This window comes from Clostridium sp. LIBA-8553, from assembly GCF_057782465.1.
In genome coordinates this window covers 57,672-519,044 of the sequence record NZ_CM173489.1, presented here as the reverse complement: position 1 = coordinate 519,044, position 461,373 = coordinate 57,672, and the positions used below count along the sequence as shown (strand labels likewise).

The following is a 461,373-nucleotide window of genomic DNA, read 5'->3' as shown; positions in this document are numbered from 1 at the left end:
AAAGAAGTTTCCTTCCTAAATATTGAATTTTCATCATTATCATCTACAACTATAATTTCTATATTTTTATAAGTTTGATTTAAAACAGAATCAATAGCTCTTGTCAACATTTCTGAACGCTTATATGTAGTTATAATTACACTAACTTTTATCATAACTAACTCCTCTTATTCTTATAATTCTATATATTATTTAAATTTAAAATTGGTTCACGACCAATAGAATAATAATTTAATTTTCTCTTTTCTACTTCATCAATTTCATAACAATTTCTTCCATCAAAAATTATTGATTTTTTCATTAATTCTTCATATTTAGATAGACTTAATGTTTTTATTTCATTCCATTCAGTAAATATAAATACAGCATCTGCATTAACTAAGGCCTCTTCTGGAGTATATGCATAATTTATTTGATATGGACAAACTTTTTTAAATTTCTCTATTCCAACAGGATCATATGCTATTATTTCCGCCCCCTCATCTATTAGTCTTTTTATATTAGGTATAGATGGTGCCTCTCGTAAATCATCAGTACCAGGCTTAAAAGTTAAACCAAGTATAGCAACTTTTTTTTCTCTAAAACTTCCTAAAACTTTTTTAGCATTTCTAAATAATTTATACTTTTGATTTTCATTTACTTCTATAGTCGCTTTTATAGTCTTTAACTCATATCCATGATCGTTTGACAGCCAATGTAATGCTTTTGTATCCTTTGGAAAGCATGAACCTCCATATCCGAGTCCAGCATTTAAAAATTTATCTCCTATTCTTTTGTCATAACTCATTCCACTTACTACATCTTGTATATTAGCTCCAACTATTTCACATAAATTAGCTATTTCATTTATAAATGAAATTTTTAAAGCTAAAAAATCATTTGATGCATACTTAACCATTTCTGCTGACTTTCTATTCATAGTAACTATTGGTTGGTTAAATACACTATAAATTTCTTTTAATATTTTTTCAGCTTTTTTTGACTCAACCCCTATAACTATTCTATTAGCATATAATGTATCTTTTACTGCACTTCCTTGTGCTAAAAATTCTGGATTCGAAGCTACTTCAAATATAATATTATTTTTTTTATGAATATTTAAATACTCTTCTACTTTATCATTTGTTCCTATAGGTACTGTTGATTTTACTACTATTAAACAATCCTTCTCTGCATTCTCAGCTATTTGCTTACAAACATCGAATACATAATCTAAATTTGCAGATCCATCTTCTCTTTCTGGAGTTCCTACTCCAATAAACACCACATCAGCAAATTTATATGCATTTTTATAATCAGTTGTAAAATTAAGTCTCCCATTTTTATAATTTTCAACTAATATTTCTTCTAATCCTGGTTCATATATAGGTGAAATTCCTTTTTTCATAATTTCAACTTTTTTAGTATCTATATCAACACATGTAACATTATGTCCAACTTCCGCTAAACATGCTCCTGTAACTAATCCAACATATCCTGTACCTGAAACTACTATTTTCATTTAATCCTCTCCCAATTCTCTTAAATACATATTTTTTCCTATTATCATAAATTTAATAGCATTTATCATGTTTATTGTTTTATAATATTTCTTATATTTTCTTATAGCAAATTGTAATATAAAAATTAAAGACATTTTTTTTGACATTGCTGTAAACGCAGCTCCTTTTGATTTAAAATAATCACTATTGTATCCTTTAAACCAAGTAGAATTACCTACATATAAATCTGCAATTTTTAAAGGTATATACTTTATTTTCAATCCATTTTCAATACATCTAAAAAGAAATTCACTTTCTTCCCCCATAAAATACTTTGCACCTGACCCTAAAAGTTCATTAAAACATATATTTTTCTCAATTATAATGTTTCTTCTAAAAGCTATTTCTACTGATGAAATTTTCATACTAGATATATAGTTTATTTTTTTACTTTTCAAAGGATATTTTTTAAACTCCTTATCAATTCCTTCTACTTGAAATGCTATTAAATCATAATCTTTATTTTCATCGAATGCATCCAAAATTATTTTTTCCATATTATCTAAATAAATTAAATCATCATCCGCTAATATACAAATTTCTCCTAAAGACTTCTCTAAAGCTAAATTTCTACTTTTGCTCAATCCTTTAGTTGTAGAATCAATTCTTCTTATTTTTTTTCCATCTTTAATAATTTCTTCATCTGAGTCAAAATCAGTTTGATTTATTATAAGACAATTATTTTTTATGTTCATTTTTTCCAATATATCAAAATTACATCTATTCATTGTTGATAGTAAAATTTCAAACTTCATAAAATTCTCCTTAATAAATTAACTGTATTTCTTTATACTATTAATTGAAAATCTAGCTGTATAATATAATGATTTTATAAAGTTTAACTTTTCTTCTTTAAAGAATATATTAAACAATGGTATAACATTTTTAAATTTACTTGACGACCTACTTCCTTTTGAAACTCTATATGTTGCTAAATTTTGATTTATCCCATAAGCAACCTTTGATTCTTTAAGTAACTTTAACCAAGTCAAATAATCCTCATGCCTATCAAAATTATAAAATTTAAAATTTTTTAAATATTTTTTATCAATTATAACTGTATCGCATGACATGTAATTCTTGAAAAACAAATCATTATAGCTTATTTTATCTGGTACACTAAAACTTCTTATTTCTTTTCTGTCCATAAATAATATTTCATATGAAGTAAAAGACACAGCTATTTCTCTACTAATCATATAATTTATTTGGACCTCCAATTTATTATTTCGCCATATATCATCACTATCCAAAAATGCTATAAATCGCCCTTTTGCATTATTAATAGCCACATTTCTAGCATTAGCCGGACCTAAGTTTTTCTCTAACTTAATAAGTTTTATTCTTTCATCTTTTTTTTGAATATTTTCTATAATATTACATCCCAAATCAATTGAACAATCATCTACAATTATTAATTCCCAATTGCTATATGTTTGCATCATTACACTCTTTACACTTTCCTCTATGTATTTCTGTGAATTATACATAGGCATTATTACTGAAACTAATTCCATTTTTTATTTATTACTCTCCTTCTTTTATACCTTCGCTCTTAGCTACTTTAAATACAGTCATGAATATTATTTTTATATCTATAAAAAAACTTTGAATATCCATATATTCTTTATCTAAAGTGACTTTTTCTTCTAAAGGAATTTCATCTCTTCCATTTATTTGTGCCCATCCTGTTAATCCTGGAACTAATTTCTGAACACCCACTCCAGTTCTCATTTCTTTTAAATCATATTGATTATAAAGGGCCGGTCTAGGCCCCACTATACTCATTTCTCCCTTTAATATATTTATAAGTTGGGGTAATTCATCTAAGCTTGTCTTTCTAAGAAATTTCCCAACAGGAGTTATAAATAATGATGGATCTTTTAGAAGATGGGTAGCTACATTAGGTGTATCTACTCTCATAGTTCTAAATTTTAAGATATAGAATTCTTCATTATCTTTTCCTATTCTTCTTTGCTTAAAAAATATTGGTCCCTTTGATGTTAATTTTATTATTAATGAAATTATGAATATTAATGGAGAAAAAACTATTAGTGCTATAAGACTCATTAAAAAATCAAATATTCTCTTCATCCTCTTCATTCCCTCTTTCAATTAATGTTGCTGCTATCTCTAAATTAGCTCCTTCATTATTTTCCTCTTTATCTAGTCTCTTGTAAGTTGGTACAAACTCCTCAATTTTATCTTTTAGTTCACCTTTACTTCCGTACTTGCTTATATATAAAAGTTCATCTATATTTTCTTTAATTTCTTCAAAATCAAAATCTCCAGGTTTTCCAATAAATATTTTTTTATGTGGAGTCTCTTTTAATCCTTCTTCTTCCATAAGAAGCTCCTCATAAAGCTTTTCTCCTGGTCTTAATCCAGTTATTTCTATATCTATCTCTTCAAAAGGCTCATACCCTGATAATCTTATTAGATTTTGTGCTAAGTCATATATCTTAACCGGTTTTCCCATATCTAAGACGAAAATTTCTCCACCCTTAGCATATGCTCCTGCTTGAAGAACAAGTTGAGCAGCCTCTGGAATTAACATAAAATATCTTGTTATATATTTATTAGTTAATGTAACTGGACCACCTGCTGCTATTTGCTTTTTAAATAGTGGGATTACTGATCCATTACTTCCAAGAACATTACCGAACCTAACTGCCACAAACTCTGTTTTACTTTTCTTATTTATAGCCTGTACAATCATTTCACAAATTCTCTTAGTTGCTCCCATAACATTTGTAGGATTAACTGCCTTATCTGTTGAGATTAAAACAAATTTTTCTACATTATATTTATCTGCACACTCAGCTGTATTTAAAGTTCCCTTAACATTATTTTTTATAGCTTCTCCTGGACTATACTCCATTAGAGGAACATGCTTATGAGCAGCAGCATGAAATACTACCTGAGGTTTATATCTTTCAAAAATATAATCCATTCTTAATTTATCTCTTACTGATGCTATAACAACCTTTTTATTTAATTTAGGGAAACTTCTATTAAGTTCATTTTCTAAGTCATAGGCATTATTTTCATAAATATCTAAAATTATAAGTTCTTTTGGATTAAATAATGCTATTTGTCTACATAATTCTGAACCTATAGAACCTCCTCCACCAGTTACTAGGACTCTCTTATTTCTTATATAATCTCTTATTTCATCCTTGCTTAGTTTTACTTCTTCTCTTCCTAAAAGGTCTTTTAAATTAACATCTCTCATCTTTGTTAAATTGACTTTTCCACCTATCATTTCATAAACTCCAGGCATAATTTTTATTTTAACTTTAGTTTGTTGACATACTTCTATGATTCTCTTTTTCTCCTCTGAGGTAATTGAAGCTATAGCTATTAAAATTAAATCTACCTTTTGATTTTTTACAATTTCTTTTATTTCATTTCTATTTCCTAAAACCTTAACCCCATTGATATAAGTACCTAACTTACTTCTATCATCATCTATAACTCCTATAGGTTTAAATCCAGCTCCAGTTTCTCTTTTCATTTCATTTATAACTAATCTTCCACAAGAACCAGCTCCTACTATAAGAACATTCTTTTTTTCTTCTATTCCTCTTATGGTTCCATGAACTATTAACCTTCTGTACATTCTAAAAGAAAGCCTAAATCCTATGGTTAAAACCATGGTTAAAACACCAGCTAATAATATTATCATTACAGGCACTTTTTTATTTACCAATAACATTAATACTAAATTTAATAAACACCCAATACCACAAGCTGCAGTTCCCTTCATAAATTCATCTATTCCTGCAAAGTCCCATAAACTTTTGTACATTTTAAACATTCCAAATAAAACCAAATATATAAGTACTATTATAGGCATCCATTTTAAATAGGTTACCCAATGCTCTGTTGGAATCTCCTTAAGACTTGGTCTATGAGTAGAAAACTTTACAAGCATTATAGAAATATATGATATATTTATCAGTAGCACATCTACCAATAAAATTAGGAAACTTTTTAATTTGCTTACCCTAGACACCCTTACTTTACCTTCTTTCTTAATAAAATAACCATTTATTGTATCGCTTTTTTGTAAAATGCTACTTTTTTAAAAAAATTTTACAAATCAAATCATAAATTTATTAAATATATAACTTTTGAATTAAGTTCATATTACTTTTTCATCTGAATTAATTTATTTGAAGCTTCATATTATAAATTCAGTCACAAAGAAATATATATACTTTAAATAAAGCTAATATAACTAGAACTTTAATTTATTATTCTTAATTATTTTTGTAATATTTTTGTTACTCGTTATTTATTTTTATACTTTTCTTTGTTCACGAATATAATATAATATTTCTTTTTCTTCTTAAAGAACGATTTTTCTTACATTTTCTTAACAAAACGTTTTTTTTTGTTATTTATTATCTTATTTTTAAATAAAATTTAATTTTATTCTTTTCTTTTGAATAATAATTTCATAAAAACATCTTTATGGAAATATCAAAAAACAATTCTCTCTCTTTCGACAAAAATCTTCTTTTATTAATTTCCTGTAAATTTTAATTTTTTTAGTTATTATTCAATAATTTCTTCGAAAAATTCCTCACATTTACTTTTAATGGTTTTATTTATCTTTAAATTTAATCCTTATTTTACATTTAGTTGGTAAATTCCCAAAATTTTTATGTTAATATTTATAATAAGCTTTTATTGAAGGTTATATTAATAAAAGCTATTTTTAATTTTTATATTTAAGAGGTGCTTCACTTGAAAGAATTAAAAGAATTACTAAAAAAGATAAAATGGATTTACAATCAATCAAAAATAATAATTCCTATGTTAATTGTAATAGTATTAATAGGATCTGCTCTTTCATTAGTAGGCGTCTATGATGCCTTAGTCTCTAAAAATTTAATTGATAGTGCCATTTCTGGAAATACTCCATCTGTTGTAAAATGGTTAATAATTATGGCATCAATAATGTTACTTAATTTAATATCATCACCAATAACTGCTTTAATAAGAACTTATACCTCTACTAAAATGGCTCAAACGCTTCAGAAAAAGCTTTATGCTCATATAACCTATAGTAATTGGCAAGAATCTTCTAAACATCATAGTATGAGCCTTTTAAGCAGGTTAACTAGTGATGTTAATACAATAACAAGTACAGTTCTTCAAACAATACCAGCTATATTTTCTCTTTCCATAACCCTTATAGCTTCATTTACAACTTTGGTTTATCTAGCTCCATCTGTTGCTATGGTAGCAGTTTTCATAGGACCTTTTTTACTATTAATAAGTAGATTGTTTGCTAGAAAACTAAAAAAAATATATAAGGAAATTCAAGAAGAGGATGTTAAATATAAAACATTTATTCAAGAAAGCATAAAGAACCTAATAATAGTAAAAACTTTTTGCTTAGAAAAGCTTAATTTAGAAAAACTTAGTGATATTCAGAAAAATAGATTTAACCTTAATTTAAAAAATACTAAGATAAGCATAAGTTCTGGACTTACTTTAGGAATCTGCTCCTCAATAGCATATTTTTCAATTTTTTGCTGGGGTGCTTTAAATCTTTCAGAAGGGGTTGGAACTTATGGAACACTTATGGCAATGCTTCAACTTTATAATAAAATTCAAGGACCATTTTCAGCACTAGCTAGTACCTTTCCTTCTTTAGTTGGTGCTATAGCTGCTACTGAAAGACTTATGGAAATTGAAGAAATTCCTCTTGAAAATCATAAGGATTTAAAAGATTGTAATACTCTTCTAATAGATAAGGAAGTCTCTTTTAAAGATTACCAATCTGAAATTAATTCTTCAAACTTAAGCATTAATTTTAAAGATGTGTCTTTCTCTTATAATGAAAACAACCCTATACTAAGTAACTTAAACTTAACTATAAACTCTGGTGAAATAATAGGATTAATAGGTCCTTCTGGCCAAGGTAAAACAAGCTTAATAAAAATATTGTTATCACTACTTAATATTAATAAGGGAGCTGTTTATTTAGATTCAGAGTATAAGGAAGAACCATCTCTAGCTTTATATACTCTAGAAGAACAAGAAGAAAACTTAGACTCAAGTACCTATAATACTAAGGAAACTTTAAATTCTAATCATAGAAACATTATATCCTATGTTCCTCAAGGAGATACTCTTTTCTCTGGAACAATAGAAGATAACTTAAGGCATGGTAAACCGAATGCTACTATAGATGAAATAATTACTGCAACAAAGAAGGCTTGTGCCTTTGACTTTATCAATGAACTGTCTGAAGGATTTAATACAAAGATTGGGGAAAATGGACTTGGAATTTCAGGAGGACAAGCTCAAAGAATAGCTATTGCAAGGGCATTTTTAAGAGATAAACCTATACTAATTTTAGATGAGGCAACTTCAGCTCTTGATCCAGAAACTGAACTTAAAGTAATTGAGTCAATAAAAACTCTTCCTCATAAGCCTATTTGCATAATAATAACACATAGACCACTTGCTTTAGGTATATGTAACAGAATCTTAGAACTAAAAGATGGAAATATTAACGAAATCCCTAAAAATAATTTAGAAAAAATCACTTTAACTTAAGACATAGCATATTAAAAGAAGTCACTAATTTAAATTAGTGACTTCTTTTAACTTAACTTGGGTTTGGTCTATTACCACCACCGCAACAAGGACAATCTACTTGACCTGGCGCACCATGTCTATGATTATTTCCACTTAAATAACAATCACAATCCTGATCTGGTGGTGCTAATGGCACCAATGGATCTGATTCTGTGTTCTCAACTCCTAAAATTATTAGTTCTGGATTTTCCCATTTTTTCATAAAAATACCCCCCTAAAAAAATTATTAATATTTATATATTAAACTTTTTAAATTACCCTAATTATCTTTAATCATAAGTATTATTTAAAAAGTTGAGTATATACTTTTACATAAAATTTAATTACTTAGAAAAGCAATTAACCCTAGTGTAACTTAGATCACCATTTCCTCCAGTAACAAAAAGCTTCCCACATCTTAGCCATGAATGAGCAATCATACTGCTCTCTTTTCTAGCTACTCCAAGATATAGTGTACTTTTTATACCTTTCTCATTTAAAAGCTTTTGTGCTGTCATTGCTTGTACTAAGCACTTACTTTCCCAAGGAGTATAGCGACTTATAATTCTAACAATTTGTCCTATTTTATTTGCAATTCTGTATTCATTTGTTCCTTCATCAAAGTTACTTTCTATACCTTTATGTCCTAAAGATTTTTTTACTTTACTAAAATCCCGATTTAATATAATAAACCTATAAAAACCACTAAGGAAAAATGCCTTTATAAACAACTTTTTGCTTTCAAAATCTAACTTTAAAAAAGTTTTTATTTTTCTATTTAAGGTAGATAAGCTCTTCATGTCTTAGTAGCTCCAAATATTCTAAAACTTTATTTTTACAAGTCTCTCTTTCTACATCATGATTTTCTAAAATGAAATCTACTATTTCTAATACACTTTTTCTTTCATTTATTGCATCCCATATTAAACTTCCAGTTTCATTTAACATGAAATACTTACCTCTATCTAAGTCCATCATAACTTTTTCTCCATTTAGTTCAGTTACGTCCACTTCTTCCTTTTGTACAATAGTAGAATTTAAATTTAAAACTTTTTCTTCCATAACTCTTCTCCCTTAACACTCTTTTATTAACACATAGCTTTATTTATAAGATCTATTTGCATATCTACTGAAAATGCATCTTTAGGTCTTTTTATTTTAAAGATTCTAATTTGTTTTGCTAAATTAACCGCTTTTTTAAAATACTTTGGTGGCATACCATGAAGTGCTATTATTTCAATCCTATATATATTTCTCAGTACAGTTTTCATTTTGTCCTGTCCAAAGACTTCATGAACTTCTACACTTTCTCCCTCGTAAGGCTCAATTTCAAAAATTGCCTTAAGATTCTTCTTTTCTTTAACAAAGGTCTTATGAGTTGGAATCACATATTTCTCTCTTCCCTCATCAATAAGCTTGAAATCTTTAATGTTATACCCCATCTTCTCCATGGCATCTCTACATATTTTTTGTTGAGGATAAGCTGGCTCAACTAAACACGCTTCCTCACTTACTGAGGTTGCAGAAACATCATCTGCCATAAACTTATATCCGTAATGCCTAAAAGTATTTGTTAAAGTAGATTTGCCTGCACCACTTTGACCTGTTAAAATTATTGCCTCTCCATTAACTAGTATTGCTCCTCCATGGATGGCAATAATATCTCTTTGATTTAATATCATTCCAAAGGATGTGCCTAAAGTATATGTTTTTATAAGTTGATTTTCTATTCCTTCATATGGTTCAACTATTATACTTTTTCCTGAATGAATATAAAAGCAACCTACATTTTCTACTTTAAAAACCATTCTATCCTTCTCATATTTAAACCAAGAATACTTAGGTATAGTGTCTTTGATTTCTTTATCTATCTGTCCAATAGATATATTTACATCAACTTTATCATCTTCTAGTTCTTCAATTCCTAATAGTTCTGGAAAGTCTATTTGTGATTTAATATTTAATCCATATATCCTATAATATTTAAAATTCATAATCCACCTTACATTTTTAAACCTATTATATTTACCAAACCATTACATTCCTATTTATATATCATTTTTACTGTTATACACCCTGGATCTTCTTCTCTTGATTTGGAAAGCTTAGCATTTAAGCTACCCCATCTAAATATTCTATTCTTCCACTTACTATTTTCTAATTGTATTCCTAACTTTTCTTCAGACCACTTTTCATATTGCTCAAATTGATTCTTGTCCAAATTATCAACACTTCTAAGCTCTATTTCTTTAGGTCTAATCCCATTAAATTCTACATCTACAAAAAAGTCTAATCCATCCACCTTAACAACATCTAAAACTTCGAACTTATTTTTCTCTTTAAATCCTGAAACTGAAAATTTAAAATTCTTTTTTAGATGTCTTTTGAAGAAAAATTTAATCGTTCCTTTTTTTACTTTTTTTCTCCCAATTTTAATTTTTCCCTTACATAAATTCATAATTCCACCTACATAAACATATTAACTTTTTAAACTATTTCTTTATTAATTCAAGCTCTTCTAACAGCTTTCTCTTTCTCTTAGAAATCTTTATTCCACTAGATATAAATTTTATTTTATTTCCTATAGAAAAATCTTTATTCAAAACTCCAGCTCCTAAGTGATGTACCCAGGCTATTGGTGTTAATGCTTTGTTTTTCTTAGCATAATCATACTTATCATTCATGTTTTCTACTTTTGGAAATAACGTTTCAAAATATTTTTTCTCTGGACTTTTATCCTCATCTCCATTTTTATTTCTTGAAAAGCTTGTTGATAAGGCTACAGCTGCATTCTTTTTTCCAAAAACTCCACTAATAAAAATAGTTTCTATAAGACTATTAATAATAGCTTCATCTATATCAATTAAATTTTGTACCTCTAAAGGAATCTCCATATTAAATAACCTATTACAGCATTTAAATATTGCTGAAACAAAGCTTTCAGCTCCACACTCCTTAGTTTTTGATATAAAATCAGTCCAATCTATTTTTTCTCCCTCTTTTTCCACAAGGAGTACTAAATCACATAATTGTCTTAATCCAAATCCACCATAAATTATATGCCCTCCCATATGAAGACATAGATGAAGAGCTAAATCTTCATTGCATAAAGCTAATACTTTAGAACTCCCAATTCTAACGTCCCTAGCTCTATCCCAAAGTTCCTTTTCAAAGCTTTTATTCACAGAAAAATAATCATCATTTACAAGAGTCCAATGAACCTCTATAGGCCAAAATCTTTTATGAGTAAAGGCCAAATGTGCTCCATGGTTATCTGCTCCCTCTTTTAACTCATATCCTTCTGAAATTAAAAGTTCCTTTACCCTCTCTAAGTCCTCTTCATGCACTAATATATCTGCATCTCCCATAGTTCTAAACTCAGCCTTAGGATATAAATCTCTAACAACTAATCCTTTTAAAGCAATAAGATCTATTTTGTTTTCATTAAAAATCTCAAAAATTTTTCCTACTTGATTGAAATGAGAGATTTGACTTATACCAGTTATAAAAGTTTTTCTCTTCCACTCTTCTAAATCATCTTTTACTAACCCTTTTAGTTCCTTAACTCCATATATAGAAGAATAAATTAGTGCACTAATTTCATGTGCATTAGCTTCCTTGATAATTTCATTCCAATCTATGCTTTCCTCAAATGCAGTAAACTTATTTCCATGAATAGCTAAATTTAGTAAGGTTAATGTCTGTTTCTGATGCTTATCCATCTCCTTCCCCCCACTTCTATTCAATATATCCCCATATTATCAAACTTTTTAAAATGGGTAAATTTAAATCGTTTTACAATTTATAACATAAAATTCTTTCTCTTTATTATTTATATTTTGTTTTTTTAATTAATTTAAACTTATTACTTAAATTTACATATGTGTTACATTTTTAATATTATGGCTAAATTCTATTTATCTACTATTAAAAAAATATTTTTACTTTTTTTAAATTCTAAAATTTAAACCACAAAGATTTACTACTTTTTACATTTTAAAAATTTTATTAACAACAAGTTTTTTTATAAAATATATTTGCCTAAGAAATATATTCAGAATTTAAGGCTTTTATATCCTTTTCTAAAGTTTTTTTCTTGAATAAATTTTAGAAAGTACTTAAGTTTAATCTATAAATTTATCTCAAATAAAAAGAGAATTCAAAGTTATATTTCTACTTGAATTCTCTTTTTTATTATAATTATTAAATATTCTATATAAATTTTTAATATTATCTTTCTCTATAGCAAAAAACTAATTTAAAATTCTAAAGTTTAAGAAATTAAGTTCATACACTCCAACTAATCCATCACCATTTAAATCATATTGACTATTTGATAAATTATAATTTTTTGAGATAATTGATAAATCCCCTATATCAATCTTGTTATTATTGTTAAAATCCCCAGTTGTTTCTAATATTTTAAAGTTATTGAAACTATCCTTTCCTAAGTTTAAGTCTTGTAGTGCTTATATTACTTCTTCCTTAGTAGGATTTTCTTTTTTTAACAAATACTCAAAAAAAGTTCCTTTTTCTCCTGTAAGCTTTAACCCTTTATTGCTCACTCCATTATTTACAATAGCTCCATTTCCTCTAATAGTAGCATTCTTACTATTTCCACTTTCATCTATTATTGTATTTCTACTACTTTCTTCAAAGGTCCAATATCCTTTTAATCCTTCCATAGGTATGCTAAATTTTTCTTTTAGATATGGTTTTTATGAAAATCCTTATTCTATCTAAAACTGATTTTAAATAACTAACATAGAACTGATATTTTTAAAAGGAATATTAGTTAAAATAAAAGATGATAGTAAAATTATTAAACAAACTTTACCATCATCTTTTATTAATTATCTTTATATAAATTATTATTCCTTAACTTTATTCATTATTTAAATCTTTAGTAGAAGCTACCTCCTCAAAGGTATTTTCCACCTCTTCACAATCAGGCCTTTTATAGGTTTTAACTATAAATTGAAGCGCTGTCTTTAATATTTCATCATCCCCTAATTCTGATATATCAATTAATGCTTTTATTCCTAACTTTAATCTCTCTAAATCATATTTACCAGGCTTACCTATAAATATTTTCTCATGCCTTGTTTTTGTTAACCCCTCTTCATTCATAAGTAATTCTTCGTATAATTTTTCCCCAGGTCTTAATCCACTTATTTCTATCCTTATATCCTTCTCTGGCTCAAAACCTGAAAGTTTTATTAAATCTCTTGCTAAATCATATATTTTTACCGGGTTCCCCATATCTAACACAAAGATTTCTCCCCCTTTGGCATAAGCTCCAGCTTGAAGAACTAACTGAGCTGCCTCTGGAATTAACATAAAATATCTAGTTATCTCCTTATGAGTAAGGGTTACTGGTCCACCTTCTGCTATTTGTTTCTTGAATAATGGAATTACTGAACCATTACTTCCAAGTACATTTCCAAACCTCACTGCCACATACTCTGTATTAGACTTTTTATTTATAGCCTGTATTATCATCTCACATAATCTTTTTGATGCTCCCATTACATTAGTTGGATTAACAGCCTTATCTGTGGATATTAATACAAACCTCTCAACTCCATATTTATTAGCACATTCAGCTGCATTTAAAGTTCCAACTACATTGTTTTTTATTGCTTCTTCTGGACTATCTTCCATTAGAGGAACATGCTTATGAGCTGCTGCATGAAATACAACCTGTGGTTTATACTTTTTAAATATATTTTCTAATCTTTTTTCCTCTCTTACTGAAGCTATTAATACCTTCTTTTTTAGATCAGGCATTTTTCTTCTTAGCTCATTTTGTAGTTCATAAGCATTATTTTCATATATATCTAAAATTAAAAGAAGTTTAGGTGAAAATCTAGCTATTTGTCTACATAACTCTGAGCCAATAGAACCTCCTCCACCTGTAACTAAAACTACCTTGTTTTCTATATAGTCCTTTATTCCTACTTTGTCTAATTTAACCTCATCTCTTCCTAAAAGATCTCTTAAATCAACATCTCTCATTCTGCTTAAGCTAACTTTATTATCTATTAATTCGTACATTCCTGGAATTATTTTCACATTCCTTTTAGTATCTCTACAAACTTCAATTATGTCTTTTTTATCCTTACCACCTACCGAAGGCATAGCTATTAGTATAGTGTCTATGTTTTTTTCTTTAACAATACTTTTTATTTTTTCTCTAGTTCCTAAGATTTTTATTCCTCTTAAATAGGTTCCAACTTTGTTTAAATCATCATCAATTAAAGCAACAACTTTTTGTTTCACTGGATTTTGCTTTCTTATTTCATCCATTATAAGAAGGCCACAAGCTCCAGCTCCCACAATTAAAATATTTTCATATTCCTCTTTTTCATCTTTCTTAATTAAAATCATGCTATTTATGACCATACGCCTATAAAATCTTAAGGATACTCTAAGTCCGATTACCCCTATAGTTATAAATATTCCTGCAAGTGCAATGACTATATGCGGTATTCCTTCACCAACTATTATCATAATAGTTAATACTCCTAAGGTTCCTAAGCCACAAGCTATTAATCCCTCTATTACTTCATCTATACCAACCATTCTCCATATGCTTTTGTACATTCTAAAAGAATATAATAAGGCAATATATATTACTATAATTATTGGCATCCATAAAATAAGTGAACTAGCATATATGTTTAGGTCATTGCCCCCAACTCTAATAAGAAAAGATAAAAAATAAGAGATATTTATTATTATAATATCCATTAATAATAATATTGCTGCTTTTAACCTCTTTTCATTACCCATTTACCTCCCCCAGAAAACCATAAAAAATTAATTTAACTTTATATATTATTATAAATTAAACCCATATTTAGTATATAAAACAAATCCATATAAAATTACTATACTTTTAGCTTTGATCTCTTTATCTTACTTTTTTTATCGACAGTATTTCCATAATAATGTTTTTCACTTTTCTTTATTCCATTTAAAACAGAACCTAAAATATTAGCATTTACTTTTTTCAGCTCATTATAAGCCTTTGTTACTTCATCCTTAGATGTGGCTTCAGCCTTTACAACTAAAATAGTTCCATCACATTTTCCTGCTAATACTTGTGCATCAGTAACCAAATTTAAAGGAGGAGTATCTAGAATTATATAATCAAATGAAATACTTAAATCATTTAAAAGTTTTTCCATTCCTTTTGAACTCAATATTTCTGATGGATTAGGAGGAATATTTCCTGAAGTGATAGCAAAAAAATTATTACTTATTTTTTGTATTACATCATTTAAGCCCTTAATTCCAACAATAAACTCTGTGAGCCCTACTGAATTAGATATTTCTAACCTTTTATGAATAGTAGGTTTTCTTAAATCACAATCAATAATAATTACTTTTTTATTATTCTGTGCTAATATTGAGGCTAAATTTCCTGAAACAGTTGATTTCCCTTCTCCTGGTTCTGAACTTGTTACAACTATTGTTCTTATATCTTTATCTATTGAAAGATATTCTAAACTTGTTCTTAAAACTCTATAGCTCTCTGCTGCCATTGATTTTGGTTCTTTATCTACAAAAAACATTCTAATTCTCCCTTATTAATCATGTATTGGTATTTCACCTATAACTGGAATAGGTAATGTCTTTTCAAGTTGTTCCTTATCCTTTACCGAATTATCTAAGTACTCTAATAAGAAAACTACCCCTAAAGCAATCATAATCCCTAAAATAAATCCAATAAGTATTGTTTTCACTCTATTTGGTGATATCATTCTAACCTTTGGTGAATCTAAAACACTTATTTTTGAGTTAACTATATATTTGCTTATCTCTGTCTTAAACCCTTCTGTAATTGCATTTATAACCTGTTGAGTCTCATCTGCACTTTGAGAAGTATATCTTATCTCTAAAGTTGGGGTTGATTCACTTTCATTTTGAGTAAATTTCAATTTTGATCTTACATAATTAACAGGCAAGTTTATCTTCGCCTCTTTAAGTACTCCTGCCACTACATCCTCATTATTGAATATATCAATATAAGCAGTTCCTATTGCCTTAAATTCTTTTAAATCCTGAGTATTATACGTACCTGTAATACCTTCTTTACCTATAAACAACTTAGTTCTTGCCTCGTATGTAGGCTTCATCTTAAATGCCTTATATGCAGAAAAAGCTATTGGTATCAGCATAATTAGTAATATTAGTTTATACCTTTTTCTTATCGCATATAAAATCTCCCTAATTTCTATAGTATTTTCTTCCATTACCTTCTCCTTATCCATATAATATTACTTCTTTTTTAAATTTAATTACTGTAATTATAGCATCATTATTTTTCTCTTAAAAGATAGCCTTACCCCGCATATTTTCTATAAATCTTACTATTAACAACCTTCATTTTTCATCATTTTTCTCCACAGTTTACATTCTAGCTTTTCTTTGTTAATACTTACTTTTTTTTATTTTTTATTTATTAAAACTTTTTTACAAATCAAAGCATAACACTTAAATTATTTTAAAGTTTTTTCGGTATTTTACATAAAATTACATTCATTTTCTTCTCTTCTACCTTATGTTTTTATTTTTTTAATTTATTTTAAATTCACTATAAATTTTTTTAATCATTATTAATATTTGTATATAATTTTGTAAAAATAAGCTCTTTTTTAAACACATGTTGAATTTTAAATGAGCTTTAAAAAGCAAAAAAATAAAAAGGCCTATTTTAAATTAAGCCTTTTTTTTTATAATCATAGATACCTTTATTCCTCTTATACTCACATATATAGCACTTACTATAAGTATTAATGCTGTGCTTATCCCCCAAGCATTTCCTTCAAATAATTTATACAAAGTTATTGCTGCTACAACAAAGCTTACAGCTGTTCTAAAATAGGCCAAGTCCGTTCTCTCTTTAGCTAATACAGTCCTATCAACGGCTAGCTTATCCCTTAATCCCATCTCCGGTGTTATTTCATCATATGCCTTATATTTTTCTAGTTCCTTTTCTATCACTTTTACTCCCTCCATTTTTATAAGATTCTCTTGAATTTATATTAATTTATTCCAAAATTTATCTTATACATTTAATTATAGCACTAGAAAAATTTCAAATCTTTATTATCATCACTTAAATCTATAGTTATTCCTTATACATACCATAATAATAATCCAATAAAAAAAGATAGGATTAAACCTACCTTTATCAATGAGAACTCAAGAAAAAACTTGAGATATTTTTCAAGAAAAATTTAATATTATTTCTAAATCAATAATAAGAATTTCTCTAAAATCCATCATTTACTTTATCTATACTTCTAATAGTATTTTCTAATTCTTCATTACTTTCATCTAATTTTAAATTTTCCATAAATAACTTTGTTCACTATGAAAGCTATGCATATTCCTACTACTATAAGGGCTATTCTCATAGGTACTGAAATTCCTGGTTGGAATAAAATCATTGCAGCGCCTAAAGCATTCATAGTTATAAATATCATTTTTATTTTATATTCTTTGACGAATGTATAAATATAACTTAAAACAAGTAAAATTATGGTGCTGAATTGTTCTGGTACAATATAAACAAATATTACTATAAATATTGCTGATCCTATTAAAGTACCAAAAAATCTTTCCTTTATTCTCGTCTTAGTCTCATCAAAATGTGGTTGTGTTATTGACATTGCTGTAATGCTTATCCACATTGACTTCTGAACTCCAAATACGCTCCCTAGAAACATAGCTACTGATACCGATAATGCCATTCTTAAAGAAAAGTTAAATTGAAGTGTATTCTTGTCCATAGTTTTTATCATTTCAGTTATAGTCATATGATCTGAATCATCTTTTTTTCTATGACTAAAGTAATAAACTAAAGCTATTAATATTCCACCAAAAAGTAGTGCCACAATTCTTATTGGGAATTCACTCCAAGTAATGGGAGTTCCTTCTATAAATACATAACAAAGCATAAAAGGCAAATATGCTTTTGTTTCCATAGTATTTGTAACTAAATATGAAATTATAAATATACTTATAAAATTTATTATTAACCCTAGAAATGGATTTATTAAAGCTATTTGAGTTGAAATTCCCATAAAAACAAAAGATAATATAGTTGTTATTATAGCTTCATTTAACTTTAAGCTTAAGTGAATTGATCTATACATAAGCATTGCAGTCACAGCACATACACCTATAAGACTATTTGAACTACCAAAGACAGCTCCATATAAAGTAACAAATATAACTATTCCAATTATCATAATTAAATTACCTATAAGAATCTTAGGAGATAAATTCTTTTTTATACTTTCCACCATTCTCTTTCTTCCTCTTTTCTCTCTCTTCATTTCTTCTGTCGAGCATTATACCATATTTGTAAATTTTATCAAAATTAATTTTTTTATATTTTTTAGTAAAAAAACAAATATTTTAATAAAAATTTTAATTTAAATACAGATTTTTTAATTCATATTCTCATTTTCTCTAAATTCTATAGAATTACAAATACTTATAGTTATTTTTTATATAAAAATAGAGTCCAAAGTATTTAATATAACTTTGAACTCTTCTTAATTATCCTTATTAATTTTTCTAATAAGTTTTAAATATTATTTATCTATAAGATATATTAGTTACTCTTTCCTCAGCTCCATATAATATCCTTTCATAATATTTGGAGTTAGAACTATTTATATATATTTAAACTTATCACTATATAACATCTAAAAAAATTTTATTTAGTTTTTCTTGAAATTTATTATGGCTTTGAATAAATCTCCATCTACTTCTATATTAAATTTTCCACCTTGAAGTTCAACGAAGCTCTTAACTATTGCAAGGCCTAATCCTGAACCTTCAGTATTACGAGATTTATCTCCTCTTACAAATCTATCTGAAATTTCATTCACATTAAATGTTATTTCATCTGCAGATATATTTTTAATAGTAACTTCAACATCTTCTCTTCTATCTTGAAGTTCTACATAAACTCTTGAATTTGGAAGAGCATATTTAACCACATTTATTATTAAGTTTTCAAATACTCTGTAAGTTCTTTGACTATCTAAAGGTAAGATTACTTTATGCTCTGGCATTGCAAGTCTAATATCTAATCTAGCTTCACTTATTTTATCATCTAATTCTATGATAGCTTGCTTCATAAGGTATGAAATATCTACATTCATTATATTTAAGGTAACATTTCCACTATTAGCCTTACTAACTTCAAATAAGTCTTCTATTAAATATTTTAATCTTTGAGATTTCTTATCTAGAGTATCTAAATAATCCTTTCTCTTCTCTTCATCCTCTTCTCTCTTTAAAAGGTCAACATAAGCAATTATTGATGTTAATGGAGTTTTTAGGTCATGAGAAACATTTGATATAAGCTCTGTTTTCATTCTTTGACTCTTTACTTCTTCCTCAACTGCTGCTTTGAATCCCCTTTGAATATTATTTAATTCATCTCTTATTGGATTAAAGAAACCACAGTCTTCATCGGTTTTAGAATCTAAGTTTCCACTAGCTATTTCCTGGGTCTTTTCTAAAAGTTTGTTATAATCATTTTTCCACTTGTGAACATACTTTCTAGCAAAGTAGAATAATACTGCTGAGTATAAAATTACTCCAAATATTCCAAAGAACCATACTGAACAAAGTATTGATACAATAACAAAGTTGATTCCTAGAAGTATTACAAGCACCTTGTCACTTTTCTTATTTAAATCTATTCCCTTAATATATCTTGATATCCTTCTTATAACTGCAAATATAACTTCCTTAAATCTATATATTAGAACTTGTTCTTTCAAATATTTTTTGAATCCCATATCAAAAATATTTTTAATATAAGTTACTCCAAAGAATATTCCTCCATATATAAATATCCAGAATAATATATTTAAAATATATGCAATACTGTCTAAATACCATATGTCCGCATTTTTTAGAACACTTAAAAATTCTCCACTTAGGGTTGGCCCTATTATTAAGGATCCACTTTCCACAATTATAGGAAGAGCACATGATGCTATAATTAAAAATAACTCTAACGGCATTTTTAAAAGCTTATTAAACCATAAAGTATCCTTTGAATATTTAAATGGTACTATTAAAGCTAATATTGCAGAAATTATAACTCCAACTAAAATAAATATGCTACTTGCATCTATAATTGCATAGTCGTCTCTATTAAGTTCATTATAGTATAGATTATCTCCAACTTCTAAAGTATTTGGGACTGCATACACAAAAGTCATATTTTCTATTGGTTTAGCATCATACTCATTGCTTAAATGCACATTATCTTCAAAATAACCATTATTTGAGATTAGTGATTGCTTAACTTTATATTCATCCTCACCATAGATATCACCTATAGTAAGCTTTCCTCTATCATCATATTTTAAAGTTACAGAGAATCTATATTTACTGCTTACATCTGAATTTCCCATAGAATAATTCTTAGCAAGCCCTTCTAATATCCATGAATTTTTTTCATTAGTATAAACTAAATCTCCATTTTCATCTAAAGCATAAACTTTTAAGTTCACTAGATTATTTAAATCTAAAATCATTCTTTCAACCAATTCATTTAACTCTACTATATCTTCCTTTTTAGCTTCATCATAACGACTATTTTCTTTATTTATATTCTCTCTTTTTAAAGTAAAGAAACTCTCTCCTGGGACTAATTTCTCTCCTGCATCATTTGCCTTTTTCTCTAAAGAATCATAATAAATAGCATAATTAGTGTCCTTTATTTCTCGCGTTAAATTTCCACTATTAAACAAACTATAATTACTATCATCATATGCTTTTGAATTCTTTTCAATTATAGGGTAAGACAAGCACATTCCCACAGATAATATTCCTAATAAAGTTACTATTATTAAAGTAATAATCCAATTTGTTTTTCCATTTGTTTTAATTATTTTATTTTCTAAATTACTGCTTTTCGATTTTATAGCCAACGCCCCACACCACCTTCAAATATTTTGGATTTTTTGGATCTATCTCTATTTTTTCTCTTATATTTCTTACATGGACCATTACAGTATCAGTATTTACTGCATTTTCATTCCATACTCTTTCATAAATTTCTTCAGCTGAAAAAACTCTTCCTGGACTTCTCATAAGTAAATGAAGTATTTTAAATTCTATTGGAGTTACTTTTATTGATTCTCCATCTAAAGTTACTTCTTTTCTATCTACATTGATTTCTAGTCCACCAATAACATAAGCATTTGATTTTTTCTCATCTTTCTTCATCATATTTAAGTATTTTGAATATCTTCTTAGTTGAGAATTAACTCTTGCGAGAAGTTCTAAAGGATTGAAAGGTTTCGTTACATAATCATCTGCACCAATATTCAGTCCTAAAATTTTATCCATATCTTCTGATTTTGCTGATAGCATTATTACAGGGAAATCATGTTCTTCCCTAATCTTCATTACCATTGTTGCTCCATCCATCTTAGGCATCATTATATCTGCTATAGCTAAATGAATCTCCTCTCTTTCAACTATCTCTAAGCCTTCTAACCCATTGCTTCCTTTAAAAACATTATATCCTTGATTTTTTAAATATATCTCAATAGCCTCTGCTATTTCCTTTTCATCTTCAACAACTAAAACATTAAACTTATTCATTTTATTTCTACTTCCTTCCCATACTATTAATTGAAATTTCTTAGCACTCTCTTATTACCTCTAAAAATTAACAGTAGTTCAATTACAAAGTATTAATTTTAAGCTCTATTTTAGATGAGCATTGATTTTTAACTATCCCTCTAAACCTAGCTTAATTTTGAATTACACTTAAACTCCCATTAACTTCATAATCTTTTGTTAATCCCAATTATTTCAATATAATAATATCATAGAAAGCTTTTTTATTGTTAAGAGCATAGTCTCTCTTTAACTATTTCCTTATATTCTTTAAAATTTGTTAACACATCATTATCTATATTTCCAAAAACATCTGCTGAAAATTGTATCTTAGTAAATGGAAGTGGTATTCCATAGTTATCCCATCTGTTTTTCAATTTTAATTTTCTTGAGTGTTCAACCTTTATTCCTACAAAAGGCTTATTAGAATCTTTTGCTAAGGAAAAAGCTATTTTCTTAGGTTCATGTAATGGACCTACTGGCCCATCTAAAGCCAATACAACAATTGATTCTGCTCTACTCTTTTCTCTTAATTCTTTAAGAAAATTCTTCATTTTGACACCATCTGGCATTCTTAATGCATGAGCTCCATAAGAATTCAACATATATTCTATATACTCTCCCCTAGAATCTGCTGTAACAACTACATTTACATCTAACTCCTGATTTTTTTTGACTTTATAATACCGATTCAACTTTTTCAATAAAAGATTCATTGAATAGCTATCCCCATGCCAAAAACCTAAAATGCAATTGTCCATGATTTCATCATCTATCTCATAAAAATTCTCAAAGTTTACTGTACTTGTTTTTAAAACAAAATCCAAGTAAACCTTATAAACCCTTTTTACAACTGCCTTCACCAATTACACCTACCCCTCACTACTTTTTAACTATATTTTAAAGTTTATTTATTTTTCGCTATACCTTCAGACCTAGCTTAATTTCGCAAAGTATTGCTATCATCTACTCCAGAATAATAGCTAAAGCTTTTAAACTCGCTACGCTCAAACAGAAAAAGCTTCTTAGCGCTATTATTCTTACGTAGATAATGCAATACTAACTGCTCATTAAGATGGTCTTACAGTTCTATCTAAAAATAAATACTCTGATAAAATAAATTCCTTTTTAACTTAGATTACATAATTCTAAAATACCAAATTAAAAATTTGGGCTTTCATTTAAACTCTTAAATTAACCTTTTTTAAAATTGTTGATAAGCTCATATAATTTCTAAAAGTATCTCTGTAGCCTGAATATGCTTTTTTCTTATACACTAAAAAGCTATACGTTTCTTCAACTTCTTTGGCTATATTTGAAGCCATGTATTTTAATGCTGTCTCATAAGCACCCTGTTTTAATCTTTTAAATAACTCCTCATTTTCTAATATTTCTTTTATTTTTAAGCTCCACTTTGATGTATGTTCTTCAGTCATAAAGCCATTTTCTTCATTTTTAACAACTTCAATAACGCCACTTGCCTTTAATGCTACCACTGGAACTCTTGCAGCCATTGCTTCTAGGAGAACTATCCCTTGAGTTTCAGACTTTGAGGAAAATAGAAATAGATCAGAAGCTCTATAATAATTAGTTATTACCGTGTCGTCTATGCTGTTTAAGAACACTACGTTATTCTGTAATCCTAATTCATTTATATTTTCTTCAAGTTCTCTCTTATAAGGACCTTTGCCTATAATCATTAATCTGAAGTTATCACCTATCTTTTCTTTTAGTTCATTTAATCCTTTAATCATAAAATCTAAATTTTTCTCTTTAGTTAATCTTGATACTGTACAAAATAAATATTTTTTACCTCCTTTATACTTTTCTCTAATGTCTTCAACTTCTTTATTAGTCTTCTCATACTCCTTAAAATAAGATTTATCTAACCCTGTAGGCATAACTTTTATATTTGATTTTACTCCAGTTTCTTCTAAATAATCTTTTATTAAAGCAGTAGGTGAGAATATTAAGTCACAGCTATTAGAAAATATTTTTATATATCCTGGTACAAACTTTTCTTTAGTGTATTTTAATAGCTTCTCTTCAGCTTTTCTTAAAGGATTTATTGAATTATCTTTTTGATGTTTTTCTAAGATTTCATATGCCTTTATGTTGTGTAAATACTGTTCATATCTAGTATGGTATGTGAAGATTAAAGGTACATTATATTTTTTACTTAAATATTGAGCTGTATTTCCTACTAACATTGGATGATGAACATGTATAACATCTATATTTAGCTTCCTAAAATACTTTTCTATATCTAAATCAAACATATTTGGGATAACTATTTCCCCCTTTAATTTTTTATTTTTTAAGGATTTATATCTTATTACATTTTCTTCTTTATCACTATTTATTTCGTATAAAGTTTCATCATAACTTGGTGCAAAAATATAAACTTCATGTCCAAGGTTTCTTAATTCTTTAGAAAGTCTTTCTATAGATATTGGCACCCCGCCTACAAAAGGTTTATAGTTATTAGTAAACATTGCTATTCTCATTTTTAAGCTCCTTTTCCCAAATTCCATTTATACTTCTAGATCCCTATTTAAATTCTCCTGTATAACTAATCCTCTTTTATTTAAGAGATATAGCACCTTCCCCATTATTAAAATTTATTATGTCAATAAACAATCTTTTATCCAAAGAAATGTAGTATCTTTTCCCCTAAGAAATATCCTGATGATATTAAAGCCGTATTCCATATTAAAATTCCTAAAGCTGAATAAGCACTATATTTAATAAAATTTAGTTTCAAAACTCCTGCTGGTATCGCTATTACTGTTCTAGCCATTGGAATAAGCTTACTTATTAAAATTTCCATGTATCCTTTTTCTCTTAAGTACTCTATCTTTTTATTTATGAAACCTTCATGACTTGGAAACTTATTTAAATATTTTCTAAGAATTATATCTCCTCCAAATCTTCCTATACAGTAAAGTACCCAACTTCCCAAAAGCCCTGCTATTACTGATACAAAAATTGCTACAAAGAAATTCATATCACTTTTTGAAATGACTATCCCAGCAGCTGGCATTATTATCCCTGCCGGAAAACCTGGTAAATTCATATATTCCAAAAGAATAATAACAAACAAAAATATAAGACCATATTGTGCAAAATAATCAGTTATACTTACTAAATCCATACCCATTACCCCTTCTTAATTAATTGTTATATCTAAAAACTTTTACTGACCTAAGTTTTTTCTTCTCATTTGCTATACTCTTATAATAAATTCCAAAAATAAAGAAACCCCTCAGATAAATCTAAAGATTTTCTAAAGAGTTTCTTAATAAATTTTTAGTATAACAAAATTCTCCTATATTCCTAATCAAAAAAGAGGCTATATCAAAAATAACTTTTAAAAAAAACTTATAAATAATATGAAGAGAATATCTGAATAAGTTTTAGAATTTAAGCCATTACATAGAAGAATTTGAGTTAAGAAGCGAAGTTGTCTGACCAACGGGAGTTTCTGAGCTTTAGCAAATTCTTCGAAGCAATGGCTATAAATTCTTAGCGAGATTCAGTAATTCTCGGAATATATTTATAAGTTTTTTTACTTAAAGTTTTTATATTCTCTCTTTTTTATTTGTTAACTTATTAATTATTTTCTTTGCATTCTTTCTCTATTTTATTTATAAAGTTATTTAAAAAAGCCTTATCAATAACTATACTAGGTGAAGAAACTTGCCATTTTGAATAGTGAACTAATAATATGAATAGTCTCATTTTTCTTATTATGTCACTTTGTTTTCTTACAAATTGATTAAATGAATCACTATTTTCAAATTTCTCACTACTTATTAATTTTGATTCTAAGAAGCTACAATTTAACATTAATCTAAATACATTTTCATTATTAAATCCATTTTCTATTGCTTTTCTTAACTCTTCAATAAGATTGTTAGTTAATTCCACATATCTATCTTTTAAATCATTAATAATATTACATTTGCTATATGGGAAGAAATATTTATTTACTATTAATGCAATTATTGCTCCTATGAAAATATATATAAATCTATGAAAAGCAGGTATCAATACTTGTCCATGACCTTCTAAGCTTAATATCAATAAAGCCATACATATAACTTTTTTATCATAATCAGTAAAAATATAATAACAAAATAAAATAGTTAGCATTAATACTGGTACAGGAATAACTTTAGGAATAAGTGTATATATGATCAAATACATTGAAATTCCTAATATAGTTCCTTTAAATCTATGCTTTGCTTTTGTTACTGTATCCTCTTTAAAAGGTTGAATAAGTACAAAAACCGTAGTAACCATCCATTTTCCTTGCGGAAGTTTCAAAATTTCTACGAGGAACATAGTTACAGATACTGTTAAAGCTACTTTAAATGAATAAGATATTCCTAAGCTTCTTAATCCCCAAAGACTTTTATTCCCAATCAATTCTTTGAGGTTCTTTTTGTTTTCATATACATTATTCAGGCTTGCTTGTTTATATTTATTTAAGTTATTTATCAGTATTCTTAACATTCTAATAAGTTCAATACCTTCTCTTGCTGATTTTTTATCATCTTTACAGTACTTATATTTCTCACTTAAATTTTTAAAAACACTATTATCATCCTCTAGAAAAACTTTTTTATTCAAAGCATTTTCCAATGCTTCCAACTCACTTTTTAAAACATCTAAATAATCTTTTTTAAAATTTTTATTTAGATTTCCTTTTCCTGTATTGTAAATTATAGTATTTATTCTTTCTAATATAAGAATAATATTAAAATAAATATTATCTTTATTATTTGACATAAGAGCATTACTATTTCTTTCGTCGAGTAAAATCATTAATTTTCTTAACTCTTTATGTATATATAGATTTTCCTCTTTTTTACAACTATCATTTAATACGTTCTCTATTTCAGTTTGAAGATTCTTTATAATTCCTAAAATTATATTTTTAGAATTTTTCTTAAACTTATTTTTATTAAAAATAAAGTTTATTATTATTATTATGAACACACCTAATATTATTGCAATTATCCTCTTTGGTAGGTTTTCTAAAGTTGTAGGATCTTCCCACATAACTATATAAGTCATCAAGAAAAGATAAGATACAACACTTTTAAACTCTCTCATATAAATAAATAAAATACTAAATAAATTTATAGTATTAACAATAAAGCCTAAGAATGGATTTATTATTATGAAATATGAACTTATGGCCAGGTACACATTTAAACATATGAATGTAGCTGTTTTGTAAATTGGATAAGCGGTTAAATCAGACCTAGTAAGTGCATAACTTGTCAATCCTATCATCATTCCAATTCCGCCGTTTTCCAAACCGAAAGCACTCATATAAAAAATCATTAGTGCAACTGTAATAATAGCAAATAATAAAGCCTTACCTATCTTTTTTTTATCCATAAAGTCTCCTTCTATTTTTTCTTTAGTATGTAATAAAAATTTATAAGTTTTCTATAAAAAGCTTCTAGAAACACTTATATTAATAGCATTAAATTCTTATATTAAAATTCAAAACTGTATTTTTCTAAATAATTTTTAATTTAAAGCAAAATTAAAGGGAGTAAAAACTCCCTCACAAATAAATTTTGGGTTTAATTTAATTTTAATAATATGTATTATAAACTCTAGTACAATACTAGAGTAAAGAATAAATTTAAAAATGAGGTAATTTTTTATGAATAAACTTTTTTCCATAGGTGAAGTGGCAAAAATAAATGAAATTTCCATAGATAGGTTAAGAAACTACGATAAAATAGGCTTATTAAAGCCTTCATTTATAGATACTAAATCAGGTTATAGATATTATTCTGAAAGCCAGTTTAGAAAACTAAGATTTATAAAGTATTTAAGAAAGATAGGAACTCCTTTAAAAGAAATTGATTTAATTCTAAATAAAAATACAGATTCTAAAGAATTCACAGATTTTCTTAATAACAAAATAAAGTATATTGAAAAAGAAATTGAAAGTTTAAAAATAATAAAAGAAGATATATTAGAACTTAAATCATCCTTTGAACATAACTTTAAGATAAGTAATATTAATTATATATATACAAAAAACTTTGAAGAAAGATATGTTTTTAAGAAAAAAATTGATAAACCTATAAATTTTGTAGTCTCTCATAGAGAACAAGTTTTTTCAGAATTTAAAATGGAATTAAATAAAATTACCCAAAGTCGTTCTTTTGAAAAAGGAATTTATATTAAAGACTTAGATGATAGAAACAATGATAGTTCTGAAATTTATTTTCTTTTAAAAGATTATAAAAAATTACATAACTTTATTATACCTAAAGGAGAATATCTATGCCTTTCTTATCAGGAAGATGAAAGAAATGATGCTATATGTGAACTAAAAAATTATATAGAAAAAAATAATATAACTATTAAAGGACCTATATTAAATGTTGTTTTATCAACACTTCCCAAAGAATATTTTCAATTTCAAATTTTAATAAATAAAGACTGTATTGATTAATACAGTCTTTTCTAATGTTTATTTATATTTGAAAGATTAAATATAAAACTAAATTTCACTTTAGATTATGATATTAATTTAATATCTTTTCAGTAATGAATATAACCCAAAAATTCCTTATTTAAGATTCATATAGCTCTATAGGTAGCCCATCTGGATCACTAAAAAAAGTAAATCTCTTTCCAGTAAGTTCATCAACTCTTATATCTTCAACGTCAATGCCCTTGCTTAAAAGATTTTCTACTTCTAATTTAATATCATCAACTTGAAAAGCTAAGTGTCTTAATCCACAAGCCTCTGGATAACTTGGTCTTTTTGGAGGATTCTTAAATGAAAATAATTCTATTTGACATTCTCCAATCTTTAAATCAAGTTTAAAAGAATCCCTTTCTTCTCTATAAACTTCTCTAATTATTTCAAGACCTAATATGTTAACATAGAAATTTTTAGATTTCTCATAATTTGAAGCAATAATTGCTACATGATGTATTTTCTTTAAATTCATTTAATACCTCCTTATTGATATAAACTAATTATTAAACTCTACCTATATATAGGTATTAATTTTTACTATTCATTTAGATATGATTAAAATTTAATACCATCTTTAAAACATCTATATTATCAAATATTAATGTGTTCCATGAACAATTTTAAATCCTTCTTTTTCTAAAATTCTTTCATGCTTTTTATAGTCATCACATTCAACTTCTATACAATGAGATATATGTATTGTTTCAACACCATTCTTTTTTAATTGCTTTATTTTATGTATCCAGTTTTCACCCTCAACTAATGTATCCTTGCAACCAACACAATAAAAGAAACTAGCTAAATCCTCTTTGTTTTCTCCATAAATGCTAAATGCTGCTGTTGAATTATTATATGCCTTAAAGCACCCTGATGCAGCACACTTTCCTATCATTTTTCTACATGCCATTATAGCTATGCTCATTAAATCATTCCTCCCATCTTGTTATACACAGTTATTATACCATATGTTCTAAATAACATCTCAAAAAATAGGAAGCACCTTTTCACTACTTTCAAAAATGCAAATTCAAAATACTAAATTGAAAATTTGGACTTTTACTTAAATTTAAGATAGTTCTGAGGGACTAGCTAAAAATTAATCTTAGATTAAAACATAGATTATCTTTAATTATAAAAAAAGCTATATCAAAAAACTCAAATTTATTATAATTGGCTTTTGATATAGCATATATATTATGAAATTTAATTAAGTGGCAAATTAATTACATAGCTTTTTTGAATATAGCTATTACTTCTTCTAGATTTCCTTTTCTTGGATTTGTTAATGCACAAGCATCATTTAAAGCATTAGTAGCTAAAGTTTCAAAGTCACTTTCTTTTACTCCTAATACTCCAAGACCTTCTGGTATTCCTACAGTTTGAGATAATGATTTTATCATATCTATACAAAGATCTGCACCTTGTTCATCTGTTAATCCTTCAATATTTCCACCCATTATCTTAGCTATTTTAGCTAATCTAGCAGCACTTGTAGTTTTATTGTACTCTTGAACATGTGGTAATAATATTGCATTACATACTCCATGAGGTAAGTTGTAGAATCCACCTAATTGGTGAGCCATAGCATGAACATATCCTAAACTAGCGTTGTTGAATGCCATTCCTGCTAAGTATTCAGCGTAAGCCATCATATCTCTTGCTTCTACATCTTCTCCATTTTCAACGGCCTTAACTAAGTAAGTGCTTATAAGTTCTATAGCCTTCTCTGCACAAGCATCAGTTATTGGTGTAGCCGCAGTTGAAACATAAGCCTCTACAGCGTGTGTTAAAGCATCCATACCAGTAGCTGCTGTTAATGATTTTGGCATAGCAAGCATTAACATTGGATCGTTAACTGCTATAATTGGTGTTAAATGTTTGTCAACTAAAGCCATTTTTATATGTCTTTCTTCATCTGTTATAATAGCGAATAAAGTCATTTCACTACCAGTACCAGCAGTTGTATTTATACCTACCATTGGTAATTGAGGTTTTTTAGATTTATCTACCCCTTCATAATCTTTGATTTCTCCACCATTAGTAGCTAATAAAGCTATTCCTTTAGCACAGTCATGTGCTGAACCTCCACCTAATGATATAACAAAATCACATTTTTCTTCTTTTAATAAAGCTAAACCATCATTAACATTTTTAACTGTTGGGTTTGGTTTAGTTTCATCATATATTGAATACTCGATATTTTTACTATCTAAAACATCTGTTACTTTCTTAACTATCCCTATTTGTCCTAAAACTTTATCTGTTACTATTAAAGCTCTTTTAAAGCCTAATTCTGCAACTTGTTCTCCAGCGTCTTTTAAGCAATCTGCTCCCATTAAACTTATAGCTGGCATAAAAAATTTATAACTTATATTCTCTTCCTCCAAGTCTATCTCTCAAATGTATTCCCAATATTTATCCCCTAGTTATAATTTAATTTTAATTTACTGTTAAAAATTTAACTAATCGATTTTTTTAAAAAATATCTCATTTTTAAATCGACAGAAATTGACAACATTATCATAAGCTTTTATATTATTTATTATGAGGTGAATTTTATGGACAGATTTGACAGACAACTTGAGTTAGCAGATGGTATAGAAACTGAATATTTAAGAATTCTGTACTACACCTTTGATAAAAATTATAAAGATACATACAAATCCTATGAATATAAAAGATTATGTACCATAGTTGATGGAGAAAAAAATGTAAGAATTAATAATGGAGAAAATATAACCTATGATTCATCTAAATATATGCTCCTTCCCCCTAATTCAAGTGTAGAAATGAGAATTGAAAAACCTACTAAGGCATTAGTTTTAGAATTAAATGAAGATTTAATAAATACAGTTTCAGAAAAACTATCTTATGAATTGGATATAGATTTAAAAAGCTCTAAACTAGAAAAGCCTTTTTTTAATGAAAATAATGAATTAATAGAATTAACAACGAAAAGGATTGTAGAAACCGCTACTCATAATACTAATCATAAAGAATTTCTTCTTGATTTATATGCTCAAGAAATAACCTATAGTCTATTAAACACTAAAGGAGCTAAAGATATTCTTGCTAATGATTTTAATAATCCAATAAGTCGTTCAATTCAAATAATGAAATCAAACTTAAAAAACAATATAACAGTTTCAGAAATTGCCTATAATCTTAATATGTCACTTCCTGGCTTTTCTTCTAAATTTAAAAAAGTTATGGGAATGACTCCTAATGACTATCTTACAAGCTTAAAACTTAATGAAGCCGCAAGACTTCTTAAATCAAACTCAGTTACGGAAGTAGCCTATGATTTAGGTTATGAGAATATATCCCACTTCATAAATTTATTTAGAAAAAAGTTTGGACTAACTCCCAAACAATATTCTCTAAAATATTCTAAAGAAGGAATAAAAATTTAATACTTATTAACTAACTTAAAAGTGGCTGTATCAAAATAACTCAAAATAACTCAAAAAAACTTATAAATATATTCCGAGAATTACTGAATTTCACTAAGAATTTATAGCAATTACTCCGAAGATTTTACTAAAGCGAAGAACTCCCTCCGGTCAAACAGCTTTGCTTCTTAACGTAAAATCTTCTTCGTAATAGCTTAAATTCTAAAGTTCATCCAGATATTCTCTTCATACTATTTATAAGTCTTATTATTGAGTTATGATACAACCCCTTATTTAAAGTTTTAATTCTTCTATTTTCTTATTATTAAGCTATGCTTTAACTAGTATTGATTTTTAGCTAGGTTTGAAGTGCTAGCTAAAAACCAACGCTCACCTAAAATAAATCTGATTATTAAAGTTTAATTACTTCTACTTTATAACCATCTGGATCTGTTACAAAATAATATGTTGCAGCTCCATCTGAAAGACCTTTCATAGGTGTAACTTCATATCCTAAGGCCATATGTCTCTCTCTTTCAGCCTCGATATCTTCTACTCCAACAGCAATGTGACTAAATCCATTTCCTAAATCATATGGTTTTTCTTGATCATAATTATAAGTTAATTCTACTTCATATCCATCTTCTTTATCTGAAAGATAAACTAAAGAAAATTTATATTCTGGATAATCCATTCTTCTTGTTTCAATAAGCCCTAACGCTTCTTCATAGAATTTTAAAGATTTATCCAAGTCTTTTACTCTTATACATGTGTGTAACATTTTACTTGCCATTTTATATCCTCCATGATTATAATAATATTTTTTATTATATATTATCATTTATATATCGTCACATCTATAAAAAAATCTATAGATAACTTTTAAATAACTATATAAAAATAGTATAGCTATTTCTAATATTATCTATAGACATATTTTTTAATATATTTATTAAGTTATCCAATCATAATTCTTTTATAAGAAATTTATTTAATGAGAATTTGTATAGGATAAAGGACATACCTACTGCTATCACTAATAATATCCCTATAACAAGTGGTAATGAATTTAAAATATTTGAAATATCATAATTTATACTTTTTAAAAATTTTTCTGCTAAAGAAAGTCCTATTATTAGAATGAATAATGGTACACTTCTTAAATAAGACATTGTACTACTTTCTGGATATACAATAGCCATACTAAATGTTATTATTGCGTATATATAAAAAAGTATAAATACTAAAATTAGATTTAGAGGGTTTACAATAATTTTTTCTCCAACTATAAAACTTACACCTATGCTTGCAACTATATTAGGTAAAGCAAATATTATAAAAATTATTATAGGTAATATAAAGGATGTTCCTACTACTTTCCTTGCATCAATTGGTAGCGATCTTAATAATCTATTTGTCATTGTTCCTTTATTAGTATTCTTAGCAACTATAAGGTTAACACTAACCATTGAAGCTAATAAAGTAAAATAAATAAATACACTATTTATTAAGAACTCATAACGTGCTTTTGGTAAATCTATAAAAAAAGGAGAATATCCAAAGGTCATTGCAAGAATATATAGTATAGCTAACACTCTTATATTTTTTAAATCTTTAACTATTAAATTCTTCATGTTACTTCACCTCACTTTTTTTATAAATAATTACAGATACTATTAAAGATATTATTAAAGCTATCAACCCAAATATTAATCCATAACCTCCTCTAGTAATATCGAATAAAGCCTGTAATTTTTCATTTTCAAGACAATTAAATAACATTGAACCCATTATGGTTATTATCATAATGAAGATTATATTAAATACTCTATAGAATTTATAATTTATGACTAAATATATAGGTAAAGTTATTGCCACATAAAATAGTTGAATTGTTATACTAGGAAGTATCTCTCTTAATGTTAACATAAAGACATTTCCTGAAATCATACCTAATATTGTACATAAAAAATATAAAAAGACATTAACTACTACTATATAAACTAATGTTGCTACATATTTACTACAAACATAATCTGTTTTTTTCATTGGTAATGAATTTAAATATACATTAAATTTATATCTTCCTTCAACCTCAATTGGAATTATCATAAAATAAAATACGATAAAAGTTCCCATAGTGAACAAATAATTTAGTCCCTGAGTCAATGTGAATGTAACCCCCAATAAAAGTAAGACTATAAGTGAGCTTTTTATATATTTCTTTTGTATAAAAAAATCTAACTTAAGTAACTCCTTCATACTACTTCACATCCTTTTTAGAGTAATAAACAACTATATCATCTAAAGTAGCTTTTTCAAGAATAATATTATCTCTACATAACTCTTTTATTTTTCTCATGTTTTTAGTTAATCCTTCAAAATTATATATTGTTTTTCTTAATCCAATTAATTCTTTTTCAACATCTTTATTTAAAACATCTAAAGCACCTTTAACTATGAAATACTCCTCTAATAAAAGGTCTTTTTCTTTAGAAAATTCAATTTTCCCTTTATTTATAAATGTTATATAATCAGCTAATCTTTCAAGATCTGTTGTTATATGAGTTGAATAAAGAACTGAAACTTCTTCTTCACCTATTACTTCAAATAAAATATCAAGAAGTTCACTTCTGAAAACTGGGTCTAATCCTGATGTTGGTTCATCTAATATTAAAAGTTCTGCCTTGTGTGAAAGTGCTATTGCTAGAGAAAATCTCATTTTTTGTCCCTTAGATAACTCTTTTAATTTCTTCTTTTCATTTAATTCAAATCTATTTATATAGTACTTGAATTTTTCTTCATCCCACTTAGAATAAAAAGGTGCAATAATATTTTTATTTTCCTTTATAGTAAAATCTTCAAAAGCACAACAATCATCATAAACAAAACCAACTCTATCTTTTATTGCTATTTCATTTTTCTTAATATCCTTACCAAAGATATCTATCTCTCCACTATCTAGATGTATTAAATTCATAATAGCCTTAATAGTTGTTGTTTTTCCTGCTCCATTTGGACCTATTAATCCCATTACAAATCCTTTAGGTATATTGAAACTTACATCTTTCAAAGAAAATTCTTTATAATTCTTACTTATATTTTTTACTTCAAGCACATTTTCCATATAAACCTTCCTCCTTAAACCTATCCCTTATTTTTATAATTCTTTTAAAGTTTTAAGCATTCTAACTAGTTCTTCAAAATCTAATCCTATGCTATTTGCTATATCTATTGCTTCACTAAACTTTTCTTCTATCTCTCTAAGTTTTTCTTCCATTAGAAGCTCTTTGTTTTGTTCTGCCACATATGATCCCTTACCAGGTAGAGTGTATATAAATCCGTCTCTCTCGAGCTCTTCATAAGCTCTCTTAGTTGTTATTACACTTACTCTAAGCTCAGAAGCTAAACTTCTTATTGATGGTAATGATGAATTTTCTTTTAATTCCCCTGATAAAATATCATTTTTTATAGCCTTAGCTATTTGTTCATAAATGGGTACCCCTGAAGTGTTTGAAACTACTATATTCAAAAACTCACCTCTTTCCGTGTATATACTGTATATATTCTATATACACAGTATATACACTAATCCCATATAGTGTCAATATATTTATAAAAATTTTTGCTTCTGTTTTAAACTAATGTTGATTTTTAGATAGAACTGTAAGACCATCTTAATGAACAACTAGTATTGCATCATATATTTAGAAATAATAACGTTAAGAAGCTTTTTCTGTTTGAGCGTATTTAAAAAAAGAATACAATCTCACAAAAGTTCGATTGCATAAGTTCAAGATGCCAAATTAAAAATTTGGACTTTCACTTAACCCTTAGCTATTATTCCGTAGTAGATGATAGCAATACTCTGTGAAATTAAGTTAGGTCTAAAGAGCTAGCTAAAAATCAACATTCACTTAAAACAGAGCTAAGTTTTTAAATAAAAAAAGAGGTGCACAAAAATGTGCACCTCTTCGGTTTATATTATTATTTATTTTCTTCTACTAACTCTTCAATTTTACATTTGCATCTAGCACCTCTACAAGCACCTGTTCCTGCTCCTGTTTTTTCTCCTACAGCTTTAAAAGAAAGAGCTCCTTCTTTTATTGCCTCAACTATTTTCTCTTCTGAAACACCTTTACATAAACAAACATTTGCCATAATAAAATTCTCCTCTCGTTTTACCTATATATCAATTTAATATTTATTCTTAATTAATAATATTTATTATTTAAATAGATAGTAACAGATAAGAATAATTATTGCACATATTATTTTAGGTCATTTCAAGTCAATTATACTTATTTAAATAGAATAAATCCATTTTACTTAATTATTCTAAAGTTTTCTCTCTAAATTTATCTATTCCTATTCTATCTATAAAATCTCCTAGTTTTTCACCTGCTTCTGCTTCTCCTTTATAGACTTCAAAAACTTTATCAACAATTCTTAAAGCTTCTTTTTCATCTACATCCTTTATTAGTATATCCGCCATTCTAGGATTATATCCAGCTGAACCTCCAACAGTTACTAAAAATCCTGTTTTATCAGCTATAACTCCAACATCCTTTGAATATACGCTTCCACATGCATTCCTACATCCTGCAACTCCTATTTTAGTTCTACATGGCATATCCATATGCTTATATTTATTTAAAAGTTTCATTCCAGTACCTATAGTATTGAATTTTGATCTTTTGCAGAATCCAGCTGGACACATCTCTACATTTTTTACTGAATTTTGTTTTTTAACAGCTGGTTCCATACCAAGTTCTTCCCAAATTTGTGGTAAATCTTCTCCCTTTAAATTTGTTATTAGTATTCTCTGTCCTGAATTTATTTTAATAACTCCATTATATTTCTTAGCTACCTTAGCTATTTTTTCTAATTGATCAGGTAAAATAAATCCTCCTGGTATATGTGGAGTTATTCCAAAAGTTCTTTTTCCACCTCTAACCTTTTGTAAATTCCCATAATGAGTTCCACTAACCATCTTAGGTATTCCAATTCCTATACCGTCCATAAAAACTCCTCCTCTATATAAAACTCTATGTAAAATATTAAAATCAACTTTATTAATGTTAGTATACACTAAAAAAATTTTTCCAAAAGTAACTCAGGTTACTAAGTTAAAATAAAAAACATATTATTCTAGATAAAATTTTATTTTTCCTCTTAAACTTATAAATTATAAGGCAAATAATTCTTATTTCTTATTAAATTTATTAGCTTCACTCAAATGTGTAAGTCAAAATACAAAATTGAAAATTTTGATTTTTGCTTAAAATTAAGCCGTTATGAAAAGCTGGCTAAAAATTAATATTACCTAAAACATATCCTTATATAAAAATAAAGAGCCTATAAATTATTTATAGGCTCTTTTAAGCATTATTTATCTATTTAAAATGAACTTTCATTCACTTTCATTTTTAATTATTTAATATAACATCTGAATTAAAACTATTTGAATTATTTAAACATATCTTAAGTTTTTCTATTCTCTTCTTGTTTGTTTTACAAACTTGGAAAGAAAGATTGTTATATTCAACCATTTGATTTTCATTTTGCGGAATATTTCCTATTAAATTAACAACAAAACCACCAATAGTCTCTATATTTTGGCTTTCAAGATTTAAGTTTAAATAATCATTTAGCTTGTCTAATGTTAATAGACCATCAACTACATAGGTATTATTATCGATTTTATCTATGGAGCTCTCTGAGTCGTCATATTCATCTAATATATCGCCCATAACTTCCTCAATTAAATCTTCTATAGTAACAATTCCAGAAAAACCGCCATACTCATCTATTATTACAGCCATATGTTGTTTACTATCTTGAAGTTCTTTAAATAAATCATCTACAGCTTTATTTTCAAGAACAAAGTAAGCTGGACGTATTAACTGATCTAATTTAATATTATCAACTCCAACTTTGACAACAGCCTCAAAGAAGTCTTTTAAATAAAGTATTCCTACTATATTATCTTTATTTTCACTATAAACAGGTACTCTTGAAAATTGCTCGCTTATAAGTTTCTTAGCAATTGTTTCATTTGGAGTTGTTGATTTTATAGCAAAAACCTCTCCTCTTGGAGTCATAACTTCTTTAACAGTTTTATGATCAAATTCAAATATACCATCTAACATCTCTTTTTCACTCTTATCAATTACACCATTTTCTTGGCATATACTTATCATAGACTTAATTTCATCTTTAGAAACAGTCTCTTGATTTTCAGCTTTATTCAATCCTAAAACTTTTATAAAAAAGTTTGTTGATGCTGAAAGAAGTTTTACAAATGGCGTTGATATTTTAGATATAATAGAAATTGGTCTTATAGACATCAAAGCTATTTCTTCCGGATTCTGCAATGCAATTCTCTTTGGAAGTAATTCTCCAAATACTAAAGTTATATAAGACAAAAGTACAGTTATAAGTATAACTGATATTTGACTACCATAAGGAATATTTAACTTGTCCATGAATTGTGCTAGAGTTTCTGAGATACTAGTAGCTGCTGATGCACTGGCAAAGAATCCTGCAAATGTTATTCCTATTTGAATAGTAGATAAAAAGTTGCTAGGTGACTTTAAAACCTTTCTTAATAAAAGCGCTTTTTTATTACCTTTCTCTGCAAGCATCTTTATCTTAGATTTATTTACAGATACCATAGACATCTCTGCAGCTGCAAAGAATGCATTGATTAAGATAAGAAATAATATTAGAATAATTTTTGGTAAAATACTGGGACTCGGGTCCATCCTTTAATTCCTCCTCTAAAAAAAATAAATTTTTATTACTTTATCTTATAGCTTTATTTATTAATTATTTTAAAATAATAAACTATATGATAATCAATTTTACACCATAATACCATACTGATACGTTTTATTCAATTATATAATATGCACAATTTAGCCTAAATTATACTAAATAAATAATTTAAGTAACTTATATTATTTATTACATATATTTGAAATATAATACTCTTATATTTAACTTATATGGTCTTTCATACATATAATAAATAAGATCTAATTTATCTTAAGTTTTGACTATTTTAGAAGTTTAGTTAACTTTCTCTAAAATATATCTTTGCTTACTAATAATTTTTGCAAGCTGTAACTTTGAAGTTTATAGCTCCTTAATCTTCCCCCTATTAACTTTTTATAATAAATAATATGAGTAAGGTGGTTTATTGTGAAAGAAAATTTGAATCTCTTTAAATTCATTCTTGGAACAACTATTCTTTTGTGTAACACTAGCAAAGATATCATTCTAAACTCAATTAAATATACAAAAACAATATTGAAAGCCAAAATATATAAAAGAGGAACTAATGAATAGAATTCTCATAATTTTAACTAATAAATTTAAATAAAAAGATTTATAAATAAAAATTATTTATAGATCTTTTTATTTTTAAAACTTTTAATTTTCATTTTTAAGCTTATAATTAAATAAAATAAAATTTAATATATATAGCTAAAAATTGCAACTTTTTATTCAAATTAAATATATATATAACATATTCATAAATATTACATTTTCTTAGAATAAATTTCAAAATTGATATCTATAAAGCAAGTATATTAAGTAATAATTATTATTGATTTTTTTATACTGTATAGTATAATTTAATTAAACAAAAGTAATAAATTTATTGGGAGGTACGAATTATGAGTCTATCAAGATTAATAGAAGAAAAAAGAAAAGCTAAAGCAAGAGCAGAAAGAAATAAAAAAGCTAAAGTTGCAGTAACTGGTGCAGCTATCGGAACATTAGCTGGTATATTAGGTGGAGTATTATTCGCTCCTAAATCAGGAAAAGAAACTAGAAATGATATAAAAGAAGGCTCAAAAATAGCAGCTCAAAAATTAAATGATAAAACTGTTGAATTAAAAGGAAACTTAAATACCCAAGTTACAAAAGGAAAAGAAAACATTTCTGAAGCAAAAAGTAAAATAAAAGAATATCTTAATAGTAAAAAAGGTATAAACACTAACCAAGCTGTAGAAGAAGATTTAGATACTCCTTTTGAAGTTGTTAATACTGAAGAAACTGAAGAAGTTAAAGAAGATAATTAATAGCTATGTATATAGATTTAAATATAATTTATTTACTATTAGCTATATTAGGATGTGTGGCTATTGTTTATTTGATATTGACTTTAAATAAAATACTAAAGTTAATATCAAATATAAATAGCCTTTTAGATCAAAATAAGGACAACCTAAATAAAACTATTCAGGATTTACCTGCTATAGCTAATAACGTTAATAATACATGTCAAAACATTAAGGATATATCGGATGTTGCAACTGAAACTACAGCTGAATTAATTGTTGCTAAAGAAAATATAGAATCTAATGTTGAAATAGTAAAAGAAATCGTTAAAATAATTAATCAAGTTTTCTTTAAAAAATAAAAGAACCCATTCCAATATAAATTTGTAAAAATTTCTTTGGAATGGGTTTTTAATTAACCTAATTTTTTTCAAAGCCTAAATTTTCAAAAAAGCCTATGGATTCATCATTATTTGTCTCTAAATTAATTCTAGTAGCTCCATCTATATCCTTAACTATTTTGTATGCTTTTGATATAAGTATCTTACCAAGACCTTGTTCTTGATATCTTGGAATAATAGCTAAATATTTAATTTCTTGAACTCCAGCCTCTTCTGTAGCACTAGGCAAAATCATAACTGTTCCTATTCTCTCACCATTTTCATTTTCAAGAAATACACATCTTTTTGAAAATTCTCTTTTAAAACTATCAACTTCCTTAAAAATAGCTCTTACAGCTAACTGATAATCTTTAAATACACCTGCTGAATATTGAATATATGCCCAGTTATTCTCATCACCAGGTCTAAATTCAGTGAATCTATACCCACTAGGTAGGGAGGCACTATAAATTTTTTCTAGTTTATTCTTTGCCATAAAAGACTTTTTACTATTTTCTTTATTCTCCATTTCCTATCCCTCCTAAAATCTTATATTAAGAAATATAACAAATCTTATTTTACTTATATGTATGATTACTCACAAAAAAAATGAGTCTTTGCTATGTAAAATTTAATTAATGTATCTTTTTTTAAATACCTATCTTAAAACCTTATAAATTTTTAAGTAATAATTTTAACTTACGACTATAATATGAGTTGCCATAACCATTTACATTAAATTATAGAGCTTTTTTAACATGATTTCCAGTAACTTATTCTTCATTAAAAACCATGAATACTCACTTTATGAATATTTATCATTTTATACTACTTAATCTCATTGTATTTTTTTCAAATGCTTCAAATTATAAACTTTATCTAAAAATTAATATTTTCTTAAGTTTAATGATTTCTCTTTAAAGAATTTTATAAAAATTAAAGGTTTCTATTAAGAACTATTTTATATAGTAATTCTTAATAAAAACCTTCTTCAATGATAAAACTCAATATTAAAAATATATTAATATAATGTTTTGCCTGTAGAATCCACGTATGAGTAAACTCCATCATTATCTACTAAAATAACATCCTTTGATATAACCCTTATATCACTGTATTCCTCTTCTAAAATTACGCTTCCGTCCTCTTTAAGCAAACCTTTTTTTCCCTCTTTGTTAGCAGAAACTATTAGCCCACTAGAAGAAACCTCTAAAGAAGAATAATCCTTCTTCTCAAGATTCTTAATTTCTTCTCCTTTAGTGTTTATAACTGACATATATTTTGATTCTCCATCTAAAATATCTACAACAGCAAGACCATTGTCACTAAATCCATTTATAGATACATTATTTTCAAAATTTATTCCAGTTTCTATTTCATTTCCCTCTTTATCAATTATTATATGCTTTCCGTCTTTTCTAGCAAAGGCGAACCCCTTATTCATTGCCGTTACTCCATCAAAATCTGGCTTTATAGCCCAAGCTCCCTCATTGTCTAAAAATCCTATTCCTGTTTCATCTAACCTTGCAGGTGCTACCCCTTCATTCATCGGCCCAACATAAAAGTATTCTATAGGAACTATAACCTCTCCCTTTTCATTTAAAGCTCCACAAAGATTTCCCTTTGATACCGGAATAAATCCTTCATTCATAGTTCCTATAGAATTATACTCACAAGGTACTATTTCATTTCCATTAGGATCTAAAAGCCCATACAACTTATTCTTCTGAACTAGTATATACCCCTCTCCAATATCTGAAACAATAGCATCATATCTTCCTGGTTCAACTACAACCTCCCCATTTAGATTTATTATCCCAGTTGTTTTTAATGTTTTACCAGACTCAGCTAAAGTTTCTATAGCTTCTGTAGTATTTTCGTTAGTTAGAATTTCATTAGCTAACTTTTCATATCTTATAAGTTTATTACTTAGCGGTGATAATACCCCATCTTCTTTCTCTACTAGTGTTTTACCTTTTTGATTTATTATTTTATATGTGTCACCTTCTTTAACACCAGCCATTCCGTAATTAAACTCACTACCTTTATCAAATTTAAGTTTTATAGATTTATTTCCCTTTTTATCTATATAGCCAATTTTCCCTTCATATCCTTTTTCCATAAGTATTTCTCCATCCTCTGTTATCCCAAACATTCCTGGTTTAGCATTTATTAAAGATTTTGTAGACTTATCTTCTGTTACAATATAAAGCTCGTCTTCTGCTTTTTCCTTAGCGCTACTTATCCCACATCCTGTTAAAACCGATGTACATAATATAGTAGTCATGGCCACAAAACAAAGGCTTTTTAGTCTCATATTAAACTCTCTCCTTAAATATATCCTCCTATTTTTAATTAACTTTTGTCCATTAAAATACTTATTCCTTAGCTTTTTACGAAAATAACTTATGTAAAGTTGTATTTACAAATATATTTTCTTCTCCCTTTTGTAGCTAACATATATCCATGGTTATTTACTAAAAAGTTTAATGTAAGATTATTAAAAATCTCAAAAGAATCAATATTGCATATATGACCACAGTTTTTTAAAATAACAATATCTTCTTTTGGTACAAATTTTTTAATAGTCGGTAAGAAAACATGGTCTTGATCTCCCATAATAAAAATTTTCTTAATATAACTTTTATTATATTGGTAATTTTCCAAGTGTTCTCTCATAAGCTCAACCCATCTAAAACATTCATTCTTGTCTAATTTTTCAGAAGCCTTTAAGAAGATATTTCTTGAAAGCTTATGATTTTTACATGGCATTGACATATAAGCCACAATTTTATAAAAAATTTCTCTTGGAATAATACTCTTGGCAAAAATAGCTAGGTTTAAGAAAAATTTAGATTTTAAATTCATCCCCACAATTCCTCCCCCTAATATCATTGAAGAAATTCTCTCTGGGAAATATTTCTCAAATTGCATTGCAACTATAGTGCCAAGAGATATCCCTAGTATGTTTACTTTTTCTATATTTAAATTATCTATTACCTCTATAATATCCTCACAAATGTATTTAAAGCATATTTCACCTTTAGTTTCTTTCATATTTTCTAAAGTATGATTTTGTGAATTTCCATGGCCGTGAAGATCTATTAAAAGCAAATTATAATTTTCTGAGAGTATATCTATCTGCTTTTTAAATATATTTAAATTTCCACCTATTCCATGAAGCATCAGAATCCATTCCTTATCCTTGTGGAGATATTTATTATTTACTATTTTATGATATAGCATATATATTGAACTCCTTAACATTCTGATTTAAAAGCTTTTCACATTTTGTCTTATGAGCTATAACCCTTAACTTAAATTATTTAAGTAAAAAAATTAAAAGTCATATTAATTAAATAAATTCGAATTATATTGCTTAAATTCTATCACCTTTTGAGGTAGTATATATCAATATCTATGATATTTGAACAAAATTTTACACTGCATTAACATTATTTAAATCTATGCAATATTACCTTATAGTAACTAAGGTTATTTCTGGTCTATTTTTAATTCTTATTCTTAAAAATTTATTTCCAAGCCCTCTACTCAAAATCATAGAAGAATCTCTTTCTATAAAAATTCCTTTTTTTCTTTCCATAAGATTATTAAAAATATACCTATTTATTATTCTGCTATATCCTGAAAAAGTTATATCACTTCCCCACTTTACATAAGCTTCAAAATTTACAACATCATTTGTTAGAACAACATTAAACTCACTCCTATTAGGTTCTCCCAGTTTGTTTTCTATGTCTTCCTTTGAGAAAACAAGCTCTCTATTCCTTTCTTTAAAATAATATTTTTTTATTTCATCTGACTCTATAAAAATCCCATAAATATTTAATTTATCTTCCTTTTTTATTAGAGAGACTTTATTATTATTTAAAAGTATTATTCCAGCATCTTTTAATTTTTCTAAATATATTTTATATTTATTATTTTTTTCATTCTTTAAAGAAGCAGGGCTTTCTATTGCATAATAAATTGGATAAAAACTTCTTAAATTTTTACAAAGCTCTAAGAAAATAAAATCTTTATCTAGTCTAGATGTGAGCATATTTCCTGTAGTAACTATAATATCTGGTTTTAAAGATTGTATTTTCTTTATAAGTCTATAATTATCAATTCCAAAACTTTTGCCATATAAATTATTTAAATGTAATATTTTAAAACCCTTAAAGGCACTGGGAGTTTTTCTAGTAAATAACTCATATTCTTTTATTGCTATACTATTATTTTCATATATTAAATAACTAGTTGCTGCAATACCTAAAATCGAAGTAATCTTCAACCAATCCGAAACCTCATTCATATTAACCTCTTATTTTTTGTTCTTATATTTTATATATGTAAATACTTTTTTATTTAAAACTTCTAATCCAATATACATTTTATTACTTTTATTCCATTTTATTGATTTTTATGGTATTATTATTTCAAGACAGGAGGTGCCTTGTTGCAATTCATATTTTTTATCTAAAAGCTAAAAATAAAACTTCATATGATTTTAGATAAATTTGATAAAATTCAATATGATATCTAAAGCAACATAATATTTTATGAGTTCGTTATCTGAAAGAAATGTATCTACCTTAAAAAAGAAATCATACTTAAGGATAAAGGATATAATAATTTTTTTCATAGTTGTTTTTGGAGCATCCTATTTTATAAATAATTACCTATTTTTTAAAGCATATATTCCTACTGGATCAATGAAACCGACAATAATGGAAGAAGATGAAGTGCTTGTTAGTAAAATTTTTACTAGTGTAAATAGAGGTGATATATTTGTGTTTAGCCATGAGTCTTCTAAAGAACTACTTATAAAAAGAGTTATTGGTCTTCCTGGAGAAAAAGTTGAGATAAAAGATGGTGTTGTGTACGTAAATGATATTTTAATTAATGAACCATACGTAAAAAATAATGAAGTATTAAATAAAACTTTTAATGTTCCAGAAGGACATTATTTATTTTTTGGAGATAATAGAGCACGTTCAGAAGATGCGAGGAAATGGGAAAATCCTTATGTTCCCAAAAAAGACTTAGATGGAAAAGCTTTTTTTACTATATACCCAAGAGAAAGAATGGGCCTTTTAAAATAAAAGGCCTATTTTTCATTTACAAAAATAACCATCAAGAAAATTGCATAAATACTTAAAACTATCATTAGTGCTGTAAATACTGACAATATTATTTTCATAGTATATATATATCTTGAATTCTTTTCCAAAGCCTGATTTACATTATATTTTATTTGATTTATATAGTTATTTACTTCTTCTTTTTCACTTTTTGTAAGTTTCGCTTCTTTGATTTCATCATGCTTAGATAATACATATTTCTCAACTTCAGGAATAACTTCCTCAATATCATATCCCTTAGTATTGGCTAAGACATCTAAAGTCATCATTTCTTCAGGAGTCAAAGAATTATATTTATAATAAATTTTAGGAACTCCAACTAAATTTTTTTCTTTAATATAATCCCTATATACCTTTCCCCTATTAATAACTTTAGAATTTATCTCCCAATTTGAATCAACATAATAAAGATTATAAACTCTAAAAGTTATAGGTACTAATAATAAAAGTAATAAAACAATTTTTGTTAATATGCCAAACTTTTTATTTACCATAATAACGCCTCCATTAATTCTGAACATATAACAAAAAGTCCTATAAGCTAAGGGATACTTATAGGACAAATGCATATATATATGAAATATAGGGAAATTAGGTTTATGCTTTAACCTGTTAACATTATATTAACATATGGTTAAGCAAATTTCAAGTGTTTTTTCAAAAAATAAACATTTTTTGATTCTAATCCCTTTAAACTAATAAAACGTTCTTGAAATCCTCCTATTTTCCACTAAATTTAGAATTTTTTAGAGCTTATTCTAATCTCCAAAATTTAAAATTCTAACTTATTGTTCATAATATTCTAATTTATATGTGGACTTTGGAATCCTTCTCTTTTTACTGAATGTTTTTTAGCTGTTCTATTATGATTTTTACCTTCTTCACTTGTTATTGGAGTTTGAAAATTACATTTCTCCATTCTAGCTATCTTATTATCTGGTTGACTATCCTTTGACATAATTAATCCTCCTTTTTGATTGAGTTTAGTTTTATTTTTCTCACAAAAAGAAAATATTATTATGGTAATAAATACTGAAATCATCCTATACTAAAAATCAATATTTTAAATGGGCTGTGTTTTAGACGAATTTTGATTTTTAGCTAGCCATTAAGATGTTCTTACAGTTCTATCTAAAAATAAAAACTGGTTTAAAACATAGCCTTTAATTAAAATTTATATTTGTATTTGTTTTTATAAAATATATCTGAAGAGTCTTTATAAACTCCTATTATTAAAACATCATCAAATCGTCTTAATTCTATAGCCTCTTGTGCTTCCATATCTAAATTTTCACTTTCTTCACATAGATAAGCTATAGCATATGCTTCTCTATCATTAAAAATAACAGTATCTAATATTACAGGAAACTTAACTATATCTTCTCCTATTAAAATATCTACTGATCTAAAAGCATCAGAGACATCATTAGCACTTTCACCTCTATCTCTAGCCATATTTATAAACCAATTTTCATATTCTTCTATGGTTTTCTTAGGAACTTCAAAATTTTTCAATGTAGGATCATTTTCATAATAACTTTTTAAATCTTCTTTATTTATTTTAGTATTATTATTTCTAAACTGTTTAAATTTATCTTTAGACTGTATTGTTATATCTCTTTTTTCATTTTCTTCAACCTCAAGCTCATTATCAACAAGATTTATAACAATCTCCTTACCTTCTGATCCACAAGATATTAAATTAAATAATAAAAATATATTTAATACAATTAGGCTTAACTTTTTCATAAATTCACCTCAGTTTATTTTTACCTTTTTATCCAAAGTTTATTCTCAACAAACTCTCTCTTTAAGGAAATATAAACCTTTTTATTATATATTTTTTAATAAAGCCCTATTTTAGGTAATTGTTGATTTTTAGCTAGATTTTCATACCTAACTTACAAGTTCTATTTAAAAATCAACACTAGTTTAAAACATAACTTTTCATAAAATAAAATTTTAATTTTTTTGTTGTACATACTAGTTTTGCCAATAAAAAAGGAAGTATCAATTGATACTTCCTTTGAAATATATAAATATATGCTTTACTTAATTTAGATGATTATTATTAATAATTATAAATTGTATATTTTAAACAACAACGGAGATTAATATTCTAAAAATATAATATTAAAATAATCACTAAATTAGTCCAGTTGAACAAATTTATTATTTATTATTTATTATTTATTATTTATAACTTTTTCATATATGAAATGTGAGAATAATGAGTTTGACCATGCAAACCAGTCTCTTGTAAATTGAGCTGGATCATCTACATGGAATCCTTCATGCATATATCCAGTACCAGCATGAGTTTCCTTTAATAATTTAATTAACTCATCGATTTCTTCTTGATTATTTGTTGTTAATCCTTGCATTGATAGTGCTATATGCCAGATATATTGATCTGGAGTATGTGGACTTCCAATTCCCTTAGCAGCTTTTCCTTCAAAGAAAAATCTATTATTTTTACTTAAGATGAATTTTCTAGTATTTTGATAAACCTCATCATCAATTCCTTTATACTCTAAGTAAGGTATTGATAAAAGACTTGGTACATTAGCATCATCCATGAAGTTATAGTTACCCATACCGTCAGTTTCATATGCATAAACTTCTCCAAAACCTTCTTTATAAACTTTTCCATACTTTTCTATAGCATTGTCTATTTCTTCTCTTAAACTATCAGCTTTTTCTTTAAGCTCTTCATCTTTGTAAACTTTCTCTGCAATTTCTGAAATATATCTTAAAGCAACTACAGCAAACATATTAGCAGGAACTAAGTATCCATATTCACAAGCATCATCACTTGGTCTAAATCCTGACCACGTCATTCCTGTGTATTCTACTGGAGTTCCTAAACCTTCATGACTTAAAGTATCAGTTACTGAACAATTTAATCTTTGGAAACTATAGTCTGATTTTTCTCTATGATATTGTTCAACTCTCCAAAGATCTATTATCATATTGAAGGCTTTCTTGATATCTTCATTGAAGAAAGTCTCGTCTCCTGATTCCTTCCAGTATTTATGTATTAATCTAACTGGATAACAAAGTGAATCTATTTCATATTTTCTTTCCCAAACCCATGGGCTATCCTTAGTAATATCATTATCCCATTTTTGTCCATTAGGTTCTTTATTGAATGCATTTGCATATGGGTCTATGAATATACACTTAACTTGTCTATTTATTAATCCAGTAAAAATAGCTTTAAGCTCTGGATATTCATTAACAAATGGTAAGTAATGTTCTACTTGAGATGTAGAATCTCTAAGCCACATTGCTGGAATATCTCCTGTTATTACGAAAGCGTCTCCTTCAGAAACCTCAACAGTCGTGTCCATTGTATTTATGAAGCAGTTATAAAATAATTCTTGTAGCTCTTTATCATCTATTTTTGTTGATAAATCTTTGCCGATTTTTCTTACAATTTCTTTTAATTCATTAGTTGATAAACTCATCTTCCCTTACCCCCAAGTTCAAATAATTTATTATTAAATGCTTTACTTTACAAACTAATTAAAGTTGACTTTAAATTTCCTATTAATACCTTAATTTAAGTTTTTAAATCAACTTCAGATTCATTGTATACCATTTCACTTTTGTAATAAATATACTTTCTAAAACTTCTTAAGGTTTCTAAAATTTATCACCTAAATCTAGAAACTAGACAAAATCTAAAATATTCTAAGTAATCATATTTTTAAAATACCTATTAACTTTATATAACCCTACTACTAAAATCTAACTATTTGTAGTAAAATAACTTAAAACTTAGGTATTTAATGAATTATTTACTTTAAAGGGAGATTTCTAATTTATGCGAATTATTAAATATAGCTTAGAGCCTGAAGCCTATGGTGCTAATGGTAAATTTATAGACAAAAAAGGTACAGTTGCTGATTTAATATTAGATAACGGAATTCTTATAGGATTGCCCTTTGACAAGGTAATTCCAGAATTCAAAGTATTAAATAAAGTATTATTAGAAGGCTTTTGGCCTAGAAGTGGCTGGTGGGAACCCTTTGAAATTACACCTGATGAATATAATGAACTTGTAGACTATCTATTACAGATTCAACTTAATAAACCATTTCGACTAGAAAAAAGATTTTAAATCATCCATTATTTCTTAAACTTAATTTTATTTTAAATAGCTTTAAAATTTATCACCTAAATCTAGAAACTCATCTTTTAAACTTCCTCACTATATATCCTTATATAATTAAAAACATAAAAAAAGAATTATAGACATAGACAAAAGAATATTTGAATGAATAATTAGAATTTCAATAATTCTTTAGTTATATCTATAATCCTTTTTATAAAAGTATTTAATTAAAAATCCTATAACTTTTTAGCTATTAGGAACTTTATTTTTATTCCTTGTTTTGAGAACATTTCTTCATGCTCTGTTACTACGTTATGTTCATAACCGCTATTATGTAAATCGTAAGTTATATAAGTTATTTCAAAGTTACATTCCTTGAAATACTCTAAAGACTCTTCAAAAAGCTCATCATCATCAGTTTTAAAGTGTATTTCTCCACCATCAACTAAGAAATTTCTATAGTTTGTTAACTGTCTTGTATGAGTTAATCTTCTCTTCTTATGTCTGTCTTTAGGCCATGGATTACAAAAGTTTATATAAATTCTTTCTATTCTATCATTATTGTCTAAGATAGTATCTATTAATGCTATTTCTTGAGGCATTAATTTAACATTGTCTAAAGGTTGATTTTTTTCTTCATAAGCTTTTTCTATGTTTCTTTTAGCTAAAACAAGAACTTCATCCTTTATATCTATTGCTATGTAATTTATTTCTGGATGTTCTGAACCATGAACTGCCATGAATGTTCCTTTACCACATCCTAATTCTAAATATATTGGGTTTTCTGTATTCTTAAAAGTATTCTTCCAATTTCCTTTGTTCTCTTTTGGGTTAGCTACAAAAAAGTCACATGCTTCTAATTCTGGTCTAGCCCAAGGCTTTCTTCTCATTCTCATTTTTAATCCACTCCATTGTTTAGTTTCAGAATTATTATACAGATTTATAGTAAGTATATCAACCTTAGTGTTTATCCAAATACTTTAAAAATTAGTATATATAATCATGGAAATTCCAATAAGTATTTTTTAATTCTCAAAAAAATTTATTAACACATTATCACAAATCATAATATTATAATATTATGATTAATTTTATATAAGAGGATTTTTATGTCATTAATTAAAGAATGTACTGTATGTAAAAGAAGAGGTATGTTTTTAAAATTAAATAATGGCCTATGTATAGATTGCTCAAACGAATTGAAATATTTAGAGAATCAATATTGTTATCTAGAATCTATACTCAAAGAAAATTTAACTGTAACTGAACCTAATAAGATAATTGAAAAAGCAAATTTAATTTTAAATAACTTAAAAAAATTTCAAAATACCTATACATTAATAGAAAGAGATGTTTGCTTAGAAGTTATATGTCTTATGAATCAACAAATTGAAATGCTAAAAGAAACTTCTGAATCAGAACCAATTTCTATGAATTCTATAATATACAATTATAAGGACTTTGATTCATCTGAAATTATTTTAGAAACCGTACCTAATGATGATTCTTCAGAAAGTGATTTATTAAAATACGAAAATATTACTGAAGATGATGAAGATATTCATGAAGATGTAACACATAAAATTTCAGAAAATATTTCTTCCTCCCTAGAGGAAGAAGCTAACAACTCTATAAATTGTGATGAACTCCCACCATGTATTGTTTCAGATGAAAACCTAAACGAAGAACCTAATTCTCAAAATGAAGATTTCTCTATTGATCCACAATCAGAAGCCGTTGAAAATCCTGAAAAAAATAACTAAACTAAAACTCTTTTTTAATTAAAGAATCTACTAAAAACTTTTAAAAAATTCTAATCCTTAATCTATAGATAATGATAAAATCAATGAAGATTTTAAGAAAAAATTTTTTCTACTCATTCTAAAACTTTAAAAATCATATCAGGAAAATAAATTAAACGAAGAAAATGTTTCTCCTAAATACATGTAAAATAACCCAATTGAAGTTTTAATTCTCAATTGGGTTATTTCTATGTTAACAATATTTCATTTTAATTATTGGCTATGTTTTAAACTAGTGTTGATTTTTAGATAGAACTGTAAGACCATCTTAATGAGCAGTTAGTATATGATAGCAATACTTTGCGAAATTAAGTTAGGTCTGAAGGTCTAGCTAAAAATCAACATTCACCTAAAACAGCGCCTAATTATTCTAATAAAACCTATATAATCTTAAAGAAATCATTAGGAATATAATTTATAAATTGACTTATCTCATTTCTATGACCGTACTTTCCTTGAGAATTATATGTTATTACTAGTCTTTTCTTAGCACGAGTTATAGCTACATAAAATACTCTTTTTTCTTCAGCTAGATTTCCACTTTTTATAGACATATATGAAGGAAATGTGTTGTTTTGAATACCAGCTAAAAATACAGTATCAAATTCTAATCCTTTTGCTTGATGTACTGTTATTATTGGTATTCTAGGCTTCTTTGTCCTATTAATTATTAAGGATTCTAATTCTCCATTAGAAAGACCTGTTATTCTTATGATATCTAATAAAGCATCTCTATTTCCTTTGCTTTTATCGTCTAAATCTCTAAATAAGGCATATAAATCTCTAAGCCTATTTAGTTTTTCTTTATTTTCATCTCCAGCATACATGCTTTTAATATTAAAACCATTCATCACACAGGCAACCAATTCATATGGTCTTTTACTCTCTGCTATTTTAAAAAGTTCATTTAATTTCTTACTAATAGCCGTAAATGCTTTTAAATGCTTTGACATTAAAGCCATTCTTTCCATTGAAGTTGGAATTATTTTTTCATTTATTGCCCTAACTAGAAGCTCTCCTGTAGCTATAATATCATCCATAGCATCATGGCTTGGCTTATGTTTAGTATCATATACTTTACTTAAATTTTCTAACTTATAATTTATATTTCCTGGATAAAACCTTCTATATATATCTAAAGTGTCATAAAAAGTTTTAAACTTAGGTTTTCCTAACTTATTTCTTTCTAGTTCACTGCATAATATATTTATATCATATTGAACATTATGCCCTACTATTATTGAATCTTTAGAATACTCCACAAATTCTTTTAAAACTTTTTCTTTATCTTCTCCAATTTTTTGAAGCATTTCATCTGAAAAACCATGAACATAAAAAGAGTCCTTAACTGGCTTTTTATTTTTTAGGAATTTTTCAAACTTATCTACTACCTCTCCATTTTTATTTAACTTTATGGCTGCTATTTGAATTATTTCATCCTCTGTAACATCAACACCTGTACTTTCTACATCAAAAACTATTATCTTTTCTTTTTCAAACTCATTTATTAGTAAAGAAAATTTTTCTCCATATTCTAGTACAAGTGGATCTATATAATCTGATAATCTTATGCCAACCTTTTTGTATTGTAAAGACTCTATAGCCTCTAAAGTTCTCATACCAATCCCTGTTGGCAATCTATTTACTATTCTTTTTAGACTTAAAGAATCATATCTATTAGCTATTAACTTTAAGAAAGCTAATATATCTTTAACCTCTTGTCTTCTAAAGAACTTAAATTGATCCACAAGTATAAATTCAAAATCAGCACCTTCATAACCGCCAATTTGATAAAGCTCCTCACTCAGCCCTATATTGTAGTTATTATCTCTTGTAAGAACACATACTTTTTTTAAATCTTCTTCTTTTCTGCATAAATTATTTACATAATCAAAAATGAATCTGGCCTCTTCTCTTAAACCTCTTGTTTCCTTTAATATTATTTTTTCTCCAGTAGTTTTGGATTCTGCTGAAATTCCATCCTTATAAATACTAGATACTTTTTTTGAAAAAGCATTATTTAAAAACTCCAATGAAGCTTGGTTTAAATTTTGAGTAGCTCTATAATTTTTTGAAAATACAACTTCTATAGGGTTAAATTTTTCTTTAAATTTATTAAAAATCATTTCTGGATCTGATCCACGCCAGCTATATATTGTTTGAAAGAAATCCCCACATATAAGAACATTATTTCCCTCAAAAAGTTTCTCAACTATTGAATACTCTATAATACTTGTATCTTGTACTTCATCTATATTTATATATTTAAATTTATTTTTAAGAGCTTGGACAACTTTTTCATCCTTAAATAATTCCTTAGTAAGTATTATTAAATCGTTAAAATCTAAAGCATGATCCTCTCTAAGCTTAGAATCATATAACGTTACTAATTCATGTCCATGAAACTTAATATAGGTTTTAAGCTTTAAATTTAAATTTCCTTTGTCACTACAAACCTGATTTATTTTTTCTTCGCTAAACTTAAAAATTTCATTAATTACGGTCTTATATTCATTTAAAACTCTATCTTCTAAAGTTTCTCTTCTTGCCTTTTCAACCTTTATAAAATCAATAACTTTTTGTATCTGCATATTAGTAGCCATCAAATTGCTTGTAGCATAATAATAACTTAATTTACTTATAACTTCCCTACAATCATCTTCATCAAATATTGTAAAGTCTGAAAATATATCAGTATTTCTCTTTGCGTAAGTTTTAACTACATCGAAACAAAAGCTATGAAAAGTTCTTATGGTTATATCCTTAGCTTCTCCCCCAACTATTTTAATTACTCTATCACTCATCTCTTTACATGCCTTATTAGTAAAAGTGATGCATAAAATTTCTGAAGGCTTTGAATTTCCATTTTTTATTATAGATGCAACTCTCTCTGCTAAAGTATTAGTTTTCCCTGTTCCAGCAGATGCAAGCAAAATAACATTACTACTTTGTTCATTTACAACCTTTTGCTGCTCTTCATTTAAGTTAATCATAATAGCCTTCCTTTCCCCCTAATTCTTTATAATAAAATTTATCTATTAAATCATACTATTTAAATATTTTATATTTATTATTATAAACTAAAATTCCAAATTGCTAATTTATTTTTATCTTGTTTTAAGTAAAAATCAAAATTTGAAATCTATTATAAGTAAAAATAAACGCAAAAAAATAGTACCAGCATAATTTTATGTATGCTAGTACTATTTTATAATTAGTTTATCTTTTTATTGTAAATAACACTATATTTATAATTTAAACTTAGTAATTATAATTATTCTAAGCTTATATTAATCCTTCATAGTTTGTACCTTTAAGTAATTTTTCAACAAATCCCTCACCTGGAAGTGGTTTTCCACTATTTAATGCCTTCATTGATCTTGCAACAACACGAATATCAAATTGTGAAGGATATACTATAGGTGGTTGTTTATTGATATTTAGTAATTTATAAGTTGCCATCATAGCTGAACGTATAGAATATTCAACTGTGAATATAACATCTCCTGGTATTTCTGCAAATTGTCCTAAGAATGCTAGGTTAACAGAACCTTCTGGAACTACTTCTGGACGATCACCTTTAGCCCTTGGCATAAATTGAGCAGTTATATAAGGCATCATTGTTGGTATAACTTTAACTGTCTTTAATATTTCAGGTATATCTTTTTCAAGACCTAAATGATAAAGAAGCTCTTCAAGAAGTTCTTTTCCTGTACAATCTTGCATTTTTTTCTTAATATAGTTACCTTCTTTTTCTAACATTAAACCATATGCCCATAATACAACTATATCATCTGGTTGATCTTTAAACTGTGGTTGTCTATTACAAGTTACGCTCATTAACCAATTAGAATCAGTCATAGTAATAACTCCACCAGTAACAGTTTTATGTTTTGCAAATGGATCTCTTCCACTTAATTCATGAATTTTATCTGTAAGTTTAGATTTCTTACAAGTAATAGTGAAAGATTCCCATTTTGATTTATCTATATCTCCACAGAATTTTTTTGGATGTCCAAAGTCTGGAGAATTTTTAGATATATTTTCCCACAATGTCCAAACAGAACCTGGTTCTCTTATTAACTCTGGTACTTTATCAAAATCTCCATATCCTGTGCATTCTGTCATAGAACCATTAGTAACCATAACTAAATCTCTAGGAAGTACATCTATATGTTCTTTAGTTTGTCCATCCCTTACTAAATGAATTCCTGTAACAGTTTTTTGCTTTCCTATTATTTCTATATCTAAATCTTTAACGTCTGTTTTGTATTCAAAATTTACTCCATTCTCTTTTAGATATTTAGTAAGTGGTAATATGAATGATTCATATTGATTATATTTTGTAAATACTAAACAATCCATCTTGGCAAATCCAGGAAAAGCATGTATAAAACGTTCCATATATCTCTTCATTTCTAACACACTATGCCATGGATTAAATGCAAACATTGAATACCATAAACGCCAGAAATTTGTTTCAAAGAAACTTGGGTCAAAAAACTGCTCTATAGTTACATTATCAAGATCTTCCTCTTTTGCAAGGAATAAATTTGTAATTTTTTTAATATGCTCATGAGCAAGACCTAAGTCATCAAGATTAATTTTCTCACCACAATTTCTAAGTAATCTACAATTTGAACTGTTAGGGTCCTTATCATTAAGTTCCTTAAATTCATCTAAAACAGAAAATCCTTCTTTTTCTAATGAAGGTATTTCTCCAAAAAGATCCCATGTACATTCATAGTGTGATTCTAACTCTCTTCCACCACGACAAACATATCCATGTTCAGGATCTCCAGCAGCATCCATTGATCCACCTTCTATGTCTAATTTTTCAAATATAGTTATATTCTTTCCTGGCATATGACCATCACGCATTAGATAGAATGCAGCTGCTAAAGAAGCTATTCCGCCGCCCACTAGATAAGCCTTACGTTTTTCTATACCTTCTGGAACATTAGTTTTTATTCTTTGATAATTTTCCATAAACTCATCATCCTCTCTAATTTCTTCTTACTGCCTATATTGACATTATATTTCTATAAGAATATGATGAAAATAATCAAGTTTCTCATTCTGAGACATGCTGTCACATATATTTGAATTTGTGCAAAAATGGTTATATGGTGGTGTATTATGAGAAGTGAAATAATATCAAGGATGACAAAAGAACTTTTTGCTAACTCTTTAAAAAAACTTATGAAAGAAAAGCCCATTGAAAAAATCACAATTAAAGAAATATCAGAAGAATGTGATCTTAATAGAAGAACTTTTTATAGACATTTTAAAGATATTTATGATTTATTAGAATGGATCTTTAAAACAGAAATTGATGAAAAAATCCATGAGTCTTTAGACTTTCAACACTGGCAACTTTGTTTTTATGATCTTTTGGATTATTTTTATAAAAATAAAGAAATCAGCTATTCACTTATTCGTTTTTCAAACAGAAAGTATGTAGAAACTTTTATTTGTAATTCTATAAACAAAATTATTGTCAATGTTATAGAAAATAACAAAGAATTATTTAACCTATCTGAATATAATGAGAAATTTCTTTGTAATTTTTATAGTATAAGTTTCACAGCACTTTTACTTCAATGGATAGAATCTGGGATGAAAGAATCACCTGAAAAATTAGTTAAAAACACATCTAAGATTTTAGAAGGAAGTATAGGTAGAATTACAAATGAAAGTTAAATTTTTAAATTTAGAAATACAAAAAATAGAACTAACATATACTTTTATATGTTAGTTCTATTTAAATAAAGGGGATTAAAAAATAGCTTTTACCTTATATCCGCAAGCTATTAAACAGCTTATTAGTTAATAGCTTCTACGTTTAGATAAATTTAGCTTTTGTTTTAATATAAAAATTTTATTATTTTAATAAAACTTCTACTCCAAAATGATCTGATATAATTTTTTTATTTTCTCCATTAAATATAACTTTACTTTCGTAAACTTCAGTATTTTCATTTGTAAAAATTATATCTATTCTTAATTCTTCTGTGTTATCATCCCATCCAGCTATATTTTCTTTAACTGTGACACCAGAATCTTTATTTTTAGCTAAATTATAAGTATCAATTAATCCATTACTTTTAAGAAAATCATATCCTTCATTTTTTAAGAAAGCATTATTATTAAAATCACCCATAAAGAATGCTCTATTTTTACTTTCTTTTGCATGTGAAAGTAAATTTTTAACTTGAACTATAAAACTCTCTTTCTCATCATTCCACCAACCCATGTGACAAGAATAGAAATCTATGTTCTCCTTATTTATATTTATTGTTGCTTTTACTATTTTTCTTGATTTCCAAAAAGTTTTTGATTGATTTTGTGATACATAAAAACTTTCATTATTTACTATTTTATGCTTAGTTAATAAACATAAACCTTCTTCATATATGTCATATCCAATATGAGAATAATCCCAAACTAGGTGGTATCTTTCTGCACCTAGTTTGTTTATTTCTTCAATTAATAATAACCCATAGTTGTCTTCTTTTAGATTTCCTTCTTTAATACTAGCTTTGATACTTTGACTAGCCTCTTGAAGAGCTATGACATCATATTTCTCTTCAACAATTGTCTTTGCTAAATATTTTATCTTCTCTAATTGTTCTTCCTCTAGCCAAGAATGACAGTTTAAAGTAAGTAATTTCATTTTATAAACTCCTAAATACCTAAGATATCTTGAATATCTGATTTTAATACGTCTGCTTTAGGACCATATATAGCTTGAACTCCTTTATCTTTAACTATAAGACCTAAAGCTTTATTTTCTTTCCAAGCCTTTTCGTCTCCAACCTTATCAATTTCCTTAACAGTAACACGAAGACGAGTCATACAAGCATCTACATCTACTATATTTTCTTTTCCACCTAATAACTCAATAGCCTTAACTGCTAATTCATCCATTGAAGCATTGGTATTTGTTGAACCAGTATTTTCGTCTTCACTATCAATATAGTTACCCATACGTCCTGGTGTAGCTATTTTGAATTTCTTAATTAAGAAACTAAATACAAAGTAGTTTATGAAGAAGAATACTACTGCAACTATTACAAAGTTTATTAAATCTTTAGTTAAGCCTGCATTTATCATAAGTGGTGAACGAGTTAAAAGTTCTATAAATCCAAAAGCATGTACTCTTAAGTTTATTATATCAGCTATAGCAAATCCTAAACCAGCTATAACAGCATAAACTACATATAATATTGGTGATATAAACATAAACATAAACTCGATTGGTTCAGTTACCCCAGTTAAAAATACTGCTATGGCAGCTGAGAAGAATACTGATTTATATTTTTTCTTCTTATCTGGGTCAACATTTTTGTACATAGCAAGTGCTACCCCGATTAATGATGCACTTGAAAGTATTACTTGACCAGCTTTGAAACGAGCCGGTACTACTGAGCCTATAAGTTGATTATATGAAGTTATGTCTCCTGCTTGTTTAAAGTTATTTAAGTCAGTTATCCAAGCAAGCCATAATGGATCTTGTCCTGCAACAGCCTGTCCAGCTGTTGGACCTGTAAGTATGTGATATACTCCACCAAGTTCTGTATAGTTTATTGGAACTGTAAGCATGTGATGTAATCCAAATGGTAATAATAAACGCTCTAATGTACCATATAAGAATGGTGCTATTATTGGAGCTGTATCCTTTGATGTAGCTATCCATTGTCCAAAAGTATTTAATCCATATTGTACAAATGGCCATACAAAAGAAAGTATAACAGCAGCTATTGTTGAACCTAGTATAACAACAAAAGGAACAAAACGTTTACCATTAAAGAATGCTAATGCATTAGGTAATTTATTATAGTTATAATATTTATTATATAAGGCTGCTCCTAAGAAACCTGAAATAATACCAACAAATACACCCATATTAAGTGCTGGAGCGCCAAGTACTGAAACAAAGTAATCTTTAACTAAAAGTGTTTGTCCTGTAAATGATTGAACTGTAGCAGTTGAATCTGCTGCTAACATAGCATTACTTACACTAAATATTACCCCAGTAATTCTATTAATAAGAACAAATGCTATTGTACCTGCAAAAGCTCCCCCTGCACGTTCTTTAGCCCAAGAACCACCTATTGCAACGGCAAATAGTAAGTTTAGATTACCAATTATTGCCCAACCTATATCCTCCATAACTCTCGCTATAGTTCTTACAAAATCTACATCAATGTAAATTCCCATTACCTTACCTATTGAAATCATAAGTCCAGCAGCAGGCATTACAGCAACAACTACAAGCAATGCCTTACCAAACTTTTGCCAGAAATCAAAAGACCCTAATTTAAATTTCTTCATTCTCAAATACCTCCAATTATTAATCTTATAACACTCATTCTCAGGTTATAGTCCATACACACTCTAACCCCTAAGTTTTGTCTTTAGATAAATCTAGCTAAAATTCAAAGTAAAAACTCCACTCTGAATTAAATCTAATCTTATTAAGAAACTTTATATACTCTACACTCATAAGGCCTTAAAGTAAATTCTACTAAATCATTATGTTCACAAACTTCATAGTTATTAAGAAGTAAGTCTTTAGAGTTAAGTTTTTCTCCCTCATAATTGTAGTTAGCGTTCTCTCCTGTTAAATTAGCTATTATTAAAAACTTATCATTATTTAAAGTTCTTGTATAAGCATAAATACTTCTATCTTCTTCAAGTATTAAATCATATACACCATAGATTAAAGCTTCATTAGACTTTTTAAGTTTTATAAGCTTTTTATAGAAGTTTAAAACTGAATTTTCATCCTTTTCTTCAGCTTCTACATTTATTGTTTTATAATTCTCATTAACTCCTATCCAAGGTTTTCCTTCAGTAAATCCTGCATTTTTACTTGAGTTCCATTGCATAGGTGTTCTTGAATTATCCCTTGAAGTCACCCAAGCTTCTTTTAATGCTATTTCTTCTGAAACACCGCTTTCAATTCTTTCATTGTAAGTATTTATGGTTTTAACATCATCATACTCAGAAATACTATGATACTTAACATTTGTCATACCAAGTTCTTGTCCTTGATATATAAAAGGGGTTCCTTTTTGTAAGAAATAAACTGCTCCAAAAGCTTTTGCACACTCAGTTAAATATTTATCATCATTTCCCCAAGTTGAAACAACTCTAGGTATATCATGATTTTCAACAAAAAGTGCATTCCATCCTTTTCCTTCTAAAGAATTTTGCCAATTTGTTAAAACATCTTTATATGCCTTTACATCAAATTCTTGTCCCTCTTCATAATTCCAAAGACTAAGATGTTCAAATTGAAATATCATATTAAATGTTCCATCATCTTCTGCTACCCAGTGATCAGCTTCATTGGCACTAACTCCATTAGCTTCTCCAACGGTAACTATATCATATTTTGAAAAAGTTTCTTCTTTCAATTCTTTAAGATGAGAGTTTATTCCTTCTACATTCATATGCTTTTCAAAAGATGAAACATATTTTAGTCCCTCTGGATTATCCATATCCTTAAGACCTTCTTCTTTTTTTATGTGGCTTATGGCATCAACTCTGAATCCATCAATTCCTTTATCAAGCCACCAATTTATCATTTTATATAGCTCATTTCTTACCTCTTTATTTTCCCAGTTTAAATCTGGTTGCTCTTTAGCAAATAAATGTAAGTAATATTGTTCACTATTCTCACAAAATTCCCAAGCCGAACCTTTAAAAATACTCTCCCAATTGTTAGGTTCTACTTCATCTTTTCCATCTCTCCAAATATACCAATCTCTTTTAGGATTGTCCTTAGAAGATCTTGATTCTATAAACCATGGATGTTCATCACTAGTATGATTTATTACTAAATCTATAATAAGTTTCATCCCTCTATTATGAACCTCATTAAGTAACTCATTAAAATCATCCATAGTTCCAAATTCATCTAAGATGTCTTTATAATCACTTATGTCATATCCATTATCATGATTTGGTGATTTATACATTGGACATAACCAAATTAAATCAATTCCTAAATCTTTTAAGTAATCTAGCTTAGATATAATTCCTTGGATATCACCAATTCCATCACCGTTCGAATCCATAAAACTCTTAGGATAAATCTGGTATGCAACTAATTCTTTCCACCATCTTTTATTCATACTTACTCCTTGTATTTTTACTTATATTATTTGAATGTTAAAAAGCTGAAATTCGTGCAAACGTTTGCCCATATTTCAAAAAAATTTGTTTTTTAGATTATCTAAAAAACATAATTAATAAAATTCAGCTAAAATTCAAAGTTCGTGAAGCTCCTTTGAATTAAGTCTCATTTTACATTTTTATAATATCAGATAATTAAATCCTTTACAAAATTGATTTTAGAAAATTTTCATGCTATTTTCTCTCTTTAACTTCTATTTTCTCATTTATTCTCACTTTTTTGTGCAAACGTTTGCCCAATTTGCATGAGGAATCCTATCCTCTATCAATGAACTCAGTATCTACTATACAATAATCATTTCTATCTGCTAAATTGCTATTTAAATAGTCTATAAGTAGTTTAGTAGCCTCATATCCTAGCTCTCTAGCATTAATATCTATAGACGAAATTGGTGGATTTTGATATTTTGTCATAGGTGTGTTATTAAAACCTACTATTTTAATTCCTTCAATTCCCTCTTCATTTAAAAATCTATTTGCTCCGAAAGCAAGAAAGTCATCTGTAGTAACAACTATTTTAGGAGTTCTTTTTGAAATTATCTCCTTCATCGCCAAATACCCACACTCTTCTGAAAAATCCTTCTCTTCAATAACCATAGTCTCATCATAATTTAAATTATTTGCTTTAAAAGCATCTTTAAATCCATTTAATCTGTCTTTTGAAACATTCCAGCTTCTCTTTCCTCCAATAAAAGCTATATCTAACTCTCCATCTTTTATAAATTTATTAACTAACTTAAACATAGCTTCAAAGTTATCATTATCAACCCATAAAACACCTTCTTCATCAGGTCTTCCAATAACTACAAAAGGGAAATTTATATCTTTTAAGTATTTTATAGTGCTGTCATCTTCCTTAACTGATAATAAACATATTCCTTCTAACAAATTATTAGTTGCAAATTCCTTTATTATTTTTAACTCATCATCGTCATTTTTACTAAATGCATACATTATATGGTATCCATTCTCATCTGCTGACATGCTCATTCCTCTCATAGCCTCAACAAAGAAAGGATTTTTAAATAAATCATCTGCTTCATTTGGAAGAACTACTCCTAATATCCTAGTCTTATTATTAACAAGACTTCTAGCTATTGCATTGGGTTTATAATTTAATTTTTCTATGGCTTTATTAACCTTTATCTTAGTTTCCTCGCTAATTTTAGGACTATCAGATAAAACTCTTGAAACGGTAGAAGGGGCTACATTGGCTTCTCTTGCCACATCTTTAATAGTAACTTTCACAAAATCACTCCTTCCAAAATTGTTTATCTAGAATATACCATAAAAAGCTTCTACATTCCACAAAGTACTTAAATCCATAAATTATATTCATCTTATAAAATAATAAATTAACTTAAAGTAAATTTAAAAATAATATATAAATCTCTCATTTATTGATTAATTTTAATTAATATATTAGTATATTTTTGTAAGAAAATTTATCTGATAATTAATTTCTTCTAAGAGAAAAGTTTATATAAAGTATAAATCCCAATTCCATATAACTTCGGATTAAATTTTTATATTCCACTTAAGTTTACTTTTCTATAAACATATCATAAATGATTTTATTCAAAATAAATTACATAAAATCAAAAAACTACTAATGATAATATCCAAATAATAATACTACTAATGTTAGTTAATAAAATTAATATAAAAATTTAATTCAATTTGACTAAAATTTCAGTTCAAAATTTAAATAAATAAAAAGGGGAGAAAATTTATGATGAATGAATATGTTGAATTAAGAAATGGTGTTAAAATGCCAATATTAGGCTTTGGTACTTTCCTAGTTAAAAATGGGCAAACTACTGTAGACGCTGTAAAAACTGCACTAAAAATAGGATATAAGCATATAGATTGTGCTTCTCGTTATGAAAATGAAGATAGCGTTGGAATAGCAATAAAAGAAAGCGGAATTCCAAGAGAAGAAATATTTATTACAAGCAAAGTTTGGAACACTGATCAAGGATATGAAAGTACTCTTAAAGCATTTGAAGAAACAACTTCTAAGCTTGGAGTTGATTATTTAGATCTTTATTTAATTCATTGGCCAAAGGCATTAAACAAAGAAACTTGGAAAGCTTTAGAAAAACTTTATAAAGAAGGTAAGGTAAGAGCTATCGGTGTTTCTAACTTCAAAGAACATCACATCGAAGAATTAAAAGAAGTCGCAGAAATAATGCCTATGGTGAACCAAGTTGAATTTCATCCACAATTAGCTCAACCAGAACTTCTAAATTTCTGTAAAGGACATGGAATCCAATTAGAAGCATGGGGACCTCTTATGCAAGGAAAAATATTTGAGATTGATCTTATGAAAGAACTCGCTGAAAAATATAACAAATCAATTTCTCAAATAGTTTTAAGATGGGATATTCAAATGGGTGTAGTAACAATTCCAAAATCAATTACTCCTCACAGAATTGAAGAAAATTCAAAAATATTTGATTTTGAAATAAGTGATGAAGATATGAATAAAATAGCTGCTTTAAATACTGGTGAGAGAATTGGACCTGATCCAGACCATATAACATTTTAAAATTTTATATAATTAAAGCAAAAAGGAGTTGTATGAATTTTACTATTTAAATCTTTGACGCAACTCCTTTTTCATCAATAAATATTCACTTTTAAAATCATAGAATATCAATTTATTGAGGAGTTAAAATTATATTTTGAGAAGGTATTAAAGAATAATTATTTCCATAATTAGATATTTTAACAGAGTATTCTTTTCCATCTATTGATACTATTGGTTCACTAGACAAATTTCTAACATAAACACATTCTTTGCCTTCCTTTTCCATATGATTTATTACATTAGAAACAAGCTCTTTTTTATTGAAGGACCATTCATCTAAAATTAGAATTATAATCCCCTTACCTTCTTTTAAGCCTTTTAGAAAATCACTATGCTTTTCCATACCAATACCTCTCTTTTATAATAAATATTTATCTATGGATAAACCTCATTTATTAAATTCACGTTAACATTTTATTCACATATTAAAATTACCATAATTTAATAATAATTTCAATATCTTTCATAACGCTGCTTACTTCAATATCTGCTGATAACAGAGATTTAATATGGATACTTCATTAAAAACTCTATTATTTATAAACTATTTATCAATTTCATTAAAATATATAAATTATTTTAGTTATAAAGATAAAAAAGTTTATGAAGATAAAAATTTTTAATCTAATCTTCATAAACTTTTTTTATATTAAAATACAAATATATTTTCACCTGTTATTGAGCTGTTTTTCTTTCATTCTTTAATAACATACTAAGTGTTACTATAAATCCTCCCCATAAAACGGTTGCTCCTATTAAGAAAAATACTATTGATGTTGTATTCATTTTATTCCCTCCTCTAATAAATATAACTTTTATTTTAGACTATGTTTTAGGCTAAAATTTATTTTAAACTAGCTCTTCAACCTATATAAAAATTAATACTAATTTAAAATGGAACCTTATTTTCAGATTATTTTATTGATTAGTCATTAGAAATCAGTTCTTCCTCTTCAACATAATCTTCAATTTTTTTATCTTTCCAAGGTTTCTTAGAAATTATTAAAGCACATATTATTCCAAGGGCTATTATGCTCCATCCATAAGCTAATAATGCTGATAATTCATATCCACCATATGGAGTTTTTATTTCAATTATAATATTTTGGATTATCATATATATTAAAAGTGCTGGAGTTATAAATTTAACAGCTATATCCCACCATTTTCCTACTTTAAAGTGTGATATTCCATTAGCATGCTCTCTAACCTTTTCTGGAGTAACAATCCAACCAATTAATATAACCTCTAATAATCCAACAACTACTATTCCATAGTTATTTATAAAGGCATCAACAATATCTAACATATATAATCCAGCTCCAGTTGCGAATACTGAACTTATTAAAAATCCTATTATACACATTCCAGTTACAACTTTTTTTCTACTCCATCCAAATTTCTCTCTAAATGGTGCTGAAACTGCTTCTGTTAATGAAACTGAAGAGGTTATTCCTGCAAATATTAAGCATAGGAAGAATAATGGTCCAAGTAATGATCCTACAGCTCCCATTTCACTAAATATTTGTGGGAAAGCTACAAAAGCAAGTCCAACTCCACTTGATACAACTTCTGAAACTGGTACTCCCTGAGCTGTTGCCATGAATCCTAATATGGCGAAAACTGCTATAGCTGATAAAAACTCAAAGCTACAGTTAGCAAAAGCTGTTACAAATGCACTATTGTTTATATCTGTTTTTCTAGGTAGATAACTTGAATAAGTCATCATTATTCCTATAGCTAAGCTAAGGGAATAAAATACTTGTCCATAAGCCGCTATCCAAACAGATGGTTTCATAACCATAGACCAATCAGGTGTAAATAATGTATTTAACCCCTCAGTTGCGCCCTCTAAAGTTACTGATTTTACTGCTATTATTATCATAATTAAAACTAATGTAGGTAATAAAATCTTATTTGCTTTCTCAATACCTTTTTTAACACCCTTATAACAAATAAACCAATTTATAACCCAAATTAATGCTATTCCAACTAACACATACCAAACTATGCCACCTAAATCAAAAGGTGATGAACTTAAATTAAGAAAATCATTATGGAAAAATGCATTTGAATCACTGCCCCATCCTTTAGTGAAACTTAATGCAAAATAATTTACTGCCCAGCTTAAAATCATTGAATAATAAGCTACTATAATTGCCGAAGTTATTGTTGGCCACCAACCTATCCATTCCCACTTTTTAGATGCTCTTGCTATTGCAAGTGGTGTTGACCCCCTATATTTATGTCCAAGAGAATATTCTAAAATTAAAAGTGGAATTCCTGCCGTAAATATTGCAAAAAAATAAGGTATCAGGAATGCTCCTCCTCCATTTGAATATGCTACATAAGGAAATCTCCAAATGTTACCTAATCCTACAGCTGAACCTATAGCTGCTAAAATAAACCCAACCTTTGATCCCCACTGTTCTCTTTTTTCATCCATTTTAACGCCCCCTTTTTATCTTTATTTTCCATAATCCTTTCATCTATAATATTACAACCTATCAATAAATTCAAGCATTTTTTATATAAATAATATATTTAAATTAATTTTATTATTATTATATTTATATAACAGTATTTTTATTATCATTTTATCATTTATTTAATATATAAATTTTACTAAACATTACAGTTAATATAGATGTTCTATAATTTATTTCAAAGTTTAAAATGCTTTCTTCTGAAATTCCTTTATATAAATTGTCTTTAAAATATAAAAAAACTGACTCCGGTTCAAAACCGAAATCAGTTTTTAACTTTCTAGTTCTTTTCTTAAATATCCCGACATATAGTCCAGTTTAAATTAGATATAACTTTTTATTTATTTCATTAACTTACATATATCATTTGTAAATTCAACTGGATCTTCAATGCTTAATCCTTCAACAAGTAGGGCTTGATTATAAAGTAATTTTATATATAAATTAAATTTATCTTTATCATTTTCAAAAGAATCTTTTAATGAATTAAATACTTCATGATTTGTGTTAACTTCTAAAACCTTTTGTGCTTTTACACCTTGATTATTTGGCATAGCACTTAAGATTTTTTCCATTTCTATTGAAACTTCTCCCTCTGCTGATAAGCATACTGGATAATTTTTAAGTCTGCTTGAAGCTTTAACTGCACTTATTTTATCTCCTAAAGCTTCTTTCATAGCTTCAAAGATATCTTTATTTTCTTCATTTTCTTTTTTATTTTCTTCTTCTGGCTCTATTCCTAAATCACCACTTGATACTGATTTAAATTCTTTTTCTTTATAGTTCATAAGCATTTTTATTGCAAATTCATCCACATCTTCAGTAAAGTAAAGAATTTCGTATCCTTTGTCTAATACAATCTCAGTCTGTGGCATTTTTTCTATTCTTTCATTTGATTCACCAACAGCATAATAAATGTATTTTTGATCCTCAGCCATTCTTTCTACATACTCAGCTAAAGTTACCATTTTCTTTTCTTTTGATGAATAGAACATTAATAAATCTTTTAATTCATCTTTATTCATTCCAAAATCATCGTAAACACCATATTTTAATTGTCTACCAAAAGATTTATAGAATTTTTCATAGCTTTCTCTATCATTTTTAAGCATAGATTCTAATTCATTTTTAATTTTAGTTTTTATGTTCTTAGCAATACGGCTTAATTGTCTATCATGCTGAAGCATTTCTCTTGAAATATTAAGTGATAAATCTTGAGAATCTACTATTCCTTTTACGAATCCAAAATAATCAGGTAAAAGTTCTGAGCATTTATCCATTATTAAAACACCATTTGAGTATAGCTCTAAGCCTTTTTCATACTCTTTTGTGTAATAATCATAAGGTATATTTTCTGGAATATAAAGAATTGCATTATAACTTATCATCCCATCAACACTTATGTGCATATGTCTTAAGGGCTTGTCAAATCCAAATCTTTTTTCCACATAGAAATTATTATAGTCTTCATCTGTAAGTTCATTTTTATTTTTTCTCCATAAAGGAACCATACTGTTTACTGTTTCTTCTTCCACATATTCTTCATGTTCGTTTTCTGTTCCTTCTTTAATTCTTGATTTAGTAACATCAAGTTTAATTGGATATCTTATAAAGTCTGAATATTTTTTAATTAAACTTTTTAATTTATATTCTTCTAAAAATTCATCATAGTTTTCATCTTCATTATTTGCTTTTAAGTGTAAAATTATATCTGTTCCAAAGGAGTCTTTCTCCGCTTCTGAAATAGTGTATCCATCTACCCCATCTGATTCCCATTTACATGCTTTATCTGATCCAAAAGCTTTAGTTATAACAGTAACATGATCTGCAACTAAAAATGATGAATAAAATCCAACTCCGAATTGTCCTATAATATCAAAGCCTTCTTCAAGAGCATTTTCTTTTTTAAATTGTAAAGAACCACTTTTAGCTATTACACCTAAATTTTCATCAAGTTCTTTTTCTGTCATACCAATACCTTTATCTGATATTGTAAGAGTTCTATTTTCTTTGTTTGGTACTATTTTAATGTAATAATCATCTTTATTAAAAGTTAATGAACTATCTCCTAAAGTTTTATAATAAATCTTATCTATTGCATCACTGGCATTTGAAATTAATTCTCTTAAAAATATTTCTCTGTTTGTATAAATTGAGTTAATTACAATGTCTAATAATCTTTTTGATTCTGCTTTAAATTCTCTTTTTTCCACTTTTAATTACTCCCTTCAAAACAAAACATCCTTTTTGTTAGCACTCTATATGATTGAGTGCTAACCACACAATTTATATATATCACTTTTTGAAATTAATGTCAATATAAATTCTCTTTATATGTTATTTAATAATTATCTATTTTAAACTAAAAAATACATTAAAATACTTCACTGATATTCGTGATTTATTTTAATGTATCTGTTATTTAAAACTTTTATTTTTTGTCTATTAATGTTAAGACTGTTGTTTGTATCGGAATTACTCTTCCTACAATACAGTTTCTAAGGGTAATTTTAAAATACTGTCCATATATCTTTATTATAGGTTCCACAGATATATGCTTTCCTGTATCTTCACAGTTAAAATTATTTTTTTCTAAAAACTCGATTACTTTATCTTTTACCTTCTCATGTGAAAGGCTCATTCCATCTAAAAGGATTAATATTTTATTTTTACGTACCTCAATATCTTCTAAACCCAATTCCTTATGTTTTTTTATGCCTCTTTAAGTTCATTAAAAAAAAACATTTCTCCCCCACAGTTATATTTAGGTTATTGTAATTTGTTGCCACAATATGGACAATATTTATAATCTTCTTTTAAAATATTTCCACAATTAGGACATCTTCTTTCTAGAGCATTTTTACCATATCTTTCTCCCTCTTGAATAAGAACCATGTCATCAAGTTTAATATCTAGATTTTCGTCATTTTCGATTTCTTTTCCTCTTTCCTTAGAGATTTCATAAATAGAATTACATCTTTTACACATGACGTAATATTTCTCATTCCATCTAAAAATAGGAATAAAGAAAATATGAAAATACTCATAACTCTTTATTAAAACTCCTCTGGTCCTTATTTCACAAGTTTTACATTTTATGGTCTTTAGTTCTTTTATTTCTTTTTGTTTATTTTCAACCCCAAATATTCCGATAAAAAACATGATATTCTCCTATTAAAAACATTATCTAATAAAACTTATATACTTATTTTGTTTATTTAATTATAATTTATTTTATTTCTAACTACTTTTTAGTAATCTATTTTAATTATTATTTAAATATCATATTTGGATAAATCTTCTTTAAAAACTCATCTGGATACTTTTTATCTAAAAATCTATCTAAAGCATTTCTGGCTTGTACACCTTTCATTCTTGCAACTTCTCTTCTTACAGCTAAAGCTGAAATAATAATATCAGGTATTAAAAACACTAAGAATATAATTGTAAGTATTTTTATTGTTCCATCTGAAAAATAACTCATAAATTTATCAAATAAAGGATAAATATCTCTTAAGAAAAATACTCCTAGTATTCCCCAAAACACTGAATATTCAACACTTGTTCGCCCATTTATACTAAGATTTTTGCTATCATAGTCCCATGAAACACTTCCAAAAGCCTTTTCTTGTACCCACGAACATAAATATTCAAAAACCCCTCCTATAATTGCGCTTATAAAAAATATTATTATTCCATTATAATTTATAAATCTATAAAGTAATAAAGTTAAAACAATGCCTCCAATACCGTATACTGGACTGATTGGCCCATAAATTAATCCCTTTCTACTTTCAAAGTGTCCATTTCTTATATAACACCAAAGCATCTCAACACAATATCCTAAAATAGAACCTATGGTAAATATCCAGATTAATTTATATATATTTATAACATTATTAATATTAAACATCTTGCCACCTCCATATTTATTTAATGATACAATTATATCATGATAACAAAAAATTTACATATAGTTAATATTTTGGATTTATTTATTACTTTTATATTTCTTGATTTAACTTCTTAAATCTATCAAATACTATATTTTTCTTTATATTCCTTTTAAATACTAATGAACTTCATAACATACTAAAACCTAATCTTATTAAATTTAAAATCAATAAAATTTTCATACAAAATATAATAATAAAAGGATATGATATTTAAATAAATTTATTTAAATATCATATCCTTTATCAAATTTTTCAAATTTTTTTTATTCGTATCCATTAACTATAACTTTAAGTTCTCCTGTATGAGGATCAATTAGAAGGCCGTGAATATTTACATCACTAGGCATTAATGGATGATTTCTTAATGATGTTACACTCTCTTTTACTGATTCTTCTACACACCCAAATCCATGAAGCCATTTTTCTACATCTATTCCACAATGTTTTATAGTTGAAATAGTTTCTTCTGTTATTCCTCTGCTCTCCATTTTTTCAATCATATCCTTAGAATTCAAGTTACTCATTCCACATCCATGATGTCCAATAACTAAAACATCTTCTGCATTAAATTCATAAATAGCAACAAGTATGCTTCTAACAATACTTCCAAAAGGATGCATTATTGTAGCCCCTGCATTTTTTATTATTTTAGCATCTCCATTTTTAATATTCATAGCTTTTGGTAAAAGCTCTGTAAGTCTTGTATCCATGCATGATAGAATTACTAATTTCTTTTCTGGTTTTTTTGTAGCTTTATATTTTTCATATTCTTTATCTTCCACAAAGTTTTTATTAAATAATAAAATCTCATCTAATCTTTTTAAATTTTTTTCCATATCAATACCTCTAAGTTATATTTATTATTTATTTTTATATTTTAAAAAATTAACATTTATAATACTATATCATAATATTAAACCATGTCCTAAAAGCTTTTTTCTTCTAAAATATTAATTTTAGAGCCTTATTAAGAGAAAAAACTAAGTATTCTCCTTTAATCTTAGTATTAAAAAAACGATTTGTTTCAAATTAGTGTTGATTTTTAACTAAATCTAAAAATCAATATTTACTTAAAACATAACCTAGAAAAATTAAAAATAATAGGATTATGATGAAAAATTTCACCATAATCCTTATTTTTAGATTTATAAAACAATATTCCAATCCTGGTATCCCTTATTTATTATATCTAAGTAGTCATCTTCCGGTAATTTATTTCCTTTTTCAACCATTACATAAGCAAATGCCTCATAAAAAACACCTTTGCTATCTTGAACCTTTAAGTTTATCTTTTCATAAAGATATGGATACCCTTCAAATTCATCTAAATTTTTTAAATCATTTATTGAAAGCTCATAAATAGCTCCATATACCTTTTCCCCTTGGCATGGAATTATATCTGCATATTTATTGTAAGTTAATTTATAATTATCAAGATGTACCATAATCATAGGAATAGCTTCAGGGCATCTTCTTTTCATTTGTTCTAAACTTAGATTACTTCCATAAGCAAAATAAACCATATACTCTCCCCTTTTCTTAACGTATATTATATATATTATTCCAATATATCTATAATCTGTTAACTTATTCTATCATAATATACTAAAATAACTCTACTAAAAAGTTAAATTAATTTTTTAGTAGAGTTAAAATTTTATAAATCCTTATGTAATATTGCCAAATATTATTTCTTAATGGATTTATTAAATAATATATTATATATTATTTATATTACTATTCTAAGATTTAATCATATGAATAGTAATATAAAATTTAGTCAAATTTATTTTACATAACTAATAAGTTTTTTACACTCATTTTCAATTTCTTCTATTGATTTATGCACATAGATTGCATTTCCACAAGCATAAATACTTTTCTTAGAAGTTTCTAAATTTTCATCTACCTCTGGACCTGTTGTGATTGGATTTAATTTTAATCCACTTCTTAATGCAACTAAGCCATCTGAAATCATTGGATAAGCAAACATTACTGTATCACATTTTATATTTTTCTTTTCATTGCCATTTTTTATAGTTACAGAATTTACTCTTCCTTCTCCATGAATTGAAGTTATTTCATAACCAGAATATAAGTTATCACTTAAATCAAAAACTTCATATTTACTCTTATCAGTTATGATTCCAGCAATTTTAATGTTATGTTTTTTTAAGTCCTCTTGAATCATATAAAGAGTACTATCTCCTACTATGAAAATATTTTTTCCTGGAACCATATTTTTAATTCCAAAAGCTTTTTTAGCCATTCCTACAGTTAAAACACCTGCTGTACGATCTCCTGGTATTTGTACTGCATTTCTGCTTTTTTCTTTACCACCATTAGCAATTATTATATTTTTACCTTTTATCTTTTCCACTCCACATTCACTACTTGTGCAAAGAACCTCATTAGAATCTTCTATTTTTAAAACCATAGTATTTAATTTAACATTAACATCTAAGTCATTAAATTCTTTTAATAAACTTTCTTTATATTCTATTCCTGTTAAATTACCATTTTCACTTATGTTATAATCAGCTGAATTTAAAGCTCCACCTAAGCTTGGATCTTTTTCTATTAAAAGAATATTTTCTATTCCATTTTTTTTACCATTGATAGCTGAAAGAAGACCTGATGCTCCTCCCCCAATTATAATTAAATCATATTCTCTCATAGTATTAATCCTCCTTAAAACCAATAACTGGTGAACCTTCACTATTTTTGTTTATGTCGCTTATATCCACGCCTAATTCTCTGCTTAAGATTTTACTTATAGGAATTGTACATCCAACACCTTGACATCCTCCCATTGAAGCTCTAGTTCTTCTCTTAATGGCATCAACTGTAGTAGCTGGTATAGGTCTATGAATAGCTTCTACTATCTCACCTTCAGTAACAAATTCACATTTGCAAACCATATGTCCGTATGCTGGTTTTTCTTTTATTAATTTATTTTTTTCTTCTAAAGAAAGTTCTGCGAATCTAGCTATTTTTTCTCTAGTTTCTTTGAAATTTTTCTTTTCTACTAAGTCTAATTTTTCTCTAAGTATATTAACCACATATACCCCTATAGCTGGAGCTGCAGTTAATCCTGGTGAATCAATTCCGATAACATTAATAAAGTTTTCAGCACCTTCCGCTTCTTCTATTATGAAATCTCCATCTTTAGTTTTAGGTCTTATTCCTGAGAATGTATTTAAAATTCTAGCTACAGGTAACTCTTCAACTGATTTTTTGCTCTTATCTAAAATTTCATCAATACCCTCTCTAGATGTTCCTAATTTTTCTCCACTTTCTGCATTAGGACCCACTAAAAGATTTCCTTCTGCCGTTGGAGTCACTAAAACTCCTTTGCTTAATTTATTTGGAACTTGGAATAAAGTTTTATTAATCATGGCCCCAGCTACTTTGTCAAATAAACAATATTCACCCTTTACTGGTTCTATTTCTCTTTTCTTCATACTTACAAGATTGTTTAGGAATGCTCCCTCTAATCCTGATGCATTTATTATGACTTTTCCATTTAATTCTTCTTTATTATTTAAAGTTATTTTATATCCATCTGGTATTTTTTCTATGTTAGTAACTCTTGAATTTAATTTAAACTCTACTCCATTTTCAGCAGCATTTTCTCCTAAAGCAATTGTCATTTCATATGGACTTACTATACCTGATGTTTTTACACTTAAAGCTCCAACTATTTCTTTACTTAAATTTTCTTCAACCTTTAAGGCATCTTCTTTAGTTAAGATTTCAAGGCCTTCAACTCCAAGCTTTTCACCATTTGCCTTTAAATCTTCTAATGTCTTCATATCTTCATCTGAAAATGCTAAAATGAGTGCACCATTTCTTTTGAAAGGAAATTGTAAATCTCTTGATAAATCATCAAACATTTTATTTCCCTCTATGTTTAATTTAGCTTTTAAAGTACCTACTTTTTCATTATATCCAGCATGTACTATTCCGCTATTTCCTTTTGATACTCCCTCTGAAACATCACTATTTTTATCTACAACCACAACATCTAAATCATATTTTGATAATTCTCTAGCTATAGAGCATCCAACTACTCCAGCACCAATAACTATAATATCTTTCATACCGTATCTCCTTCTTTAAATTAAGCTCTATTTTAGATGAATGTTGATTTTTAGGTATAATTTAAAATCTAACTAAAAATCAACACTAATTTAAAACTTAGTCTTAAACTTAAACTCTTTTTAAAAGAGCTTGTCTTTTAATTTTAAAGTGCAAACTTTCTTATAGCCTCTGCAACACCTGCATGCTTATTATCTGAAGTTACATAATTTGCAGCCTTTTTAACCTCATCTATAGCATTTCCCATTGCAACACCAGTTCCTGCCCAAGTTATCATTGATAAGTCGTTTTCACTATCTCCAATACACATAACTTCATCTTGGGAAACTCCTAAATGCTTAGCAAGCATTTTAACTGCCTCTCCTTTAGAACTACCTTTTTTCATAATTTCAAAATTATCGTCCCATGAAGATACAACCTCTAAGTCTGTTGTACATCCTATTAATTCTTCCTTAGCTTCTCTTAGAGAATCTTTAAATTCTTTTTCTACACAAACACCTTTTAATATTTCTCCGTCATATTTTTTGAAGGCTTCATCTAAGTCTTTAACAACTTCTAATCTTATTCTTTCTTCCTCTGGTAATGTTCTATTTAAAACTTTGTACACATGATTTTCTGGTAATTCTTTTGTTGAAATAATTCCCCAGTTTGTATTAACATATGTAAATAAATTATTTTTCTTTGTTATTCTATTAAAGTCCTCTAAATCTTCAAGTTTAAGAGGATTATTATATATTTCTTCATTATTAGCTCCACCAATATATGCTCCGTTACAAGCTATAATTGGAGTTTTCAATTCTATTGTGTCTGAGTACATTCTTGCACAATCATAAACTCTTCCTGTTGTTATTGCTACAGTTATTCCTTTTTCTACAGCTTCTTTTATTGCTTTTTTATCCTCATCAGCAACTTTTTGTTGATCCATAAGTAGCGTACCATCCATATCAATGCATATTAATTTTATACTCATACTAAACACTTCTTTCTTTTGTTAATTCTCTCTGTCTACATATTTATTATATATCCTTCTTATAAATAAGTTAAATATTTGTTTTTAATAATAATAATAAGTTTTTAATTATATATATTATAATGAAAACAAATTGATTATAAAAAAAGTATAGAAATTTATTGAAAATTTCTATACTTTAAATGCCAAATACTTTTATTTTATTTCAACATCTTCAAAAATTGTGTTTGCGGTTGTCCATTGTTTAAATTTAATCTTTACTACAAGACCATATAGCCCAAAAGTTATTACTATTAGTACCCACCAAAGTAACCAATGTCCTATTAATTCCTTAGGATCACCTATAAATTTTAGTCTTTTTCCACAAATAACTGTATGTTTACAAGTGGCTTCATACTTCATACAAAGAATCCATGGATAAGCTAATCCTAAAGTTAATATTCCTAATAATAAACATTTTAAATAATGAAAAATTGTATTTTTAACTGTATTATCGAAGTAGGAGTCATATTTTTCTTTATTTAAAGTAATTGATGATTTATAAGTCATTTTAATTCTCCTTTTGTTTATTAAAATTTTCCTTACCTACATTTCCAAATTTTCTAAATATATTATAATTTATTTAGAAAACTTATCAATAAAGCTTAATTATTAATGTTTTTAAAATATATTTAAATATAAATCATATGAAAAATATATAATTAAATATTAATCAATATCTTAAAATTAATGCATATATGTAAAAAGCATAGAAAACTTTTTAAGTTCTCTATGCTTCTTTATTTATCTAATATTATTTTATTCCCTGCTCAAAAGCAAAGAATCTATTTTCATCATATCTCTTTCTAATCTCTCTTAGCTTGTCCTTATTTTCTCCATAATATTCTTTCTCATAATCCTTAAGATCTCTAAAAGGAAAGTTTATAAATGATCCAGTAGTTATACTTTCTATGTATTTAAAATTATTTTTAATCCATCTTATATTTTCCTCTGCAAAGATATCCTCTTCCCAAACAGATTGTATTCCCATTATAAATCTTGCATCTCTATAGTAAAAAGCTGATGAATCTTTTTCAACATCTTCTACTGCACCACCAAGCCCATAAAATGATATAGCCGTATAATATGCTCCCTTTGCTCTACTTGAAACTATATCTATAAGTTTATTTATTTCACAAGTATCATAATCTCTAAATACAAATCTTCCTGTTGATTTATACTTTTCATAAGGAGGATGACTATACTCAATTTTTCTATTTGCCTCTAAAACTCTCATGTAACTTAAATTGAAATTAACCTTTGTAGGTAATTTAAAGGGAAGTAATATTTCGTTTGCTTCATCTTTTCTACCATAAAATAACCCTGTAATTTTAACTCCAATTCCTTTATCTTTTGAGTTATAAATAGCCGTCTTTAAATTCATTCTTCTATCTAGATTTTTAAATGTTTGCTGTAATGTTTTTATTACATAAACCATCTCTTCTTTTTCTGCATTAGGATAATCTATATCTATTAAAGTTGCCATTTCTATTTTTTGTGGAATTTTAAATGTCATTGAAACAACTATTCCAAAGTTGCCACCTCCACCACCTTTAGCAGCCCAGAATAACTCTGAATTGTCTTCTTTATTGGCAACAACAATTTTTCCTTTACTGTTTATGAATTTTACTTCTAAAAGATTGTCACATCCAAGTCCAAATAATCTACTTGAATATCCCCAACCTCCACCTAGAGTAAATCCAACAACCCCAACTGTGGGGCATCCCCCACCTGGAAATGGGTATCCTAAAACACCTAATGCCTCATATATTTCTTCATTTTTAACGCCACCTTCTATAGTGACTTTCATATTTTCCTCATCAATAATTATATTATTCATTTTACTTAAGTCTATTACTAATACATCATTTCCTGTAGAATAACCTTCATAATTATGACGTCCAACTCTTATTCTGAAAGAAATATTATTTTCTCTAGCCCAAGCTAAAGCATTTTTTACATCCTCAATATTAGTACAAAATACTATTCCTAAAGGATACTTTTTTATAGCTCTATTCCATGATTCTATACTTTTTTCATATTCTAAATTTCCTCTAGTTATAACTTGTCCAGTTAATTTAGAAAAATCAACATTTATCATAAGCTCACCCTCTATACTAAATACTTTCTTTAATGATGATATCATAAGTTTTTTATTTATAAAATCAAAAAAAGAAGTGAAAGATTATAACTTTAGTTAATTTAACTAAAATAACCCTTCACCACCTAAATTATATAAGAGAATTATCGTAGAATTTTCCTACAACCTCAACTGTTGGCTGTATGTTTACAAAAGCCTCTGGATCTATATCCATAACATTTTTCTTAACAAGTAGTAATTCATGTTTCGAAATTACTGTAGTAACTGAACTTAATGGCTCATTAGTATATCCACCATAAAGATTTCTTCCAATTGTAACTCCTCTCATTTGACTCTTAATTAAGCTATCAACTATTTCTTTTTCTTTCTTAGTATAAATAGTTACTGTAAGCTTGAATTGTTGTATATAGAATAAATCTATAACCTTGGTAGTTACATAAATTGAAACTAAACTATATAAAGCTAGCTCCCATCCATAAACTAACCCTGCAACTAAAAGAATTATTCCATTTACTAAGAATCCCAATTGACCAACTGATTTACCTGTCATTTTTTGTACAACTAAAACTATAATATCTGTACCTCCAGTAGAGAAACCTGCTCTAAAGCACATTCCTACTCCAGCACCCATAAGTACTCCACCAAATATAGCATTTAAAAGCTGATTATCAGTAAGTGCTCTTGTTGGAATAAAACCTATAAAAAATGACAATGAAATTATTGAAAGAAAACTATAAAGAGTAAATTTCTTACCAAGTTTTCTAAAGGATAAATAAGCAAGTGGTAGATTTAAAATTAGAACCCATGTTGAAATATCAATATGAATATTAAAGAAATCTCCACCAATTGATGATAATAGCTGAGATATTCCTGTAACCCCTGATGAATAAATATGCGCAGGTGTTAAGAAAAAATTAACCCCAATTCCAGCTAAAGCCCCAAAAAGAATTATGGCAGTAATTCTATAGGCAACCTGATAAATTCTTTTGTTCTTTTTATTCACTCACTTCACTCCGTTCAAAGTTATTTTTTACTATTACTTATTGTTTGAAAATTTATTTAATTTATTATATCATCAAAAATTTTCTTTTAAATAGTTTTAATTACTATTTTTACAATTTATGATATTTTATACTTTTTACTAACTATTTATTATTTTCTCTCTATATAAGTTAAAATATTAATATTCGATAATAGTATTTTTTCATATGTCAAATGTCAAAGAAAATTTTTTATAAAATTAGAGTGAAAAATCCTCTACTACTTTAATATAAAAAATTTAATTTACTTTTAAGATTTTTTCTGTGCCTTTTTCTCTAATCTTTTCTGCAAAAGACTTTAACACTAATCCTATTACCAATCCAAAGAAGGCTGGTAAAACCCATCCTAATCCCTTTGAGTAAAATGGTAATTTTTCAAAAAGTCTATTTATAAACTCTATATTAATACCTGCCCCGCTTAAAGCATGAACAACACTAACTATAGTTGTAAATGCTATAGTTGTACTATAAACAATTGAATTCCCTTTTATATATTTATCTAACATAGCTAAAACAATAAGCATTATTGCCATTGGATATATTGCATTTAAAACAGGTACTGATACTGCTAATATTTTATTAAGCCCCATATTAGCTAAAACCATACTTGTTAATGTTAGGATTCTAACCCAAGAAATATAATTTATTTTTTTAGTTAAAGTTTGAAAATATTGACTACAAGAAGTAATAAGCCCTACACAAGTTGTTAAACAAGCTAGTGTAAATATTACGGCCAATAAGATAGCTCCCGGCCTTCCAAATATATATGTGAAAATATTTCCAAGAGTTTGAGCTCCATTCTCAGTTAACCCAAATCTACCACCACTTGTTGCTCCAAGATGAGCCAACATTGAATATATTAATATTAATAATCCTCCAGCAATTATTCCTGCCTTCACAGATGTCTTAACAACAAATTTTTCCTCTTTTATTCCCTTAGATTTTATTACAAGTGCTATTACAATCCCAAAATTTAATGCAGCTATCGTATCCATAGTCATGTATCCATCTAAAAATCCACTTATAAATGGTGACTCTTTATAAATACCCGTTACTTCTCCATACCCTCCTAAAGGTCTGAAAAAACTAGCTACAAAAACTAATCCTATTAATCCAATTAAACTTGGAGTTAATACTTTTCCCATTCTATCTACTAACTTTGCTGGTGATAAAGATAACCAATAGGCAACGGCAAAAAATACAAAAGTATATATAAATAAAGCTAAATTATTTGATATAAGTCCTTCTGGTAAAAAAGGTGCCACTGCCATCTCAAAAGGAAGACTTCCCGCTCTAGGTATTCCTAAACCAGGACCTATTGAAATATAAATAAGAACTGTAAAAAAAGTTGCAAAAACAGGATTTACTCTGCTTGCCAATGCATGTAATCCTCCTGATTTAGCTACAGCAATTACACCTAGAACAGGGAATCCTACTGCCGTAACAAAAAAGCCTAAAATAGTAATCCAAGTGGCTCCCCCAGCCGCTTGACCTAAAAATGGTGGAAAAATTAAATTTCCTGCTCCGAAAAATAATGAAAATAACATTAAACTTACTAATAATAAATCTTTTCTTGATAAATCTTTCATAAATACTTGCCCCATTTCTATTTTTATTTACTATGTATTTCCAAAAAACATAGTTTTTAATTATTTTAATCGCTATAAAAAATTATAATTTCTCCTTCTATGTCCATAAAAAAGCCCCCTTTAAAATAAAATTTTCTTTTTATTAAGTTTTAATTTTAGCTTAAAAATAAAAATACCCCGTCCCTATAAAAGGGACGAGGTTTAATCGCGTTACCACCCTAATTCTATAAATATAACCTAAATAAATTAGATTGTACTTATAGCACTCTTAAAATACGTACTAAATAATACGCTTTTCCTGTAACGGTGAAAATCCGATAAAACTTACTAAAACATAGCTTCAGCTTTACTTCTCCGAGATGATTTTCAGATATACCTTGAACATTGACTTTCAGCAAATTGTCAACTCTCTGTGGAACAATAAATATTTCTTACTTTTTCTCTTCATAGAATTTGCTTTTGAATTTATATGTATATTACCTTTTATTTTTCCACCTGTCAACTACAAGTGTATTTTTTATTTATTTTTTATTATTTTCTATAATTAATTAATAGAAAATAAATTATAATGAATAATTTTTCTTATTTTAAAATGAAAACTTATCTCTTAATTTCTTGAAAAGTTCAATAAAAAACATATTAATCAAAAGAGATTAATATGTTTTTTTATTTATAATAACTAGTATATATTTATAGACAGTTAAATATGCTATTTTTTCTTATAAAAACTAATATTTTTCCGGACTTTTCTCTTCAGATATTAATGTATTAATTTTTTCTATTAATTCTCCGATTTCTCCCATAGTTCTTATAGTAAAATCAGCTCCCCATTCTAAGAATTTTCTTTCAGTTACTTGTATTGCCTCTTCTTTTTCTTCAACTGAAAGAGAATTAAATTCTTCATAACTTAAACCCATTGTAGAACTACCAACAACAACTCCAACAGTCCATACTCCTGCACTTTTTCCTTCTTTTATATCTGATTCAGTATCTCCAATTTTAATTGCACTTAAAACAGAGGAAATTTTTAATTCTTCTAAATTTCTAAAAATCATATAAGGATATGGTCTCCCACATGAATTTGTTGAATCTGCAGTAATCCAAAAATCTGGCTCATAACCATTTTCTTTTGCTCCCTTAGTTACTATATCCATCATTGAATTAGTATATCCTGTTGTTGATCCAACTTTTATGTTATTTTCTCTTAAATATTTAATTGCATCTAAAACTTCTGGTATAGGCTCAGTATATTTTGAAAGAGATTCTAAAAGAGTTTTTTCAAATTTACTATGAAGTTTCTCAACATCATCTTCAGTAAATTCTCTACCATAGTTTTCTCTCCATAACCCTCTAATCCTATCCATCTCAAGCATAGTTCTTATATGATCTCTTTTTAGCATCCCCATTGGCTTTCTCGCCTCTTCCATAGTTACATCTATTCCTGCACCCTTGAATATATCTATGAATACATTTATGGGTGCAAAGCATCCAAAATCCACAGTTGTTCCAGCCCAGTCAAATATTACTCCCTCTATTCTCCTCATACTTATTTCTCCTCCATATAATTTTTAATTATGCTACAAAGTTTTTCTATATCCTCTCGATAAATTTCTCCAATATTTCCCACTCTAAATGTATCAGCATAAGTAAGTTTTCCTGGATAAATTACAAATCCTCTTTCCTTTATATATTTATAAAAATCTCCAAACTCAAATTTATTTTTATCTAAAAAGAATGTTGTTATTATAGGTGATTGTAAGTTTTCATCTATATATGCTTCAATTCCTAATTCCTTTAACCTAACCCTAATAAGTTCATTATTTTTTTTATATCTTTCATATCTTGCTTGAACTCCACCTTCTTCTCTTAACTCATCTAAAGCCTTAGAAAAAGCTGCCACTACATGAGTTGGAGATGTAAATCTCCACTTTCCATCTTTGTCCATTTCCTTCCATTGACTATATAAATCTAAAGAAACACTTCTTGCTACTCCTTCACACTTTAAAAGTTTCTTAGTATTAGCTATTATAAAACTAAATCCTGGTACCCCTTGTATACACTTATTTGCACTACTAATTAAATAATCTATTTTTAATTTCTTAATATCTATTGGAATTCCTCCAAAACTACTCATAGCATCAACAATAAAGCTTTTATTATATTTTTCACATAACTTTGCTATATCCTCAATAGGATTTAATATTCCTGTTGTAGTTTCACAATGAACCATAATAACATGTGTTAATTCTGAGTTTTCCTTTAGAATATTTTCTATTTCATCCTTATCAGGTAACTTATCATAATCACAGCTATAAACTAAATTATCAATTCCCAAACAATTAACCATGCTAACAATTCTTTCTCCATAAGCTCCATTAGTAATAATTAAAGCTTTATCTTCGTCCTTTATTGTACTTGTTAAAACTGATTCAACTCCAAAACTTCCACTACCTTGCATTAAAACAACAGTGTACTCATCTCCTGAAACATTTCCTATTTCTAAAAGGTCTTTTCTTATTTTTTGAGTTATTCCTTTATAATCATCATCCCATGTACAACGATCAAAAAGCATTTCTTCCTTTACTGTTTTAGTTGTTGTTAAAGGTCCTGGTGTTAAAAGTTTATAATTCATTTTTCTCTCCCTCTCACTTTATAATTTATACTTTGGCTCTTTTTTAAACTAGTGTTGATTTTTAGCTAGCCCTTCAGACCTAACTTAATTTTGCAAGTATTGCTATCATCCGCTTCAGAATAATAGCTAAAGCTTTTAAACTCGCTATGCTCAAACAGAAAAAGCTTCTTAACGCTATTATTCTTACGCATATAATGCAATACTAACTGCTCATTAAGATGGTCTTACGGTTCTATCTAAAAATCAGCACGTACCGAAAACAGAACCTATATTTAAAATTACTTTGCTTCATTAAAAAATTCTTGATGTTCATTTAATAGTTCTGCAGTTAAATTCTTTTCAAACTTTTTAGGATAACTAGGTTTATTAAAATCTTCAACTATTTCTCCTTTATATAAAGGAACAGGATAATTATTTATTAACTTTTTTCTTGCCTCACTTAATATTGTTTCTGTCATTCTCATAGATAGTCCTTGCCTATCTTTATCATCTTTTTTAAGAACAGCTACTGCCTCTGTAAGAGAATAATTCCCTTCTAGTGGATCTACAAAATCTATTGCTTTTCCTTCCTTCTTATATCAACATCTGTAAGTCCTAAAATTATATTTAGCAAAGTAGTTTTCCCACTTCCACTTGGACCTAGCATTGATACTATTTCTCCCCTTTGTATTTCAAAACTAACTCCATCCAATACTGATTTACCGTCAAAAGCTTTTTTTATATTTCTTAGTTCTAACACTTTTATTCCCCCTAATAAATCACTTCTTAAATTCTTTAACTTAAGTATAACTTCTCTTGAGTTAAACCATATTATGAACATGTTAAAACTAAATAAAATATTACAAAGTTATTATAAACTCTTTGCTATATGTTTATCAACTCTTTATTTTAACTTTGTAAATTTCCCTAAATTCTTTATAACTTCTTTAACTTAATAGTAATAATATGATAAAATTTTTTTATATCTATTTTTATGGGAGGATCAAAATGTTACCTAGCGAAAGACAAAACAAATTTTTAGAACTTTTATCCCAAAAAGATGTAGTAACTATTTTAGAATTTTCAAAAGAATTTCAAGTGTCAATTGAAACTGTGAGAAGAGATTTATCAATCTTAGAAAAAGCTGGCAAAATTCAAAAAGTTTATGGTGGAGCTAAACTTAAGGATTTAAACTTTAGTGAACCATCTATGGAATCTAGAATGAATACTAAACTTTCTCAAAAGGATGCTATAGGTAAAAAATGTAGTGAATTTATAAATGATGGAGATTGCATTTTTATAGATAGTGGATCAACCCCTCATCATATAGCTAAAAATCTTTCAGATAAGAAAAATCTATTAATAATAACTAATTCATTATTAGTAGCTAATGAATTAATAAATACAGATTTTGAAATCATAATAATTGGTGGATCAGTAAGACATAGTGAACGTTCTATTGTATCTTATAATTACCTTTTTAACTTTTCTGAATTAAATATACAAAAAAGTTTTTTAGGAGCTGGTGGAATCACTGCTAAAAACGGAATTTCTGACTTTGATATGCAAGAAGCTGTTACTAGAAAACATATTCTTGAACGTTCCAAAGAAGTTTTCATAGTTGCCGACAGTAGTAAATTTGGAAAAGATGTAACTATTAATATAGCTCCTATTGATGCTATAGATTATATTGTTACTGATTCATTCTTAGATAAAAACCTTCAAAAAACCTTTGAAGAAAATATGCTTATTGTAGCTGAAGTTTAAAACAGAGCCTAAAAATAAAAAAATAAAAGAGATTAAATTAAAATTTTTTATTTAATCTCTTATATAACCTCTATATTCTAATATCCTACTTAAAAAGTTTTCTGTATTTAGCTCCTATTTTTTCTATTAATAAATTTCTCAATTCCTCTATTAAAGAATCTTCTAAATCAATCTTTCTTACTATTGAAGCCTGTCTCCTATTGAAATATATTAAAAAATAATCCTTAGTCTCTATTATCTCATAAAATTTGTAATACTTAACTTTACTTTTTCCTTTAAAAGCTGTACTCTTAACCACTACAGCATCATCAAAGAAATCTAAAGTTTCTATTGCCTTTAAGACCCCTACTTTATCGGCCTTTATTCTCTCTCTATTTTGAAATTCAATTTTGACTATTATAGCAAACAGGATTATAGCTAATAATATTAACCAATAAATTAAAAAGCTCTTTATTTCAAAAGCTCTATTATTATAAGAAACAAAACCTGCCATTAAAGCAGTAATTATTATAATAACCGGTATTGTAAATTTCTTTCTTAAAAAAGTAGCTATGTACAAAAACTTATGATAATCTTTTTTATCTATAGAGGTTTTTATAGTAAATAATTTCTTGTCGCTCATGTTAAACTCCCTCATGAAATATTTATTATAATAAGTATTTTATCAAAACAAGATAAATTAATAAATATTCTAAAAAAACTTGTATCAGAACTAAATGCTAAACCTTATAGCTATTTTTGCTTAGCTTTTATTTCTTTTTCTAACTTAGCATTCTCCTCTTTAAGATTTTTTATATTCTCTTTAAGACCTTTCAATTCTTTGTCATCATGTAATTTTTTTGTATCATTTTGTATAGTCTTTATTTTTGCAACCTCTTCATTGTATTCCTTTGAGTAATCATGAACCATAAGGTTAGGCGTAATACCTAAAATCACCGCTAATACAATAACTACTTTATGAGTCTTTATAAAATCAATAATCCTACTCATCATTTATACCTCTAATCAATTTAATTTATCTAATTCATTCTTAAGATCAGCATTTTTCTTTTCTAAATCTTTTTGCTGAGAAATCAATTCTTCTTTTTGTTTTTTTATTGTCTCTTTAACATCTATTTGACCTTGTTCTAGAGTTTCTCTTTCCTTTTGTGCTGCTCGTAATTCAGTTTTACTATGATAAACCATTGGTTGTAAAAAACTAAAACCTATTGAAAAAATCACAAGCAACACTATAAAAGATATTATTTGATTAGCTATTCTTCTTGCTAAACTTTTCTCTCCATTATCGCTTCCATCATCATAATTATTATAGTAATCATCCATAATTGCTCTCCTCCTCTTAAGTATCCGTTTTCATTTTATCATATTTCATTATCATTATATATATTTTAATCCTTTAAAATTCTTTTTTGTAACTATTTGGATTTAAATAATGTATATAATTATTATACATATTATTTATTATGGAGGTATTCATGAAAAAATTTAGTGCTTTTATATTACTAATTTTTATCCTACCTATAAGCACATTTTTCTTAGGATGTGGTAGCTCACCTAAAGATGAAATTATAAAATCGCCTAACAAAATTTTTGTTTACTATGATGGCTCTCCTATTGAAATTTCAAAAGATGATAAAGTATTTAAAGAAATAGTTGAATTGACTAACAAAAGAATCAATAAAGATAAACTTTCTACTGCTCAGGATGTTGTTTCCGAGAACTATGTGGATTCTCTAAAGAAAGAAAAACTTTCCTTAGAATTTTTATATGAAGAAGAACAAGAAATGAATTTAACTGGTGATGGCTTTACCCCTATAAAATATACCAAACTCTTCTTTCCTTTAGTAATTAATAATAACTCAAATTATGATTCTAGTTCTCTAATAAGTACTTTTCAATATAGTAATATCCAAGGATATACTAATTCCTCTAGAGGTGCTCTAAATGAATCTAAAGAGCTTATAGAACTTCTTATGAATAACGTAGTTTTGCTTAAATAAGAAATAAGTACGTCAAAATATATTTGACGTACTTATTTCTCTGATAATTATAATATTTATATTTAATATCTTTTAATTTAAAAACATTAGAAAATTCTATTTCCACTCTGAAACATTTTCTAATCCTGGAATAGAATCTGCTTTAAATACAGGCTCTTTTATTCCAGCTTTCTTTTGCTTTGTATAGTCTTTTAAAACTAAGAAAGCTTTTTTGCTAAGTAATGATATTGCTATTAAGTTTAATATTGCCATAAGCCCCATAAATAAATCAGCTAAGTTCCAAACTATTTGTATTTCTGCTACTGATCCAAATAAGACCATACCAATAACTAATACTCTATATATAACTAAGAAATATTTTTTACTATTTAAAAATTCTATATTTGATTCTCCATAATAGTAGTTACCAACTATTGAACTGAAAGCAAATAATAATATACATATAGCTAAGAATATTCCTGCCCATGATCCCAATTCACTTGTTAATGCATTTTGTGCAAGAGATATTCCTGTTACAGACTTATCCATATAGTTAACGTCTGATAAAAGTATCATAAATGCTGTACAGCTACATATTAATAATGTGTCTGTAAATACACCTAATGTTTGAATAAGACCTTGCTTAACTGGGTGACTTACATCTGCAGTTGCTGCCGCGTTAGGTGCACTACCCATACCAGCTTCATTTGAGAAAAGCCCTCTCTTTATTCCCATAAGTACGGCACCACCTAAAGTACCACCTACTACTTCTCTAAATCCAAAAGCATTTTCAAATATTAATTTTAAAACTGAAGGTAATTCTGTTACATTAGTTATTACAATAAATACAGCAACTCCTATGTAAGCTAATGCCATTACAGGAACTATAATTTCTGAAACCTTAGCAACTCTTGTAACTCCTCCAAATATTACGAAGCAAGTTATAATAGTTATTACTATACCAACTAATAATCTATCTGTTCCAAAGGCATTATTAAATGCTATAGTTATTGTATTGGCTTGAACTGAATTGAATATTAACCCAAAACATATTGATATAAGTACTGAGAATGCTACACCCATCCATTTTTTATTAAGTCCTTTTTTCATGTAATAAGCAGGACCTCCTCTGAATGTACCATCTGGATTTTTTTGCTTATATACTTGTGCTAATGTTGATTCAACAAAGCTTGAAGCTGCTCCTATTAATGCTATTAACCACATCCAGAAAACCGCTCCAGGTCCTCCAACTGAAATGGCAATTGCTATACCAGCAATGTTTCCTGTACCAACTCTTGATGCTGTACTAATACAGAAAGCCTGAAAAGATGATATACTACCTTTTTTCTTATCTTTTTTAGAAGATGATGACAATCCATCTCCTAATAGTCTTATCATTTCTTTAAAATATCTAAATTGTACGAATCTTGTTTTAATAGAAAAATAAATTCCTAAGATTATAAGTAACGCAATTAAGATATAACCCCATAATACATCATTAATATTTGAAATTATTTGATTTAACAATTCCATCTCTTCTTCCTCCGTAAAACACAAATTTAACTTTTTATTAATTCTACACTACAAACGAAGGAAATGCAAGAATTATTTTTAATCCTTCATTATTTATTGTTTAAGCTTAATTATAAGAGTATATATGTCATTTATTGCAAGGTTGTCTATACATTAATTCATCTATATAACTTTTAAAATATACTATTTTCGAATATATTTTTATTATAACTATATATTTTTCGTTTTTTTTATATTCTTTTTAATTTTATTAGAATTATGTTAAATAATTATGAAGACTAATATCATTAAATTTTTTATAAAAACAAACAATTTTTATATAACGAACAATACAAGTACTTGATATTTAAATTTTTCGTGATATAATATATAATAATTTTAACTCGTATATAATCGGTAATATGGTCCGAAAGTTTCTACCTGCTAACCGTAAAACAGCAGACTACGAGGAGTTGTACGATATATCTAGAAATACTAGTGTATAAAAGCAACACCTCTAAAAAGGTGTTGCTTTTTTATTAAGTATAACTTCCTAAAAGTTCTAAGAAAACTTTCTTTATATGAGTTTTAAGATTTTAAAATATATCTTTTTAAATAAATAATTCTTTTAAGATTGTTTTCAGATTTGAACTAATATCTTTTATACTTTCTAACCTTATAAAGAATTTTTATTTTAAGAGATATATTGAAAATCTTAGATTTAATTATTCTAATGAAAACTATAAGGAGATGGAAAAATGGAAAAGCAAAATTTTAAAAATACGGAAGTTAACTTAATTTATGGTGTAGATGATGATTTAGATTTACCTAAAAAAGTTTTATTTGGACTTCAACATATATTCGCTGCCTTTGGAGGAATTATCGTTGTTCCTTTAGTTATAGCTACCTCTCTTGGCTTTGATAGTAAGACCACAACAGCATTAATAAGTGCTTCAATTTTAGCTTCTGGACTTGCTACAGTTATACAAGCTAAGGGTGTTGGAAAAGTTGGTGCAAGAGTTGCATGTATTATGGGTACTGACTTTACCTTTGTATCACCAGCAATTTCAGTAGGTTCAGTTCTTGGTTTACCTGGAATTATTGGAGCTACAATACTTGGATCTTTATTTGAAGTTATTTTAAGTTTCTTTATAAAACCACTAATGAAATTCTTTCCACCTCTTGTTACTGGAACTGTGGTTGCCTTAATAGGATTAACATTACTTCCTGTTTCAATAGATTGGGCTGCTGGAGGTGCTTGTTCACCTAATTATGCTAGTTTAGAAAATTTAGCTGTAGCAATGTTTGTATTAGTAATAACTCTTTTACTTAATAATTATGGAAAAGGAATAATTAGTAGTGCCTCAATACTTATAGGTATAGTTGTTGGATACATAGTTTGTATTCCTCTTGGATTAGTTGATTTTACTCCTGTAAAAGAAGCTAGTTGGTTATCATTCCCTAAAATACTTGAATTCGGAGTTACTTTTGATGCTAAGGCTGTTATGGCATTTATCCCTGCTTACTTTGTTGCTACAATTGGAACTGTTGGATGTTTAAAGGCTATTGGAGAAACATCAAATATTGACATTGATGATAAAAGAGTGGCTGCTGGAGTATTATCTGATGGTGTAGGAAGTGCCTTAGGTGGATTAGTAGGTTCTTGTCCTAATACTTCTTTTAGCCAAAATATAGGTATTATTTCTCTTACCAAAGTAGCTAGCCGTCATGTGGCTGTTATGGCAGGAATACTATTAGTTATACTTGGCTTTTTACCTAAAGTAGCTGCTATAATAACAGGTATACCAAACCCAGTTTTAGGTGGCGTTGGAATAATGATGTTTGGAACAGTGGCTGCTGCTGGTATAAGAACCCTAAGTAATATAGATCTTACAGAACGTAATCTCTTAATAATAGCAATTTCTATGGGCTTTGGTCTTGGTGTTACATTTAGACCTGATGTAATTCAAAATCTTCCTGAAGCAATAAGAATGATTTTCTCTTCTGGAATATCAACTGGAACAATAGCTGCATTAATATTGAATGCTGTCTTAAAGGAAAGACCTAAAGCTATGGAATTTGAAAATATGTACGATGATGAAGAAATAAAATCAAGTTAAAATTCAAATTGGAGTATATATGAATTTATAGATTCATATATACTCCAATTTTATTTAATCTATATATCTAAAGTTTTTCATACTTATATCTAATACCTTAAAAGAATGTGTAACCGCTCCTGTAGAAATAAAGTCAACTCCGGTCTTAGCAATTTCTGATATAGTATCTAAAGTTACATTACCAGAAGCTTCAACCTCAGCATTTCCATCTATTAAAATTACAGCTTTTTTAAGAGTTTCTATATCCATATTATCTAACATGATTATGTCTGCTTTTGCTTCTAAAGCTTCATATAATTGTTCAATACTTTCAACTTCAACTTCTATTTTCCTTACAAATGGAGAATTTTTTTTTGCTAGAAAAACTGCATTTTTTATTCCGCCTGCAGCTTCTATGTGATTATCTTTTATCATAACTCCATCATTTAATCCAAATCTATGGTTAGTTCCTCCTCCTACTTTAACAGCATATTTTTCAAATAATCTCATATTAGGAGTTGTTTTTCTTGTATCTAAAAGTTTAACATTTGTTCCCTCTAATTTCTTAGTGAATTCTCTTGTAAGTGTTGCTATTCCACACATCCTTTGCATGTAATTTAAAGCTACTCTTTCTCCCATAAGAATATTTTTAGCATCTCCTAAAACATATCCTAAGTGCTCTCCTTTTTTAATTTCATCTCCATCTTTTACTGAAAATTTAACTTCTACATGGCCTAGAATCTTAAAAACCATTTTAAAAACTTCCGTACCAGCTATTATTCCATCTTCTTTTGCTATTATATCAACTTTTGCTATCCTATTATCTATTACTACAGCTTCTGTTGTTACATCTCCATACTGTAAATCTTCATTAAGAGCTCTCTTTACATTCTCCTCCACAAGTAACCAATTCATCAATAATATCTCCTCTCACATTACAGATCTCATCAATTAAAATTTTTCTATTTAATTCTCTATAATACTCTAAATTGCTATAAATTCGTTTTTCTTTACTGATTCTAAAGTTATTTATATTTTTATTAATCTCAAAGGCACCTCTTCTTGAAAATACTAAAGCCTCTAACAATGAATTACTGGCAAGTCTATTAGCTCCATGAACTCCTGTACAGCTTACCTCTCCAAAAGCATATAAATTTTTCATAGATGTCTTACCATATGAATCTACCTCAATCCCTCCCATAAAGTAGTGCTGAGCTGGGACTACAGGTATTGGCTCTTTACTAATATTAATTCCTTCTTTTAAACATTCATTATATATATTAGGAAATCTATGTTTCAAAAAACTTTTTTTCATAAAAGAAACATCTAAAAATACATTTCTAGAGTTTGTTTTTCTCATCTCTTCATATATATGATTAGTTACTACATCTCTAGGTAATAGTTCATCTACAAATCTTTCTCCATGACAATTAATTAACTTGCCTCCTTCTCCTCTAACAGACTCAGAGATAAGAAACTTCTTATGATTTCGCTTTCTATTTAAAAAGGTAGTTGGGTGAATTTGAATATATCCTATATCCTTAACAGCTATTTTTTTTCTTAAAGCTATTCCAAGACTATCTCCAGTTAAAATCCTTTCATTTGTTGAATTTTTAAACAGTCCTCCAATTCCTCCAGTAGCTAAAACAACTACTTTAGCGCATATATTTACTGCTTTACCTTCTTTAATAAAAATTGCTCCATTGCATTTATTATTACTTTCAAATATATCAACCATTTCACAGTTTTCTATTATTTTAATATTGCTTTTTCTACGTACATTTTCTAAAAGAACTTCTTCAACCCGTTTTCCTGTTATATCCTTGTGGTAAACAATTCTGTTTATTGTATGAGCACCCTCTTTAGTGAAACATAATCCATTTTCATCTGTTTCAAAATCAACACCTAATTTAATTAATTCTTCTATATTCTCCATTGATTCCTCAACTAAAATCTTAAGAGAACTCATTTTATTTTCATATCTTCCTGCTCTTAAAGTATCCTGAATAAATAAATCAAAATCCTCTTCTCCTCTAGCCACGGCAATTCCTCCCTGTGCTAGAGAAGAGTTACACTCATTAACCTTATTCTTAGAAACCATAACTATATTTAAATCTTCTCTTAAGTTAAGGGCTGCATATAAACCTGCAACCCCTGTTCCTACTATTAAAACATCCGTTAAAATCTCCATAACTTACTCTCCAAGCTTATGCATATTTTCTAAAGAATTATATGCTTTCATTCTTAAATCTTCATCTATTTCAACTACATTTTTCATATTTAAAAGACTTTCATAAAGTTGTTCTAAGGTAGTTATTTTCATACTTGGACAAACCATACTTCCATAAGGAGTGTAAAACTCTTTTTCTGGATTATGCTTCTTAAGCTGATGAATTACGCCCTCTTCTGTTACTATAAGAAATTTTTTCTTTGAAGAAGTATTAACAAAATTTATTATTTCACCAGTACTTCCTATAAAGTCTGCTTCCGCTCTTATTTCTTTATTACATTCTGGATGGACAACAATTAAAATTCCTTCATGCTCTTTTTTAAATCTTAAAATTTCTTCTTTCTTTATTCTTTCATGAATTATGCAGAAACCATCCCACAATATTATTTTCTTCTCTGGTATCTGTTCTTGAATATATGATCCTAAATTCCTATCAGGTAAAAATATAATTTCTTCTTCATCTATATTTTTTATAATATTTAAAGCATTAGATGAGGTGCAACAAACATCAGATACAGCCTTAACCGCTGCTGAAGAGTTTATATAACAAACCACCTTAGCCTTAGGATACTTTTCCTTTAATAAAGAAACACTCTCAGCACTTGCCATATCCGCCATTGAGCACCCAGCTTCCATAACTGGTAATATAACTATTTTCTCTGGAGAAAGAATTTTAGCACTTTCAGCCATAAATTTAACTCCACAAAAAACTATGATTTTCTCACTACAATCTTTAGCAACTTTACTTAAGTAATAAGAGTCGCCTACAGCATCAGCTATCTCCTGTATTTCAGGAATTTGATAATAATGAGCTAAGATAATAGCCCCCTTTTCCTTTTTTAACTTCAATATTTCATCCCTTATGCACATTTTTTATCCCCCAATTTTTTCATACATTAAAATACTTTTATGTTATTTTTTACTATATAATAGCACCATTGGTAAAGTATTTCAATATATAAGGTTTTATTAGGAAATTCAATTACTTAAATCATTAAAGAATTTGATGTTTAGATAAAGTAAAAAACTATTTATTATCTATGCATTTAAAGTAAATAAAAAAAGCCTGCATCAAAACTTAAAATAACAAAGCTTACAAAATATTATATAGAAAATATATGAATGATATTTAATAATACCTTTAGGATAATAAAGTTTTTTATCTCATCAATTTTCAGTATATATTTATAAGTTTTATTCTAAGTTGTTTTTGATACAGAACTTTAACATTACTTCTTATAATGTTTTATTAAGGCTTGAGTTCCTAAATCCCCTAATCCTTCTTTTTCTAAGGATTCATAGTTTTCTAATGCTTTACTTAAAACCTCTAATTCTAATCCATTAGCTAAAGCCTCATCTCTAGCCAATTTCATATCTTTTATAAAATGCTTTATGAAAAATCCTGGTGCAAAATCATTATCTAAGATTTTAGGAGAAACTAATTCTAATTGCTTACTTCCTGCAGCACCAGTAGATACTGAATCCAACATCTTTTTAACATCTAATCCTTTTTCTTCAGCATAAGCCATAGCCTCACAAACTCCTGATATTGCTCCTGCTATCATTATTTGGTTTGCTAATTTAGTATGTTGTCCAAAACCTGCTTTTCCCTCATAATGAATATTAGTTCCCATTGCTTCAAAGATAGGCATACAAACTTTATAATCCTCTTCATCTCCTCCAACTAAGATAGTCAAAGTTCCATTTTTAGCGCCAATATCTCCTCCTGTAACAGGAGCATCTAAAGCTTTTATGCCTCTTGATTTTGCCTCTTCATATATTTTAACTGCAAGCTCTGGACTAGATGTAGTCATATCAATAACATAGCTTCCCTTTTTAACATTTTCAAGTATTCCACTTTTGCCAAAATAAACTTCTTCAACATCTTTTGGAAAACCCACTATAGTTATTACAGCATCACATTCTCTAACACAATCTGCTATTGTAGAATGAAACTCTGCTCCTTCTGAAATTACATCTAAAACCTTTTCTTTATTCCTAGCAAAAATAGAAACCTCAAATCCATTTTTCATAAGATTACGAACCATTGATTTCCCCATTATTCCTACACCAATAAAACCTATTTTCTTCATAAGCTCTCTCCTTTTAACATTAAATTTAAGGCTCCATTTTAAAAGTTAAAACAGAGCAAATTTTTTAAAACATATTATATCAAAATTTTAAATCTTATAAAATTATTTATCAAATAATCCTCCACCGTTATTGCTCTTTCTTCCTCCCTGAACAAAGCCAATAGTTTTTTGAGCTCTAACATTAGATTTTGTATTCTTTCCCTTATTCTTTTTTTCCTCTATAAGTTTCTTCATCATTTCCATGTTCTTGTTCATTTGTAATTTCTCCTTCTTATATAATTAAAATATCAAATTCTTATTTTAAGACTAATTTTATATTAATACTAAATAATATACTCTACATAATAAGCATCATATACCTTTTTCATTACATATCCTAGTTGCTCTGCTAAAGCTACTGATTCAAGATTTGCAGCATCCCAGTTAGGATAAATATTATTTTCTATACAATATAAAATTAATGCTGATGCCACACTTTTGGCTAATCCTTTTCTTCTATACCCTGGTAAAGTATCAATTTCTATTTCAATTCCATTGTGGTAAACATTATAGGATGATGCTCCTGAAACAACATTTCCATTGTGAATAATACAATATCCTATGCCCTTTTGTAAATAATCATTAATAGAATCAAATTGACTTGTAAAATCAACAGTCAATTCCTGTAAAGATTGACTATATGCAATTTCTTCATCTATTTTTCTAATTTCATAACCTTCTGGAAGTCTTTTTATATTCTTTCTTAACTCTTCCACCTTTAAATTTTTTAAGTTTCTTTCAAATGCATACCTCTTTACTTTACATGCATATCCCTTATGAATATTTTCTATGAGATTTCCCCATCTATAATCCTCTACTATAATTAATGCTTCATTTGGTATATTTTTTATTAATTCATAAGCTTCCTCTTTATTATAATCTCCTGCAAAGAAAATAAAAACTCCCACTAAAATTTGTGCAACTGTTGGATTTTCAACATTATCTACCCAAGCTCTTCCCATGTATCCTTCAATATAAGACTGAATCATTGTATCTTCCATTTTATCAAATATCTTTGAAACTTTATGTCTTTCTTCAATACTTAACTCATAAATCATTCTACCCACTCACTTTTCAATAATTATTTATAAATAACCCCTTATTGTATCGGTATATTTGCTATTTAAATTTCTTAAGCTTAATATTTTATCTAACAGATAATGGTTATAAATTTTATAGTCAATTATATTATTTATATTTATAAATATATCCTAAGTTCATTGTTAATTAAAACAAAAATTTTATTACCACAATTTTAAAACTAGGAGGTCTTTGAGAATGAGTATATATGAAATTAATAAAAACTTAGCCCAAATGTTAAAAGGTGGCGTAATTATTGTAATTAAGGTAATTATTATTTTATTTTTACTTTTACAATTTCAGGCCTATTGAATAATCTTGTTATTCTAGCACTATTTCCAAGTCCTCTACTAATAATAAGTTTATTTTTATCTCCATGAATCCCCTCAGTATATTTAGGAAAAAAACCTTGTCCTGGTGCAATTAATCCTCTTTTAACTATAGGAATTCTAAATTGACCGCCATGCGCATGACCAGAAAACATTACATCAAAATTATATTTTGAATATTCATCTTCAAACTTTTCTGGATAATGACTTAAAACAATCTTTAATCCTTCTAAACTTTCTAATCTTTTAAAAAGTTTATCAGCACACCAATATATATAGCTTCCATTGACCTTTTTTAATGGAGAATGTAACTCTCCATTTGGCACTTCAAACATACCTAATATATTAACTTTAATCCCATTTAAATTTAAAGTTATAATTTCATTTTTTAAAACTATAACTCCCTTTGATTTTAAACTTTCAAATATAAAATTAACTTTTTGGGATCTTTGCTCATTATTTCCTGAGATAAAAATCACTTTGGTACTCTTATTTAAATCGCTTAAAAAGTTTATTATGCCTTCCATATTTTTAAGATTTGAATCTATCATATCTCCAGTTGCAACAACTAGATCTGGTTTCTCTCTTAGTATTAACTTTTTAAGATTTTTATTATTTTTTCCATACTCCTTGCCATGAAGATCTGACAAATGAACTACCTTTATATCTTTACCAATTCCAGAATCAACTTCATAATTTGTTGTACTTATTCCATTATTCTCATAATAAAAAAAACCGGTTATAGCTGTTATTCCTAACATACTTAGTAAAATACTCATAATATCCCACCTACACTCTTAATTAATTTTAAGTAATATTTCTTTATATTTACATAATTTATTTTTATCTAATTTAGTCATTTATTATTTTTAGGAACTCTAAAAGTTCTAATATCTATACACTTATAATTCTATAAAATACTCTTATTCTATCATAAATAACTACTTAAATCTTTAAATATAATTTACTAAAATAAACATAAAACTTCCTCTAAATTTAAATTGAAATATATCAATATCAAAACATATTATTCAATAATATGTTTTTTGTTTAAATTAAGAATAAATAAGATATCTCAAAAAACAAATAAGACTGTATCAAATTATTAATTAAATAATTTGATACAGTCTAAATTTTTATAAAACGTATTAAACTAATTTATCTAAAACTGATTCACCGATTGTTCCTTCTGGCATTTTTAATCCGAAGTTATCAGCAATTGTTGCTCCAATAGTAGCAAATGTTTTTGGAGTTTCTAATTGTCCATGACCTTTCATTGATGGTGAATATGCTAAGAATGGTACATACTCACGAGTATGATCTGTTCCTGTATATGTTGGATCATTACCATGGTCAGCAGTTATGATTAATAAATCATCTTCTTTTAAGTTCTCTAATACTTTTCCTAAATTAACATCGAATTTTTCTAATTCTTCAGCATAACCTTGAGGGTTTCTTCTATGTCCCCATAAAGCATCAAAGTCAACTAAATTAACGAAACAGAATCCAGTGAAATCTCTATCCATTATTTCTAATGTTTGCTCCATTCCGTGAACTGAACTCTTAGATTTATTTCCTTCAGTTATTCCTTCTCCATCGAATATATCTTTGATTTTACCAACTGATATAACATCGAAATTATTATCTTTTAATTCATTAAGAACTGTTCTTCCATATGGCTTAAGAGCATAATCATGTCTGTTACTAGTACGCTTAAACTCACCTTTTTTAGTTCCTAAGTAAGGTCTTGCTATTATTCTTCCAACTTTCCACTCATCTTTAAGAGTTAATTCTCTTGCTATTTCACAACATCTGTATAATTCTTCTAATCCAAAAGTCTCTTCTTGACCACAGATTTGTAAAACTGAGTCTGCTGATGTATAAACTATCATATCTCCAGTTGCTATTTGATGTTCTCCTAATTCATCTAGGATTTCAGTTCCACTAGCACTTTTGTTTCCTACGATTTTATGACCAGTTCTTGCACTTAACTCATCTAATAATTCCTTAGGGAATCCAGTATCTGTGAAAGTTTTGAATGGCTTAGTTATATGTAAACCCATCATTTCCCAGTGTCCTGTCATTGTATCTTTACCAACACTTGCTTCAGCCATTTTAGCTTGATATCCTAAAGGATTTGCTACTGGAGCTACATGTTTTATTGGATGTAAGTTTGCTATACCCATTTTTTGAAGGTTAGGTATATTAAATGTATCTACTGATTCAGCTATATGTCCTAATGTATCTACATTAACATCTCCGTATTTTTCTGAATCATTCATTGCACCTATTCCTAGTGAATCGATTACTATTGTAAAAATTCTTTTATATTTACTCATCTTTAGACCCCCTAATTATATTTTCGTACCTATTATAATTTTTAAGATTTTATATTTTAATTTATTATTTCAATATACTAAACCCTTGAGCTCCAGTTTTATAAAGCTGGAGCTAAGAGCTATTATAAAAAATTTAAATATTAAAAAACTTATGATTCTTTAAAAATCCTATGCGTTTTCTCTCATTTGATCTTCTTTAATTAAGTTTCTTATTCCTTCTATTCCTGCTTTTATTGCAAGTTCTGTATCATGTACTTGAGGATTATCTAAACCTTCTTTTTGTCTTTCTTGGTTAGCTATAGTTAGGAAAACAGCTCCAACTCTTACTCTTAAGTAGCTTCCTACTATGAATAAGGCTGCTCCTTCCATTTCTGAACCTAAGCATCCACATCTTTTCCATGCTTCCCATTTATTTAATAATTCATAACTTACAGGTTTAGTTTCTGGTGAATGTTGTCCATAAAATGAATCTTTTGATTGAACTACTCCTGTATGATAAGGAACTTTTAATTCTTTTGCTCCTTTAACTAAAGCATTTATTACATCTAAGTTTGCTACTGCTGGAAACTCTATTGGAGCATACTCTCTTGAAGTACCTTCTGCTCTTATAGATCCAGTTGCTATAATAAGATCTCCACCTTTAACATTTAAATCAATTCCACCACAAGTTCCTACTCTGATGAAAGTATCTGCTCCACATTTAACTAATTCCTCTAATGCGATTGCAGCTGATGGTCCTCCAATGCCTGTTGAAGTAACACTTACTTTAACGCCATCTAAATATCCTGTATATGTAACATATTCTCTTTTATCTGCAATTAACTCAGCATTATCTAAATATTTTGCTATTTTAGCACATCTTTTTGGATCTCCTGGCATAATTACATATTTTCCAACTTCTCCTGGTGCTACATCTATATGAAATTGTTTGTCTGAACCTTGTGTATAAATCATTTAAATTTCCTCCTAATTGCTTGTTTCTTATAACAATTTTAAACTTGTCTACTCAGTTGTCTATTTTATATTTATATAATACTACACATTTTAGAAATTATCAAACGTTTACAAAAAATTTTTTAAATTATTTATTGGTTAACAAAGCAAAATCTTTTATAATTTAAGTAAATAACACTTTATCCTAGTACAACTTGTTTGTAACTTGTCTATTTTTAGGAAGGTGATTATAAATGGAGATATTAACTGTAAATAAACCTAAAGAGTTATTGTATGTTACTGTATATGATAAACTTTTTAAAATGATTAATGAAGGAACTTTCCCTGAAAATAGTAGACTTCCTTCTGAACCAGAACTCGCTAAAAGATTAGGCATTAGTAGAAGTACACTTAGACAAGCTTTAGCTCTACTTCAAGATGATGGATTAATAAGAAATATTAGAGGTAAAGGGAACTACATAATTAAAGAAAATAAAACTGATACAACAGGCTTAGAAAAGATAGGACATCCTGTTTATAAGTGTTTAGATTTAGAAACAAACGATGTTGAATTAGATTTTAAAATAGAACCACCATCAGATTATTATAAAAAAATATTGGGAGATAAATCTGTGGCAACTGTTTGTGTTGATAGATGGTATTTAAATAAAAATTCAACCTTAGCTTATACCTATACAATAATAGCCATAGAAGCTATATCAAAATTTAATATAGATTTATCAGATAAAAGTAGTATTTTGAAATTTGTTGAAGAAGAAAGTTACAAAGACTGTTCAAAAATAAAGAGCACTATTAAATTTACTACTGCAGGTAACTTTGTAACTAAAGATCATCCTATTCCAAATGAAAAACAATTTTATCTTATTGATGAAGCTATATATTCAGACTCAGAATTCCCAATTATATTTAACAAACACTATCTTCCAATTAAGCATAGTACAATAAAAATAAATCCTAATAGATAACAAAATAAATAGAGCTATATAGTAACTCATTAATCTTTTAACTTCTTAGTAAATCTTATTAACTGTTAAAACATAGTTTTTTGAGTTATCTTTATATAGCCCTTTTATTTGTAAAACCTAAATATTTGCGATTATTTTTTCAAATTAAAATGCTGTAAAACCACCATCAACTGGCATAAAGATTCCAGTGACATTACTTGCCTCTGGTGAAGCTAAAAATAGTATTACATCAGCAACCTCTTCTGCTTTTGCAACTCTATTTTGAGGAGAATTAACTTTTCCTGATACTATACCACCTTCAATTTTTACTCCAGCTTTAGCAGCAGCCTCTCTTTTTCTCTTTAAGAAATCTAAAGCCTCATGATACATTGGTGTATCTGTAGTTCCTGGATTCACTGCATTTACTCTTATACCATATTTAGCATAATCTAATGCCATATTTCTAGTAAGTCCATTTAACCCATGCTTAGATGTTACATAAGCTGAATGTCCTGGAAATCCTGTTAATCCTGCAACTGAAGAAACGTTAATAACAACACCTCCTTTATTTTGTTTTATCATTTCTTGAATTCCATAATGAGAGCAATGAAAGGCTGTCATTATATTACAATCCAAAACATTTCTAAACATTTCTTCAGTCATTTCATGTACTGGTGCTGGTGTTCCCGTTATACCAGCATTATTTATTAATATATCAATACCACCAAATCTATTTATGGCTGTATCAATAACACTCTTACAATTCTCGCTTTTTCTTAAATCACATATTAAGAATTCAACATTTGATGTTATTTCTTTTATTTCCTCTAAAGTTTCTTTGCTCATTTCTTCTTTTCTATCTGCTAGAACTAACTTAGCACCTTCTTTAGCAGCTCTTAAAGCTACAGCCTTTCCTATTCCGCCAGCTGCACCTGTAACAATAATAACCTTATCTTTAAATCTACCCGAAATTATTCCCCTCATTTTCTCCATTATTAAAGATATAAATACCAATTTAAATCCTTAATAATAATTCACCTCCTTAATAATAATTAACAGTATTTTTTCTTTAAAGCGCTTTATGTTATAAAGTACTATATCGTCCTTAAACACTTATGTCAACATACTTTTCAAACCCTCTTTTCATAAGATTTATCTCTATTTTTCAATAATATCTGTCTCCTAATATATAATAAAAATAGCTTGTCCTGTATCTTTCCTTTCCTAATGAATATTCCATTAAAATAAGCCTATATAAATTTGCTAAAAAATTTTTAAAACAAATAAAAAAACTCTATATTTACATCTAATTAATTCTAAAGTTTAAACATATCTTTAAAATTATTTGTTTACTTATAAATTTAATTATTTTCATTTATTATGAGAATACTAAAAAAGATAATTCACATCTAATTCATATCATAAATTGTAAAATTTTATCTAATATGCTAGACTTATTTAAAACAACAAAAGAAAAATATAATAAATTAACTTAAGCTAAAATTTTAAAAACAAAACTTGTATTTAAATATGGTCTAAAATTTAATTAATTAGGAGAAAGTACTATGAAATTTTTTAAGAACAAAGGATTTATAATTATTTTAATTTTAGCAGTTATTTCAGTATCAGCCTTAGCTGTATTTAAAACAAATTTCAATAATAAGAATATGTTACAAAATTCAGTTAAAGTTGAAGCTAAAACTGAAAAAGAAAATGATTCTAAAGAAAATTCTAAGAGCACAGTAAATAATGCTCAAAATACTGAGTCAAAAGTTGAAAGTAGATTTGAAGGTATAAAAACTACTTCTCAGGATATTAATATTCCTATATTGTGTTATCATGATGTGACTCCAAATAATCCAGATAACAATGGTCTTTTAATAAGTCCTGAAAAATTTAAAGAACAACTTCAGTATTTAAAGGATAATAATTATACACCAATAACTTTAGATGAACTTTACGATTATTTAAGAAATAATAAAGAAATTCCAGAAAAACCAGTTGTTATAACTTTTGACGATGGATATAAAGGAAATTACGAATACGCCTATCCTCTATTAAAAGAATTTAAATTTCCAGCAACAATGTTTGTAATCTCAAACTATGTTGGTGGAACTGATTTCATGACAACTGAGCAACTAAAAGAAATGTCTAACAATGGAATTGAAATAGAAAGTCATACATCCAAACATGATGATTTATCCAAATTAAACGAAACTGAACAAGTTGAAACCTTAAAAAACGCTAAAACTAGTCTAGAGAAAATTATTGAAAAACCAGTAGATTTTGTTGCTTATCCTTTTGGTAGACATAATTCTAACACAAGAATAGCAGCTGAAAAGGCAGGATATAAGTTAGGCTTTAATTTAAATGGAAACTTTGCTGATAGAAAAGACCATAATTTTAACATGGATAGAATTTATGTTAATGGTAATGATTCATTAAAAGTATTTGAAAGTAAATTAACAGGAAAATAAAAAATAAAGGGCTGTATCAAAACTAATTTATATGAATTCTTAGAATTACTGAATTCCCCTAAGAATTTATAAGTTTTATTATTTAAAGTTTTGATACATGCCCTTTTTATTTTAAAAAAATTTAACTCCTTAATAAAGCTTATAAATATTTTTATTATTTCAAAAATATTATATATTGAATAACAATAAATAATTGTTGATTATTCTTAAAATCGATGATATACTATGCATAAATTTAAGCAGTAAATTATTTAAAATAAATACTTTTTACTTTTCTTTAGTTAGAACCGTATTTAATATTTATTAACTGCTAAAGTATATATATGATTAAAAAGGAAGGGAAATTTTATGAATATCATGTATGATATTGCTATTATAGGACTTGGCCCTGCTGGTTCTACATTAGCAAGATTACTTTCTAAAGAATTTAAAATTATTGCTATAGATAAAAAAGACTCGCTTGAGAAGGGATTTCAAAAACCTTGTGGAGGATTACTTTCTTCTGATGCTCAAGAGGTCTTTGCGAAGTTTGATATGACTTTGCCAAAAGATATTCTAGTTGATCCACAAATTTTTGCTGTTAAAACTATTGATTTAGATAGTAACTTAACTCGTCATTATCAGAGATTCTATTTAAACCTTGACCGTCATAAGTTTGATTTATGGCTAGAATCATTAATTCCTGACAATGTTGAAATTCACAGTAATTCAGCATGTTCTAAAATTGAGAAAATTGAAGAAGGTTATAAAGTAACATTCCTTGAAAATGGATCAGAAAAGGTAATAACAGCTAAATATTTAGTTGGAGCTGATGGGGCTAACTCCTTAGTACGTCGCTCTATTTATCCAAATAAAAAAATAAGAACCTATATGTCTATTCAACAATGGTTTTCTGAAGAGCATGAAAATCCATTTTACTCTTGCATATTTGATGAAGAAAATACTGATTGCTGTTCTTGGTCCATTTCTAAAGACAATCGATTTATTTTTGGTGGTGCTTATCCTTTAGATAATTCAAGAGAAAGATTTGAAAAACAAAAGGTAAAGTTAGAAAAGCTTGGCTTTAAGTTTGGACAACCCCTTAAAACTGAAGCATGTCTAGTTTTAAGACCATCTAAGTACTCTGATTTTTGTTGTGGAAAAGATAATGCTTTTTTAATAGGTGAATCTGCTGGATTTATTAGTCCAAGCTCCTTGGAAGGTATAAGTTCTGCTATAACTAGCGCTCAATACTTAAGTGAAATATTAAATTCACATAGTAAGAATCCTAACAAAAAATATAGATTAAAAACATTAAAAATTAGACTTAAAATATTTTCAAAGTTATTTAAGTGCCCTTTTATGTACAACACATTCTTACGTAAGATGGTTTTAAAAAGCGGTCTTCAAAGTATAGGTATTATTTCTACAAAAAAATAAATTATATTATAAAAAATAAAAAGTACACACTTATTATAAAGATGAAGATATTTTAAGAAAATAATTGATTTATAAGTTAACTAATAATTATAGGGTAATTGAATAAAAAAGAGAGGTCTATTATGAAAATAAAAAAAATGTTTATTATTAACTGCATTATATTAATTTCTTTGCTGTTAATTTATAGATTGTTGGAATATATATTAAGGGGAAACAATCTGACTTTTACAAATCCTGTTATATATACATTTGCTTCTATTTTTACTGTTTTGTTATTATCAATTTTAGTACAAATAGTTATTATTCTATTTAATATTGCAAGAAAGAAAACAATAAAATTATCAATACGTATTATATCTGGATTGGGAGTTTTTATGACTACTTTTAGTATAGTTATTTTCTTAATATTGGGGCTTTTCGCATTTGCCTTTTCATATGAACCTGAACATATTGTAGAAAAAAACGGTAAAAAAATGGTTGCATGTGTAAATAGTTTTTTGCAGGTTAACGTGAATTACTATGACTATGTAAATCCTTTAGTAAGGGGTAATAAATTGAAGATTAGTGAGGATTATGGTAACGGTGGATATGACCCTTTCAAGTTAGATGAAACGCCAAAGGCCAAATGGTATACCTACTATGATGATAATGGGAATGTAATTAAATCTAATAGATTAAATTAACGCACAGCATCAATGAGATTCTATATTTATTTACATTCTCTTTAGGGGTTTAATAGAATAATCTTAATATTAGAAAAATTAAATACAAAAGGACAAGAATATACTTGTCCTTTTGTATCTATATGCATTTATCAACAATTATTTAAAACATAGCTCCTAATTAAAGTTTTTTTACAAACTCTGCCTTAACAAAACCTGTTACACCATATTTAGTAGTTATTCTATACCATCCAATATAGTCTGAGTCTACCCAATCTATTCTAAATATTTCTCCTACATTTATAATTGCAACTACTTTTGAATCTGTAGTTCCTTTTTCTCTCACATTTAAAAAAGTACTTACATTATTGGTAGTAGCCATTTGTAACTTTTCTACATAATTAGCATTTACATATCCATTAATATTTTTGTATTCAATATAATACCATCCTAAATAATTAGAGTCTACCCATTTTATTATAAATCTATCTCCTGCAGGTATTTCCCCTACAATACTAGCATCTGATGTTCCCTTAGCTCTTATATTTAAATGAGTTGATACATTTTTAGTAGTAGCATTATCTAACTTAAAATTATTTGTTACATCTAATATTTCCTCTTTAAACTCATCCATATCACAACCACCATCTATACCAGCTACAGTTCCATTATCTGAATATTGGAATCCAATCCAACTATCCCAAATAGCATTATCTTTTGGTGCATCTACACCATATTCAGCTATCCATAATGGATAAGCACCTATCCTTTTATCTAAATTAGAATTAGCAAAACTTGTATAAGTGTAAACAACCACTTCTTTATTTGTTATTTTTCTTACTTCTTCTAAAAATTCTATACACATAGTTGTTAACTCAGTAACTCCTATTCCCTCTGTAGTTTCAATATCTAATGCTAACTTACAATCATAATTAGTAGCACCTATTTCATTTAGATAATTTACAAAATAATTAGCTTGACTCTTAGCATCCTTATTAGCTCTAAAGAAATGATAAAAACCTACTTTTAATCCTTGAGCTTTTGCACCATTATAATTTTGTTTAGCATAAGCATCCTTATAATAATCTCCTTCTGTAGCCTTAATATAAACTACTTTAACTCCATCATTTTTTACACTTTGAAAATCTATATTTCCTTTCCAGTTTGATACATCAATTCCTTTTAAATTATTATTACTTCTACTTTCCATGATTAATTCCCTCTTTCGTTATTTTATTATGTTACATTCTATGATTTTTGTACTTAAATTTACATAAGATACATCATCCTTTCTAAATTTTTATTTTTTAATAATTTAATTTTGAATTTTTGTTTTATTAAATTGTCCTTACGTATTATAAAAAGGATTTAAAATTTAATTTGTAACCCTTCCATATAAAAATTTATTATTTTTATATAATCTTCACACTAAAAAAGACCTAAAAACACCAAAGTGTTTTTAGGTCTAATTCATTTTATTTATATAATTTTTAAATTAAAACTTATTCTAAAAAGTTTTAATTTGCTTCTTCTTTGCTAGCAAATTGGCTATTATAAAGACTTTCGTAGTAACCACCTTGTTTCATTAACTCTTCATGAGTTCCTTGCTCAATTATATTTCCATCATTCATTACTAATATTAAGTCTGCACTTTTTATAGTTGAAAGTCTATGAGCAATAACAAAGCTAGTTCTATTCTTCATTACATTTTTCATTGCTTTTTGAAGTAATAGTTCTAATCTAGTATCAACTGAACTTGTTGCCTCATCTAAAATTAATATCTCTGGATCCTTAAGTATAGCTCTAGCTATAGTTAAAAGCTGTTTTTCTCCTTGAGATATATTAGAAGCCTCTTCATTCAATACCATCTCATATCCACCAGGTAGAGTTTTAATAAAATGATGAACATTAGCTATTTTAGCTGCTTCTATTACTTCTTCCTTAGTAGCACTAAATCTTCCATACTTAATGTTCTCATAAATAGTTCCTTTAAATAACCAAGTATCTTGAAGAACCATACCAAACATACTTCTTAAGTCATTACGCTTCATGTCTTTAATATCAACACCATCTATTTTTATTGATCCACCCTGAATATCATAAAATCTCATTAAAAGATTAATAAGAGTGGTCTTACCTGCTCCAGTTTTTCCAACTATGGCAACCATTTGACCACTTTTTACATCTATATTTAAGTCTTTTATTAATTCTTTATCTTTGTTATATCCAAATTTAACATGTTCAAAAGTTACATTTCCCTTTGGATTTTCAAGTTTTACTGCAGTCTCTGAATCTTTAATCTCTTCCTTCTCATCTAAGAATTCAAATACTCTATTAGCCGCAGCCACCGCTGATTGTATAGCTGAAGATAATTGAGTTACTTGAGATAAAGGCTGATTTATTTGCCAAATATAACGTATGAATGCTTGTAAATTACCTACTGTAATTCCACCTGCTATAGCTGTCATAGATCCTAATATAGCAACCACAGCTATGCCTAAATAAGTTACTAAACTTATTAAAGGTGACATTATACTTGATATAAATTGAGCCTTAAATCCAGTTTGACATAGCTCTTCATTTGCCTCCATAAAGTTTTCTAAAGCATCATCTTCTTTTCCATATAACTTTAATTCATTAAATCCAGTATAAAGCTCTTGTACTCTTCCATTTAAGTTTCCTAAAGCTTTTTGTTGCTTATTAAATAACTTTTGTGATTTTCCTACAATTATCTTAGTTATAATAATACTTGCTGGTATTATTATAGTTGATATTAAAGCTAACTTAAGATTTATAGAGTACATCATTATAAGAGCTAATGATATAGATAAAAAAGCATTTATTACTTGCACAAAACTTTGTTGTAAAGCATTTGCTATAGTATCAACATCATTAGTAATTCTACTTAAAACATCTCCATAACTATTACTATCAAAATATCTTATAGGAAGTCTATTAATTTTATTTTCAACAGCATTTCTAATATCCTTCATTGTATTCTGAATTGCATTTGTTAATAAAAATCCGGCTATAAGTGTTGAACCTGCACTACCTGCATAAACTATAAATAATAAAATCAATACTTTTATAATATAATTGAAATTGACAGATGCTCCTGCAACTCCTCTTATTAACTTTTCACAATCCTCTATTAATTGTGTTATTATCAATCCTTCAGTTCTTGGAGCTAATGCTGTAAAAACAGCCGCTGAAATTATAAATAAAATAGCTCCAAAGAAAGACCATTTATATTTACTAACAAAAGGAGAAATCTTTTTAACTACTAATTTAAATTTATTCATTTGATAACTCCTCCTCTGTAAGTTGTGATGTAGCTATTTCATGATAAATCTCACAAGTCTTTAATAATTCTTTATGAGTTCCCATTCCAACTACTTCACCTTCATTTAATACTACAATTTTATCTGCATCCATTATTGATCCAATTCTTTGAGCAACGATTAATACCACTGCATCTTTTGTCTCTGCTCTAAGTTGTTTTCTTAAGATAGCATCTGTTTTAAAGTCTAAAGCTGAAAAACTATCATCAAAAATATAAATATCTGGTTTTCTAACAATAGCTCTAGCTATAGAAAGTCTTTGCTTCTGACCTCCTGATACATTAGAACCACCCTCTGTTATTGGTTCATCAAACTTATTAGGTTTTTCTGAAATAAACTCATAAGCTTGAGCAATTTTAGCTGAATGTTCTATATCTTTAGTATTAGCATTTTTCTTACCAAATTTTATATTACTTGCTATGCTTCCAGTAAATAATAGGGTTTTTTGAGGAATAAATCCTATCTTTTTACGTAAGTATTTTAAATCATAATCTCTTACATCTACCCCATCTATTTTTATAGAACCCTCAGTAACATCATAAAATCTTGGTATTAGATTTATTAATGTACTTTTACCACTTCCTGTACTTCCAATAAAGGCAATAACTTGTCCTTTTTCTCCTTTGAAAGATACATTTTTAATAACTGGCTCCTCCCCATTTGGATAAGTAAATGATACATTATTAAATTCTATTGAGCCTTCATTATTAGTCTCTTTTATTCCATTCTCAGGATTTTTTATTATTGGCGTTTCACTAAGTACTTCTCTAATTCTATTAGCAGAAACTTGAGCCTTAGGATACATAACGAAAACCATTGAGAATAGCATTATTGAAAACATTGCATGGAATAAATATTCAATAAATGCAACTAATTGACCTACTTGAAGAGTCCCAACATTTATCATATTACTAGATATCCAGAATATAGCTATAATCGCTATATTAAGTAAGAAGAAGAAAAGTGGTTGAGAAATTAACATAAGTTTGTTTAATTTTTTAGCTATACCTGTGTAGTCCTCATTAGTTTCCTCAAACCTTTTACTTTCATATTTCTCATTACAGAAAGCTCTTATTACTCTTATACCAGTTAAGTTTTCTCTAGATATTCTATTTAGTTTATCTAAAGTTTTTTGTAACTTTTCAGATAATGGTTCTGAAGTTTTGGCTATTATAATAACGCCTAAAATTATTATAGGAATTACTATAGCTAGTACAATTGATAATGAAAGACTTGTTTTAAGAATCATTATTAAACTTATAGTAAACATTACTGGAGTTATTAATGCTATTCTTAGAAGTGTATTTGTAAATTGTAAAATAACAAATGGATCGTTTGTAGTTCTTGTAATCATAGAAGAAACTCCAAACTTATCATATTCTGTGTGAGAAAATTCCTGTGCTTTTTTAAATATATCATTTCTAATATCTCTAGTTATTCCAGTTGAAATTTTAGAAGAACAATATCCTAATAGTATTGTTCCAAGCACACCTACTATAGAAATAGCTACCATAACTAATCCCATTTTTTTAATGTAACTAATATCGTTATTTATTATTCCAGTATCTATGACCTTTGCCATAACAGTTGGAATCCCAAGTTCTACCAAAGCAAAACCAAATACCGATATAACATTTAAGATAAGAATTAATTTGTAGTTTTTTAGATATTTTAGTATTAGTTTCATTGCTATATCTACCTTCCTTTCCTAAATTTTTATAATTTGAAGATGACTTTGTATCAAAATAAATATAAATAAATTTTTATACAAACTCACCTTATTTTTAAATCTTTAAATAAAAATTATGCAAATTTTAACACAACTGAAGATAAAAATCCACAATCAGTACAGCTAAAAAAAAGCTTCAAATACGTATTTAAACACTATTTTTCTTATTTAATATTTAAAATTCTTCGACTTTAAAAAGCTATTCGTATATTTTTAATATAGTCCTAAGACTTTATATTATCATAAATTTTTAATTATTGATATTGATTTTCTTTATCTAAAATGAAAATTTATTTCTTTTTTAAGTTAGTCAATTTAATTATAGCTTAATCTTAATACTATATAATATATTTAACTAAAAATAAACTATACAAAAATAGATCACGATAAAAGTTCACACCTATTACAGATGATTACCTTTTTATCGTGATCTATTAAATCAATCTAATAATTATATTAGATTATTATTTAATAAATAATAGTCTAATTTTATATCTAAGTTTTACAGAATTATATAATACCGTATTCTTTTAATAATTTTTCTATCTCAGTTCCTGATATTTGTTTCATAATCTTCCTCTTTGTTAAAGGTGGCAAATCAAGTTTTGGTTTTTCACCATCTAATAAACATACTCCAGCATTTAATAAATAACGAATGTCATATCTTGATGCATATACTTCTGGTACACCTTTTTCAACGCCAGTTAATACATACACTGCTTCCATAGCTGTACGTCCTGAATATTCAATAGTAAATACTGTATCTCTTCCAGGATCATCTAATGTTTCTGCAAATTGTCCAAGGAAGGCAAAGTTAACTGCATTCTTAGGAACAACATAAGGTCTATCACCAAATTCACGAGGCATAAATTGTGCAGTTATAAATGGCATCATTACTGGAATTGCTGTACAAGACTCGGCAAGTTCTTCAATCTCATCAACTGGAACTCCTATATGGAATAACCATTCCTTTGTAATTTCCTTACCAGTACAATCTCTCATAGGCTTCTTAATATAATCACCATCAACATCAGAGAATAATCCATATACCCAAACAACTACATCTTTTTCTGGTTGACCATAATATTGTCCTTGACGATTTATAGTCCAACTCATTAACCATGAAGAATCCACGGCTGTAACTATACCTCCTGTTACAGTCTTTCCTCCATATGGTGAACGTTTTGTTATTTTTTCAATATACTTTGGTACACGTTCATCATGACAAGTTACTGTACAAGATTCCCAATTTGATTTTTCAGTATCAGTACAGAATTTATCTGGTTTTCCAAATTCATCTGATTGTTTAGCTATGTTTCTCCATAATTCCCAGCATCCTTGAGGTTCTTTGTTAAATGGTGCTGGAGTATTATCATCTCCATATCCTGATCCTTCTGTAATAGACCCATTAGTTATAAATACTAAATCATTTTCTGTTAAATCAACAGAAATATCTTTTCCATTTTTATCTTTAGCAACTATTCTCTTAGCCACTTTTTTATCATCGCTTATATCAAATTCTACATTTTCAACATGTACTCCATATTCAAACTTAGCTCCATTTTCTTGTAAAAATTTTACCATAGGTTTTACAAAGGATGTATATTGATCATGTTTTGAAAATTGTAATGCTGAAAGTGTTGGTAATCCACCAACATGGTGTATAAATCTATTCATATATAATTTCATTTCTAAAGCACTATGCCAGTTTTCAAAAGCAAACATAGTTCTCCATAATGTCCAAAAATCTGTGTTTAAAAGATCTTCTGAGAATATTTCATCAATTGCCTTATCTTGAAGTTCTTCATCTGGTATAAGAACAAATTCTGCTAACTCCTTAGCTAAATCTTGTCCAAGATTAAATTTAGCATCATCATATCTTTCTCCATTTTTATGAGTTATACGACAATTACTATAGTTTGGATCATCATAATTGGTGTAGAAGAAATAATCTAATACAGTCATATTGGGATCCTCAGTAGCTGGAAGTGAACTAAATAAATCCCATAAAACTTCAAAGTGATGTCCCATTTCACGTCCACCACGAGCCACATAACCTAGATTTTGAAGAACCTCTCCATCTAAAGAGCCTCCTGGAAGATCTAATTGTTCGAAAAATGTTATTTTACTACCATCCATATGTGCATCTCTAATTAAAAAACATCCTGCTGCCAATGCTCCTATTCCAGTACCAATCAGATATGCACTTTTATCTTCAATTCCTTTAGGTTTTCTAGCGTGTACTAATGAATGATAATTTCCATTTGTTAAAGTAAGCCTCTCATCATGTGTTTTAAGTTTCATAAAATCCCCTTCTTTCCCAAAACTAGATATAATTTTCTAAAACACTTTTATATTTAAAACCTAATACTTATTAATTAATTATAAACTTCTAAATATAAGAGTTTTATTAAGTTATTTAAGTTTTAGAACTAACTTTAAGTTCTTTAAATCTATAATATAACCTTTTTCCAAATATTTCATTAGATAAATAGGCTAAGTGTTCAAAATTCAAACACTCATATATATTTGTCTAAAAATTAGGCATTTCTTCTTTATTGCCTAAATTTTTTAGTATGTTATATCTAGTAGAAAGTAAGTGCTTTTAAGCTTAATTATTAATGTATTTAATAAGTAACTCTTTAGTTTTCTATCATTATTTTTGCTCAATCTTATTAAACTTTTCACTGCGTTCAAGTGATAATTTTATATTTCCATCAAATAATTTACCTATTCTTCTTATAATTGCATCAGGATCTTCCTTCATTCCAGAAGAAATCCATTGAATCACCATTTCTGTAAGTGCACATTGATAAAATGTTGCTATTAATTTCATATCATATTCAGAAGCATTAATACCACAGCCTATCTTCTTCACATATCTATTCATCATATTTCCTGAAACATTATAAATATAATTAACTAATTCCTCTCTTTGCATTGAATTATATACATGGTAAATTACCTTCTTATTTCCTAATGCAAATCTTGTTGCTAACATAAAACTTTCTTCCCAGGACATAGTGTCATTATATTCATCTATAATAGTTTGAAGTTCTGTTTGAAATAATTCAGATAGAAGTTCATAAATATCTGAATAATAATAGTAGAAAGTATTTCGGTTAATTCCACAAGCTAATGCTATATCTTTTACTGTAATCTTATTTAGTGGTCTCTCATTTAATAATTTTATAAATATACTACGAATCATTTTTTTAGTATATTGCTGAGCCAAAAGAATCTCCCCCTTATAATTTCTATTACTAAATTATACCACTCATTTTATGAATTTTTATACTTACCTTTTTACTTAAATAAAATAGGAATCTATCTAAAGCTCAATACTTAAGATAAATTCCTTTTTTTTTTTTTTAGGTCCTATTTTAACATATTATAAATGGTCCTACTTCTGTATAAACTATTTCAAGCTTACGCCCATATATGTCTTCCATTATTCTTATAAATTTTTTTTCATAATCTTTCTCGCTGCAATCTATTGAATCTACTATTTTGTTATTACTTAAAATTATTATTCTATCTCCATACCTTAATGCTAGGTTAATATCATGTAATGTAACCAAGGTAATTAAATTCTTTTCTTTTATTAAAGGCTTAATAAAACTAAAAAAATCATGTTGTTTTACATAGTCTAAAAATGTATTTGGCTCATCTAAAAGTAAAATGCTACACTTTTGAATTAATATTCTTCCTAAATAAACCAATCTTCGCTCTCCACCACTCAGCTCTCCTATAAACTTATTTTTTAAATAAGATATATTTAATTCATTTAAAATATCATCTACAAGTTTATAATGTTCCTTATTAGGCATTTCAAACATTCCTAGATATGGAGTTATGCCCATTAAAATTATATCCTCTACGCTATAATTTTGATTTGTATGAATATGCTGTGGAATATATGATATTAATTTACCTCTTTCCTTATCTGAAAGGTCTATTAAATCAATATCTCCATATTTTATCTCTCCATTATCTATAGGATTTAAGCTAGCTATTGATTTAAGCAATGTGGTTTTCCCAGCTCCATTTAATCCTAAAAGCACCGTAAATTCTCCAGGGTTAATCTCAATATCTACTCCATTAAGCACTATTTTCTCTCCATATGAGACATTTAAGTTTCTTATTTCTAATGATTTGTTCATCTCATAACAGCTCCTTTTTTATTAAGAAGATATACAAGGAAAGGGGCACCAAATAATGAAGTTAATATACTTATAGGTATTTCTGTTGTAGTAATACTTCTAGCTACTGTATCTGCAATTAATAAGATGATAGCCCCAACAACCATTGTTAATGGAATAATCTTTGATATATCATCTCTAGCAAATGATTTAACTATGTGTGGTGCAAGTATCCCTATCCAACTTATAAGGCCAGCAACTGATACCACAGACGATACTAAAAGAGTTGCTGAAAATATTGCTATTGTCCTTACATGCTTAACATTTATCCCTAAAAGTTTAGCTTGGTCATCTCCCATGGTTAAAACTTTTAATTTCCATCTAAACAATAACAAAACAATTGTTGATATGAAAACTAAAACCAAAACATTTATAACGCTTTTCCAATCACTATTATAAAAACCTCCCATAAGCCAAAAATCTATGGCAGGTAATTCCTTATATGGATCTGCAAAGTACTTTATTATCATAATAAATGATGAAGTCAATGCTCCAGTTACTATACCTGATATAATAAGTGCTAATACCCTATTACTTCTCATCTTTTTAGATAAAATCAATGAAAATATAACTGAACATATACCAAATAAAAAAGATAATCCTTGTATCATAAATGGTGATGCTGATAAAAATACTATTCCTATAGCTGCACCAAGTGAACATCCTGAGCTTACCCCTAGTACATCTGGTGATATTAATGGATTTTGAAATATACTCTGAAAAACCATGCCTGATAGTGCTAGAGCTGCTCCACTAATTATTACTAATAATACTCTTGGCAATCTTATATTTATTAATAAATTAACTTCTTGTCCATTAATTGCATTTCCAAATAAGATATTAAGTATTTCACTTATTTTTAGTCCATATCTTCCTATACATAATGATACTAAAGCTAGGATCACTAAAATAAATACATATGGCAAGATAGAATATTTTTTAATCATAATCCGATTTCCCCATCAGTAACTTCTAAATTATAAAATCTTTTATAAAATTCCTTAGCATCCTTTTTAAAATCATCAGTACTATACTTTTCAGGATGAAGATTATTTACTATCCAAAGCATACCTAATATAGATGAAGGTGTTGGGTAATCCCAAGGTTCCAGTGTTGATGGGAATAAATATACCTTTTTATTTTCAATTGCATTTACGCCAGTTAATTTACTATCAGCTAAAACATCATCAACAGTATAGTTTGCATAACCCACTACATAAATAACATCAGGATTATAGTCTATTAACTGCTCAACTGATATATTTGTCCAATATCCATCATCAATATTTCCGGTAACATTTTTTCCACCTGCTGTATCAATCATGTAGTTTTGATACATTTTAGATGTACAAGTCTTAAGTATGCTATCACTTCCTGATAAGTACACTGTTGGCTTATTTTCTATACCTTTTGTCATATCTTTAACCTTATTTATAGTATCATCATAATATTTTAAAAGTTCTTTTGCTCTTTCCTCTGAGCCTGAAATTTTCCCTAAAAGTTCTACACAATTATTGAATCCTTCTAATGTTTCTGGCTCTATTGCTATAACTGGTATATTTAACTTTTCAAACTGTGGAATAAAATTCTTAAGTCTAGTAGGAATAATTACTACATCAGGATTTAGCTTCATACATTCTTCCACATTTATTTCTTTTCCTGTTCCAACTGCTGGCAAATCTAAAAACTCTTTAGCTACCTTTTTATACATTTCTCTGTTCTTTGCTTTCGCTTCTATTCCAACAACTTTATCTTTAACATCTAAACTAATTAATATTGAGGTTGATATATAATAACTTGATATTATTCTATTTACATCTTTTTTAACTTCAACCTTTCTACCAAGTTGATCTTCAACAGTAATTGTTTTATTATCTGATTTCTTAACTTTAGCCTCACTAGAACATCCTATGAAAAATGTCATACTCATCATAACTAAAAGCATTATAGCAGTTAACTTTTTAATCCCCTTCATACTTAATCATTCCCCTTTAATCTATGTAATTTTATATAATTTTCTATATCATCTTGTATTATTTTTCTATCATCATAACTTATGTCTTCTATATTTATAATTAATGTATCAGTCCTAAGTTTTATGTAGTTTAGAAACTCACTATTTTTATCTTTTAAAACACCTAAACAAAATTTTTCACTATCTAAACACTTTTTTATTTCTGATTTAAATTTTTCCGAATCATCTTCTAAAAATCCAATTTCATCTAATAATATAATCTTACAGTCTTTTTGCTTTCTACTATTCTTTAATATTAAATATCCAAGTGTATCAAAGGTTTCTGTAACCCTTATACATCTATTATTGCTAATTTTTATTGATATTGGGCTGTATAAACATCCCTTCTCTACTTCATCTATATAACCATGCAAATAATATCCTTGCATATATCCATTTATATAATAAGGAAGAGTTCTATATCCAGTGTACTCAATCCCCATATGATCTAATATTTTATTTATAAGTGTGCTTTTTCCACAATTTCTTTTACCAGTTAAAAGAATATTTTTATATTGCATATAAGCCCCCTTTACCCCCTTAACCTATATTAAGTAGGAAGTTCTATAAAACTCCCTACTTAGTATAAATTCTTATTTAATCTTATAATTTAGCGATTACTTCAATTTCTATTGGTGCATCCATTGGAAGCTTAGCTACTTGTACACAACTTCTTGCTGGTGGATTTTCATTGAAGTATGTTCCATATACTTCATTAACTGCAGCAAAATCATTTAAATCTTTTACAAAAACTGTTGTTTTAAATACTTTATCAATTGATGCTCCTGCATTCTCTAATATTGCTTTGCAGTTTTCTAAACTTTGTCTAGTTGCAGCCTTTATTTCAGTTTCTAAAACTTTAGTTTCTGGGTTTAATGGTAATTGACCTGAAGTATATATTAGATCTCCTACTATTACTCCTTGTGAATATGGTCCTATAGCAGCTGGTGCATGTTCTGTGTTAATTATTTTTTTCATTTTAATTCCTTCTTTCTATTTTTTTGATTTTTTATAAAATGTATTTTTAAGTGGAAGTTCAGTTCTGAACTCACCATCTAATTTGTAATATGCTCCCTGTGCAGCTGGTGCTGTTGGGATACAAGTTATTTCCCCAACTCCCTTAGCTCCAAAGGATAATTCTTGAGTATTTTTTTCTATTATGATAGGTTGTATTTCTGGAACCTGAGTTGCTCTTAGAAGACCAAGTGTACCAAATTTAACTTTTGGTACTGAATTCTCTATAGGATAATCTTCTGTTAGGCCATATCCAAGTCCCATGACTACGCCACCTTCAATTTGTCCTTCTACATTTTTAGGGTTTATTGCTTTACCCACATCATGTGCTGCAACTACCTTAGTAACCTTTCCTTGATCATCTAAAATAACTACCTGTGTTGCAAAGCCATAAGCAACGTGACTTACTGGGTTTTCCTTTTTACTACCCATCTTGTCAGTAACACCTAAATATTCGCCATAGAACTCCTCGCCTTCTAATTCTTCTAATGACTTTTCTTTTAAAGCATCTCTAAGCTTCATAGCGGCGATTTTTGTTGCTTCTCCTGTAAATACAGTTTGTCTTGAAGCCGTTGTAGTCCCTGAATTCGGAGTAATTCTTGTATCTGGTGATTCATATACTATTTCTGATGCTGGTATTCCCAAAACTTGTCCAACAATCTGAACAACCACTGTTCCAAGACCTTGTCCAATACATGCGGCAGAAGTTCTTATATGAACTTTTCCATCAATAACCTTAACCTTACATCTTCCTGTATCAGGTATTCCTACTCCAACACCTGCATTTTTAAAGCACATGCTATTCCTGCTCTATCTTTATTAGCATAGTAAACATCTCTTACTGCCTCCAAGGTTTCAACCAATGCTGTTCCTTCATCTGCTATTTGTCCATTTGGTAATACTTCTCCTGGTTTTATTGCATTTCTTCTTCTTATTTCAAAAGGATCTATTCCAACCATCTCAGCAAGTTTATTTAGATTACATTCTGTTGCGAAGGCTGATTGAGTAACACCGAATCCTCTAAATGCACCACCCGGCGTATTATTGGTATAAAGTGCCTTACCGTCAATATCCATATTTTGATAGTTATATGGCCCTGCCGCATGAGTACATGCTCTTTGAAGAACTGGTCCTCCAAGTGATGCATAAGCCCCTGTATCTGCAAGTATTACAGCTTTCATGGCAGTTAATATTCCATTCTCATCACAAGCTGTTGTAAATTCCATATCCATGGCATGTCTTTTTGTATCTACTATAATACTTTCTTGTCTTGGAAGAACCATCTTAACAGGTCTTTTAATAAGATAAGCAAGTAATGCTGCATGGTGTTGGCAACTCATATCTTCTTTTCCTCCAAAGCCACCACCAACATATTTAGAAATTATTCTAACTTTGCTATCATCAAGCCCTAAAAGTGATTCTATCTCACGAAGATCATCATATACACTTTGTGTTCCTGTATAAACTATTATTCCATCACCATCTGGAACAGCAACAGCACACTCTGGCTCTAAAAATGCATGTTCTGTAAATGGAACTTTATAATTGTATGTAACAACATACTTAGAATTCTTTATAGCTTCATCAGCGTTACCTCTAACTAGATGCTCATGAGTTAATATATTTCCTTTCTCATGTATTTTAGGAGCATCCTCTGCTAGAGCTTCCTGTGGAGAAGTTACTGGCTTTAATTCTTCATACTCAACTTTTATGTGTTTTAAAGCTTCTCTAGCTATCTCTTCAGTTTCTGCTGCAACTAAAGCTAATGCATCACCAAGATATCTTGTTTCCTCACCAACTTTTATCAAAGCAGGAGTATCCTTTTGTATGTGGCCTAAATATCTCTCTCCTGGAATATCTTCCGCAGTAACAACCTTAACTACACCATCAATTTTCTCAGCTTCACTAATATCCATGCTTTTTACTAATGCTCTAGGATACTTACTTCTAAGTGCAACTCCATGTAACATTCCATCTATTCTTATATCATCAGTGTATTCAGCTATTCCCAATGTCTTATCTCTAGCATCTACTCTGCCCATTCTTTCTCCAACAAGACCTTTACAAACAACCTTTGGAACTTCCTTATTTTCTCTGAAAATTTCAGCTGCCATCATAATAGCTTTTTCTATTTTTACATAGCCTGTACATCTACATATATTTCCTATTAAGGCTTTTTTAACTTCTTCCCCTGTTGGATTCAAAGTTCTATTAAAAAGTGCTTTTGCACTAATTACCATACCAGGTATGCAAAATCCACACTGAACTGCTCCTGCTTCAGTAAATGCATATGCAAAAACATCTCTTTCTCTTTCTGTGAAACCTTCTATAGTTAATATTTCTTTTCCATTAACTTTTTCAGTTGTTAATATGCATGCTTTTACTGCTTTACCATCAACAATAACCATGCATGTTCCACAGGCTCCCTCTGAGCAACCATTTTTAACTGATGTTATATTACAATCTTCTCTTAAATATTTAAGAAGCTTTTTATTTTCTTCTACTAATCTTTTTTCACCGTTAAGAATAAATTCAAACATATATTATCTCCCCTCATAACTCCATTTCTTTCTTGAGATATATTGGCCAGTTGGCTCTTTTCCTATGAATTTTCCATCCTTAACCAATTCCTTACCTCTTAAAAACACCCTTTTTATTTTTCCATTGCTTTTAAATCCTTCATAAGGAGTGTAATCAACTTCTTGTATGCTATCTTTATGGCTTATAACACCATCATAACCACCTTCTATTATTAATAAGTCGGCGTCACTGCCTTCTTTAATCTCACCTTTTTTAGGATACAATCCAAATATTTTAGCTGGGTTAGTTGATGTTAATTGAACCATTTCATTTAAAGACATTTTCTTATCTTCTACTCCATAACTAAAAATCAATTCCATTCTATGTTCAACACTAGGTATCCCATTAGGTATTTTAGAAAAATCAACCTTTGCATTTTTTCTTTTATCTTCATAATTAAATGAGCAATGATCTGTTGCAATTGTATCTATTTCTCCTAGTTTTATACCTCTCCATAATGCCTTATTATCTTCTTTACTTCTAAGAGGTGGAGACATAACGTATTTAGCTCCCTCTAACCCCTCATCTTTTTCTAATTCATAATAAGATTTATCTAACAGAAGATAGTGAGGACATGTTTCCACAAATATCTTAACCCCTTCTTGTCTAGCCTTTCTTACAGCATCTAGTGACATTTTAGAACTTAGATGTACTATATATATTGGGTAATTAATTTTGGTAGCTATTTTTATCAAAGTATTTACTGCTTCATATTCAACCTCTGAGGATCTTGAGGTTTCATGATACTTCACATCGGACTTGTTTTCTTTTAATAAATCATTTATATTTTTTATAATTTCATCACCATTTTCGCAATGGAATGAAATAAGAGCTCCAAGTTCTTTTGCCTTTCTTAATGCTTGTTCTATCTCTTCTTCATTCACCTGAAGAGTATCTTTATATGCCATATACATTTTAAAAGAAGTTATTCCTTGCTTTACCATATCCTCCATTTCAGATTCAACATCTTTATTCCATTCACATAAAGTCATATGGAATCCATAATCTGAATAACAGCTATCCTTTGTTTTTTCTTTGTAAACCTCTAAGGCACTACTTAGTTTTTCTCCCCTATGACAATTTACAAAATCTATAATAGTTGTAGTTCCCCCAGCTATTGCTGCCTTTGTACCACTATTAAAATCATCAGATGTTTTTATATTAGGTAGTTCTAAATCAAAATGAGTATGGGCATCAATCCCACCTGGAAGTATATAGCTTCCTTTTAAATCTATTATTTCATCTCCATCCTTTTCCAAAGATAACCCTATAGATTCAATTTTTTCTCCATCAATTCTTAAATCATTTCTTATTATTTCTTTACTTGTTACTATATAAGCTCCCTTTAGCACTGTTCCCATAACTCATTCTCCTTTTTAACTATTTATATTGAATTGATAATGCATGTTTTGGACATCTTGTTACACATAATCCACATCCAAAACATTTTTCCTTGTCTATTACAAGTTCTTCTCCAACTTCAATTGCGTCATATACACAACTTACTTTACATTGTCCACATTTGATACAAGCATCTTGATTAACCTCTGGAGCAATAGCTTCAGTTTTAAATCTTCTATCTTCCATTTTCTTATGAGCTAAGCCTATTATCTCATTAACATCTTTGTATCCATGGCTATCTAAGAACTCATCTAATTCCTTAGCAATTTTTCCATATACTCCAGGTCCTTTTAAAATAGCCTCAGTACAAACTTCAACGGCTGTAGCTCCTGCCATTAACATTTCGGCAGCGTCTCTTCCACAAGTTACTCCTCCAACTCCTATTATTGGAATATTAACTGCTTGTGCTGCATCATATATATTTCTTATAGCAACTGGTCTTACTGGTGCTCCTGATAACCATCCATATCCTGTTTTACTTCCCATTATTGGATAACCTGATTCAACGTCTATTGCCATACATGGTCCTAGAGAGTTAATCATTACAAGTCCATCTGCTCCAGCCTCTTCTAAAGCCTTTGCTATTTTTTGAATATCTGTATGTGGACTCATTTTCATGAATACTGGACAATCTAAAGCTTCCTTAGCAGCTTTCATAGCTTCTACTATTGGAGTTACATCAGTACCAACATAATGCGTTGATAATTCAACTGCATCAGCATAAGGCTTTACAAGTGGTGCAACTTCTCTGATTTGATCTGCTGAGTATCCCATACTTACTATCATAGGTACACCAGCTGATTTAGCTTTTTTATACTCTTCTTTTATCCATTGTTCCTTTGGTAATTCTGACCAAAGTTCTGTATTTAAAAATCCTGAATTTGTTTTTCCCATGCATGGTCTTGGTACTGGAGCTGGATCTACTGAAATAGTTTTTGTAACTAAACCACCAGCCCCTCCCTTTACTGCTTCTATGCAAAGATCTCCATCTTTTGCTCCTGGACCTGCTGCCGTAAATATTGGATTATTAAATTTCATCCCTAAAATGTTAACGTTTAATTTTGACATAACAAACACTCTCCTCTAAACTTCAATCATATTTATCTAAATTTTATTTATTTCCTTGTATAGCCAATTTTTCTTCATCTACTTCTTCTTCAATTTCTTCTATATCAGCCTCTAAAGTTTCAGGCATTGGTTCTTTATTTCCTAAAACATTAAAGAATATATTTAGTATTACAGCTGATAAACTTCCTGTTGTAATTCCACTATCGAATATTGTTTCTACCCATGATGGAAAGTTATGATAAAATCCTGGATTTGCAAGTGGAATCATTGCAAGACCAACACTAACAGCTACTATTACACAGTTCTTATTGCCATCAAATTGAACCTTTCCTAAAGTTCTTATTCCACCAACTAAAACCATTCCAAACATAGCAAAGCCTACTCCACCAAGTACTTGCTTTGGTATAGCTCCTATGATTGCTGCAAATTTAGGTACAAAACTTAATGCTAGAAGTATTATCCCTGCATACACAGCAACAAATCTTGACTTAATACCTGTTAATCCTACAAGTCCTGTATTTTGAGCAAATGGAGTAATTGGAAATGTATTAAAAAATCCTGCAAACAATGTTGATATACCATCTGCTTTCAATCCTTTTTTTATGTTTTCCTCAGTAACTTCCTTATCAGTCATCTCATGAATAGCAATCATATTTCCAACTGATTCAGTCATTAAAACTAACATTATTAATATCATTGAAAGCACTGCTGATGGCTCAAAAGTCGGCATTCCAAATTCTAATGGGAAATTTACACTAAACCAATCTGCACTACTTACAGCACTAAAATCGGCCATTCCAAAGAACATTGCGAGTATTGTACCAATAACTATTGCGAATAAAATAGCAGCGCTATTCCATATACCTTTTAGATATTTAAATAATAACAATGTTATTACTAGTACAGTCATTGAAAGAGCCAAGTCTTTTGGTTCTACCGCTTGTACTTTGCTATTAGTAATCCATTTTATACCTACAGGCATTATAGATATACCAATTACCAATACAACAGTACCTGTAACAACCTTTGGAAAAAACTTTATTAATTTTCCAAAGACAGGGGCAATTATTAAACAAAATAACCCGGCTGCAATAACAGCTCCAAATACATTAGTCATAGCTAGCTCTTTACCACCTGATGTAGCCGCTATTATTGCCAAAATTCCTGAAACAGCTGCAAAGCTTGTCCCTTCTATTATTGGTATCTTAGCACCAGCAAACTTCTTAATTCCCATTGTTTGAATTAATGTTCCTATCCCAGCCATAAAAAGCCCTGCACTTATAAGAAATACTATTTCTGAGTGATTAAGACCTGCGGCCTCCCCTACCATAAGTGGTACAGCGACAGCTCCTGCACACATTGCCATAACATGTTGAAGCGAAAATATCCACGCCTTCGAAAAAGGTATCCTTTCATCAACTGGTGCTATATTTTCTTTTCCATTCTCCTCTCTCATAACAAACCCAAACCCTTTCACTAGATTCTATTCCATAACTTACTACAAACCTCTCTTGATTTAGCTAAGATTTCATCTTCATTAATATTTAAAAGCTTTCCATCTTTAACTAAAACCTTACCATTTACTATGGTAGTATCAACGGATTTCCCCATCATTCCAAATAAAATGTGAGAATTATAATTACTTCCATTCATTGGTGTTAATGGATTATAATCTACTACTATAACATCTCCAACTGCACCTTCTTCAATGATTCCAAATATTCCATTAAAGTGTTTCTCTGCAATCTTTCTATTATTTTCAAATAACATCATAGGAACTTCTCCCCATGCTACTGATGGATCTTTTAAGTGGTGCTTATGAATTATGTTTGCAACTTTCATTGATTCAAACATATCTGATGTATAACCATCTGTTCCAAGTCCAACAGTTATTCCCTTTGCTATTAAATTAATTGCAGGTGATACTCCTACTGCATTCCCCATATTAGACTCCGGATTGTGAACAACTGTAGTTCCAGTTTCTAGAATTATATCTTGTTCATTATCATCTGCATGAATACAATGAACAGCTATTGTTTTTTCTCCTAGTATATTGAATTTTTTTAATCTCTCTACTACCCTAATATGATGTTCTTCTATACACTTTTCTTCATCAGCTAAACCTTCTGCAACATGAATATGATATCCACAATCTAATCCTTTTGAAGCATTCATACACTTTTCTAATGATCTATCTGAAAGTGTAAAACTTGCATGCATTCCAAACATACCTGATTTCATATTGCTATTGCTTTCCTTGCAATGCTTTATGTAATCTATATTCTCTTTTATACCTTCAATTAAAGCCTTTTCTCCATCTCTATCAGATACTTCATAACAAAGTGAAGTTCTTATTCCAAGCTCTTCTGCAACCTCACCTATAGTAAAAAGGCTTCCTTTAATTGCATTAGGACTTGCATGATGATCAAAAAAAGTTGTAACTCCATATTTTAAACTGTCCATTAAAGTGCTATATGCACTATACTTTATATCTTCAAGAGTTAAGCTTTTATCTAATCTCCACCACAAATTATTTAGTATATCTAAGAAGTTCTTTGATGTAGGTCCATCTAAGCTCATTCCTCTTGCAAAAGCGCTATAAATATGACCATGTGTATTTATAAGTCCAGGCATTATAACTTTGCCTTTTGCGTCTATATATTCACTATCTTTATAATTTTTTAGTATCTCTTCAGTGTTTCCATAGCTTAATATCTTTCCTTCTTCTATAACCACAGCCCCATTTTCTATAAATGGATTTTCTTTATTTTGAGTTATTAACCTTCCATTACCTACTATTAACACACGAATCCTCTCCCTATTTTTTTCTTAATACTTTACCTGCTTTTACCTTTTTATACTCTCCCTTATCTATTACAACCTGACCATTTATGATTACATAATTTATTCCCTCTGGGAATTTTATTGGATCTTCAAAAGTTCCAATATCTTTGACTTCATCTTTATTAAATAAAACTATATCAGCAAAGTATCCTTCTTTAAGACTTCCTCTATCCTTTATGCTAAAAGCCTTAGCTGCTTTACTTGTCATTTTCATAACTCCTTCTTCAAGAGTTAATACTCCAAGTTCTCTTACAAATCTTCCAAGTATTCTTGGGAATGAACCATAAGCTCTAGGATGAGGCCTTCCAGCTAATAACCCATCTGTACATACATTTTGCTCAGCAAGCTTCATGAATTTGATTATGTGTTCCTCTAACCCATAATAATCAACCATACCTACAGCATTTTCTTCTTCAAGTAAAAGATCAAAAGTTGCATTGTAAGGATCTTTTCCTCTTAATTCTCCAAGCTCTACTAAGTTCTTTCCTATTGCATCTTCATTCTTTTTGTTTCTAACTGAAGTTACATATATAGCATCAAGACCAGCAAAATCAACAAAGTTGTCCCAACCTTCTATACCGTGTTCCATATCATATATCATCTTTTCTCTCATTTCCTGTGAAGCAAGTCTTTCCATAAGTTTATCTGTTCCACCATCATGAGCCCATGGTGGTAATATAACTCCTAGCATTGTACTACCTGCTGCATATGGATATTGGTCGAAAGTAACTCTTATTCCCTTTTTCTTAGCCTCATTGAATAATTCAATTACTTCATCAATGTATTTCCAATTTTTCTTACCGCATACTTTAAAATGTGAAAAATGAACTCTTACTCCTGACTTTTCTCCAATCTCAATTATTTCTTTCATTGAGTTTATAATAGTATCAGCCTCACTTCTTTGATGTACTACAAAGACTCCATCAAATTCTGCAACAACCTTACACATTTCTATAAGTTCTTCAGTATGAGAATAAGCACAAGGCATATATATAAGACCAGTTGATAATCCGTATGCTCCTGCTTCCATTTCTCTTCTTGTTATTTCGCACATTTTTCTTATGTCATCCTTAGTTGCAGGTACATTTCCAAGCCCAACCACTTCCATTCTTACATTTCCATGTGGTACTAGATATGCTTCATTTAATCCTACTCCATTGGTTTCCATCATTTTTAAATAATTATCAGTTATTTCATATTCCCAATCAATTTCATCTGATTCACCATCTAAACCAGCTATATTCTTTCTCCAAGGTGAAATATATTCTTTTGGTAATGGAGCCATCGATATTCCATCTTGCCCTAATACCTCTGTGGTAATTCCTTGTCTAATTTTTATTTCATTAAATGGATTTTCTAATATCTTAAGATCGCTGTGTGAGTGAGTATCAATAAATCCTGGGGCTACAACTAAGCCCCTAGCATCTATTGTTCTATCTATATTATTGTCACAAAGTCCATGTCCTATTTTTTCAATTCTCTCATCACAGATTAAGATATCTCCGATGTATCCTTTATTGCCACTTCCATCAGCTATAAAGCCATCTTTTATTAATATCTTCATCCTCAAAACCACCTTTTATTTGTTATAAACAGATTCTAATATGCCATAATATCCTTCAGCACCAGTAAATAATTGATCTAATTCTATATATTCATCAATTGTATGAGCTAAATTTTCTTTTGATGGTCCAAAACCAATTGTTCTTATTCCTGCTTCTCCAGCATAGTGTGAACCATTTGTACAGAATGAATATTGAGTTATTTCTGGATTTATTCCTGCACGTTTTAATCCATTATAAGCAGCTTGTACAAACTCATCATCTTCACTATATAACCAAGCTGGGAAGAATCTTTCTCCTTCGATTATTTCTCCTGTATAACAAGTTTCTCTACCTACTGCATATGAAACCTTAGCATTTAATTCTTTATCCTCTTTCATAAGCTCATCTATAATCTTTTTAATTGGAGCTAAAACTTCTTCTTTAGTTTCTCCAACTAAAAGTCTTCTATCGAATGTAGCTTTACAGTAATCTGGAACTACTGATGCTCCTGGATATGGTGATGATTTAATATCAGTTAATACAAGAATTCCTTTTCCAAGTACATCATGTACAGGAGTTTCTATATCTTGAATTCTTTCAATTATTTTTGACATTTTATATACTGCATTTACTCCCTTTTCTGGGTTAGCTGAGTGAGCTGGTTTTCCGAAAGTTTCAATAACTATTTCAGCTCTTCCTCTTTGTCCAATTTTTAAATTTAATTCTGAAGATTCACCAATAACTACGTAGTCTGGTTTAACAGCTTCACTTATTTTTCTAGCTGATACCCCTTCAAATATTTCTTCATGAACTACACCAGCCACAAAGATATCACCAGCAAAGTCTTTTTTGAAATCTTCTGCAAAATAAGCTGCAGCTGCGATCATAGCTGATGTTTGGCCTTTCATATCTGAAGCCCCTCTACCATAGATTTTTCCATCAACTATCTCTCCACCAAATGGTGCATAAGTCCATTTTGAATCATCTGGTACTGGAACTGTATCAATATGTCCATCAAAAAGTATTGTTTTTCCTGGCTTATTACCTTTTATATGTCCAATTACATTTCCATAGCTATCTACAAAACATTCATCATATCCTAATTCTTTAAAGCCTTTTTTAATAGCTTCTACTACGTTTCCTTCTTCTCCTGAAACTGATTGATTTCTTATTAAATCTTGGCATAACTTAGTTAAAGTTTCTTTTCTTTGATTAGTAAGCATTTCTATATTCCTCCCATAAATTATTTATTCTATTAACATTCACTATTCCAAACTATTTCTCTATATTTTTCTGGATCTGTATCTCCCTCAGTACTAAATAAAAGTACTCTTGAATTTTCATTTAGTTCTAAAGCTTCTTTTAAGTCTTTATAATCTTCATTTGTCATGATTTCATATAAAAGACCTGTTGTAACTGCTCCTGATTCTCCTGATGTTACTTTTTCATCTCCTTTTAATGGATTTCCAAGTATTCTCATACCTTTAGCTGATACCCAATCTGGACATGATACAAATGCTGTTGAATGATTTTTTAGAACTTCCCATCCAATAGTGTTTGGTTCACCACAAGCAAGTCCTGCCATTATTGTTTGCATATCTCCTCCAACAAATCTTGCCTCTCCATCATCTGCAATTGCTGATTTATAGAAACAATCTGCTAAGTTTGATTCAACAATAATTGTCTTTGGACACTCTTCTCCAAACTCTGATGCGAAGAATCCTTGAACTGCCCCTGCAAGTGATCCAACTCCTGCTTGTACAAATATATGTGTTGGTTTAATAACTTTAATAGCATTTAATTGATCTAAAGCCTCTAATGCCATAGTTCCATATCCTTGCATTATCCATGCTGGAATCTTTTCATATCCTTCCCAAGCAGTATCTTGTACCATTAATCCATTGTGCTCATCTGCATATTTAGCAGCTAATCTAACTGCATCATCATAATTTAAATCAGTTATACTAGCATCTGCACCTTCTGCTTTAATATTATTTAATCTTTGAAGTGATGATCCCTTTGGCATATAAACAACTGACTTCTGTTTTAATCTGTTAGCTGTCCATGCTACTCCTCTTCCATGGTTACCATCTGTTGCTGTAACAAATGTAATGTCTCCAAGTTTTTCTCTAACCTCATCTGATGTTAATTTTTCATAAGGTAGATCTTTTATATCTTCTCCTAGTTTATCTGCTAAGTATCTTCCCATAGCAAATGATCCACCAAGAACTTTAAATGCATTTAATCCAAATCTATAAGATTCATCTTTTAAATATATTCCTTTAAGCCCTACCTTTTTAGCTAGGTTATCTAATTCAACTAATGGTGTTTTATCATATTCTGAAAAACTTTCATGAAATTTTTTTGCTTTTGATACTTCTTCTCTACTTAAAAATTCTATACATCCTTCTTTATCTGTTTTTGGTAATGTGTTTAATTTCCATAATATTTTCTCCATAAGATTTCCTCCTGTATTCTTTTTCAATTTTCTAATATTTTATCTGTTTTATTTCTAAGTTTTATTTCTATGCTATTTATTAAAGCAATACTTGTGCCAATCTTTTCTATATTTTTCACAAATTTCACCCTTTAATTTTATATTTTTTTATTTTACAGGCTATTTTCTGTATATGTTTACAATGTGATATGTAGATATTTTTTTACTTTTTATCAAAATGATAAAAGGATTATCATTTTGATAATCCTTTTAATTCACTATATTTTCGTTATTTTATTAACAAAATAAGCAAGAGAAATTATCATTTTGATAACTCTTCTTGCTTATATCTATTATTACTCTCCAATTTTTCTGTATAATGTAGCAATACCTATTCCTAATTTTTTTGCAGCTTTTTTCTTACCAGCTGTATCCCGACCATATAAATCTAATGCCTTATTTATATATTCGCTTTCTATATCCTTAAGCTCTCTTATTTCTTCTAAATCATCTGAAGATATAGTGTTAGATCTTTCCTTCTCCTCATTTTCATACTCTAATACTGTTTGAGGAAGCATTTCTAATGTAACTATTCCATCTTCTCCACTTAAATTTACCATAAATTCAACTACATTTTCTAATTCTCTAACATTCCCCTTCCATTGATAAGCTTTTAACTTTTCTATTACATCCTCATTTACTGTATGAACATATTTATTAAATATCTTATTATATTTTTTTATAAGTTCATGCATAATAAGTTCAATATCACCATCTCTTTTTCTAAGAGGAGGAACTTCTATTGGTATAACATTTAATCTATAATATAAATCCTCTCTAAACTTACCTTCTTCTACAAGCTTTCTTAAATCTTTATTAGTTGCTGCTACAACTCTTATATCAAGCTCTATCAATTGATTAGAACCTATCTTAACTATTGTTCTTTCTTGTAGAACTCTAAGTAGTTTTACTTGAAGGTATAGAGGCATGTCCCCAATTTCATCTAAAAATATAACGCCTTTATTTGCAAGTTCAAATTTACCTACACGCCCACTTGAACTAGCACCAGAAAAGGCACCTTTAACATATCCAAACAACTCACTTTCAAGTAAGCTCTCTGGTATAGCTCCACAGTTTATAGCTATAAAAGGTTTATTCTTTCTACTACCTTCTGCATGTATAGCTCTTGCTACTAGCTCCTTACCTGTTCCACTTTCCCCTGTTATTAAAACAGTTGATTTTGAATAGGATATTCTTTTTATCTTACTTTTAAGCTGTTTCATAGCCGCAGATTCACCAACTATTTCATCACAGTTTATTTTATTATTCCCATGAGTTAAGTTTACAACTTCATCTTTTAAATGTTTAAGTTCATTAAACACCACTATTTTTTCACAGTTACTTTTATTTATATAATTATATATTATCTTTCCAACAACTTTATAAGGAATCCCTTTTATATATAATTCAAATATATCTCCTCCTGGAAAGTAATCATCCGTCTCTTTAATTTGTATATATTCTCCTACTATTTCAGGTTTTAAGTTTAACATTCTAAGAGCTTTATTGTTTATTATTTTAATATTATTTAAACTATCTATTGTAATAATTCCATCATCTACAGAATTTATAATTTCTTTAAAGAAATTTAAATTATTTTTATTTGCTAATATTTCATTTTGTTCTATTAATTTTATCGCTATAAATTCAGCTATTTGTTCCAAGAAACTCATAATTGTATCAAGATTTAAAAGTAAATGCTTTTTTTGTTTTTCTGTTGAGCATACAAATCCAATTATTCCAAATATGGAATTTTCATATTTTATAGGTACACATATCTCCATATGCTCCTTGCATTTCCCCTTATTCATACAATCTCTACAGAGAAAATTTTCTCCTGGATCCTCTATTATTTTTGATTCTCCTGTATATAAAGCCGCTTTATATACATAACCTGCAGATTCAATATTTTCTCCTACTCCATCTTTATATATTCCTGTACCTGCTATCCTTTGCATATTGTAATCAACAATTTCTACATCCAATTTCAATATATTTGATAATAAGTTTACATATTTATTTACTACATCTGAGATATCTATTAAATTTATCTGCATCATTATGGTGATTCTCCTTTTTTATTGATTTTGTAATTTTTTCATTTTTACATCTTGTAAATGGGCTAATCTACCATTGTTTTTTACTAGCAATATTTCTGATAAAATGCTAATTGCAATTTCTTCTGGAGTTCCATCTGATATATCAAGACCAATTGGAGCATGCATGCTTTCAATTAAATCATCAGAAATTCCTTTTTCTGATACTGCTTGCTTTAACTCTATAACTTTTTTGGCACTTCCAACCACACCAATATAATTATAATTCTTATTGATTAATTCTTGTGCCCAATAAGTATCACTTTTATGTCCTCTAGTTACAATTACTATATAGCTATTATCAAAGTTTACATCCCTTAATTCATCTATACTCTCAGCTACTATAAAGTCTTCCACATTTTTAAAGGCATCATATTCTCTAAACTCCTCCCTATCTTCAATTACAACCCTTCTGAAGTTCATATTATCAGTTAGTCTGCATATGCTCTGAGATATATGACCACCTCCAAAAATAATTAAATTTGGTTTTGGTTCAAATATCTTTATGTATCCTTCTACAGCTCCACCACATGCCATTTTAACTCCATTTTCATTTAAGTTATAAGCAAATTTTTGTCCTTGTCCACATTCTATACATTTAATAGCACTTTCTATAACCACACATTCTATTTTACCGCCACCTATGGAACCAACAATATTTCCATTTTCATCTACACTCATTAAAGATCCATTTTTTCTTGGTGTAGATCCATTAGACGATGTTAAAGTAACTAACGCCATCTTTTTTCCATTTGCTAATCCCTCAATAATACTCTTCAATACCTTTTCATCCATTATTTATTCCTCCATTGTCTTAACATCATTATACTCTCTAAAACTGAGCCACCTATACATCTAGCTTTATCTGAAATTAAATCACAATTTTTCTTCTGATTAATTCTAGGATCTATATCTGCTATCTTAAGCCCTTCTTTTACATAAAATCCATTCCTTATCATTCCTCTTATTACTCCAGTTAATGAAGCCTTAACATACTTATTTCCAACCATACATATGTTTTCTCCTTTTTCTACAATACTTCCAATATCCTTTATTATTTCAATATTTCCTTCACAAGGAGAATAAACAACTCTCTCAATTCCAAAGCCTTCTATTATTCCTGGAACTCCAGTATTCTTCGCAGCCGGTCCATTAAAAATTAATCTCCCTAAGTTATGTCCCCTATTAGTTTCAACTACTATATCAACATCCTCCCCTGCTACATAACCAGGTCCTAAGGCTACAGTTATATCAGCCATATCTCTATTGGTCCCAATATTTTTTTTACAAAGAGTTGCATCAACAACAGCCATAGGTTTAATCCTTTTTATTATCTCGCCTGAAGTATCATTTACAATACAAACCTTATTTTCATCTAATATATTAAATATTTCATTATATGAATCGGCTCTTTTAGCAACTACATCCTCAACTTTAAATTCCTTTTCATACATAGCCTCACTTAAACAAACTCTTCTTCTTATAGAAGTTGGCTTTTCTATTTCTAAGGCTACTACTTTAAATCCAGCTCTATATAATTTTTGAATTGCCCCAGTGGCAATATCTCCAGCACCTCTTACAACTACTATTTCACTCATTATATTTTCTCCTTACATATTCCAATTCCTCTTTGGTGTCAATATCAAAGAATTCAATATCTGAATGAAAATTCACAAAAGATACTTTGTCCAAATTATTTCTTATAACAGGTCTTCCTCCAATATCTCCTTTTAAAGACATTAATTCATCTTTAAAATCACTAGAAAAAATTGTAGGACTCTTATTTTGGCCATTAATTTTTGGAACAACTATACCGCCCTTATCATTAAACGTTTGCACTAATTTTATTATAGTTTCTCTTTTTAATAATGGTTGATCTCCAGTAAAAAACATATATCCATTGCTTAAATTTGATGCTTTTTCTAAGGAAATTTTTATACTTTCACTTTGTCCATAATTAGCTTTTTTATTATATATAGTAGATATTCCATACTTTTGGGCAATTTCCTTTATTCTAGGATCTCTATAAACTAAAACAATCTTATTAAAGCCTATAGAGCTAACAGTTTCTATTACCCATTCCACTAAAGGTTTACCACAAAAATCTAATAAAAGCTTATTTTTCCCCATTCGTTTACCAATTCCAGAGGCTAAAATTATAGCTAATATTTTAGGTCACCTCCAACTAAAATTTATAATATTGATTCTTCTTTAAATCTCCACCAATAATTTTTAAGGAATTTTTATTTTTTCTACTTAATATTTCAAGCAATTTCCATACCAGTTCTTTACTTTTTTCATCATCAATTCTATTTAAGAATAATATTTTCTCTCCTACGGAATCTTTAAATAATCCCCTTGGATTTACTATTATCTCTGCTATTACATCTAATGTTATTTCATCTCCAAGTTTAGTTTTGAATATATTATTGAAAATTTCTATTCGATGTATGTTTTCTTCTGTAACCTTTTGTCCAATAATATGCAAGGGAATTATTCCTATGGTTTTTGTAGTTTCATTTAATATTACCGGTTCAGTATCATTCCATCCCTTAAGAGGTTTTGTTTTCGATCCATCGCATTCAAGTAATACATAATCAAATCTACTCATATATTTTTTTATTAAGGATATATCTCCTGAAATCTTATTCTGATTTACTTTTTCTCCTGCAATAAATGTTCTTCCTTTTTTTATGCTAATTCCATTATCTTCAGCCAAGCTGAAAAAATAATCAACTTGATTTTCTTCAGGACATAACATCTTTGTTGTTGTTGATATTAAAACTTTTTCTTCCCTAAGTTCCTTAGCTAAATTATATATAAACGTAGTTTTTCCACCAGAACCAACAACAGATATAATATCTCCTATTTTTATATCTATTAAATCACCTAAACACTTTTCCAAAATTACTCCTTCTTTCATCTTGTTTACAAATATAACCTTATTTTATAAGTACAATGAATATTTTTCAATTATTTCAGAAATATTCTAAAATAATTAAAATATTTGAAATTTAATTATTTTTAATAAATATTCCTACAACTTTTTCTATCCTAAGATAACCATCTAATTTTTAAAATAATAATAAAAACCCTATATAACTATAGAGTTTTTATTATAAAATTTACTTAATTATATAAAGTAAAGACAGTTTGTATCTATATTGCTAGGTATTAATTCTCTGTTGCCATAAGTTGAACTTAAATCAGCATAATAAGTAGTTATAGGCAATCTTATTTTATTTATTGAACCAATGTGCATAAATGTTAGTTTATATGCATCTTCAACTATTTTTTCTATATCTAAATTTCCAAATACTCTTTTTATTCTTAAAGGTTGAGCCATTCCCATACCTTCATATGGTTTAGTAGTACAAATGTATGCATGATTATCTTTATAATAGACTCTCCCCAAAATAGTTTTCCATTTTTTATCATCTGCTATTGTGGCTATTCTTCTGTTTATTCCTTTAGTTATCTCAACATAATCAAAATCTATACCTAAATTGTTTATAGTTTCTTTTAAAGTTTCTAACTCTTCTCTATTTATTCCATCTCTATGAAATGTAATATGTTTAGGTTTATTTCCATAAGTCCTTTCATAACTAGTTACTGCTTCAAAGACTATTTCTTTCAAAGTTTCTAATTTTATTTTTTCTCCACTTTGTGATGATGAAATAACTTTAGTTTTTAATACTCTACCATCATTTCCTACAACTTGAACTACACCAGCTTTATTGACTTTATTTTCTCTACTAACATCAAGACCTATAAAACAATCAGAATTAAGCTTGTCCTTTAAAATCCAAGGTTGTATTCCACTTTTACCATATATCCCTAGAAGAATATTTAAGAATACACTCTCTTTACTTTTTTCATTATAATTTAATGTATTAAAATTGATACATTGAGTAGGAATATTATTTCCTGTTGAAAAAATTTTCTTTATGATATTATAGTATTTATTCAAATGATTTTCAGCTAATATAATTATTGTTGTTTCATCATAATTAGATACCACTTTTCTTAATTCATAAGAAAATATATCTTCATTCTCAATATTTATCTCTTTAAATTTAATTGTTCCATTAACTCTGACCCTCTCTAAATTAACTCCTAATTTATTAGAATACTCCTCTAATTCATCACAAAACGTTATTAATTTTTGAGTATTTACTTTACTACTAAGTAATTTTGGATCCATGAAATATTTTATTTTCAATGATTTTCCTTCATAAACTCCTGAATTACGAAGGCCATATAAAGGATAAGTTTGAATTCTATTATTACCAAACACTAAATTTGGATTTTGTAAATCATTAACCTTATATCCAATTTTATCGCATATCATATTATTTTTACTAACCTTTATATAAGGATTGCTGCCTATTATATTAATTGCTTCATCAATCATAAATTGCATTTTCTCATTAGTCTTTTGTTTAACTCTCATGTTGAAATCCTTTAAAATATTATTAGGTAAACTCTCAAATCTACAAACTTTTTTCAATCTATTTGGTATATATGGACGTATATCTTTATTCTTTTTGGCTAAAACAGCCTTCATATCTTTAGGTAATTTATCAACTATATAACTTTTACCAATCTCTCTGTAATAATCAACTATTGATTTGCCCATATATTCATTCTTTTCACTTATTGTAAATGGAGCTACTCCTTCATATTCATAAGTACAATTATAATAATAATCTTTTATCTTCTCCCCTTGCTCTATATCTCCATTTCTTATATCCTGTTCTAAAGTATTAATATATTCAAATGTATGCTTAGTATCAAATCCAATTAAGATATCTCCATTCTTACATATATTAACATCAAAATTAAAATATCTTTTAATCTCAATTCCATTTTCTCTATAAACAGGATTTTTAAAATAAATACTAGATTTTATAACCTTATATTTATTGGTATCAACGTTTCTTTTTATTTCTTCAAATAATAATCTTTCTAAAAGTTTTTTCTCTGTTTCGAAAATCTTACCATCTCTAAATAAACTTATAGTTCTATTTTTAACCTCAATATATTTAACCTTTCCCCAAACTTCAATTGGCTCAAAAGAACCTATATAATTTTCATTAAAAGCTATTGTCTTATTGTTTAATTTCACTAATTCTCTAACAATACTACCATTTTCTTTATGCCTATTATTGAAATCTCTTATTCCCATTTTATAAATATAAATTGGAATATCATTTATATTTTTATCATTCTTAAATTCAGTAATTACATTCCATTCTTTCATAACCTATTCTCCTCTGTTTTTCTTCTTGAAATTCTTAGGAAAATTCTCTTTTCCAAACAACCAAAGATATTTATCAATATCTTTCAAAGTAAATTCATCTAGTTTATAATATTTTTTAAATTCAATAAGAATTTCTTTAAACTTTTCATAATCTTTTAAATCACTATTTTTAAATTTATAAAACTTATCCTGATCTCTAAAGTATTTAAGAACCTTTTCAACATAACTATCATAGATAGGATAATCTAAAGGTTTATGATGACTACAATACTTTGTTGCAAAAGAATAGAAATTTTTAATCTTTCCATCATCCATTTTTACTTTTGCAATATCATTTACTAAAGAAATATCACAAATGTCTAATCTTTCATCAATATTCAAATTAAGTATATTCTTTGCTACACTAAATGTATTGTAAATATTTGTACTATAAAAATCATTTAAAGTTGCTACCTTTACCAATATATCTTCTATAATGTTATTTTTAGTATATGTATAAAAAAACAGCTTATCTAAAGCTTCTTCCTGAGTCTTATAATTTCCAAGCTTATTCCATTTATTAAGATACTTAAGTATCTCTTCTTTACTTGGTTTGCTAATATCTATGTAATTATTTCTCTTAATTTGATTTTTCTTTGAATAAACTCTTACTTTTTTATTTGTTTTTTCTACATTAAAATCTAAATTATCTTTTTTAATAAATTTCACTAAATACTTTAAGGCATTACAATATGTAAATGAATCACTCTTTGGATTTTTTCTTCCTTTATTTTTAAAGTGCTTCAAAAGCAACTCTCTATATTTTTTCAAACCATTTTCATTCTCTAAAACTTCATTAAATGTAATACCAATATTAGTCCTAAAAATATAAAAAGCATCGCTACAAAGTATATCTTTACGTTTTAAATTAGAATAATATTTATCTAAAAACACATTAAAATTATACCTAAGCTCTACTAACTCTTCTCTTGAAAATTCTTTGCTATCATCCATTACTATATTCGCATCCTTTTATCTAATAAAATTTATTGTTTTAATTTTTAAATCGCACATAAACCATTTAATTTTAAATATGTTTTTTTCTGTTATCTCATTAAATATTTTACCATAAAAATACTTTTTAAACTAAAAAAGTAGCTAATATAATAATTTAATAGCTACTTTTAAATATTCGTATTTTTAACTCCACTTATTTATTAATTATTTTTACATTTTAATCTGCACTTTTGAAAATTTTTCTTTAAATTCATTATAAGAATTTACCCAATCAAACTTAACAAAGTCTTCTGTGTTTTCTGATACTACTTTGAAGTGTTCTTTTCCACAGTGTATTTTGAATCTTTCTACCTCTGATAAATCTTCCTCTTTCTTATCTGCTTTTGTTTCTACTATAAAATATACTTCTGCTTTATCATCAGTATTTTTATAGACAACAGCCCAATCTGGTGAGTAATTTCCATATGGTGTTGTTATTACAAACCCACCTTTTTTAAGTTTTGTAAACAATAATACATTAGTATCATTTTCTAGTGACTGTGCAAATTTCAATTCACCATCACTATCAAACTTATAATACTCATTTATAGCCTTTCTTTTTAACTGATTTGCTTTAAAAATAAAACTCTTCTCAGAATTTAATTCTGTTGCATTGATTTCATCTATTGAGAATATTGTTTTACTATTAAATTTATATCCTTTTAAAAGTTCATAGCAAATAGTTGGCTTAGCTTGATGTTCTAAGAATTTTTCTTTTATTATAATCATCACATCATCTAAGTAGTCTTGGCTATTTAATACTTTTCTATTTTTAATTCCTTTTAATATGTTTCTTATTGTTAATCTTGGAAGATCTGTCCCAGCCATTATATAATTTATTATTTCAAAATCACTTTTAATTTGTAAATTCTCTATTATTTCGGAAGTTCTAAACTCTATTGCTTTCTCAAACTTAGCCTTATTATTCTCATCAATATAATGCATTCCTTCACTGTGCTCAATTACATTTCTTATCTCTTTATAAAAAAGTCTATTATTAATTTCATTAACACAATCATCAATAAATTTATTTTTATCTATATTTATTTTGTAAATAGTTTTTTTCTCTAATCTTTTATTAATCCCTAAGATTAACTTCTTAAAATCAGCTTCTTTTACATATGATTGCATTTTATTTTTAACTGGCTCTAAATCTCCATTTTCAATAAGAATTTTCTTAGAACCTTTTGCCTTCATCTGTTTTACAAACTCTTCTTTAACCTTAGTTGAATGTTCTTTTAAGATTTCATCTTTGAACTCAATTTCACTAAACTTATCTTCAATATCTTTTTTAAGAATATCATTTTTAGTTATAATTCCATTTTCTTTTAATTCATTCATAAATGAAGTTGTTAGTTCTGATGTTATTTTTTCTATTGGAATCCCTGCTTCTTTAAATACTTTATTTATAATATCATTTGTTACTTGATCCTTATTAAATCCTGATTCCTCATCATAACTTTGTTGAAGTCTTTCACTAAAATGATCATAACTATCATTTGCTACTACAGTTAAAACATTTAAACTTTCATCCTTACATCTATTACCCTCTATATCAACAGGAAGTCTTAATCCTCTTCCTATTTCTTGTTTCTTAGCTATTGAATTGCTACTATTTTTTAAGGTACAAAGAGTAAACACATTAGGATTATCCCACCCCTCTCTAAGTGCAGAGTGAGAAAATATAAATGCAAGAGGCTCTTCAAAAGAAATTAATTCATCCTTTTTCTCTAAAATCAATTCAATTCCTCTTTCAATATATTCTTTATCCTTAGATTTTAAGGAAATAGAAGAATCTTCTCCATCCTCATTCCACCCCTCAATTTCTTTAACTATTGTATTTCCTTTTTTCTTATCAATAGCAAAATATCCTTGTCTTACTTTTTTAATATCTTTATATTCTTTGAAATACTCAGGATATTTTTCAAAAATCTTATTATAAACGGGATCAGATATTACCTCATTATAAACCGAATCAAATATTTTTAAATACTCTCCATCCTCACCATCTTCACCTCTTACTTTGCTTACCCTATCTATAAAGAATAAACTTAACGCTTTTATTTTATTTCCACTTTCAAGAAGATTAAATTGTTGTTCTAAATGAGATTGTATTGCTATTTTCATTTGAACTCTCACATTTTCTTTTTCTGAAAATGGACTGAAACAATCTCCTTCATTTATTTCAATATATCTATCTGGAGATTCTATTTTCAAACTCTTTCCTTTAAAAGGATTCTCAGCTATTCTAAAGTTTCTATATTGAGGTAAATCTCCTGATAATTCAAATATATTTCCGTTACTATCTTTTCTAACTTTGAAAATTTTCTTAGTTATTTCCTTTCCTTTTTCAGAATAAAAAATTTCAATCTTTGCATATAAATCCTTAGTAAATTCTAAATATCTTATATAAGGGAAATCTGTTGGAATAGGCCTATTAACTGTTTTAACCTTTATTCTTTTAACAAGATTATCCTTATATGCAGTATAGGAATCTAATTTATAAGTAGGATTTATAATTTCATTATGAGTAGCAGAATATCTTAGTGTGAATGTAGGCTGAATTTCATCTATAGCTGATAAAGAAGATGTTCTTTTCTTACTGTTCTTGCCGCCATCAAACTTTTGTGGCTCATCAATTATAACAACTGGATGAAGTTGTCTTATTTCATCCCAAACACTCATATTTTCAATATTCTTCTCATGATCTGTATTTCTAAGAATATTGGTATCTTTATTAAAAGCTTGAGTATTCATAACTAAAATACTTAAATCCTTACTATCAATAAATTTACTTCTTACACTTTCTGCAACATCCTTAAGTTTTGAATTATACACAAAAACATGCTTTGTTATATCAAATCCATCAAATTGTTCTGAAAAATGCTCTTTAAGCATTTCTATACTTTTTTCTACTCCCATTCTAATGGGAACAGTAGGAACTACTATGATAAACTTTTTAAACTTTCCATCATACTTTTTATATAGCTCTAAAATAGTCTTTAAATAAACATAGGTTTTCCCTGTACCTGTCTCCATTTCTATAGTAAAAGTTAATGTGTCGTTATCTGTTTCTATCTCATCATTTAAAATCAATCCATTTTTAGATTGAATTTCTCTTAAATTATCTCTTAACTTTTTTCCTTTAAAAATTTGAACATTTCTTCTATCAATAATATTTCCTTGTAGATTTTCTCTAATTGCATTTATAGTTCCAGAATAAACAGAATTATCAATGCTCTTTTGAACATCACTAAAAAGAGAAATTATAGAATCAACTGCTTTATCCTGATAATCTAAAGATTCAAACTTAAACTTAATACTCTTACTCATAGCTTGTCCCTCCTATATCCAAAGAATCTTTTGATTCTTGTTTCTAGGATTTTTCTCTTTAATCAAAGTTCTAAGTAAATTTATAGTATTAGTCTTTAAGTTAATATCATCATCAAAAGCACTATCTCTAAAAACAATCCAAGATAAAGAAGTTTCAATCTCACTTATCTTCCTAACCATTTCATCTGTTATATTTTCTTCTAAACAAACAAGAATTGTATAACCAACTAAATAAGTTCTATCCCCTATATGAGTTAACTTATCTATTCTTTCTGTAAGCTCAATATCCTGTCTCTTAAGCATTAGCTCATAAACAACATCTAAATCCGTAAACCAAGGATTAAAATCTAATCTATCCTTATAAGATTCATTTTCCATCATTGATTCTTGTTCCACAATATCTTTTTCTACTAACTCATCATTAGATTTCATAGCATCACTAATCCATCTAATATTAGTATCAGAAACTCTAAACACCTTAAATCCAATATCTAAATTCTCTATTCCTTCTTTATCCTTATTTTCTTCTTTAATTTTTTCTCCTGCTCTTCTAATTCTCTCTTTTCCTATTTCACAAATATTTTTATAACCATTCTTATAGGCTTCACTTTTTTCATTACATAACTCAGGCAATTGAACCATTATAAATTTTCTCTTCCCATTGTCTTCCGCATTAAGTTTCATAGTTGAATGAGCAGTTGTCGCAGAGCCTGAGAAGAAATCTAAAATTATAGAATCCGAATCTGTATATAATTCTAACATTCTTTTTATTAAATCAATTGATTTAGGGTAATCAAAATATGATTTGCCATCGAAAAGTTTCTTCAATTTTTGTTTTGCATCTTGTGAATGTCCAACTTCAGTATATTTCCATATAGTCATTGGTGTTATACTATCTTTAACTTCACTTAAAAATTTCTTTACCCTTGGAACTCCATCACCTCTATCACCAAAAGATATCCTATTATCTCTAACCATTTCTTCAAATCGTTCTTTTGTATACAACCAACACCTTCCATTAGAAGGCCATACCTTTCTTCCGCTTGGCGTTATTATTTCATATACTTTATTTTCTATAGCTGGACCAACAGTACAATCACTTGATTTCCACACACCTCTAGGATCATTATCTGGATTTGTGTACCTATTATTAGCATCTAAACTTCTTCTAAGTCCGTTACAAAATAAATTTTCAATATTTTTTGAATAACAAATAACAAAATCATGATTTTCTGAAAAGTGCTTTTTTAAATTTACTGGAGAATAAGCTCTTTCCCATATTATATTTGATATAAAATTTCCTTCCCCATATATTTCATCACACATTCTTTTTAAATTACTAATTTCATTGTCATCAATACTAATAAATATTATTCCATTATCAGTCAATAAATCCCTAGCAATTTTAAGTCTAGGATATAATAACTTTAACCACCTTGAATGATACTCACCATTATTTTTATTATTTATAGTTAACCTTTCATTATATTCATTTATAGTTCCCTCTAATTTTTCGTATTCTTCTTTATCCACTTTGAATTTATCATTGTAAATAAATTCATTTCCGGTATTATATGGTGGATCAATATAAATCATCTTTACTTTTCCATAGTAAGAATTTCTTAAAAGCTTTAAAACTTCTAGGTTATCTCCTTCTATATAAAGATTTTGTGTTGTTTCTGGATTTTTACTATCTTCTGGTACGTATTTTAATGTTTTACCTATTATATCTTCATTGGCAGTTTTTATTGCTTCTTTTTTTCCTACCCAAGTCATATTGTATTTTTCTTTTTCATCTGTTTCTGCATATTTCCCAAATTCATTTAGTAATGCTTCAAAGTCTACAATTCCATCTTTAATTGCTGATGGAAATAATTCTTGAAGCTTGTCTTTAAATTCTGCTATAAATATTTCTTTATTATTTTCTACTTTATCTAATATTCCCATTGGTATTTTTTCAAAACTACTCATTTATTACTCTCTCCATATCCTCATAAATTCTCATTAGCTCTTTGTTTTCTCCTATGTGTTCTTTTAAATTAGTAGTTTTCTTTTGTTTATTTTTTATATCTTTCACTTGCATTAATAGTTTAAAAATCTTATTTATTTTAGAATGATTGTACCAAATATTGCTCTTTAATATTTTCTCCCACTTGCTCCATAGTTCTTTATTAGAAATAACATATGCCTTAACCATCATTTCTTCATAAAAAGAAAGTTTATTATTTGTATTCTTAATATTAGAAAAATTAATATACTCTTCAAAAAGTTCTAAGGTTTCGTCAAATAATTCATCTGTAAAAACTTCACTTACAAAATAACTTTCCAAAATTATTTCATTTTTATCACTCTTATTAAGTCTTTTATATCCAAATCCATAAACAATATTTCCTCTATAATCATAAAATTTTATAATTACAAAAGCTTTTAAAGTTTCTTGTAAGATTTCATTTAAAAACTTTGCATTCTTTATGTTATCAACTTCAACTTCCAAAATCATAATTACACTTACATTAAAATTTTCATTAACAAAGGAAGGAATATCATTTCCTTGAACTTGTCCAACTAATGATATTTTCAAAAGACTATCCTTGATTTTTTTCTTAATATTAAGATTTTCATCCTTTGGTATAAATAGTTTCTTATTAAATTTCTTTCTTTGTTCATATTTCTTCGGTAACCCTAACATACAAACACCTCTACTTAACAACTAAAAAACTAACAAGTTCAAAGTCATCTGAACTCTCATTCTCAAAGAAGTTATTAAACCCTCCAAAATCAAAAATTGTTTGTTCTGAATTCTCCTCTTCTATTCCTTGAATATTATCTATAGCTTTATTTAAAAGGTCTGAGTACTCACTCATATCATGAGCATTATCTGTTTCTTCCAAAAACTCTTCAAATAATTTTTTATCTGGATTGCTCTTCTTATAACAAAGCTTTCTAAATTCCTTCAAAACATTTCTAGTACCATTTTTTTCATAAACACTATTTCCCTCACTATCAACATAAACAAGATAATACGGATATAATGAACTATCATTTTCTGGTTTTGATAAATCATTCTTATGTTTAAAACAGAATATTACTCCAGCATACTCTCCATTAGTAATTGATAATATTCCTCTTGGAACTTTCTTAACTTCTGGCACTTTCTTTATATATTCAGACAATTCATAAAGATACTCATTCATATTTAAATCAGTTAGAGAAATACTATCACTAGCCTCATCTATATCAATAATTTCTTCTTTTAATCTTTCAAGCTGTTTCTTTCTAAAGGTAATATCATTCATCTCTGGACTTAGTAAATCATCGTCTCCAGTAGAAACAATATTAGAAATATTCATTTTCCCCTTAACTCTCTTTTCTAAACTTAAATATTCATTAAGCTCAAGAGCTGGGAAAAAGTTAACCATCATTATATTCTCATTTTCACTTCCGATTCTATCAATTCTTCCGACGCGCTGAATTAAAGCAACGGGGTTCCAATTTATATCAAAGTTAATAACGGTATCACAATCTTGAAGATTCTGTCCTTCAGAAATACAATCAGTTCCTATTAATACATCAATCTGATTTTCCCTACTAACTTCACTCTTAACCTTCGATTTTGGTGAAAAAGCACACAGCAAATTATTAAACTCAGTATTTACCTTCTTATTATTTGTTCTTGGTTTTCCAGAACCGGTTACAAGACCTGTATAAACTCCTAACTTAAGCATTTCATCAGATATTTTTTCATAAATATAGTTTGCAGTATCTGCAAAAGCTGAAAATATAAGAACTTTTTTATTACCTTTGTTATATGGCTCATTTTTAACCTTATCTTTTAAAAACTCTAATAAAGTTTCTAACTTTTTATCTCTATCATTCTCTAATATCTTTATAATATCTGTATAAAGCATTTCTAAAACTTCTTTGTCATAGTATAAATCCTTTAAAAAATAATCTTTATTTAAATGATCTACTTTAATTTCATACTTATAGTCTAAAATAGCATCTGATTCATACTCATCATTATCTTCATTTTCACTTACTTCTAAGTTCTTTCCATTTTCCTCTACTATAGCAATGCAATTATCTATTTTTTCTAATAATCTTCTTATAGTTTCTCCAAAAGAAAATACAGAACTCTCAAGTCTCTTAAACAAATTAAACCTATGTAAAACCTTCATACCCGATTCTCTAACATCAGTAGTCATAAGAACCTTTCCATCTGCTCTAACACTTTGATATTTCCTAGCATATTCGTCCTTATACTCCCCTTTTATATAACTTAAAGGTGCATATACAGCTAGATTTAATTCTTCTAAAATCTCATTAGTTTCCTCAAAGTTTAGAAGTTTTTCTTCCTTATCAATAGTTGGATTGAAAGTCTTAGGCTTTAATTTTTCTGGGAACTTTCCTATTTTCTCTGTTCCATAATAATTTGTAATATGCTTTCTACTTCTTGCAATAGTCATCATTTCTAATAATTTATAAAAATCTGATGGTAAATTATTAAATAAATCTTCTTTATTCTTTATTTTTTGTTTTTCCCAAATATTTAATTGTTGAGAAGTTTTTCTTAGTACATTTTCCACACTAGAAATCCCTTTTTCTTTGAAAGCAGCATCTCTATCCCCTGTTATTATGCTTAACTGATTCTTTAAATCATTTAACGAGTTATTAACTGGAGTTGCAGATAATAATAAAAACTTTGTATTACATCCACTCTTACTAACTTCTTCTAATAATCTTTGATATCTAGTAAATCCTTCTCCTTTTTCTTTTCTATTTCTAAAATTATGCGATTCGTCTATTACTACTAAATCAAACTTACTCCAATCAAACCTTGATAAATCCCATCCACTTTTAGACTCTCCACTTGTTCTAGATAAATCTGTGTGGAACATTATTTTATAATTAAAAATTTCATCTAAAATACTATCTTTATATGCTCCTCTATATGAATTCCAGTTATCATATAATTTCGCAGGAGTTAAAACTAAAACATTATCTTGTCTAAGTTCAAAATATTTTATAACTGCCAATGCTTCAAATGTCTTGCCAAGTCCAACACTATCAGCAATAATGCATCCATTATACTTATTTATTTTTTGAATAGCAGATAATACAGCATCCTTTTGGAAATCAAAAAGCATATTCCAAACCTTTGTTTTCTTAAAACTTGTATTATCTTTTTCAAATCTTTCAACACCATAATCTAATTGATTTCCAAAAAGCTCATTTAAGGTAAAATAATATAAAAACTCTGGTGAATGTTCTTTATAAACATAACTTAAACTTTCCATAAGTTCTTTTTTAAAATCTATAGTTACACCATCACCATACCAAAGCTTATTAAAAATCTCATTAGCTCCACTAATCTGACTTTTATCCATAGAATCATTCATTATTGTATTAAAATTTATTTCTCTTACTTTTGACTTACTCTCATCAATAGAGAGTTCTAAAGAAGAAGACCCTTGAATTATGAAATCATTATTAATAGTAAGTAAATTGCTTCTAACTTTAATTTTAGGGCTAACTTTTCTAACATTTACATTTTTATCTATAAAATCATACATAGCTTTAGCCTTAGCAAAATGTTGTAATTTATTTTTTTCAATTATGTCATAGGAATTGAATAGCATATTATTTGGATTAAAATTAATTTGAAACTCTCTAGAAATTTCACGATTTGAAGGAATACTCCTAGTATCCCTGATAAGAAAATTAATATCTTTAACATTACTCAGATTCTTCTCAATAAGAGAAAAAACAGACAAAGTCAATTTATCATTAACTATATTAACAGAGCAATTTCTTTTTTTCTTCAATATATTATTTATACTATTTACTAACTCTTTATTTGAATTAATAAAACTTCCCATCTCAATACCCTTTCTAAAATAAGTTTAATATAAACTTATTTTACTGTTATTACCTGTTTATCCATATAAAATTATATCAAATTAAGAAATATTTAACAAATGTATAAAACATCTAAGAATTTTTTAGATGTTTTATACATTTAGTATTTTTTATTTTTAATAATTAATTATTTATATCTCAATTTTTCAATCTCAGATTCTAAATCCTCTACCTTACATTGTTCACTTTCTAATTCATCTTTTAAGCTACTTATTATCTTATCTTTCTCTTCAAGATCCCATTCAAAACTCTCTATTTCATTTTTCAAATTATTTATAGTACGTTTTTTATAATTTAATTTATCGCTAAGTCTCTCAACCTCTTCTTCTAAATAATAATTTTTTTCTTCTAAATTTTCATTCTTATATTCTAATTCTTCTAACCTCTCTTCTAAAACTTTTCTTTCATGTTTATCTATTAAAATTTTATATGTTTCTAAGTCTATTACATTTCTATTATCATCTATTTTTACTTTCTCTATTTCACTTCTACATTCACTACACTTAGGAACCATATATTCTTCAAAATTATCCGAAACTTCAACACTAACTTTAACCAAATTACATCCACAAATTTTACAATTACTTAAAAAACTTGTATACTTATCAAACTCAACTATTTCTTTTGTTTTATTGCAATTTTCGCATATTATCTGCATACCGCCATTTAATTTATTAAGTCTAAATAATACTTCACCACATTTTTTGCAATTATAAGTTCTCTTTACCCCTACCATAAATAATCTCCTATATTTAAATTAATATCTATATAACTATATTTTATTTATAATTATAGTAGAACCCATAATGAAACTCTTATGTTTTTCAATAAAAACCTCTAAAGGATCTTCTTTTCTTCCTCCAGAGAGTACTTATTTTTTTCTTTTTATTTCCTTGTAAGCTATCCTTTGTAAATCTCTTTTATTTCGACTTTCTTGGTTCCAGTTAAGCTTTCAAGGTGTTTTTTCGAGTTTTTTGTACCTTTATATTATTGTACTCCTCCCACAAAAAAACATAAAATCTCCTAATTAAACTTGCTTGTCTTCGTAGCAATTCCGAATTATCAAACTACTTTTCTCCCCTTTTTCTCATGGTTTTAATCACCATTTTTCTTTTTCGACTTTTAGAGATTTCCGTAATTGTCTAACTTTTTATCAACTCTTTTGTCTTCCTTTTTTCACACAAAAAACCCTCTAAAGGCTCTTTTCTTATGCCTTCAAAGGGTATTGTTTTTTCTTTTTTTATTCTTTTTATTTCCTTTTAACTAATCCTTTTCGAACCTCTTTTATTTCGGCTTTCTTGGTTCCGGTTAAGCTTTCAAGGTATTTTTTCGAGTTTTATGTCCCTTTACAATTATTTTCTTATTAACTTAGCAACATTTTCTATATGAGCAGTGTTTGGGAACATATCAACTGGTTGAACTTCTAAAGTTTCATAACCATTCTCTTCTAATATTGCTAAGTCTCTTCCTAATGTGCTTGGATCACAGCTTACATATACTATTTTTTTAGCATCTATATTTGTTATGGCATCTAGTAATTTTTTATCGCAACCTTTTCTTGGTGGGTCTACTACTACCACATCAGCTTTTACTCCCTTATTTATTAAGTCTGGTATTACTACTTCTGATTCTCCAACGAAGAATTCTACATTGTCTACTTTATTTTCCTTTGCATTTATCCAAGCGTTATCTATGGCCTGTGGAATTATTTCTACGCCATAAACTTTTTTAGCCTTTTGTGATAGGAATAATGTTATTGTTCCTGTTCCACAATATGCATCAAATACTTCTTCATTTCCTGTAAGCTCTGCATATTCTAAAGCCTTACCATATAAAACCTCTGTTTGAGTAGGATTTACTTGGAAGAAAGATAATGGAGATATATTAAATCTAAAGTCTCCTATATAATCTGATATTGTATCTTCTCCCCATAGAGTTTTACTTTCTAATCCTAATATTACATTAGTTTTCTTTGAGTTTATGTTTTGTATAACACTCTTTATTCCTGGAATATTTTTAACTATTAAGTCTACAAACTCTTCTTTATGAGGAAGTTTTTCCCCGTTTGTAACTAAGACAACCATAACTTCATTAGTTGTAAATCCTCTTCTTATCATTATGTGTCTTACTATTCCTTTTTCATCATATTCTCCATCAACATTATATGGTCTTATGTTAAATTTCTCTATCCACTCTCTAGTAAGTTTAACAACCTTATCACCTATTTCATCCTGAATTAAACAAGATTCCATATCAATGATGTCATGACTTCTTGGAGCAAAGAATCCTATTTTAACCTCTCCATTAATTAGTCCTATTGGTAGTTGAACCTTATTTCTATATCTCCAAGGCTCCTCCATTCCTAAAGGATACTTAACTATGCTAGGATCTAACTTTCCAATTTTACTAACACAATCCTTAACTCTATCCCATTTAAAATCTAATTGTGCCTTGTAAGAAGCATGCTGAAGTTTACATCCACCACATCTCTTATAAATATTACATGATGGATTTACTCTTTCCTCAGAAGCTTCTAACACTTCTATAAGTTTTCCGTAAGCAAAGTTTTTATTAACCTTAACTATTCTTACTTTAACCTTTTCGCCCTTTAAAGCTCCCTCAATAAAAATTGGGTATCTATTATCAATTTTAGCTATTCCTTCTCCCTCATAACCTTGAGAAATTATATCAAAAATATATTCTTTATTCTTTTCAACCATTCACTAAAACTCCCTTATGTATATTTTAATCATCTATCCTCTATGATTCATCTTATCCTTATATATTTAAACCGTAATTTACTTCAAATCTAAGTTAATAACTAACTTTTAAAGTTTATCATATGCCATACTCTTTTACAACGAAACTCTTTCCTAAAATTATTTTCAAAGTTTAATAATATATTTATAAGTATATTTATTATTAACCTCTTCTCCGATTATCTTTATTCCTTTCTCTATATCTTCTTTTGAAAGTCTAGTAAATCCAAGTCTTAATGTATCTCTTTTCGTCCTATTTTCTTCCTTAACAACTAATCCTTCTTTAGAATTAACTCTATTTTCCTCTTCTAAACAAATATCATTATCTATATAAAATAAATCTCCTGGCATAAAGAGAACTCCTTTTTCATAGCATCTTTTTAAAAGTTCTCTTGTATCAACTCCCTTTATCTTTAGAAACATGTGAAGTCCGCCTTCACCCCAAATTTCAGCACTTGGAATATATTTTTCTATGACTCTCTTAGTAAATTTATATTTTTCTTTATAAACCTTTCTAACCTTTTTAATATATTTTTCAAAGGCCCCACTTATCATAAAGTCGTACAATATTCCCTGATCTAAAAATGAAGTATGAATGTTTCTACATCTTTTTACACTTTCTAATATATCTATTATTCTTCTATCTCCATAAATCCAACCTATTCTTAAACCAGGAAATAATATTTTAGAAAAACTACCTATGTATATTACTCCATTATTTTCTCTATCTAAAGAAGCTAAGGGAATCGTTGGAGAACTTTCATATAAAAGCTCCTCATTAAATCCATCCTCTATAATAGGAATCTCCATATTTTTAAGAATATTATAAACTTCTTCTCTCTTCTTTATGGATGCAACAACGCCTGTTGGATTATGATATGAAGGAATTAAATATGCAAACTTAATTTTAGAACCAAATTTTTTTACCTTCTCCTTAAGGTCACTTATGTTCATGCCATCTTTAGTCATTTTAACTCCAATAATATTTAATTTGTGAGTTTTCATTATCTTTAATGCCGTGTTATGAGTTGGATTTTCACAAAGTATATAATCTCCTTCCTCAGTAAAGGTAGAAAACATCATATCTAATCCTTCTGTAAATCCATTAGTTACTATTATTTCTTTTTCTTCTGAATATGCACCCTTTTCCTTCATATAATCTTTTAAATATTCAATAAAAGGCTTGTATCCAACAGCATAACCATAATTAACTATTTTATGTTTCTCTAAAGCTATCCTATTAGAAAAAGATCTTTTTAACTCTTCAATATTAAATAAATCTCCTGGCGGAGCTATACTTTTAAAAGAAATCATTCCTTTTTCCCATTTATATTCACTTTTTTGAATATCTAACTTTTCAGCTAAAACTCCATATTCATTAGTTTTTTTATTCCAATCAATACTCCATTTTTTTTCTTCTTTATTTTTAAAATTCGTCTCTTCCCATGTACGATTACTATTTTTAAAATCATGAGAATTTTTTCCTTTAACAAAGGTTCCTTTTCCTTTTATTGTTTCAATAAATCCTTCGCTCTCAAGAATTTCATAGGCAGAAATCACTGTATTTCTTCCTATTGATAAAATGCTACTAATTTCTCTTGATGATGGTAATTTACTTCCTTCTATTAAAATTTCTCTATTTATAAGATCTCTAATATAATTAGCTATTTGTATATACTTTTTCTCATTTCCATTAAAAGTTAAATTCTTGAACATAACTTCCTCCAAGGTTATTTATTAATAAACTACCCACATTTAATTATTTTCTATTTTTATTTCAAATTAATCTCTTGAACTTTAAACTAAATAAATTTTATCACATATTACTTTTTAATACATATAACCTTAGAAATATTAAAATGCTAGTTAACTATATATTCTATTAGGTTAAACCTAACCTTTAATTTCTAAGAATATTCCTTTAACAACAATAATCTACTGCTTAATTATAATGCTCAAAAATTTCATTTTTAGAAAATTATAAATATTTAAGACTTAAAATTCCAGTATAAATAAATTCCTTTATACACATTATATATATTGTTGGTACTTCCAACAAAGAGGTTCTTAAAATAAGGAGGAATTTATTATGGAACACAATTCTAGCATAGGATGTACAGTTAATGAATGTAAGCACCACTGTCATGATGACAATTATTGTACTCTAGACAAAATCCAAGTTATAAAAAATAGCGCTGATGTTAATTCTACTGAATGTACTGACTGCGGAAGCTTTGAAAAAAAATAATATTTTTTTCATTCTAACACCATAAAAAGGAGACTAAATTTAGTCTCCTTTTGTAATTATTTTTCTTATTTAAATTTTTTATTTAAAGCTTTCTAGAACTCTATTTTAATTACATAAGTGGTGCAAATACTCTAATAACTGCTCTTAAAATTCTAGTTGGCATTTTAACCTTAGCACAATCCTCTAAGGTTATTCTCTGACACTTTTCTAGTGTTTCTAAGAAATCTTCTTTTATTTGCATTACAGATTTAGTTTTATATAACCATACTCCACATTCAAAATGAAGATATAAACTTCTATAATCCATATTAATTGTACCTACTGTACCAATCTCATCATCAGATACAAAAGTTTTTGAATGAATAAACCCTGGAGTATATTCATATACCTTAACACCCGCTTCTATAAGCTGGTGATAATAGGCTCTTGTTACTATATGTGCATACCATTTATCCTCAATATGAGGAGTAACTATTTTAACATCTACTCCACTTTTAGCTGCAAGCGTAAGTGCTGTTACAAGCTCATTATCAACAATAAAATATGGAGTATTTATGTAAACATAATCTTTAGCTTTATTTATAATATTTAAATAAACATTCTCTCCAACTATTTCATCATCTAAAGGACTATCTCCATAAGGCTGAACATATCCATCACTTTCAAATTCATCTTCATGATGAAAATATGGATAGTACTTTTCATATGCTTCTTTACCTTCACTATAAAAATTCCAAGTTTGAAGAAACATAACTGTTAAATTCCAAACAGCATCCCCTTTTAGCATTATAGATGCGTCTTTCCAATGTCCAAACCTAACAATTTCGTTTATATATTCATCTGCTAGATTTATTCCTCCAGTAAAACCTGTATGTCCATCTATAACTGTTATTTTTCTATGATCACGATTATTCATTCTTAAAGATAAAAGCGGAACAAATGGGTTAAATACCATACATTTTATTCCCTTAGCCTCTAAACGCTCATTATATTTATAAGGGAGAGTTCCTAAACATCCCATATCATCATAAACAAATCTAACCTCTACACCTTCTTTAACTTTTTGTTCTAATATTTCAAGAATACTATTCCACATAACTCCTTCATGAACTATGAAATATTCCATAAATATATAGTGCTTGGCTTTCTTAAGTTCTTCTTTTAATCTTTCAAAAAACACCTCTCCTGGTGATAAATATTCTGTAATTGTGTTTTTATATACTGGGAATTGAGAGTAATTAGCTATATATCTAGACTGATTAGCTATACTCTTATCTAAATTTTCTAATTCCTCTATTACTTTTCCATCATTATATAATAAATGCTTGGTTTCATCATGAGAAGCTTGAATTTGCTTTCTAAACCTCTTACTTGTCTTATTTCCACCAAATATTAAATAAAATAATCCTCCAAAAACAGGCACCAATAATACAGGCACAGCCCATGCTAACTTATAGGACGGATTATCTTTTCTACTTACAATATAAATAAAAACTACTACACTAATAAAAATAAATAGAAAATATAGATAAACGAAATCTTCACTTACCTTCCATATAGCAGCTATTAATATAACCAACTGTATGAATATGAGAAATCCAACTATAAATGTTCTACTTAATAATTTTTTCAAAAACTTCTCCATTTTATCCTCCTTAATCCTATAAAAACCACTATATTTATTGGATCAAAAACCTTACATAACCAAACCTTTTTGCTAATCCATTAGCTCCCACCCTTTTATTGCCACTTTATAATATAGCCATCTAGGTGTGAATTTACTAACAAAATAAAGAATCTTATTACAAACCCCAGGTATAACAATAACCTTTAATTTTTTATCTATATTTTTTAAACTTATTTCTACAACATCTTTAGTACTCATCCATCTTACAAGACCTTTGTTTTTAAGCTTATTTTCTTCCATATTCAACTTGCTATGAAAATCTGTTCTCGTAAATCCTGGACAAAGACATTGAACCTTAATATTGTTTCCTATAAGTTCCATAGCTAAACACTGTGAAAAGCTTATTAGAAAAGCTTTTGTGGAACAATACATAGCTGAACTTGGGAAAACATTAAACCCTGCCATAGAACTAACATTTATTATATATCCTTTATTGTTTTTTTTCATTTGCTTACTTATGCTATGACATAATTTCATAGTAACTAACATATGTACCTTTGCCATATCAAGCTGCTTATTATATTCATCCCTTGTAAATGAATCATCAGCTCCATACCCAGCATTATTTACTAAGAATTCTATATTATCTTTTTCTTCTAATCTTTCAACAAAGTCATTAAATTCAACATCATTAGTTAAATCTAAAATTTCAATTGAAACCTCTACCTTAAATTTATCCTTTATTTCTTTAGCAACTTCATTTATTCTTTCCACTCTTCTACCAACTATTATTAAATCATATCCTTCCTTCGCTAACTGGAAGGCATATTCTTTTCCAATACCACTAGTTGCTCCAGTAATTACAGCAACTTTATTTACTTCTTCTATATTTCTCCCCTCCTTTACATAGATAAATATTTTACTAAAATACATAAAATAAAAACTACTTCAAGTAATTTTTATTATTTTTAAACTCAATTTAAAATTTTCATAATATTATTCATTCAATTATGTATTTAAATGATTTATTTTTAATTATTATACTATAAAACACCATTGTAAGTAATTTATATTAGGTTCTTTAAAATATATTTTATTATATAATAAAAAAGCTAGAATACAAAGATTAACCTTTATATTCTAGCCTTTGATAATTATATCTTATAAAAAGTCTCACACTCTGTTGAAGTAGATGTACTAGCCTCTGGTCCGAAAATTTGTATGTCAGTAGATGTACAAGTCATACCAACATTATATGTACAATTCATAGCATAACATTTTATTTTATGATCTACATCAGCTTGACTATCTAAAGCCTGCATTATTGTTCCTGCATAATTAGTGTTAAAAGCACTTTTAATAGCATTCATAAAAGTTCTTGGTGCAAAGGTCTCACAACAAGTTTCTTGTTTACTTTCAGCAGCCTGACCATCAACCTGAATAGTTAATGCTGAACACATACCATTAACATAGTTAATACAATTATGAGCTGAACATGCTAATCTTGTCATATTCAATACCCTCCTCAAAATAATTATTTGAAGTTATTTTTTGTACTTATTTTTAATTTATACTATATAAGTAAAAATTTCATATTACACTATTTTAATCTATTATATTTAAAATATTTATGGAAGATGTATTGAAGAAATGTTATGAGGTTAGAAAGTCTAACTTATGTGAATATTGATTTTTAAATAAAAAAAAGAAGCACTCGATGGTATCAGTCATCAAGTACTTTTTAATTTTGGAATCAGTTGCCATTTGATTCTACTTATATTATTTCATAAGCACTATTTAATATACACTATTTTTATCTACTTGTCATAACTATTTTGTTAACTTTTTGTAAACTAATAGTTTTTGTAAAATTTATTTAATAAATTACGCATATTACTTAAAAATATTACTTAAAATTTATAAATATTTGGATTAATAATTTAATTTACAAAATATTAATATTTATTCTTATAAATATTTTCCTGTTAAATTCTATTATAAAAGCTTGTAGAATAAAAAATAAAATTAAAAAGCCTCATATTTTAATGGTTATAAAAATTTATAAAATAAAAAATAGGTAGCTAATGCTACCTATTTTCTATATACTTGTAAAATTATTTTACAACTTCAACTTTTACTATGTTAGTGTTTCCTTCGTTAGCTGGTACACCTGCAACAACTACAGCTGTATCTTCTGCTTTAACGAATCCAGCATTTTTAGCTATTTCAACAGCGTTTTCCATTGTAGCATTTTCAGCAACAACTGGGTAAACTCCGAAGCATAAAGCAACTTTCTTAGCAACTCTTTCATTTGGAGTTATAGTAACGATTGGTGCATCTGGTCTGCATTGAGATATTCTCTTAGCAGTAGCTCCTGATTGAGTTAATGAAACTATAGCAGCTGATTTTAATTCGTGTGCAGCGTTACAAGCAGCTCTTGAGATAACTCCTGGTACAGCTGGTATGTGTTTTTTAGCTTTTGAAGCAGCTAACTCGTAGCTTAACATTTCTTCAGATTTAGTAGCTATTTTAACCATAGTCTCAACAGCTTCTACTGGCCAGCTTCCGTTAGCTGACTCACCACTTAACATGATAGCATCAGTACCATCTAAGATAGCGTTAGTTACGTCTGAAACCTCAGCTCTTGTTGGTCTTGGGTTTCTCATCATTGAATCTAACATTTGAGTAGCAGTTATAACTGGTTTTCCAGCATTGTTACATTTTTCTATTATCATTTTTTGAACTGAAGGAACGTCTTCCATTGGTATTTCAACACCAAGGTCTCCTCTAGCTACCATGATACCATCTGAAGCTTCGATGATAGAATCTATGTTATCAACACCTTCTTGGTTTTCGATTTTTGAGAATATTTGTATATCAGCTCCACCATTAGCAACTAATACTTCTCTTATAGCTTTAACGTCTTCTGCTTTTCTTATGAATGAAGCAGCAACCATGTTAACGCCCATTTCACAACCGAATATTAAGTCAGCTCTGTCTTTATCAGTCATAGCTGGTAATTTTATTGATACTCCAGGAACGTTAACTCCTTTGTGAGTTCCAACTAAACCAGTGTTTCTTACGATACACTTAACAGCGTTACCTTCTACAGATACAACTTCTAATCCAACTAAACCGTCGTCTATTAAGATAGTATCTCCAGCTTTAACGTCTTTAGCTAATCCTTCGTAAGTTACTGAACATTTAGTAGTATCACCTACTACATCTCCTCCAGCATATATAGTAAATTCAGTTCCAGCAGTTAATTCAACTTTGCTTGGCTCGAATTTTCCAGTTCTTATTTCTGGTCCTTTAGTATCTAATAATATAGCTACTTCTTTACCTAATTTTTTTGATATTTCTCTTACTTTAACCATTCTTCCTTTGTGCTCTTCATGGTCACCATGTGAGAAATTGTGTCTTGAAGCGTTCATACCTGCTTCGATTATTTTTGTTAAGATTTCTTCATTTTCACTAGCTGGTCCGATAGTGCATACTAATTTTGTTCTTCTCATTTAAAAAACACTCCCTCGTAAAAAATTAACCCTAAGTTTAAAATATATAATAAATAATAAATTGAAAAATTTATTATGTCATTAACTAAAATTATTTGTTTATAGCTTTAGCCATTTCATATAGATTTTCATCAAAGCTTCTTTCTATATCTAAAGCTTCATCTATATCCATATCAAATATTTTGTTTTCTTTAATTCCTATAACTTTTGAAGTTTTTCCTTCTAATAACACTTCTACAGCTTTAGCTCCCATTCTTGATGCTAATACTATATCATCAGCAGTTGGTGATCCACCTCTTTGAATATGTCCTAAAATTGTAGCTCTAGTTTCTATACCTGTTACAGATTCTATTTCTTTAGCTAATTCAGCTGATCCTCCAACGCCTTCAGCAACAACTATTATGCTGTGAGTTTTTCCATTTGCTCTACCTTCTAAGATAGTTTTGATTAATTCATCTTTATCAAATGGCATTTCTGGAACAATTATAGCTTCTGCTCCACCTGCGATACCAGCATATAAAGCAAGGTCTCCACAGTTTCTTCCCATAACTTCTACGATAGATACTCTTTCGTGTGAAGTTGATGTATCTCTTAATTTGTTTATAGCATCTACTACAGTGTTTAATGCAGTATCAAATCCTATAGTATAGTCTGTGTAAGATAAGTCGTTATCGATAGTTCCTGGTAATCCAACAGTCTTAACTCCTAATTTTGAAAGAAGTTTAGCTCCCATGAATGATCCATCTCCACCTATAACTACTAAAGCTTCAACGCCATAAGCTTTTAATATTTGTGCAGCTTTTTCTCTTACTTCTTCTTGTTTGAATTCTAAACATCTAGCAGTTCTTAAGATTGTACCACCTCTGTTTATGATTTCTGAAACAGATTTTCTATCCATTTTGAATAGTTCTCCGTTTATTAATCCAGCGTATCCTCTTTGAACTCCCATTACTTCAAGTCCATTGTGTAAAGCCATTCTTGTAACCGCTCTTAAAGCAGCGTTCATTCCTGGTGCATCTCCACCACTTGTTAAAACAGCAATCTTTTTCATAATATTTTCCTCCTCTACACCACTTGGGACAAGTTCAGTCCCAACAGTGCCAAATATTACCCACATTTTTAAGATATTATTTATATATGTTAAATGTTTATCAATTTTAAACTATTTGAAAATCTTATCTCAAAACTTAAATACCCTACGTAACTTTGTTAATACTATTCTACCACAATTAATTGTACTTAAAGTAGTGTCCATTTTCAACCTTTTTATGTAGAATTAAAGAAAAAAAACTCGATATTTGATAATTTTTTCAATAATTATTATGCTCTAATTTCATTTTAATATTTAAATAAATATTAAAAGTTATAAGTCAAAATTTAACTATACAGCTCGTTTTAAACTAAATTAACACTTTTTTTATAAAAAAATTTGTTTAATTATGTAAAAAGAATATATTTTTTTAATTTTAAGAAAATTTACAAATTTATTTTATCACTTTTTGAAAAAAAGTCCACTTTAAGAGGAGTTTTTACGAGTGCTTCTTCTAAAATATCTCTCCAAAACTCAATAAGTAATCGTTAATACTTATCTATTTAGAAAATATTTTTAACTCATAACTTCCCTCTTACAAGTGGACATTAATTTCCTATTTTGTTTATTTTTTCACCATTCCCCGAATTCTAAGAACTAAGTTTCAACTACTTTTACATTCTCTTTGCCAAATTTACTGATTAAAAAATCTATTACATCGGTCTCTAAATTAACCCACATATCTCTATTTAATCTAAAAGAGGCTTTTTCTTTTTCAGCAAAAACATACACTGGAGAATCTCCTTTGTATTGTGATAATAAAACTTTTAATGGCTTAACTATCATATTAGCTTTTGCCTTATCTTCTACCTTTATATAAACCTTAGATGAATTCATTAACTCTAATGGTTGTATGTCCTCACAAAGTATCTTTGGCTCTTCATCTTCTTTTAGAGAAACTCTTCCTCTTATTAAAACAAAAGAATCTTCATTCACTAGGGTATTACATTTTTCTAAAGTTTTTGGGAATATAACACATTCTAAATATCCTGTTAAATCCTCAATTTTTGCAAATGCCATAAGTGTATTATTTCTAGTTACTTTTCTAGATACATTAGTAAGAATTCCTCCTACAATTACCCTTGTTCCATCACTTAAAGAATTATCTATAACTAAATCTTCTAATTCAACATCCTTCTGTTCGCTTAAATTCTTTTGAGCCTCAACTATTTTTTCTATAGTTATTGAAGTTTGCTCCTTTAAAGGCTTTTCATAGTCATCAAGAGGATGCCCACTCATATAGAGACCTGTCATCTCTTTTTCCATAGCAAGCATATACTTTTTATTAAACTCTTTTATATTAGGATAACTAATCTCTAAATTATTACTTTCCTCTTGTATAGCTCCAAATAAAGACATTTGACCATCTATGTTCTTCTTTCTTTGAGAGTAAACTCCATCCATTATCCTTTCAAAAACAGATAATAATTGTGATCTATATACCTTTAAGCTGTCAAAGGTTCCAGCCTTAATCAAACTCTCAACAGCTCTCTTATTAACAATACTTAAATCTATCTTATTACAAAAATCCATAAGAGAATTAAATTTACCTTTTTCATCTCTAGAAGAAGATATGTTAGCAACAACGTTAATTCCAACGTTCTTTATAGCTCCCATACCAAATCTTATGGTATCTCCTTTAACAGTAAACTTAGTGTAACTTTCATTTATATCTGGTGGTAACACCTGAATTCCAAGCTTTTCTGCACTTCTTATATATTCAGATACCTTATCACTGTTTCCCATAACAGAGTTAAGCATAGCTGCTAAAAACTCTACTGGATAATATCTCATTAAGTATGCAGTTTGAAATCCTATTACGGCATAAGCAGCAGCATGACTTTTGTTAAATGCATAAGATGCAAAATCCATCATGGAGTCAAATATTTTATTGGCTGCCTCAGCTGATATTCCATTTCTTAAGCAACCTGGCACCTCAATATTTCCATTTTCGTCTTCAACTCCATAAATGAAGTTCTTTCTTTCCTCTTCCATTACCTTATGCTTTTTCTTAGACATGGCTCTTCTAACAAGGTCACTTCTTCCCATAGAATACCCTGCTAGCTTTCTAACAATCTCCATAACCTGCTCTTGGTAAACCATAACTCCATAAGTTACGTTTAGTATACTTTCAAGTTCAGGAACTATATATTCTACTGATTTAGGATCTCTTTTTCCATCAATATATCTTGGTATTTCCGCCATTGGACCAGGTCTATAAAGAGAAATCCCCGCTATAATATCCTCTAGACAGTCTGGTTTTAACTCTTTCATGAAAGAAGTCATACCAGCTGACTCTAACTGGAATACCCCTACTGTATGTCCTTCTCCAATCATTTTATAAACTTCTTTATCGTCAAAGTCTAGATTATCTAAATCTACCTCTACGCCTCTATTGTACTTAATCATATCAACAGCATCACGCATAACAGTTAAAGTTCTAAGTCCTAAGAAGTCCATCTTTAATAATCCAAGCTCCTCAAGAGTTGTCATATCAAACTGAGTTACTATAGACTCGTCATTTTTTTGAAGTGGAACATACTCAACTAAAGGCTGAGATGCTATAACAACACCAGCAGCATGAGTTGATGAATGTCTTGGAAGCCCCTCTAGTCTTCTGCTAACATCTATAAGTTCCTTCACTCTCTCTTCACTATCATATATAGTTTTAAGCTCTGGATTCAGATCTAAAGCCTTATCTATAGTAACTCCAAGTACTGTAGGAATTTGTTTAGCTATTCTATCAACCTCTGCATAGGTGTAATTCATGGCTCTTCCTACATCTCTTATGCAAGCTCTTGCAGCCATTGTTCCAAAAGTTATAATCTGAGATACATTATCATGTCCATACTTTTCAACAACATAGTCTATAACTCGCTGTCTTCCCTCATAGCAGAAGTCAGAATCTATATCGGGCATACTTACCCTTTCAGGATTTAAGAAACGCTCAAAAAGCAAGCTATATTTCATAGGGTCAATCTTTGTTATACCTAAAGTATAGGCAACTAAAGCACCTGCAGCAGACCCTCTCCCTGGTCCTGTTGGTATTCCATTATCATTAGCGTATTTAATAAAGTCCCAAACTATTAAGAAGTAATCTACATATCCCATCTGCTTGATTACTCCAAGCTCATATTCTAATCTTTCTATATCTTCTTTAACACGCTCATTACTTTCCCCAATTTCATATACCTTATCTATATCATATTCCCCATTATCCTTAAGTGGCTTAAGCTCTTCTAATCTATCTATAAGACCATCAAAACAAGTTTTTCTTAAATAGTCAAAAGGCTCTACCCCTTCTGGTAATGGGAACTTAGGTAGCTTTGATACATGGAACTCATAATCAAAGTTACATTCTTCAGCAATTTTTAAAGTGTTTTCTAAAGCTTCTGGAACGTAATCAAACATATCCCACATTTCTTCTGGTGATTTTAAATAAAATTGATCTGATGGATATCTTCTTCTATTTGGGTCATCAACAGTCTTTCCAGTTTGAATACACATAAGTATATCATGAGCCTTTGAGTCTTCTTGATTTATGTAGTGAACATCATTAGTTGCTACTAATGGAATATTAAGTTCCTTAGCTAACTGTATATTTACTTCATTAACCTTCTTTTGCTCTTCCATACCATGATTTTGAAGTTCTAAATAAAATCCATCCTTAAAGGTGTCTCTATAGAATGTTGCAGCTTCTCTAGCCTTATCTATATTTCCATTTAAAATAGCCTTCTGAACCTCTCCTCCCAGACAAGCACTTAAGGCTATTATTCCTTCTGAATGTTCTTTTAAATACTCTCTATCAATTCTTGGTTTATAATAAAATCCCTCAATAGATGCTACAGAAACAATCTTCATAAGGTTCTCATATCCCTTTTCATTCTTAACAAGAAGAACTAAATGATATGTTTTATTATCTTCATCATTACTTTTTATCTTTCTAGACTTAGGCACAACATAAACTTCACAACCTAAAATTGGCTTTATACCTTGTGCTTTAGCCTCTTTATATAAGTCAACACATCCATACATAACACCATGGTCAGTTAATGCTATACTTTCCATTCCAAGTTCCTTTGCTCTTTCAATAAGTGGTTTTATCTTTCCAGAACCATCAAGCAAGCTATACCCTGAGTGTAGATGTAAGTGACAAAACTTTTTATCCCCCATTTCCTTCACATCCTTCCTTCTCATATTGTTTCTATCAAATATTTTTAATGATATATAAACTACTATTTTTCTAATTTTAATTTAAATAAATAGTCATTTTTTTTATTAAAATTACATACTAAAAGCTATGTTTTTATTTAAGTGTAATATATTAATTTTACCATATTAAATAAAAATACACTAAGAAAACTTTGTTGTATTAATTCTAATTATTAACCTCTTAAACAAAAATAATCTTTTTATGAAAACATATCTAATTTACCATATTAATTTCAATTATTGGCTTTAATATCTTAGTTTATAAAGTAAAATTTTTTAATTATTAATTTATAATACTCCTAAAAATCAGTCAAGTTTTAAATAAACATTCAAAACTTTTTATTATTTGTAAATAAAATGAAAATACTCATTTTTTTATGGAACAATTCTGTATAATTTACTCTCTAATAGTTGAAAAAGGAGGGATGATATTGGAACTAATAAGTTTTTTTAATAAAAATTCATTTAATAAAGTTTCATACAAAAAATTAACTAAAGAGGACCTATCTCAAAACTTTGAACTATTAATAAAAGAAAATCTCACATCTATGTATAGAGTTGCTAAAGGTATTTTAAAGATTGAAGAAGATGTTGAAGATGCTATCCAAACTACTATTTTAATAGCCTTTAATAAGATTAATACCTTAAAGGATGAAAGCTATTTTAAAACATGGTTAATAAGAATTTTAATAAATGAGTGTAATAAAATTTATAAGAAAAATAAAAACAACCAAAAAGAAATATCTGATGAGTTATATACAACTCAAAACTATGAAAATATAGATTTATATGATGCGATTAAATGTTTAAAAGAAGACTTAAGAGTAATAACAATACTCTACTATTTTGATGATATGTCATATAAAGATATCTCAACAGCATTAAATATAGCTGAAGGAACTGTAAAATCTAGACTTTTTAGAGCAAAAGAAGCTTTATATGAAATTCTTAAGGACACTATTTAAGGGGGATGTATTTATGAGAGATGATTTTGATAAAAAACTTTTTGAACTGGCTAGAGGTTCTAAAGTAAGAGAACCAGAGACTTTAAAAACTAAAGTTGATTATACATGTAAAAATCTTAAGAAAAAGACATTTAACTTTAGACATATAGGAACAATAGCTGCTATGTTAACCTTTTGTATTTTAAGTATTGGACTTTGCTTTCCAACATACGCAATGAATATCCCAATTTTAGGTGACGTTGTAGAAGTTTTAAGTAATAAATTTAATCTAAGTGGTTATGAAATAAATGCACAAAACCTAAACTATGAAGTCAGCAATGAGGACTATACACTAACATTAGAAAGTGCTTATTATGATGGAATTGAAACAACAATCTTTTTTAAAATAAAAGGAAAGGAAAAATTAAATAGAACAGGCCAATACTTATTTGAAGCAGATTTTAAATATAGTGAGGATATTTCTTATGAAGGCGGTGTTGAAAAAAGAGAATTTATAGATGATTATACTTTTGCTGGTATGATGACTTACTATATAAGGCCTAATAGTGGAAACAAATTACCAGAAAAATTCAATATTAAATTAAATATTCCAAACATAATTGCAGACTCTGAACTAAGGGCAGTTAATAGTCCTACTTTAAATCTTTCTTTTGATATAAATGACTTAAAGGTGGAAGAAACTAAAATTGATAAAGAAATAAAAGCTAATGGAAATTCAATTGTTATATCATCCATACAAAAATATCCTACGTCTTTAATTATTAACTCTGATGAAAAAATTACTAATCCGGAAAGTGAATTGTCTTTTATACTTTGGCATGAAACTTTAGGCCAAGTTGACTATGGTGGCAATTATTTTCTTCCTAACAATCCTGGGAAACTATATATAGTTCCTAAAACTAGAAGTAAACTCCATGCAGATAATCTTGTGAAGGAAACTATGCCTTTATCAATAGGTGAAACTAATACTTTTGGAAAAGTTGGGACAATAGCTATAGAAAATATAGAAGTTAAAGAGGGGAAAACCTATCTATCAATAAGGAGAACAGGTGATATATCTTCTTATGATTTTAAGATTATTGAAAAAGAAAATACCAATTCAAAAATTAATATGTATGAGATGTATGAATATGAAACAAAAGCTCTAGGGATATTAGATACAATAACAACATATGTTATATCAGATTTTGACACTAACACTGACTATCTTTTAGAATATGAATATATTTCAAATGATGATATTGAAATATTATATGACCAAATAATAGAAATAAATTAAGGATTATATTAAAACTCAATAATAAAACTTGTAAATAGTATGGAGAGAATATCTAGATAAACTCTTAGTCAAATCTAGATATTCTCTCCAAATATATTTATAAGTTTTATTGAGTTATTTTGATATACTTCTTAAAAAATTACTTAAAAGTATTTTTTACATCATCTATAGATTGTTGAAGCTTAACTCTGGCATCATATGCTGATTTTTCAATATCTTTCATAGAATTAACAAATTCATCTGCTGGCATAGCCATTAATTTGTCTTTATTAGCCTTTAACTCATTTTGAACATTGCTTATAGACATTTTTAAATTATCTATATTCTCTACTATTTTTTTATTCGCTTCATTAACTTTTGAATCATTATGAGAAAGTTTACTATTAAGCTCATTCTTTAAGTTAGTAAGTTCAGTATCTAAATTTGTATAGTATTTTTTATAAGCGTCATAAGTTGCCTGCTTAGTTTCCTCTGTTACACCTGAGAAATCATATTCTGCTGCAAGTTTTATGTCTCCCATATAAGCCTTAATCTTTTCTTCTAACATTGTTAAGTACTCTGATGGATTATTCGCTGTTGTTCCAGGTGCTCCAGGCATTTCAGTCGCTTTTTTTGTACATCCAACCATGCTTATAAGACCGAAAACCATAATCCCTAATAAAAGCCAACTTATTTTTTTAAATTTCTTTACCATAATTAATACCTCCATATGAAATAATATTATTTTCAAAATTAGTTTCTCCATTAGTAAAATTAATATTATCTCAACATTAGGTATATTTTTTATAAGGCTCTGTTTTAGTTGAATGTTAATTTTTAAATAGATTCGTAGAACTATCTAAAAATCAACACTTTACTGAAATATAGCCTTAAATAAAAAAACTTTTAAGTTTTTCTAACAGCAAATATAATATTTGCTGTTAAAATAATCACTTAAAAGATTTTAAAAAGTTTGCTAGAAGTTACCTGTTCTAAGTTCTTCAGCTATTTTTTCAATTTTTCTTAATCTATGATTTACTCCTGATTTACCAACTGGAGGCTCAAGCATTTCCCCAAGCTCCTTTAATGATTCCTCAGGATAAGTTAATCTTAGCTCTGCAACCTCTCTTAAATTTTTTGGAAGTCTTGCAAGACCAATCTCTCTCTCTATAAGTTTTATACTCTCAACCTGTCTAACTGCTGCATTTACAGTTTTGCTAAGGTTTGCAGTCTCACAGTTTACAAGTCTATTTACATTGTTCCTCATTTCCTTCATAATTCTAATGTTTTCAAGTTCTAGAAGTGCTGTATGAGCTCCAATTATATTTAATAAATCAACTATCTGCTCTCCTTCTTTTATATAGACTATGTAACTATTTTTTCTTTGTATTACCTTTGATTTTAAACCAAATGTATTGATAAGTTTTCCTAAATCCTCTGCATATTCTTGTGAATGAGTAACAAACTCTAAATGATAAGTTTTTTCAGGATTACTTATACTTCCACCACCGATAAAAGCCCCTCTAATATATGCCTTTTTCTTAGCTTCTGTATCAACTAAATCTTCATCTATATGATAGTCTAATGACATTATTCCTTCTATTTCCCTTAATATTCCTGTTATTTCAAGTAACTTTTTTACTCCCATGTCTTCAGTTACAACAACCATATAAATATTATTTTTCTTTAAGGAATTACTTTTTTTAACCATAAGCTTTGCGTGTATGTCAAAGTAATCCTTTAATATAGTAAACATCAATCTTGCCGATGCAGGATTTTCTGTTGTCATTTTGAAGCTTATTTGTCTACCACTAAAAGCAAGTGTTCCACAAACCTTCATGATAGCTGATATTTGAGCAAGAGCTTCTTCCTTTGATATATCAATATATCTACATATTTCTCCCTTTACTTTTGCTGAAAATGACATGATTGCTCCTTCCTATTTAAACTTTCTCTTTTCTTGATTCTTTGTGATAAATATATATACTCTAAAATTTTCTTTCTATCATATAATAAATGCTTTTCCATTACTGTTTCAATGAGAAGTTGTGCCAAATACTCTGAATTATGTCTTATATAATCCCCATTTACTTTTATTAAATCACCTTCAATAACACACAATCCCATTTTCTTAAGCTTATTTATATCAAGCTCTACAAATTCAGAATTCTTTTCTAAATATTTTTGTTTTAGCTCTTCTGAAATATCTTTAGAGTTTGCAATTATACAATCTACCATATCTTTCCCACAATGATCTAATATAACTTTAACATGATCAGAAACCTTAAATCCATCAGTTTCACCTGGTTGGGTCATTATATTACAATTATATATTTTAAACGCTTTACTCTTCTTTATAGCCTTAGTTATATCTTTTACCAGAAGATTAGGTAATACACTAGTATATAAACTTCCTGGTCCTAAAACTATAGCATCAGCATCCTCTATTGCTTCTAATGCTCTATCTAAAGCTTTAGCATCTTCTGGTATTATTTTTAATTTTTTTATTGGACTACTTTGGTCTATAACTTCCTCTCCTATTAAAGATTCCCCTCTTACCTTATGTCCATTCATAAGTTCAGCTTCTAAAATCATATTTTCTAAAGTTACAGGTAAAACTTCACCCTTAACCGCAAGGACAGAGCTCATTTTTTGAACAGCGTCCTCAAAATTTTCAGAAATTCCATCCATAGCAGCTAAGAATAAATTACCAAAGCTCTGGCCCTTTAGTCTACCATCATTAAATCTATATTGCAATAATTCATTCATTAAAGGTTCTGTATTAGCTAATGCTAATATACAGTTTCTTATATCACCTGGAGGAAGCATACCTAAATCCTCTCTAAGAATACCAGATCCACCACCATCATCTCCAACTGTTACTACCGCAGTTATATTTGATGTATAATGTTTAAGTCCTCTAAGCATTGTAGAAAGGCCTGTCCCACCTCCTATAACAACGATTTTAGGACCTTTTATTAAAAGTCTGTCATCTTCTATTAAATCTTCTAAATCATCTTCTTCAATAGATAAATTTATATATCCTTTGTTTACTAGCGAAACTACAGATTTAACACACCAAACTATGGATTTATAACCAACTAACCCCGAAAAAAATATAAGAATTATAAATATAGCTTTATCTTGAATATTAGTTACATGTCTCTCACCAATTAACTTTGCCATAGCGATAGCCATAGTAATTATAGATGCCAAAGCCATAAATATGTATCTTTTAACTTTGATACCAGGCTTAAGCATTTTTTTCGTCATCATAGTTTTCTATCCCCTCTATTTATATCCTCATTAATATCTCTATGCTCTAAGCTAACACTAAAGCCTTTAGATAGTAGTTCTTTGTATAAAGCATTTGCTATTGCTACTGATCTATGTCTTCCCCCTGTACATCCTATAGAAATAATAAGCTGTCTTTTTCCTTCTTTGATATAGTTAGGAATTAAGAACTCTGACATATCTGTAAGTCTTGATAAGAAACCTTTAGTTTCTTCTTGAGCAAGCACATAATTTTTAACAGGTTCATCTTCTCCTGAAAATGGCTTTAACTCTGGAATATAAAATGGATTAGGTATAAATCTAACATCAAAAACTAAATCTGAATCTGAAGGAATACCATATTTAAATCCAAAAGATAAAATAGTTATTGAAAGATTTTGCTCAACTGGTTTACCATCTCCATATAAAAGATTTATTTTTTCTCTTAAATTTCTTATAGGATAATTTGAAGTATCAATTATATTATCAGCTCTATCCTTAAGCTCTCTAAGTCTCATTCTCTCTTCACTTATACCAGTTATTATTCTTCCATCTGGTGAAAGTGGATGACTTCTTCTAGTCTCTTTAAATCTCTTAACTAAAACTTCATCTGAAGCTTCTAAGAATAAAATTTCATAATTAAAATTATTAGCTTTTAAATATTCTATACTTTCAAATAAATCGTCAAAGAATATTCCACCTCTTATATCTATTACTAAAGCTATCTTATCTATTTTACCTTCGCTTTGAACACAAGCTTCAGCAAACTTTGGTATTAACTTTGGAGGTAAGTTGTCCACACAAAAATATCCTAAATCTTCTAAGCTTCTTGTTGCTTCTGTTTTTCCTGCACCTGAAAGCCCAGTAACTATTACAAATCTCATATTATCATCTCCTAAATATATAATTCATTTTATCTGATAGCTTCTAATTTTTAACTTCAAAATTAAAATATTAAACCTATACTGAATTCTAGTAGTACTTTTTAAAGAATATACTATCTCATCACAATTAAAGTCCATCTTATATTACAATGCTAAAATATATTAAACTAAATTGAATTTAAATATAACTTTTAAAGTTTAATTAAAATCAGTTAAATTTCGAAACATAAGAAATGCTTTAATCACTTAGTAATTAAAGCAAATTCAATAATTTTATAAATAAATTATAACATAAAATAAGGTAATTATTACTCATTTTATAAAGCTGTCTATTTTATAAATTTTCCTCTAAATAACTCTTCATAAGTCTAATTAATTCTTTATTTTCATATTCTTTTCCAATACTTATTCTCATCCACTGAGGATATCCTAATAAGTAACCTGGTCTAATTATATACCCATTTTGCAGTAAATAGTTAAAAAACTTTTTGTCATCACATTTAACATTTACCAGTATAAAATTTGCATCAGATTTTACGTATTTTAATCCCATATTCTCAAATTCTTGTTCTAAGTAATCTCTTTGTTTTTTATTGAAGTCTTTAACCACTTCTAAGAATTCCTTATCTTTTAAAGCTTCTATAGCAGCAACCTGTGCATAAAGATTAACATCAAAGGAATTAACAACTCTATTAAAATAATCCACAAGTTCTTTTCTTGCAACTCCATAACCAACTCTTAAAGATGCTAAACCATAGGCTTTTGAAAAAGTTCTAAGAACTATTAAATTTTCATATTTATTTAAAAGTTCTATGGAATCTGGATAATCTTCTCTAGAAACATAATCTACATAAGCTTCATCCATTATTATATAAACACTCTTCGGTATCCTATCTAATAACTCCTTTATATCTTCTATTCCAAAGGAATTTCCTGTTGGATTATTGGGATTACAGAACCATATTGTTCTTGTATTAGGCGTAATTGCATTAACCATTTCCTCTAAATCCAATTTCATATCCTTCAAGGGAATCTTAATTGCTTTACCACCCATAAGTTCTATATTGGTCTCATATCTAGGAAATGTAACTTCTCCTACTATGTTTTCTTCTCCTGAATTTATTAATGTATTACATATAACTTTTATTAGCGAATCAGATCCAGCTCCACAAAAAATCTGATTTTCACTTACACCTAAATTTTCTGCTAAAAGACTCTTCAACTCAAAGCTATTTGCATCTGGATAAAGAAATGTTTCATCAACTAATTTCTTTAATCCTTCTTTTACCTTAGGAGAACATCCTAATGGATTTTCATTTGATGCTAGTTTAACTACTTTTTCAAGCCCTAGTTCTCTTTTAACTTCTGATATAGGTTTTCCAGCTACATACTTCTCAATCCTTAAGACCTCATCTCTAACTTTAAACTTCATCTTAATAGCCTCCTTTAAATTATTATTAAAAAATCAGTTCATTTTCCTAAAAAATCAATTCAAAAAATTACTAATTAGCAAACTTAAAAATTACTAATTCATAAAGTTTTTATACCATTATACAAATCGAATTCTCACTACTCTAGTTTTAAAATTATTTTAATGAGAATTCCTATATTTTCTCACAGTATACCTCTATACCTTTTCCTTAAATATTAACTAACTAAAAAATTTGACTATATCAAAACTTCAATATAAAACTTATAAATGCGTTCTGAGAATCACTGAATTTCATTAAGAATTTATAAGTTTTATTTATAAGTTATTTTGATACAATCCCTAAATAAAATTCATACCTATTATAAAATTTTAAAAAAACTTATTTAATTTTGAAGCATTTTCTTTTTTCTTACGAACTAATTAATAGAAACATTGTTAAATAAAGTTATATTTAACTTAGCACTTAATTTATTAAAATACTTATTCTTACAATTTATTAATTATTATGAAATTAATTGTATAATTATAAATAAGTCTATACGGAGGTGAAACGTAGAAAGTTTCTTTTAACTTTCTAAGATTAATTATGAAAAAATTTGATTTAATTGATATAAATGAAGATATCCTACCTGATGTTGAACTTTCAGATGAACAGAGGAAAAAAATAAAAAAAATTTTTAAGAATTTAATTAACCCATATTTATCTTTAGACAAAAATTCAGTTGGTATTGATTTATCAAACTCTAACCTGTCTAAGATTACAAATAATCTTGGCAATTCATCTAAAGAGGTTCTTAACCATGTTAAAGGTGGAAAAATACTAAGGGATTTAGTAATAGAAGCCTTAGATAAAGAATGCCCTATTAACGGAAATGATATTTTATATAAAACATTATTATATATTCCTGTGGATTACTCTTTTAAAACAGTCGGTATATTATATTCCGACTCTGTTTTCTCACACAGAATATATGTTACAAAAGATGAACTATTTATTTATAACCTAGATAATTACTTTAGAGTTATAAATACAACTAAATTACCTTTAAAATATATCCAATCTGCTTTTATAAGCAAATATGATAAAAAAAATTATATACCTTTTAGCTGTAATACCTTAATTATTAATTTAGATAAATCAACTAAAAATAACCTTTCACTTCCTAGTACCTATTACTTAGTTGGTGAAAAAGGAGAGAATGTTCCAGAGCTCTATGAACTCTTAAATACACTTCATTCTTTAGGTGTTGATACTACCCCTTTAGAAGTAACTTCTAGAGAAAAGACCAAAAATTTAATAATCACTGTAATAGCAATTATATTTTTTATCCTCTTGTTTATTTCTCAAATAGTCTTAAACTTACCAACTTAAAATTTCAATAAAAAATTAGTTTGGAGAGGATACTATGGAAAATACCTTTATAGAAGAATTAAAAAAAGGAAATCCCAATGCACTTGAGTATGTTTTAGATATCTTTGGAAATTTAATATATAAATTAGCTTATATGCAACTTAACTCAAAAGAACTTAGTGAAGAATGTGTAAATGATGTACTTTTAAAAGTTTGGGAAAATATACAGGGATATGACTATGATAAAAGTAAATTTAAAAACTGGCTAGCTGCTATAACTAAATATAGTGCTATTGATATTCTTAGAAAAGAAAAAAAACATTTTGAAAATATAAAGCTTAAAGAGGAAAGTAAAGATACTGATTCTGTTGAAGAACAAGTCATATCAAGAGCTGAGTTAGAAGCTATAAAAAAAGAAATTAATAATTTTAAAGAATTAGATAGAAAAATATTTATTCAACGCTTTTTCTTAAATAAAAGTATTAAAGATATAGCTAATGACTTTAATATGACACCCAAAGCTGTGAGTCTCAGGATTTTGCGAGGACGCAAAAAGCTATCAATTACTAATGACGAAAATTATTCTGATGAAAGAATTACTTAATGAATACTTAGACTTATATATTAATTAAACTAAGGAGGTTTTTTATATGATAAACACTTTTAATCTAGTTGAAATAAATGATAATGACTTACCCGATATAAATCTCACTGAAGAACAAAAAAGAAGAATCAAAACAGCTATAAAATTTGCTATAAATCCATATTTAGAGAATAATTTTGATGATATTAATGCAGACTTTTCGCTTAAAAATATTATAAAAGTAGTAAATAATCTTGGTAATGAAGCCGATGATACTCTCAATTATGTTAGGAATGGTAAGGTATTAAGAGACATTGTCTTAGAAGCTTTAGATAAAGAATGTCCTATTCCTAAAGATAAACTTATTTATAAGACTTTATTGTATTCTTTTGATGACTATACTTTTAAAGTTTTATCAATAGGTTTCTCAAAAAACGCAGTTGCCTATAGAGTTTATGTTACTGAAGATAAACTTTTATTTTATAATTTAGACAGTTATTTTAGAGTTATAGACACAACAACAATTCCTATTAAATATATAAAAACAGCTTTTATATCAAATAAAAGTATAAGAGACTTTATGGAATTTAGTAGAAATACTCTTTTCATAGAATTTAATAAACTTGGAAAAAATGATTTAAATATACCTAAAAAGTATATGTTAGTAGGCTCCATAGAACACAATGATGATGATTTAAATAAATTTTTAGAAATTCTAAAATCTTTAAATGTAGAAAACATTAGAAAAGTAAAATTTCCTTATGGTAAAATTTTATTTTGGATCTCCAATATTTTCTTTGGAGTAACATTTATATACGTATTACTTAATATATTTCTACACTTATATTAAATACTAATTTAATTGAGAAATAAAAAATAGAGCCTTTATTAGGCTCTATTTTTATTTATTCTTTAATCTCTACCTATTATTCTAACTTCAGTGTGAAGATCAACACCAAAATTTTCTTTGACTGTTTTTTGAACATGAGCTATAACATCTAAAACATCTTTAGCTGTAGCCCCACCTTTGTTTATTACAAAACCTGAATGCTTTTCTGAAACAGCAGCTCCTCCTATTGAGAAACCTTTCAATCCTGAGTCTTGAATTAGCTTTCCAGCAAAATATCCTTCTGGTCTTTTAAATGTACTACCTGCTGATGGATATTCTAAAGGCTGTTTACTTTCTCTTCTGTTTGTAAGATCATCAATCTTATCTTTTATACTAGTATATTCTCCACTTTCAAGTTCAACTGTAGCTTCTAAAACCACATATCCTTTTTTCATAACTATTGAACTTCTATAACCAAGTTCTAATTCTTCTTTAGTTAAATCTTTAATATTATAATTTTCATCAATTACTCTAGCTGATTTTATTACATGAGCCATTTCTCCATCATAAGCTCCAGCATTCATAAATACTGCTCCACCTATGCTACCTGGTATTCCACATGCAAATTCAAAGCCTCTTAAATTATTTTCTAAAGCAGCTTTTGATACATCCTTTAATAAAGCTCCACTTTGAGCTGTCACGCAATTTCCTTCTGAAGTAACCTTATTTAATTTATTGAATTTAATTACAACTCCAGAAATTCCACCATCTTTAACTAAAATATTAGAACCATTACCTAAGATAAAATATGGTACATTATATTCCCTACAAAGTTTTAAAGTATTAACTACTTGTTCTTCATTAACAGGAGTTACTAGTATATCTGCTGGTCCTCCTACTCTAAAGTAAATATGTTCACTCATTGGAGAATCCACAGTAATATCTTCTTCATTATAAAATTCACCTAATAATTTATAAAACTCCATGTATTGATTCATACCCAAACTCCTCAATTTTAAATTTAATATCCTAATTTAATAGTATAAATTAATTCTTGACATTTTTTCAATATTTAGTACAAATTTTTTTTATTTTCCTATGCTATAATATTATATATATTATCTCAAGTCAATTTTTGTTATTAAAATTATACATATACTATCTATAAATTAAATTTTGTTATTAAAAACTAGCTTGAAAAATATTTTTTTATACTTTCAGCAGCCTTTTTATCTACTCCTGGTGTTTCTAATAGTTCTTCTAGAGTTGCCTTCTTAATATTTTCTATACTTCCAAATTTAATAAGAAGATTTCTTCTTCTTTTTTCTCCAATTCTAGGTATGTCTTCTAGAATTGAATGTAGTGTTCTTTTATCTCTTAGACTTCTATGATATGTTATAGCATATCTATGAACCTCATCTTGTATTCTAGTTATTAAATTCATAAGCCCAGAGCCTCTTTTAACGAGTATTTCTTCATTATTGAATATAATTCCTCTAGTCCTATGCTTATCATCTTTAACAAGGCCACAGACAGGAATTTCAACCCCAAACTCATTTAGTACTTCTAAGGCTATGTTAACCTGGCCTTTTCCACCATCCATCATTATTAAATCTGGAAAAATACAGAATTTTCCCTTTGAATATTCTAAATTTCTCTCTTGGATTTTATTTACTTCTTCTAATCCATGAGCAAATCTCCTACTTAAAATTTCCCTCATGCTTTCATAATCATTAGGTCCTTGAACACTTTTTATTTTAAATCTTCTATAATCAGAATTCTTAGCCTTTCCATTTTCAAAGACTACCATTGTTCCTACTGAATCTACACCTTGAATATTTGATATATCATAAGCCTCTATTCTAGCTGGTAAAGAATCTAACCCTAAAACATCCGCTAACTCAGTTAAGGCTGATTTATTTAGTTCCTTTTCCTCCACCATTTTTTCTTTAAACTGATCCAACATTATTTTAGCATTGTTTCTAACCATATCTAAAAGATTCTTTTTGTCCCCTTTTTTAGGAACCTTTATCCATACCTTTGAACCTCTCTTATCTGTAAGAAATTTCTCTATTAATTCTTGATCTTCTATTTCTTCCGGAACATATATAGTCTTAGGTATTTGTGCTGTTCCTCCATAAAATGATGCTATAAAAGAACTAATAATTTCTTTTACAGGTTCTTCACTTACATTCTCCAACATGAAGTGTTCTCTTCCTGTAACCTTTCCCTCTCTAACAAAGAAAATTTGAGCGCATCCGTCCTTCTCATCAGTATATAAATCAATAAAGTCTTCATCGCCCTCTTTTACAGTAAACATCTTTTGTTTTTCACTAATTAATTCTATAGCCAAGATTCTATCTCTAATCTTCGCTGCCTTTTCAAACTCTAATTCCTCAGCAGCTGTTTCCATTTCAACTTTTAATTTTTTTACAATTGATGTATCTGTTCCATTTAAAATGCTAATTATTTCATCTATCATCTTTCCATAATCATTTTTAGAAATATATCCAGCACAAGGAGCTTTACAAAGATTAATATGATAATTTAAACACGCTCTAGTAGTCTCTCCGCCTTCTATAATAGCCTTTTTACATGTTCTTAAAGGAAATAGCTTCTTAATAAGTCCCATAACCTCATAAACAGCTGTTCCATTTGTATATGGTCCAAAATATTTATTTCCATCCTTTGCAAAATTTCTTGTAACATATACTCTTGGGAAATCCTCATTGGTAGTTATTTTTATAAAAGGATAAAATTTATCATCCTTTAAAGCTATGTTATATCTTGGACTATATTTTTTAATAAGGTTGCATTCTAAAATTAATGCCTCCATTTCAGAATCAGTAATTATGTATTCAAATTCAGCTATATGTTTAACCATAGTCCTTACTTTTTCAGTATGATTTTTAGAATTTTGGAAATATTGTCTTACTCTATTTTTTAATATCTTTGCTTTTCCAACATAAATTACCTCTCCAAGGGAATTTTTCATTATGTAAACCCCTGGCTTATCAGGTAATATTTTTAATTGATGCTGAAAATCAAACATCTTATCACCTCTAATCTCTCATCTTAATGTTCATATTATATCTATCTTAAACTTGCCAAATTATATTTATTCTTATATTACTTATTTATCTAAAAATATTATCAAATTAAAAATAAGTAATTATAAAATAACATATAAATTCTTAATTAAAGAAACAGAATTATTACTATTTCTCCATAAGCAATACGCCCTAACATACTATTGAAATACAGTAATATTAGGGCGATTAAATTTTAAAATCAATTCTATTATATTAAGTTTTATAATTTATAAGTTATCTATTTTTCAAGATAAAATCAAGAAATATTTTTTTACATTTCTTTTAATTTTGCTCTTATTTATTGAAATATGCTTGCATTACCTTAGCTGTAACCGGAGCTGCTACTCTAGATCCTGAACCACCATTTTCAACTATAGTTGCAACGGCTATTTGAGGATCATTAGCTGGTGCGAAAGCTATTAACCATGCATGAGAATTTCCATCTGGAACCTGTGCTGTACCAGTTTTAGCTGCCACATTCATGCCTCTAAAGTATCCCCAGTTATCATTTATTCTATCATTTGTTACCCCTTGCATATATTCATTTATTATTTGAGCATCGTTTTTAGACATTACAGTACTTTTCTTTTCAGATTTAAATTCTTTTACTGTGTCTCCATCTTTATCAACAATCTTACTAACCATATATGGTTGCATAAGAACCCCGTTATTAGCTACTGTAGATGCAACCATTGCCATTTCAAGTGGACTTGCTAAAACATCTCCTTGACCTATGGCATCATATGCTATAAGACCTTTATCTACAGTTTTTCTGTCAGGGAATTTTCCTGAAAAAGCCTTAAGATTACCTAAAGATAAATCTTGATTAAATCCATATTTTTCAGCAGTTTCTCTTAACTTTTTATTTCCAAGCTCTTCGCCAAGAATTCCTCCAAATACTACGTTACTTGAAACTGAAAGTGCTTTTCTTAAGCTTATATCTCCGTAAGCAGTTCCATTTTCATTTGGTAAATCCTTTGTTCCAACATTTATTGTACCATTATCACTAAATGTTCTTTGTGTTATTCCTGGAATATTTTCTAAAGCAGATGTTAAAGTTACAACCTTAAATGTAGATCCTGGAGGATATTGACCATTAATAGCTCTGTCAACTAATATAGCGTCCTTTGGATTTCCATTAGGATTGTTAGCTATTTCATATGTTGCTTTCATATCATTAGGATTAAATCCTGGTTTTGATACACTTGCTAAAATCTCACCTGTTTTAGGATTCATAGCAACTACAGCCCCTCTATTAGCTCCTAAAGCTGCATATGCTGCCTTTTGTAAATCAGTATCTAAAGTTGTTACAACACTATTTCCGACCTTAGTATCGCTCTCATTTCTTTCTTTAAAATCTTTTTTGAAGTTAAATGATTTTAAGAAAGCTTTTAGTGATACATTTTGATAAGTAGTTAACTCCTTTGAATATGCTCCCTCTAAGCCTGAGTTTCCATATACTCCACTAGCATATCCAATTGGATGTGAGTATATTTCCCCATAAGGATATTCTCTCTTTTGAGTTAAATCACCGCTCTTAGTACTTTTAGCGAGAACATTGCCATCTTTATCCTTTATATCTCCTCTTATGACCTCGTTTTGAGCGGCCATAACAGCACTATTACTATCCATCTGAGCTATTTTTGGTGCTTTTATTAATTGAAAATACGCTATATACGATATAAGCCCAACTAATAGTAATAAATAAACAAACATAACTTTTCTTATGCTACCTGATAAATCTTTTTTCTTAGCCATCTATCTTAGTCCCTCCTCTGAAATTTTCTGAAGTATTCCTAAGGCAATGAAGATTGTAAGCATAGATGTTCCTCCATAACTAACTAAAGGAAGAGTTATACCTGTTAAAGGAATAACCGCAAAGACACCGCCTATAATTACTAAAACCTGAGCAACTATAAGGGTACTAAACCCAACAGCATTTAATTGTGAGAATGGATCATCAGTATTTAAAGCTGCTCTTATCCCTCTATAGAATAGTAAGAAATATAATAATAGTAACCCTATTCCAAATACTAAACCTAATTCCTGAGCTATTAGAGTAAATATAAAGTCTGTCTGTACAAAAGGAACCAACTTTGGATATCCATTATAAAGCCCTGTTCCAAACATACCACCTAAAGACATCGCATAGAATCCTTGAACTATTTGATAACTTTGGTCATTAGCATATTTCCAGACATCTCTCCAAACCATAACTCTTCTTTTCACATGGCCAAATAAGAAATAACTTGCTGTTCCGCCTATTGCAAATAAGCCTAATCCTGCAGTAACATACTTCCAATTGCAAGTAGCTATATAAAGCATAGTAACAGATACAAAGAAGAACATAAGAGCTGATCCCAAGTCTTTTTGTAAAACCATAAATCCTAAAGAATACATAATTACTAAAGCTGGTTCTAACAGTTGTTTAAATTCCGCTTTTAAAGTATCCTTTTTCTCGTACTTCATAAGTGCTGATGCTAAATATAAGATTAAGAATATCTTACCTATTTCCGAAGGTTGAAAACTAAATCCACCTATTGAAACCCAGTTTTTAGCACCATTTATTGTGGTACCTATTACCATAGCCATAGCCATAAAGATTAAAGTTCCACCCATATAAACATACTTGTATTTTGCAAAACTCTTTAAATCTGGCATAACTATTACAATTCCCATATAAACTGCTATTCCTAAACTGAACCAAACTAATTGCTTCATTGCTAATTTAGGGTCTAATCTATAAAGAACTGCTATTCCAACCACGGCTAAAACCGATGCAAAGATAAATATATACTTATCTCCATCGGGATAGAATTTCCTTATTATAAAATGTGAAAATCCAATAATAACTATTAATATACCTGCTATTATAAAAGCCATCTTATCTATAGGTGTCTGCTTTACAGCTATATTGGTAAATAAGGCCAAGCATAAAAGATAGACTAATAGCAACATCCTTTTCTCATACTTTAAAGTAGTATTCATATTATCACCTCTTCTATCCTATAACCTTAAATACGGTGCTTCCCATTCTTATTTTATCATTTACTTTTAATCTTACTCTTCCCTCTATCTTTGATTCATTTATGAATGTACCATTTGTACTTGCCAAATCTTCTAAATAAAAATCATTGTTTTTAACATAAATTTTAGCATGATATGAGGATACAAACTGATCATTTAGCACTATTGAATTATCTTCTCTTCTTCCAATGGAAATGGTACTAGTCACTGGTATAACCGAGCCAACGCCTAATGTTCCATTTGATATTGTTTTTAAGACTTCTAATCCATGTGCTTTCTTTCCAGGGGCTTTTTTCTTTTTCCCGCCTTTAACATCTTTATACATTATCTTTAACGCATAATAAATTATGGAATATAGAATTACAATAAATATTATTCCAAAAACCCATGTCATTAGTTTCGAAAACATCACTTCACCTCTACATATTTTATATTTCTTTTATATTTTACTTTATTTAATAACTTGATTATACAATAAAAGATTACAATTTCATAATCAATAATTAGAAACTCTTAATTATTATATCATCTAAAAAAGACAATTTTATGATATTTATATTTTAATTTTAGTACTTTTTTAACTTTCCTAAATTTCCTTAACAATAAATATAGCTATCAGAACCTCTAGCCATAAATTCTGATAGCTAATTAAATACTCTATTCTTAAATAATATATTTATTTTTTCAAATTATATTCCTATGTTAAAGGTATTTTTTTAGATATTTACCTGTGTATGATTCTTCAACCTCAGTTATCTTTTCAGGAGTTCCTGTAGCTACAATCATTCCACCTTTATCTCCACCTTCTGGTCCTAAATCCACTATATAGTCTGCACATTTAATCATATCTAAATTATGCTCTATTACAATAACTGTGTTTCCTCCATCAACTAATCTTTGAAGTATTTTAACAAGTCTATTTACATCATGTATATGAAGCCCTGTTGTAGGTTCATCTAAAATATATAATGTTTTTCCTGTACTTCTCTTAGATAGTTCATAAGCTAGTTTAATTCTTTGTGCTTCTCCACCTGATAATTGAGTTGAAGGTTGGCCTAGTCTTATATAACCTAAACCAACATCCATTAAGGTTTGAAGTTTATTCTTTATTCTTGGAATATTTTCGAAGAATTCTAAAGCTTCTTCAACAGTCATATTTAATACATCAGCTATATTTTTACCTTTATATTTAACTTCTAAAGTCTCTCTGTTATATCTCTTTCCTTTACAAACTTCACATGGAACATAAACATCAGATAAGAATTGCATCTCTATCTTTATTATTCCGTCACCACTACAAGCTTCACATCTTCCACCTTTTACATTGAAAGAAAATCTTCCTGGTTTATAACCTCTCATTTTAGCCTCTTGAGTTTGTGAGAAAAGTTCTCTTATAATATCAAAGGTTCCAGTATATGTCGCCGGATTACTTCTTGGAGTTCTTCCTATAGGACTTTGGTCTATATCAATAATCTTATCGATATTTTCGTATCCTGTTATCTCTTTAAATTTACCTGGTAAATCCTTAGCCTTATTAACTATTTTATTTAATCCTTTATAAAGAATTTCATTAACTAAGGTACTCTTTCCTGATCCTGAAACTCCAGTAACCATAGTTAGAGTTCCTAAAGGAAATTTAGCAGTAACATTCTTAAGGTTATTTTCCTTAGCACCTTTAACTGTTATGAAGTTTCCATTTCCTTTTCTTCTTTCCTCTGGAAGTTCAACTTTTTTAGCTCCAGTTAAATATTGACCAGTTAAAGAATCTTTATTTTCCATAATTTCCTCTAATGTTCCCGCAGCGACTATCTGTCCACCATGTTCTCCTGCTCCTGGTCCTATATCAACTATATAATCTGCTTCTCTCATAGTATCTTCATCATGTTCAACTACTATAAGAGTGTTTCCAACGTCCCTAAGCTGTTTTAAAGTAGCTATAAGTCTATCATTATCTCTTTGGTGAAGTCCTATTGAAGGCTCATCTAGGATGTATAGAACCCCCATAAGTTGAGATCCTATTTGAGTTGCAAGTCTTATTCTTTGAGCTTCTCCACCTGATAATGTTCCTGCAGTTCTAGCTAAATCTAAGTAATCTAATCCAACATTTATTAAGAAACTTAATCTGGCTTGGATCTCCTTTATAATTTGACTACTTATTATCTTGTCTTTCTCTGAAAACTCTACTGAGTTTATAAATTCCAACTCTTCTCTTATTGCCATACTTGTAAATTCAAATATATTTTTTCCACCTACTGTAACTGCAAGAGCTTCTGGTTTAAGTCTTGCTCCTTTACACTTAGGACATGGATTATCACTCATATACTTTTCTATTTCAGCTTTCATGGCATCTGATCCAGTTTCCATGTATCTTCTTCTTAAATTATTTATCTCTCCTTCAAAGGAGTGATTATACACAGCTGTTACATTTTCTTTTGTGTATGTAACCTTTAACTTTTCTGGCTCTCCGTACATTAAAACTTCTCTAACCTTGCTAGATAAATCTTTATAAGGAGTGTCTAAATCAAATTTATATTTTTCCATTAAGGCTTTAAGAACACAATAAGTCCAAGACTCTTCTTTCATTCTTGAATCTCCCCAAGTAGAAATAGCTCCACCTCTTATACTTAAATCCTTATTAGGAACAACTAAATCCTCATCAATTTCCATTAATGTTCCTAATCCATCACATCTCTCACATTTTCCAAAAGGTGAGTTAAATGAGAACATTCTTGGTGCAAGTTCATCTATACTTATACCACAATCAGCACAGGCAAAATGTTCACTGTAAAGTCTATCTTCTTCGCCAATTATATTAACTAGTACTAAACCTTCAGCCATTTTAAGAGAAGTTTCTATAGAATCTGTTAATCTTCCTTCAATTCCGTCCTTAACAATTATTCTGTCAACAACAGCTTCAATATTATGCTTTATATTCTTTTCAAGCTTTACTTCATCCTCTGTTAAGTCATAAATTTCTCCGTCTATTCTAGCTCTAACAAAACCTTGTTTCTTTATATTTTCAAGAACTTTTTCATGAGTTCCTTTTCTTCCTCTTATTATTGGAGCTAAAATCATTATCTTACTTCTCTCTGGTAACTCCATTATTTGATCAACTATTTGGTCTACAGATTGTTGAGTTATTTCTTTTCCACACTTAGGACAATGTGGAATCCCAACTCTAGCATATAATAATCTTAAATAATCATATATTTCTGTTACTGTACCTACTGTAGATCTTGGATTTCTTGAAGTTGTCTTCTGATCAATTGATATTGCAGGTGAAAGTCCTTCTATTGACTCAACATCCGGTTTATCCATTTGTCCTAAGAATTGTCTTGCATAAGCTGATAAAGACTCTACGTATCTTCTTTGCCCTTCTGCATAAATTGTATCAAAAGCTAGAGAACTTTTTCCTGAACCTGAAAGTCCAGTAAAAACAATAAGCTTATCCCTAGGAATTTCTAAATTTACATTTTTTAAATTATGTACTTTTGCTCCTTTTACTATTATCTTATCTTTCATAAAAATCTCCTTAATAAACATATAAACTTTAGTAAGTCTTTACTCTCACTAATAACCCTATTTTTTTATTTGCTCTATGTTTTAAAACTAGTGCTAATTGTTAGCTAGTTCTGAAGTGATCGCTAACAATCAACATTCATCTTAAACAAAACCTTTATTTGATATCATCCCATATGTAGTTTGTTGTATATTAAATTTATTTAAATCATTTCATTATATTATTACCAGATTGGTTTCTTCTAAAACCAAACATAAGTTCGCATATTAATATTTTAATTCTCTCTCTTTTATATGTCAAACTCTTTTTTAATAATAATTATTACTCTTTCAATATTTTCTAAATTTTCAGATAATTCAGAATTATTTTGGTGTTTTTTTCATATTATATACTAATAAAATATTTAAAAAGCCATCTCATTTAGGTATTAATAGTTGCTTTCCTTTTTGTTTTGATAAAGTACTCCTCCAAAACAAAACCTATTAATGCCTAAATTAATATAAAACTTAATTTGTATAAATTTATAGGAGGACCATTATGAAAGGATTGGGTGAATGTATGGTTAAAGTTCTTACAATAGACGATAACTTGGTAAATTGTAATATTATAAAATCTAATATACCTTTTGATATAAGTGAAAAACTGATTGAACTTTATATAGATTGGGATTATAAAAAAGATCCTATTTATGATTACCTAAATTCTCAATGTGATGCTTATCCTTTTATTACTCCTTATGTTGAAGATTATTTTAATGATATATTGGAACTACTCAAAAACAATGATATTCTAACTCCTAAAAACATATGTTGTGATATCTTAGAAGATTGTAGCTCTAGAATTTGCTGTAAAAATATTAATGATATAACCGATTGGAATAATTCACGTTATTTATATAACTTTAAGGAAGATGAAAATTTATTTTTTGAATTAAGTAGTATTTAAAAACAAAGAGTGGTTAGCAAATACATGCTGACCACTCTTTTGTATAGAATTTAAAGTATTAAGGCAATTTTACAGTGAATTTAGAAAACATTTTAATTATATCTATTAAACAAATTTATTTTATCATGTATACTATATGTATAGTTATGACATATGTCTTATAATAATATTTGTTTTTATAGGAGGTAAGCCATTGATAGTAGTAAAAAATGAAGCTAAATTGATTGAATTAATAAACAAATATAATCTTAATTCCATATTTTCACAAGAAATTTTACCTTTTTTAGAACTTCATATGTTTAAAAAAAATGAGCATATTTGCTTTATGGATGAAGAACTTAAGTACTTTTATTTTTTTGTCGATGGTAAAGCAAAGGTATATAAAACCCTGCCCAATGGAAAATCTTTGCTTTTAAAATTCTATGAGCCAATCCAATTAATAGGCGATTTAGAAGTCATCTCTAAAATTAAAGCAAATTGTAGTATTAAAGTATTAAAATCTAGTCTTTGCATAGGGATTCCTTTAAACATAGTAAATTCAACGGCTCTTAAAGATCCTAACTTTCTTATGTACATAACTCAAAGCCTTTCTAACAAGCTTGCTAGCCAATCCTTAACAAGCTCAATAACTATTATTTATCCCCTAGAAAATAAACTTGCTAGTTATCTTTTAAATATAAATCATAAAAATATAGTTACAATTGATAATTACTCAAACTTAGCTGATTTATTAGGTACAAGCTATCGCCATTTAAGTAGAGTTTTAAATAAGTTAGTTGAAAAAGAAATCATAATAAAAGATAAAAACAAAATTAAAATACTTAATAAAAAAGAATTAAAAAATATTTCCGGAGATCTAAATTAATGATAATAATAAAATAAAAGAACCTATTTATATTAGATATTTACATTTAATCTAAATATATAGGTTCTTTTTTCTATATTGCTTTATTAATCTTTTTAATTTCACTTTTTAATCTATATTTATTAACCATAAAACTTGCTATAAATAGTACTATTGATACTATCAAGGTATTAAGAAATCCAGGTATATTAAATCCAAATGAACATATATCAGCCATATAAACTATAAATGCATTCACCAGAAAAAGAAATATTCCGAAGGTAAGTGCTGTAATTGGCAAAGATATAATCTGAAGAATCGGCCTTAGAGTAAAGCTTAGTATAGTAAAAATTACTGAAAATAAAACTATATTTAGAAAACTTTTTGCTTCTCCAAGATTAAAAATGTCAATTAATATCCATACAATCACTAGATTAATAAAAAAGTTACCAATTATTCTCTTCATTTTTCCTCCTATACTAGTTTAATCTTTATACTTATATTTTCTTTTCCTAAACTCAAATCAAGAATTTCACTTTCTTCACACTCTCTAAATTCCTTCAGTGCTTCCAAAGCTCCATATATATACTTAATATAATTTTCTAGTTTTCTTAATCTAAACATCCATCTTAGGAAACCTAATAAATCTATAGTATCGTTTAATATAAGATTAACCACAGGCATAGGAATACTAATTCTTAGCCAGTTAATACTGGGTAAAGTTATTTTTATATAAACAAAATTTTTCTTAGTCAACATAAATTTTCACTATAACTTTTCCATCATCTTTATTATTTATATCAACATCACAGATAGTTGGATTATCTAATTCACCATTTTCAATTTCTTCAATTATTTTTTTGAAGTCAATATCCTTTAGATTAACTCCACCCTTTTCAATATCATTCATAGCATCTTCAGGTATAAACTTAGTAAATCCACTTGCAACCTTTATTAGGCTTAGAGGAATACTTAAATTAACTTTTACTTCTTCATTTTCCACTTCCACTCTAACTTTAAGTGTCTTATATATCTTTTTCTTTATAATGACCTCTTCTTTATTTTCTCCTAAAGCATTTAATAACTTCATTCCCTCTTCTGGACTAATCTTACCTTCACTTATCATTTCTAATATTTTTTTCTTTTCATCCATAAAAATTCTCCCCTTTTATTTTAATTTTTCTAATTCCTTTAAAGCTTCATTAGATGTTATCTCTCCCCTATCTAGCTTTCCAAGTATAATCTCTCTATTCTTTTTCTTATCCTTTTTTTCTTCTTCTAATTCTTTATCTTCAAATCCTAATGCTGTTATAAGTTGATTTAATCTACTCTTTACAGTTGGATAGGATATATCTAGTTCCTTTTCTATTTCTTTTATACTTCCTTTACACTTAACAAATATCTTTAAAAAATATTGCTCTTCTGAAGTTAGATTGCAAAAATCACAGCCTTTAAATTCACCTTCAATTTTAGTTTTGCATTTTTCACACTCTAATTTAACTATTTTTAACTCACTATTACATACTGGACATTTGCTTGGTCTTACGTATCTCAAAAAAGCACCTCCTTTTTCTATATTATACATCTCCAATTAAATAAAAATCAATATATAAATTAATTTTATTAATTTATATATTGATTTATTTAATATTTATATTAATTATTTTAATTTTATAGCTAATATTATTTAAAATAAGTTTTAATTTGTATCACAGTAATATTTCATAGCTTCACTTAAGAAATTAGTAAATCCTTCTCCATACTTATCTATATTCTTAGTAAATCTTTCATCATAGATATACATGTCTGCAAGACCACTGAATATCTCAATACTACAATTATAGAAATTTTTAGTTATAATCATTCTCCAGTTATGAACTAACTCTTGAACTTTTTCATCAGAAACATCTCTATCTTTTAATTCAGCTAGTTCTCTATAAACTTCATCTATTTGACATATTATATTATTCCAGTCTTCCTTTGAATACTTACTTGTTTTTTCTTTTGATTCTTTATAAGCATCACTGTCTCCATACTTATCATAAGTTTCATCCTCATAAAGTTTATTGTGTTTTTCTATATCAAAGCCTTCAAACATGCCCTTTTTATTCATAATAAATTCTCCTTCCATATCTTTAATAGTATTTTCTATAGTCTCAACAATCTTATTTAATCTATTTCTCTTATCTATTATTAATTGCTTTTGTGTTTTTAATCTTTCTTTTAAATTCAAATTTTCATTACCTAAAATCTCTTTTATTTCTTTCAAAGAAAAATCTAACTCACGATATATTAATATCTGTTGAATGAGATTTAAATCATTATCATTATATAATCTATACCCAGATTCACTTATAGCTGTAGGTTTTAAAAGTCCTATTTTATCATAGTGATGTAGCATCCTAACTGATATTCCTGTTATCTCCGAAACTTCCTTAACCTTATACATATAAACACCTCCTGAAACTTATATTACTCTCTAACACAATGTTAGAGTCAAGTAAAAAAAGATTAATATTCTTAATAAATATGCTCTAAAAGAAAAAGGCCACAATCATCTTAATATGACTGTAACCTCTTAACTAAATTAATTTACTTTATATTAAACTAGATTCATTGATAACTAGAGCTTATCCAACTCTTTTAACTTAAGTACTATACTTTCTAGAGTACCTATAATTTTACTACTTTTATAAATCTTATAAAAATAAATATAAGAAATAAAAATATTATTATCCACTTATTTCTATGTCTTTAGTTAAATTAACTACCCAAACTTTTGATAAAACTCTAGGTAATCCGAATATACATTTAACTATTTCTTCTGAATAAGTAAATAATACTAGCATATATATTGGAAAACCATTCACTGCTCCAAAGAATGTTAATGGTATTGATACAAGCCACATACATCCAAATTCTAATGCAAATGCATACTTTGTATCTCCTCCACTTCTTAATATTCCTACAATAACTAAAATATTAAAGGCCTTTAATCCCATTAAAAGTCCCATTATTATAAATATCTTGCTTAAATCATCTGCCATAGTTGAAGATGTACTATAAACTTTAAGTAATACTGGAATACTTAATATTAACATTCCACCTAAAACACTTCCAACAATAAAAACTATCTTAGAGAATTTATTGGCATAATCTATAGCTCTCTCAGTATTGTCTGCTCCAAGCTCATTTCCAAGCATAATGGCTGCTCCTGTGGCTATACACATAGCTAACATTATAAATAAATTAGCTGTACTAGTCGCAATCTGACTTGCTGCTATTGCTGATGTTCCAACCATTGCGTAAGCTACAGAATATGAAACTGATCCAATAGCCCAAGCAAAATCATTTATAAATATAGGCATTCCCTTAGACATATATACTTTAAAGAAATCTTTATTTATTCCTTTAATATCATTAATATTAAACTTGATTATATAATCTTTATCTTTTAAGATAACATATCCAACTAATAATAGGCATTCTATTATTCTAGCAAAGACAGTAGATATAGCAGCTCCCCTAACACCTAATTCTGGGAATATACCTATTCCAAATATTAAGCAATAGTTAAATATAATATTTATAATAAGTGAAGCTCCACTACAAAACATACCTAACTTAGGATTTCTTACAGCCCTTGCTCCTGCACTTATTACCATACTTAAAGCTGTTAAAGGATATGAAAGAGCTATAACAACTAAATAACTTTTACAAAGCTCAACTACTTTTGGGTCAGTAGAAAAAATTCCTATTATAAGATCTGGAAAGAAAAATGCTAAAACAAAGAATACTAAACTAAATCCTACACATAAAATAGTGCTTAGTCCCATAACTTTTTTTATACTTTTTCTATCATTACTTCCATAAAATTGAGATATAAATAGTCCAGTAGCCCCAGTTAAACCTATTAATCCCATATTAAATAAGAAGAATACCTGATTAGCTACACCAACAGCAGCAATTGATTCTTCTCCTAAACTACTTATCATTACTGTATCAACTACATTTACAGAAGTTGATATAAAGTTTTGAACTATTATTGGAATACATAAAACTAATAATACCTTATAAAATTCCTTATCTTTACCTACTAGCTTCTTTTTTAGAAATAAAGTTACTCCTAATATAATTAAAGCTGTAACAAAAAAATAGACGCCAAAATAAATTGGTGAAAGTCCAAACAAAAAATCTCCCCCTAATTCGTATATTTTATTTAAATAGCACAAGCTATTTTCCCTTAAAAACAAATTATCTGCTGACCAAAAAATCATCAGATAAAGATACTATATCATAATAACATCATTTCTAATAAGACATAAGTCTTATTAGAAATATAGAAATCATTCACTATAAATAGGTAAAATGCTACAGGCGAACCCTCCTCCAGCTTTTAATATTTCTGAATACTCTACGTAAAACACTTTAAACCCATTGTATTTTAACATGTTAAATACGGTTTTATTTGAAGTTATTATCTTCTTGTCTCCTAAGGATATAATATTAGTTCCAAGTTCTTCAGTAGTTTTATCATCAATATAATAACAATTTTTCATAATTTTTTCTATTTCTTCTTTATCATACACGTAATTGCTAATTATACAATCATCCTTATCTAGAATATTAAAAACACAATCTAAATGAAGCATTTTTTCCTTATTAAAATTTATAGGTATAACTTTATATCTCATATTCTGTTCATTTATATAATTTTGAAGTTCATAAACGGCTTCAATATTAGTTCTTTTACTTAACCCAACGAAAATATAACAATCATGGATTATTACATCTCCACCCTCTATATTATTTTTCATATTATATATTTTAGAATGATGATCTTTTATATACTTTTCTAAGGCTTTAGTTTCTTCAATTCTATCTTGAGTACTCATTTTTGCAATAAACATCCTATCTTCTATAACAAAACCTATATCTCTCGTAAAAACTTGATTAGCCCCATATATAGGATCTAAAAATTGAATTATTACTCCCTCACTACTCATTAAATTTATAAATTTATTATATTGTTCATACATAAGAGGATAATTTATTTTAACATTACCACTAACCTTAAAATTACAAGGGTAACACATTATCAATGTTCTAAGTTTTTCATATCTATTTTTATGACTAATCTTCATACCACTACCTCAACAAATTTAATTTAAATTTAAATATAGTATTCTTATAATCTCTTTAGTTAATACTTTTTTATTTAATATTATTGTTTTAAAAAACTTAAACATAGTTAAAATTTATAATACCAATTTAATTAATTTTTTAAAATAAAAAAGACATACCACAAAGTTAATTGTGACACGTCTCTCATTTTATAATTAATTATTACTTTTAATTTTCTTTACACTAGAAAGCCTTAACAAAAAGGAACTGTACATCAAAACTTTCCACCATTTAAATGAAAATTTTAATGCAGTTTCTTTTTAGCATGACTTTCTTTTTTCTCTTACTCTATTCTTAAAACTATTTTTAATACTATTGATTATTTAAATTATTTATAGTTAATTTAGTTACTATAAATCTTATTTTTTCATAAGAAACATCTTCAGATAGATTTTCTTTAATTGGTTTTAATTTGCTATATCCCACTTTGTCTATAGCATCTAAAACTAACTTTTCTTCCTTTTTTGAGAATAATGAATCAAAATCTATTTCAAAGTCTATCTTATTTCCTTCTTCAAGGTATTGCTGAATATGAGATAGTATAGTTGTAACTGAAATTTCTCTTTCTTTAGCAATGGTATGAAATTTTTCTCCTTCTCTTAACATATCTATAGTTATTTCAAAAGATTTCTTCTTTCCATCTTTTCTAGTACTTTTCTTAAACTTTTCTTCTACATCTTCTTTATTCAGTTTTAGTCCTGACTCCCATTGAACTTCAATATTATTTAATTTAACATACTCTCTTATTTTGTTTAAGAATTTATCGCCATATTTAAGTATTTTCTTTTCACCAACTCCACCGATATCTGAAAGTTGATTTTCATTTATAGGCATTCTTATACTCATTTCTTTAAGAGTATTATCCCCAAAGACAATGTATGGAGGAACCCCCTCCTCTGAAGCAATTTCTCTTCTGAGAGCTCTTAATAAATCAAATAATTCATTATTAGTAGATACTCTTTCAATCTTTCTCTTTTCCTTAAACATAACTTTTTCATTACCTTTAAGAATATCTATAGAACTTTGATTTAATCTAACTACAGGATATTCGCCAACGTAATCTATATATCTATGAGAAATAAGAGTATTCATAAAATCCTTAAGGCCATCTTTAGAATAATCCTTCATTATTCCATACGTACTAAGCTGATTTAGACCTAAATCTATTATCTTTTTATTCTTTGATGCTCTTAATACATCTATTATTACTCCAATTCCAAAAGGCCTTTTCATTCTGTAGACACAAGATATAACTTTTTGAGCATCTATTGTCTTATCAACTAGTTCTCCTTCCATTTCACAATTACTACAGTTATTGCAATCCTCTTCTAAATTTTCTCCGAAATAATTAAGAATAAACTTTCTATAGCATCCATTAGAATAAACTAAATCCATCATGGTTTGAAGTTTACTAAGCTCATTTACTTTTCTTTGAGGATTTAAAGTTCCAGTCTCTATTATATATTTTTGAGTTTGTACATCTCCTGGAGAAAAAAGAAGAATACACTCTGATTTTTCTCCATCTCTTCCTGCTCTTCCTATTTCCTGATAATATCCTTCTATATTTCTAGGCATATTGTTGTGAATTACATATCTTATATTTGGCTTATCTATCCCCATTCCAAAGGCATTTGTTGCAACCATTATATTAACCTTATCAAAAACAAAATCCTCTTGATTTTCTTTTCTCTCAATATCTGAAAGTCCAGCATGGTATTTTGTACAATCCATTCCTCTTGAATTTATAAGATCACACAATGAATCTACTTCTTTTCTAGTTGCACAATAAATTATTCCTGATACATCCTTATTCTCTTTTAAGTAATCTAAAATGTAATGATCCTTATTGACACCTTTTTCTATAATTATTTTAAGATTATCCCTATCAAAACCTGAAACAAAAACCTCTGGATTATTAAGTTCAAGTAATTTTACAATATCTTCTCTAACTTCCTCTGTTGCAGTTGCCGTAAATGCTGAAACAACAGGTCTTTTCTTTAAAAGACTTATAAACCTACCAATAAACTTATAACTACTTCTAAAATCATGCCCCCATTGAGAAACACAGTGAGCTTCATCCACAGCCACTTGAGAAATATCAATACTTGAAACTAAATTTAGAAACTCCATAGACTCAAGTCTTTCTGGTGCTACATATAATATTTTTATATGTCCATTTTTAACATTTTCAAATATATCACTTATTTCTTGATTACTAAGAGTAGAATTAATATATGCAGACTCTATTCCCATGCTATTTATAGCATCAACCTGGTCTTTCATAAGAGAAATAAGTGGAGAAATTACAACAGTAACTCCTTCTAAAATAAGAGCTGGAATTTGATAACAAATTGATTTACCGCCTCCAGTTGGCATTATAGCCACAACATCATTTCCACTTGTTATTTCATTTATTATATTTTCTTGCCCTTTTCTAAATTCACCATATCCGTAAAAACTTTTTAAAATTTCTTTTGCTCTACTCAAAATTTTTCTCCTTTTTTCTTTCTATATCAAGCAAATACTCTTTTTTACTTAATCCATCAGCATATCCTGTTAAAGAACCATTTTTCCCTATTACTCTATGACAAGGAACTATTATAGCAATAGGATTTTTATTATTTGCTCCTCCTACAGCTCTACATCCCTTAGGATTGCCTATTTTCTCTGCTATATCTTTATATGAAACTGTCTCTCCATAAGGAATTTTTCTTAAGGCATTCCATACTAACCTCTGAAAATCTGTTCCTTTAATGAAGTTAATTTTTACTGTAAACTCTGTCCTTTTACCTTCAAAATATTCCTCTAATTCTTTTTTGCATTTTTTAATTTCTTCACTAGACAAATCTTCTAAATAATTTGCCTCTTGAACAAAATTAATTTCCACTATGAACCCATCTGATTCTACTATTTCTAAGACTCCTATAGGAGAATTATAATATCCTTTATTAATTAAATTTTCCTTCATAAATATCATATCCTTTTAAATTATTTACACATATACTATTAAAATTCACTTAGTTTATACGAAATTTTTAAATTAAACCTATTAGTATTGTGTGACATAAATATATAAATTTATTATACTATATATTTCTTATATAAGTTTTTATATAAAATTTTTATGAAATCTAATATATTTTCAGGATTTGCTAGTCATTATAATATTTTTAAATATATCAAACTTATAAGTCAATTGAAATCTTTGTAATATAAGAGTAATATTTTTATTTACAAGGCTTGTTTATTTAAATGAAAAGCCTATTTTTATGAAAGGATTGATTAAATATGAACAAAAAAGCCATAATATCAAACACAGTTATATTTGTGTTTATAGTTGCTTTTATCGTTGCTTTTAAAAGCATCTTCGGGAATGATAATACACTTATTGGAGTAACAACTGCAACAGCTATGCTTATGATGTTACAAAAAGATTTAACCTTATCTCCATTAAAAAATACATTATTATTAATTATATTAAATTTATTTATAGGTGTTGCTGCAACTTTAGCAAGCATGAACATGTGGTTAGGAATACCTATAAACTTCATAGCAATGTTCATTTTAAGCTATTCTTTATGCTACAACCTAAAAAATCCTATGTATTTGCCATTTTCTCTTCAATACTTATTTATATTAGTAAATCCAGTAACTCCTGATAAACTTCCAATGAGATTTATATCTTTAGTATCTGGAGCAGTAATAATAATGATAGTTCAATTAATCGCTAATAGAAATAATGTTCAGAAGAAAGGTAATAAACTACTAATTAAAACTTGTGATAATATGATAGAAAAAATCAAAAAATCAAGTTTAAATGAAAATACTATTTCAATAGATAATGATATAAGAAATAATTTAAATAGCTTTAGAACAATTATTTATAATAAACGTGAACAAAGTTTTTACTTAACTGAAGAAAGCAAGATTAAATTAAACATTTCTGTAGCTTTAGAAAAAACTTACTTACTATTAAATGAAATAGATTATTCTAAACATAAAGAATTAGTTTCAGTTTTAGAAAGTTATTTAACAGAAATAAAAGGTTTTTTAAGTGATGAAAGCTTAATAAATAATGATATTCTTAATAAAATTAAGAGCTACAAAGATGAATCTATAGAAAATTTAACTGTACTTAAAATTTTAAGCAATCTTGCCTTTATTTATGAAGAATTAGTTGAATTAAAAGAATTAGGTACTAAAAAATATAACTTAATAAATAAACTTGATGAAATTCCACACAATTTTAAAACAATATACATTATGCAATCTAACTTCAAGACAAAGTCAGCTAAATTTTCATATGCTATACGTATATCTATTGGTATATCATTAGCCGCATTTATAATGGATTACTTCCACTTAGCTGAAGGAAGATGGATTGTATTTACAATTTTATCTCTAGTGAATCCTATATATGAAGTATCAAAAACTAAAACTAAAGATAGAATTTTTGCTACAATAATTGGTGCAATAATCATTGAAATTCTTTTCTTTGTATTTAAGAGTGTTCTATCAAGAACCCTAATACTTATGTTAGCTGGATATATAAGTGGATTTATTAAAGATTATAAATATAACATGATTTGTGTAACCGTATCTGCAATAGGTGCTGCTTCACTTTTAGGAAATACAGTCTTTACTAGTAGAATGGTAATAAACAGATTATTATTCGTTGCTTTAGGAGCTATAATAGCAATAGCAATAAATAAATACATCTTACCTTATAACTTAGAAAAAGATACATCACTCTTAAGGAAAATGTATATTGGTATAGTAAAAGAAATGCTAACTACTCTTGAACAGGTATATACATATAAATCTAGTACAAAAATGAACAACTTATTCATAGTAACATCTTTTATTGAAGAAAGGCTTAAAGCAAACAACATTCAAGAAGATCATAATTTAACTCAACTTATAACTAATGAAAGAATGCTTGTTTGTAGTATTTATGAGTTATATATTCAATTATCTAACTATAGTTATGAAAATCAACATTTAAAAAATATATTTAAGAATTTAAAAGAAGAAAAATCTAATAAAAAATGTGAACTTAAATTAAAAGGCTATATTCATAACTCACATAGTCTTGAAGAAAAACTATTATTAAGTAATATAATAGAAATTTCAAATATCATAAATAGCTTAAAACTCAATTTGCTTAATAGATTTATCATAAAAAAAGACAAGCTTTTATATTAAGTGAATTATAATAATAAAATGAGATAATAAGAATTATAAAACGTCAAATTCTTAAATTATCAATAATCAAAAAAATCCAACAACTTGTGTTGTTGGATTTTTCAGTTATATATTTTAATATTTTTTTATTTATATCCTGATAATATAGTAAGTTTATTTTTGTTTTAAATTAATAAAAGCATAACCTTTTATTTAAACAATAAACCAATAGTAAGTGGTCCCATAATGGTTATTAATATATTACCTACAGCATAAGAAGGTGTGTAGCTTAAAGCAAATATACTACTTCCATTATCTTCAACAATGGCATTTAATGCAGCTGTTATTGTACCTGCCCCGCAAAGTGATCCAATTATATCTACAGGTTCTAATTTTAAAGCATATTTACCAAAGTATAGTGATAAAACATGTGGTATTAAAGATACTGCTATACCTATTAAAAGAACCACAACTCCCATAGATTTCAATGCTGGAATAAAGGCACTTCCTGCTTCTAATCCAACAACTGAGATAAATAAGTTTAACCCTACACTCTTTAAGAACCAACGTGTTGATGATGGTATTTCTCCAAAACGAGGATGTTTATTTTGATACCATCCAAATAATAAACCTGAGAATAAAGCACCTCCACCACTACCAAGAGTTAATGGAACGTTATGAATAGTTAATGCAAATGTTCCTATTATTACACCAACTATAATACCAAATGTTAAATAACTAACATCTGTTTCTGATCCTGTATCTTTTATATAACCAAATTCTTTAATTATACTTTCAATAGCATGTTCTGGTCCTATGATTTCTAGGAAATCACCATTTTTCATTTGAGTTTCATCTTCTAAAATCTTACCATTTCTATTAACTCCTAATAGCATTATATTGTTATTATATAATTCTTGTAGGTTTTTCAAGTTAAATTCTTTTGTAAGAACTATTTCTGATTTTTTCAATGATATATTTAAATATTTTTCGTCTGAAGTTTCTGTTAAGCCTGAACTAGCAGCTTGTAACATATCTGTAAGGTCGCCTATTAAAGTAACATAGTTTCCTGCTTGGATTTTAGTGTCTTGATTAAACTTAACATCATTGTCATTTTGAAAAATCTTTTCGAAAGTTATTTTATGTTTAAATTGTTTTTCAACATCTCCTATTGATTTTCCTATAAATGAGCAATTATTATTAACAAGAAAAGAACGCATTTTTACGTTTTTTAAAATAGCTGAGCTATTTGACGAATCACCCTTAAAGTTTATTTTTTCAATCATTCTCTTAGTTTCTTGTTTTAAGTTTACATGTAAGAGCATTGGCGCTATATTCTTTAAGAAAATAAGTATTCCAACGGTACCAAATATATAAGTTATAGCATATGCAATTGCAACTCTAGATTCCATTGCATTTTTTTGAGCTGATGAAATATCTAGAGAGTTTATTGCAGAGGCTGAAGTCCCTATGACCGCTGATTGAGTAAGTGAACCGGAAATTATTCCAGCTCCTTCCCCTGGTCCAATTTTAAATACTTTAAAGCATATTATAGCAACTGCGAATGCAACTACACTAAAAAATACTGAGTGTATTACAAGCTTAACTCCTGATTTCTTCAAACTATTTGCAAAAGCCGGTCCTACTTCATATCCTATTGTGAATATGAAAAAGCTAAAGAATATATTTTTCACTACTGGAGAAACATGAAATATTGCAAATTGTCCTAAAACAAGCCCAACAAGCAATGTTCCTACTGTTGACCCTAAACTAAATGACTTATATCTTAACTTACCTATCAAATATCCTAAAGCTAAACATAAAAAAATAGCTACGCTAGGATTTTTTTGCAAAAAATCAATTATAAACTTCAATTAAATCACCTTCTATATTAATTTTGTGATTTATATTTATCATAGTATTCAGAAAGTAGCTCTAAAACTTGTTTAGCTATTTTTTTGTATGCATCATCTGGTAAGTTAGCTTCGGATACACGTAATGTTCCAGGAGTCGCTCCAAAACCTACCCCTTCCATTAATACTACTCCATTCATTTCTGCTAAACGTAATAAGAAATCAATTGGTTCAAAATTCTCTTTTAAGTATTCTTTAAAGTTTTCATCATATAAATTACTTGCTAATTCATAAATATCTATTAATGAATAATATTTAGCATTTTCTCTAGTATTATCTTCTTTAACTCCTAAAGTAGTGAATAAATCATGATATCTTGCTCTTACTAAATTTTTAGCACTTTCAATATATGGATCTTTTCCTTCAGTAAGTAATGCACTTAAAGCAAATAAAGCCATTTGAATTTGTTGAGGAGTTGATAATCCTGAAGTATGATAAAGTCCTACTGAACGACTATCAGCAACAAGTCTATCAATAAATTTTAATTTTCTTGGTTCTAAAGTTACAAGACCATATCTAGCATCTAAATCATTTAATTTTTCTTCTGGTAATTTAGTTATTAAATCATCAAAAACGTTATTTTCATTAGCAGCTATTAATCCTAATCTCCAACCAGTTGCTCCATATAATTTAGAGAATGAATAAACTAATAATGTATTATAAGGTGCTACTGAATATATAGTTTTAAAATCTTCAACAAAAGTTCCATAAACATCATCAGTTATTATTATTAAATCTTTACGTTCTTTCACTATATTAGCTATATGGTTTAAAGCTTCTTCACTTAAAGCCTTAGATGCTGGATTTGAAGGATTTACAAAGAATAACGCCTTAATATCCTTATCTTCTAGCTTGTCTAATTCAGCAGAATCTATAATCCAATTATTTTCTTCTTTAGATCTTAAGTCAACTTCCACCATTTCATAATCTTTCAACTCTGGAATTTGTAAGTATGGTGTGAAAATAGGAGTATTTATAGCTATTTTATCTCCAGCTTTTATCAATCCATTTTCCTTTAATGAATTAAATATATAGCATATTGCAGCTGTTCCTCCTTCTGTTGGGAATATATTAGTTTCTTTAGCAAGCTTCACTCCGCTATAAAGCTCTTTTTCTAAGTACATATTTAAAATCTTTTCTGTATTTACTAAACACCTACTTGGAACTGGATAGTTATTACCTATTGCTCCATCTACAAATTCCTTAACTAATTCATCTTTATCCACATTTAAATTTTTAATACTATAATCTATAGCATCACATAAAAACTTATCAGCTTCATGACTACCATCTAAGAAGGCTATAAATCTTTCATATATACCATCTAATGCTGTATATCCTGCTAAGTTTCCATCCTTCATTGTTCTTCTTGATTCAAACACACCAAATTCTATTATTCTGCTTAGTGCTAGTCTTCCTTGGGTATTTATCCAGTTAGGATTTCCTCTTCCTGCATTTAAGAAAGCATTGTGCTTTTCATTGTTCTGAGCAAGTTTTAACATTTTGCTGCTAATTTCAAAAGCTCCTAAACCTTCTAATTTTTTTTCAAAATCTTTTGTTATCATGAATAATCACTCCTTATAGTAAATTATCCTAAAATATCTAATAGTTATATTCACTTTTTTTCGAATACATATATTAAATATCTCAGCTATGTATACATTAACACTTTCTTAACATTTTTAAAGGCTCACATTATACATTTTTAGCAAAAAACCTATGAAAACATTTTAAATATTATGTGCTTTTTTTCATTAAATTAAAATAAATAAACATTTTTCCCATTATAATCTAAATTTTTATATATTTTTTAGCATCCTAGCTAATCCTAAACTACTCTATAAAAAAATGATGTATCCCATTTGATACATCATTTTTAATTTGTTTTTTCACTTAAAATCTATTTTAAGTAATTATTGATTTTTAGCTAACTTTTTAGCCCTAGTTGAAAATAAACAGTAGTTTTAAATATCATCTTATTTAATACTATTCTCCAGCTACAGATATTTCTTTAATTACAAGGCTTGGACTACCATAACCTGATGTTACTCCACTTTCCCTTAAATCACTTCCCACTTCCTCAATATCTTTTAATAAAGTAAAGAAGTTTCCTGCAATAGTTATTTGTTTTATAGCCTTAGATAAAACTCCATTTTCTATCTTTATTCCTTGTGCTGCCAATGAAAAATCTCCAGTTACTGCATTAGCCCCTGAATGAAGTCCTTCTAAATCTATTATATATATTCCCTCTCCTACAAATTTTAAAAGTTCACTAAAGGATTTATCTCCTTCTTTTATATAAAAATTAGTTGGACTAGCTTTGACAGTTGCCTTAAATCCAGCTTTAAATCCATTACCTGTTGGTTCAACTTTTGCCTTATTTGCTGTTTTTAAACTGTGTAAAAATCCTTTGAAAATTCCATTTTCAATTACATTTTTAAATTTTGTTGGTACTCCCTCATCATCAAAAGAACAAGTTGAGATTCCACCTTCTAAAAAAGGATCATCAACAAGAGTAACCTTATCAGAAGCAATTTTCTCACCTATCTTATCTTTTAAAAGAGTCTTATTTTCTTGAGCTATATGTCCTAAGAAATTATCCTGCATAGTTCTAATCAAAGCTGCCATAACTTCTCCATCTATAATAACCCTATATTTACCAGATTTAATAGACGTTGCTCCTTTTTTTCTTAAAGTTTTATTTATTCCATCATCTATTAATTTATCTATATTTACATCGCTTAATTTAGTCGAAACACTTGAAGCCCCATCAACAATCATATTCTCTCCATCCTTAGCTATGGGATAAACAGATGCTTGAGCAATAGTTCCTTCTTCTCTTAGGTTTATTCCTTCCGAATTGACTATTATTCTTTCTACCTTAGAAGTATTGAAGCTTGTATATTCACTTTTTATTATTTCTGAATTTCTCCTTGAGGGTTCAAGATTTAATTTAATCGCATTTTCTATTTGCTGTGTTGGAGTCATTTTAGCAATACTTTCATCATATGAATTAACTTCAGTGTATTCTAATCCTCCTTCAAAAATAAATTCTTCATCATCGCTTTCAACTAATTCAGCACACTCTTTTGCTTTAAACACTAACATTTCAATTGATTCTTCATCTAATTTTTCAGTATAGGAATATCCCATTTTCCCATTATAAATTCCTCTAAATGAGGCTCCTATAGTAGTGCTCAGCCCATACCTTTCAACCTCTCCTTGAGATGAACTTACACTAAGAGAATCGCTTTTACCATAGTATAATTCATATTTTTCAAAGCCAACTTTCTTAGCTTTAATAAACAATTTTTCTTTAAAATCTTTAAATTCCATAATACTCAATACCTCCTATCTTCCACCAACTGTGATTTCTTTAACTCTTAGTAATGGTTGTCCTACATTAGTTGGAACTGATCCACTTAAGGACCCACAAACACCTTGTCCATGATCTAAATTTTTTCCAACCATATCTATATCCATTAATATATCGGCACCATTACCTATTAAACTAGCTCCTCTTACAGCTCTATCAATAACACCGTTTTTAATTAAATAACCTTCAAGTACATTAAAGTTAAAATCACCAGTTATAGGATTTACTGATCCTCCACCCATTTGTTTTGCATACAATCCATTTTCTATAGATTTTATGATTTCCTCATTATCATCTTCTCCATTTGCTATGAATGTATTTGTCATTCTTGAAGTAGGAGCATATTTATAAGACTCTCTTCTTCCACTTCCTGTAGAAGGCATTCCCATTCTTCTACTATTAAATTTATCAATCATATAAGATTTAAGTATTCCATTTTCTATTAAAACTTTTCTTTGAGTTGGATTACCCTCATCATCTATATTTAATGAACCCCATGCATTAGTTATTGTTCCATCATCAATTGCAGTAACCTTTGATGAAGCAATTTGAGAACCAAGTTTATTACAGAAAACAGAATTTCCTTTAGCCACTGAAGTAGCCTCAAGTGAATGTCCACAAGCTTCGTGGAATATAACTCCTCCAAATCCATTTTCAATAGCAACAGTCATTTTTCCTGCTGGACAATAATCTGCATGAAGCATTGTAACAGCAGTTCTAGCAGCCTCACTTCCTACATTCCCCAAATCTATTGTATCGAAAAATTCAAATCCCATAGATGCTCCAGGAGCTCTCATTCCTGACTGATTATCCACTCCATTTGAAGCTATTGCATTAACAGATATCCTTGATCTTATTCTTCTATCTTCAGTGAATAATCCCTCACTATTAGCTATTAAAACTTTTTGATCCTCATCTACCATTGAAACTGTAGCCTGAGCTATCTCTTCACTATAACCTTTTGCTCCATTATAAGCTTCTTTCATCTTTTCGATTTTCTTAGCTGCACTTATGGATGAAGGCACATATAAAATAGGATGAATATTAGTATTTATTCTCTCAACCAAGTTTAGATTGACTGTATGTCCATCTCTAACATCTCCTAAAGCTAATGCTGCTTTCTTAGCAGTATTAACTAGGCTTGTAATAGAATCATCATTGGTATATGCATATATGCACTTTAATCCTTTAAATATTCTTATACCAATTCCATAATCTTTTCCTGAAATAATATCCTTAATAGCCCCTGATGTTAAGACAATATTATTACTTAACTTTTCTTCTACAAAAACCTCTGCAAAGTCTCCTCCTGTACTAAGTGCTACAGAGAGAACTTTTTTAATCTTATCTTTACTTAACATAGAATCACTCCCCAATTTAATATAAATAATTATATTTACTAAAATCCTACTTAATTCTAAATATTTAATTCTATTTTAATTGTATAAACAATAAATTCCTATAATTAAAACAAATATTATTATTATAAAAAATTTACTATTCATTAGATTTTCTTTATTAATAGAAAATTATGTTATTTTTAAAGGAGATTTGAAATGTGACATATTATTCTAGTTATCTTAAAATATAGATTATTGAACTTATTAAAATTATATGAAAAGAGGAATTACTGTGAAGATTACTAAAGACAGCTTTTTTAATGACTTTAAAAAAGATCAAGCTACATATGATGAAATTCACGACAATATATTAGACGGTGTTAATATACATGGTGCTAATTTTATCATATTAATGTGTGCCATAATAATAGCTTCTGTTGGATTAAATATGAATGCTACAGCAGTAATTATAGGTGCAATGCTTATTTCTCCACTTATGGGACCAATAATAGCAATAGGATATTCTGTAGGGATTTATAATTTAAAACTTTTAAAAAAATCCTTATTTATTCTAATTATAGAAATACTTATAAGCGTAACTACTGCCACAATCTATTTTTCTTTTAGCCCTATATCTAGCGCTGGAAGTGAGATCTTATCAAGAACTTCACCCAATATCTGGGATGTAATAATAGCATTTGTTGGTGGAATTGCTGGCATCATAGGTATGACTCGTAAAAAACCTGGAAATATCCTACCTGGAGTTGCTATAGCTACTGCTTTAATGCCTCCTCTTTGTACTAGTGGATATGGACTAGCTACTAAAAATATTCATATTTTCTTAGGTGCAGGATATTTATTTTTTATAAACTCATTTTTTATAGCACTTTCAACTCTATTGGTTGTAAAATTTATGAGAATACCAACTAGAAATACACTCTCTGAGATCAAACAAAAAAAACTTAAGAAAATTATTATAGCTTCTACAATTTTAGTTACTATACCTAGTTTAATATCAGCCGCAACAATGGTTAATAGTTTTATGAATAATACTAATCTTAGTAACTTTATTAAAACTGAACTTCCTTCAGAATATATACTTAATAAAGAAATAAACACTAAGACTAAGACAATAGAATTAGTTATAGTAGGTAATACCATAGATAACACCGAAGAAGCTGAACTTCAAGAGAAATTAAAATACTATAATTTCAGTGGATATAAGCTTGTAATTCAACAATCAACTGATAATTTTCCTGAATTAAAAATGTATTTAAATAAGATAAAAGAACAGGATTCTGGATTCATAGGTGACTTAGAAATAAATAAAGGAAAAAATAATTCTAATAATACTAACAGTGTTACAGCCAATTTAAATTCAGTTACTTCATCTTTGCCTAGCAAATTTAATGATATAACTAAAGTTTATAGCGGAGTTTTAGATAATGAATTACCTGTATTTATTATAAATTACTCTAAGGATAGTATTGATAAAGATGCTATTAGTGCATACATATTATCCAATCCTAATTTAAAAAATGCTAAAATTTACTTTGAAAAAATAACACCTGCTAAAGAGTAGCAGAAATACTTTTAAAATATATTAATTAAAAGCTAAATATAAAGTAATTCTTTTTACAAAGTAAAAAACTGTATCAAAACTCTAATCAATTATAAAAAAATTAGTAAGTATTTTGATACAGTTTTCTATTTAATTAATATTGTTTGATTTAGCTAAAGAATGTTTTCTTCCATAAATTAAATAACTTATAATTAATAAAAATAAAACAACTATGAATATTTGCCATGTACTCTTTGATAAATTAGTCATTAGAAATAAACAACTAATAGCTCCCACTACTGGTATGAAAGGTACTAATGGTGTTTTGAAGCCTCTTTTTACATCAGGATATTTTTTTCTAAATGCTATTAAAGATATACAAACTAATGTATATGTTAATAGAAATGCTATATTTGCGAAATTTGCTAATTGACCCAAATTAAAAAATCCTGCTAAAAATGCCCCTATTATACCAACTGTCCATAAGGCAGTATAAGGAACTTCCTTTTTGTCAACTTTACTAAAGAATTTTGGTAATAATCCATCTCTACTCATAGCTAAAAGTATATGTGATGTTGTGAAATTTCCTGCAAATATTACAGCAAGAATCCCTATAACAGTTCCTAAAGATACTATAAAAGCAACTCCGTTTTCTCCTGCTAATTTCAAAGCATAAGATAATGCATCCCCAACATTTAAATTAGTATATGATGTTATTCCTGTTAAAACTAATGATACTGCTATATATATAACGGTACATATTACTAAAGAACTTATAAGTCCTAGAGGTAAAGATTTTTGAGGATTCTTTACTTCTTCAGCTGCTGATGCTGTAGCATCAAATCCACAATAAGCAAAAAATAATGATGCAGTTCCTGTAACAACTCCCTTAACTCCAAAAGGTGTAAAAGGATGCCAGTTACTAGGATTTACATGGAAAACTCCAACTCCAACAAATAAAGCTATAACAGCAATTTTTATAAATACCATAACATCATTTACTTTTTTACTCTCCTTAGTTCCTAGTGATATTATAAAAACTATAAATAAAATTGATATCATTGCTGGTAAATTTACGATTCCACCTTCACTTGGAATAGCTGTAATTGTTTTGGGTAACTTTATTCCTAAAGTATCCAATAAACTTAAAAGATATGCCCCCCATCCCGATGCAACTGTAGCTGTAGATAAAGTATATCCTATAACAATACATAATCCTGATATATAAGCAATAATTTCACCTAAAGAAACATAGGTAAATGAATAAGAACCTCCTGCACTTGGAATGCTTGAACTAAACTCAGCATAACATAAAACTATTATGGCGGCAGCTATTCCCCCTCCGATAAAAGCTACTGACGTGGCAGGTCCAGATTGCTTTGCGGCAACAATCCCTGTTAAAACCATAACACCTGTACCAATTACAGATCCAACACTCATTAAAGTCAAATCTAAGGTACTAAGCGTTCTTTCTTTATTTTCATTTGCTTCGCTAAGTATTTTTTTTAAACTTTGCTTTCTAAAAATCTCCATAGATTAATCACCCTTTTAAATTATTAATTTTAAATGATATTACTTATCGTAAAATTCTAATATTTTTAATAAGTTTATTAAAAACACTTCTTATACACTATATGTTAACACTTTATTCATCATTATGAAACAATTTTAATTACCTAAAAAAAGGTTGTATCCAAATCAGATACAACCTAATTAATAATTTATAATATTTATTTTAAGTCAGGGATTTTTAAAATTTATATTATAACTTATCAGCTTATTACTTTAGACTTCCTAGATTTAAATCTTAGTATATTACTTAGTCTTTCTCTATCTATATTTAACTCTAATATTATTGCAGCTATTATTATTAATACAGCACCTAATATTTGTTTGCTATTTAAAACTTCTCCAAATATAAAGAAAGCAAATATACTTGATAATACTGGTTCCATAGAAGCTAATATACTAGTAACACTAGCATCTATATATTCTGTTGATTTTATATAAAAGGTATTAGAAATAAATGTACTTAAAATACCTATAGATAATATATTTAATATGACTATACCTATGTTAGGCGATTTTGCAATTATAATAAATGACTCTTTAAAATTTGTAAATAAACTTATAAATATACTTGCAAATATATAGCCATAAACAAGCAATGTATCTTTTTTATAAGCACTAAAAAACTTAGGAAATATTATCTGAAAGGCAAACAAAAATCCTGTACCTAATCCAGCAGATATTCCCATTATACTCATATTAAAATGCCCTAAAGACATATTTGATACCATTATACATCCTACTAAAGTTAATACTATAACCAAAGCCTTTTTTAAATTAAATTTTTCACTAAAGAATAACACTCCAAATATTGTTACCCATATTGAATTTGTAAACATCAATACAGTTGCAACAGATATAGGTATATATTCCACAGATAAATTGTATCCAATAAAACATAATGCAAAAGTTCCTATACCGTATAAAGCTGAAATACCTAAGCCTTTAATATCTATTTTTAAAACTTCTCTATTTGTTAACATTACCCAAATAAAAAAGCAAATAGCTGATAAAAAACTTCTACTAAAAGCTATAAACATTGTTCCTAGGCCAGCTTCATACAAAGTTCTACTGCTTATCCCCATTATGCCCCAAAAAAATGTTGCTATTAAAACTAAACTTATTCCTTTCTCCTTACTACTCATAATAATTCCTCATCTTCTAAGTTTTCGGTACAATTTATATTATATACTTATTAATAAATTTTAAAAGTTCCAAAAATGACATTTTTATTTTATTAACTTTCATTTCCTGCCCTATTGTATCAATTTGGTTGCTATATCTTACATTTCCTCTAATTAGCTTATATTCTTATTTCATCCCCAATTTAAAAACTTATTTTAATTTTAAAAGTTGTCAGTTTAAAGATGTTTTTGAAAGCTTTATTTCAAAAATATGCAAATATAAATTTCTCAAAATCAAAAAGAGAGTAGCAATACTACTCTCTTTTTAAAAATATTTTATGCTCTTAAATTGTTTAGTAATTGACCATGTTTTAAGCTAGCTAAAAACTAATATTCATCTAAACCTAAGCTATTACTTAAAAGAAACCTTATTATTCTCTAATTTTTCTATGATAGCAAGAGATTCAACTCTTACGCCTAAGTCTTCTAAAACTTTTCTTCCTTCTTGGAATCCTTTTTCTATAACGATACCTATTCCAACTAATTCAGCACCAGCTTGCTCAACTAAATCTATCATTCCTTTAGTTGCACATCCTTGAGCTAAAAAGTCATCGATAATTAAAACTCTCTCACCTTTATTTAAGAATTGTTTCCCAACTCTAACTTTATAATCTTTTTTCTTAGTAAATGAGTGTACATTTGATTCGTAAACATCTTTATCTAAGTTTAAGCTTTCAGTTTTTTTGGCAAAAACTACAGGCACATAATCAAAATATTGAGATGCTATACCTGCAATAGCTATTCCGGACGCTTCTATTGTAAGTATTTTATCTATTTTTTCACCTTCAAATCTTTTTCTGAACTCTTTACCAACTTCATTAAGAAATCTTATATCCATTTGATGGTTTAAAAAACAATCTACCTTTAGAATATTTCCATCTCTAACTTTTCCTTCTCTTAATATCTTTTCTTTTAATGCTTCCATCTTTCTTTTCCCCCTATTATAAAAATTATTTCATCCTGATAAGTAACCCTACTTAATAATTACTCTTAAAGTTCTTATTTAATCTTTAAAAAGTTCCATATAGCCTATACTCTTCCCACTTAAAAATAATTTCTATAAGCTTGTTTCAAAATTAAAATCAATAAATTCAATTGAAAAGTTAATCAAATTAATTTTGATTTAAATACTATTTAAAAACAAAAAATTCCTAAGCCTTAAAAGCCTAGGAATATATAATAATCTCACAAAAAATATAGAAATCACCTATATATTCGTAGTTAGGATGTTTACGGCTTCCTAGTAGAAACACTCAACCCATATTGTCGAGCATATACGATATACTTATATAATTGCATATTAAGTTATTAAGTAGTATTATAACTACTTATCCTCTCCATGTAAAGTTTTATCATTAAATTATTTTTAACTATACTTAAAAAGTCAAATATATAGATATATATTTGACTTTTTAGGAGCTATAAAACTTATTAGATTTAAAGCATATTAATACATGTGAAGAGCTAATATTTAGTCTTGAAATAATCTACCAAACTCTCCTAGTACACTACCTTCTCCTACATCACGAGAACCTGGTACTTGAGGAGCCGATGAAACAACTTTAGACGCTAATCTACTAAATGGTAAACTTTGAATCCAAACCTCTCCAGGTCCTACTAAACTTGCAAAGAAAATTCCTTCGCCACCAAAAACAGCATTTTTGATTCCTTTTACATATTCAATATCATAATTAACATCTTTTGTCATAGCAACTAAACATCCAGTATCAACCTTTAACTTTTGTCCTGGCAAAAGTTGTTTTCTAACAATAGTACCGCCTGCATGAATAAATGCTAATCCATCTCCTTCTAATTTTTGCAAGATAAAACCTTCTCCACCAAAGAATCCTGTTCCTAATTTTTTTCTAAAATCTATTCCTATGCTTACTCCCTTAGCTGCACATAAAAATGCGTCTTTTTGACATATAAGCTTTCCACTAAAATTTCGTAAATCTACAGGAATTATTTTTCCTGGATAAGGTGATGCAAAAGAAACTTTTTCTTTTTCTGCTCCTAAATTAGTAAAAGCTGTCATGAATAAGCTTTCTCCAGTTAGAACTCTTTTAGCGGCGCCACCTAATTTGCCCAAAAAGCCACTTGAACCATTATTACTTCCATCTCCAAATATAGTCTCCATTTCTATATGGCTATCCATCATCATCATTGCCCCAGCTTCAGCAACAACAGTCTCCCTTGGATCCAATTCAATTTCAACAAATTGCATATCGTCACCATAAATTTTAAAATCAATTTCATGTGAATTCATCATTTACTTAATCCTCCAATAGAAATACTACTTTATTTCAGTCTAATTTTATTTTTCATACTATCATAAATTATATAATTGTCAAAAAAATTATATTCTAGTCCTTTTAAAAAAGTACCTTTTTATTTATTTCGGCATATAATTTAATAGCAGTATACCTCTAAGTAAGTGAGAATATGATAAAGAACGCTTTCTGTATTTTAATAAAAAATATTCCTCAACTTAACAGCTCTATACTCTAAAAAATTAATTATTTTAATTAAATGTATTGTATGTTATATGTTTTATAATTTAAGCATCTCTTTGCACTGCATACAAATCTACAGTACAAACTGAGCAGGCGATGGACTTATGTAAGATAAGTTCGTAAGGCCGGGCCTTAATTGGCAGCAGGATGAAATATCATACCTGTGGGACAGTAAATGTTCTACGGGTATTTTTTTATACCCAAAGAATATTTCTAGATCTTTGCAATGCCATAGAGCTATCTTAAATAAGATTATAAGAATCTAAAATGGAGGTAACTAACTATGACAGAACAACATTTCAAAGGACTCACTACTCAAGAAGCAAAACAACTTCAAGAGAAATTTGGCAAAAATGAACTTGTTCTTGAAAAAAAAGAAAGTCTTTTCCAAAAGATTTTTCATGTAATCACTGAACCTATGTTTCTCTTACTAATTGTTGCTGCTACAATCTACTTTATACTAGGCGAACCTAAAGACGGCGCAATTATGTTGGTTTTCGTTGTTGGAATTATAGGTATTGAAACAATCCAAGAATGGAAAACTGATAAAACATTAAAAGCACTAAAAGATTTATCAGCTCCTCAAATTAAAGTAATTAGAGATGGCTTTGAAAAAATAATCAATAGCTACGATTTAGTACCTGGTGACATTATGTATATTTCAGAAGGGATTAAAGTGCCTGCTGACGGCATAATCTTAAAAGCTAGTACACTTTCTATTGATGAGTCCTCTTTAACCGGAGAATCTGAACCAATGTGGAAAGTTTCTACAAAAAATTATACCAAAGATAATACCGATTACTGGCGCAAAGATTACTGCTATGCTGGAACTCTTGTTATACAAGGTACTGGAATTATTTTAGTTGATAAAATTGGTCCAGCTACCGAATATGGTAAAATAAGCGAAAATATTATATCTGCTCCTGACACTCCAACACCACTTCAAAAACAGACAGGAAAATTAGTAAAATTATGTGCAATAATAGCAATAATATTATTTATTATTGTTGGTATTATTACGTATTTTAATATACCTGATCATACTTTTGTAGATAGACTTATAGAAAGTATTTTATCTGGCGTAACTTTATCTATGGCCATGATACCTGAAGAATTCCCAGTTATTTTAACTGTATTTTTATCAATGGGTGCATGGAGACTAGCTAAAAAACATTCACTTGTTAGAAAACTACCATCAGTAGAAACTCTTGGAGCTGTTTCTGTTCTTTGCGTTGATAAAACAGGAACAATAACAATGAACAAAATGACTGTTACAGATACTTGGAGTTTAACAAATGATACAAATACACTTACTAAACTAATGGGAATGGCCTGTAAAACTGATGCCTATGATCCTATGGAAAAATCTATGATATCTTTTTGCGAAGAACATGGAATTCCTAAAACTATACTTTTTAATGGACAACTTATAAAAGAATATGCCTTCACTAACGAGCTAAAAATGATGGGCCATGTTTGGAAAAATGACAATGATATTGTAATTGCAGCAAAAGGTTCACCTGAAAGTATATTAAAAATATGTAACTTGACTGATAAAGAAAGAAAACTAGCAGAAAATAAAATGATTGAAATGTCTAAACATGGGCTTCGTGTTATTGCCATTGGAGAAATGAAATTAAATAATATAAATGATATACCAAAAACACTTAAGGAATGTCACTTAAATCTTTGCGGTATGGTTGGTCTAGCTGACCCTCCTAGAGAATCTGTAAAAGAAGACATTAAAACATGTGCAAAAGCAGGAATTCGTATTGTAATGATAACTGGAGATAGCGGAATAACTGCAAGTTCTATCGCTAAACAGATTAATATGCCAAATAGTAATAAAATTATTACCGGCGATGAACTTAATAAAATGAGTGATGAAGAACTTAGAGAAAGAGTTAAAGAGGTTAACATTTTTTCTAGAGTTGTTCCCGAGCATAAAATGAGAATTGTTAAGGCATTTAAAGAAAATGGTGAAATAGTTGCAATGACAGGGGACGGTGTTAATGATGCTCCTGCCCTAAAGCATGCAGACATTGGTATAGCTATGGGTAAACGTGGATCAGAAGTTTCTAGAGAAGCTGCAGATTTAATTTTACTTGATGACAACTTTTCTACAATTGTTGAAACTATAGCTGATGGTAGAAGAATTTATGATAATATTCAAAAAGCATTTGGATATGTATTCACTATTCATATTCCAATTGCTTTTGGAGCACTAATGGCTCCACTGCTTGGAATAAGCCCTGCAAATCTTCTATTGCTTCCAATTCACGTTGTTATACTAGAGCTAGTAATTGACCCGACATGCTCAATTGTGTTAGAACGTCAACCAGCAGAAAATAATATTATGGAAAGAGTACCACGTAATCCAAATGAAAAACTACTCACATTAAAAACTCTTTTTAAAAGCTTACTTCAAGGTTTTGTTATATTTGTAGCATCCTTTGGAACTTATTTTTTATTTTTAAATCAAAATCCAGACAATGCATCTATTGCAAGGGCAATGGGTCTTACAATCATATTACTTTCTAATATAATTCTTGTTCACGTTAATAGTTCGAATTCTGATTTTGTAGCCAAATCCTTCATTAAGCTTATAAAGGATAAGGTAATGTGGGCTGTTAGTTTAGGAACACTAGTAGGTTTAATGATAATTCTCTATAGTCCATTAAACAGCTTTTTAAAGCTAGCACCTTTATCTTTAATGCAGTTCATCATAGCAACGTTAATAGCAGTTGCTTCAGTTGCTTGGTATGAACTTGTAAAGGTAATAAACTGTATTAGACAACAAAAGAAACACTATAATTTTAGGTCAAAAATCCAAAAATAAAAATTCTTTATAATTTGTATTAAAATCAAATTAGTAATTAAAAATTTTAATAGTTTGTAATTCTCTTATGTCATAATACCTATAAAAATTCAAAGAATTATTGCAGGTATTATGACATTATTTTAAATTTATAATAAACTAAGATTTTTAATCACATTTGCTTATATAAAACCATAATATTTAGTAAGATATTTTTATTGGTTTCACCAAAAAAATTTTATATGTGAAAAAAGTTATTGACAGACAACTCAAAGAGATATAATATGATATTAAACTTAATATTTAATATCTATTGTGTTAAGAGGGAGTAGTTACAAGTTATAATATCAACATCGCGGTTAACGAAAAGTTACCTGGTATTATACACCAATTCGGTTACAAGACTTTTAATATAATCTAAGGAATTCAAGGTATTTTATGTACTTTTCCTTAGATTATATTAGGAGTCTTGTTTTTTTTAGACTTCTATACATAGATATTATTTGTTAGCAATTATCCCTAAATAATAACTTTTAAACAAGAAAGGAGATAATAATATGAAAAAAGTTTATTCAAAATCTAAAGAAGAACTTTTTAAAGAACTTGGTGTAAACAAGGACGGTTTAAATAATACCCAAGTTCAAAGCATGCAAGAAAAATATGGTAAGAACGAGTTGGTTGAAGGTAAGAAAAAATCTACTTTCCAAGTATTTCTTGATCAATTTAAGGACATGCTTATAATAATTCTTATATGTGCTGCTGCTATTTCAATGTTCCTAGGAGATATTGAAAGTGCCGCTGTTATCATATTCGTGCTAATAGTAAATGCTACTCTTGGAACAATCCAACATCTTAAAGCTGAACAATCTTTAAGTAGTTTGAAAGCTTTGTCCTCTCCATCTACTAAGGTACTTAGAAATGGAGAAAGAATCGAAATAGATTCTAAAGATGTTGTTGTTGGAGATATTATCTTCCTCGAGGCTGGAGACTATGTTCCAGCTGATGGTAGGATCCTTGAAAATTATAGTTTACAAGTTAACGAAAGTTCATTAACAGGTGAATCTGAAAGCATTGTTAAAATGTCTGAAATAATAAAGGGAGAAGAAATCCCTGTTGGTGACAGAAAAAATATGGTTTTCTCTGGAAGCTTAGTAACTTATGGTAGAGCTACTGTATTAGCTACTTCTGTTGGTATGGATACTGAAATAGGTAAAATAGCTCAATTATTAAATGATACTAAAGAAAAGAAAACTCCACTTCAAGTTAACCTAGATAACTTTGGTAAGAAACTTGCAATTGGAATACTTGTTATATGTGCCATTGTATTCGCACTTAGTATGTACAGAGGCGAAGCTCTTATAGATGCCTTCATGTTCGCTGTTGCTTTAGCAGTTGCTGCTATACCAGAAGCTTTAAGTTCTATAGTAACAATAGTTCTTTCTTTAGGAACTCAAAAAATGGCTAAAGAAAATGCTATTATAAGAAAACTTCAAGCCGTTGAAGGATTAGGTAGCGTATCTATAATATGTTCAGATAAAACTGGTACATTAACTCAAAATAAAATGACAGTTAAAAAGATTTTTGTTGACGGAAAAATCGTAGATTCAAATGAATTAAAATTAGAAAAGAAAATAGACAATGATTTACTTCTTATGAGTTTACTTTGTAACGATGCAGTGACTGATAATGAAAAAGAAATTGGTGACCCTACAGAGGTTGCTCTTGTAAATTTAGGTGACTTATATGGTATGGACGAACTTGTAGAAAGAGATAACTACAAGAGACTTGGAGAAATTCCATTTGATTCAGATAGAAAACTTATGAGTGTTGTTTATAACATTCATGGTGAAAATATTATAGCTACTAAGGGTGCTGTAGATGTACTTCTTAAGAGAGCTACTAAAATTGAAACTTCTAAAGGAGTTAGACCTATTACTAAAGAAGATATAGCTAAGATAGAAGAAGTTAACCAAAACTTCTCAAAAACTGGTCTTAGAGTTTTATCTTTCGCATATAGAAATATTGAAAGTAGAACTGATATAAAACTTGATGATGAAAATGACTTAACATTTATAGGTCTTATCTCAATGATGGATCCACCTAGGGAAGAATCTGCTGAGGCTGTTAAAGCTTGTATAGCTGCTGGAATTAAGCCTGTAATGATAACTGGTGACCATAAAATAACAGCTTCTGCTATAGCTAAACAAATAGGTATATTAAAAAATGATAGTGAAGCTATTGAAGGTTCTGCTTTAGATAAAGTTAGTGATGAAGAACTTAAAAACATGGTAGAACACATTTCAGTATATGCTAGGGTTTCTCCTGAGCATAAAATAAGAATAGTTAAAGCATGGCAAGAAAAAGGTAATGTTGTTGCCATGACCGGTGATGGTGTTAATGATGCTCCGGCCCTAAAACAAGCTGATATCGGTGTTGCAATGGGTATTACAGGATCAGAGGTTGCAAAGGATGCTGCTTCAATGGTATTAACAGATGATAACTTTGCAACAATAGTAAAAGCTATTGAAAATGGTAGAAATATTTATTCAAATATTAAGAATGCGATTAAATTCTTATTATCTGGTAATACTGCTGGTATATTATCAGTATTATATGCTTCTTTATTAGCATTACCTGTACCATTTGCTCCTGTGCATTTACTATTTATAAACCTTTTAACTGATAGTTTACCTGCAATTGCTTTAGGTCTTGAACCTCATAAAAAAGATGTTATGAAGGAAAAGCCAAGAAAAGCTAATGCTTCTATTTTAACAAAAGACTTTGTTACTGATGTTTTATTTGAAGGTGTAGTAATTACTGTTGTTACTTTAATAGCTTTCTATATTGGATTAAATCAAGGTGGAGCTCCATTAGCAAGCACAATGGCTTTCGCTACTCTATGTTTATCAAGACTTGTTCATGGATTCAATAGTAAATCTAAAAAACATGTATTATCAAAAGAGCTATTCTCTAATAAGTATTTATGGGGTGCTTTTGGTATAGGTTTTGTATTATTAAACATTGTTCTTTTAGTTCCTGTATTTGAAGGATTATTCCAAGTTGCTCCACTTACACTTAGCAACTTATTAACTATATACGGATTATCACTATGTACTTTCATAGTTGTTCAGGCTGTTAAGTTTGCAATAGAAAAACTTAATAAAAATAAAACAAATACTGGTTCTCAAGAATCAGACACTGAAAACAGAGCAGCTTAATAATTATAATTTTTATGGAGACCATGTTAATGGTATATTAGCATGGTCTCTATTTATATAATACTAATACAAAATAAGAATATACGGGAGGATTTTTATATGGGGTTTTTAGAATCTCTATTAACATTTTTAATTAATATGATTGGTTCCTTTGGATACTTTGGAATCTTATTAATAGTTGGGTTGGAATATGCCTGTTTTCCACTTCCAAGTGAAGTTGTTTTAACCTTTTTCGGACTTAGTGCATCTCAAGGAGAATTCTCTCTTATAGGAGTTATAATTTTTAGTATTATAGGTGGCTTATTAGGTTCTCTAATATGTTATGCCATTGGTTTTTACGGAGGCGTTCCCCTTCAAGAATGGATAGGATGCAAATTTCCAAGTAGTCAAAAAAGTATGATAGCACTAAATAAATGGTTTAAAAAATATGGAAAGCCTGCTGTATTGTTAGCTAGAATTGTTCCGCTTACTCGTACATATGTATCTTTATTAGCTGGCGCTGAAAAGTTCAGTTTAAAGTATTTTATTTTATACTCATCTTTAGGTATAAGTATTTGGAATATTTTCTTAGTATGCTTAGGATACTTTATAGGAGATAATTTACCTCTTATAAATTCAATCATGGAGAAATATACATTCATAACACTAGCAATATTAGCTATTGGTATTATAGCTATTATATATTTTAAATTCTTTAAAAAGAAAAAATCTACTACTAAACATAATTAAATATAAAAAGGCATAGTTTTACTATGCCTTTTTTACATTTAACTACGTTTAAAACCTTATAATTATATCTAAATCTTATTGTTTATAAAATGACTGTTCCAAAAATTTTGATTTGAATAAATAATATAAATTTACAAATTACATACTTATTTAATGATTACTTCTTACTACTTATTAATTGACTGTGTTTGAACTTCTTATGCCTTTATAAAAAATATACACTGTAAGCATTATATATGGTTGTAGCCAAAAAACACCTATTCCCAAGGTTAGTAATGTTAAAATCCACCATCCTAAAAAGCTTAAAGTCATAATAACATATTTTAACTTGTAACCTTTAGTTATATCCCAACTCATGCTTATTGCCTCTATAACTCCTACTCCATCATCTTCCGTTAATATAATTGACATTGGGAATATACAAGCTTCTATAAAAAGCCCTAAAACGACCAATATTACAAAAAATATAAACATTAAAAATACACTTTGGCTAATAAATGAGGCTATAGTAAAAGTCATAGTCAATATAATTGCTCCTATACCTAAAACCAAACCAATTAAAACTTCACATAAAAATATCTTAATTGTTGTTTTGAAACTCACAAGACAATCTAAGTATTTTACTTTCTCTCCTGTTTCAGTTAACTTAATACAATACCTAATAAATGTTGCATTTAAAAATGCAGATAACACTAAAACTATAACCCAACCAAATATAGGTATTGGAGATAAGAAAAATGTTAATAGCATTGATGATATAGTAACTAATAAGCATGCCCCTACTGCATTTCCCCATCTTCCACTCAATAATTCTTTAGCTTTTAATTTACATTCTACTCTATCTGTCAATAGATAGCGCCCCCTACAAATTGATTAATTATATAAATCTAATTACTTCTATATACTATTCATGCCAATTAATAATTAGCACAAAAAAATAAAAGGTTATACTTAAAATCTACTTACAAAACCAAAACACTTATTTTTAATTTAGTAAATATTCTATATACAACCTTTTATTTTTTGATTATATCTTATATTCTATATAAATTTTATCTAGAAATAATCATATTTTACTATCTAAAACTATTGATATTCTCCTACCATATGTTTGTAGAATAAATATGTTGATAAAGTCATGTATGGTTTTAACCACAACCATCCTATTCCTAAAGTTATAGTAGCTAATATACTCCATCCTATGAAACTTAATAAAAATACGAAGTATTTCCATTTAAAACCTCTTGAAATAGCTATTGCTTTTTTTATCCCATCTATTATGCCTATCTCTTCATCCTCTATAAAAATAAATGGTATTGTAAAAAATGTTAATACATAATATATAGAAATGATAAACTCAATTATCATTCCAATTATAGCAATTATTGAACTTTGAGAAACTCCACCTATTGCAAAAATTATAAGTGGAATTATTGCAACAATTAATCCTACTATAAATTGTGCCACTGCAGCCTTAATCAATACTGATCCACTAACAAAACAATCATTATATTTAACCTTCTCATCTGTTTTAGTAAGCATAATACAATATTTATTAAATGATAGATTTAAATAATAGGATAAGATTGCTCCTAATATCCAACCTAATATAGGTATAATGTATAATATTATACTAGCTAAAGCTGCTAATACGAAAAATATAAATACTGCCCCTACAGCATTTCCCCATCTTCCACTTAGAAGTTCCTTAGCTCTAAGTTTACTTTCAGCTCTTTCCATAGAAAGACCTCCTTTATCTTGTTTTATAATAATTACAATATCAAATGTAATATATTAACTATTTGTTAATATATTATATATTTTATCTATTTTTTGTTAATATATCAATATTATTCTACAATCTGTTATAATTTACTTAACAGTATTTCTTATTATGAATATATTGATTTTTATTAAAGAAAGGTATTAAATTTATGAGATTAAAATATTTTAGTTTAACTATTTTAACTATGATTTTAGGCTTATTATCAAGAAAATTTATGGCGTACCTACCTAATTTGATAGCACCTTATTTAGGAGACACACTTTGGGCAACTATGGTTTACTTCGGCTTTAGATTTTTATTTCCAAAAAACAAAGCTGAAATTTGTTTTCTTATTGCTATTATTTTCTCCTTTGCAATAGAAATTAGTCAATTATATCAAGCTCAGTGGATTAATAATATAAGATCTACAACATTAGGTGCCTTAATTCTTGGACACGGATTTCTTTGGAGTGATCTAATATGTTATACCATAGGTGTGTTGATTGGCTATTTCACAGATAAAATAAGTCTGATAAAATCTTAATTTTTATAATCATATCTGTTCTAGATTAAGTTAATGTTAAATAAAAAGCTATGTTTTAAACTAGTGTTGATTTTTAGATAGAATTATATGCTCATCTCTATTTTATATACGAAGCATTTCAATATCATTATGTTAAATTGTATAAGTTCAAGATACCAAATTAAAAATTTGGATTTTCACATAAAAAAAGGCCCTAAGGAGTAGCAAAAACCTTAGGGCAAAAATAGAGGTATCTACAATAGCAATCAAAATTTATAACTAATAGTTTAAAGCGGCAGACTTTAAACTATTATTATCTTATATTCAATTCTTAATTAAAGTATTCCTATTGCAAGTATTAATGATGCAAATACTATAGAAATCATAGACATTAATTTTATTAGTATATCAATAGAAGGCCCTGTAGTATCTTTAAATGGATCTCCTACAGTATCTCCAACCACTGCTGCCTTATGACAATCTGATCCTTTTCCACCTAATACTCCACCTTCAATATATTTCTTAGCATTATCCCAAGCTCCTCCAGAATTAGCCATCATTATAGCTAATACAAATCCAGTTACTGTTGAGCCTGCTAAAAGCCCTGCCACTCCATTAGGTCCTAATAATAAACCAGTAATTATAGGCGTTAAAATAGCCACTAAAGCTATTGGTATTAATTCTCTTTGAGATGATTTCGTGCATATATCAATACATTTTTCAAAATCAGCTTCTGCCTTTCCTTCCATAAGTCCTTTAATTTCTTTAAACTGCCTTCTTACCTCAACAACTATCTGAGAAGCTGCTCTTCCAACAGCATCCATAGTCAATGCTGAGAATACAAAAGTAACCATTCCACCTAAAAATAATCCTATTAAAACCTGTGGATTTATTATAGAAAGATTAAATGTAAAATCTAATCCTTGTGATTTAACTATATTTTCTACAGAATCTTTGTATGCAGCTATGAAAGCCAATGCTGTTAAAGCAGCTGAGCCTATAGCAAAGCCTTTTCCTGTAGCCGCTGTAGTGTTTCCTAGTGCATCTAAAGCATCTGTTCTCTTTCTGACTTCTTGGTCTTGTTCAGTCATCTCTGCTATTCCGCCAGCATTATCTGCCACCGGTCCATAAGCATCTGTTGCTAAAGTTATTCCTAATGTAGAAAGCATACCTACGGCTGATATAGCTATTCCATAAAGACCTAGACTAAAATCTTTTGAACCACCAGAAACTAAGAAACTAATAACTATAGATATTGAAACTATTATTACAGGAAACGCTGTTGAAATCATTCCTAATGATAATCCACCTATTATAGTTGTAGCTGAACCCGTCTTAGTCATATCAGCTAATTTTCTAGTAGGTTTATAATTCTCGCTTGTATAATACTCAGTAAAGTATCCAATCAAAATTCCAGCAATTAATCCAGATAAAATACTAAAGTAAATTCCTAAGTTATTTTCTCCAAGTATCAATTTAACTATGAAGAAAGCTGATACAGCAACCAGTACTGATGCTATATATGTTCCTCTCCTCAAAGCTCCAAGAAGTGCCTTTTGACTTGCATCCTCTTTTGCTTTAACAAAGAAAGTTCCAATTATACATGCAATTGCTCCCACTGATGCAATAGTTAAAGGAAGCACTACTCCCTCTAATCCAAGCCCAGCTGAGACTGCTAAGGCACAGGCTGAAACCAATGAACCTACGTAGGATTCATAAAGGTCTGCTCCAAGGCCAGCTACATCTCCAACATTATCTCCAACATTGTCTGCTATAACAGCAGGATTTCTATGATCGTCCTCTGGAATACCAGCCTCAACCTTTCCAACTAAATCAGCTCCAACGTCAGCAGCCTTTGTAAATATTCCTCCTCCGACTCTAGCAAAAAGAGCCATAGATGAAGCTCCCATACCAAAAGTAAGCATAGCAGATGTTATTTGTCCAATCTTTTCAACCTCTGGTAATGCAGCATAATACCAATCTAAAATATAATACCAAACACCTAAATGAAGAAGAGCTAAGCCAACTACTACTAATCCCATTATGGCACCACTAGAAAAAGCTATTTTAAGTGCTCCATTTAAACTTTTCTTAGCCGCTGTAGTAGTTCTTGAGTTCGCATTGGTTGCAGTTTTCATTCCAAGATAACCACTTAGACCAGAGAATAATCCACCAGTCACAAAAGCAAAAGGAACAAACATTGATAAGTAACCCATAAAACTTAAAATCATTAAAAGTGCAAACATTCCTAAAAAGAACAATGAAACCCCTTTATACTGTCTTATTAAGAAAGCATTAGATCCTCTTTTGATTTTCTCTGCAACAGCTCTTATATCACTATCGCCTTCGTCACATTTCATTATTTTTCTTCCTAAGTAAGCAGCAAATAGAAGTGCTATGATTGAACATATTGGCACTAAAAGCATAAGGTCCATTTTCATCTCCCCCTATTTTATTGATCTTTTAATAATAAGCTTATTAAAAATTAATAAGAGCTCATACATAGAGATTAATAGAAATAATTTAAATAGAAATATCTATCGTCTAAACTAATTCTATTTTTATATAAGATTAATTTAATTGACCTAAACAAACGTTTACATAATACTTGTAAAACTAAATAATTTGCTAACCTTACTTACACTTTAATTATAGATTTTTACTAAAACTTGTAATATTGTTTAATACTATTTTTCTTATTTATATATGGTTATCTCTACATATCTCATTTCTACTAAATTTCATTAAATTTTCACTTTAATTTTGACTCTATTCTTAATATATTTATTTAATTTCTAAAATATTACAACTTAATATGAATTAACTACTATATAATTTAATCCTTTTTACTAGTAAAATTTAATGGTAAAAGTTATTGTTTATAACTAAATTTTCAATATTGAGAGGGATTATAAATGAATAAAGATTCAAAACTTTTTAAGGAACTAAATAATTCTGAGCTAAGTATATTAATAGATGACTATTTCGGAATTAATACTAAATTCCAAGCAGATTTAATAACAGGAGGACTATTTAACACTACCTATTGTATTAAATTATTGAATACTAATGAAAAATTTATACTTAGAGTCGGTCCAGTAAACACAGATTTACTTCTTCCTTTTGAAGTAAATTTAATGAAAGGTGAAGAGCATGTGTACTCCCTTTGTGAAGCCAATAATATACCTAGTACAAAAATTTTAAAATGCGATGTAAGTAAAAAATTAATACCTAGAGATTACATGATTATAGAATATATAGATAGTAAGCCCTTTTCTGAATTAAAGCTTGATAAAGAAGCCGAAAGCTTTTTATACAATGAAGTCGGTAAATATATTAGTAAATTACATCAAATAACTTCAAAAAAATTTGGAAGAGTTTATGATGTTTTTAACAATAATGGTTTTGATTCTTGGAGCGAATTCATATTTGATGAGTTCCAAAAGGTAAAACGTAGACTTAATGAATTTAATATTTTCACTGAGGAAGAACTACATTCTTTTGAAAGTATTATAAAGGAAAATTTTAATTTATTAGATGAAGTTAAAACACCACACCTTGTTCATTGCGATCTTTGGACAGGTAATATATTGATTAAATCTTATAATTCTACCCCTAAGGTAGCAGCAATTATAGATATAGATAGAGCTTTATTTGGAGATTCAGACTTTGACTTCGCAAATCCTTGGATTACAAATGAAGACTTTTTAAATGGTTATGGTATGACTTCAGATGATTCTCCTAATAAAACAACTAGGAAGAATATTTATAGGTTAATGTATCATTTAATAGACGCTTATGTGTTGAAAGTAGAATATAATAATCCCATTGCATCCGAAAATGAGAAACTTAATGCTATTAAATTGCTAAATGATATTGTTAAATAAAAATATTTAATATAAAAAAGAAGAGAGGCTAAAAGATAGTACTCTCTACTTTTTATTTAATTCAGATTTTTTACACATCTATTAATTCTATTTATATTTTTATACTCTAACATATTAGGTATATAAAAGTATATAATAGAAAGAAATATAAAAAGGAGGAATTAGTGAATAATACTTTTTATTTTCACTAGGAAAATTATGATTACTTTAGAAAATGTATTTAAGACCTATAGAACTGGCGATGTGGAAACCCATGCCTTAAGAGGTGTTAGCCTATCCATAAACGATGGCGAATTTATTGTTATTCTCGGTCCAAGTGGAAGTGGAAAAAGTACTTTATTAAATGTTATAAGTGGATTAGATAATATAACATCTGGAAGTATTAAATTTAATGGTAAAGAAATAAGTAAATATAAAGAAGATAAACTTACTGAATTCAGAAGAGATAATTTAGGTTTTATTTTTCAACAATATAATCTACTTCAAAATTTAACTGTTTATGAAAATATTCAAATGGGTGCTGATCTTAGTAAAAATCCATTAGATATTAATGAAACACTAAAACATGTTGGTTTAGAAAACTCAAAGGATAAATATCCATCTCAACTTTCAGGTGGACAGCAACAAAGAGTTTCCATAGCAAGAAGTGTTGTTAAAAACCCTAGCATAATGTTTTGTGATGAGCCAACAGGTGCCTTAGATGAAGAAACAGCTAAGCAAGTATTAAATTTACTTCAAAAACTTAATAAAGAGTTAAAAACAACTACTGTAATAATAACTCACAATCCAAGTATAGCTAATATGGCTGATACAGTAATAAGAATGAATTCTGGAAAAATAGAAGAAATATACAAAAACAAAGAAAAACTTACTGCTAATGAGCTTAAATGGTCATAGGAGGATACTATGTTATATAAAAGTGTGTTTAAAACCTTTAAGAAAAAATGGGCTCAAATCTTAGCTATTGGATTAGTTATATTTATAAGTTCATTTATTTATACAGTTATGGCATATGCCATAGATGGATTAAAAAAGCCTACTGAAGAATTTTTTAAAGAAAGTAAACTAGAAGACTTATCCATTGATATGTATAATGGACTAACTCAAAATGAAACGGAATATCTTATTAAAAACAATCCTTCCCTTGTCTCTGAACTAAGTGGGAGCTTTTATTTAAGTGATATAAAAAGACTAGATGAAAATCTATTTAATGAAATAATAGAAAATAGGAAAAAAGAATTTCTTTCTGACTATAATGGCTATGAATTAGAGCTTAGAGATTACAAAGACATCGACTATACTCTTAATGGAAAAGGAAATAAAGGAAGAGTCTTCAAAAATGGAATTACTATGAACCTTACTTATATCGAAGAAGGAAGGAAAGCTGAAAAAGATGATGAAATAACTATTGATAAGACCTATGCAAAAAATAATAATCTTAATATAGGTGATTATTTAGACTTAAATGGTAATAAATTTAAAATAGTTGGTTTCTCACTGCTTCCTGATTATAACTTACCTTTATTAGGTACAGATCTTATTATAGATAATAGAACTCAAAGCTTTATTATTATGACAGATAAAGCCTTTGACGAACTAAAAGGCGACGAAAACTTTCATTTTTCTGGAGTTTCTAAAGGAGAATGGAATGAAAGTAAGTTTAAAACTGAGGTAATTGATACTTATAAAGATAAAAGTAATCTAAAGTTCATAACTAACATTGTATCAACTCAAAACCAAATGAGAAGTGGTGGAATATATCTAGAACTTAAAGGTGGTAAAGCTATGAGCATGGGGTTAAGTATAGTTATATCTTCTATAGCCATCTTAATTGTTGCCATTCTTATTTATAAGATTTTAAGAGAAGAAAAAGGTCAGATTGGTGTTCTTAAAGCCTTAGGATATAAAAACAAAAAAATAGCTAAGCCCTACATAGTGCTTATTCTATTAATATCTTTACCTATGCTTATCTTAGGATATGTAGGGGGATGGCTAGCTGCTGAACCACTAAAAAACATGTACCTAATGTTTTATCTATTACCATCAGTTCCTATAAGAGGCAATTTTGTGGTAGCTCTTACAGCTATTATTGTTCCATTAATCTTCTTTATAGGACTTTCTTCAATATTAATAATAAAGATGCTTTCTAAAAAGGCATTAGATTTACTTAGAAACTCTGAGACAAACAAGGTTTCGTTCTTAAATAAACTTACAAATAAAATACTTAAGAATGCTAAAGGTAAAACTAAGTTCAAATACTCTTTTATCTTTAAGAATACAGCTAAATTCTTAGTATTTTTCTTTGGAGTGCTATTCTCAACTATCTTAATAGTTATGGCTTTAATGATGAGTAGTGTATTTAATAATCTTGGAACTAAGTATTATGAAAGAGTTGATTATAATTATGAAGGCTTTATAGATAATACTAAGGAACTTCCTAAACTTAGTGCTGGAGAAGAAAAATTCCTACAGTATCCAAGTGCTTTGTATAAAGATGAAATGATAACCTTAATTGGATTATCTGAAGATAATAAACTTCATAAGCTTTATGATAAAGATAATAAGGATATTACTAAGGATTTAGATGATGGTATTGTAATGACTAGTAGCTTTGCTCTTAAAAATGGAATAAAGGTTGGAGATACAATAAAAGTTCAAATTGGAAATAAAGAAGAGTCCTTAAAAATAGTTGGAGAAACTGATGAATATACTGGAGATAAGCTTTATATTTCTAGAAAAAAACTCAGTGAATTAATAAGTGATGGAAAAAATTCCGATCTTTATAATGGAGTTTTCTCAAAAGAAAAGTTAAATAGCAATGACTATGTAAGTGTTGTAAATAAAAACACAATACTTGAACAAAGTAAATCAATGCAAGGCTTTGTTAGAGTTTCAATATATGCAATGATAGCAAGTGCCGTATTCATAGCAGTAATAATAATGTTTGTCCTAACTTCACTAACTATTGAAGATAATACTTATAGCATCTCTCTACTAAAAGTTATGGGATACAATAAAAAAGAAGTTAACTCAATGATTCTAGATAGTTATAAGATATATACAATAATTGCTTATCTAATAGGACTACCACTAACCATAGTAAGCATGAACTTTGGTATGAAATATCTAGCCTCTGAATTTGGCATGATACTACCTATGAAACTTAGTCTGCTACAAGCCATTTTAGGTTTTGTAATAGTTCTAATAATCTTCTATTTAGGAACCTTTAGTGCTAAGAGAAAAATAAATAAAATCTCATTACAAGAAACATTAAAAAGAGAATAAACTAAAAGAATTATAAAAGATATAAAACTCATCCTGTTAAATAGACATTATTAAAAATACTGTATTAAGTCTACTTAACAGGATTATTCTTATTCTAATTCCCACAGCTTGTTCTCAAGCTTCTTATCTTTTTTATTACATTTAACATAACTAACATTAAATTTAGTTTTTCTGGCTAGTTCTACGATTTCATCCTCTGTAAAGTCGTTCTTTTTAAATTTAATACAATACTCATATTGACCTGACTCTTTCGGATTTAATTTACCCTTTATATTTTCTCGTGAAATTAGCCCGTCCTTGCTAAGAATATTTTTTTCTAATTCCTTAGTCACTATAGGATCAAAACTTATATTCTCTATATAATCCTCATCTAAATTATTAAATGCTCTTATATCAAAAAATATAGATAAATACTCTAAATTCTTCTCACCAGAAACTCCAATACCTCCAAAACTTAAGCTTAAATCATTTTTATACACTTCTTGTCCATTTAATGTCAAATTACTTCCTTTAGTTATATATTTATCCTCTCCAACATCGACTTCTACTTTCATATCCATAATCATATTATGAATCTCAATGTATCCCCCATCTCCAATTCCATAATTAGAAGAGACAATTGAAATTATCCTTTCCCTAACAGCATCCATGTATTCAAACTTCAAATCATTATCTAAGTTTACAAACTGATCATTACCTTTAGCTATAACAGTAGAGTTTCTAAATCCAGATAATTTATAACTTGATATATATTGATTTAATCTTGAGTCTCTAATAAAAGTTTTTATTTCATATGTATTTTTTACTAAAGGAAATGTAATAAGCATTACTATTATAGTAGTAATTAAAATTCCAATTAACCATCTAAAACTCGCCTTTGCCCCTAGTTTATTAATTAGAAATTCTCCTTTAAGTAGATCATAAATCCACCATATAATTAATATTAAAAGAAAGCAATCTATAAATAACCATGTGCTCATAGGAACTCCCTTAATCTTATTCTTTAGTTAGCAAAGTTAAACCTATTCAAAGGCCATACTGTTATTTGAGCTTTTCCTAATATATCATCACCCTCTATATATTTTTCACTCCAATACCTTGCATCTTTACTATTATCTCTATTATCACCTAATAAAAGATATTTGTCTTCTGGAACTTCAAAATTTACATTCACTTCACCACCTTGGTATTTTATATAAGGCTCATGTAACTTCTCATTATTTACATATACTGTTCCATCTTCTTTTATTTCCATCTTATCTCCTGGTAATCCTATAAGTCTTTTTATCATCCTCTCATCAAATTCCTTTGAATAAAAAACTATCATATCTCCTCTTTGCATCTTAGATAAATTATATATTCTTGTAGCAAAAAGCTGATCTCCAGGTTCAATAGTTGGTGCCATTGATGGAGTTGGAACTACTATTTTAAAAAGTAAAAATTTATTTATAAGAAATGTTAATATTATCGCTACACAAATAATTAATGCATATTCTTTTAAATTTTTAGACATTTTTCTTCCCCTTTCTAAACCTAATTTTTTATTATAATTAATTACATCTATTATATCATCTAATACATTTTTTTCCTCATTTACTTTTAAAAAACAATTTATCTTTCTAAAAATTAATTTTAATTAGAAAAATATATTAAATTAAAAATAAATTTTATTTTTTAAACAAATTGTAAATAAAATTTTCTTATTAGGTCTATAAATTTTTTGTGAATATGTTATTATTAATATGAACCTAGTCCATAATGAAATTTAATTTTCACATATTAAAGTAAATCCACGCTTTAGATTTCTTTTAATATATGAAAACTTCAACTTAAGGACAGGCTATAAAATTTTATTCTAATTTAAGAAAGAAGGTTTTTTTATGCCTAAATTATTAATTCCAGCTATTATATTCATAACATTAGCATTAATATTTTACACAATTGGTGTTTGGAGTGAACACAGAGCAGGTATATTAAAGAAAAAACATGTAATAATCTTTTGGTGTGGTTTAGTATGTGATACTCTTGGTACATATACAATGAGTAGAATAGTTGCATCTGGAACTGATACTAGCATTACTCCAACTGACCTTTTAATACATCAATCAACAGGTATGCTTGCTATTATTTTAATGCTTATACATGCTGTTTGGGCAACAATTGTTCTAAACAAAGGTAGCGAAAAAGCAAAAGCTATATTCCACAAATTTAGTTTAGTAGTTTGGTTCATATGGCTTATCCCATACTTCGTAGGTATGTATATCGGAATGACATCATAAAAAACAAGAGCCTATTTGGGGCTCTTTATTTTTTTATCAAATTAAATTTGTTTATCTAAATTATAAAATAAAGCTTATAAGTATATTAAGAGTATTAATGAACTTTACTAACTATTATTCAATAATACTCTTAATAAATATTATAAGTTTTTTAAGTTATTTTAATATAAATTATTTTATCACTTTATTATTCACAAACTTTACCTGGGTTTAAAATATTATTAGGATCAAAAGCTAGTTTTATTCCTCTCATAATATCAATTGTGGCTTTATTTAATGATTCATCTAAATATAGTTTTTTAGCTAAACCTATACCATGTTCTCCTGAAACTTGTCCATTAAGTTCTCTTTGTTTTGTATAAAGTATTTCCATAGCTTCACTAAGCTTTTTATTCCATTCTTCTTCTGATAATTCATCTCTTAATATATAGATGTGTAAGTTTCCATCACCTGCATGTCCAAAACTTCTTATTCTGATATTAAGCTTATTCTCTACTTCATTAGTGAATTTAACAAATTCAGCTACTTTATTTCTTGGTACAACTACGTCAACCTCATCCATCTCGCTTGTTGAAGCTTTTATAGCTTCTAAGAAAGCTCCCCTAGCTGACCATATTGATTCTTGTCTTTCCTCTGTATCTGATATAAATACATCTAAGGCTCCTTCTTTTAAACATATATCAGCCACTTTTTCATAGTAACCTTCAACCTCTTCCTTAGAGTTGCCATCAAAGCTTAATATTAAATAAGCATCTGCTGAGCTATCAGGGAATTTCTTTCCTAAGAACTCCTCTGCTGATATTATTACTTCTCTTTGCATAAATTCTATTGCTGTAGGTATATTCTTTGATTTTATTATTTTAGGAACTGTTTCTATGGCACTTTCTAAGTCCTTAAATGGAACTAATAAACTTATTACTTTTTTAGGTAATGGTAAAAGTTTTAAAACTATCTTAGTTATTATTCCTAAAGTTCCTTCTGAACCAACCATTAAATCTTTTAAACTATATCCTGAGCTGTTTTTAACAACCTTTCCACCTAGTTCTAAAACTTCTCCATTTGGAAGTACAACTTCCATACCTCTTACATAGTCTCTTGTTACTCCATATTTAACAGCTCTCATTCCTCCTGCATTGGTACTAACATTACCACCTATAGTTGCTGTTTTTTCTCCTGGATCTGGTGGGTAGAAGAAATCATGCTCCTCAACAAACTTAGCTATTTCCATAAGAAGAACTCCTGGTTCAACTGTAAGAGTTAAGTTATCTTCATCTAATTCTAAAATCTTATTCATTCCACTTAAATCTAAAAGTATTCCTCCAAATATAGGAACAGCAGCCCCAACAAGACCTGTACCTGATCCTCTTACTGTTACAGGAATATTATTTTCATTAGCATACTTCATTATAGATACAATTTCATCTCTATCCATGGCCTTAACAACAATATCTGGCATATGCTTTTCTGATCCTAATTCATCATGAGAATAATCTTCATTTATTTCTTCTCCAATAAATACCCTCTCATTATCATTTATTATTCCTTTTATAAATTCAAATCCAACATTATCTATTTTATTATAACTCATATTAAAGCACCCCTTCCCCTTTTATTTTTTCAATAAGCTTAGGAACAACCTCATAAATATCTCCAACTATTCCATAGTGAGCAACCTTAAATATTGGTGCCTTTTCATCTTTATTTATAGCAAAGATATAGTCTGAGTTATTCATTCCTGCCACAAACTGAATAGCTCCAGAAACACCACAAGTTATTATAAGTTTGGGTCTTACTGTTCTTCCGCTTAATCCAACTTGTTTATTTGCATCAGCCCATCCAGATTCTATAAGAGGTCTTGTAACGGCAAGCTCTCCTCCTACTAAATCCGCAAGTTCCTTAATCATCTCTAAGTCTTTTTCTGATTTAACTCCTCTACCTGCCACAACTATTACCTCAGCATCTGATATGCTATGTTCTTTAGCCTTTTGTTTAATTTCCTTAACTTCTATATTTGATTCTAACTTATCTTTTTCTATTTCAAAGTATTTAATCTCTCCAGTACATTCTTCATTTCTTGCTGGAGCAGACATAACCTTATATCTAACTGTTGCCATTTGAGGTCTTGAATTTGGAGTTACTATTTGTGCCATAATATTACCACCAAAGGCAGGTCTTATTTGAACTAAATCTGTATTCTCTTTTATATCTAATATAGTACAATCTGCTGTAAGGCCTGTTCTACATCTTGCTGCAACTCTTGGAGCTAGTGATCTACCTAATGTTGTTGCTCCAACTAATATTGAACATGGTTTAATCTTGTTTATAAAGTCATAAAAAACAGCTGTGTATGGCTCAATTCTAAAGTTTTCAAGTTCTTTATAATCATATACAATAACTTCATCTACTCCATAATGTAAAAGCTCTCCAGCCTTATCTTTTATTCCATTCCCCATAAATAAACAATAAACCTTTTGATTAACCTTATCTGCAAGTTCTCTAGCTTTTCCTATAAGTTCTAAAGTTACTGGATGAATTTCTCCGTTAACATGGTCAACATAAACTGCTATACCATTCCATTCATCTTTGTTTACTAAAATCTTGTCTTCATCTTCTACGAACTCAAAGGCACCTTTCGGTCCTTTTCTAACACATACCTTACACATTCTACAACTTGCATTTATTTCGACTTTACCATCTACTACTTCCATAGCTCCAAAAGGACATATTTTTATTACACTATTTACATCATCTATTTTATCTTGATGAACTACTAATCTTCCCATAATTCTTACCCCCTAAATAAACTTAAGCTCTCTTAATTTATCTTCCATCTTTTCACTAAGCTCTGATGGATTGCCTGTCCAAATTTCATGATCATCATTATTGCTTGGTGGAAATATTCTTTCAACTTGAGTTGGTGATCCATTTAAACCATATTTCTTTTCATCCTTATCTTCAAAATCACTTAAGGATATTACATTTATCTCTCTTTCCTCTGTTTCAAGTTTCTTCTTATAGGAAGGTAATCTAGGTTGAAAAATATCTTTATCTACAGTTAAAAGACAAGGATATTTAACTTCTAAAACTTCTATTGTATTAGGCATATCCATTTCAACTTTAATAAAATCATCATTAACATCTAATATTTTTCTAACATTAGCTACATGAGGAATTCCTAAATATTCAGCCATTTCAGGGCCAACCTGTGCTGTATCTCCATCAGTAGTTTGTTTACCACAAAGGATAATATCAAAATCTCCACATTTTTTAACTCCTTGAGATAATGTATATGAAGTTGCTAATACATCGGCACCAGCAAATTTTCTATCTGAAACTAAAGTTCCTTCATCTGCCCCCATAGAATAGGCCTCTTTTATTACAGCCTTAGCTTGTGGTGGTCCCATACTTATTACCTTTATTTCTCCACCTTTTTTCTCTTTTATCCTTAAAGCAGTTTCCAAGGCGTATAAGTCATATGGATTCATTTTAGAATCTACTCCATCTCTCTTTAAAACTCCTGTTTTTTCATCAACTTCAACTTTTGAAGTACCAGGAACTTGTTTGATACAAACCATAATTTTCATAAAAATCACTCCATTCCCTTTCTAACTCTATTTAATTGTTTATTAATTTTAAATAGAGACTTTAAGTTATATAAATTGTTAAATAAACGTTTTCTAAAACTATGTGAAAATTAAGCTTCCTACATAACTTATTACACCTAATAAAATCACATATACTATACATACCTTTAATGTAGAGTTTAATATCTTACCTTCTTTTCCAGCTAAGCCTGTGGCAGCTGTTGCTACGGCTATACTTTGAGGAGATATCATCTTACCAGCGGTGGCTCCACAAGTATTAGCAGCTGTTAACCAAGCTGGACTTATTCCTAAAGAATTTGCAGCTTGTGCTTGAAGTTCACCAAATAAAACATTAGCAGAAGTATCACTTCCTGTAACAAAGGTTCCTAAAGCTCCAATAAAAGGTGCTATGAAAGCATAAAATGAACCAGTTACCATAACAAGAACAGTTGCTATAGATGCAACCATACCACTGTATCCCATTACTTTTGCTAAAGCTATTATTGAAAGTATTGTTATGGTTGACTTACTCATCTGTCTCATTGTCTTTCCCAAAATTTCAATCATTTCTTTAAAGGAAGCTCTTTGTATAAATCCTCCAATAAATGCGGCTATCAATATTAATACTCCTGGTGTTGTTATCCATACAAAGGTATATGGTTTAGCCCCTACTCCTGTATAAATATTGACTGAGGTCTTTATTTCACTTAATTTATCATATAAGCTTGGAAATAATGGGCTAACTCCAATTATTATTACCAATATTAATATAAATGGTGAAAATGCTCTTAACACTTTTTTTAATTCAATTTTTTCTTCATTCTTCAAATTCTCACTTTTTTTATAGAATTTTTTTGCTATGAAAATTGTGACTAATAAAGAAACTATTGATCCCAAAACTGCTGGCAATTCAGGTCCTAAAAATTTTGCCACAAGAACTTGTACAATGCCAAAAGAAAGACCTGAAGCTAAGGTTATTCCAAATACTCCTTTTATGCCTTTCAAGCTTTTCTCAGTTAAAGCAACCAATATAAAAGGAATTAATACCACAAAAAGAAATAATTGTATTACTACGTAATAACTTAGAGGCTCTATAGGAACTCCCGACACGTTAGATAACGTTATCACAGGGAGACCAATTGCTCCAAAAGCAGTAGGAGTTGTATTAGCTACTAAGCAAATAACACATGCAAAAAAAGGATTAAATCCAAGGGCAGCCATTATTCCAACGGGAATTGCAACGGCTGTTCCAAAGCCAGCTACAGCTTCTAAGAATCCACCAAAACCCCATGCTAATATAAGAACCAGTATTCTTTTATCGTCACTAACATTTGTTAGCATTGACTTTATAACATCCATAGCCTTTGTATGAACAACTAAGTTATAAGTAAATACCGCAGCTACAATAACTACCATTATTGGCCAAATTCCTAGAGCAACCCCTTCTAAAACCGCTGTTAAAGAATCTCTTATTGACATTTTCCAAGAAAGTATGGAAAGTACTATGGTAATTATTAATGCTATTGGACATATTTTATGAGCTGGAATTTTTAAAACTCCAAGACCTATAATTAGAATTATTATAGGTATAAGAGCAAGAAAAAACATAAGATAAATATTCATTTTTTCACCCCTCATAATAACTTTATACCATTTAGATAATTTGGTATGACCAATTTTGTTTTGTAAAATATGGCATATTAAAATAATATGCCATATTAAAATTTATATACCCAACGTCTCTTTTTATACCCTAAATTAACCATATACCTTTTATTTATTTTAGTCAATTTATCAAGTTATTATATAGGCTTATAATAGATTAAAAATCACTTTTATTTAAAATAAAGTTTGTATAACTAAATATTTTCCTTTATTAATTCAAAATGCTCTTGCATATGTTTATACGCAGAATAGGCATCTCTATTCTTTATAGCTAAATATATCTTTTCATGAAATTCTAATAATTTTTCTCTATTATTTTCATTACTTAAAATAGCTCTTCTTCCTTCACTTATAAATTTATCTACTAATTCAGAAACACCTTCTAAAAGATTTGTTATAAGCACATTGTTTGCTCCTTTAACAATAATGCTATGAAACTCACTATCAATCCTAACATTTTCTTCCTCATTTGTTGATACTTTAAGTCTATCTATAAGCTCTCCTATTTTTTTTAAATCCTCTTCTGATATTCTCATTACAGATAAAAATATAGTTGATAACTCTAGAACCTCTCTTAGTTCAAATATATCTTTGTTAGTTCCATTTTGAAGCATAAACACTATAGAAAGTGGCTCTAATAATACATCATCAAATTCTTCTCTTATATAATTTCCTGCTCCCTGTCTACTTTCTATTAATCCAACAACCTCTAAAGCTCTCATAGCTTCTCTTATAGAAGTCCTACTTACTTGCAGTTCCTCTGCCATAACTCTCTCTGTAGGAAGTTTATCACCTTTTTTTATCTGCCCTACTCTTACCATCTCTTTTATTTGATCAACAACCTGTTCATAAACTTTCGTGTTTTTAACTGGTTTAAACATCATAACAATCCTTTCTAAATAAAACCTTCTAATTTTTCTGATCTTTCATAAGCTTTCTTTATTATTTCCTTTGGATATCCTATATAATCTAATAATTTTATAGCATTTCTAGTTTTAGAAACTCCTTTTTTAAGTTTATAATCGAAGCTTAAGCCTTCTTTACTATCAACACTTTCACTAAAATAGTAAAATTCATAATTATCCTTTAATATATCAACTAATTCTCTGTCATGAGTAGCCACTATAGATATACTATTCTTCTTATTTATATAAGTAAGTATTTCAGCTGAGGCTGATATTCTCTCTATAGGATTTGTTCCTCTAAATATTTCATCAATTGGACAAAATACTGGTAAATCTTTATCTAATGCTTTTATTATTCTTAAAATTGATTCTGCCTCTGCCATGTAGAAACTCTTACCACTACTTAAATCATCATTTGGACTAATTGAAGATACTATATTGAATATAGGTGCTTCATATTTCTCTGCTAAAACAAAGTCAAAGGTTTGAGCCAAAAGCATATTTACTCCTAACATTCTTAAAAAAGTAGATTTACCCGACATATTAGTTCCTGTAAGAACAATTCCTCTCTTACTCATGTTTATTGAGTTTGCTACAGGATTCTTTATGATTGGATGTAGTCCATTTTTAACTCTTAATGTAGTTTCTTTTATAAATTTAGGCCTATTAATTCTATCCTTCTCTTCTACCTCATAACTACCAACAGATATTATAGCTTCAATATTACCTAAAGCTCTATAAAGATTTAAAATTGAAACCTTATTCTTCTCTATAGCATCAGCAGTTTTATAGTAAGCTGCCTCTTCTAATAAAAATAATACAGATATAAACTCAAATACTCCGCCCCACATATTAGCGAAGCCTATTATTTTAGTATTTCTATCTATTGATTTTAACTTATTTAAATTTTCATTTATTTCTTCTTTAAAGCTATCTAAACCCTTATCTTTAATAGCCATTATTTTTTTAGTTGATTTGATTACTTTTCTTAAATAAATTAATCCATTAGATTTAATATGTTCTCTTTCTTTACTATTTAAATACATATTAAAAAAACTTAAAAACATAAATATAAGCATTGCTCTTATATCTACAAATATAGCGATAAGTATTAGTATTGCTGGTAGAATCTTACCTAATACTGTATATGCATAGTACTTAAATTGATTGGATTCTATTAGTTTTTCATCAATCATATCTAGTAAACTATTTTTCTTATCCATTCCTAAATCAAAAAATATGCCTAAAATCTTAGTTCTTATTTTTTCATTTTCTTTAAAATACTCTATAGTATTATTTCTTTCATTTAACTTCTTTTCATCATTCAAAGGATTTCTAAGCATTGAATAAAGTGCAGATTCTCCTACACTACTGTAGTTTCTATCCAATTTTGAATAAACCTTATCCAAATCTAAATCATGCCAAGTCTGTTCATCTATATGATAGTCTTCTTTTTCACTCATATCATATAGTTTTCTTATGTTCTTAAAATTTCTTTTTTTATCCATTGATTCTGCATAGTCATATCTTATTAACCTTAGCATTCTTTCTCTTGGAAAAATCTGCTCTTTCAAAGATAATAATAAGGTTTTATCATTTTCATAACTCATCTTAAAGCTCCTCATCAACATAAAAAATTTATTCTCTTAATTATATATTTTTTTCTAATAAAAGGGAAACTATTTACAATTTAAAATTTGCTTTTATTATATACATAATTAAATAAAGCATAGAGTTACTTACCCTATGCCTTATTCTCTATTATATTTTCTAAAAACTTAGAACTTAGTATTAAAAAGAATAAAATTTAAAACTTTAAAGCCTAATTCAAATACTTCATTTACATCTACCTGCGAAAAATCATGTCCACTATTTTCTAAGGTTAAAATTTGCACCTCATTTCCAGCAGCTTTACTCTTATTATATAAATTAACAGAATTACTGTAAGGAACTAACCTATCTTGGCTTCCATGAACTATTAATGTTTTAGGTAAATTAGGTTTAATATAATTTATTGGACTATATTTATCCATGTATTCTTCTATACTTTGCTCTCCTCTTAGCTGACTTTCTGTTTTGGCTATAGAATTATTTAAATCCCATGATGCCATACTCATATCTAAAGTATCTAGCTCTGTTGGTCCAAAGAAATCTACTACATATTTAACCTTTGATGGATATTTAGCAAGCTCTTTATCATCAACAAATTCATCATCTCCACTATATGCTGCTAGTAAAGATAAATGAGCTCCAGCTGAAGCCCCTATTAACCCTATTTCATTTGTATTAAATCCATAAGTATCTTTGTTTTTGTAAACCCATCTTATAGCATCCTTAACATCTGATGCCTGTTTGTTAAAATCAACCTTATCATTAGCAAGTTCATATCCTACACTTATTATGGTATAACCTTCCTTTCTAAAGGAATCTAAAAGAGGCGCTATAACATTAGGAATTTCCTTACTTCCATAAATCCAACTTCCACCATGAACATAAAGAATTACTGGTGAACCATGCTTTAATTTCTTTTCTGGTCCATAAATATCTAAAGTTTGTGGTTTTCCATTAGTGTTCTTATAAACAATATCTTTAAAATCCATATCTTCGCTCATTTTCATATTTTTTAACTCATCTATACTTGGCGGATTCTCCTTTAAAGCTAAGTATTCTTTTCCTATATTTATGTAAAATCCGATTTGTCCCCTAAAAGAATACGCAACTACACCTAAGATAATAGTTAAACTAAGAAATATTATTCCTAAAACTTTAAAAAACTTTTTCATTTCACAACCTCCTTTATCCAGTTTATAAAAATCTTTAATATTTTAGCCTATAAGTATAAAACTTTAATAATCTTTCTTAATTCTTACATAAATAATATCAAAATTAAAGTGTTTATTATTTATAAAAAAGTTACTTTTTACAAACAATTAAGTAAACTAAAAAGGTTATATCAAATTATATAATTTGATATAACCTTTTTAATCAGCTTTATTTAATAAAATTAAGATTCTCTAGCATAAGCTATTCCAACACTTTTAACTCCTACATGTACACCTATAACTGCACTTATTTCACCTATCATTGAATCTAAATCTAATTCCTCTTTAAGTCTCTTAGCCAAATCTCTGGCCTCATCCTCAGCTAATATATGACATACAACAGCTTGCTTTATTCCTTTTTCTTTTAGATCATGTTTAACTACATCTATAATTTTATCTATAGCTCTTTTCTTAGTTCTAACTTTATCCATTACTACAACAGCACCTTCTTTAACTGTTAATATTGGATTTATTTTTAGAACCTTTCCAACTAATGCGGCAGCTCCACCTATTCTTCCGCCTTTTTTAAGATTATCTAAAGTACCTGGAACAAATATAATCTCTGATTCTTTTATAGTTTCTCTAACTATTTTTGAAACTTCATCAAAGTCTTTTCCTTCTTCGGCAGCCTTTGCACCTTCTAAAACACCTATTCCAAGTGCCATTACTGAAGTTTGAGAGTCTATAAGATCAATTTTAACATCTGGATATTTCTCTAAAATCATATCTTTTATTATATGTGATGTTGTATATGTTCCACTTAATTTAGATGATATAAACGCTGCAACTATATCATGACCATCCTTAGCAAACTTCTCAAAAGCATTATAGAATTCATCCATTGATGGTTGAGATGAAGTTGGAAGTTTATCACATTTTGCTAGCTCTGCATAAAAAGCTTCACTATCTATGTCTACCTCCTTATAACTTTCTCCATTCATTATAACGCTTAAAGATACTATCTCTACTCCATACTTTTCTGCTAACTCTTTTGGTATGCAGCTAGTACTATCTGTAATTACTTTAACAGCCATATATTCCTCCTAAAACTTAAATACATTCTTTCAGCTCTTTTAGATTTATCTATAATATTAAATATTAAATCTCTATTACTAATACACTCTAATAGCGCTCTTACTTATATACTTATGCTTTTTCTTTATATTATATTTTATCTAATTTTATTATATAATTTATAAATTTATATAAAGCACTTAGATAAATTTAATTAAGAGAAGATCCTTTCTTCTCTTAATAATTAACTCTCATATTAAACTTAAAACAAATTCCTATAAAATATCATAAAAAATTAGCTTATTGATTTTAATAATCTATTATCCATTTTAACATCTAATTTAAATTTGTAAAACTTTTTTCACTCTACTAATTATATTATTAAACAAATTTATCGTAATTCCTTTATAAAATATTCCAACAAATTAATAGTTAGCAAAATTTTAATATTCACTTCTATTTAGCTAGCATTAAACTTGCTATTCATCTAAATAAACATATACTTTAATTTACATATAGTAAAATTTATATTGGCTCAAACACCATTTTATTTAGTATTTTTCTTTAAATCCTTTATTATATCTCTAAGCTCAGCAGCTCTTTCAAACTGAAGATTTTTAGCTGCCTCTTTCATTTCTTCTTCATATTGTTCTATAAGTTTTTCTATAGGAATATCTTTCTTAACAGCTTTTTCAACTTCAGTTTTATAACTTTCTTTTTCTTCTGAAACCTTAGTAGCCTCTATTATATCTCTTACGCCCTTAATTACAGTAGTTGGAGTAATTCCATGTTCTTCATTATACTCCATTTGAATAACTCTTCTTCTCTCAGTTTCTTTAATAGACTTATCCATAGATTTAGTAATATTATCTGCATACATTATTACCTTACTTTCAGAGTTTCTAGCTGCCCTTCCTATAGTCTGTATTAAAGACGTTTCTGATCTTAGGAATCCTTCCTTGTCAGCATCTAATATTGCAACTAAAGCAACTTCTGGTATATCTAACCCTTCTCTTAAAAGGTTAATTCCTATTAATACATCAACTTCTCCAAGTCTAAGCTCTCTTATTATTTTCATTCTTTCTAATGTATCTATATCTGAATGCATATATGTAGCTTTAACATTTAAATCTTTTAAATACTTAGTTAAATCCTCAGCCATTCTCTTTGTAAGTGTTGTTATCAGAACTCTAAAACCTCTTTGAACAGTTCTTTGAATTTCTCCATAAAGATCATCAATTTGGCCTTGAATAGGTCTTATCTCTATTACAGGGTCTAAAAGTCCTGTAGGTCTTATTATCTGTTCTGCAACAGTATTAGAATGCTCTATTTCATACTCACCAGGAGTTGCACTTACGAATACCACTTGGTTTATCTTGCTTTCAAACTCAGTAAATTTAAGAGGTCTATTATCAAAAGCACAAGGTAATCTAAAACCAAAATCAACTAAAGATGTCTTTCTTGATCTATCCCCAGCGTACATCGCTCTAACCTGAGGTAATGTAACGTGACTTTCATCTATAAACATTAAAAAATCTTCTGGGAAATAGTCAAGTAATGTTTGAGGTGGAGTACCAGGTGCTCTACCATCTAAAATTCTTGAATAGTTCTCTATTCCTTGACAATATCCCATCTCTCTAATCATTTCTATATCATAGTTTGTTCTTTGCTTTAATCTTTGAGCTTCTAGTATTTTATCCTCAGCAGTAAGAACTTTTAGCCTATCTTCAAGTTCATCTTCTATTACACTTATTGATTTTTCTAAAGTTTCTTGAGAAGCAGCAAAGTGAGATGCTGGAGTTATAAGAACATGTTGTCTTTCTCCAATTATGTTTCCAGTTAAAACATCAAACTCTCTTATTCTATCAATCTCATCTCCAAAGAATTCAACTCTGATTCCCTTTGATGATGAAGATGAAGGAATTATATCTAAATTATCTCCTCTAACTCTAAAGGTTCCTCTAGAAAAATCTATATCATTTCTTTCATATTGTATTTCTATAAGCTTTTTAATAACCTCATCTCTGTCTTTAATCATTCCTGGTCTTAATGAAAGAGTAAGCTTCTTATATTCTTCTGGGTTACCTAATCCATATATACATGATACTGAAGCAACTATTATCACATCTCTTCTTTCTAAAAGTGCTGATGTAGCGGAGTGACGTAATTTATCAATTTCGTCATTAATAGAAGCATCTTTTTCTATGAAAGTATCCGTTTGAGGAACATATGCTTCTGGCTGATAATAATCATAATATGAAACAAAGTACTCAACTATATTATCTGGAAAGAATTCTTTGAACTCAGCACAAAGTTGAGCTGCTAAAGTCTTATTATGTGCCAATATAAGAGTTGGCTTTTGAGTTCTTTCTATAATATTCGCCATAGTAAAAGTTTTTCCTGATCCTGTAACCCCTAAAAGAGTCTGTCCTTCATTTCCATTCTCTATTGATTTAACCAAAGTATCAATTGCTTTAGGTTGATCACCTGTAGGCTTAAACTTTGATTGTATTTTAAATTCTCCCATGACTTTCCCTCCTTGCTATAAAAGGGCTGTATCAAATTTACTTTCAATTAATTATGTAAGTATTTGATACAGCCACATTAAACCATTATTTGTTTTTTTCCTCTTCATCATTATTAGCTTTTCTAAGTTTTTCTAATAATTCATCAACTTCCCTATTAAAAGATATTCCTTTTGGAACCAACACTATTCCAAATAATTTACCTCTATCTTTACCCGATATGGTATGATTTTCAATAGTTCCATTATTTTTTCTTATCTCAAAATCAACTCCATAAAAATTCTTTTTTATTGCCATAAAGACTTCTTTTTCATTTTTAGGAATCTCTCCATTAATCTTAATTATTTTATCCCCACTTCTTAATCCTTTTGCATATGCAATAGAATTTGGAAGTACATCCAAAATACATATTTCTTCATGCTTAGAAAAATATAGTGGTTCTCTCATAACTTCTAGTTTTCTCTCTATATTAATTCTTAATTCATACAATAAAGGAACTAAAACAATTAATGCAATTGTAAAAATAAGATTTTGTCTTGAAAAATAAGCTAATATTATAACTAATATACCATATGCAATATTAAATAATCCAGAGGTTAGAGTCTTTCTCCTCTTACTCTGAGTAAATGTAGATGACTCATATGAAGTTACTCCATATGCGGCCATAGTCCCTAAAACTGTTGCACTTATTATTGCAAGATATTTCTCTCCACCAAAGAATGACAACCATTGAGGCAAATCTTTAATTTCATTAATAATTGAAAGACCACTATTAGTTCCTAATACAACTAAAAGACATACAGGTAATGCCCAAAATCTCCTAAAGCTAAAACCGCCTACAAGATTTCCATCTTTTTGAGTAAATATAGGTAAATATCCCCTATCTCCGTCAATCATTGTTAAAATACCTTCAACAATTGAGAATACCCCTATTAAAACAATTACTGATGTTAAATTAACAGAAAAATTAAATCCATTTCCAAAATATTCAGTATTACTATTCAATAAAATGGCTATTATTCCTAATACTGATGCTATATATGGTATTTTAATAAATCTATTTTTATATACTATAGAAAATACTGATACTGTTAGAATGACATTTATTAAAGAACTGTTTTCAAAAGTTACTCCTAAAAAACTTAGTAATAAACTTGCTATAACGCCACCTAATATACCAATTAAAAGTTGTGATAAAGTCATCTCAAGAGGAGACTGCACGCTCCTCCCAAGCATTAACTTTTGCATAAATGCTATTTTTCTATTTTTAAAATAGAATAAGATAGCTATTACTATTAACATTAAAGATAAGGTAGGACTTATTAATGCGTAAGATATTGCTCTTATATTTTCTATAAGTAAATTCATTTTAAGTCCTCCAAAATTTTATTATTTCATCTTTTCTTGCATAATCTCTAAAGCTTTTTCAAACTGTGGATCAGTACTTCTTGAATATGGATTTTCCTTAAGCTCTGCTGGATATTCTACTGTGACATCAGGTGCTATGCCCTTCTTATGAATATTCTCTCCATTTGGAGTATAATATTTTGAGATAGTTACCTTTAAAGCAGTTCCATCTTTTTCTTGCCCAATTTTATCTAGAACAACCTGAACTATTCCCTTTCCAAATGTTGTTGTTCCAACTAAAGTACCTAGATTATAATCTCTAATAGCTCCTGCCACTATTTCTGATGCAGAGGCAGTTCCTCCATCAATTAAAACAACCAATGGCATACCTTGTGCTATTCCACCTTTAGATACACTTTCTTCTTTATTACCATATTTATCTATTGTAGACACTACAACTTTATCCTTTGGAACAAAGTTTGATACTAAGTCTACACATTCTTTCATAAATCCTCCTGGATTTCCTCTTAAATCAAGTATTAACCCTTTCATTCCTTGATCTTCTAAAGCTTTTAATTGAGTTTCAAAATCTTTTGCGGTTCCTTCATCAAAAGCTAATACCTCAATATATCCAATATCACCATTAATCATTTCGCTTTTTATGTTAACTGTCTTGACTACATCTCTCATGACATCAACGTCAAATTCGCCTTTACCTTCTCTATATAATGTTAATTTTATATTTTCTTTTGTTGTTCCTTTCATCATTGAGACAGCCTTATCTAACTCTTCTCCTGAGACTGGTTCTCCATTAATCTTTAGTATAACATCTCCTGTTTTTATTCCTGCCTTTTCTGCCGGACCTCCTTCAATAGGTGAGACTACTACTATTTTATTATCCTTAACTCCTACTTGAATTCCGACTCCCATATAGTTTCCTTGGCTCTTTTCCTTAAAATCTGAAAATTCTTTTTCATTCATATAGTAAGTATATTGATCTCCTAAAGATGCAACCATACCTTTTATAGCTCCTTCAGCTAACTTACTATCATCTATTTCACCATCATACCATCTATAAAGCATTTCTCTTATATCTAAGACCTTTTTGAAATTTTCTGTATCATTTACTTTTTCTAATGATGCCTGAACAGCATTAACATTAGTTATTGGTAAAATTCCAATGGCCGTAAGCCGATTACCAGCATAAACAGAAATACCCACTATAAAAACCAAGGCTACTCCTATAGCTATAACTCTTAATCTTTTTTTCATCTTATGATTCTTATTATTCTCATTTTCTCTTTTTTCACCATCTTTGTGACTCATAAAACCCACCCTTTCAAAAAAAAAGCTTAAAATACACTATATTTAAATAGTTTACGTATTTTAAGCTTTTTATATTCTATATTAAATATTAAACATCTAAGAATTTTCTTAAAGCTATTATACTACCTACTGCACCGATAACAATACCAGCTAGTATGAACTGCCATGACATTGTTGTTAATACATACATTGGTGGTACAAATTGTGGCATATATAATGATGATGCTGCTACAACTTTTCCATACAATAAATTATATCCAGCAAATAATAAAAGTGTTGATAAAACACCACCAACAAGTCCTATTATAACCCCTTCAATTACAAAAGGCCATCTTATGAACCAGTCAGTTGCCCCTACAAACTTCATTATTCCAACTTCTCTTCTTCTTGAGTAAACAGTTATCTTTATTGTATTTACTATTAGGAATAGTGATACACCTACGAATACTATACCTAAAACTAATCCAACTGTATTAATAACTTTTACAAATGAGTTTATAGTTCCTATAAGCTGTTCATCGTTACCTACATCTTCAACTCCATCCATGTATTTGTTATCAGTCTTCATAGCACTTTCAACACTGCTAGCTACATCTGGATTTTCTAATCTTACTATGTATGAAGCTGGTAATGGGTTGTTTTCTTTGCTATATCCAGCTAATATTTCTTTATTGTAATCACTTGAACCTTCCATCTTAGCAAATGCTTGATCTTTAGATTCAAATACTACTTCTTTAACACCTTGAACAGTTTTAATTTTTTCCTCTATAGCTGTCTTTTGGTCTTGAGTTGCATCGTCTTTAAGGAAAACATTAATCTCAACCTTATCTTGAACATTTGTTACACCATTTTTAACATTTAAAGCAGTTAATAAAAATGCTCCAAATATGAATAATGTAGTAAGAACTGTTGCTATAGATGCTATACTTATTGTTCTATTTCTTTTTAAACTTTTGAAAGCATCTGATATGAAATATCCTATAGTACTAAACTTCATATTCATATCCTCCTTTCTGAACATCACTAACTACTTCACCTTTATCTATAGCTATAACCCTCTTCTTCATTGAGTTAACTATTTCTTTAGCATGAGTAGCCATAACTACTGTTGTACCAGCTTTGTTTATGTCATCTATTAATTCCATAATTTCTTTAGCTGTATCTGGGTCTAAGTTTCCTGTTGGCTCGTCAGCTATTAAAACCTTAGGATTATTAACTATAGCTCTTGCTATTGAAACCCTTTGTTGTTCTCCTCCTGATAACTCATTTGGGAACATTTTATATTTATTAGATAATCCAACTAGTGATAATACCATTGGAACTCTTTTTCTTATTTCTTTTGGTGTAGCCCCTACTACTCTCATAGCAAAAGCAACATTTTCATAAACATTAAGAGTTGGTATTAATCTAAAGTCTTGGAATACCATTCCTATTTTTCTTCTATGATAAGGTATTTGTCTTCTCTTTATTTGAGATAAATCCTCGTCCCCCATAACTATGTTTCCTGTTGTCGGTTCAACTTCCTTTAACAACATTTTAATAAAAGTTGATTTACCAGCACCACTAGGCCCTACTAAGAATACAAAATCACCCTTGTCTATGTTTATATTAACATTTGACAGTGCTTTTACATTCTTATTATAGACCTTGCTAACATTCCTAAATTCTATCATTGTTAACACTCCTTAATAACATTTTCTACTCAACAAATTAAAAATCTAAACATAAATTTAGATTCATATATATATTTAACCTTACCCGATTGCTATCAACACTAATCTATTTTACTATTTTACTCTATTTTTCTACATTAATCTACTTAATTTTTGTTAAAATTCTATGTGTTAATGTAAAGCAAGTTTATTATATCATAATAAACTGCTAAATTTCTACCAAATCGAGAAAACCTTCCCCGAAGACCTCTTTAGCATCATTTACTGTAATAAATGCTTTTGGATCTATCTCTTTTATCTTTTTCTTTAAGCTTATGAACTGTCTTCTATTTACAACTGCATAAAGTATAGTCACAGGTTTTTTTAAATATGCTCCTTTTCCCTCTATCTTAGTACATCCTCTATCGATTTCCTTCATTATTACCTGGGAAATTTCTTCACTTTTTTCACTTATTATTAAAAGTTGTTTACAAGAATTAAAACCTTCTATTATTTTGTCGATTAATGTTCCCATTATGAAAACCCCAATTAATCCAAATAAGGCTTTATCAACTCCAAATACTAAAAGAGCACATACAACTACAACACAGTCAGCACATAAAAGTGACTTACCAATATCAATGTGTAAATACTTATTTAATATTTTAGCAACAATAGCAGTTCCACCAGTTGATGAATTTTGACTAAAAACTAATGCTATTCCACAGGCTGCTACCACGCTACCAAATATAGTAGCTAAAAACATATTCTCAGTTACTGCAAAAGTTGGTAAAAAACTTTCTATTAAGCTTATTGAAAATGATAATCCAAAAGCAGCATATATGCTACGTCCACCAAAATTTCCACCTATAAGCCAAAAAGCTAATGCAAAAAGTATTACATTGGCAATATTCATAAACATTCCTTGTGACATTCCAGTTATTTTATTTATAACTAAGGCTAAACCAGATATTCCACCTGCAGCAATGTCGTTAGGATAATAAAAGTATTCTAATGATAAGGCTAAAAGAATTACTCCTATAGTAATTATTCCATACTCCTTTAACGTCTTCACACTAATCTTCATTTAAAGACCCCCTTAATAAATTTATATTTAATTTGTTCTCCCCATTTTAAATTAACTATTAATTTATTACCTTCAATTTTTAATATTACCACCTTCACTTATATTTTGGCAATTAAATTCAAATTAATATTATTTTGTATTTTTATTCCTAAAAAAAACAGCATGAGAAAAATTACTCATGCTGCAAACTTACTATTTAAGATTATCTTTTTAAGCTTATTGCCTTTTTAGCAGCTTTAACTGCTTCATCTGAAGTTAATCCGTAAGCTTTTAATAATTCATCTGGTTTACCACTTTCTCCGAATGTGTCTTTAACACCAACTTTAACTACTGGTACTGGATACTCTTCTCCAACAACCTCAGCTACCGCTGATCCTAATCCACCAATTATATTATGCTCTTCTAATGTAACTATTGCACCTGTTTCTTTAGCAGCTTTTAATATAAGCTCTGAATCTATTGGTTTAATAGTATGTATGTTTATTAATCTAGCATTTATACCCTCTTTAGCTAAAGCTTCAACAGCCTCTATAGCTACGTCAACCATTATACCTGTAGCAAATAATGTTACATCATTACCTTCTTTTAATTCTATACCTTTTCCAATTTCAAATTTGTAATCAGGTCTATCATTTATTACATTAACTCCAGCTCTTCCTAATCTTACATAGCAAGGTCCGTTATACTCAGCTATTGCTCTAATTGCAGCTTCTGTTTCAACTGCATCTGATGGGCAGATTACTGTCATGTTTGGTATACTTCTCATTAATGATAAGTCTTCTATAGCTTGGTGTGATGCTCCATCTTCACCAACTGTTAAACCAGCATGAGTAGCACATACTTTTACATTTAATCTTGGGTAACATATTGAGTTTCTTATTTGCTCAAATGCTCTTCCAGCAGCAAACATAGCAAATGTACTAGCAAATGGAATTTTTCCACAAGTTGATAAACCTGCTGCTACTGACATCATATTTCCTTCTGCAATACCCATATTTATAAATCTTTCTGGACATGCTTTTTTGAAATCTGCAGTTTTAGTTGATTTTGAAAGGTCTGCATCTAAAACTACTATGTTTTTATTTTCGTTAGCTAAAGCAGCTAATGCTTTTCCGTATGCTTCTCTAGTTGCTATTTTCTTTGCCATTAGTTGTCCCCTCCGATCTCTTTTATAGCTTGCTCACATTGCTCTTTAGTTGGAGCTGTTCCATGCCAAGCTGCTTCATTTTCCATAAATGAAACACCTTTACCTTTTACTGTGTTACAAACTATGCAAGTTGGTGCTCCTTTTGTACTCTTAGCTTTTTGTATAGCACTCATTATTTCTTCGTAATCATGTCCATTTATAACTATTACATTCCATCCGAAAGCTTCGAATTTTTTATCTATTGGACAAGGACTCATTACTTCCTTTATATCACCATCTATTTGTAATCCATTGAAGTCAATGAAAGCTGTTAAATTATCTAGTCTATAATGAGCTGCTGACATAGCTGCTTCCCAAACTTGACCTTCCTCTAACTCTCCATCTCCTAAAATAGTAAATACTCTATAATCTTTATTATCTAATTTACCAGCTAAAGCCATACCTACAGCTGCTGATATACCTTGACCTAAAGAACCAGTTGACATATCAATTCCTGGTAAGTCGTTCATATTTGGATGTCCTTGAAGGTTTGAACCAAATTTTCTTAATGTTGTTAATTCTGCTGGATCAAAATATCCTCTTCTTGCTAAAGCACTATATAATACTGGTGCTGCATGTCCTTTTGATAAAACGAATCTATCTCTATTTGGATCCTTTGGATTTTTTGGATCAATATTCATTTCATCGAAGTATAAAATTGTTACTATATCTGCGATTGATAAAGATCCACCTGGATGTCCTGATGCTGACTCAGTAAGCATAGTTACTATGTCTTTTCTTATAACCTTAGACATGCTTTTTAACTCTTGTATCTTGTTGCTCATAATGACCTCCTGTACATTTATGTAAACTTTTTTTTAAATATTGTTTTACCTTTTTGCCAAGTTCATTCTATCACAAAAAATTAATTTTTCATATAGCAATTTTATATTTGTGCTAATCTTTTTCTCCAAATAGCCTTCATTAAGCATACATTAATACTTAATTAGACTACTCTACTTCCCTTTATTTTTAAGAACTCAAAGCTATTTTTCTTAGATTAAAGTCTATAATAGTATATCCTGGATAAATTTTTTTATGAAAAAGTTTTAAATAGAGTATCACATTTATATCTTTAATACTATACAAAAAGTTATATCGATTACATTCATTTATTTTTTAAATTATTTCTCTTATGCATTAAAAAAACAATAAAAATCTCCTTTTTAATAGCTTTTTCAAAAAAATTAAGGCTATGATTAAAAATTTAATCATAGCCTGACTTATCTTTTACTGTAAATTTAAACTTATTAGTAGAGATTTATTAACTTTTTTCATATCCTCTTCAGTCATATGTCCAATTTTTTCTTTTAATCTTTTCTTATCGAGAGTTCTTATTTGTTCTAAAAGAACAACTGAATCTCTATTTAATCCATATTCCTCAGAAGAAATCTCTACATGTGTAGGTAATTTTGCTTTATTTATTTGAGAAGTTATAGCCGCAACAATTACAGTTGGACTATATCTATTTCCTATATCATTTTGTATTATTATAACCGGTCTTATTCCACCTTGCTCTGATCCAACAACTGGACTAAGATCAGCATAAAATATATCCCCTCTTTTTACATTCAAACTAGCCATTTATATCACACTCCGCAAAGCCATGTCTCATATTCTATTTGATCAAAGTATTCTACAGAAGTTCCTTCTTCAGCATATTGTGAATTTATTAAAGCCATAGCTTTATATCCTTCCTTCATTGCTTCATAAAAGTCGTCTTCTTTTTTGCCCTCACTATATGTTATTAACTTTTGTCTTTTTAATTGACTAAAATTCTCAATTTTTTTTTGTTTTTTTAAATTTTGTTTATTAATCTTTGATACTGACATGAACACCACTCCTAAATGTAAAAAGAGTTCTAAATTTATGTATAAATTATATTACAAAATATGCCACTTTGTCAAAGATTTCGTCCTAAGCAAATGATATTTTTTGACATAATATTTACTTTTTAATTCGTTTCCCTCTATTTTTTCCTAATTAAATATATTAAATATGTAAAATAACAATTCCTAATACTAATTTTCTTTAAATAAATTAAATAAATACTGTGGTTGTTTAAATTTAAACAACCACAAAAATAAATTTAATTTTTAACCTTACTAAAGTTGTTAAACCTTATAGAAACACTTTCCGAATCCTCTCTTCCGTAAATTACAGCCTCCTTAGGAACCTTTTTATTAGCATCTATAATAATTACTTCCCTTGCAAAATTCTCATTTCCATTTAAATCTTTAAGCTCTAATATTACTTCAGATTTCTCATTTTCATCATTCCATCTATAAGTAAAGTTATGTTCTTCATTACATAAATCTTTTAATTCATTTATAAACATGAATCTATAAAACTGGTCATAATCCTTTCCAACTTCATAAGTTTTCTCATCCTTAAAGTAGTTTATTATTATTTTATCTTCTTTAAATAATTGTTCTCTATCATCTAAAACAATCTTTGTTCCCAATTCTTCATCATAATAAATTCTACCTTTTTCTTGGAACTGTCCTCTAGAATTTTTGACATCATATGTTATTTCTGTCTCATAAGACTCTATAGAAAACATATCCTCTAATATATCTTCTGGTGTTAAATTATAAGTTCTTTGGTAGATAGCTAGTCCACCTATAACTCCTAAGATTATAATTAATAGTATTATGAGTATGGCATCCCTCTTGTCTCTCATGAAAATCCTCCTATTGAAACCTTATACCTTACATACTATTAATTAGTAATCTTATTTATTCTAAAAGCTAATTAATTCTTTCATTTTATTAGGAATATTCTTTATGATTTCCATAGCACTTACTGTAAAACTTTCCTTTGATAACTCTTCACCTATGTATCCGTGTATATATGCTCCTAAAACGGCAGCATCAAAAACATCCAACCCTTGAGATATTAAGGAAGTAATAATTCCTGTTAAGGTATCACCCATTCCACCTGATGCCATAGCACTATTTCCAGTAGGATTTATAAATACCTTTTCACCATCTGTTATTACTGTGTTATATCCCTTTAATAAAACTATGATTCCATTTTCTTTTGCATAGCTCTTAGCAATTTCTATTCTGTTTTTCTCAACATCCTTAATCTCTATTCCTAGTAACCTTGCCATTTCACCTGGATGTGGAGTTATAACTATGTTTCCTTTATATTTTTTTAAAAGTGATTTTTCTCTACCTAATACATTTATTCCATCAGCATCTATAACAAGATTTCCATTATAAATTTCTAATACCTCTTTTAATTTATTGAAGGTAGTATCATTATTTCCCATACCAGGCCCAATAGCAACCACATCGCATCCAATTAGTAGATCATTATATTCTTCTAAAGAGTTATATTTACCTGTCATTCCTTCGTTTAACTTAATAGATAATTCACTTTGAACATCTTCATGAGTTAATACTGTAACTAATCCAGCTCCTGTTTTTATTGCAGCACTTCCTGTCATATAAGCCGCTCCAATAAACCCTTTATGTCCAGCAAATATCAAACACTTACCATATGTACCTTTATGTCCAAATTCGTCCCTATAAGGGAACTTACTTATTACATATTCTATATCTGTAAATCTAATGTTATCTGAATATTTATCCACTATGAATTTAGGAATTCCTATATCTACAATTTTTAGATTTCCTATATATTCAAAACTCTTATAATTTAAAAATCCCATTTTATAAACTTGAAAACTTATTGTTTTATTAGCCTTAATAGCTATTCCTAAAACTTCTCCAGTATCTGCATTAATACCTGATGGCACATCTATTGAAACAATAAACTTACTATTTTCATTTATGCATCTTATAGCTTCAAGATACATTCCTGAGATATTCTTATTAAGTCCAGTTCCAAATATACCATCAATAACAATCTGGCTATTTATTATGTCATTTTTTAATTCTTCTATATGTTTAAATTCGGATATATCTTTTATATGGCATCCTAACTTTTCTAATATAGCAAGATTTATTTTATAATCTTCAGATCCATCCTTTTCTTTTTCTAATATATGTACGTAGACTTTTTTACCTTTATTTAACAGATGTCTTGCAATGCCTAAAGCATCGCCACCATTATTGCCCCTTCCAGAAATAATAGTAAAGCTCTCTTTAGTTAAATCTATATTTTCTAAAAATTTAATTATGGCATTTTCCATTAAAACTATACTTGGCATATTAAATACTTCAATATATTCTCTATCCATATTTCTTATACTATTAGAGCTACAAATTTCCATAATACTCACCTTCCAATACAGCATACGCAATAGCACTACTATTATTATGAGAGATACTTAAATGTATCTTTAGTGATTTATTATCTCCAACTAGCTCATTTCCTATTGCCTTAGCACCATTATACAAAGTAACTTCTGGCTTACCTAATTGATTTCTAAGAACTTCAATATCTTTAAAAGAGAATCCCCTTATACCAGTTCCTAAAGCCTTACTTACAGCTTCTTTAGCAGCAAAATTTCCAGCTATAACTTCGCTATTCATACTTCTATTATTAAAATAAGTTATTTCTTTTTCTGTAAATAACTTATTTATAAAACTCCTATTTTTTTGAATAGCTTGCTCTACTCTTTCTATTTCAATGATGTCAATACCAATACCTATTATCATAGAGATCCTCTCCCTTATTTAATTAATATTCTACTATCTCCTATGATACTACTACCAGCCGAAGTCAGCTATACAATTATCGACATCTTCACCTATAACATCTATTAGATGTATAGGTGAAACCTCATATTTATGTAGCTTATTAATTAAACTTTCAACTTTATCCTTATTAGGAGATATTTTCTCAACAGAATCTCTCTCTATCTTGGTTAAAACTTCATCTATAAAATCTTTTCTTTCAACTTCTATGCCATATACCATATTTTTTCCCAAATTGGTTTCTATCAATCTATAAGAAAATTGGTAACATTTATCTTCTAAAGTTACTTCTTTACACAAATTTTTTATGACTCTCATTGAATTTCCCCCTTATTTCCCTATGTTATATGCATGTACGCATCAATTATCTTTATATTACCATCTTTATTTGAAAAAACATGTCAAATCATGCATACTCTTTAGAATTTTTTATCGTTCTTTAACGACATAAGTCCCTTCATCAAAACCCAAAATTCATTTTTTTTGTATTTTTCTGAGAATATTTTATTTTTTTTATTTATATTTTTATATTTTTTCATAGATTCCTAATAAATTTTATGAAAACGATGTAATAACTGAAATTTATCCACTTTTTATGTAATTAGTTATATTTATGAAATTTTATAACTATGTAATAATTCATCTGTAATCGTTATACAAAAAATTAATATGAGGGGGATTTTTTTTATGGCAAACAAACAAAAAATGCGTAAGCGTAGAAGGGCTTTACTTTGTGTTTTTGCAGCATTTGCATTTTCTTTTAACGCATTAGGAAAGGTAACTTACGCAACGCCTAAACAAGACAAAAATATTGTAAACTACGTACAAACTCAAGAAGAAACTTCAAACTCAATTCAAAATCAACCGATCTCATCTTATTGGTATCCAGAAGATTTATTAAAATGGAATGCTAGCACTGATAAAGATACAAACTTCAATAAAAGCACAGTTCCATTAGCAAAAAGAGTCGAAAAAGAGAAACTTGACACTATTAATGACACTCAAAACAAAGATGTTAAAGTTGTAGCAATTTCTATAATGAATTCAAACACTAGTGGTAACCCATCACAAGGTTCAAATAAATTTAGTGCTAATACATTCTCTTATTGGCAATACATAGATAAATTGGTTTACTGGGGTGGATCAGCTGGAGAAGGATTAATAGTTCCTCCAAGTCCAGATGTTACTGATTCTGCTCATAGAAATGGTGTTCCTGTTTTAGGTACTGTATTCTTCCCTATGACTGCTCATGGTGGAAAAATGGAATGGCTTGACCAATTCCTTCAAAAGGATGCAAATGGTAACTTCCCTATAGTAGATAAATTAATAGAAGTTGCTAATACTTACGGCTTTGATGGCTGGTTCATAAATCAAGAAACTGAAGGAACTAAAGAAGAACCTTTAACTCCTGAGCATGCTAAACTTATGCAAGAATTAATAAAACAATTCAAAGCTAAGTCTAATGGAAAACTTGAAATCATGTGGTATGATTCAATGACAAAAGATGGTGAAATGGATTGGCAAAATGCTTTAACTGATAAAAATGAGTACTTCTTATTAGATGGAGATAAAAATAAAGTTGCTGATAGTATGTTCTTGAACTTCTGGTGGACATACAACAGTTTAAAAGATAAAGATTTATTAAGAGTATCTAATGAAAAAGCTACGGAAACTGGAATTAATCCTTATGATTTATATGCTGGAATAGACGTTCAAGCAAATGGCTATAAAACTCCGATTAGATGGACTCATTATCAAAGAGATAACCAAGCTCCATTTACTTCATTAGGATTATATTGTCCAAGCTGGACTTATTTCGATGCTAAAACTCCAGAAGAATTCCAATATAACGAAAGTAGATTATGGGTTAATGAAAACGGAGATCCATCAAAAGGCACTAATGCTCAAAACCTTGATTGGAGAGGAATTTCAACTTATTCTGTCGAAAAAAGTGCTGTAACTACTCTTCCTTTCACAACAAACTTTAATATGGGTAATGGATATGACTTCTATGTTGATGGAGCTAAGGTATCCACTCAAGATTGGAATAACAGAAGCTTAAATGATATAATGCCAACTTATAGATGGGTTATTTCAAATGAAGAAAGTAACAATGTAAAAGCTGACATAGACTATACTACTGCTTACTATGGAGGTAACTCAATTAAACTTTCTGGTTACCTAGCTGAAGGAAAAGCTTCTACAATAAAACTTTATAGTGCTGATTTAGCTTTACCTGAAGGTGTTCAATTTACAACTACTGCTAAGGCTAATGGAAATACTGTAGATATGGATTTAGTTCTTACATTCCATGATGGTACAGAGGCTACTATTGCTGCAGATAAAAAACTTGGTACTGACTGGACTAAACTTACTTATGATATTTCACCATATGTAGGAAAATCAATTAAAACTATTTCTTATAAATTATCAAGCCCTGTATGTGTTGAAAACTTCTCAGCTAATTTGGGCAATATAACAATTGAAACACCTAACTCAAGTTCTATTGTTAATGTATCTAATGCTAATTTAAATGATGTTGACTTTAAAGATGGAATATATGCAGGTGCTAGACTTTCATGGACTCCTGAAGGAAGTGCTTCTGATGTACATCACTATGAAGTTTATAGAGTTATGAAAGATGGAACTAAAATTCTATTAGGAGCAACTCCTAATACAAATTATTATGTTAGTGACTTAAGAAGAAATGACAAAGAAGCAAATACTACATTTGAAGTTGTTGCTGTTAACAAAAACTACAATAGAGGAACTAGTCAAACTATAAATATGGAATGGCCTGCTTATCCTTCTCCAACAGCATCATTCAAAGTTTCAAATACTTTAATAGCTCCAGGTCAATCTGTAACATTTACTAATACAAGTTCAGAAGTTACTGAAGAAATTGAATGGAAATTCCCAGGCGCTACAGTTGAAACTAGTACAGAGCAAAACCCAACTGTGACTTACGAAAAAGAAGGAGTTTATCCAGTAATACTTACTGCCAAAAACTCTTCTGGAGAAAATGTTGAAACTAAAACTGAACTTATAACAGTTACAAATGCTGCAAAGGATGGCTTAGTAAACTTATCACTTAATAAATCTGCTACAGCATCAAGCTTTGTTAATGAAAATGAAGCTCCTCAATATGCTTTAGATGGAGATGTTAAAACTAAATGGTGTGCTGTTGGCTCTGCTCCACATACATTAACTATAGATTTAGGGGATGTTAAAACTATAGGTGAATTAGAAATAAGCCATGCTGAAGCTGGTGGAGAAAGTAGCGGTATGAATACTAGAGCATATTCTCTTGAAGTTAGTAATGATGGTGAAAACTTTACTCCTGTATTAAATGTAAATGATAATACAAAGGCTGTAAGTAATGATGCCTTCCCTGTTACTAAAGCTAGATATGTTAGATTAAATATTATTCAACCTACTCAAGGCGCTGACTCTGCAGCTAGAATATACGAAGTGGCAGTTAAAGGATTAGATGGAGATGTAGCATTACCTCCTATTGTAAACCCAGATGAACCAAATAAACCAGTTGATCCTGATCAACCTGTTGACCCTGAAAAGCCAGTTGATCCTGATCAACCTGGTGATTCAGAGAAACCTGAAAATCCTGAAAAACCTGGCGATTCAGAGAAACCTGAAAATCCAGAAGAAAAGCCTGCTGCACCAGCCGATTTAGCTAGTAAAAAAGTTACTCACAATAGTGCTTTATTAAGCTGGAATGCTCCTGAAAAGGCAGAACCAATTCAAGAGTATGTTGTTTATCAAGATGGAAAGGAAATAGGCAGAGTTCCTACTGATAAGACTCCACTTGAATTCTTAGCTAAGGATTTAAATCCTAATACTAAGTATAAGTTCGAAGTATCTTCAATTGATAAAAACGGAAAAGAATCAGATAAGATAGCCTTAGAAGTTACTACAAACAAAAAAGATGGAGGCAACCTTCCTAACACAGGTGCTCCAATAGGTGCAGGCGCATTAGCTACTGCTGGTGTTGCTATATCAGCTGCTGGTGCTTACCTAACATTAAAGAAAAAGAAAAAATAATTTCTTAAAATAAGATTGTAATAAAAATAAAAAAGTGAAATCATATCTTAAATTTCTAAGATATGATTTCTTTTTTTAATAAATTCCAATTAAAGTCCTTCTATTTTTCTTTGTAATTTTCTGAAAATTCCCAATTATCTTTTAGTTTAAAATTAAGTTAATAATGTCCAATCTCTATTTACTTTTAATCCTAAAAGTGTATAATTAATAATATCAAGTAATAAAATTTATTACTTGATATTATTAATTAATTAGAAAAATAAATGCACTTTTTATAAGGTTTTATCAAAAATATATTCTGTTATTTGACATAGTAAAATAATTATTGGTAATTCTATATATAATGAGAATTTAACTTTTTAATTAATAACATCAATATTTTTAGGTTTATGTGTATTACAATTCTTAATTTATAAAATATTACATTTTGAAGGGAGGTAGCTGCATATTATTCTACAAAAAATATGTAGCGTATGTAGTGAAGCACTTAAATATTAAAGACGATTTATTTTGGGTAGGGGCATTAGATCCAAACCTTAGAGTATTTGACATAATAATGTATACACCTTATGGTACAACTTACAATTCATATGTTGTAAAAGGTAGTGAAAAAACAGCAGTTTTTGAAACTGTAAAGGCTGAATTCTTTGATCAATATGTAGCAAGATTAAAAGACTTAGGTGTTGAGCCTTCAGAGATTGACTATATAGTTGTAAGTCATACTGAGCCTGACCATGCTGGTTCTATAGATAAATTATTAGAATTAGCTCCTAATGCTAAAATAGTAGCATCGCCAATTGCTATTAATTATGTAAAAGAAATAGTAAATAGAGACTTTGAATCAATTCCTGTAAAAGATGGTGATTCAATTTCTTTAGGAAATAAAACTTTAAAATTTATGTCAGTACCATTCTTACATTGGCCTGATACAATCTACACTTACGTAGAAGAAGATAAAACTCTTATCACTTGCGATTCATTCGGAAGTCACTATTCTTGCGAAGAAATGTTTGACGACTTAATTCCAAATGAAGAACAATATATGGAAGCATTAAAATATTACTTTGACTGCATAATGGGACCATTCAAACCATATGTTTTAAAAGCACTTGATAAGATAAAGGATTTAGACATAGAAATTATCTGTCCAGGTCATGGTCCAATTTTAAGAGCTAATCCATTTAAAATAGTTAACCTTTATAAAGAATGGAGTACTCCAGCTCCAGCTAATGAAGTTAAAAAAGCTTCAATATTCTATGTTTCTGCATATGGATACACTAAGCAATTAGCTGAAAAAATAGCTGAAGGTATGAAATCAACTGGAAATTTAGAAATAAATCTATTCAATATAATAGAACATGATATGGCAGAATTAGTTGGTGAAGTTGGTTCATCAGATGCTATATTATTTGGTTCTCCAACAATAGTAAATGAACTTCTTGAGCCAGTAAGAGACTTATTATCAAAACTTAACCCTGTAGTTCACGGTGGAAAAATAGCTGGTGCATTTGGTTCATACGGATGGAGTGGCGAAGCTGTTCCTAGAATTGAAACAAGATTAAAAGAATTAAGAATGAAAATGCCTGTTGAAGGATTAAAAGTTAAATTTAAGCCATCAGAAAAAGAATCACAAGAAGCTTTCGACTTTGGTGTTGGAATCGGAAATGCTTTAAAATAATTCTTAAATTCTGATAATTTAATTATAATAAACTAAAAAAGTAGTAAGTGAATTGTTACTTACTACTTTTATTTTATATTAAAAATTATTATCTACTTTGTCATGATTGAAATTAACACACTTAAAATCTTCTACCGAAACTTCTACTACGTATCTTCTCCTTCCTTCATTATCCTCAAAACTTCTTGTTATAAGTCTCCCACTAACACTTAACAAATCACCCTTTTTTAAATACTTACAAGCTATTTCTGCCTTTTTCTCCCACATTATTATTGGAATGAAGTCTTTTTTTCTTTCACCTGTAGAAGATTTAAAGTTTCTTGAGACAGCAATTGTAAACTTCGTGTATACTTTTTCTCCACCCTCTACATACCTTAATTCTGGATCCTTTACTAAACGTCCTAATAATACTATTTTATTCATGCAATATTACCTCCTAAAAAATTACTATCTACCATTTTAACCAAAAATGTAAAAAATATTCATATTCCATAGGAAAATCTATTTATTTTAGTAAAACTTTTACTTATAATAGTGTATAATAATATTAGAATTATATTTATTGGAGGTATTAACATGGCAATTTTAGTTTGTGGTGGTGCAGGTTATATAGGAAGTCATATGGTTGCAGAACTACTTGAAAATAATAAGGAAGTTGTTATCTTAGACAACTTTGAAAAAGGACATGAAGATGCTATTCTTGGTGGAAAACTTTATAAAGGTGATTTAAGAGATAGAAAAATATTAGATAAGATTTTTACTGAAAATAATATAGAAGCTGTTATTGATTTTGCTGCCTACTCTCTTGTTGGTGAAAGCATGACAGAACCTTTAAAATACTTTAATAACAATGTTTCAGGAACTATAAGCTTATTAGAAGCTATGAAAGATTATGGTGTAAAATATATAGTATTCTCATCAACAGCAGCTACTTATGGAGAACCTGAAAATATTCCTATATTAGAAACTGATAAGAATCTTCCAACAAATGCTTATGGAGAGTCTAAGCTTCTTGTTGAAAAGATTTTAAAATGGTGTGATACTTGCTATGGAATAAAGTACACTGCTTTAAGATACTTCAACGCAGCTGGAGCTCATATTAATGGAAAAATTGGTGAAGATCACTCACCTGAAACTCACCTAATACCTTTAATATTACAAGTTGCTCTAGGAAAAAGAGACAAGATAATGATGTTTGGAGATGATTATAACACTAAAGATGGTACTTGTGTAAGAGATTATATACATGTATCAGATTTAGCATCAGCTCATTCACTAGCATTAGATAGATTGATGAATGGTGGAGAAAGTAGAATATATAATCTTGGTAATGGTACAGGCTTTACTGTAAAAGAGGTTGTTGAAGTTGCTAGAAAAGTAACTGGTCATCCAATTCCTGCTGAGGTAGCGCCTAGAAGAGCCGGAGATCCAGCAACATTAATAGCATCATCAGATAAAGCTATTGAAGAATTAAATTGGAAACCAAAATTCAATTCACTAGAAACAATAATTGAAACTGCTTGGAAGTGGCATAAAAATCACCCAAATGGTTATGAAAAATAATTAAAATTTCTAAATAAAAAGACATTGAACAAAGTTTATTAATGTTCAATGTCTTTTTAACTTTTATAACTCTCCTAAATTATTCTTTTCAGCTAAAACAGCATTTATTTCTCCACCTAGTATTAAAATCATAGATGTTATGAACATCCATGTCATAAACATAAATACAGCTCCTAAACTTCCATATAATCTAGAATAATTACTAAAATTATTAACATAATATGCAAATATATATGAGATCAATATCCACCCTATTGTTGTAATAGCAGCTCCTGGAATTACTTCTAACCACCCTAGTCTTGCACAAGGAGTAGCATTATATAAAAACATAAAAAATAAAATCATAATTAAAATAACAACTATATATCTTAAAATATTCCATATAAAATATAAAACTTCTGGATGTTCAAGAACTCTTATTAAGAAGTTTCCTATCACATCACCAAATACAAATAAAAACAATGTAGCTATAATAACTAAAGCTAATAAAATTGTATATATAATTGAAATTATCTTTAACTTTACATATGATCTTGTTTCTTTTACTCCATAAGCTTTATTTAATCCTTTTATTACAGCTTTAAACCCTGAGGATGATACCCATATAGCTAACCCAATACTTATCCATAATAATCCTGCTTGTTCTCCATCTATAACTTGCACAACAGTACTTTGTATCAAATTATAAGCTTCTATAGGCATAACATTACTTAATAAATGAAGTACATAATCACTATTTAAATGACTAAAACCTATTAAAGTCATTAGAAATATTAAAAATGGAATAAATGATAATATCATATAATATGCCAATTGAGCTCCTAAAGCAAAAATATCATCATCACTTATCTTCTTTATAAACATAACAAGAAATATTATAGTTTTCCGCAAAAAACTTTTTGATTTCTTTTTCATAATTTACTCCTTATAATTAATATAGTTAACTTTAATTATATTAATTATACACATAAATTATAAATATGTATAATTAATAAAAATGTAACTTTTTTGTTAATGAATAGGAATAAAATTATAATAGTGAAATATGTAAAATTTTATGAAAGTCGGTGAAACTAATGTCGCAAGGTAAACACACAAAGAATGACAGTCCTAAGAAAAAAAGTAAAGCGAAAGTAATAGTATTAGCACTATTCTTTATATTACTTATAAGTATAGGACTAGGTGCTACATATATATATTCAACATTAAATAAAATGGACATAAAGAATATAGCTCAAGACGATAAATCTTTAGGTATTGATGAATCTAATAAGGACTTATTTCAAGATGGTATATTAAACATAGCTCTTTTTGGAGTAGATAGTAGAGATCATAATGATGTTGGACGTTCTGATGCAATAATGATAGCTACAATAGATACTAAACATAATAAAATAAAGCTTACTTCTCTTATGAGAGATAGTTATGTTGAAGTTGATGGACATGGAAAAACTAAATTAACTCATGCGTATGCTTATGGTGGTCCTACTCTAGCATTAAAAACAATAAATGAAAACTTTGGACTTAATGTAAAAGACTATGTAACTGTTAACTTTGATAACTTAGCAAAAATAATAGATGACATTGGTGGGGTTTCAATAAATATAAAACCTTATGAAGTTAACGAAGTTAATAAATACGTTCAAAATGTTGCACAAATAACTGGTACTGAATATAAACCAGTTCATGAAGGTGAACAAATTTTAAATGGTACACAAGCTGTTGGATATGCAAGAGTCCGTTATGTTGGTGATGGAGATTACGAGAGAACTGAAAGACAAAGAAATGTTCTTGATGCAATCATAAAGAAACTTTCAACTTTAAAAGCTTCTGAATATCCAGAAACAATAAACAAACTTTTACCTTACGTTGAAACAAACTTAACTCCATCTAAAATACTTAGCGTAGCTACATCAGTAGCTTCAACTGGTATTCCTCCAGTAGAAAATATGCGTTTCCCTCTAGATGGATATTGTAAAGGTGAAATGATAGATGGTGTTTGGTATTTAACATTTAATGAACAAAAAACAAAAGAACAAATCCAAAACTACATATATAAGGATGTTAATCCTAAATAGTATGTTAACTAGCTGGAAAATAATCTTAAATGATTGTTTTCTAGCTTTTTTACTATCTACTATTAGTGATATAATAAATTTAAAATATACTATTCTGAAAGGATGAGATTATGATTTATACTCTTGAAAACGAACACTTAAAAATCTCTTTAAGTAACCATGGTGGTGAATTACATAGTATAAGAGGAAAAAAAGATAATACTGAATTTTTATGGTCTGGAAATGAATCTTATTGGAAATATCACGCACCAATACTTTTCCCTATAGTTGGTAAAGTATTTAACGGAAAATACAATGTAGATGGAAAAACTTATGAACTTCCTCAACATGGTCTTGCTAGAGTTCGTGATTTTGAAATGATAGAACAAACTAATAATTCAATTTCTTTTGAATTAAATTATTCTGAAGATACATTAAATGTTTATCCTTTTAAATTTTCACTTATAATAAAATATACTTTAAATGATATAAACTTAAGTATTGATTATATAGTAAAGAATTTAGATGATAAAGAAATGTATTTCTCAATTGGAGCTCATCCAGCATTTATGTGTCCTATTGAAAATGATAATTTCGATGATTACTATTTTGAATTTAATAAAAAAGAAAACGCTAATATTATGCCATTAGTTGGAGCTGGTTATTTTTCTAAAGAAGAAAAACCGTTCTTAGAAAATGAAAATATAATTCCACTTTCTTTTGATTTATTTAAAAATGATGCTCTAGTTTTCAAAGACTTAAAGTCAGATAAAATCTCATTAAAATCTAAAAACCATAATAAATATCTAGAATTTGACTTTGGTCAATTCCCATATTTAGGTTTATGGACAAAGGATACTGGTGCTCCTTTTGTTTGTATTGAACCTTGGTTTGGACATGCAGATTTTGATGGATTCACTGGTGAATTTAAGGATAAAGCTGCAATTGAATCACTTTTACCTGAAAAAGAATTTAGTTGTAATTATAATATTTCTTTCTTTGAATAAACAAAAAAAGTTGAAGCTTCGCCTTCAACTTTTTTTTACTTTTCTTCATCATGATATCCATTAACTATTTTTTGCACTACCTTTTTTACAACGCTTGCTTGTGCAATTAATGTCATAACCGTTAAGAAAGTCACTATACAATCTCTATCTTCCTCTTTTATATCAGAAACTTTAATTATTTCTTCTATTTTGTCATTATCTACTAATGGCATCTCTAAGAATCTTTTTATACTCTCTTCTTGTACTTCCCCAAACATCTTATAAGCCGTTTCCCAAGATATTATATCATCACTTCTATCATTGATATCATTAAATGCTAGAGCAAATACTTTTTTTATCTCATCGGTTTTTAGTAAGGGTCTCATATAACTTAATAAAACCAATTGAGCTAAGTGCACCTTAGTATATCCACGTTTTTTTCCATCTTCCGGCTTTGATATTACCTCACTTTTAATATAATTTTGAACTATATTATTAGTAAATTTATCTTCCGTAAACTTATCATTTAAATAGTCTATAACTTGTGAAAGAAATAAATCATATTTTGGTAATTCATCATAAGAAACCATGCTGCTCTTTGACATTTCTTCCGCTAAAATTTTTATTTGTTCAGAATTAAAATTATTAATATCCATAGTACACCTCAAATTTCGTTGTAAACCCTTATTATGTATTATATAGTATTTATAATCACATTACAAGTTAACACCCTCTATTTTGTTCTTTCTTAACTTATTTTATAGATAAAACATAAAAATTATATAAATAATCCATTTTAATAATATTCTTCTTTTATATTTAATCCTATATAAGTAAAATATATTCAAATTTTTTTATTAAAATTTAAATATATTTTACTTTTTAAATCTGACTTATTTATTTAATATTCTATATTTTTCTTTTTATTCTATTTTTCTTCTTATTTTTATATATTTTTTATATTTTCTTAAATAATAATAAACAAACTATTAATTTAATCATAGAATATTATATATAATAAATAATTTGTTATACGACATTTTTATTATTTTTTTCCAATTTTATTTTATATGCTAATTTAACTGCATCAATCGTCGGTTTTTTAATAGAATTTTATATTAATTTATCAAAATTTATCCTTTTATTTAACTTTTTGTTAAATAAAAGTTAGTTTATTTATGTAAAATAAATTAATCTTTACCTTGACTTTTCAAAAAAATGGTAGTATATTGAATATATAATTGATTGAGAATAAAAAAAATTGTAAACAAACATTTTTTTTGACAAAACATATTGACTTAATATGACAAGTTTGTTAATATTATAATGCGTTTTGTCGAAAGTTGTAAAATGCAAGGATGAAGTATAATGAAATCAACAGGTGTAGTAAGAAGAGTAGACGAACTAGGAAGAATAGTTATTCCTATAGAGTTAAGAAGAACATTAGATATAGCAGAAAAAGATGCTTTAGAAATCTATGTAGACGGAGAACAAATCATATTAAAGAAATATGAGCCAGCATGCATATTCTGTGGAGATGCTAGAGATGTTGTTAACTACAAAGGTAAAAACATCTGCCAAAAATGTTTAGATGAATTAAAAAAATAGTAATTAACTTATTTATATAAATAATTAATTAACCATTTTAACCCTAACCAATAATAATTTTTTAACACTATATCCCCTTATAGTGTTAAAGCACTTCATAATCCCCTATGAAGTGCTTTATTTTTTTATTTCAAAGTTCTTATATATTTAGTGAAAATTTATAGATTTCTGATTTTGCAACTCCTCTATCTTTTGCTACTTGCTTTATCGCATCCTTTTTCTTCATTCCCTCATTGTCTATATAATGGATTATATGTTCCTCAATTGACATATTACTCCACTTAGCATTATTCTCTTCTTCAATTTCTTCATTTGATTTTCCTGATATTACACAAACAAATTCACCCTTAGGGACATTCTCTTCAAAGTGAATTTTTGCTTCTTCCATAGTACCTCTAAATATTTCTTCATGAAGTTTAGTTAACTCCCTACATACAGCTATATTTCTATTCCCTAAACCTTCCTTTAAAGTATCTATTGTATCTAAAATTCTATATGGTGATTCATATATTATTATTGTTTCAGTTCTATCTTTTATATCTTCAATAAAAGCCTTTTTCTCTTTATTCTCTCTAGGGAAAAATCCTTTAAACATAAATTTAGTTGTATCTAATCCTGAGTATATTAAAGCTGTGGTAAAAGCAGTTGCTCCTGGTAATACTTCAAATTCTATACCTTCAGCTATACACTTTTCAACGACAACGCTTCCTGGATCTGATATTCCTGGAGTTCCGGCATCACTTACTATAGCCACAGAAGTACCTTCTTTAACCCTTCTAAGTATCTCATCGCCTTTTCCTTGTTCATTATGCTTATGATAGCTCATTAGAGGTTTTTTTATTTCAAAATGATTTAAAAGTTTAAGTGTTTGTCTTGTATCCTCAGCTGCTATTAAATCAACATTTTTTAATACTTCTAAAGCTCTTAAAGTTATATCTCCTAAATTTCCTATAGGAGTTGGTACTAAATAAATCTTACTCATTTTATTTGCTCTCCCTTCCGTATATTTTATCTATTTCTTCACTATATCCACCTTCATCTTTATAAACGTATAAAGGAGGTTCCCATTTTAAGAAAGCTCCTCCATCCCTTTGTCCTTCTACTAATACAATATTAGCTGCTTTTTTAGTATTTGGATGAACCATTCTAACTCTCTTAGGTTCTATTTTATATTTTCTCATTAAACAGAATATATCTGCTAATCTTTCTGGTCTATGTACCATATAAAGTCTACCGTTATCTTTTAAGAATCTCCTACTTGCAGCTATAACATCCTCTAAATTGCACATTATCTCATGTCTAGCAATAGCAAGTTTATCTTCTGGATTAACAATTCCTGCATTACTTAATTTATATGGAGGATTAACTGTAACCACATCGAATTTAGGTAATTTCTTGCTTAAATTTTTATCTTTTAAATCTCCACAAACAAAAGAAACCTTATCTTCTATATTATTGATCTTTGCACTTCTTTTAGCCATTTCTGCAAATTCTTCTTGAATTTCTATTCCCACTACTTCTTTAGGATTTTTCTTACCATAAATAACAAGAGGAATTATTCCTGTTCCAGTACATAAGTCTAGCACTGAATGCTTTTTATTAACATTAGCAAAATTAGCTAATAAAACAGCATCCACTCCAAATCTAAACCCTTCCTTTTTCTGTATTATATGTAATCCATTTAACTGTAAATCATCAAGAGTTTCTTCATCATTGACTAATGTTAAATCCAACTCTCTAAAATTTTCATTCATTTTTCTTCACACTCACCTTTACTATATTTAAAAATGTAAATAAACACTTATTCTGAATCATATTTATATCTTTTATATTATAGCATATAGTAATTATCTCTAATCACTTTATTTAATATTACTCTTTAGTCAATTAGGTTATTAACTAAATACGTTTTTAATCATAGTATTACTTATTATTTATAGGCACAAAACCAAATTCTTAAATCATTATAATCTCTTATTTTATGAAAATCATATTACAAAATATTAATTAGTTCTAACTTTTACTAAAAATCAAAATAACTTCAATAAAACTCTATAAAATAAAATATGCCAAACAGAAATTATCTGTTTGGCATAATAACTTACAATTATAATATTCTTCTTGCAGTTGAAAAATTATATATTGGTCCTACTACTACACCAACACCTGGTCTTGCAGCATGAATCATTTGTCCATTTCCTACATATATTCCAACATGATTTGGAGCTGATGCTGGTCCTTCAGTAAATACTAAATCACCCGGTTGTAATTGATCTCTTGAAACCGGCTTACCTTCATTTACTTGAGTATAAGTAGTTCTTGATAAACCAATACCTAAAGCATTTCTGTAAACATATTGAGTAAATCCTGAACAATCAAATGAATCAGGACCTGTTGCTCCATATACATAAGGTTTTCCTATGAATTGATATGCATATGATATTAATGATGATGATGCCCCTTGACTTGGAGGTGCTACTACACTTCCACCGCCTGATGAACTTCCGCTACCTGATGAACTTCCGCCACTAGCAGTATTTCCACCATTATTTACATTTCCACCTCTATTTGGAGTATTGGCTGAGTTTCCTTCTGCTTGCTTTTGAGCAATTAAGTCTTTAGCTTTTTCTATAGCTTGAACAGCTTCAGCATCTACATCTGGAGTTTTTATTTGGTTTCTTAAACCTTGTAAAGCTGTCTTAGCTTGATTTAACTCATCTATAGAACTATTTGCATTAATTTTGTCTATCCAAGGCTGAATTAATTGTTTTTCTAAAGGTGCTAATTCTCCAACAACCTTTTCTTGTTCAGACTTCATTTCTTTAATAATGTCTTCTTGTTCAGCTTTCATTTTATTTAAATCATCTATTTTTGTTTGAGTTTCTGTATTAAGCTTATTTAATTCAGCAGTTTTATCTTCTAATTCTTTAACTTGACTATCAAGTTTTGCCTGTTCAGAAGTTAACTCATCGATAACTTGCTTATCCATACCCATTACTTTACTAATAGCTTGTGCTCTTGATAAGAAGTCGCTTATACCATTAGACTCTAATAAAGCACCTAAGTAGTTTGCTTGTCCACCACTTTTATAAGTCGCTCTAATTCTTTGTCCTAAAACTTCTTGTTGTTTTTCTATTTTTTTCTTTGATTCTTCAATTTGAACTTTAACTGTTGAAATTGATTCTTCTGTCTTAGATATTTCATCTTTATTTTTTTCAATTTGGAAAAATAAAGGCTCTATTTTAGCTGTTAATTCATCTATCTTATTTTCTAAATCTCTTATTTTACTATTAATATCTGCATATTTATCTTGATTTTGTTCCATTTGTTGCTTTTGACTATCCGTAAGTGGAGTTGCGAATACACTTTGTCCTACTCCGAATGTCATTGTAGCAGCAAGAACTGTTGAAATTATTTTCTTCTTCATATCTACTTGCTCCCATTTAATGAAAAATAGGAACCCATCCCTCCCCTATGTTAAAAAATTTTACATATATCATTATATCATTGGAAACCTTTTTGTAACAATATAAATTTGTCATTTTTCTGTTAAATAAACATATTTTTTTCACTTTTTTTACAATATTTTAACTTCCGTTTACATATATATACTATTTTGTTATTTTATTGGCAACAATTCTTTGAACTATTGACCCGCCTATTATAACTACTACGAAAGCTATTTTTATTGAATTTCCATTAACAAAATTATCTACCGCTCCTAAAATAGTTCCTAAAAATCCAATAAAAATATTTCCTAGCGCATTAATTTGTATGTATTTAGCACTATATTTTCCTGTTTGATTTTCTCCATCGAATCTTTTTTTGTTTGCAAATAATACTATCCCAACAACTATTAATAAAAAACTAGCTGCTAGCATAACAATTGAACTTATCTTCATTTGTTCCACCTCATCTTTTAATTATTAAATTACTACTTAACATTATAACATCCTTATGAAAATATCCTATATATTAATAAAATATAATGTTAATTCATTTTTAAAATTTTTTTATTTTTTTTGTTGACAAACTTATTTTTTTCCCATATAATAATATATGTCGCCGGGGTGTGGCGCAGATGGGAGCGCGCGTGGTTTGGGACCATGAGGTCGCAGGTTCGATCCCTGTCACCCCGACCAAAAGGAATTGCAATAGCAATTCCTTTTTATTTTATATAAAACATACAATACTCTACCTAAAATATTCTATATCTTATATTTAGATATAGTTAGTGTATAAAATATACTAATATAAAATTCAGAGGGGAGAATATATCCCTCTGAATCAATCATAATTATATAATAAGTAAACTTATATCATTCTGTAAATTTAAAGTTAAATTTTATTTACTATCCACTAAGTTAGATATTGACTTTATTATTTTTTCATATTCTTCTAGTTTATTTTTAAGATTTAGGTTCTTTTCCTTTAATAGATCATTTTCTTTTAAGAGTTTATCAATATATTCTTTATCAATATTGCTATTTTTTTTGCTAGTTATAAATTCTTCCTTTAATATTTTTAAAACATCATTTATATTCTTAATTTTTTTATCTATCTCTAATACTACCCTGTTATCCTCTTCTCGTTTATCTATATAAAATTCTTCAAAAGTGTCTATTATTTCTGTAGATGATATTTCATTTATAAATTCTATTATTTTCATTCCATAATCTAATGATGGTGCCCATTTCCCCCCTAAATCCTCAACATATCTACATATTCCCATCAAATATTGAAAATGCTTGGGATCTACACTATTTAGTTTAGGATATCCACTAGCACCAGCATATAAAGCCAAATGATCTAAATGAGCTTGTACTCCTTTTGTCCATGTATCAAATTTTGCATGAGTCTCTGTTGATATAGAAGTTTTTAAACCACAAGGGTTTTTAAACTCCTCTTTAACACCTTCTCTGAATTTTCCATATCCTGTTTCTAAAGCTGCTTGAGCATAGGCAACTGTAGGATTAACACCTCCACACTCCTTATATAGTTTCCAATATAAATCAGCTAATTCTATAAATGTTGAAGTGGCTCCTCTATTTTTTGCCCATTGCTTAGCTTGGTTTTTATCTTCTAACGGCTCATTTATTATATTGGTTTTAACATCAGTCATATTATATCCCCTATTATAAAATGCTATCATTAAATTATATTCCTAAACATATTTTTTATTCTAAATTATCATTAACTTCCTCTTTAATACTTTTTGCAAGTTCTTCTTCTAAGTATCTATCTTCTTTTGCTGCCGCATGAAATAACGACATATAAAACATCCAAATTAGTACTACTATTCCAGTTAAAATAATATATTTCATTGCATATCACCTTTTTCTTATTATTAATTATTATTTATTTAAAATACTCTCCAACTTACAAAAATTTATACACTTTACTAATACGATTTAAATTTGTGCACATAATAATCTTATTAAATAGATTTTAGGAGGATTTATCATGAATAAAAAATATGACTCTTTATTCAAGGATCTTATTTCATCATATTATTCACAAGATAATTTCGATGAAAAATTAAATAATATGATAAAAAATAATTTTAATAGTAAAGATGAAGCAATAGAAGTTCTTTCTTCCCTATGTGGAGTTGAAATAGATAAAAATTCTAATAATATTGCTTATGATATAAAAAAAGCTATAACCTCACATAAAATAAGAAAAAATTTAGTTGAAAAAGTATCTGTATGTACAGAAAACTGTTCTAAAGACACTAAAGGAAAATGTCAAAGTCTCTGTCCCTTTGATGCAATACTGACTAATCCTATAGATAATAGTAAATATATAGATCCCAACCTTTGTGAAAACTGTGGTATATGTGTTCAAGTATGTGAAAATGGTCACTTTTTAGATAGAATAGAGCTTCTTCCAATCATTGATTTGATAAAAAATAATCAAAAAGTAATAGCTGCAGTTGCTCCAGCTATAGCTGGACAATTTGGTGAAAGCGTAACATTAGATATGCTAAGAGAAGCTTTTATAAAAATAGGATTTACTGATATGATTGAGGTTGCCTTTGCAGCTGATATGTTATCAATAAAAGAAGCTGTGGAATTTAATCATCACGTAGAAAAAACTGGTGATGTATTAATAACCTCTTGTTGTTGTCCTATGTGGGTTGGAATGTTAAGAAAATGTTATAACGACTTAGTAAAAGATGTATCTCCTTCTGTTTCTCCTATGATCGCAGCTGGAAGAGTAATAAAAAAATTAAATAAAGATGCTAAAGTTGTTTTTGTAGGTCCATGTATAGCTAAAAAAGCTGAGGCAAGAGAAAAAGATTTAGTGGGTACTATAGATTATGTTTTAACTTTTGAAGAACTTAAAGGAATATTTGAAGCTTTAAAAATAGATCCATCTACTATGAAAGGAGTTCCATCAATAGAGTATACCTCTAGAGGTGGAAGACTGTACGCTAGAACTGGTGGTGTTTCTGAAGCTATAAGTGATGTTGTTAAAGAATTATATCCAGATAAATCTAAGCTTTTTAAATCAGTTCAAGCAAGTGGTGTTAAAGAATGTAAAGAGATTCTAAATAAATTGCAAGATGGCGAATTAAAAGCAAGCTTTGTTGAAGGTATGGGATGTGTTGGTGGATGTGTTGGTGGCCCTAAAAGAATTGTTGATCCTAGTATAGGAAAAAAACATGTCGATGAAGTCGCTTATAGTTCTCCAATAAAAGTTGCTACTCATAGCCATACTATGGATGAAGTATTATCACAACTAGGAATAACCTCACTTAAATGCTTTGAAAATAAAGAAAAAATTTCTATCTTTGAAAGAGAATTTTAATAAAATCAAGTTTTAAATATTAACAAACTTAAATTTCTTTTTAACGAAGTTTAAATTTTTAACCTTACCTTCAATATAATTTATATGATAAACTGTATTGGGGGTGAGGCAACAATGCTTAACAATATAAAAGGTGTAATCTTTGATTTAGATGGAACTTTAGTTGATTCAATGGGAGTATGGGCTAAAATAGATGTTGATTATCTAAATAAACTTGGTCATGAAGTTCCTAATAACCTTAAAGAAGAAATCACTCATTTAGGCTTCAAAGAAGTTGCTAAATATTTTAAGAAAAGATTTAATATAGCAGATTCAGAAGAAGAAATAATGAAAACTTGGCATGATATGGCCTACATAGAATATAAAGAAAACATAAAACTTAAACCTGGTGCAAGAGAGTTTCTTAAACAGCTGAAAGAATCTAATATAAAAATAGGATTAGCTACTAGTAACTCTTATCCTCTATTGGAGGTTTCTTTAAAATCAAATGATATATTCGATTTATTTGATTCAATAACTATAACAGGAGAAGTTTCTAGAGGAAAAGATTTTCCTGATGTTTATTTATTAGCTGCTGAAAGATTAGGATTATCTCCTAATGAATGTGCAGTATTTGAAGATATCTTACCAGCGGTTAAAGGTGCTCTTAGTGCAGGAATGAAAGTCTTTGCTGTTGAAGATCATACAGTTTCTGATGAAGAAAGAACGGAAATAAAAAAATATGCACATGAATACATAGAATCTTTTAATGATTTACTTATAAAGTAAATCTTTATTAATTCATAAATAAAAATGCCTATATCTATTTTTAGATTTAGGCATTTTTTTTTCTATTAACTAAATCATCACTTACTTTTATTTTAATCTTTAGCTATATTTTAAACTAATATTGATTTATATATAACTGAAAGGCTAATTTAAAATTAATACTCACCTAAAATAAAATCTTATTTTTAATCTTTATTCTAAGCTTTTAAGTGATTCCTTTATTAATTCAGCTCTATTATCCCAAGTATTTTCTTCTGCTTCCCTCTTTAAGGTTTTAAAATACTTTCTATCTTTTAATCCTAAATTTAATGATCTATCAATATTTTTTATAAATTCATCAGCGTCTTTTGAAACCATACAAGAATTATAATTTTTACATTCATTTATATCTGTAGTTACTATTGGTTTTTCTAAGGCCATATATTCAAAGATCTTTAATGGAGATGTAGAATCTGTTATATCATTTTTTATAAATGGCACCATACAGACATCAAAGCATTTTGAATAATTAATTAAATTCTTATAATCAATCATTCCAAGATAAGATACATTAGAATAATTTTTTAAATTACTTTTGCCATAAGAACCATCATAATCCATTCCTATTAAAACAATCTCATATTCCTCTCTCTCACTAGCTAGTTGTTCAATTAACTTATAATCAAACCACTTTGCTAAAGCTCCATAATATCCTATTATAGGTTTCTTCTTCTTAACTATAGGCTGAATTTCTTTTCCTATTTCATGTCCATACTTTTTAAAATCTTCTAAATTAACTGCATTTGAAGCTAAAATATTATTTTCATTTTTACCTCTAAAACTATCTGCAATATCTTTTAATTTTTTAGCAGTTGAAACAACTAATACATTCTCCTTATCTCTTAAAAGTCTTTCATGATCCTCTATCATTTTAGGAGTTACATCATATCCACTTATTTCACTTGATAGCTCATCTACGAAATCATATATAACCTTAAATCCTTTATCCATATATGTTTTTATTTTTTCATAATCAACTGAATTTAAACAAGTTGCATAAACATGTACAAATTTAGGTTTATTTATTTCTTTTATAGCTTCAAAGAAAGCTATATTCAAACTATACATATCTAAATTAAGAACATACAAATTATCTTTTATCTTTTCAATAGAATATATTTTATCATTTTTTATATCACTTCTATATATATATAATATTTTTTTATCACTTAATGCTTCTGCTAAATGTTGTGGTCTTTGCTTCATTTCTATATTCCATCCAAATGAAGCATGAAATACTATAATTTCATCAAATTCTTCGTTTTCTAAAATATCTTTTATTTTTTTATAAAAACAATTAAACTGTGCTTCAAATAATATAGAACTTATTGCATCATCAATATACTTAGATGTTTTTGAACATACCTCATTTAATTTACCTGATAATATATCATCTTCAGTAATTTTATTTTCATAATTAGAGATGTTATTTCCATTCTCATCAATACCTGTAGTGGCCTCTAAATCAGAATATATAAGTTCTCTTAACTTTAAATTTTTTATAAGCCAACTATTTAATTCCCTCTTCTCTTCATATGTAAAATCACCAATATTTTTTTCTAACATAACTTCAAAAATATTCTTCATAAAAATTCTCCTTATTAAAAGACTTTAACACTTTTACATTATTAACATCTTTTCATATAATTAGTACACAAAAAAGGATATTAACCATATAAATTATGGTTATATCCTTTCTCTTTTATGACCATGTAGAATCTAAGAACACAAAGCCTTCAGATTCATCCTCATTTTGCACATCAAATGAAATAACATTCTCTTGTGTTTCTAAAGCAACAAGATTTTGACTTTCTGAAAATATAGCATCTAAGTAATAAGTTCCTTCCTTAACATCTAAGGAATCTATCTTAAAAGTCATCTTATTTTTTCCCTTTTTCCAAGGTATAGTGAATTCATCAACATTACTATTTACTGAAAATATAAATTGATCCGCATTTCTATACTCACAAGGTTCCCTGTAAGCTCTTCTCATTTCAATAGTAATACCTGCATTTTTAACTGATGGATTTAATACATCATATTCAATTAAAAACTCTATAGAATCACCTTTTTTATAAGCTTTTTTCTTATTTATTATTTCTACATTATTAAGTTCAACGAATTTTCCTGACTCAAGTTCTTCTTTAGAATCACTTTGCATAAGTTTATCATAGTATTTTTCAACTATATCAAAAGATGGACCTATATCAACAACTCTTCCCTTTTCAAGCCATATGGCTCTTTCACAAAAGGTTTGAACAGTTTCTAATCCATGAGATACATAAAGAACTGTTTTACCTGCCTCTTTAAACTCATTAAACTTATCCATACATTTCTTTTGGAATCCAACGTCTCCAACTGATAATATTTCATCTACAATAAGTATATCAGGATTAATGTTTATAGCAACTGCAAAAGCTAATCTAGCATACATACCACTTGAATAACTTTTAACTGGTTGATTTATAAATTCTCCAATATCAGCAAATTCAATAATATCATCTTTTACATTATCTACTTCTTCTTTAGTTAATCCCACTAAACTTCCATTAAAATATATATTTTCTTCTCCTGTAAGTTCTGGGTTAAATCCAGTTCCTAATTCTAAAAGAGAAGATACTCTTCCATTAACATTAACTTCTCCTGAAGATGGAAATGAAACTCCTGTTAATATCTTTAATAAAGTTGATTTTCCAGCACCATTATTCCCAATGATACCAACAATTTCACCTCTATTTACATGAAAAGAAACATCCGTTAAGGCTTTAAATTCTTTAACTTCTCTTTTTCCAAAAGGATTTATTATACTTTTTATTCTACTTGATTTTGAATCGTAAACTCTGTAATTTTTACAAAGATTTTTCACTTCTATTGCCTTTTCCATGATTTCTCCCCCATTAAGAGTTTAATATAAGCTCCTTAATGTCTTTTGCCTTTTGTCTCCAAGTATTTTGATTTCCTTCTTTTCTAAGTAAATCTATATATTCCTTAGAATGTTCTAACTCAGCTGCTTTTTTAATGTTATTTATAAAATCTTCGTGAGAATCACTTACTAGTGGTGATTCATATTTTCTACACTCTGGTAAAGCTGTTGTGACTATTGGTTTACCTAAGGCCATATACTCAAATAACTTTACTGGTGAAGTAGCCTCTGTTATCTCATTAACAACAAAAGGAATTATAGAAACATTAAAGAATTTAGAGTATGTTGGAAGTTCATTATAGTTAACAGTACCTAAATAATGAACATTATCTAATTTTAATATTCCACTCTTTCCTAATGATTGATCATAATCTATTCCTATAAGAACTATTTCATAGTCATCCTTAAACTCCTCAGCAAGCTCTTTTATTAAGTCATAATCAAACCAACTTGCTAAAGCTCCAAAGTAACCTATTATCTTTTTCTTGCTCTTAACAATATTTTTCATCTTTTCAGGAACTTTTTTGCAATCAATATCTGCAAAATGCTCATATTGAACTCCATTAGTTACAAGAGCTAATCTATTATCGCCTCTTAAGGCTTTAGCCTCTTGATATAACTTATCAGCTGTTGTTACAACATATACCTTCTCAGTATCTTCAAGCATTCTCTTATGACTTGCTTTTACTTCATCTGATATTTTATGTCCAGCAATCTCATCTGATAAATCATCAACATATTCATATATGATTTTAAAATCTCTATCAGTAAATTTCTTTAACCAACTATCATATTCAACAAATGAAGTTGAATAAATTTGTCCAAAAGCAGGTACTCCACTTTGAGATACTATGTCTATTAAACACTCTTGAAGCCAGTATAAATCTGTATTTACTAAATAAAGATTATCAGCCATCTTTTTATATGTTTGTATATCTTTATCAACATATGGTGATGCTTTATAGAAGTATAAAACATTCTCCTTAGCTAAGTTTAAAGCTATATGTTGAGGTCTTTGAAACATTTTAACCTCAAATCCAAAGTAAACATCAAATATAACTATAGCATCATAATTTCCGTTCTTTATAGCTCCAGTTATTTCATCAAAGAATACTTGTTTTTGATCCTCATGTCCCTTTTCCCTATATTTAAGTAACATTGGCTTTAATATAGGTCTTAATGCATTTTTTATTTTTCTTTTTAAATTCATCCTATTACCCTCTCACTATTAAATGTTTTTTTCAATTAATCTATCTAATATGGCAGCTTTCTCTCTCCATGTATTTGCTAGAGCTTCTTCTTTTAGATAGTCATAATACTCATCGTTTTTATCAAGAGTTAAAGCAAAGTCTAATTTTTCTATAAAGTCTTCATGGTTCTTTCCTATTAATACTGATTTATATTTTCTACATTCTCTCATATCAGTAGTAACTATAGGATGGCCCATAGCCATATACTCAAAAAGTTTAACTGGACTTGTAGATTCAGTTATATCATTTAATAAGAATGGTATAGTTGATATTGTAAAGTATTGAGAATACTTATTTAATTCCTTATAATCAACGACACCTAAATAATGTACATTTTCAAATTCATCTACTTTACTATCTTTAAAGCTATTATCATATAAAAATCCTATTAATACTATTTCATAGTTAGGTCTTTCTTTAGCTACTTTTTTAAGTAAATCATAATCAAACCATTTTGCTAAAGCTCCAAAATATCCTATTATAGGATTTCCTTTGCTTACTATGTCTTTTAACTTATCTGGAACCTCATCACTTCTATATTGCCAATGATCATATTGTACACCATTTGTTATCATAGCAACATTCTCTGTTCCTCTAATCTCTTCTATCTCTTCTATAAGTTTATCAGCTGACCCTACAGCTATATTGCTCTTATCTTCTATAATATGCTTATGTCTATCATATACAAATTCAGGCAAATGTCCTGATATTTCATCTGAAAGTTCATCTATATATTCATATATTATTTTAAATCCATTATCAGTGTATTTTTCTTTTATATATTGTTCATCTAAATAAACATCTGTTGAGTAAAGAGATAAGAACTTATGTCCTTTATATTCTCTTAAAATATCAAACATAGCATTTTGTAAAGCAAAATTAGCCATATTAACTAAGTAAAGTCTATCTTTTAACTTCTCAACTGTTTTTATATCTGGATCAAACTGTTCAGAAGTTCTATAAAAATAAAGATATCCATCATCAGTAAGTTCATTAGCCATATGCTGTGAACGTTGGAATAATGGAATATTCCACCCTACTCTTGAGTCAAAAACAACAACGGCTTTAAAATTCTCTTTATTTAATATTTTATGGAATATAGCATTAGCTTCTTCATAATTTTTTTTATAAACTAATGCATTATTATCCAACTTACCTTTAATACGTCTTTTTATATATCTCAAAATTCTCTTTATAACTTCTATCAAACCATCTTCTCTAAGTACTTCCGTTGCTCTCTTAGCAATTCTACCTATACTCATACTATTCCTCCGATTAATTACCCCAAGAATGTCCTAGTATTAAGAAACCCTCGCCTCTATACTTGTCATTCAAAGTAAAACTATATGCATTTATTTTTCTATATACTTCCTCTTCACCATCTCTTAAAACAAAGTCAATATAATAAACTCCTGCTACTAAGTTAACTTTATTTAAAGATACCTTTAATTTATTAACTCCTAAGTTAAAAGGAATACTTTTCATATTGTCCTTACTATTTATACCACAAACAAATTGATCGTTTCCCCTAGTTGTACCCGGTTCATAGTCAGTTTTTCTAAACTCTAAAACTATATTAGGATCTTTTAAATCATTTGAAATAAGATCATAATCAACCTCTAAGTTTATAGTTTCGTGATATTCAACTTCCTTAACATTAGATTTAACTAATATACTATTTATTATGTCACTTTTGTGCTCTTTTAATTGTTCTATATTAGCAGGATTGAAATTTAAATTATAATATCTTTCTACTACAATTACAGAATTTCCATCATCTACAACCTGCCCTTTTTGAAGCCAAATTGCTCTATCACAGAATTTTTTAACTGTACCAAGTCCATGAGAAACATAAAGTATTGTTTTTCCTTTTTTCTTAAACTCATTAAATTTTTCCATACATTTAACTTGGAAGCCAACATCACCAACTGATAATATTTCATCAACTATCAATATATCAGGGTCTACATTAATAGCAACAGCAAAAGCTAGTCTTGCGAACATCCCGCTTGAATAGTTTTTTACTGGCTGTTCTATAAATTTTCCTATATCAGCAAACTCTAATATATCCTTTAATTTTGAATCTATATCTTCTTTAGTTAAGCCATTTAAGCTACCGTTAAAATAAATGTTTTCCATTCCTGTAAGCTCTGGATTGAAACCAGAACCTAATTCTAGCATGGATGCTAATCTACCATTTATCTCAATTTCACCTGAAGTGGGGAAAGCAACTCCTGTTAGCAATTTTAAAAGTGTTGATTTACCGGCCCCATTATGACCGATAATACCAACACATTCCCCTTTACCTATTTCAAAAGAAACTCCTTTTAGAGCATAAAATTCTTTTATATTTTTTTCCTTACCAAAAACATTTGCTAATCTTTCAGATCTCTTTTGGTATAATTTATATTTTTTAGTTAAGTCTTTAACTCTTATAGCAACAGACATATTCTGTACCTCTCTTTTTATAAAACATCATCAAACTCTGGTCTAAATTTATTGAATACTTTAGAACCAAATATAAATAATATTATTGTTACTATCCAGAAATAAACTCCATCCGCTACTCCAACTGTATGTGTTCCTAAATATGCATCTCTAAATAAAACCGCTAAATAATATAAAGGGTTTAACTTTAATATTTTTTCAATCCAAGGCATACTTCCACCTACAGGTAAAGTTCCTGCTTGCCACATAACTGGACACATCCAGAATAAAAATTGCATAAATACAGATATTCCATGTAATATATCAATTGACATTACTACCCATGCAGATAATAATCTTGATAAAGCTGCTAAGAATATTATTGTTATTACAATAGCATAAATTAATTTAGGTATATTTATTAATCCTAAATCACCATTAACTGCAAATATTATAAAGCTTATTACTAATAAAACTAAAAATGTGTAAAAACTAATTACTATTCTTATAGTAGGTAATATTTCTACAGGGAATTTAACCTTTTTGACCAAAAAGGAGTTAACCCTTATGGAACTTGCTCCTGCCACAATTACGTCTGAAATAAATATCCATGGTATGTATGCTGAAACTAACCAAACTAAGTAGCTAACTTCTACCGCCTGAACTCTTTGCTTTACTCCAGTTGAAAATATCATCCAGAAAACAGTTATCATAGCTAGTGGTCTTATTATAGCCCAAGCCATTCCTAACTTAGAACCAGCAAACTCTTTTTTAAATTCTTTCTTGGATATGCTAAATATCATTCTCCAATGAGAAAAAATACTTTTCTCAATCTCAAGCCAATCCTTCAAGTTGTTCACCTCTGCTTATTATCTATTTTTTTTGTAAAATAACTAAACCTAATTATACCACAAATACTTAAAAAAGATTTATACATTTATATTACAAAGTAATATAATCCACTTATTATTTAATATCCTATCTTAAGTATTAACTTCTATAGACTTAACTACACATAAAAATAATAAAAAAAGATTAGATACAGGATAAATCTCCCATATCTAACCCTCTTAATAGAATTTAAATTAGAATTAAGCTAATTTAACACCATACTTATCTCTTAATTCTTTTATTAATTCTAAGTATTTCTTTTGTTGTCTTTCTTGAATTAACATGTTAACAACTTGATCTTTAACCTCTTCAAAAGCTTTAGTTTTAGCTTCTGTTTTATCTTCTACTTTTATTAAGTGATATCCAAATTGAGTTTTAACTGGAGCACTAACTACACCTAATTCTAAGTTGAATGCAGCTTCTTCGAATTCTGGAACCATCATTCCTTTTGAGAATGAACCTAAGTTACCACCTTGCTCTTTTGAAGGACAGCTTGAGTATTTGTTTGCAGCATCTTCAAAAGTGATTGATCCTGAAGCTATTTCTTCTTCTACTTTCTTAGCTTCTTCTTCTGATGCAACTAATATATGCTTAGCTGTTACAGTTTCTAACTCAACAAAATTATCCTTGTGATCTTCATAGTAAGCTTTTGCTTCATCATCAGTTACAGTAACTTGTGATAAAGTTTTTTTCATAACCATTTGAGCTAATAACTCTTTAGCAAATTTATTTAATTGATCAGTAAATTCTTCTGTTTTATCTAATCCAGTTTCTTTTGCAAATTCAGACATTAATTCAAATGCGATAGCTTGCTCTAAAACTTGTCTTCTTCCTTCTTCACTAGCAAGCATAGCTTGTTGTTGAGCTGGGTATCTTGCTATTATCTCATCTATATAGTCTGAAGTTATCTCTGTATTTCCAACTGTTGCTAAAACTTTCTTTTCCATATATATTATCTCCTTTGCAATTAAAGTTTTATTTTCCTATACTTCATATATTAACATACATTTAGTGAATTACAAAGGAATTATGAGTATTTTTCTAATCTATGAAATGACTTTGGATTTTAATACAAATATGCTTAAAAATTATGCATTTATGGATTTTAAATTTCAAAAATTACAATTAAAATTAGATAAATTAATATTATAAATAGTTTAAAAAACCAATTTATTGATAATAAATAATAATTATTATATAATATAAATAATTTAAAGGAGGGATTCTTATGTCAATTGAAATAAATAAATTAGCTCCAGACTTTAATCTTATGGGCTCTGATGGAAAAGAGCACTCTCTAAGTGATTATAAAGGTAAAAACATAGTTTTATACTTCTATCCTAAAGATAATACTGCAGGCTGCACTACTGAAGCTTGTGACTTTAGAGATAATATGCAAAACTTTAGTGATTTAGATGCAATTATTCTTGGAATCTCTAGAGATTCTCTAGCATCACATGATAAATTTATTACTAAATTATCACTTCCATTTGTATTACTTAGCGATCCTGATGAAACTGTATGTAAATTATATGATGTAATAAAAGAAAAAAATATGTACGGTAAAAAATATATGGGTGTAGAAAGAAGTACTTTTATAATTAATAAAGAAGGTATATTAGTAGGAGAATTTAGAAAGGTTAGAGTTAAAGGACATATAGATAAGGTATTAGAGACTATAAAAAATTTAGCTTAAAATAAAAGTGGTCTAAATTTAGATCACTTTTATTTATATATACTTAAAGTTTTAATTACAAATCTCAAGCCAAAAAGTTTTAAAATATATAAAATATAAAACAAAAAAAGCTTAGTGAATTTTCACTAAGCTTTTTGGTGGCTCGAGCAGGAATCGAACCAGCGACACGAGGATTTTCAGTCCTCTGCTCTACCGACTGAGCTATCGAGCCATAAAAGAAAAACCTGGCGACCACCTACTCTCCCACACAGTCTCCCGTGCAGTACCATCGGCTTCTAAAGGCTTAACCGTCGTGTTCGGAATGGGAACGGGTGTTACCCTAAAGAACATCATCACCAGATGTTTGAAAGTTTTGTTCTTTCAAAATTGCACATATTTAATTTACTATATTTGGTCAAGCCCTCGATCTATTAGTATCGGTCAGCTGAACATGTTACCATGCTTACACCCCCGACCTATCAACCTTGTGTTCTTCAAGGGATCTTACTAGCTTACGCTATGGGAAATCTCATCTTGAGGTTGGCTTCACGCTTAGATGCTTTCAGCGTTTATCCATTCCCGACTTAGCTACCCAGCTGTGCTCCTGGCGGAACAACTGGTACACCAGAGGTCAGTCCATCCCGGTCCTCTCGTACTAAGGACAGCTCCTCTCAAATTTCCTACGCCCGCGACGGATAGGGACCGAACTGTCTCACGACGTTCTGAACCCAGCTCGCGTGCCGCTTTAATGGGCGAACAGCCCAACCCTTGGGACCTACTTCAGCCCCAGGATGCGACGAGCCGACATCGAGGTGCCAAACCTCCCCGTCGATGTGGACTCTTGGGGGAGATCAGCCTGTTATCCCCTCCCACGAGGTACCACCGGATCACTAAGCCCGACTTTCGTCCCTGCTCCACTTGTGGGTGTCGCAGTCAGGCTCCCTTCTGCCTTTGCACTCTACGAACGATTTCCGACCGTTCTGAGGGAACCTTTGGGCGCCTCCGTTACTTTTTAGGAGGCGACCGCCCCAGTCAAACTGCCCACCTAACAATGTCCTGTGACCAGATTCATGGCCGCCAGTTAGAATTTCAGTACTGTCAGGGTGGTATCCCAAGGATGGCTCCACTAAGGCTGACGCCCTAGTTTCCTAGCCTCCCACCTATCCTGTACAGACAATACCAAAACTCAATGCTAAGCTACAGTAAAGCTCTACGGGGTCTTTCCGTCCAATCGCGGGTAGCGAGCATCTTCACTCGCACTACAACTTCGCCGGATTTACAGTTGAGACAGTGCCCAAGTCATTACGCCATTCGTGCGGGTCAGAACTTACCTGACAAGGAATTTCGCTACCTTAGGACCGTTATAGTTACGGCCGCCGTTTACTGGGGCTTAAGTTCACACCTTCGCTTGCGCTAAGTGTTCCCCTTAACCTTCCAGCACCGGGCAGGCGTCAGCCCCTATACATCAGCTTACGCTTTAGCAGAGACCTGTGTTTTTGCTAAACAGTTGCTTGGGCCTATTCTCTGCGGCCTACTCTCGTAGGCACCCCTTCTCGCGAACTTACGGGGTCAATTTGCCGAGTTCCTTAACTGTAATTCTTCCGCCGGCCTTAGGATTCTCTCCTCACCTACCTGTGTCGGTTTGCGGTACGGGCACTACTTCTCTCTCTAGACGCTTTTCTTGGCAGCGTGGAATCATGTACTTCGGTTCCGTGGAACCTTCCCCATCACGCCTCAGCATTATGAAAGCGGATTTGCCTACTTTCACTGCCTAAACGCTTAGACTAGCATCCAATAGCTAGCACACACTATCCTCCTGCGTCACGCCATCGATAATAACGATGGTAGTGGTACTGGAATATCAACCAGTTGTCCATCACCTACGCCTTTCGGCCTCGGCTTAGGTCCCGACTAACCCTCAGCGGACGAACCTTCCTGAGGAAACCTTAGGTTTTCGGCCTGTGGGATTCTCACCCACATCTCGCTACTGATGCCAACATTCTCACTCGTAACCAGTCCACCGCTCCTTACGGTACGACTTCAGCCCGGTTACGACGCTCTCCTACCGCTTGAACTAAGTTCAAGCCCGTAGCTTCGGTGGTAAGTTTAGCCCCGTTACATTTTCGGCGCAAGATCTCTCGACTAGTGAGCTATTACGCACTCTTTTAATGAATGGCTGCTTCTAAGCCAACATCCTAGTTGTCTTAGAAATCTCACATCCTTTCCCACTTAACTTACACTTTGGGACCTTAGCTGACGATCTGGGCTGTTTCCCTTTTGACCACGGATCTTATCATTCGTAGTCTGACTGCCGAGCTCAAAGTATGTGGCATTCGGAGTTTGATAAGGTTCGGTAAGCGCTATGCCCCCTAGCCCATTCAGTGCTCTACCTCCACTACTCATACTCGACGCTAGCCCTAAAGCTATTTCGGAGAGAACCAGCTATCTCCGGGTTCGATTGGAATTTCTCCGCTATCCACAGCTCATCCCATGCTTTTTCAACAGCAACGTGGTTCGGTCCTCCACGAGGTTTTACCCTCGCTTCAACCTGGCCATGGATAGGTCACCCGGTTTCGGGTCTACGGCATGCAACTAGTCGCCCTATTCAGACTCGGTTTCCCTTCGGCTCCGTACCTTAAGTACTTAACCTTGCTACATACCGTAACTCGTTGGCTCGTTCTACAAAAAGCACCTCATCACCCTCATAAGGGGCTCTGAGCGGTTGTAGGCACACGGTTTCAGGTTCTATTTCACTCCCCTCCCGGGGTTCTTTTCACCTTTCCCTCACGGTACTGCTTCACTATCGGTCATCAGGTAGTATTTAGCCTTGGGAGGTGGTCCTCCCTGCTTCCCACAAGGTTTCACGTGTCTCGTGGTACTCTGGATCATAACTCGTGGTCTTCTCGTTTCACTTACAGGACTATTACCTTCTACGGTGGAGCTTTCCAGCTCTCTTCAGTTACAATAGCCTCCACTTTTATGTTATGTCCACAACCCCGGAAACAAGTTTCCGGTTTGGGCTCTTTCCCTTTCGCTCGCCGCTACTAAGAAAATCGATTTTTCTTTCTCTTCCTCCAGGTACTTAGATGTTTCAGTTCCCTGGGTTACCTTCATTAAGCTATGTATTCACTTAATGATACATGGGGTTTCCCATGTGAGTTTCCTCATTCGGAGATCTTCGGATCTCAGGCTATGTGCGCCTACCCGAAGCTTATCGCAGCTTATCACGTCCTTCATCGGCTCCTGATGCCAAGGCATTCACCATGCGCCCTTTGTAGCTTGACCTATATTAGTTATAGTTCTCATTTTACAAAGAATAGAAATTGGTTTTGCCAATTTGGCTTGTTGTTTCTATAAATTAAATTATGTGCAATTTTCAAAGAACAATTTTGAGAGATAGTCTCTCAAAATTAAACAGAGATATTATCCAGAATTCATTATCATCTTAGTTATCCTAAGATGTATTCCTTAGAAAGGATGTGATCCAGCCGCAGGTTCTCCTACGGCTACCTTGTTACGACTTCACCCCAATCGCTGACCCTACCTTCGGCCGCTGCCTCCTTGCGGTTAGCTCACGGACTTCGGGTATTGCCAACTCTCATGGTGTGACGGGCGGTGTGTACAAGACCCGGGAACGTATTCACCGCGACATTCTGATTCGCGATTACTAGTAACTCCAGCTTCATGTAGGCGAGTTTCAGCCTACAATCCGAACTGAGACTGGTTTTAAAGTTTGGCTCCACCTCACGGTATTGCATCTCTCTGTACCAGCCATTGTAGCACGTGTGTAGCCCTACACATAAGGGGCATGATGATTTGACGTCATCCCCACCTTCCTCCTGGTTAACCCAGGCAGTCTCGCTAGAGTCCTCAACTTAATGGTAGTAACTAACGACAAGGGTTGCGCTCGTTGCGGGACTTAACCCAACATCTCACGACACGAGCTGACGACAACCATGCACCACCTGTCACCTTGTCCCCGAAGGGATTTCCTCGATTAAGAGTAATGCAAGGGATGTCAAGTGTAGGTAAGGTTCTTCGCGTTGCTTCGAATTAAACCACATGCTCCGCTACTTGTGCGGGTCCCCGTCAATTCCTTTGAGTTTTAATCTTGCGACCGTACTCCCCAGGCGGAATACTTAATGCGTTAGCGGCGGCACGGAGGTGTTGAAACCCCCACACCTAGTATTCATCGTTTACGGCGTGGACTACCAGGGTATCTAATCCTGTTTGCTCCCCACGCTTTCGAGCCTCAGCGTCAGTTACAGTCCAGAGAGTCGCCTTCGCCACTGGTGTTCTTCCTAATCTCTACGCATTTCACCGCTACACTAGGAATTCCACTCTCCTCTCCTGCACTCTAGATAACCAGTTTGGAATGCAGCACCCAAGTTGAGCCCGGGTATTTCACATCCCACTTAATCATCCGCCTACGCTCCCTTTACGCCCAGTAAATCCGGATAACGCTCGCCACCTACGTATTACCGCGGCTGCTGGCACGTAGTTAGCCGTGGCTTCCTCCTTGGGTACCGTCATTATCTTCCCCAAAGACAGAGCTTTACGATCCGAAAACCTTCATCACTCACGCGGCGTTGCTGCATCAGGGTTTCCCCCATTGTGCAATATTCCCCACTGCTGCCTCCCGTAGGAGTCTGGGCCGTGTCTCAGTCCCAATGTGGCCGATCACCCTCTCAGGTCGGCTACGCATCGTCGCCTTGGTAGGCCGTTACCCCACCAACTAGCTAATGCGCCGCGGGTCCATCTCATAGCGGATTGCTCCTTTGGTTAAAAGATGATGCCATCTCTCAACATTATGCGGTATTAATCTCCCTTTCGGGAGGCTATTCCACTCTATGAGGCAGGTTGCCCACGTGTTACTCACCCGTCCGCCGCTAATCCGTTTCCCGAAGGAAACTTCATCGCTCGACTTGCATGTGTTAAGCACGCCGCCAGCGTTCATCCTGAGCCAGGATCAAACTCTCAATTTAAAAGTTTAATCTATACTCATATTACTTATAAAAGAATTGCTGGTTTATGTTAATATCTTCTGTTTAATTTTCAAAGACCATTTCTTCGTCGCCCTCAAGCGACTTTCTTAGTTTAACATCACTTTGAAACTTTGTCAACAACTTTTTTCAAAACTTTTAATTTATTTTGTTAAGTTGTTTGTATGTCTCTCAGCGACGAGATTTATCTTACCATGTATAGTCTTATATCTATATTTGCAACATGTAGTTTGTTGAATATTATTCCTATAATTCTTTATTTTTCTTCATTATTCAACATGATTCATATACTGATACACTTGGATAAGTTTTCATGATAAAGAGCATATTAATATGTAAAATTAAAGGAATACTGTAAAAACAAGTATCCCTTTAATTTATTTTCATATGATTTTAATTGTTTTTTCTTCTAAATCTTTTACTTTTTAATCCTATTCCTGCTAAAAGATAAATTGAACCTAATCCAAAAATAAACTCTCTACTAACTGCAGATCCTGTTTGTGGTAATTCATCTTCGTTCTTATCTTCCTCTTCTTCATTATTATCCTCTTTATCTCCATCATCATCTGGCTTTACAGGTTTATCTTCTTTTTCATTCTCTTGTATCTCAAATTTTACACTAGCTTCTTTTTGATTAAACTTCCTATCCTTTGTATCAATTAACTCCGAACTTATAACACCTATACTAGTTGATTCTGTTTTATCAAGTGCTTTAAACTCTAACTTAAATTTTAACTCATTAGCTTTTAAATTATTATTTTCCACGTTTATTATTACTTCTAAAGTATTATTATCTATAATATTAGTCTTTAATTCCCCTTCTTCATCAAGCTTACCTGAAACAAATTCCAAATCATCCTCATTAAATCTAATCTTAACTCTGTATTCTTTTGCTATTATTTCATTAAAATCATCCAATTCAAATTCTACTTCAAAATTTTCCTTTGATTTTATTTCTTCATCAATACTTATTTCAATCTTTCCTAAGTCATTTAAATTAGTAATTCCATAATCATAATTATAATAATTAACCTCTGTATTCATAGTTCCATCATCATTTAAACTTGGAATATCTACTGGTAATTTTCCTTTTGCCTCTGCACCTCCAAAAATAACTCCAATGGCTGCTGGAATATTAGGTCCTGAAGATTTAGTTGGGAATAATGTATCACCTTCAGTTGGATCCATACCTTTAAATCCATATGCCACAACCTGTGCTTTTGCATTATCATAAGCTGATACATCATATGGATTTCTTAAACTTATAAGTACAGTATCTTTATTCAACTCATTTCCATAATCTATTACAGATCTAGGTAAATCTCTACTCCAATTACCAGGTTTTAAATGACTAGCATTACTTGCTAGGGAAGCTACTATTATATAATCAGCATCCTCAATTTTTGCTCTTAAACTTTCATCTATAACTCCTATATTATTGTATGCATAGGTATCTAACTGCACACTATTTAAACTATTCTCATGTATAAGTCTGTTTATTCCAAATTTCATGCTATAAAGCTGACTATCATTTGGTGCTATTAATAAAACTTTTTCTCCCTCTTTAGGATTTAATGGAAGCACATTATTTTCATTCTTGGTAACAGTAATAGCTTCTTCTGAAATTCTTCTTTCTATAGTCCTATTTTCAATAGAGCCAACAACTTCTTTAGCTTTTTCAAGCTTTTCTTCTAAAGGTATATAGCTCTCTTTTAAATCAATTATTCCTCTATCTATTTTAAGTTTAACTATTCTTTCTGCAGAATCAGTTATTTCCTCTTCTTTAATTTCTCCACTTTTAACAGCATCTAAAACTCCACTTATTATATAATCTAATTTTTCAACCTCAGCTTTACTTCTTAATATAGTAGGCATAAGAACAATATCTATACCTGCATTTATAGCCATTTTTGTTGATTCTAATTCTCCAAAATTATCTGCTATGGCTTTCATATTCATAGCATCAGTTATTACAACTCCATCATAACCCATTTCTTTTCTTAAAACACCAGTTATAATATCATCTGATAAGGTAGCTGGAATTCCTATTTGACTTCCATCTTTTTTAGATATAACAGTATCCTTCTCTACTTGTGGAAACTGTATGTGAGCTGTCATTATCATATCTATTCCATTTTCTATAGCTATTTTAAATGGTTTAAGCTCTGTTTTTCTCAATTCTTCAATAGACTTATCCACTACTGGTAATCCATAATGTGAGTCAGTTGCAGTATCTCCATGTCCTGGAAAGTGTTTTGCAGTTGCGGCAACACCTTGATTTTGAATACCTTTTGCAATATTTGCACCTAAATTACCTACAAGATCTGGATTGCTAGAAATAGACCTTACACCTATGACTGGGTTTTCAGGATTATTATTTGTATCTAAAACAGGTCCAAAATTAACATTTACCCCCAAAGCATTTAATTCTCTTCCAATTACATACCCTGCATCATATGAAGCTTTTTCGCTCCTAGTAGCACCTAATGCCATATTTCCTGGTAAGTTAGTTCCTTCGCCAAGCCTAGTTACTATTCCTCCCTCTTGATCTAAGGTTATAAGCAATGGCAGATTACCATCCTTATCATTTATGGCTACTTCTTGTAAATCATGTATTAAAGTAGTTGTTTGAGCTGCCTCCTTAACATTTTCAGCAAAAAGTATTACACCCCCTAAATCATATCTATCTATTACCTCGGCGATTTCATTATTAATTTTTGTTACATCAGATTGTGATGTAGCGCCTTCCTCTTGCCACATTCTAAAATCAGGCATTATCATCTGTCCAAGTTTTTCTTCCAAAGTCATATTAGAAACTATCTCTTTAGCTCTAACATTTGAATCTACTGCCATAACATCTTTATTATTACTAAAAAAAGTAGTCGTAACTATTGAAGCTGCCATTAGTATTGCAGCTATCTTCTTTAATAACATAAATCTCTCCCCCTTAGCTTAACAATTATATCCATTTGTAAACATTTCCCTAGTATATGTATACTAATCTTTTAATATAATTATTAATAAAAAATAAAGGTTCTTTACCAAAGTTATTTACTAAAATAAAACTTATAAGCTTTATTTAAATTGCTTTAATAAAGCTTATTTTAAAGCAATATGCATTTTAACATTCTTTTCTATAGATACATTCACCCTAAATTTATGAAATATATGAAAATTCCTGCTTTCCAACTCTTTTTCGCTAGATAAGTCTAATAGATTTCATATGTGTTAAGACTATTAAGGTTATTATGTTAGAACCTAATTTAGCACCCTTGTTATAAAAAATTATTAAGTATAAAATTTAATTATACTTTAGTAGAATTTATTTTAATAAACGGAGGTAATTTAATGTCTGCTGAATTTAATAATGATTGGGATAACCTATTAAAAGATGAGTTCAAAAAGGAATATTATCTAAAACTTAGAGAGTTTTTAATAAATGAATATAAAACACAAATAATCCATCCAAGTATGTATGATATATTTAATGCATTGAAATTTACACCTTATAATGAAGTTAAAGTTGTTATTTTAGGACAGGATCCATATCATGGTCCAAACCAAGCTCATGGTTTTAGCTTTTCTGTAAAACCTGGAGTACAAACTCCTCCTTCACTTAGAAATATGTTTAAAGAATTAAACTCTGATCTTGGCTGTTATATCCCTAATAATGGCTTCTTAGAATCTTGGGCAAAGCAAGGTATTCTTTTATTAAATACTGTTTTAACTGTTAGAGAGGGTCAGGCTAACTCTCATAAAGGTAAGGGATGGGAAATCTTCACTGACAGAATAATTGAATTATTAAATAAAAGAGATGAGCCTATAGTTTTTATTCTTTGGGGAAGAAATGCAATTTCAAAGGAAGCTATAATAACTAATCCAATACATAAAATAATTAAGTCAGTACATCCAAGCCCACTATCTGCAAATCGTGGATTTTTCGGTTCAAAACCATTTTCTAAGACAAATGACTTTCTAGTTTCAATAAACAAAGCTCCTATAGACTGGCAAATACCTAATATTTAAATTAATTATAAATTAAATTATTTAAGGAAACTTTTTACCCCTAATTTAATATACTCTATTATAAACATTAATTTAATTAGGAGTTATTTTTATGAGAAATTATAGAGATGATGATGAAGATTTAAAATTTGTTACTATGAATATGAAAAGCAATCAAGACGGTGCTTTTATGCCTATGGATCACAAGTCTAAAAAGACTAAATCAGACTGTAAAATGCATGATCATGAGATGATGCATAAACATGGTATGATGCCTAAACATGGTATGATGCCTAAACATGGTATGATGCATAATCCTAGTATGATGCCTAATCCTAGTATGATGTGTATGCATTGTATGATGTGTCATCCTAATATGATGATGTGTCATCCTAGTATGATGATGTGTCACCCTAGCATGATGATGTGTCACCCTAGCATGATGATGTGTCACCCTAGTATGATGATGTGTCATCCTAGTATGATGATGAATGATTCTAATATGATGATGCATGATCCTAGTATGATGCAATCAAGATCTTATTATAATAATTATTATGTACATCAAATGTTTCCTAAAAATGACGTGATGGTAAAAACTCCAATAACAGTGAAAAAGGAATCAGAGTTATTAGGTTAATCTATATTTAGTATATAAATACCAAATATAGTAAGCTACTATTAGTATGTTCTTAAAACTTATATACTAATAGTAGCTTTATTTGTTTCTATTTTATTACGATTATCGCAATCATCTATTCTTTTAAAAGGTTCTATTATATAATTTACTTAAGTTAATATTACTTTAATGGTTGATACAAATTAACCTTAAAATATATTTTTTAAAGGAGTGTTGTTTTTGTCGAAAAGGTTACCACAAGAATACCTTATACACTTAATTTTATATATTTCTTTTATTATACTTGCCTTTTTTTTACAAAGCCCAAAAGAATTAGCAACTGGACTTTACAATATAGTTTTAAATTCAGACATATTAATAACAGATTATATAAGTATAGGTGGTTCTGGAGCAACCTTAATTAACAGTGCACTATTAGGCATAATATTTATATTTTTATTTTATATAAATGATACTAAATCTACGGGAAGAAGTATAATGTCTTTGTGGTTTTTAACTGGTTTCGGTATGTTCGGAAAAAATATAGTAAATATATGGCCTATAATTTTAGGAACTTTAATATATTCTAAAGTGAAAAAAAAACCTTTCAAAGACTACTTAGTTGTAGCTTCTCTTGGCACAGCTCTAGCCCCTACAGTTAGCCAATTCTCATTTTTCCCAGGAGTTCATCCTATATCTGGAGTAATTATGGGAGCATTAGTTGGTATGATAATAGGCTTTATTCTTCCTCCAATTGCACAAAATGCTTCAAAAATTCATTCCGGATTTTCTCTTTACAATGTGGGATTTGCTGGAGGTATTATTGCAATAGCAGTAATGTCTTTAATGAGAGCACTTGGTCATGACTTTGAAACAAACTCAATTTGGCATAAGGGCAATAATAATTTATATATGATATTCTTATTTACTATAAGTGCATACTTTATAATTTGTAGTTTTATTTTAAATAAATCGAAAAAAAGAGTGTTAGAAGATCAAATAGGAATTAATAAAGAGCATGGTATATTCCCTAGCGACTTCTTTTCAGTTTATGGGAGTAGTTGTTATTTTAATATGGGGGTTCTTTGTATATTCTCAACACTTTTTGTTTTACTTATAAATGGTGATTTAAATGGGCCAACAATTGGAGCTATTTTCTCAATGGCTGGCTTTGGATGTTATGGAAAGAACTTAGCCAATTCTATTCCACTTATTATAGGTGCATCACTAGCCTCTATTATTAGTATCTCCGATATAAATTCTCCAGTTACAGTGGTTTGCATCTTATTTAGTACAGGTTTAGCCCCTATTTCAGGATATTATGGTTGGCCTTATGGTATAATCGCTGGATTTTTGCACATATTCATGGTTTTCAATATTGGGCAATTACATGGAGGATTAAATTTATATAATAATGGACTTGCAGGTGGCTTTGTTGCTGCACTTATTGTTCCTGTTATAGAATCCCTTCAAATTACCAATACAAAAAATAGCATAAAAAGTTCTTTTAAAAATCCATCTATTAGTTTAGGAATAAAAAAAGAAGCAGATTAATCTGCTTCTTTTTTTACATATATAAATTTTATATTAAAAGGGATTTATAGTTTAAGTAGGGGGAAATTAACACTATGTTAATTTTTTACTATAAACCCAAAAAAACAATATTTATGCTAGTTTATAACCTTTTTATCAGTTTTGCTATTACTTCTCTTTATTAAAGTATAAATAAGTGAAGCTACTATTCCTACTACTCCACCTAAAGCAAATCCAAACTGAGGATTATTCATTATAGCTCCTAAAGCTAAACCAATTCCAACCCCGCCAGCTATACTTTTAGTAAGATATTCACATTCTTTATCACTTAATATCATTTTATCTAACACTCTTATCACTCCTAACAAATAATCCTTTAATTTAATTATACAAACTACTTATTACAAATTATTTACATCGAATTTAAGCATTAGTTACTTTTATAAATCAAATTTGTATCTTTTGTTAGAATTTAGTGTTGTTATATATAATATTAAGACATTTATCTTACTTTGTAAAGAGTTATTTTTTACCGTTTTAAAAGATTAAATATATATCTAATGAGTTATTACTAATTGCTTTAATTTTTTATAAATTTCCTACAATCTTACTTCCATGAAACTCCTTTGCATTAGTATATTTTTTAAGCTCTAAAAAGTTCTCTTTAGTAACGCCTCCTCCTGGAAGTATTATTATTCTTTCTCCAGCATATTCAACTAACTTCTTTAAAGAATCTTTATTTTTAAATGCATTAACTTCTCCACCTTTTGTTAAAATCCTATCTATTCCTAATGATGCTATTTTGTCTATTGCATCAAATTTGTCTTCAATATCATCAAAGGCCATATGAAATGTTATACTTAATGGCTTTGCTAATTGAACAAACTCTTTAGTAGTTTCAAAATCCAATGTATTATCCTCATTTAAAAAACCAAATACAACTCCAGTTATTCCTATCTTTTTGCAAAGATTTATATCATTTTTCATTATATTTAATTCCTCTTCAGAATAAACAAAATTTCCTCCCCTTGGACGAATTATCACATTAATGTCTATTTTCATATCATTCTTACATTGAAGTATTGTTCCATAACTTGGAGTAGTTCCCCCTTGAGATAAGTTATCACAAAGTTCTATTCTATTGGCTCCTAACTCCTCTGCTCTCTTTCCTTCTATATAACTTCCCACACATGCTTCGAATACTATTGTCATACGCCTCTCTCCTCCTCAGTAATATTCTTTATTGATTCCAACTCAGTACTTTCAAAATTACAAGTGCCACCTCTTCTATCAAAACCTTTAAAATCGAAGTTTAAAAACATTAAATGCACATTTTCCTCTCTTAATATTTCTAAGATGTTTATATTTATTTCTTCTTTGAGTTTTTCATATTTTAAATATTCAAATTGATCTGTATAGAAATATATGAAAATTCCAAAGCCATAAGTTGAAAGTTCATTAAAGCTTACTATTATTAGATTTTTATCTATTTTATCATGTCCTCTTAGCATATTCTCTATTTTATTAACAGAATTTTTTATACTTTCTATTGGTGTTTTACAATCAATAGTAAATTTAAAATGTATTCTTCTTAATTTTCTTTGAGTCCAATTTATTATGTTACTATTGGCAAGCTTTGAATTTGGAACAGTAGCTAAAGCCATAGAAAATGTTCTTATCTTTGTACTTCTAAATGTAATCTCTTCTACGACACCTTCAACGTCTCCAGCTTGTATCCAATCTCCAATAGAAAATGGTCTGTCTAAAACTATAACCATTCCTCCAAATAAATTAGAAAATGTATCCTGTGCAGCTAAAGCAAATGCAACACCACTTACTCCTAACCCTGCAATAAAGCCAGTTAGTCCAAACTCATTGGCTATTATAATTATCCCTATTAAAAGAATTACTAGTCTTATAACTATTGATACAAAAGGAAATACTATAGTATTTCCACCATCATTTTTATGTAATTTAGAATAAAGTAAAGAATTTTCTAATGTTAAGTTATATATAAAATAAATAAATGATGCTATTATTCCAACCTTTATAATCTTATATGTAGACAATGCCTCTAAACTTAAAGCGTCAATATTAATGACCTTTAGCATTGCATATATTCCTATAAAGGAACTAAAGAGTTTTAATGGTTTTTCTAAAGCCCTAACTATATTATTATCAAAATAATTTTTAGTCCTTCTAGTTAATTTTCTAAGTATTTTAAATAAATTAGTTACTAATATTTTATTTGTTATTAAGACAATTAGCATAATAACAATGATTATAATAATTTCATTTATATTAATAAGCGTTAGCCTTTCAAAAAGCCTATCTAGTTCATTCATACTTCACCTCTAGAAAAGATATTATCTATTTTTATCTTTTCCCTAAATAACTATTTTATTTTTACTCTTTCTAATATAAATTTCCTTTATTGAATACTACAATTATTAAGGCTAAAAAAATAAAAGTGAGATATTATAATATCTCACTTTCATTTATTAACCTCTATTCTCACTATTTCAGTAAAGTATTCACTAACTTCTTGATTATCCTTACCTATATTTTATTGTGGCACATGACTTTTTATATATGATTTTACCTCTTCTGGGCGAATATGAAGAATGGTTGCAAACTCCTCATTCAATAACTTTTCTGCAGTCTGCATAATCTCTTCATCACCCTTACATACCTTTTTCCCATCCAACTTTCTCTTCTTTTTATCTAAATATATACTTCTTATTAATGTAATTAAATCATCACAACTTCCGCCTTTAAGAATTGACTTAAACTGATCATTTCTTTGCTTATCATCATCTATCCATAATGTTTCCTTATTAGGTATATCATTTATAAGTGAATTCACATCATCCTTAGAAAGTATCTTTCTCATAGAAATTTTCTTATTATCAACCGGAATTTTAATTATTGTGTTTTTAGAATACTTAGAATAAATAGGATTTAATACGTAATATTCTATTTTTGTGCTATTCATAATAGCTTCTTTAGTAATATCTATAACTTTACAAACTCCCACAGTTCCATACATTATATAATCATTAATTTTAAACAATAAAATCTCACCTTCTTTAAATTAAAATTTTGCTCTTATCATTAAGACACTGAACTTTTAACTCAAGTAGTTAGCATTATACTTTTCTAAAATAAAAAAAAAGTAGTTTTAACAACTAGAATTACGTCATTAAAACTACACGCTGTATAATTCTATTTTACCACATAAAAAATTTATAATGTAAGGAAATCTTTTTATTTAAGTATTTTTATATATAAAATCCCTTATTCAATATCAATTTTCATATTTTTATAGTAATACTTCATGTCATTTTCATTGATTTCTCTTAATACTCTACATGGATTTCCCACAGCAACCACATTAGCAGGAATATCCTTTGTAACCACACTTCCTGCTCCAATTACTGAATTATCACCAATATGAACACCTGGAAGTATTACAGAGCTTGCACCAACCCAAACATTATTTCCTATATGAATAGAAACATTATACTGAGCTTGTTTACTTCTCAATTCTGGATGTATAGGGTGTGTCCCTGCTGATACTGTAACGTTTGGACCAAACAATACATTATTTCCAACAAATATATCACAATCATCAACCATTGTTAAATTAAAGTTAGCATAAACTCCATTACCAAAATGTACGTTTTTTCCACCCCAATTAGCATGGAAAGGTGGTTCTATATAACAGGTTTCTCCTATCTCAGCAAACATCTTCTTTAACATTTTATCTCTTTTATCCTGTTCAAAAGGACGTGTTTGATTAAAATCATAAAGTAACTCTAAAGCTTTCATCTGCTCATTCATTAATGCCTCATCATTACAATAGTAAAGCTTTTGACCATACATTCTTTCCCTTATTTCTTTTAAATCCATAGTTCTCTTCCCCTTTTCCTATTAATATATTTTTATATAAATCTCTTAAGATAAATTTTACATAAAAATACAATATAAATATATACCTTATAATATAAAAAATTAGAAGTAACTATATTAGTTACTTCTAATTAAATTCCAATAATAAGCTTCTTCCTGCTTCATGGCTTATTAACTATTTTAGAGGAAAAGATTTAGTATTTATTTGAAATTTAGTGAATATAACTTGATAAGTAGCCTTAATTTAATTAACCCTTATTATCTAAATTAATATATTTATACTATATCTTATTTGAGGTGATTAATATTTATAGAAATTCAATAATGTGTGATTATTCTAAGGAACAATTGACTTTTGAGCTATTAAAATTTTATGAAGAATGGAAAAAGCGTTATTTAAGAGCTGTTAAGGCTTCTTCTCCTACTAAAGAATATCTTTTTTATACTCTTGATCAACCTATGACTAATAATGCGATTACTTGTTCTGAAGCTATGGGGTATGGAATGGTTATTTTCCCTATTATGTACAAATTTGATAAATCCGCTAAAGAACATTTCACTAATATTTATAATTTCATAAAATCATATCCTAGTTTTTATAATAAAAATTTAATGGCATGGCAACAAATTATGGATTCTAATGGCAATATAATAAATAGAGAACCCGAAACTTCCTCTGCTACTGATGGAGATATGGATATAAGCTATGGATTATTAATTGCAGATAAACTATGGAGGAAAATTGATAAAATTAATTATAAGTATGAAGCCATTAAAAGAATTCAAGGTTTAATGGATAGCTGCGTTGATAAAGATGATTATAGTTTAAACTTAGGCGATTTGGTTACTGGATTAACTAACAGTACATTTAAAGGTGTTACCAGAAGCTCTGATTTTATGCTGTATAGCCTTAGGACATTTGCTAAAACTGATACTAAGAACTCAAAAAAATGGAATTTAGTAATTGCTATAATACAAAAAATTATTAACAACCAAATGAAACGAGAAAGCAAGGATAATGGACTTATGCCAGATTTCTTTATTAAAGAAAACGGTGTTTTTATAGCTCCTAATAAAAAAATATTAGAATCAATACATGATGGAGATTATTATTTTAATAGTGCTAGAATCCCTTGGAGGTATTCTATGGATTCCATCTTAAATAAAAAAATCTCTATTTCAAAACAATTATCTACCCTGAATAAATGGATAATAAAAATTACAAATACTAATCCTAAAAACATTGTTTCAGGATACTATTTAAGAAATGGTCCTCCTGGCCAACCTTTTGGTAGCTCTAATGATTTATCATTTGTAGCACCATTTCTTGTATTATCACTCCTGCAAAAGGATAGTCATAATTGGACAATTAATCTTTGGAACCATATACTATCTGTACCACTTGAATCATCAACTTTCTTTGGTAATACTTTAAAACTTATGGCTATGATAGTTGCTACAGGAAATTGGATTTCTCCATAATAAATAAAAAAATCTCTATCTTAGATTTAATCTTTTTTTATGAGATAATAAGACTAAAGAAACTCATTAAGGAAGGTGATTTATATGACAAAGATAGAACAGCTCGCTGAAATCCTAAGAAATAGTAATAATATCGTATTTTTCGGTGGGGCTGGTGTAAGCACAGAATCTGGGATCCCCGACTTTAGAAGCTCTAATGGATTATTCAATGAAAAACTAAATGTAACTTTTACTCCGGAACAATTAGTTTCACATAGCTTTTTCGAAAGATATCCAGAAGAGTTTTTTAATTTTTATAAAGCTAAACTTATATATCCAGATGCTAAACCTAACGGGGCTCATATTGCCTTAGCTAATCTTGAAAAAATGGGAAAATTAAAAGCTGTAGTTACTCAAAACATAGACGGACTTCATCAAATGGCAGGAAGTAAAAATGTATTTGAGCTTCACGGATCAGTTCTTAGGAACTACTGTATGAATTGTCACGCTTTTTATGATGAAAAATTTATACTAGATTCAAAAGGAATTCCTACTTGTACTAAATGCGGAGGAATAGTTAAACCTGATGTAGTTCTTTATGAAGAATCTTTAGATGATAATGTTATTAGAGGTGCTATTGATGCTATTTCTAAGGCAGATACCCTTATAATAGGAGGTACCTCTTTAGTAGTTTACCCTGCAGCAGGGCTTATTAACTATTTTAAAGGAAAAAATCTAATTTTAATAAACAAAAGTTCTACTTCAGCTGATTCTAAAGCAAGCTTAGTTATAAATGACTCAATCGGCAAAGTTTTAGAGAAAGTTATTGATTAATTTTCATTATCCTATAAACTTTTTATTAAAATCCCCTCAAAGTTTATTCTTTAATATATACTTAATAAAAAAAGCTTTATTAAAGACGGTTTTGAATAAATCCTAATTGAGCTATGTTAAGGGGTTGTGGATTATATATGATTACTCAAAGAATTTTAAGTCACAAGAAAACTTTAAAAATCAATATATTCTTTTTAATATTATGTTTAGCTATCAATCTTATTTTCTTTAAGAGCCTGCCTGATAATATTGCTTTGCAAATAACATCAGATGGAGAATTAGCTAATCATATTCCAAAATTATTTTTTATACTTTTTACACCACTAGTAGGTTCCTTAATTACTTTATATAACTATCTTAGAACTGAACTTAGACTTTCACGTTCTATATTACCAATAATAATTATGTTTATTCTTAATCTAGTTATTTTGGCAACGAATTTACTTATATAATAAAAAGGGACTATTATCAAAGTAATAGTCCCTTTTAAATTTATTTAACTAATTCCTATGTATTATTCTCAGTTAAATATTTTTTAACTTTATCCTTGAGAAACTTGTTGTTTTACAGTTGCAATCTCTTCTGGAGTTGCTGGTTGAGCAGGAATATAATATCCTTTTTCTTTTGCAACTTTGAAAAGAGCATATTGACGTACTTCATCTTGATTTCTCATGTTTTGTATTGTTTCTCTTAATTGTTGATTCTCACATTGAGAAATTACGCTTCCATATCCTGCTAAACTTGCATTTATTCCAGCAAGATAATCACTTATCATTTCTTTTTCTTGCATGTGAAACTCCTCCTATCCTAAAAATGATATTAATTTTTCTTTACTGTTTTTTGCATCTTGAGCATCTTTTTTTAACATATTCTTTAATGTTGGATCAGTACATTGTTCTGCATAACATTCAAGCTTTTTCTCAATTGTGCAATGAGCTCCGATTAGATGACGAAGATTTTGTAATTCTAATTCATTTAGATTAGCCATAAATATCCCTCCTAACGTGTCAATTTTCCTTATTATTTTAAGCTATTTTTTAATTTTTATTCCTTTTAATCTTTATATTTTTTTACAATAAATGTCTTTTTTGTTTTCTTAAAAATTTATGTAATTAATCCTATATTCTTAAAATATATTATATTAAACACTACTTTTAAGGAGATTTTAATGCTTGTTCTTTTTTGTTTTCTTATAATCCTAGTAGCTCTAGGTGCATTAGGCTTTGTATTATATCAATGCAATATTAAATTTACTGAGTATAAAAGACAAATTTTAACCTTAAACAATCAAATTTCAAAATATAAATCAACAACCTATAATAAAACAAGTAATGAAAATAAAAAAAAATTAATAATAAATTTTAACCAACCTGAGTTTAAATACGGAATTACCCTTCCATATACATCAATTTTTATAGCACCATCTACAGATTCTTTAGCAATAAATAGATTAAAAGAAAAATCCCAAGTTAAGATTATAGATGAAGCTGAAATTAACAATGAAGTCTGGTACTACTCTTTACTTAATACAGAGTCGAAAATAAATTGTAATGGCTGGATTAAAAAAACACAATTTTCTATGCTTATGGAAGATAGCAATACCTTCTTGTGTGACAAAAATAACTAAATATAAAAATACACTTAACAATCCACATCCGCCTAAAACAAAGGCAAATATAAAAGAGTAACATCATTAAATAATTTTAAAATTTAATTGATGTTACTCTTTATTACTAATTATTTTTTAAAAAATGAAAAAAATCCTTTTTTCTTTTTCCTAACTTTTTTCCCTTGAAATTCTATTTTCTCATTGTTTATCAAAGCAAGTCCATTAGCTTCAAATCTTCTACTTGCTCCTCTGCTTATTCCATTAATTGTTTCACAAGCTTCTCTTAAACTCGTATTTCTATTTCCATTGCTATGAGCATCAGACCCAATAAAGCTATATATATTATTTTCCAAGAAAACCTCTGCTGTTTTCTTTATTTCTTTTCCAAATAAACCTGTAATACTACCGCCATTTAATTGGAATAAATATCCCTCATCAATAAATTGATTTATCTTTTCCGGATTATTTATAAAATCCACATATCTCTCTGGATGAGCAATTACTGGTGTTATTCCTTTTATCTTAAGTTCATATATTGTATCTATAACCTTCTGAAAATATATTTTATCCATAGGAAATTCTATAAGCATATATCTTGATTCTGCTAATGTTCCAATCTCATTAAGTTTATAATCTTCTAATATATAATTATTGAAAAACACTTCTTGTCCAGGATAAATTTCAATATTTAAATTATTTTCTTTAGCCAATTTATTTAACTCTTTAACCTTATTTTTTATATCACTATAGCTTTCTGTCCAATACCCTTTAAAAAAATGAGGAGTTGCAATTATTTTTTTAGTTCCTGATTCTTCAGCTCTTTTTAACATTTCTAAAGACATCTCATAACTCTTAGATCCATCATCTATACTAGGTATTATATGTGAATGTATGTCTATCATGATTTTCCTCCTTAAAAGCAATACCTTAATGGTAAACTATTTTTCTTTAGAATCTTGTCCATTTAATATTAACACATTCATTGAACTCATCCTTAACTTTCATTTTTACATGAATATTTTACCATAATACATAACCAAATAATACTTATGTTATTCTAATATTTTTATAGTAAATATTCATACTAAAACAAAATAGGAAGTTATAAAAATAACTTCCTATCTAATCCAACTTATCTTCAAAAATATAGTTTTTAATTTCATCTTTTACAACTTCATTATTAAAATCTAAATAATAGATTCCATCAACTTCTATGTTTTCTATATCCTTATCCCTTGGAAATCTAGCCTGATCTAATCCATTAGGTATAAGTGTTGCAAAGGTAGCTGCTGTTGAAATTACTCCTCCAGTATCTAAACTAGTCTGTATGTAAGGTAAAAAATCACTTATTATACTTGGATACTCTTCTATCGGAGTTAACTTTAATTTCTCAAATATAGAATTTAATATATTTCTTTGTCTCTCAGTTCTCCTAGCGTCTCCTCCATCTGTATATCTTATTCTTGCATAGGCTAAAGCTTGCTCTCCATTTAAATTATATACACCAGGAGAATCAACCCCATTAATGAAATCAACTTCATCTTCCTGTATGTTTATATCAACTCCACCTAATTTATCGATTATCACAGGTAATGATTCCATTTTTACAGCCATAAAATCCTTTATATTAAGTCCAAAATTTTGATTTAATGTCTTTATAGCTAACTCTGCTCCGCCAAAAGCATAAGCATGATTTATTTTATCTTTACCTTCTCTACCAGGAATTTCAACATAAGAATCTCTCATAATTGATGTTAACTTTAATTTTTTATGCAATTCATCTATTGTTAAAATCATTATGGAATCAGAACGCCCTTGTCCTCCTTCATCATCTATACCAAATAAGGCTATATTAATTATTTTTTTATTAACGTCTTCGTTGGCACCTAAATTCTTTTCATCTAACTCTATCTTTTCCATCTTTCCTATAAAATTAGAAGCACCCCACATTCCTAAACCTACAATACCTAAAAACAAGAAAAATATTGTTATAAGAGTTATTTTTATTATTTTCCCTTTACTCATCTTTTCACCCCTTTATTGTTATATTTTATAAGAAACCTCTAAACTCATTTTTACAAATTTGGAAACACTATGTTAAATAAAATAAATAAGCTGCATCAAAATTTATTTGACACAGCTATTTACTATTGAGTATTTACTTAACCTCTTCTTTATTACCTTTTTTTAAATTTTCAATTTCTAAATTACTGAGTTCTAATTTTTTAACAAGTTTATTTATTTCATCATTCTTATAATCTAACTCTTCTTCATAGAAAGAATTTATTTTATAGTTTAAAATCATTATTAAATTTAGTACAACTTCCGAAGAAGTAAGCTCTATCAATGAAGTATTTTCTTTTCTGGTACCTTTTATTTCTTCTAAATCTTTTTTTACCGCATAATATATTGATTTTATTCTGTAATTTGAGTTATCACATTCTAAGGCATTACTTATATTTTCAAAAGCTTTAGCATTATTATTTATAATCATATAAAGTAAACATAATATCTCTTTTACTTCTATTAATTCTTTTCTTTTGCTGCCTATATCTTCTAATAAATTTATTGCTTCTAAATAATTTTTATTCTCTATTAATATTAACGATTTTATATATTTATCCTTTATGAAACTAAATTCCTCCCCATTTATATCATTAATAAATTCCAATGCTTTATTATTTTCATATGAAATTTCTAAACTTTCATTCCAATACTTTTTAGCCTCTTCAAAATTACAATATAGATAATTTATTATTCCTAAAATATTTAAGATATCTATATTTACATTCCCTGCCTTATGAATTTTTTCTAATAACTCTTCACCATCTTTTAATCTCTTATTTGCAACTAAATCTAAAGCCCTGTCATAAATAACTTCTAAAGCTTCTTCACTATTATTCATATAAAATGCTCCTAATTTTAATTAACAAAATCAAACAAGAAATCTGTAAGCTCTTCATCTAATTTCATAAGTGCCATTTTATCATTATCTATTATAGCTTCTTTCATCTCACTCATAATCTCTTGAAGTTTTTCTCTATCTGCGCTCGGTAACATTGGAATCTTTCTCTCTGCTAATCTAAAATTAGGTTCTACTAATCTAAATAAGTTATCTGCTCTCCAAGGAACTAAGTCTGACTTATTATCATTGTTAGAAACTACTTTTTTAAGATCTTCAACTTCTTCTCTTGAAAGGCCTTTTGTAGACATTATCTTTGAAATTTCATCTCCAGTAGAAAGAATTTCCGCTGAAACATTTAAAATACCATTTAAATCATACTCAAAAGTTATATCAATCTTTTCCTTTCCAGTCTCGGCTTTAGGAATTCCTGATAATATAAACTCATCTATTAATGTATTATCACTAACATATCTACTTTCTCCCTCATAGACACTTACCAATACCTCTGTTTGATTGTCCATAACTGTACAATATCTTTTTGTTACATTTGAAGGTAATTTTGAGTCCCTATCAATTATAGGATCAAATATCCCACCCTTTAGTGCTACTCCTAAGGTATAATTACAAGTGTCTGTAACTATTATTGTTCCTGAATCCCCAACTGGAATATCATTCTTTATAGCAGCTTGTACTGATGCTCCCAAAGCTACTGCTTCATCTGGGTTTACCCCTCTTGCTATTTTTCCTTTAAATCTTTTTTCAAGCATATTTCTTACATATGGTATTCTACTTGAACCACCAACTAGTAAAACTATGTCTATCTCAGAATCTGTGATATTAGCATCTTCTAAGGCTTCATTTACTATATCTTCAGTGGAATCTATTATATCCTTAACATTATTTTCAAACTCTTCTCTAGTTAATACCATTTCTAAATTTATTGGATTATTGTCCTTGTCAGCTCCAATATAAGGTAATACTATCTCTGCCATCTTAGAACTTGATAAAGTCTTTTTAGCTTCCTCAACTCCCTCTTTAAGCCTAGCTAGAGTTCTACTATCTGATGCGTCTAACCTAATTCCCGTTGATTTTTCAAATTCGCTTACTACATAGTCTATTAACTTATTATCAATATCCTTTCCACCTAGGTAATTATTACCTCTGCTTACCTTAACGTCTAAAACTCCATCAAACATTTCTAATATGGTTACATCAAAAGTTCCACCACCAAAATCATAAACTAATATATTTCCGTTTTTATCTATATTATCTACTCCATAAGCCATAGCTGCTGCAGTAGGTTCATTTATTATTCTTTCCACCTTAAATCCAGCTATTTCCCCTGCATTTTTAGTTGCTTTTCTTTGAATATCGTTAAAGTTAGCAGGAACAGTGATAACAGCTTCTTCTACCTCTTCCCCTAAAAAGTATTCAGCTACTTCTTTCAACTTTTTTAAAATTAAAGCTGAAATCTCTTCTGGTCTATATTCTTTATCTTGAATTCTTATAATTTCATCTGTTCCCATAATTCTTTTTACTTCTGAAACTGTTAACTCTGGTTTTAATAAAAGTTGATTCTTAGCTTTCTTACCAACTTTTATTTCATCTCCCTCTATGGATACTACTGATGGAATAACATGTTCATCGCCCTCTTCAATATTTCTTATAATACATGGCTTACCATCCTTAACATAAGCTATTTCTGAAGTGGTTGTCCCTAAATCAATTCCTATTATTTTTCCCATTATATATCCTCCTTATTTTTAACTACTACTACTTGAGCTACCCTCTCAACTTTTCCCTTATATATGTATCCTAATTTTAAAACTTCTGTTATCTCATAGTCTTCTCTATTGTTATCCCAAATAGTGCTGACACATTCGTGTAAGCTTTCATCAAAAAAAGTTTCTTTTCCATCAATAATAAGAATATCCACATTTATCATTATTTTTTTTACTATGTTGAATAAACTATTCATAGCTTCAACCAACATATCATTATTAGATTTCAAACTAAAATCGTAAATATATTTTATGTTGTCTATGATATTAATTAAACTCTTAACAAATCTTTTCTCCCTTATTTCTAACTCTTTATTTATCCTTTTACTCCTTAACTCTTCCTCTTCACTCTTTTGGTTTATATAGCTTGTAATTCCTTCAATACTATTAGCTATTCTATAAATTTCTTCAATATAATCCTGATTTATATTTTCATTTTGTATTGCTATTTTTTTTATGGAATTTTTTATCTCTTTTAATCCTTTATCTTCTATGAATAAACCCTTATGTCTTTTTTCTTCACAAATACTTCTTAATTCCTCTTCATAATTCAAATCAGTACCCCCTTATTCTATTTATCCTTAAAACTATTTATTACTTTTCTAAATAGATTTTTAAAATTACTAACTTCTTTTCTTTTAGAATAAGGCTCTCTCGGCACCTCAATTTTTCTTCTTGTTTTTTGTATTTTACTATATATGCCTAAAGCATCATTGCAAATTTTTCTAGTTCCTAAATATACATTTCTATGCTCTTCCTTTAACTTACCTATAGATTTTATTAATTCATTATTTTCAAAGTTAAAATTATTAAAGAATTCACTATTTAATCTTTCAAATTCTTCACTAAATTTAAAATCATCAACCAAGAATTCATCTATAACCTTATAATAAATAATCTTCTTAAATTCATTGTTTATTTCTTTATCTTCTGAAAGTTTATATAAATCTAAAAATAATTTTCTTAAATTCATTATCTCAGTTAATGTTTTGATATCTTTCTCTTCATCAACTAAGACTAGAGCTGTTGCTGTAAGCTTTATACCATTTTTAAAGTGAAATTCTTTTAATATTCTATATAATAAATTTAATATTGATGTTTTAACCTCATCATAATTATCTTTTAAAGAAACCTCACTTAACAAAGAACATGTCTCATTAAAATCATTTTTACAATCTAGTCTATCAGACACATCTATAAGCTTTAAATATAACTTATATTTTTGAGAGTCTATATTTTTATTTTCTAATCCATCCTTTAAAATTTTAATAGCCTTGGTATAATCTCTTAATTCACTGTCATTGTAAATTTCAAATAGCTTTAAATAAAAATCTACCTCTGCATTTTTTAGTTTCAAACTCTTTTTCAAAACACATTCTAAATTTTTCAGATCATAACTTTCTATATAAGCATTTATTAAAAGTTTATAGTATTCTATATTATTAGGTTCTCTTATCACTAATTCTTTTAAAATTTTAGAACTTTTATTGTAATTTTTCCCCTTCATCAAACACAATGCTAAATCCTTTTTGACCTTTCTGTTATCTGGGTACTTCTGCAAAACTTTTTCAAAATTTAAAACTGCTAAATCATATTTTTTATCTTTAGCTAAATCAATTCCTTCATTAAGAATTTTTTTAACTTCAAAATCAAATACTTCTAAAATATATACATCTCTTTTTGATTTATCTATTAAAGTTTCATAAGCATCTCTTATAATTCTATATTTATCTGGGAACTTCTCTGGTGGATACTTTTTAGTCATATTGAAATAAGCATTTTTTACTTCATTGTCAGAGGCATCTATCTCAACATTTAACTCTTTAAAATAATCGATCATACATACCCTCCTACCCTTATTAAATAAGTAATATATCTGTATACCATAACTTTATTTCAGTAACTTTAATAATATTCATTGGTAAGCTTAATTTATTTATAAAACTTAGTATGCTATTGATTATAATTATATTTTCACTTTTATTTAAACTTTCCTTATTTGACATAAATTATTTCTATTAATAAAATGTTAATGAATTATTTAATAAGATTAATTAATAATTTAAAAATATAGTTTGATGAGTCCTTGGAGGTTTCTATGTCGGAAAACCCTATATATAAAATAAAACTTTTTTTTAAAGTTCAAATAACTTTAAGTTTCTTAGTGCTGGTAATCACATTATTTTCTGTATTTTCTAAATCACCAATATTGCCTGATTACTTGTTGTGGGCAATTGCATTTGCATTTTGGGTTTTTCAATGCGTAATTGGAGTATTTTTTTCTTTTAAATATAGACGCTCTAAAAGCCTTCTTAACACAATAAAATTATGTTTTATATTCATTCAGAGTGTTCAAATTTTAATAACCTTAATTGTTAATCTATCAGATATTTTAAAAATTCCAATTCGCGAAATTATTTTACTAAAAAATATAAAGTTAGTTATATTATCAGTAATTTTACTTTTAATGATTTATATTCTTATAAAAGATATGTTTAAATATAATATTTTAAAGTACTACATAATTAGAGATTCATTTTTTACTTTTATACCCTTTGCATTTATTATTTATGAAAACTCTAATTACTTTCTATCATCTACTTATTTTTTAGATGATTCAATTCATAGTTTATTTTTGTTGAACTTAACTAGCTTGCTTATTTTTTTAGAAGGATTTCTTATAATCTTAATTTTTGTAAAAACAATCTATTTAAGAAGTGATAAAAAAAGTAGTTTCCTCTTGCTTATATACTTTTATATTTCAAATCTTAATTATTATATAATCTCATATTTTAATAATAAAATTTTTTATTATCATTATATATATCAAGGGGTAGGTATAGATTTCTTTTGCTCAATACTATTAATGCTCAGCATCTACTACTCAACAGTTGAAAAAGAAAATAACTTTAATATAGCCTTAATAGATGATTCTTATACTAATATAAATAATTCATGGATAAGTGCTACCATAGGTATTTTCCCTGTAACCTTTGCTGCAATATATATAGTTTCATCATCAATAATAAATGAAGATTTAAATGGCCTTGAAAGTCTAATCATATTACTACTTATTATGATTTTATTATTATCTAGAGATATACTCTTAAGAAGAGATAATTTAAAGTTAATTGAAAGCGTTAAAAAAGCAAATGAAATTGATTTTTTAACTAATATGTATAGTAGAAACTATTTTTTAAAGCAACTTGAGTCTAAGCATAATAACTATGCTCTATTTTTTATAGATATAAAAAGTTTTAAGGATATAAACAATATTTTCGGTCATATTGCTGGAGATAAAGTTCTAGTTGAAGTTTCTAACAAACTTAAAGAACTTAAGTCTTTATTAGGAAAAGATATCCTATATTGTAGATATGGTGGAAATGATTTCGCTCTAATGTCCAGAATTGATCAAGTTGATTCTATTTTAAAATTCCTTCATAACTTTGAAGATATAAATGTAAAACATAATGCGGATGTTATACATATCAACTTTAATATTGGTTATTCACTAAATGAATCTAATATTAATTTAGACTTATTAATTCAAGAAACAGATTATGCCTTAATGAGAGCAAAAAAACTTAAAGTGCCTAACAATGCCATACTTATGTATGATGATAATCTTAAAACAGATTTAGAGCATACAAACATACTAAAGAAGGATTTTAAAGATGATCTTTTATCTGATAAATTTCATTTAGTCTTTCAACCTAAAATCTCTGTAAAAACCTTAAAAGTTGTTGGTTTTGAAACTTTGCTAAGATGGAAACATGATACTTTAGGATATATATCTCCTACTAAATTTGTTCCTATTGCAGAAAATTTAGGAGAAATATCATCTCTTGATTTGTATGTATTTAAAAAAGCTTGTGAATTTCAAAGAAGTCTAATAAAACAAAATATTAAACTGAAGTGTAGTGTTAATCTTTCTTTAAACACATTAAAATCTTACGATAAAATTTGCGATATATTACATATTTATAGAGAGTATGATATTCCACGAAATTTAATAACAGCTGAAATTTTAGAAAATGTTTCATTAAATAATAATACTAAAACAATAGCCTATATAAATCTACTTAGGGAAAATGGAATTTGTATTTCAATAGATGATTTTGGAACAGGCTATTCTTCTCTTAGCCAAATATCAAATTTATATTTTGATGAATTAAAAATTCCTAGAGAATTTGTTATTAATGCAAGAACACCTAATAAAATAGCCGTTATTGAAACCATATCTATATTAGCTAAAAAACTAAATGTTACTTCAGTTATAGAAGGTGTAGAGACCTATGAAGATTTCAAATTATTTAGTGGATTAGGATTTGATGTTGTTCAAGGATATTATTTTTCTAAGCCATTAAATAGTGATGAATTTATGGAATATATAAATTCTACAAAATTAAATCTTGTTGTTAAAATTGATAAAGATATCCAGCCTGATAAATAAATTTATAATTACTTATACAAAAAGCATTATATAGTTTTGTATAAAAACTATATAATGCTTTATTTTTTATCTATCTATAATTATAACTACATTTTTTTGCTATAAAATTAGCTTTCTTTTACTCATTTCTATCTCTTATTGCCTCTTCTAAATCTTCATTACTAAATACCATACGAACTTCTATACGTCTATCTTTCTTGGTTTCTTCTAAGTCATATTCATTATATCCTCTATCTCTTTCCTCTTTAGAAGAATAATTTTCGAACTCTGACATCCCTGATGCTTTAAATTTCTCCCCATGAAGATTTTCAAGTTTACTATCTTCAGGCATCATTTCATTTAAAAAGCTAATTGCTCTTTCAGTAGATAACTTTCTTCCATGGATTGTTCCTCCCGCAAAATCTGTATGTCCTACAATCTCTATATATTCTATTTTATCTTTTATATCTTCATTAGATAAAAGCTTGTAAAATATATCTCCTAGCTCAGCTGCTAATTTCTTTCCATCTTCCTTTAAAACAGCACTATCACTATCAAAAAATGTTTCCGTTTTTATATCAATTTTACCTTCTTCTCTGCTAAAATTCATTACTTCCTCATCAACATCATACTGGTTTAATTCCCCTTGAACTTTATCATAAATTGTTTCTCTTTCAACAGCTATATTATCTACAAAAATACTAGAAACCCCAATAGAAGTAATTAATATGAAGAAAAAAACTAAGGTAACAGTGGTCATTATATCAACAAAGGAAGGCCAATAAGAAGGAACTTCTTGTTCAGTTTTATATTTTCTTCTCCTAACCTTCATTCTTAACACCTACCGATCTCTTTACCATCTTTTTGCCACTCTGAGCTTACTTTTCCCATCTCCCTTTTTCTATTTGTACTTCTACTTAGTTCTTCAGTAGCTAAGCTTATATCTCTTAAAGGAACATTTAATTTATCAACTATACTAGATGAAAGTTCTTGTGTTTCTCTTTGAAGAGCATAATATATTCCATTTGCTACTTCATTTTTCATATTTGAAACATTATCTGAGAACTTATTCATTCCTCTCTCAAACTCTTTATATCCTTCATTTAATCTTGAAATTTGATTAGATACAACTTGATTATTCTTATTTTGTTCTTCCTTTATAACTTTAAATGCATCATTAAAAGTATTGTATCCTCTCCTAACCTCATTACTTTGAACTTCTAATCTCATACAAAGTTTACTTATTTCCCTCTTGTTATCATTTATAGACTTAGATAGATCGTTAAAGCTTTCTTCAAGTTTAATAGCCTTATTAGAAAATTTGTTATTTGTACTACTTACAGAATTGCAAAATTCTGTACTTATTCTACTAAACTTTTCTAAATTTTCTCCAAAACTCTTTATAGGTGTTTTTATTCCCATTACAGATATTCTAAAGTCAGCCACAATATTATCTAAGTCTTTCATATGCTTATTCATTCCATTAAAAGTATTTGTCATATCTAATGTATTTCTATTTATTCCTTGAACTAGATTATTTATTCCACTATTAAATAAGTCATACAACTTTACTGAAAACTCTCCTAAAACGCCATTCATAAAATCAGAAATCATATCTTTCTCTGATTTCATATAAATAGAAAAAAGTATGTTATCTAAGTAATCTTCAAAAACATCATAAAAATCTTCTTTAGCTCTCTTTAGATTAATATTTAGACAGTTTAATACAACCGAACCTATAACCCCTATAATACTAGTCCAAAAAGCACTAGACATACTAGCTAAAGGCGTATTCATACTTCTTGAAAAGTCAACCATACTTTGAGTTCCATTAGATAAAATTCCGGTTGTAGCCATAATAGCAATTGTCAGCCCTAAAAAAGTTCCTATAAGACCTAGAGCTATTGAAATAGCTGGTAATATATTAGCAATGCTTTCTTCTTTTAATATTTTTCTATCTATATTTTTTTGAATTATAACCTCTGTATTTATATTATTAGTTCCCTTAGTTGCACTCTTTCTAAATTCATCTGCCATTGACTTCAATTCACTATTAAAGAATTTAAGTTCTTTTTGATTATCTTTATTTGGCACATTTACCCATTCACTTTCTTGAAAATCATTTAAAAGTCTTTCATATTTACCTTTAACTCTTATGTTATAAATAACCCCTAAAGATATAACTATTAAAATTAATCCAACACCAACATATCCCAAAATATTTTGAGTTAAAAATGATTGTAAGATATTTCTTATAATCTCCATTATAAAAATACTCCTCCTAAAATTATTAATCTTTATATGAAATATATGATGGTAAAAGTATTTTTATAATGACTTTCCATAATAAAATTAATCCTAATTTAAATAAGTAAAAGGCTCTGTTTTAAACCAGTGTTGATTTTTAGATAGAACTGTAAGACCATCTTAATGAGCACTTAGTATTACATTATTCTGGAGTAGATAATAGCAATACTTTGCGAAATTAAGTATGTCTGAAGGGCTAGCTAAAAATTAACACTCACCTAAACAAAGCCAAATAAAAAAATACCCTATTAAATAGGATATTCGAAATTTTAAATTATCTATATAAAAAATAAAGGCTGAAGAAATTTTTCTTCAACCAATTCCAAAATAAATACTAACACGCTATAAGTATTTACTATATGTAGACAGTATCACATTCTGGTTAAAAATTCAATAAAATCTACATATTTTTCTTCATTCTTTAAAAATTTTTATTAATTTATTGAATAAATTTACTTTAATATTGTCTTAAACGACAAAAATAGCCATATTAATCAATTTTATAGTACTAATAATTATATACTTGAGAACTTTTAGTTTGCCATCTCCAAGAATCCTCACACATTTCCTCTATTTCATAATTAGCTCGCCACCCTAACTCATTGTTGGCTTTACTTGGATCAGCATAACATTCTGCCACATCACCAGGTCTTCTTTCTATTATCTTATATGCAATTTCTCTTCCACTTATCTTTGAAAAGGAATTTAGTAAATCTAAAACACTATAACCTCTTCCTGTTCCTAAGTTATAAATAACAAGACCAGGATTTGTTTTTAATTTTTCTAATGCCTTAATATGTCCAATTGCTAGATCAACTACATGAATATAATCCCTAACTCCAGTACCATCATGTGTATCATAGTCATTTCCAAAAACACTTAGTTCTTTAAGTTCTCCAATAGCAACCTTAGTTATATATGGCATTAAATTATTTGGAATTCCATTTGGCTCTTCACCTATTAGTCCACTTTTGTGTGCACCTACAGGATTAAAATATCTTAAAATGCATATATCCCAAGTATTATCCGATTTATATAAGTCACCTAAAATTTCTTCTATCATAAGTTTAGTTCTTCCATATGGGTTAGTAACTGATAACGGACATTCCTCATGACACGGAACAGTCTTACAATCTCCATAAACAGTAGCTGACGAACTAAACACCAATTTTTTAACATTATATTTTTTCATAGTTTCTAATAAAACTAATGTGCTAACTAAATTATTTTTATAATACTCTAATGGTATTACCGTAGATTCTCCAACGGCTTTTAATGCTGCAAAATGAATTACTGAATCTATATCATTTTCCGAAAATACTTTCTTTAACCCATCATTATCAAGCAAATCCATTTTATAAAATATTATATCACTTCCTGTGATTTCTTTTATTCTATCTTTAACTAATTCCTTACTGTTTGATAGGTTGTCTACAACTACAACCTTATGTCCTTCATTTATTAATTCAACACACGTATGGCTTCCTATATAACCAAGCCCTCCTGTTACTAATATAGCCATTTTTCTTCACCCTTTATACCCTATTAAGTGCTTGTTTATAAACTTACAAATCAAAATCAAACTTACACTTTATTACATTTTAACATGGATTACTTGGGTAATTTTATATATTTTTTGTAAATATAAACTATTTTTTATACACAAATTTATATTTCATTAAAGTTTTCTTTCCAAAAATTCAACTCTTCTAGATGTTCATCAATTAAGGACTCTTTTATATATTTAACCTTTTTTCCATCTGTATTCCTGTATCTAGTTTCACATACCTTTACTAAGAATACTGTTATTCCTTCATAACACCTTAGAACATTTCCTATTCTATAACTTCTCTTTTCTATATTGGTATCTCCATATATAAGCCTACTGCTCTGTATCATAGGAATGAAATCTCTAAATCTTTGCTCTATGGCCTCACCTAAATTAGTAGCAGCACATAGTAACTTGTAAATTCCTATTAATTTATTTTTATCCTCTTTTGCATGTTCTAAAATTTTCTTCATTTCATCTCTTGCAGCTTGTATTTCCATCATTTCTTCATCTAAATTTTTATTTATTTTGTTTATCTTAAAGACCTTAATGAAAGGACTCTTTATATTCTTTATAATAGATTTTTCATTACAATCTATCATTAAAAGTTCTTTAATAGGTCGTATATCATAATCATTTATTACATATTCACTACTGACTTCTTCTCCTAAAGTAGCTTTTATAGCTTTTCTTTCTAAAATACTCATATTTTTAGCATATTTAGGTACTAGTGTTTCTAATATATATATTTTTTCTTCGTTTATTTTGTTAACTAAATGCTTTATATCTCTGTTTTCATTTTTTAATTCTTCATAATATTTTTCTTTTTCACTAGAAAATAATTCTTGAAGTTCTAAAGCCCTACTATATGCTTCGTCAAAACCTTTGGTAAACATTTCTCCTCCTGAACTACAAATTAAAACTATATACGTCCCATATATTTATTATATATCACAAAAGTAAAAGTTCTAAGCCTTTATATAATTTAAAATAAATATTTAAATTACTTGACTTTATTGATATGTTAACGTATAGTTAAAGAGTAGTAAATACAATTTAATGACGCGGGATGGAGCAGCTGGTAGCTCGTCGGGCTCATAACCCGAAGGTCGTAGGTTCAAGTCCTGCTCCCGCAACCACAAAAAAGGTTCTGTAAAACAGAACCTTTTTTTTATTTGAGTCCAATATTTATTTTAAAATAAAAATAACTATATCAAAACTTTAAATAATAAAACTTATAAATAATATGAAGAGAATATCTGGATGAACTTTAGAATTTAAGCTATTACGTAGAAGAATTTGCGTTAAGAAGCTGAGACTGTTTGACCAACGGGAGTTTCGAAGCTTCAGCAAATTCTTCGGAGTAATTGCTATAAATTCTTAGTGAAATCCAGTAATTCTCGGAATATATTTATAAGTTTTACTGAGTTGTTTTTATATAGCTTAATTTCTATTTTTCTAATCTTTTTAAATCTCTTCTAATGTCTTTTTTTAATTCTTTATATTCTTTTTTATATTCTATAGCTTCCTTATTTAATTCTCTAATCCATTTTTGAGCTATTTGTTCTTCATGAGCTTTAAAGTGTTCGTATTTTTTATATTCCTTTAAAGCTTCTTTTATTTTCTTATCTAATTCTTTGGCATCAATTAATTTTCCACAATCTTCATCTAGTAAATCTTCATATTCTCTAAAAACTTCTAATAAAGCTTTCATAGCTTCTCTTTTTTCTTTTTTATCTTTTAAATTATTTAATAATCTTTTTAAAATATTTTTGTGTTTAGCAAGCTCAAGATCTTCTCCCTCTTCACCTAGAGCAACTAGCATTTCTAATTTTTTCTTAGTGTACTCTAATGTAGTATCTTCTAAGGCATCTTCTATTCCATATTGTCTAAGAAATTTTCTAAATTCTTTCATATCTGCTGCATCATTAAATGGTATAAATTCTTCTACTTCAATATCTATTACTTCTTTACTCATTTGTATTACCTCCTAAGATAAATACAAATACTATAGTTTCAATGTAGAATTCCTCTGCACTCAAGCCTTAGTATTTATATAATTATTTATTAATTATACTAATACTAAGCTCTATTCTTTAAAAGGATTCCAATCACTAGTTATTAATATTTTTACTATAATTATAAAAAAAAATTATTTTTTCTATTTTTTAGTAGCTAAACTTAAAATATTTTAATAATAATCGTTTTTTTTTAATTACTTTTAAACTCTACACATTAACACTTGCATTTTTAGATTTAACATTAAAGGCTATCTTTAATAAAATAGGTGTTACTATTGTCGTAACAACAACAACGATTACTACTGGTGCTAAAAATTCTGGTAACATTAACCCCATTGCAATTCCCTTATTTGCAATTATAAGAGCTACCTCTCCCCTAGACACCATTCCTATTCCTATTTGAATAGCTTCACTATTACTATAGTGGCATAACTTAGCTCCTAGACCACATCCTATTATCTTACTAATTATAGCTATCAAAAGTAATAATATCGCAAATATAAAAATGGATTTAGTCATAGTTGTTAACTCTACCTTTATCCCTATACTAGCAAAGAATATAGGTGATAATAACATGTATGATAATGTTTCGAATCTAGAATTTAGATATTTCGTTCTATTTGAATCAGATATTACTAACCCTGCTATAAATGCTCCAGTTATATCTGCTACTCCAAAGAATTCCTCTGCTATGAAAGACAATAATAAACAAAATACAAAGGCTATAATTACAAATCTTCTTAAATCTCTTTGATATCTTTCATCTAGTTTTATGAATGCCCAATGGAATAAGTATCCTAATAATCCTGCAAATATAAAGAACATTACTATTTTACCTAAAACTAATAATACATTAATTGATGGATCTGCTAAACTTGTTGTTAAGGTTAAAGCCACAATACCTAAAATATCATCAATTATAGCAGCTCCTAGTATCGCATTTCCTGCTCTTGTACTTAATTTTCCCATCTCTTTTAATGTTTCTACTGTAATACTAACTGAAGTGGCTGTTAATATTATTCCAATAAAGACATTTTGTAGAACAATGTTAGAATCAGCTCCCTTATTAAATATACTCGCAATAAAAAATCCACCTATAAGTGGGATTATTACTCCAAGTACAGCTATTATAAATGATGCTTTACCTGTTTTCTTTAATTGATTAATATCAGTTTCTAATCCTGCGGTAAACATTAGAACTATTACCCCTAGCTCTGCAAGTTGTTGTATAAATTCTGTTTCTGATAAAACATTTAAAACTGCTGGTCCTAAAATAACACCAGCAAGCAAAGCCCCAACAACTTGAGGCATCCTAACCCGTTTAGTTACTAGCCCCAAAAGCTTAGTACTAATAAGAATAAGTGCCAAGTCAAATAAAAATTCGTAAGATAACACTATAAATCCCTCCCTAATTTTTAAATATGCATTACTTCCAATTATAGTTTTGAATTCTAATTTTTTCAATATTTTTAAATTTTTGTTTCAATTAATCTTGTCAAACAACAATTTATTTATTCCTGCTATTAACTTATTACCTTCTTTAGTTTTTAACTATAAAGAGTCAACAATAATATATATTCTTATTAAATTAAATTTACTTTCTTTTTATTAAAGAAAATTAAAATAGTACAATTAAGAAGTAAATTTTATGCTAAAATTAAAATTGCCGCTATATTCTAACAAAGGGGGATCAACATTTATGAAAATTTTAGTTGTAGATGATGAAGTGAGCATATTACAACTTATCAAAATGAACTTAGAAATAGAAGGTCACATTCCTATAACAGCTGAAAATGCCTTGGATGCATTAGAATTAGTAATAAAAGAAAGGCCCGACATAATAATTCTAGATGCTATGTTACCAGATATAAGTGGCTTTAATCTAATACCAAAAATAAAAAATATAGATGATATACCCATAATTATGTTAACAGCTAAAAGTGATATAAACGATAAACTTTTAGGTCTTCAACTAGGTGCTGAAGATTATATAACTAAACCCTTTAATAGCACTGAATTAATGTTAAGAATAAATATAGTTAGCAAACATATTTCACGCTCTTGTGAGAAGAAAGTAAAGGATTTAATAGTTGGAGATCTTACTCTATTATTAGATGAAAGAAAAGTCCTTATTAATTCCGAATACATAAATTTAACATTTAAAGAATTCGAGGTTTTAAGATGCCTTTGTCAAAATAAGAATAGAGTTTTTTCTAGAGAAGAACTACTAAACAAAGTTTGGGGATATGACTTTGAAGGAACAACTAGAGCTGTAGATATCCTAATTCAAAGACTTAGAAAAAAATTAGGTCCATGTCAAAACTATATAAAAACCTTATATAAGGCTGGTTATAAGTTAGATGAAGAATAATAAAATGAAATTAAAATTAAATTTAAAACAAAAAATCATTTTAACTAACTTATTGATATTAACACCTATAATAATTTTTATATTCATAATAACTTATAATGCTTTGAATAAAAACTTAATAAACAATTCAATAGAATACCTGCTTGATAAAAGTAGAACAACGGAATCTTACATACTTAATTTATTTTCATCAAATGATTCTGAAAATAAAGAAGATATTATTAGAGATAATGCACCATTCATAGCTTCGACACTTAGTGAAAAATATAATGTGAGAATTCAAATAATAAGTAATTCAGCTCAAATAATATATGATTCATCATCAGATGAAGTATCTTTATTTGATTCTGATATAAATGAAGCTTTAAAAGGACAAACATCCTATATAGTAGAAAAAATAGATAATACTCCTACCATATTTCTTTCTAGTCCAATATTTTATAAAGGAAAAGAATATGGTGCCATAAGATTGATTTTAATAAACACAGAAGCTTATGAGATATTAAGAAATACATTGACAATATTTATTATTAGCGGATTACTTGCAATAGTGATTGCAATATTTTTAATAAATACCTTTGCTAAAGAATTGGTTAGCCCTTTAGTTATTTTAAAACAAAAATCTAAAAATATTTCTGAAGGTAACTTTAAGGAAGAACTTCACATAACAAGTGGTGATGAAGTTGAAGATTTAGCAAATACCTTTAACATAATGAGTGAAAATCTTGATAAATACATAAATGAAATAAAATCTGCTAAACTACATCAAAAGAAATTTTTTGATAATGTATCTCATGAATTTAAAACACCATTAACTGCAATAATTGGCTTTTCAGAAATCATTCCAAAATTAAATGATAAAGAAAAAATTATTCAAAGCTCCTCTCTTATAGAAAAAGAAGGTAAGAGACTTTTAAACTTAGTTGAAGAAATACTTTTACTTGCTAAAAGTAATAAAGATACTTTTGAAATTGAGTATACATATATTGATGTTAAATCTCTAATAGATGACTGTTTAAAAATCTTAAAAATAAAACTTGATAATTACGATATTAAAGTTGAGAGAAATTATGAATCATTCTTTATATATGGAGATTATGATAAAACTAAGCAAGTCTTTATAAATATAATAGATAATTCCATAAAATATAGTGGGTGTGAAATTCTCAAAATCTTTACTACTAAATCTACTAATAAAATAGATGTCATTATAGAAGATGATGGAACAGGCTTCTTAATTAAGGATGAGTACATAAATCCTAAAGGTAATGGACTTGGAATAAAGATTTGTAAAGATATAATGCAAAGCCAAAGTTATGGCTTCAATATAGAAAGTGAACTAGATGTAGGAACTAAAGTTACACTTTCCTTCTTTATTCGTAAAAAAAATAAGAATAAGGAGGCTACCGATCCTAATGAGTAAGAATTTTAAAAATACTCTTGTTATTTACTTATTTTTTATAATAATCATACTTGCTACATATATTTATTATTCTAATGATATATATAATTCTTTGACTATAGTTAAAAGCTCTAAAGAAAATAAAGTTGATTTAAATATTAAAATACCTGACAAAATAACAATTTCAAACCCATATTTAGGCACTGCCATAATTTCAAATAAATTTGAACTTAATGAATTACTTCAATATTTTAATAAAATATGTGTAACTAATTCAAATAATGAAAATACGCTTCCTTTGAAAAATACATTATCTATATCAGGTGAAATTTTTTATTTGAATGGTGAAAAAACACCCTTTGAAATATCAAATACATTAAAATTAAATGGAGAAAGTTTCTCAAACAACTCCTATTTAATAAATATGCTAAGAAATGATTTGAAGGATGCCTTCTATACAGTTAGCAACTTTGAGTCTATATTATCAAGCCCTGATAACTTAATCACCTATAAAAAAGATGGTGTTGTCAAAAGTCTTCCAAATGATTCTAAGGAATTTTTATTAGAAGACTTTAAAACATTAAGAATTATGAATGATAATAAGGATTTCTTAAAAACTGATTTAAGCGAACTTCCAAAGTACCATTTAACTCTATACAGATATGCTAAAGAAGGTGATATATCTAATAACACTTTTTATATAGATGTTTATAAAGACTACGTAATTATACAATATCTAGGTGATGAAAATGGTAAAACTATTTATTTAAAGGGGAATTTAAATGAAGAAATTTTTAAATAAAAAAATTACCTTACTATTCATAATTATTATTATTTTTTTACTAGCACATTTACATATTTTAAAAAAGGAAAAAGCTCTAAGTACTTCAAATATGAACCATATAGTTGTTTATGGCTCCTTAAGGGAAGAGGAAGGAAAATACCTTCTTGAGAAGTTTAAAAGTGAGTATGATTGCACCTATGAATACATAAAACTTCCAACAGAAGAAGCAGTACAAAGAATATTAGATACAAAGGATAATCCTCAAGGAGATATTTTTATAGGTGGAAGCTGTGATGCTTATGAAATTCTTAAGAAAAATAATGCCTTAGAATATTATAACTCACCGTCATCTAATAATATTCCTACAAAATATAAAGATTTAAACGGATATTGGACTGGTTTTCAAATAACTCCTCTTGCAATAGGTATAAATGAATCACTATGGAAAAAAAATTTTGGAAATTCTGTTCCTTATCCTACTAAAATTGAGGATTTACTAAATCCAAAATTTAAAAATAAAATAATACTTCCTAACCCTCAAACTTCTGGTACAGGATACACTTTAATGGCATCCCTTTATCAAGAATTAGGAAGCACTAAATTTGAGGATTTCATAAAAAAACTTAACAATAATGTTGCTTCCTCAACTATAAGTGGGTTTAATTCAATTCAAAGAGTTGCCTCTGGAGAGTACTTATTAACTGTTAATTTTTTAAGTGATCAACTTATAGAAAATAAATCTTCAGATAATATTATTAGCATAGTTCCAGAAAATGCAGGATGGAATGTAGATTCTATAGCCTTGATAAAGAATTCTAAGCATAAGAAAATAGCAAAAAAATTTATAGATTTTGTATTATCAAGTGAATCCTCAAAAAATCTTTCTAAATTTTCTAAGGCTATTTCAACTAAAAACTTTGACACAAACCAATTTAAAATATATGATAAATATAACTTCTACCTAGCGGCTGAAGATAGAAATAAAATTATGAAGATACTTTATACCAACAAAAATTAATTAAAATCTCTTAAATGTTACATTTATGAAACATTTAAGAGATTTTCTTGTTTAATTCTTATCTTATTATTAATGAGTAAACTGTTTCTTGAAAACATTAACACAAATAATAGGAGGATTATAGAATGTTTGGATTTTTTAGCCCAGCTCCAGCAATACCTAGACTTCCAAAAGATAAAGTATCATCAGCATACAAAGCTTATCGTATTCGTATGTTTCTTATGATATTTATTGGATATACAGGTTACTACTTAGTTAGAAAAAATTTTGCTGTAGCATCACCATATTTAATTAATAATTATGGATTTTCAAAAACACAAATAGGACTTATAAGTATGGGACTTGCTGTATCTTACGGTTTAAGTAAGTTCATTTTAGGAAATTTATCAGACAAATCAAATGTCAAAAAATTTATATGTTTTGGACTTATTGCATCATCTGTAATGAGTGTTTTAATGGGATTCGCTCGTACAGTTCCAATATTCTTAATACTTATGATACTTAATGGATTATTCCAAGGTATGGGAGCTCCACCATGTTCAATAGTATTAGGTAAATGGTTCTCTCAAAAAGAAAGAGGACTTAAGATGGGAATTTGGAATACTTCTCATAATATAGGTGGAGGTTTAATAGCACCTATTGCAACTTTATGTTTATTAGTATTTGGACAAAACCATTTCCAATCAATATTTTTTGTTCCAGCAATAATATGTACAATAATAGCTTTATTCTGCTACGTAATTGGAGCTGATACTCCAGCATCTGTTGGTTTACCTCCAGTTGAAGAATATAGAAATGATTATCCTGAAGTTAAAGCAGATGTTAACCCAACAACTTTATCTTCAAAAGAAATAATGGTTAAATACGTTCTTAAAAATAAATATGTTTGGTACTTAGCAATGGCTAATATCTTCGTTTATTTAATAAGACAAGGTGTTGTTAACTGGATTCCAATATATCTACAAGAATCTAAAGGATTCTCAGCAGCTAACGCTAACTGGGCAATGTTCTTATTTGAATATGCCGCAATACCAGCGTCAATATTACTTGGATGGCTTTCAGACGTTGTTTTCAAAGGAAAGCGTGCTCCACTTAGTATTTTATGTATGATAGGTGTTATATTTGCTACAGTAGCTTATTGGCAAACAAGTAGTACTTTAGTAACAATGATTGCAGTGGCATTTATAGGTTGTTTCATATATGGACCTCAATTATTAATAGGAATGAACTTAATCGACGTTGTACCTAATTTTGCTGTTGGTTCTGCTACTGGTTTCTCAGGACTTTGCGGATACCTTCTTGGTGAATTCATGGCTGACTTCGTTTTAGGTATGATAGCTGATAACTTTGGATGGAACGGTGCATTCATATTTATCATAGTAGGTGCATTCATAGCATTAATTCTTTTATCTTTAACTTTAAAAATAAAGAAAAATGTAAAAGAAGAAAATAAAGTAGCTTAATATTTAATCACATATAAATAAATATATACATATATAAATCAAATTAAGGAAACTAGATGGCTCCCCCTTCTAGTTTCCTTTTTAATATATAAAGCATTTAATATAAAATTTATAAATATATTCCTAGAATTACTGAATTTCGCTAAGAATTTATAAGTTTTATTATTTTTAGTTTTTAATACATTGATTGTTTTATATGCTTTAAAGTACTTACTGGATTTCCTTTTAAAAGTTTATATCCATCAGTATAACATTCTTCTCTATCTTCTAACTCTTTAATTAAAATTTTTCTTAAATAATTTATTCGTTCTTTATGCTCTTGAGAATCTATAAGGTTAACAAGTTCATTTTTATCCTTTTCCAAATCAAAATATTGTTCCTCTCCTCTTTGAGAAAACCATAAAAATTTATCTTTCTTAGTTACAATGTAATGATTAGAATCATCTCCAAATGAATGCTCACCATGGATATATTCTCTCCAAGTTTTATCCTCACCTTCTACTAAATCTTTTAGACTTAAACCTTCTACTGAGTCTGGTATCTTAATATCTGCAAAATCTAATAAAGTTGGCATAATATCTCTTAATTCTAGAACTTCGTCAAATACTTTTCCCTTTTCTCCCTTTAATAAGTTTCCTGGATCATAAATGAAAAATGGAACTCTAGCACTGCCCTCATAAGGAATTGCCTTTCTAAACCAATTATGATCTCCCATCATATCACCATGATCAGAAACAAATAAGAATATTGTATTGTTTAACTCTCCGTATTCTGATAAAGCTATTAAAAATCTTCCTATTTGATGATCAATATGAGTTATTGAACCATAATATGCTGCTTTTGCTCTTTTTAATGCTTTTTTATTTACTATTCCCTTTATACAATTTATATCTTTTCCTCTATTATCATCATCTACCTTAAGAGCCCAATCTCCCATTAAAGGTTCTGGTAAATTTTCATCCTTATACATATCAAAATAGAACTTTGGTGGATCTAGTGGTGAATGCGGTCTAACAAATGACATCTTCAAAAAAAATGGTTTCCCTGGATCTCTTCTTCTCAAAAAGTCTATTGATTCATTAACTACCCAATTAGTAGGGTGCAAGTTTTCCTCATATCCCCAAGACCTAGATACCCATGAATTACAATCAAGCCCTATATCTATTAAGTCAGCATTATGTCCTTTCTTTTCTCTAAACCATTTTAAATAATCATCACACTGCTCTATTTGAGTAGATGTCTTTCCCTCTTTATTTCTAGCAAAGTGTAAATAACCATCATGTAACATAATATTATGAAATCCACAAAGGTTTCTCTCTGGATAAACGTGCATCTTTCCAATACATTGAGTGTGATAACCAGCCTTTGAAAATTCTGAAGCTATGGTATTTTCATAGCTCCATTCAACTCCATCTTCATATCCAACTCTTCCATGTGATTTTTGACTCATACCTGTTAAGATGGCTGCTCTAGCCGCAATACAACTTGGAACTGCTGTATATGCATTTTCAAAGTTATATCCTTGAGTTGCCATCATATCAAGATTAGGAGTTTCTATAAACTCATTACCATTAACCCCTAAACAGTCTCCTCTCATTTGGTCAACCATCATTAAAACAATATTCGGCCTCATATTTACTTCCCCCATTTTTCCTCTTAATTATACCTATTTAAATATATTATAAACTTTTCATGTGCTTATGTAGATTGTCTATTTTTACATATTTATTTACTATTTTTAAATACTTATATATAAGCAAAATAAACTTATAAAATGACTTAAGCAACCTTTAAATAAGGCTATGTTTTAAACAAAAGTAAAAAAGTTCTCAAAATAATCGTACTGATTTGAGAACTTTTTAATTAGTATTATTTGTTTTCTTCTAATAATTTTTTTATTTCTAATCTACAAGCAAAGCACCCATAAGTATTAGCTCCAGTAGCTTTCTTAACTTTTTCATAGGTATCTGCTCCATTTTTTATTGCTTCTATTATTGTTCCTTCTGATATCTTTTTACACCTACATACAATTCTATCATTATCTATATTACTCAAATCAAACATCTCCCTGACTTAAAATCTACTTTTAGATTAACACATAAATTTCTCTTATTAAACAATATAAAAAGCTATGCAAATATTTTAACCTCTGCATAGCTTTTTATAAATTTATTTAAATATGTGCCTTATATATTCTTTTGGGTTATATATAAGTATTCTAGGTCCTGAAAACTTCATTACCTCTTTGACTTTTTCTCTCATATCTTTTTTATAACAATGAATAGGACATTTTTTGCAAGAACTTTTTTCATTTCCAAACTTGCAATAACTTAACCTTTTATGAGCATATTCTTCTAATTCTCTACATTCGTTACACAGTTCTCCATTTGAATTTCCATGTTTTTTCTTACAATAAAGCTTTATCATTAATGTTATTATTTCTTTTTCTTTATCTATTCTGTTCAAAAACCTCACCTACTTTTACTGTTTTAATTCTAAATATAAAATAATAGAACTTAAACATCATTAGTATTACTATAAATATTTTTAAATGAATACTATTTGATAGTATCAACGGAAATAATAACATAATATCAGCTGTAAGTAATATAGTTAACTTTGTTTTTAAAGTCATAGCTCTATTCTTTTCAAAGCTTTCTAAATGTTTTTTATAGATACTTGTCCCCTTAAACCATTTATCAAACCTATCAGATCCTTTAACAAAACAAAAGCCTGTTAATAATAGAAATGGTGTAGTAGGTAATATGGGTAATATTATTCCTACTATCCCTAACCCTAATGAGAGAAAGCCTAAAATAACATAAAAAATTTTAAGCAAGTTCATGTTTCACCTCTTCACATTGAATTAAATTACCCTTGTTAATTCTAAATACTTTTTCACATACCCTAGTTGTAGACTTTCTGTGAGTTATAAGGATAAGAGTTTTATTCTTTAAGTGTGTTCTTATAGACTTAAGTATTATTCCTTCATTTAAGGTATCTAAATTACTTGTAGGCTCATCTAAAATTACAATCTCACTTTCTCTTAGGAAAACTCTAGCTAGTCCAATTCTTTGTTTTTCTCCTGAAGATAAGTTTCCTCCTAATTCTCCTACTTTTGTTTTATATCCATCCTTTAAAGTCTCTATAAACTCATGTATTCCTGCTTTCTTTGCTGCTTCTTTTACTTCATCTAAAGTTGCATCTAGCTTTCCTATTTTAATATTGTCTTCAATACTCATATTAAATATACTTGTTTCTTGACCCATTAAGGACATTTTCTTTCTTACCTCTTTTGTTTGAATCTCTTTTACATTCTTATTTCCTAGGCTAATTTCACCCTTTGTAACATCCCAGAATCTCATAAGTAATTTTACAAAAGTACTCTTTCCAGTTCCACTTTCTCCAATTACAGCAATCTTGTCGCCTAGGTTTATATCTATGTTTACATCTTTTAATACATTTTCTTTTCCCTTATATGCAAAAGAAACATCCTTATACTCTATGTTGTTTCCAACTTTCATTCCTTCTCCTAAAACTTCTTCTACAGAAGGCTTTTCATCTAAGATATTAAAAATTCTTTGAGCTGAAGCAAAAGTTAAAAGAAGATTGTTAGATAAATTACTTAAAGCAACCACAGGACCAAAGGAAGATGCTATTAAGGTAACCACAATTATTAATTGACCTATTGTCATAGTTCCTTTTAAAACCTCTAAATAAGCAACATATAAAGCTATAAGTATTGTTAACATTATTATTAAATCACTAAAAGCTCTTATTATTCCTTCATGCTTTTTTATAACCTTTTGCTTTTCATTTAATCCTTCAGATAATTTTTTTATATTACCTCTTCTCTCATCTCCATTATTAAAAATTAAAACCTCTTTAATACCTCTAAGAGAATCTAAAATATAAGAATTTGTTTTTCCAAATGCTTCTCTGTATTGAACACCAGCTTCTTTTCCAAAGCTACTGCTAATATAAGGAACACCAAAACCTATTAATATATAACCAATTATTCCAACTATCCCTACCTTTACGTTTATACTTAATAATATTAATCCCATTATAGAGTTAGTTATAATTGCTATACTTATTGGTGCTATAGTATGAGCATAAAAAACTTCTAAAAGCTCAATATCAGAAGTTATCATAGAAATTAAATTTCCTTTTTCCATTCCCTCTAATTTAGCTGGAGCAAGTTTTCTAAGAGCTGAAAATACTTTATCTCTTAATATAACTAATATTTTAAAAGCTATGTAGTGCCCACTTAATTGTTCTCCATATCTTAAAGGTCCTCTTAATATTCCAAGTACTATCATTAAAATAAGAGCTGTTTTAAATGAAAAACTTATAGTACTATCTATTAAACTTGATATTGCTACACTCCCAAAGACAGTTATTCCTATAGCTGCTAAAAATCCTAAAACTCCCATAAATACTGTTATAAACATTACAGGGGCAAGAGGCTTAAGCTCAACTATAAGCCTTCTCATTATTGAAAAACCTGATTTTCTCATTTATATAACACCTCCTACTTCTAATTCATTTTGATAATTTACCATACCATAATACTTGTTCTTTCTTTCCATAAGATCCTTATGACTTCCCTCTTCAACTAGAATTCCTTTATCTAGCATATAAATTCTATCTGCATTTTTAACATTAGCTAATCTATGAGAAATAACTATTACTGTTTTCTCTTTTGATATTTCATTTATAGATTTCCAAATCATATTTTCACTTTCAACATCAATGTTTGAAGTTGCTTCATCAAAGATTATTACTTCTCTATTTGCTAATATAGTTCTAGATAAAGCAAGTCTTTGCTTTTGTCCTCCTGAAAGCTTTGATCCACCTTCACCAACTTCTAAATCTAATTTTTCCTTTTTAGAATTTACAAAGCCTAATAGATTAGCTTTTTCTAAGGCATAATTTATTTCATCTAAAGTTGCATCTTTTTTAGCCATTAATAAGTTATCCTTTATTGTTCCATTAAATATATAACTATTAGTTGATATTATTGATACTCTATTATAAAGCTCAGTAAAATCTATATTATTTATATCAGCTCCATTTAAAGTTATCTTTCCTTTTGAAGCCTTATAGTTATTTAAAATTAATGAAGCTATAGTACTTTTTCCACTTCCACTTTCACCAACTATTGCTACATATTCTCCTTTATTTATTGATAAAGATATATCCTTTAAAACCTCTCTTTTTCCATCATAAGAGAAACTTACATTCTCAAGAGAGATGTTTGATATTTCATTAAGATTATTATCTGAAGAAACCTTGCTTTCATCAGCTTCTAAAACCCTAAAAATTCTATCTGCAGCAGCTATTCCATTCATAGCAATATGGAAATATGATCCTAATAATCTAAGAGGTATGAAAAATTCTGCTGATATTAATAAAATTACTATCATTCCTCCAAGACTTACTGTTCCAACTCTAAATTGTAATAAAGCTACTATGCTTCCAAGGGCAGCTCCTCCAAAAGCAATTAAATCCATAACATTTATTGAGTTTAATTGCATACTTAAAACTTTCATAGTTATCTTTCTAAAGCTTTCAGCCTCTTCATTCATAAGTTCATGTCTTTCATTATCCACATCAAAAACCTTTAATGTTGTAAGCCCTTGAAGGTTTTCTAAGAATGTGTTTCCTAAATCTGAATACTGTCCCCAATATTCCTTTAATATTTTCTTTGCTATTTTCATAATTAATATTATTGATATTGGTATTAGAGGCAGACAAAGTATAAATACTAAAGCCGCTTTAAATGAAATAAAGGCTAAAGCACAAAATAAAGTTAAAGGCGCTAAAATAGAATATATTAACTGAGGTAAGTATTTACTAAAATAAACCTCTAAAGCCTCTACCCCTTCAACGGCCATTTGGACAATTGAAGATGTAGAATCCACCTTATCATATCTCATTCCAAGTTTTAAAAGCTTCTCATATATCTTATCTCTAAGAGTAATCTTAACCATCTCTGAAGATTTATATGAGAAGTGTCCACTTAATAGATTCACACAAAATCTTACCCCTAAAAGACCAATCAAAATTAATATTTTTTTATTTAAGTTTTCAATATTCCCTAAACTAAAAAGTTCCTGAATGCTAAATCCAATAACTATTATTGTCATCAGATTACAAATTACAGAAATCCAATTCATTAAAACAGTTAAACCTATGTATTTCTTAGATTCCTTACACAAGTTTAAAAGCCTCTTGTCTATCATCATAATTCCTACACCATCTTTCTGAAGTTTATAAAATTTATTTAACAAATAGTTTTTGGTATAAAATAAATCTCTCCAGTTTCCTTACATTTGTTAATAACACCATTAACCTTATAAACTTCCTTTAATAAATTTTCATCTATTACATTCTCTGATTTTCCCTCTTTTACAATCTTTCCATCTTTCATGACAACAATATTATGACTATATTTAATTGCTTGATTTATATCATGTAAAACCATAACAACAGTTAGCCCATTATCCTTATTTAACTTTCTTACAATCTCTAATATTTCTATTTGATGAAAAATATCTAAATAAGTTGTTGGCTCATCTAAAAATAAAATTTTAGGCTTTTGAGCTAAAGCCATTGATATAAAAGCTCTTTGTCTTTCTCCACCTGATAAATTCATAACTCCCTTATGTTTTAAATCATCAAGTCCTGTACATTCTAAAGCCCATTTAATTATGTTTTTATCTTCCTTGTTGTTACTTTTAAAATATCCTTTGTGAGGATATCTACCATAAGCAACAAGTTCTTCAACCTTTATATCCTTTGGCACACTATTTTGTTGATGGACAGTTGCTAAAACCTTTGCTATATCCTTATATTTAAGATTGTTCATGTTTATATCCCCCAAATAAACATGTCCAGTTTTACTTTTATTTAAAGCACATAATAGGCTTAGCAAAGTTGATTTACCACTTCCATTAGGGCCAATAATAGTTGTTATTTCTCCCTCTTTTATATCTATATTTAAATCATTAATGATATTTTTTTCTCCCTTGTAATTGAATGATAATTTTTCCCCTCTAATCATCTACATATCACTCCTTCTTAGTAGATATAAGAAGAACGGTGCTCCAATAACTGCCATAATTATTCCTGCTGGTATTTCATATGGCTTTACTAACATTCTTCCTATTGTATCTGCAAGTAAGACTAATGCTCCTCCAACAAATATTGAAAAAGGAATCAAATATCTATGATCAGAGCCGATTAATATTCTACAAATATGCGGTACAACTAATCCAACAAAGGAAATAATACCTACAATAGCTGTTGATACACTCCCTAAAAATACAGCTACCACTGTTATCAGAATCATTTGTAAATCTGAATTAAAACCTAAACTTTTTGCATTTTTATTTCCTAAAACTATAACATTGCATGATTTAGCTAAAATTAATGCAAAACCCATTCCTATCATTGAATATAAAAATAAAATTTTAACTTCATCCCATGAAGTGGCAGCTAAGCTTCCACTTATCCAAGATTGTATATTCCCTGCACTTGGGCCACTCCCTATAGTTAATATTTGTGATAACCCTCCTAAAAGAGCGTTTATAGCAGCCCCTGCAAGGACTATTCTCATAGTATCTAACTCTTTTTTATAAGCCATTAAATACACAACTATACAGGAAACAAGCCCTCCAAAGAAACCTACTATTGGTCTTATTGATCCTGAAGCTGGCATAAATATTATAAATATTAATGATACTAAGCATGCTCCAGAAGATATTCCTGTTACTTGAGGATCAGCCAAGGGATTTCTTATTACAGCCTGAAGTAATACCCCTGCCAAAGCAAGATTTCCTCCAACTAAAGCAGCTATAATAACTCTCGGCATCCTTAAATCTTTTATTATTCCTATATTTCCTTCATTACTTCCACTTAAAAGACCTTTTATTAGTTCACCAAAACTTATATCAATACTTCCTAGCTTCAAAGAAACTATCATTAAAATTAAAACTATTAATATTGATAAACCTATATATAAGCTTTTTAACTTATTATTTTTCACCATATATTATTTCACCTAACTTATCTAAAGATTCTGTTACTTTTAGGTTCGCACTCATACCAAAATAACCATTTTCTAAGTAATAGACCTTTCCTTCTTTAACAGCTTCAATTCTACTCCAAGCTGGATCTGAAGCGAATTTTTCTTCAGCCATTTTTTTAGCTTGTTCAGGCATTCCATGAGTCATAACTAATACCATATCTGGATTTAGCTTCACTATTTCTTCATTGCTATATGAAACAAATGGCTTTTTATCATCTTTAACTATGTTATTTGCTCCAACCTTATCCACTAAGTTTCCTATGTAAGATGAAGGAGTAGCAATCATCATGCTTCCTGGTGCTGCAAATACTAATAAAACATCCTTTTTCTCCTCTTTAGATAAGTTTGTAAACTCATCTTCCTTAACTTTAAGCTCATTTAATATTTCATTTGCTTTTTCTGTCTTATTAAATCTTTCACCTAAAGTTGATATACTTGTTTTTAATCCCTCTAATGTAGTTAAATCTATAAATTCACTAGGTATATTGTTATCAGTAAATAGTTTTTTATAATCTTCTCCTAAGGTATCTACAGATACTACAACATCTGGATTTAAAGATTTTATTATTTCTAAATCTGGATTCATGGGATTACCAACCTTAACAGCATCTTTAGTGCTTTCAGGCAAATCATAAGAACTAGTTGGAACCCCACTTACCTTTACTCCTAATTCATCTAATATTTCTGTTACAGCAACAGAGGTTGCCACAACAATCTCTTCTCCATTTTCTTTTTTTAAACTTTCCTTTGATTCTCCAGAGTTATTTGAACACCCCATAACTCCAAAGCCTAAAAGGCATATTAAACTTAAAGCTATACCCTTTTTTAAAAACACTATTTTCCCTCCACTAGCCTATTAATTTTGCTTTAACTATATATCTGTCTTTTCCTCTATTTGTACATGTAACTATGGTCATTGTTTTCTCATCTAAATTTTGATTCAAAACATCAGTATCACTAGGTGAGGTGACAAAAATCTCATTAATTTCATACTGAAATATATCAGTTAAAGTTGTGATTTTTATTTCATCTCCTAATTGAAGCTTGTCTATATTTCTAAAAACCTCATTATTTATAGTATTTCTATGTCCTGCAATACTAAAATTCCCGTCTTCTCCTGGCATAGCAGTATCTTCAAAATGACCAATGTTATTTTCTAACACATCTAAGGTACTCCCCTCAGCAATAACTGTATGCACACCTATTTTTTCTATATCTATTAAAGCTATTCCATCTCCATTTTTTATTTCTTCTAAAGTCTTTTTCTTCTCTTCTTCTGAATAATTAAACTTTTCCTTAAACTCTTCTAAAGTTTTTTTCTCAATGTTACTTCTATAAAGTTTTCCTATAAGAACTGTAGAAACTATAACTAAACCTAAAATAAATAATCCTTTAGCTAGTTTATTTCTCATATTACTTTTTCCTTTTAAATATTACTAAGCCAGCTATTAAAGCAACTATTATAACTCCGCCACCAATATAAATACCAATATTCTTATTATTTTCTAAACCTGTTGCTTTACTTATAGCATCCTCACTTTTTCCAGTCTCATCAGAAGCATTTTCATTGCTACTTTCCTTATTTTCAACTTTAGGTGCTTCTAACTTTTCAACAAGAGTTAAAGTATCAAACTTTGGAATTATCTTAAATTGAACATCTCTTTCCATAGGTCCTACATATATTTTCGCCTCTAGCTCTGAATCTTTATTAGGAACCTTAACTTTCAGCTTTATAGTTCCATTCTCTTTATTTTCCTCAACAACCTCAGCATTTCCCTCATTACCATCTACTAAAATTCTAAAATTTTCCATATATTCTGTTCCTGAAAAAACTATAGTATATTCTGTTTCATCCCCTAAGATTTTAAGTTGCATAGTCTCATTCAAATAACTTCTAGCCATTGACATTCCTATATCTGAATCATGATAAACATCATTTTTAACCTCATATATTCCATTTTCTAAGTTCTCATTTGCTAGTACATAAACACTTCCTCCAACTCCTATTAAAGAAATAATCAATGTCAACATAACTAATAAAACAGGTTTTAAAAGTCTCATCTAATTTCCCTCCATTTGCTTAAAAATAGTTTGAGAGGAAATCCCCTCAAACTAAACTACTCTTATTCTTCTCTTTTTTTAATGAACATAGAAGCTCCCATCATTGCCATTCCTAATAATGCAACTGAGTTTCCTCCTACTGCTGAACCAGTTTGTGGTAGTGTTGATACAGTAAAATCTTTCACAAACTTCTTAGTATCTTTTAAAAGTTCAACTTTAAAATCAACATTTCTTCCCATTGGTATTACATATAAACTTACTCTAATATCTGCATCTAAATTAGGTATTTCAAATCTTAATTTAATTGAATCGCCATTCTTAGATACAACTTTATAATTAGCATCTTTACCATTAACAGTTATTTTGTGATCTTTCATAAACTCTTGACCAGTGAATGTTAATGTTAAATAATTTTTGCCATCAATTTCTTCTAAGTCAGATATCTTATTTAAATATTTTCTTGCCATATCAACACCAGTCTGACTTTCATGAACAACCTTATTTTCTATTGTATATAGTTTTCCCTTAGTAACTTTATTTTCTGCAACTGTACTGCTATTTTCTTTATTAGTTGAATTTGTATTGTTAGAAGAGCCTGTACCATTACTTTCTGATTTATTCTCTTCTTCTATAGCAGGTTTATCTTCTCCACTAACTAATTCTAAAGTTCCTTTATTAAGTATTGTTTTAAAGCTTACATCTCTACCCATTATGCTTACAAAGGCTGTAATAACTATGTCTGCATCAAGATTTGGTATCTCAAAAGCCATTGTTCTATCAGCCTCATTTGGTGTTGCTACCACATCTTTACCATTTACAGTTATTCTAAAGTCCTTAAAGAATCCAAACTGCTCTTCATTAAACTTTAATGTAAGAATCTTTTTATCATCTTTTACCTCTAATTTACTATTCTTAGATAAGGCCTTTCTTGCCATATCATTTCCTATCTCTTGATTTCCATCCCCAATATATAAAACATCGTTTTTTATATTGTAGACACCATTTTTTAATTGATTTGCATCTACTATTTCCCCTGTATTTCCTTCACTTTCATTTTCCTTATCTTCATTTACTCCTCCATTATTTTCTGAATTATTATTGCCAGAATTGTTGTTTCCTGAACCTTCTTGATTTCCACTACTCTCATTTCCACCAGAAATATTATTATTTTCTTCTGAATCATCTTCTAACTTCTTAGCTGTATCATAATTTAGAATTGTTTTGAAACTAACATCTTTTCCCATCATACTAACTAATGTAGATACAACAATATCTGAATTTAAATCAGGTATGTTGAATTTTAATGTCCTATCTTCTTTATTTATCTCTGTATCTACTTTTTCTCCATTAACATTTACATTAAAGTTCTTTAGAAAATCATATAAATCCTTATTGAAAGTTAATGTAACTGTATTTGTTCCCTTTGATATATCAATTCTTGAATCTTCTGATAGTACTTTTCTAGCCATAGAATTTCCTGTTTCTGCATTTCCTTGTCCAACATATTGAACTGTATTTTTAAGAGTATAAATTCCATCTTCTAAAACTGATTTTTTATTAACTGTAACTGTTATTGTTTTTTCATCAAATTGACCAGCAGAATCTGTAACTCTATATGTTATAGGATATTCCCCTGGAATTTCTGCCTTTCCATCTTTTGTAAATGATGTATCTCCACTTATTTCAACCTTTAAATTCGAATCTTCTTTATCAGTTCCAATAACACCAGATAATAAATCAATAGCATCCCCTTGAGTAACACTAATATCTTTAGCATTATTTATAGTAGGTGCCTCATCTACTAAAGTAACAGTATTCATATCATTAACTAAGAAAAGTTCAACCTTCCTTCCCATTATTGTTATGAATAATCCTATCTTCACCTTTGTGTCAGGTGATGATACTTCAAATGTTATTGATTTATCATCTTTATTTTCATCTACCTTTAAATTTTCTCCTCCAACACTAACTTCAATGTTATTCATAAAACCATATAAGTTGCTATTAAAATATACAGTCATTAAAGTTTTTCCATTTTCAATTTTAAATTTTGTTTTTTTCTTAACAGCATTTCTAGCCATATTTTCACCTGTTGAATTACCTTCTTCAATATATGAAGTTACGTTATTAGCTTCGTATATTCCATCTCTAAGACCTTCTGACTGAACAATTGCAATATTGTTTTTATCATTCATATTAGTAGCCGCATATACTGTATCTGCTCCTGCACCAACTAACATAGATGTCACAAGTGCATATCCTAAAATTTTGTTAATTTTCTTTCTACCCAAAGTTAATCCCCCTTTTGACTTTCCTTTTCTATTGAAAATGATTATCAATAATGTTAATATACTTATATTATCATAGATTTTTGTAATTGTTTTTTTCTATATTGAGATTTTTTTTAATATATTAACTTTAAAAAGGAGGATTTTTTGTGATTTTTCTAAAATCAGCTCTTGTAGATTTTTATAATTGTTGTGAAGTGCCAATAAGAGTTGTAGATAATAATATGAATATTATTTCTGAAGTGGGCTACTCATCTTTTTATGATTATATATTTAATGATCTAAATTTAAATAGTAAATTTGATCGTTCCTATTTAAAACATAATCATAATGATTCATTGCTTATTAAATTTGAGAATAATATATCCTTTTACTCATTGTTTAATCATAAATCAATTGATAAAAACTTAATTTTTATAATAGGTCCTTTATATCTAAAAGAAGACTTAAAAAACTCTAATGATGATTTAGAATTATACAAGATACCTTTAAAAACTAAATCTTGTCTTAATTACTATAATTCCTTATTAAAAATAATATTAGAGGAAAAACTTAAGGCTAACTCCCCTGTTTCATACTCTCCATATGTTTGTAGAGCCATAGATTTTATAGAAAAGAACTATTCAAAAGAATTTACTATAGATTCTCTTTGTTCAGAATTTAAAATAAACAAAGCCTACTTTTGTAGCATATTTAAAAATGAAACTGGTCAAACATTTATAAATTTTTTAAATAATTATAGAATTGAAAAAAGTAAAGAATTGCTCAAAGACCTGGATTTATCGCTTTTAGATATAGCATATAAAGTAGGATTTAGTAATCAAAGCTACTATTGTACCGTATTTAAAAAATTCACTAACCAAACACCTTTAAAATATAGAGATTCACTATACAAAAAAGGTTTGTAAACTTTAATAATAGTTTACAAACCTTTTTAATCTCAATATCACATTTTAAAATATTTATATATAATGCACTTTTTAGTTGATATCTGATAATTTATTGATCATCATTTCTATATAAAAATGTTTTCATTTTTATCAACAGAAATTATTTCTTTATTAATTCCACAGTTTCCTTAGCTATCATTAATTCCTCATTAGTTGGAACAACATATGCTTTAATTTTTGAGTCAATCGTTGATATTTCTGCAAGCTTTCCTCTAATTTTATTTTTTTCTCTATCTATAGCTAGTCCTAAAAATTCTAAGTTTTTCAAACATTCTTCTCTAGTTTCTGGAGAATTTTCACCTACACCAGCAGTAAATACTATTACATCTACTCCCCCCATATTTACTATAAATGAACCTATTTCAGCTCTTATTCTATAGTGGAATATATCTAGTGCTAATTGTGCTCTCTTATCTCCTTCTAAAGCCGCACTTTCTATATCTCTAAAATCTGAACTAATCCCTGAAATCCCCAAAACTCCTGATTTTTTATTTAGAGCTTCAGAAACTTCTTCTATACTATATCCACACTCTTCAATTAAAAAGGGGATTATTGATGGATCTATGTTACCTGATCTAGTACCCATCGGAACTCCTGCAAGTGGAGTAAATCCCATAGTTGTGTCTATACATTGTCCACCTTTAATTGCTGATATACTAGCTCCATTTCCTAGGTGACAGCTAATTATTTTTAAATCTTTTATATCTTTTCCCATAGCTTCTGAAACTTTATGAGCTACATATTTATGTGAAGTTCCATGGAATCCATATTTTCTAATTTTATGCTTTTTATATAAATCATAATCTATTGCATAGATATATGCTTTCTCTGGTAATGTTCCATGAAAAGCTGTATCAAACACAACCACCATTTTCTTATCAGGCATAAGACTTTGACATGCTCTTATTCCAATTATATTTGCAGGATTATGTAGTGGTGCTAATTTGCTGCATTCATCTAAATATTCTATAACCTCTTCATCTACAATTACTGAAGAAGAATATCTTTCTCCACCATGGACCACTCTATGACCTACTGCCGTAATTTCATCAATCGACTTAATAACTCCAACCTTTGAATCTGTTAAAGTGCTTAGTACTATATCTATAGCATCTTTATGATTTTTTATTTCTTCTTCTATTATGTATTTTTCACCTATTTCATTTTTTTGAACTAACCTAGCTTGGTCAAGTCCTATTCTTTCAACTATCCCATCCGTGATATCCTTTTCATTAGTCATATCAATTAATTTATACTTTAATGATGAACTTCCACAATTTATTATAAGTATTTTCATTTATATTCTTCTCCTAGTTTCACTTCAAATTAATTTAAACGTTTAAATCCCAATCTTACAATAAATTTTATATTTTAATTTAATATATTTCAACCACAAAACCGAAAAGAAATTGTAAATTTTTTCGTAAAAACTTCTATTCTAAATAAAAAATATAATAAATATCCCGAACTAAATTTAAGTTCATAAATCTCCAAATTAAAATTTGTACTATAATAGTTAATATTATAAGGACATGTCTTTCCTAAATACTAAAACAAGAAAAAGAGCTTTATTTTAAGCTCTTTTTCTTTAAATTATGATATTTTGTTTTAAATACGAATATTAAATAAGTTCCCAAAAGGCAAATAACCATTTGCCCTAAAAGTTTATCCATATTTTTAATATTTCACTAACTTTATCTCCAACAGTAACTTTTTCAATAAAAATCACTTGATAAACTGCAACGACTAATTGTTGTAAAACAACTTGAGGAACCTAACCTCTATTCAATTCATTTTGTGCTTTAAAAATAATTTCATCAATAAATTTATTTATCTTTAACTTCTTTCTATTTTTACCTTACTTCCACCTATTCCCGCTTCTGCCGGTGTTAATATTAATTTAACTGGTACTCTATTTTTTATTGATTCAACGTGACTTATTATTCCCACAGATAATCTTTCATTATGCAATCTTTCTAGTGAAGTCATAACAACATCTAAAAGATTATCATCTAAAGTTCCAAAGCCCTCATCTAAGAAGAATAATTCTAAAGGTGCTGTTCCTTTTAACTGTATTTGTGATGAAAGTGATAATGCTAAAGCTAAGGAAGCTAAGAAAGTTTCTCCCCCTGAAAGAGTAGAAGCATCTCTCTCTGCTCCTCCATTTTTATAGTCTCTTATTATGAACTTACCATTTTCATCAACTTCTAATCCATAAACCCCATTAGTTATATCCTTTAGTTTTTTAGATGCCTCTATTGATATATATTTAAGCTGATTTGCTGCTATAAACTCAACAAACTTTTTCCCTTTAAATAATTTTTCTAAGTCGCTTAAAAGAGCTAATTTATGCTCTTGTTTAGCCTTAACTTCAAGTATATCTCTTTGTTCCTCAAGCTTTTTCTTTATAGATTCCATCTCAGTTATAAGCTTAACTCTTAACTCCTGTACTGATTTTAAGGATTTTTCACTTTCTTCTTTTTTATTTAAAACTTCTTTCCATTCTTCTTCTGATAAACTTCTACCATCTAATTTTTTAATTAGAAGTTCTATATTAGCTCTAACTTTGATTAAGTTTTTATCATACTCATCGATAAATACCTTAAACTTTTCTTTCCCATCCTTAGATAAGATGCTCTCCTTAACCTCTGCTATTGTTTTAAATCCCTCTTCATTTAAAGCTACATTGACCTTTTTCTCTTCACTTTCTTTCCTTAGTTTTAATGAGTTTAATCTTTCTTTAATAACTGCTACCTCTTGACTCACATTAATAAATAATTTTTCTAATTTTTCTTTCTCTTCACTTAATCTTAAATAAGATTTCTCTATATCTTCAATTTCTAACTGTACATTCTTTAATAGCCCTTTAATATCTATTTCTTCAATAGTTACTGATGAATCAATTAAACCATTCAAAGCTTCTTTAATCATTCTTTCTTTCTCTCTGTAGACTTGTACCTTTCCATCTAATAATGACTTTTGCTCTAAATATTCATCTTTTAACTTATCTCTTTTTCCTCTTAATTCCTCTTTTAATTTATTTGATTCTTCTAATTGTGCTCTTAAATTTTTGATTTCTTTCTCTAATAAGACCTTTTCTTTATCCTTTTTAGCTATTAACTCACTTTCTAACTTAATATCCTCAATCTTAACCTCAGCCTTTATGATGTCCAATTCAGAATTTTTTAATTTTAATTCTTTTTCTAATTCTTTTACTTTTGAAGCTAATTCCTTTTCTCTAACTATTTTTTCGCATAGAATAACTTCGGCTTTATTAAATATGTTTTCTATATTATTTTTCTCTTCTTTTATCCTTTCTAATTCTTTTTCAAGATTTTCTTTCTTAGTTTTAAAAGCATTTACTTTCACTTTTAAATTATTGAACTCTTCTTCTAACTCTTTTAATTTTTCTTCTTTAACGTCTCCTATTTCTTTAATAGAAGCATTTAATTCATTACTCTTCTTAGTCTCATACTCTAAAGTAGCTTCTATCTTAGAAAACTCTAAAGTAAGTTCTTTTAATTTTTCTTCACTACTTTCTAATAAAGTTCTTTTTTCCTTTGAAATATCTAAATTAATTTTTTCAACATTATCTAATTCATGATGAATTGATCCACAAACTGGACAACATTCTCCTTCTATTAAACTTTCCCTAAGTTTATGAGCTAATTCTTCAACTTCAACCTTATTTATATAATCTCTAAGATCTTTTACTTCTTTTTCTAATAATAATTTCTTACTTTCAAATTCTTTAAGTTTACCTTCAAAATTATTTTTTATCTTTAAAGACTCCTCTAAAGAATTCTTTATTTCTCTATATTTATTAAGTTTTTCTCTATATTCTCCAAGCTTTATTTGCTTCTCTAAAATAGAATCGCTATCTCCAGGAGATTCTTTTAAAAGTTCCTCTAACTCACTATTTATTTTATTTAAATATTCTAATTTTCCCCTTAAATCCTCTTCTGCTTTCTTTTTATCTTCTGTAAGTTCATTTATATATTTTTTTAATTTAGCTTCTTCATCTTTTACTTCATTGAACTGTTTAAATAAATTTTCATAAGAATTTAAAATAAATAATCCACTATTTATTTTTTCTTTAACTTCTTCATCAACAAAAAGGTCTTCTTTTCTTTCTTCTTTCACCTTTAACTCTTGGTTTAAAATTTTTTCATTTCCTTCTATATCATTTAATTTAAGATCACATTTAGTTCTCTCATCAAAAATTTTCTTGCAAATTTCTTTTAATCTAACTCCATCAGATTTTATTTGAAAAAGAACTTCCCTTTCCTTTTCACTATCTAATAATTTTTCCTTCTTTAATCTTAAATCAGGCAATTTATCTTCTCTTTTTTTAGTTATATCTTCAAATTTCAATTTATTTTCTTCTTTTGCACTAACTAACTCTTCTAATTTCTTATTTAAATCTCTAAATTTAAGTTCATCTTTATGTATTTCATTTAATACTTCCTCAAAATTATCTACAAAAACTATTACTTTTTCTGCCTTATTTGAAGCCTCAACCTTTTCTTTAAGAGACTCTATATCATCACTTTTACTTACTAGACTCTCTTCCTCGTCTTTCTTATCACGAAGTTCTTTTTGAGTATTCCAAACTCTTTCTGATTCTTCGAACTCTTTTCTTATTTGCTTTAATAATACTTCTTTATTTTTAATACTTATGTTAACTTCATTTATTTCTTTTTCTTTTTCTCTTAGCGATTCTTCACTAATACCCTCATATCCCTTTAGCTGTCCCTCTAAAACATTCATTTTATCTTTTTCTTTTCTTATTTCTGAGCTAAGTTTACTAGAAAGATCATCTCCATACTTTCTTAAATTGAATAATCTCTCAAGCATATTTCTTCTTTCTTTTCCCTCTAACTTAAGAAATTCACTGAACTTTCCTTGAGGTAAAACCACAGTTCTCATGAAATCATCTAATTTTAATCCTATGATTTCCTCACACTTAGAAGTAACAGCCTTTGCTTTATCTTCTAATACATCCTCAATTCCACCTGTTATGTCAATTATTTTGGAACTTTTATTTCTTATTCCTCCACTTTTGTTATCTCTTTTAAATTCTCTATCTACCCTATATCTTTTGACTTCTTTACCTGCTATTTGAAATTCGTAGCTTACATAAACACTATCACAATTAGTATTTATATAATTTGAACTTTTTCTAGCAATATCACCATATAAAGCAAGAGTTATACCATCTAAAATAGTAGATTTACCACTTCCAGTTGGTCCAAAAATACCAAAAAGCCCTCTTTCAGTTAGCTTTTGAAAATCAACAACCTGCTTATCTATAAAACTATTCAATCCTTTAACTTCAAGCTTAATTGGTTTCATCTTCTTCATCCCCCTCCTCTTTAACTATTCCAAGTAATAGCTCTACTAAATCATCCTGAGGCTGAACCCCTCTTTCTTTTTCATAAAAATCAGTAAATAATTCTTCAAAAGACTTTTCTGAGAAACTTCTTTCATCTACTTCCTCTTCATCTAATGTTATTTTAGGAATTATTTCAATAATATCATCCTTAAGTTTCTTCATAATTTTTATTTCATCTTCTCTTATATATCTATCTGTCTTTATTTCTAAATAAACCCAGCAATCTCTCTCTTTGTTTTCCTCACATTTTTCAATAGCTTCATCAATGCTATTGCATTTCCAAACCTCTATAGGCTTATACACTTTAAACTTTATTTCATCTATTTCAGCATCTTCACTTGCTTTAACATCTATAAGAAAACACTTTTTCTCAAAGCTTATTTCTTTTTTATTATATTGAAGTGGAGAACCTGCATATCTTATTTTTTTATCAGTTCCTGGTAAAATCATTGGCTTATGAATATGTCCTAAGGCCACATATTGTGCTTCTTTTGGAAAACATTCTTTATCTACTATGAAACTTCCACCGAGTTCTATATTTCTCTCTGAACCAGTATTTTCTGCACCTGTTGCAAAAAGATGGGATACTACTAAGTTTATCGTGTCTTCTTTAAAATTTTCCTTAAGTGAATCAAACAGTTTTTTTATTCTATCACTATAACTTTTTACTCTTTCTTCAGTCTCATCCATTGCCCCATATAAGACCTCATTTAATCTCTTTTCACTTGGATATGGAACAGTTAATATTACAGTTTTTTCTCCATTTATATCTAACTCAACAAATCCTTCACCTGAATTTAAAACTCTATTATTTCCATACTCTCCGACTTCAACAACACTCTTAGGTGTACCAACCATTATAATGCCATGTTCTCTAGCTAATGGGCCAGCAGCAACTAATCTTTCTGGATTATCATGATTTCCTGATATAACTAATGTCATTCTTTCTCCATTAGCTGAAACTTTCTTTAAAGTATCATAAAACATTTTTTCTGCTCTAGCTGGAGGATTGCTAGAATCATATACATCTCCCGCTATAATAACTAAATCTATATTATTATCCCTTACTATATGAACAAAGTCCTCTAGAAATTGTTCCTGCTCATCCATACGGCTTAATCCTTCTAAATTCTTTCCTAAATGCCAATCAGCAGTGTGAAGTATTCTCATACCTACTCTCTCCTAACACTCTTAAATTTTATATTTTCTCTTTTCTAGTACGTCACCTTATATTCTTATAAATATTATACTAGACCTAATTTATATTTAATAAACTTTTTATAAAAACTTATATTTTAATAAAAAATTTCATCATTTTAATATTTATATTATTAATAAAAATCATATCATTTTTATTAATAATAATTATTTTTAAATAGTTGTTAGTATAAAGTTTAAAGAAATACATATTTTATTATCAAATTATATAAAAATTATTATTTTATGAACACAATTCGCAAAACAATATATTTGATACCATTTCTCCTAAAGAGTATATTAAAACCATAGAAAAGGTTGCTACAACTTATTGAGGTATTTTACCTAATATCTTATAGAACCTTAAATAGAATTTACGAGGTGATTGTTATGAATTCATTCATGATTGATATAAAAAATAATAGTAACGATTTACATACTGTAGCTGAAAAAACAGGTTTCTTAAAAAGATTATTAGAGGGCAAAGCTTCTACAGAAAGCTATGCTGAATATCTTTATAATCTTTACGAAGTTTATAAAGCAATTGAAGCTAATTTAGAAAAAAATAGCGAAAATAAAGTAGTTAAAGAATTTGTAACTCCTGAAATTTATCGTGCTGAAGCAATACTTAAAGACTTAAAATTCTTATTAGGAGAGAGATTAAATACTATTCAACCTTTAGCTTCTACAAAAGCTTATGTAGGTAGAATAAATGAAGTAGGTGAAACTTCTCCTGAGCTTTTAGTTGCTCATGCTTATACTAGATATCTTGCTGATTTATTTGGTGGAAGAACAATCTACGGAATCATAAAAGATTTATATAAAATAGATGAAGATGGATTAAATTACTATAAGTATGATAATCTTACTGACGGTCCAGAAATGAAAGGCTTTGTTATGAATTATCATAATAAACTTAATAATATTGGATTAGATGATCAAATGAAGGAAAGATTCTTAAATGAAGTCTCTAATTCCTATGTATATAACATAGCAATTTCTAACGAAATAGATTTTATCAATTTCGTTAAATAAAAAAGCAAAACATTTAATTAATATATTCTACAAAACCAATTCTTCAAAATAAGCTAGATTTATCTAGCTTATTTTTTTATAAATAATTAGAGCTATGGTTTAACCATAGCTCTTCCCCTAGTAATGCCATTTGACCGATGATTTTGCCCGTAAAATATCGGTCTTTGTGAGGTCTTTTCACTTTGTATACTTCCCTATTTTTTAATTTATAATCATACTTTATATATGTTTTGTAAGTTTATCATTTAATACTTAAGTAATTCATATATATCAACATTGAAATTTCTCTTCAGGTTTTTCCATAAATACTATCTACTTTTTGTGAACAAACATTGTTTCTAGTTGCTATTTATTAAAATAATATTTATAATATATTTTGCTTTGATAAAAAGTAATGATAAATAGGAGGGTTAGTGATGAATTTTAATATTACTCAAATGTATGAGAAACTTTTAACTTGGATTACAACTAATGGATTTAAATTGTTAGTAAGTTTAATCTTACTTTATATTGGTTGGAAACTTATCAATAAGGTAATTAAACTTTTAGCTAACATACTTAGACAGAGAAATATAGATGCTACATTAACATCATTTATGGAGGCTTTTACTGATATATCTCTAAAAATTCTTTTAGTTATAACTTTAATGAGTTATGTTGGGTTTGATATAGCCGGTTTAGCAGCTCTTATAGCTTCTGCTGGTTTAGCAGTTGGACTTGCCCTACAAGGAAGTTTATCTAACTTTGCTGGTGGAGTAATAATTCTTTTATTAAGACCATTTAGAGTTGGTGATTTTATAGAAGCTGTTGGTTACTCAGGAACAGTTGAAAAAATAACTGTTTTCTATACACATCTAGCAACTCCAGATAATAAAGAAATATTAATTCCTAATGGTACACTGGCTAATGGAAGTCTTATTAACTATTCAGCTAAGGATACTAGAAGAGTTGATTTAGTTTTTAGCGTTGGCTATGATGATGATATAATCAAAGTAAAAAATGTTCTTTGGGATATTATAAACAAAAATGATTTAATCCTAAAGACACCAAAAGCTTTTGTTGGTATAAGCCAACATGCTGCAAGCTCTATTGATTTCACTGTTAGAGTTTGGTCTAAGCAAGAAGATTATTGGACAATCTATTTTGATTTATTAGAACAAGTTAAATTAAGATTTGATGAAGAAAATATAAGTATTCCATATCCCCAAATGGATGTACATCTAAATAAATAAAATTTAATATTTTCTATTGAGTTAAGTTTTATTAAAAATAACAAAAAGCCTAAACTAAATGCAGCGAGCTATGCATTTAATTTAGGCTTTTATCAATCCTACCACACTAAATCTTAAATGATTATCTTATCTCTATAATAACGTTTTCAGATACTTTTGTCAACATCTTTTCAAAATATTGACATTTAGTGTATTTAATTATATTAATATAAAGATTCATCTTCTATATAGTTAGTCAAATCATAATCATTTAAGATAATATCATTGCTATCTAAAACCTCTTTATTATCTATATAGAACTTTAGGTTTTCTTTACTTATTATATTAAAGCTTAAATCTGCAAAATACCAAGTTGATTTATCTCCATCACCAAAATAACTACTTACAGGTATCTCAGTAAACTTATAATAAGTATTATTATTTATATAATAAGGTCTTTCTGCATCAAATATTAAACATGTATCTTCAAAAAATCTTTTTGTTGACCTTATGGGTTTTAAAATATATCCTTTTTCATTGTTGAATTCCTTATTTTCATCATAGGGAAGTTTTTTAGCCTTCCTAAATTTTATATAATACTCTTTTCCCACACTTTCAATACTATGTACATCTGGAGCAACTTCATTATTCTCTAGATAAAGATTAAGTAGCTCTACATTTTTTTGTTCTTCACTTAAATTTTCTAAGTTTTTCTTAGGTTCAGAATTATATGTATTAAAGCTCTTACTCATTTCAATACTATTTTCTATATTTGTTATATCTGATTCAATATTTTTATTTTTCAACTTATCATTCTCTTTTTTTATTATATTAACCACAATTTCAGCATTACCTAAATCGCCATGATTAATATATGTTTTAGCTTCAAAAACTTTAGATTCTAATTTCTTTAATTTCTTATGTTCAAACTCTTCTACTCCCACTATAGCTACACCCGTAACTAAAACACCTATTATTCCTAATATAAGGAATCTTTTCATCTTTATCCCTCACTTATCTAAATTGTATATCTCTTAATTTTTTGATTTTTCATCCTGTATTTCTTTTATTAATTCTATGTTATATCTCTCATATTCATTGATTTCAGCATTCGTCCCCTTAAATGTTACATCTTTTGAATACCAATCCTTATTCTCAAAATAGTTTTTATACTTATCATCAGTGAAAGCAAAACCATGTCTTGCCAGAATTTCTGCTCTAATTAATCCCAATGTATCATAATCATATTTTTCTAATTCATCTTTAGTAAGTTTTCTACTATAACTATCTGGGATTATATAGCCAACTAATTGATTATATTTTGAGTCATCCTTAAAATAAGCATCTTTAGAATTTCCACTTCTATATTCGCTAGCTAAAGTATCTTGTCCACTTTCTTCTAAAGATTGTTTTAACTTATTATAATTTTTGTACTCTTTTATATTATATCCATTATTCTCTGCTTGTCTCAAATAATAAGCACATTCATTGTATTTCTCCATTGAAAAAGACTCCTCAGCCTTATCCTGATATACTTTAATTATTATATTATTTCTATCATTCTCTTTAAGATTGCTTACTTTTGAAATTTCATCACTTACTTTATCATTACCTTCTAAACTATCATATATATCATCTAATACGGCATTCGTATATTTAAAACCTAAGGCTTTATTATAATACTCTAATTGTTCACTTTCAATGATAGAATTGTTTCCTCTCATTACATAATAACTATACATTATATGCTTCCTGAAAGCTAAATAAATAGCAATTAATATTATTAGAATTAATACTATAATTAAACTCCATCTTTTTCTTTTAAGAGTTTTCTCATTATTCATAGTTTTCCTCCATTTATTTTATCATTAGCTACAACTACTTTGTTTTAGTAATTTTTGTTATATGTAAAAAAAATTATATTTTATAACTAATCTTATGTTATAATTAAGTAAAATTTATAGATAATACTAATTACTACAACAACTACTAATAAGGTTATCCTTTTCACTCTTATGAGAATCGTAACAAAAGTAGAAATTATTTGTCCGAAATAATAAATACATATATAAATTAGTATTATTTATAAATTTAAAGCTGGTATGAAAATACCAGCTTTTTTTATTGGGCAAAATCAAAATTATCTTCTTTAAAGTTTTCCATAAGTTTATTACTATCTCTTATTAACTTATCTAATTTTTCACTTTTTAACATATTTTCTTTAAGATCTATTCTTATGTCCTCTAATCCACTTTCTTTATCAGCTAATATTTCCTCAAGCTCTCTAATAGTTAGAAGTTCATTTTCAAAGACTCCAGACTCTTTAGATTCTTCAATAAGCTTATCTTCTAACAATTTTATACTTTTATTTATCTCAAACTTATTCAATTTATATTTCCAAGTGTCTAGTGAGAAGAAGTTTTTAACAAAGCCTCTATCTTTAAGGCTATGTTCCTCTGACAACTCTATAAGATTTTTTTGGTTAACAATTCTACTATATTCCTCATAAGAATCAAAGTTTTTTATTTCTTCAGATTCAAAAACTTTTTCTCTAAAAATATTCCATTGAGCCTTTATAGCATTTTCAGTATTATCCTTTTCTGCTACAAACTTTCTTTCATTTGTAATTAATAACTCTCTCTCTTCCTTAACTTCCTTAAGATTTTTTTCTAAGTTATTTTTTTCAGAAAGTATTTTGTCATACTTTTCTTTTTCTTCTAACCAAACCTCAACTAATTGGTTATAATATATTTTTTCTCTTCTTTCTTTTCTTAATATCTTATTTGATATGCTTATTTCCATTACAAATATAGGAACTAGGATTTCCCTAGAAATCTTAAATTCCTTTAATAAGATTACCAATAATAAAGGTCCTATATATGCTCTTAACATATCATGTCTAGTTCTAAATTCATAAAAATCAAAGTCTTTTTGAAAAGTTACATAAATCGAAAATATTGATCTTATAACAAATTCAGAACTTTCACTTATTCCACAATCTAAAGCAGCTTTTAAGAATTTAACCTGATTTAATCTTATATTTTCTTTAATTGCATTCTCAGATATATCAGTGAAATTCATCTTGTTTAAAATTATTTTTCTCTCATCTAAAGGTATAGTTCTTAAGACCTCATAGATTATATCTGAAACCTTATCCTTATTTTCCTCATCCTTACTTATCTCTGATGAAAGACTATTCATTATAACAATTAAATAATAATTAATTACAGCCTCTAATTTATCTACTTTCCCATTAAAATCATCACGTTTTTCAATTATAAAATAAGCTTTTTCAACTATACTATCTAAAGACTTATCAAAAGTAGCTCTATCTGCCACTGAAGCTGAAGGTGTATTGGTAAGTTTTAATAAAATATAATATAACTTCAATTTTAAAATACTATCAGAATATTTTTTTAACTCTTCAACTTCTTTCTCAATAAACTTTATAAACTCTTTTCTTTGAGATTTTAAAAATATGCTTTTAGATTTATTTAGAAAAATACTTCCTAAACTTAAACTTTTTAAAAAGGCATAAACAACTCTAAGCTCATATCCCTGTAAAGATATAAATCCTTTATAAAAATCAGGATATTTATTATTGCTTCCTTCAATAGATTCATCTTTTTCAACATAGTCCATAATCCTACCTTGAAGTTCTTTCAAATTCTTTAATACCTCTTTTAATTCTAATTCTTTTTTTTCTAATTTCTTTGCAAGTTCTCTCTTTTCTTCCTTAACACTTTTTAATAAGGCATCAAGTTCCTCTTGTTTTTGCTCATCATTACTATTTGTTTTTATTTGTTTTTCTAGACTTATAATAAATTTTTCCTTATTCTCAAGTACTTTTTTATCTATAGCTAAATCACATTCACTTTCTTTTAAGCTTTCTGGAGTAATGAAATTATAGTCTTCATCTATACTAATCTCTTTTGTTATATTTTTTAAGTACCATATTAAAATTTCATGTACTTTTTTTAGTGCTAACAATGTACTGCTTTCATCTTCCAGATTACTATCTATTTCTTTATTTGCACTTTTATCTCCCTTAATCCTTAGGTATTCTCCTGATTCTATAACCCAACTCGGGACATGCTCCTTAAGATTATTTAAAATATTTCTGAAATTGACTTCTTTTTTTTCTTTACTTCTTACTCCGTACCTTTCTTCAAGTTTAACTAACAAATCTTCAATAACCATTCTCGAGCTTATATACGTTAAAACTGCATGAGTTTCCCATGCTTTTTCAGCATTTTTTAATAAATCATAATACCCTTCAATGCTTGTTTTTAATATAAAATCAAAATTTGTACTTTTTTTACTTTCCATACCTTTCCCTCTAAGCATATATTTTTTTATTAATGCTTGTTACCTTTGAATAATTCATATATACCTTTTAAGAATACTTGAGCTTTTTTATCTTCAAGCTTTCTAAACTTATTATTAAAGTATTTTTTATTAGATTCAACCTTAAGATTAACAAAATCCATATCCTTTTTAATCTCTTCAATAAAAGTTTTATGTTTTATTATGTAAATATATTCTTCATAACATAAATTTAAATTGTAAAATGACTTTCTTATCATAACTACCAATGCTATTGCTATAAATACACCTAATACTGAAATTATTCTAGCTATAGTATTATAATGCTGGCTATAATTATTAACCATATTAACAACTATACTACTGGACATTATACTATTTATATTTTCTATAGATATTAATATTACAAAAATTATAAAATATGTTATTCCTAAATATTTAACTCTTGTATATACTAACTTCTCAAAGTTACTTTTTTCCTCAACATTAATATTAATATTATCTACAGATGCTATGATATCACTTATTCCAGATAAAATTAAAATCATAGCAATTATACACATAATATATACATCTAATGATTTATTAAGTCCATATTCACCACCAAAGAATTTATAGCTTATTGTTCCTAAAATTGTATAACCTATTATAATTTTAAAATCTCCTAAAATGAATTTCTCTTTTATTATTTTTATCTTAGATACAATAAACACCACCGCTATTACTAATATAAATTTAACAATTAATTCTCTATATATAAAAATCTTATTAAATATAAATTCAAATAAATTTTTATTATTTATCTTTGAATTCATTCTTCCTAAAGTATCTATTAAAATAAATAACATAGGTATTAACATTATTAATATAGATATTTCTTTATAGTTATTGAAGTTTTTCCTTTCATCTATCATGGTAACACCTCCATTCACACCTATTTATAAACATTTTGTGAACTATACTATCTATTATATACCTTTAATTTTTAGGTTAAAATATTTTAAACATAAAAAAGTTATGAAATAATTACATACTTCATAACTTTTAAAATACTAATATACTATATTATAATTACTTAAAGTTCCAATTAATATACCATCTAAATAAATTTCTCCATTTCTTTTAATAAATCCTCTTTTTCCTTCTATATATATAATTCCACTGGGTTTTAAAATTCCTGCATATCTTCCATCTAAATATATGCATCCATCAATATCCACTAAACCTCTTCTATTGTTTAGATAAAACTCTTTAATACATGCTTTTTCTCTTCTTAGCATATATATCCCCCCATTATATACTTCTTGTTTTAAGATTATATTATTAATAAATATTAAATATTACATAAAAAGCACCTAGTTAAAAAAACTAGATGCTTAAATTTCCTACCTATTCTCAATTATTATGTCCTTAGGTTTTATTATATTAAAGTTTCTAAAACGTCTATATAATGTTAAATCGCCTTTAAATAAAAACTTGCTAAATAAGCTTTTATCTATTAGTACTGTCATAAGTAATGGTACACTTACTCCAATTATAGTAAACATTATATAGTCAAAATGAAATATATCCATAAATAAAGTTGCAATCTGTTTATGTAAGTACATTATTATAAGAGAATTTGTTCCTATTATGGTGAATAACTTTTTATATTTTAACTTACTAATTTGATAACTTAAAGATAAAATAAATACTGTTATAGTTACAGGGATTAGTAAATCAAATATTGGATTTTGGTAGAATGAATATTTTATATTTAAATAATAATAAATCCCCATACTAGTATTCATTCTGAATAGTATACCAATAGCTACTCCAGATGCTATTAGTGTAATTACTGATTTAAATATTTTTTGAATACCTTTTTTGCTTATGTAGTATCCTAGAGCGTAATATGGTAATGTTATTAAAACAGTATCTAAGTTCCAGAAAACAAACTGCTTACTAGTTATCTCTGTTACACTTGATGGTATAAAACTCATTGAATATATATGAGCTAAAACATAACTTAAAACACATACTACAAATAATCGTTTAGGTTTTAAGAATTTATTTAGCTGATCAAATATTACTTTAGTAACAAACATTACAGGAATAAACCAAAATACTCCCCATGTTGCCTTCCCGCCATATACGTATTTAAGTATTTCATGCAATAAATCACCAAAACTAAAGTTTCCATGATAATACATTATATAATTAAAACTTATATCAACTAATGAGAACATTGCGTATGGAACAAAAAATTTTATTGCCTGTTCCTTTATAGATATTCCTTTTTTATAAAGCATTCCACTTATTATAAAGAATGCAGGCATATGGAACCAATAAAGATACGAAGCTTTTTCAAAGGGAGCATGGCATAGTACAACACTTATTATTAAAATCCCCTTGGCAATATCTAAGTAATCTAATCTTTTCTTTTGTAATTCAGTATTCATATCATTTCTCCTACTCATTAATATAATATTGATATTATACATATTTATTTTTCCCCTTAAATTATATAAATATGAAAATATATCAATAATTTATTTTTAATTAGTTAGATTTTTTTAATTTAGTTACTTCTAATATAATACTTTTATAATGAAACTTTAGTTTGAACTTTATATGAATTCAAAATTAAATATATATAAATTTTAACGTTAAAAAAAACAAATCCTGTTATAAATGAATTTTAAACTCATTTTAACAGAATTTGTTTTATATTATCTTACTTTCTTTCTATTTACTAATATAGCTGCTACTAAGCTAATTATCATTAATCCAAGGCCTAATATTAACACACTTCTTTCAGATAGGAATGAACCAGTCTTAGGAATCTCTTTTACATTTTCTTGTTTATTATCATTATTAGCTTTTGGATTATTATTGTTATTACTATTATTGTTATTGCCATTACTAATTTCTGTTTTATCTTCTGATTTATTTTCTTTAGTATTTTTAGCAATAAACTCTAATAATTTATTATTCTCAACTATATTAAACTTAACTGATGTTTGATCTAATACATATCCTTCAGGAGCTTTTGTCTCTTCATAAGTATAACTTCCATATGGTAAGTTATTAAACTCTACTATACCGTCTTTGTTTGTTATTCCTGTCTGAACTACTTTTCCATCTGAATTCTTAACAACAAACTCTGCTCCTTCTAGTGGATTATTATTTTGTGAATCAACCTTAGTTATCTTAATTCCACCTTGTATCATATTGTTCTTAGCTGTAAACTCTAAAGTTTTTCTATGCTCTTGTATAGTAAATTGTACCGGTTCTGAATTAAGCACATAGCCCTTTGGAGCCTCTATCTCTTGGAATGTATATTGTCCATATCCTAATCCTGAGATTGTTGCAACACCTTGCTCATCAGTTACTACAATTTGTACTACCTTACCATTTGAATCTTTTATTTCAAACTTAGCTCCTGGTAAAGTATTTCCTGTCTCTGAATCTACTTTTGTTATTTGTAAGGTCCCTTCTATTGAATCATTTTTAGCTGTAAATTCTAATACTTTGTTATTCTCATTTATATCGAATTTCACTGATGTTGAATCTAAAACATATCCTTCCGGAGCTTTTATCTCTTCATAAGTATAACTTCCATATGGTAAGTTTTTAAACTCTACTATACCATCTTTATTTGTTGTTCCTGTTGAAATCACTTTTCCATCTGAGTTCTTAACAACAAATTCTGCTCCTTCTAGAGTATTGTTATTTTGTGAATCAACTTTTGTTATCTTAATTCCACCTTGTATCATGTTGTTCTTAGCTGTAAATTCTAATACTTTGTTATTCTCATTTATATCGAATTTCACTGATGTTGAATCTAAAACATATCCTTCCGGAGCTTTTATCTCTTCATAAGTATAACTTCCATATGGTAAGTTTTTAAACTCTACTATACCATCTTTATTTGTTGTTCCTGTTGAAATCACTTTTCCTTCTGAATTTTTAACTACAAACTCTGCTCCTTCTAGTGGATTATTATTTTGTGAATCAACCTTAGTTATCTCAATTCCACCTTGTATCATGTTGTTCTTAGCTGTAAACTCTAATGTTTTTCCATGCTCTTCTACAGTAAATTGTACCGGTTCTGAATTAAGCACATAACCCTTTGGAGCCTCTATCTCTTGGAATATATATTGTCCATATCCTAATCCTGAAATTGTTGCAACGCCTTGCTCATTAGTAACTACAGTTTGTACTACCTTACCATTTGAATCTTTTATTTCAAACTTAGCTCCTGGTAAAGTATTTCCTTTCTCTGAATCTACTTTTGTTATTTGTAGATTTCCTTCTATTGGATCATTTTTAGCTGTAAATTCTAATACTTTGTTATTCTCATTTATATCAAAATTCACTAATGTTGAATCTAAAACATATCCTTCTGGAGCTTTTGTTTCCTCGTAAGTATAACTTCCATATGGTAAATTATTAAACTCTACTACACCATCTTTGTTTGTTATTCCTGTTTGAACTACTTTTCCTTCTGAGCTTTTAACTACGAACTCTGCTCCTTCTAGTGGATTATTATTTTGTGAGCAAACCTTTGTTATCTTAATTCCACCTTGTATCATGTTGTTATTAGCTGTGAATTCTAATACTTTGTTATTCTCATTTATATCGAATTTCGCTGATGTTGAATCTAATACATATCCTTCCGGAGCTCTTGTCTCTTCATAAGTATAACTTCCATATGGTAAGTTATTAAACTCTACTATACCATCTTTGTTTGTTGTTCCTGTCTGAACTACTTTTCCATCTGAATTCTTAACAACAAACTCTGCTCCTTCTAGTGGATTATTATTTTGTGAATCAACCTTAGTTATCTTAATTCCACCTTGTATCATGTTGTTCTTAGCTATAAACTCTAATGTTTTTCCATGCTCTTGTACAGTAAATTGTACTGGTTCTGAATTAAGCACATATCCCTTTGGTGCCTCTATCTCTTGGAACGTATATTGTCCATATCCTAATCCTGAAACTGTTGCAACTCCTTGCTCATCAGTAACTACAGTTTGTACTACCTTATCATTTGAATCTTTTATTTCAAACTTAGCTCCTGGTAAAGTATTTCCTTTCTCTGAATCTACTTTTGTTATTTGTAAGTTCCCTTCTATTAGATCATTTTTAGCTGTAAATTCTAATATCTTATTATTCTCATTTATATCGAATTTCACTGATGTTGAATCTAAAACATATCCTTCCGGAGCTTTTATCTCTTCATAAGTATAACTTCCATATGGTAAGTTAATAAATTCTACTACACCATCTTTGTTTGTTATTCCTGTTGAAACTACTTTTCCATCTGAATTCTTAACAACAAATTCTGCTCCTTCTAAAGTATTGTTATTTTGTGAATCAATCTTTGTTATCTTAATTCCACCTTGTATCATGTTGTTTTTAGCTGTAAACTCTAAAGTTTTTCCATGCTCTTCTACAGTAAATTGTACCGGTTCTGAATTAAGCACATAGCCCTTTGGAGCCTCTATCTCTTGGAATGTATATTGTCCATATCCTAATCCTAAAATTGTTGCAATACCTTGCTCATCAGTTACTACAGTTTGTACTACCTTACCATTTGAATCTTTTATTTCAAATTTAGCCCCTGGTAAAGTATCTCCTGTCTCTGAATCTACTTTTGTTATTTGTAAGTTTCCTTCTATTGGATCATTTTTAGCTGTAATTTCTAATACTTTGTTATTCTCATTTATATCGAATTTCACTGATGTTGAATCTAAAACATATCCTTCCGGAGCTTTTATCTCTTCGTAAGTATAACTTCCATATGGTAAGTTTTTAAACTCTACTATACCATCTTTGTTTGTTGTTCCTGTTGAAATCACTTTTCCATCTGAATTTTTAACAACAAACTCTGCTCCTTCTAATAGATTATTATCTTGTGAATCAACCTTTATTATCTTAATTCCACCGCTTATTTTTTGGTTTGTTACTTGTATATTTATTGGAGTACTATCCCCTGATTTAATTGTAAATTCTTTTTCAATATTAGAATTTACATATCCTGTTGGTGACTCTATTTCTATTAGCTTATATGTTCCTGGTGCTAATTTTAATGAAGCCATTCCTTCTTCATTTGTAACCAAAATCCCTTCAACATTGTTATTTAAAGTATTTACTATTTTAAATTTGGCTCCACTTAACTTTATATTAGCATTAGCTAAATCAACTTTTGTTATATTAACTTCGCATTGATCTTTTTTATTATAAAAAGTTAAATCTATTGGAGTAGTCTGTCCTAACTTAATCTCAAATTCTTTTTCTTCTCCAGAAAGTAAATAACCTGTTGGTGCTTTTATCTCAACAGCTTTATATTTTCCTGGTGTAAGCTCAAGGGATACACTGCCACTTTCATCTGTGGTAACTGTATCAACTATCTTATTGTTACTTAAATCTATTATATTGAAAGTTGCTCCTTGTAATAAGCTATTTTTATTATCTACATCTGATTTTTTAATAACAACAGAGGTTTTAATTATATTATTTTTAGCAGTAAATTCTAACACTTTATTATTTTCATTTATATCAAATTTCACTGCTGTCGAATCTAACATATAACCTTCTGGAGCTTTTGTTTCCTCGTAAGTATAGCTTCCATATGGTAAGTTATTAAATTCTACTATACCTTCTTTGTTTGTTGTTCCTTTTTGAACTACTTTTCCATCTGAGTTTTTAACTACAAACTCTGCTCCTTCTAGTGGATTATTATTTTGTGAGCAAACCTTTGTTATCTTAATTCCACCTTGTATCATGTTGTTCTTAGCTGTGAATTCTAATACCTTGTTATTCTCATTTATATCAAAATTCACTGATGTTGAATCTAAAACATATCCTTCTGGAGCTTTTGTTTCCTCGTAAGTATAACTTCCATATGGTAAGTTATTAAACTCTACTATACCATCTTTGTTTGTTGTTCCTGTTTGAACTACTTTTCCTTCTGAGTTCTTAACAACAAATTCTGCTCCTTCTAGAGTATTGTTATTTTGTGAATCAACCTTTGTTATCTTAATTCCACCTTGTATCATGTTGTTTTTAGCTATAAACTCTAAAGTTTTTCCATGCTCTTCTACAGTAAATTGTACCGGTTCTGAATTAAGCACATATCCCTTTGGAGCCTCTATTTCTTGGAACGTATATTTCCCATATCCTAATCCTGAGATTGTTGCAATACCTTGCTCATCAGTTACTACAGTTTGTACTACCTTACCATTTGAATCTTTTATTTCAAACTTAGCTCCTGGTAAAGTATTTCCTGTCTCTGAATCTACTTTTGTTATTTGCAAGTTCCCTTCTATTGGATCATTTTTAGCTGTAAATTCTAATACTTTGTTATTTTCACTTATATCGAAATTCACTGCCGTCGGATCTATTACATACCCTTCTGGAGCTTTTATTTCTTCGTAAGTATAATTTCCATATGGTAAGTTGTTAAACTCTACTATACCATCTTTGTTTGTTGTTCCTGTTTGAACCACTTTTCCTTCTGAGCTTTTAACTACGAACTCTGCTCCTTCTAGTGGATTGTTATTTTGTGAATCGACTTTTGTTATCTTAATTCCACCCTGTATAATATTGTTCTTAGCTGTAAATTCTAATACTTCCTTATCTTTCTTTATATCAAATTTTGCTACCGTTGAATCTAAAACATATCCTTCTGGAGCCTTTGTTTCTTCATAAGTGTAGCTTCCATATGGTAAGTCATTAAACTCTACTATACCATCTTTGTTTGTTATTCCTGTTGAAACTACTTTTCCATCTGAATTTTTAACCGTAAATTCTGCTCCTTCTAATGGATTATTATTTTGTGAATCAATCTTTGTTATCTTAATTCCACCCTTAATCATGGAGTTTTTTATATCAGGTAAATTTAAAACTGTTCCTATATCACTGTCCTTAACATCAAATCTTGTATCATATTTACCTTCTTTTAGTTCCTCCTCATTTGGTGACTTATATCCATTTGGAGCAATAGTCTCCCTTAAATAATATGTACCCGCATTATCAATATCATGAGTAATATATCCATCTGAATCACTTGTTAAAACAATAGGTGTTCCATCTTCATTAGTTAATTCATTTTTATTGCTATCTAAAAGTTTAAATTCAGCACCTTTTAGTGGATTTCCAGTATTCTCATCTACTTTTTTAGCTTTAAAAGCAAATCCCTTTTTAGTCTTTACTTCATTACTAGGAGTTCCATTTATATTTGCTATATTCTTTACTGTAGTTCCGTTAGGAACATTACTAAAGTCTGCTTTTATATTTACTTTAAGATTTTCTCCATATTCTACATCTTTTACATCATTAGTAACAGTTACTTTATTATTCTCTATCTTATAACTAAAATGCTCAGGTGTTTCTACTCCTATGATTTTAACCCTTGGATCTAAATTATCTACTACTTTTAAATATCCCTTGTCAAAGAAACCATAACAATCAAAATTAATAGTATAGTTAACTATGTTGTTATCTCCAACTTTAATTGTTTCTTTATCTACTATTTTTTGTGCATTTATTGCACCTGCATTTGTTTTATATTGAACAGACTTGTCTATCGAAGCTGATGTATTATCATAAGTTAATTTAGCACTATTATTATAAGTTTTATTTGGTTCTACAACCTTTAATGTATAATACAAATAATAATACTTATCTGTATTTCCAAAATTTATTATCATAGTATTGTCTTTTACTGATACTAATCCTTCGGGATTTAACCACTTAAAAGTTCCATCAGCAGACTTTTCACCTATAGATATACTACCATCAACTAGTGTCATGCCATCTGGAAATTTATCTGTAAATACAGCATTATTAATCTGCTTGTTATTAGGATTAATATCTAAAGCATATCTAACTTCTCTATTCATGCTAGTATATTCTATGTCCATTTGTGTAGTTGGATCAAGACTACGTTTCGTTAGCATTGTTGAATCTTCTTTTGGTTTAACTATTGTATTACTTTCTAAAGAACCCACTGTTGCCGTATTCTTATAGGAAGGCATATCTTTAGTTATTTGTGCCGAATATTCTACCCTATATGCTGAATATGTATTTCCAAAATCTATTACAAGCGAATTTTGATAAGCCCATATTTTACCTTTGAGTTTACTTGTTACCTCTCTTTCAGGTTGACCATATGGTGTTTCATATACTTTTACTGAATCAGTTTTCAAAATCATTCCATCTGGCATATTATCTCTTAAAACAGCATTATTCATCACCTTATATTTACCATTAAAATAAATATTATAGTTTACAATTTTATTGACCACTGGCTTATTTATATTACTAACTAAGATACCATCCTCATACCCTTCATAACCACTAGGATTAGTTACACGCTTTAATAAATCCTCATTGACCGAAGGATCTGGTGTTGGCGGATTATCTCCTGGAGTAACTTCTACATCTACATATTTAGTAGTTCCATTAAATTCAACTGTAACTCTTTCATTTGTAGGCTTTTCTATATTTTTAGGAGTAGCAAGAATGTCTAGATACCCTCCTATACCAGTACTTGCACCCTCACTGAAGGTTAATATAACCTGAGTTTGTCCATTTACTTTTTTAGTTTCTATATTCGAAAAATGTTCAGGTGGATATTCTGGTATTATATCGGTAAAACAATCTGGCAAGGTAAATATAATTTTATCTCCCGGATTTATCTTCCCCCCATTTACAATCTTATACTCTAGTTTAAATTCTACCTGTTCTCCATCTTTTACAGTATTTTTGTTGGATGTAATATTCATATTTACCCCTGGCGTGGCAGCTAATGCGACCATCGAGGGAGATAAAATATTCATAAACATTGCTATGAATACAGTCATAGACGTTATAAACATCCTCTTTTTCCTTTCTCTCACCTTAATCAGCTCCTTGTTAAATTATTTTAAAATTAAAATAAAAAAAACCGACTAACTTTATAAAAAAATTTATAAAGAATAGTCGGTTGCATCACTAACTCAATATACCCCAGATGCCCAAATACAGGATATATGTCATCATTACTATTTATACTTTAATTCAGTTGTTTTTAAATTTAATTTAAGTTTTAAATTAAAACCTATTGTATAATATATCATGCATATTGTTTTGTCAATTTTAAATTTTGACATATTATTTTAACTATCAATTCAAAATAATAACAAATAATAGACATTATATAACATACTATATTATTTTGCTATACTATTAATAAAAAAATATACTTTTTATTAATTTTAATATTTTAGCGAATTCCCATAATTTTTAATTTAGTGTAAAAATTTGTATTTAGGTGTGATAAAATCTAAAATGTACGATAAAATATAAGTTCGAAACTCTTATATTAAGGAGAATAAAACATGGATAATAAAATATTTTTTCATATTTTTAATGATGACAAAAACAAGTTTGAAACAAGAAAGACAATAAAATTTTCTATTCTTATAGTTTTTTCTATGTTCTTTATATTTCTACTTGATTTAATATATAAAATTTTTAATGAACCTATAACTACAGTAATTTCTAATGATAATATACCAATTTTCACTTTGCATTTAACTCTAATTTTAGGTACTATGGCTTACATAAGTTCACTAATATATTATTCAAGTACGAAAAAAGATGATTTCTTTATAATTTCTCTAATATACATGAACTTATCTGTAGAACTTTTAATTACTAGAGGACATAATTTAATAATATTCGATAAATTCATCTTTATACATTCATTATTTAGAATTTTTATATTATTTTATGTTGCTTTTAATAAAAAGAGTATTCCAAAAATTATTACCAAACATAAAATTATTACTTCTGTATCTGTATTTATATTTTCAACTATAATACCAATGATTAACTATAGAATTTTTTCTAATAATACTTTTACTAGAGATATGTATTTTTATATAGGTTTCATGACTATAATAGTTTCATTATATTTTATAGCATGCATATTTATATCAATAAAAAGCTTAAAAGATGTTGAATTAATTTACTCATTTATAGTGGCTAGCATGCTTTCGATTTCTCTTAGAGGCATCTACTGGATTTGCGAGGTTGTATTTCCAAATATAGCTTCATCAAAATCAAATAATATAGTTCTTCTATTGACTATTTTATCTTTCTTATTAGCTATAAGTGGAGTATTTAATGAAATAACCACAAAAAATAGAAAAAGTTCTTTACTTCAAAATGAACTACAAGTTTTTTATCACCTCGTAGAATTTAATACTAGTAGTTCAATAATTTTATATGATAATACAAAAAAAGTTATATATACTAATAAAACATTACGAGAGCGCTATTGTAAATCAACTGACTTAAAATCTCAACTTGAAGAAGTAGAAAGACTATTTGATGACGCTATATTTATAGGAAATGATAATGAAAAATTAGATACTGATTCTCTTTTTAATAAAGGTAATTGGGAAGGTAAACTTATTTTAAAAAACAAAAAAATAGTGAGTCTTTATATACAAATACTTAATGTTGAAAATAAAAATTATTACGCCATTAACCTAAAAGATATAACCGAGGAATATACATTAACTAAAGATATTCAAAGAAATGAACAATTATTAAGCTGCATAAACAATAATATTCAAGACTTAATAATAAGCGTAGATAATAATGGAATAATTACATATGTTAATGATTCAGTTTTACATACATTAAATTATACATATGAAGAGGTTTCTGGAATTTCAATTAGACATCTTTTAGGTAAAAATGATGAAATATTAAACCAATTAAAATTAGAAGAAGATGATAGTATTAAATGCAAACTTGTAGGTAAACATTCCTTTGTTTATGTTGAATCTATAATTCGTAATTTAAGTGATAATAACGGTGTCCCTTACGGAAAAGTTATTGTAGCAAAAAATTTAACTTCTAAAAGAAGACTTGAAAACTTAGCTATTAAATTTAAAGAAGCAAAAGCTTATGAACAATTAAAAAATGAGTTCTTTGCAAACATATCTCATGAACTTAGAACGCCACTTAATATTATCTATTCTACAGTACAACTATTAAACTCAAAGCACGAAAAAGAACCTGATGGCTTTAATAATTTTTATGAAAAATATAAGAGAGGGTTAAAGATAAACTGCTATAGAATGCTTAGACTAATAAATAACCTTATTGATGTTAGCAAAATTGAAGTTGGCTTTTTAGAAGCTGATTTTACCAACAGAGATATTGTTTTATTAGTTGAAAATATAGTTTCATCAGTTATTCCTCATGCAGATAATAAGAGTATCAGTATTACTTTTGATACTAATGTTGAAGAAAATATAATCAAATGCGACCCCGTTAAAATTGAAAGATTAGTCCTTAATTTACTTTCAAACTCAATAAAATTTACTCCTAACAAAGGTGAAATATTTGTGGATTTAAATATATCAGAAGATTGGGTTAAAATAAGTGTTAAAGATAATGGAATGGGGATTCCAAAGGAAATGCAAGCATCTATATTTGATCGTTTTGTTCAAGCAGATAAATCTTTAAAACGAAGAAATGAAGGTAGCGGAATAGGTCTTAGTATTGTAAAATCAATTTCTGAACTCCATGATGGTATGATTGAACTTATCAGTGACGGAGTATCTGGAACTGAAATTATAGTATGGCTTCCAAATAAAAAATTAGACTATACGGAAGAAAGCAATAATCTAGTTGATTATATAACGGATGATAAGAATATCGAATTAGAACTTTCTGATATTTATGAAGTACATTAAGGCAAGTATATCAAAGCAACTCAAAAAACTTATAAATAGATCCCGAAAATTACTGGATATTTTCCTAATGCTATTTATAAGTTTTATTGTTGAGTTATGCTACAGACTCTTTTATGCAGTGCAATCATCTTTTATTTTGATTAAACTTACCTCATCTCTAGTTAATGTTTTTAAATTATTATAATTGATAAGATAAAAATAATTGTATAGTTTTCTAAGCTTATTTAAATATTCATAACTTCTTTCTGGAATATCAAAACTAATCTTTGTTTCTTCTTTTTCCTCTGCATATTCTACTTTAAAATCATCTACTTGAGGAAATTTTAAAAGTCCTTTAAAGGTTATTTGGCCCCTAACAAATTGATGACCAGAACAAGAATATAAAGTTTTTATATTAGGTTGAGTATTTAGAAATATTATTAGGTCTTTTAATTCTACATCTATAGCTAATCTACTATCAAATCCACATTTTTCTGTTTCTTCTTCACTTAAAAGAACTGATCCCCTTCTCAATTCTCTCATATAATAATTATATGCTTGTATTAAATCAAAATCTTCTTCAGAAACTTCTGAAACTCTTCCCCTAATAAATTCAGGCAATTTACCACGTTCTCTTTCTAGCTTTAGTTCAGTTACAATCTTAAGTGCATTAAAGATTTCTTCGTTAGAATAATTTTCTAATAATTTCTCCATTTTAACTTCCCCCAATCCAAGAATATAACTATATTTATGTAGATTTTAACCACTATTTGTAAATATTTACCATATAATTAGTATATATGTTTTTCTTACAAAAATAAAATCGCATTTTAGCCCATTTATTCAAATTAACGAGAAATAAATCTCATTTTCTTTAATTTTAAATCTAATTGTAAATATTTTACAATAAAACAAATAAAAAAATTGCTAATCATTCTTAGACTAGCAACCTCTTTTATTTATTTAATTTATTTAATTTTTTTATATATTATCGGCTCAACACATCCAAATGTTACTTTTCCATTTTTCTCAAAAATTTCACTAACATAAAGTGTTTCATCTTCAGTTCTTTCTTTTAATTTGAATGTTGTTTCAGGTGTAAAATGACTTATACTTTCTCCTTCAAACCCATTATCTTTAAATATATATGTCATAGGAGTAAACTTTTCTGAAACCTGTAGTTCATTATAATCCATTACTAAAGATTCATTATCATTTCTAAAATCTTCTTTAGAAACTCCTTTTGGTAAATCATAAGAAGTCAAAACTACATTGCCCTCGCTATCTTCTGTAAATAAAAATAAATGTGGTAATATATTTTTAAAATTACCTTGTTCATAATAGCTCTCTTCAATAACAAAGATTCCTTTAAAATCTTTTGGAAGATTTTTTATTTTTCCGTTACAAACTTTTGTTATATGTTTTGCTTTAGGATGAATATTCTTTCCTTCCTTTAACTCTTTGCTTACCTGCTCATCATTATTAAATTCACCACATAAATAACTTATAAATAAACCTAAATTTTTCATAAGAATTCCTTCTTTCAAAATTATATTTCAAATTATTTACTTATTTAATTATTATATCACATTAATTATTAAGTCAACGCTATATTACATGACCAAAGCGTTTTATTATTATTAAGATTATTCCAAAGATTATTAAAAAAGTTCCTGATACTTTATTTAATTTAGTATCATCAACTTTATTAGCAAATTTAGCTGCTAATCTTGAAGATATTAACGCACATATTCCACAAATAATAAGACCTAATATATCGGTTCCTCCATGAATTATATGTGCCGCAGCACCTGTCAAAGCAGTGAATGCCATTATAAAGACGCTTGTACCAACTGCAGTTTTTAAATCATAACCTAAAACACTTGTTAGAACAAGAAGTAGCATTACTCCGCCACCTGCTCCTATCGCTCCACATATTACACCTACAAGTCCTCCCCATAGTATTGATAAAATTATCTGCTTCTTTTTACTTCTATGCTCAAGCTTTGAATTATTATTAGATTTAATAGGTTTAAATATTAATTTTAATCCTAATAAAATTGTAGCATATATTGATATACCACCTAAAATATTATTTGGTATGTACTTAGCAAAATAACTAGCAACATAGGTGAAAAACATTGTTGATATCATCATTATTATACCATTTTTTATATCTATATTCTTATTTTTATAGTAGGTATATGCAGAAACACTAGCTGATAAAACATCAGCTGCCAAAGCAATTCCTATAGCTTTATAAGCACTAACACCTAAAACTACGACCAAAATAGGAGTTACTATAGAAGCCGCTGATAATCCAACAAGTCCAATACCTATACCTGCTAATATACCTGCAATTATAAATACTATTATATTAACCACTAATCCCCTCTCCTTTTCATAAAAACTATGGGCATTATATAAAGCTTAACTTAATTAAAGTCTTATATAATACCCATGATAATTATTTTATAGATGTTACATCATATCCCATATCTTCTATGGCATCTTTTATATCCTGATTAGAAGCATCACCTTCAACAGTTGCTTTACCTACTTCTACATCAATTTTAGTTAACCCTTTTACATCTTCAAGTGCTGATTTAACGTGATTAACACAATTTTGACATGACATTCCTTCAATTGTTATTATTTTACTCATTACTATCACTCCTCAAAATATATATTTTTATCACACCATAAATATAAGTAATTTATAGTGTGATAATATTTCTAGGTTAATCATATTTAGGTTTAAAAGTTTTTAATCTTAGTGCATTTAATAGTACTGATACAGAACTAAAGCTCATTGCTAATGCTGCAAGCATTGGGTTTAATAATGGACCACCAAATAAATGTAATCCTCCCATTGCTATTGGAATACCAATACCATTATAAATTAAAGCCCAGAATAAATTTTGTTTAATATTAGTCATTGTTTTTTTACTTAATTGAATAGCTCCAACAACATCTAATATATCACTTCTCATAAGTACTATATCTGCTGATTCCATGGCTATATCAGTACCTGATCCTATTGCCATTCCTATATCAGCACTTGCAAGAGCTGGAGCATCATTTATTCCATCTCCAACCATCAATACCTTTTTACCCTCATTTTGAAGTTCTTTCACCTTTTCAGCCTTCTGTTGTGGTAATACATCTGCCACAACTCTATCTATTCCAATATTTTTTGCTATGGCATTTGCTGTTTTTTCATTATCTCCAGTAACCATAACAACTTCTATTCCCATTTTATGAAGCTCTTTAATAGCTTTCTTACTTGTTGGTTTTACAGTATCTGCTACAGCTACTATTCCTTCTAAAATTCCATCTATAACTATAAACATTGGTGTTTTACCTTGTTCTGCTAATGATTGTGCTTTTTCTACTAAATTTCCAAATGCTATTTTTTTATCTTCTAAAAGAGCTTTATTTCCTAATAAAATGTCTTTACCTTCTACTTTAACTTCAATCCCTTTACCAGGAATAGCTAAGAAATCTTTAACTTCGAAAAGTTTCAATCCTTTTTCTTCTGCAGATTTTACTATTGCCTCACCTAATGGATGTTCAGAAGCTTTTTCAGCTGAAGCAACTAAAGCCAAAATTTCATCTTTTGAATAATTATTAGATAAAACATCTGTAACAACAGGTTTTCCCTCTGTTAAAGTTCCTGTTTTATCAAAAATTATTGAATTTATACTAGCCGCCCCTTCTAATGCTTCACCACTTTTTATTAATACTCCATTTTCTGCACCTTTACCAGTACCAACCATAATAGCAGTTGGAGTTGCTAGTCCTAAGGCACAAGGACAAGCTATTACTAATACAGAAATAAATATTGTTAATGAGAATTCTAATCCTTCTCCACCTAAAAAATGCCATGCTAAAGCTGATAAAATCGCTAAAACTATTACTACTGGAACAAAATATCCTGCTATTACATCAGCTGTTCTAGCAATAGGTGCCTTTGACCCTTGAGCATCTTTAACAAGTTTAACTATTTGAGAAATTACTGTGTCTTTTCCAACTTTAGTAGCCTTATAAATTATTCTACCGTTTTTATTTATACTAGCTCCATAAACTTTATTACCTGCTTTTTTTTCAACCGGTATACTTTCACCAGTTAACATACTTTCATCAACTGAAGTATATCCTTCTATAACCTCTCCATCAACAGGAAGTTTTTCTCCTGGCTTTACAACAATTAAATCTCCAACCCTAACATCATCTATAGATACAATCTTTTCTTCTCCATTAACCATTATTGTTGCAGTTTTAGGAGCTAAACCCATAAGCTTTTTTATTGCATCTGATGTTTTGCCTTTAGTTATAGCTTCTAAGTATTTACCAAGCATAACTAAGGTTATTATTGTAGCTGCTGACTCAAAATATAATTCATGGACATAATGAACTTGTCCTATTGCTATTTTATAGATAGCAAATATTCCATACAAATAAGCTGCACTAGCTCCAATAGCTATTAAGGTATCCATATTAGGACTTCCTATAAAAAGACTTCTAAATCCTACAATGAAGAATTGTCTTCCACAAATAAATACTGCTGTTGTTAAAACTAATAAAATAAGAGCATAATTCATTGGGCTAGTATTAGGATCCATCCATGAAGGTAACTTCATTCCCATCATACTTCCCATTGCAATTATAAATACTGGTATTGTAAAGATAGCTGACCATATTAATTTACGTTTCATTGAACTTAATTCAGTATTTTTTGTGTTTTCATGTCCATCATTCACATTTGTTTCTGGATCTACAAGTTTATATCCTAATTTTTCAACTTTTGCTTTAATTTCTCTTGTTCCAACCTTGTCAGAATCATAATTAAAAGTAACTGTTTCTGCTGCAAAATTTACATTTACATTCTCTACACCATCCATTCTATTCAATCCCTTTTCAATGGCTGCTGCACAAGATGCACATGTCATTCCTTCAACTTTATAAGTTAATTGCTTTTCATCATCTTTAAGTTTATATCCTAGCTTATTAACTTTATTATTAATATCCTCAAAAGAAACCTTGTCTTTGTCAAACTCAACATTTAAAGTTTCTGTAGCAAAATTTACATTTGCACTTTCAACTCCATCAAGTCTACCCAAACCTTTTTCGATGGCAGCTGCACAGGATGCACACGTCATTCCTTCAACTTTAAATATCTCTTTCTTAGTATTATCTTCTACAGAATAACCTAATTTTTCGACTTTTTGTCTTATTTGTTCTAAGTTAATCTTACTCTTATCATAGATTACTTTTAATTCCTCTGTGGCATAATTAACACTAGAACTTTCGACTCCATCCATTTTACCTACAGCTTTTTCAATAGCTGCAGCACAGGATGCACAGGTCATTCCTTTTACCTTGAGTACTCGTTCCATACTTCTGCCTCCTTGGCTACTATTAATTTTTTTATAAAATCAATAGTATATCAGGTTAATCTCTCAATTATTCTAAATTTGCTTTAAGCTACTCAAAACACAGTATTTTGAATCTCCAAAAACAACAGATTCAAATAACTTTATATTTTCTATAGAATTAAATAAATCATTAGAATTTATGTACTTAATTTATTACTTAAATAATAGATTAACTATTTTACTTTATTATTTATTCTAAATTTGCTTTAAATTATTCAAAACACAATGTTTTGAATCCTCAAAAACAACAGATTCAAATAACTTTATATTTTCTATAGAATTAAATAAATCATTAGAATTTATGTACTCAATTTACTGCTTAAATAATAAATCAATTATTTTAATTTACTGTTTATTCTAAATTCGCTTTAAGCTGCTCAAAACACAATGTTTTGAACCACCAAAAACAACAGATCCAAATAACTTTATATTTTCTATAAAATTAAATACATCATTAGAATGCCATTTATATCTTATTTATCTATTAGCTTATTTAATATGCTTAAGATTTCTTCTATCTTTTCTTCTGTAGATTCATTATTATCAAAAGCGCCTTTAACACAATTATGCATATGTTGCTGTAATATTAGTTTGTTAGCTTTTTTTAATAATGCTTGAGAAGCCATTATTTGATTAGAAATATCAATACAGTACCTCTCATCCTCAATCATTTTAATTATTCCTTCTACCTGGCCCCTTGCAGTTTTTAAACATTGTAATGCTTTCTTTTTTTCTGCATTCATTTGCATCACTCCCTATATATTCCACATACAGCACCCCCGCTGGGTGACTGTAATTATATAATACTCCTCGCATTTTCTTGTGTCAACATATTTTTGAACATTTTGTTAACTATATTAACATTTAATTAATACATATGCTTTTATTATGCTCTTTAAAAGTATGTTAAAATTGTTTTATAACCTGATAAGGAGATAATTTAAACTTATGATCAAATTATTAATAATTTCACTTATTTTAATTATATTATTCTCATTAATGTTTGCTTTTAATAAAAATTATAAATATAAAAATCTTCTAATTTTATTTGGGGTAATCATTATTTTTTTTCTATCAATAGTACTTATAAAACCCTCATTTTTTCACTCAAAAATTTTTAAAGAAGAAGAATCAAATAGTAGTTTGAACTTAGATTCAACATTAAATAATAAAGCGAATTTAAATAATTCTCTTAATAATAAAAATATTGGTGATAAGGATAAAATTAGAGTAATAATTTCTGATACAATAAAAAAAGAATTTGGAGAAAATTTTAAATATACAAAGGATTTAATTGATAATGGAACAAATTCCTACACTATTTCACTTTTGTTTGATGACACTAATTATAATAAAGAACAATGTATTAGTTTTATGAAGATCTTGAGCAAGAATCTAGAGAGTTTTAATAATATAAACAGAATAGAAGTTTTCTTTGCTAATAATTTTAAAATTAAATATTCCTTAAGCATAGATGATTTTAATAAAGAGAAAGAAAATATAAAAATAAAAGAAGATTCATTTTAATTGAATCTTCTTTTATTTTTAAGATATGTTATAGTTAAATATTAATTTTTAAGTGACCACTAAGATATTATTACAGCTCTATCTAAAAAAACACGTCTAATCTAAAACATAGTCTATTTTACAATCTTTAAATATTATTAATAGACTAAGCTTCCTGTTTTTATATACATGTTCTTTTCTATATTATTATTTGCTAAAATTGTTGTGTTAGCTTCAATATAAGCACACTCATTAATATTAACATTACTATCAATATTGCTGTTTAAAGCTATAAAAGAATAATCTCCTATTTTCACATTGTTTCCTAAAGAACATTTTTGTTTCAAAATAACATGTTTTCCTATATTCAAATTTCCAATACTAATCAAACCTGGATATATAATAGATCCCTCCCCTATATTGCTCTTATTAATATATTTGATATCCGGGTGGATAATAGTAGCAAACTTCACCTTATTATTCAATTTCTTTTCAATCTCTTTTTTCAATTCACAGTTATCTACTGCTATAATTGTAAACAACTCATTCTCACTCTCTAATCTTTTAAAAAAATAAAATTTATCTTTTTTTCTATGTTCAAAATAAGCACACATGGAATCTAAAGAACCTAAAACATTATAACCATCAATAATTTCTGTTTCTATATCGTTTTTAAGACTTATAAACCCTAATATATTCCATGTATTCCTATTTAAATTTATGCATTCTATTATTTTAATAACTTCTCTACCTATATTTTCAGTCCCAATTATAACAATATCCTTCATCTAAATCCCCCATAAACCATTTAAAATCTATTTATTATCTTAAAACTATTTATTGACCAACTTTTAATATTAATTTACTTATTAAAGATTATTAAAATAAATATTTATTTATTCATAATCAAATTTATTTTACAATTTATGTATATTAATTGTATATTTGTCCATAATTAAAATATCCACGATTAATAAGTAGAAACTTTCTTAGTTTTGTAGTAATTAACGATACTTCCCCCATAATATCTTTAATCACTTCCCCTTTTGTTTGTACAAACTAAGAAGCTACTTATTGTGGATCTTCTAATTAATAAGGACTATTTAGAAAATTTATTTACATAGTAAAATTTCTAAATAGTCCTTTTATAGTTTAATAATATGTAATTTTGAAAATAAAAAAAAGCTTAGTGAATTTTCACTAAGCTTTTGGTGGCTCGAGCAGGAATCGAACCAGCGACACGAGGATTTTCAGTCCTCTGCTCTACCGACTGAGCTATCGAGCCATAAAAGAAAAACCTGGCGACCACCTACTCTCCCACACAGTCTCCCGTGCAGTACCATCGGCTTCTAAAGGCTTAACCGTCGTGTTCGGAATGGGAACGGGTGTTACCCTAAAGAACATCATCACCAGATGTTTGAAAGTTTTTGTTCTTTCAAAATTGCACATATTTAATTTACTATATTTGGTCAAGCCCTCGATCTATTAGTATCGGTCAGCTGAACATGTTACCATGCTTACACCCCCGACCTATCAACCTTGTGTTCTTCAAGGGATCTTACTAGCTTACGCTATGGGAAATCTCATCTTGAGGTTGGCTTCACGCTTAGATGCTTTCAGCGTTTATCCATTCCCGACTTAGCTACCCAGCTGTGCTCCTGGCGGAACAACTGGTACACCAGAGGTCAGTCCATCCCGGTCCTCTCGTACTAAGGACAGCTCCTCTCAAATTTCCTACGCCCGCGACGGATAGGGACCGAACTGTCTCACGACGTTCTGAACCCAGCTCGCGTGCCGCTTTAATGGGCGAACAGCCCAACCCTTGGGACCTACTTCAGCCCCAGGATGCGACGAGCCGACATCGAGGTGCCAAACCTCCCCGTCGATGTGGACTCTTGGGGGAGATCAGCCTGTTATCCCCGAGGTAGCTTTTATCCGTTGAGCGATGGCCCTCCCACGAGGTACCACCGGATCACTAAGCCCGACTTTCGTCCCTGCTCCACTTGTGGGTGTCGCAGTCAGGCTCCCTTCTGCCTTTGCACTCTACGAACGATTTCCGACCGTTCTGAGGGAACCTTTGGGCGCCTCCGTTACTTTTTAGGAGGCGACCGCCCCAGTCAAACTGCCCACCTAACAATGTCCTGTGACCAGATTCATGGCCGCCAGTTAGAATTTCAGTACTGTCAGGGTGGTATCCCAAGGATGGCTCCACTAAGGCTGACGCCCTAGTTTCCTAGCCTCCCACCTATCCTGTACAGACAATACCAAAACTCAATGCTAAGCTACAGTAAAGCTCTACGGGGTCTTTCCGTCCAATCGCGGGTAGCGAGCATCTTCACTCGCACTACAACTTCGCCGGATTTACAGTTGAGACAGTGCCCAAGTCATTACGCCATTCGTGCGGGTCAGAACTTACCTGACAAGGAATTTCGCTACCTTAGGACCGTTATAGTTACGGCCGCCGTTTACTGGGGCTTAAGTTCACACCTTCGCTTGCGCTAAGTGTTCCCCTTAACCTTCCAGCACCGGGCAGGCGTCAGCCCCTATACATCAGCTTACGCTTTAGCAGAGACCTGTGTTTTTGCTAAACAGTTGCTTGGGCCTATTCTCTGCGGCCTACTCTCGTAGGCACCCCTTCTCGCGAACTTACGGGGTCAATTTGCCGAGTTCCTTAACTGTAATTCTTCCGCCGGCCTTAGGATTCTCTCCTCACCTACCTGTGTCGGTTTGCGGTACGGGCACTACTTCTCTCTCTAGACGCTTTTCTTGGCAGCGTGGAATCATGTACTTCGGTTCCGTGGAACCTTCCCCATCACGCCTCAGCATTATGAAAGCGGATTTGCCTACTTTCACTGCCTAAACGCTTAGACTAGCATCCAATAGCTAGCACACACTATCCTCCTGCGTCACGCCATCGATAATAACGATGGTAGTGGTACTGGAATATCAACCAGTTGTCCATCACCTACGCCTTTCGGCCTCGGCTTAGGTCCCGACTAACCCTCAGCGGACGAACCTTCCTGAGGAAACCTTAGGTTTTCGGCCTGTGGGATTCTCACCCACATCTCGCTACTGATGCCAACATTCTCACTCGTAACCAGTCCACCGCTCCTTACGGTACGACTTCAGCCCGGTTACGACGCTCTCCTACCGCTTGAACTAAGTTCAAGCCCGTAGCTTCGGTGGTAAGTTTAGCCCCGTTACATTTTCGGCGCAAGATCTCTCGACTAGTGAGCTATTACGCACTCTTTTAATGAATGGCTGCTTCTAAGCCAACATCCTAGTTGTCTTAGAAATCTCACATCCTTTCCCACTTAACTTACACTTTGGGACCTTAGCTGACGATCTGGGCTGTTTCCCTTTTGACCACGGATCTTATCATTCGTAGTCTGACTGCCGAGCTCAAAGTATGTGGCATTCGGAGTTTGATAAGGTTCGGTAAGCGCTATGCCCCCTAGCCCATTCAGTGCTCTACCTCCACTACTCATACTCGACGCTAGCCCTAAAGCTATTTCGGAGAGAACCAGCTATCTCCGGGTTCGATTGGAATTTCTCCGCTATCCACAGCTCATCCCATGCTTTTTCAACAGCAACGTGGTTCGGTCCTCCACGAGGTTTTACCCTCGCTTCAACCTGGCCATGGATAGGTCACCCGGTTTCGGGTCTACGGCATGCAACTAGTCGCCCTATTCAGACTCGGTTTCCCTTCGGCTCCGTACCTTAAGTACTTAACCTTGCTACATACCGTAACTCGTTGGCTCGTTCTACAAAAAGCACCTCATCACCCTCATAAGGGGCTCTGAGCGGTTGTAGGCACACGGTTTCAGGTTCTATTTCACTCCCCTCCCGGGGTTCTTTTCACCTTTCCCTCACGGTACTGCTTCACTATCGGTCATCAGGTAGTATTTAGCCTTGGGAGGTGGTCCTCCCTGCTTCCCACAAGGTTTCACGTGTCTCGTGGTACTCTGGATCATAACTCGTGGTCTTCTCGTTTCACTTACAGGACTATTACCTTCTACGGTGGAGCTTTCCAGCTCTCTTCAGTTACAATAGCCTCCACTTTTATGTTATGTCCACAACCCCGGAAACAAGTTTCCGGTTTGGGCTCTTTCCCTTTCGCTCGCCGCTACTAAGAAAATCGATTTTTCTTTCTCTTCCTCCAGGTACTTAGATGTTTCAGTTCCCTGGGTTACCTTCATTAAGCTATGTATTCACTTAATGATACATGGGGTTTCCCATGTGAGTTTCCTCATTCGGAGATCTTCGGATCTCAGGCTATGTGCGCCTACCCGAAGCTTATCGCAGCTTATCACGTCCTTCATCGGCTCCTGATGCCAAGGCATTCACCATGCGCCCTTTGTAGCTTGACCTATATTAGTTATAGTTCTCATTTTACAAAGAATAGAAATTGGTTTTGCCAATTTGGCTTGTTGTTTCTATAAATTAAATTATGTGCAATTTTCAAAGAACAATTTTGAGAGATAGTCTCTCAAAATTAAACAGAGATATTATCCAGAATTCATTATCATCTTAGTTATCCTAAGATGTATTCCTTAGAAAGGAGGTGATCCAGCCGCAGGTTCTCCTACGGCTACCTTGTTACGACTTCACCCCAATCGCTGACCCTACCTTCGGCCGCTGCCTCCTTGCGGTTAGCTCACGGACTTCGGGTATTGCCAACTCTCATGGTGTGACGGGCGGTGTGTACAAGACCCGGGAACGTATTCACCGCGACATTCTGATTCGCGATTACTAGTAACTCCAGCTTCATGTAGGCGAGTTTCAGCCTACAATCCGAACTGAGACTGGTTTTAAAGTTTGGCTCCACCTCACGGTATTGCATCTCTCTGTACCAGCCATTGTAGCACGTGTGTAGCCCTACACATAAGGGGCATGATGATTTGACGTCATCCCCACCTTCCTCCTGGTTAACCCAGGCAGTCTCGCTAGAGTCCTCAACTTAATGGTAGTAACTAACGACAAGGGTTGCGCTCGTTGCGGGACTTAACCCAACATCTCACGACACGAGCTGACGACAACCATGCACCACCTGTCACCTTGTCCCCGAAGGGATTTCCTCGATTAAGAGTAATGCAAGGGATGTCAAGTGTAGGTAAGGTTCTTCGCGTTGCTTCGAATTAAACCACATGCTCCGCTACTTGTGCGGGTCCCCGTCAATTCCTTTGAGTTTTAATCTTGCGACCGTACTCCCCAGGCGGAATACTTAATGCGTTAGCGGCGGCACGGAGGTGTTGAAACCCCCACACCTAGTATTCATCGTTTACGGCGTGGACTACCAGGGTATCTAATCCTGTTTGCTCCCCACGCTTTCGAGCCTCAGCGTCAGTTACAGTCCAGAGAGTCGCCTTCGCCACTGGTGTTCTTCCTAATCTCTACGCATTTCACCGCTACACTAGGAATTCCACTCTCCTCTCCTGCACTCTAGATAACCAGTTTGGAATGCAGCACCCAAGTTGAGCCCGGGTATTTCACATCCCACTTAATCATCCGCCTACGCTCCCTTTACGCCCAGTAAATCCGGATAACGCTCGCCACCTACGTATTACCGCGGCTGCTGGCACGTAGTTAGCCGTGGCTTCCTCCTTGGGTACCGTCATTATCTTCCCCAAAGACAGAGCTTTACGATCCGAAAACCTTCATCACTCACGCGGCGTTGCTGCATCAGGGTTTCCCCCATTGTGCAATATTCCCCACTGCTGCCTCCCGTAGGAGTCTGGGCCGTGTCTCAGTCCCAATGTGGCCGATCACCCTCTCAGGTCGGCTACGCATCGTCGCCTTGGTAGGCCGTTACCCCACCAACTAGCTAATGCGCCGCGGGTCCATCTCATAGCGGATTGCTCCTTTGGTTAAAAGATGATGCCATCTCTCAATATTATGCGGTATTAATCTCCCTTTCGGGAGGCTATTCCACTCTATGAGGCAGGTTACCCACGTGTTACTCACCCGTCCGCCGCTAATCCGTTTCCCGAAGGAAACTTCATCGCTCGACTTGCATGTGTTAAGCACGCCGCCAGCGTTCATCCTGAGCCAGGATCAAACTCTCAATTTAAAAGTTTAATCTATACTCATATTACTTATAAAAGAATTGCTGGTTTATGTTAATATCTTCTGTTTAATTTTCAAAGACCATTTCTTCGTCGCCCTCAAGCGACTTTCTTAGTTTAACATCATTAAGAAACTTTGTCAACAACTTTTTTCAAATTTTTCATTTGATGTTTTGTTGTTGTGTCTCTTGCTGACGAGACTTATCTTACCATCTAAGATACTTTTAAGTTAATATATTTCTTTCTTTTAAGAAGAATATGTTTAAATATCTATATTTTTCTTCAAAATACTTTCTTTATCTTATATAGATACACTAGGAGTAGTGTCTTATATAAAATTTACATTCAATATACTTTTTTGTAGAATATTGTATTATTTTTAATATATATTTTTAGTTTATGAATATAAATTATTAATATTTTTCTTGTAAACAACCATTTTTCTATTAATAATTTCCATATTTTTAGCATTTTTTTAATTTCATTTTAAAATTCTATACTTTCACTGTACTTATAAATGAAATTTTCTTACTTAAATATGAAAATTAATATTTAAATAAAGTAACTTAGCTATTTTAATTCTACATTTTACTTCTAAAAAATAAATGCACCTATTTACTAGATGCATTTAAACTATAAGCAAATTCTTCTAGACTATACTTCACATCATCTGTAGGAATAGAATTTTTTCCTATATCCATATAACATGCTGTACAAATAGATATTATAAAAAATGCTACTAAAGAAAATACTACAGTCTTTCTTAAATACTTTATAAACAATATTCCCATTAGCAAGGATATAACTAACCATAGTATTTCTGAAGATACATCTATTTTTAAAGAATTTATAACTACCATCCCTTGCATTACACAGAAAAACAATAAAACTCCTGCTAACAATAAAAATACTGTTATTACAGATGAGAATACGTAAGCTATAACAATATTAAAATAAAAATTCCCTGTAAGATCTTTTTTACTTAATATATAAGATGCTACTATTATATTTACAATTACTATTAATATTATTCCTTTATAGGTTTCCAAAGTAAAGCTTCCAAAGAAATTAACAAGACTCTCTAAAAACATCCCTGCAGTAATATTTCCATTATAAATCCTAGCCTTTGATAACTCTTCAAATTCCATTCCTGATAGTTCACTCATAAAATTTAAAACTACCATTCTCATTATTACCATTATTAAAACAAATAATATTATTTGTGCATTCACTTCTTTTAAATATTTTTTTGATCCTCTTCTTCCCATAAGAAATACCCCCTTTTCTAACTTACCTAAATTATTGACAAGCCATCTTATTTTTAATCAAATAACTTTTATAAATTCAAATAATTCATACTAGAACTAAACTAAGTATGTTCAATTTTATAAGTTTAGTTACTCACACTTAAAATATTTTTACTAACTTGATATTCAACTATTAATAAGAAAGGTTTACCTTATGAAAAATAGTTTTATTTAAAAATCAACATTAACCTAAAAATAAAAAGAGTGTATTAAGATGAATTTAAATTCATCTTAATACACCTTATATAAAATAAATTAATATGAGGTAGCTATTTAGCATTCTATTATACAACTAACAATTTAATTACTTTTCTATTTGTTAATAGTTCCTTGCTTGAAATCTCATCATTAGAATATTTTGCAGCAACTTTAAATATGTTTATTTTAATTTTGAATTTATATTTAGCCTCACCTACTACAACTTCTAGTATCTTATTTCCACTTATTCAAATTTATATTCCTTCTTAGTATTTATGATACTTATAGTTGTAATGTTAAACATTATTTTCTAGATTATTGATAGAACTATTATTAAATTTAACCTCATTAATAATATTTTTTGAATTTTACCTATTAAAATACTTGCAGGTAATTAGCCACTAACTATTATCAGAATACTCTTCTTACTGATACCTATTCCCCTTTAAAATACCTCTAAACCTTTACATATATATTGTATTGTTTTACTACATAATAAAACATGTATTTTCTATACTAGTTCATGTATTAATTTTACATCTATTACACTTTATTGAATAAAAACACCTATATTAACTATTTATTAACCATTTATTTAAAATTCTCTCCAAAGTTTTCAAAATGTTTGTGGTTATGTCTAAGGTTTTTAAGGTATAATTTGTTGAAATTATTACAAAACTTTCGAAAAATATATTAAAGATAGGTGATTAAATGAACAAACTTAAAATAGTATCTTTGTTTATGAGTAGCTTTTTAGTATTTAGTGCTATTTCAGCACCATTAGTAACTAAAGCTAATCCCGAAGTTAATAAATTGCAGGAAGAGAAAAGACAGATTACAGAAGAAAAAGAAGTTCAAAAGGGAAAACTAGATGAAATCAAAGATAGTATAGATGCTAAACAAGCTGAACTTGATTCAGCTCAAGCTAAAGTTGATGAATATGAAAATAAAATAGAAAATTTAAATAACGAAATATCTTCAACTGACTCTGAAATAAATAAAATAAAAAAATCAATTGAAGAAAACACTAAAGAAATCGAAAAAGCTCAAAAAGAACAAGAATTAAAGAGAGAAATCCTAGGAGAAAGACTTAGAAATGTTTATAAGTCTAATTTAAGTGATAAATTTTTATACATTATTCTTGAATCTAAAAGTTTTGGAGAACTCTTTTCTAACATAGCTAATATAAAAACACTTGTTAAAACAGATAACAAACTTATTGATGAAATTGAGGCTCTACAAAAAGAGCTTGAAAGTAGACAATCTGAACTTGAAAGTTCAAAATCAACACTAGATAGTAAGAAGAATGAACTTGTTGCTAAGGAAGAGAGCTTAAAAGAAGTTAAGGCTGAACATGAAAATACACTAAATACTTATAAATCTCAATTAAGTGAATTAGAAAGCCTAGAAGACGAAAAAAACGCTGAATTAAAGGCTCTAGCAGCAAAAGAAGACGAAATAGAAAAGGAAATACAATCATATTTTTCTCCTGCTCCAGCTTCTGAAAATAATAATTCTTCATCAGACGGTTCAAATACTGTAACAGAAAGTTCTTCCGGCGGATTCATAAGACCAGTAGCTTCTTCATCTATAACAAGCTCATATGGCCCGAGAGTACATCCTGTTACTGGACAATATAAAGTTCATACTGGTGTAGACTTTGCAGCATCCACAGGAACACCATTTGTTGCTGCAAAAGACGGTGTAGTAACTACTGCAACATACCATCCTGCTTATGGAAACATGGTTATTATAGATCATGGTGGTGGCGTTAGTACACTTTATGCTCACGCATCTGAATTAAAAGTCTCTGCTGGGCAAAGAGTAAAACAAGGACAAGTTGTATCTCTAGTTGGTTCTACAGGATATAGTACTGGTCCTCATGCACATTTTGAAATCAGAATTAATGGACAACATGTAAATCCAATGAATTATATTTAAAACAAAGAGGGATAGTCATATGACTATCCCTCTTTAAATTTTTCAAAACTTATCATAAATATATTTTTTAACTTATTAATCTAAATTTAAATTAGAATACTTTTATTTTACTATTTCTTTTAGATAATCAATGAATCCATCTTTTAACTCTGGTTTTCTTAAAGCATATTCAACTGTCGCTTTTAAAAACCCAAGCTTATCTCCTACATCATATCTTTTTCCTTGAAAGTTATAAGCATATATAGCTTCATAGCTTAGCAGCTTTAAAAGAGCATCTGTAAGTTGTATCTCTCCACCCTTTCCTGGTTCTGTCTCAGCAAGTATTTCAAATATCTTAGGGGTTAATATATATCTTCCTAAGATTGCTATATTAGAAGGTGCTTTATCCCTATCTGGTTTTTCAATCAAATCAGTTACTTTATATACATCTCCTTCAATGTGAATTCCTTTAACTATTCCATACTTATTAACATCATTCTCCGGAACTTCTTGTACACCTAGTATACTTGTATGATATTCATTATAGCAACCAATTAACTGTTTTAAACAAGGATATTCATCATTATAAACAACGTCGTCTCCTAAAAGAACAGCGAAAGGTTCATCTCCAACAAAAGTTTTAGCACAATTTATAGCATGTCCTAATCCTTTTGGCTCTTTCTGTCTTATATAATATATATCAACCATATCAGTAATATCTTTAACTAAGCCTAACAGTTCACTTTTTCCTGCTTTTTCAAGTTCATATTCAAGCTCCACTGACTTATCAAAGTGATCTTCTATACATTTTTTGTTTCTTCCTGTTACTATTAGTATCTCTTCTATTCCTGATTCTACAGCTTCCTCGATTATATATTGAATCGTTGGTTTATCCACTATTGGTAACATTTCTTTAGGTTGTGCCTTAGTAGCTGGTAAAAATCTTGTTCCTAATCCAGCAGCAGGAATAATAGCCTTTTTTATTGTTTTTCTTCTCATTTCATACTCCTGTAATACTCCATATTTTTTAAATGATAGAATTAATAACAAATATATTATTTATTATACGCTTATTTTTTTAATTTATAAAATATCTATAATAAGATATATTTTATATTATTTTTTCCTTTAATACTTGATTTTGACAATAACATAAAATATAATGAAAGCGTTAACATATTAATAACTATTTTAACTATTCATACATATTTAAGAAACATTTGAAAGGAAGGTTTTATGAAAAATTCAAAAATCACTTCGATTATACTATCAGCAATAATAGGTATTGGTGTTGGAACTGGTGGTACTTTAGTTTATGAAAATCACCAAACAGCAAAGGAATTATCTCAAATAGAACAAACTACTGAAACTAACGCTACAGAGCAACTTATTAAAGGAAATGTTTTAGCAACTTTATGGCAACAAAATTCAGGAGAGGTAAAAGCTCTAAGATACGAAGCATATAACTCTGGAAAAAGATATATTGATGAATTAGTCAAGGAACCTACTGATAAACCATATGCAGTTACTCTAGATATTGATGAAACAATAATAGATAACTCACCTCATGCAGGATATGAAATAAAAAACAATGAACTATATTCTAAAGAAAACTTTGGAGAATGGGTTCAAATGGCTGATGCTGCTGCAATAGATGGAGCTAAAGATTTTACTGATTATGCAAAGAGTAAAGGGCTTGAAGTTTTTTATGTATCTAATAGAAGTGAAGAAAAAGAACTTGATGCTACAATTAAAAACATGAAAAAACTGGGCTTTGTAAATGCTGATAAAGATCACGTACTTTTAAAAACAGATACAAATAGCAAAGATGCTAGATGGAATAAAATAAAAGAAAACTATAATCTTGCAATTTATTGTGGAGATAACTTAGGAGATTTTCCTGATGGATATGATAATAAATCAAATGAAGAAAGAAGAGAAATTGTTGATAAAGAGGCTCAATTCTTTGGAACAAAATACATTGTAATTCCAAATCCAACTTATGGTGACTTTGAAAACGCAGTTTATGGATATGACTTTAAGAAATCTCCTGAACAAAAACAAAAAGATAGACTAAATAGTATAAAATCATTTAAATAAAAATTCACTAATCACTTATAATATATAGTTTTTAACCTTTAATTTACATAATTTATAAATAACAATAGAAAGTCTATACTACTTTAAGGTAGTATAGACTTTCTATTTATAATTAAAATATATAATATAAAATCTAAGTATCAAGTCTCTTAAAATTAATTGTAGTATCCATAGTCTAAAGATTTTCTCTTTAAACATTAGAGTTAATAAGCATTATATTGGTTTATTGCCTTTAAGATTAATATTATATTTTCTTTCTTTATATTCTTTTAATCTTTCACTTTGTTCTTCAACCACAATCCTATCTATTATATTGCTTAGCTTAAGAACTTCTTGAGTGCAGCCATATTTTTGATATAAACCTGCTAATAAATCCTTTAACTCCTTTGTAAACATCTTATCATACTCTCCCTTTTTAATTTTAATATCATCCTCCAATTAAAACTCTCCAATTTCTTTACTTAATAAAGATTTAAATAAATGTAATAAATCATCAAAGCCACTTATATTAAAAGCTCATAATTAAACGGAACTTGTAATTTATTATAACTTTAAATAATAAATTATCATTAATTATATTTTAAAATCATTTACCAAATTAGTAAATAACATTCAAATTACAAAATTCGACCATGTATATTTATTAATTTAACATTACTTTTTATAATATTTATTCTTCTATGCTAGCAACTTATTAATAAAATGTTAAATTATTCTATCTCAATTTATTTATATTATCTATTTTTATAATTTTTATCCTTTTTTTATTTTTAATATAATATTTAAATTAAAATAAATACCTTAAAATGTAAATAAATTGTATTTTTATACAAAATAAGTCTTATTTTTTTCGTAATTATTAAAATTTGTATAAAAGTTTAATAATTATTTTTGAAATAATTTTAATAAACTAAGATTTTTCTGCTTAAGTGCTATTATGTAAATAAAAATAACTAATTATTAAATTTTAAATTGAGAAGAGATGCTTTATATATTTAAGCATCTCTTCTCAATTTTATATCTTAACTTGCGCCAATTTTAAATAAAAAAACTATTTTCTAAACTTATAACTCAATAAACTTCTTTTAACATACTTTTATGTGCTAAGGAAGTTTATTTCCTGCTGCTCTATAAAGTTCATACCATTCTTCTCTGCTTAATACTATATCTGAAGCTTTACATATAGCTTTGATTCTATCTCTATTAGTAGTTCCAACAATAGGTTGCATCTTAGCTGGATGTCTTAATATCCAAGCAATAGCAATAGCTTCTTTGGTAACATTATATTTTTTTGCAAATTCATCTATTTTATCATTAAGCTCCTTAAACTTAGGATTATTTAAGAATACACCTTCAAAGAATCCATATTGGAAAGGAGACCATGGTTGTATTGTTATATCATTTAAACGACAAAACTCTAAGACACTTCCATCCCTATCTATTGAAGGAGCTATTTCCATGTTAACATTCAACCCTGAATCTATCATTCCAGTGTTAGTTAAGCTAAGTTGAAGTTGATTAGCTATTATATTATCTTTTAAAAACTTATTAAGTAATTGTATTTGCATGGGATTTTGATTACTAACTCCAAATTTTTTAACCTTACCACTATTGCTTAAAATTTCAAAAGCTTCAGCAACCTCCTCAGGCTCCATCAATGTATCCGGTCTGTGTAAAAGTAAAATATCTAAGTAGTTAGTTTTTAATCTTTTTAAGATCCCATCTACAGAATTTAATATATGCTCTTTAGAGAAATCAAAAAATCCAGGTCTTATTCCGCACTTACTTTGAATTATAATTTTTTCTCTAATGCTTGGATTCATATCAATTGCATCTGCAAAAACTTCTTCTGATTTTCCTTGTCCATATATATCTGCATGATCAAAAAGAGTTATCCCCTCATCTAATGCAGTATTTATAAGTAAATTAGCCTCTTTCTTAGACATATCTGCAATTCTCATACATCCTAAAGAAATTTCTGAAGCTATTACCCCACTATTACCTATGTTTATATTCTTCATAAAAAACCCCTCCTAATACCAAATCCTTTTAAAGTCTATTATACTAAAAAATATGAATTTATTATGTTAACTTTAATGTAAACTATAAAAATTCTTAATGCTAAACTTTTAAAAGATTATTAAAAGATTAATCTATTAAAATAATATTTAAATCTATTTATATAAAAGAAAGTAGCTTATTTAAATTGTTAATTTCAACAACCTTTAAGCTACTCCATTAAAAAATTCAAATCATTCTTTTAGTTAAAAATATTCCTTCTATATCTATTTAAAAAATCAGTTTATTTTATATTTTCTCCATTAGTTTTTATAACATCTTTATACCAATAGAAACTATCCTTTTTATATCTATTTAAAGTTCCATTATCTGTCTCATCTCTATCAACATATACAAATCCATACCTCTTCTGGTATCCATTTAACCAACTTAAAAGATCTGTAAATGACCAAGTACAATATCCTATTAAGTCTACCCCATCAGTTATTGCTTCTCTACACGCTTTTACATGAGCTTGTAAATAATCAATTCTATATTGGTCGTGAATTTCATTGCCTGCTTCTAAAGTATCAAAAGCACCTAGTCCATTTTCAGTAATAAGTATAGGTAAATTATATCTATCTGTTATTCTTCTTAATCCTATTCTTAATCCCTCTGGGTCTATAGTCCAATCCCAGTCTGTTGCTTCTAAATACTTATTTTTAACTGTTTTATATACTCCAGGAATTCCACTATCTTGTGTAGTACCTTTCTTACCACTATTATTAAATGTTCCTTCTCCAACTCCACCTTCTAATGGATTTTCCTCATAAGTTGTTGTTTGATAGTAGTTAACACCCATAAAGTCAGGTCTTCCCTTCTTTAACAACTCAATATCACCTTCTTCTATAGTAGGTGTTAATCCTTCTCTAGCTAAGTATTTCCATGCTCTAATCGGATATTCTCCATTACAATAAACTTCTAACCACCAATCATTATTTAAAAGTTCGGCATTTTCTCCAGCTAATATGTCCTCTGGATTTGGTGAATTATAGTATGAAGGTGAATAAGCAAAGCTAGGCCCTATCATTCCCTTTAAATTAAGTTTTCTGAATGAGTCTATTGCTTTAGCATTAGCTAAGTTAGCTATATGGTTAGCTTCATACATTCTTTTTAAATCCTTAACTCCAGGAGGATGAAGAGCTATGGCATATCCTAATTTTATGAATATATTTTGCTCATTTAAAGTAACCCAATACTTTACTCTATCTCCAAAGGCTTTAAATAAAGTTACTGCATAGTTATTAAAATCCTCAATTATTTCCCTAGATTCCCATCCATTATATTCATCCATAAGAGCTTGAGGTAAATCCCAATGATATAAAGTTATAATTGGTTCTATATTATTTTTAATTAATTCATCTATTAAATTATTATAGAAGTCTAATCCCTTTTGATTTACTTCTCCTTTTCCTTTTGGATATATTCTTGGCCAACTTATAGAAAATCTATAAGCTTTTAAACCCATCTCCTTCATCAAGGCTACATCTTCTTTATATCTATCATAATGGTCAACTGCAACATCACCGTTGGTTCCTTTAAAAGTTGTTCCAGGGATTTTAGTATAAATATCCCAAACTGAAGGTCCTTTTCCATCCTTATCCCAAGCTCCTTCAATTTGATACGCCGCTGATGCAGAGCCCCATAAAAAGTTCTTATTAAATTTATCAAGATTTAAATATTTCATAAAAAAACACTCCCTTTCATCTCTTAATGAAATCATATCATAAAGAAAATTTAAAATGTTTAATATGAAAATAAGTGTCACAAGTAACTTTATTTTGTTACTTGTGACACTTTTAAAACACCTTGTTACTCTTGCAATTTCTCGCTAATCTTTCGATTATATAAACTGTTGGGAGATGTGATGTTACATCATTATACTCAAGAGAACTTCCCGCTTCATAATAATATCTTTCCTGACTTATGTAATAATTTATTGTATAATCAGTTAATTTAGCCAATGTATTGCTTCGCTTATTTGTTATACTTAACGTCTCTACCCCTAAAGACTTAAGCTTTTCTACCATTCCTATTATTGAAGAATTTTCTCCAGAAACAGATAAAATTATAGCCATACTATTATTTAATGATTTTGTATTTATAGGATAAAAAGGATCATCAATATGTATTGAAAACTTACCAAAATAGGACATATATTTAGCTGCATAAGATGCCATAGCTCCTGAACTTCCTATTCCAATAAATAATATTGTATCTTTATTTTTAATTAGTTCTTTTAATTCATCAACTTGTTTATTTATGCCTTCTATATTTTTTAAAAACTCATCAAAATAATCTATTTTCTCAAAGGCAGTGGATAATTTTTCTTCTTTTAAATTGTTTTTAAGAAAGGTCTTAAATTCACTAAAACCACTAAATTCATTCTTCTTACAGAACCTTAAAATAGTGGCTGTGGAAACATGAACTTCATCGGCCAATTCTCTTATTGTCATGTAAACTACCTTTTCTTTATTTTCTAATATATATTTATAAACATCTAATTCCAAGTCATTTAAATCTGATATATTAATATTAAAAATTTTTCTCACCTCTAAGCCTCATTTAGTTTAAATTTACATTTTAATTATAAACTAAACATATTATATGAGCCATTTTCTCTTTTGGTTAAAAATAGTTTAATTATCTTTATAAATCATGACTTCATTTACTAAAATATTATCAAAATATAAGTAGTCTTCAAAAGTTAATTTATTAGGATAACTAAGAACAACTGAATTTATATCTTCAGATAATCTCCTATAAGCTGGGTGCTTATGCATGTATATATTCTTCTTAAACCCAAGCTCTTCATAAGAAATAACTCTTGAAATAGTTTCATCATCTGCTATTTTGTCTAGTTCTATTATAGTTGGTCTATTATCTTCACAAAGTTTTGAAAGAATTTCGCATTCATACCCAGAACACTTTAATTCCTTATCCCAACCTAGGTGTTCCACATACCTAAAGGTGTCCAAATCCCAATAGAAAATTATTCCAACAACTCTTTTTTTAAATATAGCTGCCAAGCACTTAAAATCTTTGTTTTTCATAGCTTCTTCTTGCATCTTTAGGCTTCTTTGTTTATAAATTGGAAAGCTACTTTTATAGATTTTCCAAACATCGTCCCAATAATAATCATCTACACTTTCAACAATTCTAAAACGCATATCCCTTACCCCCAAAAACTTCCTATAATAAACATTATACCATATAATGTAATATTTTACATATATAGCACAATATTTTTTTATTTATCTTTGCAGATTAACATATAAAATAGAAGAAAACACTCGTTTTTTGTAAAACAAGTGTTTTCCTATTGTATAATTTATATATATTTTAAAGAAATCATTTAACTATTTTAATTCTGGCCAGAATTCCTTATTAGCTTCTATTAAATCATCTAATATTTCCTTAGCAACTGTTGCACTTGGTACAGTTTTTGATAAAGTTAAAGCTTGCCATAATTTTTGATATGATTTTTCTGCCCAAGCTTCTACAACTAGCTTTTCAACTGCTACTTGTTGTTCCATTAACCCTTTTTGGAATCTTGGAATATCTCCAACAACTAATGGTTCTGGTCCATTTGATCCTACTATACAAGGTATTTCAACCATTGCAGTCTTATCAAAGTTTTCTATAGCTCCGTTATTTTCAACTATAAGTAACATTCTTTCTTGAGTATTAAATGCTATAGCTCTTGCTAAATCAACTATATATGAAGCATGTTCATCAATGTGTAATCCTGATCCTTCAGCAGTTCCTTTCTCTATAACTTTTCTACATTCTCCAAATACAAATTTTTCTCTTCCATCCATAACTTCATTTGCTCTTGTATAATTTTTATCTGAATGATTTACAACATAATCTTGGAATAAATAATATTTTAAATAAGTATTTGGTAGATGAGTTGGATCTACTGCTAGTATATCTTTAGCCTTAGCAAAAGTATCATTCCAACTTGCTTCTGAATGTTGGTTTTCATCTATGTCAACGATGTAACCATGTTTAGCTACATGTTCTTTTAATCTTGGCATTAAATCATTACCTTCTTTATCTCTGATGCTTGACCACCATCCAAAGTGATTTAAGCCATAGTATTTAACTATCATATCTTTTCTTGATTCTAATCCTAAAATTTGAGCCATATGAGTTTCTATACCTATTGGCATATCACATATATTTAAAACCTTTGAATTTGGTTTTAACTTTCTTGTAGCTTCAGCAACTATAGCTGCTGGATTTGAATAGTTAAGCATCCATGCATTTGGTGAATATTTTTCCATGTAATCTATTATTTCTAATATTCCACCAATTGATCTCATACCATAAGCTATTCCTCCTGGTCCACAAGTTTCTTGTCCAACTACACCATGTTTTAGTGGAATTTTTTCATCTAATTCTCTCATAGCGTATTTCCCAACTCTTATGTGAGCCATTACGAAATCTATATCAGTAAATGCTTCTTCTGGATCTACTGTTGCTAAGAACTCTATTTCTGGAGCTCTTTCTCTTAATAATATTTCACAAGCTTTTGCTATTGTTTCTTGTCTCTCAGCATCATTATCATAAAATTTAATCTTTCTTATTGGGAATTTATCTAAGTTATCTAATAACATTAAAACTATTCCTGGTGTAAATGTACTTCCGCCACCTGCTATAACTATTGAAAATTTCTTCATAAAAATCTCCTCCTAAACTATACCTTGATTTATTTCAAAATCTTTTTAGTTCGTTTCTATGAGTTAATAATAACAAAGCTTTTTTCTGTACACAACGTTTTCAGCGACTTTAGGGAATAGTATCACCCATTAGTACATACTCTCATTTACTGTGAAATTTCACAGGTCAATTAAACTTCTTCTTAAGTAGCTTATAGAGTAATTTTAAGTGATGTTTTTAATATAAAAACATCACTTTTTACACTTTTCAATATCTTATTTTCACATGTTACATAATTTATATAAAAATCTAATAAGCATACAATATAATTCTAATCCTTCATAAACCTCATCATGATTTTTATCTATTCTCTCTAAATCATCACTACAAACTGGAACCTTTTTCTCTTTATCTAAACCTATAAAAAACTTACTAATTTCTTCTTTTTCTAATCTCTCTTTAATTTTATATAAATGCTCTTGTGAATTCTCTAAGGAAATTATTATAATACAATCATCACCCCTTATTAAGCTTAAAACAGCATCAATTTCATCAGCTTTATAAAAATCAAAAATATACTTGCCTAAAGAAGTAAAAGCTCTTTTTAGTTCCTGTCCTAATATTGTTGAACTTATTCCTTTTCCATAGATAAATATTCTATTGCTTCTATTTATTCTTTCAACGAAATCTCCACATGTTCCCTCTTCTATAAGGTTTAACATTGTTTCATTTTGAGCCTTGTTATCCTCTATTGCCTCTCTTAATAAACTTAATTTTTCCATATAAATCATCTCCAAATCTATAATTTTATCTATAAAAAAGTTCAGGGCTGCACCTAAAAATGTACAACCCTTACTTAATATAAATATTTTTAATTACTTATTAGTTTGAGTTAATAGACCTTCGAACTCCTCTCTAACACTTGGAACAGAAAGTCCAACTATAATCTGAATAGCCTTTCCTTTTTTTACTAAGCCATGTGCTCCAGCAGCTTTAAACACTGATTGATCCTGAACCTTTTCTGGATCTTTAACAGAGATTCTCAATCTAGTAGCACAGTTAGTAACATCAACTATATTTTCACTTCCCCCTAAGGCTTTTAAGAATACTGCTGCTTTATTTGATTCATTTACCTCTCCAGCCTTCTTATTCTTATAATCAGCCTTAGTATACAACTTAGTTTCTTCATTATCATCTTCTCTTCCTGGAGTTTTAAAGTTAAACTTAAGTATTAGGAATCTAAATACAAAGAAATATATTCCTGTAAATATTAATCCGATAACTATTTGAGCTATATATGTGTTAGCATGATATTTGAATAATGGAATCCAGTTTAATGCGGCCCATTCTATAAGACCACTTCCAAAGTTTCCAACAACTCCAAAGGCATAAGAAACAGCTGAAAGCGTGGCTGCCAATAATGAATGTACTAAGAATAAAGCCGGTGCTATAAATAAAAATGTAAATTCTAAAGGCTCAGTAATTCCTGCAACTACAGCTGTAAGTGTGGCCGGTATTAAAAGACCTGCAACCAACTTTTTCTTGCTTGGCTTAGCAGTAAAATAAAGTGCTAACGCTATTCCTAAAGATCCAAATACCTTAGATAAACCATGAAGGGCAAATCCTCCTTCTGGGAACATTTCTTTTAGACTTTGTGCTGAAGTAGCAAACTCACCTAAATGTGTTGCCCAATAAACATTTATTCCACCATTAACTACAGCTGAATCAAATATAAAAGGTGAATAAATAAAATGATGTAATCCTGTTGGTATTAAAAATCTTTCAAGGAATGTATAAACCCATACTCCTATAACTCCTGATGAAGTCAAGAATCCTTGCATTGAAGCAATTATTCCCTGTATTTTTGGCCAAATAAATGCCATTAAGAATGCAACAGGTATCATAACGAAAAATGCTATCATAACTACAAAGGAAGACCCTTTAAAAGTTCCTAGGAATTCAGGTAGTTTAACATCAAAGAACTTATCATGTAAATAAACAACTATACCTGCTATTAATATTGAACCAACCATACCAGTATCTAAAGTCTTTATTCCAGCTATTAAAGTTAAACCAGAACCGCCTCCTACTTCTTGTAAAAAATCGACCCCGAAAGTTGATCCCCACATTGTAAGAATGGCATTTAGAAAATAATTAAAAGTTAAGTAAACAACCAAAGCCTCCATACATGCACGTGCCTGTTGTTTCTTAGCAAGACCAATAGGTAACCCAATAACAAACAATAGTGGTAACTGTCTAAAAACAGTCCATGCTCCCTCTTCTAACAATGTCCAAACCTGAACCCAAGTACTTCCCTCAGCTGCTATGCTTCCCATAATTTCTGGATTCTTAAACAGGATTGCTAATCCAACCATTATACCTGAGAAAGCAAACAACAGTACTGGCGTAAACATTGCGCCACCAAATCTTTGAATTTTTTGCATCATAAACCCTTATACCCCCAATTTCATATATACAATTTTTCCCTTAAATATTTCTGTAAGAGAATAATATCAACTCTACAAAACGTTTTCAATAAGATTAGCTTCTTTAGGTACTTTTCTCTTATTGTTGTTATTAGTAACATTTACTGTGAATTTTCCCACTTAAAAATTTAATAAAAAGAGTTATATTTACTATTATTAATTTTAAATGATTATCTGAAATTAACACTACCTTAAAATATAATTACAAAACAAAATAGACCATATCAAATAAGTCCCTAAATCTCATAAATTTTAGGGTTTATTTGATATGATCTACCAAATGGGTTATATCTAAAATTAATCTATATCTTCCTTTTTTAAATCATTTTTATACATTGAATATTTTAAGAATATCATCTCTGCAAGAGTAAAAAATAAGGCTGTTGATTCGTATTCTTTTCCTCCACCTAAATCATGCCTTGATGTATTTATGTATAAATTTTCATCACTTAATCTAGCTAAGGCATTATTCTTCAATTTTGTTATAGATATTATAGGAACATTTCTTAACTTAAATTGCTTAGCTAAAGCCTTAATATGATTTGATTCTCCAGTTAATGATATTAAAATTATTAAATCTTCATCACTTATTGTATTTAAAATCATATCAGCCTCAGCTTCCCCCTGTATATTATATATACATTCCTGACCTGATAAGAAAATCCTTTTTAGTTCAGCCGCAACTGCTGACTGTACTGCCCCAGTTCCATAAACAAATATTCTTTTAGCATTGTACATAAGACTACAAACACTAGAAAAATCTTTTTCTTGCATATCATTTATGAATTTTGTTATATCATTACAAACAACCTTTAAATAATCTCGCTCTTCAACTTCTTTATCTTCACTCTCCCATTTTAGATATATCTTAAGCTCGCTATATCCTTTTAGTGAAAGTTTCTGTGCAAATCTTAAAACTGTTGTTCTAGACACATTACATCTATTTGCTAACTCATCAATGGTTAGATTGCAACAATCTTTTTTATTATTAAATACATATTTCCAAATATGCAAATCGCTATGATTTAATTTATCATAATGTTTGTTTACAAGCTCTTCTAATCTCATACTAGCCCTCCAAATAATACAAATAACTTAAATGTCATTATTTATAAAATCCGTTTATATATGAACAAATTTTAGTTTTTTACAATTAATCTACATTAAAATTATCTCTTGCTTTAATAATACCATAGTTTTACTATTTTTGAACTCCTCTACATTAATGCATTATTTATTCAACCAAACAATTTTATTCTATAAATTTTTTAAATACCTGTAATTTTTAATAAGATTATTTTTTTAATCAATATTTATTTTAGATAAAACGGCAAGACAATCTTGATTGACATCTAATAAAAAAAACACCATGAGGACCTTGCTCCATGGTGTTTTTAGGTATTTGAGTCAATTGTATGCTTGTATTATAAAAGTTGTTCAAACTCTTCTCTAACTTGAGAGACTGATAAACCTATTATTACTTGAATAGCCTTTCCATTTCTAACAACTCCAAGAGCTCCAGCAGCTTTAAACGCTGCATCCGAAGCTAATTTACTTTCATCTTTTACAGTTAAACGTAAACGAGTTGCACAGTTTGTAACATCTACTATATTCTCTTTTCCTCCTAAAGCTTCTAAAATCGCTTCAGCTTTTTGAGCTGTTTTATTTTTACCGGATTTGTTTTCACTTCTTGATTCTTCACCTTTTTTAGCTTTGTAATCAGCTTTAGTGTATAGTTTAGTTTCTTCATCATCATCTTCTCTACCTGGAGTCTTAAGATTTAATTTAAGTATGAAGAATCTAAATACAAAGAAATATATTGCTGTGAAACATAGTCCTATAGCTATTTGAATTAAATATGTTTGCCAATGATTCTTAGCTAAAGGTATCCAGTTTTGGGCAGCCCATTCAATTATTCCTCCACCAAAGTTACCTGCTACTCCAAAAGCAAATTCTGTAGCTGCTAAAGTAGCTGCTAAGACTGCATGTATAACAAATAGTATTGGTGCAACGAATAAGAATGTAAATTCTAATGGTTCTGTGATACCAGCTAATATAGCTGTTAATGTTGCTGGTATTAATAAACCTGCGACAATTTTCTTTTTATTAGGCTTAGCTGTAGCATATAATGCTAAGGCTATACCTACTGAACCAAATATTTTTGAATGTCCATGTAAAGCAAATCCACCTGCTGGGAATAACTCTGTTAAGCTTTGTTGTGACATAGCATATTGAGCTAAGTGTTGAGGCCAATAAGTAGCTATTCCCCCTTCTACAACGGCTGGTCCAAATATAAATGGTCCATAAATAAAGTGATGTAATCCTGTTGGTATTAATATACGTTCTAGGAATGTGTATATCCAAACCCCTACTATTCCTGATGAAGCTAAGAATCCTTGTAATGAATTAATTCCATTTTGAACTGCTGGCCATACTAAACAAATTATGAATGCTGTTGGAATCATTACAAAGAATCCTATCATAACTACGAAAGATGATCCTCTGAATATTCCTAAGTACTCTGGTAATTCTGTATCAAAGAAACGATTATGTAACCAAACAGCTATACCAGCTATTAAGATTGCTCCTATCATACCAGTATCAAATGTTTTAATACCGGCTATAGTTGTTAATCCACTTACTCCACCAACTTCTTGTGCAAAGTCAACTCCGAAAAATCCACCCCATTGAGTTAGCATTGAATTAACAAAGTAGTTAAAAGTTAAATATGTAACTAAAGCTTCCATACAAGCCCTTGCTTGAGCCTTTTTAGCTAATGCTATTGGTAAACCAACAACAAATAGTAATGGAAGTTGTCTAAATACTGTCCATCCACCTTCTTCAATAAGTGTCCAAATTTGATACCATAAAGTACCTTCATTTGCAATTGGTCCTACTATGTCTGGATTTTTGAATAGAATACATAGTCCTACTGTTATACCTGCAAAAGCAAATAGTAAAACTGGTGTAAACATTGCAGCTCCAAAACGTTGAATTTTTTGCATCATTCTTTACCACCTCATTTTATAAATCCTATTGTTACCCTTAACTTAAGTATTTTAAGAAACCCATAATACTTAAGTTATATTTTATAAGTCCAAGTACAGTTCATACTTTATCTACTTAAATGAACTTTTCTTGTACGATTTGTTAATTAAATAATAGCAATCAATGATAACATTTACAATACTATTCATATACTCTGTTCCTAGTTTCATAACAATGCAACTTTTTCCAGAAAGTTGTGAAATTTCACAACTTCATTTTTATATATGCAACTAGTTCTTATCTATAGATTATTACCATATGGTAGTTTTAAAAGGTAAGGAGAAAATTTTATGATCGGTTCATTAGCTGCAATTTTAACAACAGCATCCTTTATTCCTCAAGCGATAAAAGTAATAAAAACTAAAGATACCTCAGGTATATCTCTTATAATGTATTCAATGTTTACAATGGGTGTTTTTCTTTGGATTATCCATGGCTTTATAATGAATGATTTAGCTGTTATCTTAGCTAATTCTTGTACTTTTATATTTGCCATAATAATATTATTCTTTAAGATTAAATATAAGGATGGTATTAAGAATAGTGTTGTTGAATAAAATATCTGTAAATAAGTTTTAAGAAGAATTACAAGATATTAACTTTAGTATATAGTTAAACATTTTTTACTAAAAAATTTTAAGAATACATTTATATTTATGCTAACTTAAAGTTTATTTAGTATAAAAGGTTTATATCAAAGCTACTTATTTCTATAATTACTCTGATATAAACCTTTTTACTTATTTCATCTTATTTAATTATTAATCCTTAAATATTTTAATTTTCCAAGAATTTATTGTTTTTCTAGCTTGTCCGATAGTCAATGATAATTCATCAAATACAAAGCCATCTTTTTCTTTTAAAATTTCCATAAGATGTCCAATTCTAGGTAATCTCAAATTAACTTTTCTTATAGTCTCCTTTTTAGAAAATACCTCTTTAGGATTTCCGTGTAATATTACTTTTCCTTCTTGCATAACAAAGACATTATCACAATATAATGGCACAATATCTATATCATGAGTTGCTATTATTATTGTTATTCCAAGCTCATTTTGCATTTCCACCAATAACTTCATTATTTCGGAAACGCCCATTGGATCTAAACCTGCCGTTGGCTCATCCAATATTAAAACCTTTGGTTCCATAACTAGAACCCCTGCAATTGCTACTCTCTTCTTTTGACCAAAGCTTAAACAATGAGTTGGTTTATTTTTTAGATGTTCTATACCAGTTCTTTTTAATGCATTATCTACTCTTCTTCTAATTTCGTCCTCTGGTAGTTTCATATTCACAGCCCCAAAGGAAACATCCTGGTATACACTGGCTGAAAAAAGCTGATTATCAGGGTCTTGAAAAACAATTCCTATAGATTCTCTAAGTTTCATAATTCCTTTCCTAGAGTAATCAATTGGATTATTTTCAAAAAGTATTCTTCCTGAAGAAGGCTTTAATATACCATTAAAGTTTTGAAATAAAGTAGATTTCCCTACACCATTTCCTCCTAATATAGCCGTTACTTCTCCTCTTTTTATATTCATATCTATACCCTTTAGAGCATGAGTTCCATCTGAATAATTATAATTAAGCCCTTCTACTTTTAATATATAGTCTTCCATAAAATCCTCCTACTCTACTTAATAAATATAGCTATTCCTATAAAAATCAGGTTAATGATTATAGTTAAAATGTAAATGTAGCTCCTTTTTTGAGGTTTTTCTTCTAAAACCTTAAGCTCCCCATTATATCCTCTAGCCTCTAAAGCTGTATACAAATCATTAGCTCTTTTAAATGAACGTATAAATAATGTTGATGCAAGAGCTCCTAAAGATTTATACGATGTTCTTATATCTCTATATCCTAACCTTGAATTCTGCGATATAAACATCATTTCTGAGGTCTCTAAAATTATAAATATAAACCTATATACTAAGCTTATTAATTCTATTAAAAAGCTTGGTATCCTTAGCTTTGATAAAACTGATATTACATCTATCATTGGTGTTGTCAAAGATATAAAATATAAACAACTCAGAGATCCCATTACCTTTAAAAACATATTAATTCCTTGAAAAATTCCACTTTTAGAGACTCCAATCCATCCATTGAAGAACTTAATTGACACTAGAAAAGTCTCTCTATTTAATGAATAACTTATAACTATTGTTAAGATACCTATTATTAAAAAAGCTATTGGTACCATCATCAATTTTATAAAAACACTTAATTTTGTTTTTCCAACCTTAGTTATTAAAAAAGTCATAAGACTTATTACAAGCATAGAAACAATACAATTATTTGCCCAAAGGCATACCCCTAAAGTTATCAACGCAAAAAACATCTTTTCTGCCGGATTAATAACTTTTAATTTTGATGAATAAGCATATTTATCAATGTTTATCATTTACTTCGTCGTTCACTTTCTTTTTACCCTTTAAATAACCTAATCCAAACCCAATTATTCCAGCTCCTATAGCTGCTTGTAGAGCAAATAATAAACTCTCTATTTCTCCACTTGCAGGTTCAAATATAGGTGAAAACCACGGTTCATAACTTTCATCTATTTGTGTTATTGCTTCTTCTGCTTGATCATCAGATCCACCGAACTCACCATTCTTAGCCACAAAGAAAGGTATAATTGTAATAAATACAACTAATAAAATTAATATTACATTAGTTACTACTCTTTTATTTTTCATTATTTTACCTCCCTTGAAATAATATTAAGTTCCATTAAATCATCTTTTGCATAGTTTTCTATTGTGTTAAATATTATAACAGTTAATATTCCCTCGCTTATAGCTAAAGGAATTTGAGTTATAGCAAATATACCCATGAACTTCATAACTGAAGCCATAACTCCACCAACTTCTGCTGGGAAAGCTAGTCCTAATTGAACTGAAGTAACCATATATGTTGCTAAGTCACCAAGAGCTGATGCTAAAAATACTCCTAACCATGTTGGTCCATTAAGTTTTTTCACTAATTTATAAAGTCCATATGATACTAAAGGTCCAACAACAGCCATTGAAAAAGTATTAGCTCCGAGAGTTGTAAGTCCTCCATGTGCTAAAAGTAATGCTTGGAATAAAAGAACGATAAGTCCTAAAACTGATGCTGCTGTAGGTCCAAATAATATTGCTGCAAGCCCAACCCCTGTAGGATGTGAGCAACTACCTGTAACTGATGGAAGCTTTAATGCTGAAAGCACAAAAGCATAAGCCCCTGCCATAGCTAATAATATTTTTAGTCTTGGATTATTTCCAACTTTTTTCTTGATAGAAAATAGTCCTAATACTATAAAAGGTATAGTTATAACACCCCATGCTATACACCACTTAGGTTGTAAAAATCCTTCCATAATATGCATAGCTGAAACACTTCTTGGTATTAATAAGAACATTAATAAAAATCCTAAAAATACTTGATTCTTTTTTGACATAATAATTCTACTCCTTAAATTATATTTTTGTTTTGTATCTCCATTCCTTAAAATAGGCTTCTATTATCTTTAGCCTTAAAAGTCTTATCTAACGCCCTTACTACTTTTACTAAAAATCTGTAAAAGCAAATATATTACTCCTACATAATTTCAAGTAAGTAAAGATATACATTCCCTGCTCTTTTAAGATAAAAATTTAATTCTAAAAATAAAAACCCCTAGACATTGCGTCTAGGGGCTATAAAAATTCTAAAAAAAATATAACTTACCAAAGCACAACACCTCCTATTTCCCGTAGGATTTGATGTTTTAAAAACAGGCAGGTCTTCTGGCTTAAGTATCATCACCTTTTGTAACCTTCCCAAAACCTTATGTTTCAGTGGTTTTAAATACAAAAGACTCCTCTATTACAGCGGCGGGACCGCGTGGGATTTAAACCCAACTTCCCTTTTAATGGATAGTTTTCAAGCTAACTATCTAACCTATTTCTAAATATTTAATTTAATAATTCATTAACATTATATAGTATAAAGAATTGATTTACAATTAAACTATATAAATTTTCATAGAAACTATGCCCTATACAGCATTATTTTCGAAGTTTTTTCCTTTAAACTAAAATATAATTTTGTTTACCTTTTCTTCAATTAATTTTATTTTATCTTTTCACTTAAATTCATTTTATGAAGATATTTTTGAAACTAAAAGGGATCATATTTAGATACCAAATCACAATTTATAACACTAACTTTTAGATTAATACTATAAACTTGATTTTAAATACCTATATGATCCCTTAAATTCTAAAATTTAATTTTACCCTAAAAATTATCTTAGTTTAATATTCTATGATTTATAAAGCTTATTTCATATTCATCAACAACTCCATCTTTATTTAAATCAAGAGAAGTATTATTACTTCCATAGTTTCTAGAAACCATTGCTAAGTCACCTATATCAATCTTTCCATTACCATTGAAGTCTCCTGTACTTTCCTCAATTATTAGAGAGTTGAAGATTTCTATTGCACTATTTAAAGCTTCTTTAGCTGAGTTTATTTCCTCTTGAGTAGTATCTTCCTTATTGAATATTTCTTCAGCCTTATTGATTTCATTTGTTAAAGCAGCCTTAGCTCCTTTATGGTATTCACCAACTTCAAAACCTTCTACAGCCTCTTCTACTAAGGATTTACCTTGGTTGATTAAAGCTTCTAAATCTGCTTTATCAACTTCTGGAATATCTTTAACTAAAGCTTTTATTGAAGCATCTAAGTCAGATACTATTTGATTTATTTGCTCTTGAGTATAATCTGCTCTATTTTTATCAGCTTCATTAGCAAGTGCTAATTTTTCACTGAATCCAGCCCATGATTCAGCTGTGTAATCTTCTTCTACTAAAGAATTTCCTAAAGCTAAGACTTCATCGAAAGCTTCAAAATCAGTTGCTCTTAAAGCTAATCCTTCTTCTGCCTTGCTTAATTTTTCTAAAGCCTTGTCTATTTTCTTTTGAGAAGAATTAGAATCATCTAAAATATCTTTTGCATTATCTAATGCTTCTTTTAAAGCCTCAAAACTACTTAAAGTATACTCATCTCCATTTAAATCAACAAGTTCATCATATTTTGCTCTTAAAGCATCGTTCACTGGGAACTCAAACTCTTGATTTAAAGTTATTATTTCATAAATGTTTGGAGCAACATCTGTCCACTCAATCTTTATTTCATAAATATTGCTATAATCACGATTTATGAATTCATTTAAGCTATTACTTAATGTACCTAATTGAACCCATTCATCAGTTACATTCTCACTGCCATCTCCAACTCTAGCCATAACCTTAGCATTAGATATTGAGCTTCCATCTTGAACTATAGTAACCTTTCTAACATCAGTTTTCTCTGATAGACGATAAGTTATGCTTCCTTCATTTATCTCACCATTATTAGTATTAGGTTTGTATGAAGTAGTTAAATCTCCATCTTTTAAATTCTTTGGAGCAAACCCTCTTTCTTCAATTGGATTTGAAATATAAGTTGGGTCATTTACTGTAGGAATATACTCTCCATTGTTTATCATAAGCTCGTTTATAACAGTCCAACGATGTCTATATGGAGCAGTAAATAATATTCTTACATATCTAGCCTTTTGATTTAAATTAGCTCCTTCAACATAAGCACTATCTATTGGAACTATTCCACCTGATTGGTTTCCATGTATATATCCGTTTTCTAATGGTTTAGCATACATATCATCTACACCATTTTCTACTCCATCTCCAATAGTAATTGCATCTGTCCAAGTTTCACCATCTAAAGATAATTGGATTTTACCATCTCTTATATGGTCAATCTCAGTATCTAATACAACATACTTTAAGTTATCTACAAGTATATCTTGTCCTAGGTCATAAACTATAGTATCTCCAAATTTAGGAGCTCCATTAAACTTAACACTTGTTTTTAAGTCTCCATCTACAGCTTTTTTCGCTCCAGTATCCCCAACATAAGCTTCAACTAAAGATGGTTCATAAACCTCAGTTGAATTAACCTCAAACTTAGTTAAATTAAAGTTAACAGCCTCATTGCTTGTATTTAATAACCTTACATATCTTCCATCTTCTAAAGTGTTAAGGTCTGTTATATCAGTCCATTCAACACCATTCATAGAGCTTTGTAGTTTTAATCCTGTATCATTTGAAACTTCAAAATTAATAGTACTTAAATCCTTAATACGATCTAATTCAACACCAACATACTCCCCAGTATTTAAAGTTATATTATCTAATGGCAATAACTTAGTTACATCTTCCTTAGCTAAGGATAATAATTCTATCTCTGTATTTGTATATACATTCTCTTTATTTCCTGCGCTTTCTAATTCATCACTCTTTATTCCAAACTCTGAGAAAGTAAGCCACTTATTAATATTCTCCATATTAGTAAGTCTTACATATTTAGCTGAAATAGGAGTTTCAAATGATTCTTCTATGACATCCTTACCAGCTGGAGCACCTGTTTTATCATACTCCTTAATAGTTGTCCAATTTTCATTATCTAGTGAGTATTCAAGTTTAAATTTATTCCACTTATCAGAACTTCCTCCACCATTTTTTCCTATTACAAATCTAATTCCATCAAGCTTGATTTCTTTACCTAAATCTAAACCAATGAATTCTCCTGCTAAAGATGTGTCTCCATTAGCTGTTCTATACCAAACGCCAGTGTTATCATCACCGTCTAAAAGATTAGTTTCATTTCCTTCATAAACACTCCAAGATTCACTTCTTATTAAACTTGGATTAAAGTCTATACCTGAGTTTGAATCCTCTTTCTTATTTACATTAATATCTCTAACACCTAACCAAGTATTTTCTCTTGCCTCTGTGGCTATTAAGCGAACTCCTCTAACCTTTAGATCTAAGTTTTCTACCTTTACAGCTTTAGGCATTGTATATTCAACACCTTCTTCTAAATCAACCCACTCTTTTCCATCAACAGTATATTGAATTTTAGCTTTTTGCATTGTATCATTTGGGTTTGAATTAGCTCCCATTAAGAATTCAACATTATTTAAAGTTATAGGATTACTGTACTTAACCCCTACATAAGTTCCAACCTCTACTCTATTTGGATTCTTATATACTATTTCTGTTCCAGCATTATTATCAAAAATATTATCTGGGTTTCCTGATTGAGAATCTTGTCTATTACTTATATACGTTGCTATTACTTTATTTGGATCTACAATTGAGCCTATAACAGCTGATAAGTTCTGTCCCATATGCTTTATAAATGGAACAATATGTTGAACTCCAACCTCCGCATATTCAGTGTGATCTACATAGTGGAAACCATAAGTTTTTGATTTTTCAAAGGCACTTTGAGCTTCTGAGTAATTAACCCAAGCCTCTTCATCATCACCATCTTCAACTGCGATGGCTGACTTTAAGTATCCTATAGCAGCATTCGTTGTATCTTCCCAGCAATTTAACCAGTATATTATTTGATCTCTAGTACGTGGATTTCCTGGATTATTTTTATAGTATTCAGCCGCTTTTTGAAGATTTTCAAACTCTTCTATTAAGGCTAATGCATCTTCTTTAATACTAACACCACTATCATATTTATTCTTAAACTCTGTTAATTTAGGTGCTAAATCTATTGATTCCTCTAGTTTAGTAACACGACTATCCATATTTTGATTTATCATATGTTTACTCATTTCACGTAATGCTAATGAAGAATTAGTTTCCTCAGCAGTTCCATGATCCATGTACTTAAATGAGTCATGCCAGTTTTGGTCAGCTTGCTCCTTATTATCCCATATATTCCATGCATAATCAGCTACAGCAAAAAGAGCTGATTTGTTAGCTTCTGCCTGTTGCATAGGATTTAGAACAATACCATCTATTTTACTTGGGTCAACACCTGGATGTAAGAATGTATCATTTCCTCCCATTATTAGGTGCTGTTTTGAGTTATCTGAACAAGGCCAGTTAATCCAGAAGAACGGGGCTCTTCCCGGATTCCCCTCTGTTGTAATATTATTCATGAAGTTATTAGCAAAGTTCTCATCTACTTCTCCCCAAATTCTGCCTCCAGTCATAACAATACTTACATTGTCTTCAGCTTTATTTAATTCTTTTAGCTGAGCTGAACTTCCATTACCATAATAATCTGATGGGCAAAACATTAAATCAGTTTTTAAGTCTGGATAAGTATCTTGCTGTTCTTCTAACCATCTTGTTAAATCAGTAAGAAGTTTAACATACATACTAGCTCCTTGAGCTGGTGCTGCAGCATCGTCAGCTAATATAGCAAATTGTCTAACATCATTCTCTAAAAGCTGAGCAAATTTAGCCTTAATTATTCCTAAATCCTCTTGGTAATTTTCCTCTGTATCAAATCTCACTGGACTACTCATAAATGGATGTAGAGCATATACATATCTATTCTTAGTTTCATTACCAACTTGAGCTAACTTTTTAATTTCAGATAATTTTTCTTCTGGATATAACTCTCTCCACTTACTGTTATGATAAGGATCATCCTTAGGAGCAAATACATATTGGTTTAACTTATAGTCTCCACCAAACTTCATAAGTTCTGCTCTATCCTCATTAGACCAAGGGTTTCCATAATATCCTTCTATAAACCCTCTATGAGCAACTTCTGCATAGTCATCTGCTCTGAAATTTTGAATCATCTTATCATCTTCTAACTGATTAAATACATGCTTTAAAGTAGTTACTCCATAGAAAGCACTATCTGTATCTTCACCTATTACACCTATTACCCCATCTTTAACAGTTACTATATTTGAATCCATCTTCTCATCAAAAAAGCTCTCTTCATGAGGTACATTATCATTAAAATAATTGTCAACAAATCCTCCTGACTCGTTAATACCTACTAAGAAGTTTGTTTTACCTGGTACTATTTCATTTGAAACAGTAGCTTCTAAATTGCTAGATTCTAAAACCTCATTAACACGATTTTTAGTATAAATATCAATACCTTCATCATATACGATATTTATTTCATCACTTAATTGAAATTCTCCTCCACTATAATTAATTTCTTGTGGCTTTGGATAGATTTCATAAAAATTTTTAGTTGTTCCATCAGTTGCAAAAACAACTAAATTTGACGGTAAAACACTAATTGTCATTGCAGCTAATGCCGTAGATGCTATTATTTTTCTAATGTTTTTCTTCATCTTCTCTCCCCCTCTTAATCTTACTATTTTTACATAATGTACTTAAATTGTAATTGTTTTCCTAGAAATAGTACATGTATTTTATTTACTTCTTATGTTTATTACTGATTTATTTATAAAAAAATAGCCTTTCTTTTGAAAGGCTATTTAAATTAAGTTTATTTTTACTTAATGTCAAATATAAATCTATTTATTTTTCTTGCTTAAAGCTTTATTTATTTTCTCTATCTTTTTTTTCAATAAAATAAAATATACTCCAAATAACAATAAATATAACTATACTCATTTTTCTTTCCTACTAACAGTATATAATCTCCCAATATCTCCTTAAATAGATTTTGACTATGTGGTTACTTTTCATGTCTAAGTGGTATATATGTATAATTTAAATATTTCTAAAGAATCTTTTCTTTTTCTTTAGAAATATTTATATAAAATTTAAGGTCTTTGTAACTATCATGTTACTCTCTTTCTCTATTTAATTGTTAAAATTTTGTGTATAATCAATACTATAGGAAGAATTTTTAGAGGGGGGTATTATTAATGAAAAAAAGAAACATACGTACTTTAGATGCTTTTGTTTACTCTTTATTTATTTTTATGACTATGGTTACACTATTTATAATATATAAAGATGTCCCAAGTAAAAGTGCTCTTACATTCGTTACTGCTTATGCTATACTTGCAATACTGATTCCTTTTTATATATTAATAAGAGTGTTATTTACAGTGAAAAAATTTACTTTTGAAGAGGTAAAAAAAGAAGGATTCAAATTTGTAATATTTTTTATAAGTATTATGATGCTTGGGTTAATAGGTAACTTTATGCTACAATTACCTAATTTAAGACTTAGCAAAATGTTACTTTCAGCACTTACTTTTGCTTTTGGAATAACATGTTTTGATATAGTATTCTCTAAAAGAACAAAGTAAAAAGAGTTAGGAAACTTACCTAACTCTTTTTTATTAATCTATTAGAACTAATTACTTTAACTTAAATCAAAGTAAATATTTAATTATCAATATTTAATCCTTCAATAGCACTAGTAGTCTTTATCTTCTTCTCAACAGCTTCACTAAACATTTCTTTAATTACTTCTGTGTAAAGTAAATCTAGTAAAAATATTTGTGGTATTTTTGAAGAGATAGATCCAGTTTCAAAAATTGTTTCAGCTGATGTATATGTAAGTTCATAATCAGCTAGCTTTCTTAATAGATTATCACTATCTTCAGTTAAAGTTATTATGTTAACTCCGTTCTCCTTAGCTTGTTTAACTGTTTTTATTACTTCTTTAGTTGTACCTGAGTTTGATATAGCAACTATTACATCATCTCTATTCATTATAGATGACATAATAACCATTGTATGGCTGTCTGTTATAGGTACAGTTGTAAATCCAATTCTCATGAACTTATAGTTTATATCCATAGCTGCTATACCAGAATATCCTATACCTATGAAATAAACTCTTTTAGCATTCATTATGAGATTTTTACATTTGCACATTAAATCAACATCAATATTTCTAACTGTCTGCTCTAATATGTTAGTAGATGATTTTAACATCTTATTTGCAGTCTCTGTAACACTTTCATCTCTATGAACATGCAAGTTTATAATACTTGTATTCTTCTTATTAGAAAGCTCCTTAGCTAAAGTAACCTTAAAGTCTTGAAATCCATTAAATCCAAGTTTCTTTGTAAATCTTGTTATAGTAGCTTCTCCAACTCCAGATTCCTTTGCTATTACAGATATGGATTTATATATAATGTTGTCTAAGTCTGATTTTATATATTCAATTAATGTCTTTTCTGATTTAGTCGCTTTAAATTTTGGATTTTCTAGTTGTTCTAATATCCCCATAAAATACCTCTTACTGTTTTAATATTTTGACTCAGCTCTATGTTTATATTGCATCCTTATCTAATAATTAATATATAATAAGTAAAAACCAATATACTCTAAATCAAAGCTAATATTCTATATTTCAAGTATATCATTCTTAATAATCAAATTACAAAGATGGCTGCTTAAAGTTTTCTTTAAAATTATAAAATGCTCCCTTCATTCCAGCGGTATTTCTAAGCTTTGCAAAGGCTATATTAGTATTATTATAAACTGATTCTATCAAATACTTTCTTAAACTCTTTTCTATTAGAGGTCTAAAAACTTCTTCTCTAGCCATTATTCCCCCACCTAAGACAACCACTTCAGGATTTATTAAATAGACTATATTTGAAATTCCTAAAGCTAAATTATCAGCTAACTTTTCAACTTCCTCCTTACATATTAAATCTCCATTTTCATAGTTATCTAATACATATCTTCCATCTATACTACTAGCATCAACATCCTTTCTCAAAGCCACATTCTTAACCAAAGAACTGGCTGATGCAATATTTTGAATATGCTCTCCATTAACCATCATGTATCCTATTTCTCCAGCAGAATTACTAAATCCATGAAGTATCTTTCCATCTATAATTAGAGCTCCCCCAATTCCTGTTCCTATTGTTAAACAAGCCATTGACTGGGTGCCTTTACCAGCTCCCCCAAAGAATTCTCCTAAAGCTGCACAGTTTACATCATTCTCAACTAAGCAAGGTAAACTAAATTCCTCTTCTAATATCTTCTTAACTTCAACTCCAGTATAATTAGGTATTGTTGGACCAGCATATACAATCTTTCCTTCCTTAGGACATACCATTCCTGCTGTTGATACACATATTCCACTTATATCATTATGAATCTTAATCTCACTGATAATTTCTTTAACCTTATCTATTATACTTAGTCCACCCTTATAAGCTTCAGTATCTCTATCATTAATCTCTAACAATGTTCCTTCATCATTTATAACTCCATACTTTATACTAGTTCCGCCTATATCTATAACTGCAAATAAACCCATACATATCACCTCTATAAAAATTAATATCCTCTAGAACTTATTATAAGCAATAAAGGCTGTATCAAAAATAACTTAAAATAAAATTATAAACCTGGACAATTATTTTGATTTCATGGTTTATTATTTTAAGTTTTGATACAACCTCATAAAATAAAATACTATAAAATTACTTTATAAATAGCTTTTTTAACATCTGAAGGCTCATCATCAGCCTTTAAGCAAGTCATGTGTATATCTTCTGGATAGCAAATAAGGAAATCTCCTTCTTCTAAAACAACTGTGGAATTTTCATCTCCTTCAAAAGCTAAGAAATCATCCTTTTGTACAAAATCTTTAAACTCTAAATTTTCTTTAAAGTTAAGATCGATTCTTTCCTTTCCACTGAAAACCACATGAACATCTATATATTTTTTATGACCCTCCCAAAAACGGTCTTCTTTATTTTTTGTAGTGTAATTAACTCTATTAAAGAACAGCTCTTCACCTTTTATTTCATGAGTACCTGGCTCAAACTCTATTACATTATTGTTTTTTGCATGTAATAAAGCTTCCTTAACAAGCTTTGGTAGATAATCATAACTTTCTAAATTTATTAAATTGCCGAATATCATTTCATTCACCTCTAAAAACAATGAATTTTAAAGTAGTGTTGATCTTTAAATAGATGGTAGGAACTACTCAAAAATCAACACTTACTCTAATTGAATATTATCTATAACTATCCATTTACAACTTCATTTTTGTCATAATAGACTGTTGCTTCATTTAAAGTTTTTTCATCAACTAATTGAGATTGAGTCATTAGTGAAACTATCATTCCAACTATAACTGAAACTCCTATTGATATGATTGAGTATGACCAGATACTTACGTCAAATCCGCCGTATTTACATACTATAACAGCAATTGCTGATGCTATAAATCCAGCATATGCTCCTGCTTTTGTAGCTTTTTTGAAGAATATTCCTAATACGAAGATTCCTGCTAAAACTCCAAGAACAAGTCCCATAAATCCATTAAACCATTCGTAAGCTGAGTTTACTCCACCATTTGCAAGGATTACTGCCATTATTATTGAAGCTATACCAACACCTAAAGATATATATTGAGCAACTTTTGTTTGCTTTTCCATTGACATATCTTTTGTTATAAAGTTTTGGATATCTAAAGTCCAGCTTGTTGCAACTGAGTTTAATCCAGTTGAAAGTGTTGATTGTGCTGCTGCATAGATAGCTGCAAGAACTATACCTGTTATACCAACTGGTAATTGGAAAGCTATATATGATGCAAAAATTTGGTCTTGTTGAGCAGTTTGTAATAACTGTGGATTTTGATTATAGAAAACATATAAAGCTGTTCCTATTAAGTAGAATACAGTTGCTACGAATAATGATAATACTAAGTTACCGTAAGTCATTTTCTTTAATTGTTTTATATCTGTAGTTGTAGTAAACCTTTGCACTATATCCTGACTTGAAATATATGATGAGAAAGTATTTAATCCTCCTCCAACTATTAATAAGAATACACTTGTTTTAAATATGTTCGCATTAAATATTGGCTCTGTTGAAGCTAGGAATTTTCCACCCTCAGTTAATTCGCTCATGATAGCTCCAAATCCACCATTTATTGTTGAAATTAAGAATATTAATGAAAAAACAATACCTGCTATAAGTACACATCCTTGAATAAAGTCTGTCCATAATACTGACTTTAATCCACCTGTATATGAGTAAATTATTGCTATTACGCCCATTGCTACGATAAGTAAATAAACATTTATGCCTGTAAGATTTGCTAATACCATTGATGGTAAGTACATTATGATTGCCATACGTCCTATTTGATAAATAATGAACATTATAGCTCCAAGAATTCTAAGTCCTTTATCTTTATATCTTATTTCTAGATATTCATAAGCTGTATCTATATCTAGTCTACTATAAACTGGTAAGAAATATCTTATTGTAAGAGGTACTGCCACAAACATACCAAGTTGAGCAAACCACATAATCCAAGTTCCCTTATAAGAGTTACCAGCTAATGATAAGAATGAAATCGGACTTAATAAAGTTGCAAATATAGAAACTGAAGTAACCCACCAAGGAATAGTTCCGTCACCTCTGAAGAATTCTTTACCTTTCATCTCTTTCTTAGAGAACTTTAATCCTGCATAAAGCACAGCCCCTAAATAAACAACTAGTACAACTAAATCAAACTTCGTAAACCCTTGCATACCAATTCTCCCCTCTTAAATTTTTTATGTAGGCTAACCTTAAAGATTAGCCTACTATTTCATCCCTCTTAAAACTCACTATATTTTAAAATGTCTCATTTTTAAAAATACTTTTTATTAATTTCCTTAGCTTTTGCAATCATTTCTTCAGTAGCTTCTTTCATAGGTTGTCTGCAATATCCTGCATCAACACCTTGCTCTTGAAGAATTAACTTAATTGTTTGGTAAAGACCATTATTTAAGATATCAGTTATTAAATCATTAGTTACATGTTGAACTTCTAAAGCTGTTTTAATATCACCTTTTTGAGCAGCTTCAAAGATTTGTCTTGCTCTAACACCATTTACATTAAATGTTGATCCTATAGCTCCATCAACTCCAAGTACTGTAGCTGGTAACATCATTTCATCAAATCCAGCAAAGATTAATTTGTCTGGAAATGCTTTTCTCATACGTTCTAATAAGTAGAAATCTGCTGCTGTGAATTTAACTCCGATAATCTTATCGTTTTCAAAAAGCTCAGCAAATTGATCTATTGACATATTTACTCCTGTTAAGAATGGAATTGAGTAAATTATAAGTTTATTATCAACAGAATTTATTATTGTTTCATAATAGTGTTTTATTTCATTGAAATCGAATTTATAGTAGAATGGTGTAACTGCTGATATTGCATCATATCCTAAATCTGTAGTAAACTTAGCTAACTCTACGGCCTCTTTTAAATTAACTGATCCTACTTGAGCTATTAATTTAACTTGTCCCTTTGCTTCGTCCATAGCAATTTCAAATATTCTTTTCTTCTCATCAGTTGCAAGCATGAAGTTCTCTCCAGTACTTCCTCCTACATAAAGACCATCTACTTTACATACATCAATATTATGTCTAATTATTTCTCTTAATCCCTTCTCATTGATGTTTCCATCCTTGTCAAATGAAACTAATAATGCTGAATAAATACCTTTCATTGTTCTTCTCCTCCCAAAATCCTTTAAATATTTAATTTATTTTAAAATATCAGTAAATCTCTTAGTTATTTGCTGTGGTCTTGTTATTGCTCCTCCAACCACTGCTGAATATGCACCTAAATCAAATGCCTTCTTTAGCTCTTCTGGAGTGTTTATTCTTCCCTCACAAATAACCGGGATTTTTACCGTTTTTACTAACTCTTCTAAAAGTTCAAAGTCAACACTGTTACTTTGCTTAGAATATGGTGTATATCCTGAAAGTGTTGTAGATATACAATCAAATCCTATCCTTTCTGCCTCAATACCTTCTTCAAAAGTTGATACATCAGCCATAGCTAATTTTCCTTTTTCATGAATAGCATCAACTAAATCCTTTATATTTTCGTTATTAGGTCTTTTTCTTTTTGTAGCATCTAATGCTATCATTTCACAACCTGTTCCTAAAAGCTCGTCCACTTCTTTCATAGTCGGCGTTATATAAATTTCTGAATCATCGTAATTTCTCTTTATTATTCCAATGATAGGAAGTTTTGTAACCTCTTTTATTTCATTGATATCACTAACACCTTGTGCTCTTATTGCTACTGCTCCACCTTCCTTAGCTGCGATTGCCATTCTTCCCATAATAAAAGAACTATGCAAAGGTTCATCTGCTAAAGCTTGGCAAGAAACTATTAAATTCCCTTTTACCCCATCTAACATTCTATCACCTTTTTCTGAAAATTATTTTCTTTATGTTTTTATTGTAATCCTTTTCTGATAACATTTCAATACTTTTTGAAAATATTTTTCTATTTTATGGTTGTTTATTTTTCCAAATGTGTATAAAACCTATATTTTTAGCCATTTTAATTCATATTTTTTTCATTTTATTTTCATAATTTTATTTTTGAAAATTTATTTCATAATAAAAAGAGCTAAATTTTATTAGCTCTTCTCATTAACTCCTAAAATAAGCTTATTTAATTCTATCTAATTCATTAAATTAATCTGTATATACTTTACTTACCATTTTTCATTTAATATTTCTTGCTTTTTCCTTTCATATTCTAGATTACTTAAAATACCGTCATCCCTTAATTCTTTTAACTTTCTAAGCTTTTCATCAAAGTTATATTCTTCCTCCACGTTCCCTTTCCTTAACTTCCCATCTATTTTAAGATCATCCTCTGAAGAAATTTCAATAATCTCTGTTGCTACGCCCTTATTACCAAAGGCATTCATTCCATGGGTTACAGTTATTACAATGGCAATTAAAGTCCAAAGCACTCCAAATAGTCCAGAACTAGGAATAGCTACAAACACTCCTATAAACACAAATATTAAACCAGCTATAAAACCTAGCATAGATTGACTCTTGCTAGGTTTTATCCTAATATTTTTCTTCATAATACCTCCCTAATTACATTTTAAATATATACTCTAAATATTTACTATAAGTGTAATCTTTAAAGCATCTAATTATGCCTTTTTCTTAAAAATCTAAATTCATTTAAAACAATATTTTTTACTTAAAATCAATTTTCCCAAATAATATTTAATTACAATAATATTTTAATTATTTATTTAGTGAATATGTTTTTTATCTTTGAAAAGCTATTAAAATTTTAATTGTAATTTTACTGGAAAAGAACTAAAATATAATAAGCATCATTGGTTAATCGTATTCAGATAGATTTTATTTTTAATTTAACTAATATGCTAAGGGATAATTATTGAGAACTTTTTAGGAGGTGATTTTTTGATAAAAGTTGAAAACTTAACTAAAGAATTTAAAATTCGAAAAAAAGAAAGTGGACTTAAAGGAGCATTTAAATCTCTTTTTACCAACGACTTTGATTTTAAGACTGCCGTCTCTGATATTTCATTTGAAATTGGTAGTGGAGAAATTGTTGGTTATATTGGATCAAATGGAGCTGGTAAATCTACTACTATTAAGATGATGACAGGAATCCTAACCCCTTCTTCTGGAGAAGTCTTAGTTAATGGAAGAATTCCTTACAAAGAAAGAGAAAAAAATGCTAAAGATATTGGAGTTGTTTTTGGACAAAGAACTCAGCTTTGGTGGGACCTGGCTCTGTCAGAGACCTTTACTATCTTAAAGGACATATACTCTATTCCAGATGAATTATTCGAAAAAAACATGAAATTCTTAAATAAAACTCTAGATTTAGATGAATTTATGATGCGCCCTGTTAGAACACTTTCCCTAGGACAAAGAATGAGAGGAGATTTAGCCGCCTCATTAATACATAGTCCTAAAATATTATACTTGGATGAGCCAACCATTGGCTTAGATGTAGTTGTAAAAGAAAAGGTTAGAACAGCCATAAAAGAAATAAACAAAGAGTTTGGGACAACCATTATACTTACAACTCATGATTTAAGTGATATTGAGGAACTTTGCGAAAGAATAATTATTATAGACAAAGGAACCAAAATATATGATGGTAGCCTGGAGGACATTAAAAAGAAATATGGTTATATGACTACGTTAGAAATTCAAAGCAAAAAGGATTTTAAAAACACTTTAAATTTAAAAGATTTATTTATCTCAGATAATAATGAAACTCTATATACTTTGAAAGATGAGGATCTAAATGAATACATTGAAAATGGTATGCTTATTATAAACTTCAATAAAAACAAAATAAGCGCTTCTAAAATCCTTTCAAAGGTTATGGAAAAGGTTGATGTTTCAGACTTCTTATTAAGAGAAAGTAGCATTGAAGATATCATTAAGAAAATCTATAGAAATGAGGTGTAACTATGGATTTCTTTAAAACAATACGAGTTTATAGTTCCTTTGCTAAAGGTAACTTTAAAAAACTCTCAGCTTACAAAGCCAACCTATTCATGGGATTAATAGGTCAATTAATTATGATAAGTGTTACTTATTTTCTTTGGATAGCTATTTATAGTAGTTCACAAGAAGGAGTTATGAAAGGTTTCACTCTAAAAGAAATGCTTACTTATGTTATGATTACGCTTTTAATCGGAATCGTTACCAGTGCTGATATAAGCCGTGATATATCCTTTGAGGTTAGGGATGGTTCTATTGCTATGACCTTAACTAAACCCATAAACTATAGACTAAGAATAATATTCATAGCAATAGGGAATTTTATATTTTCCTTCTTAACCCTGTTTTTACCTGGTGCAATTTTAGTTAGTATTTATGCATTATATAACGGAATAAATATTAACCTAATTTCACTTTTAATATTTTTAATTAGTATTATTTTAGGTTTTTTAATTAATATTTATTACTCTTATATGTTTGGATTATTAGCTTTTAAATTCTATAACATATGGGGAATAACTCAAATCGCTCGTGCTATTATAATGCTTGTTTCAGGAGCTATGATTCCACTTACATTCTTTCCTGAAATAGTACAAAAGCTATTTAACTTCTTACCCTTTAGCTCAATAATATATACCCCTGCTATGATTTATCTTAATAAATTAAGCTCTATTGAAATAGCTAAATCCCTTGGATTACAACTTCTTTGGGTTATTATACTTATGGGCTTATCTAAGGTTATGTGGAATAGAATAATTGATAAATTAACTATTCAAGGGGGTTAAAAGCATGAAAAGATATTATAGAATTTATATACAATTTTTAAAACAATATTTAAAAACCTTAATGGAATATAAAGAAGACTTTATTTATGGAATCTTTGGATTTTTCTTAGTACAAGCTACTTCTTTAATATTTATTTCTCTTATATTCAATAATATCCCTACTTTAGCCGGATGGAGTTTTTACGAAATAATCTTCATATATGGATTTTCTCAAATTCCAAGAGGGATTGACCATATATTTACTGATTATCTTTGGATTTTTTGTTGGAAAAGTATAGTTCATGGTGAATTTGACAGATACCTATTAAGACCTTTAAATCCATTGTTTCAAGTAATAGCAGAAAGGTTTCAACCTGAAGGTTTTGGAGAACTTATAGTTGGAATTATACTTGTTATTTATTCAGGAATAAAACTTGGAGTAAAAGTTACTCCTCTTTGGATTATAGGGTTCATAATCGCTGTTATAGGAGGTACCCTTATATACACAGGTGTAAAACTTGCTACAGCATCAATATCATTTTGGACTAAAACAAGCTTTAGACATGTCCAAATGGCTTATGGATTAAGTGACTTTGCTAAATATCCTATAAATATTTATCCAAGTGCCATAAAGTTCTTATTAACTTTTCTAATACCATTTGCTTTTACAGGGTATTATCCAGGAACCTATCTTCTTGGAAAAGAAGGCTTTTTTATTGGAATTATATTAACCTTAATAGTAGGTGTTGCCACTATTCTTGTAGCCTATATGATATGGCTTAAAGGGGTTTCCTCTTACGAAAGTGCCGGAAACTAAAATTATAAAGTTTAACTTTAAGCTAGGCTATGTTTTAAACTAGTTTTGATTTTTAGATAGAACTGAAGGACTAACTAAAAACTAAGATTTATCTAGAACAGAGCCTTAAGTTAAAATCAACATTTATATAAAATAAATAAAATGAGGCTTAACTCAGAGATTCTAACTTTAACTCTGGTATAAAGCCTCATTTTTTATGATTTACTATTTTCTTTTAAAAAGTCAACTACACTTTTGAATGTTTCTCGAGACTCTGGAAGAGAAAATCTGAATTGATATTCATGCCATAAGCTCCTATTTTCAAAGAATCTTGAAGTAACCTTAACTCCCTTATCTCTTAGTGAAGCTGCTAACTCTTTTCCTTGGTCTACAAAAGGATCAACATCACCAACTGTTAAAAATGTACTAGGATAATTAGGAGTTATATTCTTAATTGTTGATAGCTCGTCTATTCTTTTATAATGTTCAAAATCTTTAACTCCAGTTAAGCATTGCATATATGTTTGAATCCCTGGAAACTTAGTTGCTCTAACAGTGTCCATATCGTATAATCCACAAAACAATATAACCCCTCTTAAGCCACTATTAGATATGCTTGGCTTTAAATTCATTTCTTCAGCTAAATTTTCATTACTTATAATAGCTCCTAATTGACTTGCCATTTGAGCTCCAGCTGAATCTCCTCCAATGAATATATTATCTCTATCTCCATTAAATCTCTCTATATTATCCCAAACGTATTTTAAAGCTTCATTACATTGAGTAATTTGGCTTGGATATTTATATTTCGGCGCTAAGGCATAATCTATATTAACCACAACAAAGCCTTCATTGGCTAAAGTCATCATATAATTCTTAACTGTCTCCTTACTATTAGCTATGTATCCTCCACCATGAATCCACATTATAACTGGCATTTTCTTATTAACATCCTTAGGATAATATATATCCAGTTTGTTATTATTTAAAATTGATGACTCATAAGTAATATCGTTCTTAACCTCTAAGCTCTTAGATATCTCACTAAAATTTTTAGGTTTTGGAAAATCCCCTAATTGGAAAATCATCTTATAAATTTTAGCTGCAAAACTAGGTTTAGTAATTTTCTCTAAAATATTAGATGATAAATTTATAGCATCTATATATAAACTCTTAAAATTCATTTTATTCACCTTCTTAAGTTACGTCACATCAAACAAGTTTATCTCAAGTATTATTATATACGTTATCTTTATGTAGAATATATTCTTGATTAAAAATTCTTTTTCCTATATATCCATTATTTATTCTATTTATTTAATCTAAAAAAATATATGTAAATATAAAAAAATAATCATTCCTTTAATAATATTGTATTACATAGTTCTAACTAATTTCATCTTAACTTTTACCCTTTTGTCATTTTAAACATAAAATAACCTCAAGTTATTTAATAAAACTGTTATTTTTCCTAAACTTAATCACCTCAAATTATATCTAAGCTAAATAATAATAATTCTACAAAATATCATTAAACTTCCTTTGTGATATAATAAATTTATTAATTTATAAGTTTAAAAGTAAACTAAATCAAAATCTAAAAACTAAACAAGTTATTTTCCCTTAATTCAAAGATACATACACTCATAAAAAGCCATGAATAGATATTCCTATTCATGGCTTTTTAATATATTCTTTATTAAAATCTATTTACTTTTATGACACTCGTCTCCCTTTAATCTACATAAAATCTATCGCTTATTCCGTTTTCTAAAACTTTATTAGCATGACTCTTAGCTAATTCTAATGAATGCAATTTTGCACTTCCACATTGTAATTCATTTGCTGCAGGAATTTCTTCTTGCTCTAAAACCTTAGTTAATGAATATTCCAAGGCTTCTATAACATCCTTAACTTCAACATCTCCAAAGCTAGTTAAATAAAAACCTGTTTTACATCCCATTGGTGATATGTCTATTACATCCTCTAATTTTTCTCTCATGAAACCAGCTAAGAAATGTTCTAATGTATGCATTCCAGTATCACTTAAAAGCTCCTTGTTAGGCTGTACAAATCTTAAATCAAACTTTGAAACAATATCTCCTTTAGGCCCAACCTTTATTCCTGCTTTTCTAACATAAGGTGCCTTAACCTTTGTGTGATCTAATTCAAAACTTTCAACTTTAACCATTTAACCCATCTCCTTTTAATATCTTGTATAGTGTCTACGTTATATTTACTTTAAAATATTTATATATAATAAATATTCAATTTACTTATTTTTACGCTATATTTTAAAAGAATATTATTTTTTAAATAAAACTAAAAATAGATCAAAACAACACATAATTAAATCATATTTTATTTTTAGAATAATTCAGTGCTAAAGTATCTATCTCCTCTATCAGGAAATACTGTTACTATATTTCCTTTTTCTATTTTCTCAGCTAACTTCAATGCCGCTGCAAGAGCTGCCCCTGATGATGAACCTACTATCAATCCTTCTTTTTTAGCTAATAACTTTACTGTATCAAAAGCCTCATCATCACTCACTTTTATAACATCATCAACTAAGCTCATTTCCATAGTTTCAGGAATAAAATTATTTCCTATTCCTTCTATTTTATAACTTCCACATTCTCCTCCACCAATAGTAGAGCCTACAGGATCAGCTAATACTCCCTTTACATCTGGGATATTCTCTTTTAAGAACTTTAATACCCCTGAAAATGTTCCTCCACTTCCTGCTCCAGCAACGAAATAATCAATTTCTCCATCTAAATCCTCATATAGTTCTTTTCCAGTAGTCTCATAATGAGCTAATGGATTTGCTTCATTTGTAAATTGATTCAAAGATAGTGAATTAGGAATTTCACTTAATAATGAATTTGCTAACCTTATAGCTCCTTCCATCCCCTCTTCTTTAGGAGTATTTATTATTTCAGCACCTAAAGATTTCATTATTTTTTGTTTCTCTATAGAAAATTTATCAGGAACTATAAATATTATTTTATAGCCCTTATTAATAGCTGCTAAAGCTATACCAATACCAGTATTACCAGCTGTAGCTTCTATAATAGTAGACCCTTCCTTGAGCTTTCCCTCTTTTTCAGCCTTATCTACCATATAGATGCCAATCCTATCTTTGCAACTTCCCCCAGGGCTATTCCCCTCTATTTTTGCATAGACATTTACTCCATCTTTAGTCTTTATATTATTCAATTTTAATATTGGAGTATTCCCTATTAAATCTCTTATATCGTTATAATATTTCATTTTCATCACCAGCCTTAGCTAAAGCTTGTTTTATGTCTTCTAAAATATCATCTTTATCCTCTATACCAACAGAAATTCTTATTAAACTATCTGTTATTCCTATGCGTTCTCTAAGTTCTATAGGCATAGCTGCATGAGTCATTGAAGCAGGGTGGCATGCTAAAGATTCAACTCCCCCTAAGCTTTCTCCAAAAGTTATAAGTTCTAAATTATTGAAAAATTTCTCATAATCATATTTATCACTTAAAGTAAATGAAATTACTCCTCCAAAACCTGAAGCTTGCTTCTTCTGAATATCATGCCCCTCATGGCTTTTAAGTCCTGGATAATACACATTCTCTATTCCATCTAAATCACTTAATCTCTCAGCTATGAACCTAGCATTTAATTCATGTCTATCCATTCTTACTGATAAAGTTTTGATTCCCCTTATTAACAAGAAGCTATCAAAAGGTTGAAGTATTCCACCAGTAGAGTTTTGTATGAAATGTATTCTTTCACCAAGCTCTTCATCATTAACAACAACAAGTCCTGCAACCAAATCACTATGTCCTCCAAGATATTTAGTAGCTGAATGAATTACTATGTCAGCTCCAAGATTTAATGGATTTTGGAAATATGGACTCATAAATGTGTTATCTACTATTGTTAATAAGTCATGTTTCTTAGCCTTATCTGCTACCATTCTTATATCTATAATGTCTAATAGTGGATTTGTTGGTGTCTCTATGTATATAGCCTTAACATCTTTATCTATTTTCTCTTCAAGATTTGTAAAGTCATCAATAATTTCATAGCCTATTCCAAAGTTAGAAAACACCTTATCAATTACTCTAAAAGTTCCGCCATAAAGATTATTAGTGATTAATATTTTATCTCCACTCTTAAATAGGCTTAACACTGCTGTAATTGCTGCAAGACCTGATGCAAAGGCAAATCCTCTTTTTCCATACTCTATATCTGCAACCAGCTTTTCTAAAGCTTCTCTAGTGGGATTTCCTGTTCTTGAATATTCATATCCACTATTTTCTCCAAAGGCTTTTTGTTTGTATGTAGATGTTTGGTATATTGGAATATTAACTGCCCCAGTTTTTTCATCTATACTTATGCCCCCATGTATTAATAAAGAATTCTTCTTCATAATTACCACTCCTTTTATTTTTGCTTTGCTTTAAATAATCTTTTTAAATTGCCAATATCAAATTAACTTTCTTAACAGCTCTATTTTTTCGCTATTGCCATAAAAATGCCAGGTTCTATTACTTCCCCAAGTGATGATTCTCCCCTAGCAACTAACCCAGTATTTGATACATAGATATTTTTAAAATATGCCTCTTCAAACCAATTTATTAGTTGATCATAGTTAAATCCTAACCAAACATCAAACATCTCCTCCCTTGCCCATTGTCCATCATGTTCTAAAACATCAGTTATAATTACCTTTCCACATGGTTTTAATATTCTATATATTTCTTTAATAGCCTTACCTGGATTTTCTACATGGTGTAATGCCATATTCATAAAAATTAAATCAATTGAATCATCAAAGAGCGGAAGATCCTCTACTTCACTATTTATAGGATAAATATTGTTTAAATTATTTTCTTTAGCCGCCTTATAAAGCTCACCTAGCATATTTTTAGATGAATCTACTGAAAAAACTATATTAGCCTTTTTAGCTATTTCAAGACTTATAAATCCTGTACCAGCACCTAAATCTGCGATAACCTTATTATTAATATCAACAGAATTTATAGTCCTTTCTCTTAATTCATCCTTAAAATACTCTACTCTTATCCTATTCCACTCCTTAGCTATAGAATTAAAATAATTTACTGAATTCATTTTTTAGCCCCCTAATTATAAAATTTAAAATAAAAAAACTCGCCTCTATAAAAATATAGAGACGAGGTAATTCGCGGTTCCACTCTAATTCAGATAAAATAAAAATATATCTGCACTCAAAAAAATCAGCACTATCATGCCTAACCACTATAACGGGTGGACCCGGAGAGCCCTACTAATAAATTCGGACTTCTGCTCCAAAGTGCACTTCACATTCCTTCCAAATAGAAAACTCTCACCATCGTTTTCCTCTCTGTAATCTTCCAAAATGCTACTTTACTTTTTCAATGCATTTATATCCTAGTAATTCTATCTGAAAACTAGTAATTTTTATTAAATTCTAATACAATTCATTATAAAAAGCAATACTTTTTTTGAATAAAATGAAAATAAAAGTTATAAATTAGACTTATATATTACAAAATAAACATAGATTTACTCACCAAGTTCTTTCTCCTCCTAACCATTCTTTTTGGCTTAAATACTAACTCTCTACCTTACTTAGCTTTTCTCTTTTACGCAAAAATCTCATAATATAAAATTTTTTATTTAAATTATACTGAAATTTATAAAAAAACTTTTAAAATACTAGTTTAAAATATAGCCTAATAATCAAAAATATAAATTATGGTTTGTAAATATATTTTTGAAGGGAGAAACTCATATGTGGAAAGAATTTAAAGAATTTGCCATGAAGGGAAATGTGATGGACCTAGCTATTGGTGTTGTTATTGGTGGTGCTTTTGGTAAAATTGTAACCTCTTTAGTAAACGACATTATAATGCCTTTAGTTGGAAGACTAGTTGGTAAGGTTGATTTTTCAAACTTATATATAAATTTAAGTGGACAGAACTTCAACTCTTTACAAGAAGCTCAAGCAGCTGGTGCAGCTACCATAAATTACGGACTATTTTTAAATAATTTAGTTAACTTTTTAATTATTTCATTTTCTATCTTTATAGTAGTAAAACAAATAAATAAACTTAAAAATTTCTCTATGAAAAAAGAAGAAATTGAAGATAAAGCTAAAGAAAAAGATTGTCCTTATTGCTTTACAAAAATAGATATAAAAGCTACTAGATGCCCTAACTGTACTTCAACTTTAGAGAAACCAAATAGCTAAAATACATATTGCTATTTATTCAATATTACATAAAACATTAAGTCTTTAAAATAATTTTTAATACTCAAACCTAAAATTCAAATAAAAAAAGGCAGAATCTCTAGAAAAGATTCTGCCTTTTTTATTATTTTAAGTGAAAATAAATATTTTCTTCACTACTAAATTGACCTTAGTTATCAATAATTCATAGTCATAGTAAAGTGCAAAATCTCAAAAAAATATTTTAGTAAATATTTACCAATTAGTTTTACTAAAAAACTAATTATTTTTTAACTAATTTATAATTATCACCTTAAATAATATATTTTATTTTTTTAAAGTTAAAAATTTTAACTTAAACCTTTTATTTATATAACATAAGCATAACCATCTTTGCAAACATAATACTTCTTAAAACTAATATTAAAATAAAAATTATTTAGTAAAATTTTCTGGTAAATTTCTCATTATTTTACTAAAAATTAAAACTTTATACATTAATATACAAGTAAAAAAATGGTATTATATACATACAGAAAACGTTTCCTTGAAGGAAATCAAATTAAAAACTATGGAATATAAGGGGGAAATTTAAAATGAGTGAAAGAAAAAGGTCGCTTAGTTCAGGAGCATTAATGCTTATGACATTTACAGCAGTATTCTCATTTGGAAACATCATTGATAGTAGTGTAAATATCGGACTTGCTACAATACCATCTTACATCTTTGGTACAATATTTTATTTCTTACCATTTGCATTGATGATAGGTGAATTTGCAACAGCTAGTTCCGATTCCGAATCTGGAATTAACAGTTGGATAAAGAAATCTTTAGGTGCAAGATGGGCATTCTTAGGATCTTGGTCTTATTTCTTTGTTAATTTATTTTTCTTTACATCACTATTGCCAAAGATATTAATTTACGCATCTTACACAGTAGTTGGTAGAAATGTCTTTGATGGAAAAACTGTTTTAATATCTATTATATCAATAGTGTTATTCTGGTTAGTAACTTTCTTATCTACAAAAGGAGTGTCTTGGGTTGCTAAAGTAACAAATGTATCTGGTATAGCTAGAATAATTCTTGGATTAGGATTTATATTACTATCTTTTGGAGTAATCTTATTCTTAGGGGAAGCTCCTGCTCAAGAATTTACTGCAGAAACTATTATGCCAAAGTTTGATTGGAAATTCTTCATGGTTTTAGCTTGGATATTACAAGCAGTAGGTGGAGCTGAAAGTATTGGAGTATATATTAAAGACGTAAAAGGTGGAAACAAAACTTTTATAAGAACAATGTTAATCTCAACTGGAATAGTTGGTGGTTTATACGCTCTTGGAGCTGTATCAGTAGGCTTAATTGTACCATCTGAGACATTAAGCGGGAACTTCTCTAATGGATTATTTGATGCTTTCGCAATATTAGGTTCTCACTATGGAATAGGAAATATAGTAACAAACATAGTTGGATTTATAATGATGCTTGCTTCTTTAGGTTCATTAGTTTTATGGACAGCAGCACCAGTAAAAGTATTATTCTCTGAGATTCCTGAGGGAATATTCGGTAAGTGGATTTCTCAAACAGATAAAAAAGGTACTCCTGTAAATGCTTTATACGTTCAAGCAGCAGTTGTAACAGTATTATTATTAATACCAGCTTTAGGAATTGGATCAGTAGATAGCTTGCTTGAAATGTTAATAAACATGACAGCATCAACTTCTCTAATCCCAGTATTATTCTTCTTAGTTGGATATATTGTTTTAAGAGCTAAGAAAGATGATATGGAAAGAAGCTTCAAAGTTGGACCAAGAGGTTTTGGTATAGCAATTGGTATATTATTACTTGCATTATTCTCATTAGTATTTGTAATATCTTCAGTTCCAGCACCACAAGACTTTATAGCTTACTTTAATGGAACATTAGAAGCTGGAGCAACAAATCCTATATTCATACTTGCATATAACGTAATAGGATTAGTAGTTTTCCTAGGATTCGCTGAAATCTGCTGGAGAAAATATGAGAAAAAAGTTGGAAAAGCTATTGCTAATGAATGGGTTGATGAATCTAACTCAGAAAAAATTGCTTAATTTAAATTAACCTAATTAAATAATGTAACTGGTTAAGTTGAGAAGTAAGGACTTCTTTTATATCCTTACCTTCTCTCAACTTATATTAATAAATAAATTTTAAACAGACTTAAATAAAAATAATTTAATTAATATGGTATATGGAGGAGATTATTTTGAAAAACTTTGGACCAATAAGTTCTAAAATAACAAGAATGCTTCATGGAGCAGATTATAACCCAGAGCAATGGATTGATATGCCTAATATATGGGGTGAAGACGTAAGATTAATGAAACTTTCACATACAAATGTTGTTGCTGTAGGAATATTCTCATGGACAATGTTAGAGCCTGAGGAAGGAAAATTCAACTTTGAATGGTTAGACGAAATCATGGATTTAATGCACAAGAATGGTAACCAAGTTATACTTGCTACACCAAGTGGAGCTAAACCAATTTGGATGGCTCACAAATATCCAGAAACTTTAAGAGTTATGCCAAACAGAGTAAGAAATCTATATGGAGAGCGTCATAACCACTGCTACACTTCTCCTATCTATAGAGAAAAAATCGCTATAATAGATAGATTATTAGCAGAGAGATATAAATACCACCCTGCTCTAATAATGTGGCACATTTCAAATGAATTTGAAGGACAATGTTACTGCCCTCTATGTGAAAAAGCATTTAGAGAATTTTTAAGAGAAAAATATGACAATGATATAAATAAATTAAATCATGCTTGGTGGGCTAAATTCTGGAGTCACACATATGCTAGCTTTGATGAAATAGAAGCACCAGCACCTCACGGGGAGCCTGCCCTTCATGGATTAAACCTAGATTGGATGAGATTTGTTACTCACCAAACATTAGATTACTATAAGCATGAGAGAAGTATATTAAAGGAAATCACACCTGATATTCCTGTAACTACTAACTTCCATGACTATATATCACTTTACAGAGGTATAGACTACTGGAAATTTGCACCTTACCTAGATGTTGTATCATGGGATAACTATCCTTACTGGCATAGTGATGACAGAAGTGATGCTCATGAAGGAAGTAGAATTGGTTTCGTTCACGATTTAAATAGAGCTATTTTAAATGGTAAGCCATTTATGATGATGGAGAGTTCTCCAAGTTCAACAAACTGGCAATCAGTTGCAAAGCTTAGACGTCCTGGTATGCACGTTCTATCTTCTCTTCAAGCTGTTGCTCATGGATCAGATACTGTTCAGTACTTCCAATGGAGAAAAAGTAGAGGATCATCTGAGAAATTCCATGGTGCTGTAGTTGACCATTGTGGACATGAAAATACAAGAGTATTTAGAGATGTAACTAAAGTTGGAGAAATCTTATCTAAGCTTAATGATGTAATTGGAACATCTGTAGAGCCTGAAGTAGCAGTTATTTACGACTGGGAAAACTACTGGGCAATTAATGATGCACAAGGTCCAAGAATAGAAAAGAAAGATTATCATGATACTTGTCAAAAGCACTATAAAGCATTCTGGGATATGTCAATTCCAGTTGACGTTATAAACATGGATTGTGATTTCTCAAAATACAAAGTAGTTGTTGCACCAATGCTTTACTTATTAAGACCTGGTGTAGGTGAAAGACTTGAAGAGTTCGTTAATAATGGTGGTACTCTAGTTACAACTTACTGGAGTGGAATTGTTGATGAAAATGACCTATGCTTCCTAGGCGGATTCCCTGGTCCACTTAAAAAGGTTACAGGAATCTGGGCTGAAGAGTTAGATGCTCTTTATGATGAAGATGTAAACTATGTAGCTATTGAAGAAGGTAATAGCCTTGGAATGAAAGGTGAATATGAAGCTAGAATATTCTGTGACCTAATACACTCTGAAGGTGCTGAAGTTCTTGCAACATATAAAACTGACTTCTACAAAGGTATGCCAGCTTTAACTTGTAATAAATTTGGACAAGGAGAAGCTTACTATATAGCATTCAGAAACAATGATGAGTTCCTTGCTGATTTCTACGGAAACTTAGCTAAAAAAATGAGCTTAAAGAAAGCTATAGAGCTTGATTTACCTGCTGGAGTTAACGCTCAAGTTCGTATGGATGAGAATAATGAGTTCGTATTCTTCATGAACTTCTCAAATGAGTCTAAGTCTATAGATACTAAAGACCTTGACTTAACAGATATGTTAACAGGTGAAAAGGTAGAACAAACATTTGAAATGGAACCTTACGGAATTAGAATAGTTAGAAGATAATTTAAATAAAAGCTACTAGGTAAATTTTATCTAGTAGCTTTTTAGTTTATTTTTCATATATAGCATATCCAAAGTTATTTTTATTCCTTATTATCTCTTCTAAAGTACAAGGTTCTAAATTATTAACATCAGCTCCAACATTATAAGCATTATCCATGTTATACATTATTTTAGTTTCCATATTACAAATATCATGCACATGGCCATATAGATGTATTGACCCATTATTTTTATATGCCCACTCAATTATTGGATAATGGAATAATACAATTTGTTTTCCACAATCCTTAATTATTTTATAGTCTACTACATCTAAAAATAACTTTTTTAATTTTTCATTATTTTCTATCCACTGATCATGATTACCCTTAATCAATATTTTTTTACCATTTAATCTATTTATTATCTTTTCATAGTCTAGCTTTATCCCATAAAACATATCCCCTAGAACATAAACAGTATCCTCATACCCTACTTTATTATTCCAACGTTTTATTAATCCTTCTGTCATATCTTCTATAGATTTAAATGGTCTCTTTGAGTACTTTATAATATTTTTGTGTCCAAAGTGAATATCACTAGTATAAAAGTTTTTTCCCATAATATCCCCTCCTATTAACTTTCTTAAATTAAAATATGTTTTAAATAAGTTTTGATTTTTCATATATCTTAATAATTACATATAAATCAATATTCCCTAAAACAATATTTAAATTAGAAAAATGTAAAATTTAATATACTTAAATATTTAATTGCCTGTATATATTAATTATATTAATATATTCACTATAAAATTTATTATAAATCTTTCTCATATCGTACTTATTATTTTTAAATTTTACATAATAAATAATCAAAACTGTAAAATTATAAAGAACCTCTATTTTTCAGTATTATTTATGTAGTATACCATTAGAACATATTTAATTTAAATACTTTTTGAAAGAAGGTTTAAAATATGAATATTTATGAAGAAAGCTTAAAAATACATGAAGCCAAAAGAGGTAAAATCGAGGTTAATTCAAAGGTTGAAGTTAAAAATAAACATGATCTAAGCATTGTTTATTCTCCAGGTGTATCTGAGCTGTGTAGAAAAATAGAAGAAAATAAAAATGATGTTTATAAATATACTTCAAAAGGAAATATGGTGGCTGTAGTTACTGATGGCTCCGCTGTTCTTGGTCTCGGTAACATAGGACCTGAAGCTAGCTTGCCTGTTATGGAGGGAAAAGCGATATTATTTAAGGATTTTGGAGGAGTTTCTGCCCTTCCAATATGTATAGACTCCCATGATGTTGATACAATAGTTAATACAGTTAAACTTATTTCACCAAGCTTTGGAGGGATAAACTTAGAAGATATCAGTGCTCCTAGATGTTTTGAAATAGAGGAAAGATTGAGAAAAGAATTAGATATTCCTGTTTTTCATGATGACCAGCATGGTACTGCTATAGTAGTATTAGCTGCAGTGTTAAACTCTCTTAAATTAGTTAAAAAGAATATTGGTGATATAAAGGTTGTAGTAAATGGCATTGGTGCCGCTGGAACTGCTATATGTAAGTTATTATTAAATGCTGGAGTTAAAAACTTAGTTCCTTGTGATAAAGTAGGAATAATAAACGAAGATATGCAAGAAATCGACTATGCAAAAAGAGATTTGGCTAAAATAACTAACCCTAATAAAATTACAGGTACATTAGCTGATGCCTTAAAAGGAGCGGACTTATTCGTTGGAGTTTCAGCTCCAAACATTGTTACTAAGGAAATGGTTGAGACAATGAATAAGGATGCTATTATCTTTGCATTAGCAAACCCAACACCTGAAATAATGCCTAATGAAGCAAGAGCTGGTGGCGCAAAAATAATAGGAACTGGAAGATCAGATTTACCAAACCAAATAAACAATGTATCTGTATTTCCTGGATTATTTAAAGGAGCCCTATCAGTTAGAGCCTCCGATATTAACGAAGAAATGAAACTAGCTGCCGCTATGGCTATAGCTAATTACATAGATGAAAAAGACCTAAATTATGAAAATGTAATTCCTTCATCATTAGATAGAAATCTAGTTGATGTTGTAGCTAAAGCTGTGGCAGAGAAAGCTAAAGAAACCAATGTTGCTAGAATTTAAATGTCTCTTTATGATTAATTTTAAATATAGGTAATAAACAAAAAGCTCCTATAAAAATATAATATTGTTTTTATAGAAGCTTTTTATTGATTATTTTCTTTAATTAAATACTTTGTCTGTCACATTAGACTTTCATCTTTTAGGTAATTGTTTAGGATTTTATTTACTCAATTAAAATATTTTTTATTTTTTAATACTCTTATTTCTTTATAGTTTCTTGTATAATTTTTAATTATAAAACGCAACATTTTTAAGGTGGTAAGATTTTATATATTTTTTACTTAGTTTCTCTTTTAAACTAATATTAATCTTTAGTTAGATCTGAATATCTAGCTGAAAATCAATATTCACTTTAAATATAACTTTTACTTCTTAATTCTAATTATAGTCTTAAAGAGTCTAATTCTTTAAATATTTGTTGTGTAGCATTAAGGCTTCTACACAACACCAATATATGATTTTTTCTAGCTACAGTTCCGGCTATTCTATTATCTCCAAGTCTATCTATAAATTCTCCAACTAAACTAGCCATACCATTTAATGTATTAACTAATATAAAACATTCTTGAATAGCTACACCTACAACTGAGCTTTTAAATATGTTCTTATATTTCTTCACAAAAGCTCCTTCTTTTACGACTACATATTTATGCTCTTTATTATCAAAACTTTTTCTGATTATATTCATTTCATGTAAATCTCTTGATAGTGTAGCTTGTGTTACACTTATTCCACATGCTTTTAGTTCAATTATTAATTCTTCTTGTTTACCGATACAATTGTTTTCTACTATATCTAATATTGCCTGTTGTCTTAAAGATTTCTCTAAATTACTCATAGTTTCTCCTTTGCTACCCTTTAACCCTGTATGTATGCTAATATAAACAATGAAATTAATATTTTGGGGTAATTTTTATTTAATTATTTTTGTTCCAGATTCTCCTCTTAAAGCTGCTTTAGCACTACTTAAAGAAGCAATTATAGCCATTTTATCATCTCCGCTTAATACGAATTTTTTACAAGCTTCAACTTTTGGAAGCATACTTCCTGGAGCAAATTGTCCTTCTTCTATATATCTATCTACTTTTTCTAGATTAATTTCTTTTAAAGCCTCTTGATTTGGTTTGTTGAAATTTATACAAACTCTATCTACTGCTGTTAGTATTAATAATGCATCTGCATCTAATATTTCAGCTAATTTTTCAGCGGCGAAGTCTTTATCAATAACAGCTGGTACTCCTATAAGGCTATTTCCGTCTTCTACTACAGGGATTCCACCGCCTCCGCAAGCGATTACAACAAATCCGTTATCTACCATAGTTTTTATAGCTTCTTTTTCTACTATATCAACTGGTTTTGGAGAAGCTACTACTCTTCTATATCCTCTACCAGCATCCTCTTTCATAGTATATCCTTTGTCCTTTTCTAGCTTTTCAGCTTCTTCTTTTGAATAGAAAGAACCTATTGGTTTAGTTGGATTTTTAAATCCAGGATCATTCTTATCAACTATTACTTGAGTTGTAATTGTATCTACTGATTTTTTAATTCCTCTTTTTAAAAGTTCTTCTCTTATTGTGTTTTGAAGATGATAACCGATATAGCCTTCTGAAAAAGCATCCACTACATCAAATGGGAATAATGGATTTCCATTATCAACTTGGTGAGCTAATTCGATACTAGCTAATATTTGTCCAACTTGTGGTCCATTTCCATGTACTATTGATACTTCATGTCCATCTTCTATTAAATCAGCTACTGAAACAGCTGTCTGTCTACATGCTTGTAATTGACCTTCTGCACTTTTATCTTTTGAATCTTTTTGTAATGCATTTCCGCCTAATGCTAAAACAATTTTCATTGTCTTTTCCTCCCTTTTTTCTCACAATTTAATCTTTAAGTAAGTACTTTATATTTATATTCATTTTCAATTTTATTTTATGGTTTAAAACAACCTTGATCTTCAGCTAGTCCTGAATAACTAGCTAGAAATAAACGTTTACTTAAAACTTAGTCTTATTTTAAGATCATACTCTAAATAGTAATAGTTCCATTAACTAGCATTACTACTGCTATAATTGCTATAATTAAAACAATTATTGCTAATATTTTTTCTTTTCCTACGAACACTTCACCATCTTTATTATTCTGTTTCTTACCAATGTAGAAGAATATAATTCCTACTGCATATAGTATGAAACATAATAATAAATATTTAAGCCCTGCAGCATAGCAAAGCCATATAGCATAAACAGTTGCTATTCCACCAAAAATTTTATCTCTAGTTCTACCAGTAGGATTTTTATCATAAGTTTCACCTGTTAAAGCTAGCTTAAATCCATACATAGCACTTAAAAGATATGGTACTAATATAGCTGTACTAGCTACTGAATATAAAGCTTGATATGTACTACTTGCTACTAATGTTAATATTAAAAATGCTTGTACTAATAAATTAGTTATTATTAATGAACCACTTGGTGTTCCTTTCTTGTTTAACTTAGCAAATACTTTAGGTAATACTCCATCCTTTGCTGCTACATAAGGAATTTCTGCGGCAAGTAATGCCCATCCAAGAAGTGATCCAAATAGTGAAATTATTAATCCTAAATTTATAAGAACTGCACCCCATTTACCTACTGCAAACTCTAATACATAAGCCATTGAAGGATTTTCAAGACCTGAAAGTTTAACTCTGTCCATAACTCCAAGTGCCATTAATGTTATTAACATGTATATTATTAATGTTCCTATAAGACCAATCACTGTTGCCTTACCTACATCACTTTGCTTCTTAGCTCTTCCAGAAACAACTACAGCTCCTTCAATACCTATAAAGCACCATAATGTTACTAGCATTGTACTTTTAACTTGTTCTACAATTCCACCTATACCGCTTGTACCCCAGAATTGGAATGTAAATTTATCAAAATTAAACATAAATAATGAAATCACTATAAATAAAAATATGGGAACTAATTTAGCTATAGTAGTTATAAGATTTATAAGTGCTGCTCCACTTACACCATTTAATATTAATAATGTAAATGCCCAAAGTAATATTGATGCACCTATAATAGCTGCTACATTATTTCCTTCTCCAAACACTGGGAAGAAATAACCAATTGCTCCAAATAGAAGTACTGAATAAGATACATTTCCAATCCATGCACTTAACCAATATCCCCAAGCTGAGTTAAATCCTATATATTCTCCAAAACCAGCTTTTGCATAACTATAAACACCACCAGTAAGCTCAGGCTTTCTATTAGCTAATGATTGATATACAAATGCTAATGCTATCATTCCGATACCTGTTATAATCCATCCTATTATGATTGCTCCAGTTCCAGCTCCTCTTGCCATATCTGATGGAAGATTAAAAGCTCCCCCTCCAATCATAGAACCAACTATTAATGCTGCTAATTGAGCAAACCCTAATTTTTTTGGTTCATTTTGTTGATCTGCCATATAACTCACCCACTTTCACCTTAGTAAAAACAGGGCAGCATTTATAATATGATGAAAGGAAAATTCAGTTATTAAATTTAAATAATTTAAATGCTAATTATTCTCCTTAGATAATATTATAAATACAGCCCCTTAAGAAAAATTTATTATTTTCCAGCAGTTGCTACCATTACTGCCTTAATTGTATGCATTCTGTTTTCAGCTTCATCAAATACAACTGAATTTTTGCTTCTGAATACTTCATCCTCAACTTCTCTTATATCAAGACCTAATCTATCCATCATATCTTTACAAACTTCTGTATCTTCATCATGGAATGATGGTAGGCAGTGCATGAATAAAGTATTTTTATTTCCTGTTTTATTCATCATTTCTCTAGTTACTTTGTATGGAGTTAACAATTTAACTCTTTCAGGATATAAACTTTCATCTTCTCCCATTGATACCCAAATATCAGTGTAGATAACATCTGCATCTTTAACTGCTTCATCAACGTTTGAACAAAATTCTATTGTTGCTCCTGTTTCTTTTGAGTATTCTTGCATTTCTTTAAGAATATCTTCATCTGGTTTTAAGCTTTCTGGTCCAAGAGCTACGAAGTGCATTCCCATTTTAGCTGCACCATACATTAATGCATAACTCATGTTATTTCTTGTATCTCCAGCGAATACTAATTTGATTTCTCTTAATGGTTTGCTTGCATGTTCTTCTATTGTTAAGAAGTCTGCTAATATTTGAGTTGGATGGTCAGCATCAGTTAATCCATTCCATACTGGAACTCCTGCATGTTTAGCTAATTCTTCAACAGTTGATTGTTTGAATCCTCTAAATTCAATACCATCGTACATTCTTCCAAGAACTTTTGCAGTATCTTCTATTGATTCTTTTTTACCCATTTGTGAGTTAGTTAAGAATGTTACATGAGCACCTTCTTCAGCAGCTCCACATTCGAAAGCACATCTTGTTCTAGTTGAAGTTTTTTCGAATAATAAAACTACATTCTTACCTTTTAAGCTATCTCCTAATATTCCAGCTCTTTTTTTAGCTTTTAAATCATGAGAAAGATCTAATAAGTATCTAATTTCTGCTGGTGTAAAGTCTTTTAATGTTAAAAAGCTTCTTCCTTTTAAGTTAACTGCCATTTTTAATTCCTCCTAATATTCAATATTTCTTTATTTTTATACGTTTACAAAAATTCGAAATTTTTATATTCTCTTAAATTCTCTCTATATTATGTTAAGTATTATTTTATAAATCTTCTCTTATTAGAGGCATTGACATACATCTTGGGCCCCCTCTACCTCTTGATAACTCTGATGAAGGGATAACGTGTAATTTAATTCCTTGCTTTTCTAATATTGCATTAGTTACATAGTTTCTTGAATAAACTACAACTTCACCTGGTGCAATAGCAAGTGTATTTGAACCATCGTTCCATTGTTCTCTAGCAGCTATTATTTCATCTCCGCCACCACATTTTATTAATTTAATATCTCTATCTAGATATTTCTTTAAGATATTTTCTAAAGTATCTACTTCTTCAGTTACAAGTAGTTGTCCATCATTTTCAGGATCTTTAGATAATGCATAAACTTCTAAAGGTCCTACTATGCCAGGATGAACTGTAAATTTATCATAATCTACTTGAGTAAATACTGTATCTAAATGCATAAATGCTCTTGATACTGGTATTTTAAATGCTAATACAGTTTTGAAAGTTGTATCTGGGTAGTATAATAATTTTCTAGCTAATTTTTCAACTGATGCTGAATCAGTTCTTTGAGATATACCAACTGCTAAAATTTCTTTTGAAAGTATTAATTCATCCCCACCTTCAAGAGAAGTTTTTTCATCTCTGTTAAACCAGAATGGAATATCTTTTCCTTCAAATCTTGGATGATGTCTGAATATGTATTTTGCAAATATTGTTTCTCTATTTCTTGTATCTGTTCTCATATGATTCAATGTAATACCATGTCCAATTGTTGCAAATGGATCTCTAGTAAAATAAAGATTTGGCATTGGATCACATACAAATGGATATACATTATTTACTTGATCATATAATGATTCTCTATGATAATCCTTAAGTTCTTCTTTTCTTACCCCAGCCATCATTTTATCGACCATTGCTTTATTATCACTAAATGAGTTGAAGTATTCTATTAAGGCTTCTTTTAATCTTTCACTTTCAACTCCAGCCTCATCAATAAATTCACTTATAAATTGTTCCTTAACTTCTTCACTAGTTTCTATTGCTTCAGCAGCAAGAACTTCTAGATAAAGCACTTCTACTCCTGCATCTCTTAAAGTTTGTGCAAAAGCGTCATGTTCTTCTCTTGCAACTTTTAAAAATGGAATGTCATCGAATAGTAGTCTATCTAATAAATCTGGTGTTAAGTTTTCAATTTCTTCTCCAGGTCTATGTAGTAGAACTGTTTTTAATCTTCCAATTTCAGAAGTAACGTTTAATGCTCTGTCGTCTCTCATAATATACCCTTCCTCCCTTTATCTTTTAGGTTTTTGTAGGTCGTTTCCTCCCTACACCTATGTTATACACCCACTATTAAACGATTTCAAACCCACAAATTGGAAATTATTGCATATATGCTTTCATTTTTATTCAAAAACAAATCTAATCAATAAACCGGTTAATTAAACAAATTTTGTAAAAGTAAGATATTCCAATTATTGCTTATAATTTAAATAAGTTGAATATATTGTGTATATTCAATGAATAATCTTTTTAAAAAAATTTAATATTTTTTCATTTTTACCTTGAAATTAGGTTTAAACATAGAGATTCTAAATAAAATCTTACACGTATTTTATAACTCTACTCTAAAAATAATCGAAATATATTTGTACTTATTTGATTAAGTTTTCATTTTAAATAGTTATTAAAAAAATTAAAGCCCCTAATAAAATTAGAGGCTTTAATCGCTATTTTTTATATTTATAATATTTCTCCATTTGATTCTATAACTTTTTTATACCAGTAAAAACTCTTCTTTCTACTTCTTTCTAGTGTTCCATTTCCATCATTATCTTTATCCACATAAATGAAACCATATCTCTTTTTCATTTCTCCAGTACTTGCACTAATTAAGTCAATACATCCCCAAGGAGTATATCCCATTAAGTCTACTCCATCTATTTCTACAGCCTTTTTCATTTCAGCTATATGTCTTCTTAAATATTCGATTCTATAGTCATCATTTATAGACCCATCTTCTTCTACTATATCTACTGCTCCTAGACCATTCTCAACACAGAATAGTGGAATTTGATATCTATCATATAAATTGTTTAATGATATTCTAAATCCTTCAGGATCTATTTGCCATCCCCAATCTGAAGCTTCTAAATATGGATTTTTAACTCCACCTAACATATTTCCGCCTGTTTTCTCTTCATTCTCACCTTCAGCTGATTTAACTATTGTCATGTAGTAACTAAATCCAATGAAATCTACTTTTCCTTCTCTTAAAATAGCTTCATCATTTTCTTCCATTTTTATATTTATATCATTTCTTTCGAAGAATTTTTTAGCTTTATTTGAATAATATCCTCTTGCTTGAACATCTCCAAAAAGATATGTTGTATCCATAAACTCATTAGCAGCTTGTACATCCTTTGGATTACATGTAGCTGGATATGTTTGAGGGAATAAAATCATACATCCAATTTTAAATTCTGAGTTTATTTCATGTCCTAGCTTTACAGCCTTTGCACTAGCTATAAATTGATGATGAGCTGCTTGGTAAGTTGTCTGTAGTTTATTTTCACCCTCTTTAAATTTAAGCCCTGCTGGTATGAATGGATGAAGGGCTATAACGTTAATTTCGTTAAATGTCATCCAATATTTAACCTTATCTTTGTAACGAGTGAATATTACTTTGCAGTAATTAACGTAGAATTCTACTAATCTTCTATCTCTCCATGCCCCATATTTCTCTACTAAAGCATACGGCATTTCATAATGAGATATTGTAACTACTGGCTCTATTCCGTATTTTAAGCATTCATCAAATAAATCATCATAAAACTTTAATCCTTCTTCATTTGGCTCAGTTTCATCTCCATTTGGAAATATTCTAGTCCAGTTTATTGATGTTCTAAAGCATTTGAATCCCATTTCTCCAAATAATTTTATATCACCTTTATATCTATGATAAAAATCTATTGCCTCATGTGATGGATAGTATTTGCCTTCTATAACTCCATCAGTATATTCTCTAGCTTTATCTCTAGATCCACCTGTGGCTACGTCAGCTGTGCTTACTCCTTTTCCATTTACATTCCATGCACCTTCACATTGGTTGGCAGCAACTGCCCCTCCCCATAAAAATCCTTCTCTAAATCCTGATTTTTTTGTCATTCTAAACACTCCTTTTAATTTATTATCTATAATAATATAATAAAACTTAATTCTAAAAACATATTTCTTTTTATATTAATAATATTTTAAAATAGTGTTGATTTTCAGAGTTTATATCTTTTTTATCAGTCTCAATTATATCTAAATACTTATTAGAAATTATTATTATAGGTGTTATAATGGCTTAATAATTTCTATGTATATACTAATCGCATATATAATTGATTTATATTTTGATCTTTTAACACAAAAAGTATCAGTTGCTCTTATAAGTAACTGACACTTTTTTTATTAAACTGTATATAAACAATAAAAAATTATATATAGGCTATTTATTTTCTTAGATAAATCTATTTTAATTTAGTACTTTCATAGTTATAATCTATACTACTTCCAACAAGTACATCTTCAATTTTCTCTACTATAAGCCAATCATCCATATTGCTTTGATGTTCAAAATCTAAAGGCTCTATTTCCTCTAAGTTATTAAACTCAACTAAACATAAACATTTTTTATTCCATCTTTTAATTTGCTTTTCAGATAGATTTAATTTATCTTGGTTTTCCATAATAACATTTAAAGAATCATACTGAGAAAGTTTAACGTAATTTTCTATATTAACAACACTTGCTTTTGCAGAAATTTTTTTAGATCCTTTTTTCATAAAGTATAAGTCTTCACCTTTAAATACTCTACTATGAGGAATTTTTCTGCCTGCAGCTCCTCTAATAACCATTGTTTTTGTACCCTCAATTATCTTTTCTAATACCTTTTCTTTATCATCACAATAAACTACATGAACCATATTTCCACCTCTTATTTTTCCATTTTATACCTATTAATTATATCCATTTACATAATATTATACAAACAAATTCTAATTTAATAATTATGGTGAAAATAAAGGCTATGCTTTAAAATTAAGCTTCATAAATTCCTTTTAATGTGTACTCATCTAATATATGTCCATCCATTTTTCTAAATAGCTCATTTGCATAGAAACCATTCTTTAAGTCCACTAGACAATCTAATGCATATACATGAATTTCATAAATATGAGCCTTGTCTGGTGGTGTCATTCCGCCATAATACCTACATGCTTCCTTTGGTTTTTGTCCTCCTTGAATACTAATCCAACTATTTAACCCTTGTACAATATTATCTAAAGTTCTACTTGCATTCTCAGGAATTTCTTTTTCTGTGATATTAGCAGCAACCCAATGTATCCATGAGAATCCTTCACTTACTGGTATAGCATCCTTATCTTCAAGGAAAATAGCATATGATTTTGTCTTCTTTGGAGCATCTTTTATCTTTAAAGGAAGAGAGCACATTGGTATTCCATACTCATCTAAAGGTCCTCTTTTTCCAAATCTATCTTGAATAATTCCATTAATTATTCCTTTACTAGTTACTTTCATAAAATCATCTCCTAAAAATCTTACTTTTAATGATTCCCCTCTCTAAGCATCTGTGATTTATACTATGAGTTTATGATAAATCTAATATTTAGTAGACACAATCAATCACTTTTTTGTGTGTATTAAATAAATTAGATAAATATAATATGTATTTTTTATTATCTAACTAAAAATTATTGATTTTGCATTTATTCTATATAAAAAACTTATTTATTAAAATCTTTTACTTTAACTCTATTTTAAGTTGATTTTAATATAATCCCAAAAGAAAAAAGCTCCACTCCCATTAAGAAGTGGAACTTTATTCTATTGCATATTTTCTCCTATTAACTAATTTAAAATATTTGCTTATATGTGATTATTAATTGATTTAACTATTAACAAAACACAAAACCTCTCTATTAAACCTATCTTTTTCATCGTAGAATAAGCCATGTCCACTATCCTCAAATTTTATAAGCTTACTACCCTTTATAGCTTTATTTTGATATTCTCCCAATGGGAATAAGCATACCTTATCATGAATACCATGCAGGATTAATGTTGGTGTATTTATTTCCCCGAGATCCTCGAATAATTGTTCCTCATCAAGCCATGTTTTAGCGATTTCTGCTGTTGACCATCCAGCTGCCTTAAAGCCTAATTGTAAGAACCATTGTGAAAATGGACGACTAACTTTTTTATAGAAAAATGTCTTACCAAAATCCTCTAACATCTTAGGTCTATCATTATATGTTCCTTTGATAATCCTATCAACATCTTCTTTCTTTAATCCATGTGGGAAATAAGGTCGTCTAATAAGACTTGGAGCTGCGGCTGCACATAGTATAAGTTTATTTACCCCACACCCATTGTGCCTAGCCATGTACCTTACAGCTATTGCTCCTCCTGTAGAATGACCAAGTAATGTAAAATTATTAAGACCTAATTCTTGTACTACACATCTAACATCATCACTTAATGTATTATAATCATATCCATGCAATGGTTTATCAGAATTACCAAATCCCCTCTGATCGATTCCAATGCAACGACATCCTTTTCGTGCTAAATAATTAAATTGATATTCAAATAGATTGTGATCCCCTGGCCAACCATGAAGAAAGACTATGGTCTCCTTTCCCTCTTCATTAAGATCCTCTATATATAGCTTTACTCCTGGCTCAACTTTAACGTAATATCCCATGATTTATCTCCTGAAACTCTAGTATTAATAACATTAATAATATATTCTCATTAATATAACCTTGTGCTATTAATAAGATAATTCCTACTCATCTATTCAAGCAAAATTGTAATACTGATGTCATTGATTTTATTAATACCTCTTTTCAAAAGAAATAAGCCCAGCTAATAAGCTGGGCAGTCCTTTATGATAGTAAAATCTAAATATATAATTATTAATTATAAGTAACACCACTAGTTCCAGGATATAAAGTGGTTCCCCATATTGAAACATTTATATTATGAGTTAATGGTATATTATTCTCATCAACAACAGTTCTCCACCATTCCCAAGCAAGGCCTGTACATTCTCTTGCCATAACCTTTATATTCTTTGTATTAGCTGGAAGCGGTATTACAGTAGAAAAATGAGCTGTTCTATCTTTGTAATTTCCATCCCAAGTCTTATGAGTTAATACTTCATTTCCATTTTCATCATAAGAAACCTCATCCCATGATACATAAAACTGAGCAACATAAGCTCCACTATGATCAAGATTTATCTTTCCTTTAGAATATTCTGTAGATGTTGTTTCTATATAATCTGTTTTATTATGTACAGCCGCAAGTGAATTATCCTTTAAGAAAACACTAGTATATGAAATTGGATAAGCAGGATTTTTTGCACTAAAGGTTGCATTATCTTTAATTACATTTCTTATTTCATCAAAATCTTTAGTTACTACTTTGTTATGTTCCTGTGCATCTCCACCTAAAACCACTGCTGTAAATGAACTGTCTTCATAAATATCTTTATATTGTTCACTATTTTTTACATCAACATTTTTTATAAGAGCATTAAAAGCAGCTTGTACATCCTTACTCTTAGATGTTGTTTCTAACTTAACATAAATAGTTCTACCATAAGCTACGTTTGAAACCATAAGTGGTGGTGCTTCGTTACTTACGCCCTTTTGAGTTAACTCCTTAAATGTAACACTATCATCAAAAAGTTCAGATGGATTATTAGGTAACTCAGCACTTACTGTATAAAATATTTGTTTATATGCTAAAACCATAACCTTTTTTTCATTGTTTGCTACAGCATTAAAATCTATTCCAAGTGAGTTCTCAAGAACCTTAGCATTAACATTAAGTGCACTTGCTATTTGAGCTTTACTGTATACCATAGACTCTGAGTATTGAGTTCTTGCAGGTAAAGTATGTGTTGATGAGTACTTTTCATTCCAATTTGATACTAACTGATCAATTGCTCCAGACACATTTCCGTAAGTTGGGTTATCCACTTTTATAGTATTTTCACCTTTTAAACCTGGTAAATCTATACTAATATTAATAGGTTTTCTTTTACACATTAAAAGAGTAGGTCTATTTTCAACAAAGGCATCATCTGCAAGTTGTAATGCCCCTGGATATGTACGATCATTCACAGAATCAACTATTGAAATATCTACTGGCGATGTAGTAAGTGATTTTTTCTTATGCTCTACCACTATAAATTTATCCCCTGACCTTTTACCTTCCTTTGGAACAAAACTTTCAATTTTATCTCCATTAGTTGCTAATACTTCGTTTCTATTGTAATTTAAGCTTGATATTCCTAAGTCAATTCCCTCTTGGTTGCTAACAGTATTTGTTGCTGCTAAACTAACTACTGGCTGTGTGAACATGCATAAAGCAATTGCAAGGCTTGCCATAAGTTTTGTTTTCTTAAATTTCTTCATAATATACATCCCCCTTTTTTTGTTGCATAACTCATTGGATTTAATTCCTTAAAGTTTCAACAAATTCATCTTGTTGTAAAATTTTCGAAGGGTTACTACCGTTCAAAAATACTTATTACCCCTACATTAAGAAAACATTTTCATTTTTGATTTTATAAAACTAATAAACTCTTTCCTAACTTAAAATCTAACCAAGAAAATATTTACTAAATATTCATTTGTAATAAGTACCCTTAATATATCAGACGAAATAACCTCATTCAATAAGCTGTGCATAACTGGACACCAAACGTGAATAACTGGGATTCTGATTATAATGTCTAATCCATAAATGGAATTTCAAGGTATTAAAATGAGTTCTTAAAAAATTCAAAAGAGAGTTGTATATTTTATACTAATTCTTAAAGTTATTCGGCAACTATTTTAAATACATCAGTAGCTTTTCCATTAAACATATTGTCATAAAATTCTACTTCTAAATCATTTGATTCATTATTTAATGCAAAAGACATATTAGCAGTACATTTTTTACCTTTACTTATAGCTTGGGGATATTTTTCTGCTCCAGCTGGATACCCTTCTAATACATTTCCTGCAGAATCATAAACTTTAAAATTATAATCAAATATATGCAAATTTTCTTCATAGCCTATATTTTCATAAGTGTATTCTATGACAACAACCTTCTCCGCTTCTTTGTCCCAAAATTGATTTCTTTCATCTGTAAGTTTAACGCTATCTATAGTTAATGACATTAATTTAACGCCATTTTCATCAGTTAAATAGGAGGTTTCACCAAGACCTAATAATTTATTTTCATCTGTAATGTCTGTATTCATTTCTTCTAAATTTTCCTCAACTACTTCCTCACTAAAAGTTTCTTTTTCTTCATTATTAACTAATTCCTCAGAGTTATTTTTCTCTAAAGCAACTTTTTCAAATTCTAGTAATTGATTATATCTTTCTTTAGTTATATCAACCTCTGAAGTATTTCCTAAAGCAATACCTCCAATAATAAAACAAAGTACTCCTATGGTTATTTTACTTGTTAATAGTGCTTTTAATTTTGATTTATTCATAATTTTCCTCCAAGAATAAATTATTAAAATCACATTGATTTATCAATGTGATTTTTTACTTAAAATTTTCTATTTACAATAATAACCATTTAATATATTTTTATACCTATAATTTTTATATCATTATAATTTTTGTATCATTATTTATAAAAGCTATGAATATCTTATTATTAGATTATTCTATACTACTTAATATAAGAAAGAGCTATATCAAAACAGTTCAATAAACCTTATAACCTGAATATATTTATAAGTTTTATTCTTGGACTTTGATATAAGCTCTTTTCTTTATTATAAAATTCTAACGTATGTTCCTGCTTTGCATGTTTCTAAGGCGTTTTCATTTAAGATCTCAACTTTTTCTGACTTTTCTGATGCTGAATAAACTTTATCTCCTATGATTACACCAGGATTAATAGTTCTTATTTTATTTACTTGATATATGTCATAGTTTTCTCTATCCTCTACTACTTTAGCATCATAATTTAATTGGTTAACAAAAGCCATTACCTCTTCATTTTTAGAATTTTTAAGTATATTAAACACGTAATTATCATCTTCTAATAAATCATCTAATGTAATTTCATTTGCTTTTAAAGCAGCCTTTATTGCTTTAGATAATCTATCATTAGAATATATGCTAAGTGGGTTCATAAATAAGCCTATAACCTCTTTGTAATACAACTCAACAAACCACTCAGCACTTTCAATAGAATTAATAACAACCTCTCCATTAACTACTCTTAAGTTATCTAAAAATGGCTTAATTTCTTCCTTTGATATAACACCATAATTAAACATATCTCTTAAGGTATAATCAATTCTATCTGCACATAATTTTGGTGCTTTTCTTTCTAAAATAGTCCATTTTGATTCATCATAAAGTATTTCTTTTGAATCATAACCATATTTCTTTAATATCTTAGGAATATCAGAATTCTCAATTACATTTTCAAATATTTTCTCATGATAATCCTCTTCCTTGTTGTCTACAACTAAGTCAACAACATGAGAAAACGCAGTATGAGATATATCATGTAATAAACCTGCTGCCTGCTCTTCTATGCTTCCCCCCATAAGACGTGTAAATAACATTACTCCGACTGAATGCTCATATCTAGTGACATTCCACTCTGGATTAACAAGGTAATTAGCTCCCCCTTGATGGATATTCTTTAATCTTTGAACTTCTTTTGTGTTTATTAATTCCTCTAATACAGGCTCAACAACGAACTCTCCATATAGTACATCTTTTATCTTCATGTTACCCTCCTACTTTTTTATCTTTAAATTTTGCTCTGTTTTAAGTAAATCTTAATTTTTAGCTAGTCAGACCTAACTTACAATTCTATTTAAAAATCAACACTAATTTAAAACATAGCTATATATTAAATTATTTAATATCTTCTTTTATTAAATCTCTAACTTCCATTAAAGCAAAACCTAAAAGATTTTGACCTCTCCACCCTTTAGGATTAATTATCTCCTCATCACTAGCAGCCATTCCTATACCCCAAATTCTATCATAAGGGCTTGCTTCAACTATAACTTTATTTTCTGTACTTAACAAAAATTCCTTAAGCTCTTCATCTTGAGAAAACTTAGCCAAATTTCCCTTCTTAACGATATTATATTTTTCTTTATTCCACGTTTCTTCATGGAAGTTTCTAATTTTTCTTCCCAAGGCCTTAATTTCTTGTTGTTCTGTAGCAGATAATATCTCCTCTAAAGTCTCATAATCCTTAAATAATCTGGCCTTTTCAGCCATCATATACTTTTCTGCACAATTATATAAAACCCCATGAACCTGAAAATCTGAAAGATACCACTGACTAAAACAGGCTTTAGTTATCTTACCTTTTTTATTTTTTGTGTGTCCCCAGAAGAATATAAATTCTAAATCTTCTCTTGCTTCGAATTTATCACAAATCATTTCTACAGAATATCTCATAGCCTCTTACTCTCCCCTAATTTACTTATATCTAAATTTAATATAAAACTTAATAATTAAATATTAAGTTATAATATTTTACCATTTAAAGTTATACTCTTTAAACTATTTATTTTTAATTAAGAAATAAATAAAAAGAAGCTATTCTTACACAAACTCTTTCAAAAATAATTTTTACAACCATTAATATTATAGTAAAATAATGGATATTATATTAAATATAAATATGTTGAATTGAGAGGAGATAATGATCTTATGAATAACCAAGATGAAAAACAAGAAAAAGAAACTCCAGGTATAGTGATAGAAAAATTATTACAATCTAGATCAATTATTATTTCTGGAGAGATTAATCAAGCTTTAGCTGAAAAGGTAATAACTCAGCTTTTAATTCTTCAAGAAATGGGAGATGAACCTATAAAAATATTCATTAACAGTCAAGGTGGCCATGTTGAGGCTGGTGATACAATTCATGATATGATTAAATTTATTAAACCACGTGTTATAGTAATCGGTACTGGTTGGGTTGCAAGTGCAGGTATTACTATTTATCTTGGAGCTGATAAAGAAGATAGATATTCTTTACCAAACACAAGATATATGATACATCAACCACTAGGCAGATTTAATGGTCAAGCTACTGATATAGGTATTGAAGCAAAAGAAATATTGAGAGTACGTAGTAGAATTAATAGCATTATTAGCGAAGCTACAGGTCAACCATTAGAGAAGGTGGAAAAAGATACAGAGAGAAATTATTGGCTAAATGCTAAAGAAGCAACTGAATATGGAATAGTAAACAAAGTCATCTCAAAATATGATGAACTAACAAACCTATAATTTATTTTAAATATTATAAGAGTTAGCTTTTACACTAACTCTTATAATATTCTACTAAAAGATTGGTTTAACTTCTTATTCATCATAACTTTTTAGTAGTCGTATATAATGATTTGCCTCTCTTAGTACATGGTCAGCAAGAAGTGGTAATATTATAGATTTTATTTCACAATCAGCTATTCCCTTTGTACCAGCCTTCTTAAAATCTCTTAACCTAACTGTCTCTCTTAATGTCTCATTTGTAACACTAGCCATTGTCATTTCGTTAGCATCTTTTGCATCTTGAATTAATTCACTGAACTCATTTGCAAAGTCATTTGCAGTGCTTACTAATTCCTCTTCACTTGGATCAAGTAATCCTCTAATAAATAAAGAATGCTCCATCATAATTTGATTCCAAAATAGCTCAGTCGCTTTAACATTTCCCCTATCTATATCGTTATTACATTCAATCTCCTCTATATATGAACGATATAATTTAGCCTCCCTTAGTATATGTTCAATAAGTAGTGGATAATTTACTGTGAACAGCTTACAACAAAGCATACCATCTAAAACTTTCGTTTTAAACTCTATTAACCCATCCAATAATTTTAAGGCTCTATTATTAATACTTCTTACACAGCTTACCACCTTAGAATCAATATGCTTTATGCCTGCGCATTTCAACTCTTCCTGCAGTAGTGTTATCTTAGAATTAATATCTATTCCTGTATAGTACTCTGTTTTCTTTTCTGCATTTAAAGTATACTCGGTAAAAACTTCTCCAGAATTTATTACCGACTGTCTAACCCGTCCTTCGCTTAGCTTTACCACTTCTAATAGAATTTTTTCAAAACCCTCTTTATATTTGTCAGCCTCCTTAGCAAGTTTTGCATTTTTAGGTGTAAATCCAGCCTCTAAAAATAAGGAGTGTTCCTTCATAATTCTCCCAAAAAAAAGATGTAATTCTAGTGATGATGTAACATATTTTTCCCTAGTTATCATAGTTCTCTCCAATACAAGTTTTCTATATTATATTCTTATGAGAACCATTGTGTTCTTGCCTATATGAATCTATATTCTTTTATATTATTACTATTCTAAAATACTATAAAAAAACAATATAAACGTTCTTTATTAAACAACAAAAAATTACCCCTATTCTTAATAAAGAGGTAATTTAAATAAACTAAGTTTAAAGTTTTTCTATGTACTTAAAGACATCTTTTCTAAATATAAATCCTAAAACACAAGCTATCAATGCTATTATACCAACAACTATTACACTAACAATATTACCTTGAGCTAAATTTGATCCCATAAAAGATGAAGCAACTAAGGCTGGTATTCTTCCAATCATAGAGAATACTATAAAATGTTTTATTGTTATGTTACTTAAAGCACAGACCATAATAAGTGAATCTTTAGGTGCTCCTGGTAAAAAGAATAATATTACCAGAATAAGCTTAAATTTAGGACTATTCAATATTTTTTCTAGGCTATCATACATATCTTTAGGTACAAATTTTTGTACTAATTTTTTCCCGAACTTTTGGCATATGTAGAATAAAGCCAATGATCCAATTGCAATCCCAAAGAATGAAAGCAAAGTTCCTTCTACGGCACCAAAAATATATCCCCCAGCCGCTTGTATAACCTCTCCAGGGATAAAAAATATAACAACTTGTAATATTTGAAATACAAAAAATATTAAAGCTGCCCAAGGACCAAACCTTTGAATATAACTCTTTACAACCTCACCATTAGTAATCCATCTATAAAAAATTATTATATGCTCTCGAGTTAAATAAAGAGTTATTCCTGTAAATATTAAAATTAATATACTTAAAATTATTAAGCTCTTCTTTTTCATAAGTTAAATAAATCTACGATTTTCCTCCTTAATTATTTATTTAATCTCTGCTTTAAGAGAATGTTGGTTTCTAGCTAACTCTTCATATATAACTTAACTTTAGCCAGATTAACTCTTTTTATGTAAACAAACTGTAATTTTTTACATATACTATAACTTAATTTTATATGTTAGAAGTTATAATAATATTAAATTTGGATTACATTTTTATTCTAAAAATTTAATATAAAAAATAAAAAGCCAATATTCTGCATTTCTATGCAAATACTAGCTTTAATTATAATTACTTTCTCTACTTGATCTTCTAAGTATATTTTTATTAATTTAAGCCCTCTTTTTAGATTTAAATTTCATAATTAAAAATACTAAGAAAATAAATAATATTATTGAAAATAATATTATTACTACTAATATAAGATTTTGATTTGAATGATTAAAAGTACCTATTTCTTTTTGAACATCCACTACCTTGATTGGACTCAAATCAGTTCTTTCTCCTCTTACCAATAAACGTTCAGTATTAACACCATAAGGATAACAAGTTAGTAAAGTAACATAGTCTTTACCATTAACTATTTTTAAATCATCAATTTGGTTAGGGCTTACCACTTTAATTTGATCTACTTTATAGGCAAGATTTTTTTTGAAAACATGTAAATAGAATATGTCTCCTTCTTTCAATTTATCTATATCTGTAAATAATTTTTGATTTGTTAGACCAGTATGAGCAGACAATACAGAGTGAGTATTTATACCACCAACTGGAATAGAAGTGCCTTCTAACACTCCAACACCTTTTTTTAATATATCTACTGAAGTTCCAAAATATATAGGTAAATTAACATTTATACTAGGGATTTCTATATAGCCTAATGTACTTCCTTTCTCAATATTCAAATTTGAGGGTAGCGTATTACCTGCAGTTCCATTAAATAACTCTTCATTATACTTATTAATTTTTTTTATTAAATCATTAAGCTCTTCATCATTAACATTATTTATTTTTTTTGTATAATCAGAAATCGTAGAAACTGCCATCTTATTATTTATGTAGTTAGAAAGACTAGGATATATTAAGAAACCTATAGCAATTAATGTAATTAAAATTAAAATAAAGAAATATAATTTTTTTAGTTTTTTCAAACGATCTTTCATAGTAATAAAATTACTATGAAGTTCACCTCCTAAATTAAATATAATATAGTAAACATAAATATTATCTCATAAAAAAACTTCTTTTTAAGTAAAGAATTATATAGAATAAACTTTACATTATAAAAAGAAGTTTTTTATTTTATATTTATTTAATTTATAAATTAAGAATATTATCTATTTTAGTTTTTAGTTTTTTTGCTATTTTCTAATTTAGCATATCCAAGTCCTAATATAGCTAGAACACAAACTACACTTAATAAGATAATAGCTATTTTTATGAATCCTGTTGTTCCAAGTCCACCTGTGTTTGGAAGAGAAAATCCTTCAAAGTTTTCTATTTGAACATTAAACAGAACATTTCCATCTGCTTCTGTAATGTCATCTATTATACTAGCAGCCTCATTGCTGTTAGAAATATTTATAGTAGCAGCACCATTATAATTTCCACTAACATCTTTGTTAGCTGTAATTCTTAAGTCTATTGGATCTTTTAATAGACTATATCCATTTGGAGCTTTTTCTTCTGTAATAATGTAATTTCCTTCTTCTAATCCTGTAAATGTTGTAACACCATTTGAGTCAGTTACTGCCTTTCCTGTAAGAGGAACTACTTGTCCATTTTCATTATATGTATATGATGCTAAGATATTTCCTTTAGAATCTTTTATTGAGAATTCAGCGCCTTTTAAAGCTTTAGAATTATCATTTGAATCAACTTTTTTAATACCAAATCCCCAAGTATAAGAAGTAACTTTATCAGTTAAAGTTTTATAACTATTTTCAACATTTGGGTTATTAGTATAATATAATTCTATAGTATTTGGATTACCCGCATTTGTTTCAGTACTAACAACTGCATTATTATTTAAAGTAGCTTGATAGTTTAATGTTATACCAGTTTCTACATAAGCTTTTATGTTCTCATATACAAAATCAATTGTAATAACAGTTGAACCATCTGATTGCTTTTCTGTATTTATAGTATAGTCTTCCGGACTACTAAAAACTTTATTTCCTGAAGTTATTTTAAAACCAGTGGCTTCATCATATGTTAAGCCTTTGCTCATAGTATCTGTAAATTTGTACATTATATTTTTTGCATTTGATTGATATGTTGGTATAGTTGCATTTACTTGATACTTTATAACATCTCCAATATTATTAGAAGAAGCTTTAACTTTTTTATTATTTTCAATTATATTTTTTTCTAAGGTAGGAGTATTATCTTTTGGTTGAATAGTTATATTATAATTCCATGTATCATTTGAAACTTCTGGAACTGAAACTAATATAGGTGCTGAAGCAACTGCAGCCCCTTCTGAGTTACTTGAAGTTTCTGATACTAAATAATATCCTAAATTAACAGTATTTTCTTTTCCATTTGAAAGCTCTTGTCCAGATATATTATTATCAATAACATATTTATGTAAATCAATAGAAAATTGTTTTGTTTGTTCTACATCTAAATTCTGTATATTATTTTCAGAATAAGAACCATATTTAGAATTATTGAAAAATCCTTTAAATTCACTAGTTGGTGAATATTCATAAGCATCTCCACTTTGAGTTGCGCTTAATATCTTATAGGCAGTAAAAGTCGCTCCATTTTTAGTTATTGTTATACTACCTTTAGTTGGTGCATCCTTAGAAATTGATGGTGTTGCTGCAAATACAGGAATTGATGTTGCAATAAAAATAAACATGAATGCCATCAAAATACTAAGTTTTTTTAAAATATTGTTTTTCATTTATTAATTATTCCTTTCTTTTAAAATAAATTTAGTGCTAACTAACAAGATTAATACACCTGCTAATAATGTAATTCCAATTAAATAAAATTTAAAAGTTCCACTTCCGCCCGTTTCAGGTAATATTATTCTTGGGATATTCTTAACTGAAATATCATATCCATTTATTTTTGTATCTTTATCTAAAATTATTTTTTCACCTTGTTTACCAACTCTATAAAAACTTTCTGTAGAGTTTAAAGTTATATAAATATCATCACTTAGTTTATATCCATTAGGAGACTTTACTTCTTTTAATATGTAATTACCGTAAGGTAAATTATTTATTCTGAAGGATGCATCCTTTCCTAAAGGTATTAAATTTTTAGTTCCTTTATCATCTATTTCATAATTATTTTCCTGTGAAGTAAAACTCAAAGGATTTTCTGGATTTTCCTCTTTTATTAACTCAAATTCAGCTCCTAAAATAGGAATACCTTTTTCATTAACTTTATTTATAACTAAGTTACAAGCAGTTGGGAGTGGATCATCTTTAGCAACCACTTTAACTACTTTACTTTGATCATTTACATTGAATTCAATAGGTATCTGATCAAGTTTATATCCATCTGGTGCTTTTATTTCTTTTAATACATAATCACCATAAGGTAATTCAAGTCTTATTGGTGATTCTGATGAACTTGTAATAGTGGTAATCTCTTTACCATAAACATCCTTAACAGTTTTACCATCTTTAGTTGTTAAGTTAAAAACTGCTCCATCAAGTAAAGTTTCCTCTGGATCACTTTTAGAGGTCTTTATTATTTCTACTAAAGGATTTTTTTTGGTACTAACTGTGTTTGTTGGATATTTATCATCTACAAGTGCTGTATTTTCTACTACATCACCTGGTTCAACATTTTTCATACTTGCTTCTATCATTATATAAGCAGGTTTATCTGGTTCTATGTCAGCATTCTCATTTGTAATTTTTATTTCTTTTGTTTTTTCATCAAATGTAACTTTAAATTGATCAGTAGGTGTTATTTTAATATCACTTAATCTAGAATCTAATTTATCAGTAATCTTTAAAGTATTTTTCAAAAAATAACCATGAGAATCAAATTCAATTCTGTATTCAATTTTTTGATCATTAGGATTATTTGTTACATTTCTTTTATCTACGGTTTTATGAACATTTAATGCACCTGCATCTTTGGATAATTTTGAATAAGAATTAGAAGGTACATTCTTATCACGGTCATAATATAAATTTGCAGTATTTAAATATCCATCTTCAATAGATGTAATATGTGTACTGTAGGTAATAGCATAGTGATCATATGGTATATTTCCAAAATCTACTTCCAAAGATTTAGTATCAGCTTTAATTCTATTACTGTCCCAAAACTCTTGTGTAACATCTGTGCTTTCCCCATAAAAATTATCTCTCCTTATATGTATACTTGCTGTATCTAGAGCCATTCCTTTTGGAATATTATCAATAAATTTAGCATTACTTAAATAATTTCTAGTATTAGGATTTCTACCATCACCTGCATTTATTTCTACATAATATTTTATAGGATTATTTCTATCAGTTATTTCTCCATACTGCTCTCTTTTTCCATCTTTATCTATAATAGCTCTTGGTAAATAAGCTCCTTTGTACATAAGCGGATACCTACCAGAACTACTACCTTGAGATTGATTACCTGTTACATCTATTGTTTTAGTTTTCCCATTTAAGTCAATTTTTACTGGATAGCGTACCCCCTGCCTAATTTTGTCATTTCCAATAACTGATATAATTATATATCCACGTAAGGCATCTTCAACATTTTCATTAAATGTTAAAGTAACTACTCCATTGTTATTAGTACAACTTGAAAAGTGTTCTTTAGGATATTTAGGTATTATATCTTTAAAAATATCTGGAAATTTAATAACAATTTTGTCTTTAGATTTTAGTTTGTTTTTATCTAAAATCCTATAGTCAATTCGTAAAGTATTAATTCCATCTTCTGATATAGTATTACTTTGGAAATTAGCGCTTGTAATTTCAACAGCACCGTCATTTTGAAGTTCCCTTAAATCTTCACCAAAGGTAATAACTCCAGGCGATATTAACCCTAACAGAATAGAAATAAATAGTACTAATATAGTAATAAAGCACTTTTTATTATTTCTCTTCATAGAATATCCTCCCTCCTTTAATAAAATTAAAAATAAAAAAACCGACTAATATTTATAAATTCTTATAAATATAGCCGGTTGCATCAGTAACTCAATATATCCCAGATGCCCAGATACAGAATATATATCAACGTTTCTATAATTTGTATTCATTTTATTTAATTTTTAGCTGTTTTTTAAATTAATTAAAATTCCTTTAGTATATTATGATATTTTGGTAAAACTGTCAAAAAATATACAAAAACATAAAAATAAATTGTTAACATCAATCAAAAAAATAATTAATATTAACAATTTATTCCTAACACTTTTTATTATATTTTAAAATAAAATATGAATTTTTTAATAGTTTGATTATACTAAAAAACTCTGTTTTTAACTCAATCAAACCTCAACAATTAATTTAATTGTCTAACATATAGTTAATCTACTTTTAATTCTTTTATATACTCTACCGGAACATAATCACAAAGCCATAAATTATTCTTAGATAAATAAAACTTAATTCCTTTATTAAACATGCTTTCTGAATCTATTTCTAAAACAACTAACTCACCATGCCTTTTCCCAACAACACTTGCAGTTTCTATATCTCCTGATAAATGAACATACTGTCTTTCCTTTTTTATAAGCCCATTTTTTAAAATAGAATCTAAATATTTTCTTCCAGTACCATGATATAGTTTATTAGGTGGCTTAATAGGTTGTAATTCTAAATTTACTGGAATTGAATGTCCTTGATTTGCTCTTATTTTGCTTTTATCTTCATTAAAAGAATATCTTTGTTTTGAATCTTCTCTAACTATTCTTTCTAAGTCATCTATATTAAAATTTTTCCAAGATCTATTTATTCCATTTATTAAATCTGAAACATTTAAGTATCCATGCTCATCTAGTTCTAACCCTATTTCTTCTGGTTTATGTCTTAGTATTAAACTTATATATTTACTTATCTTTGTATCACTATTTTTCATACTCAATTGCCCCCTTATTTTATATGATATTTTTAACTTAGGCTCTGTTTTAACTGAGTGTTGATTTCTAGCTATATCTTCAGACCTAACTTAATTTATATTTAGAAATCAACACTGGTTTAAGACAGAGCCTTAACTTAAACTAATAAAATATTTATTAAATTATCTTCCAAAATAAGTTTTAGCTTCTTAATATCATTGCTTTTTCATAATAGAATTCTATCATAAATAGCTCTCTTAAATTGCTTAAACTATGTAAAATTCATCTCTAAATCTCATTTTCAAGAGTCTTGTGACGGACTATGACGGACCTGTGACGGACTTTTCAAAAAAATAGCAACCCTCAAACCCTTGATATAACTTGATTATGACGGACTTTGCCTAAAATGACGGACTTTTTCTATTTCTCTATATATACATATTATATATTTTCTATTTATATATAATAATATTATTTTTTCTGTATACTGTCTCAATAGGAAAAGTCCGTCAAATGTGTCGAAAGCATTGATATCACTAAAAAAGACTGGCTCTAAGTCCGTCAAAAGTCCGTCATTAAAACATAAAAGTCTGGCACAATTAATAAATTTAATAACCATTTTAATTATATTTTATCTTATTAACCCCATTAAAGCCTCTGCTACTTTTCTAGCAAAATCCAATTGATAATCACTTGACTGGAAATAAATATACATAAGTCTTACATTATCAAATAGCCAAGGTTTGTTAATCCACATTTAGTTAAGGCACTTCTTACAAATTACCTAATGCATACAAAAAAGAGTTAGCTTTTACGCTAACTCTTTTAATATATTTTTACATAATATTAGTTGTCTCTCTTTCGCACTTTTAGAAAGTATAATCTACTCATCATAGGTATTTATGTAATCATTCTGAGAAACATAAAAACAAACAGGAACATGTCTTTCATAGCAGCTTTCACACATTTCCTTTAAACATTCTGGACATTCTCTCATATCCTCTTCATGAAAATAGTCTTCACATAACTCGCATTCTATCATACACTATCACCTCTAAACATATAATTTTAAATTATACCCCAACCTAATCTTCCATTCAACTTTATTCTAATTACTACCACATTTATATAATGCTAATAAATACATCTTAAATATTAAAAACAAAAATCAAAAAATATTTTTTATCTTTTTGCTTATATTTATAGGACAAATAAAAAAATCATGAAACTAGTGCAAATACCATTTCAACAAAAATTTAAGTCTTTATTCATGTATATATTATAATATAAAATCTTTAGATAAATAATTTTTAATCACAAGAATATAATTCCATAATTTACTTGCAAATTAAATTATGATAAAATATTACATTATATTAATATTATGTAAATTAAATAAAAAATTTTTTCATATATTTTTAATAATATGAATAAAATTACATGAATTACTATATTAAAAGGAGATTAAAAATGAATGAATTCATTCAAATTGATAATTTTAATAGAATTGGAGGACAATACGAAGAAATTGTTTGGAATTCTTTAAAAAATTCTTTTTCTAAAAGAGATGTTCTTGCCTACTCTAGATATCCACTATTTATGAATATAGGACAAAAACGAAAAGAACCAGATATTATTATTCTTGATAAGGAACTTGGATTTTATATTATTGAAATTAAGGGATTTTCAATAGATAATATTATAAAAATAGATGGTGGTGTTTGGCATATGAAGGATTTTTATGCTAATACACTTTCACCATTTGCTCAAGCTGAAGATTATGCTTATGATTTCAAATCTAAATTTGATAGGCAAAGAGAGCTTAGAGAACGTTTAACTATTAAAGTTTTAGTGGCTTTACCATCTATAACAAAGCAAGAATTTATCGATAAAGGTTTTTCTAAAGCTTTTGATGAAAATTTAGATAACTTTATTTTTGCTGATGAACTTAGTAAAAAGAAGTTATTTGATAAATTAAGTATAGTAGAGCCTCTTTTTTATGGCAAACCATTCACTGATAAAACTTTTAAAATTGCTATGTCTATTCTTGGGCATGAAGAACTTTATATTAATAGTGAAGAATCATTTGTTTTAGGTTCTAAAGGAAATATCGCAAAAAAAATAAGACAAAAACTGTATGATTTAGATATACAACAAGAGAAGATAGCTAAAGTAATTGCTATTGGACCACAAAGAATACGAGGGATTGCAGGTTCTGGAAAAACAATCCTACTTTGTCAAAAAGCTGCTGCTATGTACTTAAAAAATCCAGAAATAAAAATTGCTATAACTTTCTTTACTCAAAGTTTATATGATACCATAAAAAATACTGTTGATAAATATTTACGAGCATTTAGTAATGGTGAAGTAACTTTAAACGATTGTCCAAACATAAAAATTCTTCATGCATGGGGAAGTAAAAATATAAATGGTTTTTATAGGACCATAGCTATTGAAAATGGTATTCTACCTATGAATGTTAATGATGTAAAAAAATTGACAGGAAATAACTCAAATTCTATGGAAGTAAGCATAAATATAATTTCCAAAAACCTTCTTGAGCAAACCAATGCACAATTAAAAGAAATCTTTGATGTAGTTTTAATCGATGAGGGACAAGACCTAGTTGGAGATAATCAATATAAATATAATGGAAAACAATCATTTTATTATATGGCATATAAATCTATAAAACCTTGTTTAGATGATGAAGAAAATAGTCATAGACGAATTATTTGGGCATATGATGAACTTCAAAGCTTAAATGATACAAAAAAACCTTCTGGAAAAGAACTTTTCGGCGATGAAAATATAGTTAAGGGAATCTATAAAGGAGGCGCTAGAAAATCAGAAATAATGAAAAAATGTTATAGAACTCCGTATGATATTTTAACTACTGCTCACTCTGTTGGAATGGGCTTTTTTAGAGAAGACGGTATGATAACAGGTTATACAACTAAAAAAGATTGGGAAAACATTGGATATACAGTTGTTTCAGGAGACTTTAGGAAAAATGGTGAAACTGTTAATATTAAAAGATTAAAAGAAAATAGTCCAAACCCTATCCACGATGTTTACGAAGGAAAATGTATAGATTTCAAAACTTATAACTCACAAAAAAATCTTTTAGAAAGCTTAGCTTCCTCTATAAAAAACGATATAGAAAAAGATGGATTAAATCCATCAAAAGATATACTTATAATAACTCTTGATAAGTATAATAAACTTAAAAATGAAATTGCAAATGCTTTAGCTAAAGAGAAAATAAATTATTATATACCAAGTTCAAATACAATTAATAATACTAAAAACGGTAATAATCCTGATAGATTTTGGTATGATGATGCAGTTACAATATCAAGAATCAATAGAGCTAAAGGGAATGAAGCTATAATGGTATATGTTCTAGGAATTGAAACCATAGCAGAAAATGAAGATTCTGTATCTGAAAGAAATAAATTATTTACTGCTATGACAAGATCAAAATGTTTTTTAAAATTAATGGCATTAGGAGATTATGAATACAAATTATATGAAGAAATAAGAAAATCAATTAATGCAAATGGAGATTTTAAGTTTAAATTTATAAGACCTAAGAATACTGCTGATGATAATGAAAGCTAAATAAAAAGCTATGGCTAAAGCCATAGCTTTTTTATACATCATTTTTATTAGTAGTTTTTACTAAACTATTTTCGTAGTCCATTTCTCGCAATCCCACACATCTGTTACTACATCTCTATAGAATTCAGGTTCATGGCAAACTAAAAGTATGCTTCCTTTATATTCTTTTAATGCTCTCTTTAATTCATCTTTAGCTTCAACGTCTAAGTGATTTGTAGGCTCGTCTAGGATAAGTATGTTTGTTTCTTTGTTTATTAGTTTGCAAAGTCTTACCTTAGCTTGTTCTCCCCCACTTAATACTGCTACTGAGCTTTCTATGTGCTTAGTTGTTAATCCACATTTAGCTAAGGCACTTCTTACCTCGTATTGAGTGTATCCAGGGAACTCTTGCCATACTTCTTCTATACATGAATTATAGTTTGCTTCTTTTATCTCTTGCTCAAAGTATCCTATGCTTTGGTAATCTCCTGTTTCAACCTCTCCACTTATTGGTTTAATTAATCCCATTAAACTTTTTAAAAGTGTTGATTTTCCAAGTCCATTAGCTCCAACTAAAGCTATCTTTTGACCTCTTTCCATTCTTATGTTAAGTGGTTTACTTAATGGCTCATCATATCCTATAACTAAATCTCTTGCTTCAAATATTAACTTACCTGAAGTTCTTCCTTGTTTGAAGTTGAACTCTGGTTTTGGTTTCTCAGCAGCAAGCTCTATTCTATCCATCTTGTCTAATTTCTTTTGTCTAGCTCTTGCCATACCTGTTGTAGCAACTCTAGCCTTATTTCTAGCAACGAAGTCTTCAAGCTTAGCAATCTCAGCTTGTTGTCTTTCATAAGCAGCCTCTAATTGCTTCTTGTTAGCTTCGTATACTCTCATGAAGTTATCGTAATCTCCTGTATATCTAGTTAATGCTCTATTTTCAACATGGTAGATTACATTTACTACGCTATTTAAGAATGGAATATCATGTGATATTAATATAAATGCATTCTCATATCCTATTAGGTAGTTCTTAAGCCAAGCTATATGCTCTTCATCAAGATAATTTGTAGGCTCGTCTAGAAGTAATATGTCTGGTGTTTCTAATAAAAGCTTAGCTAATAAAACCTTAGTTCTTTGTCCACCACTTAAATCAGTAACATCTTTGTCTAATCCTACATCTCTAAGTCCAAGACCTCCAGCAACTTCTTCAACCTTTGCATCTATCATATAAAATCCGTTATGATCTAACATATCTTGAATTGTAGCTGTTCTTTCTAAGGCTTTAGTCATTTCATCCTCTGACATTTCACCCATTCTCTCATAAAGACCGTTCATTTCAATTTCCATATCAAAAAGATATTGGAATGCTTCTCTTAAAACTTCTCTTATAGTCTTACCTTTTTCAAGTTGAGCGTGCTGATCCATGTAACCAACTCTAACCTTGTTACTCCATTGAACATCTCCCTCATCTGGCATAAGTTTACCTGTAATTATGTTCATGAAAGTTGATTTACCTTCTCCATTAGCTCCTATAAGACCAACGTGCTCCCCCTTTAAAAGTCTGAAAGACACATCTTCAAATATGGCTCTATCTCCAAAGCCATGATTCATATTCTTAACTATTAAAATACTCATGTAACTTATATCTCTCCTTATCCATAAATCTAAAAAATTTCTATAAAAATTATTTCATCTTATATATAAACTTAAAATAACATTCCTTAGTAAATAAAACTTACACTTCTATACTAAGTGAAATTTTCATATTAAAACTTATTTATTATGTAACATATAAAATATTTAAGCTGGAATTCATATTCACAGGACCCTTATCCCTGCAAATAAAATCCAACTAAGTGACTAATTCTTAAAGAAACATTTGACTACCAATAAACAAAATTAAAGCTAAAAAACAAACTCCAATTAAGTTATATAAAACTGATGTCTTAGATGATTTTTTCTTATTTAATCTACTTACTCTGCTCTCTACCATATCCCTATTCCACCTTTCAAATTAAAAATTTTTATATAAAGATCTATATTGCTATCTTTTAGACTATGTTTTAAACTATTATAGATTTTTAGATAGGACTTGTAAGACCATCTTAAAAATTCTTTAATACACATTATATATAGTATATTATCTAGGTTTAATTTTTCAAATATATTTTTGTTTCCTCTCCATAAAATTCAAACCTTATTTACTCTTAATTTACTGAAAAATTTTTTACTTTCATGATAAATGCCCTCAATAAACTAATATATACATTTCAAAGAAAATTGTTCTAAAAATTTTTACTTTAAAATTAAAAATTAGGACTTTAACCTAAAATATAAAAAAGCAACTCTTATCCTAAGCATGTATATACTATAGGTAAGAGGTTCTATTATAGTACTACTAAGTTTTGATATGCTATAATAAACTAAATACTTGGTATAAATTAGTACATTTAGTAAGAAAGGGGTTTATTTATGCTATATTATTTAGTTGCTCTATTCGATAAGGCTTCATATGCAATAATAAAGCCAATGCAAGAATCAATTTCAAATGAATATAAGCTTTATGAGAATCTCCCGATGCTTCATATTACATTAGCTGTAATTGAAGATCCTGATATGGATAAATTAAATGAAGTAGTAAAAACTACTTTAAAATCATATAAAAAATTTGAAGTTCATTTAAATGGTTTAATAAAATTTGGAGAACCATATAGATCTGTAAATTTGAAAGTAGATGAGGAAAGTGGAATAATAAAAAAACTTTCCATAGAACTTTATGAAAACCTATTAAAAGCAGGCTTTAAGCTAACATCTAATCCAGATACATGGCAACTTCACGTATCCTTAGCTAATCCATATTTTGCCCAAAGAGTATGGGGAGAGGATGAGTTTGAATCAGCTTATACAAAGCTTCAAGACTATAATTTTAATAGAGAACTTTTGATTGATGAAATTCAATTTTGGAGACCAATTAATGATGAAAATAAAATGGTGGTGTTTAAATACCCATTACCATAGTTAAAACAGTTTATATTAAAATTTCTGTTTTAAGTGAATAAATTTTTTTTAGCTAGGCCTGAATGCCTAGCTAAAAATCAACACTAGTTTAAAACAAAATTATATTAAAATGTTGTATATATATTAATAAAAACTTACATAGATACTAAACCAAATAGCTTCTATGTAAGTTTTTTTATAAGGTAATTTTGATACAACCATTTTTATTTTGCCCACAAACAAACTAATTTAATATAACAAAAAAACTACCTCAAAACTTAAAATAAGGAAACTTTTAATTGGAGCAAGGTAAATACCAATTTATTTATAAGTTCATTTTAAAGCAATTTTGATGTAGTTCTCTTAAAGTGTGTTAAATATTATTAATAATCGTAAAAAAATTCAGAGAGAGCTCAACCTCTCTCTGAAATGAGTTTAGTTTTATCAAATTCACATTCAATCCATAATAATTAATGGTACTAGTTAAGGTTAAATTTTAATCTATATTTTAATAAGTTTCTTTGAAAACTTCAAAATAAGCTTGAGGATGTAAGCATGCAGGACATTTTAATGGAGCCTCTGCACCTTCCCAAATGAATCCGCAGTTTCCACATTTCCAAAGGACAACTTCATCTTTTTTGAATACTTTTCCTTCTTCTATGTTTTTAGCTAATTTAGTGAATCTATTAAAATGAGCTGTTTCAGCTTTAGCTATCATTCTGAAGGCAGCAGCTACTTCTGGGAATCCTTCTTCATCGGCTACATCTGCAAATGATGGATAAAGATTACTTAATTCATCATGTTCTCCTTCAGCTGCGAATTTTAAGTTAGTTAATGTGTCTGTAGGTAATTCTACTGGATAAGCAGCATTTATTTCTACCATTTCTCCTTGTAGATCATCTTTTAAAAATTTATAGAATCTTTTAGCATGTTCTTTTTCATTCTCTGCAGTTTCTATAAAGATATTTGATATTTGAACATATCCTTCTTTTCTAGCTACACTTGAAAAATAAGTATATCTTGTTCTTGCTTGGCATTCACCAGCGAATGATTTCATTAGATTTTCAGCAGTTTTAGTTCCTTTTAAACTTTTCATAATAAAACCTCCTACAAATCACTTATTTTGAAAAACATATTATCTACTATTTTTCCAAATAAATAATTTCTAAATCATATTAATTAATAATAATTATCTTTTATATACTTATAATAACACTTCTCTATAAAAATTCAAGTACTTTTTAAACAATTTGTAAACAAAATTTATTTTATACGCTTACATTTTCCTATATTATTCTATATTTTCAAATATTGTTACTAAATTATACTTTTATAATTTAAATAAGCCCATTATATTTTTAAAAATAAACCTTATAGATTGTTTTTAAAACTCAGTATATAATTTAAGCCATAATATTAAATTAACTATATGAAATATTTTTATATTAGTTTTAAGAAAGGAGTTTTATCATGAAGGTTAAAATACACCCAAATACTGTTGATAAAATTAAAGATATGCTTGCCAATAGTGATAAAGATGCTATTAGAATAAAAGCTTGTTCCTCTGGCTGAGCAGGCTTAAATATTGAAGTTGTTCTGGATGAACAACATGAAAATGATGATGTGGTTATAGATAATGGTATTAAAATAGTTGCAGATAAAAAAATATCTCACTTTTTTACTGACGCAACCCTAGAATATAAAAATACTATTCTAGGTAAAAAATTTAAAGTCTATTAAGATGTATAAATTTTAATTTATTAGTCAATAATACTAATAGCTTAATACACTCTTAAGTTAACCACACAATTTAATAGAAAAAGGAACTGTTATCCCAAAACAGTTCCTTTTTTGTATCTTAAAATTTAAATTACTAAACGGCTATAAAAAAGGTATAAATTATAAATGCTATTACACTTAGTATAAATGGTACATTTATTACTTTCTCTTCTTTATAAGAAACTCTTGTTGCAACATCTAGTTCATCTAAAGTTATATTTAAATTTCTCTTTTCCATTTTTCTTATTAAGTAACTAATTAAAAATCCACAAATTATTGCTAATAGTAAATAATAGAATAATAATTGTATTTTAACCTCAAAAGGTACAGTTTGTACTACATCCATTTGATGTATTAAATCCTCTGTTGTTATTCCTTGGCTAGTTATTCTTTGAAGAATTAAATTCCATGAGTTAATTAAAAAGTGAATTAACATTGATAAGAATATACTTCCAGTTGCTCTTACTACATAAGCTAAAATTATTCCCATAACCGCAGCATATAAAAATTGCTGAGCATTTAAATGAAGAATACCAAACATTATACCAGTCATTAATGCAGCCACATGCTTACTCTTAAATTCAAATCCTGATAAAACAATTCCTCTTATAGTTATTTCTTCTGTTATAGCTGGTGTAACCCCTACAACTAAAACCATTATCCATAATGGAAATGACTTCATTTGACCTAAAAATAATGCTACATCATTTGTATAAAAGAAGCTTGATAAGTATGAAAAAAACATCATAACTGGATTTGCTAAAGCTGCTATTAATATAGCAAAAAATACATCTTTTCCTTTTGGCTTCTTAAAACTAAAAACTTTTTTGTAATTACTTTTAGTTACTATAATATATATTATTGCTGGTATTATGAAAAATACTATATGCGTTACCATTAATGCTAACGGTGGCGTTAGTCCTATTTTATATAGAACTGGTGATAAAAAATATGGCCCTACCATTGATAAAACTAATACTATAAGAAAATATAAACTTACTTTAAATATAGGCTTCATCCTAGTTCTCCCTTCTAAAATATCAAATTTAAAATTTCACATAAACCTAAGTTTAGTACATTAAAGCATATTTAGTCACTTTAAAATATAACATATTTATTAATTAGCTAGTATTACTAATTAATTACTTTTTAGTTTACTTACTATTACTAGTATAGTAATTTTGCAAGGTATAAATTCACTTAAAAAATTTTATAAAAATATTAAAATATTTTTGTTTATAAATGTATAAAAAAATTAATACTGTTAATACTATTTACTGAGGCAATAAGCTTCAATCTTATAATAGCCTCTCCCCCATTTTATTTATACTGACAGTTTCGTTTAAAGTACGGAATAACGAAACTGTCTCCCCCTTAAAACCCTTATAATGTAATAAATTTTCTTCATGTTTTTCTAGTAGAGAGTATGTAAATACTCTCTTACTTTTAAAAAAAATTAATTAAGACATATATTTATAAGTTTTATTTTAAGTTATTTTGGATTTTTAGATAGGTTTGAAAATCTAACTAAAAATCAACCTTAATTAAAGCAAAACTTTTAAAATAAATCATTAGCTAGTCTAAGCACATATGAATACCCATTAAGTTTACTTAATGGGTATTTTTTATATTAACTATGTTTTAAACTAATGTTGATTTTTAGATAGATTCGTAAGACCATCTTAATGATCAATACTTTGCGAAATTAAGTTATGTCTGAAGGCCATCTAAAAATCAACATTTTCCTAAAACAAAATCTTTATCTTTAGTTTCTATTTTCAAGCTCTCTTCTTAGCCAATCTAATGCGTTCATCATTGTTCTAATTCTAACTCTTTGTCTTTCTGCTTTAAAGTTAAATTTCTTAACCTTTGTAACACCATCTATACATAATCCAACATAAACAAGTCCAACAGGTTTCTCATCAGTTCCACCACCAGGACCTGCTATTCCTGTTGTAGAAATTCCAATTCTTGTGCCAGCATTTTTGGCTATTCCTTCTGCCATTTCCTTAGCACATTCTTCACTGACTGCACCGAACTTGTCTAATGTTTCTTTTTTGACACCAAGTCTTTTCATTTTAGCTTCATTAGAATAAGTAACAGCGCCCTCCATAAATACTTCAGATATTCCTGGATAGTTTATTAAGGCACTTGCAACCATTCCGCCAGTACAAGATTCAGCTGTTGAAATAGTCATATTCTTATCAACTAATAGCTTTCCAACAACTTCTTCTAAGGTTACTTCACCTTCTCCATAAATATTATCTCCAAGTCTCTTCCTAATTTCATTTTCTATTGGAGCAATAAGTTTCTCTGCCTCTTTCTTGTCCTTACCATTTGCAGTTATTCTTAAAATAACATCAATATTCTTTGCATAAGGTGCCACTGTAGGATTCTCACTATCTAAAAGATCAGAAACCAAATCCTCCATTTTACTTTCACCAATACCAAAAACTCTTAGAATTTTAGAAACTAGAACTCTGTCAGTAAATTTACTTAAGTATGGTACTACATGATTTGTAAACATTGGTTCCATTTCTCTTGGTGGTCCTGGAAGAAGTATTATTCTCTTATTGTTTTCTCCCTCTAAAATAGCTCCTGGAGCAGTTCCATTAGGATTTGGAAGTATTATTGCTTCCTTAGGAAAATAACACTGCTTTTTATTATTCTCTGTCATTTCAAGGTTATTTTTTTTAAAATAATCCTCCAAATCACAAAGCAGCTCTTCTCTTAAGCACATTTCCATATTGAAATATTTTGCTGCAAGCTCCTTACTTAAATCATCCTTAGTAGGTCCTAACCCACCAGTTGTTATAATGGTATCGCAATTCTTAAAAGCATTGTCAAAAGCCTCTAAAATCCTATCAGAATTGTCCCCAACTACTGACTGATGATAAACACCTATACCTAAATTAGCTAGCTCTTTAGCTAAAAATTGTGCATTTGTGTTCACTATATCACCTAAAAGTATTTCTGTTCCTATTGCCATTATTTCAGCTTTCAAAAAATCACCTTCTTAATTTAATATGTAAAATCTCTTCCTATATAAACTTTTATAAAGGTTATTATCTTATAATAAATAATTTTACTCCACTTTTTCCTCTATGTCCTAGTTTTTATTTATATTCTTTTTATTATTCATAAATTATTTTATATTTAAGGATTTTCTTAACTAATTTTATGTAATGCCTAAAATTATATAATTAACTCAACCTCATAGAAAAACTTAACTTAATCATCTCTCTATAAACTTATTCCTTTATTTCAAAGTTTAATACACATTTCACACCACTTTTAAATTTGACCTCTTTTTTTCTTACACCTATAATAGTCTTTGTTTATATAAACAAATCTTAATTTTTTATAGTAGGATGTATTGTAAACTCGTACTGATTCAAAGAATATAATCTAACTATGTTCCATTGCATAAGTTTAAGATACCAAATTGAAACTTTGGATTTTCACTTAAAATTAGCCTACTATAAACAAAAATATATTAAGGAGAAAGAAATGAATTCAAAAACTAAAGGAATTATTTTTATGATACTTTCTTCAGCAGCCTTTGCTACTATGAACTTACTTAGCAAACTTGCCGAAGGCGTTAACTCTTACCAAAAAACCTTTCTAACAAATGTTGTGGCAACAGTAATAGTTTGCTTCATAATAGCATATAAAAAAGGTTCTTTCTTTGGTAAAAAAGAAAGTAGAAAATACCTGCTTTCTAGAGGTGTTGCTGGAACTTTAGCAATACTAACAAACTATTATGCTCTAGATAAAATGTTTTTATCTGATGCAACAATACTTACTAAACTAGCTCCATTTTTCACAATAATTTTTTCTTATTTATTAATTAGTGAAAAGATTACTAAGAAGCAAGCTATTCTTTTACTAGTAGCCTTTGGAGGAAGTTTATTTGTCATAAAACCTCAATTCAGCACTGCTGTTATTCCTGCTCTTATAGGAGTCGCTTCTGCTGGTTTTGCTGGCTTTGCATATACAATGATAAGGGTATTAGGAAATAAAGAAGATTTCTGGACAATCATATTATCATTTACAGGTATTGCTACAATTGTAATGCTACCTTCAATGTTTATGAATACAGAGAATTTAACAATAATGAATGTACTCCTACTTGTAGGTGCTGGTGTGGCATTCACATTAGGACAAGTTGCTTTAACTGTGGCTTATAAAAATGCTCCTGCCTCTGAAATTTCAATGTACGACTACATAGGTCTTATAATAGCTGCTATATATGGATTTATGTTCTTTAAAGAAATTTCAGACTTCCTATCATTCTTAGGATATGTAATAATAATTGGAGCTTCAATTTTAAATATATTAAATGGCAAAAAGTCTTCTAATAATGAAATTAAAGAAGAAAACTCTGCTGTTTCTGCTAATTAAAAAAAGCTGTGAGAATCTCACAGCTTCTTTTTTTGCCGAAATATAAAATTATTATTTTATAATGAAATCAATTATTAATTATAAGTTTTTATTAAGTAAAAATCAATGTAATATATCACCAAATACTATGAAACAGAATATATATAATTATTTTTTGTATTCATGATATTAAATATTATATGGCCTCTTACTTTAATCCATTATATGTAATATTTTGTAACATTATGCAATTATAAAAATACTATATTTATATAGAATATAATTGTAGACATAGGAGGAAAATAATATGTCTAAACTTCACTTTAATAATAAAGTAAATATCAAACAACAAACAGATTATCCAATAGTTGGATGTGATCATTCTGAAGTAAATGTTATGCCTGAACTAAAACTTTTTAGATATAAATATTCATATCAAGAAAATGATCCTAGTCCAGCAGGCAATGGTGATGACATTGGTTTCTCTCTAGTATTTGGAAATTATGGTGAGCTAAGTTGGCAAACTGATGGTAAAACTGCAACGCTAGAAGATAATTTAGTAGTAGAAAACCCTGTAAACTTAAAATTAATGCATTTATGCCTTCCTTGTGGTTTTAAACTATATATATATAAGGATGATATGGATACTCATTCTGAATTACAAACAGACATGACACTAACCCCTGGAAATTATACACTTCAATTAAGAAAATGTGAAATGAGTGAAGAAGACCTTAGTGAGGAAGAAGAAGAATGTACACCTTACTTTGATGTTCCTTGCCACTTTATATGCTGTATATCAATGCTATTCCAAGTAGAATTCCCTCCTTGTTCTCCAGACTCAGGTTCAGGAGACTGTTCAACTAATAACCCTATATCTAATGGGAATTTTGAAGAATCACCTCATGGAGTAAATAAGATACCAGACTGGGAAGTGTCTTCAAATGATGGTAAAACTAAAACTGTAAAAAAAGCTAAATTAAAAAATAGCTGTAAGGACTTCGACTTCGAATATACTGCTTATGAAGGTGATTATTTTGCACTTTTAAGTACAGATAGCTCAAAAAAATATGACTATATGTCTCAAACCTTCGAAGTTTGTGCTGGTGATACAATAGAAGGACATGCTTTCTTCTTTAATGAAGGTTGTTTTGATAATAGCTCTATTGCTGAAATCAATATATTGGATGATAACTCTAACATTGTTTATACTGTTTTTAAAGAGGAATCTAACGCTGATTATCCACAATACGGATCAACTAATTGGCAAGATTGGTCTTATACATTCGAGGAAGGCGGAACCTATACTATAAGATGTGAAGTTGATAATGGTGAAAATGACGAATCATCTTATTTAGGTGTAGATGCAGTTAATATTATCACTGCATAACTCTTTTCATTTCTAGTAGGTAATGTTCTTCATTAGCTACTAGAAATAATATTTAAAAATTTATTTATATATTAATAATTAAATTTTTAGGAGGCTTTATCTATGGCACTATTTACATTCAATAGCAATGTAGGCTCTCCATCAAATATAATTGAACCAGATCCTAAAAAGGCTAAGCTTGATAATTCAACTGATTTTCTAGAAAATGATATTCACTCTTCTTCTGATTCCCCTAAAAATAAAAAACATTCTATTAATAACTCTTATCCTATATGCGGAAATGTCTGGTATGACTTGAATGGTAATGGCATTAAAGACTCTACAGATGTACTTTTAAGTGATGTTAAAATTGAGCTATATGATTGCAATGATTTTAATTCTCCAATGTTGACAACTTTCACAGACATTAATGGTCATTATGAATTTAAAAATATTCCTCTTGGTAATTACTTTTTACGAACTAAACTGCCTAACAATTGTACTGTTATAAAAAAATGTAATGATTCTCTTATAAATGATAGAACATTATTATCAGATAAGATATATAACAATAAAAGTGGAATTAATATACCTATTGGCCTAACAAAACAGTTTAAAGTAAGCGGTATTGTTTTTTGGGATAGTGATAAAAATGGTATATATAACGAATCTTTATTAGGAATAAATGGTTTAACTCTACAGTTGTATAATGAAAATAACATCCTTATAGCTTCAACTAAAACCTCTAACTTTATGAAATATAGAGGTTATTATGAGTTCATAAATATTACTCCTGGTTTATATAATTTAAAAATACTTATTTCAGACTCCATAAAACTTTCAAAATCCAAAACTAATGAGTATTAT

General features: G+C 28.6%; 375 protein-coding genes, 4 tRNA genes, 6 rRNA genes, 4 pseudogenes, 6 riboswitches and 2 other annotated features (2 of these 397 running past the window's edge). Of the genes and pseudogenes, 82 read left to right on the top strand and 307 right to left on the bottom strand.

Going from position 1 to position 461,373, the window contains the following annotated elements; translation table 11 throughout:
• The 6 genes in view from AC2JAQ_RS02180 to AC2JAQ_RS02155 are tightly spaced (at most 26 nt apart) and all read right to left on the bottom strand, a layout consistent with a single transcriptional unit that may run on beyond the window.
• On the bottom strand, positions 1-155 hold the start of the coding sequence (locus AC2JAQ_RS02180; protein WP_488457690.1) for a glycosyltransferase family 2 protein. It extends 739 nt beyond the left edge of the window; the window shows 155 of its 894 coding nt (coding positions 1-155); it begins with the start codon at positions 153-155; the stop codon falls past the left edge of the window.
• Between the two features lie 26 nt (positions 156-181).
• The gene (locus AC2JAQ_RS02175; protein ID WP_488457689.1) at positions 182-1,501 is read right to left on the bottom strand and encodes a UDP-glucose dehydrogenase family protein; all 1,320 of its coding nucleotides are present in this window, start codon (positions 1,499-1,501) and stop codon (positions 182-184) included.
• Positions 1,502-2,296 carry a glycosyltransferase gene (locus tag AC2JAQ_RS02170; protein ID WP_488457688.1) on the bottom strand — a complete coding sequence of 265 codons (795 nt, stop codon included), beginning with the start codon at positions 2,294-2,296 and terminating at the stop codon, positions 1,502-1,504. It lies immediately after the preceding gene.
• Between the two features lie 18 nt (positions 2,297-2,314).
• Entirely contained in the window at positions 2,315-3,058 is a 744-nt protein-coding gene (locus AC2JAQ_RS02165; RefSeq protein WP_488457687.1) for a glycosyltransferase family 2 protein, read from the bottom strand.
• A 10-nt stretch (positions 3,059-3,068) separates the two neighbouring features.
• Positions 3,069-3,635 (bottom strand): sugar transferase, encoded by a 567-nt coding sequence (locus tag AC2JAQ_RS02160; protein WP_488457686.1) that lies wholly within the window; start codon positions 3,633-3,635, stop codon positions 3,069-3,071.
• On the bottom strand, positions 3,619-5,559 hold the full coding sequence (locus AC2JAQ_RS02155; RefSeq protein WP_488457685.1) for a polysaccharide biosynthesis protein: 1,941 nt from the start codon (positions 5,557-5,559) through the stop codon (positions 3,619-3,621). Before AC2JAQ_RS02155 ends, AC2JAQ_RS02160 begins: the two co-directional genes overlap by 17 nt.
• Positions 5,560-6,296: 737 nt before the next feature.
• Between AC2JAQ_RS02155 and AC2JAQ_RS02150 the strand changes: the two genes are divergently transcribed.
• Positions 6,297-8,120, top strand: a complete 1,824-nt coding sequence (locus tag AC2JAQ_RS02150) for an ABC transporter ATP-binding protein (protein ID WP_488457684.1) — start codon at positions 6,297-6,299, stop codon at positions 8,118-8,120.
• 52 nt (positions 8,121-8,172) lie between these two features.
• Here AC2JAQ_RS02150 and AC2JAQ_RS02145 read toward each other — a convergent pair whose 3' ends face one another.
• The 18 genes from AC2JAQ_RS02145 to AC2JAQ_RS02060 all read right to left on the bottom strand — a co-directional run bounded on the left by AC2JAQ_RS02145 (position 8,173) and on the right by AC2JAQ_RS02060 (position 27,227).
• On the bottom strand, positions 8,173-8,364 hold the full coding sequence (locus AC2JAQ_RS02145) for a hypothetical protein (protein WP_488457683.1): 192 nt from the start codon (positions 8,362-8,364) through the stop codon (positions 8,173-8,175).
• A gap of 121 nt (positions 8,365-8,485) precedes the next feature.
• Positions 8,486-8,941, bottom strand: coding sequence for a lasso peptide biosynthesis B2 protein (locus tag AC2JAQ_RS02140; RefSeq protein ID WP_488457682.1), 456 nt, complete (start codon positions 8,939-8,941; stop codon positions 8,486-8,488).
• Positions 8,916-9,203: a lasso peptide biosynthesis PqqD family chaperone gene (locus AC2JAQ_RS02135; RefSeq protein ID WP_488457681.1), complete on the bottom strand. Its 288-nt coding sequence runs from the start codon at positions 9,201-9,203 to the stop codon at positions 8,916-8,918. Before AC2JAQ_RS02135 ends, AC2JAQ_RS02140 begins: the two co-directional genes overlap by 26 nt.
• 26 nt (positions 9,204-9,229) lie before the next feature.
• Positions 9,230-10,135, bottom strand: a complete 906-nt coding sequence (locus AC2JAQ_RS02130; protein ID WP_488457680.1) for a hypothetical protein — start codon at positions 10,133-10,135, stop codon at positions 9,230-9,232.
• Between the two features lie 50 nt (positions 10,136-10,185).
• Positions 10,186-10,599 carry a hypothetical protein gene (locus tag AC2JAQ_RS02125; RefSeq protein WP_488457679.1) on the bottom strand — a complete coding sequence of 138 codons (414 nt, stop codon included), beginning with the start codon at positions 10,597-10,599 and terminating at the stop codon, positions 10,186-10,188.
• A gap of 34 nt (positions 10,600-10,633) precedes the next feature.
• Positions 10,634-11,863 carry a nucleotidyltransferase domain-containing protein gene (locus tag AC2JAQ_RS02120; RefSeq protein ID WP_488457678.1) on the bottom strand — a complete coding sequence of 410 codons (1,230 nt, stop codon included), beginning with the start codon at positions 11,861-11,863 and terminating at the stop codon, positions 10,634-10,636.
• 747 nt (positions 11,864-12,610) lie between these two features.
• Positions 12,611-12,826 carry a hypothetical protein gene (locus AC2JAQ_RS02115; RefSeq protein WP_488457677.1) on the bottom strand — a complete coding sequence of 72 codons (216 nt, stop codon included), beginning with the start codon at positions 12,824-12,826 and terminating at the stop codon, positions 12,611-12,613.
• 199 nt (positions 12,827-13,025) lie between these two features.
• On the bottom strand, positions 13,026-14,936 hold the full coding sequence (locus AC2JAQ_RS02110) for a polysaccharide biosynthesis protein (protein WP_488457676.1): 1,911 nt from the start codon (positions 14,934-14,936) through the stop codon (positions 13,026-13,028).
• 98 nt (positions 14,937-15,034) lie between these two features.
• The gene (locus AC2JAQ_RS02105; protein ID WP_488457675.1) at positions 15,035-15,721 is read right to left on the bottom strand and encodes a CpsD/CapB family tyrosine-protein kinase; all 687 of its coding nucleotides are present in this window, start codon (positions 15,719-15,721) and stop codon (positions 15,035-15,037) included.
• A gap of 15 nt (positions 15,722-15,736) precedes the next feature.
• A complete protein-coding gene (locus AC2JAQ_RS02100; RefSeq protein ID WP_488457674.1) occupies positions 15,737-16,420 on the bottom strand; it encodes a YveK family protein in 684 nt (227 codons plus the stop codon).
• Between the two features lie 448 nt (positions 16,421-16,868).
• Positions 16,869-17,153, bottom strand: coding sequence for a DUF202 domain-containing protein (locus tag AC2JAQ_RS02095; RefSeq protein WP_488457673.1), 285 nt, complete (start codon positions 17,151-17,153; stop codon positions 16,869-16,871).
• Positions 17,154-17,485: 332 nt separating this feature from the next.
• Positions 17,486-18,493, bottom strand: coding sequence for an FUSC family protein (locus AC2JAQ_RS02090; protein ID WP_488457672.1), 1,008 nt, complete (start codon positions 18,491-18,493; stop codon positions 17,486-17,488).
• Between the two features lie 390 nt (positions 18,494-18,883).
• The gene (locus AC2JAQ_RS02085; protein ID WP_488457671.1) at positions 18,884-21,118 is read right to left on the bottom strand and encodes a sensor histidine kinase; all 2,235 of its coding nucleotides are present in this window, start codon (positions 21,116-21,118) and stop codon (positions 18,884-18,886) included.
• The gene (locus AC2JAQ_RS02080) at positions 21,093-21,797 is read right to left on the bottom strand and encodes a response regulator transcription factor (RefSeq protein WP_488457670.1); all 705 of its coding nucleotides are present in this window, start codon (positions 21,795-21,797) and stop codon (positions 21,093-21,095) included. The genes AC2JAQ_RS02085 and AC2JAQ_RS02080 overlap by 26 nt, the downstream gene beginning before the upstream one ends.
• A gap of 248 nt (positions 21,798-22,045) precedes the next feature.
• Positions 22,046-22,678: a hypothetical protein gene (locus tag AC2JAQ_RS02075; RefSeq protein ID WP_488458762.1), complete on the bottom strand. Its 633-nt coding sequence runs from the start codon at positions 22,676-22,678 to the stop codon at positions 22,046-22,048.
• A 318-nt stretch (positions 22,679-22,996) separates the two neighbouring features.
• Complete coding sequence (locus tag AC2JAQ_RS02070; RefSeq protein WP_488457669.1) at positions 22,997-24,322, bottom strand: glycosyltransferase; 1,326 nt, start codon at positions 24,320-24,322, stop codon at positions 22,997-22,999.
• A 137-nt stretch (positions 24,323-24,459) separates the two neighbouring features.
• Entirely contained in the window at positions 24,460-24,969 is a 510-nt protein-coding gene (locus AC2JAQ_RS02065) for a DedA family protein (RefSeq protein ID WP_488457668.1), read from the bottom strand.
• A gap of 458 nt (positions 24,970-25,427) precedes the next feature.
• The gene (locus AC2JAQ_RS02060) at positions 25,428-27,227 is read right to left on the bottom strand and encodes an FUSC family protein (RefSeq protein ID WP_488457667.1); all 1,800 of its coding nucleotides are present in this window, start codon (positions 27,225-27,227) and stop codon (positions 25,428-25,430) included.
• Positions 27,228-27,501: 274 nt separating this feature from the next.
• On the opposite strand from AC2JAQ_RS02060, the gene AC2JAQ_RS02055 reads away from it, so the two are divergent.
• Positions 27,502-28,305, top strand: a complete 804-nt coding sequence (locus AC2JAQ_RS02055; protein ID WP_488457666.1) for a MerR family transcriptional regulator — start codon at positions 27,502-27,504, stop codon at positions 28,303-28,305.
• 121 nt (positions 28,306-28,426) lie between these two features.
• On the opposite strand, the gene gloA2 is transcribed toward AC2JAQ_RS02055, so the two are convergent.
• The 3 genes from gloA2 to yiaY all read right to left on the bottom strand — a co-directional run bounded on the left by gloA2 (position 28,427) and on the right by yiaY (position 30,710).
• Positions 28,427-28,810 carry an SMU1112c/YaeR family gloxylase I-like metalloprotein gene (gloA2, locus tag AC2JAQ_RS02050; protein WP_488457665.1) on the bottom strand — a complete coding sequence of 128 codons (384 nt, stop codon included), beginning with the start codon at positions 28,808-28,810 and terminating at the stop codon, positions 28,427-28,429.
• Between the two features lie 126 nt (positions 28,811-28,936).
• Positions 28,937-29,260 carry a CGGC domain-containing protein gene (locus AC2JAQ_RS02045; protein WP_322504479.1) on the bottom strand — a complete coding sequence of 108 codons (324 nt, stop codon included), beginning with the start codon at positions 29,258-29,260 and terminating at the stop codon, positions 28,937-28,939.
• Positions 29,261-29,561: 301 nt separating this feature from the next.
• Complete coding sequence (gene yiaY / locus AC2JAQ_RS02040) at positions 29,562-30,710, bottom strand: L-threonine dehydrogenase (RefSeq protein WP_488458761.1); 1,149 nt, start codon at positions 30,708-30,710, stop codon at positions 29,562-29,564.
• Positions 30,711-30,896: 186 nt separating this feature from the next.
• On the opposite strand from yiaY, the gene AC2JAQ_RS02035 reads away from it, so the two are divergent.
• Positions 30,897-31,751 (top strand): AraC family transcriptional regulator, encoded by an 855-nt coding sequence (locus AC2JAQ_RS02035; RefSeq protein ID WP_488457664.1) that lies wholly within the window; start codon positions 30,897-30,899, stop codon positions 31,749-31,751.
• A 391-nt stretch (positions 31,752-32,142) separates the two neighbouring features.
• On the opposite strand, the gene gloA is transcribed toward AC2JAQ_RS02035, so the two are convergent.
• From gloA to AC2JAQ_RS01995, 8 genes are all read right to left on the bottom strand, one after another.
• Positions 32,143-32,523 (bottom strand): lactoylglutathione lyase, encoded by a 381-nt coding sequence (gene gloA, locus AC2JAQ_RS02030; protein WP_423238172.1) that lies wholly within the window; start codon positions 32,521-32,523, stop codon positions 32,143-32,145.
• A 172-nt stretch (positions 32,524-32,695) separates the two neighbouring features.
• Positions 32,696-33,364, bottom strand: coding sequence for an ABC-2 transporter permease (locus AC2JAQ_RS02025; RefSeq protein WP_488457663.1), 669 nt, complete (start codon positions 33,362-33,364; stop codon positions 32,696-32,698).
• Position 33,365: 1 nt separating this feature from the next.
• Entirely contained in the window at positions 33,366-33,992 is a 627-nt protein-coding gene (locus tag AC2JAQ_RS02020) for an ABC-2 transporter permease (protein ID WP_488457662.1), read from the bottom strand.
• A 1-nt stretch (position 33,993) separates the two neighbouring features.
• On the bottom strand, positions 33,994-34,857 hold the full coding sequence (locus AC2JAQ_RS02015; protein WP_488457661.1) for an ABC transporter ATP-binding protein: 864 nt from the start codon (positions 34,855-34,857) through the stop codon (positions 33,994-33,996).
• A 33-nt stretch (positions 34,858-34,890) separates the two neighbouring features.
• Entirely contained in the window at positions 34,891-35,262 is a 372-nt protein-coding gene (locus tag AC2JAQ_RS02010; protein ID WP_488457660.1) for a GntR family transcriptional regulator, read from the bottom strand.
• 455 nt (positions 35,263-35,717) lie between these two features.
• Entirely contained in the window at positions 35,718-35,891 is a 174-nt protein-coding gene (locus AC2JAQ_RS02005; protein WP_488457659.1) for a (2Fe-2S)-binding protein, read from the bottom strand.
• Positions 35,892-36,063: 172 nt separating this feature from the next.
• Positions 36,064-36,753 carry a nitrite/sulfite reductase domain-containing protein gene (locus AC2JAQ_RS02000; RefSeq protein WP_488457658.1) on the bottom strand — a complete coding sequence of 230 codons (690 nt, stop codon included), beginning with the start codon at positions 36,751-36,753 and terminating at the stop codon, positions 36,064-36,066.
• Between the two features lie 406 nt (positions 36,754-37,159).
• The gene (locus AC2JAQ_RS01995; RefSeq protein ID WP_423238165.1) at positions 37,160-38,497 is read right to left on the bottom strand and encodes a hemolysin family protein; all 1,338 of its coding nucleotides are present in this window, start codon (positions 38,495-38,497) and stop codon (positions 37,160-37,162) included.
• A 918-nt stretch (positions 38,498-39,415) separates the two neighbouring features.
• On the opposite strand from AC2JAQ_RS01995, the gene AC2JAQ_RS01990 reads away from it, so the two are divergent.
• Positions 39,416-39,823 carry a YtxH domain-containing protein gene (locus AC2JAQ_RS01990; RefSeq protein WP_488457657.1) on the top strand — a complete coding sequence of 136 codons (408 nt, stop codon included), beginning with the start codon at positions 39,416-39,418 and terminating at the stop codon, positions 39,821-39,823.
• A gap of 5 nt (positions 39,824-39,828) precedes the next feature.
• On the top strand, positions 39,829-40,164 hold the full coding sequence (locus AC2JAQ_RS01985; RefSeq protein WP_488457656.1) for a hypothetical protein: 336 nt from the start codon (positions 39,829-39,831) through the stop codon (positions 40,162-40,164).
• A 58-nt stretch (positions 40,165-40,222) separates the two neighbouring features.
• Here the strand turns inward: AC2JAQ_RS01985 and AC2JAQ_RS01980 are convergent, their stop codons facing one another.
• The 4 genes from AC2JAQ_RS01980 to AC2JAQ_RS01965 form a co-directional block, all read right to left on the bottom strand.
• Positions 40,223-40,711, bottom strand: a complete 489-nt coding sequence (locus AC2JAQ_RS01980) for a GNAT family N-acetyltransferase (protein WP_488457655.1) — start codon at positions 40,709-40,711, stop codon at positions 40,223-40,225.
• Positions 40,712-41,203: 492 nt separating this feature from the next.
• A complete protein-coding gene (locus AC2JAQ_RS01975) occupies positions 41,204-42,499 on the bottom strand; it encodes a WG repeat-containing protein (protein WP_488457654.1) in 1,296 nt (431 codons plus the stop codon).
• 89 nt (positions 42,500-42,588) lie between these two features.
• Positions 42,589-43,428, bottom strand: coding sequence for an alpha/beta fold hydrolase (locus tag AC2JAQ_RS01970; RefSeq protein ID WP_488457653.1), 840 nt, complete (start codon positions 43,426-43,428; stop codon positions 42,589-42,591).
• A gap of 229 nt (positions 43,429-43,657) precedes the next feature.
• Positions 43,658-44,500, bottom strand: a complete 843-nt coding sequence (locus AC2JAQ_RS01965; protein ID WP_488457652.1) for a metallophosphoesterase — start codon at positions 44,498-44,500, stop codon at positions 43,658-43,660.
• A 247-nt stretch (positions 44,501-44,747) separates the two neighbouring features.
• Between AC2JAQ_RS01965 and lepB (AC2JAQ_RS01960) the strand changes: the two genes are divergently transcribed.
• On the top strand, positions 44,748-45,290 hold the full coding sequence (gene lepB, locus AC2JAQ_RS01960; protein WP_488457651.1) for a signal peptidase I: 543 nt from the start codon (positions 44,748-44,750) through the stop codon (positions 45,288-45,290).
• Between the two features lie 5 nt (positions 45,291-45,295).
• Here the strand turns inward: lepB (AC2JAQ_RS01960) and AC2JAQ_RS01955 are convergent, their stop codons facing one another.
• From AC2JAQ_RS01955 to AC2JAQ_RS01940, 4 genes are all read right to left on the bottom strand, one after another.
• Complete coding sequence (locus tag AC2JAQ_RS01955; protein WP_488457650.1) at positions 45,296-45,823, bottom strand: hypothetical protein; 528 nt, start codon at positions 45,821-45,823, stop codon at positions 45,296-45,298.
• Between the two features lie 308 nt (positions 45,824-46,131).
• Positions 46,132-46,287 carry a hypothetical protein gene (locus AC2JAQ_RS01950; RefSeq protein ID WP_488457649.1) on the bottom strand — a complete coding sequence of 52 codons (156 nt, stop codon included), beginning with the start codon at positions 46,285-46,287 and terminating at the stop codon, positions 46,132-46,134.
• A 209-nt stretch (positions 46,288-46,496) separates the two neighbouring features.
• Positions 46,497-47,078: a hypothetical protein gene (locus AC2JAQ_RS01945; RefSeq protein ID WP_488457648.1), complete on the bottom strand. Its 582-nt coding sequence runs from the start codon at positions 47,076-47,078 to the stop codon at positions 46,497-46,499.
• A gap of 437 nt (positions 47,079-47,515) precedes the next feature.
• Positions 47,516-48,799 carry a glycoside hydrolase family 125 protein gene (locus AC2JAQ_RS01940; RefSeq protein WP_488457647.1) on the bottom strand — a complete coding sequence of 428 codons (1,284 nt, stop codon included), beginning with the start codon at positions 48,797-48,799 and terminating at the stop codon, positions 47,516-47,518.
• Between the two features lie 359 nt (positions 48,800-49,158).
• On the opposite strand from AC2JAQ_RS01940, the gene AC2JAQ_RS01935 reads away from it, so the two are divergent.
• Complete coding sequence (locus AC2JAQ_RS01935; protein ID WP_488457646.1) at positions 49,159-49,455, top strand: hypothetical protein; 297 nt, start codon at positions 49,159-49,161, stop codon at positions 49,453-49,455.
• 230 nt (positions 49,456-49,685) lie between these two features.
• On the opposite strand, the gene trmB is transcribed toward AC2JAQ_RS01935, so the two are convergent.
• Entirely contained in the window at positions 49,686-50,345 is a 660-nt protein-coding gene (gene trmB / locus AC2JAQ_RS01930; protein ID WP_488457645.1) for a tRNA (guanosine(46)-N7)-methyltransferase TrmB, read from the bottom strand.
• Between the two features lie 213 nt (positions 50,346-50,558).
• Between trmB and AC2JAQ_RS01925 the strand changes: the two genes are divergently transcribed.
• The gene (locus tag AC2JAQ_RS01925; RefSeq protein ID WP_488457644.1) at positions 50,559-51,212 is read left to right on the top strand and encodes a hypothetical protein; all 654 of its coding nucleotides are present in this window, start codon (positions 50,559-50,561) and stop codon (positions 51,210-51,212) included.
• A gap of 419 nt (positions 51,213-51,631) precedes the next feature.
• On the opposite strand, the gene AC2JAQ_RS01920 is transcribed toward AC2JAQ_RS01925, so the two are convergent.
• Both AC2JAQ_RS01920 and AC2JAQ_RS01915 read right to left on the bottom strand, forming a co-directional pair.
• On the bottom strand, positions 51,632-54,244 hold the full coding sequence (locus AC2JAQ_RS01920; RefSeq protein ID WP_488457643.1) for a 3'-5' exonuclease: 2,613 nt from the start codon (positions 54,242-54,244) through the stop codon (positions 51,632-51,634).
• Positions 54,245-54,536: 292 nt separating this feature from the next.
• Positions 54,537-56,240, bottom strand: a complete 1,704-nt coding sequence (locus AC2JAQ_RS01915) for an oleate hydratase (RefSeq protein ID WP_488457642.1) — start codon at positions 56,238-56,240, stop codon at positions 54,537-54,539.
• A gap of 150 nt (positions 56,241-56,390) precedes the next feature.
• Here AC2JAQ_RS01915 and AC2JAQ_RS01910 point away from each other — a divergent pair, with 150 nt between their 5' ends.
• The gene (locus AC2JAQ_RS01910) at positions 56,391-56,954 is read left to right on the top strand and encodes a TetR/AcrR family transcriptional regulator C-terminal domain-containing protein (RefSeq protein ID WP_488457641.1); all 564 of its coding nucleotides are present in this window, start codon (positions 56,391-56,393) and stop codon (positions 56,952-56,954) included.
• Positions 56,955-57,135: 181 nt separating this feature from the next.
• On the opposite strand, the gene AC2JAQ_RS01905 is transcribed toward AC2JAQ_RS01910, so the two are convergent.
• The 4 genes from AC2JAQ_RS01905 to AC2JAQ_RS01890 all read right to left on the bottom strand — a co-directional run bounded on the left by AC2JAQ_RS01905 (position 57,136) and on the right by AC2JAQ_RS01890 (position 62,705).
• Positions 57,136-57,927, bottom strand: a complete 792-nt coding sequence (locus tag AC2JAQ_RS01905; protein WP_488457640.1) for an endonuclease/exonuclease/phosphatase family protein — start codon at positions 57,925-57,927, stop codon at positions 57,136-57,138.
• Between the two features lie 11 nt (positions 57,928-57,938).
• On the bottom strand, positions 57,939-59,588 hold the full coding sequence (locus AC2JAQ_RS01900; RefSeq protein ID WP_488457639.1) for a PTS transporter subunit IIBC: 1,650 nt from the start codon (positions 59,586-59,588) through the stop codon (positions 57,939-57,941).
• Positions 59,589-59,731: 143 nt separating this feature from the next.
• Complete coding sequence (locus AC2JAQ_RS01895) at positions 59,732-61,396, bottom strand: glycoside hydrolase family 13 protein (RefSeq protein ID WP_488457638.1); 1,665 nt, start codon at positions 61,394-61,396, stop codon at positions 59,732-59,734.
• 316 nt (positions 61,397-61,712) lie between these two features.
• Positions 61,713-62,705: a LacI family DNA-binding transcriptional regulator gene (locus tag AC2JAQ_RS01890; protein WP_488457637.1), complete on the bottom strand. Its 993-nt coding sequence runs from the start codon at positions 62,703-62,705 to the stop codon at positions 61,713-61,715.
• Between the two features lie 487 nt (positions 62,706-63,192).
• Between AC2JAQ_RS01890 and AC2JAQ_RS01885 the strand changes: the two genes are divergently transcribed.
• Positions 63,193-64,008: an aldo/keto reductase gene (locus AC2JAQ_RS01885; protein ID WP_488458760.1), complete on the top strand. Its 816-nt coding sequence runs from the start codon at positions 63,193-63,195 to the stop codon at positions 64,006-64,008.
• 112 nt (positions 64,009-64,120) lie between these two features.
• Here the strand turns inward: AC2JAQ_RS01885 and AC2JAQ_RS01880 are convergent, their stop codons facing one another.
• The 20 genes and pseudogenes from AC2JAQ_RS01880 to AC2JAQ_RS01785 all read right to left on the bottom strand — a co-directional run.
• Positions 64,121-64,393 carry a hypothetical protein gene (locus tag AC2JAQ_RS01880; protein WP_488457636.1) on the bottom strand — a complete coding sequence of 91 codons (273 nt, stop codon included), beginning with the start codon at positions 64,391-64,393 and terminating at the stop codon, positions 64,121-64,123.
• 332 nt (positions 64,394-64,725) lie between these two features.
• The gene (locus AC2JAQ_RS01875) at positions 64,726-64,836 is read right to left on the bottom strand and encodes a MetS family NSS transporter small subunit (protein WP_488457635.1); all 111 of its coding nucleotides are present in this window, start codon (positions 64,834-64,836) and stop codon (positions 64,726-64,728) included.
• Between the two features lie 139 nt (positions 64,837-64,975).
• The gene (locus tag AC2JAQ_RS01870) at positions 64,976-66,496 is read right to left on the bottom strand and encodes a sodium-dependent transporter (protein ID WP_488457634.1); all 1,521 of its coding nucleotides are present in this window, start codon (positions 66,494-66,496) and stop codon (positions 64,976-64,978) included.
• A 381-nt stretch (positions 66,497-66,877) separates the two neighbouring features.
• Positions 66,878-68,749: a molecular chaperone HtpG gene (gene htpG / locus AC2JAQ_RS01865; protein WP_488457633.1), complete on the bottom strand. Its 1,872-nt coding sequence runs from the start codon at positions 68,747-68,749 to the stop codon at positions 66,878-66,880.
• A gap of 218 nt (positions 68,750-68,967) precedes the next feature.
• Entirely contained in the window at positions 68,968-69,234 is a 267-nt protein-coding gene (locus tag AC2JAQ_RS01860; RefSeq protein WP_488457632.1) for a hypothetical protein, read from the bottom strand.
• 71 nt (positions 69,235-69,305) lie between these two features.
• On the bottom strand, positions 69,306-69,698 hold the full coding sequence (locus AC2JAQ_RS01855) for a zinc ribbon domain-containing protein (RefSeq protein WP_488457631.1): 393 nt from the start codon (positions 69,696-69,698) through the stop codon (positions 69,306-69,308).
• A gap of 109 nt (positions 69,699-69,807) precedes the next feature.
• Complete coding sequence (locus tag AC2JAQ_RS01850) at positions 69,808-70,449, bottom strand: putative ABC transporter permease (RefSeq protein ID WP_488457630.1); 642 nt, start codon at positions 70,447-70,449, stop codon at positions 69,808-69,810.
• Positions 70,450-70,755: 306 nt separating this feature from the next.
• A complete protein-coding gene (locus AC2JAQ_RS01845; RefSeq protein ID WP_488457629.1) occupies positions 70,756-71,328 on the bottom strand; it encodes a beta-class carbonic anhydrase in 573 nt (190 codons plus the stop codon).
• Positions 71,329-71,637: 309 nt separating this feature from the next.
• Positions 71,638-72,015 carry a gamma-glutamylcyclotransferase family protein gene (locus AC2JAQ_RS01840; protein ID WP_488457628.1) on the bottom strand — a complete coding sequence of 126 codons (378 nt, stop codon included), beginning with the start codon at positions 72,013-72,015 and terminating at the stop codon, positions 71,638-71,640.
• A 263-nt stretch (positions 72,016-72,278) separates the two neighbouring features.
• Positions 72,279-73,169, bottom strand: coding sequence for an NAD(P)/FAD-dependent oxidoreductase (locus AC2JAQ_RS01835; protein ID WP_488457627.1), 891 nt, complete (start codon positions 73,167-73,169; stop codon positions 72,279-72,281).
• A 4-nt stretch (positions 73,170-73,173) separates the two neighbouring features.
• Positions 73,174-74,595, bottom strand: coding sequence for an NAD(P)/FAD-dependent oxidoreductase (locus AC2JAQ_RS01830; protein WP_488457626.1), 1,422 nt, complete (start codon positions 74,593-74,595; stop codon positions 73,174-73,176).
• A 143-nt stretch (positions 74,596-74,738) separates the two neighbouring features.
• Positions 74,739-75,563 carry a Cof-type HAD-IIB family hydrolase gene (locus tag AC2JAQ_RS01825; protein ID WP_488457625.1) on the bottom strand — a complete coding sequence of 275 codons (825 nt, stop codon included), beginning with the start codon at positions 75,561-75,563 and terminating at the stop codon, positions 74,739-74,741.
• A gap of 195 nt (positions 75,564-75,758) precedes the next feature.
• A complete protein-coding gene (locus AC2JAQ_RS01820) occupies positions 75,759-76,112 on the bottom strand; it encodes a DUF898 family protein (RefSeq protein WP_488457624.1) in 354 nt (117 codons plus the stop codon).
• A 244-nt stretch (positions 76,113-76,356) separates the two neighbouring features.
• Positions 76,357-77,703, bottom strand: coding sequence for an FAD-dependent oxidoreductase (locus AC2JAQ_RS01815; protein ID WP_488457623.1), 1,347 nt, complete (start codon positions 77,701-77,703; stop codon positions 76,357-76,359).
• A 130-nt stretch (positions 77,704-77,833) separates the two neighbouring features.
• A complete protein-coding gene (locus tag AC2JAQ_RS01810; protein WP_488457622.1) occupies positions 77,834-78,706 on the bottom strand; it encodes a YitT family protein in 873 nt (290 codons plus the stop codon).
• A gap of 276 nt (positions 78,707-78,982) precedes the next feature.
• Complete coding sequence (gene brnQ / locus AC2JAQ_RS01805; RefSeq protein ID WP_488457621.1) at positions 78,983-80,332, bottom strand: branched-chain amino acid transport system II carrier protein; 1,350 nt, start codon at positions 80,330-80,332, stop codon at positions 78,983-78,985.
• Positions 80,333-80,519: 187 nt separating this feature from the next.
• Positions 80,520-80,789 (bottom strand) — a binding site (T-box leader).
• A 271-nt stretch (positions 80,790-81,060) separates the two neighbouring features.
• Positions 81,061-81,876 carry a phosphonoacetaldehyde hydrolase gene (gene phnX / locus AC2JAQ_RS01800; RefSeq protein ID WP_488457620.1) on the bottom strand — a complete coding sequence of 272 codons (816 nt, stop codon included), beginning with the start codon at positions 81,874-81,876 and terminating at the stop codon, positions 81,061-81,063.
• A gap of 2 nt (positions 81,877-81,878) precedes the next feature.
• Positions 81,879-82,964: a 2-aminoethylphosphonate--pyruvate transaminase gene (gene phnW / locus AC2JAQ_RS01795; RefSeq protein ID WP_488457619.1), complete on the bottom strand. Its 1,086-nt coding sequence runs from the start codon at positions 82,962-82,964 to the stop codon at positions 81,879-81,881.
• A 278-nt stretch (positions 82,965-83,242) separates the two neighbouring features.
• The gene (locus AC2JAQ_RS01790) at positions 83,243-83,428 is read right to left on the bottom strand and encodes a hypothetical protein (protein WP_488457618.1); all 186 of its coding nucleotides are present in this window, start codon (positions 83,426-83,428) and stop codon (positions 83,243-83,245) included.
• Between the two features lie 113 nt (positions 83,429-83,541).
• Positions 83,542-83,703: pseudogene (locus tag AC2JAQ_RS01785) on the bottom strand (ATP-binding cassette domain-containing protein); the annotation flags it as partial.
• 248 nt (positions 83,704-83,951) lie between these two features.
• On the opposite strand from AC2JAQ_RS01785, the gene AC2JAQ_RS01780 reads away from it, so the two are divergent.
• A complete protein-coding gene (locus tag AC2JAQ_RS01780) occupies positions 83,952-84,710 on the top strand; it encodes a DeoR/GlpR family DNA-binding transcription regulator (protein WP_488457617.1) in 759 nt (252 codons plus the stop codon).
• An 85-nt stretch (positions 84,711-84,795) separates the two neighbouring features.
• On the opposite strand, the gene AC2JAQ_RS01775 is transcribed toward AC2JAQ_RS01780, so the two are convergent.
• The 3 genes from AC2JAQ_RS01775 to AC2JAQ_RS01765 all read right to left on the bottom strand — a co-directional run bounded on the left by AC2JAQ_RS01775 (position 84,796) and on the right by AC2JAQ_RS01765 (position 86,033).
• A complete protein-coding gene (locus AC2JAQ_RS01775; RefSeq protein ID WP_488457616.1) occupies positions 84,796-85,332 on the bottom strand; it encodes a YcxB family protein in 537 nt (178 codons plus the stop codon).
• A gap of 110 nt (positions 85,333-85,442) precedes the next feature.
• Positions 85,443-85,703, bottom strand: a complete 261-nt coding sequence (locus AC2JAQ_RS01770; RefSeq protein ID WP_488457615.1) for a hypothetical protein — start codon at positions 85,701-85,703, stop codon at positions 85,443-85,445.
• A gap of 12 nt (positions 85,704-85,715) precedes the next feature.
• Positions 85,716-86,033, bottom strand: coding sequence for a hypothetical protein (locus AC2JAQ_RS01765; protein WP_488457614.1), 318 nt, complete (start codon positions 86,031-86,033; stop codon positions 85,716-85,718).
• Between the two features lie 152 nt (positions 86,034-86,185).
• Here AC2JAQ_RS01765 and AC2JAQ_RS01760 point away from each other — a divergent pair, with 152 nt between their 5' ends.
• Entirely contained in the window at positions 86,186-86,710 is a 525-nt protein-coding gene (locus tag AC2JAQ_RS01760) for a hypothetical protein (protein ID WP_488457613.1), read from the top strand.
• Positions 86,711-86,806: 96 nt separating this feature from the next.
• Here the strand turns inward: AC2JAQ_RS01760 and AC2JAQ_RS01755 are convergent, their stop codons facing one another.
• The gene (locus AC2JAQ_RS01755) at positions 86,807-88,222 is read right to left on the bottom strand and encodes an alanine/glycine:cation symporter family protein (RefSeq protein WP_488457612.1); all 1,416 of its coding nucleotides are present in this window, start codon (positions 88,220-88,222) and stop codon (positions 86,807-86,809) included.
• Positions 88,223-88,585: 363 nt separating this feature from the next.
• A riboswitch (purine riboswitch) is annotated at positions 88,586-88,687 on the top strand.
• A gap of 272 nt (positions 88,688-88,959) precedes the next feature.
• On the opposite strand from AC2JAQ_RS01755, the gene AC2JAQ_RS01750 reads away from it, so the two are divergent.
• Positions 88,960-90,321 (top strand): uracil-xanthine permease family protein, encoded by a 1,362-nt coding sequence (locus tag AC2JAQ_RS01750; protein WP_488457611.1) that lies wholly within the window; start codon positions 88,960-88,962, stop codon positions 90,319-90,321.
• A gap of 54 nt (positions 90,322-90,375) precedes the next feature.
• Here the strand turns inward: AC2JAQ_RS01750 and nadC are convergent, their stop codons facing one another.
• The 9 genes from nadC to udp form a co-directional block, all read right to left on the bottom strand.
• Positions 90,376-91,215 carry a carboxylating nicotinate-nucleotide diphosphorylase gene (nadC, locus tag AC2JAQ_RS01745; RefSeq protein ID WP_488457610.1) on the bottom strand — a complete coding sequence of 280 codons (840 nt, stop codon included), beginning with the start codon at positions 91,213-91,215 and terminating at the stop codon, positions 90,376-90,378.
• Positions 91,172-92,491, bottom strand: coding sequence for an L-aspartate oxidase (locus tag AC2JAQ_RS01740; RefSeq protein ID WP_488457609.1), 1,320 nt, complete (start codon positions 92,489-92,491; stop codon positions 91,172-91,174). The genes nadC and AC2JAQ_RS01740 overlap by 44 nt, the downstream gene beginning before the upstream one ends.
• Positions 92,492-92,494: 3 nt before the next feature.
• Positions 92,495-93,400, bottom strand: coding sequence for a quinolinate synthase NadA (gene nadA / locus AC2JAQ_RS01735; protein WP_488457608.1), 906 nt, complete (start codon positions 93,398-93,400; stop codon positions 92,495-92,497).
• A gap of 359 nt (positions 93,401-93,759) precedes the next feature.
• Positions 93,760-94,623 carry an NAD(P)-dependent oxidoreductase gene (locus AC2JAQ_RS01730; protein WP_488457607.1) on the bottom strand — a complete coding sequence of 288 codons (864 nt, stop codon included), beginning with the start codon at positions 94,621-94,623 and terminating at the stop codon, positions 93,760-93,762.
• A gap of 102 nt (positions 94,624-94,725) precedes the next feature.
• Positions 94,726-94,878, bottom strand: a complete 153-nt coding sequence (locus AC2JAQ_RS01725; protein WP_164475245.1) for a hypothetical protein — start codon at positions 94,876-94,878, stop codon at positions 94,726-94,728.
• Between the two features lie 68 nt (positions 94,879-94,946).
• Positions 94,947-95,720, bottom strand: coding sequence for a GNAT family N-acetyltransferase (locus AC2JAQ_RS01720; protein ID WP_488457606.1), 774 nt, complete (start codon positions 95,718-95,720; stop codon positions 94,947-94,949).
• Between the two features lie 296 nt (positions 95,721-96,016).
• Positions 96,017-96,850 (bottom strand): metallophosphoesterase, encoded by an 834-nt coding sequence (locus AC2JAQ_RS01715; protein ID WP_488457605.1) that lies wholly within the window; start codon positions 96,848-96,850, stop codon positions 96,017-96,019.
• Between the two features lie 369 nt (positions 96,851-97,219).
• A complete protein-coding gene (locus AC2JAQ_RS01710; RefSeq protein WP_488457604.1) occupies positions 97,220-98,410 on the bottom strand; it encodes a phosphopentomutase in 1,191 nt (396 codons plus the stop codon).
• A gap of 168 nt (positions 98,411-98,578) precedes the next feature.
• A complete protein-coding gene (gene udp / locus AC2JAQ_RS01705; RefSeq protein WP_488457603.1) occupies positions 98,579-99,364 on the bottom strand; it encodes a uridine phosphorylase in 786 nt (261 codons plus the stop codon).
• A 233-nt stretch (positions 99,365-99,597) separates the two neighbouring features.
• On the opposite strand from udp, the gene AC2JAQ_RS01700 reads away from it, so the two are divergent.
• Complete coding sequence (locus AC2JAQ_RS01700; protein WP_423238107.1) at positions 99,598-100,329, top strand: GntR family transcriptional regulator; 732 nt, start codon at positions 99,598-99,600, stop codon at positions 100,327-100,329.
• A gap of 144 nt (positions 100,330-100,473) precedes the next feature.
• On the opposite strand, the gene AC2JAQ_RS01695 is transcribed toward AC2JAQ_RS01700, so the two are convergent.
• Positions 100,474-101,292 carry an SDR family NAD(P)-dependent oxidoreductase gene (locus AC2JAQ_RS01695; RefSeq protein ID WP_488457602.1) on the bottom strand — a complete coding sequence of 273 codons (819 nt, stop codon included), beginning with the start codon at positions 101,290-101,292 and terminating at the stop codon, positions 100,474-100,476.
• Positions 101,293-101,873: 581 nt separating this feature from the next.
• On the opposite strand from AC2JAQ_RS01695, the gene AC2JAQ_RS01690 reads away from it, so the two are divergent.
• The 3 genes from AC2JAQ_RS01690 to AC2JAQ_RS01680 all read left to right on the top strand — a co-directional run bounded on the left by AC2JAQ_RS01690 (position 101,874) and on the right by AC2JAQ_RS01680 (position 104,887).
• Positions 101,874-102,785 carry a polysaccharide deacetylase family protein gene (locus AC2JAQ_RS01690; RefSeq protein ID WP_488457601.1) on the top strand — a complete coding sequence of 304 codons (912 nt, stop codon included), beginning with the start codon at positions 101,874-101,876 and terminating at the stop codon, positions 102,783-102,785.
• A 348-nt stretch (positions 102,786-103,133) separates the two neighbouring features.
• Positions 103,134-104,204: an FAD-binding protein gene (locus AC2JAQ_RS01685; protein WP_488457600.1), complete on the top strand. Its 1,071-nt coding sequence runs from the start codon at positions 103,134-103,136 to the stop codon at positions 104,202-104,204.
• 122 nt (positions 104,205-104,326) lie between these two features.
• Complete coding sequence (locus AC2JAQ_RS01680; RefSeq protein ID WP_488457599.1) at positions 104,327-104,887, top strand: hypothetical protein; 561 nt, start codon at positions 104,327-104,329, stop codon at positions 104,885-104,887.
• A 160-nt stretch (positions 104,888-105,047) separates the two neighbouring features.
• Here AC2JAQ_RS01680 and AC2JAQ_RS01675 read toward each other — a convergent pair whose 3' ends face one another.
• From AC2JAQ_RS01675 to AC2JAQ_RS01520, 32 genes and pseudogenes are all read right to left on the bottom strand, one after another.
• A complete protein-coding gene (locus AC2JAQ_RS01675) occupies positions 105,048-106,076 on the bottom strand; it encodes a GH25 family lysozyme (protein WP_488457598.1) in 1,029 nt (342 codons plus the stop codon).
• Between the two features lie 307 nt (positions 106,077-106,383).
• The gene (locus AC2JAQ_RS01670; protein ID WP_488457597.1) at positions 106,384-108,168 is read right to left on the bottom strand and encodes an ABC transporter ATP-binding protein; all 1,785 of its coding nucleotides are present in this window, start codon (positions 108,166-108,168) and stop codon (positions 106,384-106,386) included.
• On the bottom strand, positions 108,161-109,894 hold the full coding sequence (locus AC2JAQ_RS01665; protein ID WP_488457596.1) for an ABC transporter ATP-binding protein: 1,734 nt from the start codon (positions 109,892-109,894) through the stop codon (positions 108,161-108,163). Before AC2JAQ_RS01665 ends, AC2JAQ_RS01670 begins: the two co-directional genes overlap by 8 nt.
• Positions 109,895-110,446: 552 nt before the next feature.
• Positions 110,447-112,240 (bottom strand): oleate hydratase, encoded by a 1,794-nt coding sequence (locus AC2JAQ_RS01660; protein ID WP_488457595.1) that lies wholly within the window; start codon positions 112,238-112,240, stop codon positions 110,447-110,449.
• Positions 112,241-112,592: 352 nt separating this feature from the next.
• Entirely contained in the window at positions 112,593-113,171 is a 579-nt protein-coding gene (locus AC2JAQ_RS01655) for a TetR/AcrR family transcriptional regulator (protein WP_488457594.1), read from the bottom strand.
• A 148-nt stretch (positions 113,172-113,319) separates the two neighbouring features.
• Positions 113,320-114,099, bottom strand: coding sequence for an ABC transporter ATP-binding protein (locus AC2JAQ_RS01650; RefSeq protein ID WP_488457593.1), 780 nt, complete (start codon positions 114,097-114,099; stop codon positions 113,320-113,322).
• Positions 114,096-115,085: a FecCD family ABC transporter permease gene (locus AC2JAQ_RS01645; protein ID WP_488457592.1), complete on the bottom strand. Its 990-nt coding sequence runs from the start codon at positions 115,083-115,085 to the stop codon at positions 114,096-114,098. Before AC2JAQ_RS01645 ends, AC2JAQ_RS01650 begins: the two co-directional genes overlap by 4 nt.
• Entirely contained in the window at positions 115,082-116,113 is a 1,032-nt protein-coding gene (locus AC2JAQ_RS01640) for an ABC transporter substrate-binding protein (protein ID WP_488457591.1), read from the bottom strand. The genes AC2JAQ_RS01645 and AC2JAQ_RS01640 overlap by 4 nt, the downstream gene beginning before the upstream one ends.
• A 2-nt stretch (positions 116,114-116,115) precedes the next feature.
• Positions 116,116-116,673 (bottom strand): nucleoside-triphosphatase, encoded by a 558-nt coding sequence (locus AC2JAQ_RS01635; RefSeq protein WP_488457590.1) that lies wholly within the window; start codon positions 116,671-116,673, stop codon positions 116,116-116,118.
• 82 nt (positions 116,674-116,755) lie between these two features.
• Positions 116,756-117,130 carry a RidA family protein gene (locus AC2JAQ_RS01630; protein WP_423238094.1) on the bottom strand — a complete coding sequence of 125 codons (375 nt, stop codon included), beginning with the start codon at positions 117,128-117,130 and terminating at the stop codon, positions 116,756-116,758.
• A 15-nt stretch (positions 117,131-117,145) separates the two neighbouring features.
• Positions 117,146-119,706, bottom strand: a pseudogene (gene xdh, locus AC2JAQ_RS01625) (selenium-dependent xanthine dehydrogenase).
• A 3-nt stretch (positions 119,707-119,709) separates the two neighbouring features.
• Positions 119,710-121,107, bottom strand: coding sequence for a dihydropyrimidinase (gene hydA / locus AC2JAQ_RS01620; protein WP_488457589.1), 1,398 nt, complete (start codon positions 121,105-121,107; stop codon positions 119,710-119,712).
• Positions 121,108-121,126: 19 nt separating this feature from the next.
• Positions 121,127-122,215, bottom strand: a complete 1,089-nt coding sequence (locus tag AC2JAQ_RS01615) for a 4Fe-4S binding protein (RefSeq protein WP_488457588.1) — start codon at positions 122,213-122,215, stop codon at positions 121,127-121,129.
• Positions 122,216-122,258: 43 nt separating this feature from the next.
• Positions 122,259-123,671: a nucleobase:cation symporter-2 family protein gene (locus AC2JAQ_RS01610; protein ID WP_488457587.1), complete on the bottom strand. Its 1,413-nt coding sequence runs from the start codon at positions 123,669-123,671 to the stop codon at positions 122,259-122,261.
• Between the two features lie 20 nt (positions 123,672-123,691).
• Positions 123,692-125,020 carry a putative aminohydrolase SsnA gene (ssnA, locus tag AC2JAQ_RS01605; protein ID WP_488457586.1) on the bottom strand — a complete coding sequence of 443 codons (1,329 nt, stop codon included), beginning with the start codon at positions 125,018-125,020 and terminating at the stop codon, positions 123,692-123,694.
• Positions 125,021-125,033: 13 nt separating this feature from the next.
• Entirely contained in the window at positions 125,034-126,623 is a 1,590-nt protein-coding gene (locus AC2JAQ_RS01600; protein ID WP_488457585.1) for an N-acyl-D-amino-acid deacylase family protein, read from the bottom strand.
• 15 nt (positions 126,624-126,638) lie between these two features.
• Positions 126,639-127,826, bottom strand: a complete 1,188-nt coding sequence (locus AC2JAQ_RS01595; RefSeq protein WP_488457584.1) for a YgeY family selenium metabolism-linked hydrolase — start codon at positions 127,824-127,826, stop codon at positions 126,639-126,641.
• A 32-nt stretch (positions 127,827-127,858) separates the two neighbouring features.
• Positions 127,859-129,061, bottom strand: a complete 1,203-nt coding sequence (gene dpaL / locus AC2JAQ_RS01590; RefSeq protein WP_488457583.1) for a diaminopropionate ammonia-lyase — start codon at positions 129,059-129,061, stop codon at positions 127,859-127,861.
• Positions 129,062-129,396: 335 nt separating this feature from the next.
• Positions 129,397-131,160: a sigma-54-dependent Fis family transcriptional regulator gene (locus AC2JAQ_RS01585; protein ID WP_488457582.1), complete on the bottom strand. Its 1,764-nt coding sequence runs from the start codon at positions 131,158-131,160 to the stop codon at positions 129,397-129,399.
• Positions 131,161-131,178: 18 nt separating this feature from the next.
• Positions 131,179-131,991, bottom strand: coding sequence for an XdhC family protein (locus AC2JAQ_RS01580; protein WP_488457581.1), 813 nt, complete (start codon positions 131,989-131,991; stop codon positions 131,179-131,181).
• A complete protein-coding gene (yqeB, locus tag AC2JAQ_RS01575; RefSeq protein WP_488457580.1) occupies positions 131,991-132,794 on the bottom strand; it encodes a selenium-dependent molybdenum cofactor biosynthesis protein YqeB in 804 nt (267 codons plus the stop codon). The genes AC2JAQ_RS01580 and yqeB overlap by 1 nt, the downstream gene beginning before the upstream one ends.
• Positions 132,787-133,353, bottom strand: coding sequence for a nucleotidyltransferase family protein (locus AC2JAQ_RS01570; RefSeq protein ID WP_488458759.1), 567 nt, complete (start codon positions 133,351-133,353; stop codon positions 132,787-132,789). Before AC2JAQ_RS01570 ends, yqeB begins: the two co-directional genes overlap by 8 nt.
• Positions 133,354-133,381: 28 nt before the next feature.
• Positions 133,382-134,101, bottom strand: a complete 720-nt coding sequence (gene yqeC / locus AC2JAQ_RS01565; protein WP_488457579.1) for a selenium cofactor biosynthesis protein YqeC — start codon at positions 134,099-134,101, stop codon at positions 133,382-133,384.
• Between the two features lie 228 nt (positions 134,102-134,329).
• Positions 134,330-136,459 (bottom strand): Piwi domain-containing protein, encoded by a 2,130-nt coding sequence (locus tag AC2JAQ_RS01560; RefSeq protein ID WP_488457578.1) that lies wholly within the window; start codon positions 136,457-136,459, stop codon positions 134,330-134,332.
• A 3-nt stretch (positions 136,460-136,462) separates the two neighbouring features.
• Complete coding sequence (locus AC2JAQ_RS01555; RefSeq protein WP_488457577.1) at positions 136,463-137,452, bottom strand: hypothetical protein; 990 nt, start codon at positions 137,450-137,452, stop codon at positions 136,463-136,465.
• Between the two features lie 213 nt (positions 137,453-137,665).
• Entirely contained in the window at positions 137,666-140,827 is a 3,162-nt protein-coding gene (locus tag AC2JAQ_RS01550; protein ID WP_488457576.1) for a restriction endonuclease, read from the bottom strand.
• 12 nt (positions 140,828-140,839) lie between these two features.
• Positions 140,840-142,798, bottom strand: coding sequence for a site-specific DNA-methyltransferase (locus AC2JAQ_RS01545; protein WP_488457575.1), 1,959 nt, complete (start codon positions 142,796-142,798; stop codon positions 140,840-140,842).
• Positions 142,791-143,516, bottom strand: coding sequence for a DUF4391 domain-containing protein (locus AC2JAQ_RS01540; protein WP_488457574.1), 726 nt, complete (start codon positions 143,514-143,516; stop codon positions 142,791-142,793). The genes AC2JAQ_RS01545 and AC2JAQ_RS01540 overlap by 8 nt, the downstream gene beginning before the upstream one ends.
• Positions 143,517-143,526: 10 nt before the next feature.
• Positions 143,527-146,706 (bottom strand): helicase-related protein, encoded by a 3,180-nt coding sequence (locus tag AC2JAQ_RS01535; protein WP_488457573.1) that lies wholly within the window; start codon positions 146,704-146,706, stop codon positions 143,527-143,529.
• Positions 146,707-146,873: 167 nt separating this feature from the next.
• Positions 146,874-147,482: a hypothetical protein gene (locus AC2JAQ_RS01530; RefSeq protein WP_488457572.1), complete on the bottom strand. Its 609-nt coding sequence runs from the start codon at positions 147,480-147,482 to the stop codon at positions 146,874-146,876.
• Between the two features lie 616 nt (positions 147,483-148,098).
• Positions 148,099-149,466 carry a 23S rRNA (uracil(1939)-C(5))-methyltransferase RlmD gene (gene rlmD, locus AC2JAQ_RS01525; RefSeq protein ID WP_488457571.1) on the bottom strand — a complete coding sequence of 456 codons (1,368 nt, stop codon included), beginning with the start codon at positions 149,464-149,466 and terminating at the stop codon, positions 148,099-148,101.
• 165 nt (positions 149,467-149,631) lie between these two features.
• A complete protein-coding gene (locus tag AC2JAQ_RS01520; protein WP_488457570.1) occupies positions 149,632-151,221 on the bottom strand; it encodes an aminotransferase-like domain-containing protein in 1,590 nt (529 codons plus the stop codon).
• A gap of 373 nt (positions 151,222-151,594) precedes the next feature.
• Between AC2JAQ_RS01520 and AC2JAQ_RS01515 the strand changes: the two genes are divergently transcribed.
• Positions 151,595-151,753, top strand: coding sequence for a DUF1540 domain-containing protein (locus AC2JAQ_RS01515; RefSeq protein ID WP_488457569.1), 159 nt, complete (start codon positions 151,595-151,597; stop codon positions 151,751-151,753).
• Positions 151,754-151,862: 109 nt separating this feature from the next.
• Here the strand turns inward: AC2JAQ_RS01515 and cls are convergent, their stop codons facing one another.
• The 6 genes from cls to AC2JAQ_RS01485 form a co-directional block, all read right to left on the bottom strand.
• The gene (gene cls, locus AC2JAQ_RS01510) at positions 151,863-153,398 is read right to left on the bottom strand and encodes a cardiolipin synthase (RefSeq protein WP_488457568.1); all 1,536 of its coding nucleotides are present in this window, start codon (positions 153,396-153,398) and stop codon (positions 151,863-151,865) included.
• Between the two features lie 72 nt (positions 153,399-153,470).
• Positions 153,471-154,313, bottom strand: a complete 843-nt coding sequence (locus AC2JAQ_RS01505; protein ID WP_488457567.1) for an SDR family NAD(P)-dependent oxidoreductase — start codon at positions 154,311-154,313, stop codon at positions 153,471-153,473.
• A 221-nt stretch (positions 154,314-154,534) separates the two neighbouring features.
• On the bottom strand, positions 154,535-154,891 hold the full coding sequence (locus AC2JAQ_RS01500) for a DUF1540 domain-containing protein (protein ID WP_488457566.1): 357 nt from the start codon (positions 154,889-154,891) through the stop codon (positions 154,535-154,537).
• Positions 154,892-155,494: 603 nt separating this feature from the next.
• The gene (pyk, locus tag AC2JAQ_RS01495) at positions 155,495-156,895 is read right to left on the bottom strand and encodes a pyruvate kinase (protein WP_423238061.1); all 1,401 of its coding nucleotides are present in this window, start codon (positions 156,893-156,895) and stop codon (positions 155,495-155,497) included.
• Between the two features lie 91 nt (positions 156,896-156,986).
• Positions 156,987-157,946, bottom strand: coding sequence for a 6-phosphofructokinase (gene pfkA, locus AC2JAQ_RS01490; protein WP_322504599.1), 960 nt, complete (start codon positions 157,944-157,946; stop codon positions 156,987-156,989).
• 636 nt (positions 157,947-158,582) lie between these two features.
• Entirely contained in the window at positions 158,583-162,158 is a 3,576-nt protein-coding gene (locus AC2JAQ_RS01485; RefSeq protein ID WP_488457565.1) for a DNA polymerase III subunit alpha, read from the bottom strand.
• A 470-nt stretch (positions 162,159-162,628) separates the two neighbouring features.
• Here AC2JAQ_RS01485 and AC2JAQ_RS01480 point away from each other — a divergent pair, with 470 nt between their 5' ends.
• Complete coding sequence (locus AC2JAQ_RS01480; RefSeq protein ID WP_488457564.1) at positions 162,629-163,162, top strand: RNA polymerase sigma factor; 534 nt, start codon at positions 162,629-162,631, stop codon at positions 163,160-163,162.
• A 13-nt stretch (positions 163,163-163,175) separates the two neighbouring features.
• Positions 163,176-164,441 carry a DUF4179 domain-containing protein gene (locus tag AC2JAQ_RS01475; RefSeq protein WP_488457563.1) on the top strand — a complete coding sequence of 422 codons (1,266 nt, stop codon included), beginning with the start codon at positions 163,176-163,178 and terminating at the stop codon, positions 164,439-164,441.
• Positions 164,442-164,580: 139 nt separating this feature from the next.
• Here AC2JAQ_RS01475 and AC2JAQ_RS01470 read toward each other — a convergent pair whose 3' ends face one another.
• The 5 genes from AC2JAQ_RS01470 to hisC form a co-directional block, all read right to left on the bottom strand.
• The gene (locus tag AC2JAQ_RS01470; protein ID WP_488457562.1) at positions 164,581-165,135 is read right to left on the bottom strand and encodes a hypothetical protein; all 555 of its coding nucleotides are present in this window, start codon (positions 165,133-165,135) and stop codon (positions 164,581-164,583) included.
• Between the two features lie 261 nt (positions 165,136-165,396).
• A complete protein-coding gene (whiA, locus tag AC2JAQ_RS01465) occupies positions 165,397-166,347 on the bottom strand; it encodes a DNA-binding protein WhiA (RefSeq protein WP_322504603.1) in 951 nt (316 codons plus the stop codon).
• Positions 166,326-167,696, bottom strand: coding sequence for a gluconeogenesis factor YvcK family protein (locus tag AC2JAQ_RS01460; RefSeq protein ID WP_423238054.1), 1,371 nt, complete (start codon positions 167,694-167,696; stop codon positions 166,326-166,328). Before AC2JAQ_RS01460 ends, whiA begins: the two co-directional genes overlap by 22 nt.
• Entirely contained in the window at positions 167,693-168,577 is an 885-nt protein-coding gene (gene rapZ, locus AC2JAQ_RS01455) for an RNase adapter RapZ (RefSeq protein ID WP_488457561.1), read from the bottom strand. Before rapZ ends, AC2JAQ_RS01460 begins: the two co-directional genes overlap by 4 nt.
• A 334-nt stretch (positions 168,578-168,911) precedes the next feature.
• Positions 168,912-170,009 carry a histidinol-phosphate transaminase gene (hisC, locus tag AC2JAQ_RS01450; protein ID WP_488457560.1) on the bottom strand — a complete coding sequence of 366 codons (1,098 nt, stop codon included), beginning with the start codon at positions 170,007-170,009 and terminating at the stop codon, positions 168,912-168,914.
• A gap of 586 nt (positions 170,010-170,595) precedes the next feature.
• Between hisC and AC2JAQ_RS01445 the strand changes: the two genes are divergently transcribed.
• Genes AC2JAQ_RS01445 through AC2JAQ_RS01435 form a run of 3 tightly spaced genes read left to right on the top strand, consistent with a single transcriptional unit; the run spans position 170,596 to position 172,793 of the window.
• Positions 170,596-171,381, top strand: a complete 786-nt coding sequence (locus tag AC2JAQ_RS01445; protein ID WP_488457559.1) for a hypothetical protein — start codon at positions 170,596-170,598, stop codon at positions 171,379-171,381.
• A 34-nt stretch (positions 171,382-171,415) separates the two neighbouring features.
• A complete protein-coding gene (locus tag AC2JAQ_RS01440; protein WP_488457558.1) occupies positions 171,416-171,964 on the top strand; it encodes a sigma-70 family RNA polymerase sigma factor in 549 nt (182 codons plus the stop codon).
• A 46-nt stretch (positions 171,965-172,010) separates the two neighbouring features.
• Positions 172,011-172,793, top strand: coding sequence for a hypothetical protein (locus AC2JAQ_RS01435; protein ID WP_488457557.1), 783 nt, complete (start codon positions 172,011-172,013; stop codon positions 172,791-172,793).
• A 62-nt stretch (positions 172,794-172,855) separates the two neighbouring features.
• Here AC2JAQ_RS01435 and murB read toward each other — a convergent pair whose 3' ends face one another.
• From murB to uvrA, 6 genes are all read right to left on the bottom strand, one after another.
• On the bottom strand, positions 172,856-173,770 hold the full coding sequence (gene murB / locus AC2JAQ_RS01430) for a UDP-N-acetylmuramate dehydrogenase (RefSeq protein ID WP_488457556.1): 915 nt from the start codon (positions 173,768-173,770) through the stop codon (positions 172,856-172,858).
• Positions 173,771-173,961: 191 nt separating this feature from the next.
• Positions 173,962-175,824: an excinuclease ABC subunit UvrC gene (gene uvrC / locus AC2JAQ_RS01425; RefSeq protein WP_488457555.1), complete on the bottom strand. Its 1,863-nt coding sequence runs from the start codon at positions 175,822-175,824 to the stop codon at positions 173,962-173,964.
• Positions 175,825-176,158: 334 nt separating this feature from the next.
• Positions 176,159-177,622 carry a peptidoglycan D,D-transpeptidase FtsI family protein gene (locus AC2JAQ_RS01420; protein WP_488457554.1) on the bottom strand — a complete coding sequence of 488 codons (1,464 nt, stop codon included), beginning with the start codon at positions 177,620-177,622 and terminating at the stop codon, positions 176,159-176,161.
• Complete coding sequence (locus AC2JAQ_RS01415) at positions 177,623-178,852, bottom strand: FtsW/RodA/SpoVE family cell cycle protein (RefSeq protein ID WP_488457553.1); 1,230 nt, start codon at positions 178,850-178,852, stop codon at positions 177,623-177,625.
• Positions 178,853-178,865: 13 nt separating this feature from the next.
• Positions 178,866-179,300, bottom strand: coding sequence for an FHA domain-containing protein (locus AC2JAQ_RS01410; protein ID WP_488457552.1), 435 nt, complete (start codon positions 179,298-179,300; stop codon positions 178,866-178,868).
• 293 nt (positions 179,301-179,593) lie between these two features.
• Positions 179,594-182,413: an excinuclease ABC subunit UvrA gene (uvrA, locus tag AC2JAQ_RS01405; RefSeq protein WP_488457551.1), complete on the bottom strand. Its 2,820-nt coding sequence runs from the start codon at positions 182,411-182,413 to the stop codon at positions 179,594-179,596.
• A 535-nt stretch (positions 182,414-182,948) separates the two neighbouring features.
• Here uvrA and AC2JAQ_RS01400 point away from each other — a divergent pair.
• Both AC2JAQ_RS01400 and AC2JAQ_RS01395 read left to right on the top strand, forming a co-directional pair.
• On the top strand, positions 182,949-183,356 hold the full coding sequence (locus tag AC2JAQ_RS01400) for a hypothetical protein (protein ID WP_488457550.1): 408 nt from the start codon (positions 182,949-182,951) through the stop codon (positions 183,354-183,356).
• 193 nt (positions 183,357-183,549) lie between these two features.
• The gene (locus tag AC2JAQ_RS01395; protein WP_488457549.1) at positions 183,550-184,221 is read left to right on the top strand and encodes a cyclic nucleotide-binding domain-containing protein; all 672 of its coding nucleotides are present in this window, start codon (positions 183,550-183,552) and stop codon (positions 184,219-184,221) included.
• A gap of 73 nt (positions 184,222-184,294) precedes the next feature.
• Here AC2JAQ_RS01395 and AC2JAQ_RS01390 read toward each other — a convergent pair whose 3' ends face one another.
• From AC2JAQ_RS01390 to AC2JAQ_RS01350, 9 genes are all read right to left on the bottom strand, one after another.
• On the bottom strand, positions 184,295-184,666 hold the full coding sequence (locus AC2JAQ_RS01390) for a phage holin family protein (RefSeq protein WP_488457548.1): 372 nt from the start codon (positions 184,664-184,666) through the stop codon (positions 184,295-184,297).
• An 8-nt stretch (positions 184,667-184,674) separates the two neighbouring features.
• Entirely contained in the window at positions 184,675-184,959 is a 285-nt protein-coding gene (locus AC2JAQ_RS01385; RefSeq protein ID WP_488457547.1) for a hypothetical protein, read from the bottom strand.
• Positions 184,949-185,353: an SHOCT-like domain-containing protein gene (locus AC2JAQ_RS01380; protein ID WP_488457546.1), complete on the bottom strand. Its 405-nt coding sequence runs from the start codon at positions 185,351-185,353 to the stop codon at positions 184,949-184,951. The genes AC2JAQ_RS01385 and AC2JAQ_RS01380 overlap by 11 nt, the downstream gene beginning before the upstream one ends.
• 15 nt (positions 185,354-185,368) lie before the next feature.
• Positions 185,369-185,755 (bottom strand): DUF2089 family protein, encoded by a 387-nt coding sequence (locus AC2JAQ_RS01375; protein WP_488457545.1) that lies wholly within the window; start codon positions 185,753-185,755, stop codon positions 185,369-185,371.
• A gap of 144 nt (positions 185,756-185,899) precedes the next feature.
• Positions 185,900-186,649, bottom strand: coding sequence for a MerR family transcriptional regulator (locus AC2JAQ_RS01370; RefSeq protein WP_488457544.1), 750 nt, complete (start codon positions 186,647-186,649; stop codon positions 185,900-185,902).
• Positions 186,650-186,932: 283 nt separating this feature from the next.
• Positions 186,933-188,390, bottom strand: a complete 1,458-nt coding sequence (locus AC2JAQ_RS01365; RefSeq protein ID WP_488457543.1) for an MATE family efflux transporter — start codon at positions 188,388-188,390, stop codon at positions 186,933-186,935.
• A 156-nt stretch (positions 188,391-188,546) separates the two neighbouring features.
• Positions 188,547-189,344, bottom strand: a complete 798-nt coding sequence (locus AC2JAQ_RS01360) for a dimethylarginine dimethylaminohydrolase family protein (protein ID WP_488457542.1) — start codon at positions 189,342-189,344, stop codon at positions 188,547-188,549.
• Positions 189,345-189,696: 352 nt separating this feature from the next.
• Positions 189,697-191,871 (bottom strand): DNA helicase RecQ, encoded by a 2,175-nt coding sequence (recQ, locus tag AC2JAQ_RS01355; protein ID WP_488457541.1) that lies wholly within the window; start codon positions 191,869-191,871, stop codon positions 189,697-189,699.
• Complete coding sequence (locus tag AC2JAQ_RS01350; RefSeq protein ID WP_488457540.1) at positions 191,864-192,352, bottom strand: methylated-DNA--[protein]-cysteine S-methyltransferase; 489 nt, start codon at positions 192,350-192,352, stop codon at positions 191,864-191,866. The genes recQ and AC2JAQ_RS01350 overlap by 8 nt, the downstream gene beginning before the upstream one ends.
• Positions 192,353-192,672: 320 nt before the next feature.
• Between AC2JAQ_RS01350 and AC2JAQ_RS01345 the strand changes: the two genes are divergently transcribed.
• Positions 192,673-194,589, top strand: coding sequence for an FUSC family protein (locus tag AC2JAQ_RS01345; protein ID WP_488457539.1), 1,917 nt, complete (start codon positions 192,673-192,675; stop codon positions 194,587-194,589).
• A gap of 188 nt (positions 194,590-194,777) precedes the next feature.
• Here the strand turns inward: AC2JAQ_RS01345 and aspT are convergent, their stop codons facing one another.
• The 4 genes from aspT to AC2JAQ_RS01325 all read right to left on the bottom strand — a co-directional run bounded on the left by aspT (position 194,778) and on the right by AC2JAQ_RS01325 (position 201,218).
• Entirely contained in the window at positions 194,778-196,442 is a 1,665-nt protein-coding gene (gene aspT, locus AC2JAQ_RS01340) for an aspartate-alanine antiporter (RefSeq protein ID WP_488457538.1), read from the bottom strand.
• A 17-nt stretch (positions 196,443-196,459) separates the two neighbouring features.
• Positions 196,460-198,046: a bifunctional aspartate transaminase/aspartate 4-decarboxylase gene (locus tag AC2JAQ_RS01335; protein ID WP_488457537.1), complete on the bottom strand. Its 1,587-nt coding sequence runs from the start codon at positions 198,044-198,046 to the stop codon at positions 196,460-196,462.
• Positions 198,047-198,467: 421 nt separating this feature from the next.
• Positions 198,468-199,817, bottom strand: coding sequence for a TldD/PmbA family protein (locus tag AC2JAQ_RS01330; protein ID WP_488457536.1), 1,350 nt, complete (start codon positions 199,815-199,817; stop codon positions 198,468-198,470).
• Between the two features lie 15 nt (positions 199,818-199,832).
• Positions 199,833-201,218, bottom strand: coding sequence for a TldD/PmbA family protein (locus tag AC2JAQ_RS01325; RefSeq protein WP_488457535.1), 1,386 nt, complete (start codon positions 201,216-201,218; stop codon positions 199,833-199,835).
• Positions 201,219-201,489: 271 nt separating this feature from the next.
• On the opposite strand from AC2JAQ_RS01325, the gene AC2JAQ_RS01320 reads away from it, so the two are divergent.
• Positions 201,490-202,779, top strand: a complete 1,290-nt coding sequence (locus tag AC2JAQ_RS01320) for a DUF389 domain-containing protein (protein WP_488457534.1) — start codon at positions 201,490-201,492, stop codon at positions 202,777-202,779.
• A 129-nt stretch (positions 202,780-202,908) separates the two neighbouring features.
• Here the strand turns inward: AC2JAQ_RS01320 and AC2JAQ_RS01315 are convergent, their stop codons facing one another.
• From AC2JAQ_RS01315 to AC2JAQ_RS01300, 4 genes are all read right to left on the bottom strand, one after another.
• Positions 202,909-204,291 (bottom strand): APC family permease, encoded by a 1,383-nt coding sequence (locus tag AC2JAQ_RS01315; RefSeq protein WP_488457533.1) that lies wholly within the window; start codon positions 204,289-204,291, stop codon positions 202,909-202,911.
• Between the two features lie 239 nt (positions 204,292-204,530).
• Entirely contained in the window at positions 204,531-205,472 is a 942-nt protein-coding gene (locus tag AC2JAQ_RS01310; RefSeq protein WP_488457532.1) for a DMT family transporter, read from the bottom strand.
• Positions 205,473-205,863: 391 nt separating this feature from the next.
• The gene (locus tag AC2JAQ_RS01305) at positions 205,864-206,436 is read right to left on the bottom strand and encodes a xanthine phosphoribosyltransferase (RefSeq protein WP_488457531.1); all 573 of its coding nucleotides are present in this window, start codon (positions 206,434-206,436) and stop codon (positions 205,864-205,866) included.
• 273 nt (positions 206,437-206,709) lie between these two features.
• Positions 206,710-206,811: riboswitch (purine riboswitch) on the bottom strand.
• Between the two features lie 171 nt (positions 206,812-206,982).
• Positions 206,983-207,780 (bottom strand): TIGR00266 family protein, encoded by a 798-nt coding sequence (locus AC2JAQ_RS01300; protein ID WP_488457530.1) that lies wholly within the window; start codon positions 207,778-207,780, stop codon positions 206,983-206,985.
• A 319-nt stretch (positions 207,781-208,099) separates the two neighbouring features.
• Positions 208,100-208,198: riboswitch (NiCo riboswitch) on the top strand.
• 109 nt (positions 208,199-208,307) lie between these two features.
• Here AC2JAQ_RS01300 and AC2JAQ_RS01295 point away from each other — a divergent pair.
• From AC2JAQ_RS01295 to AC2JAQ_RS01285, 3 genes are all read left to right on the top strand, one after another.
• Entirely contained in the window at positions 208,308-210,863 is a 2,556-nt protein-coding gene (locus AC2JAQ_RS01295; protein ID WP_488457529.1) for a cation-translocating P-type ATPase, read from the top strand.
• Positions 210,864-211,399: 536 nt separating this feature from the next.
• Positions 211,400-214,060, top strand: coding sequence for a calcium-translocating P-type ATPase, PMCA-type (locus tag AC2JAQ_RS01290; protein WP_488457528.1), 2,661 nt, complete (start codon positions 211,400-211,402; stop codon positions 214,058-214,060).
• 99 nt (positions 214,061-214,159) lie between these two features.
• Complete coding sequence (locus tag AC2JAQ_RS01285; RefSeq protein ID WP_488457527.1) at positions 214,160-214,789, top strand: DedA family protein; 630 nt, start codon at positions 214,160-214,162, stop codon at positions 214,787-214,789.
• A gap of 174 nt (positions 214,790-214,963) precedes the next feature.
• Here AC2JAQ_RS01285 and AC2JAQ_RS01280 read toward each other — a convergent pair whose 3' ends face one another.
• Positions 214,964-215,638 (bottom strand): DUF975 family protein, encoded by a 675-nt coding sequence (locus AC2JAQ_RS01280; protein ID WP_488457526.1) that lies wholly within the window; start codon positions 215,636-215,638, stop codon positions 214,964-214,966.
• Positions 215,639-215,875: 237 nt separating this feature from the next.
• The gene (locus AC2JAQ_RS01275) at positions 215,876-216,529 is read right to left on the bottom strand and encodes a DUF975 family protein (RefSeq protein ID WP_488457525.1); all 654 of its coding nucleotides are present in this window, start codon (positions 216,527-216,529) and stop codon (positions 215,876-215,878) included.
• 194 nt (positions 216,530-216,723) lie between these two features.
• On the opposite strand from AC2JAQ_RS01275, the gene AC2JAQ_RS01270 reads away from it, so the two are divergent.
• Positions 216,724-217,098 carry a ribosomal maturation YjgA family protein gene (locus tag AC2JAQ_RS01270; protein ID WP_488457524.1) on the top strand — a complete coding sequence of 125 codons (375 nt, stop codon included), beginning with the start codon at positions 216,724-216,726 and terminating at the stop codon, positions 217,096-217,098.
• Positions 217,099-217,412: 314 nt separating this feature from the next.
• Here the strand turns inward: AC2JAQ_RS01270 and AC2JAQ_RS01265 are convergent, their stop codons facing one another.
• Positions 217,413-219,512 (bottom strand): sodium-translocating pyrophosphatase, encoded by a 2,100-nt coding sequence (locus AC2JAQ_RS01265; protein WP_488457523.1) that lies wholly within the window; start codon positions 219,510-219,512, stop codon positions 217,413-217,415.
• Between the two features lie 480 nt (positions 219,513-219,992).
• On the opposite strand from AC2JAQ_RS01265, the gene AC2JAQ_RS01260 reads away from it, so the two are divergent.
• From AC2JAQ_RS01260 to AC2JAQ_RS01250, 3 genes are all read left to right on the top strand, one after another.
• Positions 219,993-220,964, top strand: coding sequence for a fructosamine kinase family protein (locus AC2JAQ_RS01260; RefSeq protein ID WP_488457522.1), 972 nt, complete (start codon positions 219,993-219,995; stop codon positions 220,962-220,964).
• 198 nt (positions 220,965-221,162) lie between these two features.
• Positions 221,163-221,861, top strand: a complete 699-nt coding sequence (locus AC2JAQ_RS01255; protein ID WP_488457521.1) for an ABC transporter ATP-binding protein — start codon at positions 221,163-221,165, stop codon at positions 221,859-221,861.
• A 9-nt stretch (positions 221,862-221,870) separates the two neighbouring features.
• A complete protein-coding gene (locus AC2JAQ_RS01250) occupies positions 221,871-224,249 on the top strand; it encodes an ABC transporter permease (RefSeq protein ID WP_488457520.1) in 2,379 nt (792 codons plus the stop codon).
• A gap of 89 nt (positions 224,250-224,338) precedes the next feature.
• Here AC2JAQ_RS01250 and AC2JAQ_RS01245 read toward each other — a convergent pair whose 3' ends face one another.
• The gene (locus AC2JAQ_RS01245; RefSeq protein WP_488457519.1) at positions 224,339-225,229 is read right to left on the bottom strand and encodes a hypothetical protein; all 891 of its coding nucleotides are present in this window, start codon (positions 225,227-225,229) and stop codon (positions 224,339-224,341) included.
• 23 nt (positions 225,230-225,252) lie between these two features.
• The gene (gene lepB / locus AC2JAQ_RS01240; RefSeq protein WP_488457518.1) at positions 225,253-225,762 is read right to left on the bottom strand and encodes a signal peptidase I; all 510 of its coding nucleotides are present in this window, start codon (positions 225,760-225,762) and stop codon (positions 225,253-225,255) included.
• Positions 225,763-226,129: 367 nt separating this feature from the next.
• Here lepB (AC2JAQ_RS01240) and AC2JAQ_RS01235 point away from each other — a divergent pair, with 367 nt between their 5' ends.
• Positions 226,130-226,528 (top strand): HsmA family protein, encoded by a 399-nt coding sequence (locus AC2JAQ_RS01235; protein ID WP_488457517.1) that lies wholly within the window; start codon positions 226,130-226,132, stop codon positions 226,526-226,528.
• Positions 226,529-226,715: 187 nt separating this feature from the next.
• Here AC2JAQ_RS01235 and AC2JAQ_RS01230 read toward each other — a convergent pair whose 3' ends face one another.
• The 22 genes from AC2JAQ_RS01230 to AC2JAQ_RS01125 all read right to left on the bottom strand — a co-directional run bounded on the left by AC2JAQ_RS01230 (position 226,716) and on the right by AC2JAQ_RS01125 (position 250,629).
• Entirely contained in the window at positions 226,716-228,116 is a 1,401-nt protein-coding gene (locus AC2JAQ_RS01230; RefSeq protein WP_488457516.1) for an FAD-binding oxidoreductase, read from the bottom strand.
• 1 nt (position 228,117) lies between these two features.
• Positions 228,118-229,311, bottom strand: a complete 1,194-nt coding sequence (locus tag AC2JAQ_RS01225) for an electron transfer flavoprotein subunit alpha/FixB family protein (RefSeq protein ID WP_488457515.1) — start codon at positions 229,309-229,311, stop codon at positions 228,118-228,120.
• Positions 229,312-229,323: 12 nt separating this feature from the next.
• Positions 229,324-230,112, bottom strand: coding sequence for an electron transfer flavoprotein subunit beta/FixA family protein (locus tag AC2JAQ_RS01220; RefSeq protein ID WP_488457514.1), 789 nt, complete (start codon positions 230,110-230,112; stop codon positions 229,324-229,326).
• A 99-nt stretch (positions 230,113-230,211) separates the two neighbouring features.
• On the bottom strand, positions 230,212-231,735 hold the full coding sequence (locus AC2JAQ_RS01215; RefSeq protein WP_488457513.1) for an L-lactate permease: 1,524 nt from the start codon (positions 231,733-231,735) through the stop codon (positions 230,212-230,214).
• Positions 231,736-231,971: 236 nt separating this feature from the next.
• A complete protein-coding gene (locus AC2JAQ_RS01210) occupies positions 231,972-232,658 on the bottom strand; it encodes a FadR/GntR family transcriptional regulator (protein WP_488458758.1) in 687 nt (228 codons plus the stop codon).
• Positions 232,659-232,672: 14 nt separating this feature from the next.
• Entirely contained in the window at positions 232,673-234,226 is a 1,554-nt protein-coding gene (locus AC2JAQ_RS01205; RefSeq protein ID WP_488458757.1) for a MutS-related protein, read from the bottom strand.
• A 234-nt stretch (positions 234,227-234,460) separates the two neighbouring features.
• The gene (locus AC2JAQ_RS01200; protein WP_488457512.1) at positions 234,461-235,465 is read right to left on the bottom strand and encodes an alpha/beta hydrolase fold domain-containing protein; all 1,005 of its coding nucleotides are present in this window, start codon (positions 235,463-235,465) and stop codon (positions 234,461-234,463) included.
• Positions 235,466-235,686: 221 nt separating this feature from the next.
• Positions 235,687-236,538, bottom strand: a complete 852-nt coding sequence (locus AC2JAQ_RS01195) for a DegV family protein (RefSeq protein WP_488457511.1) — start codon at positions 236,536-236,538, stop codon at positions 235,687-235,689.
• A 527-nt stretch (positions 236,539-237,065) separates the two neighbouring features.
• Positions 237,066-239,045, bottom strand: a complete 1,980-nt coding sequence (uvrB, locus tag AC2JAQ_RS01190) for an excinuclease ABC subunit UvrB (RefSeq protein ID WP_488457510.1) — start codon at positions 239,043-239,045, stop codon at positions 237,066-237,068.
• An 85-nt stretch (positions 239,046-239,130) separates the two neighbouring features.
• Complete coding sequence (locus tag AC2JAQ_RS01185) at positions 239,131-240,411, bottom strand: PDZ domain-containing protein (protein ID WP_488457509.1); 1,281 nt, start codon at positions 240,409-240,411, stop codon at positions 239,131-239,133.
• A 21-nt stretch (positions 240,412-240,432) separates the two neighbouring features.
• A complete protein-coding gene (locus tag AC2JAQ_RS01180) occupies positions 240,433-241,716 on the bottom strand; it encodes a S41 family peptidase (RefSeq protein ID WP_488457508.1) in 1,284 nt (427 codons plus the stop codon).
• An 88-nt stretch (positions 241,717-241,804) separates the two neighbouring features.
• Entirely contained in the window at positions 241,805-242,713 is a 909-nt protein-coding gene (gene ftsX / locus AC2JAQ_RS01175; protein ID WP_488457507.1) for a permease-like cell division protein FtsX, read from the bottom strand.
• Entirely contained in the window at positions 242,703-243,389 is a 687-nt protein-coding gene (gene ftsE, locus AC2JAQ_RS01170) for a cell division ATP-binding protein FtsE (RefSeq protein ID WP_423237992.1), read from the bottom strand. Before ftsE ends, ftsX begins: the two co-directional genes overlap by 11 nt.
• A gap of 208 nt (positions 243,390-243,597) precedes the next feature.
• Positions 243,598-244,455, bottom strand: coding sequence for a YitT family protein (locus tag AC2JAQ_RS01165; protein ID WP_488457506.1), 858 nt, complete (start codon positions 244,453-244,455; stop codon positions 243,598-243,600).
• Between the two features lie 202 nt (positions 244,456-244,657).
• A complete protein-coding gene (locus tag AC2JAQ_RS01160) occupies positions 244,658-245,602 on the bottom strand; it encodes a transketolase family protein (protein WP_488457505.1) in 945 nt (314 codons plus the stop codon).
• Entirely contained in the window at positions 245,602-246,426 is an 825-nt protein-coding gene (locus AC2JAQ_RS01155; RefSeq protein WP_488457504.1) for a transketolase, read from the bottom strand. The genes AC2JAQ_RS01160 and AC2JAQ_RS01155 overlap by 1 nt, the downstream gene beginning before the upstream one ends.
• 445 nt (positions 246,427-246,871) lie before the next feature.
• Positions 246,872-247,225 carry a type II toxin-antitoxin system PemK/MazF family toxin gene (locus tag AC2JAQ_RS01150; RefSeq protein ID WP_011591415.1) on the bottom strand — a complete coding sequence of 118 codons (354 nt, stop codon included), beginning with the start codon at positions 247,223-247,225 and terminating at the stop codon, positions 246,872-246,874.
• 5 nt (positions 247,226-247,230) lie between these two features.
• Positions 247,231-247,473, bottom strand: coding sequence for a hypothetical protein (locus AC2JAQ_RS01145; protein WP_488457503.1), 243 nt, complete (start codon positions 247,471-247,473; stop codon positions 247,231-247,233).
• Positions 247,474-247,730: 257 nt separating this feature from the next.
• Positions 247,731-248,324: a germination lipoprotein GerS-related protein gene (locus AC2JAQ_RS01140; protein ID WP_488457502.1), complete on the bottom strand. Its 594-nt coding sequence runs from the start codon at positions 248,322-248,324 to the stop codon at positions 247,731-247,733.
• 60 nt (positions 248,325-248,384) lie between these two features.
• Positions 248,385-249,884 (bottom strand): NAD(P)H-hydrate dehydratase, encoded by a 1,500-nt coding sequence (locus AC2JAQ_RS01135; RefSeq protein ID WP_488457501.1) that lies wholly within the window; start codon positions 249,882-249,884, stop codon positions 248,385-248,387.
• The gene (gene acpS / locus AC2JAQ_RS01130) at positions 249,871-250,272 is read right to left on the bottom strand and encodes a holo-ACP synthase (protein ID WP_488457500.1); all 402 of its coding nucleotides are present in this window, start codon (positions 250,270-250,272) and stop codon (positions 249,871-249,873) included. Before acpS ends, AC2JAQ_RS01135 begins: the two co-directional genes overlap by 14 nt.
• 51 nt (positions 250,273-250,323) lie before the next feature.
• Complete coding sequence (locus AC2JAQ_RS01125; RefSeq protein ID WP_488457499.1) at positions 250,324-250,629, bottom strand: DUF6514 family protein; 306 nt, start codon at positions 250,627-250,629, stop codon at positions 250,324-250,326.
• A gap of 369 nt (positions 250,630-250,998) precedes the next feature.
• Here AC2JAQ_RS01125 and AC2JAQ_RS01120 point away from each other — a divergent pair, with 369 nt between their 5' ends.
• Together AC2JAQ_RS01120 and AC2JAQ_RS01115 are read left to right on the top strand one after the other, a co-directional pair.
• On the top strand, positions 250,999-254,370 hold the full coding sequence (locus AC2JAQ_RS01120) for an endo-beta-N-acetylglucosaminidase (protein WP_488457498.1): 3,372 nt from the start codon (positions 250,999-251,001) through the stop codon (positions 254,368-254,370).
• A 478-nt stretch (positions 254,371-254,848) separates the two neighbouring features.
• The gene (locus tag AC2JAQ_RS01115) at positions 254,849-256,048 is read left to right on the top strand and encodes an FprA family A-type flavoprotein (RefSeq protein WP_488457497.1); all 1,200 of its coding nucleotides are present in this window, start codon (positions 254,849-254,851) and stop codon (positions 256,046-256,048) included.
• 78 nt (positions 256,049-256,126) lie between these two features.
• Here AC2JAQ_RS01115 and AC2JAQ_RS01110 read toward each other — a convergent pair whose 3' ends face one another.
• Positions 256,127-256,471 carry a single-stranded DNA-binding protein gene (locus AC2JAQ_RS01110; protein WP_488457496.1) on the bottom strand — a complete coding sequence of 115 codons (345 nt, stop codon included), beginning with the start codon at positions 256,469-256,471 and terminating at the stop codon, positions 256,127-256,129.
• 153 nt (positions 256,472-256,624) lie between these two features.
• On the opposite strand from AC2JAQ_RS01110, the gene galE (AC2JAQ_RS01105) reads away from it, so the two are divergent.
• Positions 256,625-257,611, top strand: a complete 987-nt coding sequence (gene galE / locus AC2JAQ_RS01105; RefSeq protein ID WP_488457495.1) for a UDP-glucose 4-epimerase GalE — start codon at positions 256,625-256,627, stop codon at positions 257,609-257,611.
• 63 nt (positions 257,612-257,674) lie between these two features.
• Here the strand turns inward: galE (AC2JAQ_RS01105) and AC2JAQ_RS01100 are convergent, their stop codons facing one another.
• A complete protein-coding gene (locus tag AC2JAQ_RS01100; protein WP_488457494.1) occupies positions 257,675-258,526 on the bottom strand; it encodes a YihY/virulence factor BrkB family protein in 852 nt (283 codons plus the stop codon).
• 161 nt (positions 258,527-258,687) lie between these two features.
• Here AC2JAQ_RS01100 and AC2JAQ_RS01095 point away from each other — a divergent pair, with 161 nt between their 5' ends.
• Both AC2JAQ_RS01095 and AC2JAQ_RS01090 read left to right on the top strand, forming a co-directional pair.
• A complete protein-coding gene (locus tag AC2JAQ_RS01095; RefSeq protein ID WP_488457493.1) occupies positions 258,688-259,689 on the top strand; it encodes an LCP family protein in 1,002 nt (333 codons plus the stop codon).
• A 110-nt stretch (positions 259,690-259,799) separates the two neighbouring features.
• Positions 259,800-260,675 carry an aldose 1-epimerase family protein gene (locus AC2JAQ_RS01090; RefSeq protein ID WP_488457492.1) on the top strand — a complete coding sequence of 292 codons (876 nt, stop codon included), beginning with the start codon at positions 259,800-259,802 and terminating at the stop codon, positions 260,673-260,675.
• A gap of 35 nt (positions 260,676-260,710) precedes the next feature.
• Here the strand turns inward: AC2JAQ_RS01090 and AC2JAQ_RS01085 are convergent, their stop codons facing one another.
• Positions 260,711-261,310 carry a DUF1836 domain-containing protein gene (locus AC2JAQ_RS01085; protein WP_488457491.1) on the bottom strand — a complete coding sequence of 200 codons (600 nt, stop codon included), beginning with the start codon at positions 261,308-261,310 and terminating at the stop codon, positions 260,711-260,713.
• Positions 261,311-262,022: 712 nt separating this feature from the next.
• Between AC2JAQ_RS01085 and AC2JAQ_RS01080 the strand changes: the two genes are divergently transcribed.
• Entirely contained in the window at positions 262,023-262,262 is a 240-nt protein-coding gene (locus AC2JAQ_RS01080) for an AbrB/MazE/SpoVT family DNA-binding domain-containing protein (RefSeq protein ID WP_003476163.1), read from the top strand.
• A gap of 139 nt (positions 262,263-262,401) precedes the next feature.
• Here the strand turns inward: AC2JAQ_RS01080 and rsmI are convergent, their stop codons facing one another.
• The 4 genes from rsmI to AC2JAQ_RS01060 all read right to left on the bottom strand — a co-directional run bounded on the left by rsmI (position 262,402) and on the right by AC2JAQ_RS01060 (position 266,164).
• Positions 262,402-263,244 carry a 16S rRNA (cytidine(1402)-2'-O)-methyltransferase gene (gene rsmI / locus AC2JAQ_RS01075; protein ID WP_488457490.1) on the bottom strand — a complete coding sequence of 281 codons (843 nt, stop codon included), beginning with the start codon at positions 263,242-263,244 and terminating at the stop codon, positions 262,402-262,404.
• A 1-nt stretch (position 263,245) separates the two neighbouring features.
• Positions 263,246-264,016 carry a tRNA1(Val) (adenine(37)-N6)-methyltransferase gene (locus tag AC2JAQ_RS01070; RefSeq protein WP_488457489.1) on the bottom strand — a complete coding sequence of 257 codons (771 nt, stop codon included), beginning with the start codon at positions 264,014-264,016 and terminating at the stop codon, positions 263,246-263,248.
• A gap of 353 nt (positions 264,017-264,369) precedes the next feature.
• Entirely contained in the window at positions 264,370-265,689 is a 1,320-nt protein-coding gene (locus AC2JAQ_RS01065) for a C40 family peptidase (RefSeq protein WP_488457488.1), read from the bottom strand.
• A 184-nt stretch (positions 265,690-265,873) separates the two neighbouring features.
• Positions 265,874-266,164, bottom strand: coding sequence for a hypothetical protein (locus AC2JAQ_RS01060; RefSeq protein WP_488457487.1), 291 nt, complete (start codon positions 266,162-266,164; stop codon positions 265,874-265,876).
• 164 nt (positions 266,165-266,328) lie between these two features.
• On the opposite strand from AC2JAQ_RS01060, the gene AC2JAQ_RS01055 reads away from it, so the two are divergent.
• A tRNA-Pro gene (locus tag AC2JAQ_RS01055) sits at positions 266,329-266,404 on the top strand.
• 203 nt (positions 266,405-266,607) lie between these two features.
• Here AC2JAQ_RS01055 and AC2JAQ_RS01050 read toward each other — a convergent pair.
• The gene (locus AC2JAQ_RS01050; protein ID WP_488457486.1) at positions 266,608-267,384 is read right to left on the bottom strand and encodes a glucosaminidase domain-containing protein; all 777 of its coding nucleotides are present in this window, start codon (positions 267,382-267,384) and stop codon (positions 266,608-266,610) included.
• 55 nt (positions 267,385-267,439) lie between these two features.
• Positions 267,440-267,586, bottom strand: a complete 147-nt coding sequence (locus tag AC2JAQ_RS01045) for a hypothetical protein (RefSeq protein ID WP_488457485.1) — start codon at positions 267,584-267,586, stop codon at positions 267,440-267,442.
• Positions 267,587-267,725: 139 nt separating this feature from the next.
• On the opposite strand from AC2JAQ_RS01045, the gene AC2JAQ_RS01040 reads away from it, so the two are divergent.
• Positions 267,726-269,075: a [Fe-Fe] hydrogenase large subunit C-terminal domain-containing protein gene (locus AC2JAQ_RS01040; protein WP_488457484.1), complete on the top strand. Its 1,350-nt coding sequence runs from the start codon at positions 267,726-267,728 to the stop codon at positions 269,073-269,075.
• Positions 269,076-269,189: 114 nt separating this feature from the next.
• Complete coding sequence (locus tag AC2JAQ_RS01035; RefSeq protein ID WP_488457483.1) at positions 269,190-269,843, top strand: HAD family hydrolase; 654 nt, start codon at positions 269,190-269,192, stop codon at positions 269,841-269,843.
• Positions 269,844-270,035: 192 nt separating this feature from the next.
• Here AC2JAQ_RS01035 and AC2JAQ_RS01030 read toward each other — a convergent pair whose 3' ends face one another.
• The 7 genes from AC2JAQ_RS01030 to AC2JAQ_RS01000 form a co-directional block, all read right to left on the bottom strand.
• Positions 270,036-271,469, bottom strand: a complete 1,434-nt coding sequence (locus tag AC2JAQ_RS01030; protein WP_488457482.1) for a glycosyltransferase — start codon at positions 271,467-271,469, stop codon at positions 270,036-270,038.
• A 115-nt stretch (positions 271,470-271,584) separates the two neighbouring features.
• Complete coding sequence (locus AC2JAQ_RS01025) at positions 271,585-272,766, bottom strand: ABC transporter ATP-binding protein (protein ID WP_488457481.1); 1,182 nt, start codon at positions 272,764-272,766, stop codon at positions 271,585-271,587.
• Between the two features lie 13 nt (positions 272,767-272,779).
• On the bottom strand, positions 272,780-274,015 hold the full coding sequence (locus tag AC2JAQ_RS01020; RefSeq protein WP_488457480.1) for a glycosyltransferase: 1,236 nt from the start codon (positions 274,013-274,015) through the stop codon (positions 272,780-272,782).
• 18 nt (positions 274,016-274,033) lie between these two features.
• Positions 274,034-275,317 carry a glycosyltransferase gene (locus AC2JAQ_RS01015; RefSeq protein ID WP_488457479.1) on the bottom strand — a complete coding sequence of 428 codons (1,284 nt, stop codon included), beginning with the start codon at positions 275,315-275,317 and terminating at the stop codon, positions 274,034-274,036.
• Positions 275,318-275,330: 13 nt separating this feature from the next.
• A complete protein-coding gene (locus AC2JAQ_RS01010) occupies positions 275,331-276,503 on the bottom strand; it encodes an ABC transporter ATP-binding protein (protein ID WP_488457478.1) in 1,173 nt (390 codons plus the stop codon).
• Between the two features lie 17 nt (positions 276,504-276,520).
• The gene (locus AC2JAQ_RS01005) at positions 276,521-277,342 is read right to left on the bottom strand and encodes an ABC transporter permease (protein ID WP_488457477.1); all 822 of its coding nucleotides are present in this window, start codon (positions 277,340-277,342) and stop codon (positions 276,521-276,523) included.
• 231 nt (positions 277,343-277,573) lie between these two features.
• Positions 277,574-278,320: a peptidylprolyl isomerase gene (locus AC2JAQ_RS01000; RefSeq protein ID WP_488457476.1), complete on the bottom strand. Its 747-nt coding sequence runs from the start codon at positions 278,318-278,320 to the stop codon at positions 277,574-277,576.
• Between the two features lie 281 nt (positions 278,321-278,601).
• Between AC2JAQ_RS01000 and AC2JAQ_RS00995 the strand changes: the two genes are divergently transcribed.
• Positions 278,602-279,069: a peroxiredoxin gene (locus tag AC2JAQ_RS00995; RefSeq protein ID WP_488457475.1), complete on the top strand. Its 468-nt coding sequence runs from the start codon at positions 278,602-278,604 to the stop codon at positions 279,067-279,069.
• Positions 279,070-279,204: 135 nt separating this feature from the next.
• On the opposite strand, the gene AC2JAQ_RS00990 is transcribed toward AC2JAQ_RS00995, so the two are convergent.
• The 5 genes from AC2JAQ_RS00990 to AC2JAQ_RS00970 form a co-directional block, all read right to left on the bottom strand.
• Positions 279,205-279,280: transfer RNA gene (locus AC2JAQ_RS00990), tRNA-Phe, on the bottom strand.
• Between the two features lie 11 nt (positions 279,281-279,291).
• Positions 279,292-279,409: ribosomal RNA gene (gene rrf / locus AC2JAQ_RS00985) — 5S ribosomal RNA — on the bottom strand.
• A 50-nt stretch (positions 279,410-279,459) separates the two neighbouring features.
• A 23S ribosomal RNA gene (locus AC2JAQ_RS00980) occupies positions 279,460-282,333 on the bottom strand.
• A 187-nt stretch (positions 282,334-282,520) separates the two neighbouring features.
• Positions 282,521-284,033: ribosomal RNA gene (locus AC2JAQ_RS00975) — 16S ribosomal RNA — on the bottom strand.
• Together the 16S, 23S and 5S rRNA genes with 1 tRNA gene alongside form the textbook arrangement of a ribosomal RNA operon.
• A gap of 411 nt (positions 284,034-284,444) precedes the next feature.
• Positions 284,445-286,985 (bottom strand): glycoside hydrolase family 3 protein, encoded by a 2,541-nt coding sequence (locus AC2JAQ_RS00970; RefSeq protein WP_488457474.1) that lies wholly within the window; start codon positions 286,983-286,985, stop codon positions 284,445-284,447.
• Between the two features lie 414 nt (positions 286,986-287,399).
• On the opposite strand from AC2JAQ_RS00970, the gene AC2JAQ_RS00965 reads away from it, so the two are divergent.
• From AC2JAQ_RS00965 to AC2JAQ_RS00955, 3 genes are all read left to right on the top strand, one after another.
• Entirely contained in the window at positions 287,400-288,077 is a 678-nt protein-coding gene (locus AC2JAQ_RS00965; RefSeq protein ID WP_488457473.1) for a uracil-DNA glycosylase, read from the top strand.
• A gap of 91 nt (positions 288,078-288,168) precedes the next feature.
• Positions 288,169-288,696, top strand: a complete 528-nt coding sequence (locus tag AC2JAQ_RS00960; RefSeq protein WP_488457472.1) for a hypothetical protein — start codon at positions 288,169-288,171, stop codon at positions 288,694-288,696.
• Between the two features lie 219 nt (positions 288,697-288,915).
• Complete coding sequence (locus tag AC2JAQ_RS00955) at positions 288,916-290,229, top strand: DUF1576 domain-containing protein (protein WP_488457471.1); 1,314 nt, start codon at positions 288,916-288,918, stop codon at positions 290,227-290,229.
• Positions 290,230-290,345: 116 nt separating this feature from the next.
• Here AC2JAQ_RS00955 and AC2JAQ_RS00950 read toward each other — a convergent pair whose 3' ends face one another.
• The 5 genes from AC2JAQ_RS00950 to AC2JAQ_RS00930 all read right to left on the bottom strand — a co-directional run bounded on the left by AC2JAQ_RS00950 (position 290,346) and on the right by AC2JAQ_RS00930 (position 294,120).
• Positions 290,346-290,558 (bottom strand): hypothetical protein, encoded by a 213-nt coding sequence (locus AC2JAQ_RS00950; protein ID WP_488457470.1) that lies wholly within the window; start codon positions 290,556-290,558, stop codon positions 290,346-290,348.
• Between the two features lie 238 nt (positions 290,559-290,796).
• A complete protein-coding gene (locus AC2JAQ_RS00945; protein ID WP_488457469.1) occupies positions 290,797-291,420 on the bottom strand; it encodes a copper homeostasis protein CutC in 624 nt (207 codons plus the stop codon).
• Entirely contained in the window at positions 291,417-292,553 is a 1,137-nt protein-coding gene (locus tag AC2JAQ_RS00940; protein WP_488457468.1) for a mechanosensitive ion channel family protein, read from the bottom strand. The genes AC2JAQ_RS00945 and AC2JAQ_RS00940 overlap by 4 nt, the downstream gene beginning before the upstream one ends.
• A 221-nt stretch (positions 292,554-292,774) precedes the next feature.
• Complete coding sequence (locus AC2JAQ_RS00935; protein WP_488457467.1) at positions 292,775-293,281, bottom strand: CarD family transcriptional regulator; 507 nt, start codon at positions 293,279-293,281, stop codon at positions 292,775-292,777.
• A gap of 224 nt (positions 293,282-293,505) precedes the next feature.
• Positions 293,506-294,120, bottom strand: a complete 615-nt coding sequence (locus AC2JAQ_RS00930; RefSeq protein WP_488457466.1) for a sugar O-acetyltransferase — start codon at positions 294,118-294,120, stop codon at positions 293,506-293,508.
• A 324-nt stretch (positions 294,121-294,444) separates the two neighbouring features.
• Here AC2JAQ_RS00930 and AC2JAQ_RS00925 point away from each other — a divergent pair, with 324 nt between their 5' ends.
• From AC2JAQ_RS00925 to AC2JAQ_RS00915, 3 genes are all read left to right on the top strand, one after another.
• On the top strand, positions 294,445-295,602 hold the full coding sequence (locus tag AC2JAQ_RS00925) for a glycosyl hydrolase family 8 (protein WP_488457465.1): 1,158 nt from the start codon (positions 294,445-294,447) through the stop codon (positions 295,600-295,602).
• An 84-nt stretch (positions 295,603-295,686) separates the two neighbouring features.
• Positions 295,687-296,415 (top strand): NAD-dependent protein deacylase, encoded by a 729-nt coding sequence (locus tag AC2JAQ_RS00920; protein ID WP_488457464.1) that lies wholly within the window; start codon positions 295,687-295,689, stop codon positions 296,413-296,415.
• A gap of 137 nt (positions 296,416-296,552) precedes the next feature.
• Positions 296,553-296,867 carry a hypothetical protein gene (locus tag AC2JAQ_RS00915; RefSeq protein WP_488457463.1) on the top strand — a complete coding sequence of 105 codons (315 nt, stop codon included), beginning with the start codon at positions 296,553-296,555 and terminating at the stop codon, positions 296,865-296,867.
• 89 nt (positions 296,868-296,956) lie between these two features.
• Here the strand turns inward: AC2JAQ_RS00915 and AC2JAQ_RS00910 are convergent, their stop codons facing one another.
• Both AC2JAQ_RS00910 and AC2JAQ_RS00905 read right to left on the bottom strand, forming a co-directional pair.
• A complete protein-coding gene (locus tag AC2JAQ_RS00910) occupies positions 296,957-297,205 on the bottom strand; it encodes a spore coat protein (RefSeq protein ID WP_423240103.1) in 249 nt (82 codons plus the stop codon).
• A gap of 12 nt (positions 297,206-297,217) precedes the next feature.
• On the bottom strand, positions 297,218-297,403 hold the full coding sequence (locus AC2JAQ_RS00905; RefSeq protein ID WP_488457462.1) for a hypothetical protein: 186 nt from the start codon (positions 297,401-297,403) through the stop codon (positions 297,218-297,220).
• A gap of 180 nt (positions 297,404-297,583) precedes the next feature.
• Here AC2JAQ_RS00905 and AC2JAQ_RS00900 point away from each other — a divergent pair, with 180 nt between their 5' ends.
• On the top strand, positions 297,584-298,042 hold the full coding sequence (locus tag AC2JAQ_RS00900) for a hypothetical protein (protein WP_488457461.1): 459 nt from the start codon (positions 297,584-297,586) through the stop codon (positions 298,040-298,042).
• Positions 298,043-298,152: 110 nt separating this feature from the next.
• Here the strand turns inward: AC2JAQ_RS00900 and AC2JAQ_RS00895 are convergent, their stop codons facing one another.
• From AC2JAQ_RS00895 to AC2JAQ_RS00870, 6 genes are all read right to left on the bottom strand, one after another.
• Positions 298,153-298,926, bottom strand: coding sequence for a tyrosine-protein phosphatase (locus AC2JAQ_RS00895; RefSeq protein WP_488457460.1), 774 nt, complete (start codon positions 298,924-298,926; stop codon positions 298,153-298,155).
• A 220-nt stretch (positions 298,927-299,146) separates the two neighbouring features.
• Positions 299,147-300,049, bottom strand: coding sequence for an LCP family protein (locus AC2JAQ_RS00890; protein WP_488457459.1), 903 nt, complete (start codon positions 300,047-300,049; stop codon positions 299,147-299,149).
• 133 nt (positions 300,050-300,182) lie between these two features.
• Positions 300,183-300,929, bottom strand: coding sequence for a tetratricopeptide repeat protein (locus tag AC2JAQ_RS00885; protein ID WP_488457458.1), 747 nt, complete (start codon positions 300,927-300,929; stop codon positions 300,183-300,185).
• 17 nt (positions 300,930-300,946) lie between these two features.
• On the bottom strand, positions 300,947-302,674 hold the full coding sequence (locus AC2JAQ_RS00880; protein WP_488457457.1) for an Hsp70 family protein: 1,728 nt from the start codon (positions 302,672-302,674) through the stop codon (positions 300,947-300,949).
• Positions 302,674-303,264, bottom strand: coding sequence for a nucleotide exchange factor GrpE (gene grpE, locus AC2JAQ_RS00875; RefSeq protein ID WP_488457456.1), 591 nt, complete (start codon positions 303,262-303,264; stop codon positions 302,674-302,676). Before grpE ends, AC2JAQ_RS00880 begins: the two co-directional genes overlap by 1 nt.
• 17 nt (positions 303,265-303,281) lie before the next feature.
• On the bottom strand, positions 303,282-304,550 hold the full coding sequence (locus AC2JAQ_RS00870; protein WP_488457455.1) for a tetratricopeptide repeat protein: 1,269 nt from the start codon (positions 304,548-304,550) through the stop codon (positions 303,282-303,284).
• Positions 304,551-305,576: 1,026 nt separating this feature from the next.
• Here AC2JAQ_RS00870 and AC2JAQ_RS00865 point away from each other — a divergent pair.
• Complete coding sequence (locus AC2JAQ_RS00865; RefSeq protein ID WP_488457454.1) at positions 305,577-307,163, top strand: putative bifunctional diguanylate cyclase/phosphodiesterase; 1,587 nt, start codon at positions 305,577-305,579, stop codon at positions 307,161-307,163.
• A 118-nt stretch (positions 307,164-307,281) separates the two neighbouring features.
• Here the strand turns inward: AC2JAQ_RS00865 and AC2JAQ_RS00860 are convergent, their stop codons facing one another.
• The 4 genes from AC2JAQ_RS00860 to AC2JAQ_RS00845 all read right to left on the bottom strand — a co-directional run bounded on the left by AC2JAQ_RS00860 (position 307,282) and on the right by AC2JAQ_RS00845 (position 311,894).
• The gene (locus tag AC2JAQ_RS00860) at positions 307,282-307,974 is read right to left on the bottom strand and encodes an OmpA/MotB family protein (RefSeq protein WP_488457453.1); all 693 of its coding nucleotides are present in this window, start codon (positions 307,972-307,974) and stop codon (positions 307,282-307,284) included.
• Positions 307,975-307,976: 2 nt separating this feature from the next.
• On the bottom strand, positions 307,977-309,407 hold the full coding sequence (locus AC2JAQ_RS00855) for a hypothetical protein (RefSeq protein ID WP_488457452.1): 1,431 nt from the start codon (positions 309,405-309,407) through the stop codon (positions 307,977-307,979).
• 550 nt (positions 309,408-309,957) lie between these two features.
• A complete protein-coding gene (gene galE, locus AC2JAQ_RS00850) occupies positions 309,958-310,971 on the bottom strand; it encodes a UDP-glucose 4-epimerase GalE (protein ID WP_488457451.1) in 1,014 nt (337 codons plus the stop codon).
• Positions 310,972-311,117: 146 nt separating this feature from the next.
• Positions 311,118-311,894 carry a hypothetical protein gene (locus tag AC2JAQ_RS00845; protein ID WP_488457450.1) on the bottom strand — a complete coding sequence of 259 codons (777 nt, stop codon included), beginning with the start codon at positions 311,892-311,894 and terminating at the stop codon, positions 311,118-311,120.
• A gap of 167 nt (positions 311,895-312,061) precedes the next feature.
• Here AC2JAQ_RS00845 and AC2JAQ_RS00840 point away from each other — a divergent pair.
• A tRNA-Met gene (locus AC2JAQ_RS00840) sits at positions 312,062-312,137 on the top strand.
• A 311-nt stretch (positions 312,138-312,448) separates the two neighbouring features.
• Here AC2JAQ_RS00840 and AC2JAQ_RS00835 read toward each other — a convergent pair.
• Together AC2JAQ_RS00835 and AC2JAQ_RS00830 are read right to left on the bottom strand one after the other, a co-directional pair.
• A complete protein-coding gene (locus AC2JAQ_RS00835; RefSeq protein ID WP_488457449.1) occupies positions 312,449-312,976 on the bottom strand; it encodes a hypothetical protein in 528 nt (175 codons plus the stop codon).
• A 250-nt stretch (positions 312,977-313,226) separates the two neighbouring features.
• A complete protein-coding gene (locus AC2JAQ_RS00830; RefSeq protein ID WP_488457448.1) occupies positions 313,227-314,414 on the bottom strand; it encodes a cation:proton antiporter in 1,188 nt (395 codons plus the stop codon).
• A gap of 304 nt (positions 314,415-314,718) precedes the next feature.
• Between AC2JAQ_RS00830 and AC2JAQ_RS00825 the strand changes: the two genes are divergently transcribed.
• The 5 genes from AC2JAQ_RS00825 (at position 314,719) to pgtP (ending at position 320,057) form a co-directional block, all read left to right on the top strand.
• Entirely contained in the window at positions 314,719-315,390 is a 672-nt protein-coding gene (locus tag AC2JAQ_RS00825; protein ID WP_488457447.1) for a response regulator transcription factor, read from the top strand.
• Positions 315,380-316,813 (top strand): sensor histidine kinase, encoded by a 1,434-nt coding sequence (locus AC2JAQ_RS00820; RefSeq protein WP_488457446.1) that lies wholly within the window; start codon positions 315,380-315,382, stop codon positions 316,811-316,813. The genes AC2JAQ_RS00825 and AC2JAQ_RS00820 overlap by 11 nt, the downstream gene beginning before the upstream one ends.
• Positions 316,806-317,594, top strand: a complete 789-nt coding sequence (locus tag AC2JAQ_RS00815; RefSeq protein WP_488457445.1) for a DUF3919 family protein — start codon at positions 316,806-316,808, stop codon at positions 317,592-317,594. The genes AC2JAQ_RS00820 and AC2JAQ_RS00815 overlap by 8 nt, the downstream gene beginning before the upstream one ends.
• Positions 317,575-318,594, top strand: a complete 1,020-nt coding sequence (locus AC2JAQ_RS00810; RefSeq protein ID WP_488457444.1) for an ABC transporter substrate-binding protein — start codon at positions 317,575-317,577, stop codon at positions 318,592-318,594. Before AC2JAQ_RS00815 ends, AC2JAQ_RS00810 begins: the two co-directional genes overlap by 20 nt.
• A gap of 125 nt (positions 318,595-318,719) precedes the next feature.
• Positions 318,720-320,057 (top strand): phosphoglycerate transporter protein PgtP, encoded by a 1,338-nt coding sequence (gene pgtP / locus AC2JAQ_RS00805; RefSeq protein ID WP_488457443.1) that lies wholly within the window; start codon positions 318,720-318,722, stop codon positions 320,055-320,057.
• Positions 320,058-320,232: 175 nt separating this feature from the next.
• Here pgtP and AC2JAQ_RS00800 read toward each other — a convergent pair whose 3' ends face one another.
• From AC2JAQ_RS00800 to AC2JAQ_RS00745, 12 genes are all read right to left on the bottom strand, one after another.
• A complete protein-coding gene (locus tag AC2JAQ_RS00800; RefSeq protein WP_488458756.1) occupies positions 320,233-321,690 on the bottom strand; it encodes an arylsulfatase in 1,458 nt (485 codons plus the stop codon).
• A gap of 236 nt (positions 321,691-321,926) precedes the next feature.
• Entirely contained in the window at positions 321,927-322,112 is a 186-nt protein-coding gene (locus AC2JAQ_RS00795) for a (2Fe-2S)-binding protein (protein WP_488457442.1), read from the bottom strand.
• A gap of 114 nt (positions 322,113-322,226) precedes the next feature.
• A complete protein-coding gene (locus AC2JAQ_RS00790; RefSeq protein ID WP_488457441.1) occupies positions 322,227-322,523 on the bottom strand; it encodes a nitrous oxide-stimulated promoter family protein in 297 nt (98 codons plus the stop codon).
• On the bottom strand, positions 322,507-322,902 hold the full coding sequence (locus tag AC2JAQ_RS00785) for a YbaN family protein (RefSeq protein ID WP_488457440.1): 396 nt from the start codon (positions 322,900-322,902) through the stop codon (positions 322,507-322,509). Before AC2JAQ_RS00785 ends, AC2JAQ_RS00790 begins: the two co-directional genes overlap by 17 nt.
• On the bottom strand, positions 322,889-324,577 hold the full coding sequence (gene cydC, locus AC2JAQ_RS00780) for a thiol reductant ABC exporter subunit CydC (protein WP_488457439.1): 1,689 nt from the start codon (positions 324,575-324,577) through the stop codon (positions 322,889-322,891). The genes AC2JAQ_RS00785 and cydC overlap by 14 nt, the downstream gene beginning before the upstream one ends.
• Positions 324,578-326,305: an ABC transporter ATP-binding protein/permease gene (locus tag AC2JAQ_RS00775; RefSeq protein ID WP_488458755.1), complete on the bottom strand. Its 1,728-nt coding sequence runs from the start codon at positions 326,303-326,305 to the stop codon at positions 324,578-324,580.
• A 41-nt stretch (positions 326,306-326,346) separates the two neighbouring features.
• Positions 326,347-327,126: an ABC transporter ATP-binding protein gene (locus AC2JAQ_RS00770; protein WP_488457438.1), complete on the bottom strand. Its 780-nt coding sequence runs from the start codon at positions 327,124-327,126 to the stop codon at positions 326,347-326,349.
• Positions 327,127-328,113, bottom strand: coding sequence for a FecCD family ABC transporter permease (locus tag AC2JAQ_RS00765; protein ID WP_488457437.1), 987 nt, complete (start codon positions 328,111-328,113; stop codon positions 327,127-327,129).
• On the bottom strand, positions 328,100-328,987 hold the full coding sequence (gene isdE / locus AC2JAQ_RS00760; protein ID WP_164788511.1) for a heme ABC transporter substrate-binding protein IsdE: 888 nt from the start codon (positions 328,985-328,987) through the stop codon (positions 328,100-328,102). Before isdE ends, AC2JAQ_RS00765 begins: the two co-directional genes overlap by 14 nt.
• 13 nt (positions 328,988-329,000) lie before the next feature.
• Positions 329,001-329,564, bottom strand: coding sequence for a class D sortase (locus AC2JAQ_RS00755; RefSeq protein ID WP_488457436.1), 564 nt, complete (start codon positions 329,562-329,564; stop codon positions 329,001-329,003).
• Position 329,565: 1 nt separating this feature from the next.
• A complete protein-coding gene (locus tag AC2JAQ_RS00750; protein WP_488457435.1) occupies positions 329,566-330,213 on the bottom strand; it encodes an NEAT domain-containing protein in 648 nt (215 codons plus the stop codon).
• A 62-nt stretch (positions 330,214-330,275) separates the two neighbouring features.
• Complete coding sequence (locus tag AC2JAQ_RS00745; RefSeq protein WP_488457434.1) at positions 330,276-332,504, bottom strand: NEAT domain-containing protein; 2,229 nt, start codon at positions 332,502-332,504, stop codon at positions 330,276-330,278.
• A 146-nt stretch (positions 332,505-332,650) separates the two neighbouring features.
• Here AC2JAQ_RS00745 and AC2JAQ_RS00740 point away from each other — a divergent pair, with 146 nt between their 5' ends.
• Entirely contained in the window at positions 332,651-333,409 is a 759-nt protein-coding gene (locus AC2JAQ_RS00740) for a helix-turn-helix transcriptional regulator (protein ID WP_488457433.1), read from the top strand.
• Between the two features lie 142 nt (positions 333,410-333,551).
• Here AC2JAQ_RS00740 and AC2JAQ_RS00735 read toward each other — a convergent pair whose 3' ends face one another.
• The 4 genes and pseudogenes from AC2JAQ_RS00735 to AC2JAQ_RS00720 all read right to left on the bottom strand — a co-directional run bounded on the left by AC2JAQ_RS00735 (position 333,552) and on the right by AC2JAQ_RS00720 (position 340,016).
• Positions 333,552-334,748 (bottom strand): acetate kinase, encoded by a 1,197-nt coding sequence (locus tag AC2JAQ_RS00735; protein WP_488457432.1) that lies wholly within the window; start codon positions 334,746-334,748, stop codon positions 333,552-333,554.
• A 539-nt stretch (positions 334,749-335,287) separates the two neighbouring features.
• A pseudogene (locus AC2JAQ_RS00730) lies at positions 335,288-336,046 on the bottom strand (SbcC/MukB-like Walker B domain-containing protein); the annotation flags it as partial.
• 2,052 nt (positions 336,047-338,098) lie between these two features.
• Positions 338,099-338,806: pseudogene (locus AC2JAQ_RS00725) on the bottom strand (AAA family ATPase); the annotation flags it as partial.
• Positions 338,793-340,016 carry an exonuclease SbcCD subunit D gene (locus AC2JAQ_RS00720; RefSeq protein WP_488457431.1) on the bottom strand — a complete coding sequence of 408 codons (1,224 nt, stop codon included), beginning with the start codon at positions 340,014-340,016 and terminating at the stop codon, positions 338,793-338,795. The pseudogene AC2JAQ_RS00725 and the gene AC2JAQ_RS00720, both read right to left, overlap by 14 nt.
• 417 nt (positions 340,017-340,433) lie before the next feature.
• Between AC2JAQ_RS00720 and AC2JAQ_RS00715 the strand changes: the two genes are divergently transcribed.
• Together AC2JAQ_RS00715 and AC2JAQ_RS00710 are read left to right on the top strand one after the other, a co-directional pair.
• Entirely contained in the window at positions 340,434-341,078 is a 645-nt protein-coding gene (locus tag AC2JAQ_RS00715; protein ID WP_488457430.1) for a biliverdin-producing heme oxygenase, read from the top strand.
• A gap of 416 nt (positions 341,079-341,494) precedes the next feature.
• Positions 341,495-342,310, top strand: a complete 816-nt coding sequence (locus AC2JAQ_RS00710; protein ID WP_488457429.1) for a mechanosensitive ion channel family protein — start codon at positions 341,495-341,497, stop codon at positions 342,308-342,310.
• 203 nt (positions 342,311-342,513) lie between these two features.
• On the opposite strand, the gene AC2JAQ_RS00705 is transcribed toward AC2JAQ_RS00710, so the two are convergent.
• From AC2JAQ_RS00705 to AC2JAQ_RS00675, 7 genes are all read right to left on the bottom strand, one after another.
• Positions 342,514-343,290 carry a hypothetical protein gene (locus tag AC2JAQ_RS00705; protein WP_488457428.1) on the bottom strand — a complete coding sequence of 259 codons (777 nt, stop codon included), beginning with the start codon at positions 343,288-343,290 and terminating at the stop codon, positions 342,514-342,516.
• Positions 343,291-343,323: 33 nt separating this feature from the next.
• Entirely contained in the window at positions 343,324-344,133 is an 810-nt protein-coding gene (locus tag AC2JAQ_RS00700) for a YARHG domain-containing protein (protein WP_488457427.1), read from the bottom strand.
• Positions 344,134-344,410: 277 nt separating this feature from the next.
• A complete protein-coding gene (locus AC2JAQ_RS00695; protein WP_488457426.1) occupies positions 344,411-346,618 on the bottom strand; it encodes a hypothetical protein in 2,208 nt (735 codons plus the stop codon).
• A gap of 29 nt (positions 346,619-346,647) precedes the next feature.
• Complete coding sequence (locus AC2JAQ_RS00690; RefSeq protein WP_488457425.1) at positions 346,648-347,529, bottom strand: hypothetical protein; 882 nt, start codon at positions 347,527-347,529, stop codon at positions 346,648-346,650.
• A 138-nt stretch (positions 347,530-347,667) separates the two neighbouring features.
• Positions 347,668-347,895 carry a hypothetical protein gene (locus AC2JAQ_RS00685; protein ID WP_423240145.1) on the bottom strand — a complete coding sequence of 76 codons (228 nt, stop codon included), beginning with the start codon at positions 347,893-347,895 and terminating at the stop codon, positions 347,668-347,670.
• A 105-nt stretch (positions 347,896-348,000) separates the two neighbouring features.
• Positions 348,001-349,056, bottom strand: a complete 1,056-nt coding sequence (locus tag AC2JAQ_RS00680; protein WP_488457424.1) for an acyltransferase family protein — start codon at positions 349,054-349,056, stop codon at positions 348,001-348,003.
• Positions 349,057-349,326: 270 nt separating this feature from the next.
• The gene (locus AC2JAQ_RS00675; RefSeq protein ID WP_488457423.1) at positions 349,327-356,505 is read right to left on the bottom strand and encodes a SpaA isopeptide-forming pilin-related protein; all 7,179 of its coding nucleotides are present in this window, start codon (positions 356,503-356,505) and stop codon (positions 349,327-349,329) included.
• A gap of 71 nt (positions 356,506-356,576) precedes the next feature.
• Positions 356,577-356,660, bottom strand: a riboswitch (cyclic di-GMP riboswitch).
• Between the two features lie 325 nt (positions 356,661-356,985).
• Between AC2JAQ_RS00675 and AC2JAQ_RS00670 the strand changes: the two genes are divergently transcribed.
• Positions 356,986-359,361: a sensor histidine kinase gene (locus AC2JAQ_RS00670; protein WP_488457422.1), complete on the top strand. Its 2,376-nt coding sequence runs from the start codon at positions 356,986-356,988 to the stop codon at positions 359,359-359,361.
• Positions 359,362-359,472: 111 nt separating this feature from the next.
• Here AC2JAQ_RS00670 and AC2JAQ_RS00665 read toward each other — a convergent pair whose 3' ends face one another.
• From AC2JAQ_RS00665 to AC2JAQ_RS00640, 6 genes are all read right to left on the bottom strand, one after another.
• The gene (locus AC2JAQ_RS00665) at positions 359,473-360,054 is read right to left on the bottom strand and encodes a hypothetical protein (protein WP_488457421.1); all 582 of its coding nucleotides are present in this window, start codon (positions 360,052-360,054) and stop codon (positions 359,473-359,475) included.
• Between the two features lie 254 nt (positions 360,055-360,308).
• Positions 360,309-360,869, bottom strand: a complete 561-nt coding sequence (locus AC2JAQ_RS00660) for a hypothetical protein (RefSeq protein WP_488457420.1) — start codon at positions 360,867-360,869, stop codon at positions 360,309-360,311.
• A gap of 79 nt (positions 360,870-360,948) precedes the next feature.
• A complete protein-coding gene (locus AC2JAQ_RS00655) occupies positions 360,949-361,725 on the bottom strand; it encodes a sulfite exporter TauE/SafE family protein (RefSeq protein WP_488457419.1) in 777 nt (258 codons plus the stop codon).
• 82 nt (positions 361,726-361,807) lie between these two features.
• Positions 361,808-362,005, bottom strand: a complete 198-nt coding sequence (locus tag AC2JAQ_RS00650; protein WP_488457418.1) for a heavy-metal-associated domain-containing protein — start codon at positions 362,003-362,005, stop codon at positions 361,808-361,810.
• Between the two features lie 76 nt (positions 362,006-362,081).
• Positions 362,082-364,739 (bottom strand): heavy metal translocating P-type ATPase, encoded by a 2,658-nt coding sequence (locus tag AC2JAQ_RS00645; protein ID WP_488457417.1) that lies wholly within the window; start codon positions 364,737-364,739, stop codon positions 362,082-362,084.
• A 512-nt stretch (positions 364,740-365,251) separates the two neighbouring features.
• Positions 365,252-365,521: a metal-sensing transcriptional repressor gene (locus AC2JAQ_RS00640; RefSeq protein ID WP_488457416.1), complete on the bottom strand. Its 270-nt coding sequence runs from the start codon at positions 365,519-365,521 to the stop codon at positions 365,252-365,254.
• A gap of 400 nt (positions 365,522-365,921) precedes the next feature.
• Here AC2JAQ_RS00640 and AC2JAQ_RS00635 point away from each other — a divergent pair, with 400 nt between their 5' ends.
• Positions 365,922-366,305, top strand: a complete 384-nt coding sequence (locus AC2JAQ_RS00635; RefSeq protein ID WP_488457415.1) for a hypothetical protein — start codon at positions 365,922-365,924, stop codon at positions 366,303-366,305.
• 137 nt (positions 366,306-366,442) lie between these two features.
• On the opposite strand, the gene AC2JAQ_RS00630 is transcribed toward AC2JAQ_RS00635, so the two are convergent.
• From AC2JAQ_RS00630 to AC2JAQ_RS00605, 6 genes are all read right to left on the bottom strand, one after another.
• Entirely contained in the window at positions 366,443-367,072 is a 630-nt protein-coding gene (locus tag AC2JAQ_RS00630) for an LbetaH domain-containing protein (RefSeq protein WP_488457414.1), read from the bottom strand.
• 421 nt (positions 367,073-367,493) lie between these two features.
• Positions 367,494-367,569, bottom strand: a tRNA-Phe gene (locus AC2JAQ_RS00625).
• Between the two features lie 11 nt (positions 367,570-367,580).
• Positions 367,581-367,698, bottom strand: a 5S ribosomal RNA gene (gene rrf, locus AC2JAQ_RS00620).
• Positions 367,699-367,749: 51 nt separating this feature from the next.
• Positions 367,750-370,654: ribosomal RNA gene (locus tag AC2JAQ_RS00615) — 23S ribosomal RNA — on the bottom strand.
• Positions 370,655-370,841: 187 nt separating this feature from the next.
• Positions 370,842-372,354: ribosomal RNA gene (locus AC2JAQ_RS00610) — 16S ribosomal RNA — on the bottom strand.
• A gap of 606 nt (positions 372,355-372,960) precedes the next feature.
• Complete coding sequence (locus tag AC2JAQ_RS00605; RefSeq protein ID WP_488457413.1) at positions 372,961-373,617, bottom strand: hypothetical protein; 657 nt, start codon at positions 373,615-373,617, stop codon at positions 372,961-372,963.
• 948 nt (positions 373,618-374,565) lie between these two features.
• Between AC2JAQ_RS00605 and AC2JAQ_RS00600 the strand changes: the two genes are divergently transcribed.
• Positions 374,566-375,795, top strand: a complete 1,230-nt coding sequence (locus AC2JAQ_RS00600; protein ID WP_488457412.1) for a murein hydrolase activator EnvC family protein — start codon at positions 374,566-374,568, stop codon at positions 375,793-375,795.
• Between the two features lie 102 nt (positions 375,796-375,897).
• Here AC2JAQ_RS00600 and galU read toward each other — a convergent pair whose 3' ends face one another.
• Entirely contained in the window at positions 375,898-376,773 is an 876-nt protein-coding gene (gene galU / locus AC2JAQ_RS00595) for a UTP--glucose-1-phosphate uridylyltransferase GalU (RefSeq protein WP_488457411.1), read from the bottom strand.
• A gap of 237 nt (positions 376,774-377,010) precedes the next feature.
• Here galU and AC2JAQ_RS00590 point away from each other — a divergent pair, with 237 nt between their 5' ends.
• Complete coding sequence (locus tag AC2JAQ_RS00590; RefSeq protein WP_488457410.1) at positions 377,011-377,874, top strand: 5'-nucleotidase, lipoprotein e(P4) family; 864 nt, start codon at positions 377,011-377,013, stop codon at positions 377,872-377,874.
• A gap of 213 nt (positions 377,875-378,087) precedes the next feature.
• Here AC2JAQ_RS00590 and AC2JAQ_RS00585 read toward each other — a convergent pair whose 3' ends face one another.
• From AC2JAQ_RS00585 to AC2JAQ_RS00540, 10 genes are all read right to left on the bottom strand, one after another.
• Complete coding sequence (locus tag AC2JAQ_RS00585; RefSeq protein WP_488457409.1) at positions 378,088-378,312, bottom strand: hypothetical protein; 225 nt, start codon at positions 378,310-378,312, stop codon at positions 378,088-378,090.
• A 665-nt stretch (positions 378,313-378,977) separates the two neighbouring features.
• The gene (locus AC2JAQ_RS00580) at positions 378,978-379,895 is read right to left on the bottom strand and encodes an aldo/keto reductase (RefSeq protein WP_488457408.1); all 918 of its coding nucleotides are present in this window, start codon (positions 379,893-379,895) and stop codon (positions 378,978-378,980) included.
• 281 nt (positions 379,896-380,176) lie between these two features.
• Positions 380,177-381,619, bottom strand: a complete 1,443-nt coding sequence (locus AC2JAQ_RS00575) for a glycoside hydrolase family 1 protein (RefSeq protein ID WP_488457407.1) — start codon at positions 381,617-381,619, stop codon at positions 380,177-380,179.
• Between the two features lie 112 nt (positions 381,620-381,731).
• Positions 381,732-382,484 carry a MurR/RpiR family transcriptional regulator gene (locus AC2JAQ_RS00570; RefSeq protein WP_488457406.1) on the bottom strand — a complete coding sequence of 251 codons (753 nt, stop codon included), beginning with the start codon at positions 382,482-382,484 and terminating at the stop codon, positions 381,732-381,734.
• Positions 382,485-382,571: 87 nt separating this feature from the next.
• Positions 382,572-383,102, bottom strand: a complete 531-nt coding sequence (locus AC2JAQ_RS00565) for a hypothetical protein (protein WP_488457405.1) — start codon at positions 383,100-383,102, stop codon at positions 382,572-382,574.
• Between the two features lie 189 nt (positions 383,103-383,291).
• Entirely contained in the window at positions 383,292-384,617 is a 1,326-nt protein-coding gene (locus tag AC2JAQ_RS00560; RefSeq protein ID WP_488457404.1) for a 6-phospho-alpha-glucosidase, read from the bottom strand.
• Between the two features lie 261 nt (positions 384,618-384,878).
• On the bottom strand, positions 384,879-385,379 hold the full coding sequence (locus AC2JAQ_RS00555; protein WP_488457403.1) for an SIS domain-containing protein: 501 nt from the start codon (positions 385,377-385,379) through the stop codon (positions 384,879-384,881).
• Between the two features lie 93 nt (positions 385,380-385,472).
• Positions 385,473-387,044, bottom strand: a complete 1,572-nt coding sequence (locus AC2JAQ_RS00550) for an alpha-glucoside-specific PTS transporter subunit IIBC (RefSeq protein WP_488457402.1) — start codon at positions 387,042-387,044, stop codon at positions 385,473-385,475.
• Between the two features lie 336 nt (positions 387,045-387,380).
• Positions 387,381-388,151 (bottom strand): MurR/RpiR family transcriptional regulator, encoded by a 771-nt coding sequence (locus AC2JAQ_RS00545; protein WP_488457401.1) that lies wholly within the window; start codon positions 388,149-388,151, stop codon positions 387,381-387,383.
• A 356-nt stretch (positions 388,152-388,507) separates the two neighbouring features.
• Positions 388,508-390,091 carry an alpha-glucoside-specific PTS transporter subunit IIBC gene (locus tag AC2JAQ_RS00540; RefSeq protein ID WP_488457400.1) on the bottom strand — a complete coding sequence of 528 codons (1,584 nt, stop codon included), beginning with the start codon at positions 390,089-390,091 and terminating at the stop codon, positions 388,508-388,510.
• Between the two features lie 330 nt (positions 390,092-390,421).
• Between AC2JAQ_RS00540 and AC2JAQ_RS00535 the strand changes: the two genes are divergently transcribed.
• On the top strand, positions 390,422-390,688 hold the full coding sequence (locus AC2JAQ_RS00535) for a SemiSWEET transporter (RefSeq protein WP_488457399.1): 267 nt from the start codon (positions 390,422-390,424) through the stop codon (positions 390,686-390,688).
• A gap of 204 nt (positions 390,689-390,892) precedes the next feature.
• Here AC2JAQ_RS00535 and AC2JAQ_RS00530 read toward each other — a convergent pair whose 3' ends face one another.
• The 5 genes from AC2JAQ_RS00530 to nagH form a co-directional block, all read right to left on the bottom strand.
• Complete coding sequence (locus tag AC2JAQ_RS00530; protein ID WP_488457398.1) at positions 390,893-391,750, bottom strand: ATP-binding cassette domain-containing protein; 858 nt, start codon at positions 391,748-391,750, stop codon at positions 390,893-390,895.
• 14 nt (positions 391,751-391,764) lie between these two features.
• The gene (cbiQ, locus tag AC2JAQ_RS00525; RefSeq protein WP_488457397.1) at positions 391,765-392,535 is read right to left on the bottom strand and encodes a cobalt ECF transporter T component CbiQ; all 771 of its coding nucleotides are present in this window, start codon (positions 392,533-392,535) and stop codon (positions 391,765-391,767) included.
• Positions 392,522-392,830, bottom strand: a complete 309-nt coding sequence (locus AC2JAQ_RS00520; protein WP_488457396.1) for an energy-coupling factor ABC transporter substrate-binding protein — start codon at positions 392,828-392,830, stop codon at positions 392,522-392,524. Before AC2JAQ_RS00520 ends, cbiQ begins: the two co-directional genes overlap by 14 nt.
• The gene (locus AC2JAQ_RS00515) at positions 392,830-393,573 is read right to left on the bottom strand and encodes an energy-coupling factor ABC transporter permease (protein WP_488457395.1); all 744 of its coding nucleotides are present in this window, start codon (positions 393,571-393,573) and stop codon (positions 392,830-392,832) included. The genes AC2JAQ_RS00520 and AC2JAQ_RS00515 overlap by 1 nt, the downstream gene beginning before the upstream one ends.
• A 301-nt stretch (positions 393,574-393,874) precedes the next feature.
• A riboswitch (cobalamin riboswitch) is annotated at positions 393,875-394,074 on the bottom strand.
• 332 nt (positions 394,075-394,406) lie between these two features.
• Positions 394,407-399,290 (bottom strand): hyaluronoglucosaminidase, encoded by a 4,884-nt coding sequence (nagH, locus tag AC2JAQ_RS00510; RefSeq protein ID WP_488457394.1) that lies wholly within the window; start codon positions 399,288-399,290, stop codon positions 394,407-394,409.
• A 543-nt stretch (positions 399,291-399,833) separates the two neighbouring features.
• Between nagH and AC2JAQ_RS00505 the strand changes: the two genes are divergently transcribed.
• Positions 399,834-400,223, top strand: a complete 390-nt coding sequence (locus AC2JAQ_RS00505) for a hypothetical protein (RefSeq protein WP_488457393.1) — start codon at positions 399,834-399,836, stop codon at positions 400,221-400,223.
• 79 nt (positions 400,224-400,302) lie between these two features.
• Here AC2JAQ_RS00505 and AC2JAQ_RS00500 read toward each other — a convergent pair whose 3' ends face one another.
• From AC2JAQ_RS00500 to AC2JAQ_RS00470, 7 genes are all read right to left on the bottom strand, one after another.
• The gene (locus AC2JAQ_RS00500; protein WP_488457392.1) at positions 400,303-401,154 is read right to left on the bottom strand and encodes a MurR/RpiR family transcriptional regulator; all 852 of its coding nucleotides are present in this window, start codon (positions 401,152-401,154) and stop codon (positions 400,303-400,305) included.
• 151 nt (positions 401,155-401,305) lie between these two features.
• The gene (locus tag AC2JAQ_RS00495; protein ID WP_488457391.1) at positions 401,306-402,202 is read right to left on the bottom strand and encodes an ROK family protein; all 897 of its coding nucleotides are present in this window, start codon (positions 402,200-402,202) and stop codon (positions 401,306-401,308) included.
• Positions 402,203-402,360: 158 nt separating this feature from the next.
• Positions 402,361-402,813, bottom strand: coding sequence for a NanQ anomerase/TabA/YiaL family protein (locus AC2JAQ_RS00490; RefSeq protein WP_488457390.1), 453 nt, complete (start codon positions 402,811-402,813; stop codon positions 402,361-402,363).
• A gap of 107 nt (positions 402,814-402,920) precedes the next feature.
• Positions 402,921-404,438, bottom strand: coding sequence for a sodium:solute symporter family protein (locus tag AC2JAQ_RS00485; RefSeq protein WP_488457389.1), 1,518 nt, complete (start codon positions 404,436-404,438; stop codon positions 402,921-402,923).
• Between the two features lie 101 nt (positions 404,439-404,539).
• The gene (locus tag AC2JAQ_RS00480; RefSeq protein WP_488457388.1) at positions 404,540-405,406 is read right to left on the bottom strand and encodes an N-acetylneuraminate lyase; all 867 of its coding nucleotides are present in this window, start codon (positions 405,404-405,406) and stop codon (positions 404,540-404,542) included.
• A gap of 36 nt (positions 405,407-405,442) precedes the next feature.
• Positions 405,443-406,108 carry an N-acetylmannosamine-6-phosphate 2-epimerase gene (locus AC2JAQ_RS00475; protein WP_488457387.1) on the bottom strand — a complete coding sequence of 222 codons (666 nt, stop codon included), beginning with the start codon at positions 406,106-406,108 and terminating at the stop codon, positions 405,443-405,445.
• A gap of 303 nt (positions 406,109-406,411) precedes the next feature.
• The gene (locus tag AC2JAQ_RS00470) at positions 406,412-406,795 is read right to left on the bottom strand and encodes an SHOCT domain-containing protein (RefSeq protein ID WP_488457386.1); all 384 of its coding nucleotides are present in this window, start codon (positions 406,793-406,795) and stop codon (positions 406,412-406,414) included.
• A 352-nt stretch (positions 406,796-407,147) separates the two neighbouring features.
• On the opposite strand from AC2JAQ_RS00470, the gene AC2JAQ_RS00465 reads away from it, so the two are divergent.
• Genes AC2JAQ_RS00465 through AC2JAQ_RS00455 form a run of 3 tightly spaced genes read left to right on the top strand, consistent with a single transcriptional unit; the run spans position 407,148 to position 409,790 of the window.
• Complete coding sequence (locus AC2JAQ_RS00465; protein WP_488457385.1) at positions 407,148-408,173, top strand: ABC transporter ATP-binding protein; 1,026 nt, start codon at positions 407,148-407,150, stop codon at positions 408,171-408,173.
• 2 nt (positions 408,174-408,175) lie between these two features.
• The gene (locus AC2JAQ_RS00460; RefSeq protein ID WP_488457384.1) at positions 408,176-408,994 is read left to right on the top strand and encodes an ABC transporter permease; all 819 of its coding nucleotides are present in this window, start codon (positions 408,176-408,178) and stop codon (positions 408,992-408,994) included.
• A 4-nt stretch (positions 408,995-408,998) separates the two neighbouring features.
• Positions 408,999-409,790: an ABC transporter permease gene (locus AC2JAQ_RS00455; protein WP_488457383.1), complete on the top strand. Its 792-nt coding sequence runs from the start codon at positions 408,999-409,001 to the stop codon at positions 409,788-409,790.
• Positions 409,791-409,984: 194 nt separating this feature from the next.
• Here the strand turns inward: AC2JAQ_RS00455 and AC2JAQ_RS00450 are convergent, their stop codons facing one another.
• The 5 genes from AC2JAQ_RS00450 to AC2JAQ_RS00430 form a co-directional block, all read right to left on the bottom strand.
• Complete coding sequence (locus tag AC2JAQ_RS00450) at positions 409,985-410,953, bottom strand: alpha/beta hydrolase (RefSeq protein WP_488457382.1); 969 nt, start codon at positions 410,951-410,953, stop codon at positions 409,985-409,987.
• 551 nt (positions 410,954-411,504) lie between these two features.
• Positions 411,505-411,960, bottom strand: a complete 456-nt coding sequence (locus tag AC2JAQ_RS00445; RefSeq protein ID WP_488457381.1) for an S-ribosylhomocysteine lyase — start codon at positions 411,958-411,960, stop codon at positions 411,505-411,507.
• A 176-nt stretch (positions 411,961-412,136) separates the two neighbouring features.
• On the bottom strand, positions 412,137-413,045 hold the full coding sequence (gene cysK, locus AC2JAQ_RS00440; RefSeq protein WP_488457380.1) for a cysteine synthase A: 909 nt from the start codon (positions 413,043-413,045) through the stop codon (positions 412,137-412,139).
• Positions 413,032-414,186 carry a trans-sulfuration enzyme family protein gene (locus AC2JAQ_RS00435; protein WP_488457379.1) on the bottom strand — a complete coding sequence of 385 codons (1,155 nt, stop codon included), beginning with the start codon at positions 414,184-414,186 and terminating at the stop codon, positions 413,032-413,034. Before AC2JAQ_RS00435 ends, cysK begins: the two co-directional genes overlap by 14 nt.
• Before the next feature lie 80 nt (positions 414,187-414,266).
• Positions 414,267-414,890 carry a class I SAM-dependent methyltransferase gene (locus AC2JAQ_RS00430; protein ID WP_488457378.1) on the bottom strand — a complete coding sequence of 208 codons (624 nt, stop codon included), beginning with the start codon at positions 414,888-414,890 and terminating at the stop codon, positions 414,267-414,269.
• A 54-nt stretch (positions 414,891-414,944) separates the two neighbouring features.
• Positions 414,945-415,187 (bottom strand) — a binding site (T-box leader).
• 367 nt (positions 415,188-415,554) lie between these two features.
• On the opposite strand from AC2JAQ_RS00430, the gene mscL reads away from it, so the two are divergent.
• The 3 genes from mscL to AC2JAQ_RS00415 all read left to right on the top strand — a co-directional run bounded on the left by mscL (position 415,555) and on the right by AC2JAQ_RS00415 (position 420,304).
• On the top strand, positions 415,555-416,013 hold the full coding sequence (mscL, locus tag AC2JAQ_RS00425; protein ID WP_423239719.1) for a large conductance mechanosensitive channel protein MscL: 459 nt from the start codon (positions 415,555-415,557) through the stop codon (positions 416,011-416,013).
• A 575-nt stretch (positions 416,014-416,588) separates the two neighbouring features.
• Positions 416,589-418,079 (top strand): amino acid permease, encoded by a 1,491-nt coding sequence (locus tag AC2JAQ_RS00420; RefSeq protein WP_488457377.1) that lies wholly within the window; start codon positions 416,589-416,591, stop codon positions 418,077-418,079.
• 155 nt (positions 418,080-418,234) lie between these two features.
• Positions 418,235-420,304: a beta-galactosidase gene (locus AC2JAQ_RS00415; protein ID WP_488457376.1), complete on the top strand. Its 2,070-nt coding sequence runs from the start codon at positions 418,235-418,237 to the stop codon at positions 420,302-420,304.
• A gap of 46 nt (positions 420,305-420,350) precedes the next feature.
• Here the strand turns inward: AC2JAQ_RS00415 and AC2JAQ_RS00410 are convergent, their stop codons facing one another.
• Positions 420,351-420,905 (bottom strand): metallophosphoesterase, encoded by a 555-nt coding sequence (locus AC2JAQ_RS00410; RefSeq protein WP_488457375.1) that lies wholly within the window; start codon positions 420,903-420,905, stop codon positions 420,351-420,353.
• Between the two features lie 357 nt (positions 420,906-421,262).
• Between AC2JAQ_RS00410 and AC2JAQ_RS00405 the strand changes: the two genes are divergently transcribed.
• Positions 421,263-422,435: an NAD(P)-dependent malic enzyme gene (locus AC2JAQ_RS00405; RefSeq protein WP_488457374.1), complete on the top strand. Its 1,173-nt coding sequence runs from the start codon at positions 421,263-421,265 to the stop codon at positions 422,433-422,435.
• A gap of 382 nt (positions 422,436-422,817) precedes the next feature.
• On the opposite strand, the gene AC2JAQ_RS00400 is transcribed toward AC2JAQ_RS00405, so the two are convergent.
• The 13 genes from AC2JAQ_RS00400 to ybiA all read right to left on the bottom strand — a co-directional run bounded on the left by AC2JAQ_RS00400 (position 422,818) and on the right by ybiA (position 437,645).
• Complete coding sequence (locus AC2JAQ_RS00400; protein ID WP_488457373.1) at positions 422,818-423,273, bottom strand: arginine repressor; 456 nt, start codon at positions 423,271-423,273, stop codon at positions 422,818-422,820.
• 75 nt (positions 423,274-423,348) lie between these two features.
• Entirely contained in the window at positions 423,349-424,293 is a 945-nt protein-coding gene (gene arcC, locus AC2JAQ_RS00395; RefSeq protein ID WP_488457372.1) for a carbamate kinase, read from the bottom strand.
• A 173-nt stretch (positions 424,294-424,466) separates the two neighbouring features.
• Complete coding sequence (gene arcD, locus AC2JAQ_RS00390; protein WP_488457371.1) at positions 424,467-425,903, bottom strand: arginine-ornithine antiporter; 1,437 nt, start codon at positions 425,901-425,903, stop codon at positions 424,467-424,469.
• 146 nt (positions 425,904-426,049) lie between these two features.
• Positions 426,050-427,045 carry an ornithine carbamoyltransferase gene (gene argF, locus AC2JAQ_RS00385; RefSeq protein ID WP_423239712.1) on the bottom strand — a complete coding sequence of 332 codons (996 nt, stop codon included), beginning with the start codon at positions 427,043-427,045 and terminating at the stop codon, positions 426,050-426,052.
• A gap of 106 nt (positions 427,046-427,151) precedes the next feature.
• Positions 427,152-428,393: an arginine deiminase gene (gene arcA, locus AC2JAQ_RS00380; protein WP_488457370.1), complete on the bottom strand. Its 1,242-nt coding sequence runs from the start codon at positions 428,391-428,393 to the stop codon at positions 427,152-427,154.
• Positions 428,394-428,859: 466 nt separating this feature from the next.
• A complete protein-coding gene (locus AC2JAQ_RS00375) occupies positions 428,860-430,284 on the bottom strand; it encodes a 6-phospho-beta-glucosidase (protein ID WP_488457369.1) in 1,425 nt (474 codons plus the stop codon).
• A gap of 350 nt (positions 430,285-430,634) precedes the next feature.
• Complete coding sequence (locus AC2JAQ_RS00370) at positions 430,635-431,090, bottom strand: hypothetical protein (protein ID WP_488457368.1); 456 nt, start codon at positions 431,088-431,090, stop codon at positions 430,635-430,637.
• A 115-nt stretch (positions 431,091-431,205) separates the two neighbouring features.
• On the bottom strand, positions 431,206-431,706 hold the full coding sequence (locus AC2JAQ_RS00365) for a YbhB/YbcL family Raf kinase inhibitor-like protein (protein ID WP_488457367.1): 501 nt from the start codon (positions 431,704-431,706) through the stop codon (positions 431,206-431,208).
• 370 nt (positions 431,707-432,076) lie between these two features.
• The gene (locus AC2JAQ_RS00360) at positions 432,077-432,892 is read right to left on the bottom strand and encodes an alpha/beta fold hydrolase (protein ID WP_488457366.1); all 816 of its coding nucleotides are present in this window, start codon (positions 432,890-432,892) and stop codon (positions 432,077-432,079) included.
• Between the two features lie 214 nt (positions 432,893-433,106).
• Entirely contained in the window at positions 433,107-434,615 is a 1,509-nt protein-coding gene (locus AC2JAQ_RS00355; RefSeq protein WP_488457365.1) for a thiol-activated cytolysin family protein, read from the bottom strand.
• Positions 434,616-435,022: 407 nt separating this feature from the next.
• On the bottom strand, positions 435,023-435,694 hold the full coding sequence (locus tag AC2JAQ_RS00350; RefSeq protein ID WP_488457364.1) for a DUF4352 domain-containing protein: 672 nt from the start codon (positions 435,692-435,694) through the stop codon (positions 435,023-435,025).
• 291 nt (positions 435,695-435,985) lie between these two features.
• Complete coding sequence (locus AC2JAQ_RS00345) at positions 435,986-436,957, bottom strand: HD domain-containing protein (RefSeq protein WP_488457363.1); 972 nt, start codon at positions 436,955-436,957, stop codon at positions 435,986-435,988.
• 130 nt (positions 436,958-437,087) lie between these two features.
• Positions 437,088-437,645, bottom strand: a complete 558-nt coding sequence (gene ybiA, locus AC2JAQ_RS00340) for a riboflavin biosynthesis intermediates N-glycosidase (RefSeq protein WP_488457362.1) — start codon at positions 437,643-437,645, stop codon at positions 437,088-437,090.
• A gap of 255 nt (positions 437,646-437,900) precedes the next feature.
• Between ybiA and AC2JAQ_RS00335 the strand changes: the two genes are divergently transcribed.
• Positions 437,901-438,485, top strand: a complete 585-nt coding sequence (locus AC2JAQ_RS00335) for an ATP-dependent Clp protease proteolytic subunit (RefSeq protein WP_488457361.1) — start codon at positions 437,901-437,903, stop codon at positions 438,483-438,485.
• Between the two features lie 75 nt (positions 438,486-438,560).
• Here AC2JAQ_RS00335 and AC2JAQ_RS00330 read toward each other — a convergent pair whose 3' ends face one another.
• The 8 genes from AC2JAQ_RS00330 to AC2JAQ_RS00295 all read right to left on the bottom strand — a co-directional run bounded on the left by AC2JAQ_RS00330 (position 438,561) and on the right by AC2JAQ_RS00295 (position 447,414).
• The gene (locus tag AC2JAQ_RS00330) at positions 438,561-439,472 is read right to left on the bottom strand and encodes a DUF2935 domain-containing protein (protein WP_488457360.1); all 912 of its coding nucleotides are present in this window, start codon (positions 439,470-439,472) and stop codon (positions 438,561-438,563) included.
• A gap of 190 nt (positions 439,473-439,662) precedes the next feature.
• A complete protein-coding gene (locus AC2JAQ_RS00325) occupies positions 439,663-440,340 on the bottom strand; it encodes a TVP38/TMEM64 family protein (RefSeq protein WP_488457359.1) in 678 nt (225 codons plus the stop codon).
• Positions 440,341-440,664: 324 nt separating this feature from the next.
• A complete protein-coding gene (locus AC2JAQ_RS00320) occupies positions 440,665-441,483 on the bottom strand; it encodes a class C sortase (RefSeq protein ID WP_488457358.1) in 819 nt (272 codons plus the stop codon).
• Between the two features lie 191 nt (positions 441,484-441,674).
• Positions 441,675-443,243: a SpaH/EbpB family LPXTG-anchored major pilin gene (locus AC2JAQ_RS00315; RefSeq protein ID WP_488457357.1), complete on the bottom strand. Its 1,569-nt coding sequence runs from the start codon at positions 443,241-443,243 to the stop codon at positions 441,675-441,677.
• Between the two features lie 3 nt (positions 443,244-443,246).
• Positions 443,247-445,418 (bottom strand): SpaA isopeptide-forming pilin-related protein, encoded by a 2,172-nt coding sequence (locus tag AC2JAQ_RS00310; RefSeq protein ID WP_488457356.1) that lies wholly within the window; start codon positions 445,416-445,418, stop codon positions 443,247-443,249.
• Between the two features lie 63 nt (positions 445,419-445,481).
• Positions 445,482-445,565, bottom strand: a riboswitch (cyclic di-GMP riboswitch).
• Positions 445,566-445,840: 275 nt separating this feature from the next.
• The gene (locus AC2JAQ_RS00305) at positions 445,841-446,392 is read right to left on the bottom strand and encodes an RNA 2'-phosphotransferase (RefSeq protein ID WP_488457355.1); all 552 of its coding nucleotides are present in this window, start codon (positions 446,390-446,392) and stop codon (positions 445,841-445,843) included.
• Between the two features lie 611 nt (positions 446,393-447,003).
• Positions 447,004-447,129, bottom strand: a complete 126-nt coding sequence (locus AC2JAQ_RS00300; protein ID WP_488457354.1) for a hypothetical protein — start codon at positions 447,127-447,129, stop codon at positions 447,004-447,006.
• Positions 447,130-447,255: 126 nt separating this feature from the next.
• Positions 447,256-447,414 carry a hypothetical protein gene (locus AC2JAQ_RS00295; protein ID WP_195466690.1) on the bottom strand — a complete coding sequence of 53 codons (159 nt, stop codon included), beginning with the start codon at positions 447,412-447,414 and terminating at the stop codon, positions 447,256-447,258.
• A gap of 428 nt (positions 447,415-447,842) precedes the next feature.
• Here AC2JAQ_RS00295 and AC2JAQ_RS00290 point away from each other — a divergent pair, with 428 nt between their 5' ends.
• Entirely contained in the window at positions 447,843-449,996 is a 2,154-nt protein-coding gene (locus AC2JAQ_RS00290; protein ID WP_488457353.1) for a DEAD/DEAH box helicase, read from the top strand.
• Positions 449,997-450,056: 60 nt separating this feature from the next.
• Here the strand turns inward: AC2JAQ_RS00290 and AC2JAQ_RS00285 are convergent, their stop codons facing one another.
• Entirely contained in the window at positions 450,057-451,613 is a 1,557-nt protein-coding gene (locus AC2JAQ_RS00285; protein WP_488457352.1) for an ABC-F family ATP-binding cassette domain-containing protein, read from the bottom strand.
• A 232-nt stretch (positions 451,614-451,845) separates the two neighbouring features.
• Positions 451,846-451,971: a hypothetical protein gene (locus AC2JAQ_RS00280; RefSeq protein WP_488457351.1), complete on the bottom strand. Its 126-nt coding sequence runs from the start codon at positions 451,969-451,971 to the stop codon at positions 451,846-451,848.
• A 479-nt stretch (positions 451,972-452,450) separates the two neighbouring features.
• Between AC2JAQ_RS00280 and AC2JAQ_RS00275 the strand changes: the two genes are divergently transcribed.
• Positions 452,451-452,996 carry a 2'-5' RNA ligase family protein gene (locus tag AC2JAQ_RS00275; RefSeq protein WP_488457350.1) on the top strand — a complete coding sequence of 182 codons (546 nt, stop codon included), beginning with the start codon at positions 452,451-452,453 and terminating at the stop codon, positions 452,994-452,996.
• Positions 452,997-453,483: 487 nt separating this feature from the next.
• Here the strand turns inward: AC2JAQ_RS00275 and rbr are convergent, their stop codons facing one another.
• Positions 453,484-454,071 carry a rubrerythrin gene (gene rbr, locus AC2JAQ_RS00270; RefSeq protein WP_488457349.1) on the bottom strand — a complete coding sequence of 196 codons (588 nt, stop codon included), beginning with the start codon at positions 454,069-454,071 and terminating at the stop codon, positions 453,484-453,486.
• A 374-nt stretch (positions 454,072-454,445) separates the two neighbouring features.
• On the opposite strand from rbr, the gene AC2JAQ_RS00265 reads away from it, so the two are divergent.
• Positions 454,446-454,715, top strand: coding sequence for a HesB/IscA family protein (locus tag AC2JAQ_RS00265; RefSeq protein ID WP_488457348.1), 270 nt, complete (start codon positions 454,446-454,448; stop codon positions 454,713-454,715).
• 133 nt (positions 454,716-454,848) lie between these two features.
• Here the strand turns inward: AC2JAQ_RS00265 and AC2JAQ_RS00260 are convergent, their stop codons facing one another.
• Together AC2JAQ_RS00260 and AC2JAQ_RS00255 are read right to left on the bottom strand one after the other, a co-directional pair.
• Positions 454,849-455,772, bottom strand: coding sequence for a CPBP family intramembrane glutamic endopeptidase (locus AC2JAQ_RS00260; protein WP_488457347.1), 924 nt, complete (start codon positions 455,770-455,772; stop codon positions 454,849-454,851).
• 747 nt (positions 455,773-456,519) lie between these two features.
• A complete protein-coding gene (locus AC2JAQ_RS00255) occupies positions 456,520-457,758 on the bottom strand; it encodes a competence/damage-inducible protein A (protein WP_488457346.1) in 1,239 nt (412 codons plus the stop codon).
• A 506-nt stretch (positions 457,759-458,264) separates the two neighbouring features.
• Between AC2JAQ_RS00255 and AC2JAQ_RS00250 the strand changes: the two genes are divergently transcribed.
• The 3 genes from AC2JAQ_RS00250 to AC2JAQ_RS00240 form a co-directional block, all read left to right on the top strand.
• On the top strand, positions 458,265-459,158 hold the full coding sequence (locus AC2JAQ_RS00250; RefSeq protein WP_488457345.1) for a DMT family transporter: 894 nt from the start codon (positions 458,265-458,267) through the stop codon (positions 459,156-459,158).
• A gap of 286 nt (positions 459,159-459,444) precedes the next feature.
• Positions 459,445-460,527 carry a hypothetical protein gene (locus tag AC2JAQ_RS00245; protein WP_488457344.1) on the top strand — a complete coding sequence of 361 codons (1,083 nt, stop codon included), beginning with the start codon at positions 459,445-459,447 and terminating at the stop codon, positions 460,525-460,527.
• A gap of 102 nt (positions 460,528-460,629) precedes the next feature.
• Positions 460,630-461,373, top strand: the 5' portion of a protein-coding gene (locus AC2JAQ_RS00240) for an SdrD B-like domain-containing protein (protein WP_488457343.1). The gene runs 90 nt beyond the window's last position; 744 of the gene's 834 nt are visible here — the first part of the coding sequence; its start codon is at positions 460,630-460,632; its stop codon lies beyond the right edge, outside the window.

What these genes read in the sequence shown, in the direction of transcription:
- AC2JAQ_RS01760 (WP_488457613.1), top strand. Translation starts at nt 86,186, where the DNA reads ATGAAAAAATTTAGTGCTTTTATATTACTAATTTTTATCCTACCTATA.
- AC2JAQ_RS01080 (WP_003476163.1), top strand. Translation starts at nt 262,023, where the DNA reads ATGAAATCAACAGGTGTAGTAAGAAGAGTAGACGAACTAGGAAGAATA.
- AC2JAQ_RS02000 (WP_488457658.1), bottom strand. Translation starts at nt 36,753, where the DNA reads ATGGACGGTATAGGAATTGGAATACCTAAGATGGTTAGTGGAACTCAT.
- AC2JAQ_RS00650 (WP_488457418.1), bottom strand. Translation starts at nt 362,005, where the DNA reads ATGAGTAAAATAATAACAATTGAAGGAATGTCATGTCAAAATTGTGTT.
- AC2JAQ_RS01120 (WP_488457498.1), top strand. Translation starts at nt 250,999, where the DNA reads ATGGCAAACAAACAAAAAATGCGTAAGCGTAGAAGGGCTTTACTTTGT.
- AC2JAQ_RS00775 (WP_488458755.1), bottom strand. Translation starts at nt 326,305, where the DNA reads ATGATAGACAAGAGGCTTTTAAACTTGTGTAAGGAATCTAAGAAATAC.
- AC2JAQ_RS01545 (WP_488457575.1), bottom strand. Translation starts at nt 142,798, where the DNA reads ATGAGTAGTTTTGAAAAAATACCAATGGGAATATTAGATAAAGTAGAA.
- AC2JAQ_RS01945 (WP_488457648.1), bottom strand. Translation starts at nt 47,078, where the DNA reads ATGAAAAAGTTAAGCCTAATTGTATTAAATATATTTTTATTATTTAAT.
- AC2JAQ_RS00645 (WP_488457417.1), bottom strand. Translation starts at nt 364,739, where the DNA reads ATGGAACGAGTACTCAAGGTAAAAGGAATGACCTGTGCATCCTGTGCT.
- AC2JAQ_RS00890 (WP_488457459.1), bottom strand. Translation starts at nt 300,049, where the DNA reads ATGAGTAAAGGGAAAATAATAAAAATAACTCTTATAACAATATTTTTC.
- AC2JAQ_RS00355 (WP_488457365.1), bottom strand. Translation starts at nt 434,615, where the DNA reads ATGAAGAAATTTAAGAAAACAAAACTTATGGCAAGCCTTGCAATTGCT.
- AC2JAQ_RS01940 (WP_488457647.1), bottom strand. Translation starts at nt 48,799, where the DNA reads ATGAGTTTATCAACTAATGAATTAAAAGAAATTGTAAGAAAAATCGGC.
- arcC (WP_488457372.1), bottom strand. Translation starts at nt 424,293, where the DNA reads ATGAAAATTGTTTTAGCATTAGGCGGAAATGCATTACAAAAAGATTCA.
- AC2JAQ_RS00300 (WP_488457354.1), bottom strand. Translation starts at nt 447,129, where the DNA reads ATGTGGATTAACAAACCTTGGCTATTTGATAATGTAAGACTTATGTAT.
- AC2JAQ_RS01755 (WP_488457612.1), bottom strand. Translation starts at nt 88,222, where the DNA reads ATGGAATTGTTAAATCAAATAATTTCAAATATTAATGATGTATTATGG.
- AC2JAQ_RS02160 (WP_488457686.1), bottom strand. Translation starts at nt 3,635, where the DNA reads ATGAAGAGAATATTTGATTTTTTAATGAGTCTTATAGCACTAATAGTT.
- AC2JAQ_RS00540 (WP_488457400.1), bottom strand. Translation starts at nt 390,091, where the DNA reads ATGATGCAAAAAATTCAACGTTTTGGAGCTGCAATGTTTACACCAGTT.
- AC2JAQ_RS00475 (WP_488457387.1), bottom strand. Translation starts at nt 406,108, where the DNA reads ATGTTAGATGGGGTAAAAGGGAATTTAATAGTTTCTTGCCAAGCTTTA.
- arcD (WP_488457371.1), bottom strand. Translation starts at nt 425,903, where the DNA reads ATGGCAGATCAACAAAATGAACCAAAAAAATTAGGGTTTGCTCAATTA.
- AC2JAQ_RS01970 (WP_488457653.1), bottom strand. Translation starts at nt 43,428, where the DNA reads ATGCTATATCATAAAATAGTAAATAATAAATATCTCCACAAGGATAAG.
- AC2JAQ_RS01470 (WP_488457562.1), bottom strand. Translation starts at nt 165,135, where the DNA reads ATGGTAAAGAAATTTAAAAAAATAAGTTGGCTTTTATTAGGGATTATG.
- lepB (WP_488457651.1), top strand. Translation starts at nt 44,748, where the DNA reads ATGAGTTCGTTATCTGAAAGAAATGTATCTACCTTAAAAAAGAAATCA.
- AC2JAQ_RS01285 (WP_488457527.1), top strand. Translation starts at nt 214,160, where the DNA reads ATGGGGTTTTTAGAATCTCTATTAACATTTTTAATTAATATGATTGGT.
- AC2JAQ_RS01640 (WP_488457591.1), bottom strand. Translation starts at nt 116,113, where the DNA reads ATGAAGGGGATTAAAAAGTTAACTGCTATAATGCTTTTAGTTATGATG.
- AC2JAQ_RS02045 (WP_322504479.1), bottom strand. Translation starts at nt 29,260, where the DNA reads ATGAGCATAGCTATAATGGCATGTAGAAAAATGATAGGAAAGTGTGCT.
- AC2JAQ_RS01035 (WP_488457483.1), top strand. Translation starts at nt 269,190, where the DNA reads ATGCTTAACAATATAAAAGGTGTAATCTTTGATTTAGATGGAACTTTA.
- AC2JAQ_RS02145 (WP_488457683.1), bottom strand. Translation starts at nt 8,364, where the DNA reads ATGAAAAAATGGGAAAATCCAGAACTAATAATTTTAGGAGTTGAGAAC.
- AC2JAQ_RS01840 (WP_488457628.1), bottom strand. Translation starts at nt 72,015, where the DNA reads ATGGTTTATTTTGCTTATGGAAGTAATCTAAGTTTAGAACAAATGAAA.
- AC2JAQ_RS01505 (WP_488457567.1), bottom strand. Translation starts at nt 154,313, where the DNA reads ATGTATTTTAGTAAAATATTTATCTATGTAAAGGAGGGGAGAAATATA.
- AC2JAQ_RS01830 (WP_488457626.1), bottom strand. Translation starts at nt 74,595, where the DNA reads ATGAAAGATATTATAGTTATTGGTGCTGGAGTAGTTGGATGCTCTATA.
- lepB (WP_488457518.1), bottom strand. Translation starts at nt 225,762, where the DNA reads ATGTCTAAAAATTTAAAAGAATATGCATTAATTATTTGTGTAGCGATA.
- AC2JAQ_RS00825 (WP_488457447.1), top strand. Translation starts at nt 314,719, where the DNA reads ATGAAAATTTTAGTTGTAGATGATGAAGTGAGCATATTACAACTTATC.
- AC2JAQ_RS01265 (WP_488457523.1), bottom strand. Translation starts at nt 219,512, where the DNA reads ATGGACCTTATGCTTTTAGTGCCAATATGTTCAATCATAGCACTTCTA.
- hydA (WP_488457589.1), bottom strand. Translation starts at nt 121,107, where the DNA reads ATGGGAACAGTGCTAAAGGGAGCTTATATAGTAACAAGTAAAGAAATA.
- AC2JAQ_RS01845 (WP_488457629.1), bottom strand. Translation starts at nt 71,328, where the DNA reads ATGGAAAAAAATTTAAAAAGATTAGATGAGATTTTATTATTTAATAAA.
- AC2JAQ_RS01030 (WP_488457482.1), bottom strand. Translation starts at nt 271,469, where the DNA reads ATGAAGAATATTTTTGAAGTTATGTTAGAAAAAAATATTGGTGATTTT.
- AC2JAQ_RS01875 (WP_488457635.1), bottom strand. Translation starts at nt 64,836, where the DNA reads ATGAATACAACATCAATAGTATTTTTCTTAATAGGAGCAACCGTTTTA.
- AC2JAQ_RS01740 (WP_488457609.1), bottom strand. Translation starts at nt 92,491, where the DNA reads ATGGAGATTTTAACGGATGTTTTAATAGTAGGAACAGGGGTTGCAGGT.
- AC2JAQ_RS01935 (WP_488457646.1), top strand. Translation starts at nt 49,159, where the DNA reads ATGCGAATTATTAAATATAGCTTAGAGCCTGAAGCCTATGGTGCTAAT.
- AC2JAQ_RS01790 (WP_488457618.1), bottom strand. Translation starts at nt 83,428, where the DNA reads ATGAGAATGACAGAAACAATATTAAGTGAGGCAAGAAAAAAGTTAATA.
- AC2JAQ_RS01975 (WP_488457654.1), bottom strand. Translation starts at nt 42,499, where the DNA reads ATGAGACTAAAAAGCCTTTGTTTTGTGGCCATGACTACTATATTATGT.
- AC2JAQ_RS01645 (WP_488457592.1), bottom strand. Translation starts at nt 115,085, where the DNA reads ATGATTAAAAAATATTCTATCTTGCCATATGTATTTATTTTAGTGATC.
- AC2JAQ_RS01135 (WP_488457501.1), bottom strand. Translation starts at nt 249,884, where the DNA reads ATGGAAATTTGTAGCTCTAATAGTATAAGAAATATGGATAGAGAATAT.
- AC2JAQ_RS02035 (WP_488457664.1), top strand. Translation starts at nt 30,897, where the DNA reads ATGGACAGATTTGACAGACAACTTGAGTTAGCAGATGGTATAGAAACT.
- AC2JAQ_RS01825 (WP_488457625.1), bottom strand. Translation starts at nt 75,563, where the DNA reads ATGAGTATAAAATTAATATGCATTGATATGGATGGTACGCTACTTATG.
- AC2JAQ_RS01310 (WP_488457532.1), bottom strand. Translation starts at nt 205,472, where the DNA reads ATGAGTAGTAAGGAGAAAGGAATAAGTTTAGTTTTAATAGCAACATTT.
- AC2JAQ_RS02025 (WP_488457663.1), bottom strand. Translation starts at nt 33,364, where the DNA reads ATGAAGAATTTAATAGTTAAAGATTTAAAAAATATAAGAGTGTTAGCT.
- AC2JAQ_RS02015 (WP_488457661.1), bottom strand. Translation starts at nt 34,857, where the DNA reads ATGGAAAATGTGCTTGAAGTAAAAAATATAAGTAAGAATTATAAAGAA.
- galU (WP_488457411.1), bottom strand. Translation starts at nt 376,773, where the DNA reads ATGAGAAGAAAAACAATAAAAAAGGCTATTATTCCTGCTGCTGGATTA.
- AC2JAQ_RS01000 (WP_488457476.1), bottom strand. Translation starts at nt 278,320, where the DNA reads ATGGAAAAGAAAGTTTTAGCAACAGTTGGAAATACAGAGATAACTTCA.
- AC2JAQ_RS00600 (WP_488457412.1), top strand. Translation starts at nt 374,566, where the DNA reads ATGAACAAACTTAAAATAGTATCTTTGTTTATGAGTAGCTTTTTAGTA.
- AC2JAQ_RS02115 (WP_488457677.1), bottom strand. Translation starts at nt 12,826, where the DNA reads ATGGAAGGATTAAAAGGATATTGGACCTTTGAAGAAAGTAGTAGAAAT.
- AC2JAQ_RS01615 (WP_488457588.1), bottom strand. Translation starts at nt 122,215, where the DNA reads ATGTCAAAATTAAACGTTAACATTTTAGGGATGAAATTTAATAATCCA.
- AC2JAQ_RS01325 (WP_488457535.1), bottom strand. Translation starts at nt 201,218, where the DNA reads ATGTTAAGTAAAGATAAGATTAAAAAAGTTCTCTCTGTAGCACTTAGT.
- AC2JAQ_RS01125 (WP_488457499.1), bottom strand. Translation starts at nt 250,629, where the DNA reads ATGAGAGTCATAAAAAATTTGTGTAAAGAAGTAACTTTAGAAGATAAA.
- AC2JAQ_RS00260 (WP_488457347.1), bottom strand. Translation starts at nt 455,772, where the DNA reads ATGAAGCCTATATTTAAAGTAAGTTTATATTTTCTTATAGTATTAGTT.
- AC2JAQ_RS01390 (WP_488457548.1), bottom strand. Translation starts at nt 184,666, where the DNA reads ATGAAGAGAATAATTGGTAACTTTTTTATTAATCTAGTGATTGTATGG.
- AC2JAQ_RS00365 (WP_488457367.1), bottom strand. Translation starts at nt 431,706, where the DNA reads ATGAAAGTAACTAGTAAAGGAATAATTAATGGAATTATTCAAGATAGA.
- AC2JAQ_RS01520 (WP_488457570.1), bottom strand. Translation starts at nt 151,221, where the DNA reads ATGTTCAAGAATTTAACTTTTAATGGAAATGAGAAAAAGTATATACAA.
- AC2JAQ_RS00915 (WP_488457463.1), top strand. Translation starts at nt 296,553, where the DNA reads ATGATTACTCAAAGAATTTTAAGTCACAAGAAAACTTTAAAAATCAAT.
- AC2JAQ_RS01500 (WP_488457566.1), bottom strand. Translation starts at nt 154,891, where the DNA reads ATGACAAGATTAGCATGTTCAGCTCATAATTGTATTAACTATGTTAAT.
- AC2JAQ_RS01065 (WP_488457488.1), bottom strand. Translation starts at nt 265,689, where the DNA reads ATGAAGAAGAAAATAATTTCAACAGTTCTTGCTGCTACAATGACATTC.
- AC2JAQ_RS00680 (WP_488457424.1), bottom strand. Translation starts at nt 349,056, where the DNA reads ATGAATACTGAATTACAAAAGAAAAGATTAGATTACTTAGATATTGCC.
- AC2JAQ_RS00495 (WP_488457391.1), bottom strand. Translation starts at nt 402,202, where the DNA reads ATGGGTTTATTTGCAGTTATAGATATAGGCGGAACTAGTATAAAGTAT.
- AC2JAQ_RS01880 (WP_488457636.1), bottom strand. Translation starts at nt 64,393, where the DNA reads ATGGAAAAGCATAGTGATTTTCTAAAAGGCTTAAAAGAAGGTAAGGGG.
- AC2JAQ_RS01700 (WP_423238107.1), top strand. Translation starts at nt 99,598, where the DNA reads ATGGAGATATTAACTGTAAATAAACCTAAAGAGTTATTGTATGTTACT.
- AC2JAQ_RS00580 (WP_488457408.1), bottom strand. Translation starts at nt 379,895, where the DNA reads ATGAAGAATATAAACATAGGTAATAGTGGGGTAATAGCTTCAGAAATT.
- AC2JAQ_RS01850 (WP_488457630.1), bottom strand. Translation starts at nt 70,449, where the DNA reads ATGTTTAATATTAATAATGTTATAAATATATATAAATTAATCTGGATA.
- AC2JAQ_RS00685 (WP_423240145.1), bottom strand. Translation starts at nt 347,895, where the DNA reads ATGCTAAGAAGAGAAAAAGCATGTATTAAAGAGTTTTATCTAAACAAT.
- cydC (WP_488457439.1), bottom strand. Translation starts at nt 324,577, where the DNA reads ATGAGAAAATCAGGTTTTTCAATAATGAGAAGGCTTATAGTTGAGCTT.
- AC2JAQ_RS01995 (WP_423238165.1), bottom strand. Translation starts at nt 38,497, where the DNA reads ATGGACCCGAGTCCCAGTATTTTACCAAAAATTATTCTAATATTATTT.
- AC2JAQ_RS01780 (WP_488457617.1), top strand. Translation starts at nt 83,952, where the DNA reads ATGTTACCTAGCGAAAGACAAAACAAATTTTTAGAACTTTTATCCCAA.
- AC2JAQ_RS01380 (WP_488457546.1), bottom strand. Translation starts at nt 185,353, where the DNA reads ATGGATGAAAAGAAAAAAATATTAGAAATGATAAGTGAAGGTAAGATT.
- AC2JAQ_RS01050 (WP_488457486.1), bottom strand. Translation starts at nt 267,384, where the DNA reads ATGACTGATGTTAAAACCAATATAATAAATGAGCCGTTAGAAGATAAA.
- AC2JAQ_RS01275 (WP_488457525.1), bottom strand. Translation starts at nt 216,529, where the DNA reads ATGGAAAGAGCTGAAAGTAAACTTAGAGCTAAGGAACTTCTAAGTGGA.
- phnW (WP_488457619.1), bottom strand. Translation starts at nt 82,964, where the DNA reads ATGAATTATAAACTTTTAACACCAGGACCTTTAACAACAACTAAAACA.
- uvrB (WP_488457510.1), bottom strand. Translation starts at nt 239,045, where the DNA reads ATGGGAGAATTTAAAATACAATCAAAGTTTAAGCCTACAGGTGATCAA.
- AC2JAQ_RS00335 (WP_488457361.1), top strand. Translation starts at nt 437,901, where the DNA reads ATGAATAACCAAGATGAAAAACAAGAAAAAGAAACTCCAGGTATAGTG.
- AC2JAQ_RS00360 (WP_488457366.1), bottom strand. Translation starts at nt 432,892, where the DNA reads ATGGGATATTACGTTAAAGTTGAGCCAGGAGTAAAGCTATATATAGAG.
- AC2JAQ_RS01540 (WP_488457574.1), bottom strand. Translation starts at nt 143,516, where the DNA reads ATGTTAGGGTTACCGAAGAAATATGAACAAAGAAAGAAATTTAATAAG.
- AC2JAQ_RS00590 (WP_488457410.1), top strand. Translation starts at nt 377,011, where the DNA reads ATGAAAAATTCAAAAATCACTTCGATTATACTATCAGCAATAATAGGT.
- nadC (WP_488457610.1), bottom strand. Translation starts at nt 91,215, where the DNA reads ATGAATTGGTTACTTGTGGAGGAGAATGTAAAGAGAGCTCTTAATGAA.
- AC2JAQ_RS01100 (WP_488457494.1), bottom strand. Translation starts at nt 258,526, where the DNA reads ATGAAAAAGAAATCAAAAAGTTTTTTGCGGAAAACTATAATATTTCTT.
- hisC (WP_488457560.1), bottom strand. Translation starts at nt 170,009, where the DNA reads ATGAAGTTTAAAGTTAGAGATGAGGTCTTAAGGATTGAGAAGTATGTA.
- AC2JAQ_RS00520 (WP_488457396.1), bottom strand. Translation starts at nt 392,830, where the DNA reads ATGAAAAATAAAAGAGTAGTAACTAATGTAATATTAATTTTATTAGTT.
- AC2JAQ_RS00470 (WP_488457386.1), bottom strand. Translation starts at nt 406,795, where the DNA reads ATGAAGAAAAATATTAGGATAAAACCTAGCAAGAGTCAATCTATGCTA.
- AC2JAQ_RS01225 (WP_488457515.1), bottom strand. Translation starts at nt 229,311, where the DNA reads ATGGGAAGATTAGTAGTTCATCAAGATAAAATAGATGATGTAAATAGT.
- AC2JAQ_RS00710 (WP_488457429.1), top strand. Translation starts at nt 341,495, where the DNA reads ATGAATTTTAATATTACTCAAATGTATGAGAAACTTTTAACTTGGATT.
- AC2JAQ_RS01230 (WP_488457516.1), bottom strand. Translation starts at nt 228,116, where the DNA reads ATGAGTTATAATAAAATAGATAATGTTGGATTTGAATTTATAAAAGGA.
- AC2JAQ_RS00925 (WP_488457465.1), top strand. Translation starts at nt 294,445, where the DNA reads ATGTGTGATTATTCTAAGGAACAATTGACTTTTGAGCTATTAAAATTT.
- mscL (WP_423239719.1), top strand. Translation starts at nt 415,555, where the DNA reads ATGTGGAAAGAATTTAAAGAATTTGCCATGAAGGGAAATGTGATGGAC.
- AC2JAQ_RS01295 (WP_488457529.1), top strand. Translation starts at nt 208,308, where the DNA reads ATGACAGAACAACATTTCAAAGGACTCACTACTCAAGAAGCAAAACAA.
- AC2JAQ_RS01360 (WP_488457542.1), bottom strand. Translation starts at nt 189,344, where the DNA reads ATGAAGATTAGTCATAAAAATAGATATGAAAAACTTAGAACATTGATA.
- AC2JAQ_RS01725 (WP_164475245.1), bottom strand. Translation starts at nt 94,878, where the DNA reads ATGAACAAGAACATGGAAATGATGAAGAAACTTATAGAGGAAAAAAAG.
- AC2JAQ_RS00485 (WP_488457389.1), bottom strand. Translation starts at nt 404,438, where the DNA reads ATGCAAGGGTTTACGAAGTTTGATTTAGTTGTACTAGTTGTTTATTTA.
- AC2JAQ_RS02005 (WP_488457659.1), bottom strand. Translation starts at nt 35,891, where the DNA reads ATGGCAAATGTTTGTTTATGTAAAGGTGTTTCAGAAGAGAAAATAGTT.
- AC2JAQ_RS00690 (WP_488457425.1), bottom strand. Translation starts at nt 347,529, where the DNA reads ATGATAGATGAAAGGAAAAACTTCAATAACTATAAAGAAATATCTATA.
- AC2JAQ_RS01460 (WP_423238054.1), bottom strand. Translation starts at nt 167,696, where the DNA reads ATGATGACGAAAAAAATGCTTAAGCCTGGTATCAAAGTTAAAAGATAC.
- AC2JAQ_RS01290 (WP_488457528.1), top strand. Translation starts at nt 211,400, where the DNA reads ATGAAAAAAGTTTATTCAAAATCTAAAGAAGAACTTTTTAAAGAACTT.
- AC2JAQ_RS01085 (WP_488457491.1), bottom strand. Translation starts at nt 261,310, where the DNA reads ATGGATATTAATAATTTTAATTCTGAACAAATAAAAATTTTAGCGGAA.
- AC2JAQ_RS00515 (WP_488457395.1), bottom strand. Translation starts at nt 393,573, where the DNA reads ATGTCAAAAAAGAATCAAGTATTTTTAGGATTTTTATTAATGTTCTTA.
- AC2JAQ_RS00960 (WP_488457472.1), top strand. Translation starts at nt 288,169, where the DNA reads ATGAGAAATTATAGAGATGATGATGAAGATTTAAAATTTGTTACTATG.
- AC2JAQ_RS01695 (WP_488457602.1), bottom strand. Translation starts at nt 101,292, where the DNA reads ATGAGGGGAATAATTTCGGGTAGATTTAAAGATAAGGTTATTATTGTT.
- AC2JAQ_RS01015 (WP_488457479.1), bottom strand. Translation starts at nt 275,317, where the DNA reads ATGAGTATAGGTAGAATTGCTAAGAGAGCAACGGAAGTACTTAGAGAA.
- cbiQ (WP_488457397.1), bottom strand. Translation starts at nt 392,535, where the DNA reads ATGATAAACATTGATAAATATGCTTATTCATCAAAATTAAAAGTTATT.
- ftsE (WP_423237992.1), bottom strand. Translation starts at nt 243,389, where the DNA reads ATGATAGAATTTAGGAATGTTAGCAAGGTCTATAATAAGAATGTAAAA.
- AC2JAQ_RS00750 (WP_488457435.1), bottom strand. Translation starts at nt 330,213, where the DNA reads ATGAGACTTTTAAAACCTGTTTTATTAGTTATGTTGACATTGATTATT.
- AC2JAQ_RS01315 (WP_488457533.1), bottom strand. Translation starts at nt 204,291, where the DNA reads ATGGAGATTTTTAGAAAGCAAAGTTTAAAAAAAATACTTAGCGAAGCA.
- AC2JAQ_RS00735 (WP_488457432.1), bottom strand. Translation starts at nt 334,748, where the DNA reads ATGAAAATACTTATAATAAATTGTGGAAGTTCATCATTAAAGTATAAA.
- AC2JAQ_RS01775 (WP_488457616.1), bottom strand. Translation starts at nt 85,332, where the DNA reads ATGAGCGACAAGAAATTATTTACTATAAAAACCTCTATAGATAAAAAA.
- AC2JAQ_RS01485 (WP_488457565.1), bottom strand. Translation starts at nt 162,158, where the DNA reads ATGGGGGATAAAAAGTTTTGTCACTTACATCTACACTCAGGGTATAGC.
- AC2JAQ_RS00845 (WP_488457450.1), bottom strand. Translation starts at nt 311,894, where the DNA reads ATGTTTACCAAAGGTTTTGACGAAGCATATAGTAGGGCTTTAGAACTT.
- AC2JAQ_RS00665 (WP_488457421.1), bottom strand. Translation starts at nt 360,054, where the DNA reads ATGGAGAAATTATTAGAAAATTATTCTAACGAAGAAATCTTTAATGCA.
- AC2JAQ_RS01095 (WP_488457493.1), top strand. Translation starts at nt 258,688, where the DNA reads ATGTCGCAAGGTAAACACACAAAGAATGACAGTCCTAAGAAAAAAAGT.
- AC2JAQ_RS01235 (WP_488457517.1), top strand. Translation starts at nt 226,130, where the DNA reads ATGCCTAAATTATTAATTCCAGCTATTATATTCATAACATTAGCATTA.
- AC2JAQ_RS01515 (WP_488457569.1), top strand. Translation starts at nt 151,595, where the DNA reads ATGGAACACAATTCTAGCATAGGATGTACAGTTAATGAATGTAAGCAC.
- AC2JAQ_RS01990 (WP_488457657.1), top strand. Translation starts at nt 39,416, where the DNA reads ATGAGTCTATCAAGATTAATAGAAGAAAAAAGAAAAGCTAAAGCAAGA.
- AC2JAQ_RS01165 (WP_488457506.1), bottom strand. Translation starts at nt 244,455, where the DNA reads ATGAAGATTAGTGTGAAGACGTTAAAGGAGTATGGAATAATTACTATA.
- AC2JAQ_RS00405 (WP_488457374.1), top strand. Translation starts at nt 421,263, where the DNA reads ATGAATATTTATGAAGAAAGCTTAAAAATACATGAAGCCAAAAGAGGT.
- AC2JAQ_RS01915 (WP_488457642.1), bottom strand. Translation starts at nt 56,240, where the DNA reads ATGGAAAATTATCAAAGAATAAAAACTAATGTTCCAGAAGGTATAGAA.
- AC2JAQ_RS01385 (WP_488457547.1), bottom strand. Translation starts at nt 184,959, where the DNA reads ATGTTGACTAAGAAAAATTTTGTTTATATAAAAATAACTTTACCCAGT.
- AC2JAQ_RS00285 (WP_488457352.1), bottom strand. Translation starts at nt 451,613, where the DNA reads ATGAGTATTTTAATAGTTAAGAATATGAATCATGGCTTTGGAGATAGA.
- AC2JAQ_RS01535 (WP_488457573.1), bottom strand. Translation starts at nt 146,706, where the DNA reads ATGGGAAGTTTTATTAATTCAAATAAAGAGTTAGTAAATAGTATAAAT.
- AC2JAQ_RS00700 (WP_488457427.1), bottom strand. Translation starts at nt 344,133, where the DNA reads ATGAATAATGAGAAAACTCTTAAAAGAAAAAGATGGAGTTTAATTATA.
- ybiA (WP_488457362.1), bottom strand. Translation starts at nt 437,645, where the DNA reads ATGAGATATTCTGTAGAAATGATTTGTGATAAATTCGAAGCAAGAGAA.
- AC2JAQ_RS00800 (WP_488458756.1), bottom strand. Translation starts at nt 321,690, where the DNA reads ATGAGGCCGAATATTGTTTTAATGATGGTTGACCAAATGAGAGGAGAC.
- AC2JAQ_RS01950 (WP_488457649.1), bottom strand. Translation starts at nt 46,287, where the DNA reads ATGTCAAAGGATAGTCAACCAGATAATAAGATAGCTAGAATGGAGAAA.
- AC2JAQ_RS01435 (WP_488457557.1), top strand. Translation starts at nt 172,011, where the DNA reads ATGATAAACACTTTTAATCTAGTTGAAATAAATGATAATGACTTACCC.
- AC2JAQ_RS01250 (WP_488457520.1), top strand. Translation starts at nt 221,871, where the DNA reads ATGTTATATAAAAGTGTGTTTAAAACCTTTAAGAAAAAATGGGCTCAA.
- AC2JAQ_RS00245 (WP_488457344.1), top strand. Translation starts at nt 459,445, where the DNA reads ATGTCTAAACTTCACTTTAATAATAAAGTAAATATCAAACAACAAACA.
- pyk (WP_423238061.1), bottom strand. Translation starts at nt 156,895, where the DNA reads ATGAGAAGAACAAAATTAGTATGCACTATCGGACCAGCTAGTGAAAAT.
- AC2JAQ_RS00545 (WP_488457401.1), bottom strand. Translation starts at nt 388,151, where the DNA reads ATGAGATTAGAAGAGCTTGTAAACAAACATTATGATAAATTAAATCAT.
- AC2JAQ_RS00910 (WP_423240103.1), bottom strand. Translation starts at nt 297,205, where the DNA reads ATGCAAGAAAAAGAAATGATAAGTGATTATCTTGCTGGAATAAATGCA.
- AC2JAQ_RS01580 (WP_488457581.1), bottom strand. Translation starts at nt 131,991, where the DNA reads ATGGATGAAAAGGTATTGAAGAGTATTATTGAGGGATTAGCAAATGGA.
- AC2JAQ_RS01260 (WP_488457522.1), top strand. Translation starts at nt 219,993, where the DNA reads ATGAATAAAGATTCAAAACTTTTTAAGGAACTAAATAATTCTGAGCTA.
- AC2JAQ_RS00785 (WP_488457440.1), bottom strand. Translation starts at nt 322,902, where the DNA reads ATGAACTTGCTTAAAATTTTTTATGTTATTTTAGGCTTTCTCTCATTA.
- AC2JAQ_RS01180 (WP_488457508.1), bottom strand. Translation starts at nt 241,716, where the DNA reads ATGAGTCACAAAGATGGTGAAAAAAGAGAAAATGAGAATAATAAGAAT.
- AC2JAQ_RS02080 (WP_488457670.1), bottom strand. Translation starts at nt 21,797, where the DNA reads ATGAATAAGTTTAATGTTTTAGTTGTTGAAGATGAAAAGGAAATAGCA.
- AC2JAQ_RS00660 (WP_488457420.1), bottom strand. Translation starts at nt 360,869, where the DNA reads ATGAAAAATTTAGGTTTATTTATAAGTTATTTATGTGGTGAATTTAAT.
- AC2JAQ_RS02065 (WP_488457668.1), bottom strand. Translation starts at nt 24,969, where the DNA reads ATGGATTTAGTAAGTATAACTGATTATTTTGCACAATATGGTCTTATA.
- AC2JAQ_RS00310 (WP_488457356.1), bottom strand. Translation starts at nt 445,418, where the DNA reads ATGAAGAGAAATAATAAAAAGTGCTTTATTACTATATTAGTACTATTT.
- AC2JAQ_RS00430 (WP_488457378.1), bottom strand. Translation starts at nt 414,890, where the DNA reads ATGAATTCAGTAAATTATTTTAATTCTATAGCTAAGGAGTGGAATAGG.
- AC2JAQ_RS01550 (WP_488457576.1), bottom strand. Translation starts at nt 140,827, where the DNA reads ATGAGTAAGAGTATTAAGTTTAAGTTTGAATCTTTAGATTATCAGGAT.
- AC2JAQ_RS01595 (WP_488457584.1), bottom strand. Translation starts at nt 127,826, where the DNA reads ATGCTTACTAATCAAAGAAAAGAAACTTTAACTAAGTTATGCCAAGAT.
- gloA2 (WP_488457665.1), bottom strand. Translation starts at nt 28,810, where the DNA reads ATGAATTTAAAGAAAATACATCATGTAGCAATTATTGCTTCAAATTAT.
- brnQ (WP_488457621.1), bottom strand. Translation starts at nt 80,332, where the DNA reads ATGAAAGATTTATCAAGAAAAGATTTATTATTAGTAAGTTTAATGTTA.
- AC2JAQ_RS01660 (WP_488457595.1), bottom strand. Translation starts at nt 112,240, where the DNA reads ATGAAACTTAAAACACATGATGAGAGGCTTACTTTAACAAATGGAAAT.
- AC2JAQ_RS00860 (WP_488457453.1), bottom strand. Translation starts at nt 307,974, where the DNA reads ATGAAGGTTAGGAGAAGAAAATATAAAACTGAACAAGAAGTTCCTTCT.
- AC2JAQ_RS01410 (WP_488457552.1), bottom strand. Translation starts at nt 179,300, where the DNA reads ATGTTTTCGAAACTAATGACATGGGTTTTTGGAATAATATTTATTGTA.
- AC2JAQ_RS00945 (WP_488457469.1), bottom strand. Translation starts at nt 291,420, where the DNA reads ATGACAATAGTATTCGAAGCATGTGTGGGAAGTTATATAGAAGGAAAG.
- AC2JAQ_RS00530 (WP_488457398.1), bottom strand. Translation starts at nt 391,750, where the DNA reads ATGGAAGACTATATATTAAAAGTAGAAGGGCTTAATTATAATTATTCA.
- AC2JAQ_RS02090 (WP_488457672.1), bottom strand. Translation starts at nt 18,493, where the DNA reads ATGAAGAGAGAGAAAAGAGGAAGAAAGAGAATGGTGGAAAGTATAAAA.
- AC2JAQ_RS00820 (WP_488457446.1), top strand. Translation starts at nt 315,380, where the DNA reads ATGAAGAATAATAAAATGAAATTAAAATTAAATTTAAAACAAAAAATC.
- AC2JAQ_RS00435 (WP_488457379.1), bottom strand. Translation starts at nt 414,186, where the DNA reads ATGAAGAAGAATTCTTTATTAATACATGGGGGCATAAGTATAGATGAA.
- AC2JAQ_RS01475 (WP_488457563.1), top strand. Translation starts at nt 163,176, where the DNA reads ATGAGAGATGATTTTGATAAAAAACTTTTTGAACTGGCTAGAGGTTCT.
- AC2JAQ_RS00885 (WP_488457458.1), bottom strand. Translation starts at nt 300,929, where the DNA reads ATGAATAATAGTGAAGAAGCTTTAGAAGTTATTTATGACAGGGCTTTA.
- udp (WP_488457603.1), bottom strand. Translation starts at nt 99,364, where the DNA reads ATGATTTATACACAAGGTTCAGACAAACAATTTCATATAGATGTAGCA.
- AC2JAQ_RS02120 (WP_488457678.1), bottom strand. Translation starts at nt 11,863, where the DNA reads ATGGATAAGCATCAGAAACAGACATTAACCTTACTAAATTTAGCTATT.
- AC2JAQ_RS00505 (WP_488457393.1), top strand. Translation starts at nt 399,834, where the DNA reads ATGAAAAAAAGAAACATACGTACTTTAGATGCTTTTGTTTACTCTTTA.
- AC2JAQ_RS01330 (WP_488457536.1), bottom strand. Translation starts at nt 199,817, where the DNA reads ATGGAATTTAAAGATTTTAAAGAAAAATTGTTTATTAAAGCTAAGAAA.
- AC2JAQ_RS00460 (WP_488457384.1), top strand. Translation starts at nt 408,176, where the DNA reads ATGGATTTCTTTAAAACAATACGAGTTTATAGTTCCTTTGCTAAAGGT.
- AC2JAQ_RS00455 (WP_488457383.1), top strand. Translation starts at nt 408,999, where the DNA reads ATGAAAAGATATTATAGAATTTATATACAATTTTTAAAACAATATTTA.
- ftsX (WP_488457507.1), bottom strand. Translation starts at nt 242,713, where the DNA reads ATGAAGTTTAGTACTATAGGATATTTCATATCAGATGCTTTCAAAAGT.
- AC2JAQ_RS02135 (WP_488457681.1), bottom strand. Translation starts at nt 9,203, where the DNA reads ATGGAAGAAAAAGTTTTAAATTTAAATTCTACTATTGTACAAAAGGAA.
- AC2JAQ_RS00330 (WP_488457360.1), bottom strand. Translation starts at nt 439,472, where the DNA reads ATGATAACTAGGGAAAAATATGTTACATCATCACTAGAATTACATCTT.
- cysK (WP_488457380.1), bottom strand. Translation starts at nt 413,045, where the DNA reads ATGAAATATTATAACGATATAAGAGATTTAATAGGGAATACTCCAATA.
- AC2JAQ_RS01980 (WP_488457655.1), bottom strand. Translation starts at nt 40,711, where the DNA reads ATGGAGAATAAAGAAAATAGTAAAAAGTCTTTTATGGCAAAGAATAAA.
- whiA (WP_322504603.1), bottom strand. Translation starts at nt 166,347, where the DNA reads ATGTCATTTTCAGCAAAAGTAAAGGGAGAAATATGTAGATATATTGAT.
- AC2JAQ_RS00880 (WP_488457457.1), bottom strand. Translation starts at nt 302,674, where the DNA reads ATGGGAAAAATAATAGGAATTGATTTAGGGACAACCACTTCAGAAATA.
- AC2JAQ_RS00560 (WP_488457404.1), bottom strand. Translation starts at nt 384,617, where the DNA reads ATGAAGAAATTTTCAATAGTTATAGCAGGTGGCGGAAGTACATTTACA.
- AC2JAQ_RS00720 (WP_488457431.1), bottom strand. Translation starts at nt 340,016, where the DNA reads ATGAGAATACTTCACACTGCTGATTGGCATTTAGGAAAGAATTTAGAA.
- AC2JAQ_RS01420 (WP_488457554.1), bottom strand. Translation starts at nt 177,622, where the DNA reads ATGGCTAAGAAAAAAGATTTATCAGGTAGCATAAGAAAAGTTATGTTT.
- AC2JAQ_RS01215 (WP_488457513.1), bottom strand. Translation starts at nt 231,735, where the DNA reads ATGAATATTTATCTTATGTTTTTTCTTGCTCTTATACCTATAATAATT.
- AC2JAQ_RS01925 (WP_488457644.1), top strand. Translation starts at nt 50,559, where the DNA reads ATGTCATTAATTAAAGAATGTACTGTATGTAAAAGAAGAGGTATGTTT.
- AC2JAQ_RS00765 (WP_488457437.1), bottom strand. Translation starts at nt 328,113, where the DNA reads ATGGTGAAAAATAATAAGTTAAAAAGCTTATATATAGGTTTATCAATA.
- AC2JAQ_RS00280 (WP_488457351.1), bottom strand. Translation starts at nt 451,971, where the DNA reads ATGGTAGAGAGCAGAGTAAGTAGATTAAATAAGAAAAAATCATCTAAG.
- AC2JAQ_RS00810 (WP_488457444.1), top strand. Translation starts at nt 317,575, where the DNA reads ATGAAGAAATTTTTAAATAAAAAAATTACCTTACTATTCATAATTATT.
- AC2JAQ_RS00905 (WP_488457462.1), bottom strand. Translation starts at nt 297,403, where the DNA reads ATGGCTAATCTAAATGAATTAGAATTACAAAATCTTCGTCATCTAATC.
- AC2JAQ_RS00290 (WP_488457353.1), top strand. Translation starts at nt 447,843, where the DNA reads ATGAATGAATTCATTCAAATTGATAATTTTAATAGAATTGGAGGACAA.
- AC2JAQ_RS01910 (WP_488457641.1), top strand. Translation starts at nt 56,391, where the DNA reads ATGAGAAGTGAAATAATATCAAGGATGACAAAAGAACTTTTTGCTAAC.
- AC2JAQ_RS00605 (WP_488457413.1), bottom strand. Translation starts at nt 373,617, where the DNA reads ATGGGAAGAAGAGGATCAAAAAAATATTTAAAAGAAGTGAATGCACAA.
- AC2JAQ_RS00895 (WP_488457460.1), bottom strand. Translation starts at nt 298,926, where the DNA reads ATGATAGACATACATTCACATATAATACCTAGTATAGATGATGGATCT.
- AC2JAQ_RS01185 (WP_488457509.1), bottom strand. Translation starts at nt 240,411, where the DNA reads ATGAATTTACTTATAGAAAATATAAGAGCAATATCTTACGCATTAATA.
- AC2JAQ_RS02165 (WP_488457687.1), bottom strand. Translation starts at nt 3,058, where the DNA reads ATGGAATTAGTTTCAGTAATAATGCCTATGTATAATTCACAGAAATAC.
- AC2JAQ_RS01685 (WP_488457600.1), top strand. Translation starts at nt 103,134, where the DNA reads ATGAATATCATGTATGATATTGCTATTATAGGACTTGGCCCTGCTGGT.
- AC2JAQ_RS01305 (WP_488457531.1), bottom strand. Translation starts at nt 206,436, where the DNA reads ATGGAAGCATTAAAAGAAAAGATATTAAGAGAAGGAAAAGTTAGAGAT.
- AC2JAQ_RS01110 (WP_488457496.1), bottom strand. Translation starts at nt 256,471, where the DNA reads ATGAATAAAATAGTATTATTAGGACGTTTAGTAAAGGATCCAGAATTA.
- AC2JAQ_RS00350 (WP_488457364.1), bottom strand. Translation starts at nt 435,694, where the DNA reads ATGAATAAATCAAAATTAAAAGCACTATTAACAAGTAAAATAACCATA.
- AC2JAQ_RS02140 (WP_488457682.1), bottom strand. Translation starts at nt 8,941, where the DNA reads ATGAAGAGCTTATCTACCTTAAATAGAAAAATAAAAACTTTTTTAAAG.
- AC2JAQ_RS01195 (WP_488457511.1), bottom strand. Translation starts at nt 236,538, where the DNA reads ATGGCTGTTAAAGTAATTACAGATAGTACTAGCTGCATACCAAAAGAG.
- AC2JAQ_RS01835 (WP_488457627.1), bottom strand. Translation starts at nt 73,169, where the DNA reads ATGAGAGAATATGATTTAATTATAATTGGGGGAGGAGCATCAGGTCTT.
- AC2JAQ_RS00835 (WP_488457449.1), bottom strand. Translation starts at nt 312,976, where the DNA reads ATGAGTAAAGAAGTAATAGATATTGAAGTAGAAGAATTTATACCATTT.
- AC2JAQ_RS01665 (WP_488457596.1), bottom strand. Translation starts at nt 109,894, where the DNA reads ATGAAACTAATACTAAAATATCTAAAAAACTACAAATTAATTCTTATC.
- AC2JAQ_RS01370 (WP_488457544.1), bottom strand. Translation starts at nt 186,649, where the DNA reads ATGTATAAGGTTAAGGAAGTTTCGGAGATAACAGGAATATCAGTTAGG.
- cls (WP_488457568.1), bottom strand. Translation starts at nt 153,398, where the DNA reads ATGGAGAAGTTTTTGAAAAAATTATTAAGTAGAACATTTATAGTTGGA.
- AC2JAQ_RS01205 (WP_488458757.1), bottom strand. Translation starts at nt 234,226, where the DNA reads ATGCTAAGGTTAATAAGATATGACTATGCAGAATCAATGGATAAAAAA.
- AC2JAQ_RS01155 (WP_488457504.1), bottom strand. Translation starts at nt 246,426, where the DNA reads ATGAGCAACAAGATACAAGAGTTAAAAAGCATGTCTAAGGTTATAAGA.
- AC2JAQ_RS01670 (WP_488457597.1), bottom strand. Translation starts at nt 108,168, where the DNA reads ATGAATAAATTTAAATTAGTAGTTAAAAAGATTTCTCCTTTTGTTAGT.
- AC2JAQ_RS01415 (WP_488457553.1), bottom strand. Translation starts at nt 178,852, where the DNA reads ATGAATACTACTTTAAAGTATGAGAAAAGGATGTTGCTATTAGTCTAT.
- AC2JAQ_RS01715 (WP_488457605.1), bottom strand. Translation starts at nt 96,850, where the DNA reads ATGAGTATTTTACTAAGTATGTTAGGAATAACAGCTATAACCGGTTTT.
- AC2JAQ_RS01145 (WP_488457503.1), bottom strand. Translation starts at nt 247,473, where the DNA reads ATGTCAGTATCAAAGATTAATAAACAAAATTTAAAAAAACAAAAAAAA.
- AC2JAQ_RS02060 (WP_488457667.1), bottom strand. Translation starts at nt 27,227, where the DNA reads ATGGATAAAAAAAAGATAGGTAAGGCTTTATTATTTGCTATTATTACA.
- AC2JAQ_RS00375 (WP_488457369.1), bottom strand. Translation starts at nt 430,284, where the DNA reads ATGACAAAAAAATCAGGATTTAGAGAAGGATTTTTATGGGGAGGGGCA.
- AC2JAQ_RS01090 (WP_488457492.1), top strand. Translation starts at nt 259,800, where the DNA reads ATGATTTATACTCTTGAAAACGAACACTTAAAAATCTCTTTAAGTAAC.
- AC2JAQ_RS00555 (WP_488457403.1), bottom strand. Translation starts at nt 385,379, where the DNA reads ATGGAAAAATTAAGTTTATTAAGAGAGGCAATAGAGGATAACAAGGCT.
- AC2JAQ_RS01300 (WP_488457530.1), bottom strand. Translation starts at nt 207,780, where the DNA reads ATGATGAATTCACATGAAATTGATTTTAAAATTTATGGTGACGATATG.
- pgtP (WP_488457443.1), top strand. Translation starts at nt 318,720, where the DNA reads ATGTTTGGATTTTTTAGCCCAGCTCCAGCAATACCTAGACTTCCAAAA.
- AC2JAQ_RS01220 (WP_488457514.1), bottom strand. Translation starts at nt 230,112, where the DNA reads ATGAAAATTATGGTTTGTATCAAACAAGTTCCTGGTACTTCAAAAGTT.
- AC2JAQ_RS01870 (WP_488457634.1), bottom strand. Translation starts at nt 66,496, where the DNA reads ATGGATGAAAAAAGAGAACAGTGGGGATCAAAGGTTGGGTTTATTTTA.
- AC2JAQ_RS01750 (WP_488457611.1), top strand. Translation starts at nt 88,960, where the DNA reads ATGGAAAAGCAAAATTTTAAAAATACGGAAGTTAACTTAATTTATGGT.
- AC2JAQ_RS01070 (WP_488457489.1), bottom strand. Translation starts at nt 264,016, where the DNA reads ATGAATGAAAATTTTAGAGAGTTGGATTTAACATTAGTCAATGATGAA.
- AC2JAQ_RS00755 (WP_488457436.1), bottom strand. Translation starts at nt 329,564, where the DNA reads ATGAGAAATAAACTAGCTAAAGGATTATTTATTTTAGGTTTAGTTATA.
- AC2JAQ_RS01020 (WP_488457480.1), bottom strand. Translation starts at nt 274,015, where the DNA reads ATGAATTTAAAAAGAAAAATAAAAAATGCATTAAGACCTATATTAAAG.
- AC2JAQ_RS01010 (WP_488457478.1), bottom strand. Translation starts at nt 276,503, where the DNA reads ATGTCTGTTGCTATAAGAGTTAAAGACTTAACTAAAAAATATAAATTA.
- AC2JAQ_RS00535 (WP_488457399.1), top strand. Translation starts at nt 390,422, where the DNA reads ATGATCGGTTCATTAGCTGCAATTTTAACAACAGCATCCTTTATTCCT.
- AC2JAQ_RS01270 (WP_488457524.1), top strand. Translation starts at nt 216,724, where the DNA reads ATGAGATTAAAATATTTTAGTTTAACTATTTTAACTATGATTTTAGGC.
- AC2JAQ_RS00630 (WP_488457414.1), bottom strand. Translation starts at nt 367,072, where the DNA reads ATGAAGGATATTGTTATAATTGGGACTGAAAATATAGGTAGAGAAGTT.
- AC2JAQ_RS01855 (WP_488457631.1), bottom strand. Translation starts at nt 69,698, where the DNA reads ATGTTTTTTATCGGAATATTTGGGGTTGAAAATAAACAAAAAGAAATA.
- AC2JAQ_RS00970 (WP_488457474.1), bottom strand. Translation starts at nt 286,985, where the DNA reads ATGTTATTAAAGAAGATAGCTGCAATACTAATGGCAGCTTCAATAGTT.
- AC2JAQ_RS01400 (WP_488457550.1), top strand. Translation starts at nt 182,949, where the DNA reads ATGAAAGGATTGGGTGAATGTATGGTTAAAGTTCTTACAATAGACGAT.
- AC2JAQ_RS01955 (WP_488457650.1), bottom strand. Translation starts at nt 45,823, where the DNA reads ATGGTAAATAAAAAGTTTGGCATATTAACAAAAATTGTTTTATTACTT.
- AC2JAQ_RS01905 (WP_488457640.1), bottom strand. Translation starts at nt 57,927, where the DNA reads ATGAAATTACTTACTTTAAACTGTCATTCTTGGCTAGAGGAAGAACAA.
- rsmI (WP_488457490.1), bottom strand. Translation starts at nt 263,244, where the DNA reads ATGAGTAAGATTTATTTAGTACCAACTCCTATAGGAAATTTAGGAGAT.
- AC2JAQ_RS01720 (WP_488457606.1), bottom strand. Translation starts at nt 95,720, where the DNA reads ATGATTTATGAGTTAAGTATTGAAGAAAGACATAAAGTTTCAAAGATA.
- AC2JAQ_RS00325 (WP_488457359.1), bottom strand. Translation starts at nt 440,340, where the DNA reads ATGAAAAAGAAGAGCTTAATAATTTTAAGTATATTAATTTTAATATTT.
- AC2JAQ_RS00420 (WP_488457377.1), top strand. Translation starts at nt 416,589, where the DNA reads ATGAGTGAAAGAAAAAGGTCGCTTAGTTCAGGAGCATTAATGCTTATG.
- AC2JAQ_RS00295 (WP_195466690.1), bottom strand. Translation starts at nt 447,414, where the DNA reads ATGATAGAATGCGAGTTATGTGAAGACTATTTTCATGAAGAGGATATG.
- AC2JAQ_RS02105 (WP_488457675.1), bottom strand. Translation starts at nt 15,721, where the DNA reads ATGTTTTTTGTAGATAAAGAACCAAAATCAATGGCAGCAGAGAGCTAT.
- arcA (WP_488457370.1), bottom strand. Translation starts at nt 428,393, where the DNA reads ATGAGAGACGACAGAGCATTAAACGTTACTTCTGAAATTGGAAGATTA.
- AC2JAQ_RS01635 (WP_488457590.1), bottom strand. Translation starts at nt 116,673, where the DNA reads ATGCAATATAAAAATATTCTTTTAACTGGTAAAAGAAATTGTGGAAAA.
- AC2JAQ_RS02130 (WP_488457680.1), bottom strand. Translation starts at nt 10,135, where the DNA reads ATGAATTTTAAATATTATAGGATATATGGATTAAATATTAAATCACAA.
- AC2JAQ_RS01650 (WP_488457593.1), bottom strand. Translation starts at nt 114,099, where the DNA reads ATGAACAAATCATTAGAAATAAGAAACTTAAATGTCTCATATGGAGAG.
- AC2JAQ_RS00410 (WP_488457375.1), bottom strand. Translation starts at nt 420,905, where the DNA reads ATGGGAAAAAACTTTTATACTAGTGATATTCACTTTGGACACAAAAAT.
- argF (WP_423239712.1), bottom strand. Translation starts at nt 427,045, where the DNA reads ATGGCAGTTAACTTAAAAGGAAGAAGCTTTTTAACATTAAAAGACTTT.
- phnX (WP_488457620.1), bottom strand. Translation starts at nt 81,876, where the DNA reads ATGAGGAGAATAGAGGGAGTAATATTTGACTGGGCTGGAACAACTGTG.
- AC2JAQ_RS02125 (WP_488457679.1), bottom strand. Translation starts at nt 10,599, where the DNA reads ATGAATTTATGTAAGGGAAAAATTAAAATTGGGAGAAAAAAAGTAAAA.
- AC2JAQ_RS01920 (WP_488457643.1), bottom strand. Translation starts at nt 54,244, where the DNA reads ATGATTAACTTAAATGAAGAGCAGCAAAAGGTTGTAAATGAACAAAGT.
- AC2JAQ_RS00865 (WP_488457454.1), top strand. Translation starts at nt 305,577, where the DNA reads ATGCTCAGCATCTACTACTCAACAGTTGAAAAAGAAAATAACTTTAAT.
- AC2JAQ_RS00400 (WP_488457373.1), bottom strand. Translation starts at nt 423,273, where the DNA reads ATGAGTAATTTAGAGAAATCTTTAAGACAACAGGCAATATTAGATATA.
- AC2JAQ_RS01675 (WP_488457598.1), bottom strand. Translation starts at nt 106,076, where the DNA reads ATGGAAAGTAGAAGTAATAATAATTTAAAAGGAATTGATGTATCAAAC.
- AC2JAQ_RS01150 (WP_011591415.1), bottom strand. Translation starts at nt 247,225, where the DNA reads ATGGCTAGTTTGAATGTAAAAAGAGGGGATATATTTTATGCTGATCTT.
- AC2JAQ_RS00965 (WP_488457473.1), top strand. Translation starts at nt 287,400, where the DNA reads ATGTCTGCTGAATTTAATAATGATTGGGATAACCTATTAAAAGATGAG.
- AC2JAQ_RS00715 (WP_488457430.1), top strand. Translation starts at nt 340,434, where the DNA reads ATGAATTCATTCATGATTGATATAAAAAATAATAGTAACGATTTACAT.
- AC2JAQ_RS00815 (WP_488457445.1), top strand. Translation starts at nt 316,806, where the DNA reads ATGAGTAAGAATTTTAAAAATACTCTTGTTATTTACTTATTTTTTATA.
- AC2JAQ_RS01680 (WP_488457599.1), top strand. Translation starts at nt 104,327, where the DNA reads ATGAAAATAAAAAAAATGTTTATTATTAACTGCATTATATTAATTTCT.
- trmB (WP_488457645.1), bottom strand. Translation starts at nt 50,345, where the DNA reads ATGAGAATGAGAAGAAAGCCTTGGGCTAGACCAGAATTAGAAGCATGT.
- AC2JAQ_RS00770 (WP_488457438.1), bottom strand. Translation starts at nt 327,126, where the DNA reads ATGATTAGAGGGGAAAAATTATCATTCAATTACAAGGGAGAAAAAAAT.
- galE (WP_488457495.1), top strand. Translation starts at nt 256,625, where the DNA reads ATGGCAATTTTAGTTTGTGGTGGTGCAGGTTATATAGGAAGTCATATG.
- AC2JAQ_RS01730 (WP_488457607.1), bottom strand. Translation starts at nt 94,623, where the DNA reads ATGAAGAAAATAGGTTTTATTGGTGTAGGAATAATGGGGAAATCAATG.
- AC2JAQ_RS02175 (WP_488457689.1), bottom strand. Translation starts at nt 1,501, where the DNA reads ATGAAAATAGTAGTTTCAGGTACAGGATATGTTGGATTAGTTACAGGA.
- AC2JAQ_RS00995 (WP_488457475.1), top strand. Translation starts at nt 278,602, where the DNA reads ATGTCAATTGAAATAAATAAATTAGCTCCAGACTTTAATCTTATGGGC.
- AC2JAQ_RS01200 (WP_488457512.1), bottom strand. Translation starts at nt 235,465, where the DNA reads ATGAAAAAGTTTTTTAAAGTTTTAGGAATAATATTTCTTAGTTTAACT.
- AC2JAQ_RS01900 (WP_488457639.1), bottom strand. Translation starts at nt 59,588, where the DNA reads ATGAAGAAATTTAAATTAGGGTCTTTTGATTTCTGGCAAAAGTTTGGT.
- AC2JAQ_RS01690 (WP_488457601.1), top strand. Translation starts at nt 101,874, where the DNA reads ATGAAATTTTTTAAGAACAAAGGATTTATAATTATTTTAATTTTAGCA.
- AC2JAQ_RS01345 (WP_488457539.1), top strand. Translation starts at nt 192,673, where the DNA reads ATGAACAAAAAAGCCATAATATCAAACACAGTTATATTTGTGTTTATA.
- AC2JAQ_RS01530 (WP_488457572.1), bottom strand. Translation starts at nt 147,482, where the DNA reads ATGGTAGGGGTAAAGAGAACTTATAATTGCAAAAAATGTGGTGAAGTA.
- nagH (WP_488457394.1), bottom strand. Translation starts at nt 399,290, where the DNA reads ATGAAGAAAAACATTAGAAAAATAATAGCATCTACGGCATTAGCTGCA.
- AC2JAQ_RS00480 (WP_488457388.1), bottom strand. Translation starts at nt 405,406, where the DNA reads ATGAAAGGTATTTATTCAGCATTATTAGTTTCATTTGACAAGGATGGA.
- AC2JAQ_RS00640 (WP_488457416.1), bottom strand. Translation starts at nt 365,521, where the DNA reads ATGAATGCAGAAAAAAAGAAAGCATTACAATGTTTAAAAACTGCAAGG.
- AC2JAQ_RS01045 (WP_488457485.1), bottom strand. Translation starts at nt 267,586, where the DNA reads ATGAAATATATTATTTTAACTGGAATAGTAGTACTAATTTGGATGTTT.
- AC2JAQ_RS00450 (WP_488457382.1), bottom strand. Translation starts at nt 410,953, where the DNA reads ATGAATTTTAAGAGTTTATATATAGATGCTATAAATTTATCATCTAAT.
- AC2JAQ_RS01040 (WP_488457484.1), top strand. Translation starts at nt 267,726, where the DNA reads ATGAATAAAAAATATGACTCTTTATTCAAGGATCTTATTTCATCATAT.
- AC2JAQ_RS00250 (WP_488457345.1), top strand. Translation starts at nt 458,265, where the DNA reads ATGAATTCAAAAACTAAAGGAATTATTTTTATGATACTTTCTTCAGCA.
- AC2JAQ_RS01765 (WP_488457614.1), bottom strand. Translation starts at nt 86,033, where the DNA reads ATGGATGATTACTATAATAATTATGATGATGGAAGCGATAATGGAGAG.
- AC2JAQ_RS02055 (WP_488457666.1), top strand. Translation starts at nt 27,502, where the DNA reads ATGAATAAACTTTTTTCCATAGGTGAAGTGGCAAAAATAAATGAAATT.
- AC2JAQ_RS01140 (WP_488457502.1), bottom strand. Translation starts at nt 248,324, where the DNA reads ATGAGAGACAAGAGGGATGCCATACTCATAATACTATTAATTATAATC.
- AC2JAQ_RS01710 (WP_488457604.1), bottom strand. Translation starts at nt 98,410, where the DNA reads ATGAGTAAATATAAAAGAATTTTTACAATAGTAATCGATTCACTAGGA.
- rlmD (WP_488457571.1), bottom strand. Translation starts at nt 149,466, where the DNA reads ATGGTTGAAAAGAATAAAGAATATATTTTTGATATAATTTCTCAAGGT.
- galE (WP_488457451.1), bottom strand. Translation starts at nt 310,971, where the DNA reads ATGGCTATATTAGTAACAGGAGGGCTTGGTTATATAGGAAGCCATACG.
- rapZ (WP_488457561.1), bottom strand. Translation starts at nt 168,577, where the DNA reads ATGAGATTTGTAATAGTTACTGGGCTTTCAGGTGCAGGAAAAACAGAA.
- AC2JAQ_RS01820 (WP_488457624.1), bottom strand. Translation starts at nt 76,112, where the DNA reads ATGACTTATAAATCATCAATTACTTTAAATAAAGAAAAATATGACTCC.
- AC2JAQ_RS01585 (WP_488457582.1), bottom strand. Translation starts at nt 131,160, where the DNA reads ATGATGCAGATAAATTTAATAGATATCTCAGATGTAGTAAATAAATAT.
- AC2JAQ_RS00315 (WP_488457357.1), bottom strand. Translation starts at nt 443,243, where the DNA reads ATGAAAAACAATATTTTAAAAAAACTTAGTATTTTGATGGCATTCATG.
- AC2JAQ_RS01060 (WP_488457487.1), bottom strand. Translation starts at nt 266,164, where the DNA reads ATGAAGATAAGTTCAATTGTTATGCTAGCAGCTAGTTTTTTATTAATA.
- AC2JAQ_RS02100 (WP_488457674.1), bottom strand. Translation starts at nt 16,420, where the DNA reads ATGGATAAGGAGAAGGTAATGGAAGAAAATACTATAGAAATTAGGGAG.
- murB (WP_488457556.1), bottom strand. Translation starts at nt 173,770, where the DNA reads ATGAATCAATACATGGAGTTTTATAAATTATTAGGTGAATTTTATAAT.
- uvrC (WP_488457555.1), bottom strand. Translation starts at nt 175,824, where the DNA reads ATGTTTGATTTTCAGCATCAATTAAAAATATTACCTGATAAGCCAGGG.
- AC2JAQ_RS00695 (WP_488457426.1), bottom strand. Translation starts at nt 346,618, where the DNA reads ATGGAAAGTAAAAAAAGTACAAATTTTGATTTTATATTAAAAACAAGC.
- AC2JAQ_RS00345 (WP_488457363.1), bottom strand. Translation starts at nt 436,957, where the DNA reads ATGAAGATAAAAGATGTACTATATGGAGAGTTCGTTGTTGAGCCTGTA.
- AC2JAQ_RS01335 (WP_488457537.1), bottom strand. Translation starts at nt 198,046, where the DNA reads ATGATAACAAAAGATTTTGAAAAAAAATTAGAAGGTTTAGGAGCTTTT.
- nadA (WP_488457608.1), bottom strand. Translation starts at nt 93,400, where the DNA reads ATGTGCATAAGGGATGAAATATTGAAGTTAAAAAAGGAAAAGGGGGCT.
- AC2JAQ_RS01210 (WP_488458758.1), bottom strand. Translation starts at nt 232,658, where the DNA reads ATGTTTAAACCAGTTAAAAACACGAAAGTTTATGAACAGGTTGTTGAT.
- AC2JAQ_RS00900 (WP_488457461.1), top strand. Translation starts at nt 297,584, where the DNA reads ATGCTTGTTCTTTTTTGTTTTCTTATAATCCTAGTAGCTCTAGGTGCA.
- dpaL (WP_488457583.1), bottom strand. Translation starts at nt 129,061, where the DNA reads ATGGAGAAAATATTATGGAAATTAAACACATTACCAAAAACAGATAAA.
- AC2JAQ_RS00930 (WP_488457466.1), bottom strand. Translation starts at nt 294,120, where the DNA reads ATGGATTTAAAAGAAATAAGGGAAAGAATGTATGGTCAAAAGCTTTAC.
- AC2JAQ_RS01560 (WP_488457578.1), bottom strand. Translation starts at nt 136,459, where the DNA reads ATGAAAGAATGGAATGTAATTACTGAATTTAAGAATGATAAAAATATA.
- rbr (WP_488457349.1), bottom strand. Translation starts at nt 454,071, where the DNA reads ATGAAAAGTTTAAAAGGAACTAAAACTGCTGAAAATCTAATGAAATCA.
- yqeB (WP_488457580.1), bottom strand. Translation starts at nt 132,794, where the DNA reads ATGAGTGAAATAGTAGTTGTAAGAGGTGCTGGAGATATTGCCACTGGG.
- AC2JAQ_RS01445 (WP_488457559.1), top strand. Translation starts at nt 170,596, where the DNA reads ATGAAAAAATTTGATTTAATTGATATAAATGAAGATATCCTACCTGAT.
- AC2JAQ_RS01440 (WP_488457558.1), top strand. Translation starts at nt 171,416, where the DNA reads ATGGAAAATACCTTTATAGAAGAATTAAAAAAAGGAAATCCCAATGCA.
- AC2JAQ_RS01815 (WP_488457623.1), bottom strand. Translation starts at nt 77,703, where the DNA reads ATGATAAATGTTGATTTTTCTAAATTAACTGGACAAGTTATAACTAGA.
- AC2JAQ_RS00855 (WP_488457452.1), bottom strand. Translation starts at nt 309,407, where the DNA reads ATGGAGATTATAAGAAATATCTTACAATCATTTTTAACTCAAAATATT.
- pfkA (WP_322504599.1), bottom strand. Translation starts at nt 157,946, where the DNA reads ATGAAAAAGATTGCTGTTTTAACAAGTGGTGGAGATGCACCAGGAATG.
- acpS (WP_488457500.1), bottom strand. Translation starts at nt 250,272, where the DNA reads ATGATAATAGGTATTGGTATTGACATCATTGAAATAGAAAGAGTAGAG.
- AC2JAQ_RS01770 (WP_488457615.1), bottom strand. Translation starts at nt 85,703, where the DNA reads ATGATGAGTAGGATTATTGATTTTATAAAGACTCATAAAGTAGTTATT.
- AC2JAQ_RS02020 (WP_488457662.1), bottom strand. Translation starts at nt 33,992, where the DNA reads ATGAAGGAGTTACTTAAGTTAGATTTTTTTATACAAAAGAAATATATA.
- AC2JAQ_RS01630 (WP_423238094.1), bottom strand. Translation starts at nt 117,130, where the DNA reads ATGAAAAAAATAATTAACACAGAACATGCACCAGCTGCTATAGGACCA.
- AC2JAQ_RS00490 (WP_488457390.1), bottom strand. Translation starts at nt 402,813, where the DNA reads ATGATATTCGGCAATTTAATAAATTTAGAAAGTTATGATTATCTACCA.
- AC2JAQ_RS00705 (WP_488457428.1), bottom strand. Translation starts at nt 343,290, where the DNA reads ATGAAAAGATTCCTTATATTAGGAATAATAGGTGTTTTAGTTACGGGT.
- AC2JAQ_RS00305 (WP_488457355.1), bottom strand. Translation starts at nt 446,392, where the DNA reads ATGAAAAATAGTGATACAAAGATAAGTAAATATATAAGTTTAATACTA.
- AC2JAQ_RS00575 (WP_488457407.1), bottom strand. Translation starts at nt 381,619, where the DNA reads ATGAAATATTTAAATCTTGATAAATTTAATAAGAACTTTTTATGGGGC.
- AC2JAQ_RS02110 (WP_488457676.1), bottom strand. Translation starts at nt 14,936, where the DNA reads ATGGGTAATGAAAAGAGGTTAAAAGCAGCAATATTATTATTAATGGAT.
- AC2JAQ_RS01885 (WP_488458760.1), top strand. Translation starts at nt 63,193, where the DNA reads ATGAATGAATATGTTGAATTAAGAAATGGTGTTAAAATGCCAATATTA.
- AC2JAQ_RS01245 (WP_488457519.1), bottom strand. Translation starts at nt 225,229, where the DNA reads ATGAGCACATGGTTATTTATAGATTGCTTTCTTTTAATATTAATTATA.
- gloA (WP_423238172.1), bottom strand. Translation starts at nt 32,523, where the DNA reads ATGGCAAGTAAAATGTTACACACATGTATAAGAGTAAAAGACTTGGAT.
- AC2JAQ_RS00370 (WP_488457368.1), bottom strand. Translation starts at nt 431,090, where the DNA reads ATGGTTCATGTAGTTTATTGTGATGATAAAGAAAAGGTATTAGAAAAG.
- AC2JAQ_RS02170 (WP_488457688.1), bottom strand. Translation starts at nt 2,296, where the DNA reads ATGAAGTTTGAAATTTTACTATCAACAATGAATAGATGTAATTTTGAT.
- AC2JAQ_RS01600 (WP_488457585.1), bottom strand. Translation starts at nt 126,623, where the DNA reads ATGAAGATATTAATAAAAGATGGCTTTATAGCTGATGGAAGTGGCAAT.
- AC2JAQ_RS00670 (WP_488457422.1), top strand. Translation starts at nt 356,986, where the DNA reads ATGGATAATAAAATATTTTTTCATATTTTTAATGATGACAAAAACAAG.
- AC2JAQ_RS00565 (WP_488457405.1), bottom strand. Translation starts at nt 383,102, where the DNA reads ATGCGTTTTAGAATTGTTGAAAGTGTAGATGATTATTATTGGGACGAT.
- AC2JAQ_RS00920 (WP_488457464.1), top strand. Translation starts at nt 295,687, where the DNA reads ATGACAAAGATAGAACAGCTCGCTGAAATCCTAAGAAATAGTAATAAT.
- AC2JAQ_RS01610 (WP_488457587.1), bottom strand. Translation starts at nt 123,671, where the DNA reads ATGAGAGAGGAGAATGGAAAAGAAAATATAGCACCAGTTGATGAAAGG.
- AC2JAQ_RS02070 (WP_488457669.1), bottom strand. Translation starts at nt 24,322, where the DNA reads ATGAGAATAGCAATGTTTACTAATAACTATAAACCTTTTGTAGGCGGG.
- AC2JAQ_RS01160 (WP_488457505.1), bottom strand. Translation starts at nt 245,602, where the DNA reads ATGGCAAAGAAAATAGCAACTAGAGAAGCATACGGAAAAGCATTAGCT.
- AC2JAQ_RS01350 (WP_488457540.1), bottom strand. Translation starts at nt 192,352, where the DNA reads ATGAAGGAAAATTTAATTAATAAAGGATATTATAATTCTCCTATAGGA.
- uvrA (WP_488457551.1), bottom strand. Translation starts at nt 182,413, where the DNA reads ATGAAAGATAAGATAATAGTAAAAGGAGCAAAAGTACATAATTTAAAA.
- AC2JAQ_RS01255 (WP_488457521.1), top strand. Translation starts at nt 221,163, where the DNA reads ATGATTACTTTAGAAAATGTATTTAAGACCTATAGAACTGGCGATGTG.
- AC2JAQ_RS01985 (WP_488457656.1), top strand. Translation starts at nt 39,829, where the DNA reads ATGTATATAGATTTAAATATAATTTATTTACTATTAGCTATATTAGGA.
- AC2JAQ_RS00940 (WP_488457468.1), bottom strand. Translation starts at nt 292,553, where the DNA reads ATGAATGAACTAGATAGGCTTTTTGAAAGGCTAACGCTTATTAATATA.
- AC2JAQ_RS01555 (WP_488457577.1), bottom strand. Translation starts at nt 137,452, where the DNA reads ATGGATGATAGCAAAGAATTTTCAAGAGAAGAGTTAGTAGAGCTTAGG.
- AC2JAQ_RS00870 (WP_488457455.1), bottom strand. Translation starts at nt 304,550, where the DNA reads ATGATCGATTATTTTAAAGAGTTAAATGTTGAGATAGATGCCTCTGAC.
- AC2JAQ_RS01025 (WP_488457481.1), bottom strand. Translation starts at nt 272,766, where the DNA reads ATGGAAAAGGCAATAGAAGTGAAAAATCTTTGTAAAAATTACAGAGTT.
- AC2JAQ_RS00445 (WP_488457381.1), bottom strand. Translation starts at nt 411,960, where the DNA reads ATGGTTAAAGTTGAAAGTTTTGAATTAGATCACACAAAGGTTAAGGCA.
- AC2JAQ_RS00550 (WP_488457402.1), bottom strand. Translation starts at nt 387,044, where the DNA reads ATGATGCAAAAAATTCAAAGATTTGGTGGCGCAATGTTTACGCCAGTA.
- AC2JAQ_RS01965 (WP_488457652.1), bottom strand. Translation starts at nt 44,500, where the DNA reads ATGAATGAGGTTTCGGATTGGTTGAAGATTACTTCGATTTTAGGTATT.
- AC2JAQ_RS01895 (WP_488457638.1), bottom strand. Translation starts at nt 61,396, where the DNA reads ATGAATAAAAGATGGTGGAAAGAATTAGTTGCATACCAGATTTATCCT.
- AC2JAQ_RS00275 (WP_488457350.1), top strand. Translation starts at nt 452,451, where the DNA reads ATGCTATATTATTTAGTTGCTCTATTCGATAAGGCTTCATATGCAATA.
- AC2JAQ_RS00500 (WP_488457392.1), bottom strand. Translation starts at nt 401,154, where the DNA reads ATGGGGATATTAGAACAACTAGAAAATCCAAAATTTAAAGCGACTAAA.